Here is a 461373-nt window from a genome sequence, read left to right on the forward strand (position 1 = left end):
GGCAGTGACTCTTTGAGACTTGGGAGCTGCCGTTTTTAAGAAAGGAAATGATAAGAGTGAAAGGCAAGGTTGCTTTGGTGACTGGGGCTTCGCAAGGAATCGGCAAAGAAGTGGCTCTGTCGCTTGCTGAACGCGGGGTGTTTGTTGCCGCAGCTGATCGAAATCGAAAAGGGCTGCTTGAACTTGAAGCCGAACTTGAACGAAAAGATCTGCAGGGTTCCGGTTTTGCCGCGGATGTGGGCGACAGTGCCGCCGTCGATCAGCTTGTGGCCCATGTTGAACGCGAGATCGGTCCGATAGACATGCTTGTCAATGTAGCCGGCGTGCTCAGAACGGGTCTGATCCATTCATTGAGTGATGAAGATTGGGAGAAGACGTTCAGCGTCAACTCTACCGGGGTTTTTAACGTATCGCGTGCCGTCGCCCGCCGGATGATTCCGCGCAGAACTGGAGCGATCGTGACTGTCGGATCAAATGCGGCGGCAGTGCCGCGTATGCATATGGCCGCCTATGCGGCCTCTAAGGCGGCCGCTTTAATGTTTACGAAATGTCTCGGCCTTGAACTTGCCGAGTACAATATCCGCTGCAATATCGTATCGCCCGGATCAACCGATACGCCGATGCAGCGGTCGCTATGGCAAGGTGAGGAAGCTGCGCAAGGCGTAATTGAAGGATCACTTGAAACATTCAAAACGGGAATCCCGCTCGGAAAATTGGCTTCGCCGGCTGATATTGCAGATGCTGTAGTATTTTTGCTGTCTGACGGGGCTCGTCATATTACGATGCACGATTTGCGCGTCGATGGCGGAGCAACGCTTGGAGCCTGATTCAATCTAAAGGAGGTTTTAATGATGATAGAACGTCATGTCGTGTCAGAAGCGCTTGCCGATCAGCTGTTGAAGGAATATCAGGCCGGAGCTTCATTCTTTTTCTCTTCCCCTGAGCGGACCATTCTGGCGGAAGGTGTTTTGGCTTCTGTTTCTCAAACGGAAGAGCAAAGCCTTGCTCAGCGGGCTGCGGAAGTTCTGAAAAAAGCGAGGGAGAACGGGCAGAAAAATCCGATGGTGGTCGGAGCTGTACCGTTTGACGATACAAAGCCGGCGCAGTTAACCGTGCCGGTCGAAGCGTGGCAGGCGGGGCCGCTGACATGTGAAGAAGACGGTAAAGAGGATCCTGAACCTGCCCTGTACCCCTATGATATCGAGCAGATTCCAAGCCCGGAAGCGTATATGACCGGGGTCAGACGAGGGTTGGCAGGTATAGCAGCAGGAGAATACAGTAAGATCGTCCTTTCCCGGTCTTTGCAGCTGACCTCGCCGATCAAAGTCGATATCGGTCAATTGCTGCGAAATCTTGCCCGCCGCAATACAAGCGGGTACAACTTTGCCGTTGACTTAACCGGGCAATCGCCGGAAGCGCCTCGTACCACTTTGATAGGCGCAAGTCCTGAGCTGCTTGTATCACGGTCCGGGTTCCGCGTTACGGCAAATCCTTTAGCAGGTTCAAGACCTCGAAGCGATGATCCTGAAGAAGATCGAAGAAGGGCGGCTGAACTGCTTGCTTCTCCTAAAGACCGTCACGAACATGCGGTCGTAGTCGAAGCGGTTGCTTCCGCGCTCAAGCCGTTTTGCCGAAAGCTGGAGGTGCCGGAACCATCGCTGATCAGCACGCCGACGATGTGGCATCTTTCAACTGAATTGAAGGGAGAGCTTACAGATCTTTCTGTATCTTCATTAGAGCTCGCCGCCGCTCTTCATCCGACGCCCGCTGTTTGCGGCACGCCGACGAATGCGGCGAAAGAAGCGATTAAACAGATTGAGCCGTTTGACCGCGGATTTTTTACAGGTATGGTCGGCTGGTGTGACGCGGACGGTGACGGTGAATGGGTCGTAACGATTCGCTGTGCTGAGGCGGAGGAACACGCGCTGCGGCTGTACGCAGGCGCCGGAATTGTCGCCGGATCGAAGCCTGAAGAAGAACTTGCAGAAACGTCTGCAAAGTTTCGGACGATGCTTCTTGCGATGGGAATGAACAGTGAATAACGGAGGGATAAAGGATGTTGAAAGGGTGCCCAACATGGCCGAAGGAGTTTGCGGATAAATATCGGAAGGAGGGATGCTGGCGAGGCGAAACATTTGGGGGAATGCTGAGGGAACGGGCCGAAAAACATGGCAGCCGCATTGCCCTTACATACGGAGATACCCATTTAAGCTATCAAGAGTTAGACAAGAGAGCCGACTCTTTGGCCGGCGGTCTTTTAAAGCTTGGGATCAAAAAAAATGACCGCGTCGTTGTCCAGCTGCCGAATGTCATCGAGTTTTTTGAAGTTTGCTTTGCACTCTTCCGAATCGGAGCTCTGCCTGTCTTTGCGCTTCCATCGCACAGACATAGCGAGATCACGTATTTTTGCGAGTTTTCTGAAGCTGCTGCTTATGTGATTCCCGATCATCACGCAAGGTTTGACTACCGCAAGCTGGCGAGACAGGTAAAGGGAAAGCTGCGGGGGCTTCGTCATGTCATTGTCGCCGGCGAATCGGAGGAGTTTGAAGCGCTGTCGGGCCTTTATGATCAGCCTGCACCTCCGCAGAACGTCCATTCAGAAGATGTCGCTTTTCTTCAGTTGTCAGGGGGAAGCACAGGTCTTTCTAAGCTGATCCCGAGGACGCATGATGATTATATATACAGCTTGAGGGTCAGCGCAGAGATTTGCAGGCTTGATCACAACAGCGTGTATCTTGCCGCTCTTCCAATCGCTCACAATTATCCGCTCAGTTCGCCGGGAGTGCTCGGTACACTCTATACGGGAGGCAGAGTCGTTCTTGCGTCAGGAGGCAGCCCGGATGAAACCTTTCCTCTGATCGAAAAGGAGAGGGTAACGATCACAGGTCTCGTACCGCCGCTTGCGCTAATCTGGCTTGACGCTGCTCCGGCGCGCCGGGACGACTTGTCAAGTCTCCAGGTCCTTCAAGTCGGCGGAGCGAAATTCAGTGCCGAAGCCGCCAGACGCGTCACATCGGTGTTTGGCTGCAAACTGCAGCAGGTTTATGGCATGGCAGAAGGTCTGGTCAACTATACCAGACTTGATGATCCTGAAGACACGATCGTTCACACACAAGGCAGACCGATGTCTCCGTTTGACGAAATTAAAATTGTGGATAAAGAAGGACGCGAACTTGGACCCGGACAGACCGGGGAGCTTCTGACAAGAGGTCCTTATACGATCCGCGGCTATTACAAAGCTGAGGAACATAATGCCAAAGCGTTCACAGAAGACGGGTTTTACCGTACGGGCGACTTGGTCAAAGTCAATTCATCAGGCTATTTGATTGTTGAAGGACGAGCCAAAGACCAGATCAACAGAGGCGGGGAGAAGGTTGCCGCGGAAGAAGTGGAAAACCACCTGCTCGCACATCCCGCCGTACTCGATGCGGCGGTTGTCTCGATGCCGGATCAATTTCTCGGTGAAAGAACGTGTGCGTATGTTATTCCACGCGGCGCTGCACCTGCTCAGGCTGAATTGCAATCGTTTTTGAGAGAAAGGGGCCTTGCAGCCTACAAAATACCTGACCGGGTGGAAATGGTTGAAGCATTCCCGCAGACAGGCGTAGGAAAAGTCAGCAAAAAAGAACTGCGTACAGCGATTGCTGAAAAAATGTCTGCAGCTAAGAATATCACGTGATAAAAAAATGAGAGGATGTGATTTGATGGCCATTCCTGCCATCTTACCGTACCAAATGCCAGAAGCATCAAATATGCCGAAAAACAAGGTGTCATGGACTCCTCATCCGAAGCGTGCTGCACTTCTCATCCATGATATGCAGCAATATTTTCTCAACGCTTACCGTTGCGGCGAGTCTCCGGTAACAGATCTGCTGGCTAATATTAAGAAGCTTCGGAAGCGATGTGCCGAGCTTGGCATTCCGGTTATTTTCACGGCTCAGCCAGGCGCTCAGACACCGGAAGAACGGGGGCTTCTCCAAGATTTTTGGGGACCCGGAATCGGTCCTGATTCCGATGAGCAGAAGATCGTAGATGAGCTGAAACCGAATGAAGGCGACATCGTTCTGACCAAGTGGAGGTACAATGCGTTCAGAAAAACCAACCTTTTAGGTGTGCTGGAGGAGCAAGGTCGGGATCAGCTCATCATCACCGGCATCTATGCCCATATCGGCTGCCTGATGACGGCATGTGATGCGTTTATGCAAGATATTGAAACGTTTTTTGTCGCCGATGCGGTGGCAGATTTCTCATTAAAGCATCATGAAATGGCCATCACATACGCAGCTGACCGCTGCAGCGTCACAATCACTGCGGAACAGCTTTTGAGCCAGCTGAAAGATGACGCAAGCCATGAACACGCAAAAGAAAGCTCTCATGCACTGACAAAACAGATCATTCGCGAACAGGTCGCATCGCTTCTTCTTGAATCACCGGAAAAGATAAGCGACAGCGAAAATTTGATTTACAGGGGACTTGATTCCGTGAGAATCATGAGTCTCGCGGAGCGCTGGCGCCGAGCGGGGCGGGAGGTGTCATTTGTGGAGCTTGCGGAGGACCCTTCGATTGAAAACTGGTGGAGACTGTTGTCCTCCTCTAAAGAAGCACCCTTGCCGAATGCAGACTATCAATGAAGGAGGTCGCCTTAATGCTTGAATGTCAACATAACCGAAAGCCATTATCAGGAGCGCAAGCCGGCATTTGGTTTGCTCAGCAGCTTGATCCGGAAAATCCGATCTACAATACAGCTGAATACGTTGAAATTAAAGGCCCGCTTGATCAAGAGCTTTTCGAGAAAGCGCTGCGCCATGTCATGAAAGAAGCTGAATCATTCCATGCCAGATTTGGAGAAGATCAAGACGGACCGTGGCAAGTGATCGTTCCGTCGGCAGATTTTCCGATTCATTATGTTGATGTCAGCTCAGAAACCGATCCGGAACAGGCGGCGAAAAGCTGGATGAAGGATGACCTTGCCCGTCCGGTTGATCTGACTCGCGGTCCGCTTTTTACAGAAGCGCTTTTCAAAACGGCGCCGGATCATTACTTCTGGTATCAGCGAACTCACCATATCGCAACGGACGGGTTCAGCTTTACATTGATCGCCGAGCGGCTGTCAAAAATATATACCGCATTGATGCAGAACAAATCGATCGATCAGAGCGGAGCCTTTGGCTCCCTCGATTTGATTCTCGCGGAGGAAACGGCTTACCGCGCATCAGAGAAGTATCAGGAAGATCGGCAATTTTGGCTTGAGCGATTCAGCGATGAACCGGAGGTAGTCAGTCTTGCCGAAAGGGCGCCGCGCACCTCTTCAAGCTTTCTTCGCAGGTCTGACTATCTGCCGAGTGAACATGCTGAGCGTCTTCTGTCTGCCGCAAGCAGAATGGGAGCAACTTGGCACGAAACCGTGATGGCAGCAGCTGCAATATATGTTCATCGGCTGACGGGGGCAAATGACGTCGTTCTCGGGATGCCGATGATGTGCCGCCTTGGGTCAGCCGCTCTCCATATTCCGGGTATGGTCATGAATCTCCTTCCGCTTCGGATTGGCATGCAGCCGGACATGAGCGTAGGAGAGCTGGTCAAGCAAATCTCAGCAGAGATGATGAAGCTGAGGCGTCATCAGCATTACCGCCACGAAGAACTGCGCCGGGAACTCAAGCTGCTTGGCGAAAATCAGCGGCTGTTCGGTCCGCAGCTTAATTTGATGCCTTTTGAGCAACGCTTGAATTTTGCCGGCTGTCAAGGCATCGTGCATAATCTTGCCACAGGACCTGTGGACGATCTGTCAATCAACATTTACGGCCGCCCGGACGGAGGCGGGTTGAAAATAAACATGGATGCAAACCCCGCTGTTTATCATGCGGATGAACTTGAACATCATATTCATCGTTTTCTTACTCTTCTGAAAACGATTGCCGATTGCGAGCAAACTCAGCCGGTGGGGACGTTGGATATTCTTCTCCCGGAAGAACGCGCTCAAATTTTGATCGAATGGAATCAAACAGACCGCGGTCTTCCAAATGAGAGTCTTACGCAACGATTTGAAATGATGGCGAAGGAGTACCCTGAATCTCCGGCAGTCGTTTCCGATGATGAGGTTCTCACCTATTCCGAATTAAATAAAAGGGCAAATCAACTGGCTCATCTGCTGATCAATAAGGGGGCGAAACCCGAGACATTCGTTGCTTTGGCCCTGCCGCGCTCAGCGGAAATGATTGTCAGCATGCTCGCCGTTCTCAAGGCTGGAGCGGCTTATTTACCTATAGATCCCGATTATCCGGCTGACAGGATCGAGTATATGCTCAATGATGCACAGCCGCTGTTTGTCATCACCAGCAAAAAAGCACAAGACATGATCAGTTCGCAAACGCCGAAGTTCATCCTTGATGAACAAACTGTTATGGAAAAAATCTCCGGATGTTCTGAAGGAAATCCCGGCAGACAGCATTCCGGCGCTCAGCCGGCATATATGATTTATACATCCGGATCAACCGGCAGACCTAAAGGCGTAGTTGTACAAGCTGAAAGCTTATTCAATTTTTTGCTTTCAATGCAGGATATGTTCCCGCTTAATCAAGACGACCGGCTGCTGGCCGTCACAACGATTGCATTCGACATCTCAGCACTCGAAATTTATTTGCCACTGATCAGCGGGTCGGCAGTCGTTCTTGCCGAGAAGGAGACGGTACAAGACCCCTCCGCATTGGCTAAAATGATTGAAACATACGGAATCACAATGATGCAGGCCACACCGACCCTTTGGTATGCATTGGCCTCGAGCGCTCCGGAGAAGCTTAAAGGTCTTCGTGCGCTTGTCGGAGGGGAAGCTCTGCAAGCCAGCTTGGCCCGGCAATTGCAGCAGCTTGGATGCACATTAACGAACCTTTATGGACCGACGGAAACAACGATTTGGTCTACAGCCGCCGCGCTGGGAGGCAACTGCACGAAATCTCCGGGGATCGGCCGTGCGATTTGGAATACGCAGCTGTATGTTCTAGACGCCGGATTGCAGCCCGTGCCTCCGGGAGCGGCTGGAGAACTTTATGTGGCAGGAACAGGAGTGGCGCGCGGCTACTTGAACCGTCATGCTCTCACGGCTGAACGCTTTATTGCGAATCCATACGGGCCGCCTGGATCGAGGATGTACCGGACGGGCGACCTCGTGCGCTGGCGCGAAGACGGGTCGCTTGATTATATCGGCCGTGCGGACCATCAAGTCAAAATTCGCGGATTCCGCATTGAAATGGGAGAAATAGAAGCGGTGCTTGCAAATCATCCGGTTGTTAAACAAGCTGCTGCTATTGTTCGTGAAGACCAGCCCGGTGATCCGCGTATATTTGCGTATGTCGTTCCCGCTTCGGGAGAAAGCCTTCATCCTGTCGAGCTTCGCGGCTACGTTGGTGAAACACTGCCCGACTATATGATTCCGTCTGCATTTGTCATTCTTGATGAACTGCCGCTTACGCCGAACGGAAAGCTTGACCGCAAATCCCTGCCGGCTCCGGCATTGAGTATGCATACAGGCGGACGTGAGCCAAGGACACCTCAAGAGGAAATATTGTGTGATTTATTCGCTGAAGTGCTGGGGGTGCCGCGAGTCAGTATTGATGACAGCTTTTTTGATCTCGGCGGACATTCGCTTCTGGCAGGCAGGCTTGTCGGCCGGATTCGGGAAACGCTTGGCGTCGAACTCGGAATCGGCCGTTTATTCGATGAGCCCACAGCCGCCGGGCTTGCCAAACAGCTTGATCAGGCGCAGAGCGCCCGTCCGGCATTGCGTAAAAGAGAGCGCCGGGAAGAAATTCCGCTGTCCTTCGCGCAGCGGCGCCTATGGTTTTTGCACTGTTTGGAAGGACCGAGCCCGACCTATAATATTCCGGTTGTCGTTCATTTAACCGGACGTTTGGACCGAGAGGCGCTGACAACCGCTCTGAGCGATGTAGCAGCAAGACATGAGCCGCTTCGAACAATTTTTCCGGATCAGCAGGGGACAACACACCAGCTGATATTGGAAGCGGATCAAGCACGTCCCGAACTCGCTGTATCCCATGTCAGCGAACATGATTTGGAAAAAGTCCTGGCTGAGGCTGTTCGGCACCGTTTTCATTTAGAAAAGGAACCTCCGTTTCGCGCCCAGCTATTCGTACTCGGACCGGACAAATTTGTTCTTCTTCTGCTTTTGCACCATATGATTGGCGACGGCTGGTCTTTAACGCCGCTGACCTGCGATTTGGAAACCGCCTACAATGCGCGTCTGAATGGTGAGGCACCTGCTTGGGAGCCGCTTTCTATACAATATGCCGACTATGCCGTATGGCAGGAACATCTGCTTGGACATGAGAGCAATCCGGACAGTCTGATTGCCAAGCAGCTCGGGTATTGGTCAAAGGCATTGGAACATCTGCCTGATCAGCTGGAGCTTCCGACTGATCACCCGCGTCCGTCGGAATCAAGCTACAGAGGCGGTACGATTGATCTCAGCATTGACGAACAGCTACACGGCCGTTTGCTCGGTTTGTCCCGCAGCACCGGAGTCAGCATGTTCATGATTTTGCAGTCGGCCCTTGCCTCACTGCTGACACGGCTCGGAGCAGGCCACGACATTCCGCTCGGGAGCCCGATAGCGGGAAGAAACGATGATGCTTTAGGCGGAATTGTCGGATTGTTCGTTAATACGCTTGTGCTCCGAACAGATACATCGGGTAATCCAAGTTTTCGGGAACTTCTGAACAGAGTTAGAAAAGTAAATCTTGCAGCATATGAGCATCAGGACCTTCCGTTCGAGCGCCTTGTTGAAGTGCTCAATCCTGCCAGGTCAAGAGCGAGACATCCGCTGTTCCAAATCATGCTCGCCTATCAAAATACGCCTGAACCTGAGCTTGAACTTTCCGGCCTTAAATCAGACATTGACATTCGCAGTGTCGGCGCAGCCAAGTTTGATTTGACGATTGAGCTTCGGGAACATCGAAAAGCGGATGGAACACCCGCAGGTATCGGCGGATTTGTGGAATACAGCACAGATTTATTTGAGCGAAATACGGTTCAAACATTGGCCAAACGGCTTGTCAGACTGCTGGATTCAGCAGTATCCGACCCTGATCAGCCGATCGGAAGACTTGATATTCTCCTTCCGGCCGAACGTGAAAACATGCTGGCTGACTGGAGCAAATCGTCCAACAACATACCTTGTTCATCTTTGCCTGTTTTATTTGAAAAGCAGGCTGCGAAGGACCCGGAAGCCGTTGCGGTTATATATGAAAATGACTCGCTCACATACGGCGAGCTCAATAGACGCGCTAACCGGCTTGCCCATCTCCTGATCGCCAAAGGGGTCGGTCCCGAACAATTTGCTGCCCTGGCGCTGCCAAGATCTTTGGATATGGTTGTCGGACTGCTTGCAGTGCTGAAAGCTGGCGCGGCATATGTGCCTCTGGATCCGGACTACCCGGCAGAAAGGATAGCGTTTATGTTGAATGATGCACATCCTGCCTGCATCGTTACGAGTTCAGCGGTCGAATCATGCCTTTCTGTTCCCGCATCTGTTGAACGGATTGTCCTTGATGACCCTTGCATACAAGAGGAACTGAACGGATGCGCTTCTGCGAATCCGGTTGATGCCGACCGTACGAAGCCTTTGCTGCCTCTTAACCCGGCGTATGTCATTTACACATCCGGTTCGACCGGCAAGCCGAAAGGAGTGATCGTTCCACATCAAAATGTCGTGCGGCTGTTCGGAGCGACTGACCAATGGTTTCATTTTGGCTCTGACGATGTTTGGACGATGTTTCATTCTTACGCATTTGACTTTTCTGTATGGGAAATTTGGGGAGCGCTGCTCAATGGGGGACGGCTTGTCGTGGTGCCTCATACAATCAGCCGCTCGCCGGCCGACTTTCTCAATCTTCTCGTACGCGAGGGAGTGACTGTGCTCAATCAGACCCCTTCCGCATTTTATCAATTGATGCAGGCTGACCGGGACAATGCTGAGACAGGAAAGTGCCTTTCCTTGCGCTTTATCATTTTTGGAGGGGAAGCGCTCGAACTGAAGAGGCTTGAAGATTGGTATGAACGCCATCCGGAGCATTTCCCGCGGCTGATTAATATGTACGGAATTACAGAAACGACGGTACATGTCAGCTATATTTCCCTCGATCAGCAGACTGCAGCACTTCAAGCGAACAGCCTGATCGGTCAAGGGATTCCCGATTTAGGTGTATATGTGCTTGATGAATACCTTGAACCGGTACCCCCGGGCGTCACCGGAGAGATGTATGTGTCGGGGGGCGGCCTCGCACGGGGTTACTTGGGCAGACCCGATTTGACGGCAGACCGTTTTGTCGCTGATCCGTTTGGTCCGCCCGGAACCCGGATGTACCGAACCGGCGATCTTGCCCGCAGGCGCCAAGACGGCTCTCTTGATTATATGGGCAGGGCCGATCAGCAGATCAAGATCCGCGGCTTTAGAATCGAACTCGGCGAGATAGAAGCGGTGCTTGTCCGCCATCACAAGGTGAATCAAGCTGCTGTAGTTGTAAGGGAAGACCAGCCCGGGGACAAGCGCCTGATCGCCTATGTTGTCCCGACGTCTGAAGAAGAAACTGATCCGGCTGAGCTGCGCCGGTTTGCCGCAGGCACTCTGCCGGAGTACATGGTGCCTTCTGCATTTGTAAAAATTGCAGACCTGCCATTGACTCCAAATGGCAAACTTGATCGAAAAGCGCTGCCTGAGCCTGATTTTGCCGCGGCTGTTAAAGGGCGGGGGCCAAGAACACCGCAGGAAGAAATCTTATGTGATCTTTTTTCAGAAATCCTCAATGTGCCGCGGATTGGTATTGATGACGGATTCTTCGAACTTGGCGGTCATTCTCTGCTCGCCGTACAGCTGATGAGCCGCATTCGTGAAGCGCTCGGCGTCGAGCTCGGCATCGGCGACCTGCTTGAAGCACCTACTGTCAGCGGACTCGCTGAACGGCTTGAATCCGGCGGCGGGCAAAGTGCGCTGGATGTACTGCTTCCGCTGAGAACCGGAGGCAGTCAGGATCCCCTGTTTTGTGTGCACCCGGCCGGGGGCCTCAGCTGGTGTTATGCCGGTTTAATGACGGCACTCGGGAAGGAATATCCGATATACGGCCTTCAAGCTCGCGGGATCGCAAGGCAGGAAGAGCTTCCTGATACGCTCGACGACATGGCCGCGGATTATATCAGGCACATTCGTACGATTCAGCCAACAGGGCCTTATCGTCTTCTCGGCTGGTCTCTCGGAGGCAATGTTGTACATGCGATCGCAACTCAGCTGCAGGAACAAGGGGAAGACATTTCGCTTCTTGTCATGCTTGATGCATACCCGAATCACTTCCTTCCAATTAAAGATGCACCTGATGAGCAGGAAGCATTGATTGCACTCTTAGCATTGGGAGGATACGATCCGGACAGCCTTAACGGGGAACCGCTGAAACTTTCCAGTGCGATCGATATACTGCGCCGAGACGGCAGTGCGCTTGCCAGCCTGGATGAGGCTGCGATCTTGAATTTAAAGGAGACCTATGTGAATTCCGTCCGGATTTTAAGCGAATATAAGCCCCGCGTCTTTCATGGTGATATCCTGTTCTTCAAATCTACCGTGATACCGGAATGGTTTGATCCGATCGATCCGGAGTCATGGCTTCCTTATCTGAACGGAAACATTGATATTCATGATATGGATTGCCGGCATAAAGATTTGTGCCAGCCGGAGCCGCTGGCCGAAATCGGACGTCATGTTGCGGAAAAACTGGACGGCTTGAAAAAGATACGGACAAGTAGGGAGAGATAACGATGACAAATCCTTTTGAAAATGAACAGGGCACATATGTTGTTTTAATGAATGAGGAAGGCCAGTATTCACTCTGGCCCGCCTTTGTTCATATTCCGGCAGGGTGGGAGATTGTCTGCGGGGAAACGAGCCGCAGCGCCTGCATCGACTATATCAGCTCGAATTGGACCGATCTCTCGCCGAACAGCTTGAAGCCGGCTGCAGAAGTTCACGGCGGTCAGCAATGAAGAGAAGGCCGTTCAATCAAAGGACGGTTGTCAGCATTGTATATGTAACGGCCATGTTTATGGCTGCAATGGATGCGAGTGTCATTAACATGGCATTGCCCGCCATCATGAACGAATTTCAAACTTTGCCGTCTGCTGCAGGCACAATTAACATCGGATACTTAGTCAGCTTGGCGGTCTTTCTTCCCGCAGCCGGCTGGTTTGGAGACCGCTTTGGGACAAAGCGTGTTTTCCTTGCCGCGCTTTCCATATTTACGGCTGCATCCGCATTATGCGGAATCGCTGACAATCTGGCGGCATTAAACGTATTTCGCGTGATCCAGGGAGCCGGCGGCGGATTGATCACACCAGTGGGAATGGCAATCTTGTTCAGGACGTTTCCTCCGCACGAACGGGCTAAAATTTCGAGAGTTCTCGTTCTTCCGATTGCGGTCGCGCCTGCGGTTGGGCCGATCATCAGCGGGTTTCTGACGGATCAGCTGTCATGGCGCTGGATTTTTTACATTAATATTCCGATCGGTATGATCATTCTGCTGTTTGGCCTGTTATATCTTCATGAACATATGGAGCCGAAAGCGGGGAGATTTGATTGGCTAGGATTTCTTTTGGCTGGGCCGGGAATGGCGTTGGCAGTTTTTGCACTCAGCCAGGGGCCTGTGCAGGGCTTCGGCTCTCCGAATGTGCTTGTTTCAGGAACCGGGGGAGTGATTCTCCTCGCCATTCTCGTTTTTGTCGAGCTGAAGGCTGAGCATCCGTTGATTGAACTGCGCTTATTGAAGGACCGGGTTTTTGGAATGATGAGCGTCATTTCGCTTTTGACAGCAGGCGGACTCCTTGGCATGCTCTATATATTTCCGCTGTTGTGCCAGGAAGCACTCGGCTATTCTGCGACCGATACCGCTTTGATCACGTTTCCCGAAGCATTAGGCTTGATGCTGGCCTCCCAGCTGATGCCGAGGTCGTTAGATAAGCTCGGGCCGAGGCGGGTCATTTCCGTTGCGCTTTTAGGCGCCGCTGTATTGTTTGGGCTGCTGAGCCTGACCGGATACGGGTCAAATCTGTGGCTTCTCAGGCTGCTGCTGTTTTCGGCGGGCTTTTTTCTGGGGCATGCGGTTGGCGCGGCGCAGGTTGTTTGTTTTGCCAACATTTCATCTTCATCAATGGGTCGGGCAACGACGCTGTTTAATGTGCAAAACCGGCTCGGATCTGCTTTTGGAGTTGCCGTCATGTCGTGCGTCCTTGCCGTGCTCAGTCAGCCTGGCGCAGGGATAGAGCCCGATTTATCAGCTTACCGGACCGCTTTGCTCGGTGCAGCCGGCTTCCTCATGGCAGCATTTTTCATCGCACTCAAGCTCAAGGACGCTGACACTGAACGTCAAATGGACAAGCATGCTTCAGTTTCCAAGGGTGCGGCGGCTTCCGGTAAGTAAAACAAAAATCCTCCCGTTTCCGGGAGGATTTTTTTACCGCATGAATGGCGCGCTATAAAATCGGCGACAGCAGGATCGAAATGGCTTCTTTGAAGCGGATCGATTTGCTTCTGTTTAAATATTCCTCATAGGTCAGCTCCCTTGAGACTTGCAGATCTTTTTCAAATGATAGGACAAGGCTTCTCGAAATTTCCTCATCGTATAAAAAAGCATTCACTTCAAAATTGAGCTTGAAGCTGCGCATATCAATATTTGCCGTGCCGACTGATGAAATTTCTTCATCTACAACGATTGTTTTCGCATGGATAAATCCGTTGTCGTAAATAAATACGGAAGCGCCGGCTTTTAAAAGTTCGCCGATGTAAGAATAGGTAGCCCAGTACACAAAAGGATGGTCGGGTTTGTTAGGGATCATGATTCTCACGTCAACGCCGGACAGACAAGCAATTCTGAGGGCATCGAGCAGGCTTGCGTCCGGAATAAAATAAGGCGTCTGTATAAGAATCGACCGCTTTGCCGTTGATATCATTTTAATATAGCCGTTTTTAATCTGCTCCCATTCTGAATCGGGGCCGCTGGTGACGATTTGCATGCCGATGTTTCCGTTGGAATCGATGTCAGGAAAGTGGTTTGGCATATATGTAATATCGTGATGGTGCGAGGCCTGATTCCAATCCAGGATAAAACGCGTTTGAATCGAATGGACTGCCGTTCCTTTGATTCTGAGATGCGTGTCCCTCCAATAGCCAAAAGCCGGATTTAGACCGAGGTATTCGTCCCCGACATTAAATCCTCCGACATAGCCGATGACGCCGTCGATAATGACGAGCTTGCGGTGGTTGCGGTAATTCATGCGCAAATTGATAAATTTAAAACGCGACGGGAAAAAAACTTCGACAAATCCTCCCGCCTTTTTCAGCTCTTTGAAAAAGCTTTTCCTGAGGCTTCTTGATCCCAATTCATCATACAAAACACGGACTTCAACGCCTTCTTTTGCTTTTTTGGTCAGCGCGTCCCGCAGCTTTTTTCCGATCTCATCGCCTTTATAAATATAATATTGAAGATGTATATGGTCTTTGGCGTTTTCAATGTCGCGAAGCAGTCTGTCGAATTTCTGGCGTCCGTCCGTTAACAGCTCGACCGCATTGTCTTCCGTGAAAACGGCGTGGTTATTCAGAATGTGCATATAAATCAAGTCTTTGCTGTCCGCCGTTGCTTTATTGCGAAATTCAAACTCGCGGTTTTTCAGCTTGGTCAGCTGCTGCTCCAATATTTTTTCCATCCCGATCCTCTTTCGGTCTTCCCATTGAAAAAGGTGATTCCTGCTCAAATTGTGGCCGAAGAGCAAATAGAGGATAAAGCCGAGAACGGGAATAAAGAAGAGTACCAAGAGCCAGGCCCAGGAGGAGCTTGCATCCCGGCGTTCCCTAAAGATCACAACGATTGCCAATAGCGTGTTTAAAACTAATATAAAGCCGAGAAATATCGATGTGATGCTGATATTTTTAATAATATCCATATTGAACCTCACAAGACGGATTTGTTTTTATACATTCCATTTATAACAGTTACTCCCCTTTCAAGCAACTATCTCATGTTATACGGGGCGGGGGACGGAAAGTTCCTAATAAAAAGGGGAAAGGCAAAAAACTGTAAAACATGTTGGATCTAAGTTACGATATACATATAAAAAGCATGATTTAATCAGCGAAACAACGCCTCTTTAACCAAATCGGGAGGGATTGATTATGGATATGGAACGTTTCCATCAAATGCCGGCTTTTATGAAAGAAGAAATGGATAACCTCAAGCATGTGGCGGCGCCGTTCTTAAAGAAAAGGCTGATATTTCTTTTTATCGCGATTCCGCTGCTTGTTGCTTCATTGGTTTATCTTTCCTCTTTTTGGGGGCAGGCATCCTATGGAACCGATTCAATGATAAAAATCGGCTGCGCTGCCGCAGCAGCAGCTTTCGGCATGGCGCTGTTCAGAGAGTCGTCTTACCAAAAAAGAAATGTTCAGCAATCGGTGATGAAATATATATTGGAACGGATGCAAACAAGCGAAGTGCTTTCCGATGAACGGAAAAGCCGCTACGTTCGGGCGGTCAAAGAAGAGCCGTTTACTGTGATGAGAAGCTTTTTGGAATTTTTAAATGAAGAAGAGATCAGAAGGCGCAGGCTGGCTGAATGATGGCACAAAAAAAAGAGCTGCATGACAGCTCTTTTTTTTGTGCCATCATGATGATCAGGCTTCATTCAATTCTTTTCCTAATATTTTCAAATCGTACCGTATTCCGTCCATCTCGGCGATTCCGGGAAAGTGTCCCCACTCGGTAAAGCCGTATTTTTTGAAAAGCTTGATGCTCGGTTCGTTGTGGGCGAAAATAAACGCCATTAAAGAACGGATTCCAAGCTTTGGCGCGGCTTCAAGCGCTTTTTCAAGCACCGCTGAACCCGCCCCTTTGCCGCGGTGGTCTTCATGAAGGTAAATGCTGACTTCGGCGGTTTTGTTATAGGCGGGCCTACCGTAAAATGATTCGAAGCTGATCCAGCCGGCGATATCCCCTTGTTCATTTTCCACAATATAAAGAGGCCTTGCCTCGGTATGGTTCAAAAACCAGTTCAGCCTTTCTTCAGGTGTGACGGGTTCTGTATCTGCCGTAACCATTCGCGACGCAATGGTGGAGTTGTAAATATCGACTACTGCGGGAAGGTCTTCCAGATTGGCGATCCGTAGTTTCATTCTCTCTGTCCTTTCTTCATATGTTATATCTTCGGCGTTTTTTCCGTTATCATGCACATTGGTGAAATTTCAGGTTTTAGGGCGGTTTTTACATAAAAACGAAGCAGCCGGTGCAGACTAATTTGAAAAAAAGTTTTTTGTAAATGTATATATTTTCTGAAAAGTGTTCAGAATGTTGCTGAGGTGATGAGTAATGAAAGAGGAAGAAAAGAATCGTACTTCCAAAATCACAAAGCTGCAACAGTTTTTTCGTAAACGCTGGGTATTTCCGGCCATCTATTTGACAAGTGCCGTCGTTGTATTAACCGCCGTTCTTTGGTATCAATCGACTTCTAACAACGATGTAAAAGATCAGCTTGCTGACGATGGTAAGAAATCAGCCTATGATAACCGGGATGACGCGGTAGAAGTAGGCAAACCAGTCGAAAATGTCGCAATGCCGGTTGCTGATTCTGAAAATGTTTCTGTCGTTAAAAAGTTCTTTGAAACTGACGCAACTAAAGAAGAGAAAGAAGCAGCACTTGTAAACTATAATAACACGTACAGCATGAGCAAAGGTATCGACTTGGCTGAGAAAGACGGAAAAACATTCGATGTTTCCGCATCTCTCAGCGGTACGGTCATCAAAGCTGCAAAAGACCCTGTACTGGGCTACGTTGTTGAAGTTGAACATGAAAATGGTTTATCAACTGTGTATCAGTCTCTTTCTGAAGTAAGCGTCAAACAAGGTGACAAGATTGAACAAAATCAAGTCATCGGAAAAGCAGGCAAAAACCTTTACAATGAAGAAGGCGGAAACCATGTGCATTTTGAAATCCGCAAAGACGGTGTTGCGCTAAACCCGTTGAACTTCATGGACAAGCCGGTCTCCAGCATCGAAAAAGCGGTGGAGGAACAAGCGGCTGAAATGAAGGAACCTGCTCAGCCTTCTGTTGAAGAAAAGTCAAAAACAGAAGACAAAGCGAAAGATCAAACAGGTGGAAAAGACGACAAAACCAAACGGGAAGATTCGTCTGAAGGGTCAGAAAATCAAGACGGAACCCAGTCTGACGATTCAAGCCAGTCATAAGGCACGCTTCCCTCAGAGCGCCTATCAAATACGATAGGCGCCTTTTTTGTTACAATCATAAAAAACCCGTATCAAATTTGCAGAGCCAGCCGTTTATTAAGTAAGAGGCCTCTTTTAAGGAGTGTGAATGCATTCATGAATGAGCTAGAACAGCAAGCGCTGATGAAGTATTGCATGAGAATGACAGGTGATAAATGGGATGCCGAGGATTTAGTCCAGGATACCATCCTGAAGTTAATCGAAATCAATCGAACAGACGCCTCACATGCTTATCAAAAGACGGTGGCAAAGCATAAATGGATTGACCTGCTCAGAAAAAGGAAACGCGAAATCTTTCTGTCTGAAGACAATCTGGAAGACGGGCGGGCAGAGCGCATGAAGGCGGCCGATGACTTCGAGCACCTGCTGAAACAGCTTTCCGGTATTTTAACGCCGAAGCAATTAACGATTTTTTTGCTCAAAGATGTGTTTTCCTTTCAGCTGCACGAAATCGCCGAGTCGCTCGGTAAGCCCGAATCATCCGTCAAATCGCTTTTATTCAGATCGCGTCAGCGATTAAAAAGGCTTTCTCCAGATGTTCTGCAAAGGGAAGCGGCGGACGGGGATGACGAACACATTGGTCTGCTTGTTCGGGCGATATTGTATCACAACCCCGATGATCTGCTCGAATTTGCCAAACAGACGTGGCTTTTCGGCGCTTCGCAGCCGTCTTGCATCAGCATGATGAGGTGTGCTGCCTAGGAGGAAAAAGGCTATGAACACCATTCCTTACGTCATTGAGAAAACGGCTGCCGGTGAAAGATCGTACGATATTTTTTCCAGACTTTTAAAAGACCGGATCATTATGATCGGTTCTGAATTCAACGATGACCTCGCTAATCGGGTCACCGCCCAGTTGCTGTTTTTGTCAGCCGAAGACAATGAAAAAGACATTTCGATCTATATCAACAGCCCGGGCGGATCAACTTCCGCGGGATATGCGATTTTGGATACGATGGACTATGTAAAGCCGGATGTCCGCACGATCTGCGTCGGAATGGCAGCTTCCATGGGGGCGATTCTCCTCGCCAGCGGAACAAAAGGCAAACGGTATGCGCTCAAAAACAGCGAAATCATGATCCATCAGCCGCTCGGCGGCGTCAAAGGACAGGCGACAGACATGGAGATTTCAGCGAAGCGGATCATCAAACTGAGGGAAAAAATCGAGCACTTTTTTCACGAACGAACGGGCCAGCCCATTGAAAAACTAAAAGCCGACATGGAACGTGATTATTTTATGGATGCGGACGAAGCGAAGGCATACGGGATTATTGATGCCGTTTTGTAAAACTTTAAGAAAAGAACCTTAGAAATATATATTAAGGATTCTCGTTTTTAACAAGTAGGGATGTGTTCCTTAATAATTATGGCAGGTAATAATATAAAAATTCCTCATTGTTTAAGGTATTTTCATTTAATATAAATGAGGAATTTTATATTATGTAATAGCCAGCCAGGCATTATCTTAATCCCAAAGTTGATCATACTAAAGACAAGTATTTGATTAGCTGTTAGGTGTCATTCTAGTTTCTGTTTGTGAGCTTATCTAAGATTATAATGAATAGAATTTGTGCTCACGTAAATCGCCGTCCAAGAATTGTGTAATTAAAATGGACTATTATCTTATTGGAAAATTGAAAAATAAAGAGGGTGTGTCGCAGAAAGTCTGAAGACTAAAAGAGGCACCGTTTAAAGATTCACCATAAAAATGTGTTTTTGAAAATTCTATAGGAACCCAGCGGTAACCTCTATTGTAATACTATAAATTTAATGTTGTACAGTAATATAGTGTTTTAGTTCTCCAATATAGTTTCGAGTTCCCCAATTTGTTGTTACTATCACATCATATTTGCCTGCAGGAATACTTTTTGTTGAAAAGCTTACTCTAAAACTGCGTTTATTACAACAATCAACAGATGCGTATTTGACTGTTTTGCCTGCCTTATTTACAAGATAAACTCCAGCACCATTGTTTAATCTATCAAGAGTGCCTGTCACAACAATTGAAGTAGCACGTTTTGAATATGTATTAGCATCTGTCTGAAACTTAATTGCTCCTTTTGAAGTCATGGCAAAAGCATCTGAACTTCCGGTGAAAAATACAAAAACTAAGAGAGTAGTTGTGAACAAAGTCATTACAATTCTTTTCATTTAAGACTTCCTTTCTTTGTTTAATTAGAAACCATTTCCTATATTAATAGATATTTTTTAAAAAACAACAAAATAAGGGGAAATTATACATTAACAATAACTTATCTTGCTAAGGTTATATTATCTTATATGAGGAAACTGTTGCTTTTAAATGGAGAAAAATAAAATTTCATATGCAAAAAAAGCTCCCGGCTTAACTTCAGCCGGGAGCTTCGATCTTTTTATAAAGCGTCAGGACCTTCCTCGCCTGTGCGGATGTTGATGGTGTTTTTAATTTCGTATATGAAGATCTTGCCGTCACCGGGTTCCCCGGTTTTCAGGACGTTTTGCGCCGTCTCGGCCACCTTTTCGACAGGCACTTTGCTGACGACGATTTCGACTTTTAACCTTTCATATACATTGCTTTCGCGTTTGACCCCGCGGTAAAGCTCTGTATGCCCTTTTTGCAGGCCGCATCCGTGTACATTGTAAAACGTAATGGACGTTACCCCGATTTTGGCCAGCTCCGTTTTCAGCTTTTCAAAGTTTGTAGGACGAGTTACAATTTCCACCTTATACATTTGACCGCTCATACCATCACTCCTGACAAATTAATCTTGATACGCTTTTTCGCCGTGCAGCGTCAGATCGAGGCCTAATGATTCTTCATCCTCTGAGGCACGGAGTTTAAAGAAAATACTGACTATCTTAATAATAGCGTATGTGACGATTGCGACAAACAAATATGTTGCGGCAATCGCAATCAACTGTTTCCAAAGGAGACTGATGTCTCCGTAAAAAAGCCCGTTTGCTCCGTCTGCGTTGACTGATGTCGTCGCGAACAAGCCCGTCGCGATTCCGCCCCATGTTCCGCCGAGCCCGTGAAGTCCGAAGGCATCGAGCGCATCATCGTAGCCGAATTTTTTCTTCAGCGAAAACACACCCCAGAAACAGACGATTCCACCGATGAGCCCGATCCATACGGATGAGAAAGGCGTAACAAAGCCTGCGCCCGGTGTAATCGCGACAAGCCCCGCGATTGCTCCCGAGACGGCGCCGAGCATCGTCGGCTTTTTATTGATCAGCCATTCTGCCAAAATCCAGCCGATCAGCCCCGCAGCCGCAGCCGTATTCGTGTTGATAAAAGCGGTCATGGCGACTTCATCGATCGTCAGGGCGCTTCCGACGTTGAATCCGAACCATCCGAACCAGATCAAAGTCGCCCCGAGCAAAGTCAGAAGGAGGTTGTGAGGGGCGGTATCGCTGATATTTTTCCGCTTGCCGAGAACAATCGCAACAACCAGGCCGGCTACACCGGAAGAGATGTGAACGACGTTGCCGCCGGCAAAATCGATCGCTCCCAGCTCGTCAAGCCAGCCTCCACCCCATACCCAGTGGGCGACCGGCGAGTAAACGAAAACCGCCCAGAGCACCGAAAAAAGAATAAAGGCCGGAAAGCGCATTCGCTCCGCAAAGCTTCCGGAAATAATCGCAGTCGTCAGTACGGCAAATGTCAATTGGAACATCATATAAAGCGTATGCGGGATCGTCTCCGAATAATCGGCATTGGGTTCAAATCCGATACCTTGCAGTCCGATCCAATCCAAACCCCCGATCAATGGGTTTCCGGGAGCGAAAGCGAGCGAATAGCCGAACAAAATCCATATGATGGAAACGATGGCGATTGAAGATAAGCTGTGCATAACGGTGCTGAGCACATTTTTGCTCCTGACAAGTCCTCCGTAAAATAAAGCGATGCCCGGCGTCATCAGCCATACGAGCAAAGCGCAAAAGAACATAAATACTGTATCCCCCATCTGCATGTTTCATTCCTCCGTAGTCATTTAGATTGAGAGCAGATCTCTTTTTCTTTCATTATAGTGACAAAAGGGAGATATCATGATGAACATGTCAGATTTCCTCACATGGTTTTTAGGAAGAAAAGCGGACAGGGAGAGGCTGAAAGGGGGATTAATCGGTTTTTTCAACCTCAACTGCAACGATTCGATGTCCGTCCATATCTTTTACTTTGAAACGGAATCCTTCACTTTCGATCGCCGTTCCGGGCTTGCTCTCAATATTCTGCGTCAGCATCCAGCCGCCGATTGTATCAATCTCCTCATCTGATAAATGAATTCCGAGCAGGTCGTTTACATCGCTGACTAGTACTTTACCGCTGAGGATGTAATGGTCATCTTCCAGTTTCTGAACAGCCGATACTTCTTCAGTATCGAATTCATCGCGAATATCGCCGACGATTTCCTCGACGATATCCTCAACCGTCACAAGGCCGGATGTTCCGCCATACTCATCTACGAGAATCGCCATATGTGTATGCTCTTTTTGCATTTTGACGAACAGCTGGTAGACGGGAATCGTTTCAATCACATGGATAACCGGATGGATATATGGCTTTAACGGTTTTGTTTCTAAAGAAAACCCGCCTGCAAGCTCAGCCAGCAGCAGTTCTTTTATATTGATCATTCCGCTGATGTGATCCTTGTCTTCCTCCATGACGGGGAAGCGGGTGTGCTTTGTTTCTTTGATGAGCTGCTTCACTTTTTTTACACTGTCGTCAAGAGACAGGACGGTCATTTCATTGCGGGGCACCATAATTTCTTTTGCTGTACGTTCGTCGAATTTAAAAATGTTGTTTACATATCTCAATTCATTCTGGTTGATTTCCCCGCTTTGATAGCTTTCAGATAAAAGTGTTCGCAGCTCTTCCTCCGAATACGCCAATTCGTGTTCACCGGTCGGCTTCAGGCCGAACAGACTTGTGATCATGCGGGCTGAATGATTAAGCAGCCATATAAAAGGAAACATGATTCTGTAAAACCAGATCATCGGCTGTGCAAAAAGCAGAGTAACGGTTTCCGCTTTTTGAATGGCGATCGTTTTTGGCGCCAGCTCTCCGATCACAACATTGAGATAAGTGACCGATAAAAAAGCGGCCAAAAATGAAAGAATATGTGTCATCGACTCGTTCAAGCCGATTTTGGAAAAAAGGGGATGCAGCAAGGTCTGCATCGTCGGTTCACCAAGCCAGCCGAGGCCCAATGCCGTCACGGTGATTCCAAGCTGGCAGGCTGACAAGTATTCGTCAAGGTGTGAGGTCACTTCTTTTGCGGCAAGCGCGCCCTTTTTTTTCTGAATGATCAATTGGTCGATCTTTGTCCGCCTTACTTTGACGATGGCGAATTCGACCGCGACGAAAAAGCCCGTTAATGCGATTAATCCTGCCACTGCAATCAGCTTCAGTAATTCCAATGCCCCGCCTTCTCAAAAAGAAGGCGCCACCTCCTTTTCTATGAAAAACTCATACTGGCTTCATACCACGTGCCGCAGCGCGGCAAACATGATGTTTATTTACGCGGAGGGCGGGCAAAGAAATATAAAACGAATGGGCCGGAAGAGGAGGAGACGAAATATGAGAGTTTTTCAGGGAGAGGGCTGGACATGGTATCAGCTCGGCCCTCACGAAAAAGCGACAGCACAAGGGCTGATCCAGCCCGATCATTGGCCGGAATGCCGAAACTGGTTTCAAGGCGTTCCATCGGCCAATATCAATTGCATTGATATCAATGCTGCCGTTCAAGGCAAGGAAGCGATCTACGGTTCATATATTTACGATCAGGAAGCGGAAGTTCAACAAAATCGGACAGCATTTCATTTTTACTTAACGAAAGACTATTTTTTCACAATGAATTTAGATATCTCGCAATTTGAAGAGGCAAACAGAAGGCCGATCGATCAACATTTAAAGCGATGCAAAGACGCCCCTGAAGTGTTCCTGGTCCTGCTGGGCGAACTGATGAGAATGTATTTGAAGGAACTTGAGCACTTTGAAGTTCACCTTGGAAAAGTAAGGTGGGGATTTCACCATGACAACAATAAAAGCATCATTGAACTGATTCATAAACGGCGTCACGAACTGCTCGTCATAAGAAGTTTAATTTTATCGATGAAAAAGGTAGCAATGGGTCTTAAAGAAACTTTTTTAAGCAAATCGTTTGATGAAATCGAACAGCGCAGGACGTTTTACGAAATCGACAGAGGCATGTCATTGATCAAAGAGTATGCGAATGAAATCAATTATTTGCTCCATTCCGAAGAAGTGGTGACATCCCACAGAGGCAATGAAATCTTTAAAGCGCTGACGATTTTCACGACGATCTTTACGCCGATGACGGCTTTTGGCGCCCTGTGGGGAATGAACTTCGAAGTCATGCCTGAACTCTCATTGAAGTACGGCTATTTATTTTCGCTTATTTTAATTGCCGTTTCTACCGTTCTTGTGTACTGGTATTTGAGGAAGAAAGGGTGGACCGGCGATTTATTGAAGGATAAAAAACGATATATGAAAAGGAAGGGCTCTTTTAAATAGGTTTAAGCCCGTGGGATATCGGAAAAGCACATAATAACCCCAGTAAAGGAGGAATTCCGAATGAAACTAAAGGACATCATGACAACCAATGCCGAATGCTGCGAACCTTCTGCTCCGATTGCGGAAATTGCCGGGAAGATGCGTGATTACAATGTAGGTTCAATTCCGGTCTGCGAGAACGGAAATTTGACGGGGATCGTTTCAGACCGGGATATTGTTATCAGATGTGTAGCTGAAAATGAAACAGATGCGGCTGCTCGGGATATCATGAGCACACAGATGGTGACAGGGCGCCCGGATATGTCTGCTGAAGAGGCTGGTGATTTGATGGCGGAACACCAAATTCGCAGGCTGCCGATTGTTGAAGATGGCCGTCTTGTCGGAATCGTTGCTTTGGGGGATCTCTCCGTCTCACATGCGGATGAGAAAGCGGGAGAAGCATTAAGCGAAATTTCAAAACCGGCTTAAACAGGGTGAAGGAAGAGCGTTTTTAGCTCTTCCTTTTTTATAGTTAATATTCAAAGCCCTAGATATTAGTGATTGATCAATAACTTAACTTTAGATTAAGTTTTCATTAAGCATCTCAATGTTTCTTTCAGCCCTTCTTGATAAGGTGTCGCGGGAATTTTTCCTATCCTCTTTTCATATTTTTCCCCGTTTAGAATGAATGTTTCTTCAGTTAAGTACATGATTTCTACTACTTCTTTCATGACTGGATCAAATAATCCGCTTATACGAATGGCAAGTTTATTTAATGGTATTACTAATTTATTATTTCCGGTAATTTGGCGTGCGATTTTTATGATTTCTTTACCTGAAATCAGTCCGGCGCCGGGAATGTTCCAGTTTTCACCGTAAGAATCGTCTTTACTTGCGATTTCCACAATCATTTTTGCGGCATCAGGCAAATATACGTACTCCCGGGGGGTTTTTAGATTGCCGATAAAAACAGCTATTTTATTTGCTGCCATTCCGGTTAATGTAGGCTGTAAATAAGAATTTTGCGAAGTTTTCCCATAATAGTCGGGCAGTCTGACGATTAATGGTTTGGCATTTTTCCATTTCTTATCGAATATTAAGTTTTCAAAGTCTACTCTTAGCTTTCCTTTTTTTGTATGGGGCAGTTTCGGATGATTTTCGTCTCCTTTGGCAATTTGTCGGCCGTAAACATATATTCCATCCACAATCACGATTTTCTTGCCTGAAATATTTGCAGCCTTCATTACACTTTCACCGAGAAGCAGGAGTTTATCTGCCATTTCATGATATTGAACATTGGCGCATTGAAATATCACATCTGCATCCTTCGCTGCTTCACTGATGGTCTGTGCATCAAAGACATCGCCAAGCTGATATGTTAATAGCGGTGTTGAATGATGTTCTTTTATGAGATTCTTTAGTTTATTTTCAGAACGGCCGAAAGCGATAACCGGAATATTTCTTGACAGCAATTCTGAAACTATCACTTGACCTGTTCCACCTGTTGCGCCTAAAACAATTGCTTTTTCCATTGAAAATTCCCCCTTGGGTAAGTTATTAATCAATCAATAACTAATGCTTAAATAAAAAACCGAAACAAATCGGTTATTTTATTCTGTTTGGCCGTGCATGATCTCCGGCAAATCCAAGAAATAGGAAATGTTGCAAAGTATCCCTCTTGCCAGGAAAGTCGTAACTTCCCTCTCTGCATTCGGAACATTGGCTTCCTGGAACCTTTCCAGCGTATAGTTTCTAATACGTGATAAGCCCGTTTTTGAACAATTTCTGATCGATTCCTCCGTAACGGATAGTCCGATGACCTGTAAGGCTATTTCATTAGGGTGTGATACAGACAACTCTTCATATGCTTTGATCATGTTTGCTACGATCTGTTCGGAGCTGGATTCGACATTTTGAAACGTTTGGAGGATTCTTTCAAAGGCCCGATCGAGCGCGGCAACGAACAACTCTTCCTTCGTCTTATAAAACCTAAATATATAGGGCTGGGAAATACCGGCTTTTTCAGCAATGAGTGCTGTCGTGGTATTATAATATCCCTTTTCTGCAAACACTTCTAATCCAGCTTCAAGTATTTGCTCCTTTCGGTTTTCCTTACTCTGTCTTATGATATGCCGCCTCCCTTCATTTTGTTATTGATTGATTACTTACTGAGATCGTAACAGATTTCGATTCAAGATTCAAGCACGTAATTTTTAAAACATGTATCTATTGGTGCAACAGTTTTCATCCCCGGTCCCGCTGCAAAGGCCAAAATAAGACGTGCTGCCGTTTGGCGTAATGGAGAAGCGGAGCGGTATCAGGCAATATGAGACCGCTTGCTCCGGGCACCGTGTTTTGTCGGATTTCGGCTTCGGCCCGCTGCAGCGTCCATGGAGAATGATGGATGTTTTCATAGTAGACCCGGTTGTTGTACGTGGTGTACAGGCGGTATCTTTCAGTCAGCCAGTATTCGATGGACCCTTTTTGGGCGGTAAAGGAATCTGACAGCGGGCGGTAGCTGGCGCGGAAGGCCGCTTTTGAATCATCCCTTCTGCTGGAAAATTCAATATGGTTTTTTTCTTTTACAAAGTTTATCCCGGCGTGAAAATAAGGCAAGTGGAACATTGCGCGCGCGCCGGCGACGGCTAAGCGTGAAGCGGCGTCAAGACTGAAAAAATAAATGCCCGGTACGCCTTTATATGATACATATGTCCGGACGTTCAGCTCGGGAAATCTGCTGACGAAAGGAAAGGGGGGCAAAAAACGGGGGCGCATATTTGTCAGCAGGAAAGGCAAAATGCCGATCCATGCTTTTCCATTGAATGTCTCCAGTTCCAAGGCCGCCGGTATTCGTCCGCGAATGGCTTCAGAATCAACAGCCCAATGGGCAAATAATACATGATTCCATGTTTGCGTCATCACCCACGGTCCTTCAGGCGGCGGAAAAGGACGGTGTGAAGTATTTTTAATCATAGAACAGCACTCCTTCGATTCGAATGTTGACCCGTCTGCAACACATCCCGAGCCTGTTGTACGGTTTTATCATTTCCCTTTACGGTTAATTCAAAAACGAGGATACAAAAAACGGAGGAGTGATGTGATTTGTTCAAGCATACGAAAGTGCTGCAGTACCCTGCAAAACCTGAAAGACCCGATCCTGTCTTCGCCAAGAAAATGCAGGAAATACTCGGCGGTCAGTACGGAGAAATATCTGTGGCCATGCAATACCTTTTTCAAGGGTGGAATACAAGGGGAAATGAAAAGTATAAAGATTTGCTCATGGATACGGCGGCAGAAGAAATCGGACACGTCGAAATGATTGCGACGATGATCGCGCGCCTGCTTGAAGACGCACCGGTTTACGAGCAGGAAAAAGCCGCAGACGATCCTGTCATCGGTGCAATTATGGGCGGAATGAACCCTCACCATGCGATCGTTTCGGGACTGGGAGCCATGCCTGAAAACAGCACCGGCGTTCCGTGGAATGCAGGCTATATTGTAGCGAGCGGTAACCTTCTGGCCGATCTGCGCGCAAATGTCAACGCTGAATCGCAAGGCAGACTGCAAGTCGCGCGGCTGCGCGAAATGACGGATGACAATGGTGTACAAGATATGCTCGGTTTTCTTTTAGCGAGAGACACGATGCACCAAAACCAGTGGATCGCCGCAATCAAAGAGTTGGAAGAAAAAGAAGGCGTCATCGTGCCCGGCACGGTTTCGGATGAAAATGAAAAAGAAGACATTGCGCATACTTTATACAATTTCTCGGATGGAGAAGAAAGCGCGCAGTTTGATTGGCTGAAAGAGAAGGCGCCGGACGGAGCGGAATTCCACTACGAGAGCGGCCCTGTCGCATATGGAGAAAAACCGGTCTTGAAGCCCGCTCCAAAACGAAGCCACAATACACCTGACTATGGAGAATAGAGCCGAACGGCTCTTTTTTTATTTTTTAAAATGACAAAACACTCCGTAAATATTAAAATAAGTGACAGATTTGCAGATTTTTTTATTGTCAGGTAAGCTTACTATAAAAACAACAGTAAGGAGTTATATCATGAGTAAAGTACTTATTTTTGGCCACAAAAATCCGGATACGGATACGATTTGTTCAGCGATTGCATATGCCGAATTAAAAAAGGAGCTCGGCATGGACGCAGAACCCGTCCGCCTCGGCGAAATCAACGGCGAAACCGAATTCGCGCTTGAGAAATTCAATGCAGAAGTACCCCGCCTTGTGAACACTGTTGCGAATGAAATTGACAGCGTGATTCTGGTTGACCATAATGAGCGCCAGCAGAGCGTCGATGACCTTGATCAAGTTCGCGTGCTTGAAGTCATCGATCACCACCGGATCGCCAATTTTGAAACGAGCGATCCTCTGTATTATCGCGCAGAGCCTGTAGGCTGCACGGCAACGATCTTAAACAAGCTCTATAAAGAAAACGGCGTCGAAATTAAAAAAGATATCGCAGGATTGATGCTGTCGGCGATCATCTCAGATTCCCTCTTATTCAAATCTCCGACTTGCACGGACGAAGATGTCAAAGCTGCAAAAGAATTGGCTGCGATTGCCGGTGTTGATGCCGACAGCTATGGACTCGATATGCTGAAGGCTGGGGCAGATTTGAGCGCAAAAACGATTCCTCAGCTTCTCTCTCTTGACGCAAAAGAGTTTACGATGGGAAGCCATAAAGTGGAGATCGCGCAAGTTAACACTGTTGATACAAACGACGTTCTCTCCCGCAAAGCAGAAGTTGAAGCAGAACTTGCAAAAGTGGTGTCTGAAAAAGGATTGGATTTATTTGTGTTTGTCGTAACCGACATTTTAACAAACGACTCGGTTGTCGTCGCTTCAGGACAAGCTGCACAAGCAGTGGAGAAAGCGTTCAATGTTACATTGTCAGACAACACAGCAACACTGAAAGGGGTTGTATCCCGCAAAAAACAAATTGTTCCGCCGTTAACCGAAGCCTTAAAAGGTTAAGGAAAGGAAATGAAAAACACCCGAATCATGAGATTCGGGTGTTTTCTTATGCCGTTCTGGATACGGCTTTCCGCAATTTCCGCAAGATCGATTCGTAGAGTGAGATGATCCGTTCAAAAAGCGGCTGCACATACGCTGAGAATCTAAATATAACGAGTGATACAAATAAAGCGACCAAAATGCTGCCTAAAACGTCAACAGGGTAGTGGTGTCCGACCCAAATACGGGAAAAGCCCGTCAACAACCCGAAAGCAATCAGGCAGGTTCCAATTTTCCGATGATAAAGCCAAAAAGCGATCGAAATGGCTAACGCCCCGGTTGTATGATCGCTGGGAAACGAGGCGTCGGCCGCATGATGAATTAATACGTCCACATGGTGAGCGACAAACGGTCTCGGCTCATAGTAAACCAATGACAGCAAATAATTTGCCGCCAATCCGAGAATACCCGTCACACCTGCCTGAAGAACGCTTATTTTATAAGAACGGTTTCCGAAGATCCAGATCAAAAGCAAAATGAGCGCATACATGTAAATTGCTTTTTCTGTAATCAAAATCATAGCGCTGTCCAGGATGTGGTTGTGGTTTGATAATTGATGAATACGTGTAAAAAGCCAATAGTTCAAAAAATCACCTTTTTAATAGAGTAGTAGTTTTTGGTCAGACAGTTAGGAGACGTATTTGATTTTGCAAAAGTTTCATTAAATGACAGATCGGACTGTATCAGCCGGCATGAAAAAAGCCGGGTAATCCCGGCCCGGCGAGGTTGAACGGCTTATTCAGCCATTGATATATCCCGCTTTTCCTTTGCGAGTGCGGGTTTTTGGCTCCATGTATACAGAAACAGATTGATGAGCACAAAAACGCCTGAGAATAAATAGATGTTTGAAAAACCGGCTTGTGCCACAACCAACCCGAAAACATAGGATCCGACTGCGATCCCGGTATCAAACAGCGTAAAATAAGTCGCCGTTGCATAGCCGCTCCGGTGAGGCGGCGAAGCTTGAATCGCCAAGGTCTGAAGGCACGGCGTGATAGATCCGTAGCCCATGCCGATGACAGCTCCGGATAGCAAGAGCATCCCGCTGCTGTTTGTGAAAGCAAGCAGGAAAAGCCCGGCGCAAAAAATGATAATGGACGGATAAATGACGACTCCGGGGCCGACTTTATCATACAGTTTTCCCGTAAACGGCCGCGTGATCATCATTGTCACTGCGAACACCATAAAGAAATAGCTGCTTGCTTCAATAAGGCCGAGAGATTTTGCATAAACAGAGATGAAGGAAATGACGCTTGAATAACAAAACGACACGAACAATCCGACCGTGGCAATCCGAATCGCGCCCTTTTCAAACATGTTGGAAAAAGACAACCTGAACACAGCCGAACGGATGTCGCTTCCTTTAGGAATCCTGACCAGTGCCGTGCAAAGGATGGCCACAGTGACGATTCCTGAAAATAAAATAAACAGATCGGAAAAACTCATTTTATCCAGCAGGTTCAACGCGATAAACGGACCGATGACCACCGCCAAATTCATCGACATGGCAAAGTAGCCCAAACCTTCCCCGCGGCGGGCCGGCGGAATTAAATCGGCTGCAATTGCACTCGTCACTGTCGTGATGATGCTGAACCAAATGCCTTGGAAAAAGCGAATACCAAGCAGCAGGTAGATATCGTGAATATAGATATAAAGAAATGATGCTAAAGTAAACAGCACGACACTGATGAGCGCCATTCTTTTTTTGCCAAAACGTTCAATAACGGCTCCCGAAAACGGCCTCGCAAAAATCGCGGACAGCATAAAGCCGCTGATCAAAAGGCCGCCCTCTGACTCGGAACCGCCGAGCTCCTGCATTGCATAGACCGGAAGCACGGTCAACAGTGCGTAAAAATAGACGAATATAAATAAATTAATCAAAACGACCATGATAAAATCCCTGGTCCAAATGGGTTCAGCTTGCTTCATAGGCTACAACTCCTCCTGATGTCCTTCTAATAATTGATTTAACAGCCTTTGAAATGTTTTTTTATCCCGTTCTTCAAATACGGAAAGCATTTCCTCTTCAAATTCTTGCATTTTTAATTGAATGTCATCATATTTAATTTTGGCTTCTTCTGTCATTTTGACGACTTTTTCCCGTTTGTCATCGCCCTGTATCCGTTCTACCCAGCCGTTTTTTTCGAGGCGGCTGACGGTTCTCGTCACAGTCGGCGCCTCAACGTGCAAGTAAGTCCAAATGTCTTTTTGCGTCATCGGTCCGCAGGTGTGAAGACAGTATAGGATCGACCACTGTGAACCGTAAAGGCCGTATGCTTCGAGCTGTTCATTCGTTTTCTTAGCAACCATCCGCGTGCTTTGATTGAGCTGGTGAATAATCTTTCGATTGATATGTTCCATTCCCGGACTCCTTCAAAATAGTTACCTAGGTAAATAATAAACTTTATTCATTTTACCGGAAGCCAAGATTAGTGTAAAGTTAAAATTTTTGAAACCCGAAATAAAATTATCAGAGAAACCCCTTGTCCTCCTTGAGTTTTTAGCATAATCCCATTTGAATGCTAATACACTGATACAAACCTAACAAAGAGAGTGTTTGAGGTGAGGGATCGTGGGAGTATTTCAAAATTCTACTTGGAAAAGCATAAAACGAAGAAGCTGCGCAAATAGCGAATTTTTTCACAAGACGGATCTCATTTCACACTTCTCACATCCATTTTAGGGAGGTCGAGTGGTGTGCACGATTACATCAAAGAGCGAACAATCAAGATAGGGAAGTACATCGTGGAGACGAAAAAAACAGTTCGTGTGATAGCGAAGGAGTTTGGTGTTTCCAAAAGTACCGTTCACAAGGATTTGACAGAAAGGCTGCCTGAAATTAATCCTGACCTGGCCAATGAAGTAAAAGAAATTCTTGATTATCATAAATCAATCAGACATTTGCGGGGCGGAGAAGCGACAAAACTAAAATATAAGAAAGAGGAAATCTTTGAAAGAGAACCCGTGCAATAAGGAATAATGGCTCAGAAACGAGCACCGTTTATCAGAATTTCCCGGTATCCTCCGTAAAAAGCCACAAAAATTTTATGAAGAACTTTAATAAGCTCTCTTTTTTTTCTAATATTTATGATAAAATATATAATTAGGGCAGAATGTGGACATTGCTGTGAAACAGATTTCGAGGAGGATATAGATAGATGTTTGCAAGGGATATTGGTATTGACCTTGGTACAGCGAATGTGCTGATCCATGTCAAAGGAAAAGGTATTGTCTTAAATGAACCATCAGTCGTTGCTCTTGACAAAAACAATGGGAAAGTGCTCGCTGTCGGTGAAGAAGCAAGGAGAATGGTAGGACGTACACCTGGGAATATTGTTGCGATACGTCCATTAAAAGACGGCGTCATTGCCGATTTTGAAGTAACGGAAGCCATGCTGAAGCATTTCATTAACAAGCTGAATGTGAAAGGTCTTTTTTCAAAGCCGCGCATGCTGATTTGCTGCCCTACAAATATTACTTCTGTGGAGCAGAAGGCTATCAGAGAAGCTGCCGAGAAAAGCGGCGGAAAGCATGTATATTTGGAGGAAGAACCTAAGGTGGCCGCAATCGGAGCGGGAATGGATATTTTCCAGCCAAGCGGAAACATGGTAGTTGATATCGGCGGTGGAACGACAGATATCGCAGTCATCTCAATGGGCGATATTGTCACCGCCTCTTCTATTAAAATGGCTGGGGACAAGTTTGATCTTGAAATCTTGAACTACATCAAACGTGAGTACAAGCTGCTCATAGGCGAACGGACAGCCGAAGACATTAAGATTAAAGTCGCAACTGTTTTCCCAGACGCACGTCACGAGGAAATTTCCATCCGCGGCCGCGATATGGTCACAGGATTGCCGAGAACCATTACGGTAACGAGCAAAGAGGTGGAAGAAGCGCTGCGCGAATCTGTATCTGTCATTGTACAGGCTGCCAAGCAGGTGCTCGAAAGAACGCCGCCTGAGCTGTCAGCCGATATTATCGACAGAGGCGTTATCATTACAGGAGGCGGCGCGTTGTTAAACGGTCTTGACCAGCTTCTTGCCGAAGAACTGAAAGTGCCGGTTCTCGTTGCCGAAAATCCGATGGATTGTGTGGCAGTTGGTACGGGTGTCATGCTTGATAACATGGACAAGCTTCCTAAGCGCAAACTGAGCTGATCAGAAACCTCATTCTTTATTTAGAATGAGGTTTTTTATGTGAAATGCTTTAAAGGAAGCGAATGGCTGCCGATAAAAAGAGTAGTATGTTTGAATACCATTATAGAACAAATGTTCTGTATTAGCGAATATAAATTGCAAGCCTTTCGCAAAAGAGGTTTTTCGATGAGAAACTCTGGAGCATGACACTTATTTGAGGTGAAATGATGTTAAAAGGACTTTATACAGCGACTTCAGCAATGATCACCCAGCAGCGCCGCACAGAGATGCTGACGAATAATATCGCGAACGCAAATACGCCGGGATATAAAGAAGACCAAGGGTCAATCCGTTCTTTCCCGGAAATGCTTTTGAGCCGGATTGAATCCGATTCTGTCAAGGCCGGCAGCGCTTCGCGTTCGTTTTCAACACAGACGCCGATCGGTTCTATCAATACAGGAGTTTACATGCAGGAACTGAAGCCTCAATTCTCGCAAGGGGATCTGCAAAGCACGAATGAGCCGACGGATATTGCAATCAGCGAAACCGAAGTTCCGGTCAACGGGGAAACAAACGATAAAGCAGCGCTTTTCTACGCGGTTCGGCTTGAAAATGGGGATGTACGCTATTCAAGAAGCAGCCGTTTTTCTTTAAATGAAAATAATCAATTGACAATAAACGGCCGACTCGTCCTTTCAACGGAAAACCAGCCGATTACGGTGGGAAGCGAGAATTTTCAAGTCGCTGAGGACGGAACGGTGACTGAAAACGGCCAAAACCTTGGAAGGATCGATGTCAGAATCGCGCTCGATACGAGAAATTTAGCAAGAGAAGGCGATGATCTGTATCGTACTGAAAACGGTGAGGCGCTGCCAAGCGCAGTCGGCAATCCCGCAGTCGCTTATTCTGTCAAGCAGGGGATGACGGAACGGTCGAATGTCGACGTGACGAGAGCTTATACGGAAATGACCGCTGCCTACCGCTCGTTTGAAGCCAACCAAAAAGTTCTTCAAGCTTATGATAAAAGCATGGAAAAGGCGGCCAATGAGATTGGAAGGATCGGATAAATGACCGATCGCGATCAGCGTAAATGGAGGATGTGGAAAAACGATGCTTAGATCCATGATCACGGCTTCAAACACAATGTTTGAACTGCAAAAACAAATTGATAATATCAGCCATAATCTTGCAAATACCGATACAACGGGATATAAGGCGAAAAACACGAGCTTTTCGGAGCTGATCAGGCAGCAGATTGAACAGGTAAACGAGAAAAATAATGAAGTAGCGGCAAGCAGAAAGACGCCGCCCGGACTTCGGCTCGGCGTCGGAGCCGTGATGACCGACCGGCTGACACATAAACAGGGAAGCCTTAAAGAAACTGGCCGCGATCTTGATATCGCACTGACTTCTCCTTATCAGTACTTCCAGGTCAATGTCGACGGGGAAGTGCAATATACAAGAGACGGAGCATTTTACCTGACGCCTGCGGCTGGCAACGCCAACCAGATGCAGCTGGTGACGAAAGAAGGGCATGCTGTTCTTGACGAAAACGGAAATCCCATCCGTTTCAACCAGCGTTATAAACACATCAAAGTTGACGATTCGGGTAGTTTCACCGTTTCGTCAGACAATCAAGGTGAAGCGCCATTGCGTTTTAACCTGGGAATCGTTCGGGCTGTCAAACCTCAGGCTCTTACGGAAGAAGGAAGCAATCTTTTTTCTGTCAGCGATGAATTGAGAGCAACGGCTCTCATCAATCTGAACGGAGCCGGGCGGCAGGACATTTCTCTAAAACAGGGATTCCTCGAATCATCAAATGTCGATGTATCGAAGGAAATGACCGACCTGATCTCTTCGCAGCGGTCTTATCAAATGAATTCCCGCGCCATCACGATGGGTGATCAAATGATGGGGCTGATCAATTCAGTTCGCTAGCGAAGCAAATAGGAGCCGGCCAAACGACGTTTGGTTCAGGCTCTTTTTATTTTCATTTTCAGCGTTGTCTTTCATCTTTTGTTGAAAAAGATTCCGTTTCATAATATACTTCCAGATGTACAGAATAAGGCACTGACATATCATTCTATACATATTTTTCGAAAAAGGAGATGTCAAGGCAATGCTTGATGCTCAGCAAATTAAAGAAATCATTCCCCACCGCTATCCCTTTCTGCTGGTAGACCGTGTGACAGAAGTAGAGGAAGGAAAACGGGCAGCGGGTTATAAAAATGTGACAGTAAATGAAGAATTCTTTAACGGACACTTTCCGGATTATCCGGTGATGCCTGGCGTTTTGATTGTTGAAGCGCTTGCGCAAGTGGGTGCCGTGGCGCTTTTGATGAAGGAAGAAAACCGCGGAAGGCTCGCGTTTTTTGCGGGGATCGACAGCTGCCGCTTCAAAAAGCAGGTCAAACCGGGCGATCAGCTCCATCTTGAGCTTGAAGTGCTTCGTTTCCGCGGTTCCATCGGCAAAGGAAAAGGAGTCGCGAAAGTGGACGGAGAAGTGGTGTGTGAAGCCGAATTGATGTTTTCTCTTGGCGAAAAACAGGAATAACGCAAACAGAATGGGTTTCCGTAAAAGCCCATTTTGTTTTTTTATCATAAAAGAGAAAAGGTGATCATTCATGTGGAAAGAATTTAAAAGCTTTGCGATTCGTGGAAATGTAATCGATCTTGCAATCGGGGTTATCATAGGAGGCGCCTTTGGAAAAATCGTGACTTCGCTTGTCAATGATTTAATGATGCCGCTCCTCGGTCTTCTGCTAGGAGGCCTGGATTTTTCAGCGCTGTCGTTCACATTTGTTGATGCCGACATTAAATACGGGCTGTTCATTCAGTCGATCGTCAATTTCTTTATTATTTCGTTTTCCATTTTTCTATTTATCCGTTATATCTCTAAGCTGAAGAAGAAGGATGCCGAAGAAGAAAAAGCTGCTCCTGATCCGCAGGAAGAATTGCTTAAGGAAATACGGGATTTGTTAAAAGAGCAGACGAAGCGCTCTTAGAGCTATAGCGAAAAGGCTGTCCGGCGAAGACAGCCTTTTCTATATATTTTGTTTAAATGCTTCAAGAAGCCGGTCTCCGGAATATCCTTCTTTCATTAAATCTTCCAAGATCTTGTCGGAGCCTTTCCTCAGCTTTGAGCTGACCATTTTGCCGTCCAATAAGACGGAAACATGCTCGCCTAGTACCGTGATCTTTTTGACCTTCGCTAACAGCTGTGCGGGGCGGTTGCTTTTTTTCGTGATCGTTACATATGTTTTCACTTCTTTGCCTTCCTGAAGGAGGTATTCGAAAAAATACCGGTATTCTTTCGAAACCAGCCCCTCAACCATCCAGTGGTTTTCTCCGTCTTCTTTATTAATGATAAGGCCGTCGATCAGCGGGAACTCCTCGAGCCGCTTTGAAGTTTCATCCTGGCGGACAATTTTTAAATCAATAAGCCTAAAGGTTTTCACTAGTATCACCTCACAAGCTTCCATAGTTGTATAACCATTATAGCACATTCGCTTGGAAGAACTCTTGACCCTGGTTTGTTTATGCAATAGGAGCATATTCGTATTTTAAATTTTGCAAAAAGTATTTTATAATGCTTTATTTTTATTTATACTTTAGGTGATATTGAGCAGGAGGTGACTTATGAACCATTTTTTCTTAAAAGAAGTATTTGTGATCGCAAGCAATCCAGCTGCTGACTGCCGTCAATATATGCCTATGATTTGCTTTTCAGCCGGAAACAAAAAGCACGAGATCAGCACGTATGCCAATGAAGGCATCGTGTTTCGCTATGAAACAAAAGACAGAATGGAAATATACGAATTTCAAGTAACGATTAAACAGAAAGAGTTGTCATTCCGTTTGTATGCTTGGGACGGGGGCTCATATGTCCGCGTATACTCAGAGCGGTGGCTGGCATCTCCTGTTTTTTTTCAGTTTCTGAAAAATACGTATTTCTCAAATAACAATGAGATGATTTTTTTAATTAATGGCAGAAAGAAACAAAAATTATGACGCGAACCCGGGTTTTTTCCGGGTTATTTTTCTTTTATGATGATTTTCCTTAAATACCGATCTCTTATAAACTGGGGATACCCGAACAGGAAGGGAGGGACGAAATGTTTAATGAGATCATGCTGGTCGGGCGTTTGACAAAAGATCCCGAACTTCGGTACACATCTGACGGTGTCCCTGTTGCAAATGTGACGCTGGCTGTCAGCAGGCCTTTCAAAAATGCAGCAGGCGAAATTGAAGCGGACTTTGTCAATTGCACCCTGTGGCGCAAAACTGCCGTGAATACAGCCGAATATTGTGAAAAAGGCTCCATCATCGGGCTGAGCGGAAGAATCCAGACTCGCCAATACGTCAATTCAGAAGGCGAACGCGTCTTTATTACAGAAGTTGTCGCCCGATCAGTCAGATTTTTGGGAGAAAGCCGAAAAGCCCATGAGCCGTCGGAAGCTTAAACCGTAAAATTCCTTCTGCAAACGCCTTTCTTAAAAAAAATCAATTACTATCCCCAATTTTATCCCCCTTATGACCGGTTTTTAATGACCGGTTTTTTTATTTTAGACAAAAAATAGACAAATTTAAATTGACGCCCAAAAATTCCGTATGTATAATGTAAGCGAATACAACGACAAATGACAAATGCTTGCACAAATGTGCAAAAGAAGGGTGATCTTATGGAAATAAAGGATGATAAACGCCTTCTGATCAAAGTCTGCAAAATGTACTACGAAGAGGATATGACACAGAGCCAGATTGCAAACGCAACAGGGATATACAGAACAACTGTCGGACGTATGCTGAAAAAAGCGCGCGAGGAAGGAATCGTTAAAATCACGATCGATGACCATGTCGGGACACACTACGATTTGGAACGGGAGCTCGAACAGCTGCTTGGGCTTAAAGAAGTGTACATATGCGACGCAAAACCGGAACAAACATCTGAAGACAAGAAGAAACTCGTCGGCAAAGCCGGTGCCGAAATCTTAAAACGCGTCGTGAAAGACGGAGATACGGTAGGCTTTGCATGGGGGACGACGATGGCGGGAATGATCGGGGAGTTTCACGGCGTAAAAAAACGGAGCGCTTCATTTGTGCCGCTTGTCGGCGGTCCGGGCGCCATGGATACGAAATATCACGTGAACAGCATCGTATACAGCATTGCCGGTGACTTTGGAGGAACGCCTTACTTTATAGACGCGGCAGCCGTTGTCGAAAAAAAAGAAACGAAAGAGGAAATCGTCAAGTCCCACTATTTTAAAAAAATAGAAAGTCTGTGGAACGGCCTTACCGTGGCAGCCGTCGGGATCGGAGCGCCGCTTAGTTCTTCAAATATGATCTGGACCGGATTTTACGGCGATCAGGATATCGAGCGCCTTGAAGAAAAGCAGGCGGTCGGAGATATATGCTCGCGTTTCTTTGATCGGTCGGGAGCGTTGGTAGAAACAGAGATTCATGACAGAACGATCGCGATAGACATCAAGAGGTTAAAGAATTTGGAGTATTCCATCGGTCTTGCTGAATCCCATGAAAAAGTCCCTTCTATTATCGGGGCTGCAAAAGGCCGTTATATTAATATTTTGGTGACAACTGCCGAAACAGCCAGAGAAATTGCCGAGGAGGTAAGAAACCAATTATGATCATTTACTTTATCATCGCCCTTGGAGCTGCATGGCTTCTCCAAAGTATTTTTGGTTTTTTGCAAATCAGGCATTTCAACCGAACATTCGCCGCATACAGACGTATGGGAAGAGTCGCGGTCGGAAGGAAGACCGGCTTATTCAGAGCCGGAACGGTCGTCCTGTTTGTCATTGACAAGCGCAATAAAATTTTGAAGGCGTCAAAAATGCAAGGTGTCACTGTCTTTTCAAGAATCAAGCCTTTAAAAGGGTTTGAAGGAAAGTATTTGTTGAAGATCGGACAAGCGGAGCTTGTCCGGCACGACCGCCTCACACGGCTCGCAATTGAAGATGCCTTGAAAACATTCGACATCATCACGAAAGGGGGTGATGTCCCGCAGAAGAAAACGCGGCTTCAAAAACTGATGAGCTTTCAAATCAAAAAAAGAGGTGAATTATGAAAAACGTAACATGGCTTGCGGAGAAGTTTATGGACTTATTCAGACATGGCGGAGAAGTGTTTGTCAGTATGCTTACAGACATCGTTCCTTTATTGATTATGCTTCTTGTCGCCATGAATGCCCTGATACGCCTGATAGGAGAAAAGCGCGTCGAAGCGCTCGCGAGGAAGTCGGGAAAAAATCCATTAACGAGATACATGGTTTTGCCTGTCATTGGTACGTTCATGCTTGCAAATCCAATGACGCTGTCGCTTGGCAGGTTCTTGCCTGAAAAATACAAACCGAGCTATTATGCGGCTGCATCCTATTCTTGTCACACGCATAACGGACTTTTCCCGCACGTGAATCCGGGCGAGCTGTTTGTTTTCCTCGGGATTTCCGCAGGAATTACGACGCTGGGGCATGAAACGACCGAGCTCGCTCTCCGCTATCTTCTGGTCGGGATTGTAACAAACTTTCTCAGGGGCTGGGTAACGGATATGACAACGGCTTATGTCGCGAAACAGCAGGGCATTGCCTTGAAAGATTCGATTGATCTCAAATAAGAAAGGCGGTTTACAGATGAGTTCCTATCGTTCGGTTGAAGTTTCAAAAGGGCCGGGAGGGTTTGGCGGGCCTCTGGTGATCACGCCTGATGAAGAGAGAAATAAAATCGTGTACGTCACCGGCGGAAACAAACCCGATTTTGCGGATCATTTAGCTGAGCTGACGGGGTGCACCCTGGTCGACGGCTTTAAAACGACAGTACCCGAAAACGAAATGGCCGCTGTGATCATTGACTGCGGAGGGACGCTGCGCTGCGGACTTTACCCGAAAAAGCGAATTCCGACGATCAATGTGATGGCGACCGGAAAAAGCGGGCCGCTTGCCGCCCATATTACAGAAGATATATATGTTTCCGGAGTAAAAAAAGAGAATATTAAACTGCTGGGAGCTGTGGAGGAGCCTGAACAGTCTAATATTCCAGAAGAAAAACAAATGCAAAATAAACAAAACCATTATAGCACAGAGAAAAAAATTAGTGAACAGCAGTCGCCGAAAGGGATGATGGCGACAATCGGGATGGCCATGGGATCGGTCGTCAGCACGTTTTATCAAGCTGGACGGGAAGCGATTGAAACCGTTATCAAAACAATTCTTCCGTTCATGGCTTTTGTTGCTCTATTGATCGGCATCATTAAAGAGTCAGGCATCGGAGACATTTTTGCCAAATATTTATCACCATTTGCAGGGTCACTGCCCGGATTGCTATTAATCTCGCTTGTTTGTTCATTTCCGCTGCTTTCCCCGTTTCTTGGACCCGGGGCGGTGATTGCACAAGTTGTCGGTTCGCTGATCGGCGTTGAGATCGGCAAAGGAAACATTCCGCCGAATTTGGCGCTGCCGGCGTTATTTGCGATCAATTCGCAAGCAGCTGCCGACTTTGTTCCGGTCGGCCTGGGTCTTGCGGAAGCGGAAGTCGAAACGGTTGAAGTCGGGGTGCCGTCGGTGCTGTATTCGCGTTTTTTGACTGGGGCGCCAACCGTTTTCATTGCTTGGCTGGCCAGCTTTGGCATGTATGACAGCTGAGGTTTTCTTAAGGAGGGAGAATTATGGTCATGCTGTATGAAACAAAAATAAACAGAATCGGAGATCAAGCAACGGCATTTTCAGATGAAAAGATGCTTATATTATTCGGCGAAGGCGCTCCGGATGAATTGAAAGATTATTGTTTATCAATTGATATAAAGCCTGTAGAAGGCGACTTCAATGAAGGCGATAAGCTCATACTGGGCGGCGAGTCCTACAAAATCACAGCCGTTGGGGGAGCCGTTCGCCAGAACCTGGCGAATCTCGGGCATATTACGCTGAAATTTGACGGATCGGCTTCAGCCGAGCTGCCGGGAACGCTGTACCTTGAACGAAAGGAACAACTGCCGGAGGTTTCAGCAGGAGACTGTATTCAAGTTAAAAGATTCTCATAAGGAGCGGGTGCAATATGGAGATGAATAAAGGAAAAGTGGCATTGATATGCGGCGGCGGCCAAAGTCTCGGAGAAGCGCTGTCCTACCGCATGGCAGAGGCGGGATATAACATCGCGGTCGCAGACATCAACGGCGAGAACGCCGAAAGGACGGCTGAACATGCAGCCGGTCAATACGGGGTCAAATCGCTGTGGATTCAAGCAGATTTTACAAAAGAAGCCGATGTGGAAAAAATGATCGGCAGGATCACGGAGGAATTCAATAAAATCGATGTGATGGTGTACAGTGCGGGAATCGCCAAAAGCAATAAGATCACAGATTTTGAGCTTGAAGACTGGGAACGGACCATCGAAGTCAATTTGACCGGGTATTTTCTTTGCGCGAGGGAAACGTCGAAGGTCATGATTGAGCAGGGAAGCGGGTCAATCATTCAAATTAACTCCAAATCGGGAAAGGTCGGCAGCAAACATAATACAGCTTATTCAGCTTCCAAATTTGGAGGTGTCGGTCTCACTCAAAGCCTCGCGCTCGATCTTGCCGAACACAACATTCGCGTGAACAGCATTATGCCGGGAAATTTGTTGAAATCGCCGATGTTCCAAAGCTTGATTCCGCAATACGCGAAAAAGCTCGGCATTCCAGAGAGCGAAGTAGAGCGCGTGTACACCGAAAAAGTGCCGCTCGGACGGGGCTGTACGTATGATGACATCGCCAATGCCATCTTATTTTACGCTTCTGATCAAGCATCCTATATGACGGGTCAGTCGATTAATGTAACCGGAGGGCAGGTCATGCATTAAAACACGAGGGGGAAGCGATGATGAACATGCTGATTGATTCAGCGCATATACCGGAGATTGAAAGATTGCTGGATTCATTTCCCGCTGGCGGCGTCACGACAAACCCGGCGCTGATCGCAAGGGAAAAGCAGCCCTTTAAACAGCAGATTCAAGATATTCGGCGGCTCCTTCCCGAGCATCTGCCTCTCCATGCCCAAGTGATCGCCGACCATTGGCGGGATATAGCCGATCAGGCGAAGGCGCTCTATAACTGGCTGGATGGAAACGTGTCGGTAAAGATTCCGGTGACGGCTCAAGGACTTTACGCGATCAGAGAGCTCGCGGCTGAAAACATCCAGACCACCGGGACAACGGTTTATACCGCTGCACAGGCTGTTCTGGCCGCAAAAGCCGGCGCCTCCTATGTCGCGCCGTATGTCAATCGTATTGATCAAGAGTATGGTCATGGGGCGGGCGTTGTCAAAACAATTGTCGACTTATTTAACACATACCGTTTAAATTGCAAAGTGCTTGCGGCAAGCTTTAAACATAACCGTCAAATTCTTGCCGTCATGGAAGCGGGGAGCCACGAGGCGACAATCAGCCCTGAGCTTTTAAGCCATTTGGCTGATCATCCGGCTGTAGACCGTGATATCCATGCGTTTCGTGAAATTTGGCACTCTCAATATGGATCATTTTCATTTTAGCATGCGAGCCTGAGGATCGGGAAACCGGACTCAGGCTTTATTTTTACTTATAATTACTTATGTGTTCTTGATTTATTCTGTGTAATAACTTATAATCACTTATAAATAATGAATTTTACTTGTGTAAAGAAGGAATGATCGAGTGTATCAAGAGGAAAGGTTAATTTCCATCATCGACTATTTAAAAGAGCGTAAACGGATTTCCGTTGAACAAATTTGTTCTTTATTCGGAGTTTCAAGAGATACGGCAAGGCGGGATCTGGTCAAACTGCAGGAGCAAGGCGCTATTATCAGAACAAGGGGAGGGGCGATTCTGCCTACCGTTCATGATGAGGTCAAAGACTATTCGGGCAGGCTGGGCATGGTTTCCGAAGAGAAAAGCATGATCGGAAAAGCAGCCGCTTCTTTAATCAGAGAAGGCGACCGTATGATTTTGGATGCTTCCACGACAGTCCAATCGTGCGCCGAGCATTTGCCGGATGTCAATTGCACGATCATCACCAATTCGATTAACCTTGCGGAGGTTCTTTCCTCAAGAAAAGGTGCTGATATCCACCTGCTTGGAGGGAAGCTTCAAAAAGAGCACCGCTTTTTGTACGGCGCCTCCGTCATTGAAAAGCTGTCATGCTATCATGTTGATAAAGCGCTGATCGGCGTGGTGGGGGTTTCCGAACACGGGCTTACAATTGCCCATGAGGAGGATGGAATGGTGAAGCGGAAAATTATTTCCCAAGCGAAACAAGTCATAGCGCTTGCCGACCATTCGAAAATCGGGAGAACGGATTTTTACCGGTATGCTGAACTCAGTGACATCGACCTTCTCATTACAGACCGGCTGCCGCCGAAACCGTTTCAGAAACTGCTTGATGAACATGATGTGGAGCTGCTCGTGGCTGAACATCACGATATTTAAGGGGGAAAACAGCAGATGAAAATGATTGCGGTCGATTTAGACGGGACGTTGTTAAACAGTGAAAGCAAGATCTCACAAGAAAACATCGATGCGATTAAAAAAGCGCGGGAACACGGGATTGAAGTAGTAGTTGCCACAGGGAGAGCATCCTTCGATGTTCAAACGATTTTTGAGCCGACAGGTATTAAAACATGGATTATTAGTGCCAACGGAGCGGTGATTCATGATCCTGAAGGCCGCCTTTACCACTCGGTGCCGCTTGACAGGAAACGGGCGGAAGGAATTCTTCAATGGCTTGAAGAAAAGAATTACTATTATGAGGTATTCAGCGATGAAGCGATCTTCACGCCGCAAAACGGCCGCGAGCTGCTTGACATTGAGCTGGACCGCTTGAAAAGCGCAAATCCCGGGGCCGATCTTTCAAGACTGGAACTCGCTGCTGAACAGCAGCTCAGTCAAAACGGATACGCGTACATCAGCTCCTATACCGACCTGTTTTTAGCGGGAAAAGATGTCAATGTATATAACATATTAGCTTTTTCTTTTCATAAAGAAAAACTGGAAACGGGATGGCAGCGATTTAACGATGCGCAAGATATTACGCTTGTCACTTCAGCCGAGCATAACTTTGAAATTGAGCATCTTCAGGCGTCAAAAGGGCTGGCGTTGGAAAAGCTTTCACGCAAGCTCGGCATTTCCCTTCAGGAAACAGCTGCCGTCGGAGACAGTCTCAATGATTTTTCGATGCTGAAGATCGCGGGGAAAAGCTTTGCCATGGGCAATGCGCGCGAAGACATTAAAGAGATGGCTGATGAGGTGACGCTCACTAATGATGAAAATGGCGTCGCTCACATCCTGAATCAGCTGATTGAACAACAAGTCAAACCGGTTTAATTCGTACATCCTTTCAAATCGGCGTGATGCCGGTACATGGCAGCGTAACGATTGAAGGAGTGCGGTTAAGCAGCGGATGTTATTGATCCGCGGGCCGCCGACAATGTCGGCGGCCTTTATTTATTTTAACGCTGACTCGTGAACTATGAAGTATTATTTTCGTTACTTTTTATTCATTGTTTGATGTGGTGATGTTTGTTACTATTTAACTATTATTTCAAATTCCAAGAATGGAAGGTGACTTTATCATTAGTTTAAATCCTCGAATTTAGAAAAAGATACTAGAACTCATTGAAAAAGAGTAAATAACAGGTGATCGATTTGGATAATCAAATGAGCATAATGTATGAGAAAGCAGAGCGGCTTTCAAAGTGGGGGAAAACAAAGGAAGCCTTGAAGGAAGCAGAGCAGTTTTTATCCAGTTACCCCGACTCACAAGAAGGCTATCAATTGCTTTCAAATATATATTTTAATGCGAAAGAATATGAAAAAGCGGTACAGTTTGCAAAAGAGGCTTTAAATTTAGATCCGATGAACTTTGAAATTTTGGTTATCTTGGCTCTCGCATACTATGAATTGGGAATGTACGAAGAGCATGAGGAAATAAATGAATTATTGATTTCACAGTACCCTGATAATCACTACACTTATGCAATGCACGCTCAATTTCTTTTTCATGATAAAAATGAGTATGAAAAAGCGCGTTTTTATATAGAAAAGGCAGTGGAATTAGAACCTGACGATCCATTTTCTCTTGTCGTATACAGTGAAATTTTGGCGGTGTTTTTTGAGGATCGATTATCAAGAGCGTGTTCAGACAGAGCGCTTGCCCAAAATGCTGATAATGCCATGTTCACGGGAATGGCCGCTTCTGCGGCGTATCGAAGAGGAGATTATGCACAAGCCTTGACTTTAAACAAAACAGCTCTACAAATCAATCCGAACAATCCAGGAATTGTACCCAATTTAGCGTTATACAACATGTGTAATTTTTGGTTTATGAAATACCCGTTGAAAGTCAGGCGCTTCCATGAGAAGCTGCGTGTTAAAAAACCGGTGTTGTTTTGGCCGCTTCTAGTCATCGTGACATTGGTCTTCAAGTGGCTTACGATTCCATACCTGTTTCTCGTCTACAGTACACCTTATATGATGAACGGGCTGGCGGGAGCCTTCATGCAGCGAAAATTGCCCGAACAAATGCGAGGTAGTTCGGTCCTCACATTTTTGAAGTACACACCGATTTGGATCCTTTTTGTATTGCTGATTATTGTGATAGGGATCATATCATTCTTATACAGATTGATATTTTAAATGAATGAAAGAGTGGAAATAATGGAAATACATAAAGATAAACCGGGAACTCTATTTTTTGTTTTTTTCGGACTGCTCAGTTTTGTCGGCACGATGTCTTTGTATGACCGATTTGGGAATCTTCAAATGAAAATGCTGGCGGCTTCCGACAACTTGCTTTTTTGCTCTGATGTAAGCATATTTTACAGCCTGTTGCTGACCTTCATTTGTATACCTTACACCGTTAGAAAAGTGATAACTTCCAAAGGCTATCAGGGGCGCTTGCAGCTGCCTTTATCCTTGATTCTTCTAGTGGTAGGGCTGACGCTGCTATGCAATGCTTTTTTTCAATATCAAAATATCGGGAAAAACAGCATTGTCATGAGAGAAGGGCTAATTTCCAGCACCAAACATTACGATATGGAAGATGTCACTTCTGTCCATGCCTATTATCAAAAAGGGTTAAAAGGGGCACTTTACCTGAAGTATGATCTGACGTTAAATGACGGAAAAAAAATCGATGCCGCCTTGTCCGACGAGTTTTACAATAAAGCTGATGAACTTGATAAGCTCCTGCAGCGGCAAGGAATACATATTGAAAGAAGCGGAATCAAAAAGAAAGATCAGGCCCAGCTAGAAAAACATGCGGGTTCCAAGGCGAACTATAAAGTGGTGAAAAGGATCTTAACCGGTACAAATCATAGATAGGAAGGATAAATATGAAGAGGGATGATACGGAAAAACGCGCAAAGGTGAAAGTCATTCAGTTTGATCAACATCAACATGCTTTAACCGAATTAGAACAACACTGTGAAACTTTTGCTGATGTCGGCGGATTAGAAGATATTAAAAAGAAAATCAACATGGACTTTATTTTGCCTTTGCAAAATCCTGAATATTTTAAAGCGTTTGGAAAAGCGACGGGGGGAAGTCTTCTTCTGTTTGGCCCGCCGGGATGTGGAAAAACATTTATCGCGAAAGCGATTGCCGGCGAGATCAAAGCAAACTTTATACACTTGGAGCTTCAAGCGATATTGTCCATGTATGTTGGGCAGAGCGAACATAATCTGCATGATATTTTTGAAAAAGCGCGTGATAACAGTCCTTGCGTTCTTTTTATTGATGAGCTTGATTCGATCGGGGGGAATCGGCAGGGAATGAGCCAGCATCATGACAGGGTGCTGGTCAATCAGTTGCTGATAGAATTAGATGGTTTAGGGACGTTTAATGACGGTGTGTATGTGATCGGTGCAACGAATACACCGTGGTATTTAGATCCTGCCTTACGCCGTCCCGGCAGATTTAATAAGATGGTATTTATGCCGCCCCCATCTGAAGAAGAACGTGTCGACATTTTAAATTTAAAGCTGTCCGGTAAGCCGCATGATCAGATTGATGTACTGAAAATTGCCAAAAAGACTTGCCATTTTTCGGGGGCTGATTTAGAACAATTGGTCAGCGATGCTTTAGATCAGGCGATCGAACGGTCGCTTCAGCAAGGAAAGCTGTCGCCTGTCCATCAGACAGATCTTGAAAGCAGCCTTCAAGGGAGAGTGCCTTCAACGCTTGAATGGTTTTCAACAGCGAAAAACTATGCCATGTTTAGTGATGCGAATAAAGCATATCAATCCGTTCTTGATTATATGAAGAGAAATAAGCTCAAATAGGTGACCTCCGCATTTTAAAGTGTCACTCGGTCAAAAGGAGAATGATAAGTATGAAAAAGCCGTTTCAATTGCCCGAAAAAATGGCCCGATACCGCGGGCAATTTGAACAATCAGCGCGGGATTTTTTGAAGCTGGACACGAGAAAAGGAAAAACAGGCCGATATGAAAGCAAACTGGCCGGAGATCCTTATTTTCCAAAGTCTGAACAGTATCCTGTCGATTCACAGGGAAAACCGATGAAACTGCTTGCGCAAATTAATTTTTCAGACATGCCCCGCCTTGAGAATTTCCCGGAATCCGGTATTCTGCTTTTTTTTATCTCTGTCAGTGATGATGTTTACGGATTGAATTTTGATGATCCGTGTGAACAGTCGAGTTTTTGCATCAAGTATTTTGAGAATGTCATCGAAAATGAAGACGAGCTTGTCGACGATTTTTCGTTTGTGAAGCTTGAGGATGAGCTGGCCTTTCCAATTGGATGCGAATCCTCACTCACACCTGACACAGGGTCTGAACTTGTCTCTGCGTCCGACTTTCAATTTGAGCGATACGCGGGAAAGGATGCTTGGACGTTCTTTGAGCAATTCGGCGATCAAGAGGAAACGGTGTTCGAAGAATACAGTGAAATGTACGGCGGCTTCTCCCATAAGATCGGGGGCTACGCAGCCTTTACGCAAGATGATCCGCGGGAAGGCGATTATCCGGATCATACCGTTCTGCTATTGCAAATTGATTCTGATGAGAACATTGACGCGATGTGGGGAGATGTCGGGATTGCCAATTTTTTTATAAGGCCTGATGATTTAAAGAATAAGGACTTTTCAAACGTATTATATAATTGGGACTGTCATTAACACAAAAAACAGCTGTCTATTTCAGACAGCTGTTTTGTTTAACCCGTAATAGCCGAAGCGTTCAGGGTAAATAACTCTTCTAGTTCATGTTCGGAAAGCTCGGTGATCCAATTTTCGCTTTGGATGATTTGATCGTTCAGCGATTGCTTCGATTCGAGCATGTGGTCGATTTTTTCTTCAATTGTGCCGGTGGTGATCAGTTTATGAACGTGGACGAACCGTTTCTGTCCGATTCTGTAGGCGCGGTCTGTCGCCTGATTTTCAACCGCGGGATTCCACCATCTGTCATAGTGGATGACGTGATTGGCGGCCGTCAAATTGAGGCCTGTGCCGCCGGCTTTTAATGATAAGATCAGAATCGGAAATTCCTTGTTCTGAAACTGCTCCACCATTTTGTCCCGTTCTAGCTTGGATAAACTGCCGTTCAGAAACTTGACCGGTTCGCCGAATGATTTCTCGAGCAGGCGTTTCATCATATCTCCCATCCCGAGATATTGGGTGAAAATCAGGCAGCTTTCATCGCTTTCGCGAATCGTCTTCGTCAGTTCCAACAGTTTTTCGAGCTTGACTGACCTTCCGTTAAGGAGCTCGCTCCCGGTCTCTTTTAAGTAAAGGGCAGGATGGCCGCAGATTTGTTTGAGCTTGCCGAGCATGCTTAAGATGAGAGCTTTACGCTGCATTCCGGCGAGGCTTGACATATGTTCAAACGTATCTTTGACAAGCTGTTCATATAGTGAGGCCTGTTCTGCCGAGAGCGGGATGAACTCTTTTTCTTCCTGTTTTTCAGGCAGGTTAAGCGCGACTTCCTTGTCCTGCTTTGTCCGCCTTAATAAAAACGGTTTGATCAGCTGCTGGAGCTGTTCGATACGTTTTTCGTCGCGGTCTTTTTCAATCGGCAGGACAAATCGCTTATGGAAGCTGCCAAGGCTTCCGAGATAGCCTTTGTTCATGAAATCGTAGATCGACCACAGCTCCGTCAGGCGATTTTCCATCGGAGTCCCGCTGAGCGCGATATGATGCATGCCTTTCAGCTTTCTGATTGAGCGGGATTGTTTCGTGTGCGCATTTTTAATATTCTGGGCTTCGTCAAGGCAGATGCAGTTCCAGGCGACGCTGCTGAGATCGTCAAAGTCGGATTGGGCGAGGCCGTATGACGTCAAGACGATATCTGCATCTTTGTAACATTCCTGAAACGCTTCACCTTTAGGGCGTTTTGGCCCGTAATGGAGCGCCGCCGTCAGGTCGGGCGCGAAGGTCTCAAGTTCGCGCTGCCAGTTCCCGAGGACGGAAGTCGGCGCAATGATGAGAGATGGCGTTTGTTGTCCCTGTTCTTTTAAATAGGCGAAATAGGCGATCATCTGGATGGTTTTTCCAAGACCCATATCGTCTGCCAGGCAGGCGCCGAAGCCGCAGTTTCTGAGAAAGATCAGCCAGTTCAAACCGTCTTCCTGATAAGCCCTGAGCGTTCCGTCAAAAAATTTGCTGACCGGGTATGACGGGAGATCATCGCGCTGGCTCAGCTTTATGATCATGTTTTTCAGCTGATAGGACAGTTCAAACCGCACCTCGCTGAATGCGGAAGCATCGAACAGATCATCATCCTCGCGGGTTTCGCTCCGCTCCGTCAGCTCGCGCGCCAGGATGTCAGACATATGAAGCCCCTCTGTTTCTGCTCGCTCCATCAGCTTTTTCATTTGTTTGATAAAATTCGGATCGATTTTAATCCACTGCCCGCGTATGTTGACAAGCCGTCTTTTATTGGCGACAAGCTGCTCGAATTCTTCTTCTGTGAGTTCGATTCCGTTCGTAGCAAAACGCCAGTTGAAGTCCATCAATGCATTCATTCCGACAAAGGACTCGCCGCGGGGAGCCGATGACACTTTCGCTTTCAGCAGCATGTTGCTGTCTCTGACGATTTGCCACCATGACGGCAGCAAAATTTCAATCCCCATGCTGACAAGAGTTTCACTTGCTTCGGATAGGAAGATCCATGCTTCCTCTTCCGTTAAAAGCGTCGTTCCCGAGTCGATCGTTAGCCACGGCACGATTTGGCGGAATCTGTCTTGTTCCCGGGCGATTTTATCAGCGTATGCCTGCCACGATTTTTTCAGCCTGTTCAAGCCTTCAAAGAACTGAATGGCTCCGCTTTTTTTGTCGCGCAAAAACAGTTCGATTTTCCAATCGTCTCCGTCAAAGTCAGGTTCATTTAAGCGGAGTCCGACAGTAAACGGCACAGGGTTTTCATGCCAGCCGATCGTTTCAAGAAAATCGTCTTCATCAAGAAAGTGGCCCTGAAATGTGGTGACGGCGGGAGAATGTGCGACAATCGATTCCCATTTTGCTTTTAACTCGTCATTGTAGTTGATGTAGTCTTCGACAGCGTGTGAAAACCATTCAGCTGTATAGCCTTCCAAAATCCCTTCTTTATCTTTCCAACGCAGCACCTCTTGCTTCCATGCTTCATAGTCGGGAAGAAAATCTTCATCTGCGATAAACTCATAAATGGTGGAAGCCGTTTTCATCAAAGGTTCGGTTTCCTCGGTGAGATTGATGTCGCTGTACGAATTAAATGAGTTTTTGCCGAGAAATTCGACCGCCATCCACGGAGACAGCAGAACCGCTGGAGTCTCTAAACCGGCATCTTCGAGAAACGTTCCGTAAAAAGACGATTCGTGCCACTGAAACAAATACCTTTCCATTTCATTCCGCGTAAGAAACTGATGATCCTCGTCATGACAAGATAAAATGAATGTATAGTCTTCTGATTGTTCGACATGTATCACGATTTCCTTAAGACTCGCCATCGATCAACTTTCCTTTCTTAAGTTCCTCCTGGAAGGCTCTCAGCCGTTTATAGCGAGCTGAAAACTGCTCCATAAACCGGTTCCAGACATCCTGTTTTTTCGATTTCTTATAGAGGGAGCGCAGTTTTTTTAATTGTTTGACGGCTTCTTTGTAGCTTGAGCGGTTTTTTTGTTCAACCAGCCCGGAAATTTCTCTGTGATAGGAAGGAATCAAAGCTTCAGGGGCTGCTGCTGCGATATCTTTCAAGGCGTTCTGTCCGATCTCAGAGATAGAAAAACCGACAAGGCTGTGGATCTCCATCCACTCCGTAAAGCGGTTTTTGTTATATAAAAAATGGCTGTATTCAGTAAACGTATAAGGAAGGCACTTTTTGCAGTACCGTTCATATACATGCTCTTCTTTTGCGTTTTTGCTGTAATCGCTCAGAAACAGGAAGAATTCGCTTAAAACATCGCGTATTTCCCGGTACGGTTTATCCAGTCTGCAGAAGCCGGATGCAAGCTGTTCAAGGTGTTCGTACCATTTTTTAAGGCGCTTCCAGTCTTTTTTGGCGGTCATGACGCTGAGCCATTGAAATGTATAAGGAAGAATCTCAGGTGAAAACGATCCGGCTTGATCAAGAATCACATCGTCGTTTTTCAGCAGAAATTCAAGATGCAGCCTGCCGAATTGTATTTCAGGCGACGGCTCCAGATCGTTCAGCACATCGAGCTCCCGCTTCAGCCAGTTTGGCCGGGACAGAAGCGCACTCCAGATTTCCCCGAAAATCCGCAGCCTTTCATACTGAAAAATGTCTTTCTTGAGCAGCAGTTCCCGAATCGCGCCGGGGGTTTTTTCTAAAAACGGATCAAGGGAGAACGATAGCGCATATGTTTTCAGTTCATCGATTGAGCTGTAGATCGTGTCCATCAGCTGTTCGATATAAGGATTCAGCGAGTAAAAATCTTTTTCAGGATCAATGCGCCCTTTCTCGACGAGCGAATGCATGGCAAGCCATGTCGCAAGAGCCGCGTGGATTTGGTACATTTTTTTCAGCTCCGGCTCCGCAGGCGTCCGCTTTTTTAAAGCTGAAAAATACCCGTAGTAAAGGTATTGCATCGTTTGCTGGTTTTTAGGCGTATGCTCTTCCCATCGTCTGAACTCCGTTTTGAAAAACGATGTCCATTGATCGAGCGTGTGGCTGCGGGGTTTCATTCCACGCTGAAGCTGTCCGAGAATATCCCTGTTTTCGCGGCGTTTTTGCGCTTCTTTCCAAAACTCCGTAAACGTTCCCAATCGATCATATTGTGCATACAGATATAAATAAACGGCAAGCACATGCCGGCAGATGTTTTGAGCAGGGCAGGAACAGCTGCTTTTTTTAACGTCGGCGAGGTCGATGAAGACCTTCACCGGGACCACATCCTGAACGTAAGCACTGACCGTATGCCCGCTCATCGGCTTGACCCGATAGACGGAATCCTGTCTGTATAAAATAAGGGCTTTTTTCATGAGCTGAATGTTAGCTTCTGTGCACGGCAGTACATGCTTAAACTGTTCAGCTGCATCCATCACAACCGTTTTTGAAATCATGTCTTGAAGCATGTCTATCGCTCCTAACCGAATGGCTTTTAAAAAGTTTCCAATCTCTCTATTATAGCTTAATCAATCCGTCCAAAAAAGATTTTCTCAGGAAAAGGACATAAAAACGGATGGCTGTCGAATAATGTAATAGACTATGGCAAATTGATTCTTTACATCATATAATTTGAAATATAATCAGAAATGTTTTAATTTATGGAATCTGAAAGGAAAAGGATATGGATGACAAGGAATTGAATCAGGAAGAATTTTTGAGAATTCTTATGCATGCGTATGACATTGGTGAAAAATCAAAAGACATAACGACGAAAGAACTTCTTGAAGATCTCATTCTTCATATCAAAAATGGATATACGACGTAAAAGGTGTGCAAACTTCGGTTTGCACACTTTTTCGTTCAGCAAAAAGCGCGCAGGTCCTGCAAAAGTCGATATTTAATACCATATAAAGACGTGATTTCCCCGGTATCTCCCGTTATTTGTCAGGATTCATTTCTTTCGGAAACGAAAGAACCATGTATAATCAAAGGGAGGTGTTTAATTTGCTGAAAATTTAAATAAATATGCGAATCCTAGAGGGAGGCTTTTATGAGAGATCATATCGGCTTTAAAGATGTGTTCATCATTTTGAAAAAAAGATTCGTTCTGATCGCACTGATCACCATTGCGGCCGCTCTGTCCAGCGCTACCGTCAACTTTTATTGGCTCACACCCGTCTACCAGGCATCCGCCCAAATCCTCATCAACGGCCGTCAAACGTCGAACTTCACCGATATTCAGACCAACCTTGAGCTAATCAACACTTATAACGTGATTATGAAAAGCCCGCTCATCTTAAATAAGGTTAAAGACGAACTAAACCTGCCGGAAACGGCTGAAGACCTGAAGCAAAAAATTACGGTTATCAGCGAAAATGAATCACAGATTGTCAGTATCTCCGCGACTGACAAGGATTATTCCAAGGCGGCGGACATCGCGAACACGGTCGTCGCCGTATTCCAAAGGGACATTGACGGCATTATGGGTGAAAATACCGAAGTCAGCCTTGTTGCGAAAGCAAACCCCGAACATTCGCCTGCTCCCGTCAGCCCGAACAAGAAGTTCAACATCGCTGTTTCTACAGGATTCGGCCTGCTGTTTGGCGCAGGGCTTGCATTTTTACTCGAGCTTTTGAAAAATACCGTTCGAAATGAAGAAGACATCGAAAAAGAGCTGAACGTTCATGTGTTGGGAAATATTCTGTATGTAAAACCGAAAAAAGGACAAGCCCGGAAGCTGGAAAGCTTTATCGGTAAAGACCATACGATCTAAAACGGGAAAACACGGGGAGGCCGCCTATGATCGATATTCATTGCCATATTCTAGCGGACATTGATGATGGGGCAGCATGTATGTATGACAGTATAGAAATGGCTAAACAAGCCGCCCGTCAAGGGATTCATACGATTATCGCCACACCTCACCACCGAAACGGTGTATACGAACACCAAAAAGAGGCCATTCTGGCAGCTGTTTCGAGTTTAAAGACGCGGGTGCAAAAGGAAAACATCCCGGTGCTTATTGCTCCCGGACAGGAAATCCGCCTGTACGGCGAATTGAAGCGTGATCTTGAGCGCGGCAGACTGCTCAGCCTCGCCGGCACAAAGTATTTGCTGATTGAACTTCCTTACCACCATGTTCCGCGATATGCCGAAAAGCTGTTGTTCGATCTACAGTTAAATGGTTACATTCCGATTATCGCACACCCCGAGCGGAACCTTGAATTGATGGAGAATCCTGATCTGCTGTACCGCCTCGTCAAAAACGGCGCGTGCGCCCAGCTGACATGTTCAAGTCTTACAGGCCGCTTTGGCAGAAGCGTGAAACGGCTTGCCCGCCGCTTTCTTGAAGCGAACCTCGTCCACTTTATCGCATCAGACGCCCACAACCTCACGAGCCGATCTTTCTTTTTTGATGCAGTGGAAAGCGATTACGGCCGCGATTTCTTATACGTGTTTACAAAAAACGCGGGCCTTCTCCTGGAAAACCGGGAGATTCATAAAGAAACACCCCGTCCCGTCAAAAAGAAAAAGCTGATGGGCCTGCTGTGAAAGGTTGTTCACAAAAGCCCGTCAGTCAAAATGTCAGCGCCGGTTATGCGGCGCTGATTTTTTATATCATCGATAGAAAGCGGCCGGACGTCCCTTTCTACAAAAGCGGAATGACAAGCCCGCCGTAAGCGAAGGCGGCCACGATCAGGAAAGCCGGATGGACGCGGAACTTCGTCAAGGCCACCAAAGAGATCAGCGCGATGACAAGTGATTGAACCAAGCCGATCGACTGGATTGCGTCACCGCCGATTTCCCACGTTAAAAGAAGCATCATCATGGCGATAACCGGCTGAACCGACAAGGTCATTCCTTTGACGATTGGCGACTGGCGGTAGCGGCCGATCAGCTTGAGCAGCAAAACGAGCGCGATGGCCGAAGGCAGCACAGTTGCGATAAGAGCAATGAAGACACCGGGCCATCCGAGCACGCTGTAGCCGACATAAGCGGCGATTTTTGTCGCGATTGGACCCGGCAGTGCGTTTGCGAGCGCAAGCATGTTTGAAAATTCTTCTTTTGACAGCCAGTGAAAATGCTGAACAACTTCTTCAAAATTAAGCGGAATTGAAGCCGGACCGCCCCCGTAGCCCAATAAATTTGCAATAAAGAAAGCCCAAAATAAATAAAAGATGATCATGAAGCGGACACTCCCTTATCCTTTTCCCGGGCCGCTTTTCTTTTTAATTTAAAGTGGAACGCGCCATACGTTAAAAACAGGATGACAATGATGCCGGGATGGATGGAAAACACCTGAAGACCCAAAAATGCAAGAATAAAGAAAAGCACGCCGGCAAGCAACCCGAAGCCTTTCAATGCTTTTTGCCCAAATTCGTAAGCCATGATGCCGAGCATGACGGCGATGACAGGGGTAACAGCGCCGATCATGCCGCTTACGATTTTGGAGTGGCTGAGCACATTAACGGCTGCGAACAAGGCGGCCATCGCAACGCACGTCGGCAAGATATGGGCCGCTGTAGCCACGACAGCGCCCGGAACGCCTTTGACTTTATGACCTAAATATGCCGACATTTTTGTAGCGATCGGTCCGGGCAGCGCATTGGCAATCGCCAAAATTTCCCCGAATTCATCATCATCGATCCATTTGAACTTTGAAACGGCTTCATGACGGATCAGCGGGATAACGGACGGTCCGCCGCCAAATCCCAATATCCCCGTTCTTGTCATTGCGATGATCAGTTCCCGGTAAGGGTGCTTCATTTCGCGTTTCCTCCTATTCAGTTAAAGCTTCATTCCCATTCGGCTCTTATATCGTTTAATCAGCATCTGGCAGTCGACACTCACGACGCCTTTCAGAGGGTACAGGCGCTTTGTCAAAAATTCCTCCATCTCCTGATCATTTGCGAAAATGCCGTGCATATGCAGTTTGCTCGGCCCTGTCATATGATAGAGGCTTGTCACGGCGGGCTCTCTTTCTAAAGCAACGGCAACAGCCTCTAAATATTGGGGTTCGACTTCAACATTGAAAAACACCGATACATGAATTCCAACTTTGACTGGATTGATGACGGCTGTGAATTTTTCAATGATGCCTTCTTCAATCAAGTTGTTGATCCGCGTTTGTACGGCAACTCTTGAAAGTCCCACGCGCTTTCCTAAATCCGTATAAGAGATTCTTCCTTCCTCATGCAAGATCGAAAGGATTTTTTTATCCGTTTCATCAAGAATTAAATTTGGCATATGGTAGTCGAGGCTCACAAATGTCCCTTCCTTTCTGTTTGGTCATGATCATACGAAATTGCTTGTCAATCACGTTATAAATGAACATTTTGTAAATTGTATCATAATACGGATTTCGATATGAATCATTTTAACGTTTTTTTAATACTTATTGAAAAAGGGTTGTTAGTTTTTCTTCCCTGAAAGTAGCGCCTCCTTAAACGGGCCACTATACTTCAAAGACAAATGGATGCTTGAAAGAAAGGAAGAGAGCTATGGAGAAACTGAAGATCGGTTCGAAACAAATGGTTGTCAGTCCTCATTATCTCGCTTCGCTTGCAGGGAACAGCATCATGGAGAAGGGAGGAAACGCGTTTGACGCGGCTGTGGCAGTAAGCGCGTGCCTTGCTGTTGTCTATCCGCATATGACAGGACTCGGAGGGGATGCTTTTTGGCTGATGTATCACAAAGGAAGCGGTGAGATCAAAGGATACAATGGCAGCGGGCGGTCGGGGCGGAAAGCGGACCGGAATCAGTATAAAGGAGAGCGTGCCATTCCGGTCAGGGGCATGAGCAGTGCGATTACCGTGCCGGGGATGGCGGACAGCTGGGCCGAAATACTGGCGGCATACGGCCGTTTATCGCTTCGGGAGGTGCTGAAGCCGGCGATCATGTATGCAGAAAAGGGTTTCCCGGTCTCGCCGGATCAATGTCAAAACACGGTGAAAAACGCTGAGTGGCTTTCCGGTATGCCGATCACTGCAGATATTTATCTTCCGGGAGGAAACCCGCCCACTCCAGGTGAGCGCTTTGTGCAAAAAGAGCTCGCGCGCACTTTGGAGATGATCGCTGAGAAAGGAAGAGACGCCTTTTATAAAGGGGAAATTGCCCAAGCTTCAGCAGCCTATCTGCAAAACAACGGAGGCATCTTGACCCTGGAAGATTTCGAGCGGCATCAAGGGGAATGGGTGTCTCCGCTTTCCTCTACATACAGAGGATATGCGATCTATCAAATGCCTCCGAATTCACAAGGATTTACCGGTCTTATGGCATTGAATATTTTGGAAAACTACGACTTTGGCATGATCGAGCACGGTTCTTTCGAATATTATCACCTGCTCATCGAAGCATTGAAATTAAGTATTTCCGACAGCAATAAAGTATTGACTGACCCGGCATTTTCCCAAATACCGCTGGAGCGCCTGCTTGACAAAGGGTATGCGCGGGAGCTGGCCGCAAAAATCGGACTGTCGGCTCTTCAGGCGGAGAGCCGGCCGCTCGGCAGTGATACGGCTTATGCTGCAGCAGTAGATGAAGACGGGAATGCTGTTTCGTTTATCCAAAGTTTGTATTTCGAATTCGGCTCAGGTGTGACAGCTGGAGATACCGGCGTCATTTTGCAGAACAGAGGGTCGTTTTTCTCGCTTGATCCTGACCATGTCAATACACTGGAGCCGGGAAAAAGAACTTTTCATACGCTGATGCCCGCCATGGCGTTCAAAGGCGGCAAGCCGAAATTTCTTTACGGAACGCAGGGGGGAGAAGGACAGCCGCAGACGCAGACGGCTCTTATCACGAGAATGATAGATTACGGGATGGATCCGCAAACAGCCGTTCATGAACCGAGATGGCTGTGGGGCAGAACATGGGGAGAACGGGTGGAAGGTGTAAGAATAGAAAGCAGAGTGACGCCCGAAGTGATTGAAAAACTGCGTAAGCATGGGCATCATGTAACCGTTGTCGGCGACTTTGACGGTGTGATGGGTCATGCCGGCATTATCGAGATTGATGATCGAGGTTTCCTGAGAGGAGGAAGCGATCCGAGAAGCGATGGAGCGGCAATCGGCAGTTAACTCCGTTTTCAAAACGCGCAAACGTCAATATGAGAAAAAAACCCGTGAACAAGGAGGATTTGTCCGCGGGTTTTTTTCTATCCGGCTATGAGTATTGATCCGAGATTTCGATGAAATGCTTAAGCGCCGGATTGCGGTTGTCTTTTCGATGTGCGGTAATCCATTCTGCGCGAAGGGGAAAGTCTTCGATTTCTTTGTATACAACATCGAGGTTAAATAATCGTTTAGCCGCTGTAGGCACAACGGCGATTCCCATTCCGGCTGTCACGAGGCCGATCACCATTTGGTATTCTGTAGCTTCCTGGGCGATGTTGGGGATAAACCCGGCTTTTTCACACAAGAAATTAAATTCCGTGTATAAAGAGGGCCACGCTTCTTTGGCAATGACGATCAGCGATTCGTCTTCAAGATCTTTCAAATGTACCCGGGGTTTTTCTGACAGCGGGTGGTGTTTCGGAAGTGCAAGGACACAGTGGCTTTTCTTCACTGTGTATGACTTTAGCTCGTCGTTTCCCAACGGGGGATGCAGCACTCCGATGTCAATGTGTCCGTTTAGCAGTGCATTGACCTGATTGGGGGTTGAAAGCTCCCGAAGATCAATCTGGACGGACGGGTACCGGTTTCGGTATTCCCTGATGATGGGAGGCATGATCTCGTATGTGGCGGAGCCGACAAAGCCGATCACGAGTCTGCCCAGCTCCCCGCGGGCCGTCCGCTGAGCCATGTCGACGGCTTGATCAATCTGGGAAAGTCCTTCCTTGATTTGTTTTAAAAAGACCCCGCCTGCCGCCGTCAGCCTGACGGCTCTTTTTGACCTCTTCAGCAAGGTGACGCCTATTTCACTTTCTAGCTGTTTAATCTGCTGGCTGAGCGGAGGCTGAGTCATGTTCAGCCGAAGAGCTGCTTTTCCGAAATGCAGTTCTTCGGCAACAACCATAAAATAACGAAGATGGCGCAGCTCCATTATTCACTCATTCCTTTCTGAATGCGATTTCAGTCGTTTTACATATTAATTGTAAGACAAAGAAGTATTGGAAAACAATTTCCACAAGATGTATATTTAATAATACAATAATTTTATTAAAAATTCATTGTAAACGAATGAAAATGGAGGAGTGAGGGCTTTGAAAAATGTAGCCGCTAAAAATGAAACTCTTACTGTAAGAGGAGCAGAGCTTGTGGTGGATAGTCTCATTCAGCAAGGTGTCACTCATGTTTTCGGTATTCCGGGAGCGAAAATCGATGCGGTGTATGACGTATTGAAAGACAAGGGGCCTGAACTGATTGTTTGTCGTCACGAGCAGAATGCAGCATTTATGGCGGCGGCAGTCGGACGATTGACTGGAAAGCCCGGTGTTTGCCTGGTGACTTCGGGTCCGGGAGCGTCTAATTTAGCGACCGGTCTTGTAACAGCCAATACAGAAGGAGATCCGGTTGTTGCCCTGGCGGGTGCTGTAAAAAGAGCGGATCGTCTCAAAAGAACTCATCAATCGATGGATAATGCGGCGTTGTTTCAGCCGATTACAAAATATAGCGCAGAAGTGGAAGATGCGAACAACATCCCTGAGGCGGTAACCAATGCATTCAGAGCGGCAGCTTCCGGACAGGCCGGGGCAGCGTTTCTCAGCTTTCCGCAGGACGTTACGGCCGGTCCGGCAACTGCCAAGCCGGTGAAAACCATGCCGGCGCCGAAGCTCGGCGCGGCTCCGGATGAACTAATCAGCGCGGCTATCGCCAAAATACACAATGCGAACCTTCCCGTCGTGCTTGTAGGGATGAAAGGCGGAAGACCTGAAGCGATTGAAGCGGTCCGCCGTCTGCTGAGAAAAGTGAAACTGCCGTTCGTTGAAACATACCAAGCAGCGGGTACGCTATCTCACGATTTGGAAGACCAGTACTTCGGCCGGATCGGATTATTCCGCAATCAGCCCGGAGATATTTTGTTGGAAAAAGCGGATCTCGTTTTGACGGTCGGCTATGATCCGATTGAATACGACCCCGTCTTTTGGAACGGAAAAGGCGAGCGCAGTGTGATTCATCTTGATGAAATACAAGCCGATATCGATCATGACTATCAGCCTGAAATTGAGCTGATCGGCGATATCGCAGAGACATTAAACCATATTGAACATGATTCTTTGCCGGTTTCCATCGATGAATCATTTGCACCTGTGCTTGATTATTTGAAGAAAGCGCTGGAGGAGCAAAGCGAGCCCCCTAAAGAAACAAAAACGGATCTTGTTCATCCGTTGCAAATCGTTCGCGATTTGCGTGAATTGCTGAGTGATGACATCACAGTGACTTGCGACATCGGCTCCCATGCGATTTGGATGTCGAGATATTTCCGCACATACCGTCCGTATGGACTGCTGACTTCAAACGGCATGCAGACGCTGGGCGTTGCTTTGCCGTGGGCGATCGCAGCAACACTGGTCAATCCGGGACAGAAAGTCGTGTCTGTTTCCGGGGACGGAGGCTTCCTGTTCTCCGCGATGGAGCTTGAGACAGCGGTCAGATTGAAAGCGCCGATCGTTCACATTGTCTGGAATGACAGCACATACGATATGGTTGCGTTCCAGCAGGAGATGAAATACAAGCGGACGTCCGGAGTCGACTTCGGCGGAATCGATATTGTAAAATATGCTGAAAGCTTTGGAGCAAAAGGTTTAAGGGTCAATTCGCCTGACGAATTGGCAGAGGTGCTTAAAGCTGGTCTTGATGCAGAGGGTCCGGTTGTCATTGATATTCCGGTTGATTACAGCGACAACGTTCATTTGGCTGATCAGCGTTTTCCAAAAAACTTTGAGGAACATTTTAGTAAACAAGCCTCTAAGCAATCTTGATCACAGCAAGTCCAGTCATAACAAACAAAATCAAGGGAGTGAAACGAGGAAAATGAAAAGTGCAAGCAAACAAAAAGTGGTTCAGCCCGTTGACAAGAACCTTGACCAGGTCTTTCAGGTCTCAACGATGATATCGTTATTGGACGGAATTTATGACGGGGATTTTTACATGTCTGAAGCAAAGGATCACGGAGACTTCGGAATCGGAACGTTCAATCGGCTCGACGGTGAGCTGATCGGTTTTGACGGTGAGTTTTACCGTCTTCGTTCCGATGGCAAAGCCTATCCTGTTCAAGGAAGCGATTGTTCTCCGTTTTGCTCGCTCGCTTTCTTCCGACCAGATATTTATCACGAAATCAAGCAGCGGATGCCGCTTAAGGCGTTCGAGGAAGAAATGAAACGGATCATGCCGAGTGAAAACCTGTTTTACGCGATCCGCATGGACGGAATCTTTAAGAAAGTCAAAACGAGAACGGTTGAACTGCAGGAAAAACCGTACGTGCCGATGGTCGATGCGGTAAAATCGCAGCCGATCTTTGATTTTAATGATATTAAAGGGACGATCGTCGGCTTTTGGACGCCGCAATATGCCAACGGAATCGCAGTTTCCGGCTTCCATCTTCACTTTATTGATGAAGACCGCAATGTCGGCGGACACGTTTTCGATTATGAAATCGAAGAATGCACGGTACAAATTTCTCAAAAACTTAATATGAATCTCAGATTGCCGAATACGCAAGATTTCTTTAAAGCGGATCTCAATAAACATGATCTTGCAGCCGGAATTGAAGCGGCCGAAGGCAATCCCGAGTAAATGAAAAAGCCCCCTCTTTAAAAAGGGGGCTTTTTCTTCTTTAAAAATTCGGTTGCGAAAAAGTCCGGAATCCGGCGGGCCGTTTAGCTTATGCTTTCATTCCGGCAATCAAAACCGCTTTCAGACAAAAAGACACCGGATGCCCGTTTTCATCGTGGACGATGTTAAACATGTCACGGCAAGACTGGGACGGTTCTGACAAATGGGCGTGGATGGCTGCCTTTCTTTGTTCAGGCACGGCGCCTCTTCGAAGCCAGCTCTCGTAATCGATCGGAAGATTCCATCTCTCCCGGACGGAAAAATCGAGTCCGTTCTCTTCAAACAGCTTCTGCCATTCGCTCTCTGAATATTCCCTTACGTGTGACGGGTCTCTCAATTGATTGAGCCGATTTATAAATCGGTCTAAAGCTTCGTCCTCCGACGCACAATGATCGATGAGGAGAAAGGAGCCGCCTTTTTTCAAGACGCGCGCTATTTCCTGGATGGACCGGCTGATCTCCGGAAAATGGTGGGCTGCATACCGGCATGTGACAATATCAAAAGACTCGCTTGCAAAATCCAATTGTGCTGCATCGCCTTGAAGAAAAACCACATTTTCAGCATTTTTCTGTTCGGCAAATTGAGCGGCGGTTTGAACCATTTTTTCTGTAATATCGATTCCTGTGCAATGCTTGACAAAAGACGAAAAGGCAATGGCCGTGTGTCCCGCTCCGGTTCCGATATCAAGCAGGGTTTCACCGCCGGTCAGATTTCGGCAGCTGACCATGGCATCAAGATCTTTTCCCGATGAGAACAGCGGCTCATCGCGATATTGCTCCGGGTTTTTTGAAAATTGCCGTTGCGCGCTAGTTTTCATTTGTATCATCCTCCTATCGGCTATGTATTTATATTAGGGGAGTCGACAGCCATCAGTCTAAGATATAAAATGTATGAAAATGATAGGCGGAAACTATGGGGGTGCGGGTATTGGATATGAGGCTTTTTGAATACGCGGCAGAGATTTTCAAAAAAGGCAGTTTTACAAAGGCGGCTGCCAGCCTGCATATCGCTCAGCCTTCACTGAGCCAGCAAATAAAAAAGCTGGAAAGCGAGCTTGGCTTTCCGCTGTTTTACAGAAACAGAGAGGGGGTCTCGCCGACTCCTCAAGGGATGCGCTTCATCCGAAAAGCACAGGATATTTTGCGGTCAAGAGATGAACTGCTGTGTGAAATGCGCGATCAGCTCGAGGAAATGGTGACGGAATTATCGATCGGCGTTCCCGCTGTCACGGGAGGATATCTTCTTCCGCCGCTCCTGAAAGCCTTTCTGAAAAAGCATCTGAACGTACAGGTTCAGCTGATAGAAGATTCGCCGGCGGCATTGGAAAACATGACGGAAAACGGAGCGGTGGATCTGTCGATTCTCCCTTTGCCGATTGAAAATGACAGGCTCACGATCCGGCCGATACTGACCGAGCCGCTTTTTTTGGCGATTCCAAATGAAAGGGAGAGCTGGATGACCGGCCAATTGCGGAAGCTCATCGATTCGGTCCGGTCGAATCCCGAAAATTCCCCTCTTGCTTTGAAAACTGTCGAGGATGTGCCGTTTATTTTATTAAAAGAAGGCTACGGCTTCCGTAGAATGGTACTCGATTTATGTGCGGAGGAAGGGTTTCAACCGAAAGTGACCTTCAAAACAAGCAGCATTGAAACCGCCCAATCTCTCGTTGAACACGGAATGGGGGTCACGGTCGTGCCCCGGATGGTCATGCGAAAAGAGTCTGACAGAATCGTCTATGTTCCTTTACAATCCGATCCGTCCCGGACGCTTGTGTTTGCTTATTCGGAAACATGCTATTTGAGCCGGGCGGCAAAAGCGTTTATGGAGATGGCCAAAAAAAAAACAGACCTCCATGTATGAAGAGGTCTGATTTTGTCGTTACTTTTTCGTTTCCAGTTTGAGCGGTGCGGGTATCGTTTTTTCAACTTTTTTACCGTTCAAAATATCGCGGGCCGCTTGTACGGCGAGCTTGCCGATCAATTCAGGCTGCTGGGCAATCGTGGCCGACATGTCTCCGGCCTTAACCGCCTTAACCGCATCTTCATTGCCGTCGAAGCCGACGACAAGAATCTCTTTCCCTGAGCTTCTGATCGCTTCAATCGCGCCGAGCGCCATTTCGTCATTATGGGCGAAAACCGCTTGAATATCAGGATTTCCTTGAAGAAGGTTCTCCATGACGTTCAACCCTTTTGTCCGGTCAAAGTCGGCTGTTTGCTTGGCGATCACATTCAGCTTGTCGTCAGCGGTCTTATGAAACCCTGAGCCCCGTTCCCTTGTTGCCGATGCGCCGGGGACGCCTTCAAGTTCAGCCACTTTTGCGCCTTTGCCGAGTTGCTGTACGATAAAGTCTGCTGCCATTTGCCCGCCTTTTACGTTATCTGAAGCGACGAGCGTTTCTACTTTTCCGTTTTCGGCGGAGCGGTCAAGGGTGACGACCGGGATGCCAAGCGAATTGGCCGATTGGACTGCCGTTGAGATGGCGGAGGAGTCGGCCGGATTGATCAATAAAGCGTCAACGCCTTGCTGCAGAAGATCTTCGACATCATTCGTCTGCTTTGCTGAATCATCCTGTGCATCGACGACAATCACTTCAATCCCTTGTTTTTTGGCTTCTTTGACAACTCCGTTTTTTAATGAAACGAAAAACGGGTTTTTCAAAGTCGAGACAGATAAACCGATTTTGATATCCGTTCCTTTTTCTTTATTTGGCTTTGCCCATTCCGGCGGCTCCAGCGAGCAGGCGGACAGAAACAGAAGCGCCAATGCGGTGAAAACCGTTAATGTTTTTTTCATCAGTATAGCCCTCCTTAAGCGGATTTCTTGCGGTCCAGCAGGACTGCGATCAAAATGACGACACCTTTGACGACCATTTGGAAAAAGGAAGAGACGCCAAGCAGGTTCAAGCCGTTGTTCAACGTTCCGATGATCAGAACGCCGATGAGTGTGCCGGCAATTCGTCCTCTTCCTCCGGCAAGGCTTGTACCGCCTAATACAACCGCGGCAATGGCGTCGAGTTCATAGGAAGTGCCTGCCGTCGGCTGGGCTGAGTTTAGCCGTGACGTCAAGATGGCTCCAGCCAACGCGGATAATAGGCCGGCAAGAGAATAAATCATCATTTTGACGCGCGGAACTTTAATGCCCGAGATCAGGGCCGCTTTTTCATTTCCGCCGATTGCATACGTGCGGCGGCCGAAAGGTGTTTTGTGAAGGATCACCCAGAGGATGATAAAGGCGGCCGCCATAGTTATCGCAGGGACGGGGATACCTAAAAAGTAGCCGCGTCCGAAAAGCTGGAAGCCGTAGTGATTGCCGAGCCCTGTAATCGGATTGCCGTCTGTGTAAACCATCGTCAATCCGCGGAAAATCGTCATTGTCGCAAGTGTTGCGATGAACGGGGCCATTTTGCCCTTCGTGATTAACAGCCCGTTGACCAAGCCGAGCAGGGCTCCGATCAGGCAGCCGATGATGACGGCAAAAACAGGATCGATGCCGCCGGCGATCATGCCGGCGATCAATGCGCTCGACAGCGCCAAAATCGCTCCGACGGAAAGGTCGATGCCGCCGGTCAAAATGACAAAGGTCATGCCGAACGCGATCAGCGCATTAATAGCGACTTGTCTTAACAAGTTTAAAATATTTAACGGTTCTAAAAAGCTCGGGTTTAATACTGATACGATGACGACGAGAATAATCAGGCCGAGAAACGGACCGAGCTTTTGCATTACAGAATCGACATTAAGGCTTTTTTTTACAGCCGGTTGAGTTTTCATGTTACCGCCCTCCTGTAGCGAGTGTCATAATTCGTTCTTGCGTGGCATCATTTCTTGATAGCTCACCGCTTAGCGTTCCTTCATGGATCACAAGGACGCGGTCGCTCATCCCGAGAATCTCGGGCAGCTCTGAAGAGACCATGACGATCGCGACGCCGCGGTCTGTCAGCTCGTTCATCAGCTGATAAATCTCCCTTTTCGCGCCGATATCGACGCCTCGCGTCGGCTCATCCAAAATCAGCACTTTAGGACCGATTCCGATCCATTTGGCGATGACCACTTTTTGCTGGTTCCCTCCTGAAAGGTTTCGCGCGTGGGTTTCCGGCGATTCCGTTTTGATCGTCAGCCGCTTGATCAGAAGGTCGACAAATTCCTGCTCGCTTTTTTTGTCGATCCATCCTTTCGGTGAAAAGCTGGCGAGATTCGGAAGGGCGATATTTTCCCTGATGGACGTTTCGAGCACAAGTCCTTCATCCTTGCGGTTCTCAGTAATAAAACCGATTCCTTTTTGAACGGCGTCGCTCGGTTTTTTGAGCGTCGCTTTTTTGCCTTCGATGAAAATGTCTCCCGAATCAAGCGGATCGAGCCCGAAAACCGCCCTCATCAGCTCGGTGCGCCCGGCACCCATCAGTCCTGAAATCCCGACGATTTCACCGGAGCGGACGGTAAAGCTGATATTTTGGAAGACGCCTTTTTTGGATGCCTGCTTGACTTCGAGAACGACGCGTCCCGGATTTGGCTGTCTTTCAGGATAGCGTTCGGTCAGCTCCCGTCCGACCATCTTTTTCACCACTTCATGAAAGTCGGTGTCGGGAATCCGTTTCGTGTCGACTGTTTTTCCGTCGCGCATCACCGTGATCCGGTCGCAAATCGTGAAGATTTCTTCCATGCGGTGGGATATATAGACGATGGAGACGCCGTTTTTCTTTAATGCTCTAATGACGCCGAACAGTTTTTCAATTTCTCTTTCTGTCAACGCTGCCGTCGGTTCATCCATGATGATCACTTTCGCGTCTGTCATAAGGGCTTTTGCGATTTCGATCATTTGCTGCTGTCCGACAGAACAGTCTCCGGCTTCTTTTTCAAGAGAAATCGAGACCCCAAGTCTTTCAAGCTGCTCTTTTGCTAGCGCTTTCATTTTCTTGTTATTTAAAAATCCAAGTTTGGAAGAAAGCTCTCTGCCGATAAACAAATTTTCCAAAACGGTCATTTCAGGCCAAATGTTCAGCTCCTGATGGATAAAGGCGATGCCGTTCTGTTCGGCTTTTTTTGGATCTGAAAAATACATTTCTTTTCCGTCGATCTCGATCGTTCCGCTGTCCAGCCTGTGAAGTCCAGTCAACAGATTCATGAGTGTCGACTTTCCGGCGCCGTTTTCTCCCATTAAAGCGTGGACTTCACCTTCCTGAAGTTCGAAAGTAACGCCGGACAGCACCTGGTTTTGGCCAAAAGCTTTATAAATGTCCTTCATTTTAATATGCATGGGCTATCCCTTCTTTCCAGATGTAGAATGTAAACATCTAAAAGATCACTCCCGCGTGCAAGATGCAATTTGCATAAGGTGTTGCTTCCCCTGTGCGAATGACCGCTTTTGCACGGCTCGTCGCTTTTTTGAATGCTTCGTGGGGAATATAGTCAATTTTTTGGTTTGAAAATTCCGCTTTTAAAAACGCGGCTTGATCAGGATTGACGCTTTCTATTTCTTCGGCTGCCGTCACTTTTTCGACGACCATTTCATCAGCGATGAGCTTTATGACCTCTTGAAATCCGGGCGTACCCAATGTCAGTGCAAGATCGATTTTGGGGACGCCGGGAGGAACGGGCAGGCCGGCATCCGCGATGACGACGGTGTCGGTATGCCCGAGATCGGCCAGTAATTTTGCGATATGGCTGTTTAAAATCCCGTGTTTTTTCATGACAATTCACGCTCCACTTCATCGCGTTTCGGCATGCCGCCTTGCGCGCCGAATTTCAAAACCGAGAGGGAAGCCGCCCGGTTCGCAAAGCGCAAGGCAGATTCGATGCTTTGACCTTCGGAAAGCGCAACGGCCAACCCCGCATTGAAGGTGTCTCCGGCTCCCGTCGTATCAATCGCATTGACAGGGAATGAAGGAACGACCCTTTCTTCCAGACCATTGTGATAGCGGACCCCGTTTTTTCCTTCTGTGATGAACAGCTTCTCCGGATAGCGCTTTAACGCTTCATCCCGGGACATGCCCTGAAACAGTACCGAAGCTTCATGCTCGTTTGGTGTGATGTAGGCCGCATGTTCGACCGTTTCCGGGCAAAGCGGACGGGCTGGTGCCGGATTCAGCAGGAGAGGAATGCCGAGTGAGCTGCACAGTCCGCTGACATAATCGACGGTTTCTTCCGGAATCTCCTGCTGAATCAGAACGATGTCTGCCTGTTTAATCGCAGGCAGCGCTTTTTGAACGTATTCAGGTGTGACATGGTCATTTGCCCCTTTGACGACGATAATACTGTTGTCGCCGTCTGCGAGAACGATATGTGCGGTGCCGCTTTCCTGACCTGTAACCGGTTCCACATAGTCTGTCAAAACACCGTTCGCTTGAAAATTGTCGAGGATGGCTTTTCCGTAATGATCATCGCCGACGCAGCCGATCATATGGACCTCTGCACCAAGCCGGGCCGCAGCGACTGCCTGGTTGGCGCCCTTTCCGCCCGGAACCGTTTTAAAAGATTCGCCAAGCACCGTTTCTCCGGCAGCCGGCCGCTTGGGCGATGTCACGACTAAATCCATCGAAGAGCTGCCAATCACGCATATTTTACTCATTGTCATTCCGCCTTTCTTGTCGTTTGTCTTTCAATAAAGGCAACCGGCATCTGCACTGCCGATTGTTCAATATATTCATTTTTCATTAATTTCAGCAGCAGTTTTGCCGCTTCTTTTCCCATTTCATAGGCGGGCTGCCTGATCGTTGATAAAGAGGGGAAAAGCAATTCGCTTTGCGGAATGTCATCAAAGCCTATAATCTGCAGTTCGTCGGGAACTTTGATCTTCCGTTTTAAGGCTTCATGCAAAACGGCTGTCGCCACAATATCATTGCTTGCGATTACGCCGTCTGTTTCCGGATAGGTGGCAAACAGCTCCACTGCCCGTTTTTGAGCTTCCGGAAATGAAAATGTCTCGGTTTTCATAACATGAAAATCGATATCGGCCCCGCTTAGCATCTCCAGCGCTCCGTTGAAACGGTCTCTTGCAGTCTGAAGGTGGGCCGGTCCTTTAATCAGCGTAATTCGTTTCGCGTTTCTCCTGACCATTTCAGCCGCTGCGATTCTGCCGCCTTCGTGGCTGTCCGCGAATACAGCCGGCGCATTCTCGCCCGTCCGGTCAAGGAAGACGATCGGCATGGACAAGTCTTGATAATTTGGCGCATCCGGATAATTGGTCGCTGAAATGACTCCGACCACATGATTTTGTTTAAACGTCTGCAAATAATCAAGCTCTTTTTCCAAATTTTCATCGCTGTTTCCGAAGATGAGCCGAAAGCCGAGGCGGTGGATTTCATCTTCAACGCCGCGCGCAAGCTGAGGAAAGAACGGGTTTGTGATATCCGGCAGGAGCAGTCCGATCAGTCTGGACTCCCTTTTATAGAGAGACCTGGCTACTTCATTCGGGTGGTAATTCAATTCTTCCATCGCTTTTAACACGCGTGTCCTCGTGTCTTCATGGACGTATCCCGTCTCATTTAATACCCGGGAAACCGTAGCGACAGATACTTTTGCAGCAAGTGCGACGTCTTTAATCGTAGCCAAAAAGACTTCTCCTTTCCATTTGTGTAACCGTTTACATAAAGATTATCATGATCCTTTTAAAATCTCAATAAAAAAAGGTCCGGCACTGAAATTTTTAGCCGGGTTGGGATATAGAGACATATACAGTTGTGTTGAATAGAAAATAACCTTCATTCGGCATAAATTGGCGAATACAGTAACAATGAGAATAGTAAGAAAAATTAAAAATGTTAAAGTTTGATGAATTATCGTTGAAAAAAATTAATGGCTTTTTAAATCTTAGGATTTTAACCTAAAATCTGAAGAAACAAGGTGAATCGAACGGCTCACAAAAAATTTGGATTTGTTAATGAATCCCGCTTTATGCTAATAAAGATTTTCATTTTTTAATAGGTAATCTGATTGTCATAGGACGTATTTGTTTTGAAGAGGGCACATTGGTGACTTTTTAACCTGTTGGAAAAGAGCGAAAATACAAAAATAAAAGGGATATCCCGTTTGATAGCCCATTTCTAGGGGATTTCATCCGGGGGAAAAAGAGACCCTGAATTCATCCTTCAATCTTTCATCAGAAATAGGGAGAAAAGTACAAAAATCATAATGTCGAATTTTGAAAGCGCATACTTAAAACGCTGACAAAAAACTGATAGGAATTAAGAACTTTCGATTGCCAAAAATATCAATAAAAAGATAGGCATTATTAACTCGGACGAGGTGATCTTTGTCACGGAAAATTTCGTCGTCTTCTGTTACATAATGCCGATTGTGATTTCATAGTGAACCTATATACTGATGAATGAATTTACATATCAGATTCCAAGAAGGAGATGTAGACAAACAATGTGGGTAATGCTATTAGCCTGTGTAATCGTTGTTGGGATCGGCATTTATGAAAAAAGGCGCCACCAGCAAAACATCGATGCGCTGCCTGTCCGAGTGAACATCAACGGGATACGCGGAAAGTCCACGGTGACAAGATTAACAACAGGGATATTAATCGAGGCAGGCTACAAAACAGTAGGAAAAACAACCGGGACAGACGCAAGGATGATTTATTGGGACACACCGGAAGAGAAACCGATCAAAAGGAAACCTCAAGGTCCGAATATCGGAGAACAGAAAGAGGTTATGAAAGAAACGGTGGAAAGAGGGGCCAATGCGATTGTCAGTGAGTGTATGGCCGTTAACCCTGATTACCAAATCATCTTTCAGGAAGAATTGCTTCAGGCTAATATCGGCGTGATCGTGAACGTGCTGGAAGATCACATGGATGTGATGGGACCGACTTTGGATGAAATTGCAGAAGCTTTTACAGCAACCATTCCTTATAATGGACATTTAGTTATCACTGATAGTGAGTATACCGATTTCTTTAAGCAGATTGCAAAAGAAAGGAATACAAAAGTCATCGTCGCAGACAATTCTAAAATAACAGATGAATACCTCAGACAGTTTGAGTACATGGTATTCCCTGATAATGCGTCTCTTGCGCTCGGTGTGGCTCAAGCGTTGGGCATTGACGAAGAAACCGCTTTTAAAGGCATGCTGAATGCGCCGCCTGATCCGGGAGCCATGAGAATTCTGCCGCTGATGAACGCCAAAAATCCCGGACATTTCGTCAACGGTTTTGCGGCCAATGACGCAGCTTCCACTTTAAACATATGGAAGCGTGTAAAAGAAATAGGCTATCCTACGGATCAGCCGATCGTCATTATGAACTGCCGCGCCGACAGGGTAGACAGAACACAGCAGTTTGCGGATGATGTCCTTCCTTATATTGAAGCAAGTGAACTTGTGCTGATTGGAGAAACAACAGAGCCGATCGTCAAAGCATATGAAGCAGGCAAAATTCCTGCGGACAAGCTGTTTGATTTTGAGCACAAATCAACGGAAGAAATCATGTTCATGCTGAAAAACAAGCTTGAGGGCCGCGTCATTTACGGAGTCGGAAATATCCACGGAGCAGCGGAGCCTCTCATTGAAAAAATACAAGATTACAAGATTAAGCAGCTCGTTAGCTAGGAGGAAGAAAACACAATGTTTGGATCAGATTTATATATCGCCCTCATTTTAGGAGTCTTACTCAGTTTGATTTTTGCAGAGAAAACGGGAATTGTACCAGCCGGCCTCGTCGTACCGGGTTATTTGGGACTTGTGTTCAATCAGCCGATTTTCATGTTACTCGTTCTTTTTGTCAGTTTGCTGACGTATGTCATCGTGAAATTCGGACTTTCCAAAATTATGATTCTATACGGACGCAGAAAATTCGCAGCGATGTTGATAACGGGAATTCTTTTGAAAATCGGTTTTGATTTTATATATCCGGTGATGCCGTTTGAGATTGCCGAATTCAGGGGAATCGGAATTATTGTGCCGGGGCTGATTGCGAATACCATTCAAAGACAGGGATTAACGATTACGCTTGGAAGTACGCTTTTATTGAGCGGAGCAACATTCGTCATTATGTATGCTTACTATCTAATCTAAAGTTAGGTGTGTCAAATCGATGAAAAAACAACTGAACTTTCAGGAAAAACTGCTGAAGCTGACGAAGCAGGAGAAAAAGAAAACAAACAAGCACGTCTTTATCGTATTGCCCGTTATTTTCTGTTTAATGTTTGTCTTTACTTGGGTCGGAAGCGCCAAAACTCCTTCGCAAATGGACAAAAAAGAAGATGCCAAGCTTACAGCTACTTTTGTGGGCGATATCATGATGGGAAGAAACGTAGAAAAAGTGACAAACTTGCACGGTTCGGAAAGTGTCTTCAAAAATGTGAAGCCATACTTTAATGTGTCAGATTTTATCACAGGAAACTTTGAAAACCCTGTAACAAATGCAAAGGACTATCAAGAGGCAGAAAAGAACATCCATCTGCAAACGAATCAAGAATCAGTCGAAACATTGAAAAAGCTGAACTTCAGCGTACTGAACTTTGCCAACAACCATGCGATGGACTACGGGGAAGACGGTTTGAAGGATACACTGAATAAATTCTCAAATGAGGACTTGGAGCTTGTCGGAGCAGGGAATAATCTCAAAAACGCGAAACAGCACGTATCCTATCAGGATGTGAACGGTGTTAAAATCGCAACGCTCGGTTTTACAGACGTCTACACGAATAACTTTACAGCCAAAAAGAACAGAGGCGGAGTGCTGCCGCTCAGCCCGAAAATCTTTATTCCAATGATCGCGGAAGCATCCAAAAAGGCGGATCTTGTCCTTGTTCATGTGCACTGGGGACAAGAATATGACAATGAACCGAACGACAGACAGAAGGATCTGGCCAAAGCGATTGCGGATGCCGGAGCAGATGTCATCATCGGCGCTCACCCCCATGTTCTCGAACCGATTGAAGTGTATAACGGTACTGTGATTTTCTACAGCCTCGGTAACTTTGTATTTGATCAGGGCTGGTCAAGAACACGGGACAGCGCGCTTGTACAATACCATTTAATGAATGACGGCAAAGGGCGCTTTGAGGTAACACCTCTCAACATTCGTGAAGCAACGCCGACGCCTTTAGGCAAAAGCGATTTCTTAAAACGAAAAGCGATCTTCCGTCAATTGACAAAAGGAACAAACCTTGACTGGAAAGAAGAAAACGGAAAATTGACGTTTGAAGTCGATCATGCGGACAAACTGAAAAATAACAAAAACGGAGTGGTGAACAAATGAAATTTGTCAGAGCCATTTGGCCGTTCGTAGGTTTAGTGTTGATCATTGCATTCATGTCTGCTTTCAAGTATTCTGATGAATTGTCAAACGATGAAAAAGCTAAAATCTCAACGGAAATCCAAAAAGTGAATCAGCAGGATCAAACAACGGAAAACCAACAATAACAGTGCAGAAAAGAGAGTGCCGGCGGCACTCTCTTTTTGCGTGTGCTGATTCCGGTTATAAAAGACCTGTGAAAAGCGGCTGGGAAACACGACAATTTTCTTAACCGGTCAGTGTATAAAGTTTTATAGAAAATCAGGAGAATATATACATGGTTTTGGGGTTCGTGTTTATTGTATTCTTTTGAAGGGAATAAAAACTGACAAATTTCGACTAAGCTTCAAACATGCATCACCTGACCAATTCGGAATGGGAACTGCAACTCATGTTCATGACCTCTTTAGAATATTTCCCTTCATCCATTTAATCCGCGCTTAGGTGAAAAAGCTGATCATGCTGTGCTGCGCGTTTCTTCTCGTATGACGCTGCTGTACACGCAAAAAAAGTCCTTTAAATATCCCAATTGAATGACGATGAAAGAGGAAAGAAGAGGAGGAACAGAACAATTGATAAAAAAAGCGGCAAACAAAAAGTTAGTTTTGTTTTGTGGAATTGCGGTGTTTTTGATGTCTTTATTTTTAACGAATCACAATGACGTATACGCCGATACGATCGGCGAGAAAATAGCAGAAACCGCCAGACATCTTGAGGGTGCGAAATACAGCTACGGCGGAGAGAAGCCGAAAACGGGGTTTGACTCGTCAGGCTTTGTACAATATGTGTTTCAATCGCTCGATATTACGCTCCCGAGAACGGTAAAGGAGCAATCGACCCTTGGAAGCAGCGTCAGCCGTCAGCAGCTCGAAAAGGGGGATCTTGTCTTTTTCAAGAATGCCGAGCTGGAATCGGACGGACCGACTCATGTCGCCATCTACATGGGAAATGATCAAATCATCCACAGCACAAAATCAAACGGAGTTGTCGTGACAAAGCTTGAAGGCAGTTCTTACTGGAGCTCGGGGTATCTTAAAGCGAAAAGGATCACAAAAGAGCCTAAGATTTCTATGGACCCGGTCGTTCAAAAAGCGAAGAGCTATGTCGGTGTTCCATATGTATTTGGAGGAAACTCTCCAGATCTCGGGTTTGACTGTTCAGGACTGACCCAATACGTTTTCAGAGAGGTGCTCGGTGTTTATTTGCCAAGATCGGCGGAACAGCAATGGGCGGTCGGTCAAAAGGTGAAGCTTGAAGATATCCGGCCGGGTGATGTTTTGTTTTTCAGCAATACGTACAAACCGGGAATATCCCATAACGCCATCTATGCCGGGGGCGGCCGGTTTATCCATGCGAGCCGTTCAAATAAAGTGACGATCTCTTACTTGTCGGCTTCCTACTGGCAGAAGAAGTTCACAGGAGTCAGACGTTTTGACAACATGTCCCTGCCGAAAAATCCGATTGTATCTGAAGCGATCAGGCATATCGGCGAAGTCGGTTATCAAAAAGGCGGCACATCGCCTAAAGAAGGCTTTGATACGGCGGGTTTTATCCAATATGTCTATAAAACGGCGGCAGGAGTGGAACTTCCGCGGTACGCTGATAAACAATACAGTACAGGTAAGAAAATCACAAAAAAGGAGCTGGAGCCTGGAGACATCGTGTTCTTTAAAGGAACCACTGTTCTGAATCCCGCCATCTATATCGGAAATGGCCAGGTCGTTCTTGTCACCTTGTCTGCCGGTGTGACGACAGCAGATATGGAGACGAGCGCCTATTGGAAAGAGAAATACGCCGGAAGCGTCAGAATTAAGTAGCAGAAAACCGCTCGAGTCATCTTCGAGCGGTTTTCTAATTATTGATATTCATTTTCCAGCAGTTTATTAATGAAATAAGCGACGCCGTTTTCGTCATTGCTTTTCGTGATAAACGTGCTGATATGCTTCAGCTCATCGATTGCATTGCCCATCGCGATCCGATGGCCGGCTTCCTCAAACATTGACAGGTCGTTCGGGCTGTCGCCGATCGCGTAGATGTCTTTTTTCTCGATTCCATAGTGACGGGCCAGCTCTTTTAAAGCGCGGCCTTTGCCGGATTCATCAGGCAGAATCTCGATGATATGTCTTCCGGAAGATGTGAGTCCCAATTTTGGAAAGGCTGCAAGGTCTTCTTTTGCTTTTTTCAGTTTTTCCATATCAAATGAGAAGCACAACAGCTTATAAATATGTTCGTCTCCGTTAAAAACCTCGCGAATGTCGGGGACCGGCTTGATGCCGAATTGTTTAAACTGAGTCAGTGCGCCCTGCCAAAGCGTATCCCTGTCTTCATCAGGGTTGGCGCTTGTGACGATATCGAGCTCTGCTTCAAGCTTCTGCTCTCCGTCATAAGGAGAAAGCAGCGCATCGTCCGTATAAACCTCAAAATAGATTTGATGATCTGTTAAGTATTGGGCGGCCTTTTTTCCGGCGTCCTTGTCCATTAACGTTCTGTTTAGGAGTTTATAGTTGAAATCGTGAACCGTTCCCCCGTTTGCGGCGATAATCGGAATATCCAAATCGTTCAGAAGCGCTTTGACGTCAAATGTGGCCCGTCCCGTGCAAATGGTTACGATGCAGTCTGAGATGAGCGCCTTTTTGATAGCGGCCCGGTTTTCTGCGGATATTTGGCTTTCGGTATTTAAAAGAGTCCCGTCTAAATCGATCGCAATTAACCTCATTATGTAAAGATAACCTCCTGTAAGAGCAGTTTGCCGTTTTTCGGGAGGCGAAAAACAGCTCTCTTCGGCAGTATTCCCTAAAAGGACATGTTATGTAAAAGGCTAAACCTAAATTTAGATTTTTTCAATAGTAAATCTTGAGTTTCATTAAAGAGAAAAAGGATGAATCATCTTCATCCTTTTTCTAATTATACATCCAGCTGCTGTTTTAATTCCTGCTTGATTTCGTTGAGATTTTCCTGGTCAAGCTGGAAATAGTAGACTTTGCCCGGTTGATAATCGCTCCCTTTCAATTGAAGGGTATCGATCGTTTGAATGGACGTCATAAACGGGATCAGCCCGATTGCATCATTCAGCGACAAGTTCATTGATACGTTCTTTCCGACTGTATCAAGGATATCGTCGTAAGCCGGAATGGCAGTAAGCGATTTGGATTTGTTGATAATCGATTTGATGACTTCCATCTGGCGATCGCCGCGCTTCAAATCCGTATCGGCTTTTCTCGTTCTTACATAAGCAAGGGCCTCTTCTCCGTTTAGCGTTTGCTCACCTGTTTGGAGATTGACTTTGCCTTTCGTATCCTTTTTAATCTGCCGGACAATATAGTCTTCTTTGATTGTGATCGGTACACCGCCGAGCTCGTCAACTACTTCTTTGAAAGCTGAAAAATTGGCTTCCATGACGTAATCAACCGGAATGTCGAGCAGGTTTTCGACGGTTTCTGTACTGAGGTCGCGCCCGCCTAATGAGTGGGCATGCGTGATTTTATCAAAGCCGCGTCCAGGGATGTTAACATAGGAATCCCGCGGGATGCTTAATAGTTTCACTGATTTATTTTTTCTGTTGAACGTGGCGAGAACCATCGCATCGCTTCGTTCTTTGTTCATGCTTTGTCCGGGACGGGCGTCAATCCCCATCAACAGGATGGAGAAGTTATCTTTTTTAGGATTGAACTCTTTAATCCGCTTGACGGACTGTTCTCCTCTGGAAAGGGTAACTTGCGCATCTTTGGAGGCGTTCGCCACTTTGTAGTACGCATAGCCGCCTGCGGCTGCTGTCGCCGTCAGGATTAAAGCAATGAAAAACAATGAGTATTTCACCCATTTTCTTAGTCTCTTTTTCTTCGTTCGTTGCGATCGTAGCATGTATAAGCTCCTCTTTTATTTATATATTAAAACGTACAATTGTTGAATAAGTCTAAATTTTGATAAAAAAATGGTTTCTCAATCTTGGATTTTACAAGATATTTGCTGTTTTGCATATGGGAATTCTCTGGAAATTCCGCGGGATCTGATCATTTTGCCGCCTTAAATAAGACGATGAAACAGATAAAATGTTTCATATTTTTAAATTCCTTTTAATGGTACTCCATGTTTCTTAGGTTTGAAGAAAGCGAGACAAGGTTAAAGATTATAAAAGACAAGCCTTGTTAGGAGGATATACTGATGAAGGGAAAAAGATCGAATGCCTGGCTTTATTTTTTTGGAGCCTTGGGCGGTGTGCTCTACGGTTATGATACGGGCGTCATTTCCGGGGCGATTTTATTTATGAAAGATGAGCTTGGGCTCAATGCCTTTACAGAAGGGCTGGTTGTCAGCGCAATTTTAATCGGGGCGATTTTCGGATCGGGTTTGTCCGGCAGGCTGACAGACCGCTTCGGGAGAAGAAGGGCGATTATGTCAGCGGCAGTGCTGTATTGCATTGGGGGGCTCGGAACGGCCCTGGCGCCAAGCACGGAATATATGGTGGTTTTCAGGATCGTGCTCGGCCTTGCGGTTGGCTGTTCAACGACCATTGTTCCTTTGTACCTTTCAGAGCTTGCGCCGAAGGAATCTAGGGGCGCGCTTTCTTCATTAAATCAGCTGATGATTACGATCGGGATTCTGGTCTCTTATTTGATCAATTATGCATTTAGTGATGCAGGTGCATGGCGCTGGATGCTGGGCTTGGCTCTTATTCCGTCAATCGGCCTTTTAATCGGTATCTTTTTCATGCCGGAAAGCCCACGCTGGCTCTTAACAAAAGGAAAAGAAGAGAAAGCGCGACGGGTTTTGTCCAAGATGAGGGGAGGAAAGCAGGTCGATCAGGAAATCAAAGAAATTAAGGAAGCGGAAAAGCAGGAGCAGGGGGGCTTGAAAGAGCTGCTGGAACCGTGGGTGCGCCCGGCGTTAATCGCAGGGGTCGGACTGGCGTTTCTCCAGCAATTTATCGGAACCAACACGATTATTTACTATGCCCCAAAAACGTTTACGAATGTCGGATTTGAAGATTCGGCGGCCATTTTGGGGACAGTCGGCATCGGTATGATCAATGTTCTGATGACGCTTGTGGCGATCCGCTTTATTGACAGGATTGGCCGGAAGCCGCTTTTATTATTTGGAAATGCCGGCATGGTCATCAGTTTAATCGTGCTTTCTTTCACCAATATCTTTTTTGGCAATACGACTGGTGCGGCATGGACGACTGTCATCTGTTTAGGTGTATTCATTGTCGTATTTGCCGTCAGCTGGGGACCGATCGTCTGGGTGGTGCTGCCTGAGCTGTTCCCCCTTCATGTCAGAGGGGTGGGAACCGGAGTATCGACTTTAATGCTTCATGCAGGGAACTTAATTGTGACATTAAGTTTTCCGGTCCTCATGGAAGCGATGGGCATCAGTTACCTGTTCCTGTGCTATGCGGCCATCGGAATCGCGGCCTTCCTGTTCGTTTTCTTTAAAGTAACAGAAACAAAAGGCAAAAGCCTTGAAGAAATCGAGCAGGATTTACGGGACAGGCACGGCGGAATCACGGGAACTGACACGCAGCCGGTTGAACGATAGGCAAAAGGATGGGCATGGCCCCATCCTTTTTTGTGTGAGGAGGCCAGCCAAGCCAATCATGGCTGATCTCTGTTTTCTCCGTCTTCTGGCTGCGAATCGTCATGGCGCGGCAGATTACCCGTTCTGATCGCCCGAAACACGAGAAAGAAAATAACGAAAACAACCAGCCCTCCGACTAGTATTTGCAGCAGCATCCCAACACCTCCGTTTTCTTCTATGTATGAATCATGACCGCTCTGCATGACGGTTAATGAAACGTTTGTTTAAAAAACTGAATAAGAACCCGGGTTTATCTCACACTAAAGTCAACTGAACGATAATGGGAGTGTGACGATTTGAAAGCTGTAACGTTTCAAGGGCCTCAGCATGTTAAAGTCAGCCAGGTGGAGGACGCCAAAATAGAAAGAAGCGATGATATCGTTGTCAGAATTACTTCTACGGCGATTTGCGGATCAGACCTCCATCTTTATCAAGGGAATTTTCCTCTTCCGAAAGGCTTCCAGCTCGGCCATGAACCGATGGGAATTGTAGAAGAAACAGGACCTGATGTAACAAAAGTGAAAAAAGGGGACCGGGTCGTCATCCCGTTTACCGTTGCATGCGGACATTGCTTTTATTGCGAAAACAAGCTGGAAAGCCAGTGTGATAATGCCAATCCCCATTATGATTCAGGCGGATATTTCGGCTACTCGGAAAAGTTCGGAAACCACCCTGGCGGACAGGCCGAATATTTAAAAGTGCCGTTTGGCAACTTCACGCCGTTTGTCATCCCTGAATCATGCGAGATGGAGGACGAGTCGCTCCTGTTTTTATCAGATGTCCTGCCAACCGCGTATTGGAGCGTGCTTCACGCTGGCGTTAAAAAGGGAGACACCGTCATTGTTCTCGGCTGCGGACCGGTCGGATTAATGGCGCAGAAGTTTGCCTGGATGGAAGGGGCGAAGCGGGTCATTGCAGTAGACTACTTGGACTACCGCCTAAGGCAGGCTGAAGCGTTAAACCGCGTCGAAGTATTTGACTTTACAAAATATCCTGACATGGGCGAGCATTTAAAGGAGATTACAAAAGGCGGGGCGGATGTCGTGATCGACTGCGTGGGGATGGACGGCAAAAAATCTCCGCTTGAGTATCTGGAGCAAAAACTGAAGCTTCAGGGCGGCACGCTCGGACCGATTCAAATTTCTACAAAGGCGGTCAGAAAGTGCGGGACCGTACAGATTACAGGGGTATATGGAAGCAATTATAATATGTTTCCGCTCGGCGCGTTCTTTTCCAGAAATATTACACTAAAAATGGGGCAGGCCCCGGTTATCCATTTGATGCCTGAGATTTACAAGAAGATTGAAGAGAATCAATTTGATCCGAAGGAAATCATTACGCATCAGCTTCCGCTTGAAGAAGCCGGCCGCGCTTACCAATTGTTCAACGGCCATGAAGATGATTGCATTAAAGTGATTTTGAAGCCATAGCGATGATAAAGGCTGCCGAGCTACCGGCAGCCTTTGCGTGCATTATCTTGCCAGCCAACCGCCATCGACCGCCAGCACATGTCCATTCACATAATCGGATGCCGGCGCCGAAAGGAATACGGCGGCTCCGGCAATGTCATCCGGCTGACCCCAGCGTTCGGCCGGAATCCGTTTTAAGATTTCGGCATTGCGGTTTTGGTCCTCGCGGATCTGCTTTGTATTGTTCGTTGCGATATAGCCCGGCGCAATTGCATTGACCTGGACATTGTGCGCCGCCCATTCATTGGCAAAAGACTTCGTCAATCCGGCTACTGCATGCTTGCTTGCCGTATATGCAGGGACGAGAATGCCTCCTTGAAATGAAAGAAGCGAGGCAATATTGATGATTTTCCCCTGCTTTCGCTCAATCATCTGCCGGCCGACAGCCTGCGTCAGCAAAAATAAGCTGTTCAAATTGACATTGATCACCGCTTCCCAGTTCTCCCGGGAAAAATCAGCCGCTTTTTCTCTGCGGATCGTCCCGGCATTATTGACGAGAATATCAATTTGATGACGGTCAAGCACCTCTTTTGCAAAGGTTTCAACCTCGTCAAGGCTGCCCATATCAAGCTGATAAGACGTAAACGTTCTACCGGTTTCTTCGATCAGCCGCTTTGTTTCATCAAGCCCGCTCGTATGTGAAGTGCCGATGATATCCGCTCCCGCTTTTGCCAGCGCTTCGGCAATTCCTTTGCCGATTCCAGTTCCCGGGCCTGTGACAAGCGCGGTTTTGCCTTCAAGTGAAAAATACGATTCAAGATATCCCATCTCACGTTCACGCCCTTACCGTATGACATTCATCGGGACAGCATCCATGTCCTTAAATGTGTAGTTTTCTCCGGCCATCGCCCATATAAAGCAGTAGTTGGATGTGCCGGAGCCCGAGTGGACAGACCACGCGGGTGAAATGACTGCCTGTTCGTTGCCGACGACGAGATGCCTTGTCTCCGTCGGTTCGCCCATGAAATGAAACACCTTTGCATCTTCAGCAAGGTCAAGATACAGATAAGCTTCCATCCGCCGGTCATGAACATGCGCCGGCATCGTGTTCCATGTGTTATTGGGTTCAAGAAATGTAATGCCCATCATCAGCTGGCAGCTTTGAATGCCGTCTGCATGAATCACTTTGTATAGATTGCGGACATTTGAAGAGGCTTCTTCTCCTAAATGATCGTATGGAAGCTCTGAAAGCGAAGCTTTTTGCACCGGATACTTTTGGTGTGCGGTCGCTGAGATGAAATAAAATTTGGCTCCGCCTTCATTCAAGCTTGAGAAAGAAACGTCTTTATTTCCCAGGCCGATATACAGAAAATCTTTGTGCTCCAGTACGTATTCTTCATCACCAACTTTGACCGCACCGGGTTTCCCGACATTTACAATTCCGATTTCGCGCCGTTCCAGAAAATAGTCCGTTTTTAAAAAATCGCCGGCATCGAGCGCAATGGATTCCTTCACTGGAACGGCCCCGCCGATCACGACTCTGTCTTCATGCGAATAAACCATGTTCAGTTTGTTTTCAACAAACAATGACTCTATTAAAAAATGCTCGCGAAGCTCTGCGGTTGTGAATCGTTTCGCTTGTTCAGGATGAACAGAATAACGATTTTCCATACCTTCTCCTCCTTGAATTGGACGTTTTTAGACTGACTTGAATGAAGGGACCAAAGTTTTTGGTAACGGTTTCAAACATGAATTGTAAAGTAAATAATGGAAATCGTCAACAGTCTTTTCACTTTTTTCTGAATATTGTCAAGGTCAATCTTGAAATATTAAAAAAGACTCTTCCAAATTTTAAATGATGTGATATGCTGATGGTATAAAGTTTTTGAAATCGGTTTCAAATCATAAGGTCATAGGAGTACTTGAATGAGGGATAAGCAAACAGCGAAAGTAACCATCAACGAAGTAGCCGCACATGCAGGTGTATCAAAATCAACGGTTTCCCGTTATATCAACGGGAAGATTGATGCCATCTCACCGAAAAAGGTGAAAAGCATCAAAAAAGCGATCGAGGAGCTTAATTACCGCCCCAGTCAGATGGCACAGGGGCTGAAGGTGAAAAAAAGCAAGGTTATCGGATTTTTGGTCGCCGATATTACAAACCCGTTTTCAGTCGCCACCTTGAGAGGGGTGGAAGAGGTTTGCGATCAGTACGGGTACAGCATCATGGTCTGCAACACGGACAACAGTCCTGAAAAAGAACGGGAGATGCTGCACAAGCTGAACGCGCATTACATTGAAGGGCTGATTATTAATACGACGGGAAGAAATAACGATGTGCTCATGGATTTAATCAGCCAGGATGTGTCGATTGTGCTCGTTGACCGGAAAGTGCCCGGGCTCAAAATCGATGCAGTTACAACGAACAACCGAGAAGTGACAAGTCAAATCGTCAATCTCATGTATGACAAAGGCTATGCCCAGGTCGGTCTGTTTACCGAGCCGATTAAAGGGATCAGTCCAAGGGAGGAAAGGGTTTCCGCCTATACAGAAATCGCGCTTAAACGCAATGCCGGCGGCAATCCCCTTGTATATGAGGCAGATGTCAAAGACAAAGAATCTCTTTTACATTCCGTCAAAAGCTTTTTAGAAATGAAAGAAGGGAAAAAAGCCATTCTTGGAAACAACGGGCTTCTGATGCTGAAAATCATCAGCTGCCTTTATGAGCTTGGCATTTCGATTCCGGAAGACGTCGGAATTGCCGGATTTGATGATACGGAATGGTATAAATTGATCGGTCCGGGCATTACCACCATCGCCCAGCCGTCGCATGAAATGGGCAGAGCCGCCATGGAGCGGATCATCAAACGGATTGAAGGAGATGAAAGTGCACCGCAGACGATTCAGCTTGAGGCAGAGCTTGTTCTCAGACAGTCGCTGTAGAACTCGTCAAATGGAGACACTCATACACCCGACAATTTAGGGGAGAGTGTTTTTCTGCAATTTTTTCTGAAACCGGTACCATTTCGAAAGGAGAGTGAAATCATGTCGCTTGATGTGATGACATTCGGAGAATCGATGGCTATGTTTTACGCAAATGAAACAGGCGGACTGCATGAGGCTTCTTCGTTTTCCAAGGCTCTTGCCGGAGCGGAAACAAATGTTGCCGTCGGACTGTCGCGCCTGGGCTTTCGAGTCGGCTGGATGAGCAAGGTCGGCGCCGATTCGCTTGGAACTTTTATTTTAAATGAATTGAAAAAAGAAGGCGTCGACATCTCTGAAGTCAAACGCAGTGCAGACCAGCAGACAGGCATCCTGCTCAAGTCAAAGGTTGAAAGCGGGGACCCTGATGTCACGTATTACCGCAGAGGATCAGCCGCAAGCACGATGAGCATTGATGACTACCCGGCAGAGTATTTCAAAGAAGCCAAACATATGCATGTGACAGGCATACCTCCTGCCCTTTCAAGGGAAATGCGGGGCTTCGCCCGCCACGCCGTTCACCAGATGAAAAAAGATGGAAAGACGATTTCGTTTGACCCGAATCTCCGCTTCCAGCTTTGGCCGGACCAGCAGACAATGGTTCACACGATTCATGAGATCGCCGCGCAAGCAGACTGGTTTCTGCCTGGGATCAATGAAGGAAAACTCCTGACAGGCTGCAATTCTCCCGAGGATATCGCTAAATATTATGTGATGCAGGGGGTCAAGGTCATTGTCATCAAGCTTGGAAAAGAGGGGGCTTATTACCGGACACCGGACAAAGAGGGTTATGTGCCGGGTTATCAGGTGGAAAAGGTTGTTGATACCGTTGGCGCTGGTGACGGTTTTGCCGTCGGCATGATCAGCGGTCTATTAGACGGATTGCCGCTTGAAGAAGCAGTTCAGAGGGCAAATGCGATCGGAGCTCTGGCCGTCATGGCTCCGGGTGATATGGACGGTCTGCCGTCAAGGGATCAATTGAAAGCTTTTATGGCCGCAGAGGCAAACAACCAAAAAACAGGAGGTTGACCGTAATGGAAATGTCTATGATCGGAAAAGTGCAGGAGCAGCTGGCCGAGGCCGGGCTGATCGCGGTCGTCCGCGCAGGCGATAAGGAAGCTGCTGAGGAAAGCATTCACAGATTGATCGACAAAGGAATTACTGCGATTGAAATCACATATACGACGCCGGGAGCGTCTGAGCTGATTGAAAAATTTGCAGGAAAAGACGGCCTCCTTGTCGGAGCCGGAACGGTGGTTGAAAGCGAACAGGCGAGGGAAGCCGCGGCAGCGGGGGCAAAATTCATCGTCAGTCCGGGTTTTTCAGAAAAATTGGCTGAGGAAGCCGCCTCATTGCATACATTTTTTATTCCCGGCATATTAACACCGAGCGAAATTATGGAAGCGGTCTCAAAGGGTTTTCGGGTTCTTAAGCTGTTTCCAGGGGGGACTTCCGGGATTCCTTACATGAAAAACCTCGCGGGCCCCTTTCCGAAGGTTCGTTTCATACCAACCGGGGGGATCCATCCGGGCGATGTGGAGAAATGGCTCGATGCCGGAGCATTGGCAGTTGGAGTGGGAAGCCAGCTGAACAAAGTGTCAGAAGCGGATATCCAGCGTATCTTTCAGCGTCGGATTCGGCAGAATTAAAGCGTGCGCAGCGTGAAAAGACTTCAGATTTTGCAAGATCGACAGCTTTGTTTTTTCATTAATTTCTAGAATGGGAGAAAAAATGATGAAAATTAAAGCAACGATTGAACGTGTGCCGGGCGGCATAATGATCATTCCGCTCTTTCTGGGCGCAACGCTGAATACGTTTGCTCCGGGAACCGCGGAGTTTTTCGGCGGATTTACAGGCGCCCTGATTACCGGAACGCTGCCGATTTTAGGAGTATTTATCTTTTGCGTTGGTGCAACAATAGATTTTCGTTCTTCAGGATATATTGCGAGGAAGGGACTGACACTTCTGATCGGCAAAGTCGGCATTGCCGCATTATTGGGTTTGATCGCAGCGCAGTTCATTCCAGATGAAGGCATTCAAAGCGGGTTTTTTGCCGGACTGTCAGTGCTTGCTATTGTAGCCGTTATGAATGAAACGAACGGCGGTCTGTATTTGGCGTTAATGAACCACATGGGAAGAAAGGAAGACGCCGGTGCTTTCGCCTTTATCAGCACGGAATCGGGCCCGTTTATGACGATGGTCACTTTCGGTGTGACAGGGCTCGCAGCATTTCCCTGGGAGACGCTGGCTGCAACCGTCATCCCGTTTTTACTCGGCTGTATTCTCGGAAACCTTGACCCTGAATTGCGCGAGTTGTTCGGAAAAGTCGTACCGGCGATCATTCCGTTCTTCGCATTTTCACTGGGAAACACGCTCGATTTTAAAATGTTAATCCAATCCGGCTTTTTAGGTATTGTTGTCGGCGTATCAGTCGTCGTTCTCTCGGGTGCTTCTCTATACCTGCTGGACCGCTTTGTCGCAAGAGGAGACGGCGTCGCGGGCGTCGCGGCATCGTCAACGGCCGGGGCTGCGGTAGCCGTGCCGTATGCGCTTGCCGATGCAAACCCCGTGTTTGCGCCGGTGGCTGATTCAGCGACCGCGATCATCGCGACAAGCGTCATTGTCACCTCGCTTCTGACGCCGCTTGCAACCGTCTGGATCGAAAAACGGACAAAACAAAGAAAACCTCCGAAACAAATGACGATCGATTACAAGTCATTTCGCCGCTGACGCACCGGGACATTTTGTCCGGGGCGTTTTTTTTATGACCGTTTTGAAATAACGTCACCAAATTGCTAAATTTAACGGGTATCATTTGTGCTAATATCAATATGTAGTGTCTTTCGAAAGTTCGGGCACTATATATGCTACTTTTTAGGAGAGATTAGGATGACAACAGGCTTTAAAGAACAGGGATTATTGCAATTGACAGAAACATTTCATGATATCGTCGGGTATGGAGATCACGATATTATGCAGGAAAATGCCAACGTAGACGGCCGCTCTCCGATGGGGCAAATGAGCCGGTTTGCATCCGAGAGTTCCAGACATTATGCGCTCCAGTACTTAATGTCGCCGGAAATCAAGAAAGCAGTCGATGACAACTTGATATATCCGCACGATTTAGACTATATGCCGAGCGGGACAACGACTTGCTGCCAGATCCCTTTGGGCCGGCTGTTAAAAGACGGATTCCATACAGGCCACGGCTCCCTCAGGGAACCGAAGGACATTATGAGCGCATTGTCACTCGCATCCATCATTTTTCAATCGAATCAAAATATGCAGCACGGCGGCCAGTCATTTCCGATGTTCGATTACGATCTGGCGCCTTACGTCCGCAAAACGTACGAAAAGCATCTGGTGAAAATCAAACAATACCCGACAACTTTGACAGAAGAAGAGATAAGGGAAAGAGCGTGGGAAGAAACGGACAACACAACTTACCAAGCGTGCGAAGCCTTTATACATAATGCCAACAGCATGCATTCGCGGGGCGGCGGACAGGTTCCGTTTGTTTCAATTAATTACGGCACGGATACGTCAAGGGAAGGCCGCCTTTTGATCAAAAATATTCTGAAGGCGACAAAAGCAGGTCTCGGCAAGGGGGAGACGCCGATTTTTCCGATTCAGATCTTCAAAATGAAAGAAGGCGTCAACGTCGATCAAACAGACCCTAACTATGACTTGTACCGGCTTGCATTGGAAACGAGCGCTGAAAGGCTGTTTCCGAACTTTAGCTTTATCGATTCGCCCGTGAATAAACCTTTTTATGACGGAACACCGGAAAGCGAAATCGCTTATATGGGATGCAGAACGCGCGTCATGGCCAATATTCATGGGAAAGAAAACAGCATCGGCAGAGGGAATTTGTCATTCACCTCGATCAACATTGTCAAAATAGCGCTGCTCAGCGAAAATGTTGAACAGTTTTTTGCTTTGCTGAACCGCTACATGGAATTAACGATTCAACAGCTGCTTGAACGGTACGCCTTTCAATGCAAAAAAAGAGCAAAAGACTTTAAGTTCCTGTATTCGCAAGGCATCTGGCATGAAAGCGAGAAGCTTGATCCTGAGGACACGCTCGAGGATGTGCTAAAGCACGGAACATTGAGCATCGGATTTATCGGACTGGCTGAAGCTTTGACTGCATTGACAGGAAAACATCACGGAGAAAGCGAAGAGTCGTTTGAACTCGGCAAAAAAATCGTTCAGTCGATGAGAGATAAGGCCGATGAAGCCACAGAAAAACACAAGCTGAACTTTTCTTTGATCGCCACACCGGCAGAAGGACTTTCAGGGAAATTTGTCAAAAAAGATAAATTGGAGTTCGGTTCGATCCACAATGTCACAGACCGGATCTACTATACGAACTCGTTTCACATCCCTGTTCACTATAAGCTGACTGCGGTTGAAAAGATCAGAAAAGAAGCGCCGTTCCATTTGATGTGCAATGGCGGGCATATCAGCTACATTGAGCTGGACGGAGACCCGAAAAAAAACATTAAAGCGATGGACATGATTGTAACCGCCATGCGCCGGTCAGGCATGGGCTACGCCTCGATCAACCATCCTGTCGACCACTGCAAGGCGTGCGGATTTACCGGAATCATCGATAACGAGTGCCCGCAGTGCAAAAATCGAGATGAGGCTTTGATTGAACGGATCAGACGGATTACGGGATATTTAGTCGGAGATATGTCAAAGTGGAATTCGGCGAAAAGACAAGAAGAAAAGGACAGAGTGAAGCACCTATGAAAGTGATGAATATTATCCATGACAGCATCGTAGACGGAGAAGGACTGAGAACAGTCGTGTTTTTAGCGGGCTGCCCGCATATGTGTGAAGGCTGCCATAATAAACAAAGCTGGAATATCAATAACGGATTTGATATGAGTGTAGACGAAGTATTTGAGGAAATTATGAAAAACCCGCTTACAAACGTCACCTATTCAGGAGGAGAGCCGCTTTTGCATGCGAGCGAACTGATCGAACTGTCTGAGAGAATTAAGCAGCAATCCGAAAAAGACATCTGGCTTTACAGCGGCTATACGTACGAACAAATCTTGAAAAATGAAAAGCACAGCGCTTTGCTGGCCTATTGTGATGTCCTGGTAGACGGCCCGTTCGAAATCAAAAAAAGGGACTTGACGCTCCTTTACAGAGGAAGCTCAAACCAGCGCATTATCGAGCTGGCATAATCTGAAACAGAAGCCTCCGGGGCTTCTGTTTCAGCGTGTCGACAAACCCTCGCATTCGTTGTCAGGCCTGCGCGTCGGTGCTCACGAATTCCAACATTCGCTCCGCTCCGATGCTCGGCCTTCCTAGACTGCAAGGGTTTTCAATCACGCTGAAAGGATGACAAAATCCCAAAACAAAAAGCCGTTTTGGGATTTTGTCAACAATCTAAAACAGAAGCCTCTGGGGCTTCTGTTTTTCCTTTCCGGCATTGACTTCTATCGAGATAACGTCATAATAAATATGAAAAGGTTTATATTTTATCATACATGTCTATCAATAAAAGAAAGCGTTTTATTTACATAAGATAATCGTGAATTAAGGGAGGAGATGGCTTCATGACTCAATCACCGATATTTCTGCAGCCTGAGTTTAAAGAGAGGATCTGGGGGGGAGCGGCTTTGCGCGAGACATTCGGCTATGACATTCCCTCTGATTTGACAGGTGAATGCTGGGCCATTTCCGCCCATCCAAACGGGCCGAACCTCGTTGCTTCGGGTCCTTACAAAGGAAAAACGCTTGCCGAGCTTTGGGACGAGCACCGCGAATTGTTCGGCGGTGCAGAGGGAGACCGTTTCCCGCTGTTAACGAAAATACTTGATGCCAATCAAGACCTTTCCGTTCAAGTCCACCCCGATGACTACTATGCGGGCGAACACGAAAACGGGGAACTCGGTAAGACGGAATGCTGGTATATCATCGATTGCAAAGAAGGTGCCGAGATCGTTTACGGCCATACGGCGAGAACGCGGACAGAGCTGGTCACCATGATCAACAGCGGTGATTGGGACAACTTGTTAAGGCGGATCAAAATCAAGCCGGGCGATTTTTATTATGTGCCAAGCGGCACGATTCATGCTCTTTGCGAAGGGACGGTCGTTTTGGAGACACAGCAGAGCTCTGATACGACGTACAGGGTATACGATTATGACCGGGCCGATCAAAATGGAGAAAAGCGCGAGCTTCACCTGACACAGGCGATCAATGTCACAACAGTACCGCACGTTGACAGCTATGTTGACGAATCGACAGAAACTCAAAAAGGGATTACCATTAAGACTTTTGTAGAAGCCGAATACTTCTCCGTATACAAATGGGAGATCGACGGTGCCGTTGAGCTGACCCAGGATGCCCCTTTCCTGTTATGCAGTGTGATTGAAGGAGAAGGAAAGCTCACTCAGGGCGGAGAATTATTTCCGATCAGCAAAGGAGCAAATTTTATCCTGCCGGCGGAAACGAATGACTTTACGATAGAAGGAACATGCGAATTAATCGTGTCTCACATATAAAAAGCTTAACGGTCCTCAAAAGAAGGCCGTTAAGCTTTTTTATTGTGAAAAAATAGTCCGGCTCGCCGATAAAAAGAGAAAGCAAGTTTTTGAAATTAGGAGGCTTATAGTCGAGGGGAGTAGAGAATGTGAAAAACATTAGAAAAACCGTTATTTTTGCTGCAATCATTTTGCTCATACATACGGCCGTCCCGGCAATCCCTGCTTTAGCAGCATATACCGATACTTCCGTCTACAAAATCGAAACAACAAAAGAGTTTAATAGCGAAAGCGAGGCGCTCAAAGTAGCCGAACAACTGAAAAAGGACACGGGATGGAAAGCCGAGGTCAAACCTTCAGGGGAAAACGGCACAACTTACGTTTTGACAACAGGGGGGATAGAAGGGGAGAGCAGAGCAAAAAATCTGCTTTTGCAGTTTGAAAAAGAAACCGGTTTGAAGGCGTCCTATGGTCCGATTGGACAGAAAGAACCGTTTTCCAAAGCGGTATCAAAGGAATTTGCCGGTGAAGCAAAAGCCAAGGAATGGGCGCTCCAATTTGAAAAAGAAACGGGGCTGAAAGCAACCTATACACTTGCAGGGAACAGGGAAGCATACGTGAAGGTTGCCACCGGAGGAATCGAAGGCGAAGACAACACGAAAGCCATCCTCGATCGTTTTCAAAAAGCGACCGGCCTCAAAGCGTCGTACGCACCATACGGAGCGGGACAAGCGATCGTCAGGCTTTATTCAGGAGAAATCGCAGATGAGAGCAAAGCGAAAAGCCTGCTTGTCCAATTTGAAAAAGAAACCGCTCTTAAAGGAACGATAGAAACAGTAAAGAAACAACAGCCCAGATATAAAATTGTGACAGGTGCGATACAAGGCGAAACAAACGCAAAAAATCTGCTGAAGCAGTTTGAAAAAGAGCTCAAGGTCAAAGGGGCATATGAAGCCGCCGGTCAGCCGGCGCAGCTTTACAATGTGAAATCGGGATATTTTAATGACGAAAAGACCGCGAAAAATGCCGCCGGCCAAATTAAAAAGAATACCGGTCTCACCTCAAGCACGGAAAAGGTAAAAGGCACGCGTTTCTGGATCGTCAGCATGAAAAGCGTAGACAGCCAAAACCTTAAAAAAGTCGACGCCTTTTTTAAAAAGAAAACGTGGCGTTATACTGCTGCAAAGGCAGGGAGAAAGCAGACATCTTTCAGAATCGTTTCCGTCCCGGTTTCAGGTCAAAAGAAAGCAAACGACGGCATCCGGTTTTTTAAAAACAAAAACATTCAGGCTTCCGCCCAAAACGCCGGCGGTACGACCGTCAATCGCTTCCGGATCGCGTCCGGCGAAACAGCCGTTCAAGCGCGAATCAATAAAGGGCTGGAATTCTTCAAGAAAAACGGTGCGGCGGGAACGTCCGGACCGACGGGAAAAAAAGTGTACAGCCATTATCAGCTGACAACGGAGTCCGTATACGAACAGGACAAAGTGACGAAGGCGCTCAATTTCTTTAAAGAAACAGGCATTCACGCAGAGGCCGTCAAGACCGGCCAGTATTACAGCCGGTACAAACTGAGTTCGGAAGCTCTGATCGGCTCGGAGAAATTACAGCATGCGCTTGAATTTTTCAGCAAGCGGAGTATACCGGGCAAGATTGAACAAACGGGTGAGTACGGCTACAGGCAGTACCGGGTGACGGCAGGTCAGGTCACAAGCAAAGCAGATCTCGACAAGGGACTGAATGTCTTTAAAAAGAACAAAGTCAGCGCAACTTACCAAACAAAGACGGTCAGCCTGTTTCATATCTCAATCAATGAACTATTTACAGGGAAAGACCGTGCGGATGCTGCCGCCAATCGGATTAAAACGAATTACGGCTGGCCGGTGAATGTCATCAAAGTGAAAAACGGCCCGCAAATCACAACGACTGACTACGGAATCACGCTCAGCCAGATGGTCGACAAACAGATGAAAGTCAGCCCGCAAACGGATGCGCCGGCTTATGTTTCATTAAGCTACATCAATACGGCGAACCAAACCGTTACGGCTGATCTGCTGAATATCAGGTCAAGCCCCCTTGTGACAAGCGGGAACATCATTGGACAGCTGCAAAAAGGGGATAAAGTCAATATCATCTCCCAGGAAAACGGCTGGGCAAAAATCAGAATGAATTGGCGTAATGCCAGCAGAGAAGAAGTCGAAAAATATGTCAACCCGCAAAACTTTACACAAGACAGCTCGGCATACTTCCAATTTTTAAAACTCTCGCAAACGGCCGGCTTGAATGCCGCCGAAGTCAATGCGAAAATCCTTTATAATAAAGGGATTTTGACAGGCAAAGGCCAAGCGTTCATCGACGCGGCAAGAGCATACAGCATCAATGAACTGTACCTCATTTCGCACTCGCTCCTTGAGACGGGCAACGGAACTTCCGAGTTGGCAAAAGGAACGATGTTCAACGGCAAAAAGGTTTACAATATGTACGGCGTCGGGGCTTACGACAGCAATCCGCTTTACTACGGTGCAAAATACGCCTATGAACAAGGGTGGTTCACACCTGAGGCAGCCATTATGGGCGGAGCCAAATTCATCGGTGAAAAATACATTCACCACCCGACTTACAAACAGGATACCCTCTATAAAATGAGATGGTCTCCGAACGCCCTTCACCAATATGCGACAGATGTCGGCTGGGCTTATAAGCAGGTGGGGAGAATGTACAGTCTTTATACATTGCTCGATCAATATACGCTGTACTATGATGTGCCGGTTTATCGGTCATCATCATAAAAAGACCGGCCATGTTCCATTAGGAACCGGCCGGTCTTTTTTCATTTGCCGTCATATGCTCGCTTAAAAAGTTCAACAGGCGCATGCTGGCATCGCCTGTTGAATATTGATGCCATTCTTGTGCAAACCTCTTGATCTCTTCCTTTGTGATGGACATTTCTTTGATTTCTTTCAGCAGCATGTCGCTGTCCATGCAGGCTTTGCCGGGAATCACTGCTTCAAAATCATCGATCAGTCCGCGCTTTTCATTATATTCTGCCATATCATACGTGAAAAACAAAATCGGTTTATTTAACAAAGCGTACTCAAAGGCGACTGACGAATAATCGGAAATCAGAATGTCGCATTCCATCAGCAGATCCTTTAGCGGAACGTCTGATACATCTTTGATCAGCCCTTCATGTTCTTCAAAAGTAACCTGTTCCCGCACGGCCGGATGCAGTTTGACCAAAAGCAGAAATTCTCCCTTCAGTTCCCCGGAGAGCTGCTCCTTAGAGAAAGGGAGGCGAACGGACGTCAAACAATAGTCCCGGTATGTCGGCGTATACAGAATAACCTTTTGGTCTGGACGGTCCGCTGTTTGTTTTCCGGCATGAAAATATTCATCAGTTAACGGAACACCCGTCCGCAAAAAACGGTCATCTTCCACGCCGAATGACCGCTTGAAAATCTCCGCCATTTTCTCCGAACCGACGGCGATGTAATCAAATGAACGATACACCTTTTTAAACCGCTTGATATCGCCAGCGGATCGATACCGGTTTCCGATATCTTCGAGTCCGAACTTTTTCAAAGCGCCGGACGCATGCCAAATTTGAATGCACGTCGTCTGAGGGCGTTTATTCAATACGCTTGTCAGCAGAAAATAATTATCCGTTAACACGAATTTACACTTAAACATCCGGTATACGGCCTTTATGAGATGAATCGGATTTTTCTCGTTGATCACTTGCGATCGAACGGAAGGATATTCATCTGCAAGGGAAACGGCGTGCCTTGTATAAAGGACTTCCATTTCAAACGGCCTGCTGCTGCTGACATACTCATCCAGCAGCGCGCGCGCATTATCCGGAAAGGAAACGAGCAACAAAGCTCTGTCGCGTGCTTTTATCCTTTTGAAAATAAAGCCGGTCAAAGCGAGACCGGCCGAGTAAATCATAACCAATAAAGAACGTATATTCATTCGTTACCCAGACTCTTTTCTACAAATCGATTTTGGATTGCTCTTTGATCTGCTCCGGATAGTAGTGCCGCTGTTTTTGAACTCTTTCCTCTTTCAAAACGGAAAGGACATATTTCGGGATGTTCAGCATCCGCTTCCACCTCGTCGGATTGGTCAGCAGACGGTACATCCATTCAAGATTCAGCTTGATGAACATTTTCGGTGCTCTTTTCACTTTTCCGCTGAACACGTCGAAGCTCCCGCCGATGCCGATCGCAATCGCTTGAGGAAATAAATGCTTATGTTCATAAATAAACTTTTCCTGATGCGGATATCCGAGAGCCACAAAAACCATGTCGGGCTTGGCTGCCGCGATTTGCTTGGCAACTTTGCCTTTGTCTTTGACATAGCCGTGTGAGTACCCGGCCAGCTCAATTCCGGGATACTCGGTTGAAAGCCGATCGGCAACCGCTTGAATAACCTCTTGTTTGGCCCCGTATAAAAAGACTCTTTTCTTTTTGCGGTCAGCCAGGCTCAAGAGGTTAATAAATACATCGTACCCCGCGATCCTCGATTTTAATCTGCTGTTGATCAGCCTTGACGTCAGGACGATGCCAATTCCGTCCGGCAGGATAAAGTCAGCAGATGAAACTGTTTGATAATAATCCTTGTCTTTTGCAGCCGCGTACCCGATCTCAGGGTTTACCGTTGCGATAAATGCCCCCTCATTGCGGTCGATAAAGGATTCTTCAAGATGATTCAAAAATCCGGGCAAATCCCCGTTAACATATGCAAGATGATGAACCGTTTCCGTTTGCAGCATAGTTTTTTTCCTCCTTCCGGTTAAGAAGTGTAAGTATATACGAATGTATGAAAGTCGAAGTTTAAGAGACCAGCCCAAAAATTCAGGAGGTCTAACGTATATTTTAGCATAGATCATTCATAAAAGCTTAACAATATCTTTACAATAGATTAAGATTTTTTACGTCTTATTTAGAAAGGGATCGATTTCTTAGGGGAAAATTTGGAATGCCATTTACCGTAAACAATACTTAACGTTTGATAGGCGATGTGCTATAATGAATGATCAGTAAAGACCTGTGAAATGAATGTAACTTATCGATTGTTTTCTACATGTCAATATAGCTTTTCGCCTTAAGATTAGAAAGGAGAGCGCATGACAATGAAGAAAGTCATCACATATGGAACGTTTGATTTATTGCATTGGGGACATATCAAGTTATTGGAACGGGCAAAACAATTGGGGGATTATCTCGTCGTCGCGATTTCGACTGACGAATTCAATCTTCAAAAGCAGAAAAAAGCATATCATAGCTATGAGCACCGCAAGTTCATTCTTGAAACGATCCGCTACGTAGACGAAGTCATCCCGGAAAAAAACTGGGATCAAAAGGTACAAGATGTGATCGACCATGACATCGATGTTTTTGTCATGGGGGATGACTGGGAAGGAAAATTTGATTTCCTGAAGGATTACTGCGAAGTTGTTTACCTTCCGAGAACTGAAGGGATTTCCACGACGAAGATTAAAGAGGAAATCGCGAACCTTTAATGTAAGCTTAGCTTTATAAAAATTCAAAAAGTACTTCTTAAAAAAGATAAGAAGTGCTTTTTGTTTCGTATACGAGTCATTTTAATATAATAAGTATGAACAGCTTTGCTTTTGAATAAAAAAAGAGGAGTAGACTGATCTTATGGATAGTGCAATTCCGATAGAATTTCAGCTGCGGGAAATAAAAATTAACGATGCTTGCCTCTATTTTGCGTTCGAAAGTTCTGCCTCTCTTGAACATGTCGGTGTTTTGGCAGTTAACCGCAATTCGAAAAAAGAGATGCGTGTAACTTGTAACAAAATAAACGATTCAAAGCAGTTAAAAGCAGTGGAGATATCTTTAGATGATCTATCTAATCTGATGATAGACGAAACGCTCATTGATTTTTATGTGATATATGAAAATAATGAAAAAAATCAATGTAAAAAGAGGATTTACACAGCCTCAAAACCAATAGAGCTGTCTTGGCATCGGGATCGAGCCAATCAGTTCATTTATTTGCCATATACGACCCGTAAAGGCCATTTCGCTCTTGATGTTCTACGAAGAAAAGCAGTGGCGGAGGCGGAAGGCATTAAGTTAAGCTCCGAAGGAAAACTAATGATCCAAGGCTATACTTTTCTGCTAGATGCGGAAGAACGTTCGATGATAAAAAGCAGAAGGCTGGTTTTAAAGGAAATTAGTCAAAAAGATGAGGAAAGGGTTTTTGATTTTCCTTTAAAAGACGTTCAGCGCGGTGATTCAGGTCATGCCATTGGATTCGAGGCGGAAATTGATTTGAAAAAGCTTTATGAAGAGAACAGGATGCCTGCTTTCTTTCAATTTTTTATAGAATACGTAGGTGAAGATGCTGCAACAGGGGAGGAAATCGTTATAAAAAGCAGGGCATTCAGGCTTAGAGATGATATAGACTGTTTTTCAATTATTGACACAAAAAAAGGACCTGCCCGTTTTCACATCTATCCGCAGAAACGAAAAAGGGGCATGCGCCTAAGAATGAACGACTATACGATCAAAACCCGTGCAGTTTATTTTGCTAAAGGAAAAAGCAAAAGGCTGATGTCAGTCATTCGCAGAGACAAGAATAAAGTAAAGAAAAAGATTTCGGGCATTGTGAAGAGAGCCTACTATTTTACTTTTGGACTGGCCGGCAAACTGCCTGTTAAAAAGAAAACCGTCATTTTTGAAAGCTTTGCCGGCAAGCAGTACAGCTGCAATCCGAGAGCCATTTACGAATATATGAAGGAACATCATCCGGAATACAACTTAATATGGAGTGTAAACCCGAGTTATACAGAGATTTTCGAAGAAAAAAACGTTCCTTATATTCACCGATTCACCCTGAAGTGGCTGTTTGCCATGGCAAGAGCGGAGTATTGGGTTGTAAACAGCCGGCTTCCTTTATGGATTCCTAAACCAAAGCACACGACATATGTGCAGACATGGCACGGGACTCCGCTGAAAAGGCTTGCCGTCGATATGGAAGAAGTGCACATGCCGGGTACCAACACTGAGAAGTACAAGCAAAATTTCACTAAAGAAGCATCGAAGTGGGACTATTTAATATCCCCGAATCGTTATTCAACCGAAATCTTTGCCCGCGCTTTTCAATTTAACAAAACAATGATTGAGTCCGGCTACCCGAGGAATGACTTTCTGTATACAGACAACCGCCCAGAAACGATGAAGGCCATAAAGAGAAAAATGAATATTCCCGAGAATAAAAAGGTCATCTTATATGCACCGACATGGCGGGATAATGAATTTTATGCTAAGGGAAAATACAAATTCCAACTTCAAATGGATCTAGACAAGATGCAAGAAAAGTTTGGGAAAGATTCTGTTATTCTGTTGAGAATGCACTATCTAGTAGCTGAAAGCTTTGATTTTGAACAGTATGAAGGTTTTATATACGATGCCTCAATGTATCCCGACATTAGAGAGCTGTATGTCATCAGTGATATTTTAATTACGGATTACTCGTCTGTATTTTTTGACTATGCAAATTTAAGAAGACCTATCATTTTCTATACTTATGATATCGAAAGTTATAGGGACACTTTAAGAGGATTTTATTTTGATCTTGAAAGAGAAGCACCTGGGACATTGGTCTACAATGAATCCGAGCTTATGGAAGAGATCGAAAGGGTACTTAGGAACCCTCAATTACACAAGAATTACGAGTCATTTTATGAAAAATTTTGTTCGTTTGAAGATGGCAAAGCTTCTGAGCGGGTCGTCAAATCTATATTTTAATCTTCATGAAAAAACAGCCTGAGTTTATACTCAAGCTGTTTTTTGTGTGGAGCTAGGACTGACACACATTTTTATAAAAGAGCTGCGGTGCATGATTGTTATATGATTCATAATCAAAGTGCGATATTCAATACCTTCGGTGATATATTTCTTCATAGCTTCAGTAAGTGCTTCTTCGATATTTTCAACAAGCACTCCGAGGCCTCCCCCGAGAACCGAACGAACACCGGTAACATTAGTAGCAATAATAGGTTTGCCGACTATCATAGCTTTCATTAGGACCAGGCTCTGTCCCTCTCCATGTAGGAGCATAAAGAATGACTTTTTTATCTAAAGGAATATTGAGTGTTTTTCTTACTTATTAACCGATTTTTTCAATTCGAGATCAGTTCGCGAATATCCGTTATTTGCGACTTTTCCGGCATAATTTCATAGATGTCGTGCGATGTAAGCTGCTTCCCGTAAGTGAATTGATTAGGACTAATAAGAGAATCACTGTGAAGCAAGTTTCGCTGAATGTTCTTGTGAGTAGACATTCAGCGATTCTTAATGTCCAAACCAAGCGTTTTTCACTGTGTTCCAATATAGCCCTTATTTAATAAAACGAATGACAATATTGGGGCGAAATCCTCGTGCTGCTTGTTTTGGGAATAACCATTTGTGTCGTTTTTTTCCTATTATAACAGGCACGCATTCTCTTAGATATTTGTTTGAATAGCAATAACGAATAAAATTTGTTACAATTAATCGGTGCACGAGGTAACAGCTATTATATTAGGCTAAGGAAGATAAATCATGAAAGCATTACTAAGAGTGTTAAAAGAACAGTTTTTATCGCTGCCTTTAATCATCAGGTTGGCGGCATATGAAACAAAATCAAAATATCAAATGAACTATTTGGGCGTGTTATGGCAGTTTTTGAATCCGCTCATTCAGATGCTGGCTTATTGGTTTGTATTTGGGATCGGAATCAGAAAGAGCAGTGAGGTGGTTACGGGCGTCGGTGAAGTGCCTTTCATCATCTGGATGCTTGCCGGTTTGATCCCTTGGTTTTTTATCAGTCCGACGATTCTTGACGGTTCAAACAGTGTATATAAGCGAATCAACATGGTGGCCAAAATGAATTTTCCAATCAGCTCTCTTCCTTCAGTGGCGATTGCGGCTAACCTGTTCAGCTACTTTGTGATGATAGTGGTTTATGTCATTGGGCTGCTTGGGTTTGGGATTTATCCAAATCTTCACTGGCTTGAATATATTTACTATTTGTTTTGCATGATTGTTTTTATGTTCGCTTTCAGTTTGTTTAATTCAACAATCAGTGTACTGGTCAGAGATTATCAGTTCCTGCTGCAATCGGCGACAAGGCTGATGTTTTTCCTGCTGCCGATTTTTTGGGATATTTCTACGCAGCTGGGGGACAAGCATCCGACAATGTTGAGCGTGATTAAGCTGAATCCGCTTTTTTATATTATCGATGGATTCAGAAACAGTTTTTTCGGCGGAGATTGGTTTTTCGAAGATGTAACTTACACGCTGTATTTCTGGGCTTTGACATTATTGATCTTGACTGTAGGTTCTATCCTGCATATGAAATTCAGAGACAAGTTTGTTGACTTTCTTTAATACGTAAGGAGATTGTACGATGAAACTAAAAGTTTCGTTTCGAAATGTTTCAAAGCAGTATCATTTGTATCAAAAACAATCGGACAAGATTAAAGGATTGTTTTTTCCGGCTAAGGATAATGGTTTTTTTGCTGTGCGGAATGTCTCCTTTGACGTGTATGAGGGAGAGACAATCGGTTTTGTAGGGATAAACGGGTCAGGAAAATCGACCATGTCTAACCTGCTGGCTAAAATTATTCCGCCGACCAGCGGTGAAATTGAAATGAACGGCCAGCCGTCGCTGATTGCGATTGCGGCTGGTTTAAATAATCAATTGACGGGCCGGGACAATGTCCGGCTCAAATGTTTGATGATGGGGTTAACCAATAAAGAAATTGATGAAATGTATGACAGCATCGTGGAATTTGCCGAGATTGGCGATTTTATTAATCAGCCGGTTAAAAACTATTCCAGCGGTATGAAATCACGTCTCGGTTTCGCGATTTCAGTGCATATGGATCCTGATATTTTAATTATTGACGAAGCGCTCTCCGTAGGGGACCAAACGTTTTATCAGAAGTGTTTAGACAGAATGAATGAGTTTAAAAAGCAAGGAAAAACCATTTTCTTTGTCAGTCACTCCATCGGCCAGATTGAAAAGATGTGTGATCGCGTCGCTTGGATGCACTACGGCGAGCTTCGCATGTTTGGTGAAACAAAAACGGTTGTCAAAGAGTACAAAGCGTTTATTGATTGGTTTAATAAGCTGTCGAAAAAAGAAAAAGAAACATATAAAAAAGAGCAAACCGAAGAACGGAAGAAAGAAGATCCTGAAGCGTTTGCCCATTCTCGCAAAAAGAAAAAAAAGCCGAAATCACTGGCTAATGCCATTCAAATTGCTATTTTGTCTATCCTGACGGTTTTTACCGCAGGAACAATGTTCTCTAACACCCCGCTTCGTACCATTGTTTCGTTTGGCGCTATTCCGCAAAACGAAGTGAAGAACCATGATGGCGATGCAAAGGACAAGACAGAGGAACGCTTAACTGCAGTCAATAAGCAGGGGTTTATTGTAGATGAAAAAGTGTCTGTTTATAAGGATCAAGCTTTAAAACAGAAGACTGACATTACTCTTCCATTCGGTACCGAGGTGATGGTAGCTTCAAAAGGCAAAAAAACAGCAAAAATAAAGTTTAACAAGCATTCTTATTTTGTAAAACAGAGCGCTATTGCAATAAATATGAAACATGCTGAATTGCATGCTGCGGCCTTTACGCCTTATGTTCCGCAAACGGGAACTTCTACCTATGAATACTTCCTGGACTTCCTGGGAGACAGCAGAACCAGCATTCAATCGAAATTGAAAGGCTATACTGAAGGTAATACGGCTGACGGCAGAAGGACGCTGGATTATGATAATAAAAAAATCAGCTATGTGCTGGAGAATGATAAAGCATCAGAGCTTGTCTTTTATAACATTTCTCCCATTACTCCGGCGTCATTGTCTTTAAGAGACAGTGATGTACTGTATGACAGCAGCAAGGATCGTTTTCTTGTGAATACAGCTGATCGGGTCTTTGCAGTTGATAACGAAGAGCATACGCTGACCTTGATATCGAAATAAGAAAAGGCTATTGGATGAATGTCCAATAGCCTTTTTGTTTAGATTTCTTCTTTGTTTAGTAGACCTTCCATTTATGGAAGGAGGTGCTCGTGAAGCTCTTTATCCTGCATCGCAAACTCAAGAGTTGTGGTGATAAAGCCAAGCTTTTCACCAACATCATAACGCTTTGCCTTTAGGCGGCTTCTCAACGAAGTTTTTTACCTGATCACGGCGGCGTTCGCTTGTCAGCGTGTCAGTATTGGCGTAGTGGCGTGTTTCTTCTTCTGGCACTTGCTGAACACCGATAATAGAAGAAAGGTTCTTTCATAATTGGCGCAATTCTGGTGTTTCTGTCTGAACAATATCGTCTCTAAAAACAACCGCAAACGGCTCATCACCGATAAAGTTGCGCGCGAACCATACAGCGTGCCCGAGTCCCTTAGGCTCTTTTTGGCGGATATAGTTAATATCATCCAGGCTAGAAAGCTTTTTTCATTTTTCACTTTTTCTAATTTGATTAATGAGTTTCGCTTGTATCGTATTAATTCTACTATAAAAAACATGTGTCATTCGTATAGTTGGATTAGAGCCTCTTAGTAACCTGAAAAGATTTTACTTTATCTTACCACAAAATTTTCAGGAACACATTTTTAACTTTAATATCACAATTCCTTCACGTTTTGACGATGAATTAATATGAGGAAGGCGTACAAAATAAATAACACAGCAGAAAGAAAATCGTTACACTTAAAAACGCAATAAAAGAATCGAATTTTCCGAAATAGAAAACTTGTTATAATAGGTATAGCTAAGATATTAGACCTGAAAAAAATATATATATCAATACAACGGTGATACCAAAAAATACTGAGGATTGACATTTTGAAAGAGCCTTAACTTTTATAGGAACTTATGCTATTATTGTTTATTATTAATGATGCGTAAAAAATATGTCGAAATGATAAACAATCTGTTAGTTGAAAACGGTTAGAAGGTGATGTTATCTAATGAAGAAAGTGATACGTATGGAACATTGATTTATTTCACTACGGATATATGAAGCTGCCGGAGAGAGCAAAAAATCGGGGTGATTACTTTATCGTAAGATCTACAAAGGAATATTGTGAGATCATTTACCTTCCGAGAACAGAAGGCATTTCAACTACCCAAGTCAAAAAAGACATGGCTAGTTTAATGAAGCTCTAACTAAAAGAGGCTTGAAGTAAATTCAGTTGCTTCTTTTTTTCTTGTTTGCGCAAATATTAATCTTCACTCTTTAAGGAGTTCATGATGGAATTTTTTTATGATAACCAAATGCAGAAGTTTATAAGTTAGGGCTTATTCAGTTCTGATTAAGATTTTTGCTCTTCTTCCGTGAAACAATAAATTGATTTTATTTGAAAGCTATTCTGGAAAACAGTTTCACTGCAACCCTCGAGCAATTTACGAATATATGTATGAAAATAAAGACCAATATGGTCACAAACTGATATGGAGCATTGATAAACGATATCTGTCGGCATTAGACGGCGTTGATGCATATTTAAAAAGTTTTTCTCTTAAATGATTTGGTACTTGCCTACAGCTATGTATTGGATTACAAACAGCTGACTGCCTCTTATGGATTACACAAGTATTTGCAAACGTGGCACGGCACTCCGCTAAAAAAACTAGCTAATGATATGGATGAAGTGCACATACCCGGAACCACAACTGAAAAGTATAAACAGAATGTTCTGCAGCAAGCCAGCAAATGGGATTATTGAATTTCTCTAATGCTTACTCGACTGAAATTTTCAAACGTGCTGTGCTCTTCAATTCGAAAGGGAAATTCCTAAAACTGGTTATACAATAAATGACATTCAATTTTCGTCAGATTAGAGAAAATAAAAAAATTTTATATGTGCACCAACTTGGAGGGATAATGAATTTAAGAAAGCTGGCCAGTATAAATTTAAACTCCAATGATTTAGGGGAAATGAAGAGGGAATCTTGGAGACTCTGTGGTTATTCTTCTTAGAATACATGATCTGATATATTAATTAAAAAACCCATTGTGTTTTTTGCATTTGATCTTTCGGCTTATCGGATTCCCTTAAATATTTTCTACTTTAATTTTCAACAGAAAACATCAGAAAACTTAGTTCAAACAAGGCAGAACTTATAAAAACAGTAAAAAAGTTGTTACACATAATCTATATAGATCTAACTATGAGCTTTTTATAATTTAGAAGATGTCAAGGCTTCTAAAAGAGTAATTGAAACAATCCTTTAACTTCTAAATAAAGAGGTGCTACATGTTTTCTATCATAATGCCAATATATAATTCTGAGAATTATTTAAGGGACTCAATAGAGAGTGTCATTAACCAGTCAATTGGATTTAAGGAGAATATAGAACTGATATTAATAGATGATGGCAGCGTTGACAGCAGTCCTCAAATTTGTGAATTCTTTAAAGATCTATATCCTAATAATATTAAAATCTTGAGAATTGAAAATTCCGGACCTTCTGCTGCAAGAAATTGTGGGTTATCAAATGTAAGTGAAAAATCCAAATTCATTGGTTTTCTTGATTCTGACGATACATTCTCTCAAAATGCGCTGCAAAGTGTTTATAATTTTTTTTGTGATTCCGAAGATGTAAACATTGCGGTATTACCTGTTTATTACACAGGTAAAAAAGAAGGCGGACATAAATTAAATAATAGATTTGAAAAAGGAACAAGAGTTATAAATATCCTCAACGATTATAAGGCTATTCATTTTTATATTGGCGGCACTTTTTATAGAAAACATATACTAAATAGTACCGCCAAGTTTGATGAAACTATAAAGTTTTGGGAAGACGCTATCTTTTTTAACCAGTTATTGCTGAAAGAAAAAAGATACGGAGCAGTTGCAGAAGGAAAGTATTATTATAGAAAACGAAAGGAAAAGAACTCATTAGTTGATCGTTCATGGTTTAACAAAAAAAGGTACACATATTTGTTGAATACATGTTATATGACTTTGTTGAGGGATTCAATTAAACAATATGATATAGTTCTGCCTTATTTGCAATTTTTAATTGTATATCATATGAAACTGTTTTTATATCAGAACTATAGAGATATTTATAAGTCTGTTTTAGATCAACAAGAACAAAAAAAATTTGTTGATGATTTTATTAAAATTTTAAGATATATTAAACCACAAATTATAAAAGAACAAAATATGCCCATGTATTATAAAGAATTTATGTATCACTTATTAGAAGCAAATACAGAAGCTCTTGAAAACATAAAAAAAGAAAGAGTACTACAAAGTTCATGTACTATTACCTCGACAAAAATAAAAGGATTTAAGCTTGAATTAACAGGGCACTTTATTAACCAGTATTATGAGATGCAAGAAAACGATGAAATTTATATAAGATATTTTAATAGATTAAAAAAATGCAAACGAGAAGAACTGAAAAAAACGATTGAAGTATGGGGATATAAATTAAGAGATTTTAGATATGCTGGCTTTGTTGTTGAAATACCAATTTGGGCTTTTGCATTTGACTTTGTCCTTAAAACACCAAATGATGTTTTAGAACTTAACCATGTAAACATTTTTAAAAGTTTGCTTACAAGGGTTTTTAAAAAAAGGTAGATTTAAACCTGTTTTTTAAGAGTGGCACTCCCTTTGGTTTTTCTTTTTTACTCGGATTCTTATTCATATAAACATTTTGTTTAGGAGTGATCTTTTATGAATGAAAAGAGTTTTAACTATGATTTCAGTGTTATAATGCCGATTTATAATGTTGAGTTATATCTAACTGATGCTATAGAAAGTATCATTAACCAGACTATAGGTTTTGAGAATATTCAGTTAATACTTGTGAATGATGATAGCCCCGATAAAAGTGAAATCATCTGTAAAGAATATGCACAAAAATATCCCAATAACATTGTATATGTAAAAAAACAGAATGGCGGAGTGAGCAGTGCTCGAAATTATGGCTTAAGATATGCTGAAGGTAGATACATTCAATTTTTGGATCCGGATGATTTTGTTTCAGAAGGAACCTTCGAAAATGTTTTAAACTTCTTTGACCAGCATAAGAATGAAATTGATATTGTAGCAATCCCTATTTTTTTTGCAGAAGGAAGAACAGGAGAACACAATCTAAATAATAAGTTTTCTTCTACAAGAATATTGGATGTAGAAAAAGAACCGCATTATATATTAACTCATTGCTGTTCTACATTTATAAAAAAAGATGCCTTGAAAAATATCAGGTTTGATGAAAATTGTAAAATAGGAGAAGATGCCAAACTAGTTAATTTAATCATATCGCAAAAGAAAAAGTATGGTCTAGTTAAAGAGGCAAAATACCATTATAGAGTTAGAGAAGATGGATCATCTGCCATGCAGACTGCTAAAGCAAATAAGAATTGGTTTAACCATTCACTTATCACTTTCTCTAAGAATTTAATCGATATCACAAAAAACCATGAACAGAAAATACCTTTGTTTCTTCAATATATGATTATGCATGATTTGAAATGGAAATTATTGGTTAAAGACATTAGTGAAACACCTTTAGACGAAAATGAATACCGCGAATTTTTAACATTGATTCGAGAAGTATTATCGTATATCGACGACGATGTCATCATTAAAACAAAAAGTATCAGCCATTTCTATTTATATCATGCTTTAAAATTAAAACACGGTGAAAATTATAGTAGGTATGTATATAAAAGTGAAACCGAATATGATTATTATTTATACAGAGAAGATAAAATTGTTTCGAAATTATCGGATCAAACTCTAACTATTGAGATTTTAGAAGAAAATGAGAATTTTATTCACGTAGAAGGTTTTTGGAGCTCTTTGTTTGATTCCGAAGGTTTTAATTTTTATGCTAAAATTGGCGAAACAAAAATAAAAGCAAAGCATATAAAAAGACCGCATAATGACTATATAAGTTTAGGAGAAGTAATAAAAAAATATCCTGGTTTTTCTATAGATATTCCCAAAAGCTATCTAGCAGACAATCAACATATTGAATTTTATATAGCTAAGGGTGAAAAAATGAAGATAACAAAACTTCGCTTTTTCAAGTATTCAGGTTTGTCAAGCAATCTATATAATTCTTATACAGCTAAAAAAGATTATATTTTTTATTATAATTACAAAAAATTAATGTATGAAAAAAACAATATTAAAAATAGATTTATAAAAGAGTTTCGTTTCTTAAAATCTCTTCATAAATCAGGGGGGAAATCAAAGAAACGAAAATCAGCTATTAAGAAGGCATTGGTGGCAAGAATGGCATACCATGTTTTCACGATTTTTAATAGAAAACCAGTATGGTTATTCATAGACAGACAAGACAAAGCTGATGATAATGCCGAGCACCTCTTTAAATACGCAACCAACAAGAATGATGGGGTAAAAAAATACTTTATAATAAAAAAAGATAGCAAGGATTATGTCAGAATTAAAAAATACGGAAAGGTTATACCATACAGATCTTTTAGACATAAAATTTTAACCTTATCCTCCTCCAAGGTAATATCTACACATGCGGATAATTGGGTTGTAAATCCATTTTTCAATATGGAGATTTATTTTAGAGATTTATTTAATTTTGAGTTTGTCTTTTTACAACATGGAATAACAATGGCAGATCATTCTAAATGGTTAAACAAATACAGCAAGAATATCAAATTATTAGTAACTTCAGCGAAACCTGAATATCAGTCTATTGTGAAAGGGAATTACAATTATAATAAAGAAAATATCTTGTTGGGTGGATTTCCAAGATATGATAATCTTAAGAAGAGTAAAGGGGAAAAGCAGCTTCTAATCATGCCTACATGGAGAAAAGATATTGTATTACCTAAAGATCAGGCAAAAGGAGTAAGACCGTACAATCCGAAATTTAAAGAAAGTGAATACTTTGCTAGGTATAATGCTTTGATTAATGATGAACGGCTAATTCAATTTGCTAAGGATAATAATTATAAGATAACCTTTTTCCCGCATCCGGACATTCAACAACAGATCGTAGATTTTGAAAAACATGAGTATGTAAAGTTTGCAGATTATAATAGCAGCTATCAAATGTTATTTAATTCTTCTAATATAATGATTACTGATTTTTCATCTGTTGCATTTGATTTTGCATACGAGAAAAAGCCTGTGATCTATTATCAATACGAAAAGTCATACCATTTTAAACTTGATTACTATGATTATAAGAAAATGGGATTTGGCGATGTAATAGAAGATCATAACAGCTTAATTGATAAAGTTATCTATTATATGAAAAATAATGGTCGTATGGAAGATAAGTATAGAACAAGAGTGGATAACTTCTTTGCATATACTGATAAAAATAATAGGGATCGGATTTATAATGCAATTTTGCAATTAGACAATAGCAAAATTGCTAAATGAGCTTAAATTTGATCTTTAATGACACTTTAAAATTATGGGAGAAGTTCTGCGGAACTTCTCCTTACTTTTTTAAAAGGGAAAAAGACTCAACATCTCTTACAATATTCACCGGTGCTTTCAAATTTCTTTTACCGAAAGATCCAAAAAGTTATCTTTGGGATATTATGGCGGTTTTTAAAATACTGGCGTACTGTTTGTTTGTATTTGGTATGGGAATCTGCGACAGTAAGTAAGTCATAATAGGTATCGGAGAAGTGCCTTTTATTGTTTGGATGATGGCTGGTTTGATTCCGTGGCTTTTTATTAGACCGACTATTCTTGATGGATCAAACAGTGTGTTTAAGTTGATCAATGTAGTTGCCCAACCAGTTCAATGCCTTCTGTCGCGGCTACTTCAAATTTATTTAGTTAATTTTGTAATGATGAGTGTTTATGTCGCTTTTTTAGCAAGCGGTGTTTACCCTTGGATACAATATATTTCCTATTTAATTTGTATGATTGTATTTATGTTTTCATTCACTTCGTTTGGCGCTTTTCCGCAAAATGAAGTGTAGAACCATCATGGCGATGCAAAGGACAAGACAGAGGAACGCTTCTTCGCAGACAACAAGCAAGAGTTTATTGCATTTGAAAACGCATCTGTTTCAAAGGATCAAGATTCAAAGCGGAAGCTGACGGCAGCAGGACGCTGGATTTAGATAATGAAAAAATGCAGCTATGTACTGGAGAATGATAAAGCATCAGAGCTTGTTTTTTATAACATTTCTCTCGTTACTCCAGCCTCATTGTCTTTAAGCGACAGGCCGACCTTAATATCGAAATAAGAAAAGGCTATTGGATGAATGTCCAATAGCCTTTTTGTTTAGATTTCTTCTTTGTTTAGTAGACCTTCCATAAATGGAACAAGTTGCTCGCGAAGCTCTTTATCCTGCATCGCAAACTCAAGAGTTGTGGTGATAAAACCAAGCTTTTCACCAACATCATAACGCTTGCCTTCAAAGTCGTACGCAAACACTCTTTGAATTTCATTCAACTTTTGAATGGCGTCTGTCAGCTGGATTTCTCCGCCGGCTCCAACCCGCTGATCCTCTAAGTACATGAAGATCTCAGGCGTGAATACGTAACGGCCTAAGATGGCAAGATTAGATGGAGCTGTGCCTTTAGGCGGCTTCTCAACGAAGTTTTTTACCTGATAACGGCGGCCTTCGCTTGTCAGAGGATCGATAATGCCGTAGCGGTGTGTTTCTTCTTCTGGCACTTGCTGAACACCAATAATAGAAGAAAGCGTTCTTTCGTATTCATCCATTAACTGGCGCAATCCGGGTTTTTCAGCTTGAACAATATCGTCTCCAAGCAGAACCGCAAACGGCTCATCACCGATAAAGTTGCGAGCGCACCATACAGCGTGCCCGAGTCCCTTAGGCTCTTTTTGGCGGATATAGTGGATATCAGCCAGATTCGTAGCTTTTTTCACTTTTTCAAGGAGTTCTACTTTACCTTTTTCTTCTAGATTTCTTTCAAGCTCAGGAGAGTAATCAAAATGATCCTCAATCGCACGCTTGCTTTTACCTGTGACGATAATAATATCTTCAATACCTGCTTCAACAGCTTCTTCAATTATGTATTGAATAGTTGGTTTATCAACGATAGGGAGCATTTCTTTCGGCATTGCTTTTGTAGCCGGCAAGAATCTCGTTCCGAGACCCGCGGCAGGGATTATGGCTTTACGTACTTTTTTCATGTTCAGTACACCTTCCTTATACAATGTCTACGATCAAATTCAATGAATCGCAAGTATTTTAATGTCTTTATTGAACATACCCATTTTTCATATTGTTAACACTTTTTATCATATAAGAAAAACGAACTTTAAACAAGTAATATAGGGTAGTACTAAAACTTGAAATCAATAGAGAGGATTGCTATGGTAATGGATGCGAATGATAAACGTCAACATGCTTGAAACGATAAAAAGATAGTGTAAATAAAGATTCTATATAATAGTATTGATTCACCTGACCTGTTAGAGAAGGGCGCGCTGTTGCAGCTCTTCAGTCAGAGAAAAGTTTGGCTGTAAATAGGTCGATTACCTTCTGCAAAACAGCGTAAAGCCGGCAAAATGGTTGTTTTTTTGACCTAGAAACAAAAAGAGGACATTGTTTCAGCTGGACAAATTATTTTAACCTCCGTACGTACATAATAAGCTTGAATCGCTTTCCGAAGGTGGCACAAGAAGAGTATTCTTCCTTTATGCAGTTTTTGTCGATTTTTATGCTGTTTGGACAGGTGTATAAACAGGGAGAGGATGTCTCCTTATTTAATCTTCCCATTCTAGTGTGAAGAAGCTCAAAGATATTTTATCATGATTGGAACGGTGTGTTTTATTTCGAAGGATCCTGAAAGGTTTTGGTCGAGTATTTTATGCTGTTAGAACAAAGGGCATGTTCCGCCGTTTTAATAGCAGCCTGAATCGAAAAAAAGCTTCTCTTTAATAGGAATAAAAGTAAGTAAACTTATTAAAGAGAAGGATTCAATATTCTATTTAACAAACAATTACTTTAAGAAAAAGGTGACAATAGTGAAAAAATTAAAAGTCATGACCATCTTCGGCACGCGCCCTGAAGCCATTAAGATGGCGCCGCTTGTGCTTGAATTAAGAAAACACCCCGAAATTGAGTCTTATGTGACGGTTACAGCACAGCACAGGCAAATGCTTGACCAGGTGCTTGAAGCTTTTAATATAAAGCCTGATTTTGATTTGAATATCATGAAAGAAAGGCAAACGCTGGCTGAAATTACGTCTAATGCACTTGTGAAACTGGACGAGCTGTTTCAGTCTATCAAACCGGACATTGTGCTTGTTCACGGTGATACGACAACGACATTTGCGGGAAGTCTTGCCGCTTATTATCACCAGATTTCCGTCGGCCATGTAGAGGCGGGACTCAGGACCGGAAACAAATACTCGCCGTTTCCCGAAGAGCTGAACAGGCAGCTGACGGGATCGATTGCCGATCTTCATTTTGCGCCGACAGAGCAGGCCGAAAAGAATCTGCTCCGTGAAAATAAAGACCAGGAGACGATTTACGTCACTGGAAATACGGCAATCGATGCGCTTCACACAACAGTGAGGGACGGCTATTCACATCCCGTTCTTGAAAAAATAGGAAATGACAAGATGATTTTGCTTACCGCCCACCGCCGTGAAAATTTAGGTGAGCCGATGGAAAATATGTTTAAAGCAATCAGGCGGATCGTCGAAGAATTTGACGACGTACAGGTTGTTTATCCCGTTCATCTCAATCCCGCTGTTCGTGAAGCGGCTGCAAAGCATTTCGGTGATCTGAAGAAGGTCCATCTAATAGAGCCGCTTGAAGTCATTGATTTTCACAACTTTGCGGCTGAAGCTCATTTCATCCTCACTGACTCGGGCGGGGTGCAGGAAGAAGCGCCGTCGCTCGGAAAGCCGGTCCTCGTGCTTCGAGATACGACGGAACGGCCCGAAGGCGTTCAGGCCGGGACACTTAAGCTGGCAGGCACGGATCAAGATAAGATCTATCAGCTGACTAAACAGCTGTTGACCGATCAAGATGAATATCGCAAAATGTCACGGGCTTCAAACCCATACGGGGACGGACAGGCTTCGCGGCGAATTGCAGAGGCGCTGCTTTATCGGTACGGATATCGAAGCGCGCGGCCTGACGTGTTTAAAGACTAATAAAAAAGCTTCCTTTTCAGGAAGCTTTTTTTATTTATTAAGGCTTTCTTTCAGTTCGGCTGTAATGTCGGAAAGGGAACTTTCGTCAGCTTTGTAATAATAGATTCCGTTGATTTTTGTGCCGTCGCCTTTCAGCTCGTGCTGGATGACTTTTGAGCGGGCTTCTTTATAGCCGGATTGAATATCCCACATATCGTCAAACGTGAGATTCGTTTTAACGTTGTTTTCGATCACTTTGAACATATCTCCGAATTTCGTGATAGACGATATATTGGCGCCTTTATTAATGATTCCTTCGATGACTTGACGCTGCCTGTTCTGGCGCCCGAAGTCGCCGTTCGGGTCTTCTTTCCTCATTCTCGTATAAGCGAGCGCTTCTTTTCCGTTCAGCGTAATCTCGCCTTTGCCGAATGAATATCCGTCATAGTTGAAAGCAAACGTACTGTTCACGGTAATGCCGCCAAGCGTATCTACGACATCCCTGAAGCTTTCCATATTGACTTTGATAAAGTAGTCGACAGGAACATCGAGGAAGTTTTCAACCGTGTCTACCGTCATCTGAACACCGCCGAATGCGTATGAATGGTTGATTTTATCCAACTTGCCTTTGCCGATAATTTCAGTATACGTATCCCGCGGGATGCTGACCATTTCAGTCGTTTTCGTTTTCGGGTTCACCGTCATATAGATGAGGGAGTCTGCGCGCCCCTTATCACCGTCCCGTTCATCGACACCCATGAGAAGCACGGAAAACGGGTCATGGTTGTCAATGTCAACAGCTGAATCGCGTTTTTTTGATTTGTTAATATTTTCATGAATGTTCGCTACAGTAGATGCCGCTTTATGCCATAAGTAATAGGCGTAACTGCCTGTGCTGAGAACAAAAATACCAATCAAAGCGATAATTGTATAAAAAATTTTTTTCTTTTTCTTCCTCTTTTCAGCTCTCATATAGCCCTCACCTTTTAATGTTCTACTTTGATTATAAGTTTCTTAAAATTCAAAAACAACAAAAAGTTATATGTGTCCTTTTGGATAGACGAAATCCTTAGAAAAATGTTTCAAAAAAACCAATCAATCTGCAAAATTTTTCGCTATAATTAAAGAATCTGTTGGAATTTGTCGATAAAAAGGGAGAGGTGAAGAAGATGAAAAAACTCATAGTTCTAACATTATCAATGCTGCTTTTGTTGTCAGCCTGTGGCACTTCGGGCCAATCGGAGGACAAGTCAAGCACAAACAATAAAAATGCGGCATCTGAAGAAACCGTCACTAAAGAAGGCTCATTCGTGGGGTTGGCTGACAGCCACACAATTGCGGTGAACATCGATGGCAAAGAAACAACGCTTCAAGTCGATGAAGATCTTCAGGATAAAGTCAATTCCATTGAAGAAGGCAAAAAAGTAGAAGTCCAATATAAAAAAGGCGGAAATGGCGTTTTGGAGCTGAAAAGCATCGAAACAAAATAAAGAGCTGAATCAAGGGGGTTTATAACGTTTTGAAAAAAATGAAGCTTCTGCTTCTGTCGTCAGTAACTGCTGCAGCTCTGATGTTTACACAATCTGCCCAGGCTGCCGACAAAACAATCTCGGTAAAATTAAGCAATTATTTGGGCAATAAATCAAGCGTTGATTTCGGCATTACCGGCGCATACGAAATTCCGGGCTCGGGAATTTCCGCGACAGAGCGGTACGGCGGGGCGACCCGCTTCGATGTGGCAAACAATGTTGCATCAGCCGGATGGACGAACCCGAGCACTGTCGTGATTGTCAATCGGGACGCTTTTGCGGATGCGCTTTCTGCATCTCCGCTTGCAAAGAAGTACGATGCGCCGATTCTATTAACTGATGCGGGCGCGCTGACGGCGAAAACCGAAACTCAAATTGCCAAGATGAAGCCTGATAACATCTTAATTATCGGGGGAACGGCGAGCGTTTCCAAAAATGTTGAAAACACGCTGAAAAAGTATGGGGCCATTGACCGCATCGGCGGCGCCAACCGCTATGATGTGTCCAAAAACATCGCGAGCCGGATGGGGTCCTACAGCCAGGCGATTGTTGCCACAGGTCTAGTCTTCTCCGACGCTCTGTCGATCGCGCCTTATGCGGCAATGAACGGTTATCCGATACTGCTTTCAGGGAATAATACGATCCGAAGCGATTACAATATTCCGAGCAAGGTTACGATCGTCGGCGGTCCGTTGAGTGTCAGCACAGGCGTTGAAAACACATTAAAGAAAAAAGCGTCTGTTACCCGCATCGGCGGAGCGAACAGATACGAAGTGTCGGCGAATATTGTCAACACGCTTAACATGAACGCATCAAAGGTTTTCATGTCTAACGGAACGACTTTTGCAGATGCATTGGCCGGTTCCGTTCTTGCAGCCAAACAAAAGCATCCTTTGCTGCTTGTCCAATCGGGCAGCCTGCCGACTCCTGTTGCAGATGTAGTCGCGAAAAAAGGAACCCAGTCTTTTGCTTTGCTTGGGGGGACCACTTCAATCACGGATTCATTGAAAAATAGTCTGGCAGACATGCTTACCGGAGATGGATACTCTGTTAATCTATCAAGCGGAAAGCTTGTACTCTACAAAAATAATAAAGCTGTCAAAACGCTTGGAACGACATTTACGGCATCACCTAAAAAATACTCGACATCAAATTCCATCAGCATCAACGGAAGGCCTTATTTAGGCAATATGAAGTTTACGATTGAATCAAGCAAATATGTTCGGCCGATAAACGAAAACATTCCGTTCGAAGATTATTTAAAAGGTGTTGTGCCGCACGAAATGCCGGCAAGCTGGCAGACGGAAGCGTTAAAAGCCCAAGCTGTGGCAGCGAGAACATATTCGGTCGGTTCCGCAGGAAAAGTAGTGGCCGATACGCAAGCGTTTCAGGTATACGGCGGATACGACTGGAATTCGAAGACATCCAGCGTTGTAAATACAACCAAAGGACAAGTTTTAAAATATAACGGCAACTTGATTTCGGCTGTTTACTCATCGAGCAACGGGGGATATACGGAAGCAAGCGCAGAGGTATGGGGCGGCAATGTTCCATATTTAATCGCCAAAGCGGATACATACGACCCGAAAAACAGCTGGTCGATATCCTTGAATAAAACGCAGATCAATACCAGCGGCTTAAACCTAAAGAGCCCTGGCACATGGTGGAATACGACAAATGAAACGAACTCTGCCTATTTGTCTGGGCTGAAAAGCTGGTTTATTACCAATAAATATCCTAGTGCAGAATCCATTAAGATCACGAAAATCTCAAGCCTGACCTTGAGCAGCGCGAAAACTGCCGGTCAGCGGCCGAAAACAGCAGAGGTGAAGTTTTCTTACTTTGTCAAAGAAAAATCAAACGGCTATGTTCTGTCAAACGGAAATCTCTCAGAAAAAACAGCGACGATTTCCGTGACGACGACTCAATTAAGATCGATGCTGGGCGGCATGAATATGAAGAGCACGTATGCTTCGGTATCCAACGTTACGAACGCTTTTGTTCTCAGCGGTAAAGGATTCGGCCATGGCATCGGCATGAGTCAGTACGGAGCAAATGCCAGAGCTGCTGCCGGGCACGATTACAAGAAAATCTTAAGTTTCTATTATCCAAATACGACTCTATCAAGCTATTAATAGAGTTAGAACAGGAGGCAGCAGTGCCTCCTCTGTTCATGTTCAGGGGAAAACATAACATTTACATTTTTGGAGGTTATTTTTTTGAGGGTCTTTCTTAAAGCTGTACCTATGTTGTTGTTAGGGTTCTTTTTGTTTGTACCTAATGTATTTGCAGCCAACTCTGTCACAAGATTAGACGGTGCAAACCGTTATGAGGTTGCGGTGAATGTTTCCAAGCAGGGATGGTCAAGTGCAAGCACAGTCATTGTTGCAAATGGAAAGGCATATGCCGACGTCCTTTCAGCGACTCCATTTGCTTACCGAAACAACGCGCCTGTCCTATTAACGGAAGCGTCCAAATTGCCAACGGCCACTAAAAACCGAATCAGTCAGTTAAAACCTAGCAAAGTGATTGTAATCGGCGGAACCGTCAGCGTTCAAAACGGCGTCGTAAGCGAGATTAAAAAGCTTGGTGTGTCATCTGTCGAACGCATCGGCGGGGCAAATCGCTACGAGGTTGCGGCAAATATTGCGAATAAGCTGCCGAGCAATTCAAAAGCTGTTATCGCCAACGGAACGGCCTATGCTGACAGCCTTGCGATCGGCGCATATGCCGCGAGAAACGGCATCCCGATCCTTTTAACATCGTCCAATTCCATCCCGACAGCGACAAAAAATGCAATGAAGAGCAAAGGAACAACATCGACCATTGTCGTAGGCGGTGAAGTCAGCATCTCCAGCACCGTATATAAACAGCTTGCTTCTCCGACGCGAATCGGCGGCAGCAACCGCTATGAAGTCGCGGCCAATGTCGTCAAGAAATACTATTCTTCTGCCAAGAGTGCAATCATCAGCAATGGCTATGCGTATGCCGACGGATTAACAGGATCTGTTCTGGCGGCTAAGCAAAACCGTCCGATGATGTTCACGAATGCATCATCTTTGCCGACACCGACAAGAGAGGTGATCGGTTCCAAAAACATGACGACGTTTACCGTGCTTGGCGGAACGGTTTCTCTTCAATCCAATGTCGTATCACAGCTGAAGAATCCGATCGTCGGCAAAAAAATCTTCATTGATGCAGGACACGGTGGTACAGACAGCGGTGCTGTCGGCAACGGTTTATATGAGAAAAGCGTGAACCTTGATGTCGCAAAATTAATTAATACGAAACTATCAAACGGCGGGGCGCTGCCAGTTATGGCGAGAACGAACGACACTTACCTGACGCTCGCACAGCGTGTATCAAAAGCGCAGTCAAATCATGCAGATTTGTTTGTCAGCATCCATGCAAACTCGGCAACACCTGCTGCTTCCGGAACAGAAACCTACTATTATACAACGTATGAATCGGCCAACAGCAAAAGGCTGGCAACCGGGATTCAAAACCGTCTCTATGTTGCATTGAATACGTCAAACCGCGGTGTGAAAATCGGCAACTTCCATGTCATCAGGGAATCAAAAATGCCAAGCTGCCTTGTTGAACTTGCGTTTATCAGCAATGTAAGTGATGCGACAAAACTCAAAAGCTCGACTTACAAAGAAAAAGGCGCTAAAGCGATTTACGACGGAATTGTTGCTTACTATTAAAATATAAAGAAATTCGTTTTTCGGAAAAATTGCCTATGCTGCCTTTGTTTTGTCTTTATAATATAGTATGATATTTTTGGTGAATTTAAAGACAAAACGGAGGCGATGCATTTTTAACATAAAATCAATGAATTTACTAATTTTAATGACTCCTTTACATTGTGTTTACGTTCGTATGCTACACTGACGAATAGATCAAACAGTAACATACTAATCGAGGTGTATGCTAGTGAGTATCGACAAAAGTTTAAGAATGTACAATGAATATTCAAGCCAGCAAACTTATTCCTGTGCTCTATCAAAAAAAGCAGTACGTTATTTATATATGAAGCGGATAATGGATATCGTCCTTTCCTTGATTGGGCTCGCTCTTACACTGCCGTTTATTCTGCTGTTTTGTATATTAATCTGTATCGAAACACCGGGTTCTCCGTTATACCGGCAGGAACGCGTCGGAAAAGACGGAAAGCATTTTAAGGTGATCAAGCTGCGTTCTATGAGAATTGACGCAGAAAAATCCGGTGCGAAATGGGCGCAGAAGGATGATCCGCGCATCACTGCAGTCGGGTCTTTTATAAGAAGAACAAGAATCGATGAACTTCCGCAGCTGATCAATGTTCTGGCCGGAGATATGAGCCTTGTGGGACCAAGGCCTGAAAGACCGATGTTTACCGCTCAGTTTCACCATGAAATTCCGGGATTTAAAAACCGCTTAATTGTTAAGCCTGGGTTAACGGGACTTGCACAGGTAAACGGAGGCTATGATATCGGTCCGAGAGAAAAATTGGTGCACGATCTGTATTACATTCGGAATTTAACGTTTCTTCTCGATTTGAAGGTTATGCTGAAAACGATTAAAGTAGTATTAACCGGCGAAGGAGCCAGATAATACGAGGAAGTTAGGAATATGCTATGTCTACCATTACGAAACAAATATTAAGCGGTGCAAAATGGACAAGTGTTTCAACTTTGATCGTCACGGTCATTCAAATTATACAGTTTGCACTGCTCGGCAATATCATGACAATTGCCGAATTCGGTTTGGTCGGAATGCTGACCACCGTAACGATTTTTACACAAATTGTACTCGATATGGGATTCGGGGCCGCTTTAATTCAAAAGGAGAACATCAGTGAACGCCAATTATCGACCTTATATTGGCTGAATATCCTAACGGGCATCCTTTTGTTTATCGGCCTCTTTTTCCTGAGTCCGTTCATCGCAGACTTTTATCAGCGGGACGAACTGGTTTTTCTTGTGCGGATTTTGGCCGTCATGTTTTTGATCGCCCCGGTCGGCCAGCAGTATCAATATATGCTGCAAAAAGATCTGAAGTTTAATGTGCTGAGCAAAATAGAAGCGGGTGTCACCGTTTTGTCATTTGTGCTCCTGCTCGTTTTGGTTTTTCTGATGGATCCGATTGTGGCCTATGCATTGTCACAAGTTTTTCTTAATTCGGTTAAAGGCATCATGTTTTTTGCTGTATATTTAAAAAAATGGCGTCCATCTCTCGTCTTTGCGTTGGGGGAAGTGAAAGAATTTTTCTCGTTCGGCGCGTTTCAGCTCGCTTCAAGGCTTGTAAACAGGCTTGGCGCCAATATCGACATGATTTTGATCGGACGGTTTCTCGGTGCGGAAGCATTGGGAATCTATAACCTGGCGTATCAAATTATTACGATTCCCGTATTAAAAATCAATCCGATCGTGACACGGGTAGCGTTTCCCGTCTTCTCAAAGAATCAAGGGAACAATCAAACGCTGCGCGAAGGCTTTTTAAATATGACAAAGCTTCTCTCGCTGATTTCATTCCCGCTTCTGATCGGACTGATGACCGTTTCAGATTTATTTATTGAAGTCGTCTTCGGAGAAAAATGGCTGCAGGCCGTACCGGTTCTGAATATCCTCGCGATTGTCGGGCTGCTCAGGGTTTTGATGAATCCGAACGGATCGGTTTTGCTGGCGAAGGGGAGAGCAGACCTGGCTTTTTATTGGGACAGCGGGATCATGCTCCTTTACGGGCTGTCTCTTTATGCGGCGGTATTAACGAAGGATTTGACGATCACCGCCTGGACCTATGCAGCGATCAGCCTGATCAATTTCTTTATCGGCAGATGGCTGCTCAAATATGTCATCCAGCTGAAGATGGGCGAATATTTCAGAACCGTTGGAAAACCGCTGGCCTTGACACTGCTCATGGCATTGCTGGCTCTTGTCTTGAGCGTCGGCAGCAGACATCTGCTTCACGGCGCCATGCTTCAGCTGGCAGTTTCCGTCGGAATCAGCGGAATTTTTTACGGTTTTCTGGTCAGTAAATTTTATCGGCAGGCTATGAAGATCCAATTAGGAAGATGACAGCAGAAAGGGCGTTTCATCATTGAAGGTTCTTTGGATTACCAGTGTTTATCCAAGCAGTCAAAAACCGGGAGAAGGCGTTTTTCATGAAACACAGGTTCAGGGGCTGCAGATGCAGGGCGTTGATGTGGCGGTCATATGTCCATCACCTGTGAACCCTGCTCCCCTCAGGCTGCTGAAAAAAAAATACCGTCAAGCACGAACAGTCCCGGAATATGAAGAAAGAAAAGGCATCCCGGTCTACAGACCGCCGTATACGGCTCTGCCTGGACAGCTAAAATGGGCACAGCCGCATCGCCGGATTGCAAAGTCTGTATTGAGGACGATCGAGAAGCACGGGCTTGCGCCGGATCTTATCCATGCCCATTTCGCGATGCCATCCGGGGGTGCCGCTGCCGTTGTTTCACAGAGGCTGAAAGTTCCTTATGTTCTGACTTTGCACGGAAGCGATGTCAATATTTATCCCCATTACAGCAAAGGTGCATTTCGAGCATTTGAAACAGCTGTGCATTCCGCGGCAAAAGTTCTGGCTGTCAGCGATGAGCTGAAAGCCAAAACAAAAGAAATGACCGGTGCTGAATGCTCGGTTCTTCCTATCGGCGTCAACCTGGACCGGTTTCAAAAACCCTCCGCTTCAACATTTGAATTGAGGGAGAAATTCGGCCTGCCGAAAGACAAAAAATTGCTGACGTTCGTCGGCCGCTTGGTGAAAGGAAAAGGAGTAGCCGAGCTGGCGGAAGCGGTCAAGCAGCTTGATGACAGCTACAGAGCTGTGTTCATCGGCGACGGACCGGAGAAGCAGCACATTCGTCAAACCGCCGGTGAAAAAGCGATATTGACGGGGCAGGTCGCAAACCATGAGATATCAGAATATCTGGCTGCATCAGATCTGTTTGCGCTTCCTTCGTATTCTGAGGGGATGCCGACTGTCGTCATTGAAGCGCTCGCCCTCAAGGTTCCGGTGCTTTGTACGGCGGTCGGAGGGGTTCCGTCTTTATTCGGAAAACACGAACATCTGCTGATTAAGCCGCGCTCGGCTTCCAGCATAACAGAAGCTGTCAAAGGTTATTTGGAAGGCGCGAATTGGCAAGAAGACATCGCTGAAGAGCTGTATCAAACGGTGCACGATGATTATGACGCCTTTAAAAATGCCGGCAAGTTGCTGGATGTGTATGGAGATGTTGCCGAGAACAAAAATTAAGTTGGGATCTGTCGGTTAATATGCGCATGAGTGTTGAATATAATACTGTTTAAACCCATTTATTTGCGTCTAAGCTAATAAAAATAAGAATTGGGAAAACGGAAAACCCAGATTTTTTCAATAGAAAAGAGATAAAGATCATTACCTAAATCAAGCTATTGGATTTGAAGGGTCAGCTGAAAGAAGGGAATGATAATGTTGAAAAGAATCGCTGTCATTGGAACGGGATATGTCGGGCTGGTGTCTGGAACTTGTTTTGCCGAAGTGGGAAACTCGGTTGTCTGTTGCGATATTGATGCAGAAAAAATAAGAGGACTCTCAGCAGGAGTGATGCCGATTTATGAAAACGGCCTAAAAGAACTTGTGGATAAAAACGTAAACGAAAATCGCTTATTTTTCTCTACTGATATTCCCAAGGCGATTGAAGAAGCAGAGATTATTTATATTGCAGTCGGAACACCGATGTCGGAAACAGGGGAAGCAGACCTGACATTTGTCAAATCTGTTGCCGAAATGATCGGGAAGCATCTGAACGGCTATAAAGTCGTCGTCAACAAAAGCACTGTCCCTGTTGGAACAGGAAAGCTCGTACAAGCCATTATAGAACGCAATTCAAAAGGGGAATTCCCTTTCGACGTCGTTTCGAATCCGGAGTTCCTTCGTGAAGGAACAGCTATTTACGATACGATGAATATGGAAAGAGCCGTCATCGGTGCGACAAGCGAAAAGGCTGCTGCGATTATTGAAGAGCTCCATAAGCCTTTTCAAACGAAAATCGTCAAGTCTAACCTTGAAAGTGCAGAAATGATTAAATACGCTGCAAATGCATTTTTGGCTACAAAGATCTCGTTCATTAATGATATCGCAAATATTTGCGAAAGGGTCGGAGCTGATGTATCAAAGGTGTCTGAAGGTGTCGGACTGGACAGCAGAATCGGCAATAAATTTTTGAATGCCGGAATCGGCTTTGGCGGCTCTTGCTTCCCTAAAGATACAATGGCTTTATTGCACATCGCGAAGTCAGTCGGCTATCCTTTTAAAATGATTGAAGCCGTTATTGAGACGAATCAAAAGCAGCGCGCCCACATTGTGCAAAAGCTCCTTGATGTGTTTGGCGATTTAAACGGCATGACCATTTCGGTTCTTGGGCTGGCATTCAAGCCGAATACAAACGATATGCGCTCGGCGCCGTCTCTGGATGTCATTCCGATGCTGAGAGGCCTTGGTGCTCATATTAAAGCATACGATCCCATTGCAATTCCGGAGGCAGAACGCTTATTGGGAGATCAGGCCATATACAGCAACGATTTGTATGATACTGTAAAGGATACTGATGCTTGCCTCATTTTGACAGATTGGCCACAGGTTAAAGAAATGGATTTTAAGAAATTGAAAACATATTTAAATCGTCCTGTTCTAATTGATGGACGTAACTTGTTTAAACTTGAAGATATGAGAAGAGAAGGATTTATTTATCATTCAATTGGCCGCCCTGGAGTACAGGGAGAGAAAAGCTTAACAAAAGTATAAAACGAGGGGTGTTATTAATGGAAAAAGTACTAGTGACAGGCGGATGCGGATTTATAGGCTCGCATATCGCTGAACAGCTTCTGAAAGAAAATTACCGGGTTTCAATTCTTGACAATTTAACTACGGGACACCGCTCCAACATTGAAGGTCTCGCGGTTGACTTTTATGAGCAGGATATAACAAAGCCGGAAGTCATCGACGTCATCAAAAGCATTGATCCCGATTATATTATTCATTTAGCTGCACAAGTAAGCGTGGCGGAGTCTGTCAGCGATTTTTTAAATGATGAAAACATCAATATCAAGGGATCGCTCCATATCATTAAGGCAGCGGGTGAATGCAGCGTGAAAAAGATTGTCTTTGCATCATCAGCAGCTGTTTATGGAGATCCTGAATATCTGCCTGTCGACACTCGTCATAAAACAAATCCAGGCTCACCCTACGGGCTGACGAAGCTTACGGTGGAGAACTACTTAAAGCTGGCCTATGATCTGTATGGAACCGAGTATTGCATTTTGCGGTACAGCAATGTATACGGGCCGCGCCAGGACGCAAAAGGAGAGGGCGGCGTCGTATCGATTTTCTCCGATTTGCTGACAAGCGGCAAGGCTCCGGTGATTTTTGGAGACGGAGAACAATCGCGCGATTTTATTTATGTCGGTGATGTGGCTTCCGCCAACGTCAAGGCGCTCAAAGCTCAATCAAACGTTTGTTTAAACGTTTCGAACGGCTTTTCGATCACAGTCAATGAGCTGTTTGCAGAGATGAAAAAAGCGACGAACTCGGCGCTGTCTCCGATTTATCAAGATGAAAGACCGGGGGATATCCGCCACAGCACACTGTGTAATGAAGAAACAAAGAAAATTTTAAACTGGGAACCAAAAATGCCGCTCGCTGAAGGACTGGAAAAGACCATTTCATATTATAAAAAAGAAATGAATATGTAAATCACTGGCTGCTGGCTGATGTCGGCAGCCCTTTTCCAGAAAGAAGCGGAAGGAGGGGGAAAAATGAGTCTCAAACGTTCCGCGGTCAATGTTTTGGTTTGGCTCGCCGCATTGACCGCAGGGTTAGCATTCGTTGTATTGGCCCAGTCCAATGCAAAAAAAGTCTTGTTAGCATGTCTGATTTTGATTGCGCTGACTTTGATCATTGTGCTCCGGAAGTATTTGTCGTCCGAGCAATTGCTGATGCCCGTATTATATCTGCTTATCGCTGCAACATTTGCCAACAATGCTTTTTTTACGATTAAATTGGGCTTTTTCAGCCTGTTTCCATATCGAATTCTTCTGATTCTGGCAGGGTTCTTATTCATAGCGGAAATGTTGAAAGGCAGCCAGCACCTTGAAAAGTGGAAGCAGGTGCATGTTAAAGGCATTCTGATGTTTTTCACGTTTTGGTTCTGCTATGGAATGATTTCGCTGCTTTGGGTCAAGTCTGCTACTGAGGGCGTAAAATATCTGTTCCTATTGGCAATGGGAATGTTTTTTGTTTTTCTGATTGTTATGTTTTTTCAAAAAATGGATCGAATTCTCGCGTTTTATTACATATGGTTGGTCATGACCGTATTTTTAATGGTCATCGGGTTTTACAACCACTTTACATTAAACCACCTGCCGAGTTCGACCCTTTATAACGGGCCGCACTATAAACAGCACTATCCGACATCCGTCTTTTTCAATCAGAATGACTTTGCGACATTTCTATCCATCAGCTTTTTCTTTTATTTATCTTTTTTCAAAAACATTAAAAACAGCTACTTAAAAATAGCGGGGCTGCTCCTTGCGTTCTGTTCGGCCTACTTGATTTTCCTGACAGGATCAAGAGCCAGCATCCTGGGAATTATAGCCGGACTTGCCGTTTATGCATTTATTTTGCTGCCGAAGGTGCTTAAAAAATGGGCGCTCATCGCCGCAGCTGCAGGATGTATCGCTTTTGTCACACTGTTTGCAGGAAAGATCACCGGAGCTTTTTATACATACTTTTTGGCTCCGCAAACTACACACGATTTCAGCGAGCCGCTGCCATCCAATGTCGCCAGGGCAAACTTGTTGAAAAACGCCGGGCATTATGTGCTGGATACTTACGGATTTGGCGTCGGCGCCGGCAATGTACCTTATTATTTGGAACATCACGCATTGTTCGATACAGACCGGGTCGTGGAGGTTCATAACTGGCTCGTAGAGATCATGACGAATTTTGGAGTTGTGATGATGCTCGGTTATTTAACGATGTACATTTATTTAATAACTGTGCTTTACCGATATTATAAAAGATCGCTTGGAAAGCGGTACAAGCTTCTCATTGAAGGTTTGACAGCCGCGCTCGTCGCCTTCCTTGTATCAAGCATCAGTCCGAGTTCCGTCTCGAATCTATATTTCCATTGGGTGTTTCTCGCCCTTGTGATTGCGACGGTTAATACCTTTAGAGTCAGCGGAACGGATGAAACCGAACAGTATAGGTGATTTTTGAAAATCGAATTTAAAAACAGGGAGAAATTCATGTGATGAATTTAATCAAACGTATTGCTGGTAGAGTGAAAAAGTTTATTGTGGCGATTATTGCGCTTCCTCTTATTCTTGGTCTTGTCGGCTATTTTATGCCGAAGGGGAGCGTTGCTCCGTCCGATTACACGGCTACTGTAACGATATCAACCGGGAACTATGGAGAAGCGAAGTACAACAATGCAAAGCAGGTGCCGCTGCTGTTGAAAAACGAAGCCTTTTTAAAGGACATTTTCCCGGATATGCCGGAAGAGGATCTGGCGCAGTTGAAAGACGATCTGGCGATTGAAATCAGAACGGATTCACTTTTTAACTTAAGTTATACAGGGCCTGACAAACAGAAAACATTGGATACTTTAGGAAAAGTTAAAGATGCCTATATGAAAGGCGATAAGGCGCTGTTTTCAAAAAGGGAAGAAGTCATCGAAAAGAATATAAAGGCGCTTGAAGGCGAAACAGTCAGCGCTGATTCCAAAGTTGATAAACAGCGGTTTTTGTATGAGCTTGAAACAAGCAGGCTCGACATGAAGGCTGCTGAAGAAATTGAGCCTTTGATCGTGCTGGATAACCAGGCTGCCGGCATGTCGCCTAAAAAAAGAGCGGTATTAGGCGTACTGATCGGTTTAGCGCTGTCGTTTTTTATCATTGTCGTTCCGGAAGTATTCAGAGAACGTTAAATTTTTAATTGGGGATGTGGATCAGGACCATGACGAGGCAAAAACCTTTAATCTCTGTCATTACGCCTTCCTATAACGCGGAGGAATTTATCGAAAAAACCATTCAGTCCGTCTTAAATCAGACGTTTTCCGACTGGGAAATGATCATTGCCGATGATTGCTCAACAGATGGGACAAGAGACATTTTGAAGCGCTATGAAGAAGATGATGAACGGATCCATGCCATTTTTCTGAAAGAAAATCAAGGCGCTGCAGCGGCTCGAAATGCAGCGCTCAGCAAAGCCGGAGGGCGCTATGTCGCCTTTTTGGACAGCGATGATGTGTGGAAAGCAGAAAAGCTGGATAAGCAGCTTGCCTTTATGAGGAAGCATCAGCACGCTTTCACATTTACGGCATACGAGCTGATCAGCCAAGACGGCGAACCGCTTCATAAAACCATTCATGCACCCGTCAGCCTTACATATGATGATGTATTAAAAAATACGATTATCGGCTGTTTGACGGTAATGATTGACAGAGAGCAAACGGGTGATATCCGGATGCCGAATATCAGAACCCGTCAGGATTTGGCGACATGGCTGTCCGTATTAAAGCGAGGATTCAAGGCATTCGGTCTGAACGAACCCCTCGCCGAATACCGCATCGTTGAAACATCGATCTCCAGAAACAAGTGGAAGGCGGCGCGAAAAACCTGGTATGTGTACAGGGAAATCGAACGCCTTCACTTGATGAAAGCGACATGGTGCTTTTTCCATTACGCTAAGAACGCAGTCATGAAAAGATTATAACGGCATTGACAGAAAAGGTGATTGAAAGTGAAAGCAGATCAAGTCATACACGTCATAGTAGCGACAGGTGAATGGGGACAGGATCAGCTAAGGTACAGAAGGCACCGCCTTGCTGAGTTTTTGGCTGGCCGCAAGGAGACGAAGGAAGTCATTTGGGTCTGTCCGTCTGAAAATCCTTCCCGCGAGACATTTACATTGCTTGACAACGGAATCAAGCAATTTGCAGTCAAAGATTTTTTGAAAAAGAAAATATTCAGGTTTGCCCGCTACAAGGATGTTTTTTATAAAAGCAAGCTGAAGCCGCTGCTTGACCGGCTGAAAGAAGACGTTCAGGGGGAAAAGGTGTGCTTATGGTACACATTCCCCGGTTTTCCGCTGCTGTCATCACTTTATCAGTGGGATCAGGTCATCTATGACTGCAGTGACCTGTGGGCGGCGCCGATCAGCGGAAGCCAAAGCCTTGTCTCAGGATTCAGGCAAAAGGTTATTTTTGAAGCTGAAGGCAGAATCATTAAAGCTGCTGATACGATTTTTTGCACTTCTGAATATTTGCACCAAAACGTAGCAGACCGGCTTCAAGGAGAGACAAAGCCGGTTTTTACAATCGAAAATGGTGTGGAATACAGCTTGTTTGCGAAAAATAAGCAAAAAGCCGATGTATTGAACGGAAGGGAAGGCACCGTCCTCGGCTTTATCGGCGGAATTAAGCCGAAGCTCGATTTTAAGCTCATCAAAGAAGCTGCCAAAACCAAAAAAGAGTGGACGTTTTTATTTGTCGGTCCTGACGGGACAAACGGAGATGAAGATTTTAAAGCGCTTCTTGAAGAAGAAAATGTCATTTGGACGGGGCCCGCTGCGCCGTCGGAAGTACCGGCTTATATGAATGTAGTGGATATCGGGATCATGCCGTATAAACCGTCGCCATATAATAATGCGGTATTCCCTTTAAAGCTGTTTGAATTTTTGGCTGCCGGAAAGCCTGTCGCCGGTATGAACCTTCCTTCAACAAAAAAGGTTGAACAGGAACACGTTTACCGTCATCTAACAGGAAACGACCCCGTTGAATTTACAGCGCTGTGTGAAGAGCTGGAGCTTGCGCATGATGATGTCTCCCATGTGGAACTGCGCAGAAAGATCGCACATGAAAGAGACTGGCATCATTTATTTTTATCGATGCTTGATAAATTGAACTTGAATAAAGATGCATAATTTGCGGCGGGGGATATTAATTCATGATGTTTCTTTTGGCTGGAGCTTGTTATAATAAATAATGAAATTGTATAATGAAAAGGTATGATCTTTAATACGACCAGACTTCATTTAAAAAGGAGACTTCCTTATGTCTTATGAACGCACTGTACTTGCGTTTTTTGTCTCTCTCATTACTGTTTTAATTATTACTCCGCTTGTCAAACGTCTAGCAATCAAATCCGGGGTCGTGGATCAGCCGGATAAACGAAAGATACATGATAAAGTAATGCCGAGAATGGGCGGTTTAGCCATTTTTATAGGAGTATTGACCGGTTCGCTTGCCGGAGGCCTTTATGAAAACAGAATAACAGCAATTACACTCGGTGCTTTTATGATTGTCATTTTGGGCATTGTAGATGACAAACACAATTTAAGCGCGAGAATTAAATTTATCGTTCAAATATTAGTAGCCTGCATCATCGTCAGTACAGGCTTGAAAATGGAATTTTTATCGATTCCATTTTGGGATCTTCGCTTTGATTTGGGGTGGCTCGCATACCCTCTGACGATTTTATGGATCGTCGGGATCACCAATGCCATCAACTTAATCGACGGATTGGACGGACTGGCTGCGGGTATATCCGTCATCGGCCTTTCGACGATTGCCGTCATGGCTTTTTCTGCCGATAAAATCTTGATCTTCTCTCTGTCGCTGGTTGTCATCGGAAGCACGATCGGCTTTCTGTTCTATAACTTCCACCCGGCGAAAATTTTTATGGGAGACACGGGCTCGCTCTTCTTGGGCTATGTGATCTCGGTTCTGTCGCTTCTCGGACTGTATAAAAGCGTGACCCTGTTCAGCGTCGTCATTCCAATCATTATATTAGGAGTGCCGATATTTGACACGACATTCGCGATCATCAGGCGTATTTTAAACAAACAGCCGATTTCGGCGCCCGACAAATCGCATATTCACCACAGGCTGATGGCCTTTGGCCTGTCCCATCGGAAAGCCGTCATCGTTATTTATTTAATTGGCATCGTCTTCAGCCTGAGCGCCATTCTTTTAAAAACCGCGACGCTCTGGGTGTCCATCTTCATCATCTTCGGCTTAATCCTGTTCATGCAGATCATCGCAGAAGTGACAGGCCTTGTAAATGAGCAGTACAAGCCCTTTACGAAGTTTTACAGGCGGATGGTGAAGAGGAATTAATGCGCACAAAAACCCCTGGATTCCAGGGGTTTTATTATTGCTGCAACTCAGGAAGCCTCACAAGCGGTTGGTTGATTAACTAAAACTCTATGAGAAGGAGGATTTTTTATGGATGATCATCACCTTGGACAGATCGAACAAATTATGAAAGCACTCTATAAATCCTGGTCTTCAGATTCAAGTTCAAAATGGAGTCAGGATAACCCTGCGAAGGGACAATGCGGCGTAACCGCCTTAATCGTAAATGATCTATTAGGTGGAGAAATAAGAAAAACAAAGCTGCCTGAAGGGTGGCATTTTTATAATGTTATCAATGGTAAAAGATATGATTTAACAATTTCCCAATTCAAAGAAGACATCCTGTATATGGATGTTCCCTCAAATAGAAACGAGGCATTCTCAGATACCAACGAAAAACAGTATAACTATTTAAAACAAAGTGTTATCAATCAATTGTCTTTTTCAAAAGAAAGGGGAACCCTTAATATATAAAGAGTTCCCCTTCATTTTATTCGATTATGAATTTCACATTCAACAGAGCCAATCAATAAGAAGAAGCAGCAGACGATTCAGCTGAGCTGTCTGTCCCGTCAGCGGTTGCGGAAGATTCAGACGATGTTCCGCTTGAATCAGCGGTTGAGTCCGGGTACAAGTGATGGGTCAATTCATTTTGCACGTTTGCAAGGTTTTGCTGGTCAGGCTCAAAGTAGTAAACATCAGCGATCGTAAGATCTTTTCCTGTGATGTTTAATGTTTTTATATCATCACCAGCAAAGCCGCTGTAGATTTGCTGAAGCGCCAGAGCCTGTGTAATTTTGAAGTTTGTCTGAATGTTTTTGCTTGCTTTTTGGGCTATTTTATCAATTTTAGCGAGGTTTTGCGGTTTTGAGATTTGATCAAGAACGGCTTTTAAGATTTGCTTTTGTCTGTCGTTTCTCCCGAAATCTCCCCGCTTATCCTGTTTTCTCATCCTTGCGTAGGCAAGAGCTTCCTCTCCATTTAGATGCATGTTCCCTTTTTTAAAATAGATTCTCTTGGATTTGGAGACATCGCTTTTTTCGCTGAAATCAAACGGGACGTCAATATCGATTCCGCCGATTTCATCGATGACATCTTTGAACCCGTCAAAATCGACTGTGGCATAGTAATCGATCGGGATTCCGAGGAAGTCCTCTACCGTCTCGATTGTTTCATCCTTGCCGCCTTTTGCATAGGCCGCATTTATTTTTGTTTTTGTGCCGGCTGTGTCACTGGCCAAATGCACCCTTGTGTCCCTCGGAATGCTCAGCATTTTCATCGACTTCTTTTTAGGATCGAGCGTCACGACAATCAGGGAATCCGTCCGTCCGTGCTCGCCGTTTGTCGAATAATCTTCAACTCCCATAAAAAGAATCGAAAACGGCTTTTTTTGAATATTAACGACATCGTCCCTGAGCTTTGACTTCTCTCCGCGTTCAAGCTCATCATAAGTGCCGTCAGCAGCGGAAATCGTGTTAATAATTTTATATATGCCCACTCCGCCGACTACGAGAAGTGCGAGCAGCATAAGGACTATAAACCGTTTAATCAGCTTTCTCTTTTTATTCTTTTTTTTTCGCACTTTCACTTTAATACGCTCAGCCATATAATAATTCTCCTTTAATTGTTAAAAGCTTCTTCCAAATAAACTTGAATGCCTTCTCTATTCTCACTCTTGCCATTTGTTAATTCGGTTATCCATTCCGTAAATGCCTGCTTTTCACTTTCCTTCACATACGTTTCAAATTCGACATCGTCGGCATAATGAATGTCTTTTATTTGATAAGGGGACTCGCGAAGCTCGTTTTCAAGCTTGCCGAGCCATGTATAGTTCACTGTCGTGTGCATCACCCGCATCAGCTTTCGTTCGACAACGCCGACATGGTTCAGCCCCTCTGACACGGATTTTCCATAAGCCCGTATCAGCCCTCCAGCGCCGAGTTTAATACCGCCGAAATACCTCGTCACAACGGCGCACGTATCTTTAAGGTTGCGTTTCTTCAAAACTTCAAGCATCGGAACTCCAGCTGTCCCGCTCGGTTCTCCGTCATCATTCGCTTTTTGAATTTGATCATTTTCTCCTATGACGTAAGCCGAGCAATTATGCGTCGCATTCCAATGCTGCTTTTTTATGTGATTGATAAAGTTCTGTGCTTCTTCTTCAGTACTGACGCGGCTCAAGTGGCATATAAACCGGGATTTTTCAATCACGATTTCATGGGTCCCTTCACCTGCAACAGTGAGATAACTTTGCAGCATGCCTGCTTACCTCCTGACAAGCCATGCGGCTGTTCTCCTAAAAATCGAACAGACTTAGAATTTTGGCGCGTATTTTGTTATGATTAAATAGAAATGGATCGGTAACCATAAAAAGACCAAAAAACCAGAATACGCATTCTTTCATTATAATTCGACACGAATTTCAGTTCAATGAAATTTATGATAAAAGTAAATGACAATGCTGTTACGGAGGGAAAATGGGTGAGTGTTTCCAAAATGGACTCCAAAGTTTTAGATTCAATCATTATGAAGATGTTAAAAACGGTTGATGGGAGCAAGGATGAGGTCTTTCAAATCGGAGAGCAGTCCCGTCAGCAATATGAAGGCTTGGTAGAAGAGCTGAAGCAGATTAAACAGCAGGTCAACGAAGTCATCGATCTTGGAGACAGGCTGGAAGTGCATGCCCGCCATGCGCGAAACCGCTTGTCTGAGGTCAGCAGAAACTTTCATAAATTCAGTGAAGAAGAGATTCGCGAAGCTTATGAAAAAGCCCACAAACTGCAGGTTGAACTGACGATGATCCAGCAGCGTGAAAAGCAGCTGAGAGAGAAGCGTGATGATCTGGAACGGCGCCTTTTGGGGCTTCAGGAAATCATCGAGCGTTCAGAAGGGCTTGTCAGCCAGATTACCGTCGTCTTAAACTATTTAAATCAGGATCTGCGCCAGGTTGGCGTTCTCCTAGAAGATGCGCAGGCCAAACAGGATTTCGGACTGCGGATCATCGAAGCCCAAGAGGAAGAAAGAAAAAGGGTCTCAAGGGAAATCCACGACGGCCCTGCGCAAATGCTGGCCAACGTCATGATGAGATCTGAGCTGATCGAACGCATCTTCAGAGACAAAGGAACAGAAGAAGGCTTTCAGGAAATTAGAAACCTCCGGCAAAACGTCAGAAATGCTCTTTATGAAGTCAGAAGAATCATTTATGATTTAAGACCGATGGCTTTAGATGATTTGGGATTGATACCGACGCTCAGAAAATACTTGAACACGATCGAAGATTATCATGGAAAAGCAAAGATCCATTTCCAATGCATCGGAGAATCCGAAGATAGAAGAATAGCACCGCGGTTTGAGGTTGCACTTTTCCGGCTTGCACAGGAAGCAGTGACAAACGCCTTAAAACACTCCGAATCAACTGAGATTCATGTTAAAGTAGAAGTGACAAAAGATTTTGTGACGTTGATTATCAAAGACAATGGAAACGGCTTTGACTTAAAAGAAGTTAAAGGCAAGAAGAACAAATCTTTCGGTCTGCTAGGTATGAAAGAAAGAGTCGATTTGCTCGAAGGTTCAATGACAATCGATTCGAAAATAGGTCTTGGGACATTTATTTTGATTAAAGTTCCGCTGTCTTTGTAAAGATAATTGTAAAATAGAGACAAAAGACATATTGACCATAAAAGCGGTGTGTTTAACAATGAGAATGGGGAGGCGTAGCTTGTGACTAAAGTAAATATTGTAATTATTGACGATCATCAGTTATTCCGTGAAGGTGTCAAACGGATTTTGGATTTCGAACCTACCTTTGAGGTAGTGGCCGAAGGAGACGACGGAGATGAAGCGGCTCGCATTGTCGAGCACTACCATCCTGATGTGGTAATCATGGATATTAATATGCCGAATGTAAACGGCGTAGAAGCGACAAAACAACTGGTCGACTTGTATCCGGAATCAAAGGTTATTATTTTATCTATCCATGACGATGAAAACTATGTTACACATGCATTAAAAACAGGAGCCCGCGGCTATCTGCTGAAAGAAATGGATGCCGACACGCTGATCGAAGCCGTGAAAGTTGTGGCTGAAGGCGGATCTTATCTGCATCCTAAGGTTACTCATAATCTTGTGAATGAATTCCGCCGTCTTGCAACAAGCGGTGTATCATCTCACGCTCAACATGAAGTGTATCCGGAAATCCGGAGACCTCTTCACATTCTTACCAGAAGGGAATGCGAGGTTCTGCAGATGCTGGCGGACGGAAAAAGCAACCGCGGAATCGGCGAATCATTATTTATCAGTGAAAAAACGGTTAAAAACCATGTCAGCAACATCCTTCAAAAAATGAATGTAAACGACAGAACGCAGGCTGTCGTTGTAGCCATTAAAAATGGCTGGGTAGAAATGAGATAAAGGTGGACTTGCCATAAGGCAGGTCTTTTCTTTTAGCAGAAAATCAAACTTTATAATGAAAAAAGCTGCTTTTTCTTTTAGAATAGAAAAGAGTATCTTTCATAAGGAAGGTTTATTTCATGAAAACAGCAGTAGTAACAGACAGTACGGCATATATACCTAAAGACCTGCGTGAGCGCTACAATATTTATATGATACCTCTCAATGTGATCTTTGGAGAGACTTCATACAGGGAAGAAATCGATATGAGCTGGAAGGACTATTACAAAGAAGTAAAAGCTCACGAAAATCTCCCGACGACTTCCCAGCCCGCATACGGCGAGCTGATTTCTCTCTATGAAAAACTCGGGGAAACATATGATGCGGTCATCAGCATCCACCTTTCCAGCGGCATCAGCGGAACATTCAACAGCGCTGTATCAGCACGCGGTATGCTTGAAGGAATTAAAGTGTATCCGTTTGATTCAGAAATCAGCTGCATGGCTCAAGGTTTTTATGCGATCGAAGCGGCTGAGATGGCGGAAAAAGGAGCGGCTCCGGAAGAAATCATTCGCCACTTGGATCATATGAAAACCTCAATGAGGGCTTATTTTATGGTTGACGACCTTTCGCATTTGCAAAGGGGAGGACGCCTGAGCGGCGCCCAGGCTTTTGTCGGAAGCCTTTTAAAAGTAAAGCCGATTTTGCATTTTGAGAACAAGCTGATCGTTCCCTTCGAAAAAATCCGGACGAGAAAAAAAGCGATGAACCGTTTATTTGAGCTTTTTGGCGAAGATGCCGAAAAAGGAAAGCCGTTGAGAGCGGTTGTGATTCATGCCAACCGTGAAGAAGAAGCTGATCAAATAATCGAAGAATTGTCGCAGCAATACGCACATGTCGAATTTTATAAAAGCTATTTCGGGCCTGTGATCGGCACCCACCTTGGTGAAGGAGCAATGGGTATCGCCTGGTATACAGTATAAAAGCCAATCTCCGTTTTGCAAAACGGAGATTTTTTCTTTTTCTACGGTTTTTGAGGGAGATTTTTAGATTTTGACTGTTTTACAAGAAAACATGGATGATAGATACTGAATGGCAGATTGGAGGTGATTCACATCGAACATCCGGATCCTATTCCTGTGAATTGCGGTCATGTTTGGAGCAGCGCCACCTTCTGAAAAGCGAACTTCCTTTTCCGGAACCTGTCATTGATTGGCATATCCAAGAAGGCCTGATAAAAACGGAGGAAGGCATTAAAAAAACGAAGAGAGGCTTTGTTTGCTTGAGGTGCGGCCAGCACGAGCGCTTCTGTTTCGCTCGATATCCTTGCTATAGGTGCAATAAATGCTGCGTGTACTGCCGAGCCTGTGTCATGATGGGCAGGGTGAGCGAGTGTACGTCTCTGTTGACTTGGCGTGGACATGGCAGACATGAATGGGCGCCTGTTTACACGGAGTGGAAAGGCGTACTTTCAGCCGGTCAGGAAAAAGCGGCAAAATCTATTATCGATGCTATACGCAGGAAAGAAGAGCTGTTGATCTGGGCGGTTTGCGGATCGGGAAAAACGGAACTTCTTTTTCAAGGGATCGAATTCGCGCTGAACAACGGTTTGAGAGTATGTATCGCCACTCCGAGAACAGACGTTGTGCTTGAGCTTGAACCGCGGTTTCGCCACGCCTTTCCCGGGATGGAAATCGCCGCTTTATACGGAGGAAGCCCAGACGTTGGAACTCTCTCGCCGCTTGTCATTTCAACTACCCACCAGCTGCTCCGCTATAAAGAAGCATTTGACGTGATCATCATAGATGAAGTGGATGCTTTTCCGTATTCTATTGATAATACGCTGCAATACGCTGTTAAAAAATCGGCAAAACGGCAAAGCGCACATATCTATTTAACCGCCACGCCTTCTAGAGATATGAAGAAAAGGGCTGAGAGCGGAAAGCTGCACACCGTCCGTATTCCCGCAAGATTCCACCGCAGCCCGCTGCCTGAACCTACATTGATTTGGTGCGGAAATTGGGAAAGGGGTTTGAAACGAAGAAAAGTCCCTTTACGCCTCAAAAAATGGCTTTTTAAGCACCAGGAACTGCAGCATCCGGTTTTTCTGTTTGTTCCCTCTATCCCTGTTCTTAAAACCGTGGTCAGTCTGCTGAAAAAGGAAACATTTCGCGCAGAAGGAGTCTATGCCGAAGACCCTGAGAGAAATGAAAAAGTGAACCGGTTTAGGAAAAGTAAGCTTGAGGTGCTCGTGACGACAACGATTTTGGAAAGAGGTGTAACCGTCAAAAAAGCACAGGTTGGAGTATTGGGGGCAGAGTCGGCTGTTTTTTCGGAAAGCGCTCTTGTCCAAATGGCCGGCAGAGCCGGCAGGCATCCCGAGCACACAGATGGAGACGTCTGTTTCTTTCATCACGGCAGGACAAAGTCGATGAATGCGGCACGACGTCATATTCAATATATGAATAAACTGTCTAAAAAGGAAATGTTGATTGACTAGTCTGATATTCATGGTAAAGTATACCTATGAATATAAAATGAGGAGCGGTGCCGGATGCTAGTCAATGCTAAAGAGGCTGTTTTGGAAGAGTTGTTTGATCAGTATATCGAACAGCTGCACATGAGCTGTAAGTGCAGCAGGTGCAGAGAGGATGTGCTCGCCTTGGCTTTAAATGCAGTAAAACCGCAATATGTAACAGATGAGTCGAAGCTGACTTACATAAAAGCAGAGCTCGTTGACAAACAAAAAAATACATCAATGCTCGTCACCTTGGCTGAAGCTGCCAGAAAGGTGAATGACAACCCGCTTTGCGAAAGCAATCGAAAAGGGAGGAAATGAACTGCATTGTTTAATTTGTGAAGCGCCTCTTTTACATTCTCTTTCATGGCGCGCTTTATTCTTTTTACGATCAGAAGAGAAAATATGCAGGGCATGTAAAGACAATTTTATCAGGATCGAAGGAAGAACGGTGTGCCCTAAGTGCGGGCGCCCCCAAGAGAGCGAAGAACTTTGCGGTGACTGCCTAAAATGGGAAGCTGATCCGTTAACCCGCTCTCTTTTGAGGCAAAACCGCTCTGTCTATATCTACAATACCTTCATGAAAGAAGTCCTTGCCCGTTTTAAGTTCAGAGGTGATGCTGAACTGGTCTTCGCTTTTGCTCCTTCATTTATCAATGCTTTCCACCAATATTACCGCCGCACTCCAGCTGTTTTAGTTCCGATACCACTCAGTGAAGAACGTAAAGCGGAGCGGGGATTCAATCAGGCGGAGAGGCTTGCTTCCTTATTAAAAAAACCCGTTATGCATCCTTTGATCAGAATCGAAAATGAAAAACAATCCAAAAAAAGCAGAAAAGAACGGATCAAGCCCAAAACGGTTTTTAGAACCGAAAAGGGATCGGTAAAGAATCTGGATATCATATTGATCGACGACTTGTATACGACAGGGGCGACCCTTCATCATGGCGCTGATTGTCTGATGACATCCGGTGAGGCAAAATCTGTATCATCATTTACATTAATTCGAAGCTAAATCATTTTTTTTCCCTGCCGATATAAAAGATAGAATTTAAGGATAGGGGTCAAAATTTATGAGTCAATTGGCGAATTGTCCAAGATGTAATGCATTGTTTATGAAAAGCAGTTTTCAAACCGTTTGCGTTTCATGCTTGAAAGAAGAAGAACGTGCGTTTGAAACCGTTTATAAATTTCTGAAAAAACAGGAAAACCGACAGTCTACAATGTTTCAGATCGTAGAAAAAACAGGTGTCGAAGAAGAGTTAATATTGAAGTTCATCAGACAGAAACGCATTCAAATCTCCAATTTTCCGAATCTCGGCTATCCGTGCGAAAGGTGCGGCACACTTATTCGGGAGGGGCGTTATTGCCTGTCATGCGATCAAGATTTAGCATCGCAAATGAGTCAATTAGACCAGCTGGAGCAGCTTGAAAAAGAGAAGAGAAATAGTTCTAAAGGCACGTACTATACCTTTAATCCTAAAAATGACTGATTCCCTAAACTAACTTGAAGCTCAGACGATAAAATGAGTATGATCATAGATAACTATGGCGGAAAGTGAGAGGAATCCCATGAAGATCAACCAATATGGAACACAACCTGTTAATCCTTATCATAAATCATTTGAAAAACAAACAGCTTCTTCCCAGGCTGCAGCACAGCCGGAAGATAAAGTTGAGATTTCTGCGAAAGCAAAGGAGCTGCAAAAAGGCCCTGATTTAATGAAGGAGCGTCAGGAGAAAATTGCCCAGCTGAAAGCAGCCGTGGAGAATGGAACATACAAAGTGGACGGCAAAGGCATAGCTGAAAAAATGGTTAATTTTTATAAACAGCAATAAAAGGAGGAAGTCAGTTCAGTGAAACGGGTGATTGAAGAGCTGGAGCGCTTATGCGTGCTGCATGAACATCTGCTGTCTCTGTCGGAACAAAAAACGGAGGCGCTGAAGACGAACGAAATAAAGGCACTTTCAGAAATCGTGACGAAAGAACAAAAGTATGTGCAAGCCATTGAACAAACGGAGCAGTCCCGCATTGAAGCAACTAAAAGCTGTATCGGCAGCTCGGACGCAACCATCAGCGCATGTATCAGCAGAGCTGCGGGCGGCGAGAAAAAGGTGCTGGAACAGCTGTATGCCAAGCTCTCACAGCTCGTCATCCGTTTAAAGGATGTGAACGATTTGAATAAGCAGCTGACTTTTCAGTCGCTTCAATTTATCTCGCTTACATTTGATATGCTCCTTCCGAAAGAAAGCGGTTCGAATTATGGAAAAGAGCAGCAGTCAAATCAGACAGGCGGAACAAAACGGCTTTCTTTATTCGACTCAAAAGCTTAGAACGGAGTGAAAAAGATGACAAACCCAACTTTTTTAGGGCTGGAAATCGCCAAAAGAGGCTTGTCCGCGCAGCAATCAGCTCTGAGCGTGACAGCGAACAATATATCCAATGCCAATACCGAAGGGTATTCAAGACAGCGTGTCACATTTAAAGCGTCAACCCCTTATCCGTCCGTTTCAAAAGACTCTATCGGACTTGCCGGCCAAATGGGTACAGGCGTTGAGATCGGTTCGGTTGAACGGGTAAGAGACAGCTTTCTGGACTATCAATACCGGACACAGAATACAAAGGCCGGCTATTATAATGCAAAAGTGGACGCTTTTAACCAAATGGAAGGGATTATGAATGAACTGAACGACACCGGATTAAACAAGGTTCTGAATTCATTCTGGAATTCCATTCAGGAATTGACGAACAACGCCCACGAGCCGAGCGCTGCTTCTGTCGTCGGACAAAAAGGGCAGGCGGTGGCCGATACATTTAACACTCTATATCAATCGCTGACAACCGTTCAATCAAATTTAGGCGACCAGATTGATCAAAATGTGATGACGATCAACTCGCTTCTGTCACAGCTGAACAGCTTGAACGAGCAGATCGCCAAAGTCGAGCCGAACGGCTATCTCCCGAATGATTTGTACGATAAGCGTGATCAGCTCCTTGATGAACTGTCTTCAATGGTTAATATCAAAGTCAGCTATACGAAGACTGGCGGCAACCCACTTGCAACCGCTGAAGGCATTGCATCAATCGAAATCCTGGACGAAAACGGCCAGTCTCTGGGCAAGGTTCTTGACGGACCAAACTTCACGACTGAAACTGTCAAAGTAAATTACGACAACGATACAGGCCTTGTGACAGGTGTTTCCCTCGGCGGGACGGACATCGGCATCGATTCGTTTACTAGCAAAGGATCGCTGCGCGGTTTAATCGAGTCTTACGGATATATGTCAAACGGTAAAGAAAAAGGTTTGTATCCTGAAATGCTCGCAGATCTGGATACGCTGGCGCTTGCTTTTGCGAAAGAGTTTAATGCAGTCCATCAAAGCGGGTTTACTTCATCGGGAGAACCGGGAGGCATCTTTTTTGAATTTACCGGAGGAGAGGCTGAGCCTGCAAAGGGAGCCGCCGGCAAAATCAAAGTAACCGATGAGATCATGAATTCAAAAGGCGATAAAATCGCTGCATCGCTGAATGGTGAAGCGAGCGACAACTCCAACGCGACAAATCTCGCTAATGTCTTCACCAAGAAAATTCAAATCGGCGACAAAACGACGACTGTTTTAGACTATTATGCAGGCATCATCGGTGAAATGGGTGTAAAAGCTCAGGAAACAAACAGACTGGCCAAAAATACAGAAACGCTTGTAAACACTGCTGAGTTGAACAGGCAGTCTGTAAGCGCCGTATCATTAGACGAAGAAATGTCGAACATGATCCAATTCCAGCATGCTTATAACGCAGCTGCGAGAATGATAACGCTGCAGGACGAAGTCCTCGATAAAATTATTAACGGCATGGGTGTCGTGGGAAGGTAGGTAAAGATTCATGCGGGTAACCCAAGGGATGATCGCAAAAAACTCTTTGCGCTACATCAATTCAAGCTATGGAAAGCTGGATAAGCTTCAATCCCAGATTTCGTCAGGAAAAAAGATTTCAAAGGCGTCCGATGATCCCGTCGTCGCAATGAAAAGCCTGAAGTACAATACGCAATTGTCTCAGGTTAAACAATATCAAAGCAATGCCTCCCAAGCTTTTACATGGCTTGAAAACACGGAAACGAACATTACAGAAGGCATTGATATCATGGGGAAAATCAGGGAGCTGACTGTTAAGGCTCAAAACAGTACAAACGGCGGGGATGAACTAAATGCGATCGGAGTCGAAATCGGCCAGCTGAAAGACCAGCTGATTCAGATCGCCAATACGCAGGTCAACGGCCGCTACCTCTTTAACGGTACGAACTCTGACGTCGCTCCGATCACAAAAAACGCCGATGGTACTTACACATACAATTTTGAAAACTATACAAGCAGCTCTGACGTCAACATCAATGTTTCGCCAAACGCAACCTTAAATGTAAACTCAAATCCGATTTCGGCTTTCGGCGGGCAGTCAGGCAGCGGACAAAATGTGTTTGAAATGATTGAGTCTCTCGAGAACGCCTTAAAAGCGGGAACAATGGAAGGGATGGAAAACGCCCTCTCAGACATTGACCAGTTTTCCAATCAGATGAGCAATGAGCGGTCTGATATTGGAGCGCGCTACAATCGGCTCGAATTGATCAATTCACGGCTGAGCGAACAGGAAGAGACGGCGACAAAAGTTTTGTCAGACAACGAAGATGTTGAGCTTGAAGAAATCATTACTGAATTTATTACACAGCAATCGGTTCACAGAGCTGCACTTGCCGTAAACGCGAAAATTGTTCAGCCGACACTGGTTGACTTTTTAAGATAAAAGCGACTCTACCCGAGTTGCTTTTTTTTAGCAAAAGGAGGATATCATAATGGAGATGCCGAGGCTGATCATGCATAATATCCCCGGCCGCATCGGTTTAACAACAACGCCGCCGGATTTGAAAATGGAACAGCCGCGCGCCGACTTGAAAATCGAGCAGCCGCCGGCTGAACTGGAGATGACAACTACCCCTTCGAAGCTCACGATTGACCAGACTAAAGCATGGGAAGACTTAGAAAGAAAGCATATCTTTAAAAGGATTGAAGAAGGGGCGCAGCAAGGCTATCAGGATTGGCTTGCCGGAATGGCTCGGACCGCTGAAGAAGGGGACGAGATGATGCGGATTGAAATCGAAGGCAATCCGCTTGCAGACCAGGCGAGACGAATCAGCGAGCCTGAACCGATTCAAATCGGCGTTCATTTTACGCCGTCATTTGACAGGGTGAAGATCGCATATGAACCGGCTAAAGTGAACATTGAAGCGACGCCGCGTAAGTCTGTTATCGAAGCAACGCCGAATAAACCGGTTGTTAACTATACGCCAGGCAGTGTGAAGGTTGACATGCTCCAATATCCGGAGGTAAAAATAGATGTGGAATACCCAAAACAAAAGTAATTTAGCAAAGGATCGTGAATGATGATCATTAAAACGAAGTATCACGGAGAAACACAAATTCAAGAAGATCAGACGATCATGTTTAAAAACGGCCTACCCGGATTTACAGGGGAGAAGAAGTTCGTCATCCTGCCGCTTTCCGAGGATTCGCCGTTTGTCGTCCTTCAGTCGGTGCAGTCGGAAGAGCTTGCATTCATTGTCGCCAGTCCGTTCGTCTTTTTCAAAAATTATGGCTTTGACCTTGATGAAACGACGGTTGAACTTCTTGAAATCGAATCTGCCGAAGACGTTGAAGTGATGGCGATTTTAACGATCGAAGAGCCATTCGAGAAATCAACGGCCAATTTGATGGCGCCGATTGTGGTGAACCGCAGAAAAATGCTTGCCAAACAAGTGATTTTGCATGACTCTTCTTATCAGACAAAGCAGCCGATAGGAGGGGAAGCATGCTAGTCTTATCCCGCAAGCTCAATGAAGCGATTCAAATCGGAGACGATATTGAAGTGAAAATCATATCCGTTGACGGAGACCAGGTGAAAATCGGCATCGACGCGCCGAAGCATATCGAAATTCACCGCAAGGAAATCTATTTGGCGATCCAGGAAGAAAACAGCCGGGCCGCTTCCATCTCAAACGATTTGCTTGCGAAATTATCCTCACAAAAAAAGTGAGGATTTTTTTATTTTTGCTATAAACAATTTCAAGGCACCTCCGATATAAAATATGTAGCAGGAAGGACAGCCTGAATGCTTCAAACATGCACATGGACGTGCAATCAAACACATTTCAAGGAGGAAATACACAATGAGAATCAACCACAACATTGCGGCGCTTAACACGCTGAACCGTCTGTCAGCAAACAATGGTGCAAGCCAAAAGAACATGGAGAAACTTTCTTCAGGTCTTCGCATCAACCGTGCTGGAGATGACGCAGCAGGTCTTGCAATCTCTGAAAAAATGAGAGGACAAATCCGCGGTCTAGAAATGGCTTCTAAGAACGCTCAAGATGGCATCTCTCTTATCCAAACAGCTGAGGGTGCATTGACTGAAACTCACTCAATCCTTCAACGTGTTCGTGAACTAGTTGTTCAAGCTGGAAACACTGGTACACAACAAACTGAAGATTTAACAGCCATTCAAGATGAAATCAAAGCATTAAAAGACGAAATTGACGGCATCTCAGAACGTACAGAGTTCAACGGTAAAAAATTGTTGGATGGTACTTTCAAAGCACCAGCAGATCCAGCAAACCCAGCAACAACCGATAAATCTTTAGTATTCCAAATTGGTGCTAACGCAAAGCAACAAATTTCTGTTAACATTGAAAAAATGAGCACTGATGCATTAGGAGTTAAAGATCCTGCAGATACTACTGGTCAAACTATGTTAGCTAACCAAACAGTTGGAGATATCAATGTAACTAAATTTGCTGATAACGCAGCTACTGAACCAGATGTTGGTTTCAATGACCAATTAAAAATCGTTGACAGTGCAATCAGCCAAGTATCTGCACAACGTGCAAAACTTGGTGCGGTACAAAACCGTCTAGAGCACACAATCAACAACCTTGGTGCTTCTTCTGAGAACTTAACAGCTGCTGAATCTCGTATCCGTGACGTAGACATGGCTAAAGAAATGAGCGAGTTCACAAAGAACAACATTCTTTCTCAAGCTTCTCAAGCGATGCTTGCTCAAGCGAACCAACAGCCGCAAAACGTTCTTCAGTTGCTTCGTTAATTGCTTAAAAAAGATCTTGGCTTTTGCCAAGGTCTTTTTTATTGCAACATCAACTAAGATCCTTTTTTGTAAGACTAGAAAAGAGACACTCAATCATTGACCTTAGAGTGTCTCAATATAGAATGCCTATTAATTAGAGAAATCGCTAATAATAAGTGTTCTTGTACCACTTAGTGCAGAATTCTTCCCTTTTATATAGTAGAGGTGATCTGGATCTGTATAAACTGTCTGAATTTCTTGTTGTAGCGAGTAATCTACACTGGAAGAGGCAACTAATGTATTTCTTCCATCTGGAGTAATTTCATAAAGTGAACAAGTGCCACCGCCTAAACGTGTTGCATTATAAAATCTGCACCGGAAATCCCCCTCCCCAACGCCACGAAAAATATCAGCGCTTTGGCGAACTTCACCAGGGTATACAGCTACTCGAGCCAAAACTGCTGCCTTCGAAGACGAGTAAAAACTAAATGACAATACAAAGGCTAGTGCCAGCGACACAAATATTTTTTTCATGAACAAATCCCCTTTCTTGTAGATATTGTAAGTTCAATTATAACATTATAATAAATAACAAATTTGAATATTTATTGAAAGATATTTTCGTATCCAAAAGGATTTTATAATGGCTATCATAAGGAAGTTCTATCATGGTCTTTATTCTTAAAATATACTGTGAGTGGCTAGTTTCTATCTACCTTAATTAATTTTTTTCCATAAAGATATTTAATCTCATTCGCCCTTAGCCGATATAAGTTTTAGATCATAGCATAGGGGATGGTAAAAATTGTCGATCAATAGATTGTCATCTTTAGAACCCATTATTGATGCTTACAAAACGCAGATGATGAATAAACAGTCTGAAGCTGTAGAACGCCCGCAGCAGACGGACGCTGCAGAATTTACATTTGCTCAGCTTGAGAAAACCGTACAAGGCGCAAACAACCTTTTAGAGCCGTCGCAAGTCCACCTTCAGTTTGTGCTTCATGAAAAACTGGGAGAGTATTATGTGAAAGTCGTGGACAATCGGACAGAGGAAGTCGTCCGTGAGATCCCGCCAAAAGAGTGGCTCGATTTTTATGCGGCGATGGCGGAGTTCATGGGATTAATTGTCGATAAAACTACATAGAACAGGAGTGTTAGATGATATGGCGATCAGAATATCAGGTTTAGCTTCAGGGATGGATGTAGACGATATTGTCAGCAAATTAATGAAAACGGAGCGCGTCCCGCTCGATAAGCTCACACAAAAGAAACAGACTTTGGAATGGCAGCGTGACAGTTATCGTGAAATCAATACGAAAATCAAAGGCTTGCAGGAATCAATCAACCTTATGCTCCGTCCCAGCACGTACGGCGCGAAAAAGGTGATAAGCTCTAACGAGTCGGCTGTTACGGCAACAGGTACCACGAATGCGGCATCAGGCACGATTCAAATCAACAAGCTGGCAACCGCCGCCACCTATAAGACTTCTAGCCTTTCAGGGTATACAGGGAGCGATCAAACGTTAACTTTCCAAGTGACAGCTCCTGGAGAAACGACTGCAAAAAAAGTTGAAATCAGCGTCAGCAGCACGGATACGCTGGATGACATCGTTTCCAAAGTCAATAAATCAAATTTGGGCGTAACCGCTATGAAAGAAAAGATTTATAACGGTTCTGAATACGTAGAAACGATCGCTTTCACATCAAAAGCAACCGGCGCAGGGGGCAGCATCCAGGCAGCTGATGATGCGACGGCGAGCTTTATGTCCAATCAGCTCGGTTTTGCGCTTGACGCAGACAACAAGCTGACAGCTAGTCAGGCAGGTCAAAATGCCGAAGTTGTCATCAACGGATTGCAGATTGAGAAGACAACGAACAACTTTACCGTTAATAATGTGACATATCAGCTAAAGAATACGACAAACAGCCCCGTTTCGATAGATGTATCTACTGATGTGGACGGTATATACGAAAAGATTAAAGATTTTGTTACACAGTACAATGAACTGATCGATATGGCCAACGGCAAGCTCACGGAAAAGAAATACCGCGACTATACACCGCTGACAGAAGAACAGAAAAAAGATATGACGGAAAAGCAAATTGAGCTGTGGGAAGAAAAAGCGAAAAGCGGACTGTTAAGGGGTGACACGATTTTAAGCGGTGCCACCAACCAAATGCGTACTGATTTTTATTCAAATGTTTCTGTAAACGGCGAATCTCTGCAGCTCACTCAGTTTGGAATTACGACATCGAGCGTTTACAGTCAGCGCGGTCATTTAGAGATAAATGAAAAAAAACTGAAAGAAAAGATCGCAGAAGATCCCGACAGTGTGGCTAATCTCTTTATGGCGGGAACGAGCAGCACTGAAAACTATAATGAAAAAGGCATCATGAGACGCCTTCAGACAGTTTTGACCGATACGAAAAAGCAGATTGAGGATAAAGCCGGAAATTCAGCAATGACAAACAATCAATTTACAATCGGGAAAAACTTGAATACAGTTGAATCTGACATTTCGTCAATGAACGCCCGCCTGAAACAAGTCGAAAATCGCTATTACACAAAATTCACGGCGATGGAAAAAGCGATTCAAAAAGCGAACGAACAATCGACATACTTATTACAAATGCTTGGACAATAATATTGTGGAGGATCAAGAATGGCTTTAAACAACCCGTATGCAGCTTATCAGCAAAATTCAATCAACACGGCGACCCCTGGAGAATTGACGCTTATGCTATTTGATGGCTGCCTTAAATTTATGAAGCTGGCGAAACAGGCGATTGAACAAGAGGATATGGAAACGAAAAATACGAACCTTGTTAAAGCTCAAAAGATTATTCAGGAGCTCAATATCACTCTTGACCGGAAAGTCGAATTGGCCGCATCAATGGGGGCAATGTACGAGTATATCCACCGCCGCCTGGTTGAAGCCAACATTCGCAATGACAAAGATATCGTGACGGAAGTCGAAGGGTATGTTAAAGATTTACGCGATGCCTGGAAGCAAGCGCTTCAAATCGAACGGCAGGGCCGGTTCGGATCGGGCGGGCTGGCATAATGGAAAAGATTGAGCTGCTGTACATCGAAACAAAACATATGCTCGCTCAAATAAAAGACGCCCCGGAAAGTGATGAGCTGGTTCAGGCAATCGAAGCTTTTCTTGAAAAACGCGATGGCTTGATCAAGGAGATCAAGCCGCCTCTTTCTGAGACAGAAAAGCAGCAGCTGCGGCAAGTGACGGATATGGAGCCATTGCTCATGGCCGAACTGAAAAGGCTGCAGCAGGCTGTCAAACATGAGCTGCTTCAGGCGAAGCAGAAGCGAGCCATGCATCATTCCTATATCAATCCGTACGCCAACATGACGATTGACGGCACATATTATGACAAGCGCAAATAGGTGATCGCTTTGACAAGCACCGACGATTACATGCTCTTAACGACTTATTATCAGCTTTTGTTTACGATTGAAGAGGGGTTTTGCTATTTAATAGAAGCGAATCAAGATTTGGCGAAGACAGAAGGAGAGCGGATTTTTAACGATTTAATCTATGCTTTTTTTCAGTTGGATTCGTCGCACGCTGTATTGCTGTCGATTTTGGAGACAAGCTGTGCCAAATCTTCGATTCGTTTTTTTGACAGAGTCTTCCGTGAGTTTGACAGTCTGATTTATTACAATTATCCGTCTGCTGAATTTCAGCATGACTTAACCCATCATTTTTTACCGCTTTATCGAGAATGGATGAAAACGATCCACCAATGCATGAGACCTTACGTTATCCATTGACGGCATACACCTGACAGGTGTATGCCATATTTTTTAAAAAGCAAAAATGGCGTTCTGATTTTATTCGCATGTGAATATATTTAAGATTTAATAAAGGGGTTCAAATGACAGGAGACAATCTTCGTCAAAATTCACGGATTTTTCACATAATTTTTACGTTTATGCAGGAATTCAGCAGGGAAAAGACGAAATGTATTTACATATCCTTAATATAAAGGAGGCGTTCTTTTGATGGAGTACAACGTCAGAGGAGAAAACATTGAGGTAACACCAGCGTTAAGAGAACACGTCGAGAAGAAAATTGGAAAGCTTGAGCGTTATTTTGAAAATAACGTTGATGCGATTGTTCACGTCAACTTGAAATTCTACAACGATCAGGAATCTAAGGTGGAAGTGACAATTCCAATGACAGACCTCTCTCTCCGTGCGGAAGTTCACCACGAAGATATGTACAATGCAATCGATCTCGCAACGAACAAACTGGAACGTCAAATTCGCAAGCACAAAACAAAAGTGAACCGGAAGTTCCGCGAAAAAGGTTCTCCGAAGTATGTTTTTGCCGAAGAAAACGGCATCGGAACGGCCGTGCAGGATGACGCTGAGGATGAACAGCCGCAGGTTGTCCGTCAAAAACGCTTTAATTTAAAACCGATGGATAATGAAGAAGCGATTTTACAAATGAATATGCTTGGACACAGCTTCTTTGTATTCACGAACGCCGAAACCAATCTGACCAATGTGGTCTACCGAAGAAACGACGGAAAATACGGTTTGATCGAACCGAACGAATAAATATATCAAGTCCCCTCCCGGATCTTCCGCAGAGGGGATTTTTTCCGTTTCCCCGCGGTAAATTGTTTGGAAATGACAAAAGGTATGATATGATATTGCATATATAAAAATTACTGTTTACTCATACTTAAACAAGGAAAATAAAGAGGAGCGTTATTCTATGCTTGGAATTTTAAATAAAGTGTTTGATCCGACAAAACGCACGCTCAGCCGTTATGAAAAGAAAGCGGACGAGATTGATGCGCTCAAGGCAGATATAGAGAGGCTTTCAGACGAAGCTTTGAAACAAAAGACAATCGAGTTCAAAGAGCGCCTTGAAAAAGGCGAAACAGTTGACGACCTTTTGACTGAAGCGTTTGCCGTTGTCAGGGAAGCTTCCCGGCGCGTGACAGGCATGTTCCCGTTTAAGGTTCAGCTGATGGGAGGCGTTGCCCTTCATGAAGGGAATATCGCCGAAATGAAAACGGGGGAAGGTAAAACGCTGACGTCCACAATGCCTGTTTATTTGAACGCTTTGTCAGGGAAAGGCGTTCACATCGTGACGGTCAACGAATACCTGGCGAGCCGCGATGCTGAAGAGATGGGAAAAATCTATGAATTTCTCGGGCTGACAGTCGGCTTAAACCTGAACAGCCTTTCAAAAGACGAGAAGCGTGAAGCCTATGCAGCCGATATTACGTACTCTACGAATAATGAGCTTGGCTTTGACTACTTGCGCGACAACATGGTGCTTTATAAAGAGCAGATGGTTCAGCGTCCGCTTCATTTTGCAGTCATCGATGAAGTCGACTCGATTTTGATCGATGAAGCAAGAACGCCGCTCATCATTTCTGGACAAGCGGCCAAATCCACAAAGCTGTACGTTCAGGCCAATGCGTTTGTCCGCACGTTAAAAGTGGATCAGGACTACACATACGATGTGAAAACAAAAGGCGTTCAGCTGACTGAAGAAGGGATGACAAAAGCAGAAAAGGCATTTGGCATCGAAAACTTGTTTGATGTCCGCCATGTCGCCTTAAACCATCATATTGCCCAGGCGCTTAAAGCCCATGCGGCGATGCATAAAGACGTCGATTACGTCGTCGAAGACGGCCAGGTCGTTATCGTCGACTCTTTCACAGGCCGTCTGATGAAAGGCCGCCGCTACAGCGACGGGCTCCACCAGGCCATTGAAGCGAAGGAAGGGCTTGAGATCCAAAATGAGAGCATGACGCTCGCGACGATCACCTTCCAGAACTATTTCCGCATGTATGAAAAATTGGCAGGGATGACGGGTACGGCAAAAACGGAAGAAGAAGAATTCCGCAACATCTACAACATGCAGGTTGTAACGATTCCGACCAACAAGCCGATCGCCCGTGATGACCGCCCGGATTTAATTTACCGGACCATGGAAGGAAAATTTAAAGCTGTTGCAGAGGATGTCGCCCAGCGCTATATGGTCGGTCAGCCGGTTCTTGTCGGTACAGTTGCGGTTGAAACATCTGAATTGATTTCAAAGCTGCTTAAAAATAAAGGCATTCCGCATCAGGTGTTAAACGCGAAAAACCACGAGCGGGAAGCCCAGATTATCGAAGATGCCGGGCAAAAAGGCGCGGTCACCATCGCGACCAACATGGCGGGACGTGGTACGGACATCAAGCTTGGCGAAGGTGTAAAAGAGCTTGGCGGACTGGCCGTTATCGGTACGGAGCGCCATGAATCACGGCGGATTGACAACCAGCTGCGCGGACGTTCAGGCCGTCAGGGGGACCCTGGTATCACCCAATTTTATCTTTCCATGGAAGATGAATTAATGAAACGCTTCGGTGCAGAACGGACGATGGCGATGCTTGACCGCTTCGGAATGGACGATTCGACGCCGATTCAGAGCAAGATGGTTTCAAGAGCGGTCGAATCTTCACAGAAGCGTGTGGAAGGCAACAACTTTGATGCCCGTAAGCAGCTTCTGCAATACGATGACGTGCTCCGCCAGCAGCGTGAGGTCATCTATAAACAGCGCTTTGAGGTCATCGATTCCGACAACCTCCGCTCCATCGTCGAAAATATGATTAAAGCTTCACTTGAGAGGGCTGTTGCTTCATACACGCCAAAGGAAGATCTGCCTGAAGAGTGGAATCTTGAAGGCCTTGTCGAGCTTGTAAATGCGAATTTCCTTGATGAGGGCGGAGTGGAGAAAAGCGACATTTTCGGAAAAGAGCCTGAGGAGATCACAGAGCTCATTTATGACCGGATCAAGACGAAATACGATGAGAAAGAAGAGCGGTACGGCTCTGAACAAATGCGCGAATTTGAGAAAGTCATCGTTCTCCGCGAAGTGGATACGAAATGGATGGATCACATCGATGCGATGGATCAGCTGCGTCAAGGAATTCATCTGCGCGCTTACGCTCAGACAAACCCGCTTCGCGAGTATCAAATGGAAGGCTTTGCAATGTTTGAAAACATGATCGCGGCCATCGAAGATGATGTAGCCAAATTCGTCATGAAGGCTGAAATTGAAAACAACCTTGAGCGCGAAGAGGTCATTCAAGGACAGACGACAGCCCATCAGCCGAAAGAAGGCGATGAGGAAAAACAAGCGAAGAAAAAACCGGTCCGCAAAGCGGTGGATATCGGACGCAATGATCCTTGCTACTGCGGGAGCGGAAAAAAATATAAAAACTGCTGCGGAAGAACAGAATAAAAAGAGGTGCACGCCTCTTTTTATTTTGAACAGGCTGAAATCTATGATGAGGTGAAAGAATAATGGAATTGGCAGAAATCAGACAGGAACTTGAAAATATGGCTACTCGATTAGCGGACTTCAGGGGGTCTCTTTGACCTCGAAACAAAGGAAGCAAGAATCAGCGAATTAGACGAGCAGATGGCTGACCCTGACTTTTGGGGAGATCAGCAGAAAGCGCAGACGATCATTAATGAAGCGAATGCGTTAAAAGATTATGTCAACACGTATAACAAGTTGAGCGAATCTCATGAAGAACTGCAAATGACACACGATCTTTTAAAAGAAGATCCTGACCAAGACCTGCAAAATGAACTGGTCAGCGAGCTGAAAAGCTTAACAAAGCAATTTAACGAATTTGAGCTGCAGCTATTGTTAAGCGAGCCGTATGATAAAAACAATGCGATTCTTGAGCTTCACCCGGGAGCCGGCGGCACCGAATCACAGGATTGGGGTTCAATGCTTCTCAGAATGTACACCAGGTGGGCAGAGCGCCGCGGATTTAAGGTGGAAACCCTTGATTACCTCCCAGGGGATGAAGCAGGAATCAAGTCTGTCACTCTCCTGATCAAAGGACACAATGCCTACGGCTATTTAAAAGCCGAGAAAGGCGTACACAGGCTCGTCAGAATTTCTCCGTTCGACTCATCAGGGCGCAGGCACACGTCGTTTGTGTCTTGTGATGTCATGCCTGAATTCAACGAAGAAATCGACATTGAGATCCGTACGGAAGATATTAAAGTCGATACGTACAGGGCAAGCGGCGCCGGCGGGCAGCACGTCAATACGACAGACTCCGCCGTCAGGATCACCCACCTGCCGACAGGCGTCATCGTCACTTGCCAAACGGAGCGCTCACAAATTAAAAACCGCGAACGTGCCATGAAAATGCTGAAGTCGAAGCTGTATCAGCGCAGAATCGAAGAGCAGCAGGCACAGCTTGACGAAATTCGCGGCGAACAAAAAGAAATCGGCTGGGGAAGCCAGATCCGCTCATACGTTTTCCATCCGTATTCCCTAGTGAAGGATCATAGAACGAACACGGAAATGGGGAACGTGCAGGCGGTTATGGACGGAGACATTGACTCTTTCATCGACGCATATTTGCGTTCAAAGCTTTCCTAAATTTGAGAAAGACACATCCATATTGTGAGATGTGTCTTTTTTTTTGCGGGTAAATCCGCCTGGATATGTTCAGCCTAAGCCGTAAGAAGCTTTGTCCCTCTGCCGCTTTATCCGATTAATACGTTATTTGGCTGTTATTTACTTACAATAAGCTAAATGCTATACTCTCGATTGGTAACGAATCGTGCGGAGGATGACAGATATGAATATGGATAAAACGAGACATCAATTGTTTGCGGTGTTGCGTGACTACGGCTATATCCTGTTTGGATCAGCTGTCGTCGCTATGACATTTAATATGTTTCTGCTTCCCAACCGGATTGCAGCCGGCGGAGTCAGCGGCATCAGCACCATTTTGCAATCATTCGGCTTTGAAGCTGCCTATGTGCAATGGGCATTTAATATTCCTTTATTTATTGCCGGGATTCTCATACTCGGAGGAAAATTCGGCATTAAAACGCTTGTCGGGTCTGTTTTTCTCCCCTTTATCGTATATATGACACGGGACATTGCTCCGGCGACAGAGAATCCGCTCTTAGCCGCCATTTTCGGCGGTGTCGGCATCGGAGTTGGTATCGGGATGGTCTTTCTCGGAAGGGGTTCTACAGGCGGGACTGCGCTGGCTGCGCAAATCATTCATAAGTACACCGGGCTTTCGCAAGGCAAATGTTTGGCGCTGATCGACGGAACGATCGTCCTGTCGGCGATGTTTGTTTTTAACATCGAACAGGGACTGTATGCTATGCTTGGCGTTTATATATCAAGCAAAACCATCGATGTTATCCAGGTCGGGCTGAACCGTTCCAAAATGGCGATGATCATTACCAACCGGGAAGAGGAAGTTCGACATGCGGTACTGAATAAAATTGACAGAGGGATTACGAAAATATCAGCGGTCGGGGGCTATACAGATGATGAGCGGCCCATTTTGATGTGCGTGGTCGGCCAGACCGAGTTCACAAAGCTGAAACAACTCGTGAAACACATTGATGAGTCTGCATTTGTCATTGCAATGGATGCTTCAGAGGTGCTTGGCGAGGGTTTTAAACGCGCGTAATCGAGGTTATAATAAAGGTTGACTTGTTAAAGGAGCTGACTTAAAAAAATGAAAATGAAGCTGTTTACTCTGTTTATGGCTGTTTCTTTTGTGCTGGCTGCCTGCGGGGGCAATAACAATGAAAGCAAAGAGAAAAACACAGGCGGGCAAGCAACTGCAACGGACGGGGAAGAGATTTACCAGCAAAACTGCACAGGCTGCCATGGTAAGGATTTGTCCGGCGGTTCCGCCCCGAGCTTGAAAGAAGTTGGCGGCAAGTATAAGGAAAGCGAAATTAAAGACATTGTAGTCAACGGCCGCGGCGGAATGCCTGGCAATCTTGTAGACGAAAAAGAAGCTGAAGCGGTCGCGAAGTGGCTTTCAGAGAAAAAATAAGAATGCCTTGCCGGTCAGGAGGCGAAGAGAACCTTCTTCACATTCGGGTGAAAAAGGTTCTTTTTTTGTTGAAAAGGCCTTTATACCTATTGAAGAACGAAGAAAAACAAGTTCTTTTATCTCAGAAAAGGCCCAAAGTACAAATTTTTTGTCTGATTTTGCGTTTTTCCTATAACTTATGTCGGCATTGAAACAAAACTGTAATATCATTTTGTCTAATCTTGACGTATAATGGGTGTTGTTGAAAAAGGGCTTGGATCAATACCATTTACCGTGAATTTAGCAGGACACAAAACGACATGTCCTTTCGAAGAGTATGACCGTATAAACATAGAAGATTAGGTGATTACATGATCGAAATAAAAGATGTATATAAGACTTATTCCAACGGGGTCTCGGCGCTGAACGGAATAAGCATCTCTATATATCCCGGGGAATTTGTTTATGTTGTAGGACCGAGCGGAGCAGGAAAATCAACCTTCATTAAAATGATTTACCGCGAAGAAAAGCCTTCCAAAGGGAAGATTGTCATAAACAATAAAAATTTGGCGCAGCTCAAAGAAAAAGAGATTCCTTTTATCAGAAGGAAAATCGGCGTTGTATTCCAGGACTTTAAACTGCTGCCAAAGCTGACGGTGTTTGAAAATGTTGCATTTGCTTTAGAGGTCATCGGGGAGCGTCCAGAGGTGATCAGAAAAAAAGTGCTTGAAGTGCTTGATCTTGTCCAGCTGAAGCACAAAGCAAGGCAATTCCCTGATCAGCTGTCCGGGGGAGAACAGCAACGGGTTTCAATTGCACGGTCAATCGTCAACGACCCTGATGTCGTGATCGCTGACGAGCCGACGGGAAACCTTGACCCTGAGACGTCTTGGGAAATCATGAAGACGCTCGAGGAGATCAACAACCGCGGAACAACAGTCGTTATGGCGACTCATAACAAAGAAATCGTAAACACCATGAAGAAACGGGTCATCGCAATCGAAGACGGGGTCATTGTGCGTGATGAAGCTAGAGGGGAGTATGGTTCTTATGATTAGAACTCTCGGACGGCATTTGCGCGAGAGCTTAAAATCTCTCGGGAGAAACGCGTGGATGACTTTCGCATCCATCAGTGCTGTAACAGTTACACTTATCTTGGTCGGCGTGTTCATGGTCATCATGCTGAACGTATACAATATGACATTAAAAGCCGAACAGGAAGTCGAAGTCAAAGTGCTTGTTGACTTGACGGCCAACCAGGACCAAAAAAATACATTGGAAAAAGAAATAAAAAAAATACCGGAAATCAGCAGTGTCAAATATTCATCTAAAGATGAAGAGCTGAAAAACCTGAAAGACAGCTTTGGGGAAGACGGGAAATTCTTTGCAATGTTCGAGCAGGAAAACCCGCTGAACGATGCATTTGTCGTAAAGACCACAGATCCAAAAGACACGCCGAAAGCTGCCAAGAAGCTTGAGAAGCTGACCAACGTCTATAAGGTGACATACGGGCAGGAGCAGGTAGACCGCCTGTTTAAAATCAGCGGTGTCACCAAAGTAATCGGGATTGCATTGGTTGTCGGCCTGCTGTTTACGGCGATGTTTTTAATCTCTAATACGATCAAAATCACGATTTTTGCAAGACGCAAAGAAATCGAGATTATGAAACTTGTAGGCGCGACAAACTGGTTCATTCGCTGGCCGTTCTTCATTGAAGGTCTGCTCTTAGGCGTATGCGGTTCTATCATTCCGATCGCTATTTTGCTCGGAACGTATCATCATGCCGTTAAGTGGATCGCTCCGAAAGTTCAGGGCACATTCATACAGCTCTTGCCGTACAATCCGTTCGTCTTCCAAATTTCAGCGATCCTTGTGCTGATCGGAGCCGTTATCGGTGTATGGGGAAGCTTGATGTCGATTCGCAAATTCTTAAAAGTTTAAACCGGCGCTCTCGCCGGTTGTATCATGTTTAAAGCTGGGATGCCTGCAAAGCGCCGGGCTCCCTTGATTCTGAAGGCAAGGAGGAACCAAGGTTGAAAAGAAAGCTTATGACGCTGGGGCTGACCGCTGTGCTCGGATCGTCGGCAGTGCTGATCCCCCTAAAAAGCAACCATGCTTTAGCTTATGAAGACTTGGAGAAAGAAAAGAGCGACGTTCAAAGCAAGAAATCTGAAAACGAGTCAAAACTCGAGAAAAAGAAACAGGAGCTTTCAAAGCTTGAATCAAAAGAAGCAGGCCTGAAAAGCGAGATCGAGAAAATCGACCGTCAGATGACGAACACGAATGAAAAGCTGGAAAAGAAAAACGAAGAAATCGACCAAACAAAGAAAAGCATTGAAGAGCTGAAAAAGCAAATCAAAAAGCTTAAAGAAAAGATTGAAAAACGCAATAAAATATTGAAAGACCGGGTTCGCTCCATGCAGGAAAACGGCGGTTCCGTTCAATACATAGATGTGCTTCTCGGCTCGAAAAGCTTTGGGGATTTCATCAGCCGTGCGGGTGCGGTTTCGACAATTGTCGAAGCTGATAAAGACCTGATGGAAGAGCAAAAGCGCGATCTTCAGCTTGTTGAGGAAAAGGAGACAAAGCTGAGCAAGGATCTTGAAAGCCTTGAAAAAGCGCTCAAAGACCTGGAAGATTTAAAAAAGACGCTCGACAAGCAGCAAAAAGAGAAAGCAAACGTCATGAAAAAAGTGAAGCAAGATAAAGATCATGCGCATGAAGAACTTGGTTCACTCGAAAATGAAGCAGAAATTTTAAAGCGTCAGGATGAAGCGATCAAAGCTGAAGAGGCGCATCGGAAAAAGCAGGAAGCTGAAGCGAGCCGCCGGGCTTCAAGCGGCCAATCGGAAGCCTCTTCTTCTAAACCGTCGGCACCAAGCAGCTCAGGCTTCATCCGTCCTGCTTCCGGCACATTTACTTCCGGGTTCGGAAATCGTTCGCTCGGGAATCACTTCGGCGTAGATATCGCCAAGCGCGGTTCAGGTGTTCCGATTCATGCGGCAGCCGCCGGAACGGTCTATAACGCCCATTACTCGTCCAGCTACGGCAATGTTGTGTTTATTACCCATAATATCAACGGGCAAACATATCAGACGGTGTACGCTCACATGTCTTCGATTAAAGTGCAGACAGGCCAGCGTGTTGAACAGGGACAAGTGATCGGAACGATGGGAAATACAGGCCAATCCTACGGGCAGCATCTTCACTTTGAAATTCATAAAGGCCTTTGGAACAACGCGAAATCCAATGCTGTTGACCCGGCCAATTATATACCGCTTTAAAAATGAAAGCCGATTCGTCCGGAAATGGACCGAGTCGGCTTTTTGTTATTCAAATCGAGATGCTTCAAAATTTGTTCTTGTCAGAAAATAACACAAGGTATAGAATGAAAGTGACATCTGTCGACAGTCGACTATTTGAATAGGGGATGATCTAATGAAAGTATTCAACATTGCCAGCATACCCGGTGACGGAGTAGGAAAAGAAGTCGTACCTGCTGCACAGCGAGTTTTGAAAGCGGTTTCTGATGTTCACGGAGGACTCTCATTTCGGTTTACGGAGTTTCCATACAGCTGCGAGTACTATTTGGAACACGGGGAAATGATGCCCGATGACGGTATGGAGCAGCTGAAAGAGTTCGAAAGCATCTTCCTTGGAGCGGTAGGAAACAGCAAGCTTGTCCCCGACCATATTTCCCTATGGGGGCTGCTCATTAAAATCCGCCGCGAATTTGAACAGGTCATCAATGTTAGACCTGCGAAATATTTGCAAGGAATCAAGTCTCCGCTGGCCAATCCAAAAGATTTCGATCTTCTTGTCGTCAGGGAAAACAGTGAAGGGGAATACAGCTCGATCGGAGGCAGAATCTTCAGAGATGAAGATGAAATCGCCATCCAAAATGCCGTTTTTTCAAGAAAAGGGGCGGAGAGGGCGATGCGCTTTGCATTTGAGTTGGCGGCTAAACGGAAAAAGCATGTCACGAGCGCAACAAAATCGAACGGAATCGTTTATTCAATGCCTTTTTGGGATGAAGTCTTTGCGAACACGGCAAAAGACTACCCTGGCATTACCGCTGATTCGCAGCACATTGACGCGCTGTCGGCCTTTTTTGTAACGAAGCCGGAGAAGCTTGACGTCATTGTTGCCAGCAACTTATTCGGTGATATTTTGACCGATATCGGGGCGGCGATTATGGGGAGCATAGGCGTGGCGCCGGCCGCCAATATCAATGTAAACGGCAAATATCCGTCCATGTTTGAGCCTGTGCACGGCTCTGCCCCGGATATTATCGGCAAAGGAATTGCAAACCCGATCGGCCAAATTTGGACGGCTAAAATGATGCTTGATCATTTTGGAGAAGAAGAACTCGGTGCCAGATTGCTTGACGTGATCGAAGACGTTCTAAAAAGCGGTTACTTGACGCCTGATATCGGCGGTTCAAGTACGACGGATGAAGTGACAGAAGAAATCATCAAGCGTGTGAAGACTATATAAGCAAAAGCTGCCGGCAATCCGGCAGTTTTTTTGCTGTGAATGGAAAATCGATTACATGATACGGGCGGTTTTTGCGCATAATACTTCAAGCAACAAAACATAGTGCAGGCAGAAGAGGAGGTATAGGATGAATCAGAAGATTGCAGGGCTCATCATTGCGCTCAGCCTGTTATGCGGCTTGGTAACAGGCGCCGGTCCGATTCCGTTTCATGATGCCGTTCCAAAAGCATCAGCGGCTGCCGTCAGAAACGAATTGGAGAAAATTGAGAAAGCATATGACCTGATTTCAAATGAATATGTAGAGCAGGTCGACAGGGAAAAGCTGTTGGAAGGAGCCATACAGGGCATGCTTTCAACATTGAATGACCCATACTCGGTTTATATGGATAAACAGACGGCAAAGCGGTTTTCAGATTCCCTTGATTCCTCTTTTGAAGGAATCGGCGCAGAAATCGGAATGGAAGACAGGAAAATCATTATCGTTTCTCCTTTTAAACAGTCTCCGGCAGAGAAAGCCGGATTAAAGCCGAACGATGAAATCATCAGTATCGACGGCGATTCCATGGCCGGAATGGATTTGAATGACGCCGTATTAAAGATCAGGGGCAAAAAGGGATCGACGGTTACGCTGAAAGTTCATCGGCCCGGCATGAAAGATCAGCTGACATTTACAATTAAGCGCGATGAAATTCCGCTGGAAACGGTATTTGCTTCCATTAAAAAAATACAGGACAAACCTGTCGGCTATATCGCAATATCTTCCTTTTCCGAACATACGGCAAAAGATTTTACTGCTGAACTGAAAAAGCTTGAGAAAAAGGGAATAAAAGGGCTCGTTTTGGATGTAAGAGGCAATCCGGGCGGATACTTGCAAAGCGTTGAAGACATTTTAAAACATTTTGTGACAAAAGATCATCCATATATACAAATCGCCGAAAGAAACGGAAATAAAAAACAATACTTCTCAAAATTAAAAGAGAAAAAACCATATCCTGTGAGCGTGATTACGGACAAGGGCAGCGCTTCAGCGTCGGAAATTCTTGCAGGTGCATTAAAAGAAGCCGAGGGTTACGACGTGGTGGGCGATCCTTCGTTTGGAAAGGGAACCGTCCAGCAAGCGGTTCCGATGGGAGACGGAAGCAATATTAAGCTGACGCTGTATAAATGGCTGACGCCTAAAGGGAATTGGATCCATAAGCAGGGAATTCAGCCGACCGTTCCAGTCGCCCAGCCTGCATATTTCTCGGTGGGGCCTGTACAGCTGAAGGAGCCTCTCAAGCCGGATATGAACAACAATGAAATTAAGCGGGCACAGCACCTGCTGAAAGGACTCGGGTTTGTCCCCGGCCGGGAAGACGGCTATTACAGTGAAGGCACAAAAAAAGCCGTCATGGCGTTTCAGGCTGAAAACAAGCTGAAACAAACGGGCATCATTGACCAAAAAACGGCAAATACAATGAACCTGCGGATTGAAGAGAAAAAGATGAAAGAAAAGAACGATCTTCAGCTGCAAACCGCATTAAAAGTGCTGTTTAACAAAAAGTGAGGACACAGGATGTCCTCACTTTTTTTATTCTCAGAAAATAAATTCTCAATCTTTTTACCTAAAATTTTTGTTTTTTCATAAAAAAAACATTCATAATGAATAGAATTGACCCGATAACATAAGTGTATGGGAGACTTTATAAGGATGTAAAGATGCAGTAAAAATGTAACTTTTGCAAGTTGTATAACTAAGGAAAACTTTTTAAAATAGAACCAAAGCTTTTTCAAGAATTATAATGTGTGCATTTTTTTTGCGGAGAATGTTAGCGCGGTTTGCGTTCTTCGTCTCTGTTGGTGGAGTCGTCTGACGCTTGCGCTTTTCTTATATATAAATAATAAATGGGGGTACACGATTGAAAAGGGCAAGTATTGTGAGAGAGAAAAAATACTATGAATTAGTGGAGCAGTTAAAAGTTCGATCACAAGACGTTACGTTTTCCGCTACAAAGGCAGTAGGGTTGCTTATGCTGTTCAGCAGATACCTCGTAAACTACACTTCGGTCGAAAGTGTGGAGGATATCAATGAGGATTGCGCGGAACTTTATTTCAACTACTTGATGGACAACCACAAGCGGCTCGGCATCAATCTGACCGATATCAAGCGGTCAATGCAGCTGATAGGAGATATTCTAGATGTCGAAGTCAATCATTACCTGAAAGACTTTTCTTTGTCGAATGTGACGCTTTGGATGAGCCAGGAGAAATAAACCTCACGTTTACCATACCCAAGCATTTTATTATTTGTTAGAATAATAATAAAATGCACCAGCTTGCCTAAAGGTGCCAGCATTTGTCGTCACGAATGCGCTTAAAAAGCACCGGCGTTAAAGCATCATGACGAAAGTTTCTGCGGCTGACGGCTCAGGCATCCCGCCTGAACGGCCGCACGTCATTTCCTCGTGCCGACGCTTTAGACAAGCTGGGTTTCCCTAAAATATCCAACGTTAAAAAGCTGCCGTATTTAAGGCGGCCTGAAATGCTTGGCTGAGGCGGTGAACGTTCCCTTGTCAGTTGAAGAAAGCTTAATTGAACTTTTAAAAGGAGCAGGATTGTTTTTTCTGCACCCGCTCTTCTATTTTATGATGATCATGAGTCTTGCTTACGGCTATGCCCGGATCAAACGTGAAAGAAAGACGTTTCATACGCGTATTGAAGATATTTATGACGAGTTTAAGTTTACATATTCTAAAGGACTCTTGGCGGGACTCGTGCTGTCCATTGTTTCGTTCGGCTTAGGGCTGTATCTGCCGATGGGTATGCTGGTTTTAATAGCGGCGGTCAGCGTTGCCGCAGCTTTAACTTTCAGACAGAGTCTGCTGTCAGCGGCATATACGCTTGGCGTGAGCATCGTCGCCGGTTTATGTATCGAATACACCGGTTTCGGAGCGCTTGACGAATTACTTCCGCAGCTGTCCCTCGCGAATTGGCCGGCTGCTGCCGTCTTGCTCGGACTTCTGTTGGTAGCGGAAGGAGTGCTCGTCTACAAAACGGCACATATCAAAACTTCCCCTGCGATCGTTATGAGCAAAAGGGGGCTCCCGATCGGCCAGCAGATTGCGGGCAGAACCTGGCTTTTGCCGTTGTTCATTCTCATTCCGGGACATGCGATCGAATCATCGGTTCCGTGGTGGCCCGTTCTGTCATTTAACGGAGGCTTTGAGCTCCTCTGGATTCCTTATTTCATCGGCTTCGGCCAAAGAGTTCAAGGATCGCTTCCGATTGAAAGCATTAAAATTACAGCGAAGCGCATCAGCGTGCTTGGTATTATCATTCTGCTGCTCGCGGCCGGAAGCGTATGGTGGACGCCGCTTGCCGCTCTTGCCGCCGGAGCGGCGATCGCAGGAAGGGCCTTTTTATCATGGAAACAGCGGATGAACGATAATTCCGCCCCTTTCCATTTTTCAAAGAGAGACCAGGGGCTCGTGGTGCTCGGCATTATTCCGAACACGCCGGCAGCCGATCTTGGTCTCAAGATCGGCGAAATCATCACGAAGGTTAACGGGATTTCAGTGAAAAATGCGGCGGACTTCTACGAAGCGCTTCAAAAGAACCGTGCTTTCTTCAAACTTGAAGTCGTCGGTTTAAACAATGAAATTCGTTTTGAACAAAGAGCTTCATATGAAGGAGAGCATCATGAGCTTGGCATCATCTTTGTAAAAGAAGAGGATGCGGCGATGAAGCACGCTGAGGCAGCCGCCTCACAAGAAACAGAATAATTGATGTTAATAAAGCGCCGCTTTTTCGGGCGCTTTTGCTTTTCCTTTTGGGGAATCTTTTTGGTTGTCTTTTACAAAACGTTCCGCTAGGATGATGGATAGAACCGATTGAAGGAGAATGATTGATGAAAAAGGCTTTTCTCGCCGGTGTTTTTGTTTGTTTGATAGCTGTATTGATTTCGGCTGCGGCCGGGGATTGGACGTTGATTTTCAAAGTTTCGGGATCCGCCGGACTAGGCGCAATTCTGCTGTCTGCTTTATGTTCCGGCGTATTTGTCAGCGGTGACCGGTTCAAGGGAAATCACGATTCGGAAACGAAGGAGCACAGGGAGTGGAACGGCAAACTGGCAAACGCACTCGCCGTTTTCGCCATGCCGAACCTCCTGGCAGCCGGAATCTCGTTCTTTTTCGCCTTTTAACGTCTGATTCCGAATAACGCGGCATGATAATGGACAAAATGAATGAGTGTCCATGTTTGTCCGTTTCTTTGTTCTTTAATATAATCGAATAAGATCAAGAAACGTGAGGAGGGTTTTTGTGTTTACAAAAGCCGTTTTTGCACTGATATTTCCTTTCTTGCTTGTCTTGTTTTTTACAAGGGTGACCTATAACCATTACGTCGGGATTGCGCTGACCGCAGCGCTGTTGTTCGCTTCATATTTAAAAGGTTATACGGAAACCTTTTTTATTGTAGGACTTGATATCGTCTCGCTCGTGGCCGGTTCACTCTATGCGGCGAAAAAGGCGGGCGAAAAGAAGGAAGACTCATAGAAATCGTAAGAATGATTGCCGTAAAGCCCTGCTTTTGATGACAAAAAGGAGGGGTTTTTTGATAGATCAGGAAGGGCCGGCTTTTGTGGGAAAACACAGAAACCGAACTTTAGTTCGTATTTTTACTTCGGGTGTGTTAAAATAATAAGCAGGAAGATTTCGTAAAGAAACGGAGGCTTTTTTGTGAAAGACCGCTTTGAATTAGTCTCGAATTATCAGCCCCAGGGGGATCAGCCGAAAGCGATTGATCAGCTTGTCAAAGGAATCAATGAAGGCAGAAAGCATCAGACGCTTTTGGGGGCGACCGGTACAGGAAAGACGTTTACGATGTCAAACGTGATTAAAGAAGTCAACAAACCGACTCTCGTCATCGCCCACAACAAAACGCTCGCCGGACAGCTGTACAGCGAGTTTAAGGAATTTTTCCCAAACAACGCAGTCGAATATTTTGTCAGCTATTATGACTATTACCAGCCTGAAGCTTACGTGCCTCAGACTGATACATTTATCGAAAAAGATGCCAGCATTAACGATGAGATTGATAAATTAAGGCACTCTGCCACGTCTGCTCTTTTTGAACGCAAAGATGTCATCATTGTGGCGAGTGTTTCTTGTATTTACGGCTTGGGTTCCCCAGAGGAATACAGGGAACTGGTGCTCTCGCTCAGAGCGGAAATGGAAATCGAGCGAAATGAGCTGCTCAGAAAGCTCGTTGACATCCAATATGCGCGGAATGATATCGACTTTCAGCGCGGAACATTCAGAGTGCGCGGCGATGTCGTCGAGATTTTCCCGGCTTCAAGGGATGAGCACTGCATCCGGGTTGAATTTTTCGGCGACGAAATCGAACGAATCAGGGAAGTGGATGCCCTGACAGGCGAAATTTTAGGGGAGAGGGAACACGTCGCGATCTTCCCGGCTTCCCACTTCGTCACGCGGGAAGAAAAGATGAAGAAAGCGATCATAAACATTGAAGAGGAGCTGGAAGAGCGCCTTAAAGCGCTTCGTGAAGAAGGCAAGCTCCTTGAAGCCCAGCGTCTGGAACAGCGGACGAGATACGATTTGGAAATGATGCGCGAAATGGGCTTTTGCTCGGGCATCGAAAACTATTCAAGACATTTGACGCTTCGTCCGGCAGGTTCGACTCCATATACGCTGCTCGATTACTTTCCGGACGATTTCCTGATGGTCATAGACGAGTCGCATGTCACCATGCCGCAGATCAGAGGAATGTACAACGGAGACCAGGCGAGGAAACAGGTTCTCGTCGATCACGGATTCAGGCTCCCTTCCGCTTTGGATAACCGTCCGCTCAGGTTTGAAGAGTTTGAAAAGCACATTCACAACATCGTGTATGTGTCGGCTACGCCGGGCCCTTATGAACTTGAGCATACGCCTGAAATGGTAGAGCAGATCATCCGGCCGACGGGGCTGCTCGATCCGATCATTGAGGTAAGGCCGATTGAAGGGCAGATCGATGATCTGATCGGCGAAATCCAGCAGAGAATCGAGCGGAATGAACGCGTCCTCGTCACTACGCTGACGAAAAAAATGTCCGAGGATTTGACGGATTATCTGAAAGAAATCGGAATCAAGGTCACGTACCTGCATTCCGAGATTAAAACGCTGGAGCGGATCGAGATCATCCGCGACCTTCGCCTCGGCAAGCATGACGTTCTCATCGGCATCAACCTGCTGAGGGAAGGACTCGATATCCCGGAGGTTTCACTTGTCGCCATCCTTGATGCAGACAAAGAAGGCTTTTTGCGGTCTGAGCGTTCGCTCATTCAAACAATCGGCCGCGCCGCCAGAAATGCCGAAGGCCGCGTGATCATGTATGCCGACAAAATCACCAACTCAATGGAAATCGCAATCAATGAAACGAAGCGCCGCCGCGAACAGCAGGAGGCCTATAATGATAAACACGGCATTACGCCGAAAACGATCAACAAAAAGATCAGGGACGTCATCCGGGCAACTCATGCTGCTGAAGAGCAGGAAGAATATCAAGCAAAAGAGGAGCCGAAGCTTTCGAAGATGACGAAGAAAGAGCGGGAAAAAGTGATCGCTCAAATGGAAAACGACATGAAGGAAGCCGCAAAAGCGCTTGACTTTGAACGTGCCGCTGAGCTTCGCGACTTGCTCCTAGAGTTAAAATCGGAAGGATGAATGGAGAATGGCAACGAAACGAATTGAGGTGAAAGGTGCAAGGGCCCACAACCTGAAAAATATCGATGTCTCTATTCCGAGGGACCAGCTTGTCGTGCTGACAGGTCTTTCGGGATCAGGGAAATCATCCCTTGCGTTCGATACGATATATGCAGAGGGGCAACGGCGCTATGTCGAGTCTCTCTCCGCGTATGCCCGCCAGTTTTTAGGACAGATGGACAAACCCGACGTCGATGCGATCGAAGGCCTGTCGCCGGCGATCAGCATCGATCAGAAAACGACGAGCCGGAACCCCCGGTCGACAGTCGGAACGGTGACGGAAATCTATGATTATCTCAGGCTGCTGTTTGCCAGAATCGGAAAGCCGGTCTGTCCGGTTCACGGGATTGAAATTACCTCGCAAACGATCGAACAGATGACGGACAGAATTTTGGAATATCCCGAGCGCACGAAGATCCAGGTGCTCGCGCCGATCGTCTCGGGAAGAAAAGGTTCGCACGTGAAGGTGCTCGACCAAATCAGAAAACAAGGCTATGTGAGAGTCCGGATCGACGGCGAAATGAACGACCTCTCAGAAGACATCGAGCTCGAAAAGAATAAAAAGCATTCGATTGAAGTTGTCGTCGACCGTATCGTTATAAAAGAAGGGGTAGCAGCCCGTCTCACAGACTCGCTCGAAACGGCGCTCCGCCTCGGTGAAGGCCGCGTGATCATCGATGTGATCGGACAGGAAGAGCTGCTTTTCAGCGAACATCATGCCTGCCCGCACTGCGGTTTTTCAATCGGTGAACTGGAGCCGAGAATGTTCTCTTTCAACAGCCCGTTCGGCGCGTGTCCGAGCTGCGACGGCCTCGGGTCCAAGCTGGAAGTCGATGTAGAGCTCGTCATTCCAAACGATGAGCTGTCGCTAAAGGAGAATGCGATTGCACCTTGGGAACCGCAAAGCTCCCAGTATTATCCGAAGCTGCTTGAAGCGGTATGCAGCCATTATGGAATCGATATGGATGTTCCGGTCAGCGAGCTGCCGAAGCACCAGCTTGAAAAAATCCTTTACGGCAGCGGAGACGAGCAGATTTATTTCAGATATGAAAACGACTTCGGACAGGTCCGGGAAAACTACATTGAGTTCGAAGGCGTCATCCGCAATATCGAAAGGCGCTATAAAGAAACGAGCTCTGATTACGTTCGGGAACTGATGGAAAAATACATGGCCAATCAGCCGTGCCCTTCATGCAAAGGCTACCGTCTGAAAAAGGAATCCCTCGCCGTGCTGATAAACGGCCTTCATATCGGCAAAATAACCGAAATGTCGGTTTCTAACGCCCTTCAATTTTTCCGTGAACTTGAACTTTCGGAAAAAGACATGAAGATCGCCAACCTCATTTTGCGGGAGATTAAAGAGCGCCTTGGATTTTTGAACAATGTCGGGCTTGACTATTTGACGCTCAGCCGCGCAGCCGGCACTCTGTCGGGAGGAGAAGCGCAGCGGATCAGGCTTGCAACGCAAATCGGCTCAAGGCTGACCGGTGTCCTCTACATTCTTGATGAGCCGTCAATCGGTCTTCATCAGCGCGATAATGACCGCCTGATTGATACGCTCAAAAACATGAGGGATATCGGAAACACCTTGATCGTCGTCGAGCATGACGAGGATACGATGCTTGCCGCCGACTATTTAATTGATATCGGACCCGGCGCGGGCGTACACGGGGGAGAAGTGATCTCTGCCGGAACACCGGAAGAAGTGATGAACGATGATCAATCGCTGACAGGGCAGTACCTCTCAGGGAAAAAATTCATTCCTCTTCCTGCCGAGAGAAGGAAGCCTGACAACCGTTTTATCGAGGTAAAAGGCGCAAAGGAAAACAACTTGAAAAATGTTTCCGTGAAGTTTCCGCTCGGCGTGTTCACAGCTGTCACCGGGGTATCGGGATCAGGGAAAAGCACACTCGTCAATGAAATTCTTCACAAAACGCTGGCTCAGAAGCTGCATCGGGCGAAGGCAAAACCGGGAGAGTACAAAGAAATAAAAGGAATCGAACACCTCGATAAAGTGATCGACATCGACCAGTCTCCGATCGGCCGGACGCCGAGGTCAAACCCGGCCACATATACCGGCGTGTTCGATGACATCCGTGACGTGTTTGCCCAGACGAATGAAGCGAAAGTCAGAGGATACAAAAAAGGGCGCTTCAGCTTTAACGTCAAAGGCGGGCGCTGTGAAGCCTGCAAAGGCGACGGAATTATTAAAATCGAAATGCACTTCCTGCCCGATGTATACGTTCCTTGTGAGGTTTGCCACGGAAAGAGATACAACCGTGAAACGCTTCAGGTCACATACAAAGGTAAAAATATTTCTGACGTGCTTGAGATGACGGTCGAAAATGCCGTTCAATTTTTTGAGAACATCCCGAAAATCAAGCGCAAGCTGCAGACCCTCTATGATGTCGGGCTTGGCTATATTACGCTCGGACAGCCGGCTACAACGCTTTCCGGGGGAGAAGCGCAGCGGGTCAAATTGGCATCTGAACTTCATCGCCGTTCAACGGGAAGATCACTCTATATCTTGGACGAGCCGACGACAGGACTGCATGTCGATGATATCGCAAGGCTTTTGGCCGTTCTGCAGCGCCTGGTCGATAACGGAGATACCGTGCTTGTAATCGAACACAATCTCGATATTATAAAAGCAGCTGATTATTTGATCGATTTGGGCCCTGAAGGCGGAGACGGCGGGGGGACGATCGTGGCCTCCGGACCGCCCGAAGAAGTCATGAAAGTTGAAGGGTCATATACCGGCCATTATTTAAAACCGATCATTGAACGCGACAAAAACAGAATGAAAAAGCGGCTTCAGGAAAAAGAAGCTGTCAGACCGTAAATAACATGCTGCCGATCTCACGTCGGCAGCTTTTTCAATGGCCGAATGATCAGCGGCAAGCTTTGTTCAAAAGATTTTCATTGCTCTTTTATTCAATAGCTGTTATAACGTAAAAAACAAACCATAAAGGGGGATGGGGTGATGAAGATCGATCGGATTGATCATCTGGTCCTGACGGTCAAAGACATTGAAGCGACATGCGAATTTTACAGCCGTGTGTTGGGGATGGATGCGGTCACTTTTAGAGAAGGAAGAAAAGCGCTGACATTCGGCAGGCAAAAAATAAACCTCCACGAGGCCGGAAAAGAATTTGAGCCGAAGGCACAGCACCCGGTGCCCGGCTCCCTGGACCTGTGTTTCATCACAAATACAGGCATTGATGATGTGATCCGTCATCTGGAAGGGCTGTCCATTCAGATTGAAGAAGGCCCCGCAGAGCGGACGGGCGCTGAAGGACCGATCGTTTCGGTGTATATCAGAGATCCCGACGGAAATCTGGTTGAAATATCAAACGAACTTCGTGAGAACGTTTAACGCTCAGTTCGGCTGATGTGTTTGGCCGCTTCAATCATACTGTTTAAAATGTGGGTGCTGCTGCTGTTCAGCAGAACCTTTAAATAGCGGATTTCGCTGGAAAGCGGAGGAGCGGAGTTGATCGCTTCCAATCGGTTCACGATCTCCTGATTCATCCTTTTTTGTTCCTGAATCAGACTAAGAAGCTGGGAGGCGGATGAGGCGTGTACTTCCGATTTCTGTTTCATAACGCTCGCTCCTTTTCTTTGGCTTTGCCACATATTTTAAAGGGTTATAAAAAAAGAATCTATTCATAAAATCTAAAAAAATCAATTCGCGAAGTTTGACGCACGCCGATCGAATGAAAATGAAACCTAAAGGCCAAGATACACGTAAACTGAGTATAAGGTCACTGTACATTAGACTCACAAGAACGCTTTACATCGATAAGGAGTGTTTTGCATGACGAGAAACAACGCACTGATTTCTGCAATTTGTTATTTTAGCGTTTTTTTTTGCCCCGCTTATTTTGCCAATCGCTGCGTATTTTATAACAGATGATCAAGAAACGAAAAAGCATGCGATGCGTTCGCTTATTTCGCATATTATTCCGTTTATAAGCGTAGTCATATTGGCAGCAGGCGCGATCAGCGGTTCGCTTATCTTTAATGACGGCGGTTATTTGGCGGTCATTTTCATGGTCGGAGGTTTTGTTTTTTTCGGGATCATCAGCTTGATTATTGTGGTCTGGAACGTTGTTCAAGGGATTAAAATGCTAACTCAGGCCTAAAAGAAGGAGAACGGGGGAGCTTTTCATGAAGCATGAGAAAGAGCGAATTTTAAAATTGGTCGAGGAAGGAAAACTGTCTGCGAAAGAGGCGCTGATCCTGATCGAAAAACTTGAAGAAGACTACAGAGAAACGGAGAGCAAGGTGACAGCTCTGTCTGAAAATGTCATTGATGCGGAAGACTTCTACAGCGAAAAGAAAAAAGAACCGAAGCCTTCAATCGGTTCCAAACTGTTCGAATGGATTGATACCGCTGTAAAAAAAGTGAAAGAAGCAGACCTGGATTTGAATTTCGGGCACTCGTTCGAGGTTCAGCATATATTCCAGTTCAAAGACTCCGATTTTTCGACTCTGGATATTCAGCTTGCCAACGGCAGCGTCAACCTTGTACCATGGAACGATTCCGACATCAGAGTCGAATGCCAGGCAAAAGTGTACCGCGCCGAAAATCAGGATGAAGCAAGGCAGGCTTTTCTCCAGCATATCGACTGCGGTGTGGAAGGCGATAAGTTCACGATCCGCACGGAGAAAAAAACAATGAAGACCAACCTTACCGTCTATATACCGGACAAAGAGTACGGCAAAATCCGCTTTAAGCTGTTTAACGGCCCGGTCAGAGGGGAACATTTAAACGTAAAAGAGCTGTCCGCCAAAACGACGAACGGCGTGCTGTCGTTCTCTGCTCTCACGGCAGGAAAAGCTTCATTGGAAACTGCAAATGGGCAAATCAAACTCGCCGACCATACTTGCGGAGAGATTGAAGCGGAAACCATCAATGGATTGATCGATCTTAAAGGTTCATGCGATGCACTTGACCTGCAGAGCTTTAACGGTAATATTGCTGCAACAGTCAAAAATCCGCACTGCCGGACGGCATACGTGAAAACAACGACTGGAAGCGTAGAGCTGAATGTTCCCCGGGACTGCGCTGTGACAGCGGAGCTGAAAAGCAATCTCGGTTCTCTGTCTCATGATCTGTCAGATGCGGAAATTTTAAAAGAAAAAAACGAGACAATCCAGAAAGAAATGTATCTAAAAGCAAATCAAAATCATGATCATAGCATGACTGTTTTTTTGGAATCGAAGACAGGATCGATCCATTTAAACCATACACAGGAGTGATACAATGAAAAGGCTATTTCGATCCGAAACAGACAGAAAGATTGCCGGGGTCGTCGGGGGTCTTGCTGAGTATTTAAATATGGATGCGTCATTGCTGAGAATCATTACGGTTCTATTATTTATATTTTCGACCGGAGTTCCCGTTCTGCTGATTTATATTGTCTGGGTATTCCTAGTGCCGAATGAAGGGGACGTCGACAGATGATGAAATGGATCATAAACGTTCTTGTCAATGCCTTATTATTAATCGTTATTGCTGGTTACTTTGATTCGGTTCACGTCAGAAGCATCGGGGCAGCCATCACGGCAAGTTTGATTTTATCGATCTTAAATATGTTTGTGAAGCCGGTGCTGGTGATTTTGACGCTGCCTGTCACGGTGATTACGTTAGGTTTATTTTTGTTTATCATCAATGCGATTACTCTTTATATGACCGCATCCATTATGGGGGACAGTTTTGACCTGGACGGCTTTGGGACAGCCATTTTTGCGTCGATCGTCCTGTCGGTTTTCCACTTGCTCATTCAAAAAGCAATTATCGAACCAATGTCCAAAAAATAAGTTGAAGTCTGATGATTCATCAGGCTTCTTTTTTTTGCACGGATGTCTCTTTCATAAAAATGATCTGTAAAGGCAAAATACGAAAGGGAGGTAGACGATGAAAAAGTACAGAAATCGCCAAACCCTTTTGTTTCTGGCCGCAGTTTTACTTTTTGCCTTACAGATGCCGATATCGTCCGCGGCGGAAAAAGAGCACAGTCAGCTTGGTTCACCGGCCATCAGGCATACTTCTGTTGAACAAGTAAAAAAAGGAGACGACTTGTATTTTTCCGCGGAGGCGGCCGCTGACACGGTCATTCTGTATTACAAGCAGCATGCCGAATTGCCGTATCGGGGGATTCCGATGGAAGTAGAGCCGGGCAAACAGAACGGCTATATTGCCAAGTTGGAAAGCGAATCCATAGCATCCGACAAAGTCCAGTATTACATTGAGGCTCAGGCCGGTCGTTCCTCTGTGAAGACGGATGTGTATACTGTCGCCCTGAAAGGCGTACGTACGGATACACAAAAGCTTCCGGAGCTGTTGATCACGGAAATGGCTGTCGACACGTCAAACACCGGTGCAAAGGACGGCTATGAATTTATTGAAGTTTATAACAATACCAATAAAGCTGTTCATCTGAACAATTACAAAATGAAATACAGGCATCCTGAAAAGGGCAAGGAATCAGACACCGTCTGGCCTTTTGAACGCGATGATGTGACGATTCCTTCCGGTCAAACACACGTGTTTTGGGTGAAAAACCGCTCAAACGGACATTTGACGGAAGATGACTTCAATCAGCATTACGGTGTTCACCTTCGTGAAGGCAAAACGCTTTCTGTTCTCAAAGGGAGCGGCCTGGCGAATACGGCGCCGAGAGAGGTGATTATCTGCACAAACAGCGGGGAAGAGGTCGCATCCGCCCGTTATCAAAGCAAGCCGGATAAAACTGATGTCACTAAAAATAAAGCGCTTCTTTATCGATATCCGCTGGATGGAACGAAGCATATGAAAATGATATCGGCCGGGGAAGAAACACCGTCTCCTGGTTCGCTCCTGAAGGCGCAGGTTCCTTCACAGACGGTGACGGTCATGCCTGACAGAGAAAAGCCGGCGATCCATGATATGACGGATCATCAAGCGGTCAAACCGGGTGAAACGATTCAGCTCTTAGCTGACATGAAAGACAATCGGCAAGTGAAACAGGCGCAGTTTTTCTACCGTATGAATGATGATGAGCCGTTTACTGAAGTCCGTGTTGAAAAAAGCCGCAATGACGGTTTGTACCGCCACAATATCTATTTTGCCGAGCTCATTGGCAAAGAAAAAGTGGAATACTATATGCGGTCCGGCGATGGATCAAATGTTACGGTGACTGAAAAGAAAACGATACCGCTTGAACAGCGGATTTTAAAGGGGCTCAGGCTGAATGTAAGCGAAGGCGGAACCGTTTCCGGAAAAATGCTGTTGAAAGCCACAGCAGAAAAGCCGCCTTTTGAAACGACAATTCGGATTGACGGAATTGAACAAAAAAAAGGTGAATCAGCGCTTGAAAAAAAGGCCTACTTTGCATTCGATGTCAATCAAACAAATCTGTATTTTAAAAATGCTATAACGATCGGCAGAAGGGTTCAAAAAGTTTTTGACGATTCGCGCCGCCGGTATACGACCATTACGGTTCCGGTTTCTCCGGAGGAATTTAAAAAAGGAAAGCCGTTTGCGATTAAAGTTCGTTCAGGCACGAAGTCAACCCCATTTGAACAATCTGCAGAAGAAAACAGGGATGATTTTGTCCTCAAGAATCCCCGTCTTATCTTAGCGGATGGGACCATCATTCGCGATGAGCAGTACGACGATCCGAAAGCTGAGCTTCCGGCCGGCGACGGTCCAGGGGCGCGCGAATGGTATGAATTCCGTTTTTCGATTCCGGAAGCCAAGTTTACATCGCTTGCCAGTCAATGGCATACACGGGCCTGGGATGAAGGGCCGCACATCGTTGAAGCGGAGAATGGCGAAGAAAGGCTCATCCGCAGGGTGACGGTTGATAATACAGGCCCTGAGATCAAAACGTCATTAAAAGACGGCAGGACGTATAAAGGATCGTTTGAGATCAATGCGGTCGCACACGATAAATGGAGCGGTGTGAAAAGCATAAAAGCCGTTCTTGACGGCAAAAAAATAGCGCTTCCCTATTTTATATCTTCTGCCGGCCTGGATGCGGGAAAGCACGAACTGAAAATAAAAGCGGAGGACAGCGCCGGCAACCTGTCAATCGTGAAAAAGGCATTTTATATTAAAGAGGAAAAGCCGGACAAGCCAGCCCAGGTCAAAAATGCCCCCGGCAGCACACAAGCTAAGCTGGCCGTTCGCGTCAAGGACCCGACCAAAGATAAGATGAAAGTGTCATTCCATCAAGGGTTTCAGTACACTGTAAAAGACGAAGAGCACGTTGACGTGTCAGCGAACGAAAGCGGGACGGAACCTCCGCAAAGCTTTGCGGTCAGAGGGGAAAAGGCGATGACAAAAGAAGAGCGCAGCGGCATGTCCGCACCTGACGGAAAAGGTTTTGAAACGTCATCAACAACAAAGTTTCCGTACCATCGCTTTGATGTCAAAGTGGATGAAAATACGGGGCCGAACGACAAGGTGGAAGTGCGGTGGCGAGGCAGTTCGCTTCCCGGCAGAAAAGTCTCCATGTTCGCTTGGAATTGGACGAGCAAGAGGTGGGAGACGCTGACATTCCATGTTGCAAAGGATGAAAAACCTTTCACCCTCAAAGGAAGCATAAAAGCTGCCGATTATATCCGTCAATCCAAGGCGAGCATCATCATTCAGGATCAAATTCAGCTTTCGCAAAATGACTATACATTTGTGTGGATGTCTGATACGCAATATTATTCGGAAAGCTATCCGCACATTTTTGAACGTCAGGTCAAGTGGATCGCCGAACAAAAGGATAAGCTGAACATTCAGTACGTCTTTCATACGGGGGATCTTGTGGATGAAGCGGATCAGCCGCTGCAATGGAAGCGCGCCGACCAGTTCATGAAAGTTCTCGACGACCATCAAGTTCCATACGGCGTGCTGGCGGGCAATCACGATGTCAGCCATAAAGACCGGTCTTATTTGAAATTCGGCAGGTATTTCGGGGAAAGACGTTTTAAACAAAAACCGCATTACGGCGGGTCTTATCAGAATAACAAAGGGCATTACGATCTCATCTCCAGCGGGGGAAACGACTATATCATGGTATCGATGGGGTGGGGAATCGGAAAAAAAGAACTGCAGTGGATAGATGATGTTCTGAAACGCCATCCCGATCGAAAAGCGATTTTGTCATTTCACGAGTTTTTGCTTGTCAGCGGAAGCAGAAGTCCAATCGGGGAGAAAATATTTGAACAGATCATCAAGCGGAATCCGAATGTGATCGCTGTGTTGAGCGGCCACTATCACAGCTCCAACTTACAAGTCGACAGGCTTGATGATAACGGGGACGGCAAGCCGGATCGCAAGGTGTATCAAATGCTTGCCGACTATCAGGGCGGTCCTGAAGGAGGCCAAGGTTATTTAAGAATTCTTCATGTAGATCCGAAGCATGACACGATCCATGTCAAAACGTATTCGCCATATCTTGACGACTATAATTTTTATGATCCGCACCAATTCGGCCCGAAAGACGAGTTCAACATCAAAACGGATCTGAAACCACGGAAGAAAAAGGTTAAAACCGATTATTTTGAGCTGAATGTCTTTTCGAACAAGGAAATTGGGAAAGCAAAAACGGTGAAAAGCGGAAAGACGGCTTCAGTGACATGGAAGGATTTACAGCCGAACACAACCTATTTCTGGTACGCCGCAGCTTCTGACCATTACGGCGGCAAAAGCAGATCTCAGATGTGGAAATTGACGACAAAAGATGACGGCATGAAATCCTTTTTGATAGATCAAACCGCCGGGGTGGGCTCAGCTCTGTGGCAATTGTCGGGGAGCCCCCCGCCGGCCGGCATGAAGTTAAAGCAAGCGAAACTTGAGCCGTCAGGTATGAAAAATCCCCCAATTGCTGTAATCGGCTTTTGGCTGGCTGCGGTATTCATTTGTGAACGTAAAAAGCATTTGTTTTCCTAAGGGGAGCAAATGCTTTTTAGTTTGTCACATCTTTTTTCAGACGGGTTGCCGTGGCGGTTTGTTTTTTTCTGTAAAGCGATAAAATGCTGACAGAAGCGATGACGGCAAGGGAAAGGACGGCGGCTGTGAAGTAGAGGTTAAAAAACCCCGTTCCCACACTTTCATGGATCGCTTCGCTTATAATGTCCTTGACTTTTGGATCGGGAATCTGGCTGAGTGATTCGTTCAGACGCGCTACGTCCGACTCACCGCCTGTAAATTCTTTTATCGGCATCCCTGCATCATTCAGTTTTTGTTTGATATGTGTGCCGATATTTTCGTAGCCGGCCGTTATATATCCTGCATACAAAGCGGGCGCCAAGGTCATTCCCATCTGCCTGACGAGTGATAATGTGCCGAGCGCAGTCCCGTAATCCTGTTTTGCTGCCTCTGATACAAGCATATTTAACGGCGCGCCTAACAGAAAACCAAAACCGACCCCTGCGATAATGCTTGCCAAAACAAATTCCCACTTCTCTGTCACCCAGACGGATAAGAGTAAAAACCCGGCGAACGAAATGATTCCCGAGAGCCATGCCGCTTTTACCGGTCCTTTCCGATCGGCGAGCATTCCGCCGAGCCCTGCTCCTATTCCTGAAGCCAGCGCCAGAGGCGTCATCCAATACCCCGCTTTTTCAGGAGCGACATGCAAATATTGTTCCGCATATGCAGGAATGAAAATAACGGCTGCCAAGAGTCCGCCGGATAAAAATCCGATAAAAAGCGTCCATTGAAACACCTTGTTTTTTAATAAGCTGTAGGCAAGTATCGGGTCGCCGCCTTTCAGTTCTATGCGTTTTTCATAAAAGATGAGTCCTGCAAACAGCGCGCAGCCGATCAGAAGAAAACAGTAAACCTTTGGGTCGGACAGGACGGCAGACATGTGCTGTCCGTTTATATTCGTTATTCCGTACATCACAGCTAAAATCGCAAGAGACAGCAGCACAGTTCCGGCCAGATCGAGCGGCTTCTGTGTTCCGCCTTTTGTTTCTTTCATCAATGGAATGCTTAGAATGATCAGGACTGCGGCAATCGGAAGGTTGATCAAAAACAGCCAGTGCCAGCTTCCGGTCATATCCAAAATAAAGCTGCCGATATTCGGACCGAGCACTGCCGCGATGCCGTTCATCGCACCTAAAAGCCCCAGTGCGGTTCCCTGTTTTTCTTTAGGCAGCGCAGTGAGAATATGCGAGCTTCCGATAATAAAGATTCCGCCGCCGCCAAGCGACTGAATCAGCCTTGCCAATAAAAACATCGGGAAGTTTTGGCTCAATGCAACCAGCAGCGAACCGGCGCCAAACAGCAAGACTTCGATGATAAACAGCTTTTTGCGTCCATACCGGTCAGACAGCTTTCCGACGATCGGGACGCTGACTGCCAAACCGAGCGTATAAAGTGTGATGCCCCAAGCTCCCCATGAGGGGGATACTTGAAAAGAATCGTTGATTGTCGTCAGTGCGGCTGAAATGATGCCATTGTCTAAAGCAGCCATAAACACGCCGATCGTAAATAATAATACGGCCCACTTTTGGTTCACACCATATATCCTCCTTTTTTATTAATTTAAAATGAATAATTCACTTTGAGTGAACTATTTTAATCATCCTTAAAAAAACACGTTTTGTCAAAAGAAATTTTTCAACAAAAAAAGCTGCGCCGTTTTCCGGGCAGCTTGTCTATTCATCGTCAGCTTTTAACGCTTTTTCAAGAATGGTAAGGCCTTCATTCACTTTGGTTTTTTCCTGTTCGTTCAGTTTCTGGAGCGCCTTTTTGAGCTTTTCGTGGCCCTTTTTGTAAAGGCTTCGAAAAATCCCCTTTGCATCTTCGGTTAGTTCAACAACAATCGTTCTCCGGTCTTGCTCGGAATGTGTTCTTTTGATGAAGTTCGCTTGTTCAAGGCGGCTCAGCAGTCCGGTCATATTTGAAAGGGAAGCGCCCATTTTTTCAGCGATTTCAGAGACTTTCAGTGTGCCGTGGTTGTTCAGAAGCATTAAAACTTTCATTTGCGGCATGCTGAGATCGAGCTTCATCCATTCGGAGACATCCCCCAGGCCGGCAGCGGTCAGTACTTTCATATAAAGAACCCATGTCTCTTTTTCTTCCGGGGTCAAAATGTCTTCGTTCAGCACGGTGGTATCATGGATATTGTATTTCAACGGTTATTCACTTCCTTTTCGCGTTCCTCTTTACATACTACTGATTTTTCGCTTTGAAAGAAAGCCCGGGAAAAGAAGACTTCACCGAAGTGTCAAGGGGGGCCATTTTCAAAAAATGTTTTAGGTTCATTTTGAAAGTGATAGAATAAAGCTGAATGTCTAGTTCTTCATCTGAGAAGAGGAGGGTGCATCAATCGTGCCGAAAGTTCGAACAAAAGATGTGATGGATAAATTTAAGCTTGAGCTCATCAGCGGAGAAGAAGGGATCAACCGCCCGATTACGATGAGCGATTTATCAAGACCGGGCCTTGAAATGGCTGGTTATTTTACATACTATCCAAAAGAGAGGGTTCAGCTGCTTGGGAAGACCGAGATTACCTTTTTTGAAAAGCTTCCAGAGGAAGAAAAAAAGCAGCGGATGCTGTCGTTATGCACGGAAATTACACCGGCGATCATCCTTTCCCGTGATTTGCCGATTCCGCCTGAACTCATCGAGGCTTCCGAAGAAAACGGCGTGCCTGTGCTTCGATCCCCGTTAAAGACGACGCGCCTGACAAGCCGTCTGACGAATTTTCTTGAAAGCCAGCTGGCTCCGACAACTGCGATTCACGGCGTCCTCGTCGATGTTTACGGCGTCGGGGTGCTCATTATCGGAAAGAGCGGCGTTGGAAAAAGCGAAACGGCTTTGGAGCTTGTCAAAAGAGGCCATCGCCTTGTGGCGGATGACTGCGTTGAGATCAGACAGGAAGACCAGGATACATTGATCGGAAGCGCGCCTGAATTAATTGAGCATCTCCTGGAAATCAGAGGCCTTGGCATTATCAATGTCATGACGTTATTTGGCGCGGGGGCGGTCAGAAGCTTTAAGCGGATTACTCTTGTCATGAGTCTGGAGCTTTGGGAGCAAGGAAAGCAGTATGACCGCTTAGGGCTTGAAGAAGATACAATGAAAATTATTGATACAGACGTTCCGAAGCTGACAATTCCGGTTCGTCCGGGAAGAAATCTTGCCGTCATCATCGAAGTGGCCGCAATGAACTTCAGACTAAAGAGAATGGGTCTGAATGCCGCTGAGCAATTTACCCATAAGCTTGCGGATGTGATTGAAGATGGTGAGCTTGAAGAATAGGAGCTGACAATATGAATGAAACGATTGAACCTTTAAATCCGATTGCTTTTCACCTGGGGCCGATTGCTGTCCATTGGTACGGCATTATCATCGGCCTTGGCGCTTTGCTGGGCTTGTGGCTGGCGGTCAGGGAAGGCGAACGGAGGGGGCTGCATAAGGACACCTTTGTCGATTTGGTGCTTTTTGCGATCCCGATTGCAATTTTATGTGCAAGGGCATACTATGTCATTTTTCAATGGGGCTATTACAGTGAACACCCGGACCAGATTATTCAAATATGGAACGGCGGCCTTGCGATCCACGGCGGACTGATCGGCGCCGTACTGACGGGAATCATTTATGCGAAGGTCAAAGGGCTTTCGTTTTGGAAGCTGGCTGATATTGCTGCTCCAAGCATCCTGCTCGGTCAGGCGATCGGCCGCTGGGGAAACTTTATGAACCAGGAAGCGCACGGTGAGGCGGTGTCAAGAGCATTTTTAGAAAACCTCCACCTGCCTGATTTTATCATCAATCAAATGTACATCGACGGGCAGTACTACCAGCCTACCTTTTTGTATGAATCGCTGTGGAGCTTCACGGGAGTAGTCGTTCTGCTTCTTTTAAGAAAAGCGAATTTAAAGCGAGGCGAGCTGTTCTTAATCTATGTCATTTGGTATTCGATGGGACGCTACTATATCGAAGGCCTGAGAACGGACAGTCTGATGCTGACGGCGAACCTTCGCATCGCCCAGGTGATTTCAATCGTCCTGATCCTCAGTGCGGCTGCGCTGATAGCCTACAGACGTTTCAAAGGGCGAGAGATTAAACGGTATCAGGAGATGTAGCGATTTTACAAAGGGGAGACAGCAATGAAGGGAACTTTAAAAGCCGGCGCTGTGGCGGGACTGAAAACGACGTGGACACTCGGAAAAGTGATTTTTCCTGTCACGCTGATTGTCAGCCTGCTTCAGCACACACCGGTGATGGACTGGTTGATCAAACTGATCACGCCGGCGATGGGAATTTTCGGGTTGTCAGGGGAAGCGGCGATACCGCTTGTGCTCGGCAACATGCTGAACTTGTATGCCGGAATTGCGGGGATTTTAACGCTTGATTTGACAGTTAAAGAAGTGTTTATTTTAGCGGTGATGCTGTCGTTTTGCCACAATTTGATTATCGAATCGACCGTTGCATCAAGGGTCGGAATTAAAATATGGCTTATTTTGCTTGTGCGCATCGGCCTCGCCGTTTTTTCGGCCTTTATCATTAACCTTGTCTGGCACGGCGGTCAGGATGCGGCTAAATACGGCTTGATCTCTGCGAAAAGCGCCGCTCCTTCCGGCTGGCTTGAAATTGCGCTTGAAGCCGTCACCAAGGCGGGTCTTGGTGTCCTTCAGCTTGCAGCCATCGTGATACCGCTGATGATCATCATTCAATATATGAGAGACCTTGGCTGGCTGCATACTTTTTCAAAGTGGTTTGCACCGCTGACGAGAATGCTCGGCATGAAAGAGAACACCTCAATGACGATGGTTGCCGGGCTGACGATCGGCCTTGCATATGGGGCCGGCGTTATGATCAAAGCGGTCGAAGAAGACGGCGTCAGCAAAAGAGATGTAACGCTCGCGTTTATTTTTCTCGTTGCCTGTCACGCGGTTGTGGAAGACACATTGGTATTTATCCCGCTCGGCATTCCGGTCTGGCCTCTTTTGTTGATCAGGCTTGTAACCGCGATTCTGCTGACGATCGCGATTTCGCGCATCTGGAGAAAGCCGGGTTATTCCGTTCGCAGAAAGGAAGCTTTGTATGAAAGTTAATACAGTTTTATTTGATTTGGATGGAACGCTAATCAATACAAATGAGCTGATCATCGCCTCATTTTTGCACACGCTCGACCATTATGCACCGGGACGCTATAAACGGGAGGATGTCCTTGCTTTCATCGGACCTTCCCTTTATGAAACGTTCTCAAGCATTCAAAAGGATAAGGCTGAAGAAATGATCACCATGTACCGGACATTTAATCATCAGATGCATGATGAACTGGTAACAGAGTATGAGACGGTTTACGAGACGCTGGAACGTCTCGCGGAAGAAGGGTATAAGCTCGGGATTGTCACGACAAAGCTGCGGGACACCGTTATCATGGGGCTTAAACTGACGGGGCTTGATGCCTTTTTCGAGACGGTTGTGACGCTGGATGACGTCAAGCGGCCGAAGCCAGATCCCGAGCCTGTTTTGCTCGCCCTTTCCAAGCTTGGCAGCCGTCCGGAAGAAGCCATCATGATCGGTGATAATTACCACGATATATTAGCAGGGAAGAACGCCGGAACGAAAACAGCAGGCGTTGCGTGGACGATTAAAGGAGAAGAAAGCCTGGCTAAACACGAGCCTGATTTTATGCTCCAGCAAATGAGCGATCTCCTTCGCATTCTTGAGGTGGAGAAAGCTTGAGAAAAACGAAGCGCTATCCGGTGTCCGGCTCCAATTCCTTATGGCACATCTATCAGACGGTTCCATTTTTTAAAGTGGTCAAAAACTTTATCGTCATTCAGGCAGCGCGCTATACGCCGTTTCTTGGGATGAAAAATTGGATGTACCGGACGTTTTTGCGGATGAAAATCGGAGAGAAATGCTCATTTGCTTTAATGGTCATGCCGGATATCATGTTTCCTGAAAAGATCTCCGTCGGGCGTAACACCGTGATCGGCTACAATACGACCATTTTGGCGCACGAGTATTTAATAAAAGAATATCGGCTCGGCGAGGTTGTCATCGGCGATGAAGTCATGATCGGAGCCAATACGACGATCCTTCCAGGCGTCGAAATCGGAGACGGCGCCGTCATTTCCGCCGGTACGCTCGTTCATAAAGATGTGCCTCCGGGCGCTTTTGTCGGCGGCAATCCGATGCGGCTGATCTATACAAAAGAAGAAATGGAAAAAAGGTTGGAGACCCCCGCTGAATAAAGAACGGGGGCCTTTATTTGCAATCAAAGTTAAAATTCATGATTGTTCCTTTCCGTAATATGCTTCACACCGATCCACTTCTTTCCGACTTTTGAGTACCTTGTATTTGTCATCGTAACGGAACTTGTACTGCTGTCGGTTCTGAAGATGGCCTCTTTCATATTTGTAATCGTGCAGTTATCAATATTGACCACTGCCTTAAATGTCGAGCCTCCGAGCTGGCGAATGAATTTGCCTCCTTGATCCGCAGTGAAATTTTTCACGGTAAATGTACTCGCTTTATTAATCTGAAAGATTTTGTCCGCGGCAAGCCGGGCTGATCCTCCGTTAATCGTGACATTTCCTTCGCTTTTGACAGTCAGGGCATCTTCGCCGACATCTTCCCAAACAACATTGCTTATAGAAGCGTTACCATAAGTGTGAACACCGTCAGCAGCAGGAGCGCCAAGCACGACATTTTTGAGCGTCGCGCCATTCTCCACTTTGAAAATCGGTTTTTGATCTTCGCGCTGGCTTCCGTCCCCCAGCTCCGGACCTGCAATCAGCCGCTTGCCTTTCCCGTCATACGTTTGTCCTTTTTCGACTACGATCGTTTTGTGAACGACCTCGGCGGCCGAGGCTTTTTCGGGCAGAGCCTGTCCAAACCCGCAGACGAGCAAACCTGACAAAATAACCGTACCTGCTAATCTCTTCATCATTTTCATCCTCCTCATGAAATATTGTTCAAAACAGATTTGTCTCCCTTAGATGAAAGCAATTTCTGGTCCTTTTGCAATAAGATGAGACACCTATTTCGGTACTATCATATATGCGAGCTTGCTGAAATGTAAACGAAAAATGTGAATATTATGAAAATCAGTAAATTGAACACGTGCAATGAGGTTGTTTTCTGTATTTTGGATGTGATGAAAGGGGAAAGAGGCTTATTTTAATAGGGGTTGAAAGAACTAAAAAAGGCAGGGGTTAATCTGCCTTTTTAAGAGGCGATCACGATCGCCTGACTGCCCATTTGTGTCCATGATTTCTCAAAATTTTCTCTGTCTGTTTTTCTGTTTTTATATCCGTACGGATCATTCAAATAAACGTAATCCTCATCATAGCCTGTCACGGCAACACTGTGAACGCTGTACGTCACATCGATTTTACCTGACGGCGTATTCCATGTTTCCATATCGTTGACTGGACTGAAATGAACAGTGGTGATAACCCAAACCGGTCTTCCTTGATTCAGCTGTTCATATATTTTCTCCGGCTCACTTCCCGTCAAATCGACAGCTTTAGTACCTGCGTATGAATAGGCCAAATCGTAAATCGGGCCATGGTAGACACTCAGTCCGGGTCCGTTTTCCATATCTCCCACAAAGCCGTCGTTAGGATTTCCCTTTAAGCCGCTTTCGTAGTGCAGAGGCACTCTTTTCACCTCATTGGCAAGCTCATTTTTTGTGACATGATATCCGCTGTAGTTTAAGATCATCGCCAGGCTGGCGACTTCACAGCCGTTATAAAGCTTCGGCGAGTCCATTTGGTTGATCAGCGGGACGTCAAGCGGCTGATGTACTTCTTTATTGTCAGCAGCATTCTTATGGCTGCTGTGCAGCATTTCGGCTAACGGGCTTAACGCATCTTTAGAAAACAGTATAAGAACGGCGGTTATAAGAGCTGCTACGAAAAAAATTAAAAAAAGAGTTTTGAAAAATTTCATTCTGAGTCTCCTGTCTTCCCTTTGCTGGTTTGGTTAAGGCAAAGATTTGCAATTGTTTATATTATAACATCAAGATGTTCATTACATAAAAGTTATCATTTCCCATACGGTCCGGAGTCTATTTTAAGAGCGGCTGTTGATTTTGATTCTTTTATCTGTTAGCATATTATCATATTAGCGAACTAAAGGATTCGGAATTTTCCTTCAAACAGTTATGGGGGTGCAAGTGTAGATGTTTATGTTTGAAAAACCGCATGGCATGCGGGATACGCTGCCTGTGCTTTACGAAACAAAGAAAAAGGTGCGCTCTTCATTAACAGAGGTGATGGCTTTGTGGGGGTATCAGTTCATGGAGACACCGGCCCTTGAATTTTATGATACGGTCGGTGTGCAGTCGGCCATATTGGATCAGCAGTTATTTAAACTCCTTGATCAGGAGGGGCAGACGCTCGTGTTAAGACCTGATATGACGGCCCCGATCGCAAGGGTGGCGGCCTCAAAGCTTCATAAAGATGATCACCCGCTTAGAGTGGGCTATGCTGCAAATGTGTTCAGGGCACAGGAACGTGAAGGCGGACGTGCCGCCGAATTTGAGCAAGTCGGCGTCGAACTGATCGGCGATGGATCTACAAGCGCTGACGCAGAAGTGATTGCACTCGTCATTTTTTCGCTTAAAAATGCCGGCCTGACTTCATTTAAAATCTCGATCGGCCATGTCGGAATTTCAGATGCTTTGTTTGTGGAGGTTTTAGGAAATGAAGAAAGGGCTCATGTCCTGCGGCGCTATTTATACGAAAAGAACTATGTCGGCTACCGGGAGCATGTAAAATCCCTCAATTTATCCTCAATTGATAAAAGCAGGCTGCTCGAGCTTTTGGAGCTGAGAGGCGGTATTGAAACGTGCGGCAAGGCGGCATCGATCATCGATTCTGAAAAAGGAAAACGCGCGGTTTCAGAACTGAAGACGCTTTGGGAGACACTCGGCGACTATGGTTGCACGGACGACATTAAACTTGATTTAGGCATGGTCAGCCATATGAGCTACTATACGGGTGTTTTGTTTGAAATCTATGCTGAAAACGTCGGCTTTCCGATCGGAAACGGTGGCAGATACGACCAGCTTCTCGGCCGCTTCGACTCACCCGCTCCGGCAACCGGTTTCGGCATCAGGACTGACAGGCTGCTAGAAGCATTGAAGCCGGCGGAAGAGCAAGAAAAAATCGATGTCGTCATCTTCAGCACGGAACAAAGAAAAGAGGCGATCAAATTTGCCGAAGAAGAGCGAAGAAAGGGCAAAAAAGTCGTTATACAGGACTTAGCGGGAATCGGAGATATTGACCAAATGACAAAGTCTTTTCAAAACGTGACCTATTTTATCGGGGCCAGAAAGGAAGAGAAGCATGGGTAAGGAATTGACGATTGCGATGCCGAAAGGGCGGATATTTGAAGAAGCTGCCGATATGCTTCGAAAAGCAGGCTATCAGCTCCCTGAAGAATTCGATGATTCGAGAAAACTGATCATTCAGGTGCCTGAAGAGAACCTTCGCTTTATCCTCGCCAAGCCGATGGATGTCACAACATATGTCGAGCACGGGGTGGCCGATGTCGGAATCGCCGGCAAAGATGTGCTGCTGGAAGAAGAACGCGATGTCTACGAGGTTCTTGATTTAAACATCAGCAAATGCCGTCTTGCCGTAGCCGGCCTGCCAGAGACGGCGGCCGACAACGTTGCGCCCCGGGTTGCGACCAAGTATCCAAATGTCGCGTCAAGCTACTTCAGGGAGCAGGGAGAACAAGTGGAAATCATCAAGCTCAACGGTTCGATTGAACTCGCTCCCTTAATCGGACTTGCCGGCCGAATCGTTGATATCGTATCAACAGGACAGACTTTAAGGGAAAACGGGCTGGTTGAAACCGAAAAAATTTGCGACATCACGTCACGTTTCATCGTAAATCCTGTCAGCTACCGAATGAAAGACGCAGTCATCGATGAAATGGCTTCAAAACTTTCTCTTATTGTGGAAGGGGAAAAAGTAAAATGAAGATCAAAACCATCAGCGGAAATACGTCGGTTTCCCTAAAGCGCACCATTGACGCCGGAACGGAAGAGCAAAGAAAAGCGGTCCGCGGCATTATCGATGAAGTGAAAAAGTACGGGAATTCAGCTGTTTCCGCATTCACAAGACAATTTGACGGAGCGGATGTGGCCGACTTTCGCGTTTCTGAAGAGGAAATCAAGGAAGCATACATCACGCTCAATGAACGTGATCTCGAGATTATTCGGGCGGCGATTTTTAACATTAAAGAATATCATGAGCGGCAGCTCGCATCATCATGGTTTTACCACCGCAAGGACGGAACGATGCTCGGCCAGAAAATCACGCCCCTTGATTCAGCGGGAGTGTACGTGCCCGGCGGAACGGCTGCTTACCCATCATCCGTTCTGATGAATGTTATTCCGGCGCTTGTTGCCGGTGTCGATCGCATCGTCCTTGCCTCACCTCCGGGAAAAGACGGCAAATTGTCGGCGGGAGTGCTGGCGGCTGCCGCTGAGCTTGGCGTTACAGAGATTTACAAAATGGGCGGTGCTCAGGCGATTGCCGCATTGGCTTACGGAACAGAAACCATTTCCCCCGTCGATAAAATCACAGGACCTGGAAATATTTATGTCGCCTTGGCTAAACGGGAAGTATTCGGCCAGGTTGATATTGATATGATCGCGGGTCCAAGTGAAATCGCCATTCTCGCTGACAGTACGGCAAATCACCGGGAAATCGCTGCTGATCTACTTTCACAGGCTGAGCATGATGCGATGGCAGCGAGCATTCTTGTCACCGACTCAAAGCCGCTTGCCGAATCTGTTTTAAAAGAGGTTTACGAACAGCTCGAACATCTTCCAAGAAAAGAGATTACACGGCAGTCGATTGACAACCACGGTTTGATCTATGTTACAAAGACGATGCATGAAGCTGTTTCCGTCATCAATGAGCTCGCTCCTGAACATTTGGAAATTTTAACAGCTCAGCCTGACGCCCTGCTCGGACAAATCAAACACGCGGGCGCCATTTTCCTGGGCCGCTACAGTTCAGAGCCGGTGGGAGATTATTTTGCGGGCCCTAATCATGTTCTGCCGACTAACGGCACAGCCAGATTTTCAAGCCCGCTAAATGTGAACGACTTCCAAAAGCGCTCCAGCATCATTTCCTACAGCAGGGATGCATTCCGCGAAAATGCCGAGAGCATTGCGGCCTTTGCTAGATTGGAAGGGCTTGAAGCCCATGCAAGAGCAATTGAATCCAGAAACCGGGAGGAAGACTGATGAGAAAAGCCGAACGGGCAAGAAAAACCAATGAAACTGATATTAAATTATCCTTTCATATTGACGGAGAAGGGAAAGCGGATATTCAAACGGATGTCCCGTTTATGACGCATATGCTCGATTTATTTACAAAACACGGGCAGTTTGACCTTTCAGTTGAAGCGAAAGGCGATGTTGAAATCGACGACCACCATACGACGGAAGATATCGGAATTTGTCTCGGACAGGCGCTTTTGGAAGCGCTCGGAGATAAACAAGGAATCAAACGCTACGGTTCGAGCATAGTGCCGATGGATGAAGCTCTCGCCCAGGTTGCGATTGATCTGAGCAACAGGCCGCACCTCGAGTTCAGAGCCGAATTCCCGAGCCGGAAAGTCGGAACCTTTGATACAGAGCTTGTCCATGAATTTTTGTGGAAGTTTGCGCTGGAAGCGCGAATGAATCTTCATGTCATCGTTCATTACGGTACGAATACTCACCACATGATCGAGGCGATTTTTAAAGCGCTGGGACGTGCGCTTGATGAAGCGACATTGATCGATCCGCGGGTTAAAGGAATTCCGTCAACGAAAGGAATGCTGTAAATGATCGGTGTCATAGATTACGGAATGGGAAACCTGTACAGCGTCTCTAAAGCGCTTGAACGGATCGATGCCCCTTATTTCGTCTCCGAGCATCCGGATGAACTTAAGAAAGCGGACAGCTATATCCTTCCGGGAGTCGGCGCTTTTCGGGATGCGATGGAGACTTTAAGCCAGACCGGCCTGAAAACATTTATTCAAGATGCCGTAAGTGAAGGAAAACCTCTTCTCGGCATATGCCTCGGTATGCAGCTGTTATTTGAAGAAAGCGAAGAACGCGGGGCGTCAAAAGGACTCGGCCTTTTGAAAGGAAAAATCGTTAAACTGAAAGACCGTGACCAAGCGGGAGATCGCTTAAAAGTGCCTCACATGGGCTGGAATCTTCTCACGGTCCACCGCGACTCTCCGCTTTTACCAAAGACGAAAGAAGGGTATGCGTATTTCGTTCATTCGTATTATGTCTGCGGAATCGAAGAGGAAGCTTTGCTTGCCAGCGCCGAATACGGTGTGCGTGTGCCTGCTGTCGTCGGTTTTGGCAATGTATACGGCGCCCAGTTCCATCCGGAAAAAAGCAGTGCGGTCGGCATGTCGATTTTAAAGCGTTTCAAGCAGCTTACACAAGAACAGAAGGTGAAAAAATGAGCGAGTTTACTGTATACCCTGCCATTGACATGAGAAACGGCAAATGCGTCAGGCTCATCCAGGGAGATTACGAAAAAGAAACGATTTACGGTCATTCCCCTCTGGATATGGCCTCCCGGTTTGCTGAAGCGGGGGCAGACTGGATTCATCTTGTCGATTTGGACGGGGCAAGAGAAGGCAAAAAAGTGAACGACAGACACGTCATAAACATTGCTGATGAACTCAACGTTAAAGTGCAAGTCGGCGGCGGCATCAGAACCGAAAAAGACGTATATGACTACTTGTCGCAAGGTGTTGAAAGGGTGATCTTAGGCAGCTCGGCCGTATCAAATCCCGAGTTTGTCAAAAACATGCTGAAAGCTTACGGCCGGCATATCGCAATCGGTCTTGACGCAAGAGACGGATTTGTTTCGACTGAAGGATGGCTTGAGACCTCCTCCGTTAGAGCGGAAGAGCTTGGCCGCGAGCTTGCGAATGAAGGTGCGGAAGTTTTTATCTTTACCGACATTGCGACTGACGGAATGCTGTCAGGACCGAATATCAGCAGTACAGTGGAGCTTGCCAGGGCAACCGGCAAACAAGTCATTGCCTCCGGCGGTGTCAGCTCTCTCGCCGATCTTGAGGCGCTCGCTTCCCGGACTGTGGAAGGCGTCTCTGGCGCCATTGTCGGAAAAGCGCTGTATACCAATCAATTTACCGTGGCTGAAGCGCTTGAAAGGGTGGCGGCAAAGTGATCACAAAACGAATTATCCCGTGTTTGGACGTAAAAGACGGCCGCGTTGTCAAAGGTGTGCAGTTTGTTGAATTGAAAGATGCCGGCGATCCCGTTGAGCTGGCTGAAGTATATGATCGTGAAGGCGCCGATGAGCTTGTTTTTCTCGATATCTCGGCATCCCACGAGGGGAGAAAAACGATGGTTGACGTCGTTGAAAGAGTGGCGGCCAAGCTGGCGATCCCATTTACCGTCGGCGGCGGCATCAATCGTTTGGATGATATGAAAACGATTCTGCGGGCCGGCGCCGACAAAGTTTCCGTTAATACGGCTGCCGTTCTCCGTCCGGAGCTGATAACGGAAGGCGCTGACTTTTTCGGTTCTCAATGCATTGTCGTCGCGATTGATGCAAAATTCGATCCGGAAGCTGATCAGTATTATGTTTATACACACGGCGGACGTAAAAAGACGGACCTTGAGGCCGTCTCATGGGCGAAGGAAGCCGTTCAGCGGGGAGCCGGTGAAATCCTGCTGACAAGCATGGATGCAGACGGAGAAAAGAACGGATTTGACTGCAGGCTCACAAAGCTTGTGTCAGAAGCTGTTTCAGTCCCCGTCATTGCATCCGGAGGCGCAGGTCATGCGGGCCACATGTATGATACATTTGCAGAAGGGCGGGCGGACGCGGCTCTTGCCGCATCTATCTTTCATTACAAAGAAACATCTGTAAAAGAAGTAAAAGCTTATTTAAAAGAGCGCGGGGTGAATGTAAGATGATCAAGGCAGACGAGTTGACATTTAATGAAGCCGGCTTGATCCCGGCGATTGTCCAGGATGCAGCGAGCAAGGAAGTGCTGACACTTGCTTATATGAACAAAGAATCGTTTGAAAAAACGCTGGAAACGAAGGAGACATGGTTTTTCAGCAGATCGCGAGGAGAGCTCTGGCATAAGGGAGCGACGTCAGGAAACATTCAGCGTGTGATAGACATCAGGCTTGACTGTGATCAGGATGCGCTCATCGTGCTGGTCGAACCGGCGGGACCGGCCTGTCATACAGGAAGCTATAGCTGTTTTTCGCCCGGCGAACATATCAGACAGACTGATGGCGGCCGCTTTGACATCATCAATGAACTTGAAACGGTGATTGCTAAACGGCAGGCTGAAATGCCTGAAGGCGCATATACGACATATTTGTTCCGTGAAGGCGTTGACAAGATTTTGAAGAAGGTTGGCGAAGAAGCGGCGGAAGTCATTATCGCTGCAAAAAACCGGGATTCTGAAGAGCTGAGATGGGAAGCGGCTGACCTTCTTTACCATCTGCTCGTTTTGTTGAGGGAGCAGTCCCTGCCGCTTGATGATGTGCTTGGCGTCCTGAAAGAGCGCTATGAAGGCTCTGAATCATAAGCGCATTGCTTACACCCAAAAAGCTAACTGCCTTTTGGGTGTTTTCCCGTGTTTAATTTCATTACGATTTGCTCTCCGATCGGCCCCATTTTTCTTTCCCCTGTGTCTGCAAATCCGGCTTTCACATACAGGTCCTGGGCCGCGGTGTTTTTCACGTTCACAACCAGCACGATTTCATGACAATGGGTGAACTCCTTGGCGACAAATGCAGGAAGCTTGAGCATTCCTTCTTTTGCAAAACCTTCTCCCTGGTGCTTTCTGTCGATGGATAGCGCCGTTAACAGCATGGCGTCCGGGTTGTCCGAATAGTCTTTTACCCTCTCGGTCGCATGCAGGATAAAAAATCCGACGGGTTCGCCTTCGTTTAAAATTACGATTGGAAACTGACCGTCCGTCTGTTTTAAAACCTCTTTCGGCAACGCGGTAAATCGATGCTGTTCTTCAGGAAGCTCGAATTCGAGAAGCGCAGCTGAATGTTCTTCCGAGAAATGCTTCAATTGTATTGATCCGCTTTTTTTCACATGATGAACCCCCTTTCTATGATCATACAATGGGAACGTATATTCGTCACTATCTAGTGCTAAAAAAAGATTTTGCCCTGGTTAAAATAAGAAGCATACTTCCGATATAAAACCTACCTTGAACCTTCTGAAAGCCCTATGCGCTCCAGTGCTCCAAACGTCAGGAATAAAATGGTGAAAAAACCATATGTGGAAAATGAAGAGAATTTTCTCGAAACTTGTTTTTGGCCTATTAAGCCTGCTGGAAACTATGTTATACTACTCACGGTATATAGTTTGAAATGGAGGGTATCTGTGGGAAAGTACACTTCTGAACACCATAAAGATTCGAGAATTGTCCAACTGTTCCAAGATGGGCAATATTTTTATCATAAAGGGCTCAAAGCATATAGAGAACGCAATTTATCCCGCGCAAGCAAGCTCATTCAGAGAGCGATTTTTCTTGAACCGGAAAACACGGGAATGCTGTCCCAACTTGCTGTTATTTACACTGAAATGGGATTTTACCAGCAATCAAATGAACTTTTGGACTTTATCCTGACGAACATCAACGAAAAAATGACTGAATGTTATTATTTTAAAGCCAACAACTATGCGCACCTCGGCCTTTTTCACGAAGCCTATAAAGCAGCGGAGACTTATTTAAAAGAAGACCCGGACGGCGAGTTCAGCGAGGAAAATGCGGAGCTCCTTGATTTATTGGATATGGGAGAGGAAGATGAGGGCTATTCGCAGTTTGATCAGGACGACTTGATTCTGAAACAGGATCGGGCGAAATCACTGCTGGAAAATGGACAGCTTCAGGAATCGATCGTGATGCTTGAAGAAATCACTTCCGATTACCCCGAGTTTTGGTCAGCTTACAACAACCTTGCACTGGCATATTTTTATGCCGGAGACATTCAGAAAGCCAAAACGACGATTTTTTCGGTCTTGGAAAAAAGCCATGGAAACCTGCATGCGCTTTGCAATCTTCTTATTTTTTATCACTATGAACGACGGGACGATAAGGTCGAGGCGCTTTCCGAACAGCTTTCCAATGTTTATCCGATGCTGTTTGAGCAAAGGTATAAGCTCGGCGCCACGCTGTCCCTCGTCGGCAGATACGATCTCGGCTATAAATGGCTGAAATCACTCTACCGCATGGGATTTGAAGGGGATGAGACCTTTTATTACTGGCTCGCCTGCTCAGCTTACTACACCGGCCGCGCTCAATTTGCCCGGTCTGTATGGAAAAAGATGCAGGAAGAGTATCCGGATGACGCCCGCATGGAGCCGTGGAAAGAACGGAAGGAAAAGAAACCTGTCCAGCGGCCGCTTGAGGAGCGCCTTGCCGCGTACTATATCAGCGGAAGAAAAGGGGAAAAAGCCCAGCTGAAAGCGGTGCTTGATTCACAGATGGCAAAAACGCCGTTTGAAGATCAGTTTGTCAGGCTTGTGCTTTACGGGGAAAGCAGTGCAGCCGTTGATTCAAAAGACGCACTTCTTGCTTACAGAACTGCGAAAGCGATTGAACAAGCGGATCAGTCAGCGATGGAACAGGAGGCCATGTGCTTTTGGATTTTTCATGTCATTCAGCAGATCAGGGCTTACGGCCTTCAGCTGAAAAATGCCGGCGGGCTTGCCGCGGCGATCTATTACATTTGGAAGACCGAGCATCAGGAGCGGCTGACAAAAGCTGAAACCGCAAAAATCTTCCATATCTCGCCCGGAACGCTTTCAAAGTATGAACGTACATTAAAAGAACATCTATAGAAACAGGTGTGAACTTCACTGTTCAGCCTGTTTTATTATGTGAGCAAAAAAATAGCGATTATTCATGATATTTTATAGGATATGGGTAAGGAAGATATAAGAAGGGAATCTTATTTAACAGAAATGGACTGCTTGACAGCATAAGATTCATGAAGGAGTGAACATTGTGTCAGAAGAAAAGATGTATGACGTCATTATTATCGGAGCAGGTCCTGCGGGAATGACGGCAGCCGTTTATACGTCAAGGGCGAACCTGTCGACTTTGATGGTTGAAAGAGGCGTTCCGGGCGGACAGATGGCCAATACGGAGGATGTCGAAAACTATCCGGGATTTGAAAGCATTCTGGGACCAGAGCTTTCAAATAAAATGTTTGAACATGCGAAAAAGTTCGGCGCTGAGTATGCGTATGGCGATATTAAAGAAGTCGTCGATGAAGGAGACTACAAGATCGTCAAAGCGGGATCAAAAGAATTTAAAGCGCGTGCGGTCATCATCACAGCAGGCGCCGAATATAAGAAGCTCGGCGTACCTGGCGAAAAAGAGCTTGGCGGCCGCGGTGTATCTTATTGTGCGGTTTGTGACGGCGCATTCTTTAAAAACAAAGAGCTCGTCGTTGTCGGAGGAGGGGACTCCGCTGTTGAAGAAGGCGTGTACTTAACCCGTTTCGCTTCGAAAGTCACGATCGTCCACCGCCGCGATAAGCTGAGAGCGCAAAGCATCCTACAGGCGCGCGCGTTTGACAACGAAAAAGTCGACTTTCTCTGGAACAAGACGGTCAAGGAAATTCATGAAAAAGACGGAAAGGTCGGTAAAGTAACGCTGGTCGATACGGTCACAGGCGAAGAAGAAGAGTTCCTGACTGACGGCGTCTTTATCTACATCGGCATGCTGCCGCTTTCAGAGCCGTTCAAAAACCTCGGCATTACAAATGAAGAGGGCTACATCGTGACAAATGAACAGATGGAAACAAAAGTTGAAGGTATTTTTGCAGCGGGCGATATCCGCGAGAAAACCCTTCGCCAAATCGTAACGGCAACAGGCGACGGAAGCATTGCCGCACAGAGCGTTCAGCACTATATCGAAGAGCTGAAAGAGAAAGAAAAGGCTGTAAAATAACGTATTTTTATCGTCATCATGATTTAACCGCCCTGTAACACCAGTGAAACAATTATTCGTTATGATGGGTATAGTAATTGACCCCCTTTTATAATGAATTTTATTGGCACGGATGATCTTATCCGTGTCCTTTTTTGTTTTATTTTTCCACAAAGAGAAATTTTTACAAATTTCACAAGTTGTTCAAATTTCAATATTGAAACGTCTATTTTTGCTGTAAAATAGAATGAAAGAACGGTTTTCGCAAGCGCTTCCATTCGCTGAAAAAGCCGTTTCTTTAAGTTTTACCCGGGAAAAGCCTTAAAGCAGTCCGGAAAAAAGCGATTTTCGCGGCGGAACTGCATGTTCATTGTGAGCGGGGACAGGAAGCGGTATAATAGAAAAAAGAATTGAAGGAATAAAAGGATGGGTGACAGACTTTGCAAAGAGTGACGAATTGTGTGCTGACTTCAGGTGATAAAGTCCTGTTGCTGCAAAAGCCCAGACGAGGCTGGTGGGTAGCCCCCGGCGGCAAAATGGAAAGCGGGGAAACCGTCAGGGACGCCGTCATCAGGGAATACCGCGAAGAGACGGGCTTGTATGTGCTGAACCCGCAGCTGAAAGGGATATTCACCTTTATCATAAAAGAAAATGATCAGGTCGTATCTGAATGGATGATGTTCACATTCGTCGCCGATCATTATACAGGCAAACATGTAGAAGAATCGGAAGAAGGCATCATCGAGTGGCATCAGGCGGCAGACGTCTGGAGCCTGCCGATGGCGCCGGGAGACGTCCATATTCTGGATTTTATGCTGAAAGGCAAAGGACTGCTTCACGGCACCTTTACGTATACGCCTGACTTTGAATTGCTGTCCTATCGCCTCGACCCGCAAGGCGAATAAACATAAGAGGGGGAGAGAAGCATGAATGCGAATGGAGGCCATGATATACAGCTTGTGATCATAACCGGAATGTCAGGGGCAGGAAAAACAGTGGCGATTCAAAGCTTTGAGGATCTCGGTTTTTTCTGTGTCGATAATCTGCCGCCATCTTTGCTGCCGAAATTTTTGGAGCTGATGAAGGAATCAAGTTCAAAAATGAGCAAAGTTGCCCTTGTTATGGATTTGCGCGGCCGCGAGTTTTTTGACAGCCTGATTGAAGCGCTTGACGAGATTGGGGAAACATCCTGGATTACCCCGCGAATTTTATTTTTAGATGCCAAGGATTTGGTTCTCGTTTCAAGATATAAAGAGACAAGAAGGTCCCACCCCCTTGCGACAACTGGCCTGCCGCTTGAGGGTATCCGAACGGAACGGGAGCTTCTCGAAGAGTTGAAAGGCCGCTCTCAAATCATTTATGATACATCCGATATGAAACCGAGGGACTTGCGCGAAAAAATTGTCCAGCATTTTGCGGCAGATCATGGACATACCTTTACAGTGAATGTAATGTCATTCGGGTTTAAATACGGATTACCGATCGATGCGGATCTAGTGTTCGACGTAAGGTTTCTTCCGAATCCGTACTATATCGACAGCATGAGGCCGTTGACTGGAAAAGATCAGGAAGTATCTTCGTATGTGATGAAATGGAACGAAACACAAAAGTTTCTTGAAAAACTGACCGAGCTGCTGAGCTTTATGCTTCCGTCATATAAGCGCGAAGGTAAAAGCCAGCTAGTCATCGCGATTGGCTGCACAGGCGGACAGCATCGCTCGGTGACGCTTGCTGAATACCTTGCCGATTATTATAAAAAGGACTACTATACTCATGTTACTCACCGGGACATCGAGAAGAAAAGCAGAAAATAGCATGGCAGATCAGAAAAAAATCGCAATTTTTGGCGGAGGAACAGGCCTTTCGGTATTGCTTAGAGGATTGAAGCAACATCCGGTTGACATTACGGCGATTGTGACGGTCGCAGATGACGGCGGAAGCTCGGGGAGGCTGCGCGATGAGCTTAAAATTCCCCCTCCGGGGGACATCAGAAATGTGCTCGCTGCACTGTCTGATGTTGAACCGCTTGTTGAAGATCTGTTCCAGCACCGCTTCTCTAAAGGCGGCGATTTAATCGGCCATTCATTGGGAAATTTGATTTTGGCGGCGATGACGAATATAACCGGTGATTTCTTTCACGCCGTCACTGAAATGAGCAAAGTTTTAAATGTGAGGGGAAGGGTTCTGCCCGCGGCCAATACCAGTGTTGTCCTTCATGCGGAAATGGATGACGGACAGATCATATCAGGGGAATCGACGATACCGTCTTACGGTAAGCGGATTAAACGGGTGTTTTTAACACCTGAAAAAATCGAACCCGTTCCGGAAACGATTGATGTAATCCGCGGCGCCGACCTGATTCTTCTCGGCCCGGGAAGCCTGTATACGAGCATCTTGCCGAATCTTCTCGTTCCGAAGATAAGGGAAGAAATATTAAACGCCCCGGCAAAAAAAGTTTATATTTGCAATGTGATGACCCAGCCGGGAGAAACGCTGTACTACAGTGCAGCTGATCATGTAAAAGCGCTTAACCAGCATATGGGCGGTCCGTTTATCGATACGATCCTCGTCAACAATGAGGAAATCCCGGACGATATCCGGGAACGCTATGCGAAGGAGCAGGCACAGCCCGTCCAGTTTAACATTGATGATCTGTCTGCGATGGGGCTTGAGGTCATCAAAGATCAGATTGTGACATACGAGAATGGCGTGATCCGTCATGATACACATAAAGTCGCTTCGCTACTTGTTGATTTGTTAAAAGAATAGCAGGCCTTGGAATGGGGGTGTCCATAATATGTCATTTGCATCGGAAACGAAAAAAGAACTTACAAACCTTGAAGTAAAAGATTGCTGCGCGAAAGCAGAGCTCTCTGCCCTCATTCGGATGAACGGTTCATTGTCTTTCTCAAACCGAAAAGTGGTTCTCGACGTCCAGACCGAGAACGCGGCCATCGCCAGAAGAATTTACACATTGCTGAAGAAACAATACGATGTTTCCGTTGAACTGCTCGTTCGAAAGAAAATGAGACTGAAAAAAAACAATGTCTACATCGTACGCCTGATCGAAAATGCCAAGCTGATTCTTGAGGACCTGAAAATACTCGGAGACAACTTTGTCATTGCCAGAAACATCTCGGAAGACTTGGTCAAAAAACGTTGCTGCAAACGTTCTTATATGAGAGGGGCTTTTTTAGCCGGGGGTTCTGTCAATAATCCCGAGACATCTTCTTACCACCTCGAAATTTTTTCGCTGTATAAAGAGCATAATGATTCATTGTGCAGGCTCATGAATCAGTTTCATTTAAACAGCAAAACGCTTGAGCGGAAAAAAGGATACATCACGTATCTGAAGGAAGCTGAAAAAATTACCGAGTTTTTGAATGTGATCGGCGCGCATAATTCGCTGCTCCGCTTTGAAGACGTCCGGATCGTGCGCGATATGAGAAACTCGGTTAACCGGCTCGTCAATTGCGAGACAGCCAATCTAAACAAAACGATCGGCGCTTCTCTGCGGCAGGTGGAAAACATTAAGCTGATCGACGAAAGAATCGGGCTTGATGCGCTACCGGAAAAGCTGAGGGAAATCGCCCAGCTCCGCATCGATTATCAGGAAGTAACCTTAAAGGAACTCGGGGAAATGGTGTCGAGCGGAAAAATCAGCAAATCGGGCATCAATCACAGGCTTAGGAAACTGGATGAAATAGCTGAGCAGCTGCGTTCAGGACAATCTGTCTCTTTAAAATAGGGAATGGGGGAGATCGTATGGTTCAACAAAAAGTGGAAATTCTTTTGAAAACGGGGCTTCAAGCGCGCCCGGCGGCATTGTTTGTTCAAGAAGCCAACCGTTTTCAATCAGATATTTTTCTGGAAAAGGGAGATAAAAAAGTGAATGCCAAAAGCATCATGGGGCTGATGAGCCTAGCTGTCAGCTCCGGATCGGAAGTCACGCTGATCGCCGACGGTTCCGATGAACAAGATGCTCTTGCTGCATTGACTGCATATGTTCAAGAGAAAAAAGCTAAACCTTTATGAGGTTTGGCTTTTTCTCATCGATTCAAAGCGGAAGGAGAATAACCGATGACGACGATGCTTGATTCGCTGTTTAAAAGGATTGGATACAAGCCCGGTCAGCAGGTGACATTTGCTGACTTGCCCGAATTTTTATCGCTGCTGGCTTTACAGTTTCCTTTTGAAAATAGCGCGGTTTTAAGAAACGAACGGATTTCGATGACGAAAACAGGGCTGACGGAAGCCTTGCTGAACAATAAAAGAGGCGGTTTATGCTATGATTTGAACGCTTTTCTTTACCATGTGCTGACAGAGCTCGGCTTTTCCGTACACATGGTTCGCGGGACGGTTTTTAATCCAAAAGAACAGGCGTGGGCGCTGACGGGAACGCATGTCGCCGTTATTCTGCGGGAAAGCGATGAAACCTATTTGCTTGATACTGGATTCGGCATCAACCTGCCGCTTGCCCCCGTTCCGTTCTCAGGTGAACCCATCACCTCAAAAACAGGAGCTTACCGTATCAGGAAAACAAAGACAGATAAAGGAGATTACCTTCTTGAAATGGATAAGGGAGAGGGGTGGCAGACCGGCTACGCATTTTCGCTGACGCCAATCGATGAAGCGGCGCTTGCGTGCGTGCGGGATGCGATTTTCGATGAGGAAGCGTCTCCCTTTAATAAAAACCCGCTCGCTTCCAAGCTGACAAAGGACGGAAAGTTAATTTTGTCGAAGGATCACTTCACAAAGCAAACCGGAAGCGGTTTGACGAAAGAAGATGTGAACGCCGGAGATTTCCAGACCATTTTCGTTCAAGCATTTTTTGACTGAAGCACCACTGTGCATCAATTAAAATAAGCGGACGCCTGTCTGCAGCGCCCGCTCGTTTTCTGTTTTATCCTTCTGTTTTCAGCTGAAAGCCGTCCAGTGTTTCTTCGGCTTCGCGAAAAAGCTGCAAATATGCTTCGGCTTGATCGCCCAAGTAAATCCGGCTTTTTTCGATATTCTTCCACTCGATCAGCAAAGGCATGCCGACCCAGCCGGTCAGACAATCCCACAGCGCGTCAAGGTTTTCGCCATAGTAGTCCGGAAGCTCCAGCTGTTCTTTTAATGTTTGGTGAAGGTCTGATACGCTCGTGATCTTGTCTCCGTTTAAAGTGACTTGTTTCATATGATCATCTCATTCTCGTAAACGTTTTATAGTGGTCAGTTGTTTTATAAACCAGTCTGTCGTTGGAATAGACGATCCGGTCTGACCCCCGGAATCCCGATGTATAGTTGATGTCGGCTTCTCTCCATACGCGTCCGGCCGCATCTGGAAGCAATTTTTCTCTGTTTTGAAAGATATCGCCGCCGATGCTTTTTCCAGGCGCTACTTCTGCGAGATTGCCTTTTTGCGGGTCCCACCCTAATTTTGCCGCTTCGGCTTTTGTGATGAAGTTGTCAGGCAGCCTGCCGTATTTCACGATATAGTCGGCAACACCTTCAAACGTATTAATGACCTCATTTGACTGAACGGTGCTGCCTTTTTCTGCATGCGGCCCTTCAGCTGAGCTTGTAAAAAGGTTCCCCGCCAGAAAGCCGAGCGCGAGAACAATCCCAAGCGCAAGTGTGGATAATATTTTTTTCACGGATAAAGTCCTCCCCATCTTTAGACTTTATAGCATAAACATGAAGAATGTGCCTTCATGGGATTGAACAGCCGCATTTCCTCATTTCCATTCCGTCTGTAATCATATTGAATTGTACCTCAAAACATGCTCAGAAATCATTATAGTATTGTAAATTTTCCATGAAACCCGAGGACGGGAACGGATCGCCGCGGTTTCCTATTTGACTCCCGGAATGTTAGTCAAGATTTGAAGAAAAAACCAACTGCTTTTCATCAGTTCTTTTCAATGGAAATGTGAAATAGGCGGTAAAGTTCCTTTGCGCCCGCGGGCGTGACTGCAACGGCCCGTGTGCGCGGGCGCCGCTCGATCCAGCCCATGCGGATAAAAGCGTCGAGCAGTGCGGAGCCCAGGGCACCGGCAATGTGATGCCGCCTTTCACTCCAATCCAGGCATTTATGGCAAAAAGAGCGCCGTTTCTTTTTGACTTCCCCAACATCGATGCCAAGTTCCTTCAAAAATAATTCTCCTGCTTCAGTCACGGTAAAAGCCGTCTCTTCTTCTTTCAACACGCCCATCTCCACGAGCCGCTCCGCAAGTGTGACGCCGAGCGATCCAGCCAAGTGATCATAGCATGTCCGCGCTTTTCTGACCGCCCGATCTTCGGCTGACTGCCGGAAAGAGCGAATTTCAGCAGGGGGGGCTATGTTGAGCAGAGTTTCCAGCGATTGTGCAACCTTGCCATCTTTGAGCCGGTAATAGCGGTGCCGTCCTTGCTTCCGGCATGTCAGCATTTCGGCGTCAAGCAGTTTGGAAAGGTGAAAGCTTGCTGTCTGCTGTTTGATTCCCGCATACCCGGCCAGCTCGGTAGCTGTATAAAACCGGTCATCAAGCAATGCGGTTAAAATCGCTGCTCGTGACGGATCGGTGACAAGCTTGGCGACCTCGGCGATATTCGGATTCACGGTCATGACACTTCCTCCTAAAATGTAATCGATACTTCGATGTTAATTGAAATATTGGAGAATTACAATAAAAGCATAAAAGGAGGAGACCGATATGCATCAAAACAGCAAAATTATTCAGCCAAGCATTTTATACTACGGAACACCCGTCATTTTGCTCAGCACGCTGAACGAAGACGGTTCCACGAATCTCAGCCCGCTTTCCTCTTCTTGGGCGCTTGGGGATTCGATCGTACTCGGCGTCGGCACCGGCGGCAAAGCATTGGAGAATTTAGAGAGACAAGCCGGATGTGTCATCAATGTGCCGGATTCATCTTTATGGAGCAATGTAGAACGGCTCGCTTCCTATACCGGCAAACGATGCGTTCCGGAAGAAAAAAAGCGGCTCGGCTTTACATACCTTAAAGAAAAGTTTGCAGCCGGCGGATTTACGGCAGCGGATTCCCTGGCGGTGAAACCTGACAGAGTCGCCGATTGTCCGCTTCAAATTGAAGCGGAAGCCGTCAATATCCGCATTCCGGAACATTCACCGTATTTTGCCGTCATTGAAACAAAAGTGCTTCATGTGCACGCACATGAAGCGATTATAAAAGGGGAACACCACATCGATCCTCAAAAATGGGGGCCTTTAATTTATCTTTTTAGACACTATTTTGGTTTAGGACGCGAGCTCGGCAAAACATTCCGGGCCTGAATGTAAGAATGTGCGTCATCTCAGTTCTTTGACTATATCTTTTGGCTGTCTGCCCTGAAGACCGTCAATCAGGTTTTGGACGGCGCTTTTCAGCATGTTGACGTGTGTGACAAGAGTGGATGATCCAATGTGGGGAACGAGGGTCACATTGGAAAGGCTTAGGAGCGGATTGTCTTTTTCAATCGGCTCCTTTTCAAATACATCAAGTCCGGCTCCTTTAATCCATCCTTCTTTCAGCGCTTGAATCAACGCTTGTTCGTCAACGGTTTTGCCGCGGGAGATGTTGATGAAAATGGATGACGGTTTCATTTTTTTGAATTCAGCTTCGCCGATAAGGCGGTATGTCTCATCTGTGAGCGGTGTGATCAGAACAATGAAATCCGAGCGTTCCAACAATTCATGAAAGCCCGTATAAACCGCGCCGGTTTTTTTCTCTGTGTCGGGTTTGCGGCTGCGGCTGTAATAGAGCACTTCCATATCAAAACCCAAGGCCGCCCGTTTGGCGACTTGTTCTCCGATTCGTCCCATTCCGATGATGCCGAGCGTCCGGTGATGGACATCGCATCCGAACAAGCTTTCATCATCCTCTGATTTGGTCCATTTTCCATCGCGGATGTAGCGGTCGAGCTCGGCGATTCGCCGCGCTGAGGAAAGGATCAGACCGAAAGCGAGGTCTGCGACTGTGCCGTCAAGAATGTATGGTGTGTGAGTGCCGATAACCGATTTTTCTTTCATTGCTTCAATGTCAAAGTTGTCATAGCCGACGGAGTTGTTGCTGACGATTTTTAACTTCGGCGCATTGCATAATAATTCACGGTTGATTTTTGTCCCTGAGGTTAAAAGACCGTCTGCTTCCTTGATTTTTTCGAGCAGGGTCGATCTGGGAATGTGCTCGCGCGAAGTCCAAATTTCATATGTGCAGTGTTCGGCGAGCATCTCTTCGATTTCTTTTGGGACCGGTTTTGTGACATATACAAACGGTTTCATCTGCATTCTCCTTCCGCGTATCATCTGCTTCTATTATAGAGGAAAAACGGCTTCTATAAAAATCAAAGTCTGTTCCGAATAAACGTAGGACTATCAGCTCAATTATTGTTGTTTAGAAAATCATAGATACTTATTTCAGTTTTTTAATTTATTTTAATGCATTTTTATAACTATAAATCCAAATATTAGATGTTCTATTTTGCTTCCAGTTCTATTTTTATAGGTGAAGAACAGTGTAGATTTTATTATTTTAGAAAGATATAAAATTAGACTTTTTAAAATATTCAGTACATTTATAGTGAATTTTTTGATTCGAATCCAAATCGAAAAACCATGTGCTATAATTCGGCTGTAACAATATCAAGGTCATATGACTATGAAAAGGAGTGAGAGAGAAATGGCGATTTTAACTTCCATTTTGAAGCGAAATCAGTCTTTTGTAGAGGAAAAGGGGTACGAGTTTTATGAAACGACAAAATTTCCGGAGAAGAAACTTGTGATTTTGACATGTATGGACACGCGTTTATTAGAACTGCTCCATCATGCAATGGGGTTAAGAAATGGAGACGCAAAAATCATTAAGAATGCGGGGGCCGTTGTTTCTCACCCTTTTGGAAGCGTCATGCGCAGCATTCTTGTGGCTGTCTATGAGCTGCAGGCTGAAGAAGTCTGCGTGATCGGCCACCATGAGTGCGGTATGGCAAGCCTGAACGCTTCATCTATCCTTCAAAAGGCCAAACAGCGGGGGATTGATGATGGCTGTCTCGAACTCCTGCAGCATTCAGGCATCGACTTGGACACATGGATGACGGGCTTTGACAGCGTTGAAGACAGCGTCAGCCACAGCGTGAACATGGTTCGGAATCATCCGCTGATGCCTTCAGGTGTTCCGGTGCACGGATTGGTGATTGATCCAAAGACCGGCCGTTTGGATGTTGTGGAAGATGGTTATTCACGTGAAGACGTTTTGCTTTCGGAAATGGGGAGGATAGATTGAATGTTACGTTTTTCAGGCAGATTTGAAGGATACAGCCTTAAACGGTTTCAAAAAGATATTGTAGCAGGAATGGTCGTTGGAGTCGTCGCAATTCCGCTTGGCATGGCTTTTGCCATAGCCTCGGGGGTGAAACCGGAACACGGTCTTTACACAGTGATTGTCGCCGGTATTTTGATTTCGCTTCTCGGCGGGTCGAAATACCAGATTGGCGGACCGACAGGCGCTTTTGTTCCGATCCTGTTCGCTATTGTGCTCCAATACGGATTTGAGAATCTGCTGATTGCCGGTTTTATGGCCGGAGTGATTCTCGTCATATTAGGGCTGCTAAAACTCGGCAAGATTATCAAGTTTATTCCGCGGCCGGTGATCATCGGGTTTACGGCCGGCATCGCAGTGATTATTTTCACCGGAGAAATCGCCAAGTTTTTAGGTTTGAGGAATGTTGAGAAGCATGAGAGTTTTTATATGAATATGCGAGAGGTTGTCATCAACCTGAACACGCTCAGCTTCTACAGCATTTTGACGGCTGTCGTATCGCTCTTCTTTGTGCTGTTTACGCCAAAGATTCTGCCGAAAGTGCCGGGAGCGCTTGCAGGCTTGCTTGTATCGACGGTCATGGCCACGATGATGTTTCCTGAACAGGTGGTAACGATCGGCTCAGCTTACGGCGAAATTCCGCGCAGCTTGCCGAGCTTTCAATTTCCTGAATTGTCATTGGAAAAAATCATTTACCTGCTGCCTCCCGCTCTTGCGATTGCGATGCTCGGCGGAATCGAATCGCTGCTTTCCGCGATGGTGGCAGACAATATGAAGGGAACAAGGCATGACAGCAATAAAGAGCTTGTCGGCCAGGGGATTGCGAACATTGCCGCACCGCTGTTCGGCGGAATTCCGGCGACAGGCGCGATTGCCCGTACGGCAACCAATATTAAAACGGGTGCTGCTTCTCCGATTTCAGGGATCGTGCACGGCGTGTTTGTTTTATTGGTCCTGCTTTTGTTTGCGCCATACGCTTCCCTTATCCCGCTTGCAAGCATGTCGCCGATTTTAATGGTGGTCGCTTGGAATATGAGTGAGCGGAAAGAGTTTGTAAACATTTTGAAAATTAAGAATTCCGACTCTGCCGTGCTTGTCGTCACATTTCTTTTAACGGTTTGGCAGGACCTTGTATTTGGGGTGGCGGCCGGGATCCTGCTGGCGATCATCACCTTTATCGTCAGAATGAGCAAATCGTTCCGCATTAAAAAGGATGTGTCTGAATCGATCGTCCAGTCGGCTGCTGCAGCGGAAGAAAAGAAATTCCACCGCTCTGTCAGCATCTATTCTGTTGAAGGCCCGCTGTTTTTCGGCTCATCGAATTCATTGGAGGATTCAATTTTGGACAAAGGCCACCTGCCAAAACTCCTCATCCTGCTTATGAACAAAGTAGACTATATGGATTCTTCCGCAGAAGGCAGCTTGATGACGATCGTCAACCGTGTCCACCAGCAAAACGGCAAAGTGATGATTGTCGGGTTGCAGCAGCAGCCGCGTGAGCTTCTTCATAAAACAGGGCTGTTTCATAAAATCGGCAAAAAGCATTTTGTCGACAGGCCTGAACAAATATTTGACGTGACATAACTGAAGAAAACCGCCTGTTCCGGGCTGACCGAAGCAGGCGGTTGCTTTTATTCGGCGGCTTTTACATATGTGCCTTTTTTCATTGCGGCTATTGCCGTTTCTTTCATCAAAAGGACGTCTTTTGAAAGTGTGGAGGCGGGGACTTTTCTTCCGTTAACGGCGACTTTTGGATCGATCCATCTTACCTTTAAAGTTTGATGAAAAGTAAAATCGTCTTCGTCTCCTTGCTTAACGCTCTGGCTCGCTGTACTGAGCCTTTCAAGCGTTTCCCGGAAGCACGCTTTTTGCTTTAGCATCGCAAGCAGTTCCGTGTCGGTTTTGAAAAAATCGCGTCCCGTGATGATACGCATGTCAAGCGCCTTTTTCAGCATTTGGCTGAGTGTACAGAGCGCATATACATTGAGGGGATTCATAAAGAAGTCAATCACCTCTTGATAGTAAAGGTGGGTGAACCATTCGGCGTGCTCTGTCGAAGTGCAGCAGATTTCGCCTTCGACAACGGTCAGTCCGGTTTCTAAAAATCGTCCAATCTCTTCTTGGTCGCCAAACCCGTAGGCTAAAGAGTCGCGAAGCGTGTAATCGATGCGATCCGCACATAATGAAGGAGCCGGCTGCTCCAGCAGCGTCCATTTTTTTTCATCGTATAAGATATCTTCATCTTTGAATCCGTATGTATCCAGAATCCAGGGGATATCAGATTGCTTGACCCATTGCCGAAACATCTGTTCATGGTAATCTTCGTTTTCCATGTTAAATACATCATCAGCCACATGGGAAAATGCCGTATGGGAAACATCGTGAAGCAAACCTGCAATTTGTTCTTCAAGGCTTCCGCCAAGCCTGCGGATCAAAAGCATAACCCCGATGCTGTGTTCGCAGCGGCTGATGTTCCATGCGGGATTGACGAGAAAGCATGCTCCGCCTTGGTGAATCCCATTTAGACGCTGAACGGCTTTTGAATGAATGAGGTCTGTCAGCACAGGCTCCAAATCTGCCTCGCCGTAAAGGCGGTCATTGATCTTCATGATGCTCTCCTGCAAATCTTTTCGTCAGTTTGCGGCGGTGGGCATCCATCATGTCTTCCAATGAAACATCGTATATGCCGGCAAGCATAATCAAATTCCCCATCACATCGCCCATTTCTTCGATCAGTTCCTTTTTCAGTTCAGCAGCCGGCCGTTTGGCTTCATCAGGACGGTCTCTTCCGATTTCGTATGCCCTGACCGCTCTCGCCAGTTCACCGGCCTCTTCCATTAAAAATCCCATCCGGATGAAAGGTCCGTATTCGCTCCATCCTCTTTTCCGATAAAATGTCTTTGTCCATTGCTCCGCGTCTGTGATTGTCATAAGTCTACACTCCCATTTAGAAATTCAATTATATTATCGCACACGGAACAAACAATATATAGTACAATGTTAATTGCTTTTATCAATATATGGAGTTGGAGTGAGCGAAAGTGAAAACGGTATGCGTATATTCAGGATCAAATATGGGGACGGACCCGGCGTACAAGAAGAAAGCTGCAGAGCTTGGTGTTTATATTGCCGAGAAGGGGCTTCGCCTTGTTTATGGAGGATCGAGAATGGGATTGATGGGCGTGATTGCGGATACCGTATTGAAAAACGGCGGGGAAGTTGTCGGCGTTATGCCGAAAGGACTTTTTACAGGGGAAATCGTTCATCAGCAGCTGACAGAGCTGATCGAAGTGAGCGGCATGCATGAGCGCAAAGCGAAAATGAGTGAATTAGCTGACGGCTTTATCGCGATGCCCGGAGGCTTCGGTACGTTTGAAGAGCTGTTTGAAGTGCTTTGCTGGGCCCAGATCGGCATTCATCAAAAGCCGATCGGACTTTACAATGTGAACGGCTATTTTGACCCACTTCTTAAAATGCTCGAATACAGCGTTCAAGAGGGCTTTTCGAATGAATCGCACCTTCAGCTGATTCATGCTTCGGCGAGCCCCGCGGAATTGATCGGGAACATGAATGATTATCGCTACCCTGTCCTCGAGAAAAAGTGGAAGGATTTATAGAAACTCTTACATAATGAGCGGAGGTACGGTAACATAAAAAAGCTGCCGATGACTTCGGCAGCTTTTTTTGCTGTTTACTTCTGTGCGTCGATATTGCGTGTGAGCACTTTATCAATCAGGCCGTATTCTTTTGCTTCTTCAGCCGTTTTGAAGTTGTCACGGTCTGTATCGCGCTCGATCACTTCAAGCGGTTGTCCAGTGCGCTCTGCAAGAATTTTGTTCAGTTTGTCACGCAATGAAAGAATGCGCTTCGCGGCAATTTCGATTTCTGTTGCCTGACCTTGCGCTCCGCCAAGCGGCTGGTGGATCATGACTTCACTGTTTGGAAGAGCGTAGCGCTTCCCTTTCTCGCCGGCTGCGAGAAGGAACGCACCCATAGATGCCGCCATTCCCGTACAAATCGTAGAGACTTGCGGTTTAATGAACTGCATGGTGTCATAAATCGCCATGCCGGCTGTGATAGAGCCGCCAGGGCTGTTAATATAGATGCTGATATCTTTTTCTGGATCTTCGGCTTCGAGGAATAGAAGCTGAGATACGATGGAGTTCGCAACATTGTCATCGATTGCTGATCCCAGCATAATGATACGGTCTTTCAACAAGCGTGAGTAAATGTCATACGCTCTTTCCCCGCGGTTCGTCTGTTCAATGACTGTAGGTATTAAATTCATAATGCTCCTCCTTCACCTTAAAAGGTAAGTATGTAGTTTAATCATACATTTTTGGTCAATAAAGGTCAAACAAAAAGCCGCCTTCATTAAAAAGACATACTGGGGTTTATTTTTCCCATTTTAAAGGACATTCAAACAAAAGATCAACTTTACAGAGGAAAGTATAGAAAAATGGGGTCTAAGTCCATTGATCTTCAATTTATTTTATAGGAAAAAAGGAAGCCGGTTATATATGTGAACGCAGACAAGAGCGCTCAGAGCTCCAAATAAGAAGAAACCAAAGCTGATCGGGTTTCTCGGCGTTGTTGCCGCTCATAGATTTTATCTCGACGAGAGAACAGGTTACGCTGCAGCCAAGCTGCTTCTCAACTGGATTAGATTTGGTCTTTTATTGAGGTATGATCTGCCTTGTGAAAACAACGGACGAATTAAATAAAGAAATCGAGTATAATCTAAACCTGCATTGTTTCGAGCAAGAGATTGTGATTGACTTTTTAAAGAACAGCCCTTATAATATAAATTGCTGACGTTAAAAAATTATATTGTGCGCTCGTAGCTCAGCTGGATAGAGCGGTGGTTTCCGGTACCACGTCTGCCGGGGGTTCGAATCCCTCCGAGCGCGTTTTCAAGACAAGGGTTTGGCATTAGCCGCCCTTGTTTTTTTGTGCACTTTTAGTCGTATTTGACTCCCCGGAAGCATATATCAATTGGGGTCACTCGTGATGACTAGACGAAGGGGCGGGATTAAATGGACAAAAAACACAATTATTTTATACCGTCAGGACTGTTGATTGGATTAGGCATCGGGATATTATTCGACCATCCGGCACCGGGGCTTTTGATCGGCCTCGGGGCGGGGATTTTGTTGTCTGCTGTTGTGCCGAAACGAAACGGAAAGTGAGCTGGAAGGCTCGCTTTTTTGCGCTTTTACAACAACGGGCGGCCGCTTGGCCGCCCGTTGTTGTTTAATCGTGGATTGAACGCATATGTTTGATCTTTAGATTTTCAAAGACGGCCGCTCCATTTTCGGTAAAGAGCGTGATACCCGTATCATTCAGGTCTGGAAATGCAAGGTTTGAGTGCGTCGTTTCGCCGTCATCAATAAACGCTTCGACAGTGTTTTGATCTACGATGATTGTGAAATGCACCCGCTTTTTTTCCGGATCAAACGGTGCTTTGCTTTCCAAATAGGTGCGGGTGCTGTCAGGCTGTCCTGTAAATCCTCTGTTCACAAAAGAATAACCGCCTTCAGCCGAAATTCCTACATCGATATGGCGTTTTCGATCCGCGGATTCTCTTAGCCTGAATCCCGCGTTTTTAAGATCGGCCCACGAGATATCCGCCTCAAGCTGATAGGTATTTGCCTTAATCTGAAGCGTTTTTGATCCGTTTACTTCGATGCGCTCAAACTCATCTGTCGATTCGGTTAATTCATCCAATTGATCGATTGGATGAGAGGCAAGGCTGTATTGATTTCCGCCTTTATGTTTAAGCTGAATTTGCCGGACGATCGAATCGGTTCCGTTAAAGCCGTCTTTCCATGTCGGCGTCCGGTTTGCATAATCCCAGTTATTCATCCACGCCAAAGCATAGCGTTTCTCGTATTGATCGTCTGTTTCGCCGTCCTCAAATGTCACGCCCGCATACCAGTCAAAGCCGTAATCAAGCCACTGAGGTTCCGCTTCGTCCGCGGTAAATTCGTTGCCGTTGAAGCTGCCTGTCCAGTATGCATAAGTATTCGGCTTGCCGGCACCTTTTCCATTTGCGCTTGCTCCGAGAACCCATTTATATGTTCCGTCATCCGCCCGCATCTTGAATAGATCCGGACATTCGATGATGCCGATATTTTCTGTTTGAAAACTACTTGTATAACGCCATTCCTTCAGATTTTGTGATTCGTAAAAGCCGATTTTCGTTCCTTCAGCCAGCGCCATCACCCATTTATCATCCTCTTCATCCCAGATCACTTTCGGATCTCTGAAATCGACGGTGTCCGGATTAGGCAATACCGGCTCTTCACCGTAAGGTTTAAATGTTTTTCCACCATTTTGGCTGTACCATAAAAATTGTTCTTCCTTCCCGTCATTGGCCGAAGGCTGCGTCATAATCGCCACGATCGCCCCTTTGCCGAAGCCGGCTGTGTTTTGTGAGTCGACAACGACAGAACCGGACCAAGGATCGCCGTTTTTATTCGTATATTTCGGAATGGCAACCCCTTGATCCTGCCAGTGGACGAGATCATCTGACACCGCGTGGCGCCACTCTGTCCCATTGCCGTCCGGATAGTCCCGGTTATAGAGATAGTAGTAATGATATTTTCCATTGAAATAGACGGGCTTTTGAGGGTCGTTTTTCCACTTGTCAGGGGTTGTCAAATGGAAAGCCGCGCGATATTCCGGTGTTTCCGGGGATTCTCCCTTTTTTTCTGTTTCCCGGTCTGAAGCCAATATCATGATGAAGATTCCAAGACAAACAGTTAAAATGCTAATCCGCTTATATACTGTCTTCTTCAAGAAAATTCCCCGCTTTATTCTAAGATGACACACGAAAGAAAATGCCGATGTTCACCGGCATTTTCTTTCGTTCGTTTTATTAGTTTACCGTTAATTGTCCCTGTTCAAGAATGCTGTTTTTGACAACGGATGTTTTTGATCCTTTGACTTTCAGCAAAAAGCTTGGTGCAAATGTGGCGTGATGCTCGTTTGAAATTCCTCTGTTTGTGATGTAGCTCGTGATGACGACTTTGTCGCCTTTTTTCTGCGGTACGGCAAAGTGTGAATAAGTAAATGTGATGTCATTGTAATCAAGGTCCATGTGCAAAACAAGTCCGGATTTGTTTAAAGGCTTGAATGGCCCGGTTAGTGAATCTGATACATAGCCGAGCATATAAATGTCTTTTGCACCAATGCCGTCAATTGTCATTTTTGATCCTCTTGAATCTGTGAACAGATACCATTTTCCGTTCATTTTGAAGAGGTTGGCCCGTTCGATTTCATCAGTCACCGTATTGGAGGCGATCAAAGGCTTCATGACTTTTTTCAGCGTATAATCTTTATTTAATTCGATGATTCCGAGTGCGCCGTTAGCTAATGAAGCGTTCTTTTTGTTCGCTCCTTGAAGCAGCTTGCTGCTTTCTCCTCTAAAGAACTGCTTGCTGCCTCCGTAGTAAGCTCTGTTGAATAGAGAGTCTTCTCCCTGATAGCCGGTTTTTGTTCCCGTATTGGCTTCAAATACGAGATATTTGCGGCCGTGATCTTCCACATAATGCGGGTCTCTCAGCGTATGGTTGTCGCCGGAGCTGTAGTTTCCTTCGTCAATGAATTGCTGAACGTTTTGGTACACTGAGCCGTCGGAGCCGTCAAAGACCGATTTATGATCTTCTACACCATCAATTTTCAGTGTGTCCGAATCCGGCTGCGTGAAGTTGACCTGAGCCGTTGTCAGCGTCTGTTTGCCGTATTGCGTGCCGGAGAAAGCTGTGTAAAACAGTCGGACTTTTCCGTCTTTTGTCAGCGTGGCGGAACCTGACCACTCTTGTGTTTGATACTTAAGGTACGGATCGTCAGGAGTGAATTTGTCGCTGTCTTTAAACACTCTGCCGGCGTTTTTCCAGCTGTCGATGGAAGTTTCGCCTTTCTTTTGATAGAACAAGTAGATGGATGTGTCATCGACGTCTTTCGGGTCGCCCGCCAACGCGAAAACAAGATTGTAGCCGTGGTATGTAGCGACTGTTCCGTCGGCATTTTGCAGCGGCCAGCTGTCCCATACGTCTAAATCGATCAGTTCTCCATTTTTGTTATAACCTTTTGCTGAAGGGATGTTTTTGATGGTTTTCGGATCGAATTGAGGAACTTTAAATTGTTCGCTCTTTTGCTGTTCGGGAATTTTCAGCATGTCATGTCTTGTGATATGAGAAAATCCGTAACTCTTCTTGTAATCTTGCGTTTCTTTTGCAAAGGTTTGCGGCGCACCTCCCGCAAGCAGAGCTGCTGCGACGGTTAAGGCAGACGCTTTTTTAGCGATGTTTTTGATGTTCATCAATATTTCCTCCCTTTTTCAATATGTAACAGATTGCTCCTGACAACATGAACGTTTCCAATCATCCCTCCTAACTGCGGCATTGTCCTGAAGAACAGAAAAAAGACCTAAAATGTGCAAGGTCATATAGGCAAAAGATAGACTTCGCCCTTCACACATTTTAGGTCTTGCCTGCTTAGACAGTAACAATCCCGACAATATTGAATTACCATCATTCTAATATACTCATCTCTGGGACTCAACTGGTCTAAGTTCCTCTTTTCTCATACATTTTTTTGCAAATGACATCAATTTTAAGCTAAAAGGCACCTTTTTTAATGAATCTATAGTCCGTATAAGGAGGAATCGTCAATCGTTGAAATCAATATACATCGGTATACTTTCCCAAAAGGCATCTGGAATTGCGAGCTTTCGTTGATCATGTCTTGACAGGGTTGTTTGAATATCGTCCTCTTTTCCGGCTTGAACTTTTTGAAGCCATTCCGGATCCATCAGAAGTCCCCGACCGATTCCGACGAGATCGGCTCCTGTTTTCAGCGCTTGAACGGCATCTTCCGGTGTGTGTACTTTCCCGGCTCCGATCAGAGGAAGACGGTCCCCGACCGCTTCTTTGATCAGTTCCATCCGCGTGCGGAATTTGTCTGCACCACGGCGCGGCAAGGACCGGAAATCAATGAGAGAAACGTGCAGGTAATCCAATGCTTGTTCCCGCAGTACATTGACGAAAGGCAACGTTTCAGCCATTGTGATTCCGGGCGTTTCCGGCTCTTCGGGCGAAAACTTGTAGCCGATGATAAAGGACGGCTTATGACAGCTTTCCGCTACACGTCTGATTTCTTCTATGATCTGAAGCGGAAATCTCATCCGTTTCTCTAAAGTGCCGCCCCAGCTGTCGTTTCGCCGGTTGTAATAAGGGGAGAAGAACTGATGGATGAGATACCCGTTTGCGCCGTGAATTTCGACTCCGTCAAACCCGGCTTCGATCGCTCTTCGCGCCGCCTGGCCGAAAGAATGGATAAGGTCTTGAATGTCTTGCTCAGACAGTGCCCTTGGCACCGGTGCATTCGGTTGATTCGGAGCGACGGCGCTGGCACTGACCGTCTGCTCTATACCTTTGGCTCCAGGATGGAAGAGCTGCAGGATTGCTTTTGCTCCATGTTTCTTTAAAGTGGCTGCAAGCCGGGTTAGTCCCGGGATTTGATCATCGTTCTCAGCTCCGGGAATGCCGGGAAATCCGGTTCCGGGCTGTACGGTTGTCGCAGATGTGATGACCATCCCGACATCTGTCGCCCGCGCGGCATAATAGACGAGTTCGTCGTCAGAAATGAATCCTCCAGGCATAGAGGATGAATGCCCCATTGGCGGCATGATGATTCTATTTTTCAATTGGATGCCGTTTTTAAAAGTAAAGGGTGTGAATAAAGAATCGTATTGTTTTTTCATGTTTTTCCTCCTTTTGATATAACCATAGCAACCACCGTGAGGCTCCACAAGAACGCAATTTTTTTATATATGCTTTATAAAAATAAACCGTAAGATCGTTCTCTTGAATGCTCTGGTGTCCATATGGTAGGATCAAGTCAAAATTGGCGAATGAGGCAATGGAGGAATTGCTATGAATTCAGCTGTCGATCATAAAGAATGCTCTTCTTTAATACAGGGTGTATTGAAAATTTTCTCCGGTAAATGGTCATTTTTGGTTCTCGCCGAGCTCATTCAGGGCAAGCGGCGATTCAACGAGCTCAGAAGGAACTTGGGAAACGTCAACACTAAAGGATTAACTGACACATTAAGACATCTTGAAGAAAGCGGTATGATTTCCCGGAAGGTGTTCCCGACGGTTCCTGTTACTGTAGAATATGAATTAACAGAAAAAGGTAAAGAGTTCCACGGCATTTTTAAAGAGATGGCCGCGTGGGGGGAAAAATGGCTTCCGTAATGGAGCCTTTTTATTTTACCTTCGTTTTGCGGTTCCAAATATTTCTGCCTTTTGGTATAGTGATAATGTGTTTAAATTTGCAACAAAAGGTGATCGAATATGAAAGTGATGGCAATTGCTCCATATGAAGGATTAAAAGAGCTGATGATTCAAGTGGCAGGCGGCGAGGATTTTGAATTCGAGGCGGCTTCCGGAGATTTAGAGAAGGGTGTGGAGCTGGCGAAGCAAGCGGAAGCAAACGGGACTGATTTGATTATCAGCAGAGGTGGAACCGCTGAGCTGATCCAGCAAGAAGTTTCCATTCCGGTTGTGGATATCGAAGTGTCGGGATACGATATGCTGCGTGTGCTTACGCTTGCCAAGGGCTATCCCGGCAAAGCGGCAATTGTCGGATTTCCGATGATTGCCGACGGCGCGTCAGCAGTGTGCGAAATTTTGGATATCCGGATCGACGCCTGCACCGTATCAGACGAACGCGATGTTGAACCGGTGCTTCTTCAGCTCAAAGAACAGGGCTATCAGATCATTATCGGCGATGTGATCACAATTGAGAAAGCAGAGCAGCTCGGTTTAAACGGACTGCTTTTGACATCCGGAAAAGAAAGCATTGCCAAAGCTTTTGCATACGCTAAAAAACTGTATTCCTTTTTAGAGAGCATCAAGCAGAAGTACGCTGTGCCGTATCACATTTTACAAAAGGCCGAGACCGGTTATGCAGTATACAACAAGACATTGCGGCCGGTTTTTCAAAACGGCGTATTTGCCGAACAAATCGGCTTGTTGGATCATCTGGAAGAGCTGATCGGGGAAGCGGAAAAGAAGGGAGTCATCCATTTTAGATTCCGAAAGCATGGGCGGACATGGAATATCACGGGGCGCAGGTTTTTCGCATCAGACGAGGCATTGACCGTATTTACCGCGGAAAATGCAAAAGATGTTCACGTTTCTTCTTTGCCTGGAGCAGCGATTCTTTCTCCTTTACGGATGAGTTATATGGAAACATCGAGGAACGAAACGATGCAGCAGGTGCTGAAAAAAGCGGAGTTGTTCGCGGCAAGGCGGGAACCCATATGGATCAACGGAGCGCCCGGCTCAGGGAAAGAGAGCTTGGCCGGGCTGATCCATATGAAGGGGGAGGACAAGCATGAGCCGTTTCGAAAAATCGATGCCGGTTTGCTGTCTGAAGCAGAATGGGAACAGGCGTGTGAAAGCGAAGAATTCTTTTCAGGGAGAGGAACGCTATACATCAAACAAGTCGATCGCATGCCGCCGTCCTCGCAACGGCTTTTACTCAGGCGGATCAGCGAACCGTATGACGGGCCGAGGCTGATCGTTTCTTCTTCCCGCAGGCGCGCCGGGGAATTTTTAAGCGATTTATATGATGCGCTTTGTCATTTGGAACTGGACGTTCCCCCTCTTTCCGAAAGAAAAGAGGATATTTTGCATCTGGCTTATCTGTTTATTGCGGAAAGCAATGAGGCATTCGGCAAACAAATCGTCGGCTTTCGAAGCGAAGCTGGTGTTCTGCTTGAAGAAGCGAAATGGCCGGGCAACCTCAGCCAATTGAGAAAAACGGTCCAAAACTGTGTCCTTGAAGCGCAGGGCGTTTATATCGAGAAGGCTGACGCCGAACGGGCCCTGAGCCGCTTGAACGAGGAAGAAAGAGAAGACATCGATTTATCCGGAACGCTCGAAGAGATCGAAAAAAGAATCATTCAAAAAATCTATGCCGAAGAAGGGAACAATCAAACAAGAACAGCGGAAAGGCTCGGCATCAACAGAACGACGCTTTGGAGAAAATTGAAATCGTCACATTGATAAGACACCGGCTAAACCGGTGTTTTATTTTTTGTTTTAATATGCAACAATAAATAAAAAATAATTAGATAAATAACGTTGATTATTGAAACATTTATGTATATAATCATTTTTGAAAACGCTTTACAGGAAGGGGAGGCAATCATGGGATTCGTACCAAAGGGGATTTATCCCGCTATGCTGACACCGCTCACAGAAGATCAAAGCATTGATGAATCGGCGTTGAAACAGCTGACAAACCATTTGATCGATGCTCATGTACACGGGCTTTTTGCGTTGGGTACCAACGGGGAATTTCATATGTTCAACACCGGAGACAAGCTGAAAGTTGCAGAAATCATCATTCAAGAGACGGCAGGACGCGTTCCCGTCATGGTAGGGAGCGGAGGAAACAGCACAGAAGAAGCGATCTGGCTTTCTAAGAAAATGGAGAGGCTTGGCGCAGATGCGCTGTCGGTCATCACGCCATTCTTTATTCCACCGACACAGGAAGAAGCGGCGGTGCATTATAAAACAATTGCGGCATCCGTTTCACTTCCGGTCCTTTTGTACAATATCCCTTCAAAAACAGGTTTCCATTTAGATCCAGAAACAGTGGCAGAGCTTGCGAAAGTGGATAATATCGTTGGAATTAAGGACAGCAGCGGAAACTTTGAAAACATACAGCAGTATATCGAGCAGACGAAAAATGAGGACTTTTCCGTTTTTGCAGGCACCGATTCGCTCATATTGAAAACGCTTCAAGCGGGAGGAGCGGGAGCAGTTGCAGCAACAGCAAATATGCTCCCTGATATCGTAACGTCGATTTACCACCATTGGTCAGAGGGTGAGACTGAAAAGGCGGAGGCTGCCCAGCTGGAGCTTCAGCCGCTTCGCGATACATTTCGTTTAGGTACGATCCCGGCGGCACTGAAAAAAGCGGTTGGGCTTTATTCAATCCCTGTAGGCCCGCCGAAAGCGCCCGTCCAAGAGCTGGCCGGTTCGGCGCTCTTGGAGGTCGAAAAAATGGTCGCTTACTATCAATCAAAATAGGGAGGTTTCAAGAATGCCAGCGAATTATCAATTTCGGACAGCCGATCATATCGTTGCGGGCGAACATTCCATCCGCAGGCTCAAAGATCATGTACGAACGATTGTACCGAAGGCGGACAGGGCGCTGATTATTACCCAGCCGTCGATTGTCAAACTTGGCGCGATCGGAGAAGTACAGGCTCAGCTTACAGAGATTGGCATTCAGTCAGATGTTTGCACAGCCATATTGCCGGAACCGACCGCACAAAATATTGAAGACGTATTTAGAGGAATCCGTGATAAACGATACGACATTCTCATCGGAATCGGCGGAGGCAGCGTGCTGGACGGAACGAAAATATTGTCCGTGCTGCAAACGAATTCAAAAAAGGTCGAGGAGCTGCTCGGGACAGATTTGGTCGAAAAGCCGGGAATCCCGACCGTGCTGATTCCGAGTACCTCGGGGACAGGCGCAGAGGTGACGCCGAACGCGATCGTTACGCTTCCCGAAGAGGAATTGAAAGTCGGCATCGTCAGTCCGCTTCTTTTGCCGAAACTTGTCATTCTTGACCCGATCATCACCCTTGGATTGCCAAAATCAATTACGGCGGCTACCGGAATGGATGCATTCACCCATTCGCTTGAATCGTTCATTTCGACGAAAGCAAACCCGATCAGCGATATGTTCGCTTTAGAATCCATCAGATTGATTTCGGCAAGTATTGTGGAAGCGTATGAAAACGGTTCATCGATACAAGCGAGAGAAAACATGCTGCTCGGTTCGACGTATGGCGGAATGGCGCTGACGGCTGCCGGTACTGCTGCCGTTCATGCCCTCGCCTATCCGCTTGGGGGGAAATACCGAATTCCCCACGGTGTCGCCAATTCGATGCTCCTTCCGCATGTGATGGAGTTTAATATGGATGCCATTACAAAACGGCTGTCTCTTGCGGCAGAAACGATGGGAATCGCTGCATCTGATTTGACCGCCGAACAAGCGGCTGAGGCTGTTGTGCAGAAAATAAGAGAGTGGACGAAGCGGCTGAATATTCCTCAGGATTTGAAAGCGTTCGGCGTAACCGCGAGCGACGTGGACGATTTAGCCGACTCAGCTTCAAAAGTGACGCGCCTGCTTCATAACAATCCGAAACCGCTCAGTCTGGAAAATATAAAAGACATCTATCGAAAACTAATCAACTAAAGGATGAAGACATTTGAAAATTGCAATCATCGCGGATGATTTGACGGGAGCGAACGACTGCGGCGGTCAGCTTGTTCATTACGGGATGGATGTTTCCGTCAAACTCGACGCCGAATTCACCAGACGGGAAACGGAAGGCGTCGTTATTTTCAATACGGACAGCAGATCGCTGTCAGCCGCAGAGGCGAAGGCGACTGTGAAAAACATCAGTGAACACATCTCCCGGCAATCGTTTGATATCGTCTACAAAAAAATCGACAGCACGATGAGGGGAAATATCGGAGCCGAGCTTCAAGCGATGCACGAAGTGTTTCAGCCGGATTTTGTGCTGATCGCTCCCGGCTACCCTCAAAACGGACGTCAGGTTATCGGCGGCGTCCATTATGTGAACGGCGTAAAGCTTGAAGAAACCGAAGCGGCAAACGATCCGAAAACGCCTGTAGCCGAGTCGAATATTCAAAGATTAATAGAAAAGCAGACTCGAAATAAGAGCGGACATTTATCATATGAAGACATCCGCCGCGGACACGGGCATGTTCGCAACAAGCTGGAACGCTTTCGGGCGGAAGGGATTTCATATGTGACGGCCGATTCGGTTCACGAATCCGATCTGCAGGATCTGGCGCTTATTTTGGAGAGTTTGCCGTATTCTATCATTTTAGCCGGTTCGGCAGGCTTGATGAGCTGCCTGCCCAAAGCGTTCAATCTGAAAGAAAGGGAGCTCGGTCAAACCGTTCCGTTTTCCGACCAGCCGATCATGTTTGTCGTCGGAAGCATGAGTCGGAAGGGGAGGGAACAGCTTCACGAACTATTCGCCGGACGTGCGGCTGAAAAAATTGAAATGAGATCAGAGCGCGTGCTGTGCGGCGGAGCTGAGAAAAGAAACGAGTTCGAACGGCTGAAGGAGAGGGCGGCGGACGTCCGCCGCCGTTCGAAACACATCGTCCTCTGCACCTCGGACAATGCGGCAGAGACACAGAAGATTGGTGAAAGCCGCGGACTCACCCCGGTTCAAACGAGCAATGCGGTGTCCGGTGCACTAGGCGAATTGGCGGGCGAGCTGATTCAAGCCTTTCATGTGAGACGTCTGTTTTTAACCGGAGGTGACACGGCATACCAAGTGCTGCATCAGCTTCGGATTCATGAGATACGATTGCTGGACGAAGTAGAGCCCGGCATTCCGCTGGGAGCAGCCGGTGAAGAATTGTACATTGTGACAAAGGCCGGAAATTTTGGCTCGCGTTCGGTGATGGCAAGTGCGGCAATCAAGCTACAAGGAGGATAAACAATGAAGAAACCGGTTATCGGCATTACAATGGGCGACGCGGCAGGCGTCGGTCCGGAAATTATCGTAAAAGCCCTCAAGTCCCGCGAAGTGTATGACATGTGCAGGCCGCTCGTCATCGGCGATATGAAAATGCTGAAAAAAGCCGCCTTCCAAATCGGATCAGAGGTTGTCATTAACAAGGTCGGGCATCCGGACGAGGGCGGTTTTGTACATGGAAAGATCGATTGTCTCGATATCGATCTGCTCCCTGAAAACCTGCCTGTCGGAAAGGTATCGGCTGAAGCTGGAAACGCCGCTTTTCATTTCGTGAAAAAAGCGGTTGAGCTCGCTAAAAAAGGCTGTATTCAAGCGATTTGCACAGCGCCTTTAAATAAGGAGGCGCTGCATAAAGGCGGACACCGATACCCGGGGCATACGGAAATTCTCGCTCATTTAACGAATACGACAGACTACAGCATGATGCTGGCTTCGCCAAAGCTGAAGGTGATTCACCTGACAACGCATCAAGGGCTGATCGAGGCGATTCAGTCGATTACGCCGGAGCGGACCTATAAAGTCATCCGTCTCGCACATGATACATTGACAAGAGCCGGATTCGAACAGCCGAAAATTGCTGTTTGCGGAATCAACCCCCATGCAGGGGAAAACGGCCTGTTTGGAAGCGGCGAGGAAGAACGGCAATTGCTTCCGGGGATTGAGCAGGCGGCAGCTGAGGGAATTGATGCCAGCGGCCCATACCCCGCAGACACGCTGTTTTACAAAGCTGTCAGAGGAGATGTTGACCTGGTCGTAGCCTGCTACCACGACCAGGGGCATATACCGGTCAAAGTCCTCGGGTTGGAAGAGGGCGTCAACATTACGGTCGGATTAAACGGCGGGATCATACGCACCTCTGTCGACCACGGAACCGCATTTGACATTGCGGGGCAGAACAAAGCCGATGAAAGAAGCATGCTCGCTGCTTTGCGGTCAGCCGCTGAGCTGGCGCCCAAATCGTAGAAAAATGAAAGAAGGTTGGTGCATCTTATGAAAGTCGTATGTACATCACCGTCATTTGCGAAATACTCAGACAATCCCGTCTTGTTTTTGAAGAAAAAAGGCATATCGCTGGAACGCCTTCCTGCAGATATAACCGAGGAGCAGTTCATAGAAGCAGCAGGCGGAGCGGATGCCGCGATCGTGGCGTTTAACCAGATTACGCCGTATGTCCTGGATCGTCTCCCTTCTTTAAAAATTGTCTGCAAACATGGCGTCGGTGTCGACAATATTGATCTGCACGCTGCGAAAGAGCGCAATGTCTGGGTGACGAATGCTCCCAACGCCAACAAGCATGCAGTCGCCGATTTTGTATTCGGCCTCATGCTATCGGCTGCAAGACAGATTCCTGCAGCCGACAGGGAGACTAAGCTGGGAAAATGGCCGAGGATTTTTGGATCTGACGTTTACGGCAAAACACTCGGCATCGTCGGACTTGGCATGATCGGAAAAGAAGTCGCCAAACGGGCGCAAGGCTTCAATATGACTGTTTTAGCCTATGATGTGTTTCCCGATCGTGCATTCGCAGCCGATCATCACATCCAATTTACGGAGCTTGATCACCTCTTGAAAGAAAGCGACTTTATCACCCTTCATATGCCGCTCACAGCCGAAACGGAAAACATGATGGGTGAAAAAGAATTAGCCGCTATGAAAGAAACATCTTATCTGATCAATGCTTCAAGGGGAGGCATCGTGTCTGAGTGTGCGTTATATGATGCCTTGGCGAACGGGAGCATCGCAGGGGCTGCGCTTGACGTGTATCAAACCGAACCGCTGAAGCAGCACCCTCTCTTTGAGCTGGACCGTTTTATCGCCATGCCGCATATCGCGGGGTACACCCGAGATGCCGTACAGAACCTTGGGATGATATGCGTCAAAAACATCGCTAGTGTACTGATCGACAAACAAAAACCGGAGTTTGTCGTCAACGGGTTGTGAATGTGTTTTCATTCATGCCCTGCATCATGATTTGAAAGCGTTTTCTACAAATGGGATGAGGTGGATAACATGTTGAATCACCCGATTCAAAAAAAGTCAAATGTACGCTGGGTTGTCGCGTTTATGATGTGGGCTGCGATTGCCATCAATTATATTGACCGGACAGTGCTCTCGGCTGCCGCTCCTTATATTACCGAGGAATTCAACTTGACAGCCGGCCAAATGGGAATCATCATGTCCGGTTTCTTCTGGTCGTACGCTTTGCTGCAGCTGCCTTCAGGCTGGGCGGCCGACAAGTATGGCCAGAAAAAAACGCTCGGTTTTGCGGTCGTCTGGTGGTCTGTTGCTACGGCGCTGACGGGTCTTGCGACAGGCTTCAAATCCCTGCTCGGGCTGCGGGTCGCACTGGGAGTCGGAGAGGCTGCTGCATATCCGAGCAATGCGGGGATCGCCGCCAAATGGTTTCCGAAAAAAGAAAGGGCGACAGTAGCCGGAATTTTTGACAGCGGGTCAAAGTTTGGCGGAGCTGTTGCCATGCCTTTGATTGCCTGGATGATAGCGGTCTTTGACTGGAAACTGACGTTTCTTTTGATCGGACTTGTCGGTGTCGTGTGGGGAATTGTCTGGATGATTTTCTTTAAGGAGAATCCCGCAGATCATAAGCGCGTCAATGAGGCGGAACTGGCTCATATTCGGGAAGGGCAGGCTCACATGGAAGAAACGGGCGGCGGCCAGCCGCTGAAGTGGTATCAGCTATTCAAATATCGAAACATATGGGCGATGTGCATCGGATTTTTCATGATCAATTATAATTCTTACTTCTTTATCACATGGCTGCCGACATACCTTGTCAAAGAAAGGGGCATGGATTTAATCGAGATGGGGATTATGGCGTCTCTGCCGCTTTTGACTGCAATGGTCGTTGAAGTCGGAGCCGGGTGGATGTCCGACCGGATATATGCAAAGGGAAAACTGTCGCTGACAGCCGTCCGGAAACTGTTTTTAATTATCGGGCTTGCCATGGCTTCGTGCATCGGTTTTGCCGCTTTTGCAGATTCTGCTATCCTGGCTGTCATCCTTCTTTGTGTAGCGAAATCGGGAACGACTGTCGCCGCGTCCCAAGTCTGGGCGCTTCCGGGGGATGTGGCTCCGAAAAATATGACGTCGATGGTTGCCGGTATTCAAAATACAGTCTCTAATATGGGCGGAGTGGTCGGGCCCATCATTACCGGCTTCATCGTTGGCGCAACGGGTTCTTTCGTGCCGGCGCTCCTTTTTTCAGCTGCCTTGATCGTCATTGCCATTTTAAATTATTTATTCCTATTGGGAAAAGTGAAACAGATTCAAGTATAAGGAACAAGCCCGGCTCATAAGCCGGGCTTTCAGCGTGTCGACAAACCCTCGCATTCGTTGTCAGGCCTGCGCGTCGGTGCTCACGAATCCCAACATTCGCTCCGCTCCGATGCTCGGTCTTCCTAGACTGCAAGGGTTTTCAATCACGCTGAAAGGATGACAAAATCCCAAAACAAAAAGTCGTTTTGGGATTTTGTCAACAATCTGCAAGCCCGGCTCATAAGCCGGGCTTTTCTCATTTAAAATGACTTCAGCACATGCTCCCTGTATTGTGTCGCACCTTCAGCAAGCTCGCTTTTTCCGGCCGTGCCCGCTTGATAGAAGACGTACGGCGGAAGGTATGTAGTACCGATGAAGTTGCTTGTCGCCTGAAAAGGGCGTAACAGTTCGCTGATCGTATAGTGATTTGACCCGCCGGCCTGATAGGCTTCTTCGGGAGCGCCCGCCGATACAGCGACCATGAATTCTTTGCCGTGAAGCGCTGTGCCGTTTGTTCCGTATGCCCAGCCGTAGAGAAAAACGTGGTCCAGCCATTTTTTTAAAAGTGGCGGCGAGCTGTACCAATAAAGCGGAAACTGGAAGACGATCCGATCGTGTTCTTCACAAAGTTTTTGTTCTTTTTCCACATCAATGGCCTCGTCAGGATATTCCTGATAAAGGTCGCGGAATGTAATGCCGGGTGCATCTTTCAATGTGTCTGCAAATGCTCTGTTCACAACTGACTGCTCCATATTCGGATGAAATGCGAGTACCAATACTTTCATGATTCCATCTCCTTCTTCCATTTTATTCATCTTAACGAACAGCCAGCTTGGATTCAACAAAAACGCTTCATCCCTATTCAAGGAATCGGGCCGTGACAAAGGTCTTGATATAAGCCGCAAGACACAGAATTTGCATGCCTTGGAGGAAGATGCGAAAGGTCAAAATCCGAGTTTCTTCATTTATATATAAACATAAGTAAAAAGTCTCTTAAAGACTGCCATGAAAAAATAAGGCAAACAGGTGAAAACGGAGCTATAGACATGGATCTTCATGATCGGGCGATATCTATTAATGCGATTATTCCGAATTTTAGGCAAGTTGAAATGGAAATGTGGATTTATATCCGGATGAATGGTTCAAGTCAAAAGCTCCCGTTATCTTCTAAAAAATTAAATATGAATGCAGGATGAATTAATGGTTTTTTGTTCTCATCAAAAACGCTTCTACTTCTTTGACGGTTAATCCCATTTCTTTGGCCTCCAACATAAGGGCTCTCCATTCGTCGATATTGGCTTGGGTCAGCTCCCTGTTTCGATAAAGCGTCCGTTCTTTCTTTTTCTGTTTGAGACGGTGTGTGAATTGAAACAGTTCTTCCTGGTTCATCCCCGCCTGCACGGCCTGTACAAGGTGGGTTCTCCACTCGTCTTCATGCTCGGTCCGGCGATAAAGGATCACTTCGGTATCAAACAATTCCTTTAATTCCACTTTCAGCGCACGGGAGATTTTTTTTAGGAATTCGACTGACGGATTTCTGTGAACGCCGCGTTCGATTTTGCTTAAATATGATTTTGATACGCCTGCTATATCAGCAAGCTGGTTAATGGAGTAGCCTTTTCTTTTTCTGTACATTCGGATGACTCTTCCGATCATACTGATTCCTCCTCTTCCCCTTGCCATTCATATAAAAACGCTTTCCTGTTCATTATAAGAAATAATTTGTTCTTTATAAAATTCAAAAATTTAAGATATCGACAGAAAATAAAAGAAAACGAACGGATTTGTTCTCTAAAAAGAACTATATAGCTAAATTCAGCATTTTTCAATTCAAATTTTTTCTTTTATAATCCAATCATTAACAAACGGCATTCCTGAGGAGGCAGTCAAGCATGAAAGAAAATATTGATTTTAGAGAACTGATTGCAATCTTGCGAAAAAGAACGGTTCTTATTCTCGTTTTGACAATAGGTGTAACATTGACGACCGGAATCATTCAGTTCTATGTGCTGACACCTGTCTATCAGGCATCGACGCAGATTTTGGTGCATCAAGTAGGAGAGAAAAAAGGGAGCGCCACGTACAGCGATATTCAAATCAACCTGCAATACACGCGGACATTCCAAGCGCTTCTGAAGAACCCGGTGATTTTGGAGCAAGTCAAGAGAGAGCTTGATTTACCTTACTCTGCCGGCCGGTTGGGTGAAAAAATCGCAACGAGCAGTGAAAGCGAATCAGAGATTATTAACATTACAGTTCAAGACGAAAATCAGAAACGGGCAGCCGATATAGCGAACACGCTAACAGCGGTGCTCAAAAAAGAGATTAAGCAAATCATGAACACCGATCGGATAACCGTCCTTTCAAAAGCCGACATCGTCGATTCGCCGACTCCTGTCAGACCGAATTACAAAATGAATATTTTGCTGGCATTCGGCGCCGCAATAATGACCGGAATCGCTTTGGCGTTCTTTTTGGATTTTATCGATGATACGGTTGCAAGGCCGTCTCAAGTCGAAAAGGAAGCGGGATTTATTTATTTGGGAAGTATTGAGCAAATGAAGCATACAAAAAGTCTGTTTCGCGGAGACCCCGATATGAATATCCGTGTGAAAGCAGGAAGGAGTGAGCCGCTTGGCTATTAGAAAAAAACGCTCTCGCAAATATCAATCGGCGCTTGTCGCATTGCATCAGCCTAATGCGCCGATCGTCGAACAATACCGGACGATCAGGACGAACATTGAGTTCTCATCCTTTGAGAAGCCGTTTAAATCATTGCTCATCACATCGGGCCTCCCGGGAGAGGGCAAATCATTCTCGGCTTCAAACTTGGCGGTCGTATTTTCGCAACAGGAAAAAAAGGTCCTTCTGATCGACGCGGATTTAAGAAAGCCGACGATTCACAAAATTTTTGAGCTCGATAATCATTCTGGCGTCACAAATGTATTGATGAAAAAAACGACGCTGGAAAATGTCGTGCAGCAAAGCCCGGCGGAAAATCTCCATGTGCTGACAAGCGGTCCGATTCCTCCGAATCCGTCCGAGTTGTTGTCGTCGCAGGCGATGGAGGATCTGCTTGCTGAAGCGTACAACCAGTACGATTTAGTCCTCCTTGATTCACCGCCGCTATTGCCGGTCGCAGACGCGCAAATATTGGCGAACCAAGTGGATGGAAGCATCCTTGTCATCCTCAGCGGAAAAACAAAGCTTGATAACGCGATCAAGTCGCGGGACGCGCTGAATTCTTCAAAAAGCGAACTGCTCGGCGCCGTGTTGAACGGGCGGAAAGTGAAGAAGGCGCGTCAGTATAATTACGCAACCATGTAATCTTTTGAAGCGGCTGCGCCGCTTTAGGTGATGTCTCCTTGCCTTTACCGATGGAGGCACTCGGCTCTACCGTGGGCAGACTACCCGTCTGCCTTAGACGCAAGTCGTCGATGGCGGAGCGTGAGGACGGGTTAAATGCCCATTTTTATTTAATTGACGTGCTCGGTTTAAATTTGAAAATCGCCCGTATCTTTTTAGCTCATGGGATTTTGCCCTAAAAGATCCTATCAGCTAGAAAGATACATTAGGAGGTAGGAAATTGACATATCGGAGAAGGCTTTCCATTATTACCGCACTCGATTCGTACTTGGTTTTGCTGTCCATCTTTATCGGATATCAGCTGATTTCGCCATCATATGATTTATACCCTTCGGAAATGCTGCTGATGACTTCACTGATACTGCTTGGGGCTCAGCATTTATTCGCCCATTGCTTCCACCTTTACAAAAAAGTGTGGGAGTACGCAAGCATCGGTGAATTATATGTGCTGCTTAAATCGATTACCTTGTCCCATCTTGTGACGGCGGTCCTCGAACTGTTTTTCTTTCAAAACGTTCCGGTTCGCCTTTTATGTTTAAGCTGGCTGTTCCAGCTGATCTTGATCGGCGGGTCGCGGATGATGTGGCGCATCATCAGGGAACAGGTGAACAAAGAAAGCAAAGGATCCTTAAAAGCGCTGATTATCGGAGCCGGCTCTGCCGGCAGTTTGATCGCAAAACAGCTTGTGCAAAAGCCGGAATTGAACATTAAGCCTGTCGCATTTATCGATGATGACAAAACGAAATACCGGCTTGAAATCATGGGTTTGCCCGTTTTAGGCGGAAAAGAGCAGATCATGCAGGCGGTTCGGCAGTGGAATATTGACCGGATCATCATCGCCATTCCATCTTTAAGCGTCACTCAGATGCAGGACATGTACAAGGCGTGTGCGCAAACGGGGATCAAAACGCAAATCATGCCGAAAATAGACGAAATTTTGCTCGGCAGACATCCTGTCGGCCAGCTTCGCGATGTCAAAGTGGAAGATTTGCTCGGAAGGGAGCCTGTCCAGCTTGATACAAGCGAAATCTCCAATACGGTCAAGGACCGCGTCGTTCTTGTGACGGGAGCCGGAGGTTCAATCGGCTCGGAAATCTGCCGGCAAATCAGCAAATTTAAACCGAAATCGATTGTTTTAGTCGGGCACGGAGAAAACAGCATTCATTCGATTCTGCTGGAACTGCAGGAGAAGTTCGGAAAGCATGTCGCCTATTATCCGGAAATCGCCGACATACAGGACAGAGAGAAAATGTTTTTGCTGATGGAACGCTACAAACCGAATGTCATTTATCATGCAGCTGCACACAAGCATGTGCCGCTGATGGAAAAATGCCCGAAAGAAGCTGTCAAAAACAATATTCTCGGTACGAAAAACGTCGCTGAAGCCGCCGACGAAACCGGAGTGGAAACTTTTGTCCTGATCTCGTCAGACAAAGCGGTCAACCCTGCCAATATCATGGGGGCGACGAAGCGGTTCGCAGAAATGCTGATCATGAATCTCGGCAAAACGAGCAAAACCAAATTTGTCGCCGTCCGCTTCGGAAATGTTCTCGGCAGCAGGGGAAGCGTCATTCCGATTTTCAAAAAACAAATCGCTAGAGGCGGTCCGGTCACTGTCACACACCAGGACATGACGAGGTACTTTATGACGATTCCGGAAGCTTCAAGGCTGGTTATTCAGGCGGGGGCGCTTGCCAAAGGAAGACAGATTTTCGTGCTCGATATGGGCGAACCGGTCAAAATCGTCGATCTCGCCAAAAATCTCATCCAGCTCTCCGGCTATACGACAGACCAGATCAAAATTGAATTTACAGGCATCCGCCCGGGAGAAAAAATGTACGAAGAGCTGCTGAATCAAAATGAAGTGCTGGCAGAGCAGGTTTTTCCGAAGATTCATATCGGCAAGGCGGTCGACGTCGAGCTAACGGTGCTGAAGACATTCATGGAGGAATTTATGTATTTGTCAGACCGCGAGCTGAGAGAACGCTTGTTCCAAGCGATCGGCCAGCATGAGAAAAAGCTGGTGACAGCGCACTAGGGGGAAGAACATGACAAGAACGGTTTTGTTTTGCGCTACTGTGGATTACCATTTCAAGGCCTTCCACCTCCCATATTTAAAATGGTTTAAAGAGCAGGGGTGGAACGTTCATATCGCCGCAAAAGGAGATATGGCACTGCCTTATACAGACAAAAAATTTGATATCGACATCAGGCGTTCTCCTCTGAATGCAAGCAATATCGCAGCCTATCGGGAGCTGGCGCGCATCATTGACGAAAACCGGTACAGCATCATTCATTGCCATACGCCGATGGGAGGCGTGCTGGCAAGGCTTGCGGCCCGGAAACAGAGAAAAGAGGGAACGAAAGTGATCTATACCGCTCACGGTTTTCACTTTTGCCAAGGTGCACCTTTAAAGAATTGGCTGCTATACTATCCGATTGAAAAAGGGCTGTCCGCTTTGACCGATTGCCTAATCACGATCAATGAAGAAGATTTCGTCCTTGCAAAAGGCTTGCGCAAGGCGTTGCGAACAGAAAAAATTCATGGCATCGGCGTCGATACCGAGCGCTTTCATCCTGTCAGCGAAACAGAGAAAATGCTGCTCAGGAAAACATACGGTTTCAAAGAAGACGACTTTATTCTCATATATCCCGCGGAACTGAACGCGAATAAAAACCAGGCGCTGCTCATCGAAACGGCGGCTGCTTTAAAAGATAGAGCCCCAAACTTAAAGCTCGTGTTTGCAGGAAAAGGGCAGATGGAAGAAAAATACCGAAGTCTCGCTGAACAAAAAGGCGTTTCTTCGACCGTCACGTTTGCAGGTTTTCAAAAAAACATCCACGAATGGATTCAGCTTGCCGATGTGTCTGTCGCTTCAAGCATCAGGGAAGGGCTCGGCATGAACCTCCTGGAAGGAATGGCGGCAGGAAAGCCCGCCGTTGCAGCGGACAACCGCGGACACCGGGAAGTTATTCAAGAGGGCGTGAACGGATTTTTGATTCCGCAGGGAGACGCCGGAACGTTCAGCGACCGAATTTTGCAGCTGTACCGTCTGCCTTCTTTGCGAAAAAAGATGGGGGACGCGGGGAGACGAACGGCCGCCGCTTTTTCCCAGCAGCGCACCGTCAAAGAAATGGCGGGCATTTACTCTTCCTTTATGGATCATGAAACAGTTGAAAGGAGGCTGAAAGGATGACAGGGGGTCAAAAGCCGAAAGTTTCTGTCATTATGGGAGTCTACAATTGTGAGGACACGATCGCAGAGAGCATCGAGTCGATTTTAAATCAAACCTATAAAAATTGGGAACTGATTATATGCGACGATGCATCAACAGATGGGACATATGCTGTTGCCAGGCGGTATGCCGATCATTACGCAGATAGGATCAAGCTGATTAAAAACGAGAAGAATCAGCGGCTGGCTGCTTCGCTAAACCACTGTCTCCGGTACGCCGGCGGGAAATATATCGCGCGCCAGGACGGAGATGACATCTCTTTGCCAAGGCGTTTTGAAAAACAGGTCGCGTTTCTTGAATCACAATCTCATTATCATGTCGTCGGCAGCGGAATGATGGCCTTCGACGAAAACGGGATCAGAGGCGTCAGAATGCTTCCTCCCTCTCCCGGGCCGAGAATCATGGCGAAAGGAACGCCGTTTTGCCATGCGACGATCATGATGAGAGCGGAAGTGTACGAGGCGCTGGACGGCTATCGGGTCGGCCGGAGAACAAGAAGGATGGAAGATATCGATTTGTGGCTCCGTTTTTTTGAAGCGGGCTACACGGGCTATAACCTTCAGGAAGCTTTATACAAAGTAAGGGAAGACGAATCGGCGTTTAAAAGGAGAAAGTTCAGCTACTCGATTGACAATGCGTTTATCGTCTTTGCCGCCTGCAGACGGCTGAAGCTGCCGCTCTCAGACTACATTTATATGATGAAACCCATCATCAGGGGGCTCATGCCTCCTTTTATCATGAACAAATACCATAAAAGAAGATTGATGAATGAAGGCGGAGGGGTCGTAAAACATGAGTGACGGAAGCGTGAGACCAGAACGGGTGCTTCACATCGTAAGCGGAATGAACCGCGGTGGAGCGGAGACGATGATTATGAATATATACCGCCATACAGACAGGCGGCATATTCAATTTGATTTTATTTCCCACCGGGAAGAAACGTGCGATTATGATCCGGAGATCATCACGCGCGGCGGCCGGGTGTTTTATGTACCAAGCATCGGGCGGTCGGGGCCTCTCGCCTACATCAAAAACATCAGAAGGATTTTGGTTGAGAAAGGGCCGTATGCCGCCGTGCACGCCCATACGGATTTTCAGACGGGGTTTGCCGCATTGGCGGCCAAGCTCGCCGGCGTTCCGGTGAGGGTCTGTCATTCCCACAACACGGCCTGGAAGCCTAACCCCCGGTTTTGGGATACATGGCAGCTCCTCGCATTCCGCCGTTTGATTTTCTCCAGTGCTACGGCTCTGTGCGCTTGCGGCAAAGATGCCGGGCGTTTTTTATTCGGCGGAAAAAAGATGGGCGAAAACGCGGTCCATCTTTTGCAAAACGGGATTGAACTTGACCGCTTCAAAGAAGCGAACGGCGTTTCAAAGACGGATACAAAAAAGAGCTTCGGCATCAAGGAAGACGCATTGGTTATCGGACATGTCGGCCGTTTTTTTGAACAGAAAAACCACGCGTTTCTGCTCGGGCTTGCCGCTCATTTCAAGAAATCGGGCACGCCTTTTCAAGCGGTGTTCGCAGGTGATGGTCCGCTGCGCAGACAGATGGAAGAAAAAGCCGCCGCTCTCGGTGTAAAAGACGACATTTTGTTTCTCGGCGTCGTCGAAGATATCCCGGCTCTCATGCAGACGTTTGATGTATTTGCCATGCCGTCTTTGTTTGAAGGGCTTCCTCTCGTACTCGTCGAAGCGCAGGCATCAGGGCTTCCTTGTATTGTATCAGACCATATTACAGAGGAAACCGATTTGGGACTCGGCCTGCTGACCCGTCTCAGCTTAAATGCCGGCTTTGAACGGTGGGCTGAGGATATCAGCCGTGCCGCTCAGGCGAAAAAGCCTGCATGGCCGGAGATTGAGAGAAGCCTGGCAGAGAGAGGCTATGATGCAAAAGCAAATTTGGCGAGACTGATGGACATCTATTCAATCTCCGCGGCAGAAGGACAGTGAGTGTATGTCTGTTTACATGTTGAATATGGGGATTGTTTTCATCTGGTCATGGTTTGCGAAAATGTACGGCAGGGAAGATCACAGGCTGCCGACGGGCTACCGTCCGAATGCGATCCTCACCGTCGTTCCGCTCGCGTCTTTGATTATCGTTGCCGGCTTAAGATACAAGGTCGGAACGGATTACCACACCTATATGCTGCTTTACGAATTAGCCGGAAAATACAACAACATTTGGGAGATCTTCGGTTTCGGAACAGATAAGTCGTCGACAGATCCCGGATTTACCGCACTCTTATGGATATTAAACCAGATTTCAGCCGATCCGGCGCTCATGTTTGCCGTCGTTGCCGCGATTACCTATATCTATATCGTCAAGACGCTATATGTGTATGGAAGGCCGTTTGAGTTGAGCATGTTTCTCTTTATCGGCATGTTTCACTATTACGCTTCGTTTAATGGTATTCGCCAATACATGGCGGCGGCCATTCTGTTTTGGGCGGTCCGGTATCTGATCGATGGGAAGCTGGTGCGCTATATGATCGTCGTGCTGATCTGTTCGCTTTTTCATTCTTCGGCTTTGATCATGATTCCTGTCTATTTCATCGTCAGAAGAAAAGCGTGGTCGCCTGTCCTCTGGTGCCTCATGCTCTTATTTTTGGCGGGAACTTTTCTGTATCAAAAATTTTTGTCCGTATTCCTTGTCGTGCTTGAAAACAGTCAATACGGACATTACGAAGAATGGCTGATGAAAAATACGAACGGCATGAACGCCATTAAAATCATCGTTCTTCTTCTCCCGCTCGTACTTGCATTCTGCTTCAGGGAGCAGCTCAGAAAACGCTGGCCCGAAGTCGATTATATCGTCAACCTTTGTCTGATCGGTTTCCTGTTCGGAATTTTGGCGACAAAGGATGTCATTTTTGCGAGGTTCAACATTTATTTCGGGCTCTATCAGCTGATTCTCGTTCCTTATTTTGTACGGATTTTCGAACCGAAATCGAACGCGCTTCTGTATGTTTTGATTTTGATCTGTTACTTCTTATACAGCTTTATGCTCATGCCGTTCGACTCGTCGGTATTGCCTTACAGAACGATTTTTGAACGTTGAATAGCGGAATAGGCCGTTTAGGTCTTGTGAAAATTTCGACAAAGGAGTCATCACATTGGAAAATCCAGCAGTTAGTCTACTGGTCGCTGTTTATAATACAGAAGCTTTTTTGCCGAATTGTTTGCAATCGCTGATCAGCCAGACCTTAAAAAATATCGAAATCATTATCGTTAATGACGGTTCAACAGACGGAAGCCAGAAGATCATTGATCATTACGCCCGAAAGGACGGACGCATCAAAACGATTCGGCAGGAGAATCAGGGCCTCGGCGCTGTCCGCAATAAAGGGATCGAAGCGGCGTCAGGCGAGTTCTTGGCATTCATCGACTCCGACGACTGGATTGAGCCGGACTATTGCCAATCTATGTATGAAAAAGCAAAGGATGAGGATGCCGACCTTGTCATCTGTGATTATGCCGTCGAAATTCAGGATACCGGAAAAACGGTCTGCCCGGACATCGGGAAAAACTATGAAGGAAAGCCGAAAGAGGCATTCATAAAAGCTTTATTAAAAGGTCAAGTAAGCGGCTTTTCCTGGAACAAGCTCTACAGGCGGAGCCTGATTGAGCAGCATAAGCTCGTTTTCCCGCTGCGCGACGAGCTGGAAAACATCGAAGATCAATACTTCAGCTTCAGATGCCTTCTATATGCGAATACGGCGGCGTTCGTGACTAAGCCGCTTTATCATTACAGGGTCCACCTGTCGTCCATCGTCCAAAAGTATCAGGCGGGGCTGTTTGAAGACGGGCTCGCTCTTTATGAAGCGAACCTTGACTGCCTGACAAAGCACGGAGAGCTTCCAGCTTTAAAGGAGGCGCTGCACGTCTTTATCGTCAACCACGGCTGCATCAGTATTTTAAATGAATGCAAGAGCCGAAACCAAAATCCTTCAATAGAAAAATATAAAAATATCCGCAGCATATGCGCCTGTCCGGAATTCAGGGGGAAAATTCCCGCGGTGGACATGTCGGCATTCGATTCGAAGAAGAAGCTTCTCCTTATGCTGATTCGCTTGCGGTTTATGCCGGCAGTGTATGGATTTGCGGCCATTTACCAGAAAATGATCGAGCACAGAATGAAGAAATAGGCGGTGAGGAAATGACCTTTCAGGAACTGAAGATCAATCTTGCAGAATGGCTTTTGCTCAAGGTGAAATATCCTTCTGAATATGTGATGGGAACGCCGGGTTTGAAGCGTTTTGATCAATACAAAGGCAAGAAAAAAATCATTCTGACTTTAATTCCGTCCCATGATAATTTGGGAGATCACGCGATTGCCCTGGCAAGCCGGACATTCATAGAAAACGAGTTTCCCGATTTTGAATTAATTGAAATCGGCATCAACGATATTTACAAACATGCAAAAGCCCTCATGCGCATCCGCCACCCCGAGGATATGGTGTTCATTATCGGCGGAGGAAATATGGGGGATTTGTACCGCAATGAGGAATGGACGAGGCGCTTTATTATCAAAACATTCAAGCATTATAAAATTGTCCAGCTCCCAGCCACCGCGCACTTTTCCGAGACGCCCCGCGGCAAAAAGGAGCTGAAAAGAGCGAAAAAAGTCTACAACTCCCATCGCCGGCTGTTTATGATGGCGCGCGATGATACAACCTATCAATTTATGAAACAGCATTTTTCAAAGCAAACGATTGTGAAGCAGCCTGATATGGTGCTTTATTTAAAGAAAGAACAGCAGTCTGAAAGAGACGGTGTGCTGGTTTGTTTAAGAGAGGATAAAGAAAGCTTTCTCAGACCGGAAGAGCGTGAAAAACTGATGAAGGCTGTCGGCGACGAATACGGCGGCGTGCAAACTTTTACAACGACGATCGGCAGGAGGGTCAGCCGCATGTCCCGCGAGAAGGAGCTGAATCGGCTTTGGGATCAGCTGAGAGGTGCGGAGGTCGTTGTGACAGACAGGCTGCACGGCATGATTTTTTGTGCGATTACAGGGACGCCGTGCGTTGTGATCCGCTCTTTTGATCATAAGGTGCTTGAAGGCTTTCGCTGGCTGAAAAACGTTCCTTCGATGAAGCTTGTGGAAAATCCCGATGCGGCAGAGGTTCTCGGCGCAATTGAAGAGCTGATTAAGACCGGTGATTCGTATCGTGAGACTCCGTCAAGGGAGCATTATTTCACAGATTTAAGACAGAAAATTATGGGTGATGTCCAATGAAGCCATTCGTCAGTATCATTGTTCCGATGTACAATGTCGAAGATTATATAGAAGAATGCGTCGATTCCCTGCGCAGGCAGACGCTGAAAAATATTGAAATCATCCTTGTCGATGATGGCTCTCCTGACAGATCCGGGGAGATAGCGAGAAAGTACTGCAGCCTGGATGCCAGAGTGAAAGTGATTCATAAAAAAAACGGCGGGCTGAGCTCGGCGAGAAATGCCGGTCTTCAAGCCGCGACAGGAGATTATGTGGGATTTGTCGACGGTGATGATTTTGTATTGTCTGCCATGTTTGAAAACATGTACGCCGCTGCCAAAAAAGACGACCTTGATATCGTCATGTGCGGGTATCATAAACATTCCGATGCGGAAGACACCTATTTCCCGCCGCCGCTGCCGACCGATCGTCTCTTGTTGAGCTGGGATATTAAACGCGAGCTCAAAAAGGCGCACGAAACCCGCTTCATCTGGTATGTGTGGCGGAATTTGTACAGGCGCGATCTGCTGAAGAAAAACCAGTTGTACTTTTTTGAAGACATTCGTTTTGCAGAGGATTCGCCGTTCAATTTGTACGCCTTTTATGCAGCGAAACGGGTAAGAGCGATCGATGACGGCTACTACATGTACAGGTGCAATCCGGATAGCCTGACGGAGGTGCCGTTTAAACCGTACATGGACGAAAGCCTGAAAAGGCAGTACCGGGCGAAAAGGAGATTCTATGAGACGTTTCAGCTTTTGGATGAATGTGCGGACGATCTGGAAACGTACACATGCAAACATCAAATTCCGATGCTTTTAGCCAATGCCTGTGCGGAACCGAAGCCTTCAAAGCAGGTGAGGCGGCACATTAAAGACATTTTGTCTTACCGGATGGTGCAGTCGTGCGTCAAATCAACGTCTCTCCGCAACCGCAATCTTTTAATCGGCCAACGGCTCGTTTTATTGCTATGCAAGCTGAATATTCCGATCCTGCTCGAATTGTTTTTTAAACGAAATCTGCCCAGTAAGGGATGAGCCTTTTGAATAAGACATTTATTTTGAATCTCGGCGCCAATGTGGCGTCTTTTTTATTATCGGTGCTGTTTTCGATGTGGCTGACGCCTTATGTCATCAAGAACCTCGGTGTTGAGGCGTTTGGGTTTGTCCATCTCACGCAGAATATGATCAATTACTTTTCGATTATTACGGTTGCCTTGAGCGCGGTCGTTGTCCGGTTTTTTTCTGTTTCCGCCCACAGGGGGGCGCTTGATGAAGCGAGGGGCTATATGAATACCTACATCGTTTCATCACTGGTGCTTTCGGTCATCTTGTTTTTTCCGCTTGGCGGCACGGTGTTTTTTATCGATCAGATCATTCGCGTTCCCGCCGGTCTTTTGGGGGATGTGCAGATCGCCCTTTTGATCGGGAGCCTGCTGTTTTTATTGACCTTTGTGATGTCGGGATTTGCCGCCGGTCCGTTTTTTGCCAATAAAATCTATATTACAAGCACGATCCAGGCCGTCCAAATGCTGATTCGCGTCTTGAGCGTATTGTTGATTTTCGCGTGGTTTGCACCGAAAATCTGGCACATTCAGCTCGCCGCTCTTATCGCAACAGCTTCGGCGTGCATCCTGTCGATCTTTTTCTTTAAGAAATTGATCCCATGGTTTACGTTTCGTGTGAGGGATATGTCGTTTGCAAAGTGCAAAAAACTGCTTCAAGCGGGAGGATGGAGCTCCGTCAGCCAAGTCGGCGTCCTGCTGTTTCTGCAAATCGATTTAATGGTGGCGAATGTGATGCTGGGGGTTTCCGAATCCGGCATGTACGCCGCGATCATTCAGTTTCCGCTGTTATTGCGGACGCTTTCGGGAACGCTTGCGGCCGTATTTTCACCTACGATTACACTCTATTATTCAAAAGGCTACAAAGAAGGGCTCGTCCGCTATGCCAACCAGGCCGTCAGAATTAACGGCATTCTGCTCGCTTTGCCGGCTGCGCTTCTGGGCGGGCTTGCCGGCCCGTTTCTGTCGCTGTGGCTTGGCCCTTCATTCGAACATTTGAAATGGCTTTTACTGATACATGCGGGTTATTTGGTTGTTTCATTAAGCCCGGCGCCGCTTTTTTATATTTTTACCGCCTATAACAAGCTGAGAACACCGGCGCTGACCACGGTTGCCTTCGGCGTTGTCAATTTGCTGCTTGCCATCGTGCTGAGCGGACCGGCGGGACTCGGCCTTTACGGAATTGCGCTGGCCGGTGCGGCAGCTTTAATGCTGAAAAATGTCGTCTTCACTCCGATTTATGCGTCAAAGATTACGGGTGAAAGAAAAAGGGTTTTTTATAAAGGTATATACAGGCCGGTTGCCGGTGCTTCATTTACCTTGGCTGTCTGTTACGCTCTTCAATACTTATTTGCAATCGACAGCCTGCTGTCCCTGTTTGTCACGGCGCTTGCTGCGACGGGGACATACGGCCTGTTTGCCTATTTCGTCATGTTGACGAAAGCGGAACGGCATATTGTCACAACAAGGCTCCAAGCATTTCGATGCTCTTTATCCTTCCCGTTTCAAAAGGGATTTTTTAAATAAAAGAAAGGGGTGCGTTTTTCGTGCTTGCGAAACGGTTTTTCGATCTTGCATTGTCGGTTATTTTGCTGATCGCGCTCAGTCCGGCCATGATCCTGACAGCTTGCCTCATCAGATGGAAAATCGGCTCGCCTGTTTTATTTCGCCAAACCCGTCCGGGGCTGAATGGCGAGCCTTTTACATTATATAAATTCAGAACAATGACTGATGAAAGAGATGAAGCAGGCAATCTGCTAAGCGATGAAAAACGGCTGACAAAGACGGGGCGGCTGATCAGAAAAACGAGCCTTGACGAATTGCCGCAGCTGATCAACGTCATCAAAGGAGATCTCAGCCTCGTCGGGCCGCGGCCGCTTTTGATGGAGTATATTCCCCTCTATACGAAGCGGCAATGGAGACGGCATGAAGTCAAGCCGGGCATCACGGGCTGGGCGCAGATCAACGGGAGAAATAAAGTGACATGGGAGGAAAAGTTTGAACTTGATGTCTGGTATGTGGATCATCGTTCTTTTTTGCTTGATCTCAAAATCCTTTTGTTGACTGTCGTAAAAGTCTTGAAGTCGGAAGGCGTCAGCCAGGACCGCCATGTGACAGCAGAAAAATTTACGGGGAGAAGGAATGCCTGATGCAAAATGTGGTGATCATCGGAGCCGGCGGCCATGGGAAAGTCGTTCTGGATCTTGTAAAAGCACGGCCTGATACGGCGCTTGCCGGTATTCTCGATGACCGGTATGCGGAGCTTCATGTCGAGAACGGTCTGTATCGCGGGCCTTCAAGCGCAGCAGAAGAACTTGCGCGATTGCATCCGGACGTGAAGTTCGTCTTAGCTGTCGGTCAAAACGGCATCAGAAAGAAGCTGTATGAACGTCTCGGCCTTCCACTTGACCGGTATGCGGTTTTGATTCATCCGTCCGCCGTGATCAGCGGTTCGGCCCGGATTCAAAACGGCGCCGTTGTCATGGCGTCGAGCGTCATCCAAGCGGATGCCGACATCGGCATCCACACGATTGTCAACACAGGTGTGATCGTCGAACATGACAACCGGATCGGCGATTACGTTCATCTTTCGCCGGGAACGGTGTTAACCGGCGGTGTGACAGTTATGGAAGGCGCTCATCTCGGAGCGGGAACGGCGGTCATTCCCGGAAAGACAATCGGCCGCTGGAGCGTAACGGGAGCAGGATCATCCGTCATTCACGACATTCCTGATGATTGTACCGCTGTCGGAGTCCCTGCAAGAAAAATTAAATATCACAGCAGTAAAAAGGGTGAAAAACATGAGTCAGAATAAGCGAATTTATTTATCCCCGCCGCACATGAGCGGAGACGAAGAGCGCTATGTAGCTGAAGCGTTTCGGACAAACTGGATCGCGCCGCTCGGTCCCCTTGTCGATACATTCGAAGAAAAGCTTGCCGCCTATGCGGGGACGTCCGGTGCCGCGGCAGTCAGCTCAGGAACAGCCGCAATCCACCTGGCGTTGAAATTGCTCGGCGTCGGCAAAGGCGATACGGTCTTCTGTTCTTCCTTTACGTTTGTAGCGAGCGCCAATCCGATTATATATGAGCAGGCTGAGCCGGTTTTCATCGATTCTGAACGGGATACATGGAACATGTCGCCCGAGGCGCTTGAACGGGCGCTCGACGAAGCGGAGCGGGCCAGGAATCTTCCGAAAGCCGTCATCGTCGTCAACTTGTATGGCCAAAGCGCGAAAATGGACGAGATTATCGCGATTTGCGATCGATTTGCCGTCCCTGTTATTGAAGATGCGGCCGAATCGCTCGGTTCTGTTTATAAGGGCAGAAAAAGCGGAACCTTCGGACGCTTCGGCATTTATTCGTTCAACGGCAACAAAATCATCACCACATCAGGTGGAGGAATGCTTGTCAGCGATGACGAAGACGCTTTGAAGAAGGCGCGCTTTTTAGCCACTCAGGCGCGCGAGCCCGCCATTCATTATCAGCACGAAAAAGCGGGCTACAATTACCGGATGAGCAATGTCCTGGCCGGAATCGGCATCGCTCAGCTCGCCGTCCTGGATGACAGGGTACACGCCAGACGGGCGATCTTCGAGCGCTATCAGGAGGCGCTCGCCGGTATCGAAGGTATAGAATTCATGCCTGAAGCCGGCATGTCAAACCGCTGGCTCACGACATTAACGTTTGATACAGCAAAGATTCAAACAACACCGGCGGACATCATTAAACAGCTCGCAAATGAAAACATTGAAGCCCGGCCGTTATGGAAGCCGTTGCACAGACAGCCCCTTTTTAAAGGAGCGGCCTTTTATCAGCACGATGACCAAGGCTCTGTCTGCTGCGACTTATTTCAGCGCGGGCTCTGCCTGCCGTCAGGATCAAGTATGACGCGAAAAGAGCAGGACCGGGTGATTCAAATCGTGGCCGACCGGATTAAATATAAATGAGGTGCTAAACATGGCGATTACATATTCCATGGACAGCTTAAAGCATAAGCTGGCAGAAATTTTGGATGTCATCCCAAGACTTTCATCAGTCGTTTACTTGGACTACCCGCTCTATGGAAACGTCGGGGACTTATTGATCATGAAAGGAACGGAAGCTTTTTTTGAAGCATACGGCATCAAGGTGCGCGAAAGATGGAATGCAGAGAATTTTATTCCGGGCCGCCGCATTCCAAAGGACGCCATCATCGTTTGTCAGGGGGGCGGCAATTTCGGCGATTTGTACCCTCACTTTCAGCAGTTCAGGGAACGGGTTGTCGAACATTACCCGGACCACCGGATCGTCATTCTGCCGCAGTCGATTTATTATGAACATGAAGAAAATGCAAAAAAAAACGCGCGGCATTTTGGCGGCTCACCCGGATCTGCACTTATTCACGCGGGAAAAGGCATCCTTCGAATTTGCTCTCAAGCATTTCGAAGGGGTGAAAAACATCAGAATGATGCCCGATATGGCTCACCAGCTCTGGCCGATCGCGGCACCTGCCGAAAAGCCTTCTGAGTCCGTTCTGCGGTTGATCAGAACCGACAAAGAAGCAAACAGCAGCCTGCAAAAAGCAGAGGAGCCGGATACGTACGATTGGAACGTTATCTTGTCAGAAGGCGACAAACGCGGAATCAAACGCTTGCAGACGATCAATGTCCTCAACAAAAAAGCCGGCAATCCGCTGCCGATCGCTTCTTATTGGAAACGCTATTCGGACAGCCTCGTCGACAAATCAATCCGTTTTTTCAACCGCTATGAATCCGTCGTTACTTCAAGGCTGCACGGCCACATCTTATCGTGTCTGCTCGGAAAAGAAAATGTCGTGATTGACAACTCCTACGGAAAAAACGCAAATTACTACAACACATGGATGAAGGATATCCCGAGTACAAAACTGATTCAAAACAATCCGGAAGAAGCAGAAAAACCGCCTGTTTACGTATGACAGGCGGTTTTTTTGCTATGCTTCTTCGCGCTTTACTTTGTTGTAGGCTTCATCCAAATGCTGAATCCGTTTTAAGACGACCGCGTTTTTTGTCAGCTGGTCTTGGACAAGCGTTGACACGACTGAACGGTAGTAGCTGTTCATTGCGTGAATTTTATCCTCATTTGGATGCATTTCAATATGGGTTTTAAAATTTTCTATGAAATAGGGCACAGAGAAAAGTTCTGTCAATGGTAACACTCCTTTTTTAAGTCTATACGGTACGGAACCGATCGTGTAAACTAATAGTGGGAGGGGAGATATGATGAACTTGCATGTACAGCAGCAGCAAACGGCAAAACTTCACTTGACGCAAGGGCTTGCCCAAGCCATTCATATGCTTCAGTATTCGTCGGCCGAGCTGAACAGCCGGATTGACGAACTCTCATTGGAAAACCCCCTGATCGAACGAAAAGACCCCGATATTCCCCGATCATTTTACCATAAAACGAATCGTCATTTGCAAAATGAAGGAATGAGCCGCTCTGAGACGGCGCATTCCCGTGAAGATATCAAAAGCGTCTTGAAACAGCAGGCGCTCGATCTCCGGCTGTCAAACCGGGAAAAGCGGATTTTCAGCTACCTGGTCGAATCCCTTGATCGAAACGGATATGTGACAGAAGACATCGCCTTTATCGCTTCCGAGCTGGCTGTCACCAGAGAAGAAGTGGAAGAAGTCTTGGGCAAGCTGCAGACTCTTGATCCGGCAGGCATCGGAGCGCGGTCGCTTCAGGAATGCATCCTGATCCAATTAAAGCGTCTGCCAAAGGAGACGGCAAAAGCGGAAAAAGTTATTTCCCTATACTTTGACCTGTTTGCCAAAAAAGGATGGAAAGAGCTGTCTGAGAGAGCGGGCCTTTCGCTCTCAGAGCTTCAGGACATACAAGATCTTGTTGCAGAGCTGTCGCCGCGTCCCGGATTGATGTATGGCACGGATGAAGGCGGAGTCTATATCGAGCCTGATGTCATCATTTCAGCCGAGGATGGAAAATTGGTGCTTGAGCTCAGCAGCCGTTCTTTTCCCGATATCCAGCTTAACGCGTTTTACGAGCCGTTTTTGCAGCGCCAGTCAAAAGACGAGGCGACCGTTTATATCTCTGATAAGTTCAAGCAGTGGAAATGGCTCGACAATGCCCTCAGGCAAAGACGGGAAACGATGCGGAGGGTGATGGCGGAAATTATGGTGCGTCAAAAAGATTATTTTTTAAAAGGGAAAGACGAACTGAAGCCGCTCACATTAAAAGAAGTCGCCGATGCCCTCGGGGTTCACGAATCAACAGTAAGCCGTGCAGTCAAAGGGAAAATCGTGCAGACGCCTTTTGAGCTGTGCGAGCTTAAACGGTTTTTTTCGGCGAAGGTAAAGGATGCCGCTGACGGACATACGTCAAGTCACACAGTCAAAGCGCATCTTCGTCGGCTGATCGATGAAGAAAATAAAATGAAACCGCTTTCAGACCAGAAGCTGGCCGATCTTTTAAACGAAAAGCACGGCATCGTCATATCGAGGCGGACCGTCGCCAAATACCGCGATCAGCTTAATATACTGCCTTCGTCTGTCAGAAAGAGATATCAATAAAGAAGCCGTCCGGCACGAACGCCGGCGGCTTTTTTACGGGATCATCCACGCAAACAGGTGATGCTGCAGGAACGTGATCATGCAAACCAGGAACAGAAGAAACAGGCTGTGTTTCAGTGTAAAGCGCAGCAAATCGGATTCCTTTCCTGCCAGTCCGACGGCTGCGCAGGCGACAGCAATCGACTGCGGAGAGATCATCTTTCCGGTGACGCCGCCCGAAGAGTTGGCCGCCACAGACAGCACCGGCTCCATTCCGACCGACTGTGCCGTCACTTTTTGCAGACTGCCGAACAGCAAATTGGCCGACGTATCTGAACCGGTTATAAAGACGCCGAGCCAGCCGAGAACGGGAGAAAAGAATGCGAACATTGAACCCGTCATCGCAAGGGACATGCCAAGTGTTGTGCTCATGCCCGAAGAGTTGGTGACATAGGCAAAACCGACAACGGAAGCGATCGTTAATATCGGCTTGCCGAGTTCTTTCAGCGATTCTGTAAACACGGCGCCCCATTCTTTCCAAGGCATGCCTGTGACAAACTTTGTCAGTACGGCGGCAATCAGGATCGCCGTTCCCGCAGATCCGGCGAGATCAAGTTTATAAAGAGCTTCAAGCGGTTTTCCGGAGCCATCGAGAATTTGATTGTGCAAAAAAGGCACACCGGGCGCGAACGTCAGCCTGCCGCCGATATCACTAATGAACAGCAGCAATGGATTTGACCCTTCGTAATGGCCTGTCAGCGCCTGTTTGACAGCTGGAATTCCCCAGATGGAGACCATTGCCGTGAGCAGCAAAAACGGTGTCCACGCCTTGAAAATCTGCCCAGCCGAGTATGAGGCCTTTTGATGTTCAAGCTGCTGCGCCTCCGCGGCAGCGGCCATTTCCTTTTCATGTGAAAATCTGAATATCGTTTTCGGTTTCCAAAATTTTAAGAATACAGCGAGCGCGATAAGCGATACGATGGCTGACAAAATATCCGGGAGCTCAGGCCCCAGAAAGTTTGAGCTTACATACTGTGTAACGGCAAAAGAGACACCCGACACGAGAATCGCCGGCAGCACTTCCCAAGCCCTTTTCAAGCCGCTCATGATGATAATCAAATAAAACGGAATAAATACAGATAAAAACGGGAGCTGGCGTCCGACCATTTTTGAAATGTCCATCGCAGGAATCCCCGTCGGCCCTTCAACCGCGATAATCGGAATGCCGATCGCTCCGAAAGCGACAGGCGCCGTGTTAGCGATCAGGCATATGCCCGCCGCGTACAACGGATTGAAGCCGAGGCCGACAAGCAATGCGGCCGAGATTGCGACAGGGGCGCCGAAGCCTGCCGCTCCTTCTAAAAACGCCCCGAATGAAAACGCTATCAAAAGTGCTTGCAAACGGCGGTCATCTGTGATCGATAATACCGAGCTCCTGATGATTTCAAATTGGCCGGTTTTGACTGTAAGCTTGTACAAAAAAACGGAAGTCACAATGATCCAGCCGATCGGAAGCAGCCCGTAAACCGCCCCTTGTGAAGCCGACATCACAGCCTGATGAGCGGGCATGCCGTATACGAAAACGGCCAGCGCGAGCGCAATCAGCAAAGTCGACACACCCGCTGTATGCCCTTTCATTCTTTTGATTGCCAGGGCCCAGAAAAAATACAAAATCGGTATAAGCGCTGCAAGCGAAGAGAGCAGCAAACTGTTCCCCAGCGGAGTATAATCTTGCGTCCATCCCATCTCCAATTCCCCCTTTGTTCAAAGTCTCACTCAGTCATCTGATGACATGATGATAAGACTGATCATTTAGCATTATATTTCTCAATGTCATAAATTACAATCTTTTTTTGCATGGAGCCGAAGTCTATATGTTCCGGACGGAAAGAACGGTATAATAAAAAATAGCGCATCATGCCCAGTCTGGTTACGAGGTGAAAAAAGTTGAAATACAAACAAATCAAGACGAAAAAAATATACGAAGAAGTCGCAGAAGCGCTTCTTGAATCGATTAAAAGCGGAGAGCTTGAGCCAGGTGATAAGCTTGACTCCGTTCAGGCGCTCGCCGAAAGCTTTCAGGTCAGCCGTTCGGCCGTCAGGGAAGCGCTGTCTGCGTTAAAAGCGATGGGGATGGTCGAAATGAAGCAGGGGGAAGGAACGTATGTGAAAAGGTTTGAGCCTGAGCAAATTTCCATCCCCCTTTCGGCTGCGCTTTTGATGAAAAAGAAAGACGTCGCTGAACTGCTCGAAGTCCGTAAGATTCTTGAAATCGGAGCTGTTTCAAGTGCGGCTCAAAAACGCACAGAAGAAGATCTCGGGCGCATGCAGGCCGCACTTGAGGATATGAAGCAGGCGGATGGGAACGGCGAACTTGGCGAAAAAGCCGACCTCGCGTTTCATCTTGCGCTTGCCGGCGCCTCGCAAAACGATCTGCTGAAAGGCTTGATGAATCATGTGTCATCACTCTTAATTGAGACGATGAGGGAGACGCGCAAAATTTGGCTGTTCTCGAAGAACACAACCGTTAAGCGCCTTTATGAGGAACACGATGCCATCTATCAGGCTGTGATGGAAAAAGACGGCCAACAAGCAGAACAGGCGATGCACAATCATCTGACGAATGTGGAAAATGTGCTGGCCTCATATTTTGAAGAAACGAAACAGGCCGACGAGCCGGCCATATAAGCAGCGGCCCGAGTGAAAACGAAAAAGAAACCCCTTTCAAAAAATTTTACCAAGGTGTAAGATGGAGAAAGAGGGTTTTCTAACCAAGTCATCAGATGACCTGATTTATCGGGTTGGAGAGGGGATCAAGATGAAAGTATCACTGTTTATCACGTGTTTGGTTGACATGTTTCAGTCAAATGTCGGAAAAGCGACGGTTGAACTGCTTGAGCGGCTCGGATGTGAAGTGGATTTTCCCGAAGGGCAGATCTGCTGCGGCCAGCCTGCGTACAACAGCGGCTATGTCAAAGATTCCAAAAAAGCGATGAGACGGATGATTGAGACATTTGAATCAGCCGAATACGTCGTCAGCCCTTCAGGATCGTGCGCTTTTATGTTCAAAGAGTATCCGCACCTTTTCCGGGATGAGCCGGCCTGGGCGGAAAAAGCGCAGCGGCTGGCTGACAAAACGTATGAGCTGACCGATTTTATCGTCAACGTTTTGAAGGTTGAAGACGTTGGGGCGACACTTGAGAAAAAGGCGACTTATCATACGTCATGCCATATGACAAGGCTTTTGGGCGTCACAGACGCGCCGATGAAGCTCCTTCGGCATGTGAAGGGACTGGAGTTCACGCCGCTGCCGCGCAAACACGACTGCTGCGGATTCGGGGGGACTTTTTCGGTGAAGATGTCGCAAATATCCGAACAGATGGTCGATGAGAAAGTGGCGTGTGTCGAAGAAACCGCCGCAGATGTGTTAATCGGGGCGGACTGCGGCTGCTTGATGAATATCGGCGGACGGATCGGGAGAAAGAACAAGCCGATTGAAGTCATGCACATCGCAGAAGTGCTGAACAGCAGATAAACAGACATCCGGTCATTTCACAGATAGAGGGGGACATTCGTTATGGCAATGAAGATCGGAACGCAGAAATTTAAAGAGCGCGTATCAGACGGGCTCGAAAACGAGTTTATGAGGGGGGCTGTTTCAAGTGCGCAGGAGCGCTTGAGAGCGCGCCGTCTTGAGGCGGCGGAAGAGCTCGGGAACTGGGAAGAATGGCGGTCTCAGGCCGAGGAAATCAGGCAGCACGTGCTCGGAAACCTGGACTACTACCTAGAACAGCTCGCCGAAAATGTCGCCAAAAAAGGCGGGCACGTATTCTTTGCACAGACGGCTGAAGAAGCGACAGGCTATATCCGCGATGTCGTGAAAAAGAAAAACGGCAAAAAAATCGTGAAATCAAAATCAATGGTGACCGAAGAAATCAACATGAACGAGGCGCTTGAACGCGACGGCTGCGAAGTGGTCGAAACCGATTTGGGCGAATACATCCTCCAAATCGATGATCATGATCCGCCGTCACATATCGTCGCACCTGCTTTGCATAAAAACAAAGAGCAAATCCGCGACGTCTTCAAAGAGCGGATCGGCTACCGCAACACCGAAAAGCCGGAAGAGCTTGTCATGCATGCGCGCGCCGTGCTCAGAAAGAAATTTCTCGAGGCTGACATCGGCATTACGGGCTGCAATTTTGCGATTGCCGATACGGGGTCTGTCAGCCTTGTCACAAACGAGGGAAACGGACGTCTCGTCACGACCGTTCCGAAGACGCAGATTACCGTGATGGGGATGGAGCGGATCGTCCCTTCATTCGACGAGTTTGAGGTTCTCGTCGGCATGCTCACAAGAAGCGCGGTTGGACAGCGGCTGACAAGCTATATCACGGCGCTGACAGGGCCGCGGCTGCCCGGTGAAGCGGACGGACCCGAAGAGTTTCACCTCGTCATCATTGACAACGGGCGTTCGAACATTCTCGGAACGGAGTTTCAATCCGTCCTCCAATGCATCCGCTGTGCGGCCTGCATCAATGTTTGTCCCGTATACCGCCATGTCGGCGGGCATTCTTACGGTTCGATCTATTCAGGCCCGATCGGAGCCGTATTGTCGCCGCTGCTCGGCGGATATGACGATTATAAAGAACTGCCGTACGCCTCTTCGTTATGTGCGGCATGCTCTGAAGCATGTCCGGTAAAAATCCCGCTTCACGAACTGCTTCTGAAGCACCGGCAGCGCATCGTTGAAAAAGAAGGGCGCGCACCGATATCCGAGAAGCTCGCGATGAAAGCGTTCGGCTTGGGAACTTCTGCGCCATCTCTATATAAAATGGGCTCCAAATTGGCGCCGGCAGCCATGAAGCCGTTTAACGAAGACGGCAAAATAACGAAGGGACCGGGTCCGTTAAAACAGTGGACCCAGATTCGCGACTTCCCCGCGCCGAACAAGTCAAGGTTCCGCGACTGGTTTGAGGACAGACGGAAAGAGAAAGGGGAAGACAGATGACAAACGGAACAATCCAAAATAAAGACGGCTTTTTAAACCGGATTGCGGAAAGGCTCGGCCGCAACAGGCGTTCGGCAGGCGTCACCGTTCCCGATTATACGTATCAGCCGCAGCACCGGGTATATCAAGGCTATACACAGGATGAGCTTGTCGGCGTCTTAAAGGACCACTGCCGGAAGATTCATACGGAGCTGATTGAAACGGATGTCATCGGCTTGCATGATGCCTTGTATGAACAAGCATCACGATTTGGAGGCGGGCCTGTCATCATTCCGAAAGATGACCGTTTTAAAGAGTACGGACTGTCAGGCCTGTTAACAGACAAGTGGCCGAATGAGGGGACAAAAGTGTGGGAATGGAATGCAGCGGCCGGAGATGAAAATATCCAGCGGGCCGAACAGGCTAACATCGGCGTGACATTCAGCGAGATCACGCTTGCTGAATCCGGAACGGTCGTCCTCTTCAGTTCAAAAGACAAAGGACGATCTGTCAGCTTGCTGCCGACGACATATATTGCGATCGTCCCGAAAAGCACCATCGTCCCGCGGATGACACAGGCAAGCGCAATGATCAAACAAAAGGTTGCAGACGGCGACGTCATCCCGTCCTGCATCAACTATGTCACTGGACCGAGCAATTCAGCCGACATCGAAATGGACCTTGTAGTCGGTGTCCACGGCCCGGTAAAAGCGGCATATATTGTCGTGACTGACCGGTAATTAGACGATAACAAAAAGATTAGCCTCATGCAGAGCTAATCTTTTTTTATTTAGCGATATGACAATTCCGGCATATCCCGATTTTTCGCATCATTCCACTTTTTTGGCCGGTTATAAAATAGCGGAACTTGTTATATTAAAATGGTATTTTTATCAGTTTTCCGGCTCTGTATCCCCATTTCTGCCGCTGGTTCAAGCCACTTGCATCTCATTTATGATTCTCGGAAACACCCCTGTAAGAAATAGCCTATTAAAATTTAAGGTAATGTTAAGGATAAGATTATTTCCCGATAATGTTCACTCACTATAATGGAGAATAGTGAAGGAGTGACTCGTATGCGGGCGGTATGTCTGAATGAATTTATCAGTCTTTTTAAAAGCATCAAGTCGATTATTGTCATTATTATTATGTTTTGGGTGAGCTATAAGACTGCAGGATTGATCGAACAGGCGCCTGCGGACTTCGTGCGCGAATTGGATTTAGGAAGCGATGCAAACGCAATCGGAACGGCGGTTATTGTTTTTGCTCTCGGTTTCCTGTTTATCGCTGGACTTTCCCATGACATGATCAACCGCGAAGTCCATGCCCGGACGGTCAGATTTCTTGTGACGAAAACCTCGCGGATCAAGATCATTCTGGGAAAGTTTTTTGGCGTCTGGCTGTTTTGGTTTTTCTGCATGCTCGTTTCGTACACCTTGGTGATGATCGCCTCAAAAGAGTTTTTATGGATGAGTTATGCAGACAGCATGGCGTTTCTTACAGCTGCAATCTCTTTGAACCTTTTATTTTCCATCGTGATTTCAAGGCCCGCCATGTCCATGTTTTTCGGAATCGTGTTTGCGCTCGTCTTTCCCGCGGTCAGCTTATGGACTGTTTATTCAGAGAACGGCATGATCACCTGGTTTAAATATTTAACACCGTACTATTACTCCGTACTGGGCGGTTCTTTTGTTTTCATCAACTTTGTCTACGCGGCCATCGTTCTTTGCGGTGCGATCGTTTTGTTTAAAAGGAGAGATTTATAATGGATGTGGTGATCGAGGCAAAAGGGCTGATGAAAAGCTACGGGGCTAAAACCGTCGTCAATCATGTCGACCTCCAAGTCGAAAAAGGAGAGATTTACGGTTTCCTCGGCCGTAACGGTGCGGGGAAATCTACGTTCATGAATATGATCACAGGCATTATCGAGCCGACAGCCGGCAGTTTTCTGCTGTTAAATGATGCTTCGATTGAAAACGTCAAGCATCGCATCGGCGTTTTACCCGATTATTTGACCCTCTATGATTCAATGACAGCAGTCGGGCATTTGAAGTATTTTGCAAAGCTGAACGGACAAGCCGTATCGACTGAGCGGTGCGAAGAAGTCTTAGAGAGAGTTGGGTTCACTGAGCATGCTGAAAAAAAATCGGGCGCCTATTCATTCGGTATGAAAAAAAAGCTCGGCATCGCCCAGGCGATCATCCACGACCCCGAGCTCATCTTTTTGGATGAACCGACATCAGGTGTCGATGCCGAATCGGCCCTGCACATTCAAAAGCTGATTATGGATTTGCAAAAAGAAGGTAAGACGGTATTTATGACATCACACAACCTGCATGAGATAGAGAAAATCTGTACGCGAATCGCCATCATGAAAAACGGCCGCATTTTAATAGAAGGCACGCTCGATGAATTAAGGAGGCATTTCATGTCGAACATAAGCGTTCACATTCGCCATTCGACTATTCCCGATCAGCATTTCGGCCTGATCGACCGTTTTCTTGAGTCAGCTGGTGAAAACGTTCAATTCAATCACCATGAGATTTCGATCACCGTCAATTCAGAAGAAAAAATTCCCGCCATTGTCAGAGTATTAACAAACTGCAAAGTGGGAATCTACAGAATTCACGTCGATGAACCGTCGCTTGAAGACATCTTTTTGGACAGCTCTGAGGAACGCGTTGTTTCTTGACAGAAAGAATTTGATAGGAATGAACCCGGATCTGTTCGGGCATCATGCCTTTAGTCTTGCAGATGCGAATGGCGTCAATGGATAGATCTATTAAATGCCCGAACAAAAAAACGCCTTTGAATAAAGGCGTTTCAGCGTGTCGACAAACCCTCGCATTCGTTGTCAGGCCTGCGCGTCGGTGCTCACGAATCCCAACATTCGCTGCGCTCCGATGCTCGGCCTTCCTAGACTGCAAGGTTTTTCAATCACGCTGAAAGGATGACAAAATCCCAAAACAAAAAGCCGCTTTGGGATTTTGTCAACAATCTGAAACGCCTTTGAATAAAGGCGTTTTCCATAAGGGGTGCTCGGTTTCTAGTATTTCCCCAAAATCGACATGTCGCCGGTCGTTTCTTCATCAATGACATTTCCGTCTTGGTCCATCTTGACGAAATACCTGCCTCCGTTTGTTACGTTTTTGTACTCGGTTTCCGATGTACCGTCATCGTTTTGTGTGAATTCAAATTGAACATCAGCGATAAGAGTGTTGCTGTTGAGGTCGACATAGTAGGAATGGAAGCTGACATGGCTCCAGTCGTCTTTTTCGGCGGGGATGTCTGATATGACGCCGACTTTTTCAGCGGGATCATTGACAATCACGCCGTAATCCTTCTGCAAATTGCCGGTTTCGATATCATCATTGTTTAAAATCTCTTTCATCTGGCTAAATTCAGCATCTGTAGGTGTTGTATATCTGTCTTCAGGAATGTTTTTCGCAAAGCTTACGGACGATGAACCAAAGACGAGCGTCAATACGGACAAGATCACCATAAACGAAAGTTTTTTCACGTTCTCTTCCTCCTTTAGCTGAAGTGATGATTCGGTTCACACTCTATCATCGTTAAAATATTTTGTAAAGTTTGAATAATATTTCAATTTAACTATTTTTTTCGGGGGAAATCCGCCGATTTTTATATTTCCCTCTTTTGGGGAATGCTCCATCATCATGAAAGTTGTGCATATCTTCCCTTGTATTTTCCAATGGAAAAGGCGATTTTCCTTGAAAAAAGAGAAAAATTTTAATTTTTATTTTTTGGCAGTGGATTTGATGTTGACAAAGTCAAGATCGGCACGTATATTATATGAATATATTTCAGGCAGAAGAAAACACAATGAACGGGAGCAGTAAAAGATCGGCATTGGCAAAGAGAGCTGCGGGTAGGTGCGACGCAGACCAATGAACCTTTGAACTCGCCCGGGAGTGGACTGGCTAAAGGACGGACATCAATTCCTGAGGACATTACGATTAACCTTCGTTAACAGGTTTGCACAGTATGGCTGTGCATCGCAAAGCTGGATTCTTGGCATAGAATCAAAAAGAGTGGTACCGCGGTAAGCTTCAAAGCTCATCGTCTCTTTATCTTCAAATCGAAGAGGGAGACGGTGAGCTTTTTTCATTTTACTAGAGGAAGTGAACATAGATGGAGAAAGACATGCAGAAGCTCGAGCGCACAATGACATCGCGGCATATTATGATGATGGCATTGGGCGGAGCCATTGGAGCAGGATTATTTAAAGGAAGCAGCAAAGCGATCGATTTGGCGGGGCCTTCGGTCATGATCGCCTACTTGATCGGCGGCGTGATTTTGCTGTTTATCATGCAGGGGCTTGCCGAGATGGCTGTCCGAAACAGTGAAGCCAGAACATTCAGGGATCTCGTTCAATCAATATTAGGTCCGTATGCCGCTTATTTTTTAGACTGGATATACTGGAAAATGTGGGTTCTCAATATTGCGGCAGAGGCTGTTGTCGCCGCGATATTTTTGCAGTACTGGCTGCCGGGGCTGCCGATCTGGGTGCTGGCGCTGTTCGTTTCACTCGTCATTACGAGCGTGAATTTGCTTTCTGTCAAAAGCTTTGCCGAGACGGAATACTGGCTTGCCCTTATTAAAATCACAGTGATTGTCGTCTTTATTATATCCGGATTTATCTTGTTATTTTTCTCTTTTGGACAACACTCAGCTGTTGGTTTTACTCATTTGACAGACCATGGCGGCTTCTTCCCGAATGGCGCCGGAGGGCTGATTACAGCCATGCTAGTTGTGATATATTCCTACGGCGGAACCGAAATTATCGGGGTGACACTGGCGGAAACCAAAAACCCTGAGAAGGTCGTGCCTAAAGCTGTGCGTGGAACGTTGACGCGCATTATTGCTTTTTATCTTCTGCCGTTTTTCGTGATCGTCAGCTTGATTCCATGGAATCAAGTCAACGGTGTGTCGGAGAGTCCTTTTGTTATGGTCTTTAAGATGATCGGCATTCCCGGAGCGGATCATTTGATGAATGCGGTCATTTTACTGGCGGTCATTTCTTCGATGAACTCAGGGCTTTACGGCGCCTCCCGAATAATGTATACACAGGCATCAGACGGAAGAATGCCGAAAATCTTTTCGAGACTTTCCATGAGAAAAGTGCCGGTTTATTCGATTCTATTGTGTACTTCTTTCTTATACTTGGGCGTATTGTTTTCACTGTTTGCCGGCAGCCAAACGTTTGAATATTTGATGGGGTCTCTCGGCTATACCGTCCTTGTGATCTGGATGCTGATTGCCGCTGCCCATTTAAAATCGAGAAAACGGAATCAAACAGCGGGGAACGGCTACTATGTCAAATGGTTCCCTTATACGACTTGGCTGGCAATCATTTCACTGACAGCGATACTGATCGGTGTCATCCTGACCACATCGATTGTCATTACATTGGTGACGGCGGGAATCTATCTGCTCATTAGCGCTGCTTATTTCTTTAAAGGAAGGAACCAGACAGCCGGCCAAACGTCCGCTTCTTAAAAAAAGGCTTGCCTCCGCAGGGAGGCAAGCTTTTAACACATTAGTTCGATTTTTTTCGAACTAATTTCTTTTATTCACCTGAACGATTATGTTATCGTCTAATTACATGACCACTACACTTCAGGAAGAAGGAAAGACAATGTCAAAACAGCATTTCAAAAATACGAAGTATTCCGTATTAAATCTGTCTCCTATCGTACAAGGCGGAGATGCGGGACAATCTTTTAAACAATCTATGGATTTGGCGCAGCATGCCGAAAGATGGGGATACCACAGGTTCTGGCTGGCTGAACACCATAATATCGAAGGCGTTGCGAGCTCGGCTACCTCTGTTTTGATCGGTTATATCGCCGGGGGCACCAAGAAGATGCGCATCGGTTCGGGAGGGATTATGCTGCCGAACCATTCCCCGCTCGTTATCGCCGAACAGTTCGGAACGCTTGAATCCCTTTATCCAGGCAGAATCGATTTAGGACTGGGGCGCGCTCCGGGTACGGATCAATTAACCGCCCGCGCATTAAGAAGAAATATAAGCAGCGGGGAGGATTTTCCCGAGCAGCTTGAAGAACTCCGCCAGTATTTTAAGCCGTCCGGCAATGTAAGAAATCACGTGCGCGCCATACCGGGCGAAGGGCTTGATGTGCCGATTTGGCTTCTCGGTTCAAGCGGATTCAGCGCCCGGCTTGCCGGGGAACTCGGTTTGCCGTTTGCATTTGCGGCTCATTTTTCGCCGGCCAATACGCTGCCTGCCTTGGAACTGTACCGCAGCTCGTTTAAGCCGGGCGTCTTGGAGGAGCCTTATGCGATGGTCGGGGTGACCGTGATCGCAGCCGATACGGACGCGCAAGCGCAGCGCCTTGCAACATCGCACTATCAGAAGTTTTTGGATCTTGTCCGCGGCGCCCCGACTCAGCTTAAGCCGCCTGTAGATGATATGGATCAGATTTGGACGCCGCGTGAAAAAGCGATGGTGAATGAGCAGCTCAGCTCAACGATCATCGGTGGGCCGGACACTGTGAAAGAAAAGCTTGAAGAATTCATCCGTACGACTCAGGCGGACGAGATCATGATCAATTCAGAAACGTTTGACCATGCTGATAGACTTCGCTCGTTTGAAATCATTGCAGATGTCTGGAAAAATGGATAAACGGCAACAAAGCAACGGAACGGAAAAACCGCCCGTTGCTTTTTTTTTGAGTACGTACTTTAGCAATATATTTATTTTTGAAAATAGACGAAGATGAGGGACGGTACCATCCTGTACGCGAGCATCGACCTCCATCCGGTATTACACCCCATTCAAACGTCCCAGAACATTGGACAGCCAGATTCATTTTGAATATTTCCGGTCCGTAATACGCAATGGCATTCATAGTTTTTTTTCATTGAGGCACGTTTTCATGAAATATGTATAGTATAGAAATCAACAGGGACAATAATTAATACAGATGTGTGAACATTCGCGCGAATGTTGTCGAAGAATTGATTCTTAACAGTTGAATAAACATTTTAACCCTGTTACAATAAGGAATGTAAGCAGGAGCAATTTTTTTTGGCTGAGGTGGGACGTTTTCAGTCACTACGGGACATTATTTGTCCAGGATGAGATGAAAGGAACGTTTTGGCATGAATCAACTAATACAGGCTCAAAAAAAATTATTGCCGGATCTTCTCGATGTCATGCAGAAAAGGTACAAAATTTTGCAGTACATAAGGCTGACTGAACCGATCGGCAGAAGAAGCCTTGCCGCCAGCCTCGGCATCAGCGAGCGGATTTTAAGGGCGGAGGTTCAGTTTTTAAAAGAACAAAATCTACTAGAGATTAAAACAACCGGCATGATATTGACACTTGAAGGATCCAACCTGCTGAAAGTTCTCGAAGATACGATGAAGGATGTTTTAGGTTTAACCCATTTGGAAAATACATTAAAAGAGAGGTTGAACCTCGACGAAGTCATCATTGTATCGGGAGACAGCGACCAGTCCCCATGGGTCAAAAAAGAGATGGGGAGAGCGGCCGTCGCATGCATGAAAAACAGGTTTACGGGGGAAAATATCGTCGCCGTAACCGGAGGTACGACGCTTGAGGCCGTGGCAGAAATGATGACGCCTGACTCGAAAAACCGCAAGCTGCTTTTTGTTCCGGCAAGAGGCGGGCTCGGCGAAAACGTCAGGAATCAGGCCAATACGATTTGCGCCCATATGGCTGAAAAAGCTTCCGGTACATACAGACTGTTATTTGTGCCGGGTGAGCTGAGCAAAGAAGCATATTCTTCTATCATTGAAGAGCCTTCTATTAAAGAAGTGCTTCAGACAATTCAATCGTCCAGTATGGTGATCCATGGAATCGGGGATGCTAAAACAATGGCAGAACGAAGAAATACACCGAAGGAAGATTTGAAGAAAATAGAAGAAAATGAAGCGGTTGCAGAAGCGTTCGGCTACTATTTCGACCGCCACGGAGAAGTCATTCACAAAGTGCACAGCGTTGGCATCCAGCTCGAAGATCTTGATTCAATCCCGAACATCATTGCGGTGGCGGGAGGCTCGTCAAAAGCGGACGCGATAGAGGCGTACTTCAAAAAGCCGCGCAACACGGTTTTGATCACTGATGAAGGAGCCGCGAAACAGTTATTAAGGGAAGCTTCTTCCCTCAATATAAATTAAATATCTCTTATTTACTTAAAGGAGGAAATCATCATGGCAGTAAAAGTCGGTATTAATGGTTTTGGTCGTATTGGACGCAATGTATTCCGCGCAGCATTAAATAATCCTGAAGTTGAGGTTGTAGCAGTTAACGATTTGACAGACGCTAACATGCTTGCTCACCTATTACAATATGATTCAGTACACGGAAAATTGGACGCAGAGGTTTCTGTTGACGGAAACAACCTAGTTGTTAACGGTCAAACAATCCAAGTTACAGCAGAGCGCGATCCTTCTAAACTTAGCTGGGGCAAACAAGGCGTTGAAATCGTAGTTGAATCTACTGGTTTCTTCACAAAACGCGCAGACGCGGCGAAACATTTGGAAGCCGGCGCGAAAAAAGTTATCATCTCAGCTCCTGCGAGTGAAGAAGATATTACAATCGTTATGGGTGTTAACGAAGATAAATACGATGCGGCTAACCACGATGTAATCTCTAACGCATCTTGCACAACAAACTGCCTTGCGCCGTTTGCAAAAGTTCTGAACGACAAATTCGGCATCAAACGCGGTATGATGACAACTGTTCACTCTTACACAAACGATCAGCAAATCCTGGATCTTCCGCACAAAGACTACCGTCGTGCGCGTGCGGCAGCTGAAAGCATCATTCCTACAACAACTGGTGCAGCGAAAGCCGTTTCTCTTGTACTTCCTGAATTGAAAGGAAAACTGAACGGCGGAGCAATGCGTGTTCCAACACCAAACGTATCACTTGTTGACCTGGTTGCTGAACTTGACAAAGAAGTAACAGCAGAAGAAGTAAACGCAGCGTTTAAAGAAGCAGCAGAAGGCGAACTTCAAGGCGTTCTTGGCTACAGCGAAGAGCCGCTTGTTTCTAAAGACTACAACGGCAATGCAAACTCTTCTACAATCGATGCTCTTTCTACAATGGTTATGGAAGGCAGCATGGTTAAAGTTATTTCTTGGTATGACAACGAAAGCGGATATTCTCACCGTGTAGTTGACCTTGCCGCTTACATCGCAAAACAAGGTCTTTAATCCGGAAACCAGAATCAGACTTGGTTCTTGATGAGAGAAGCGCTATAATGAAAGCGGACAAGGGAAGGGGACACACACTCCCTTTCCCTTTTTCCATATCGGCGCCAATTAAGCCGCCCGGGGATTTCCGTTTTCAGGCTTGTAAAACATTAAAAGGAGGATCTCCTAAAAGCCATGAACAAAAAATCAGTAAAAGACATTGATGTAAAAGGCCGTGTTGTTTTCTGCCGTGTTGACTTTAACGTTCCGATGAAGGACGGAAAAGTGACGGATGATACGAGAATCCGCGCCGCACTTCCGACGATTCAATACTTAACAGAGCAGGGAGCGAAAGTTCTTCTTGCAAGCCACTTGGGCCGTCCGAAAGGCCAGGTTTCAGAAGAGCTTCGCTTAACGCCGGTAGCCGCACGCCTCGGCGAACTGATCGGCAAAGAAGTGAAAAAAGCGGATGAAGCTTACGGCGACGCCGTAAAAGCGCAAATTTCCGAAATGAAAGACGGAGATATTCTCGTATTGGAAAATGTCCGCTTCTATCCGGGAGAAGAAAAGAATGATCCTGAGCTGTCTAAAGCGTTTGCCGACCTGGCTGACGTTTATGTCAATGATGCATTCGGGGCGGCTCACCGTGCCCATGCTTCAACAGCAGGTATCGCTGAACACCTTCCGGCTGTTGCAGGCTTCCTCATGGAAAAAGAGCTTGAAGTGCTGGGCAAAGCACTGTCTAACCCTGAACGTCCGTTTACAGCGATCATCGGCGGCGCAAAAGTAAAAGACAAAATCGGCGTGATCGAAAGTCTTCTTGAGAAAGTAGACAACCTGATCATCGGCGGCGGTCTTGCTTACACGTTCGTTAAAGCGCTGGGCCATGAAGTAGGAAAATCCCTGCTTGAAGAAGATAAAATTGAATTGGCTAAATCTTTCATGGACCGCGCCAAAGAAAAAGGCGTGAACTTCTACATGCCTACAGACGTGCTTGTTGCTGACGATTTTTCAAACGACGCCAACACGAAAGTCGTGCCGGTCAGCGAAATCCCTAGCGACTGGGAAGCCCTTGACATCGGGGAGGAAACAAGAAAAACATATGCTGACGTCATTAAAAACAGCAAGCTTGTTGTTTGGAACGGACCGATGGGTGTATTCGAACTCGATGCGTTCGCTAAAGGAACAAAAGCTGTCGCTGAAGCTTTAGCAGAGGCAAAAGATACATACTCTGTCATCGGCGGCGGAGACTCTGCAGCTGCTGTAGAAAAGTTCGGCCTTGCTGACAAAATGAGCCACATTTCAACAGGCGGCGGAGCTTCCCTTGAGTTTATGGAAGGAAAAGAACTTCCTGGCGTCAAAGCATTGAACGACAAGTAAGCAAAATATACAGCATAAGGAGTGGAGCACATGAGAAAACCAATAATAGCCGGTAACTGGAAGATGAATAAAGTGCTTTCAGAAGCTGTCAGCTTCGTTGAAGAAGTGAAATCTTCCATTCCCGCAGCAGATAAAGCAGAAGCTGTTGTCTGTGCGCCTGCACTGTTCCTTGAAAAGCTTGCATCAGCTGTTAAAGGTACAGATCTGAAAGTCGGCGCGCAAAACATGCACTTTGAAGAAAGCGGTGCTTTCACGGGTGAAATCAGCCCTGCGGCTTTGAAAGACCTCGGAGTTGAATACTGCGTCATCGGCCACTCCGAGCGCCGCGAAATGTTTGCTGAAACGGATGAAACGGTCAACAAAAAAGCGCATGCTGCATTCAAATATGGCATCGTGCCGATCATCTGCGTAGGTGAAACGCTTGAAGAGCGTGAAGCAAACAAAACAAACGAGCTTGTTGCAGACCAAGTGAAAAAAGCACTTGCAGGTTTAACAACTGAACAGGTAGCTGCTTCCGTGATCGCTTATGAGCCGATCTGGGCGATTGGAACCGGCAAATCTTCAACTGCACAAGATGCAAACGAAGTATGCGCGCACATCCGCAAAACCGTTGCATCAGAATTCGGACAAGCTGCAGCAGACAGCGTCCGCATTCAGTACGGTGGAAGCGTAAAACCTGCGAACATTAAAGAATATATGGCCGAATCCGATATCGACGGCGCTCTTGTCGGCGGAGCAAGCCTTGAGCCGCAGTCTTTCGTGCAATTACTGGAGGCAGGTCAATATGAGTAATAAATTGGCCGCACTCATCATTTTGGATGGGTTTGGACTAAGGGACGAAACAGTCGGAAACGCCGTAGCCCAAGCGAAGAAACCGAACTTTGACCGCTATTGGAACAAGTATCCGCATCAGACGCTGACAGCTTCAGGCGAAGCGGTCGGACTTCCCGAAGGACAAATGGGAAACTCTGAAGTCGGCCACTTGAACATTGGCGCCGGACGGATCGTCTATCAAAGCCTGACGCGCGTCAACGTCGCAATCCGTGAAGGCGAATTTGAGCGGAACGAAACGTTTTTAGACGCGATGAAACACGTCAAAGAAAAAGGCACAAACCTCCACTTGTTCGGACTGCTGTCTGACGGCGGAGTACACAGCCACATTCAACATTTGTACGCACTCTTGAAGCTTGCGAAAAAAGAAGGCGTTGAAAACGTCTATATTCACGGCTTCCTTGACGGCCGCGATGTAGGCCCGCAAACAGCTGAGAAGTACATCAAAGAGCTTCAGGAGCAAATCGAAGAAATCGGCGTCGGCGAGATCGCAACATTGTCAGGCCGCTATTATTCAATGGACCGAGACAAGCGCTGGGACCGCGTCGAAAAAGCGTACCGCGCCATGGCATACGGAGAAGGACCGAAATATGAAAATCCGCTCGATGTCGTGAAAGATTCTTATGAAAACGGAATTTACGATGAATTCGTCATTCCTTCCGTCATCACGAAAGAAAACGGCGAGCCTGTTGCGACAATCAAGGACAACGATGCGGTCATTTTCTACAACTTCAGACCTGACCGGGCGATCCAGATTTCCAACACGTTCACCAATGATGACTTCCGCGATTTCGACCGCGGAGACAAGCATCCGAAAAACCTTCATTTCGTCTGCTTGACACATTTCAGTGAAACGGTTGACGGGTACGTGGCATTCAAACCGGTCAATCTCGACAACACAGTCGGCGAAGTTTTATCCCAAAACGGGCTGAAGCAGCTTCGCATCGCTGAAACTGAAAAATATCCGCATGTTACGTTCTTTATGAGCGGCGGACGCGAAGAGAAATTCCCGGGCGAAGAGCGAATCTTAATCGACTCGCCTAAAGTTGCAACATACGACTTGAAACCTGAAATGAGCGCATATGAAGTAAAAGATGCGCTTGTCAAAGAAATTGAGGCTGAAAACCATAACGCGATCATCCTCAACTTTGCCAACCCTGACATGGTCGGACATTCAGGAAAAGTCGAGCCGACGGTCAAAGCAATCGAAGCGGTTGACGAGTGCCTCGGCGAAGTCGTTGATGCGATTCTTGCAAAAGGCGGCCACGCGATTATTACGGCCGACCACGGTAACGCAGACGTGCTGATTACCGAAGAAGGCAAGCCGCACACCGCACATACGACAAATCCGGTTCCTGTCATCGTCACAAAAGAAGGCGTGACATTAAGAGAAGGCGGAATCCTCGGGGATCTGGCGCCAACTCTTTTAGACTTGCTGGGTGTTGAAAAACCGAAAGAAATGACAGGATCGTCATTAATTCAAAAATAAGCTTTAAAGGAGAGAAACAAACATGCCATACATTGTTGATGTTTATGCACGTGAAGTATTAGACTCCCGCGGTAACCCGACGGTTGAAGTTGAAGTATACACTGAATCAGGAGCTTTTGGACGCGCGCTTGTTCCAAGCGGAGCTTCCACTGGTGAATACGAAGCTGTTGAGCTTCGCGACGGCGACAAAGACCGCTACCTTGGAAAAGGCGTTTTAACAGCCGTTAACAACGTAAACGAAATCATCGCACCTGAGCTTATCGGCTTTGATGTGACAGAGCAAGTATCAATCGACAAATTGCTGATCGAACTTGACGGAACTGAAAATAAAGGCAAGCTCGGCGCCAACGCCATCCTTGGCGTATCAATGGCCGTTGCCCGCGCAGCTGCGGATTTCTTACAGATTCCTCTATACCAATACCTTGGAGGATTCAACTCTAAAACGCTCCCAGTACCGATGATGAACATCGTAAACGGCGGAGAGCATGCGGACAACAACGTTGACATTCAAGAATTCATGATCATGCCTGTCGGTGCGGAAAACTTCCGCGAAGCACTTCGCATGGGAGCACAAATTTTCCACAGCTTGAAATCAGTTCTTTCTGCTAAAGGAATGAACACTGCTGTAGGTGATGAAGGCGGATTCGCTCCAAACCTTGGTTCTAACGAAGAAGCGCTTCAAACAATCGTTGAAGCGATTGAAAAAGCCGGCTTCAAACCTGGCGAAGAAGTGAAATTGGCTATGGATGCTGCATCTTCTGAGTTCTACAACAAAGAAGACGGCAAATACCATCTGTCCGGCGAAGGCGTTGTGAAAACATCTGCTGAAATGGTTGACTGGTACGAAGAAATGGTTTCTAAATACCCAATCATCTCTATCGAAGACGGACTTGACGAAAACGACTGGGAAGGCCACAAACTTCTGACTGAGCGTCTTGGCTCAAAAGTTCAGCTTGTCGGTGATGACCTTTTCGTTACAAACACGAAAAAACTTGCTGAAGGCATCAAAAACGGCGTCGGCAACTCTATCCTGATCAAAGTAAACCAAATCGGTACATTGACTGAAACATTCGATGCGATCGAAATGGCGAAACGCGCAGGCTACACTGCTGTTATCTCTCACCGTTCTGGTGAAACTGAAGACAGCACAATCGCTGACATCGCTGTGGCAACAAACGCAGGACAAATCAAAACAGGTGCTCCGTCCCGTACGGACCGTGTTGCGAAATACAACCAGCTTCTTCGCATCGAAGATCAGTTGGCTGAAACTGCTCAATACCATGGTATTCAATCTTTCTACAACTTGAATAAGTAAGCATAAAAAAAAGCTTGGCTGCTGATGCGGCCAAGCTCTTTTTTGTGTGAAAGCTTAATTTTTTCTTTACCCTGACAAGAGCTGTCAGGGTTTTTGACTATAATAGGCTGTATCAATTGAGATTGGAGTGTTATGGATGCAGTCGAAAACAGTTTATCTTTATGCATTTCCTACAATGTCGGATTGGGAATATGGATATTTAATGGCCGAACTGAACTCGGGAAGATATTTCAAAAAAGATGCAGCACCTTTAAAAGTCATGACAATAGGAGTGACTAAAGAAATGGTGACGACGATGGGAGGGCTGCGCATCAAACCGGATATCTCACTTGATGAGTGGACGCTTGCGAGTACGGATCTTTTAATTTTACCCGGAGGGAATACTTGGGGAGAAGAGATTCATCTGCCGATCTTAAAAAAGGCCGGCGAAGCTTTAGAGCTTGGCGCGATGGTTGCCGCAATTTGCGGCGCAACTGCGGGACTGGCGAATAACGGATACTTGAATTCAAGAAAGCATACAAGCAATGACCTGGCATATATGAAAATGGTCTGTCCCCATTATAAAGGAGAACCATTTTATGAGATGGAGCCAGCGGTATCTGATGAGAATCTGGTTACTGCATCAGGAACGGCTCCTCTTGAATTCGCGAGGGAAGTGCTGAAAAAATTAGACGTGTTTGCACCGGATACATTGGATTCATGGTATCAGCTCAATAAGACCGGCCAACCTGAATATTTCTTCACGTTAATGAACTCGATCAATAAGTAGCTCAAAGACCATGAGGAGAACGATGCTTTAGACGCTGGAGGAGCATTTTTTTCGGTGGAAAAGCAAATTTCATGAGGGAAAAGGGTTTTTTATTTTATTTAACACTCTGTTTGGTATGGTATAATCTACCTCGTATAAAAAGCTTTGCTCACTCAAGGGAAGTCTTGCTCATCCCCTTCTGAAAGGGGGTGATAAAAGTGACAGCTTATGAAACAATCTCTTTAATGATTGCTTTTGGCATGCTGATTGCCATGTTGTCAAAGAACACAGAAAAATAGACCGCCCCTTGAGCCTGGAAAGTGATAGGGAGTGGTCTATTTTAGATCAATCTGAGCAAGCCCCTTCGAAGGGCCGGCTTTTTGTACAAGCCGAAGTGTTGGAGCACTTCGCTTCTTAGTATATACAACATGCTTTCTGAGATTACATCTATATCATAAGGAATTTTCATTAATTTGTAAATGGTGATAGCAAATTGTTGTTTTTATGAATCGGAAAGGTATTTTCTGCCCCATTTTGTCTAGCACTGTTTATAACCTTGGGCTCCAACAACCCTTCAGCCTAAGAAAAAGCCCACCCGTTATCACAGACTTTTCACAGGTTTCAGAAGCCAGGCGGGAAGAAAACCGCTAATGCCAATGATCAAAAAACCAATGATCGACAGCAGTGCAATCGCAATGGAAGAGAGCGTTTGCTGAAGGCTGTAAGCCGCGCAGGAAAGCAGCACACCCAATCCTAAGGTGATGAGGAAGACCTTTTGATTCGTGAAAAACAACGTTTCAGATCTTTTGAATTTGATATAAATTAAAGGAAGACCCGTATAGCCTCCTATGATAAGTGTGAACAGCATCGCTAAAATAAACTGAGGTATAGCTGAAACATTGACTCCGAACATTTCTCCAAATGAAGCCGACCAGCTGCTTAACATCACAAATCCTAAAAGATAGAGAATGGATAAAGCCAAATTTTTCATTTAAATCCCTCCACTTGAAAATATACACTATAAGTATTCAAAAGTAAAAGCGGAATAATTATCTTAGTGTTTGAACTAAAAAACTATTGTTTTATTAAGAAAAAATAGTTGAATGGAGTTTCATGGTATTAAAAGAATTTTTGGGAGAATATGCTATAATTAACTTATACATTTAAGGAGCTGTTTAATTTGAAACATTATAAAGGGGATGGCGCGGTATTTCTTGTAATCGGTTTTTGTTTAGGGCTTTTCCTTGGAGTCGTTTTTAATATTTTATCGTATGGTCTTTCTATAGGAATAATGCTTGGATCGTTAATAGATCTTTCTTTTTATATTCGATACAAAAAGATAAACAATAAATAGAGTGATCTTTTAATTAAACATCTATGCCACGTACAGGATTCTAACTATTTGGCTGTCAAGATGAGAGTACTGTTAAATGTTCTATTTGGTTATTTTTTTGACAAAGCATAAAAAATAAATCATACATACTACATTCAATGGACTTAAATGTGTTGGACATTATGTATCACTTTATGATTTTTTTACTTATCTTCAAAATAAAAATAACACCCTTGCGTCTTTTAAGCGAGGGTGTTATTTAATTGCTCTACATTTTAAACTGAGAAATCTTTTCTTGAAGGTCCTACGCTATAACCGCCAGGTCTTCTGATGCTTTGGCGATTTCTGCCGTAATCGATGACTGCTCCTCTGTTAAAGCGGATGAATTGTTTAGGTTTTCGTTTGTGTTCACTGAATAATCGTGCACTTGTTTGACGATATCGCGCATTTGTTTTGTATGTTCTTCAACAGCTTGGATATCATCTTTGATAAGCTGAATATTTGCTGTCACATCATGGATAGATTGATGGATGCTTGTAAAGGACTGCCCCGTTTGTTTGACTTTTTCGATGCCTGTATGTGCAGCTTGCTGGCTGTCTTTCATCGATTCGACTGAATGGGTTATCCCGTCTTGTATTGAGTGGATGGTAGCTGAAATATCAGTCGAAGCATTTTTTGTTTCCTCGGCAAGCTTGCGGACTTCCTCAGCCACGACGGCGAACCCTTTTCCTGATTCACCAGCTCTCGCCGCTTCCACTGGATAATCCCACCTGTATAACAGCTTAAAAACGGTCTTCAGCATCATCCAAAGCAGATTTATAGGAATTTCATATTGACTTTGGGTTGTTTCATTATATAATCTAATTGATAATGAAAATCATTTGAGAAAAGGGGATACAGCATATCATGAAACGTTTTAAATGGTTTGCGCTGTTCGCTGCGCTTTTCCTTGTATTAGCCGCCTGTGGAAATCAAGAGAAAGAACAAGCTGCGGAGAAGAACGACAGCAAAGATTCCTATACTGTAAAGCACGCAATGGGAACAGCGACAATTGACGGCACTCCGAAAAAAGTCGTTGTGCTGACGAATGAAGCGACAGAAGCAGTGCTCGCCCTGGGTGTTAAACCTATCGGCGCCGTTCAATCCTGGCTGGGAGATCCATGGTATGATCATATTAAAGATAAAATGAAAGGCGTAGAGAACGTCGGAACGGAAGCTGCGCCGAATATTGAAAAAATCGCGAGCCTGAACCCTGACCTCATCATCGGCAACAAAATCCGCCAAGAAGAAGTATACGACAAGCTGAAAGCCATCGCGCCGACCGTATTTGCCGAGACATTGTCAGGGGAATGGAAAGACAACTTTAAGCTGACAGCCGAGGCGCTCAATAAAAAAGCAGAAGGCGAAAAAGTCATCGCTGACTTTGACAAGCGTGTTGAAGACATTCATGAAAAGCTCGGCGATAAAGTGAAGCAAAAAGTCTCTCTCGTCCGCTTTACAGATGCCGATACCCGCATCTATCACAAGGGATCGTTTGCCGGAACGGTTTTGGATCAGCTCGGTTTTGCAAGGCCTAAAGGCCAGGAAGCCAACGATCTCGGACAAATGGAAGTGACAAAGGAGCAAATTCCTGATATGGATGGAGACGTGCTTTTTTATTACACGTATGAGACAGGCGATGACAAAGCAAGCGCCATTGAGAAAGACTATATCAACGATCCGCTCTTTAAAAATTTAAGCGTCTCCAAAAAAGGAAACGTCCATAAAGTGAGCGATGCCGTCTGGAATACAGCCGGGGGCGTCCTTGCAGCGAATCTGATGCTTGATGATATCGAAAAATACTTTTTAAAATAATGAAAAAAAAGTCAAACGGATCAGCGCATTCGTTTGGCTTTTTTTGATGCTGCCTTAAGATTAACTCCCTTCTTACGATAAATATAGTATAAAATGACTAACGAGGTTTAAGTTTGATAGGAGGAAAGTCATGAATTTTTGCAAGGAATGTGGAAGGGAACGAACAAAAAATGCGCTGTATTGCAAGCATTGCGGCGCACGGGCGGACGAGGAACGAGCTTCCGATCCGGCGGCGGGGTATCAGCGTGCGATGACACGAAAAAGAATCATCATCATGGCAGCAATCGCGGCCTGCTTGATTTTATTGTTTGCCGGCTATAAAACCGGTGAAGCACTCACTTCAAAGGAAAAACTGATTTCCGATTTTGAAGCTGCCCTCGATCAGAAAGATGCCAAGAAAGCAGCAAAACTGCTTCAATCATCAGACGTGGATCTGGCTGTCACGGAGAAAAACGTCAAGCCGCTCCTCGATTATTTGAAAGAACATCCGGATGAAGAAAAAGAGCTGATCTCATCCTTAAAGAGCGGTGCCGGCCATCCATTGATGACGATCGAAAAAAAGGGCAGACGTTTTTGGATCTATGACAACTATGTCTTGAACACGGCGCCTGTCTATTTAACGGTTAAGACAAACTATAAAGATACCGGCCTGTTTGTTAACGGTGAGAAGGTCATCACAACAGAAAAAGAAAACTTCGAGAAAAAAATCGGCCCGTTTGTTCCCGGTATTTACGAGGTGAAGGCAAAGCTGAAAAGCGGAATCGCCGACCTTGAAAAAGCGGAAAAGGTCACTGCCCTCCAAGGTGATGTGAAGGTTAATGCGGACCTTGACGGGCACATGGCAAAGCTCGTCTTTGGAGAAGGCTATGAAAACTTGAAAGGAACGCTCTGGATCAATGATCAGGAGATGAAGATCAACCCGTTCAAAGGAACTGAATTCGGACCCGTGCTGACTGACGGTTCAATGACTGCTGCGGTTGAGGCGCAATTTCCGTGGGGGAAGCTGAAAAGCGAAAAAACGCCGATTGAAAGCGGGGAAATCGAAGTCAATCTTGCTTCAGACAAGGAATTTATGGATGAGATGATGACCACGGTCGTCAGTCATACAAAAGAAGCAGCAAAGGCCTTTGCAAGCGGCGATGTCAGCGGCATGACACGGGCCGCGACGTCTTATCAAACTAGCCTGAAAGAGGTCACGGACGGGCTGAAAAGCAGCAGCACCTACTATAAAGGCACCTACTTATCTACCGTATTTGATCTTGATTCGTTTCGGCTGTACAAAGAAGACGGGCAATGGAAAACAGAGGTTAAAGGGATTGAAAAGCATAAATCGGCTTATTATGACGACTACAGTGCCCCTGAACTGGAAGAAAACGATAACGGCTATACGTACACACTGGTCTATTCAGAAAGCAAGAAAAAGTGGTTCGTCGAAAAAAGCGATCCTGAAGCCGTTATCAATATCGAACATCAAAAAGAAATCAAAAATGACAATCCGAAGGAATACACATCGGCATGGGCTTCGGCAAAAGGAGCTGTGAACAATGCATCAGCAGATGAAGAGCTCACTGATCAAAAGGTTGCTTCCGCCATTGAAACGTATTTATACGGTCTTCAAGGCGCCATCAACACAAACAATTTCGGCCTTGTCCGCGATAGCTTGAAAGAAGGAAGTCCGCTGTACAACGATCAAAAGAAACTTGTCACTAAACTGCACAGCAGCGGGACGCAGGAAGAAGTTGCAGATTTCAGCGTAAACAGCTGGAAGCAAAACGGGCGGGAGGCAACGATTAAGACAACGGAGAAAATCAATATCATTAAAGGCGGAAAAAAACAGTTAAAAACGTACCATTGGACATATCATGCCTCCATCGAGAACGGACAATTGCTCTTGACGTCAATAGAATAAAAAAAAGCCTTTTTCCTTTGAGGAAAAAGGCTTTTTACTTCACTAAAACAGCCGCCCTAATATAGAGCCTCCGATCCTTCCGAAATATTCAAGAAACAAATCTCCCATGATCCGCACAGACATAAATGTCAGCAAATAGACGATCAGCGTCGCGTAAATCGTATCAACAGCGCCTGCCGCTTTTTCGTGGTAGCTCAAGATGACAGCCGGCGGAATTAAAAAGGCGATACCGCAAAGGGCAAAGAAAAGAATGTATACAAACAAACCCGTTTGCATGAATGATAAGAGCAATGCGGCGAGCAGAAGTGCGACGAAAGGAACAAGCACCGTTCCAAACCGTCCGAGCACTTCCTTAAATGTCGCTTGCACACCTCGAATGCGCACACCTGCGTATGTAAAAACAAATAATAAGAAAATATAAATAGCAAAGGTAAAAGCGGGCTTGACGACGATATCAAAAAATGTCGGCATTGCGTAGGATCGGCCGAATAATCCGGAATAGTCCCCCAGAGAGTCAAAAAAGCCTTTGAGGCCGAAGTAAAACATCAGCGGCACTGTAAGTGCAAAGATCACCATTGTGATGATGCTGTTGAGGACGTGCTGTTCCCCCGCGTTTTTCATTTCGGTATACGGTCGTTTCAATACCTTTAAACAAAAGGAAAAATACATGGAAGACGCTTGTTTCGCCGCCTCCGTGTACCTCGCTGCCTGCGGCGTTTCAGCGGGAGCCTTGCTGTCAGCACTGCCGCCTGCCAAGCTTGCCCCGCACTGTTCACAAAATTTTCCGCCATCTGTTTGATGGCCGCACTTTGAACATGTCATAAAAATAAAATCTCCTTTGAAATAGTTATTTTATCCTATAAAAAATTATTATAAAGGAAAGTGCCGCAAGATGATATTGTTTTTTGAAAGTTTAAGCGGCCAACGTCGGAGGTAAAAATCGATTACCCGTATTACGAAGAAAGGAGTGGTAAACCGTGTTTGCTTTTATCATCCATGTTTTTGTATCATTGTTCGCCGTCACAAATCCGATAGGCAATGTGCCGATCTTTTTGGCGCTCACAGAAGGCTATGAAGCAAAAGAACGCACCGCATTGGCGAGAAAGGCAGCAATTTTATCGTTTCTGATTCTGATCGCGTTTCTCATATTCGGAGAGTTCATCTTCAGGCTTTTTGACATCAACATCCATGCGTTGCGAGTTGCCGGCGGTATTTTTATTTTCGGAATTGCCTACAATCTGCTGAATGCGAAGCAGTCTCATGTTCAGTCGCTCCATCATGATGAACACCGCGAGAGCAAGGAAAAAGAGGATATCTCGGTGACGCCGCTCAGCATTCCGATCATTTCGGGGCCCGGAACGATTGCAACGGTGATGAGCCTTTCGGCCGGCAGCCGCAGCCTGGTTCATTTTGGCTGTATGATCATCGGCATCGCCGCCGTCCTCCTGCTGACGTTTGCGGCTTTTCATTATTCGACGCTGATCAGCAACAAATTGGGGCAGACGGAAATGAATGTGATCACCCGGCTGATGGGCTTGATTTTGGCGGTCGTGGCGGTCGGCATGATCGGCACGGGCTTAAAAGGGATGTTTCCGGTTTTGTCGGGATGATTGGAGAAAAAGCAAAAAAAGCTGCTTTATTCTTTGCAGCTTTTTTTCGATTTATGAAGGTTTCGGCACATGCTCGAAGATTTCTTCGCTTTCCAAAAACGCGATCAGATTGTCAAGCCACTCGCAGTAATCGATCCATTGTTTTGTTTCTGCCAGCAGCTCGTTGATTTTAGCTTCGGTTTCGGGTGAAAGGCCTTCTTCCTCAAGGGCTTCCAACAGCTCTTTTCTGATTTTCTTCCCGATCATCCTGTTCTTTTTGACGACTTTGCTCCAGTTGGCCGTAAACAATGAAATAAACGTTTGGTAATAATCTTGTTCGACATCGTACAAATCTTTGCGGACGCCTTTTTCGAAAACTTTTTCGGCTATATTTAAATCGAGCATTTCGCGGACGACCTGGCTCATTCTCGTTTTGCTCATGCCCGTTTCTTCTGACAGTTCATTTAAAGTCATCGGCTTTCTGTTCATATAGATAATCCCGAGCACGCGGCCGACAGTTGATGATATACCGTACGTATTCATGTTTTCCGCGATTTTTTCTATGAAATGTTCTTCCGCTTGTTTAATCGCCTTTAAAGCGTTTTCCTCCAAAGCACATCATCCCTTCGGGCAGCCAATTTTATTGTCAATATATCATAATTTTGCTAGCGGTTGAAAACACTAAAACGGCAGGAAAATAAAGAAATCGGCCGTAATTTTAAGAATAACCAGCAGATTGATGCCGTTAACATATATTTTTATGTCTTATATATATAATTTAAACACTTTGTAAACTTTTTATTTTACAAAGTGTATTTTATAATAAATGAGATGTTGAAATTTTAAAAAAACAGATGGAGGTGTGCGTTTTGCTGAAGCTAGAAAATGTATCGAAGGTTTATAAAGGCGGAAAAAAAGCGGTCAAGAACATTGATCTTGATATAGCAAAAGGTGAATTTATCGTCTTTATCGGACCGAGCGGCTGCGGGAAGACAACGACGATGAAAATGATCAACCGTTTAATTGAACCGACTTCAGGAAGCATTTACATCGACGGAGAAAACATAATGAATCAGGACCCGGTGGAGCTGCGCCGGAAAATCGGCTATGTCATTCAGCAAATCGGACTCTTTCCCCATATGACGATTCAGCAGAATATCACGCTTGTTCCAAGGCTTTTGAAATGGCCGGAAGAAAAGCGGAAGAAGCGGGCGGAGGAACTGCTTCAGCTCGTTGATATGGGGCCGGAATATTTGAACCGCTATCCTCATGAACTAAGCGGCGGACAGCAGCAGAGAATCGGCGTGCTGCGGGCGCTTGCGGCAGAGCCGCCCCTCATTTTAATGGATGAACCGTTCGGAGCGCTGGACCCGATCACCCGTGATTCGCTTCAGGAAGAGTTCAAAAAGCTGCAGAAATCGCTGGACAAAACGATTGTCTTTGTGACCCACGATATGGATGAAGCGATCAAGCTTGCCGACAGAATTGTGATTCTTCGTGCCGGCGAGATTGTTCAAGTCGGAACGCCTGACGACATTTTGCGGAATCCGGCGGATGAATTCGTTGAGGAGTTCATCGGAAAAGAACGGCTTCTTCAGTCCCGTCCTGACATCGAGCATGTCGAACAAGTGATGAATCCGAATCCGGTCACGATTACGAGTGAAAAAAACCTGACTGAAGCGATTCAAGTGATGAGGGAGCGCCGCGTCGATTCACTGCTTGTTGTGGACGAACGCAATGTCTTAAAAGGATATATCGATGTTGAAATCATCGATCAATACCGGAAAAAAGCCGTCACGGTCGGAGAGGTTGTCAATGAGAATGTCTACTCCGTTCAAAAAGGCACGCTCATCAGAGATACCGTCCGAAAAATTTTGAAAAGAGGATTCAAATATGTTCCCGTTCTTGATGAAGAAGGGCGCCTTGTCGGAATTGTCACAAGGGCAAACCTTGTCGACATCGTGTACGACTCGATTTGGGGAGATGAAGAAACCCTTGTCCAACGTTAAATGCAGGGAGGTGCATCAATCATGAATCAGATCGTCCAATTTCTCCAGAACAACGGCGGGGAAATGCTTTATAAAACATGGGAGCACTTATATATATCCATTTTTGCGGTGCTGCTCGGCATCATTATCGCGGTTCCGCTCGGTGTCGTTTTAACGAGAATGAAAAAAGGAGCCGGCATCGTGATTGGAATTGTTAATATCATTCAAACGCTGCCGAGTTTGGCGATTCTGGCGTTTTTTATTCCGCTCCTCGGAGTGGGAAAGATTCCGGCGATTGTCGCGCTGTTTTTCTATTCAGTCCTACCGATTCTGAGAAACACTTACACGGGCGTAAAAGGCGTCAATCAAAATTTGCTTGAATCAGGAAAGGGAATCGGTATGACTGCATGGGAACAAATCCGCCTGATCGAACTGCCGCTGTCGGTGCCGGTGATCATGGCAGGCATCCGGACTTCCACCGTTTACTTAATCGGCTGGGCGACGCTCGCGGCTTTTATCGGCGGCGGCGGACTCGGCGACTATATTTTTATCGGGCTCAACCTGTACCAGCCTGAGTACATTATCGCCGGAGCGGTGCCGGTTACGATACTGGCCATTGTGATCGACTATATGCTGTCGAAAACCGAAGACAAAGTCACGCCCCAAGGATTAAAAGGGATGAAGGAAGTATCATAAGGAGTTGGCTCTTATGCAAACAAAAAAATTGAGACGGCTCGGCGCCGTCATGCTGGTCTTCTCGCTTTTGATCAGCGGCTGTGCGCTGCCGGGTCTTGGCGGGGCTTCCGATAAAACGATCAAAATCGGGGCGCAAAACCTGACCGAATCCGAAATTCTTGCCAATATGATCTCGCTTTTGATCGAGCATGATACAGATCTCAATACGGTGCTTGTCAAAAACCTCGGCTCAAACTATGTGCAGCACCAGGCCATGCTCGGCGGAGACATCGACATTTCAGCGACGCGTTATTCGGGAACCGATCTGACAAGCACGCTTGGAAGGGAAGCGGAGAAAGACCCGGAAAAAGCGCTTCACATCGTACAGCAGGACTTTAAAAAGAAATTCAACTACAAATGGTTTGATTCTTACGGATTTGACAATACGTACGCTTTTACAGTCACGAAAGAACTCGCTGAAAAAGGGAGCTATGAAACCATATCCGATCTGAAAAAAGACGCGGATAAACTGAAGCTTGGCGTTGACAATGCCTGGCTGAAACGAAAAGGCGACGGATATCCGGGATTTAAACAGAAATACGGATTTTCATTCGGCTCGACCTTTCCAATGCAGATCGGACTCGTTTATGACGCCGTCAAAAACGGCAAAATGGATATCGTTCTTGCCTATTCAACGGACGGCAGGATCAAAGCCTATGATTTAAAGCTGTTAAAAGACGATAAACGCTTTTTCCCGCCGTATGACTGTTCGCCGGTCGTGCCGGAAAAAGTGCTGAAGGAACATCCAGAGCTTAAAGAGACCATCAATAAACTGATCGGAAAAATCGATACCGAAACGATGCAGGAGCTCAATTACGAAGTTGATGGAAAACTGAAAGAGCCTTCTGTCGTCGCGGCCGAATTTTTAAAGAAGCACAATTATTTTGAGTAAAAGGAGGGGCTGACAAATGGAAGTGCTGCAGCAGCTTTGGACGTATTATGCGCAAAACGGGAGCTATGTGCTGGGGGAATTTTACCGACACTTTTTAATGTCGGCATACGGCGTATTATTCGCCGCCGTCGTCGGCATCCCTGTTGGTATTTTCATCGCCAGATACCGGAAGATCAGCAAATGGGTCTTTTCCATCACCAATGTCATTCAAACGATTCCGGCGCTTGCGATGCTCGCCGTCTTGATGCTAGTCATGGGACTCGGCGCCAACACGGTGATTCTATCATTGTTTTTGTATTCGCTTTTGCCGATTATTCGAAACACATATACGGGAATCGTCAGCATTGAGCACGCCTACCTTGAATCAGGGAAGGCGATGGGCATGACGAAATTTCAAGTGCTCCGGATGGTGGAGCTTCCGCTCGCTTTGTCGGTCATTATGGCAGGGCTCAGAACCGCGCTCGTCATCGCGATCGGCATCACGGCCATCGGCACGTTTGTCGGCGCTGGCGGCCTCGGGGACATCATTGTCAGGGGGTCAAACGCGACCAACGGAACAGCGATCATTCTGGCAGGCGCGATCCCGACGGCACTGATGGCGATCATCGCCGATCTGTTCATGGGATGGCTTGAACGTGCGCTGAGCCCCGTTAAGCATCATAAAGGCAAGACGCCGAATCCGGATGCCGCTTAAATGGCAGCCGAAAAAAGCCGAATTTCTGCTAAAGAGAAATTCGGCTTTTTATGATTGGCGTTTTTTCGCTTCATTGACCAAAAAATGAAAGTATTGTTCGAGGTTGAGCAGGTCTTCGCGGGACAAGCAGTCCCATTTTCCGGGCTCAAACAGCCACAGATCTTCGACGCCATGCTTGGCCGCGATGTCCTGCATCGTGACATAGCCGCGCGGTTGTTCGCGAATCTCGTCAGCCCTCATATAACCGGCAATATCCATGAGCTGCTCGTACGGCATTTTCAGAGCATCGGCCAATTTTCTGATCGTCGCGGGCTTTGGAACGCCGCGGTGGCCGTTTTCGATTCTGGAAATGGCAGCGGCGCTCACACCGGCATACATAGCAAGCTGATTAACAGACAGGCTTCTTTGTTCCCTCAGCTCTTTGAGTCGTTCGCCGAACATTGTCATCGCCATCTCCCCCGCAAATTCATGATATAAACAGTTTAATACAAATGTTGACTAAAGGAAATACTTAGACAGGAAAAATATTGACAAAAGTTAACATAAGGGATAAAATAACAGCAGGGTCGAAAACAGACGAAAATGATAAAAAGGGGGGCGTGCGCTGCGGAGAAGGTATTCAGTTTTTGTTTCGGCTGCTTGCTTCCTGCACGAGAAAGTCGAAATATTTGTCCAGGTTTTCGATGTCTTTCTTTGAGAGCACCTTCCACTTTTCGCTGTCAAACAGAGAAAGATCCTCTAAATCGTACTGTGTAACGATGTCGTAAATGGAATCGTAGCTGCTTCTTGCTTCCTGGACTGTAGATGCGCTGATATAGCCTGCGGATGCCATCAGTTCCTCATACGGGACTTTCAAAGCGTCCGCCAGTTTTCTGATCGTCGCCGGCTTCGGCACGCCGCGCTTTCCGTTTTCAATTCGCGAAATGCCGGCCGAACTGACGCCGGAATACATCGCCAGCTGATTGACGGTCAGTTTTTTCCGTTCCCTTAATTGTCGTAAATGGTATCCAAAGTTCGTCATGGCCAAAACCTCGCAATCTCTTATTATAAAATATTTTAGTACGAATATTGCCTATAGGAAACATATGGATGATAAAAGTATTGACAAAAGTTAACAAATCGTTTATGTTCAATATAGACAAAAAGAAACATAAGAGATTAGAAAGGGGAGTAATCATGGTAAAAAAGATTCATATCAAAAGAGATTTTGTTCTCCAGTATATGATTGAACACAATCTCTCCTTAAATCAGCTTGCCATTGAAATCGGCGTATCCCCGGCGACTCTGAGCAGAGTTTTAAATGGCGAAAGGAGGCCCGGACAGCTTGTGATCGGAAAGATGATTCAGTATTTCAACAAAAAATTTGAAGATCTCTTTTATTATAAAGATGTTGACAAATGTCAATAAACAAAGGAAAAAAGGAGGCTTTTCAAACGTGAAAAATACGGGAATTGTCCGGAGAATCGATGAGCTCGGCAGAGTCGTTCTCCCGGTCGAAATGCGCAGGGTGCTGAATATCAATGAAAAGGACCCGCTCGAAATATACACCGACGGAGAAAACATCATTTTGACAAAATACGCCGCCAACATGGCATGCTTGATGACCGGCGACATCACCACCAAAAATAAAACGTATGCGGGCGGCAAAATCGTACTCAGCCCAAGGGGAGCAGAAATGCTGCTGGAAGATATGATGGCGGCCTTGTCAGAAAAATGATTACATATTCCGCCTGATAGGGAGCATAGCCGCTCCTTTTTTTTGTATACCTTATTCAGGCGCTGGGAAAAAATAAAAAAAGCTGTTCGAAACGCTCGTGACATGCGCTTGCTTTTCATGTAAAATAAAACTATTGTCAGCCAGTTTGTCTGGAGGTGTAGGTTATGGCCGCATTTTTAACGGTCTTATTAGTGATTGTAAGTATCGTACTGATCGTTGTCGTTTTACTGCAATCCGGCAAAAGCGCCGGATTATCAGGCGCAATTTCCGGCGGAGCCGAGCAGCTTTTCGGAAAGCAGAAAGCAAGAGGACTTGATTTGATTCTCCACCGGATGACGGTCGTTTTAACCGTGCTTTTCTTTTTCTTAACGATTGCGCTTGCTTACTTTGTATAAGACAATGAAGCATGAGGTCTGATGTTCAAGTCAGGCCTTTTTCCTATTTGCAGGTCTTTGTATGAAGAGACCGGCCGATTGATAAAGTTTGTTTCAAGACTAAACGTGGAAGAATACATATGAAAAGGAGACAGTGAATCATGAAAATCGTCAAACCACAACCTTTCACATTTAAAGGCGGAAAAAAAGCCGTCCTGCTGCTGCACGGATTTACCGGCAACACGGCGGACGTGAGAATGCTCGGAAGATATTTGAATGAAAAAGGCTACACATGCCATGCGCCCCAATATAAAGGCCACGGCGTGCCTCCGGAAGAACTTCTTTCTACAGGGCCGGAAGACTGGTGGAAAGATGTCATGAACGGGTATGAATATTTGAAATCGGAAGGGTATGAACAAATCGCCGCTTGCGGTCTGTCTCTCGGAGGGGTTTTTTCATTGAAATTGGGTTACACTGTACCCATAAAGGGAATTGTTCCAATGTGCGCGCCGATGTATATCAAAAGCGAAGAGACGATGTACGAGGGTGTGCTTGAGTATGCACGCAATTATAAGAAATTTGAAGGCAAGACAGCGGAACAGATTGACGCTGAGATGGAAGAATTCAAAAAAACGCCGATGAACACGTTGAAAGCACTGCAGGATTTGATTGCCGATGTCAGAGAGCATGTGGACATGATCTATTCGCCTACATTTGTCGTGCAGGCGCGCCACGATCATATGATTAATACGGACAGCGCGAACATCATCTACAATGAAGTTGAAACGGATGATAAGCAGCTGAAATGGTATGAAGAATCCGGTCATGCCATCACATTGGATAAAGAACGCGAAGCACTGCACAAGGATGTGTATCAATTTTTAGAAACGCTGGATTGGCAGACATAAGGAGGTCTGGTTAGTGGAAAAAGAAGAATTTATGGATAAGCTTCTCTCCTTTATGAAAGAAGAAGCGTATAAACCTCTTACAGTTCAGGAACTGGAAGAGATGCTGGAAATCACCGATTCGGACGAATACAAAGAGCTTGTCAAAGCTCTTGTAACCCTTGAAGAAAAAGGGCTTGTCGTCAGAACGAGAAGCAACCGCTACGGTTTGCCCGAAAAAATGAATTTGATCAAAGGGAAGGTGTCGGCGCACGCGAAAGGCTTCGCGTTTGTTCTCCCCGAAGATTCCTCGCTTGACGATGTCTTCATTCCGCCGTCTGAGTTGAATACGGCAATGAACGGAGATACCGTGCTTGTCCGCCTGAGTACGGAGTCCGGAGGTACAAAAAAAGAAGGGGCCATCATCCGCATCATTGAGCGCAGCATTCAGAAGATTGTCGGCACGTATACAGAGACGAAAAACTTCGGCTTCGTCATTCCCGACGATAAAAAAATCACGAATGACATCTTTATTCCGAAGCACGCCAAAAACGGCGCCGTCGAGGGGCACAAAGTCGTCGTCCGCCTGACAAGCTATCCTGAAGGCCGGATGAGTGCGGAAGGGGAAGTTATCGAGATTCTCGGCCACAAAAACGACCCCGGCATCGATATCCTTTCCATCATTCATAAGCATGGCCTCCCGGGAGACTTTCCGGCTGAGGCGATGGAACAAGCCGGCAATACGCCTGATACAATCGATGAAAAAGATCTTGAAGGCAGACGGGATCTGCGCGATCAAACGATCGTCACGATCGACGGCGCAGATGCCAAAGACTTGGATGATGCCGTTACCGTCACAAAACTCAAAAACGGCCATTATAAACTCGGCGTCCACATTGCCGATGTCAGCCATTATGTCACAGAAGGGTCTCCGATTGACCAGGAAGCATATGAACGCGGCACGAGCGTCTATCTTGTCGACCGGGTGATTCCGATGATCCCGCACAGGCTGTCGAATGGAATCTGCTCCTTAAATCCGAAGGTTGACCGGCTGACTTTGTCGTGCGAAATGCTCATTAATCCTCAAGGGCAAGTCGTCGAACACGAAATTTTTCAAAGTGTCATTAAAACGACCGAGCGGATGACTTATTCTGACGTGAACAAGATTTTAGTCGATGACGATGAAGAGCTGAAGCAGAAATATGAGGCGCTTGTCCCGATGTTCAAAGACATGGAAGACTTGGCTGCGATTCTGCGCGGCAAGCGGATGGAACGCGGTGCCGTCGACTTTGACTTTAAGGAAGCGAAGGTACTCGTCGACGAAGAAGGAAAAGCGAAGGACGTCGTCTTGAGAGAACGATCGACAGCAGAAAAGCTGATCGAAGAATTTATGCTAGTCGCCAATGAAACGGTCGCCGAGCACTTTCATTGGATGAATGTTCCGTTTATTTACCGGATTCACGAAGATCCGGATCAAGAAAAGCTCCAGAGATTTCTTGAGTTCGTTACGACATTCGGCTATGTCGTCAAAGGGACGGCCGGAAGCATCCATCCGAAAGCGCTGCAAAGCGTGCTTGAAGAAGTCAGGGATCGTCCTGAAGAAGCCGTAATTTCAACGGTTATGCTCAGATCGATGAAGCAGGCGAAATACGATCCGCAAAGCCTCGGACACTTCGGCTTGTCGACTGAATTCTACACCCATTTCACGTCACCGATTCGCCGCTACCCTGACTTGATCGTCCACAGGCTGATCAGGACGTATTTGATTCAGGGCAAGACAGACGAAGCGACAAGGGAGAAATGGGCCGAAAAACTGCCTGAGATCGCCGAGCATACGTCAAATATGGAACGCAATGCCGTAGATGCCGAGCGGGAAACGGATGATTTGAAAAAAACCGAATTTATGCTGGATAAGATCGGTGAAGAATTTGACGGTGTGATCAGTTCCGTTACGAACTTCGGCATGTTTGTCGAGCTGCCGAACACGATCGAAGGGCTTGTCCACGTCAGCTTTATGACGGACGATTTTTACCGTTATGATGAACAGCACTATGCCATGATCGGCGAGCGTACGGGCAACGTCTACCGGATCGGCGATGAGATTACGGTCCGCGTCGTTGACGTCAATAAAGACGAGCGGAACATCGATTTTGAAATCGTCGGCATGAAAGGCTCCCGCCGCCGGCAGAAACCGGAGCAAAAACAGAAAAAGGGTCCTAAAAAGGATGCTCCATCGGCTGACAAAGGGGAATGGTTCACCAAGCCGAAAAAGAAAAAAGTAAAGAAAAAACGCGGTTTTCAAAACGCGCCGAAACAAAAACGCAAGAAAAAGAAAAAATAGACGGCACACGTCAAAAAAAGGGCGGCGAAATTGTAAGGCGAACGTTCATTTGATAGAATAATACGTATTCGCCGCCCTTTTGAATGTGAGATTGAAGGCGGGAGGAGGTTGCCGTATGCCAAAGGGAGAAGGGAAGGTTGTTTCCCAAAATAAAAAAGCAAATCACGATTATTTTATAGAAGAAACATACGAAACAGGCATCGTGCTTCAAGGTACGGAAATCAAGTCCATTCGCGCCGGACGGGTGAATTTAAAGGACGCGTTCGCTAAAATTGAGCGCGGGGAAGTGTTCCTTCACAATATGCACATCAGCCCGTATGAGCAGGGGAACCGCTACAACCATGATCCGTTGCGGACGAGAAAGCTTTTGATGCACCGCAAGCAGATCAACAAATTGATCGGTTTGACGAAAGAGCAGGGATACTCGCTCGTACCGCTCAAGATTTATTTGAAGAACGGTTTTGCGAAAGTGCTGCTCGGACTCGGAAAAGGGAAGAAGAAATTCGACAAACGCGAAGACTTAAAGCGCAAAGACGCCAAACGCGAAATCGAAAGAGCATTCCGCGACAGGCAAAAAGGCTTGATCTAAAGCCGGAACCCATGTTATCCTATATGAACGTGATCACAGACATTACCATTTGGAATTGACGCGTGATCTTGTTATAATAGTGATGCAGCCAGTTATCCGACTTCCTTTTCATCCAAGGGGACGTTACGGATTCGACAGGGACGGATCGAGCTTGAGTTGCGAGCCGAGAGGCGATCTCGTAAAAACGCACCTAAATATAACTGGCAAATCTAACCAGAACTTAGCACTAGCTGCCTAATTAGCGCAGCGAGCTCTTGCCCGCATCGCCTATGTGCCGGTTAAGAGCCCATAACGAAGTAGGCTACGCTTGCGCTCCCGTCTGAGAGCGCAGGAAGAGACTTATCAGACTAGCTCTCCGAGGGCCTGCCCGCAGGCACGAAGATGAGCGAAACTAAATATGCAGGGCTACGCTCGTAGACGCTGAAGCAATCGACGTTTCTGGACGTGGGTTCGACTCCCACCGTCTCCACCATACATATGATGGTGGTTTTTTTGTTTTTTTGGGATTTTTTGATGTTTGTGCAAGAGCCTTTGAAAGGCTTAATGAACATGTATGGCGGGTCATCGGTCCTCATATTGCAGCGGGAAAAAAAGCTTTCCTCGAGCGACAAAAAATCATCCTACACGCTGCCTGCGGGCATCTTTAAGATAAAAAGCCCACTCATGAAAGGAACGGCCGTTCGGCGGATTCAAGAGGCTTTAGCTGCCCTCTATTTCTATCCATACAAAGAGGCAAAGAATAACGACATAGAAATGGCTGCTGCGGGCCGAAAACGGCGAACGCGGTCAAACGGTTCCAGCTGATGTACGAGTTGTCTGCGGATGGTATTTACGGACCGAAAACGAAAGCAAAACTTGAATCACTACTGAAGTAATACAAAAAGGCCTCTAATAAGGGCCTTCTTATCTCCATCTCCAATTTATTTCATTATCATTTTCGTAAATCCCTGGAAGGGATATACCAACCTTTTTTTGCTTTTCATCAATAATAAACCAATTTTCATCATCTAACCATTCTTCACTATACTGTTCAATGGCAAAAGGGTCATCCTCGTTTACTACAGCCTTAAAGAAATCTTTGAACTTTTCCATGTTTTCATTAGGAATGATTGTTCCATACATCCAGACACCTTCAACAGTAGCGCATTTTATTTCACCCAAGCATTCATTTTTATAATATAGAAGCATATTTATCACTCCTTCGGATGTACTTTGATAAATTGTTTTGGAACTTCACCTTTTACAAAGTATTCAGTGTCTCTTTGAGTCCATTTTAAAGCTTTGTTTTTCCAGTATTCAGACTGTCGAGTATCATTTTTGATTAACCTTTCGATTTGTTTAGGAGATAAAATTACAATATCCTTCACTTCACCAGACCTGATGGCTTTACGGAGAGCAGATATGTCGAGTTCTATTGTATTTTCACCGTATCCCTTTGCAACTTTTTGATTTATTGTAAAACTTGTATATGGGCTGTTGGATTTCCCGCCTTTTCTATATCCTCCAAGGACGTGCTCTGTTACAGTAACCTGACGACCTTGGTACATACCAGTTTTGTTGGCAGGTACAAGATTACCGGTTTCAGGGGAAATATGAGACTTGCCTATGCCGTTTGGTCTTTTAGGCTCATAAGGAAAGTCTTCACCTCTGTAAAGATTAGTGGCCCTACCGTTATGTGAGTTTACACTCAGCACTTTTCCGGCTTTCTGCATACCGAAAGGTGCTATCATTGCGATTGCACGATTTAGGCTATCCTGTCGCTGTTCATCCGAAATCTTATTTCCGAGCATATCCCGTCCGGTGATGGTTTCGCTGAAGCCATTAGCCGCGGCCAGTCCATATAGGCCTTTTTCAGAGTTTTTCAGAGCGTGGAAGGTTTTCGGGGTTTTGTAAGCAGCCAGAGCTTGTCTACAGTTGTGACTGCTTTTTCGGCCTTGTACATGCTGTATACACCTTTGATCCCTTTTGCACCTTTGCCTAACCAGCCGACAACCGGGATATAGCCGGCCGCACCCATCGCTCCGGCGGCGACTCGCTGGCCATCCGTTAATTTCTCGCCTGTGATCGGGTCAATCCCTTCAGCAGCTCTTTTATAATCATAGTACCCGCTGATTTCTCCTAAAAATGTTCCACCAGCATCAAGCGTTTTTAAATACCAAGGCTTGTTTGCTTCTTCTTCTTGTTTTTCCTGCAGTTGCCGGGCTTCGGCTTGTTCGCTTTTGGAGTCGATGTAATTAGTGGCCTGTTTTTCAACTTCCATCGTATTCTTGTAGATTTCACTGGAATGAAACGACTTCAAACTAAAATGCATCGGAGCCGCACTTTTTCCATGGCTTGTTGCTTCCATTAGACCGGAATACTTAGCGAGCACTGTATTGTCAAGAGCTTCTAAATTTGAGTATTCGGTTTTTAACGATTCGTCAAGCTTGTTGACAGCATCGATCGTGTTCTGGCGAGTTTCTTGTGCCTTGCCCATTTTATCAATATAGTCATCTAGCGTCCAATTATCCAAGTCAACAATATCGCTTACGCTGGCGATGATCTTATCCATTTCCAGCTTGAGCCCTGAGACGATTTCCGTTGCTTTCAAATCCGCATTTTTCAGCTCATGATCCAGAAAGGAGACTTCCACATATGAATTGGACAGCTTTTGATCTTTAATATCGCCGGAAACCCCTTTAAAAAAAGCGATCTGTGCATCGACAAGCTTGAGCCAACTATCAACGATCTCGGCCTGTCCTCTAAAGAAGTCTTTGATGTTGTCCGCGCCTTTCCCCTGAAAATCATCACCTAAATCAGCGACGCCGAGAAACGCTTTTTTCAGTGTTTGCAATTGATCTTCAAAGGTTTCATATTCTTTCTTACGTTTGTTCGCTGCTTCAATTAAAGAACTCGCTTCAAAGACTTTCATTCGTCAAACCCTTTCAAAAGACTTATTCAGAAAAAAGTTTACCACTTTATAGAAAAGAATGGACAATAAATCCTGTGGTTCACTGAAAATGAATCATAATGAAGAGGAAGGAAGAAGGGTGGAGAAAATTAGGCTAAATCGTTCCAATGGTGCGTCAAATACTTGCAACCACTCAGGATCATAATTTTCAAATTCTATAAACTCGAGATTAAAGAACTGTTTTAAAACTTTTTTGACTTTCATCAATCTATTTTATTTTGAATGGTTTCTTGCCGATTGGTCATTAGTTATTATCAAGAAAATCAACTGCTATTCTGTCAACTAATAACTCTACGGGTTTACCTGCCAGATATTTATAATCATTAAAATATCCATTGTCATCATAAATTTTTATTCCTGCATCAATATATCCTTCATGTAGTATTCCGCGTATATAATATCTATAACTATCATCAATTCGTGCTAATTCTTTGATTTCCTTATCTAACTCAAGAAGGTCTGACTGATCTAAAATTGTGAAGCTAATAAAAACAGGATACTCTCTCCCTTCTTCAATGACATAGGGGCAAATAGTTGAAAATCCAGTGAATTCAAATCCGTTTATTTCAAGTGTAACCTCTTCCTCTATATGTGGGTGTAATTTTTTTAGTATTGCATTATTCATTACTATCAACCGCCTTTTATTTATCGACTGGATTCATTATAGGGACATTCTTATTATTAATGGTTTTCTAAAAATAGCATTCTCCTCTGATACATTTGGTTACAATCACTAAAGAATAAAGCTTCCTTTTACGAAATGAAAATGGATATACAAAAAAGAGAAATCCATCTTCTTAAGATTGCAATTTCAATTTTTTGGCCTGCCCATATGTAGTCACAAGCTCTCTGAAAGAATGAAGTTCATTTTCAAATGTGAAAAAGCGTTTCGGTATCAAAATCATCTGGCTGCTTGACGTTTTCATGAGGATGAAGCGTTTATATTCTGTTACTGCTGTCACTTCATACCATTGAAACAACGTATCGAAATTCTTAAATTGAATCTGAATTCCTTGTGGATTGATAGTGTAAGTTCTTTTACGTTTTAGCCGTTCATTTTTCCGATAGGCAATTTGCATCCGGATATAAAAAAAACCAATTAAAAGTGAGGTTAATATTATTGAAAGTACAATCATGAGAAGTCCATTCAACAACAATTCGAGTGTTTCACTATGATAAACGGTAATCGGCATCTTCCCATCGACGGAAAACACCCAGACCAACAATAGAAAAATAAGAATAAAATAAAGGAATGCGTATTTTTTAAGCCAATAAAAAAAGAAGTATCTCATATCCTGTAATGTATATTCTCCCTCAAGAAAGACACTGTGTTGGATCATAAGTTTACTGCACCTCAAACCTGTTTTCCTTTAATTTTAGCATAAAGTTTCATTTATTTTCAGAAATTGGCTTTTCTTTGGAATCGGTATAGCAGAGGCACCGTGTAATCGACTTAGGGATCGCTAAAAAAGGATCAGAGGGTATTATGTCGAACTTTGATTGTATATACATTCGAAGGAGCTGACCAAAAGGAGGTCTACCATGCTCATCATTGAATCGCTAATAGGATACGTTTGTTTCTTTACTGTTAATGCCATTTATGATACATACATCAAAAAAGCCAAGACTCCGTTTGGACACTTGGCTTTGATTTCGCTTGTTCAGACTGCGATTGCTTTAAGTCTTTTCTTTATTTTCTCCTGATTATAAGAGGTTGCCGCTTTCCTCAGCGGCACTCAGCTTTTCGATCATTCCTCCGGATTCAGCTCGCTTGTCAAGTCGCCGCCCGTTCCTTAAAAAATACAAAACATGATGATTTATAATATCTCCGCTTTTCCGTCTTCGGGGAAGCTGTAATGCTCCGCTGATTCAACTTAAACTCTTTTTCTTTCCGCGATTAAGAATCACCTCTAGGCAACGTACGGATGTCTATAAAACAACCCTATTTTCTTTTAGAAAAATGAAATTAGTTCATAAGAATCAATTTTAGATTATGAAAAAGAAATGATAAAAGACACTTAATATGCTTAAAAAATTATGGTAAGTTTTTGAAGGCGCTAAATGTAAAAGTTTGTATGATCAACGCTTATGCAAAACGGTTATTAAATATGAACTACAGGAGGGGATGCGGAGAAAGAAGAGCAAAGCGCCGGCAGATAAATCACCGGTCAGGTTATTGCGGTTGGCCAAGATTCTGAACGCGTTCTTCCGGAAGAGGGCTAGGCCCGGCTTCGCGAAGGAATAGAGCTATGAAAGAAGCTGCTTCAAGATTAGAAATCGCCCCAAAGCCGGATCGCACTTTTCAAAGACAGGGGCTTCTGCCGGAAAAATCGGCAACTCGCCTGATTTTATAGATAAAAGGAGGATGTTGGTTATGAAAATGAAGTGCGGTGCATGTTTATTGGTTCTTGTGCTATTCATGAGCTGTATACCTGGGAAATCTGTACTTGCTGCCAGCACAACCATTGCAAAACATGTAGGGAATTCTAACCCGCTTATAGACCATCATTTAGGAGCGGATCCCTTTGCGCTGACCTATAACGGAAGAGTCTACATCTATATGTCCAGTGACGATTATGAATATAACAGCAACGGAACGATTAAGGATAATTCATTTGCCAATTTGAACAAAGTGTTCGTCATCTCTTCAGCGGATATGGTGAACTGGACAGATCACGGAGCCATTCCGGTGGCAGGTGCCAACGGGGCTAATGGCGGCCGGGGGATTGCGAAATGGGCAGGCGCGTCCTGGGCCCCGTCAGTCGCAGTTAAAAAGATAAATGGTAAGGATAAATTCTTCCTTTACTTTGCAAACGGCGGCGGAGGTATCGGGGTCCTCACCGCAGACAGCCCGACCGGGCCGTGGACAGATCCGATTGGAAAAGCGTTGGTTACAACAAGTACACCGGGAATGTCCGGCGTTGTTTGGCTATTTGATCCGGCAGTGTTCGTAGATGACGATGGCACCGGTTATCTGTATGCCGGTGGAGGCATCCCCGGCGGTTCAAATCCAACGCAGGAGCAATGGGCAAATCCTAAAACAGCACGAGTCATAAAATTGGGGAACGATATGACCAGCGTTGTTGGAAGCGCGTCTGTGATTGATGCGCCTTTCATGTTTGAAGACTCGGGAATTCATAAACATAACGGAAAATATTACTATTCCTATTGCATCAATTTCAGCGGTGCGCACCCGGCCAATATACCACCGGGTGAAATCGGCTACATGACCAGCTCAAGTCCCATGGGGCCCTTTACGTATAGAGGGCATTTCCTGAAAAATCCGGGTGCATTCTTCGGGGCTGGCGGAAACAACCATCATGCTGTTTTCAATTTTAAAAACGAGTGGTATGTGGTGTACCATGCTCAAACTGTCAGTTTCGCTTTGTTCGGAGCCGGCAAAGGATACCGTTCTCCCCATATCAATAAGCTGGTCCATCTTGCAGACGGGTCCATTCAAGAGGTGGCGGCAAATTATAGGGGAGTGTCTCAGCTTGCCAATTTGAATCCGTATAACCGGGTAGAAGCTGAAACGTTTGCCTGGAATGGACGCATTTTGACGGAGAAATCCTCAGCACCCGGCGGACCGGAAAATAATCAAAACGTCACAAGCATTCATAACGGAGACTGGATTGCTGTAGGAAATGCTGACTTCGGCACGCGCGGAGCGAGGACATTTAAAGCCAATGTCGCTTCCACTGCAGGCGGTAAAATTGAAGTCCGTCTCGACAGTGTAACAGGTAAGCTTGTGGGAACTCTGAATGTACCTTCCACAGGCGGAGCGCAGACTTGGAGAGAAATAGAAACCACTGTGAGCGGCGCAACCGGTGTTCACAACGTCTATTTTGTATTTACCGGAAACAGTTCAGGCAACTTGTTTAATGTTGATTACTGGCAGTTTACACAAAATGAGCACCGGTAACAGCAAAAAGGTGGTCTCAGAAGGGTTTTCATATACCACAACAATGAGAGGATGAAAGCATGTGAAAAAAATAATTTGTGTATTGTTGGCATATGTAACGATGCTGTCGCTCATGTTAACCGGGCCTGCCGCTTCTGAAGTTTCAGCAGCCAGTGACGCAACAGTTCGTCTATCTGCAGAAAAACAAGTGATTCGCGGTTTTGGAGGGATGAATCACCCGGCTTGGATCGGGGATCTTACAGCAGCTCAAAGAGAAACCGCCTTTGGCAATGGACAGAATCAGTTAGGCTTTTCAATTTTAAGAATTCATGTTGATGAAAATAGAAACAATTGGTACAGAGAAGTGGAGACGGCAAAGAGTGCGATCAAACACGGAGCAATCGTTTTTGCTTCTCCCTGGAATCCGCCAAGCGATATGGTTGAGACTTTCAATCGGAATGGAGACACATCAGCTAAACGGCTGAGATACGATAAGTACGCCGCATACGCGAAGCATCTTAACGACTTTGTTACCTTCATGAAAAATAATGGCGTGAATCTGTATGCGATTTCCGTCCAAAACGAGCCTGATTACGCACACGACTGGACGTGGTGGACACCGCAAGAAATACTTCGCTTTATGAAAGAGAACGCCGGCTCGATTAATGCCCGTGTCATCGCGCCTGAGTCGTTTCAATACTTAAAAAATATATCGGATCCGATTTTGAATGATCCGAAGGCGCTTGCCAATATGGATATTCTTGGCGCTCATCTTTATGGTACACAGCTTAACAATTTCGCTTATCCACTGTTCAAACAAAAAGGAGCAGGAAAAGATCTTTGGATGACGGAAGTATATTATCCGAACAGTGACAATAATTCTGCGGACCGCTGGCCTGAGGCATTGGATGTTTCGCACCATATTCACAATTCGATGGTAGAGGGAGATTTTCAGGCTTATGTATGGTGGTACATCCGCAGATCATACGGTCCTATGAAAGAAGACGGTACGATCAGCAAGCGCGGTTACAATATGGCTCATTTCTCGAAGTTTGTCCGTCCCGGTTATGTCAGGGTTGATGCGACAAAGAGCCCCGCTTCAAACGTTTACGTATCTGCCTATAAAGGTGACAACAAAGTCGTTATAGTTGCCATTAATAAAAACAACTCAGGGGTTAACCAAAACTTCGTTCTGCAGAATGGATCTGTTTCTCAAGTATCCAGATGGATCACGAGCAGCAGCAGCAACCTTCAACCTGGAACGAATCTCAATGTAACAGACAATCATTTTTGGGCGCATCTTCCGGCTCAGAGTGTGACAACATTTGTCGCTAACCTCCGCTAATATTAACGACGCCGCGCATGAAGCGGAGTTACAAGCCGCACAGTTCCGATATGCCGGGCTTAGCGGCCATTTAGTGAAAAGGCATACGAAAAATATTTAGTTCTCGCAATCCAGGGTGTATCTGTTAATGAGACAAAGAGGGTGCCGCCGCCGGCACCCTTTCTGTCGTTTTCGGTTTATTCCTTCGGAAACTTCACCTCCGGATATGACGGATTCGGCTTGCTGATCAAGCCGCCGCCGGTTTCTTTTAGATGCTTGTTGAAAAAATCCAAAACGTACCGGTTCACGATATCCGCGCTTCGTTCGCCGTCGATGTCGCCCGTCATGCCGAGCTGCTTCAAAAGTTTTGAATAAAGCTGCAAGTCGGTGAAGTTGTAATGCTCCGTTCCTTCAATATACACCATTGACGCTTGATCAATGATTTTGTATTCCTTTTTTCGTTCCTCAATCATCTTGTTGAATTCTTCTTTCGTTAAACCCGAATTTTTGATTTCTTCATCAGAAATTTTTCCGCTGAGCGCCTTGTCTTTAATGTTCATAAAGCTGCTCGATTCCATGAATAGAAACGGCTTTGAAATCGCCTGCTTGCCGTTGACATTGTACAGTGAACCGTCCATGTTGATTCCGGCTTTAATTTTGGGATTTGAATATGCGGCGTTAAACGCCGTGGCGCCGCCGAATGAGTGACCCATCATCCCGATGTTGTCCATATCGAGTTTTCCATTAAAGGCATCGCGATTCAGCTGATCCAACTGGTTGATGACAAAGTCGGCGTCCTGCGTCCAAATGTTCCCGAGCTTGCTGCTGTTTTCGGAAACTCCGTTCATATATCGCTCGGTTGTTAAGCCAGTCATCCGTCCGTCTGGAAAAGCCGTTGCCATCGTACTGTACGTATGATCGATCGCCACTGCGACAAACCCATGGCTTGCCAGATGTTCGGCTTGGGAAGCGTGCAGCAGCCGGCTTGTTCCGAAGCCGTGGCTGATTACGACGACTGGATATCGGGCTTCAGCTGATGAGATTTCAACGTTTTCGTATGAGTTTGTTTTGATGTAGCGCCAATAGTCCAAAGCAAACGGGGGAAGACCGAATCCATCTGCGAACTTCTCGATATATTCGTGAAATGTGCTTGCGTCTTCGGGAAAGAGAGGTGCCCGTTTCTGTCCATGCAAACCTTGGGCGGGGTACCATACTTGGATCATCAGTTCTCTTTTATCGTGCGGATTTTTTGTCAGCGTTTCTTCTCTGTCGCGGTCGGTCAAATGAAACGTCTTCGTCCCGACAGAATAAGCGCCGTCAGGCTTAGGCAAATCGAAGACGGGCAGGTATACAGACAGGAAGACGGAGATTGCCAGCATGGCGAATGTTAGAACATACAAGCCATATTTCAGCGGCTTCCACATCTTGATTTGAAGCCTTTTACCGAAGATCGCGATAAAGGCGAGGGCGGCGGAGATCAGATAGATCAAAACCATTTGCCATCTGTATCCCTCAAAAAAAAGCTGTCCCGCCAACACGCCAATACTCGCAAATCCGGCTGCCGCCGCAAGCTTTCTCGGCATTTTTTGCTGAAACAGCATGACAAAAGACAGAAGTGTTAATAATATTTCGAAAGTTCTCATGATTTTCTCCCTTATGTAAGATGTTGGTGGTCTTATACATAACGAATGTGTGGTTTGATTGGTTGCAAAAATATTCCTTGTGCTGCATTAAAAAAACCGCCGGGTTACCCAGCGGTTTCAGCTTATGATGTTGTGGGTCGCTATCAGCTAGTTTTCCTTTATCTGTTTCACGTGAGCGACAATTCTGTCTCTCTCTGTTTCCTCCAATGTGTAAATCTTCGGAGAAAGAGGCACGTCAAACCCGGCGTGAGAGTGAAAAAAGTCAAAGAGCAGCGTCCCGGCAGGCTTTTCTTGCTGATCGGAGATGACAGCCCAAAACACCCGTGAGCGGCAGTCGTCAGCTCCCCATTTTTCCATGGACTGTCTAAAGTTTAAGCCTTTTCCGATGAAAAAATCACCTTTTCCCGCATCTTGAATCGTTGTAAAGCCGGACTGTTCGAGACTTTCAAATACAGGAGGCAGCAGGTGGTCCAAGTAGACGCCGTAAGTCGCGTCTTCCAATTCGGGAAACACCTTTAAAAGCGCTTCGCGATGATCTTCAAGCGTTTGTTTCCAATTGGCGGCGACATAGCTTTGCACCTGTTCGCCGATTTCTTTGATCGACATGTCGGGTCTAAAACGTACCTTATACAAGAACGAAAACCTCCTTTTGATTACTTGAAATCCATTATATAACATTCTCCTGCACAGTGGATTCTCAATATAAGAGCGAACCGGACCTCTGCCGTGGATAAAGGATTTTATCAATGGTAAAAAACGAAAAGGCAATCATGATTTCCGCCGAAGAGGTCAGCAGAACGTCGTCCAGCAATTCGTCCGCTGTAAAAATCGCGGCCCATAAACATCCGATCGTGAGCATTTCGGCTGCAAAAAACGTGATCCGCCGATTGATGCCCAGCAGCTTCATACTGTGGATGAGCAGCTTTTCAGCCGGTTCCAGGACAAAGGTCAGTGCGGTATAACAAAGCGTAAACAAAAGCAGGGACCCGACTGTTTGATAAAATGCGCCCGGCAGATGAAACAGGATCGAAATGCCGAGAAAGTGGGCGAAAAAAACGAACATTACCGATAAGCAGCAAATAACGAAATGTTTCATGATACAACTCCTTTGAAATATGTACACAGCAGCCGAAGGCCTGCAGAATATGTCTCCTGCAAGCCTGGCTGGTTATTTCTTATCAAATTTCACGACCGGATGCTTTTCTTTAGAGAGCATGTTTGTAAACTCGCTGCCGACGTCGAGGTGCTGGCGGACAAGCTCTTCCGGAACGAGCGCGAGCCATTGGTTTAACGAAACGTCAGCATAGTGGTCGTCTTTGAAGATTTCGAGGAAGCGAAGCGGTTCGTCTCCTGTATTTTGGACGTAGTGTCCCATTGCAAACGGCACATAGCCGACATCTCCGGCCTGGTAGTTAAATGTTCTGGCATGCCCGTCGGACGCGAAAACGGTCATTTTCGCTTGTCCGGAAATATAATACTGCCATTCGTCTGTATTCGGATGCCAGTGCAGCTCCCGGATGCCTCCAGGTTCGACTTCCACCAGCGCAGAAGCGATTGTTTTCGACGCTTTGAAATTCGTGGAATCGGCAATCCATACTTTACCGCCGCTAGATACAATCGGTTCCTGTTCAAGCAAATTGTAGCTGAAAGATTGAGGCACCGTTCCGTTCGGGCTTTCGACTTTGTCTTTCTCAAGACATCCAGGGATCACTTCTTGGAAAATATACTTTTCTTTATCTGGAAGAGATGCTACGACGTCTTTTGAAATGCCGAAGTTTGCGGCAATTACCTCATCAGGCGTATGGGCCAGCCAATCTGTCACCTGGAAGGTGCTGTTTTCAGAGAAAGAGCCGTCATCGAAGACGAGCAGGAATTCGCAGCCGTCTTCAAGCGCTTGGATTGAATGCGGCAGACCTGACGGGAAGTACCAGAGATCTCCTTCTTTCACATCTTCAATAAAATTTCTGCCGTCTTGGTCAACAGACGTAATCCGTGCTTTTCCGTACAGCATATATGCCCATTCGGCTTCCTTATGCCAGTGAAGTTCCCTGATGGCTCCAGGTTTCAGCCTCATGTTGACAGAGGCAAGCTTGTCTGAAATCGGCAGCTCGCGAACGGTGACTTCCCGTGCATATCCGCCTTTTTCGAGTCGGTTATGGACATCGGAAAATGAAAATTTCATGTTTGACACCGTTCCGTGGTCGGTTTCCGGCGGCGCAAGCATGTCCGGATTTTGGCGATCGCGCTCAACGTTATGCGGAATTTTCGTTTCCGCTCCTTTTTCTCCTCTGATCGGCTGTGGAATTGATTTGTTTTTTTCCATGTGATATCCCCTCTTTCTCAAAATGTAAAGGAGAGCTGAAAGGCCTTTCGTTTTCCCCTTCTGTCATGTTAAGTGAAAAAAGTGAGGCCGATGTCAATCATCGGTGTCACTTTTTTCTTTGATCAATTCGATCAGTTCATCGATTTTCTTTTCAAAACGCGTCAGCAGGTAAATTGCCAATACAGCTGGAAAGCCGACATTGCCGATTTGTTTCGCTGCTTCCTCAATGAATGCACTGTCCATTCTTACCACCTCCTATGTTAAGAAGTGAAGAAAGTCTGAAAAATGTAAGCAAAGAACTATTTTCTCTGAATGGGAACTTATGTTTGCATGTTAATAAGAAGAGATGAGTTTACTTTTTTTACATTTCTTTCATCTAAATAAATAGGAGGCGGTTTTTATGATTGATCAAACGTTACTGCGTGCGAAAATCAAGGAAATCACAGGGCATCCGCTTGTGAAGCATTTTTTGAGCAACCCCCGGTATGAACGGCTTTTCAACCACGTTTTGGAACATCCGGATTCTGAAGAGGCAGAGTGTCTCGATCGCGAATTTAAGCGGTTTTACAAAAACATCCGCATGATCAAATACATCAACTCGATGATCCGGATTTTCTCCGTCGACTTTGATAAAAGAGTCCGGAAAAATCGAGAGCGTTTTCCATTGATGATCGACGACAGTCCGACTTTGCCCGAGCCGCCCCGAGGGGACCTGTTAGACGATGTCTTGGAACAGGAAGAGGATTTAAGTGAACATCTGCAAGACCCGATGCTTTATGAAGCGTTTTTGCAATTGACGGACAAGCAGAAAAAAGTGCTTGCGCAAATTTACATTCACGGGGTATCCATGCAGGAAATGGCTGACTCTTTGGGAGAATCAAGGCAAAATATTTCAAGAATTCATAAAAGGGCACTCGAAAAGATAAGAGAGCTGCTGAATTCTAAAGCAGAGGGGAATGATAACAGTGAGTCTGCACGACGAAAAAGAGATTGAGAAATTGCTGGAAAATTTCACGCCGATGATCAAAAGCAAATTAAACAACACATCCTATCAAGAGAGGGAGGATCTTGAACAGGAGCTGAAGATGAAAATTTGCGAAAAAGCGGAGATGCTTTTATGTCAAGAAGTTCCTGGGTTTTGGGAGTTTATAACAGAATTGCTGAAAGTCCTTTAACCTGAGTTGTTTTGCTTGCGTAAAACGGCCGGAAGTGTTAAAATTTCTAGCATTTGATTAAGGGAATGTTCAAGCAGCTTCATTGAAATCATGGTGATGATTTGTTTTAATATGAACAAAGGTTTGATAAAATAAATGGATGGATATTCCATTTTTTCTCCTATAAAAACATGCATCAGATAGGTGGTAAGATATCATGAAAAATCAATACCGAGTATTGTTGTATTATAAATATGTTCATATCGACAACCCCGAGCAATTTGCCGAAGATCACCTCAAGTTCTGCAAAGATTTGGGCCTGAAAGGGCGCATCCTTGTGGCGGGTGAAGGAATAAACGGAACCGTGTCAGGAACCGTAGAGCAGACAGACCGCTATATGAGTGAAATGAAAAACGATCCCCGCTTTGAAGATATGGTGTTTAAAATCGATGAATCAGAAGGGCACGCTTTCAAAAAAATGCATGTCCGCCATCGCGATGAGCTTGTGACGCTCCGTCTGGAAGATGATATCGATCCGAATGAATTAACGGGAAAATACCTTGAGCCAAAAGAATTTTATGAGGCGATGCAGCGGGAAGATACGATTGTCGTCGACGCACGGAACGACTATGAGTACGATTTGGGACATTTCCGCGGCGCGGTCAGACCGGACATTAAGGCGTTCCGCGAATTGCCTGAATGGATCCGTGATAACAAAGAAAAGCTCGAAGGCAAGAAAATATTGACTTACTGCACGGGCGGTATCCGCTGCGAAAAATTTTCGGGATGGCTGAAAAAAGAAGGATTTGAAGACGTGTCCCAGCTTCACGGCGGGATTGTGACGTATGGAAAAGACCCTGAAGTTCAAGGTGAACTGTGGGACGGGCAGTGCTATGTTTTCGATGAAAGAATCAGCGTTCCGGTCAACCAGAAAGAGCATGTCATCGTCGGCAAGGATTATTTCACCGGCGAGCCTTGCGAGCGCTATGTCAACTGCGGCAACCCTGAATGCAACAAGCAGATCATCTGCTCTGAAGAAAATGAACACCGCTATTTGCGGGGCTGCACGCACGAGTGCCGGGTTCATCCGCGCAACCTGTATATCAAAGAGCACGGCCTTTCAGAAAAAGAGGTGCAAGAGAGACTCGAAAAGCTGGAAGAAGAGGGGCATACAGCGCAGTCATAAAAGCTGTATATAAAAGTATCATCTAAAAAACGAAGATGCCGCAAGCATCTAAGAAATGGCATTGCTCCTGCAAGGGAGTCTGCTTTCGTTTTGAATGGAGGAACGCCTTGACCTGAAAAATCGAGGCGTTCCTTTTTTTATTCGTGAATTGCAAGCAGAATGAAAGTATTTGCAGGCGATCAGACTGCTGAACGAAAGTATCAATTAACGCTTTTGATCCAGCCGCTAGTGCAAAAATGCGAAACAGGCGATCAGCAATATGTGCAAACTGCGTCGTAAAACTTCCGTATGGGAAGTTTGCATCCTGTCTGCGAGCTATTCCCGGCTATACGTTTTTGGACCGGCGGATGATTCCAGCATAAGCCGAGTTTTTCTGAATATTTGCCTGAAAACGTCCCATACTATCCAATAACAATACAAAAAGGCAGGTAGCAAAAGAGATGACAAAAACCCTTTACATTACCGCTCACCCGCATGACGAAAGGGCATCATACAGCATGGCGGCGGGAAAAGCTTTTATCGAATCTTACAAAGAAGCTCATCCGGATGATGAAGTCATACATCTTGATCTTTACAAGGAGAACATTCCGCAGATTGATGCGGATGTTTTCAGCGGCTGGGGAAAATTGCAGTCGGGATCGGGATTTGAACAGCTTTCTGAACACGAAAAGGCAAAAGTCGGCCGTTTGAATGAGCTGAGCGAGCAATTTATCGCGGGAGACAAATACGTGTTTGTCACGCCGCTTTGGAATTTCTCTTTTCCGCCGGTGATGAAAGCGTACTTTGATGCGGTCGCTGTAGCGGGAAAGACGTTTAAATATACCGAACAGGGACCGATCGGGCTGTTAACCGATAAAAAAGCCCTGCACATTCAGGCGAGAGGCGGCTACTATTCAGAAGGGCCGGCTGCGGAACTTGAGATGGGGCACCGCTATATCAGCATCATGATGCAGTTTTTCGGAGTGCCGGAATTTGAAGGTTTATTTATAGAAGGGCATAATGCAGAGCCGGATAAAGCCGAAGAAATTAAACGAAATGCAATTGCCCGCGCCAAAGAATTGGGCCGGACCTTTTGAAAAAACCGCGGACGTGATCCGCGGTTTTATTTTATTTGTGTAAGAACACCGTTTGATTCGTTTCGCTGCTTTTTTGAGCGGCTTCTATAATTCGGATGACGTCGCGTCCTTCTTCCGCCGTGACAGGCAGGCTGCCGCCTTCAAGAATACTTGAAGCAAGCTGCTTGTAATAGGTTAAGTATGAACCCGGGATGCTTTCCACTGTTTCCTTAATGACCTCGTCACCTTCGACTGTGGCCAGTTCCCCGTAATATTTGGGTTGATCGGCTCCCCACTCATCGCCTGCAGGTTTTTGACCCGCTCTGAGTGCATCCTCCTGGCCGTCGATACCATACTTAATAAAGCTTCCTTTTGAACCGTGGATTTGGTAGCGGGGACCGTTGGCCGGAACAATCGAACCCGAGTGGAGAATCACTTGGCGCTGATCATAGTGAAGGACGACATGGAAGTAATCGTCTGTTTCCGCATTGGCTCTTTGAGCGGTCACTTGAGCGGTGACGCTGTTTGGCATGCCGAATAAATGAAGCACCTGATCGATCAGGTGTGAACCCAAATCGTACAGTGCGCCTGAGCCCGGTCCTTTCTGCTCTCTCCAGCGCTGTCTGACATTCGGCCGGAACCGGTCGTAGGAGGCGTGGAATGTGTTAACCTCTCCGAGGCGCCCTTCTTTGATGAGCTGTTTGATCGTCAAAAAGTCGTTATCCCATCTTCGGTTGTGGTAGACGCTGAGAAGCACCCCTTTTTCTTTCGCGGCATTGATGAGCTTTTCAGCTTCTTCCGCTGTTGCCGTCATCGGTTTTTCCAGGACGACATGCTTTCCGGCGCGGATGCACTCTTTCGCCATTTCGTAATGAAGGCCGCTCGGCGTGGTCACGATGACGAGATCAATGTCAGGGTCATTTGTGATGTCTTCGATCGAGCTGACGGCTTCTGTTTCGGGGAGGTCTTGTTTGACTTGTTCTTTTCTTGAAGTCATCACCTTTCGAATCTCAAAATCTTCTAACACAGATAATAAAGGCGCATGAAACACCGAACCTGACAAACCGTATCCTAATATTCCTGTGCGAACCTTGTTCACCATTCATTCTCCTCTCCCATGTTCGTTTTTAATATGTAATTAACACACCTTTATTTTACCCTGTTTGCCTATAGGAACAAACCTAAAGACCTTTTTCAACCGGAGAACGGAAGATTTTGTCACAATTTTGTTCAATTTGAAGAGGTGTCCGGTTATCGTTAAAAACAAAAAGAGGGGATTTTGAAAATGGAGTATGATTGGGGCGCTTTTATGAACAAGGATTTGGCTGTCGAGCCGGCATCAGCTGAAGGAAGCTTGAAAAACCTTTCGTTTGCGGTAAAGGATGTGTTTGCGGTAGAAGGCCATACAAATGCGGCGGGAAATCCTGATTGGCTGAGGACGCACGAACCTGCCGAAAAAAACGCGGAAGCCGTTGACTTGCTGCTGCGTGAAGGGGCAAGGCTTAAAGGTGCTGCTCACACGGATGAGCTGATGTACAGCCTTGACGGAGAAAATGTCCATTATGGTACGCCAGTCAATCCTTGTGCCAAGGACAACATTCCTGGAGGATCTTCAAGCGGTTCGGCCGTGGCGGCAGCTTCCGGCATGGCCGATTTTGCCCTTGGAACAGACACCGGAGGGTCTGTCAGAATCCCTTCTTCCTACTGCGGAATTTTCGGATTTCGGCCGACGCACGGCGAGGTGCCGGTTAATGGAGTCATACCACTGGCGAAAAGCTTTGACACTGTCGGATGGATGTCAAAAGATATCGGAATTCTTCATGCGGCAGGCCGCGTCCTGCTTAGCGGACAGGAGGAGGCAGGGGCCTGTTTCAAGCGGATTTATTTTGAAAAAGAGGCGTGGAGCCTGCTTGAAGAAAGCGACCGGACACAAGTATACGCTCATGCATTAGGCCTGATAGACGGCGAATTCGACTGGTGCATTGCCGCTGACGGAGGCCTCGCGGAATGGGCGGAGATGTTCAAGTTGCTGCAGGGACTGGATATTTGGGAGGAGCATGGAGCTTGGATCGAGCGCACAAATCCAGTGTTCGGCTCTGGAATCGCAGAAAGATTTGAATGGACGTCAAGTCTTAGGAAAAGCGATCATGAGCATGTGTTGATGAAAAGAGAAGCGGTGAAAAGGAGACTGTCGGAATGGCTCGCGGAAGACGGCTTGCTCGTCATTCCAACTGCTCCCGGCACGCCGCCGCTCCGCGGGCTGCCGGAAAACGAATTACATGAGAGAAGGGCGCGCACGATGAAACTGACGTGTATTGCCGGGCTTGGCGGGCTTCCGCAGATCACCGTTCCGTTACCGGCAAAAAACGGCGAGCCTTTGGGGCTTTCATTCATCGCCGGCCGCAAACAGGACCTGAAGCTTCTGGCTTGGACTGAAAAGCACGTGTTATCTCTTCAAGTATGAGGGAAGCATATGCTGCGGATCTTTTCTGCATCATATGCTTTTTGCTTGCTTCAATTATTGTTAACTGGTAAACTATTAAATAGTTAACCGGTTAACGATGATGGAAAGGATATGATGATCGTGGAAAACAAGACGTATGAGCAAGCATTTCAAGCCGTTCAGGATTTTATTCTCAAAAGAGAAAAGCGGGCTCAGCATGAACAGCAGGCGCTCGCAAAGGAAGCTTTTCAAGAAGTCGACAGCATCCGGAAGCATTGGACACTGACCCAGCTTCACATTATCTCGCTTATCAGCGAAAACGAGGCAGACGTCAACAACGCTTTCCTGGCAGCAAAACTTCAAATATCAAAAGCGGCAGTGACAAAAGCGGTCAATGTGCTTACAAAGCACGGGATGATCGAATCGCACAAAAAACCGAACAACAACAAAGAATTGTATTACAGATTAACAGACGAGGGGAAGAAACTGGCCGACATTCATGACAGGATGCACGAAATTGCAAAGCAGCGCTATATCGAGCTGTTTGAGCGGTTTTCCGAATCCGAGCTGGAAACCGTCATCCGCTTTTTAAACGAATGGTCAAAACACATTTAATCAAGAGGAGCAGCGAATGAATAAAAGTGAAGCCCAACAGTTTTTAAGCAGCATGTATCAGGACATCTTGAGTGAAATGAATACTGAAAAAATTCCCGATTATTTCAGCGAGAATTATGTTCAAGTAACCGACGGCAGTCAAATTGACCTTGTGCAGTTTAAAGATCACATGAGGACGCTGAAAAAGATTGCCCGCACCATAACGGTGTCGCCCTTTCATGAGTTTTTGTTTGACGAGCGACTGCAAAGCGCAGCGGTCAGGTATACGGTCAATGTTGTCAAAACAAACGGAGACCGGGGGAGAATTGAAATCATCGCGATGTTTAAAATGAATGGTTTTAAAATCGTTCAATGCCACGAACTTTCACATGCGATCGAAGGGACGGAGGATTTTGAAGAGCTGGCGAAGATCAGTGAAGCGGCAATTGAAAAAGCCTCCTCTCGGGAGGAGAAGGCTTTTTCACAAGATTAATGTTTCGTATCAAATCTGATGTTGAGCGAGACGGGGCCGCGTGTGTAAAGGCCTGTCTCACGGTAAACGAAGTCTTCCTCCAGCTGGATATTCTTCAGCTGATCCAGGACGATATTTGCGACAAGCTCGATTTCCGTCTTCGCAAACCCCGCTCCTACACAGTTGTGGATGCCTGAACCGAATGCGAGATGCCTGGCAGCACCGCTGAATGCGCTTTTGACTTCCAGGTCGGTGCGATGGATGTTGAACTCGTCTGGCTCCTCAAACGCTTCAGGATCGCGATTTGCCGCGCCTATCATGCAAAATACAGTCGTCCCTTCTTTGAGCTCGACTCCGCCGATCACCGCGTCCTCTGAAAGCTGGCGCGGGATGAGCTGCACCGGCGGCTTGTAGCGCAGCGTCTCTGCGATGGCCTGAGGCAGGAGCGTGCGGTCTTCCAGCACGTCATTCATTTGATCGGGATGATGAAGCAAATGATAAATCATTAATGCGAGCGTCTTGTCCGCCGGTTCCGTGGCGGCAAGTAATATATTGAGAATCAGCGCGCGGATGTCGCGGTCAGACATCGCTACTCCCTCGTATTCGGAAGTGCAAAGGATGGATATTAAATCATGGCCGGGGTTTTTGCGCCTTTCCTCGATAATCGGATTCAAATATTCAGCGAGCTGTTCACTGCATTTAAGGGAATGCTCCCGGTCCTCAGGCGCCTGATTCAAACTGGTAATGAAATCGGCGACGCCGCTGTGCCAGTTTCTCACTGTTTGGTGGTCGTTCTTGTCCAAACCTAAAATGTCCATCGTCACACAAACGGCGAACGTTTTGCCGAAATCATTGACAAGGTCGATCCGCCCTTTCTCCAGATGAGGGGCCAAAAGCCTTTGTGCATTTTCTTTGATGAGCGGTGTGAGGTGATCAAGGGATTCCCCGATAAAACGGCGCAGAACGATTCTCCTTTTCGCCGTGTGTTCTTTGCCTTTCATTTGGGCGAGCACAGGTCCGCGCATGACGGGCTCGGCCCGTTTGGCAAGCGATTTCGTTGTAAAGACGTCCTGATTCTGGAGCACGCGGCGCACATCCTGGTAGCGGCTGATAAAATAGCTGTCTAGCGATTCTTCATAATGGACGGGATCAGATTCCCGAAGGTATGAGAAATATTGATACGGATTCTCGTGATATTGTTCTGACAACACGCTGAATGTTTTTAGCGATTGATTCATACTCGTTCCTCCTGCATGCTTTTAGATTCCACACTTTCGTCCGCTTCGGAAACCATAAGATATCCTTGATTTGGGCGCATTTTGACGGCAAATTCATGACGGGAGATCTGTTCGCCGAGCTTCCATGGACGGTGATAAGCAAGAAGCGTCTCTTCGACGCCTAAAATATCAGGGGCGGCGATGAAAAACGGAAGTTCAGCGATGACGTATTCAACAGCCAGCTCCAGCATGGCGGCGCTGACCTCCTGGACATCCATCCGAATGCCCCGAGCCCGTCCGAGGATCGCCGCATGCGACATCTCCAGGCAGGCTTTGCGGAAATGCGGCTGGTCAAAAAAGGCGTCTTCGACTTCCATCCGCAAACGCTGGTATGCGGTCTGGTTCGCGAAATCGGAAAATGTATGAATGGCCTCGGGGTTGCCGCCATGCGCTTCCAACGCCTTTTCAGCGAATCTCCGGTTCCGTGAGACTTCTTTCCTGACTTTCCGTTCGGCCTTCCCATTCGGGGTGCCGAGCGCTTCGAGAAGGTTGGCTGCTTCCTTTCCGGCTAAAAGCACGGATACATGTTGAAATTCACGGACGGCCCAGCCGATAAGCCGATGAATGTAATCTTCGGAAAATCGGCTGTTAAACGGGCTGATGCCAATGAGAACATGGCGTCTGCGTTTTAGTATTTCATTGCAGTTTCGGGTAAGAGTTTCAGTTTTGAATGGCCGGTGTTTGCTCTCCATTGTAAGCTCTGTCATTGATTTCCTCCTTAACGGACATAGAATGACTTCTTTTGCAATCAATGATGGGATACGTGCGGTTTATCGAGCTGGGAATAGGCTGGTCTCAACTTCACGATGAATCGAGAAGAATAAGCGATGGTGCGGGTCATGATGAAGGGGTATCACATTTGTTCAATAGTTAAAGCAGGGCAAGAGTTTGAGCTCAAAATCAGGCAAGGTACAGCATGAAAGTTTACTAGTAAACAATAGTCATTTTATCCCTATCTTTTCCAGTTGTCAACACAAATCAAATTCAAAATATGAAAATATTCGTAACGTTTTTTGTGAACCTGAGGAATTTTGATCAGAAGGAACCTTTTTTTAAGGCGTTTTTCGAGTGAAGAAACCCGATAAGTAAAAAATTTGTAAAAACTTTAAAGCTGCAGTAAGAAATGTTCGTTGACATTGATAAAGGAGTCATCTACAATTAATATTGTTAACTGGTAAACGATATTGAAGGAATTGTTAACGAATAAACAAAAACAAGGCAGGCGGTTTGACATGAGACCAATGAAATTAAATGCTTCTTTCATTATGTATTTTGTGTGTATCAGCGCCTTTTTCGCATCGTTGAATCAAAATATTTATTCACCCATCATTCCGTTAATCAGAGATTCGTTTCACGTTTCCGTATCGATGGTCAACCTGTCCGTCTCTCTGTTCATCTTCATTACAGCTGTGATGCAGATCATTGTCGGCTCAATTGTCGACTTTAAAGGATCGAGGTTTGTGATGATGGCGAGCATGATCGTAACGGTCATTGCTACAATCGGCTGCGCCGTCGCACGGGACTTTGGACTGTTTCTTTTTTTTAGGGTGCTGCAGGCTTTAGGGACGGCAGCGCTTCCATTAATTGCGGCAACCACAATCGGATCTCTGTTCCAGGGAACGAAGCGGGGCAGTGCGATGGGGACTTATCAAATGCTGCTTTCCCTTGCACCGGCAGCGGCGCCTATTCTCGGCGGTTTTATCGGGGAGCGCTATAATTATCCGGGAATTTTTTGGTTTTTGACAGTCTTGTCTGTTCTTTTGCTTTTCGGAAATGCGTTTTGCTTTCCGCAGAGCCATGCGGAGAAAAAGACCAATCTCAGCGCGGGCAGCCTGTTGTCGCATTATAAGGATATTTTCAAAAACAGGACGGGAAATGCCGTTTTGATATTAAGCTATCTTCTTTTCTTTATTTATTTTTCAGTGATCGTATATTTGCCGATTTTGCTGACTGATCATTATCACCTTGATCTGCAGATCGTCGGCTTGCTGTATTTGCCGATAGCGGTCAGTACGGTTGCCGGCAGCGTGCTGTTTAAGTGGATACAAAAGAGATTGTCGCTCGGACGCCTGTTTCTGATCGGCAATCTGACCGCCGCGGCCAGCGTCGTCTGTTTTGGCTTTACCCACTCGTTTTCACTTTTCGCGTTGTCGGCGGCCCTCGTTCTTTTCGGCGTCACGATGGGGCTGATCCCGCCGCTGTTCTCTACGATGATGGCAAATGAATTTGATGAGAACCGCGGCAGTGCGATGGGCATGTTTAATTTTATCAGGTATACGGGAATGGCCTGCGGTCCTGTTCTATCAGGCGTGTTATTAGGAATGTCATCTTCTGTTTTCGTTTTCGGCTGTTTCGGCATCGTCTATGCCGCGGCCGCCCTTTTGATGATCGCGATCATGCGGAAAGCAGCTCAGACAAAGACGCTGCAAGAACCAAACAAAAAAGCTGCCAGGTCTTAAAACCGGGCAGCTTTTTTAATTACAGATCCGTTCTCCACATTTCTTCTTTCACTTGTCTTTTCTCAGACACAAAGGCGAACATCGTCAGCGTCAGTCCGCACATGGTCATAAGCGCACCGCCTGTGGCAAGGTATGTGTAGGACTCTGATGCATGAAGAATGAGTCCGCCGATCCATGCGCCGAGCGCGTTGGCCAAGTTAAATGCAGCGATGCTGACAGAGGTGGCGATCGTTGTTCCGTGTTCAGACGCAGCCACGACCTTTGTTTGCAAAAGGGGCACCGTTCCGAAAGCGCCGGCTCCGAATAAAAACGTCACGATGATGGCGCCGGCAGGGTGTCCGCTGACAAAAGGGAAGGCCGCAAGGATCGCCATGAGCGCGATCATCACGCCGATCATGGAGCGGGTTAACAGGTGAAACGGCACCTTTCCGGCGTAGAAATTGCCGACGACTCCGCCAAATCCGTAGGCGAAAAGGGCGGCTGTAATGCCGAGGCTGCCAAAACCGGCAGAATGCCGCAGCATCGGTTCAATAAACGTGTAGGCGATGAATACACCTGAATAGCCGAAAATTGTGATAGCAAAAGAGAAAAGAACTTGTTTATTTTTAAACACATCCCATTCATGGATCAATTTAGGGACGACTTTCGGTTTTCTGTGCGGCACCGTCAGCCAAATGCCGGCGAGGCCGATCAATCCGAGGAATGCGATCATCAGAAAAACGATCCGCCAGTTGAAAAGGTCGCCTAAATAAGAACCGAACGGAACGCCGAGCATCAGGGCGATGGTCAAGCCGCCGTTCATTGAAGCGGCAGCGGCGGCCCGCTTTTCGGGCGGTACCATTTCGCTGACGAACACCATCGTCGTTGCAAAAAATGCGCCATGAATGGAAGCGGATAGGATTCTTGAGATCAACAAAACGGTGAAGTTCGGCGCCAGGAAACTGAGCGCATTCGACAGTACAAACACACTCATCAAGCCGATCAATACCGGTTTTCGCGGCATTTTGACCGACAATATGGTGACGATCGGCCCCGTCAGACAAACGCTTCCCGCATATGCCGTTACCAATAAGCCGGTAGATGAAATCGGAACAGAGAGATCCTTTGAAATGGAAGTCAATATACCCATAACGACGTACTCTGTAAAGCCGATAGAAAATGTGCAAATCATAAAAATTGCGATGATCAGTTTGACTGGTGCGTGCAGTGTTTTATTCATCCTGACCCCTCCTTTTAAAAAACATGAGTTTATATATTAAAAGATTAAAAGCCGATTTTCAACCGTTTGTTGTGGATCAATATGTTCCCAAAACGGTTAGCCGGCGGGACAAAAAGCGTCATCATCATGATGCCAGCGCTTTCTTAAAATCTGACATTTTATTTTCAAAGGTTAAAACATTCCACATTCCTGCCCCCCTACGGCTGCCTGCTGTTGGGGGTTTTTTATTTATAGACCGATTGAAACAGCTCTATCATAAAATGGCTTCTGGAAAAAGCGCTTACAAAACAAAACAAAATGTGTTACTCTTTAAACAAACATATTCAAAAATAAACAAACAAAAACGGAGTGATACGTATGGTGGAATATTTATGGTCAGAAACTGAGGCTGCATCGCTGCGTCCGGGTCTTGACGAACTCGTCTACCGTTCCAACCTGATCGGCTCTGACCGATCGGTCTGCAACTGGGGCGGGGGAAACACATCGATGAAAACGACGGAAAAGGATTTCAGGGGCAGGGACATCGAGGTGATGTGGGTGAAAGGCAGCGGCTCGGACTTGGCGACGATGTCAGCGGGCCAATTTACCGGGCTGAGGCTCGATGATATTCGTCCGCTGATGGAACGGAGCAGCATGACCGATGAAGAAATGACGGCATATTTGTCCCATTGCATGATGGACGGAAAGCACCCGCGGCCGTCGATCGAAACGCTTCTTCATGCTTTTTTGCCGTTTCCGCATGTCGATCACACCCACCCCGATGCGATCATCAGCATCTGCTGCGCTGATAATGGAAAAGAGATCGCAGAGGAGATATTCGGCAGCCGCTTTGTATGGGTGCCTTATGTCAGACCGGGCTTCGCTTTATCGAAGCTGATAGCAGAAGGTGTGAAAAACAACCCGAATGCAGAGCTTGTTTTAATGGAGAAGCATGGGCTCGTCACCTGGGGGGAAACGGCGAAAGAAAGCTATGATCAGACGATTGCTGTGATTCGCGAAGCGGAAGCATACATTAAAAGCCGTTCAGAAGATCATCAGCCGTTTGGCGGACAGATGGTCGAGCCGCTTGCACCGGAGGACCGGAAACGGATTTTAGCCGATATCTTGCCAATTATCCGCGGCGCTGTCAGCGGAGAGAAACGCATGCTGCTCACATGGTGCGATGCTGATGATGTACTCGAATTCACGAACAGCAGGCGAGCTCCATCGCTTTCACAGGTCGGCGCCGCATGTCCGGATCACCTTGTGCATACAAAGCGGACGCCTGCCTATATTCCGTGGAATCCCGCTGAACAGGACACAGAGAAGCTGGTCGAACGGATCAAAACCGAGATTGCTAGGTTTAAAGAATCGTATGCCGCCTATTTTCAAAGAAACCGGCATGAAGGAGACGAGATGTTTGAACCGGCGCCGCGCGTGATGCTAATCCCGGGAATCGGCATGGTGGCAGCAGGTAAAAGCCTGGCGATGGCAAAGGTCAGCCGAGATTTATATCGGCGGGCGATTGCTGTCATGAAGGGAACAGAAGTCCTTGGAAACTTTGTATCTCTAAATGAGGAAGAATCCTACAATGTCGAATATTGGCCGCTTGAGCTTTATAAATTAACGCTTGCTCCGCCGGAAGCCGAATTTTCCCGCAAGATCGCATTTGTGACGGGAGGAGCGGGCGGAATCGGCAGCGAGACCTGCCGCCGCCTTGCTTCAGAAGGTGCGCATGTTGCTGTTGCTGACATTAATATAGAAGGCGCAGAAAAAACAGCCGCAGAGATTAATGAACAATACGGTGCGGAACGAGCATCCGCCGTCCGCATGGATGTGACGAAAGAAGAGGACGTTCAGGCGGCATTCGAGGAAATCGTCCTTAATTACGGCGGGATCGACATTCTCGTCAACAACGCGGGGCTTGCGACATCCAGCCCGCTTGATGAAACGACTCTCGAAGAATGGAATTTGAATATGAATGTACTTGGAACAGGATATTTTCTCGTCGCCAGAGAAGCTTTTAAGCAAATGAAAAGACAGGGTTCAGGCGGCAGCATGGTGTTTATCGGCTCGAAAAATTCCGTTTATGCAGGCAAAAACGCTTCGGCATACAGCTCTGCAAAAGCGCTTGAGGTTCATTTGGCGAGATGCATCGCCGCTGAAGGCGGACCGTATGGAATCCGCGTGAATTCAGTGCTTCCGGATGCGGTGCTTCAAGGGTCGGCCATCTGGGACTCCAAGTGGCGCGAAGAAAGAGCCGCCGCCTACGGGATTGAACCCGATCGGCTTGAAGAGCATTACCGCAAACGTACGACTCTTTCCGTCAACATTTATCCCGCCGACATCGCCGAAGCGATCGCTTATTTCGCTTCAGAAAAAACGGCAAAAACGACGGGATGCATGCTGACGGTTGACGGGGGAGTGCCGGCCGCATTTTCAAGGTAATTGGAAAGGAACGGCTTCGGCCGTCCTTTCAGAAAACAAAGGGGGAAAAGGGAGATGAAGGGCGAGACCCACTGGATCATACCGGACGGTTTTATTCCTCCGGAAAGTTCCGGAAGCTTGACGAGCCATGAAGCCATCTGTGTTTTAAATTGCCATGAAGAAGACGCAAACCTTGCGATCACAGTATACTTTGAAGACCGTCCGCCGCTCGAAGGCATTCCCGAGACGGTTCAGGGCAAGAGAACGAAGCATATTCGCACAAGTTCTTTGCACCGAGCAGGAGAACGCATTCCTGAAAATGTTCCTTATGCGATCGAGATCGCAAGCGATGTACCTGTGATCGTCCAGTACAGCCGGCTGGACACAACCCAGCCGGAACTTGCGTTAATGTCAACCATGGCATATCCGTTAAAAACAAGGGGGATGAGTGTACATGATGAATGACCGGGCTTACGCTTTATTTGAAGAACAGCAGAAAGACAGAGGCATCAGCCTTTCTGAAGTAAAGGAAAAATTGAAAGCGCTTAAAATCGAGACGCCTTCATGGGGATACGGGGACTCGGGCACGCGCTTCAAAGTGTTTCAGCAAGAGGGCGTACCGAGGGATCCGTTTGAAAAAATGGAAGATGCATCAGTCGTTCACAAATTAACCGGAACTTGTCCTTCCGTCGCCATCCATATTCCGTGGGATCAAGTTGATGATTACGGAAAGCTGAAAGCGCACGCCGAGGAGCTTGGCCTTGCCATCGGTGCCGTGAATCCGAACTTGTTCCAGGACGATGACTACAAATTCGGAAGCGTCACAAACGTTAAAGCGGACATTCGCCAAAAAGCGACTGAGCAATTGCTCGAATGCGTCGATATTGCAAAACAAACAGGCTCCAAGGAAATCAGCCTCTGGCTTGCCGACGGAACCAACTATCCCGGTCAGGGCGACATCAGAAAACGGAAAAATTGGATGTATGAGTGTCTGGCTGAAGTATACGAAGCGCTTGACGATGATATGCGGCTCTTGATTGAATACAAGTTTTTTGAGCCGGCATTTTATCATACAGACCTGGCGGATTGGGGGATGGCTTACAATTTGGCGCAAAAGCTCGGGCCGAAGGCTGAGGTGCTCGTCGACACCGGCCACCATCCCCAAGGGACGAACATCGAGCACATTGTCGCTTATTTGCTTGACGAAAAACGTCTCGGAGGCTTTCATTTCAACAGCCGCAAATACGCTGATGACGATTTGATCGCAGGCGCGCACAACCCGTACGAACTGTTTCTCATTTTTTATCAAATTTTGGACGCCTGCCGCGATTCCGACCCGAGTGTCCGGAAGACGGCCGAACATATTTCGTATATGCTTGATCAATGCCATAATCTCGAACCTAAAATCCCGGCTGTACTGCGCTCGGTCATGAATGTGCAGACTCAATTTGCAAAAGCGCTTTTGATCAACTTCGATGAAGTGAAGAAAGCGCAGGAAAATCATGACGTTCTTGCCGCAGAGGCTGCGATCCGCGAAGCATTTGAAATTGACGTCAAACCGCTCCTTTACGCCGTGCGGGAGGAAATGAACGTCCCGCCTGATCCGCTCAAAGCTTATGCGGAAAGCGGGTATGCGGAGAAAATACTGGCACGCGGCAAAGGCGGTGCAAGCTGGTGACGATTCTCGCTTTTGATCTTGGTGCGTCGAGCGGCAGAGCTTATGCAGGTCATGTGGACGGCGGTCTGATCAAAGCGGAGGAAATTCACCGTTTTCCAAATCAGCCCGTTCAGGCGGGAAAACACCTTTATTGGGACATTCTCAGGCTTTATCATGAAATCAAAAAAGGCATTTTAAAGGCGAAAAACGGCTGCGGACGAATCAGCTGTATCGGAATCGATTCTTGGGCGGTTGATGTCGGCTTTCTCGATCGTAACGGAGAGTTGTTGGGGAACCCTTATCATTACCGAGACCCTTACACGGACGGAATGATGATGGAGGTGCTGAATGAAATCGGAAAAGAAGAGCTGTTTTCAAGAACCGGTATTCAACTTTTGCCGTTCAACACCATCTTTCAGCTCCGGGCGCTGAAAAAAGCGAATTCTCCGCTGTTGGAACACGCGGAAACGCTTTTAATGATTCCTGATTTGCTGCGCTATTTTTTAACGGGCGAGAAAAAAAGCGAGTTTACAAATGCGACGACAACTCAGCTGTTCAACCCGAAAACGTCAGATTGGGATTGGGAGCTCATCAGCCTTATGGGACTCCCGGCCAATATTTTTCCGAAGGATATAGCAAAACCAGGAAGCGAAGCGGGGAGGCTGTCACAATCAGTGTGCAGCGAATTGTCGGTGCCTGCCGTACCGGTCATTGCCGTCGGCGAACATGACACGGCTTCTGCAGTTGTCGGCGTTCCCGCTGAAACGGAAGACTTTGCATATTTGATTTGCGGCACCTGGTCGCTGATTGGAACTGAACTTGACACTCCGCTGATGTCAAAACAGGCGCTCGATTGGAATTTTACAAATGAGGGCGGTGCCGGCGGTACATTCCGCTTTTTAAAAAACATTATGGGATTGTGGCTGTTCCAGCGCTGTCAGGCGGATTGGGAAAAAGACGGGATCAGCTATTCGAGCGCCGAGCTTGTCAAACTTGCCGGACAGTCGGAAGCATTCAGGTCGGCGGTTGACCCGGATGACCCGATGTTTCTTAATCCCGTGCATATGCCTGAGGCGATCAGGGAGTATTGCCGTGCAACTGGGCAGCACGTGCCGGAAACGCCCGGACAGATGATCCGCTGCGTGCTGGAAAGCCTTGCGTTTAAATACCGGTTTACGCTTGAACGGATTGAAACATTGACAGGAAAAGAATATGACGGACTTCACATGGCGGGCGGAGGGATTCGAAATGAACTGCTGTGCCAATACACGGCGAATGTACTGGCCAGAAATGTATGGGCCGGACCGTCAGAGGCGAGCGCCATCGGCAACATTGCCGTACAGGCCATCGCACTCGACATGTATTGGGATATTCAAAGCGCCCGAAAAGCGATCAGGACTTCCTTCCCTCAAAAAACGTATGTACCGGAAGATACAGAAGCGTGGGAGGCGGCATACCGCCGCTATACAAGTCAGATTCTCGGCGCCGCTTCCCGCTGAAAACATTTCCTGTATCGGCGCTGATGCGCTATCATGAAAGTAACAGTGACTTTTACCAAAAAAGGAAGGAAGTAAACGGATGCTTGTAGCTGAAAGACACCAAAAAATCGTCGAGCTTGTCAATCTGCGCTCGAGCGTACGCGTCACAGAACTGAGCGAGCTTTTTTCCGTCACGGAAGAAACGATCAGGCGCGATCTGGAAAAGCTTGAGAAGGAAAATAAGCTGAAAAGAAGTCATGGCGGCGCTGTCAGCGTACAGACCGAAGAAGCGGAGGTGCATTTTCGCAAGCGCGAAATTACAAACGTAAACGAAAAAAAGATGATTGCATTTGAAGCCGTTAAGCACGTGAAAAGCGGGGAACGAATAATTCTTGATGCCAGCACGACGGCATGGTACATGGCAAAAGCGCTTGAAAACATCCCGCTGACCGTCATCACCAATTCAGTCAGAGTCGCGATTGAACTCAGCAAAAAAGAAAAGGTGACGGTCATTTCAACCGGCGGGATGCTGCTGCCGCAATCGATGTCATATGTCGGTCCTTTGGCTGAGCGCTCCCTTGATATGTATCACGTCAACAAAACATTTCTATCTTGCAAAGGCGTCGACCCTGCGAGCGGTTTGAGCGATTCAAACGAAATGCAGGCGCTGTTGAAAAAACGGATGATCGAGATTGCGGACGAAACGATCTTGATGGCGGACAGCAGCAAATTCGGGACCCGTGCTTTCTCGCAAATCGACCGCCTTCATAACGGATACAGGATCATCACAGATTCAGGAATTGACAAAGCAAACCTTGCCCTCTTGAAAGACATTACAGAGACCATCACGATCGTCGGCTGAAACCAAGCTTTTCAAGCACTTGATTTTAAAATCAGGCGCAAATGGGATAAAATAGAAGAGTAAAAAAGGAAAGGAGATGTTTTTGATGGCGAAAAAGATTTTGATCGTAACGGGCGACGCAGTTGAAGCGCTGGAAGTGTATTATCCTTATTACCGCTGTCTTGAAGAGGGCTATGAAACGACGATCGCCGCACCGAAAAAGAAAAAGATTCATACGGTTGTTCATGACTTTTTGGATTGGGATACATACACCGAAAAGCCGGGCTATTTAATTGACGCGCATGCTTCATTTGATGAGATTGATCCGTCCGAATACGACGGCATCATCATTCCGGGCGGACGCGCGCCGGAATTTATCCGGATGTACGATTCCCTGCTGAAAATTGTTGCTCATTTCTTTGAGGAAAATAAACCGGTCGGCGCGATTTGTCACGCGAGCCTGATTTTCACAAGCCTGAGAGAACATCTGAAAGGTCGGGAGCTGACGGCTTACATCGCCTGCAAACCGGAAGTCGAAGCCGCGGGCGCGACTTATGTAGAGGAGAAGCTTCATGTCGACGCCAATCTGGTCTCAGGCCATGACTGGTCCAATCTGCCGGAGTTTATGAGAGAATTTTTTAAAGCGTTAAACAAATAATATGCAGGGACGACCCCGCAGAAAATTGGGGTTGTCTCTTTTTTTTAGACATGTTTCGCTTCGCATTTTATAATGGTACAAACGGGTAACTTGGACAAAATATAATGGAAAGAGAGGTGCTCCGATGTCAGCAGATCATCATGAACACACATTAAATCCCAAAAGTTCTAAAGGAAAAGAACAAATCACAAACCGTTTAAAGCGGATTGAAGGGCAGGTCAGAGGCATTCAAAACATGATCGAAAATGACCGCTACTGCGTCGATATTCTTGTTCAAATCTCAGCTGTGCAAGCCGCGATGCAAAAGGTGGCTTTCAGCCTGCTTGAAGATCATACCCACCATTGTGTCGCAAACGCGATTAAAAGCGGTGAAGGCGAAGAGGCCATCGAGGAGCTGCTTGATGTGTTTAAGCGTTTTTCAAAGTCGTGAACGAAAAAAGGGAAAATCGTTTTCTTGAAATACCCTACAGGGGTATGGTAATATAAAACCGATCAATATCATCAAACCATAGGAGGTTTTCAATATGGAACAAAAAACACTGAAAGTCGAAGGCATGTCTTGCAACCACTGTGTTCAGGCAGTAGAAGGAAACGTCGGAAAGCTTGGCGGAGTAGAGTCCGTTAAAGTGAATTTAAGCGAGGGCAAGGTCGAAGTTTCGTTTGATTCAGGCAAAGTATCGCTGAAAGAAATCATCGATACGATCGAAGATCAGGGGTATGATGTCGCAGGCTAATGTATACCTATAAGGGGTATATAAGGAGTGAAGGATATGGACGGACAAAAAGAAGCCACCCTCCAAATCTCTGGCATGACCTGCGCCGCCTGTGCGGCGCGGATCGAGAAAGGGTTGAAAAGGCTTGACGGCGTTCAGGACGCAAATGTGAACTTGGCGCTGGAAAAATCAAAAATCGTTTATGATCCGGGGCAAATCGAAGTCGGACAGCTGGCTGAAAAAGTCGAATCGCTCGGCTATCAAGTTCCAGCGGAAAAAGCCGAATTCGCAATTTCCGGCATGACGTGTGCGGCTTGCGCCAACCGGGTTGAAAAGCGCCTCAACAAGCTGCCGGGCGTCAAAAACGCCGCCGTCAACTTTGCCATAGAGACTGCGGCAGTCGACTATCATACCGGTGCGGTTTCGCCGGAGGAAATGATCGAAGCCGTTGAAAAGCTCGGCTACAAACTCGAGCTGAAAAAAGACCAAACTGCGGATGGAGCGGCGGAACAAAGAGAAAAAGGCATTCAGCGTCAAACCGGCAAGTTTATTTTTTCGGCCATTTTATCTTTTCCGCTGCTCTGGGCAATGGTCAGCCATTTCAAATTCACGTCATTTATATGGCTGCCGGGGATGTTCATGGATCCCTGGGTTCAGTTCGCGTTGGCGACACCGGTTCAGTTTATCGTCGGGAAACAGTTTTACACAGGGGCTTATAAAGCGCTTCGGAACAAAAGCGCGAACATGGATGTGCTGGTCGCTCTCGGCACGTCTGCCGCGTATTTCTACAGCTTGTATTTAAGCATTGAAAGCCTCGGCACGAACCGGCATCCGGACGGACTTTATTATGAAACAAGCGCCATCCTCTTAACCTTGATCATTTTAGGAAAGCTGTTTGAAGCGAAAGCGAAAGGGCGCTCATCCGAAGCGATCAAAAAGCTGATGGGGCTGCAGGCAAAGACGGCGACCGTCGTCAGAAACGGCGAAGAGATGACCGTGCCGATTGAAAACGTATTGGCAGGCGACATCATGTACGTGAAGCCCGGTGAAAAAGTACCGGCAGACGGAGAGATTGTCGAAGGACGTTCTGCGCTGGATGAATCAATGATCACCGGTGAAAGCATCCCTGTTGACAAGACGGTTGGAGATCCGGTTATCGGTGCTACAATCAATAAAAATGGATTTTTAAAAGTAAGAGCAGAAAAAGTAGGCAAAGATACTGCGCTGGCGCAGATTATAAAAGTCGTGGAAGAGGCGCAAGGTTCAAAAGCTCCGATTCAACGGCTCGCAGACCGGATTTCCGGGGTTTTTGTGCCGATTGTCGTGGCGATCGCGGTCATCACATTTCTCGTCTGGTATTTGGCGGTTAGCCCCGGTGAATTCGGCACGGCGCTGGAAAAGCTGATTGCGGTGCTTGTGATCGCATGTCCGTGTGCGCTCGGTTTGGCAACACCGACTTCGATCATGGCCGGATCGGGCCGTGCGGCTGAATTCGGAATTTTATTCAAAGGCGGCGAACATTTGGAGACGGCTCACCGCTTGGAGATGATCGTGCTTGACAAGACGGGGACGGTCACAAATGGAAAGCCTCAGCTCACAGATGTGCGCACTGAACCATGGATCGATGAAACATCGTTTCTCAAGCTTATCGGTGCTGCGGAAAAAAACTCTGAACATCCGCTTGCTGAAGCCATTGTCGAAGGCGTTAAAAAGAGAGAGATAGAACCGGCCTCCGCAGACAGCTTTGAAGCGATACCCGGTTATGGTATCGAAGCCGCAGTCAATGAAAAACGGATTTTGATCGGCACAAGACGGCTGATGGAAAGCCGTGATATTGACATTCAAGAGGCGCACAGCGAAATGGAGAAGTTTGAAACACAAGGAAAGACGGCGATGCTTGCCGCCATCGACGGTCGGTTTGCCGGGCTGATCGCCGTCGCCGATACGATAAAAGACACGTCGAAGAGAGCGGTGAAAAGGCTGCATGATATGGGGCTTGAAGTCGTCATGATCACCGGAGACAACCGGCGGACGGCAGAAGCGATTGCTGCTGAAGCCGGCATTCAGCATGTCATTGCAGAAGTCCTGCCTGAAGGAAAAGCAGATGAAGTGAAGAAAATCCAGGCAAAAGGCAAAAAAGTCGCGATGGTCGGCGACGGCATCAATGATGCGCCGGCACTGGCGGCAGCCGATACCGGAATGGCGATCGGAACGGGGACTGACGTCGCCATGGAAGCCGCCGATATCACCTTGATCCGCGGCGATTTAAACAGCATCGCCGATGCGATCCTCATGAGCAGGCTGACGATCAAAAACATTAAACAAAACCTTTTCTGGGCGTTTGCCTACAACAGCATCGGCATTCCGTTCGCGGCCGTCGGGCTTTTGGCCCCGTGGATCGCAGGTGCCGCGATGGCGTTCAGTTCGGTCTCGGTCGTTCTGAATGCACTCAGGCTGCAAAAGGTGAAGCTTGATTGGAGGAATCCGTCTTGAAGGATAAAACAGTACTCGTTTGGACGGTTTCGGCGGTTGTTTATGTAGGAATTGTCATGCTCGTATACAGCATATTGGCCGCTCAGGAACCGATACCCGATGAAAAGCCTCATGACGGTCATGCTTTAGAAGAGCATGCCAAATGATTTGAAAAAGCCGGATGTTAAAGAACATCCGGCTTTTTGCATTAGTATCTGTTATTGCTCATACACATCAAAATCTTTTCCTGAACGATTTCTTTCATGGCTTCTTTGGCGGGGGCCATATATTTTCTTGGATCGCTTGCATCAGTGTGTTCATGCAGATAACGGCGCAGTTTATCTGAAAAAGGAATTTTTAATTCAGTCGCGATATTTACTTTTGCACAGCCGAGCTTGATGCACTTTCTTACATCTTCTTGCGGAATTCCTGAGGCGCCGTGCAGGACAAGCGGAACTGAAACCCGTTTTTGAATCGCGGCCAGCCGGTCAAAATCGATATTGGGTTCTTTTGAGTAAAGCCCGTGGGCTGTACCGATTGCCACCGCAAGCGAATCGATTCCGGTTTTCTCGACGAACTCTTTTGCTGCATCCGGATCGGTGTAATAAGCGTCGGCTTCATCCACGATTAAATCATCTTCCTGTCCGCCGAGCCTTCCGAGCTCGGCTTCTACAGTGGCATCTTTTTGCCGGGCATATTGTACGACGCTCGCTACAATTGCGGTATTTTCGGCAAATGGATGGTGCGAAGCATCAATCATCACCGATTTTGTCCCTAATGATAAAGACTCGCGAATATCATCAATCTCTTCATGATGATCGAGATGGAGGGCGACCGGGATTGAACAGCGCGCTGCGGCCGTTTCTGCAATCGCTTGAATATAGTCGCGGCCTGCATAGCTGAAGGTTCCGGGAGTAGCCGCAAGAATCACGGGGGACCTTAGGGCTTCAGCCGCTTCTGTCACGGCTTGCACGGTTTCCAGGTTGTGAATGTTAAAGGCCGGTACCGCATAGCCGTTTGTCTGTGCGTCCAACAGCATTTTCTTCGTATTTGTCAGCATATCGATTCCTTCTTTCTGATCAAAATTAGGATATATAGCTCGAAAAGGTGTTCAGAATGTCGTCAGGACTCGAGGCTTTAAGCAGCTGCTGCCTCGCATCTTCGTGAACAAGCATGCGAGACACCGATGATAATAGATTGAGATGTGTGCTGCCTGCCTCGGCATCTGGTATCAATAAAGCAATGATAAATGTGACAGGGTTTTGATCAAGCGCGTTCCATTCGATGCCCATCTGGTTTTGAATGATGATGACAGATGCTTCTGTGATGTCCTTCAGTTTTGCATGGGGAATGGCAAAGCCTTCAATGAAGCCGGTCGTACTTTCAGCCTCTCTTTGTGCCAATCCGTGTATGACCGCTTGTTTTGTTTGGGCGGCTCCCGATTCATATGCGACCTGAGCCACCCGGTCAAATGCTTCCGCTTGGGAAGATAACGTTTCTTGAAGATAGATGTGCTCTTTTTTGATTAAAGCTGTTGTGCCCATGTTTGATCAGCCTTTCTGTTTTTCATATGTCCGTTTTTGATAAAAACCGTATAAGAAGGCGCCGATAAGCGATCCGATGATAATCGACAACACCCATTGAAAGGCTCCTGTGACAACGGGAAGTACAAGGAATCCGCCGTGCGGGGCAGGTACTTGAACTGCGAATGAGTATGTTAATATCGCCGATATCGAAGAGCCGATCATCAAAATCGGAATGACAGGGATCGGTTTTTTTGCGGCGAACGGGATAGCACCTTCGGTAATATGAGTGGCGCCGAGAATAAAATTGACAAGCCCTGCATTTCGGTCCTGCTGGCTGAAATATTTGCGGAAAAGCAAAGTGGCAAACGCAATGACGAGCGGCGGTGTGATGCACGCGGCGGAAACGCCTGCCATGAAATATTGGTTCCCTTCAGCGAGAAGAGCAGTGCCGGTGACATAAGCGGCTTTATTGACCGGACCGCCCATGTCAAATGCGCTCATACAACCGATAATCAAGCCGAGAATGACGGGATTCGCTCCTTGAAAATCGGCTAAAAAGTCCTTCATCCCTTCATTGATGGCCGTCATCGGCTCCACGAGGAAAAACATGACCGCACCGATCAGAAAAATGCCGATAACCGGATAAAGAAAAATTGCTTTTAGCCCTTCAAGGGATTGAGGCATTTTTTTAAGTGCATACGAGAGACCGTAAATGATCAGTCCCGCCAAAAAACCGGATACGATGCCGCCCAGAAAACCCGCTCCCCCCGTGCTGGCGATCATGCCGCCGATAAACCCGACAATCAGGCCGGGACGTTTGGCCATTGAAGCGGCGATATAAGCGGATAAAATCGGAACCATCAGCTGGAAGCCGAATGCGCCCGTTTTATTCAGCAATTCGGCAAAAGCGTTGTAGCTTGGATGTTCAGGATCTGCTGAATGGATGCCGAATAAAAAGGAAAGTGCAATTAAAACCCCTCCGCCGACGACAAATGGGAGCATGTGGGAAACCCCGTTCATCAAATGTTTATATATTTTACGGCCGATGGAAGCGGCTTCGCCTGTTTGGAGTTCATCCTCTGTTTTTGCCTCTGTTTGTTCGCGGTAAATCGGCGCTTCGCCGTTCAGCAGCGCCCGAATTAAAGATTCCGCATCTCGGATGCCCCGCGCAACCGGGACGTCAAGGACGCGTTTGCCTGCAAAACGATCGGCGCCTACATCTTTGTCAGCCGCGACAATGACTCCGTCGGCTTGTTTAATGTCCTCTGGCGATAGTTCGTTTTGAACTCCGATTTGTCCGTGTGTTTCGACTTTGATTTCTACACCCAGTTTGGCGGCGGCCTGTTTTAAGGCCTCTTCAGCCATAAATGTATGGGCAATGCCTGTTGGACAGCCGGTTGCCGCGATGATTTTGAACTTTTTCATAAGAAAACCCCCTTTATAAATGAGTGATTTGAATTTGTGAAGCTGTTTGATCGAGTTTTGACACATCTCCGAGGCCTTTCGAGAAAGCCGTCAAGGATCCGGCGGCAGAGGCGTGTCTGAGTGCTTCAGGAACAGAACAGCCCAGCTCCTGTTTTCCGACGAACACGGCAAGCATGGCATCGCCGGCACACGCGGTATTGACAACTTTGCCTTTGGCGGCTGTCGCTTTTAAGGTTCTTTGGCGGTCCAAATAAAGGGCGCCGTCTTTGCCGCGTGAGATGAGAACCCTTTGAGCGCCGCGATTGAGGAGCTCCTTTCCGTAGTGGATGATTTCTTCTTCAGACAGCGCTTTCTTCCGGCTGAAAAAAGCGGCAAGCTCCTGTTCATTCGGTTTAATCAGGTAAGGATGGTATGAAAGACAATCTAATAGGACGGGAGAGCTGATATCCAAGATCAATTTCAGTTTGTTTTCGGCGGCAATCTCGGAAAGCGAAAGGTACATGTCATCTGGGACTCCTCTCGGAAGACTGCCTGAGACAAATAAAAAGCGGCCGGACGGAATTTGACGGATTTTGTTGATCAGCTCCTGTTTTCGGCCTTCAGATATGAGCGGACCTTTGTTTACGATTTTGAATTCCCGGGTGGCATTAATAAAAATATTAATCCGTGATATGCCTTCGACTTCGACAAAGTCTGTGACGATTTTTTCATTCAGCAGTTCATTTTCAATAAACCGCCCGGTAAATCCGCCTGTAAATCCAAGCGCGGTATTGTTAAGGCCGAGGCGCTTGAGCATAAAAGAAATATTGACACCTTTTCCGTTTGGCTGATAATCTTCATCTTTAGTGCGGTTGACGACATCGGGAAGCAGCTCGTCGGTTTCAACGAATAAGTCGACCGCGGTATTCATCGTGCATGTATAGATCATGCTGTATCCCCCCTTTATCTGTGGCTTCACAGACATTATGTCACAGATAAAAGGGGGGATGTTTACAGGTTGTGTAAAGGTTTTCAGCTATGAGCGGTGCGGATGACGTATGAGTCCAGCATGATGCGGGAGAGGACTTGCAGAGGGAGGCGCGAGCGGACTTCATAATCGGGAAAAAATGATTGTTCACCTTTAAACCCGACTAGTACGATCTCTGATAATTTCGCAAGACGCGAATCGATCCTTGTTGTTAATGTAATGGTGGAAATGGCTTGCAATTTGAAATTTTGAGCGGCTTCAACAAGCTCCTCTGTCTCGCCGTTCAGGGAAACAAAAAGGCCGAGGTCTTTTTTTGCCAGTGTTTTTGACTTGCCTCTGATAATATTCGGGTCGCTGTGCATCTCGCAGTTTTTGCCGAGCAGCTGAAGCTTGATCGTCATCTCGGTCCCAATCATTTCAGACAATCCCCTTGCGAAAATGTAAACTTTTTCGGCATTGCTGATTTTTTGAATGGCATCTTCGATCAACCCGATATCAAGCATTTTAATCGTATCCAGAACTTCTCTTTCATTCTTGAGCACGGCCTGTTTAATTTGGCTGTCGATATCATCCATCAGCGGAGCGTGGCCGAGGTGGTGTTTTTCTTTTAATGCATACTTAAAAGAAGTGTACCCGTCATAACCGAGCTTTTTCATTAACCTGACAATCGTGGCTGTTGAAACATTTGCATCCTCGCTTAATTTTACAATCGATAAAGTGGCGATGACATCTAAGTGCTGATAAATGTACTCGAGCAAATGCCGTTCTGAATCGCTGAGCGACTGATATGTGTCAGAAGTCATTTGAAACACGCTGTCTTTCATATTAAAACCCCCTTTTATAGTCATATTGTATCAGTTTAGCAAGGGGGGGAGGAGAAAAAATAAACGTTTCCGACATAAAAATATCCGGCCCGAGAGCCGGATATTTCAAGTTAAGAAGCGATTTTTCTGCATGCTTCCGCACATGCAAAGCAGCTTTCAGCGCAAAGCTGGCAGTGGTCATGCTTGTGCAGGCTGCATTCATTGCCGCAAGCTTCGCAAACCTTTGCGCAAAGCTGGCAAATGTCTTCGGCATACGGGCTGTTGCGCGTCATGGCTTGAAGTGCGAATCCGCACATCTCAGCGCATTCCCGGTCAAGCCGGATGCATTCGGCCATCATCCCCGCGTCTTCTTCCATCAGACATTTGTCAAAGCAGTGATTGCATGCTTCAAGGCATTCCCGGCAGGCTTTGATGCATTCCTCGTATACAGATTTCACGAAATACACTCCTTTTTTCTGCGTTTTCCCTTCGTTGTACCCTGCTTTAAAATCGGGGAAACATGCGAAAAAAACTGCTGTACAGGATGTACAGCAGTTTTTGGTTATTCGGCGAGACCTTGATGGATCCGGTCAAGATTTTCTTTCATCATCTTATAATAGGAATCTCCCGCTTCACCAGGCTTTCCGATCGAATCGGTGAAGACTTTTGCTTTAATCGGCACGCCTGTTTCCGCTGACAGGCTTTCCATGCTCCGCGGGTCAACGCTTGTCTCCACGAATAAGGCCGGAACTTCCTTTTTCTTCACCGTGTCGACGATTTTTTTCATCTGACCGGGAGTTCCTTCATTTTCGGTATTGATTTCCCAAATATACTGCGCGTCGACGCCGTAGGCCGAAGCGAAATATTTAAAAGCTCCTTCGCTCGTCACAAGGACGCGGCGCTCTTTCGGTATATCTTTAAAGCGGTTCACCGCTTCGTTATGAAGCTTTTGCAGCTTGCCGATATAGGCTTCAGCGTTTTTCTCGTAATCTTCTTTATGGTCGGGATCGTTTTTGATCAGCGCATCTCTCGCGTTTTTGGCATATTGAATCCCGTTTTCTATATCGAGCCATGCATGGGGATCTTCTTCCGATTCTTTACCTTTGGCAGTGAGATGCTTTGGCTTGACCCCTTTGCTCAGCTTGTAGACAGGGGCGTCATCGCCGTCTTTTTCAGCTGTTTCCAGCAGCTTGTTAAACCAGCCGTTTCCTGTCTCCAAATTCAGGCCGTTGTAAAAGATGACATCGGCGTCCGTCGTTTTTTGCACGTCTTTTGGCAGCGGGTCGTATTCGTGCGGGTCTGTTCCAACAGGTACAATGCTGTATAAATCGATGTGATCTCCTCCGACTTGTTTGACGATGTCATAGAGAATGGAGTAGGTGGTGACGACCTTCAGCTTTCCGTTTTCTTCACTGCTGCTTTTCGATGAGCAGCCAGCGGCGAGAACAAGAATTAATGCCGCCGCAATGGCTAATGTTTGCTTCCATTTCATGTTTTGTGTTCCCCCTTTATATTGTGGATTATTGAAGTGCTGCCCGCTTTCTTCTTGATTTCAAAGCTCTCCAAAGCACGCCTTGTTTCGGTGAAAATGTAAAGGAAAGTCCGAACAAAATCGTAGCCACGAGCACGATCGCCGCTCCTGAGGAGAGGTTGTACGTATAGCTTAATCCAAGACCGACGACCGCTGACAAAGCGCCGAGGAAAGCGGACAAATAGATCATCACCCACAGCCGGTCCGTTAATAAATAAGCGGTTGCGGCAGGCGTGATCAGCATCGCGACGACGAGGATAATGCCGACGGTCTGAAGCGATGCGACCGTGACCATCGTTAAAAGCGTCATTAAAAAGTAGTGAATCAGCCGGTTCGGCAAGCCGTAGACGGCCGCCATCGTCGGGTCGAAAGAGGTGATGAGCAGCTCTTTGTAAAACAAAAAGACGGCGGTAAGAATCATGACTCCGATGACGAGCGTGATCCACATGTCGGATGAACGAACGGCCAGCACATTTCCGAATAAGATGTGGTACAGATCGCTTGAGCTTTTGACAAGCGTGATCAAAATGATCCCGACGGCGAAAAAGGCTGTGAAGACGATACCGATGGCCGAATCGTTTTTAATCCGGCTGTTTTGGCTGACATAGCCGATTCCGAGAGCCGTCAGGATGCCCGTAAAGACGGCGCCGAAGAAAAAATTGACGCCGAGCATATAAGAGATGGCGACGCCGGGAAGGACCGCGTGTGAAATCGCATCTCCCATCAGCGCCATTCCCCTGAGAATGATAAAGCAGCCGATGACGCCGCAAATGATGCCCACCATAATCGATGTGAACAGCGATTTTTGCAGAAACGAATATTCCATCAAACCATGGATAAATTCCATCACATTGCACCCCTTTTCGATTGCAGGAACGGAAGCTGAGATTCGTAGGCTTTCATCATCACGTCGGGATTGAGGATGTCGGAGACCGGGCCTTTTTGAATCAGCTCTTTGTTCAGCAAAATTAATTCATTGAAATAGCTGTCCGCTTTGCTCAAATCGTGATGGACGACAAGAACGGTTTTTCCTTCATCACGAAGTTCCTTTAAGATGCTGACGATCATTTCTTCACTCGTCACATCAATTCCGACGAACGGTTCGTCAAGACAGAACAGATCTGCTTTTTGGGCGAGCGCCCGGGCGAGAAAAACGCGCTGCTGCTGCCCGCCTGACAGTTCACCGATCTGGCGCTTGGCGTATGCTTCCATCCCGACTTTTTCAAGACAGTGATATGCCCATTCTTTATCGCGTTTTTTCGGACGTCTGAAAAGGCCGAGTTCAGGATACGTGCCGAGGATGACGGTGTCGAGCACATTGATCGGGAACGTCCAATCCATATCATTCCGCTGCGGAACATAGGCGATTTGCTTGCGTACATGTTTGAGCGGTTTTCCGAGCAGACGGACGTCGCCTTTATCTTTTGGAATCAATTGGAGCATGGCTTTTAACAGTGTTGATTTTCCTGCGCCGTTCGGTCCGATAACGCCCGCCATCATTCCTTGATCAAGCGAGAAATTGATATTGCGAAGCGCTTCTGCGCCGTGATAAGAAACATATAAATCTTTTACAGTAATCGCGGGTTTCATAGGTTCATTAACCCCTTTCTATGTCTATATGAAAGTTAACCTGAATACAATATTTTTGTTTCGGTAATATTTTATTGCCTTATGACATTTTTTTTACCTAATGCAACTTTTGATTGAATTCTAATATATCATTCCTAAGTTGTAAAGCACTAAAATTGCTGAAAAACGGTAAAAGCCATGCAGATCAAGCTGCATGGCTTTAAAAAAATTTCTTCTGTGCCGGTTTATCGTTCAAATTGAAACGTATCGATTGCGACTTTCCCTTTGAAGACAAAGTAGATGCGATGGGTGCCTGCCGATTTTCGGACGGAAGCTTTTATCGTTTTCCAGTTATGCAATCCGGATGTGTCAGGCACTTTTAACGAGCCGATTTGCTTTCCTTTTTGAGGATGATCGAGGAAGATGCCGATTTCGCCGCCGCCTCTGCTTGCAACCTTTGCTTTTATCCTTTTTTCGCCTTTGAAGCGGACATCATGGAAGGCGATCCACGCGTTTGCTGTACTGCTTTTTACCGCATCGCCGCCGTATTTGGATTCTTCGGTGATGAGCACGCCTTTGTAGTCGTCGTAGTTTTCAGCGTTTGTCTGCCGCCGCAAGTTCCGTTCTCGAATCGTTTCACCTTGGACGAAAATCCGCTTTGTCTTGCGGATGTCCGCCGCCGAGCTCCCGACCGATATTTTGTATGCACCTCTTTCAACGGCAAACGTTTCGCTCGTTACATCCCAGAAGGCAAGGTCTGCCTGTTTCAGCTTGAATGTCACGGTTTTCGTTTCTTTCGGTGCCAGCTCAACGCGCTGAAAGTTTTTTAAGTCCAGATTGGGCTGTTTAACCCGCGTGTTAAACAGGGGAGAAGTATAGAGCTGAACGACCTCATCTCCTTTTCTTCCGCCTGTGTTGGTGACGTTGACGCGGATCGTGACGGAGCCGTCTTTTTTGATGCTGTCAGAGGAAACGCTTAAACCGCTGTAGTGGAACGCTGTATAGGATAACCCGTGGCCGAACGGATACAGCGGCTTGCCTTCGAAATATTTATAGGTTCTTTTCCCTTTGATGATATCGTAATTCATCATATCCGGCAGTTCTTTGACTGACGTGTGCCAAGTTTGGGTCAGCCGTCCGCCCGGATTTTCATCTCCAAAGAGAATGTCCGCCAATGCGCTTCCCGCCTCCTGGCCTCCGTGTGCGGAGTATATGATCGCAGGAATGTGCGCTTTAGCCCAGTTGAGAGCGAACGGATAGCTGCTCGTTACGACAAGCACCGTATTGGGATTGGCTTTAGAAACAGCTTTCAGCAGATTTTCCTGGGCCGGAGGTAGTGTAATGTCTTTCCGGTCTTCGGTTTCCCGGCCGTTGATGTAAGGATTGTTGCCGACAAACACGACGGCTTTGTCCGCGGTTTTTGCCAGTCGAACCGCTTCCTCCGTACTGCTCTTGATGATCGCCTTTGAAAACTTTTCCGCTGCTGTCGCCGGCTTTTCGGCAGCGGCTGTTAATGTCCCGTCTTTTCCAGCGGTGAGATATTTGCCGTTTGCCGTATTTTTGATGGCAAATGTCCCGTCAGGCTGCTGTTCAAACTGGAAAGTTTCTTTGACGGTCCAGCCGTTCGGCTGTTTCTGATCAGCGATCAGTTTGCCGTCATCCTGAAGCGAGACATAGAGACCGTTCGCTTGGGCGCGGAGGGTGAAAATGCTTTCTCCCCAATCCGCCGCATCGAATGCCGCGCTTTTCTCAAGCTTGTCAGCCGATGCTGTGAGCGGTTGTTTGCCGTCCCGGCCTGCGGTTACAAACTTTCCTGTCAGGGCGGATTTGAACCCGCTTTGTTCCAGCCCTTCGGCAAAGGAGACGCGGTCTTTGCCGATTTTGTCCGCGATTCCGTCAAGCGGGGTTTTCCGATACGGCATCGTTCCGCTGTACCAATCTTCGTAAAGCGCATTTCCGAACGGTCCGATAACTGCGATGTTTTCATTTTTCCGGGTATTGAAGGGCAGCAGATTCCGGTCGTTTTTCAGTAAAACAATGGCTTTTTCAGCCGCTTTTTTCGCAAGCTGCCGGTGCTTTGGACTGTTGATGACGCCATCTGTCAGGCAGCTGTACGGATTGAGTTCGTCCGGATCGAATTCGCCTGTTCGAAAACGGATGCTGAATGTGTTGGCCAAGGCTTGATCGAGGTCTTTCTCAGACATAAGGCCATTCTTTAAGGCGCCGGTTAAGGCGGTTTTCGTCAGCCCGGGATTTTCTCCCTGATCTGTAAAGTTGTCAATGCCGGCTTTTACGGCGTGGGCATGCGCTTTTTCGTGGCTGTCATAATACTTGTGGTCAGTGACGATTCCTGAAGGATCAAAGGCGTCGCTGACGATGAAGAAATCGTCTCCGGCCCATTTTCCTTTGACTGTGCTGTTGAGCAGCGGGCTCAAAATGGCCGGTTTATCGTTGACAGAATTGTAGGCTGGCATCAGGCTGTATGCGGCTTTTGCGGAAATTGCCGTTTTGAAGGGCTTCAAATAATACTCGTTCATGTTCCTGGGATCAATGCTTGAGGAGCTGAATCCCCGGTCTGTTTCGTTGTTATAGGCAAGAAAATGTTTTAAGGTAGGAACTGTTTTCAAATAGAAGGGATGCTCGCCCCTTAAACCGGAGGCATAGGCGGTTGCTATTTCCCCTGTTAAAAAAGGGTCTTCGGAATAGCCTTCTTCATTTCTACCCCACCTTGGATCCCGCAGCAGATCAACGACCGGCGCCCAGACATTGACTCCGTTTGCCGCGGGATCAAGGTGGTGGAAGCCGCGGACTTCATCGCCGACCGCTGAGCCGATTTGTTTGATTAAAGAGCGGTCCCATGTGTGTGCGAGCCCGACAGCCTGCGGGAAAACGGTCGCTTCCCCGAGCCAGGCAACGCCGTGAAGCGCTTCTGTGCCTGTTTTAAAAGCGGGAATGCCCAGCCGGGGAATGGCAGGCTGATATTGATGCATCAGCGACACTTTTTCCTCAAGGGTCAGTCGAGAAAGCAAGTCGCTGACCCTTTTTTGAACAGGGAGACTTGGATCTTGAAAGGGATATTCATATTCATCAGCCTGGGTTTTAGCGGCCGTGGGCGGCGGATTGACAGCGGCGGCGGAAAGGATCGTGCACATTGCCGCCAACATGATGGTGCGGACCGTTTTCAGCATCCTGATCACTCCTTTTAGAAAAAAATGAAGACATCCCGGTCCTTTTCTTTTGGCTGAATTGCTGTTCCCTCCTGAAGCGCTTCCGCTGCGCCGTTTATGACAGAAGTGACAGACAGATCGCGGATGAGCAGCTTCCATTTCTTTTGGACGCCTGTTGTTTTCACAGTAATCGTATTTTCATGCCGTGAAGCTCTGACTGTCATTGCTTCGCACTTTTCATTGTAAATCGTCTGTTCGGCTGTGCAGCCGTCTTTTAATTGGTAAAGGCAGAACGTCACACCGTCGAGATAATCATAATCAGGTCGCCCGGATTCCTGCCCGAGCGGCAGCAGCGTATTTTCCCTGACGAACAGAGGAAGCCCCATATACCCGTACTGTTCTTCTTTCCATTCTCCGCCTTCCATCTCTTTTCCCGTCAAAAGGTGTGTCCAGGTGCCTTTTGGCAAATAATAACGGACAACACCGTCTTCCTGAAAAACGGGAGCGACGAGGAGTCTTCCGCCGAGCATGTACTGTCTGTCAAGCCAGTGGCAAGTGTTGTCCCCGGGAAATTCGAGGAGCATCGCCCGCATCATCGGAATGCCTTCAGCGTGCGCTTCATGCGCGGCGGCGTACAAATAAGGCATCAGCCTGTGCTTCAGTTTGACAAAATACCGCATCACATCGGCCGCTTCTTCGTCAAACAGCCACGGAACGCGATATGATTCGCTCCCGTGCAGGCGGCTGTGCGTCGACAAGAGGCCGAATGCGGTCCAGCGCTTATACAAATCGGCTGTTGCCGTGCTTTCAAATCCGCCGATATCGTGGCTCCAGAAGCCGAAGCCTGAAAGGGAAAGCGACAGGCCGCCGCGAAGGCTTTCAGCCATTGAATCATAGCTGGCAAAACAATCCCCGCCCCAGTGTACGGGAAATTGCTGGCCTCCGGCCGTCGCCGACCTTGCAAACACGACCGCTTCCCGTTCGCCGCGCTTTTGCTTCAACAGGTCAAATACGGTTTTGTTGTATAAAAAAGAATAATAATTGTGCATTCTGTCGGGGTCTGATCCGTCAAAGTAAACCGCGTCTCTCGGAATCCGTTCTCCGAAATCGGTCTTGAAACAGTCGACGCCCATGTCGAGCAGGCTTTCAAGTTTTGAACAATACCAGTCACGCGCTTTTCGATTGGTGAAGTCGACGATTGCCATGCCGGCCTGCCACCGGTCCCACTGCCACACATCCCCCCGGCTGTTTTTTAAAAAGTAGCCGTGTTCTTTTCCTTCCTGAAAAAGCTTCGATTTTTGGGCGATGTAAGGGTTGATCCAGACGCATATTTTCAACCCCTTATCTTTCAGGCGGCTGAGCATAGCTTCAGGCTGCTTAAAATATCGTTCATCCCATTCGAAATTGCACCATTCAAATTCTTTCATCCAGAAGCAGTCAAAATGAAACACGCTGAGCGGGATGCCGCGTTCGGTCATCCCGTCGATGAAACGTGTCACGGTTTCCTCAGAATAGTCGGTTGTAAACGATGTGGACAGCCAGAGGCCGAAAGACCAGGCCGGGGGAAGCGCCGGTTTTCCCGTTAACGACGCATAGCGTTTCAAAACATCCTTCGGTTCAGCACCGCTGATGATAAAATAGTCAAGCGTTTCCCCTTCGACCGAAAACTGCGCTTTGGATACGACTTCAGAACCGATTTCATACGAAACGAGCTCGGGATGATTGACAAAAACACCGTACCCTTTGTTTGACAAATAGAACGGCACATTTTTATACGCCTGCTCCGTGCTTGTGCCGCCGTCCTGATTCCAGATGTCTACGGTTTGGCCGTTTTTCACGAATGCCGTAAAACGCTCGCCGAGACCGTAGATCAATTCGCCGACGCCGATGTTGAGCTGTTCCCTCATAAAGGTGCGCCCGTCATTGCTCTTGATATAGGCGAGGTTATTCGATTCGCTTGCGGTCAGGCTCTGTCCATCACGTGAAAATTGGTAGCGCCAACCGCTTTTGCTCACCTCAACGCACAGGCTGCCGCTTTGGAAGGTCAGCGCATCATCTTGTTCGGAGATAACCGGCTCAACGTCTGTCATATCCAGCTGAAACTCGGGCTTGCGAGGCGTTTCCCCTTGAAAATGGGACACTTGCACACGGATCACGTCTTCAAGAGGACTCGAAAATCTGACGGTGAGCATGCGGGTGTCCAGCGTGTCCCCGCGCTTTTGAACCGCTTTGACAGGCCCGTATACAGTCAATGATTGCTGATCAATCATTCGGTCGTAGGCTTCTTTTGGCGTGTTGATGTGATATCCTTCGCGCGTCAGCCAGTAGCCGTCTGAAAATTTCATGATCGAAAACACCCTTTCTTTTTACTTGATGGAACCGCTGATCAGACCTTTAACAAGCTGCTTTTGAAGCAGTATAAAAATGATGATGACAGGCAAAACCGATAAAACGGCAAATGCCATCAGATCATTCCACTGGATTCCGTATTGGCTGATCACATTGTAAATGCCGGCCGTCAGCGGCCACAGCTCCTGATTTCGGTTGAATGTCATGCTGTAAATCAAATCTCCCCATGCGAAAAAGAAGGAAACCGCTCCGCTGACGGCAATCCCGGGTACGCTGATAGGCAAAATAATGCGGATGAATGCGGTAAAACGGCTGCAGCCGTCGATTTTGGCCGCATCCTCAAGGTCCTTGGGAATCCCGAGAAAAAAAGTTCTGAGCATTAATACCGAAAAAGGAACGCCGAGCGTTGCTCCCGTCAAAATCGGTCCGATATACGTGTTTAATATGTTCAGCTGATTAAAGGCGATAAACAGCGGAGTCAAAACAACGGTGGCAGGCAGCATTTGCGTGATGAGAAACAGTAAAATGAACATTTTTTTGCCCTTGATCCGAAAGCGCGCCAAGCCGTAGGCGGAAGGAACGGCCAATATGAGAACGATGGCGGCAGCCGCCCCGGAAATCAGCAGGCTGTTCAAAAAGTATCCGGCGATGCCTGAAGTGAACACAGCTTCGAAGCCGGCCGTCCGGAATGTCTCGGGCCACAATAAAGGTGGTGTTTTAAACAATTCTGCCTCGCTTTTGAAAGCTGTGGCGATCATCCAATAAACGGGGAATAAAAAGCCGGCCGTAACGAGGACGCCAATAATGTTAAAGAGCCATTCCTTTTGCTTCGTTTTCATGACATCACCTCATCTTTTTTGATCAGCCGCAAATAGACAAGACTGACCAAAAGAAGAATGAAAAACAGGACATTGGCGCTTGCTGCGCCCATGCTGAATTGAAATTCGTCAAAGGAGTAGCGGTAGCTGACGGTTGACAGGACTTCAGTGGCGTGCACGGGGCCGCCTCCAGTCATCACAAACACAAGGTCGAACACTTTGAACGTATAAATGAAGCCGAGCATCATGACGACGGTGATCACCGGCCGCAATAAGGGTAGGGTCAGATGAATGAATTTCTGAAAAGCATTGGCGCCGTCAAGGCTTGCGCTTTCATAGACGTCTTCCGGAAGGGAGCTGAGACCGGCGGATATGAGCAGCATATTAAAGGGAATGCCGACCCAGATGTTGGCGATAATAACGGACCAGATGGCAATCTTCGGATCTGACAGCCAGGGGATTGGATTGTCGATCATTCCCCATGATAGGAGCAGCTGATTGAACACGCCTTCATTTGAAGCCATCATAAACTTGAATAAAAGCGCCGTAACCGTCAGCGGAATGAGCCAGCTCACCATCATCAATCCCCTGAGAAACGGAGCAAGCCGAAATTTCATGCTGAAAAACAAAGCGAGCAAAAAGCCGATTGCAAACTGAAAAACGACGCTTCCAGCCGTGTAGAGCAGCGTGTTTTTTAAAGATGCCCAAAATACTTTATCCTGGGCAAGCCGCTGATAATTGTCGATTCCTATAAAGCTGATATCCTTTGATGCTATATTTGCAAGCGACACGTTTTGAAAGCTGAGAATTATGTTGTAGATGAGAGGATAACCGATAAGGGCAAGCATAAAAAGAACGGCCGGGAACAAATAGAAGCACCCTTCCCATTTACGAATGATGGCTTTGATCATGTCAAAACTCCTTCGTGCGCTTAAAGCTAGTTTAAGGCGTTGATTTTTTGTGCGGCCTCATCCAGCGCTTCTTTCGGCGTTTTGCTTTCGCTCAATGCTTCCTGCAGGGCCGTCTGTAAAGCTTCCGAAATTTTCGGCCAGTTTTTCGAAGGGCCGCGGGCTGATGCAATCTCCATGATTGGAATAAAGGCTTTTAAATTGTCATCTGTTTTCCAATGACTTGATGATTCGAGCAAATCCTTACGCGGCGGGAATACACCTGTTTCCGCTGTCAGTGTTTCGAGCCGCTCCGGATCGATCAGCCAAGTGATGAAATCCCAGGCGCCGTCGGTGTTTTTTCCTTTAACGACTGCCATATTTTCCCCGCCAAGGGCGGAAGCGAATGTTTGATCCTTCGGGATGAAGGTAATCCCGTAATGTAAGTGACCGGCTTCTTTCAGCCGTTCAATATTCCAGGAGCCGTTGATCATCATAGCGAGCTGACCTGCTGCAAACTGTCTGGCCAGATCATCCTGGGTGGCGTTTAACACTTCCTTGCTCATTGCGCCTTCTTTGACCAGATCCGTTAAAAACTGCAGGGAAGAGGCTGCTTCTTTTGAATGCAGCTGTTTTAAATCTGCTCCGGAAGACAAAAGGAACGGATAAAATTGAAAAGCGCTTTCCTCTGATTTGACGGCTGACAGGGCAAATCCTTTCGTTTGGCCTTTGCTCGTTTTTTTCGCTGCTTTTTTCAGCTCGCTCCACGTTTCAGGCGGCTTGGAAATCCCTGCATCCTTCAAGAGGTCTTTGTTGTAAAACAAAGCAAGCGCATTGCTTGCGAAAGGGATGCCGTAGTACTTCTCTTCATATACGGCTGATGAGAGCGGCCCCTCATAATACCGGTCAGCCTGCCCCCATTGCTCGACTTTCTCTGTTAAATCTTCGAGCACGCCCATGGCGGCGAATGAGGCATTGTCGACATTGTCAAGGAAAACGGCGTCAGGCATGGCATTGCCGGCTGCTCCGACAGACAGCTGCTTTTTCACTTCATTAAAAGGAATGTACTCTGTTACGACTTTGTACCGATCCTGAGACCGATTGTACTGGTCGACAAGTTCATGATAAAGTTCCTGCTGTCTGCCGGTGAAATAATCCCAGACTTTGATTTCTTCCGCATGCTTTGCGCCGGCGTTGGTGCCACTTTTGCAGCCTGCGGAAAAAACGAGAAGAAGGGCGAGGCAGATGATCATCAGACACGATTTTTTCAAAAACGCTCACTCCTTATGAAAAAAAGCTTGTTAGTTTAATAGCTAAACTAAGTATATTTGGGCATCGCTTCTAATATGCCAGCAGAGTTTCGCAGGCGCGAAAGCAGGGTAAAACGCGGAAACAGTCCGGTGCGTATGATAACAAAGATCGATTGACACATTTTTCGAATGAAGCATATAATAAGGATAAATAATATATGCGTATATGCTCATATATAAAATAAAGCCCGGCGCTGAAAAAGAAAGGTGAGAGAGATGGAAAAGGTGAAGCAGGAATACATGTTAAACGGTCTCGACTGCGGCAATTGCGCACAAAAAATTGAGCATGAGATAGCCGGTATGAAAGGGATTGAAGCGTGTTCAGTCAATTTTGCAACAAGCACGCTGACTGTCAAAGTCGACCAAAACAGCGGCGAAGACATTTCTTCAAAAATAAAGAAAAAAGTAACCGAGATCGAACCGCACGTCAACGTGAAGTTGAAGGAAGGGACAAAACAGGCTCCATCCGAAGGTGATGGCCGGTTTAAAAAAACGATCGCAAGACTGGCTGCAGGCACCGTTCTCGGCGCAGCAGGCTTTCTGCTTCCCGGCGGTACCGCAGCTGAGTGGATTCTCTTTTTCCTTGCTTACCTCATCATCGGCGGTGATGTCGTATTAAGAGCCGTCAAAAACATCTTTCGCGGCCGGGTTTTTGATGAGCACTTTTTAATGACGATCGCCACTCTGGGTGCATTTATCATTCAGCAGTATCCCGAGGGCGTGGCGGTTATGCTGTTCTATCAAGTAGGCGAGCTGTTCCAGGGAGCCGCGGTCAGCCGCTCCAGGAAATCGATCAGCGATTTGATGGACATCCGTCCCGATTATGCCAATCTTCAAACGGAAGGCGGTACGGTCAAAGTATCTCCCGATGAGGTTAAAGCGGGCGATATCATCATCGTCAAGCCAGGAGAGAAAGTCCCGCTTGACGGCAAAGTGCGAGCGGGCAAATCGCTTGTCGATACGTCCGCATTAACCGGGGAATCCGTTCCACGAGAAGCCGCACCCGGCGAAGAGGTGCTGAGCGGATTTGTCAACAAAAACGGCGTGCTTGAAGTGAAAGTGGACAAAGAATACAGTGAATCAACCGTTTCAAAGATTCTTGACCTCGTCCAGAATGCCAGCAGCAGAAAAGCGAAAACAGAGAACTTTATCACCAAATTCGCCAAGTACTACACGCCTTTTGTTGTCATAGTCGCGCTTCTTCTCGCTTTTGTCCCGCCGCTGATCATTTCCGGAGCCGCGCTGTCGGATTGGGTGTACCGGGCCCTCGTCTTTTTGGTCATTTCTTGTCCGTGCGCACTTGTCGTTTCCATTCCGCTCGGCTTTTTCGGCGGCATCGGAGCGGCGTCAAAAGCAGGTATACTCGTAAAAGGCGGCAATTATTTAGAAGCGCTCAATGATGTCAAATATGCCGTTTTTGACAAAACAGGCACATTAACAAAAGGCGAATTTGCCGTTGTTAAGCTGTCGCCGGCAGGCCGTGTCAAAGAAGAGGAACTGCTTGAATATGCGGCGCTTGCCGAACATTTCTCAGGCCACCCGATCGCCGAGTCGATCCGTGAAGCATACGGGAAGGTAGGCCAAGCGGATCGCATCAAAGATTACAGCGAGACGGCCGGCTTCGGCGTCAGAGCGGTTGTAGACGGAGCCGTCATTTTGGCCGGGAATGCCAAGCTCATGAAGAAATTCGGCATACAGTATCAAGAGGAAAGCGAAATCGGTACCGTTGTTTATGTAGCCGCCGGCGATACGTTTATCGGCTCGATTGTTATCGCAGACGAAATCAAAGAGGATGCCAAGCGTGCGATCTCTGCTTTGAAAAAAGCGGGGATTAAAAAAACGGTGATGCTGACGGGTGACGCGAAAGAAACCGGCGAGGCGGTCGGCGCGGAACTGTCCATTGATGAAGTGCATGCGGAGCTTCTTCCACAGCACAAGGTGGACCGCATTGAAGCATTTGACAAGCAAAAGCTTCCAAAAGAAAAGCTGCTTTTCGCAGGAGACGGCATCAACGATACGCCGGTCTTGGCGAGAGCGGATATCGGGGTTGCCATGGGAGGCCTTGGCTCTGATGCGGCAGTCGAAGCGGCTGATATTGTGATCATGACGGACCAGCCTTCAAAAATTGCGGAAGCCATCAGCATTGCCAAGCGGACGAGGGCGATTGTCTGGCAGAATATTATCTTTGCGCTCGGCGTTAAAAGTGTTTTTCTCATCTTGGGTGCTTTCGGCATCGCAACGATGTGGGAAGCCGTCTTTTCAGACGTCGGTGTTACCCTTTTAGCCGTTTTAAATGCGATGAGGGTTTTAAAAGTGAAAGAAATGTAACTTTTTTACCACCTAATGAACTGGAAATTCCTTTTTTAGCATCTTCACGAATGCGGCTTGTCTTGTTAAAATGAAAGAGGTTATCAAACTGGCATACTAAAAAATAAGAATAATGAGGTGTCTAAGTGAAGAAGAAACAGCAGTCACCGATGAAATTTGCAGTGATTATGACAGTCGTGGTCGTTTTTCTGATTGGCGCACTTGTCGTACTCAACAATCAAACCCAAAATGCTTCGCAAACCTTTGATGACAAGCCTTCAACTGAAGGGCAGCCGCTTCTTGGCAACAAAGATGCGACTGTAACGATCACAGAATTCGGAGATTACAAATGTCCAAGCTGCAAACAGTGGACTGAGACCGTCTTTCCGGATTTGAAAAAGGATTACATCGATAAAGATCAAGTTAATTTTTCATATATTAACTTCGTCAATGAACAGCACGGCAGAGGCTCTGAATTGAGCGCCCTCGCTTCCGAGCAAGTATGGAAGGAAGATCCGGCTTCATTCTGGAAATTCCATGAAGCACTGTACAAAGCGCAGCCTGACAATGACACGATGGAAAACGAGTGGGCGACGCCGGCAAAATTGGCAGACATCACGGAAGCGAATACGAAAATCAAACGCGATAAGCTCATCAGCAGCTTAAATGACAAAACGTTCTCTGAGCAATTAAAAACGGACAATTCGCTCATCAGCAAATACAGTGTAGACTCGACGCCGACGATCTTTGTCAACGACGTAAAAATCGACAAACCGTTTGATTATGACAAAATCAAAGAAACGATCGCCAAAGAGCTGAAAGGCCAGTCTGATGAAAAATAAACTGCTTTTTCTGTACGGCGCCTGGATCGTCTCATTAACGGCGACACTAGGCAGCCTGTACTTCAGCGAAATCCGTAAATTCATTCCTTGCGAACTGTGCTGGTATCAGCGGATTATGATGTATCCGCTCGTGCTGATCCTTGGAATTGCGACATTTCAGGGCGATGCCCGCGTGAAAAAATATGTGCTGCCGATGGCGGTGATCGGCGCAGGCATTTCCCTGATGCATTACATGGAACAAAAAATTCCCGGATTCAACGGTATTAAACCGTGTGTCACAGGAGTGCCTTGCTCAGGGCAGTATATCAATTGGTTCGGTTTCATCACGATTCCGTTTCTCGCCCTTATCGCATTTATTTTGATTATCATTTTTATGTGCTTTCTCAAGGGGAAAGACGAGTAAAAAGAGCATTGTCTGACAATGCTCTTTTTTTTTACATGTTCAACAAAATGAATGCTATAATATTTGGAAATTATTAAATGGATAAGGATGATGAGGATGGAATTTAAGATTCGTAAAATGAAAAAGAAAGACATCCGACAAGTGCAGCAGATTGCCAAAACAAGCTGGAATCACACTTATGAAGGGATAATCCCTTTCGATATTCAAGAGAAATTCTTAGAGAAAGCGTACAATGATGAGATAATGCAGCAGCGTTTGGAACACTCGTTAATGCTCGTTTCAGAAGCGGACGGAAAAATCGTCGGCTTTGTTAACTACTCATTTGTAAGAGAAGGAGGAGAGGCCTATCTCGCTGCCATTTATTTAGCCCCGGAATACCAAGGAAAAGGCATCGGAACCGCATTATTGGAAGAGGGGCTAAAACATTTGGAGGGAGTAAAAAAGATCTTTGTAGAGGTTGAAACAGAAAACCGTACCGGAAAAAACTTTTACAAGGCGAAGGGTTTTGAGGATGTCTCCGAATATGATGAAGAATTTGAAGGGCATATCCTCAAAACGGTCCGAATGGCCTTGCGCGTATAATGCCCGCTTTCACTTCGTGACTTGGACATAGTAGTATAACAAGACCGCCATAATGAAGGCGATGGCTATTGTAAGCAATTTATGTTTTGTCTTTTTCAGCATACCGGGCCACTCCTTTCCAAATGTTTTGCTTTCTCAATCACGTCTTTAATGAACGATTCTTTTCCTTTTGTATACGAAGTGCGGTCATATGGAAAGCGCCGTGCCAAGGTTTTTTTCAATGTTTCATATTCTTGCCGCTCGGCGGAGTGCTTTCTTAAATAATTTCGGAATCTCAGCTGGTTTTTCCATTCTTCGCTTTGAAAAACATATACGTGCAGATGGTGTGTGCCCGCCCTCCACATTCCCTTTCGAAAAAAGCGCCTGGCAGGGAAGGCTTCGTGAAATACGTGCTCATAACCGAGCTGCTCAAGCGGTTCGATCCAGGCTGAAGCTTCGCTGAGACTGTTGACGCCGGCCATCAGATCGAGCACCGGTTTTGCCGCAAGACCGGGAACAGAGGTGCTGCCGATATGTTCGATAGCAAGAACTTTTTTTCCGAGGACATCCGTGAGCCGCTGTTTTTCAGATGCAAATTCCTGAGCCCACCCGGCTTTCGCTTTTTCGATGATGATCTCCTGTTCCATGTTTCCACCCCTTTAAAAACGTCTTTTTATATTATAAGGTATTTTGATTCAGAGAGGGTTGATTTAAAGGTTGGAGAAGTTATAAAATCAAAAAGATTGAAGTTTAGTATGGAGGACACCTTAGATGGCTTGGGAAGTGTTGAGCATCATCGGCACCGTCGCTTTTGCGATCAGCGGAGCGATCGTTGCAATGGAAGAAGAGTATGATATTTTAGGAGTTTATATATTGGGGATTGTGACGGCGTTCGGCGGAGGGGCGATCAGAAACCTGCTCATCGGAGTTCCGGTGTCCGCCTTGTGGGAGCAGGGGAGCCTGTTTCTAATCGCTCTTGTTTCGATCACGATCGTTTTTTTGTTTCCGAAGCTCCTGTTAAAGCACTGGAGCATCTGGGGGAGCTTTTCAGACGCGATCGGTCTTGCCGCATTTGCGATACAAGGAGCGCTTTATGCCGTTCACATGAACCATCCGGTCAGCGCGGTGATCGTTGCGGCGGTCTTAACAGGAAGCGGCGGCGGAATGATCCGGGATCTTTTGGCCGGAAGAAAGCCGCTCGTGCTGAAAACCGAGATCTACGCCGTTTGGGCCGCTTTGGGCGGATTCATTATCGGCATGGGCTGGGCGGAGAAGCCGCTCACGCTGTATATCCTGTTTGCTTTGCTGGTCGCATGCCGCGTATGTTCGTACATGTTTAACTGGAAGCTGCCGAATCGTTCGCTGCGGTCCCACAGCTGAATAGAAAAAAGCCGATTTTTCGTTGATTGAAAAATCGGCTTTTTATATTGATTTGACCAAAGGTTATATGATAAGATGAAGTGTATTTTAACATAAAATTTCAAATATTATAGTATTATCCATTTTTATTTTATCATGAATCTTTTTTGATGTCAAATCTTTTTAGGGAGTGGTCAGCGTGCAGGAAAACGGTCAGGAATGGCTGGAAGAGGAAAAACGAATCCGGCTTGTTTTAAAGGAATTGGATCAGAAGCTTCATTCTCTAAAGGGAAAGACCGGCGGATTGAAGGAGGATATCATCGATTTACGGAAACATTTCTGGAGCGATGTCACCGTAAACTTGGCCGATGAAAACGAAGCGGTTGAAACATTTTTTAGCATTAAACAGCAGGCTGAGTTTTTGGCTGAAAGGGAAAGGAGTCATAAGCAGTTTTACAACGAGTTGAAAAACTTGTTAAAAGTGAAAGAATCGCCTTATTTCGGCCGTGTAGATTTTTTGGAGGACGGCGAAGAAAACGCTGAATCCGTCTACATCGGACTCGCCTCTTTAATGGACGAAAAAGAAGAGCGGTTTTTGATTTATGATTGGAGAGCGCCGATTTCCAGTCTGTTTTACAACTATGGTCCCGGTACGGCTCAATACGAAGTTCCGGACGAGACGGTCAGGGGAACGATTGAGCTGAAAAGGCAATTTCTCTTCAAAAACGGCCGGCTGAAAGCGATGTTTAATACGGATATGGCGATTGGAGATGAAGTTCTTCAGGAAGTCCTGGGGCAGCAGGCAGATATTCAGATGAAAAGCATCGTCGCCACAATTCAAAAAGAGCAGAATCAGATTATTCGGAACGAAAGAAGCCGCTTTTTAATTGTTCGGGGAGCGGCTGGCAGCGGAAAAACGTCGGCGGCATTGCAGCGGGCTGCGTATTTGCTGTACCGCGGCCGCGGGCAGATCGAGTCGAGCCAGATGCTGCTATTCTCTCCAAACCTGCTTTTTAACAGCTATGTCGGCAATGTTCTGCCTGAGCTCGGAGAGGAAAACATCCAGCAGACGACATTCCAGGAATTTGTGGCGCGCCGCCTTGGAAAGCAGGTTTCGTGCGAGACTCCGTTCGATCAGCTCGAATATTGTTTAACGGCTTCAGACGATGAGGAGCAGCGCATCCGGATGAATTCAATCGAATTGAAATCAGGTCTGGCCTTCAAAGGCATTATCGATGATTATGTCAAATGTTTGGCAAAAGGGCGTCTGGATCTGGTGTTTAAACATATCGCCTTTCGCGGAAAAAGGATCATTACAAGCGATCAGGTGTGGGAATTTTTCGCGGCCCTTGATCATGCAGATACGCTGTCCAACCGGATTGAAAAAACGGGGAAATGGCTGTTACAGCTGCTGAACAAATACGAACGCCAAGAAAGAAAAAAAGACTGGGTCATCGAGGAAAGCGAGCTGCTGGATAAAGAGGAATATTTAAAGGCCTATAAACGTCTTCAGGAAGAACAGCGATTTACGGAGAATACGTTTGACGATTATGAAAGGGAACAAAACCTCCTTGCCGCTATCATTGCCGAAAGGGAGTTCAAACCGCTCAAGCAAGCGGTAAAAGCGTTCGGCTTTATTGATTTTAAAGGAACGTACCTTCAGCTTTTTTCCGGGCGCTATACCCCGCAAACCCGTCCTGATGACTGGCAAAGCACTTGCACATTCACCCGGAAAAGCTTTCGTTTTGAGAAGCTGCCTTATGAAGATGCCGTCCCTTTTTTATATATGAAAAACCAGCTAACAGGCGGGAGAAAAAACACGGCAATCCGCCATTTATTCATTGATGAAGCCCAGGATTACACGCCTTTTCAGCTTGCTTTTTTGAAGAGCCTGTTTCCCGCGTGCAGCATCACAATGCTGGGAGACTTAAACCAGGCGATTCTTGCCCATGCGTATCACGATAAGACGCTCCTGTCGGGAGGCGTGTTTGAAGGCGAAAAAACGGAGATCATCACCTTGAAGCGCAGCTACAGGTCGACGAAAGAAATTGTTGAATTGACAAAGCGCATTATCGAGGGAGGCGAAGAGATCGAAGCCTTTAACAGGAACGGCAAAAAACCGACCTTGACAATATCGGCCGACCTTCATGCACACCATAAACAGATGGCTTCCCTTATAACCGCCCTTCAAAAAGAAGGACTTGAGACGATTGCAGTCATCTGTAAAACAGTCCGGGAATGCAGGGATGCGTTCCGGCATCTTCAGCAGCATACAGAGCTTAAACTGATCGATAAAGAAACGAGAACGTTTCAAAAAGGGGTGATCGTCATTCCCGTCTATTTGGCGAAAGGGATCGAATTTGATGCCGTCGTCATATATGACGCTTCTGAAAAACAATACAAAAAAGAGAGAGAGCGGACTCTGTTTTATACGGCGTGCACGAGGGCGATGCATGAGCTCCATCTCTTTTCCCTTGGAGAGGAAACGCATTTTTTAAACGGTGTTTCAAATGATATGTACACGAAAAGAGAGTGACGGTGTCACTCTCTTTTTTGGAGAAACCATTGTTTCTATAAGTTTTTTTATTTACAAACTTTTCTACACTAGGCTGAGTCTGTGGCAATCTTCTTCATATTCTGGCAGGTTAAAGAGTTTGTCATCTTAAACAAAAATGAAATGATTTCCAGCGTATATAGAGGAAAGTGGTCTGGCTAAATAATATAAAAGCTTTTATTCATCAAATCGCTTCTCTTTTTCTTGAGGATATATAACATATTTTCTATTTTCATTTTACATGCAGGAGATTACGAAATCGAAATCGTTAATTAAAATCTGTTATATTAAATTTTATAGTTCTGTATCATAATATAAAGCTTTTTAAAATTGGGATTTGATGATTAATTTATTCTGTAATATATTATATATAGAGTCTGTTATATATAATGACAAACTCCCCTGCACGAAACGGCATATTCATTTGAAGAGGATTTATTGGGAGGGAAATATTTCATGTCAAACCATTCACCGATTACCCCTGATTTAAGTGACAGCGGCATTCGCTATTTTCGGGCTTATAAGGAAAGCCTTGGTCTTTGGCCAGTTCATTACAAAACTTTCTACGTATCTACCCGTTTCGGCCAAACGCATATTATTGCAAGCGGACCTGAAGATGCCCCGCCGCTTGTATTGCTTCACGGCGCATTATTCAGTTCCACTATGTGGTACCCCAATATCGAGGATTGGAGCAGCAAATACCGAACATACGCAATTGATATCATAGGTGATAAGAACAAAAGCATCCCTGCAGATTTGTGCGGTACGAGGGCGGGTTACGCTGATTGGCTTCTCGAAGTGTTCGACGCTTTGGGGATAGAGAAGTCGCACATGGTTGGTCTTTCGCTTGGCGGGCTTCATACGATGAATTTCGCTTTACGTGCGCCAGAGAGAGTAGAGAGCGCAGCGATCCTTAGTCCCGCGGAAACATTTTTGCCGTTTCATCACGATTTTTATCAATACGCTCTTAGCCTCACAGAGCCTGATGGAGTAGAGAATTTCTTAAATTGGATGATGACAGATCGTAATGTGTTACACCCGGTTTTTGCAGAGCAGTTTCATGCAGGCGTAATGTGGCAGGATGGATTAAGACAGCCAAGGCCTAACGCTGACGGATTTCCGTATGTTTTCACTGACGACGAATTAAAATCAGTAAAAGTCCCTATTCTATTATTGCTGGGTGAACATGAAGTCATCTATGACCCGCAATCAGCCTTACACCGCGCCTCAACATTAGTTTCAGGTATTGAAGCGGAAATCATAAAACAGGCAGGTCACGTTTTATCAATGGAACAGCCTCAATACGTAAATGAACGTATATTACGTTTTTTCAGTAAATAAACCACAGTTTTGTTGTCCATTTCATGGAGATGCAGCGGCTTATACGAGCGGTCATACAAACTTTTTTCAAAGGCTGAGAGTGACGCTGTCACTCTCTTCTTCCATCATATATATCAGTTCTGACATCCAGCACGTTGTTGTTGATGGACACATGGTATTTGTCCTGCCATTCGATTTTGACATGTTCTTCTTCGTATCCCCAATAGATGTTTTTTCGTTCACCGGTGGCAACCGTTGTCAATTCCCCTCTGACGGAAGGGGAGTTCGTTCCCCCGCCTTTATTCACGCTATACAAATTCAGGTTGTATGCTTGATTCGGCGAAGCGGAAGACTGAATCCAATTTCCTTTCGGCAGATGATTCATCGAGTAAAAATGCGTATACACGATATATCCGATGGTAATGCCTGACGCAAGCAAAACAGCCAAAATAGCAAACAAGACGCTTCGGCACGGTGACTTCCTCTGCTTTTCTATTTCTCCGTCAATATAAAGCTCCAATTTGTCTCATTCCTTGATGAAAATTGTTTTTTATAGTTTAAGGAAAAAATCGTATTCTGCCTATTTTGAAGCAGGGTTAACCAAAGAGCGCCGCCATCTCATCCATCACAAACCCGATTTCCTCCTTTGTATTGTAAAAATGCGGGGCTATTCTGATGACGTTGTTTCGCGCTGAGACGATGATATGCTTTTCACGCAAGAGAGCTTCCATACGGCCAGCCTCTTCGGCATACACCGAGATCAGGCTTGTTCTGTTATGTACGGTCTCGGGGCCTATGATCTTCAGGCCTTTTTCCGCCCCGTATTGCAAAGAGAATGCCGCGAGCTCCCGCAGGTAGTGCTCGATCCTGTCGGGCTCTGCTTCAAGCAGCAGCCTCAGTGCCGCGTCTGCCGCGTAAATGCTGATAAATGACGGTGTCCCCGACTCGAAGCGTTTCGCACCTTCCGCAAAGCATGAATCTAAGGCAAATGGTTTGTTCCTGCCGAACCAGCCGGCCGTCTTCGGCTCAAATTGTCCGCAAAGTTCGCGTTTCATATACAAAAAAGCCGTTCCGGGAATGCCGAGCATGTACTTGCGCGTCCCCGCCGCAAGGATGTCGATATCCATGTCTTTGACATGAATCGGAATGTGTCCGGCGGTTTGATAGGCGTCGACAAATAAAAGCGATCCTTTTTGATGAACAATCTCGGCAATCTGTTTTACATCTTGTTTAAACCCGTTCCGATAGCCGGCATGGGGTACACAAGTCAAGAGCGTCTGATCGGTAACGTCTTTTTCGTATTGTTCCAAGTCAATCATCCCGTCTTCGCTCTGAATGATGATGAGGTGATCTTTGAAGGGGTCTTGCGCAAGCCAAATTTGGCCGACGGCAGGAAAATCGATATCCGTGAAGGCGATCTGCCTTCGGTGTGGTGGCTGCGGCAATGAAGCAGCGACAGCCGCCACTGCGTCAGATACTGACGGCAAAACGGCTATCTCTTCTTTTTCGGCACCGATCAGCCTGGCGAATTTTTCCTTGGCTTCATCCATCTTGTCGAGATGCGCTTTCCAGTCTGCACCGGCTGTTAAAAGGCCGTTCTGATACTCATCAACCGCTTTGGCAACAGGCAGAGCCAACGCGCTGCCGGAGCATGCGGCAAGGTGAACATGACCAGACAATATCGGAAATAAAGAACGGTAAGTGTGGAATGGATGCTTCATGATATCCCTCCTCATTAAAGCTTCGAGCGGGCCTGAAAAAATCCTCTTTTTCACAGTTGAAATTAAGCGGGCAGAAGCCTCTTTAAGCGAAAGAACAACCGCTGCAGCTGTTTGAAAACTGTCACATTTTCGGGAAGCTTTCTTCCGTCAGCATCAAAAGCTCCCATGCTCTGGTGAATCATTGTTCAGTGCGATTGCTTTCTTTCATCGTCTGATTTATGATTCAATTAAAGCAATTCAAACAGATGAAAAGGAGCCGAGAGGATGAAACATTACGGTGCAATAGAAGCAGGAGGCACAAAGTTTGTTTGTGCAGTTGGAACAGAAAAGGGAGAAATCATTGACAGGCTTACGCTCCCGACGGAGACTCCTGAAGAGACTATTGGAAAACTGACTGATTTCTTCAGCAAGTATCAGCTCACATCAATGGGAGTGGGCTCTTTTGGACCTATATCCGTTGCAAAAGATAAAGAGGATTACGGATACATAACCAATACGCCGAAATTAGCCTGGAAGGAGTACCCGTTTATTCCCGAGTTGAAAAAAAGGCTCGGCATACCGGTTTCGTTTACGACTGATGTAAACGCTGCCGCGCTTGGCGAACTGACAAAAGGAGCGGCGCAAGGCTTGGAAAGCTGCTTGTATATTACAGTCGGTACAGGAATCGGAGCAGGAGCGATTGTCGGCGGCCGGCTCGTGCAGAGCACGCTCCATCCTGAAATGGGTCACCTTCTCATTAGACGGCATCCGCACGATACGTTTGAAGGAATCTGTCCGTATCACAAGGACTGCCTTGAAGGAATGGCATCGGGTCCGGCGCTTGAAAAGCGCTGGGGGAAAAAGGGCAATGATTTGGCTGAAAACGAGGAAGTTTGGGAGATTGAAGCCGACTACTTAGCGCAGGCTCTCATGCAATATATCTTGATCCTGTGCCCTGAAAAAATCATCATGGGCGGCGGTGTCATGAAGCAGCAGCAGCTGTTCCCGCTGATTCGCAAAAAGCTTGCCGAATATATGAACGGATATGTTGACCTGCCTGATCTTGAAGGATACATCGTGCCGCCGGGTCTCGGCGACGATCAGGGAATCACTGGTGCGCTCGTTTTGGCTTATGAAGCCGGTTGAGCAAGTTGTTTTGTAAAATCCACCCAGTGTGAGATAATAACAGCGGTGCGTTTAAAAGCATGAAAAAAAGAAAGGTGGTCGTTCAAAATGGTAAGCAGTTTAAAGGATACTGTGACATTACATAACGGTGTGAAAATGCCATGGTTCGGACTTGGAGTTTTCAAAGTGGAAGAAGGCAGCCAAGTTGTAGAATCTGTGAAAGCAGCCATTAAAAACGGATACCGGAGCATTGACACAGCCGCTATCTATCAAAACGAAGAAGGCGTCGGCAAAGGGATTAAAGAAGCAGGCGTTCCCCGCGAAGAGCTTTTCATCACGTCAAAGGTTTGGAACAGCGATCAGGGATATGAAAAAACATTGGCGGCTTTTGATGAAACCCTTCGAAAACTCGGTCTTGACTACCTTGATTTATATTTGATTCATTGGCCTGGAAAAGACAAATATAAAGATACGTGGCGCGCGCTTGAAAAGCTGTACAAAGACGGCAGAGTAAAAGCGATCGGCGTCAGCAACTTCAATGTGCACCATTTGGAAAGCTTATTGGAAGATGCGGAAATTAAACCGATGGTCAATCAGGTTGAGTTCCATCCGCGGCTGACTCAGGCTGAGCTCAGGGACTACTGCAAAAAGCAGGGCATTCAGGTGGAAGCATGGTCTCCGCTCATGCAGGGAAAACTCCTCGATGATCAAGTGCTGACTGACATCGCTAAAAAATACAACAAATCCGTCGCTCAAGTCATCCTGCGCTGGGATTTGCAAAATGAAGTCATTACCATTCCGAAGTCAATCAAAGAACACCGCATTATTGAAAATGCCGACATATTTGACTTTGAATTAACAGCGGAAGATATCGAAAAAATCAACGCTCTTAACAAAGATGAGCGCGTCGGTCCCGATCCTGACACAATGGTTCACGGATTCGAATAAGCATAAGAAAATCCCGGGTTCATAAAAACCCGGGATTTATTATTTTTCATGAATGGCCAAGCGGCCTTTCGCTTGTTTCCTTCTGCTGCCGTCGAGCCGTCCGCGGCGGTGCTGCTTAATAAAGAATGAGAGAACCAATCCGATTCCCGACAATGCGGCCGCGGTCATAAACGCCAGATTGACGCCGTGAATCATCGCTGTATCCGAAGACGGACCGGCAGGATCGGCCAGCGCACGCTGTGTCATGATGGTGATGAGAACAGCCGTCCCGATCGATCCGGACATCTGTCTCATCGTATTGTTCATGGCCGTTCCGTGAGGAATCAAATGGCGCGGGAGCTGGTTCAAGCCGGCTGTTGTAACAGGCATGAGCACCATCCCCATGCCGACCATCCGAATCGCATAGACGACAGACAAATACGCAAAAGGCGTCGTCTTTGTCAGATGGGTCAAGAGCAATGTGGTCACGAAGATCGCCGTCAAACCGGTGATGCTCAAGATCCGCGCGCCGATTTTGTCAAAAATTCTTCCGGTAATCGGAGACATCAGCCCCATCACGACAGCTCCCGGAAACAGCATCATTCCCGATTCCATCGCCGTGAAATGGCGCATATCCTGCATATACATCGGCACGATCGTCGCCGCTCCGATCATCGACATAAAGACTACCATCCCGATAATCGTCGCAAGTGTAAACATCGGATATTTAAATACCCTGAATTCCAAAATCGGTTCTTCCAAATGGAGCTGCCTCCAAATGAACCAAAACAGCGTAACGCTGCCGACCGCGAAGCCAGCCAGCACGTCCGCACCCGTCCAGCCCGCAACACCGGCGCTGCTGAAGGCGTACAAAATGCCGCCGAAGCCAAGTGAAGACAAGATGATGGAAGTAACATCCATCTTAGGTGACGTCTGTTCGGTGACATTTTTTAAAATAAAGTGTGCGGCAATCATGTCGATAACGGCAAACGGAAGCAACAGATAAAACAATACTTCCCAAGGGTAGCGGTCGACGATCCAGCCTGACAGGGTCGGTCCGACAGCGGGAGCGAAGGCAATCACAAGCCCGACCATTCCCATCGCTGATCCACGCTTTTCTTTTGGGAAAATCAATAAAAGCACCGTCTGCATCAATGGCATCATAATGCCCGCGCCGGCCGCCTGGACGACGCGTCCTGCAATCAGCGCCGGAAAGCTGAATGACAAGGCGCAGATCAGAGTCCCAGCCGTAAATAAAGACATTGCCGCCATGAACAGCTTTCTCGTCGTGAATTTTTCAATTAAAAAAGCCGTAACTGGAATCATGATCCCATTCACGAGCATAAAAACGGTCGTCAGCCATTGGGCAAGCCCCGGCGTAATGTTTAAGTCCCTCATGATCGGAGGCAAAGCGGTCGTCAATAGCGTCTGATTCAAAATGGCGATAAAAGTCCCCATAATCAAGACGGCAACAATCGGCAATTGATTTGTCTTATGCTGTGTTTCACTCATATTAAAACCTTCTTATTTATCATTTTTTATAACACTTTATGAAATAATCGGTACTCGAAATAACTTCTCTTTTTATTTAGGGTAACGAAGGAACTGCAAAACCGCAAGTTCATTTTTAACATTCGGTATATAATACCCAGCTGTCCCTCAATTTAAACAGCCCCTTTAAGCCGGGGGAATCCGGCTTAAAGGGGACGGATTATTTTTTATAAAATCTCAGCAAATCACCGTTAATAATCTTATCGGAAAGGGAAAGCTCTTGATTCGCCTTCTCTATGAGCGGACCGCATTTGTCCTCACTGTCGTTGATCATGTCCCCGGTTTTTTTGCTGTAGCACGTATTTTTCGTGTAGATATAATCATCTGTTATAAAGCTGCCGTTTCTTAACACAGCGAAAGGCATTCTTTCGTTCGAAAACAGGTCATTACCGAATTGAATCATGCCTTTTGTATCAATTCCGAGCAAATGGAGCAATGTCGGTTTGACATCAATTTGGCCGCCTGTTTCAGATATCGTTTTCGGGTCTTGATCCGTTACCCCCGGAATGTGGATAACCAGCGGCACACGCTGCAGCTGAACGGTATCGTAAGGGGTGATTTCGTCTTTGCCCAAAAATTGAGCCAGCGCATCGTTGTGCGCTTCTGATATGCCGTAGTGATCTCCCATGAAGACGATCACGGAATTGTCGTAAAGGCCGTTTTTCTTCAGTTTTGCAATGAAATGCTTCAATGATTCGTCTTCATAGCGTACCGTCGTGACATACCGATTTAAAATCTCACTGTCCGAGTCGTATTCATCGATCAGCTTATCCTTATCATCAATTTGGAACGGAAAGTGGTTCGTCAATGTGATCAGGTTGCTGTAAAAGGGCTGCGGCAAGTCTTTCATCAAGTCGGCCGATTGCGTTAAAAACTCCTTATCCTTCAGCCCCCAGCCCGTTGAATTTTCAGGTGTCACATGAAAATGGGAGACGTCATAAAAGCTGTCGATGCCAAGGGCTTTGTACATGACGTCCCTGTTCCAGAATTTTTTATGGTTGGCGTGGAAAACCGATGTTCTGTAATCGTGGTTCGCCAGTGTTTTATACATCGAATTGTACGCATTTTCGCTCTTCGTAAAAAACACCGAACCGCTCAGAGACGGATAGAGCGAATTGGCGACAATGAATTCCGAATCGGACGTTTTTCCCTGTTCGGTCTGCTGATAAAAATGGTCGAAATAATAGCTTTTTTGAATGAATTTGTTTAAGAACGGTGTGATTTCCTGGCCGTTCACCTTTTCATTAATGACAAATGTCTGAGTGGATTCAAGCGTTACAAAGATGACGTTTCGTCCTTCGGCAAGCCCGAACATATCTTGGTTCGGTTTGCTGTAGTCAGCGTTTGTGTAGTTCTCAATCGTTGCCAGGCTGTTTTCATCAGCGACCGCTTTTTGTGTCAAATTAAAAGTCTGTGAAATGCCGTCCAACAGATGAAACTGATATAAGCCGATGTTTTTTACAAGCACTTCCCTGTCGTAGGAGTAGCTTAAAAACTTCGGCTGATCCAGCTCCGACAGGGCGAGATTAAACAGTACCGTGCCGGCGGCTGCCGCGTAGTAGATCTTAACGGATTTAGCGGAAAGCTTTTTGCCGGTTCTTGTGCGCGTTTTTGCCAGCCAGACCAAAAGAGCCAAATCCAGAAAAAGCGCGATGAAAACCGGATTGAACAGCTCCTGAAAACTGCTCCCAAGCCCCCCGAGATTTTTTGCCTGGAACAGGACGGGAACAGTGATGAAATCGATGTAGAAACCATAGAAAATACTGTTTGCAATCAAGATGCCCGTCAGGACGACATTAGCCCCGATTAAATAGAGGCGCTGCGTTTTTTCGCGAAAAAAGAGGCTGATGCCGAGTACAGGGATGAGAAAGCTAAGCGGGTTGATAAACAGGATCAATTCCTGAAGTGCGTTGTCGATTTGTAAATTAAAGCCCAGCTTGTAGATGAAGTACGTTTTCATCCACATAAAAAATATGGATAGGCATAAAAACCACTGCTTTTTAAAAAATTGTTCTTTCATATAAATAGCTCCTCACATATAATCCCCGCAGGTAAACAACACCAAGATAAAACGACTGAACAAAGCATAATACAGCAATCGGTCAAACCGTCCCTTTCGTCAGGCGATCAAGTTCGCAATAAAATAGCACGAAACAACGGTGAGCACAGTCAGAACGCCTTGTTCCGCCTTCCCGCCGGTTTTAATATAAAGGGGCAGCCGAACCTTAATGGCGGACGGAAAGAAAAGTTTGATGCCGTTTACAGTCCCGGCATCAAGGAGCAGATGGCTCGCCATTCCGGCCATTAATCCGACAAATATGCTCTGATCTGTAAAATATAAATGTGCCGCAAATGCCGTGATGAGCAAAAAGAGCAGGCTGTGTGTAAACGTCCTGTGCCCGAAGACAGAACTGACCACTGCTGATAAAATCGGTAGCCTTCTGCCGATCTTGCTCTTTGTATGGCAAATATCCGGAATCAATGCTCCGATAACGCCCGAAGCTGTCATGAACACTGGATCATATCCGTAAAAATAAGCAGCAGCCGTGCAAGAAGCGACCCCTCCCATGATGTGTGTTTTTCCTGTCATATCGCTTCTCCTTTAAGACCTATAACAATTTCCTAATGAAAACTATATCAAGAGTTCTGGCGGCCTTCAAGACAGATGGTGGCAACTTGTCAGGCAAAAAACGCATTTTCCTGAGGCAATCAGCATGTTTACATCTAGAATATGGTGTTTTCAGTTAAAAAACACATTCAAGGTTCTGCATAATTTTAAAGTGATAAGCCAAATTAAAATTGTACCACATTTTTAAAGAGGTGATTCATTTGGGTATTTTCTTCAATAAAGATAGAGGAAATAAGGAAAAGGACCAAAACGCCGTTCGGGGGGCGCTTGAAGATGCAGGACAAGCGCTGAAAGGAGACCCTTTGCAAGAGGCGGTCAACAAAAAGAAAAACAACCGATAAATGACAGATGGAAGCGCCGTCTTCCATTCTGCAGAAGGCTGCCGAAACAGGCGGCCTTTTGGCGCGGCTGTCCGTTTTTCCATCACTTCCCTTTGACAGATTAAAATTTCTCTGGTAACCTCTTTTCAGAATATGTGATAAATCCTCACTCTTAACTCTTAGTGAGGTAGAGGTTGCGCGGATGATGAGTCGCATGTGTGAGGCTGATGGGGCCGATGATCATATGCAAAAGGCATCAGCGCCGAAGCATAAGGAAGCCATTCATTCTTTATGCTGGGTCTGCATTGAATAAGTGCAGGACTGCCGCGGGTTTTCCCGCGGAGGGCTATCCGGAGATCAAGAGTGTATGTTTAACCAAAGCATGGACTTTTGTTCATGCTTTTTTTATTTTGAATGATCTCACGGTCTGGTCCGGCATATTTTTTATAAAATGCTCGGAGGTTATATCTTATGGAACAGACAAAAAAATGGGGCTTCTGGCTTCTTACCGCTTTTGTTGTCGGCAATATGGTCGGCTCAGGGATTTTTATGCTCCCCAGCACACTCGCCCAGACGGCAAGCCCGTTCGGCGTAACGGCGGCATGGCTGGTGACGGGTGCGGGGGTGCTGATGATCGCCCTTGTATTCGGTCATTTATCCATTCGCCGCCCGGATCTTAAAGCAGGTCCGCAAAGCTATGCAAGAGCTTTATTCTCAGACCCTAAAAAAGGGAATGCGGCAGGTTTTACAATGGTATGGGGGTATTGGGTGGCAAGCTGGATCAGCAACGTGGCCATTATTACAAGCCTTGCAGGCTATTTGACGACTTTCCTGCCGATCTTAACTGACGGACGCGAGCTGATTGAACTCGGCGGCCACCCCGTTACACTCGGCCAGCTCTTGACATTTATCGTATGTACAATCTTGTTATGGGGGACGCATTTCATCTTAGTCTCCAGCATAAATGGAGCGGGCAAACTGAACTTTTTAGCAACTTTTTCAAAAGTGCTTGGGTTTGTCCTGTTTATTGTTGCAGGTTTGTTCGTTTTTCAGACGGCTTTATTCGAATCATTTTATTTTCCAATCGAATCAGAAGGCAAAAGTATTGGGCTGGGCGGACAGGTTCACAATGCGGCGATTTCAACGCTGTGGGCGTTTGTCGGCATCGAGTCTGCGGTAATCTTATCAGGGCGCGCATCATCCCAGCGCGATGTCAAACGCGCGACGATTACCGGACTGTTAATTGCGCTCGGCATTTATATGGTCATCACTTTAATAACGATGGGCGTCATCCCGCACGATCAGCTCCAGGCATCGGATAAACCGTTCGTTGATGTGCTGCACGTGATCATCGGCAGCTTTGGCAGTGTAATTATGGCGGTCTTGGCAATCGTTTCTTTGTTTGGATCGATGCTCGGCTGGATTTTAATCGGCGCAGAGGTTCCGTATCAGGCGGCAAAGGCCGGTGATTTTCCTGCTTTCTTTGCGAAAACGAACAAAAAGGGAAGCCCGGTTAATTCATTGATCGTCACAAACGTGATGTCGCAGATCTTTATTTTCTCAACGGTTTCGGGAACGATCAGCGAGGCCTTTACGTTTTTAACAACGTCGGCGACGCTCGCTTACCTTGTGCCTTATCTTGTAGCGGCTGTTTTCAGCTTGAAGCTCATCCTCAAAGGGGAGACATACGGTGAACTGAAAGGTTCAAGAACAGGGGACGGCATCATCGCTTTGGCTGCTCTGGTGTATTCTTTATGGGTCATCGTTTCAGGTACGTCTGACTTAACCACCTTTATCTTGGGAATCGGGCTGTTTTTCGTCGGTCTTGCGATCTACCCGTTCGTCTACAAAAAGTTCAAAAATAATCAAGTGTGATAAAGTTCTTTGCCAGCCGGGTCTTTTAGCAGAAGATCGGCTGGCTTTTTGATTCCCGCCGAAATTTTTGATTAAAATTTCCGCTTAGGCCTGTTATACTATAAAATGAAAATGATAATCGTTATCGGTTAAAAAGATCGAAAGGAATGGCATCGAGTGAGCTCTTGCAAAAACATACATCGTATCAACAGCGCGGATGGCCCTGATGAAGAACAGAAACCGATCAGCCGTCCGCTCGGAGCTGTTTTTGTCCTGGCCGGCGGAATCATGCTGCTGCTGTTTGGCGCCGCATTATCGATTGCGCTCGGTGCGGCTGATATAAAGCTTGGAACGGTTTGGGACGCCATTTTTCATTTTGATGCGAAAAATACGGCCCATCAAATTATTCAGGAACTCAGACTGCCAAGGACGGTAAGTGCGGCTCTTGTGGGCGCCTGCTTGGCGGTTTCCGGAGCCGTGATGCAGGGGATGACGAGAAACCCTCTCGCATCGCCGGAAATTATGAGCGTCACGCACGGGTCAGCTTTCGCAATTGCTGTCGCGTTTGCTTTTTTTCCGGGAACCTCATCGGTCGGGCTGATGATCTGGTCGTTTGCCGGCGCGGGTCTTGGAGCGGGACTCGTTTTTGCGATCGGAATGTTTTCAAAAGGCGGTCTTACGCCTGTAAAGCTGGCATTGGCCGGTACGGCTGTCGGCACATTTCTGAGCGCTCTTTCTACGAGCATTGCGATCCATTTTGATGTGGCGCGCGACGTCAGTTTTTGGTATGCCGGAGGTGTCGCTGGCACGAAATGGCTCAGCATTCAGTTGTTGGTTCCGGCGGCAGCGCTCGGTTTGGCCGTCGTTTTTGTCATCGCCCGTTCCATTACGGTTCTAAGCTTGGGAGAGGAGCTGGCGAAAGGGCTCGGGCAATATACGAAGACGGTGAAAGCGATCGGAATCGTGTCGGTTGTTCTGCTGACGGGTGCCGCTGTGTCCGTTGCCGGGGCAATCGGTTTTATCGGATTGATCATTCCGCATATTACCCGCTTTCTGGTCGGGGTTGATTACCGCTGGATCATTCCATGCTCAGCGGTGCTTGGCGCCGTCCTGCTGATCTATGCGGATATTGCGGCAAGGCTGGTCAATCCGCCGTTCGAAACACCTGTCGGAGCAGTCACGGCGCTTGTCGGCGTACCATTCTTTCTCTATCTGGCCCGCAGGGAAAGGAGTGGACTGTAATGCTCAAGAAAAACAGCAGACGGGCGGCTGCGGTGATGCTCGTCATGGCCGTGCTGACGGTCGCCGTGTTTTTACTAAGCATGAACATGGGAGAAATCCGCATCGCCCCGCTTGATACATTGAAAACACTGTTCGGTTTCGGAACGCCGCAGGATGAACTTGTATTATTTGAATTCCGTTTGCCGCGCATGGTCCTCGCCATGCTGATCGGTGCGGGAGTTGCTGTCTCCGGAGCCGTCTGGCAGGGGATATCGCGGAATGACCTAGCCGATCCGGGGATATTGGGCATCAATACGGGAGCAGGTTTTGCCGTTGTGCTGTTCATCTTTTATTTTCAGGGGGATGTTGGAAATCTGCAAAAAGGATTCGTTTTTTCCCTGCCGATTTTTGCATTTTTGGGAGCCTGCTTTGCAGTCGTTTCCATCTATTTGCTGGCGTGGAAAAAAGGCTTGAATCCCATTCGCCTCGTTCTGGTCGGCATCGGAGTGAATGCGGCGTTTTCGGCGGCCATCTTAATGCTGCAGCTGAAAATGGACCCGAATGACTTTATGCAGGCGGCTGTTTGGCTGTCAGGAAATATATGGAGTTCAAACTGGAGCTTTGTCTCGGCCGTGCTGCCCTGGATTGTCGTGCTGCTTCCTTTTATTCTCTACAAAGCGCGCTATTTAAACGTGCTGAATCTCGGTGATCAGCTCGCAACAGGGCTTGGAACGGCAGTTGAAAAGGAGCGGCGCATACTGCTTCTGTCGGCAGCCGCGCTGAGCGGCGCGTGTGTAGCGGCTGGAGGGAATATTACGTTTCTCGGTCTTGTGGCTCCGCATATTGCCAGAAGGCTTGTCGGGCCGAAGCATCAGCTTTTAATCCCGGCTTCCGCGTTGACCGGAGCATTGCTCTTTTTGCTGGCGGATTTAATCGGAAGGATGATACTGGCGCCTTCGGAAATTCCCGTAGGGTTAGTCATTGCCGCTTTAGGCGCGCCGTACTTTATCTATTTGCTCATGAAAACAAATTAAAGAAGGGAAGGGTGCAAGGTGTCTCTTTCAACAAACAACCTGGGGATCGGCTACGGAGAACAGATGATAGTCGAAAGCTTAAACCTCCACATACCAAAAGGAAAAGTAACGACCATGATCGGTCCGAACGGGTGCGGCAAGTCAACCATATTAAAAACGATGGCACGCATACAGCGTTCTAGAACGGGCGCCGTTTATTTAAACGGCAAAGCGATCCACCAAATGTCGACGAAAGATATAGCCAAACAGATGGCGATTCTTCCGCAGACCCCTGAGGCGCCAGGCGGTCTGACCGTATATGAGCTCGTTTCTTACGGCCGTTTTCCTCATCAAAAGGGAATGGGCAGGCTCTCGGCCGATGACCGCCGCATGGTTGAATGGTCTCTCGAAGTGACAGGAATGCTGCCTTTTTATGACCGGCCGATCGAAGCCCTTTCCGGGGGACAGCGCCAGCGCGTCTGGATTGCGATGGCTCTTGCCCAGGAAACGGAGCTCTTGCTGCTCGACGAACCGACAACCTATTTGGACTTGGCGCACCAGCTTGAAATTCTGCAACTGCTGGAAAAGCTCAACAAAGAAGAAGGCCGAACGATTTTGATGGTCATTCACGACCTCAACCATGCCGCCCGCTTTGCCCATCACATGGTGGCGCTGAACTCCGGTGCAATTGTCAAAGAGGGCGCTCCACATGAAGTCATGACCTCAGAGGTATTGAAAAAAGTGTTTCAGATTGATGCGGAAATTATTTTAGACCCGCGCACAGGAAAACCGGTGTGCCTGACTTATGATCTATTGAAAAAAGAAGAGGATCAGAGGCTGGCAACCGGCTGACAGACATCAGACGATGTCTGTTTTTTTATTCCATGATTTCGTAAAGTAAAAAATCATTTCTAAAAAAGTTTATTTTTACTTTAAAATCAGAAAACGGGTGCCGATAAAGATATAATAGATGGTAAGATGAGGATATCAAAACATGATATAGACAGAAAGGAAAGAAGGATTTTGGAAAATGCGACAATTTTGATTGTGGATGACGAAGACGCCATTGTTCAAATGGTCAAGCGCGTCCTCACGAAGGAAGGATTTTCAGAAGTGCTGACCGCGAGCAGCGCAGAAGAAGCGCTCGACATCGTGAAAAAGGATACCGTGCACTTAATACTTCTCGATGTCATGATGCCGGGACAGACAGGATTTGATGTATCCCCTGAAATCAGACGGCACACCAACGCCCCGATCTTCTTTTTAACGGCGAAGACATCGGACCTCGATAAACTGTCAGGTTTTGCCTACGGAGCCGATGATTATATTACAAAACCTTTTAATCCTCTGGAGTTAATTGCCAGGATTAAAGCGCATTTAAAAAGAACGTATATACATAAAGAAGTCGCAGCTGCTTCGGTATCTTCAGCCTACGAATATGAACGGTTTACATTTCATCCCGATTTTGCGGAGCTGATCGTGGACGGAGAAACGGTCAGCTGCTCCGCACAGCTTCTCCAGCTTCTGCAATATTTTTGCGATCATCCGAACAGAGTGCTTTCCAAGGACCAAATTTATGAAAAAGTGTGGGGCGTTCCATCTTACGGAGACAGCAACACCGTTATGGTACATATCAGAAAACTGAGGGAGAAAATCGAAAAAGACCCGAGCAGCCCCGAATATATCGTCACGATTCGCGGTCTTGGCTATAAGTTCGTTCCCAATCCTGCAAGAAAAGAGAGCGAAGGATGAAGCTGAGAGGAAAGCTCGTTCTCCATTTTGTCAGCCAGATTTTCCTGATTCTCGGTCTTGTCCTCGCCACTCTGCTGTTATCCTTCATCTTTTTCGCTCTCCGGTTAAGCGAGAGCGAAGCGGATACAGGCTTGGCAAAAGCCACATCAGACACGTTTGAAAGCTGGGTCAGTGTGGATGACAATAATAATTGGCAGATTGAAGATATCTTGAAATCGGCTATCGACAAACAGGGAGGCTGGCTTCAAATATTAGACGGTAAGGAGAAAACCGTTTATTCCTACCGCCTTCCTTCGGAAATTCAGAGGGAGTACCACAGGGAAGACCTCGTATCAGTCTTTGACAAAAAAAGAATCAAAAAATATCAAGTCAACTTCTGGTCTGCCAATTTCAATGGTGAAGACTACGTGATTCTATTCGGATGGGAGTCGAAAAGCGATACGATCCTGTCCTATTTGGAAAAGGAAGAGAAGGATATGGCGGACCTTTCTTCCTATAAAAAAAGCACGCTTGATTTCATTAAGAAAAACAAAGGATCGGTTTATCTGTTCAGCGAAAAAGGGAAAATGTTGAACTCGCTCTATCAGGACATAGATTACAGCCAGGGCATCACTGAGCTGGAACTTTTAAAATACGGATCAAAGCCATGGAACTACGAGCACGAGTTTTCATACAGGCGTTTAAGCGCGACAGAATGGCTGATCGCCGCTACCCCGAACCCGATTTATAATCCGGATCATGAGTTCAACAGGACGATGATCGGGCTCGCTTTAAAAATCGTTCTGCTCGTGATCGGCGTTCTGATCGTATTGATGTCTTCCATGACGATTTGGTATTCTTTTAGATTCGGCATGCCGATCATCCATACGATTAAATGGATCGTCAACCTTTCAAAAGGGCGATTTGAAGAGCCGAGAAATCGGAAAGGCCGCCCGCAAAGCCGGAACAAAAAAGGGAAGCGAAAACAGCCGTACCGGTTGTTCACAGAAGTGTTTGAATCGATGGAGCAGCTGACGGAAACGCTGAAAAAAGACGAACAAAGCCGCAAGAAAATCCAAACGACTCGGGAGGAATGGATCGCGGGGCTCTCCCATGATTTAAAAACGCCGCTCAGCACGATTTACGGCTACAGCATGATGCTGGAGTCTCCAAACTATGAGTGGTCAAAAGAAGAAATCCGTGAAATCGGCCAGGCAATGAAAGAAAAATCGGACTACATGTCACAGCTCATCGAAGACCTGAACTTGACGTACAGGCTGAAAAACGACGCCTTGCCGATTAAACGCCAGACAGTGAGGCTTGTGCCGTTTTTAAAAAGCTTCGTTGAAGAGTTTAAGCGCCATTCGTTTTCGGAAGGGTACAACGTTTCTTTTGAATATACGCAAGAAGATACCGAGTTTGCGATAGACAGAGGCTGGTTCAGAAGAGTCTTGGAAAACCTTCTAGCCAACGCCGTCAAGCATAACAAAAAAGGCACTGACATCAAGGTGATCCTTGAAGAAACCAAGCAATATATTATTCTTAAAATACAAGACAACGGAAGAGGCATGGACTCGGAAACCGTCTCAAATTTATTTAACCGCTACTACAGAGGAACGCATACAAAAGATGCGACAGAAGGAAGCGGTCTCGGCCTTGCGATTTCTTTGGAACTTGTCCACCTTCACGACGGCTGCATCGCCGTTGACAGCCGGACAGGCCGCGGGACGGAAATTACGATGGAATTTAAGAAAAACCCTAAAGCCGCCAAATAAGTGGTATGAAAAAGAAGAAGCCAAAGGTTATTGCCTTTAGGCTTCTTTTATGTTGAGAAAATAATGGAAAAGAAGGCGAGGTTCGTATAAAATAAGATTAAATGTTAACGTTCACATTGTATTGCAAAAAGAAATGTTCACGTTAACATTAAATAAGGAAAGGTGGGGATTTTATGAAGCCGTTTTTGAATGACGATTTTCTTTTAACGAATGAAACGTCGAAAGTGTTGTACCACCAGTATGCTAAAGGGATGCCGATCATCGACTACCACTGCCACTTGAACCCAAAGGAAATTTACGAAAACAAAACGTTTAAAAACCTGACCGAAGTATGGCTGTACGGGGATCATTACAAGTGGAGAGCAATGCGGGCCAATGGAATATCCGAAGAGTTTATTACAGGAGATGCGTCAGACGAAGAGAAATTCAGCGCCTGGGCAAGAACGGTTCCGATGACGATCGGAAACCCGCTTTATCATTGGACCCATTTGGAACTGAGAAGGTTTTTCGGCATCGATGAACGGCTTGATGAAAAGAGCGCGCCGCATATTTGGGAGCGGGTGAACGAACAGTTGACCGGAGAAGGGTTCGGCGCCAGAGACTTGATTGAAAAATCAAACGTTGAAACGGTTGTCACGACAGATGATCCGGCAGACAGTCTTGAATATCATATGAAGCTGAAAGATGAAGACTTTTATGTAAGCGTTTTACCCGGATTTAGGCCAGACAAGGCGCTGGAAATCAATCAAGAAGGCTTTGCCGCCTGGGTGAGCAAGCTTGAAGCAGCAAGCGCTATGAAGATAGGAAATTATGACGATTTTTTGAAAGCGCTTAAAAACAGAATTGACTTTTTCCATGAACTAGGCGGACGGATATCGGATCATGCCATCAATCAAATGATGTACACGGAAACAGATGAAAGCGAAGTGCGTCCGATTTTTGCAAAGGTGATGAACGGAGAAGCCGCATCGCCTGAGGAAGAGTGCAAATTTAAATCCTTTACCCTGCACTATTTGGGAACATGCTATGCGGAGAAGGGCTGGGCGATGCAGCTTCACATTAACGCCCTCCGAAACAACAGCAGCAAAATGTACCGGAAGCTCGGGCCTGATACGGGATATGATGCGATTAATGATCAGGACATCGCAAAGCCTTTGTGCAGCTTTCTCGATTCTCTTGACCGAAAAGACGCGCTGCCAAAAACGATCTTGTATTCTTTAAATCCGCGAGACAACGTCGTGATTTCAAGCCTTTGCGGAAGCTTCCAGGACGGCCGGATACCGGGGAAAATCCAGCATGGCACCGCCTGGTGGTTCAACGATACGAAAGACGGCATGCTCGAACAAATGAAATCGCTCGCCAACATCGGACTATTGAGCCGTTTTATCGGTATGCTGACTGATTCGCGCAGCTTTCTTTCCTACACAAGACATGAATATTTCAGGCGCCTGCTCTGCGATGTCATCGGCACATGGGTTGAAAAAGGAGAAGCGCCGGATGATATCGAGCTTCTGGGACGGATCGTCAAAGGGATCTGCTACGAAAATGCAAAACACTATTTCCAGTTTGAAGTGAAAGATCGTTTGAAAGCTTAGAATCACAAAATGGCTAGCAGAGGAGCTGCTTTTTCATGGAAATATCGACGAACAAACAAACCGAAACAGTCGCCGCTACTCAAGAGAAATTAAGTTTAAAAGAAAAGGTTTCTTACGGTTTTGGAGATTTTGGGAACGGATTTATGTTTGACCTTGGACAGCTCTATCTTTTGAAGTTTTTTACGGATGTTGCCGGTATTCCGGCGGCAGCGGCCGGAGGCATTTTTCTTGTGAGCAAACTTTTTGCCGCTTTTGTCGATCCGATTGTGGGAACATCGATCGACTACAGGAAGAATATCGGGCCGAAAGGCAAATTCAGGCCGTATTTGCTATACGGAAGCTTTGTGCTCGCGATTTTGACGATATTGACCTTCATCTCGCCGAATCTGTCACCGACGGGCAAACTCATATACGCTTATGCGTCATACATGCTTTGGGGCCTCGGCTATTCCTTTGTCAACATCCCTTACGGCTCGCTCGGGGCGGCCATGACGCAAAATTCGGTGGAGCGGACTTCGCTTGCTTCCTTTCGACAGGCCGGCTCGCTGGGCGCCCTGTTTGTGACGAGCATTGTTGTCATTCCGATGATCGTCAGGTTTGACAACCCTGCGGTTGCCTACCCGGTCGTCATGGGGCTGATGTCTTTTCTCGGTGTGTTGTTTTTCTACATTTGCTATAGAAACTGCCAGGAACGGATTGTCGTAAAAGATGAGAAGTACAAACAGGAAAAAGTGACATTCAAAGCAATATCAAAGACGTTTTTTACGAATAAACCGCTCCTTACGCTTATATTCATGACCATTTTTACGATTTCAGCCTATAACCTTAAATCTGCGATGCTGATTTATTTCGCACAGTATAACCTCGGCAACGCCGAACTGATGGCCTACATGAACTTTATCATCATCGGCTCATCCTTTATCGGCGTCATCATGCTGCCGAAGCTCGTGAAGCTGTTCGGGAAAAAGCATACCGCTATTTTGGGGCTCGCGGTTTCCGTCTGTGCGGATCTGATCAATTTTTTCGTACCGGGCAATGTCTTTGTTTTTACGATTCTCGCCAGCATCGCCTTTATCGGCATCAGCATTCCGAACGGTATCACCTGGGCATTTGTATCAGACGCGATCGATTATGGCGAGTGGAGAACAGGGGAACGGAAAGAAGGAACGGTATACTCGCTGTTTAACTTTTCGAGAAAGCTGGCTCAGTCGCTCTCCGGCTTCCTGTCGGGGATCGGTCTCAGCATTATCGGCTATGTGCCGAATGCGACCCAAAAAGCGGGGACGCTGCTCGGCATTAAAGCGATACTCCTTTTGTATCCTGCAGCGGCGCTGACGGCGGCCATTCTCGTTCTCGGCTACCTGTACCGTCTGACAGATCAGAAGCATGCCGAAATGATCGCGGAAATCGAAGCGAGACCATAGCGGAATTTCATTTTCTAAAAAGCGCTTTTGATATGGTAAACTGATGGTAACAACAGCAAGAAAAGGCGGGTAAAAAAACAATGTCAGTAACGATTAAAGATATCGCCAGGCTGGCGAATGTATCGCACACCACAGTATCCAGAGCGCTGAACAATAGTCCGCTGATAAAAGAGAACACGAAAAAGAAAATACTCGACATCGCAGCCGAAATGAATTATAAACCGAATTTTAATGCGAAAAGCCTTGTTACGCAAAAGTCTTTTACGATCGGTCTGTTTTTAACAAGCCTGACAGACGGGACGTCTTCAAGTTTCTTTGCAGACATCCTGCGCGGCGTCAACAAGGTGATCGATGAAAACTATAATATGGTTGTCAGGGGGATTGACGATTATCATGATTTGTCATCCATTCACCGCAACCGCTATGACGGCATGATTTTAATCAGCCAAAGCGAACAGGATCAGGCTTTTATTGAGCACGTCCTCAAACAGAATATTCCGGTCGTCGTGCTGAACAGAAAAATCGAAGGGCACTCCGTCGTCAATATTTTGGCGAATGAACACGAGGGCGCTTTCCTCGCTGCTTCATACTTGATCAAAAACGGCCACAGACGGATCGCCATGGTGCAGGGGAAAGAAAGTTTTAAATCGTCTCAAGAAAGAAAAGGAGGCTTTCTTCGAGCGCTTCGCGACTCAAATCTTGACATGCCCGGCGAATACCTCGTTCAAGGTGATTATACGATGCAAAGCGGCTTTCGTGCGGCTGAAACGCTGCTGAAGCTGAAGAACCCTCCGACAGCCCTGTTTTGCGCCAATGATGATATGGCGATCGGCGCGATGAACGCCCTTTATGCAAACGGGAAACGCTGTCCTGACGATATGTCGATCATCGGCTTTGACGATAGCGGATTTTCGGCGTATACGACACCGTCATTGACGACGGTAAAAAAACCGACGGAAAAAATCAGCATGCTTGGTGCGGAAAGCCTGTTGTCACTGATCGAAAATCCGCAGGCAGAAGGCAGGCAGACGCTCATCGGCACGGAGCTGATCATTCGCAATTCAGTTAAGCATCTATAGCATCATTTTTGATGCGCTGTAAAATGTGAACGTGTGCAAAAATGAGGAGGGAATTGAAATGGAGAGGCTGTCCAAACGGATAAGGTCTAAGCCGAGCCGTCCCGAACGGATTTTGCAAATCGGGGAAGGTAACTTTATGAGGGGGTTTATTGACTGGCAGATTCATAGATTGAATGAAGAAACCGATTTTAACGGTAGCGCCGTCGTTGTGCCTCCGCGCCGCGGCTCAGTAACGGCCTTTCAAGAACAGGATGGGCTTTACACGCTTTATCTTGAAGGCTTCCGGGAAGGACGGGAGGTTCGCGATTCTGCTGTCATTACAACAATCAGCAGAGTCGTCAGCAGCTATGAACACTATGATGAATTTATGAAGCTGGCCGATCTGCCGGATTTGCGCTTTGTCTTTTCAAATACGACAGAGGCCGGCATCATTTATATCGAGGAAGACCGGCTGTCCGACCGTCCGCAGAAGAGCTATCCGGGGAAGCTGACTGCGCTGTTATACAGACGCTACCTGACTTTTCAGGGAAGCAGGGAAAAAGGCCTGGTGATCCTCCCGTGTGAGCTGCTTGAAGATAACGGGAAAAAACTGAAAGACATTGTGCTGCGCTATACGAACGAATGGGCGCTTGAACAGGGGTTCATCGATTGGCTTGAGGAGTCAAATGTGTTTTGCAATACGCTTGTAGACAGGATCGTACCTGGATTCCCGCAAGAAAATGCACACCGGCTTGAAGACGCGGCCGGCTATCGCGATTCTCTGATGGTGACGGCGGAGCCGTATCATTTGTTCGTGATTGAAGGGCCGAAATGGCTTCCAGACGAGCTTCCGCTTCATGAGGCCGGTCTGAATGTCGAGTTTGTCAAAGATGTGACGCCGTACCGGGTGAGAAAAGTGAGAATCTTAAACGGCGCCCATACCGCGATGACGCCGATCGCTTATTTGGCAGGCCTTGAGACGGTTCGTGAAGCGGCTGAAGACGAACTTATCGGATCATTTGTGAAAGAGCTGATTCAGCGTGAAGTGCTCGAGACGATCGATATGCCCGGCAGTGAGCTTGACGCCTATGTGGAAGAGATTCTCGACCGCTTTAAAAACCCGTTTATCCGTCACAAGCTGATCGATATTTCCTTAAATTCCTTTGCAAAATTCAAAGTCAGAAATTTGCCCGTCTTAATGGAATATGCGGAACGAACTGGCAAACTTCCGGCTCGAACCGTATTTGCTTTAAGCGCTTTAATTTATTTTCACCAAGGAAAACGGGAAGATGAGGCCATTCCGCTGTCTGACGACGATGAGGTGCTGGCTTTTCTCAAACGGCTCTGGACAGAAGAGACAGACGTTTCAAACATCGCGTTCCATGTTCTCGGGTTTGAAAAAGTATGGGGGCAAAACCTGAACGACGTTTCCGGGTTGACGGACAAGACGGCTGAATATTTAAGGGACATGAAACAAACGGGAATGAGGAAGGCGCTGAAAAAAATGATGAACAGCCAAATGGCTGAGCTGGGGGACATGTGATGAAAGACTGCTTGATGATCAATCCTCAAGATAATGTCGGCATTGCGTTAAGAGAATTGCAAACCGGTGAAACGGTCACTGCAGGAGAACGGACCATCGTGATCAAGGAAACGATTTTGAAAGGCCATAAGTTTGCTTTAAAAGACATCGCTGAAAATGAAGACGTCATCAAATACGGCTTTCCGATCGGGCACGCCACTGACATGATTCAGACGGGGGAGTGGGTGCATACAAAAAATGTGAAAACGAATTTGGGCGGTGTCGAAGAATACAGCTACAAGCCGAAATTTACGGAAAACCGCTATCAAAAAGAACCGCTCACATTTAAAGGCTTTAAACGAAAAGACGGAAAAACGGGAATCAGAAACGAGCTATGGATCGTACCGACTGTCGGCTGTGTAAATGGCATTGCAGAGCTGATCATCAAAGAATTTAAAGCTGAGGTCGGCTCTATCGTCCCTTTTGAAAGCGTTCACGTATTAAAGCATCAGTACGGCTGTTCACAGCTTGGCGATGATCATATCAACACGAGAACGATTTTGGCGAATGCCGTCAAACACCCGAATGCAGGCGGTGTCCTTGTACTGGGACTTGGCTGTGAAAACAACAGCATCCATGAATTCCGCGAAGCGCTCGGCGATTATGATCACAGCCGGGTCAAGTTCCTGCTTTCTCAAGAAGTATCAGACGAAGTCACGGAAGGCGTCAAACTGTTAAAAGAAATTTATGAGCATGCAAAAGGTGACCGGCGTGAAGATGTTCCGCTTTCTGAACTGAAGATCGGTTTGAAGTGCGGCGGATCTGATGGATTTTCCGGCATTACCGCAAATCCGCTGCTCGGCCGGCTCTCCGATTTTCTGATCGCCCAAGGGGGAACGGCGGTTTTGACAGAAGTGCCTGAAATGTTTGGAGCGGAAACGCTTTTGATGGAGCGGGCTGAAAATGAGGAAGTGTTTCATAAAATCGTCCGCTTAATCAACGATTTTAAACAGTACTTTATCGATCACAGGCAGCCCGTCTATGAAAACCCGTCTCCGGGCAACAAAGCAGGCGGCATTACGACATTGGAGGATAAGTCGCTCGGCTGTACGCAAAAAGCCGGCACTTCAAAGGTGACGGATGTTCTGGAATACGGGGACGTTTTGAAAAAGAACGGGTTGAACCTGCTGAGCGCTCCGGGAAATGACCTTGTTGCTTCATCCGCACTGGCCGCTGCAGGGTGTCAAATCGTTTTATTTACGACAGGGCGGGGCACGCCTTTTGGCACCTTTGTGCCGACGATGAAAATTTCGACAAATACAGCGATTTATGAGGCGAAGCGCCACTGGATCGATTTTAATGCGGGAAGGGTGCTCGAAAACCGGTCAGAAGATGACGTTTTGAAAGAGTTGACAGCATATTTGATCGAAGTCGCGGGCGGCAGGCAGCTGAACAATGAGATAAACGATTTCAGGGAGCTTGCGATATTTAAAACAGGCGTTACATTGTAAAGGGGGCGGTAACGTGAGTCTGCAGAAAATAAAAGACGAGATTCTAAAGACGCTGAAGGTTCCGGTATTTCCTGATCGATCATTTGATGTTACAGCGTTTGGGGCTGACGGAAGCGGAAAAAAGGATGCGACGGGAGCGATACAAAAGGCGATTGATCAAGCCCACAAAGCAGGCGGTGGAAGAGTAGCAGTTCCTGAAGGCGTGTTTCTTTCCGGTGCACTCAGACTGAAAAGCAATGTGGAGCTTCATCTTGCACAAGGAGCGGTGATCAAATTCAGTCAGAACCCGGAAGATTATCTCCCCGTTGTGCTGACGAGGTTCGAAGGCGTCGAGCTCTATAATTATTCACCGCTCATCTATGCTTACGAAGCCGAAAATATTGCAATAACCGGAAAGGGCACGCTTGACGGCCAAGGTGATGACGAACATTGGTGGCCGTGGAAAAGGGGAACGAACGGCCAGTCTTCACAGGAAAAAGACCGAAATGCTTTGTTTGAAATGGCTGAGCGCGGTGTCCCGGTCACTGAGCGGCAGTTTGGAAAAGGGCATTATTTGCGGCCGAACTTCATTCAGCCGTATCGCTGCAAAGATATTTTGATTCAAGGTGTCACCGTTTTGAATTCGCCGATGTGGCAAGTTCATCCCGTGCTTTGCGAGAATGTGACAGTGGACGGAATCAAGGTCATCGGACACGGTCCGAATACCGACGGAGTCAACCCGGAATCGTGCAAAAACGTGGTGATCAAGGGCTGCCATTTTGATAATGGAGATGACTGCATCGCCGTCAAATCGGGAAGAAACGCCGACGGCCGAAGGATCAACATGCCATCGGAGAACATTGTCATTGAACATAACGAAATGAAAGACGGGCATGGAGGGGTCACGATCGGAAGCGAAATTTCCGGCGGCGTGAAGAATGTCATCGCCGAGGGAAACCTCATGGACAGCCCGAACTTGGACAGAGCCCTCCGCATTAAAACGAATTCGGTGCGCGGCGGTGTTCTTGAAAACATCTACTTTCACAAAAATACGGTCAAAAGCTTGAAGCGCGAAGTGATCGCCATCGATATGGAATATGAAGAAGGGGACGCCGGAGATTTCAAGCCCGTCGTCCGCAACATTGATGTTGAGCAGCTGGAAAGCATGGGCGGACAATACGGGATCAGGGTGCTGGCGTACGATCATTCTCCAGTCACCGGTCTGAAAGTGACTGATTCCGAGATCGACGGCGTCGATATTCCGATGGAACTGAAACATGTGAAAGACCCTGTTTTTTCGAATCTGTATATTAACGGAAAACGCTATGATTCACACGAAGTCTAAACAGAGATCCTCTGCAGACATGCAGAGGATCTTTCTTTTAACGCGGCGGCGCATCAGCGGTTTCGTTTTTGACCGAGGAAATCAGCAGTTCCATAAACACCCGGCTTGCAGCGCATATATGCTTGTTTTTACGGTAAACGATGCTGATTTCCGTCGTCAAATCCGGCATTTGAATCGGAATCGTCTGAATGGATTTATTTCCAATATCATCGAGATAGCCTTTCGGCAAAATGGTGGCGCCAATGCCTTTACCAACCATGTTCATGATCGATTCCATCGTTGTCATTTCCATGACTGGCCGAGGTTCGAATCCAAACGTGCGGCACTTTTCGTTGATCAGCTGCCGCAAAAAATACGTCTCAGGCAGCAAGATAGATGGAATCTCCCTTAACACGTCAAGTGTGACAAACTGCCGTTTTGCAACCGGATTGTCAATAGGCACTGCGAGGGCGAGCTGCTGGGTAAGGAATGGAACGGTTTCCAGATCACTGTGTTCCACCCGCTGGGCTACAATGCCCAAGTCGAGCTCATTTTGCAGCAGCCGCTCGTAAATATCTCCGGTTCTCAGCCCTAAAACAGACAATTCAATATTGGGGTAGCTGCGGTGAAATTCGATCACGGTCCGGGGAAGCAAATAATTAACCACGGTCAACAGCGCCCCGATTTTTAGCGTTCCCCTCTTTAAACCTTGGAGCTCGCTGATTGCGTCTTGCGCCTGTGACAGTTCATGAAAGATATTGTAACAGTGCTGAAGCAGAATCTTTCCCGCTTCCGTCATTACGGTGCGTTTGCCTGAACGGTTAAACAAAGGCGTTCCGATTTCATGTTCAAGCAAACGGATTTGCTGGCTCAGCGAGGGCTGAGCGATATTCAGTTTTTCGGCGGCACGGGTAAAATGAAGCTCCCGGCACAATGCCATGAAATATTCCAATTGCTTTAGCTCCAATGCTTTATCCTCCTCTCCATTATAAAAAACAGACGAAACTCAACGATAGGTTTAACCTATTGTTTTTATAATAACGATTGAATGGTTTTATGATAAGAGGTCGATTATACTTAAATCTCAAAAGAGATGTGCAGCGTTGCTGTTCGGCCGCTGCCGTCTGCAGGACATTTGAATGTAAGAGGTGATATGAATGGAATATGCCGATATCCTTTCGATCAATGTAGGGAAGCCAGAGGCAATTCAGTTTCAAAATAAAGCTGTGTCTACCGGAATATACAAGAAGCCGGCAAGCGGCCCTATCTTCCTGTCATCTACTAATTTTGCGGGGGACGGGCAGGGGGATCTCGTTCATCATGGTGGCGCGGAAAAAGCAGTGTGTGTCTATCCGTATGAACATTATCTCTTTTGGGAAAAGGAACTGCAAAGAAAGCTGGAATACGGAGCATTTGGCGAAAATTTAACGATCAAGGGTCTGCTGGAGGATGACGTTCATATCGGCGATATCTTTCAGCTGGGTGAAGCTGTTGTACAGGTGAGCCAGCCAAGGCAGCCTTGCTATAAACTAACCGTAAGGTACGGTATGCCCGATATGATACTGAAGGTACAGGACACCGGATTTACGGGTTTTTACTTTCGCGTGCTGAAAGAAGGGTTCGTCTGTAAGGATCGTGGTCTGAAACGAATCTCACGCCACCCTAAAGGCATCACGATTTCTTACGCAAATCGCATCAAGCATCATGAAAAGAACAATATTGAGGGCATCAAAAAACTTCTCGAGGTGGAGGAACTGTCGGCAAATTGGCGGGCATCATGTTTAAAGCGGCTTAACGGTTTTGAGCCGGATGACCGCGAAAGGCTGACGGGAGGTCTGGAGAAGAGATCTTAACCCAAAAGGAAAAAATCCTCTGCCGATCGGCAGAGGATTTCTGTTAAATGGAGCGGATAATTCCGCCTTCCACTCTTTGAGCGGAACCGTTGATGGCCGCAGCTCTTTCGGAAGCGAGATAGACGATCGTACTTGCCACTTCTTCCGGTTTTGCATAGCGCTGAATCAAAGAAGTCGGCTCATTCACTTTGAAATAGTCTTTGACAAAAGTGTCTAAATCGGTTTTCTCCTGAGCTGCGGCACCCTCCATATAATTGGCGACGCCTTCCGTCCAGGTAGGTCCCGGAAGGACGGAGTTGACCGTCACATTTGTCCCTTTCGTCATTTCGGCCAAACCTCTTGATAAACTGATCAGAGCGGTTTTCGTCATTGAATAAGGGATCATCTGCGGAAGCGGTTTGATGCCGGCTTCGCTTGCCAAATTGAGAATCCTTCCCTTATTACGCTTCAGCATGGCCGGCAGAAACGCGCGGCAAAGTCTGACTGCGCTTAAAACGTTTACTTCAAAATATTTGAGCCACTCTTCGTCTGTCACCTCTGTGAAATCCTTCACTTCAAAGAAGCCCATATTATTGACGAGGACATCAAGCTCCCCGATTTTAGCGGTTTTTTCGACCAATGCCATGCTTTCTTCAGGATCGGATAAATCAGCGGCAATGCCGTGAACGTTTCCGTGCCGGGAAAGTTCCTCAACGACTGACTGGACTTTTTCTTCTGTCCGTCCGTTCACGATGACTTCGGCCCCTTCCGCCAAAAAGGCTTCCGCCGTTGCTTTTCCAATACCTGCAGTAGAACCTGTCACGAGTACGAGTTTGTCTTTCAGCTGTAAATCCATATGCCATCAATCCTTGTTTTAAGAGTTAAGATGAAAAAACATCTAATGAACAGTATATCGCAGCTGGATACCTCGGTCGAAAATCGTGCTTGTCGTTTTATTGTTCCTTGTCTTTTAAAATCTTATGAATATCTTCCATCGGACGGAGCCAATTCTTTTTCATCACTTCAGCCGCCAATTTCGGATCGTTTTTTTCAAAAGCGGCGATGATTTCCCAATGCTCGGCGGCAGACTGCAGTTTCGGAGCAGACGGCCGATTGAAAAACACATACTTCATCCGTCTGACATGAAGCTGCAGAACGGCGGAAAACTGAAGAACATACGGGTTTTTAGCCGCTTCTGTAATCAAATGGTGGAACTGTTCGTCCAGTTCAGCTGCATCGTGGTTCCGCTCCTCTTTAAAAGCGGTTTCGTATTGAGCCGCGAGTTTTTTGAGCTCGGCGATCTCTTCTTCAGTCAAAAGCGGAGCGGCCAGTTCTGCCGCCAGAGCCTGAAGATGTGCGAGCGGGGGATAGACGGCCAGCGCATCATCGGGATGAATAAGCGTGATCTTTGTTTCTTTTCCCGGCTTCATTTCCACAAAGCCTTGAGATTCGAGGAGCTGAAGCGCTTCTCTAACCGGTGTGCGGCTGACGCCGAGCGCTTCGGCCAGATCGACGTCCGTGACTTTTTCGCCGGGTTCAAGGGTTCCGTCGACAATCCAGCGCTGCAATTGATGAAACGCTTTTTCCTTTGCTGAAAGTCTGACCTGCGGCGTATAGTTTTTCGGTATCGGCATAAAACCACCCTTTCTCTATATGCAATATATCGTAAATACTTTAGCAAAAACAACGTTTTTTCAGTTGAAAATCTCCTTTTCAGAATCTCATATACAGACCTGTGTCGATTATAGTATAATAATTCCGAAATTAGGACACGAATGAGTCAGAAAGGCGCTGCCCAGAAGCGGCTAATAGGGGAGCCGGCGAGAGAGCCCCCCGCGAGCAGTTCGGCGGGCCGGGAGCGATCAACCGCAAGCCGGAATAACCGCCTGGATGATGACCGCGTTATCTGCGAAGACAGATGCGGTATAAGCGATGTGCTCTTTTTTTGTACGTTCCTGGTTTACTGCATCTTTACTGAGTAGAGATGTTTTTATTTTATCCCGAGGAGGAAGCAGAATGAAGAAGTTAGGGCTTTTATTGCTGTCACTGCTGTTGGCCGCCGGCGTTCTTAGCGGCTGCGGTCAAGCGCAAAAGCCGGCAGAACAGCAAAAACAGGAGAAGGCGGCTGAAGCGTTTCCGGTCACCATAAAAGATGCTTCAGGACAAGAGGTCAAAATTGAAAAAGAACCGAAGAAAATCGTCTCTCTGATGCCGAGCAATACCGAAATTACATACGCCCTTGGCCTGGGGAAGAAAGTCGTCGGCGTGACGGATTTTGATACATATCCAAAAGAAGTGAAAAACGTTGAAAAAATCGGGGGCATGGAATTCAACACAGAAAAAATCATTTCGTTAAATCCCGACTTGGTCTTGGCCCACGCATCGAGCATGCAGAGTGCCAAAGAAGGGCTAAAGCAGCTGGAGGATGCAGGAATTACGGTGATGACCGTGAATGATGCGGCCTCTTTTAAAGAGGCGTACCAGTCCATCGAAATGATCGGAAAAGCTGCCGGTGCAGAGGATCAAGCGGCAAGCCTGATCAAGGGCATGAAATCTGACCTGGCTGACATAAAAGAAAAAGCTGCCGGCATATCTAAAGACGATCAAAAGAAAGTATTTGTCGAAGTGTCTCCGGCTCCGGACATTTATACGACCGGAAAAGGCACCTTTATGGATGAAATGCTTGAAGCGATCCATGCGGAAAATGCCGCTTCCGCGCAGAAAGGCTGGACCAAAATAACGGAAGAAGCGATCGTCAAGCTGAATCCCGATGCGATCGTGACGACAAACGGTAAATCCGCAGTCAGCGAAATTAAAAAACGAAGCGGCTGGAACGGTGTAAAAGCGGTCAAAAATAACGAAGTATACGACGTGGACCCTGACCTCGTGACCCGTCCGGGGCCGCGATTGATCAAAGGGGTCGAAGAGCTTGCTGAACATATTTACCCTGACGTTTTTAAAAAATAACCGCTTCGCGGCATATGCCTTCAGCCTGATGTTTCTGTCGGCATCTGTTCTTATAGGAATCTCTATCGGATCTTTGGAGATTCCCATTCCTTCTATTATCAAGGTTTTTTTGAACGAATGGTTTGGTATTCAAGGGTTAAATCCCGATCCGACAGAGGCGAACATCATCATGAAAATCAGACTGCCGAGGGTGGTGCTGGCCGCTCTTGTCGGCGCGGGGCTTGCTGCTGCGGGAGCCGGGTTTCAGGGGCTCTTGAAAAACCCGCTCGCAGATCCGTATACGCTCGGCATTTCGTCAGGCGCGGCCGTCGGTGCAGTGGTCACGCTGTTTTTTGGGATTCAGCTGCCGGTGATCGGAAGTTTTACACTGCCGTTTTTAAGCGTTGCCGCGGCCGTTGTCGTGATTTTTTTGGTTTTGTTCTTTGCGCGGCTCGTACACCCTTCATTGACCCTGTCTGCTTTGATTTTGACAGGAATCATCTTCAGTTCTTTTTTGGGTGCGCTTATTTCTCTCATGATCGCATTGACCGGCGATGATTTAAAACCGATCGTCCACTGGCTGCTCGGCAGTGTATCGATGAGAGGCTGGGGTTATATCGCGCTGTTTCTGCCCTTTTTTGCGGTTGGTGCTGCCGCGCTTTTGATCAGCGGGAGAGAACTGAATGTGATGACTTATGGCGAGGAAAAAGCGAGGCTCCTCGGTGTGAATGTGAAGCGAAGTAAGTATGTCGTTCTGTTGGCGGGAGCTATTTTAACTGGCAGTGCGGTTGCTGTGTCTGGAACCATTGGCTTTGTCGGTCTCGTCATTCCGCATTTTATCCGGCTTTTCTCTATTACGGATCACCGTCATCTTCTGCCGCTCTCGATGCTGAACGGTGCTTCGTTCCTTGTGCTGTCAGATCTTTTGTCGAGAACCATCATTGAGCCGTCCGAGCTGCCGATCGGTATTATTACCGCACTGATAGGAGCGCCTGTTTTCGGGTTTATTTTGATTCGGCGCTACCGGGGAGGGCGAATTCATGATTGATGTCATCCGTGTGTCCGGCGGCTACGGAAAAACGGATGTCTTACAGGACATCAGCTTTGCTGTAAAGCCGGGTGAATTTTTAGGAATTCTTGGTCCGAACGGCAGCGGAAAAACTACTTTGCTGAAAATGTTGTCGGGAACAATCGCGCCTCGAAGCGGCGAGGTGCTGCTTGAATGCCGTTCAGTCGGGGCGTACCAAACGAAAGAGCTCGCTCGCAAAATGGCGGTCCTTCCTCAAAAAACGGAGCAGGCCTTTTCCTTTACGGTGGAGGAAACGGTACAGTTTGGCCGCTACGCGTATCAATCAGGCCTTTTTCGGCAGCTGACAGCGGAAGACCATGATATCGTGAAGAGGGTGATGAAGCAGACAGACACGCTTCGTTTCGCTCAAAAATCCATTCATGAGCTGAGCGGCGGAGAGCAGCAGCGGGTGTATTTAGCACAGGCACTTGCCCAGGAACCCGAATATTTGCTGCTTGATGAACCGACGAGTTTTCTCGATTTGTCATTTCAAAAGAGTCTGCTTGATTTAATGAAACAAGAAACGGCTGCATCCAAACTCGCAGTGGTCGGGGTGTTTCATGATGTGAATATTGCGAGTTTATACTGTGACCGCCTGCTGTTGTTGAAAGATGGAAAGGCGGAAGTTCTTGACCGCCCGGAAGCCGCCCTTTCTGCCGAGGGTATCGGAAGAGTGTATGATACGGGCATCACAGCGCTGGACCATCCTCAGCGTGCAAATCCGCAGTTTACGATCAAGGCGAAAACCATCCCGGAGAAAACCGAGCCCCTCTTTTTAAAAGAGCGGATTGAACAATATTTGCCGCATGGCATCGCATTTTCGGCAGACCGCCCGCTGCGTCTTCTGTCCTCTGAAACAGGCTTTGCATGGAGACGAAAGCTTGTCTTCGCAAGCGGAAACAACTCTGGATTGCCGCATGACCTGTCAGCCTATGAACAGGAAACGCTGTTTATCCAACATGATGCTGAATTGGCTGACTGTCATATTGTGTCGGAAAAGGGTGATCTTTGCATCGTCGGTATGAAAGATACGGCGGGGCGTTTGATCATATGGGTGTTAGTTGACGGCTGTTTGCAAGATGGTCAATTTGTAACGGCGATAAGTGCTGCAGCAAATGCCGCAGCCGAGCACCATATTCCGTGCAGCGATGTGCTTGTAGCGGCCACTCAATCCGGCCGGTCAGCGTATCAAACTGCCTTTTTTACAGAAATTCAAAATAAAACAGCGGCTTGTGTGAAAGTTTTAAAAGGTTAAATTTGGGCCTGTCTTTGGACAGGTTTTTTTATTGTTTTAAAACGCATCAGCTGAAGGTGAGGTTTCATTCTTTTGTCCCGAATTCGAAAAAATGTGTTGTTAAATGAATCATAACACCTTTATAATAAAATTTGTGAAAGCGTTTTACTATTTAAATGTTTAAAAATGCAACAGAGGAGGCGAGATCACTTGAAAGTAGAGGGGATTATCCCTGCCATACTGACACCGCTTACAAAAGAACAGGCTTTTCATGCGGGCGCAGCCGAAAAGCTGGTGAATGATCTTATTGATTCAGGCGTCCATGGCATTTTTGCTTTAGGGACAAATGGCGAATTTCATTTATTCTCGCAAGAGGAAAAGCTTCAAATTGCTGAAACAGTTGTAAAAGCGGTTAATAAACGAGTGCCTGTTTTCATCGGGGCAGGAGAAAACAGTACTGAGGCGACCATTTCCTTATCCAATCAAATGGCGGATATCGGAGCGGATGTTCTTTCGATTATTACGCCATACTTTGTCGCACCTTCGCAGGAGGAATTGTATCAGCACTTCCGCACGGTCTCTGAAAATGTCACGCTTCCTGTCCTGCTCTACAACATTCCGTCGAGAACAGGCGTATCATTGGAGCCCGAAACGGTTGAAAGGCTTGCGGCATTGCCGAACATTATCGGCATTAAGGACAGCAGCGGCAGCTTCGCCAATATTAAGGCGTATCTTGAGCGTACAAAAGAACAGTCCTTTTCCGTCCTGGCAGGAACTGATTCATTGATTTTAGACACATTGAAGGCGGGTGGAACAGGTGCTGTAGCTGCCACAGCCAATGTGCTTCCGCAAACCGTTGTTTCAATCTATGAATCTTTTAAACAAGGAAACATTGAAGAGAGCGAGCGCTATCAACAGCAGCTGCAACCGCTTCGTGATACGTTTTCACTCGGTTCACTGCCGGCACCGCTAAAAAAAGCAGCAGAGCTTGCCGGCATTGCCGTCGGGCCGCCTAAAAGTCCGATTGCAGAGCTGTCGGGAGAGCCGCTGCTAAAAGTAAAAAAGATGCTCGAAGGCTACGGAATTGAAGTAAAAATGGCAAAGGAGCAGTGAAGTTATGAAGACGCTTTATCATTTTCAAACGGCAGCCCGAATTGAGGCTGGTGCACATTCACTCAATTTGCTTGGCGATCACTTAGATCAGACCGGCTTGAATCAGATTCGTTCGGTGTTTATTTTAACTCAGCCGTCGATCGTTTCTCTCGGCTATGCAGACCAAATGAAAGAGGTGCTGGCCGAAAAAGGCATCTCAAGTGAAATTAACACCGATATACAGCCGGAGCCGACGGAACAAAATATCGAAGAGGTTTTTCAGCTTTTTTCTGAAGGAGGCCATGACGCGATTCTAGGAATTGGCGGAGGCAGTGTGCTAGATGCGGCTAAAATCCTCTCTGTTCTGAAAACAAATGAAAAACCGATTTCTGCTTTGATTGGGACGAATCTTGTTGAAAAGCCCGGCGTTCCGCTTGTGCTGATTCCGACAACATCCGGAACAGGGTCAGAGGTGACGCCGAATGCGATTGTGACGTTCCCGGAGAAAGAATTAAAGATTGGTATGGTCAGTCCCTATCTGCTGCCGTCGGTTGTGATTTTAGATCCGGTTTTGACGACCGGTCTTCCAAAAGCGATCACAGCTGCAACCGGAATGGATGCATTTACACACGCACTCGAATCCTATATTTCCAACAAAGCAAACCCATTCAGCGACATGTTTGCGCTTGAATCTATGAGACTGATTTCCTCCAGTATTCAGGAGGCCTACCATCATGGAGATAATCTGGAAGCGAGAGAAAAAATGCTCATTGGCGCCATGTATGGCGGAATGGCCTTGACAAGCGCAGGAACAGCGGCGGTTCATGCGATGGCTTACCCGCTCGGGGGAAAATACAAAATTTCGCACGGGGTGGCCAATTCAATGCTGCTTCCGCATGTAACGGCCTTCAATGCGGATCATGTGATTGACCGTCTTTCGGATGTGGCTGGCGTGATTGGAATTGAACCAAAGGGTTCGAAGGCAAGTCAAGCAGAGCGGGTCATACGGAAAATTGAAGAGTGGACCGCTGATTTGAACATTCCGCAAAATTTAAAGACATTCGGGGTATCAAAAGAGGATGTTCCATCGCTTGCAGAGGCGGCAGCCGACGTCAAACGGCTCATGGATAACAATCCAAAGCCGATGTCCATTGCGGAGATTGAAGCCGTCTATTTGAAATTGCTGGATATGTAGGTCGGGATCTGTACATGGTTTTCACCATGAGCCTGTAAATGGCTCACAAACAAAGGGGGAGTTTGGGTGGATGTCTTAAGCGGTTCGATCATAACGTTTATTTTGGTAGTGATTGTGGTTTACATTCTTTTTACGACGTGGCTGACGATGCGGTTTCGCAGTAAATCAAGTTCGGAATTCAACAATGCTGCCAAAACGCTGCCGGCGATTGTTGTCGGCATTCTGCTGATGAGTGAATTCATCGGCACCAAATCGACAATTGGGACCGCTGAATCAGCTTATACACATGGTTTAGCGGCTTCATGGTCGATTGTAACGGTCTCGATTGCATTTTTTATTTTTTCCTACTTCTTAGCCGGGAAATTTTATAAAACAGGCCAATATACGATCTCCGGCATTATTAGTGAAAAGTTTGGCCGTTCGACCAAGCTAGTCGTTTCTATCATTATGATTGTAGCCCTTTTACTTGTGAATCTTGGAAACTATTTAAGCGGATCGGCGGCAATTTCGTCTATTTTAGGTTTGCCGCTGATGACGTGTGCGATCATTACAGCGATTGTCAGCACCTTTTATTTTACGTTTGGCGGAATGAAGGGCGTTGCCTGGGTGACGATTTTGCATTCTCTTGTTAAATATGCTGGGGTTCTGATCACTTTAGGGGTTGCCCTCTATTTGACAAAAGGCTGGGAGCCGATGACGCAGCAGTTGCCGGAGCATTTCTTCACTTGGGACGGCAGCATCGGATGGGGGACAATCGGCGCCTGGTTTATCGGCAACATGGGGGCGATTTTCGCGACTCAGTTTATTATACAGGCTATTACATCATCGAAAAGTGAGAAAGATGCAAAGAAGTCGACGCTGTATGCAGCGCTGCTTTGTCTGCCGCTTGCGATTGCCATTGGAGTCATCGGCGTTGCTGCACGGTATTTGTACCCGGATATTGATCCAATTTACGCATTCCCGGTGTTTATGCAGCACATGAATCCTGTGCTGAGCGCGGTTGTGGCGACATCCCTTGTGGCGTCTATTTTCGTCGGCGTTTCGACGGTTGCGCTGGCGACAACGACGCTGATCATTGATGATTTTTATGTGCCGAAAGCAAACCCGACACCGGAACAGCGCATGAAAATCACGAGATATGTTTCGATTATCATCGGTTTTATTCCGCTGCTCGGCGTTGCGCTGGCGCCTGAATTGTTAACGCTTTCTTTCTTTACGAGGGCGCTTCGGACATCAATTGCCGTTGTGGCGGCGATGGGCTTTTATTTGCCATATTTCAATTCAAACCGCGGAGCAACAATTGGTCTGACGCTTTCAGGTATTACGACGACGGTATGGTATTTACTGGACAATCCGTTTGGCATCGATAACATGTACATCGCCATCATTGTCCCGTTTATTGTGCTCGTATTAGACCGTCTGATCAGCTCGCCTGCGAAAAAAGAGTCAAATGTGGAGGAGGAATTGTGATGAAACAAAGTGAAACTTCCCTGCCGATAGATGGGCGCATCAGAGAAAATAAAACTGACCCGGCCAGAAAGGATGCGTTTTTGCCGACAGACTGCCCGCAAAACCATGCAGCCAACCTGCTGGAGCTGGATAATGGTGATCTGTTGTGCGTCTGGTTTGGGGGAACGCAGGAAGGCATCCCTGATATATCGATTTACATGTCAAGGCTTGAAAGAGGAAGCGATGAGTGGACACAGGCAGAAAAGCTGTCAGATGATCCTTCCCGCTCCGAACAAAATCCTGTGCTTTTTCAAGAGCCTGACGGCCGGCTTTGGCTTATGTATACGGCACAGCTTTCCGGCAATCAGGATACAGCGATTGTCAGATACCGGACTTCAGACGATAGAGGCCGGACATGGAGTAAGATTGACACATTGTTTGCCGAAGCCGGGACTTTTATCCGCCAGCCGCTCATTGTTCTGGATAACGGCGATTGGCTGCTGCCTGTCTTTTACTGCATCACCTTGCCGGGCGTGAAATGGACTGGAAACCGTGACATCAGCGCGGTGAAAATTTCGTCTGATAAAGGCAAGACGTGGGAGGAAGTGAAGGTGCCGGGCAGTACCGGCTGTGTTCATATGAATATTGAAAAACTGCGCGACGGCACATTGCTTGCGCTGTTTAGAAGCCGTTTTGCAGACTCGATTTATTCGAGCCGCTCTATTGATAACGGCCGCACCTGGTCAGAGCCTGAGCCGACGGAGTTGCCGAACAACAACTCCTCCATTCAATTTACAGCCCTTCAAGATGGGACGCTTGCTCTCGTATATAATCATATGAATGCGAATGAAACGACCGAAAGAAGAGCATCTTTATACGATGAAATTGAGGATGAGGATGATACAAAAACAGGTGTTGACACAGAAGCGCGACCTGCCTTCTGGGGAGCTCCGAGGGCGCCGATGACATTGGCCCTTTCACAGGACGGCGGCATCACATGGCCTGTCAAAAGAAACATCGAAGTCGGCGATGGTTATGCGATGACGAACAACTCAAAAGACAAGCTCAACCGCGAATTTTCCTATCCGTCGATCAAGCAGGGGAAAGACGGTGATCTGCATATTGCCTTTACGTACTACCGTCAGGCGATTAAATATGTACGTGTTCCGCAAACGTGGGCCTTTGCCGGTCAAGAATAAAGCCGTTTGAGCGCGCGGCACTTGATGGAATGAAGGGTATATCATTTATGATTTAAGTTCGAGAGGCTGTCCCAATCGTTTGAAGGGACTCCCTCGTGATGTGAAACGGGTGTACACGACAATTCAATTGGCGTATGACACGCTCATTCGCGCAGGCATTCCGCAGCCGAAAATCTCCGTATGCGGCATGACCCCCCATGGCAGTGAGAATGGTTTGTTTGGACATGGAGAAGGAGAAGAGAAAATTGTTCCTGGTGTTGACCGCAGGCATTCGGTCCGCTGCCCGCTGGCACGCTTTTCTTCAGAGCAGTGAGAGGCGACTTTGATATAGTGGTGGCGATGTATGACGATCCAGGACACGGTCCGCTTGGCCTTAAGGCCGGTGTGAGCATTACAGTCGGCCTGCCGATGATCCGTACGAGTGTTGACCATGGAACAGCCTTTGGATAATGAGGGAACCGGCAAAGCTGATCCTGCGAGTTTAGAAGAAGCAGTGAGACAGGCGATCGTGCTGTCCGTCCGGTCCGCTTGAGCGGCATATATATAAAAGAAGAGCCTTCCAGTTAAGGAGGCTCTTCTTTTTAGTTCATGTAGGTCCCGCCGTTAATATTAATGGTTTCGCCCGTTATAAAATCAGATTGATCAGAGGCTAGGAAGGCGACAACGTTTGCGACATGCTCGGGTGAGCCGATCATTTTCAGCGGAATCCGCTCAATGACAGCTGCGCGATACTCCTCGCTCCACTGCTTGCTCATATCCGTTTCAATCGGTCCCGGGCAGACGGCGTTGACATAAATGCGGTGTGCAGCGAGCTCCTTTGCCAAATGCATCGTTAAATAGTTGATGCCTGCTTTCGATGCACCGTAAGCAGGAGAGGCATTGTGATGCGGTGTTTTGCTCGTCGTTGAGCTCATGTTTACAATTTTTCCGCCGCCCTGCGTGATCATCTCCGGGATGACAGCCTGACACATGAGAAAGGTGCCGGTTAAATTTAAATCTATCACTCTTTTCCACTCTTCAAGCGATGTATCAATGGTTGTTTTCCGCAAATTAATGCCCGCATTGTTGACCAAAATATCGATCCGCCCAAACTGCTGTTTTGCTTCAGCTATGAGAAGCGAGGCTGTTTCTGGCAAACTGGCATCACCTGCAACATAAGAAGCGCGCTTTCTCTCAGTATTCAATTGTGTGCACAGGGACTTGAGCAATTCTTCGTTTGTCCCGTTGATGACGACATTTGCCCCTTTATCCGCAAGCGTCTCTGCAACAGCTTTGCCGATGCCGCGGCTTGCACCGGTAATAATCGCCGTTTGCTGATTCAATTCCATCCTCATCCCACCTGTCTTTGAATAAAACCGTTTTCATGTCTATTATAAAATTGAGTGTTTCTTTATTCAACAAAACTTTATTTCGATAATTGCTATTCGTTTTTTTTGTTTCATAATGGAACAATTCCTGCAGCCGTTAGAAACAGGGTATACTATAGAAACAAGTAATAAAGAAGGGAGAATGAAATGAAACTATACACAAAAACAGGCGATAAGGGAAAAACGAGTTTAATTGGCGGAAAGGCGGATAAAGATCATCTTAGAGTGGAAGCGTACGGCACATTGGATGAAGCAAACAGTTTCATCGGGCTGGCTCAGTCTTATTTAAAAGCAGAAGAAGCGCTGTTTCAAGATGTTCTGTCAGAGTTGACCGCCATCCAGCATGAGCTGTTCGACTGCGGCACTGATTTGGCGTATGTCAATGTTCAGGAAGAAGGCAAGCTCAAGACTGAATCAATCACCATGCTTGAAGAACGAATTGATGCCTATGTCGAGGAAGCGCCGCGGCTGACCAAGTTTATTCTTCCGGGCGGAACAGAAGCGGCATCATTTTTGCATGCGGCGAGAACGGTCATCAGAAGAGCTGAACGAAAGATTGTCGCTTTGGCCAAAGAAGAAGACATTCCGCCGCTTGCGCTGCCATACGTCAACCGGCTGTCCGATTATTTATTTGCGGCGGCGCGCATTGTCAATCACCGGCTCGGGGAAGTGGATGTCGAATATGAACGAAGCGCTGATGTATTCCGGACAAAGAAAAACTCATGAATGAGAAATCCGCCAATCGTTATCGAACAGAAATGGGCCGATTGATCAAATCAAGCCGTTTTCCGGCAGGGGAAAACGGCTTTTTGTCGTAAACCTTTAAGTAAGCGTTTTCAAAGAGAGGGAGTGTTCAAGTGGTTAATCGGGAGGCAGCTGCTATAAGGCTGACGGTTTCGAAGGATGGAGACGGCGAATTTCAAACCATTCAAGAGGCGATCGATGCTTTGCCTGAGTACAGTCGGGAACAGAAAGTGATATTCATTAAAAAAGGAGTTTACAAAGAAGTCGTTCATATTCCGGCTACAAAGCCGTTTGTGAAGCTGATCGGCGAAGATCGTTACGAGACTGTGATTACGTATGACAACTATGCCGGAAAAGAAAAGGAAGGAGGAGGGAAATACGGCACGACCGGAAGTTCAAGCGTGTTTATTTATGCGGATCATGTTGAAGCTGAAAATCTGACGTTTGAAAACTCGTTCGACCGCACGAAAGTCGATACGACCGATACACAAGCGGTGGCGGTTTATGCGAAAGGAAACAGGATGACGTTCAAACATGTCAGGTTTATAGGCAGACAAGATACACTGTTTGTCAATGACGGTACACAATATTTTTATCAATGCTATATAGAAGGCGATGTCGATTTCATTTTCGGAGGAGCAAGAGCAGTGTTTGAAGAGTGCCAGATCCATAGCGCTGACCGCGGGTCCGCTACCAATAACGGTTATGTAACAGCTGCGAGCACGCATATCGCAAAGCCGTTCGGTTTATTGATGACAAACTGCAGACTGACAAGCGATGCCGCAGATGGAACGGTATACCTCGGGCGCCCTTGGCATCCGGGAGGAGACCCCGACGCCATCGCCAGTGTACTATATCACCGCTGCGATTTAGGCGCACACATCAAGCCTGAAGGATGGACGGATATGTCGGGCTTTTCGGCAGCCGATGCCAGATTGTATGAATACGAGAATACGGGTCCTGGTGCGATATCACATGAGGATCGAAAGCAGCTTGCCGATCATGAGGCTGAGAAATGGACAATTGAAAACGTATTGGACGGCTGGAATCCTAAAGTTGAATCATAGCAAGGCAACGTGCAGAAAGACCGCTCTCTGGCTGAGATGAGCGGTCTTTTTATGCGAGCGGGTCCGATTTGCAGTACGACTAGGGTCGTACTGCAAAATCAATCTGTGACTCGTTTTGTCGAAGCCTGAAATTGACTATAGTAAAGACATGAACGAGAAAGGAGGAGCAAATATGAATATAAATGGAAAGTCCATCATCGGCTTTTTTCTAATCCTTTTTGGCGTCTCCCTGTTTTTCGGCGGAGGCCATTTCGGCGGATTGGTTACAGGTGCTATTGGAGCATTGCTTCTATTCTATTCCGTGAAAAAATGGAAGGAAGGGCGCCAGTTTGCCGCGGTACTGGCCGCGATCTTCGGCATCATGTTTTTGGGAGGGTCATTGCCGTTTCTGATCGGCATCGCGGTTGCTGCAGCGATGGTTTATTTCGGATGGAAAATGATGAAGCAGGATGACAAACAGAATGACATCCTTTATTCAGAGAAAACGGAGCCTTCTGCAGCTTCATATGACACAGGCTTTGATGCAGAGTGGGAAGACTTTTTGAAAAAGAATAAATAATATTTTAGGAGGACGAGATCATGGCTTTAAAAAGAATCAGAGACATGTTTGTCGCATCAGTAAATGAAGGATTGGATAAACTTGAGAACCCCCGGGTGATGCTGAATCAATACGTACGCGACATGGAAAGTGATATCGCTAAGGCGAAGCATACCATTGTCAAGCAGCAGACAATTGAACATAGTTTTAAAGGAAAAGTGGAAGAAGCCGAAAAGCTTGCTGTCAAGCGAAGAAACCAGGCTCAGCTCGCTTTTGATGCGGGTGAAGAAGAACTTGCTAAAAAGGCGCTCTCAGAAATGAAGTATTTTGAAGAAAAAGCTGCCGAATATAAGGACGCTCACCAGCACGCGAAAAAGCAGCTTGCCGAATTAAAGGAACAGCTTGAGACACTCGAAATTAAACTGCGCGATGTCAAAGACCGCAAGCATGCGCTGATCGCCAGGGCAAACGCGGTAAAAGCGAAAGAACATATGAATGCATCATTTAATAAAATCGACAGCGAAAGCGCCTACCGGGAATTTATGAGAATGGAAAACCGCATTGAAGAGATGGAAACAAAGGCGAACAGTTATGCTGAATTATCCGCTTCATCAAGCAGCCCATTCGGCCGCCTTGAATATGCAAAAGAGGTAGAAGAAGAGCTGGAAAAAATGAGGGCTAAAAAGACAGGCTTGGAAAAGCAGACGCCTGCGGGAAATGCGTAAACGAATAGGGGCTCTCATAGGCCCCTTATGCAATTTTTGATTTCTTTCATAGATCATTTTCCTTATAATAAGGAGCATACACTTACTAGCCGAAAGGGTAATCCAAATGAAAAAAACGGTTGGAAAACTGCTGATTATCGCCGGCATTCTTATCCTTGTCGGGATGATGTTGAATGGGCGCGAAGGCTTTTCATTCTTCGGCTTCGATGACGAGTCAGCCCGCACATATCATGCACAGGGAAAAGACATCGATAAAATTGACATTGATGCAAAGAGCATAACAGTCAACATTCAAGCTGAAAACCGCGATGATATAAAAGCTGAGATTTCGGGAAAAAACGTCCGGCTTGATTCGTCTGAACAGGGGCGTACACTCCGGCTTTCCGCTGATTCGAAGGGCTTTTGGCCGTTTTTCTGGAGTAAAAAAGAGCTGATTGTCAAGATTCCTTCTGAATATAAAGAAGATCTGTCGATTTCTTCGGGAAGCGGAAATGTCAAACTGTCCGGCGGAGGTCTGCATTTGCGAAATGTAGCCTTGAAGTCGGGAAGCGGCAGCCTCAAGGCCGATGATCTTCAGGCGGTAGACCTTTCTGTAAAAGGGACCTCGGGGTCGGTCAGGCTGGAAAACGTTCAAACCACAGAAGGCGACATCCGCTCCACATCCGGTCATACAAAACTTGAAAATGTCACCGGCAGACTGAGCATCAAACAGACTTCAGGCAATTTGCGCGCTTCTTTTACAGAGATCAATGATCCTCTGAGCATCAAACAAACATCCGGAAACACCAAGCTTAAACTTCCCGATGATGCCGACATCAGTCTTAAAGCCGAGTCGACAAGCGGAAACATCAGTCATTCCTATTCATTTGATCAAGTTGCCAATGAGAAGCGGACACTGACTGGAAAAAAAGGAAATGGAAAAAATAAAATCGACATCTCCATCACGAGCGGGAATGTCTCAATTGAGTAATCAACAAAAAGAAAGGGGGCTCGAGTCAGCATGCGACTTACTAAAAACCAGCTGATCGGACTGATCATCGTACTCTTCGGAATCAGCATATTTTTGCAAAACAGCGGGCTTGGAGACGCGTTATTCTGGCCGCTCGCTTTTCTTTTTGCCGGTTATTTTCTCCATAAATATTCCCGCCGCTGGCTCGGGTCTGTCATGTATATCTTTGCGGGCTTTCTGCTGCTGAAGAACATCTTCAGCATTACATTCAGCCTGTTCGGCTTCTTCTTTGCCGCTTTCTTAATTTATGCGGGGTACCGGCTGGTGACAAATCAGCCGGTATTTGATCGCCATAAGCCGAAAGGCAGGGAGAAGGAAAAGACGGATTCCAAGCCGCTTCAGGAGAAGAACAGCCCGGGACAGCGCAGCTTTTTTTTCGGTGATGTAAAATTGATGAAAACACCTTTTGACTTAAATGACTTGAATATCTCCGGGTTTATCGGTGACGTGAAAATCGATTTGTCAAAAGCGATTATTCAAGAGGGAGAAAACACCATCGTCATCACGGGGTTGATCGGAGATGTCGATATTTACATCCCGTCCGACCTTGAAGTGTCCATCAGCTCCTCTGCGTTCATTGGAGACATTGACGTTATCGGCGGCCGAAAAAGCGGCATCGGCAATCAAATCTATACCGAGACAGAGAATTACGAGCAGTCGGCACGACGGGTCAAAATTTCGATTTCGCTGTTTATCGGCGATGTGGATGTGCGGTTCATATGAGAACGAACAGGCTTGCAAACATTCAATGGCGCGCCGTCCGCTTATCCCTAGGTGTCAGCTTTACGATTTTTCTTGCTGTATTGGGCTTTATGCTGTTTTACTACCAGCTGGATCCGAGGGTGCTTATCGTTTCCAGGTGGTTCGGGATTCCGTTTATCGCGCTTCTCGCATTGATCAGCGCAGCTGTCGGATTCGGCTCAGGTTATATGTTCGGCAATCAGCTGAAAAAACGGCTTGAAAAGCTGATCGAATCCATTCTAAAGTACGAAAACGGCAACTTTGCCTACCGGATTCCGTCGCTTGGAGACGATGAGATCGGACTGGCCGCCGACCAGCTCAATGAGATGGCCAAACGGATCGAAAGACAGGTCGCCTCTTTGCAAAAGCTGTCCAACGAGAGAGCGGAATGGCAGGATCAAATGAAAAAATCGGTGATCTCTGAAGAGCGGCAGCGTCTTGCGCGCGAATTGCATGATGCGGTGAGCCAGCAGCTGTTTGCGATTTCCATGATGACTTCGGCGGTATTGGAGGGGATCGATGCTGCCGCTGACGAAAAGCTCGCTCAAAGGCTGAAAATGGTCGAAAAAATGGCGGCCGACGCCCAGAATGAAATGAGGGCGCTGCTTTTGCATTTACGACCTGTTACCCTTGAAGGGAAAGGTTTAAAAGAAGGGCTTGCAGACCTTTTGAAAGAATTTAAAGCGAAACAGTCGGTCGACATCGATTGGGAGATCGAGGATGCAGGCAAACTTCCGAAAGGTGTGGAAGACCACCTGTTCAGGATCGTTCAAGAAGCGCTCTCAAACGTGTTCCGGCATTCAAAAGCGACAAAAGTCACCGTCAGACTGCTGCTCAGGAACAAGCAGCTCCAGTTGAAAGTCATTGACAACGGTGAAGGATTTATGATGGACGCCGTCAAAACATCTTCATACGGGCTGAACTCGATCAAGGAAAGGGCCAGTGAAGTCGGCGGAGTGGCCGAAATCATTTCATTTACGGGAAAAGGAACACAGGTTGATGTAAAGGTTCCGATTTTTGAACAACAAAAAGGAGAGGCTTAAAAGGTGATTCGAGTATTGTTAATTGATGATCATGAAATGGTGAGAATGGGGCTGGCCGCTTTCCTGGAATCCCAGCCTGATATTGAAGTGATTGGAGAAGCATCAGACGGGAAGCGCGGCGTTGAATTGGCACTTGAAACCAAACCCGACGTGATTTTGATGGATCTTGTGATGGAAGGGATGGACGGAATTGAGGCCACGAAAGAAATTTGCCGGCAGCTTGCCGATCCGAAAATTATCGTTCTGACGAGCTTCGTTGATGATGACAAGGTCTATCCGGTCATCGAAGCCGGAGCGCTCAGCTATTTGCTGAAAACGTCGAAAGCGAGTGAAATCGCCGATGCGATCAGGGCTGCGAGCGTTGGAGAACCAAAGCTTGAAGCCAAAGTCGCAGGAAAAGTGTTGTCCAAGCTGAGACATTCAGCCGGCGAACAGCCCCTTCATCAATCGCTGACAGCGAGAGAATTGGAAATTCTCAAGCTTTTAGCAGAAGGCAAAACGAACAAAGATATTGCCGAAGAATTATTTATCACCATTAAAACAGTTAAAACGCATGTGACAAACATCCTTTCCAAGCTTGAAGTCGACGACCGGACACAAGCCGCAGTCTACGCCCACCGAAACAAACTTGTCGACTGACAAAACAAAAAACAGCTTTCTCAAGAAAGCCGTTTTTCAGCCGTTCCAATATTTTCGGTCCTCATCTGCAGGAAGAGTGAATGAATCTGTTTCAACCGTGCGGGCGGTAAGTTGGGCGGTCTCGTTTTCCTCGCGTGCATGTTCGCCCGCTGTGACGTTTTGGCAAATGATGCCGAGCCGCTCGGTTACTATGGCATTGTGCTTCTCCTGCAAGTCGATCAATTTGCCGATGCCTAGCAAAATGAATCCGCCGATGAAGCAAAAAAACGGAGTGGTGAGGTATGTGCCGATCGTAAAGAAAAGCATCGACTGCGAATCCTCCATAAACGGATCATAAGCGACATCGCTGATAATGAATCCGGACAAAATGACGGCCGCTGCAATCAAAAAAATGCCTGTCATGTGCAATATCCGCTTCAAGCTCATCACCCTTTCACACACATTTTATCAGAAAAACGGGCCGCTAGCTGCTTTTTGTCGCACCTTTTGTCCCAAAGTCCTGAATTGTCGCTTTAATGTGAAAGTCGATATCGGCTTCGCTGAAGTGTTTATCCCAATTGGATCTGTCTCTTTCCCATTCCTTCGGAAAAGTGATTCGGGCATTGTCGGAAAGATCGGTGACGTCCGTTTTGATTTCGTGCTGCAGGACATGGATCAGACGTTCAACCCGCTTTTCGATGTCTCTTTGAACCGATTTCTCAATATTTTTAATGTATTGATCATTAAAAGAATCCTCCCCAAGATACCAGTCTTCTGACAGCCTTCCTTTAATATTGGCATTGATGACAAATTTGTACTTTCCGTTCTGCCTCATCGCCCGAACGCGGTGTGTCATCGAAAACACTTCATACGAGAATAAATGGCCATCATGCTTTGAGTCGATCACCCCTCCGTTTACATGGCCCGTTAATAAATTCAGCGCTTCGATCTGAGGAGGCGAAAGGTTTGCATGATATTTGTTGTTTTTGATCACGGCGCCTCCTTCAAGCTGCAGCTGCCCCTTTTCGACGACAACCTTCGGCATGATAAAAGACAAATCGGACTGCAATTTGATTGAAATGTCGCCCAATGTAACAGGATCGAGCAGCTTGATCGTTGATGCTCTGTTTTCAGAGATGTTGTGGATCACGTCAGACGCGGGATCTCCGGCATCATCAATCTTCAAAATGCTGCCGGCCGCCCCGGGCGTCATATAGACCTCACTGCTTCTTCTGATGCTGTTGTCCCGGATAAACTGATTGATCAACGCTTCCAGAGAAATATCGGATACAAGATCCTCCGAGAAAATCAGGACTTGCAGATGCTGCGAGAATACCGGGAAATTTTTCAAAGCGGTGGAACGGATGGTTTGATGAACCGTATTTCCAGAAGTGGACACCACTTTGGTCGGATCCTGAGCGCTGCCGTCTTGTCCGATCTTTTTAGGAACGAGAAACTGATACGTCAATTTCACCTTTTTATCATCTTCACCTTTATCGAGGGCAAGGCCGATGGCGATGCTGAGTTTTTCAATCTGCCTGCTGTCCCAGCAGCCTGTTAAAAGGAGAAGCAGGGACAAGACTGCTAACATTCCCTTTTTTTTCACGAAGACGTAAACCTCCTTTTGACGGACACGAGCAAAAAGATCAGAAGGGGTAGCGCGCAGAAGACAACGATAAAGATATACCCGAGGTAATCGCTGAAGGCGCTGACCTGGTTGGCGTCCCGCGGAACAAGAGATACCAGATAAACAATGGCGCCGACAAAGAGGACGTTTTTTTTCACAGGCCAACCGAATACGTTTTCAAGTCCTGAGGCGGCAAAGTACGTATAGACGACAAATGTTGTGAAAAACTGGATCGTCCAAATGACGAGCAAAAAAGATTCGAACCTTTCGATGAAAATCCCTCTTATCTCAAAAGACTGAAATAACGAGATCGTCGGCCATGTCATTGTCATAACCTCAGTCGCTGTCAGCGCCCCGACAACGACCGTGAAGGTGAGAATATATAAGAAGAGCGGGATCCCAAATCCGATCGCGGATGCTTTAAAGAGCTTTTCTTTGTTTTTAATGTATTTCGGCAGAAACATCATCAGCTCCACCCCTAAAAATGAAATGGAAACCACCGTCAAAGCTCTGCTGACCGGCTCCAATCCAAGGCCGAGAACCGGACGCAAATGGTTCAGCTGAAACATATTCATACTCAGTCCGTAAACGATGAGAAGAACGACGATCGTAATGGACAGAAAGAACGGAAATAGCTTGGACATATCGCTGATACCGCCGATGACCAAATAAATTGCACAAACGATAAAAGCAAAAATTGTCACGCCCATCGGTGTGAACTGAAGAAGGAAAAACTTTGCCATTTCAGCCATTGCCCTTGCTTCAAAGCTGGCCACGCCCATGAAGTATAAAACGATTAAAAGGTTGAGAATATTCCCGATCATAAAGCCGCAGCCTTCTCTTGTGTAATCAAAAAAAGACAGGACGTTGTGCTTTTTAACGATTTTGGCATTGATGTAGATAATGAGAAAAAAGACGAGCCCCTCTACGATCAATACGATCCATCCATCTGGCGACAGCGTCTTTTGCGTCAGCGCCCTCGGCAGCGTTAGCAGGCCTGCCCCGAGCATTGTGCTCGTAATGATCGAAGCGGCTTCATATGTGCTAATCCGATCGTGCTGATTTCTTGGAACCATTTTCAGGGTTCACCTCCCGGTCTTTTGTTGGCAGACGAATGATGGCTTCATCGGTATGTTTTAAGCTGAAAAAATGGTTCGGGTTAAAATACGGGATGCCGAAGCTCCTTTGCCTGACCAAATGAGTGAAGATGACGAGCATGCATAATATGATCCCGTAAAGTCCGAACACGGATGCAGCTATCATGGAAATAAACCGCAGCACGCGAAACGACAGGCCCATGCCGTACTGCGGCACAGTAAATGACGCAAGGGCGATAATGCTGACGATGATTACCATCACGGAGCTGACGATATTGGCTTCGACCGCCGCCTGGCCGATGACGACTCCTCCCACGAGGCCGATTGTCTGGCCGAGCGGATTGGGAAGCCGCAGTCCTGCTTCCCTTAAGAGTTCGATCGTTACTTCCATAATCATCGCTTCAAGGAGCGGCGGAAACGGCACATTTTCGCGCGTGCTTGCAATCGTAACAGCGAGTGCTGTCGGCAGCATCCCTTGATGAAAAGACACAAGCGAAATATAAAACGCCGACAGGAACAAGGTGATGAAAATCGAGCTGAACCGGAGAAATCTAATTAAGGTCGCGGCGATCCACCTTTCATAAAAATCGTCCGGGGACTGCATCACCATTCCGAAAGAAGCGGGAACGATCAGGGCAAATGGCGAGTAATCGACAAAGATGGCGATCCGTCCATTAAACAGCGCTGAAGAAACCTTGTCAGGCCTTTCGGTGTTCTGAATCTGCGGGAACGGCGAGTACTTATTATCCTCGATTAATTCTTCAAGAACCCCGGTATCCTGAATGTCATCCAGCCGAACCTTCTTGAGGCGTTTTTTTAGATCTTTAATGACCGAATCGTCCGCTTTGCCCTGGATATAGATAATGGTCGCGTCTTTAAACTTGTTCTTGCCGATCGGTATTTTTTCCACGGTCAGTTCTTGATCCGGGACACGCTGCCTGACCAGGGCCACATTTGTATCGACATCCTCGATAAAGCCGATTTTCGGGCCTCTGACGACGTTTTCCGTATCTACGACTCCAAGACTTCTTTTCTTTTTCTCAGATGTTGGCAGCGCAAAAATAACATTCATGCCATTGATCAAGAGCAGGCACTTTCCTTTGAATATCGCGTTGATGGCGTCTTTTTCTTTTGTAACGGGTTCCGCATTCAGCTTATTTAAACGGAGACGGACATCCTCCAGTGAATAAGAGCTGTCATCCGAGACCAACAATTTCGCCGCTTTTTGGATTTTCTTATCATCATTCAAATCTTTAAAGTACAAAAAGTAAAAAATGATTCCGTTTTTCAGCATTTTTTTGTTTTGAATCAGATCATCGTTGTGCTCAAGATGGGGAAGAAGAATTGCGAGATTCTCATGGATGTGTTCCTTGAATTCCGACTGAGTCATGATCGTCACCTGCCTGGTGTTTCTGGAATTTGATATAGGTTATCTTTTCCTGTTAAAAAAACAATATACTGTGTTACAGTAGTGTTTGGTGAAATTTTCATTGAACAGAGACGGAGTGAGAAAAGTTGGCGCAGATCAGGCTTACGGGGAAACCGGAAGAGATTGAACGCATTATCCAATCTTTTTCTAAGCATTATGAGGTTTCATATGTATCGAAAGAATACGGCAAGACAAACCCGAAATATAAATATGCAAAAGATTCCCGAGTTTATATTGAGCTAAAATTAAAATAAAGATAAAATTTAAATGGAAGGGTTTTATCGATTTTTATCGAAATATAGATTATTGCAGATTGAGAGAAGGAAGGGATTCGAAAGTGGATTACAGAATTGAAAAAGATACGATGGGTGAAGTCAAGGTTCCCGCCGATAAGTTTTGGGGAGCTCAAACCCAAAGAAGCAAGGAGAACTTTAAAATCGGTTCTGAGAAAATGCCGCAGGAAATTGTGTATGCGTTTGCAATCCTAAAAAGAAGCGCCGCGATTGCCAATGAAAAGCTTGGCAATCTTGAAGCGGAAAAAAAGGAAGCGATTGTTTCCGTATGCGATGATATTTTAGAAGGAAAGTATGACAGCCATTTTCCGCTGGTCGTCTGGCAGACCGGGAGCGGAACACAGAGCAACATGAATATGAATGAAGTCGTGGCAAACAGGGGAACGGCTTATTTGCAGGAAAAAGGCTCAAGCCTGAAGATTCATCCGAATGATGATGTCAACCGCAGCCAAAGCTCTAACGATACATTCCCGACAGCGATGCACGTGGCTGCTGTCCTCGCGATTCACGATAAACTGATCCCGGCGATTGACCGTTTGAGAGGCACGCTGCATGAAAAAGCTGAAGCGTTCAAAGACATTGTCAAAATCGGCCGCACTCATTTGCAGGACGCGACACCGCTGACATTGGGACAGGAAATCAGCGGCTGGGTATACATGCTGGACCGTTCTAAAGAGATGATCCTTGAATCGGCTGACAAAATCCGCGATCTTGCCATCGGCGGAACTGCCGTGGGAACAGGCATTAATGCTCACCCTGAATTCGGAAGCACTGTTGCCGGAGAGATCAGCGCCTTGACCGGACAGACATTCAAAAGCTCGCCTAATAAGTTTCATGCGCTGACAAGCCATGATGAACTGACACACGTGCATGGCGCACTTAAAGCGCTTGCGGCAGATCTCATGAAAATCGCCAATGATGTCAGATGGCTTGCAAGCGGGCCGCGCTGCGGAATCGGCGAATTGATTATTCCGGAAAATGAGCCGGGAAGCTCGATCATGCCTGGAAAAGTAAACCCTACGCAAAGCGAAGCGCTGACAATGGTCGCATCCCAAATCATGGGGAATGACGCAACGATCGGCTTTGCCGCGAGCCAGGGGAACTTTGAGCTGAACGTCTTTAAACCGGTGATTATATACAACTTCCTGCAATCCGTTCAGCTTCTTGCCGACGGCATGAATTCATTCCATGACAAGTGTGCCGTGGGAATTGAGCCTAATCGGGAAACAATTGAAAAGAACCTGACCAATTCTCTCATGCTGGTTACGGCTTTAAATCCGCATATCGGATACGAAAATGCGGCGAAAATCGCGAAGCTGGCCCATAAAGAAGGGCTGACGCTGAAAGAAGCGGCGCTCAAACTGAACCTTTTAACAGAGGAGCAGTTCGACGAAGTTGTTAAACCTGAAGAAATGGTGAAACCGAAAGCATAATCAACAAAACCGGCTGCATGTATTGCAGCCGGTTTTGTTTTGCGAATCATCCGTGCGGATGGTGCATGTCTTTTTTGATCAATTCAGCGAGTTTGTCCGTTTCTTTTCGAATCGCATCATATTCCTTCAAGTTGGATATCATGCCTTTGATGATGGCGTTTTTGCGCTTTTCTTTTCTAAGCTCTTTTTCCAGAATATCCAGGCTTTCGGCAAGATCGGCAGGAGGAGCGCCGTTGTACTGCTTGTTCGCTTTGACACGCATTTCATTGAGGAGGGCGTCCTTCAGCGGATCAAATGTGTAAAAGGGGCCGAACCACTCGTCTGCTTTTTCGAATGAAATCAGCGGCTGATCATTGCGCTTGATCATCCCCTTTGCCAAATCGTCGAGGCGGTTCAGCATGTGGTCGGCGAGAGACTGCAGGTCGAACGAATGGTGCAGCAAAATCATCAGCTCAAGATAGACATCGCTCATTCCGTTGATCATAAAGCACAGTTCGGCGCTGTACGGTTCAATGTCTTTGCCGTAAATGTTCTGGATGTTTTCGATGTGCAGCCTGAGCGTGGTTCTCCGCATTTTTTTCGCGAACGCTTCAATTTCGTCATTGATCGGCATTGACCGCTCATTAAACTGCATCGTGATAAACTCTTTGTGCTCCAAAATGTTTTCGAAAAAAACGACGAGCTGCATCCGGTACACATCGCGCGGATGGTCATGCTCCGTTTTGATTTTCTGAATTCGGGTAAAGATTCTTTCATAGTAGTAGTGAAGGACTGAAAGGAGGAGCGCTTCCTTTGATTTGAAATAAATGTAGAAAGCGCCTTTTGACATTTGGCACTCTTTTGCAATCTCCTGAACTGAAGTAGAGCTGTATCCTTTTTTTGCGAAAAGTTTGATGGCTGTTTCAATAATGACTTTCTCTTTTTGTTTCATTGCTTTCACCTTCCTGAAAGATCGAACCCGAAAGCGGCTTTCGGCGGACCGTGGTGACTGGCGGGTCACTTTTTCTGCTCCGTTATATTTTTAACTAGATTGTAACTTGTTTTTTTGTTTGATATTATTTATATTATAAAGTAAGGTGACCGAGTGGTCAAAATTTGTGGAGAAAGGGTGAAGGTTGATGAAAGAAATCGATGATATGATCAGGCGTCTGCGCAGCAGGGGAATTAAGGTGGACAAAGTCAAATATCCAAAGCATGTCCTGTGCGAAAAGAAATGGATGAAAAAGCCGAAAAACACGATGAAGCCCAGCTATCGGGATTTCAACGGCTATTCGTTTATATGAAAAAAGACTGCAGCGTCTACAGTCTAATTTCGCGGAACGGATATTGAGTAGCACACACCGGTTTGATCATTCCGAATGGTCATGTCAGCATGGTGGAGCGTCAAGATTCGTTTAACGATGCTGAGTCCAATGCCGAATTCGCCTTTCTTCCCTTTATTAAAAGGCTCATACAGGCTGGAAAGCATCTCTTCTTCAATGTGTGGTCCGTCATTTTTAATGGTGATCAACGTATGTTTTTTCGTCGACCTGACGCTGATTTCAATGCATGTCTCCGCATAGCGGATCTGGTTTTCAAGAACGTTTTCCAACAGCTTGCTCCATTGTTCTTGATCGCCCGTCAACATTGTTTCCTCTTCAAGATCAATCTTCCAGTTCAATTCTTTTTTGGACCATTTCAAGCGTTCAACAACTTCTTTAATGACCTCTTGTATATCAAAAGTTCCGTACTGTCTTTCTTGTCTCAGCAAATAATCAAGCTTTGTCAGATAAAGAAGATCCTTGATTTTCTTTTCAAGTTTTTCAGCTTCGCCTTCAATGACTTCAATCGTGTTTTCCAAATCTCCTTTAGGGTAGATGCCGTCTTTGATCGACTGGGTATACCCGCGGATGACCATGACCGGCGTTTTCAGATCGTGGGAGATGTTTTGCAGGAGCGTGCGTTCTGTCTCATCTTTCTGGATGAGCTTTTGCCGCATGTCCTCAATGGTGTGCCCGAGCTTGCCGATTTCGTCTTCCCTGTCGACAATCACGGGATCATCCCAGTCCTGTTTAGAGATTTGTTTGACGTGTTTTTCAAGCGTGACGAGCGGTCTTGATAAATATTTCGCCAGCCAGATGGAAGGAATCCAGCTCAGCAAAATGACGACAATCAAAATAAACAGCAGCTGCTTAAACAGCGTATGGGACAAATCGTCCCTGTATGAATCAAGCGCATAGGACAATAGCAGAAACGTCTGGTCCTGGGTCTGGATTTTTTTGAGCACAAAGAAAATGTGCTCTCCGTTGACATTCTCCGAATACCTTTTTGAGGACTCGTCCTGTCTTTTGCCGAGCTTCTGAACCTTCTCGATAAATGAATCAGGGAGAATCTGCGGGCTTTGGTAGACGGTTCCTCTCTCAGGCAGTAGGACGTGCTGAACGTGGCGGTTTGTGCTTCGTGAGCCGCTGCTTCCGCCGAAGCCTCTTTCCGGTGAATCGGAAAATCCGTATTCTGTCAGAACATGCTGCTCATTTTCAATGTTCGTATAAATTTCGTCAGTAAAAAAGTTCTGCAGTGTTGTCGAGAATAAAAACGTCAGCAAAATCGAGACCGTTAACAGGATGCCGCAAATGACACTCCAAATTTGAAAGGCGAGCGACCTGTTCTTCATGATTTCAACATCCTGTAGCCGAACCCGTAGATGGTTTCCACTTTCAGTTCGGGCATTTTCTTGCGCAGCCTTCTGACAAGATCGTCAACGACGCGGTCGGTTCCGAAGTAATCGTCTCCCCAGACGCTGGTGAGGATATCCTCCCTTGAAAAGGCGCGGCCTTTGTTGTTTATAAATAGAAGCAGAAGATCAAATTCCTTTGACGTCAAATTGATCATGCTGCCATTTTCATAGACTTCTCTCAAGTCTTCATAGACTTCATAGCAGGAAACCGGCGTTCCTTTTTTCATTTCTCCCGGTTCTTCTTTATATATCAGCTTGAGCAGCTTTTGTACGCGGATGATCAGTTCCCTGGGGAGAAACGGCTTAGATATATAGTCACTGCTGCCCAGCTCAAGCCCCAGCACTCTGTCAATATCGGCATCGCGTGCAGAAATAAAAATGACGGGGACTTCCGGATCATGATTTTTTATTTCTTTTATTAGCGTATACCCGTCGATATCTGGTAACATGATATCGAGAATCCATAAATGAGGTGACTGGCCTATTTTTTGCCTGGCACTTTCACCGTTTAGAAAAGAAGTGACGTGCCAGCCTTCACTCTCTAAGTATTTTGTCAGCAATTCATTTAAATTCTCTTCATCTTCAACTAGATAAATGGAGTATGACAAGAGCGGTTCACATCCTTTCTACGTCATTATACTAGTTTTAACATAAGTCTGGTCAATTTTCATAATTTCACATATTCTTTTCATTTTTATCCCACAATGTTTTCGTAACATACTCATCAGGGAAGAAAGGGAATGAAAACAGAGTGAACGACGGCCGGGTCTCTTTTTTTGTGGATGTTAAAGCTTTTATGCCATTTGCGATAGTTGAAGACAAGAAAAATAAAGGAAGTGTACGCTTATGGATTTTAGACGCGATGACGAACAAAAACATGCAAATGAAGAGCAGCTTCGCGAAGAAGCGCAGACGCCGCAAACGGCAGGTTCTGAGGAGCAGCAGTCAGAACAGCCGGCAAAGGAGCCCGAGCTGATTTTAAAGAAAGATACAGACGATCAGTCAGATCTTACGAATAAAGAAACCGCTGCAGCCCTGGAAGATGCCAAGGAAACGAGAGCGGCAAAAGAAAAGCGGCGTAAGGCTTCGTGGCTGAGCCCGATTTTGGGCGGCATCATCGGGGGCGGTTTAGTGCTTGGAATCTCTCCGTATCTTCCGGGCGATCATCCGAGCGAAACCGCCGGAACCGAACAGACAGAGCCAAAGCAGTCGCAGAATTTCAACACAAAACCTGTCACAAACGCAGATAACGTGCCTGATATGGTGGAAGATTTGGAGCCTGCAATCGTCGGCGTTTCAAATATTCAAACGAGCTTCGGCTTCTCTGAGGACGACGTGGAGGAAAGCGGCACGGGATCAGGCGTCGTCTTTAAGAAAGACGGCGGCAAGGCCTACATTATTACAAACAACCATGTCGTTGAAGGCGCTTCGAAGGTAACCATCTCCTTATACAACGGTAAGACAGCGGATGCCAAGATTATCGGCAGTGACGCTTTGACTGATCTGGCTGTTTTAGAGATCAGCAGCAAAGGCGTTGATAAGGTTGCAAGTTTCGGAGATTCCGCAAAACTTCGCGCCGGTGAAAAAGTAATCGCGATCGGGAACCCTCTTGGCCTTCAATTTTCAAGAACGGTTACAGAAGGTATCATCAGCGGTGTCAACCGGACAATTGAAGTCTCCACATCTGAAGGGAATTGGGATATGAACGTTCTTCAGACAGATGCGGCGATCAACCCTGGAAACAGCGGCGGCCCTCTGATTAACAGCAGCGGGCAGGTAATCGGCATCAACAGCCTGAAGATCAGCCAAAGCGGTGTTGAATCACTTGGTTTCGCGATTCCGAGCAATGATGTTCAGCCGATCGTTGACGAGCTTTTGCAAAAAGGAAAAGTGGAGCGGCCTTTCCTGGGTGTGCAAATGATCGATATGCAGCAGGTGCCGGAACAGTATCAGCAAAATACGCTTGGCCTTTTCGGAGACCAGCTCAATAAAGGCGTGTACGTCGATAAAGTATCGCCGAAATCGCCTGCGGCTGATGCGGGCATGAAAGCCGGCGACGTCATTACCAAAATGAACGGCAAAAACGTCGAAACCACTTCAGATCTCAGAAAAATTCTTTATACTGAAGCAAAAGCAGGAGATACCGTCACATTTGAGGTGCTGAGAAACGGAAAGCAAACAACAATGAAAGCAAAGCTTGCGAAAAGCAAATCATAAATAAAAGCCATGGCGTCTGCCATGGCTTTTTCATATTACTTGTCCAAAAATGAACTAAGCATCCAAATTTGCTTATCAATTTCCTCTGTCAGGGCGATATAAAGGTCAGCGGTAGAATGGTCTGATTTTTCTTCCGCCAGTTCTATGGTATGCTGAATTTCATCGCGGATTTGACGGTAATCGCTGACAAGTGCGGAAACCATTTCTTCGGCCGTTTTTTCGGATCCGTTTTCCTCGATTGTGCCGTGGTCAAGGTATTCTTTCATTGTGGCAAGCGGCTGTCCGCCGATGGCCAGCAAGCGTTCCGCGACCACATCTGCCGTTTCTGCGGCATGGTTGTAAAGCTCTTCGAATTTTTCATGAAGGGTAAAGAACTGCGGCCCTTTTACATACCAGTGAAAACGGTGAAGCTTCGTGTAGAGAATGAACCAGTTGGACAAATTCGTATTCATTGAGTTTTCAAGTACAGGATTTTGCTGTTTTAATTGTTGAGAGATCATGTGATATTTCCTCCTCGTGTTTTCATTTGTTAATTATATTATAACAAATATAAGATTAAAATCAATACTAAATTATAATTATTTTAAATAACCTTATTTAAACAAATTTTTAATGACCGCGCGTTCCCAAATCCTCCATGGCAGGGCGCTGTGGAGGAGGATCATGAGGCGGACGCCCCTGCCGATCGGATAGCGCAGCCTGTTCAGCCGCTTTTTTACTGCGAGGCGGCAAATCAGTTCAGCCACATCATCAGGGTTTCCGTAATGTTGGCGGTTCGCCGCAATGTAGGCGGAGATTCGCTCAAAATATGTACTGTACCGTGATTCGGCTTCAGGTGCAGTGACCTGGGCGGCAAATGATGTCTCCCAAATCGCCGTCTGATACGATCCCGGCTGGACGACGGCCACATCGATTCCGAATGGGCGGAGTTCGAGGCGGAGGCTTTCTGAAAAGCCTTCAACCGCATGCTTTGATGAAGCATATGCCGAGAAAGCGGGGAAAGCGATCTGTCCGCTGATACTGCTCAGATTAATGATTTTGGCGCCGCTGTGTTTCTTCATATAAGGAAGGACCGCTTTCGTTACCGCCATCAGGCCGAAAACATTTGTCTCATACTGTTTTCTGTAGTCGTCAAGAGAAAGCTCTTCAGTAAATCCGCCGTATGCCGTTCCTGCATTATTGACGAGAACGTCTATCTGTCCGTACGGTTTCAGCTCTTCGGTAAATGTTGAAATCGATTGTTCGTTTGTGACATCTAGTTCAGTGACGGCAATCGATGAATCGATCGAAAGCTCCGCTATGCGGTTCCGTAAAGCTTCCGCTTTTTCGGGATGGCGCGCCGTTGCGATGACGAAATGAGTGCCGGCGAGTTTTAAAGCGGTCAATAAACCAAATCCGCTCGTCGCGCCTGTTACGATGGCGATTTTATTATTCAATGAGTTTCCTCCATTCAAAATTTTGGCTTGTTGACAAAAAAAGGCTTGTCAGCGGCAGTTTATCATTGATAAAATTTAAAAAGTGCTAAAAGACCTATTTTTTATAAAAAACGCAAGAGAGAAAGAAGGCAGGGTGACACGATGAATGTTAAACGATCCCTCCTGTTCATTATTGTACTATGTCTGACGCTGTTTTTTCATAGCTCGGCTCAAGCAGGAGAAAAAAACAAACCGGAAATTAAAAGTGTTTCCGCCATATTGATCGATGGGAAATCGGGGCAGGTTCTCTATGAAAAAAACAGCCGCAAAAAAATGTACCCGGCCAGCATTACAAAAATTGCCACGGCGATTTATGCAATAGAAAACGGAAATCTAGAAGATCGTGTGAAAGTCAGCAAAAATGCTGCTCAAACGGAAGGATCAAGCGTATATCTGGAAGCGGGGGAGTCGGTTCCATTAAAACGGCTGCTCCAAGGGCTGCTGATGAATTCGGGAAATGACGCCGGAACGGCGATCGCCGAACATGTCAGCGGAAGCGTGAAACAGTTTGCGGATGATTTGAACGCGTTTATTGCTGAGCATGCCGGAGTGCATGACACTCATTTTGTGAATCCTCACGGACTGTTTGACAAAAATCATTATACGACGTCCGCCGACATGGCGAGAATTACCGAGTACGCAATGAAAAACAAAACGTTTCGAGCGCTTTTTTCGGAAAAGCAAACGTCATGGCACGGACAGACGTGGGACACGACGCTGAAAAACCATCACCGAATGCTGACAGGTGAGATTCCTTACAAAGGAATAACCGGCGGCAAAACAGGATTTGTGGATGAATCAAAGCATACCCTTGTCACAACGGCAACACGGGGCAGCCTTAATTTAATCGCCGTCATCATGAAGGCCGATAGCAAGAAAATGATGTACAGCGATACAAAAACGCTTCTGGATGAAGGATTTCACAATTACGAGACACAAGAACTCAAAAAGGGAGAGGCGTTTACCGACCAGAACGGGACAAGCCATGAACTGAAAAACCCTTTATACGTGACGAAAAAGAAAGGCGAAGCCCTGAGTGAAAATGTAGACAGCGACGGAATTCTGAACATTAAAGGAGAGGACGGCAGGCTGCTTCAGGCCCTGCAAATCGCAGAACCATTCAGCGCGGAAATATCAAGCGGCACAGATGCTGTTCAAGGCCCGCCGCAAAGTAAAGGCGGATTGTATTTATTTGTGTTCGGCCTAATCGGTTTATTGACGGCCAGCTATGCGGTCAAACGGATGAGGCAGCTGTAATATGATCAGGGAAGAGGCGTGCCGGCTCACAAGTCGGCCGTTTTTTATTTGCCCTGAAAAGCCAAATTTATCTTATAATGGAAACAAGCCAATGAAAGGGGACGGGAACAATGACATTTCATCAACTTAAAGATACGTGGGATCTCGAGGTTTTCTTTAAAGGCGGGAGCGGCTCCGTCGAGTTCCGTCAATATTTAAATGAAATTAAAGCGCTGCTTTCAACTTTTAAACGCTCTGCCGAGGCTCTTACCGTCTCAAAAAGCGGTCTTGATGAATTGAAGGAAACACTGGCGCTTTTTGAAACAATTGATGTTAAAATCCGCGAAGCAGACGCTTTTGTCGGATGTCTCCAAGCGCAGGACACCGCGGATTTAAAGGCGAATGCCCTTAATTTTGAGGTCACCCAGCTCGCTGCCGATGCTCAGAAGGCGCTGGTCGTGCTTGACAGCAAATTTGCCGTTGTCTCAAATGAAGAATGGGAAGCGATCCTTCAAGAAGAAGGCATTTCCAATATCTCTTATATTTTGAATGAGAGAAGGGAGCGGGTAACGGAAAAGCTTGGTTCCGAACAGGAAACATTGATTCAAGGTTTGTCTGTTGACGGATATCATGCTTGGGGTGATATGTACGACAGCATCGTCGACCAAATTCAAATCCCGTATGAAGAAGATGGCGAGACGAAAATTCTGTCTGTCGGACAGGCGCAGAACCTGACATCTAAACCTGACAGAAAGATCCGCCGCTCCGTATCGGAAAATTTGGACCACGGCTGGGAACAGCACGCTGATTTGCTCAGCAGCACGCTGAATCACCTCGCCGGTTTCAGACTGAACGTCTATGAGGCGAGAGGCTGGGACAATGTATTAAAAGAACCCCTGGACATCAATCGCATGAAGCAGGAAACCCTTGATGTCATGTGGCAGGTCATTATTGATCATAAAAAGCCGTTTGCAGACTATCTTTCCCGGAAGGCGTCTATGCTTGGGCTGGATAAACTGAGCTGGTATGACGTCGAAGCGCCGATCGGTTCAGCGGCAAAGGAATATTCGTATCAAGAGGCAGCCGCTTTTATTACCGGGCAGTTTAAAACGTTTGGAGAAAAGCTCTCCTCCTTTGCTGAAAAAGCGCTCAGAGACAGATGGGTTGAAGCTGAGGACAGGGGAGGCAAACGCCCGGGCGGCTTTTGCGCCAATTTTCCTGACAGCGGGGAATCGAGAATATTTATGACATTTGCAGGAAGCCAGTCAAACGTTTCCACGCTGGCGCATGAGCTTGGCCATGCCTTTCATCAGGAATCCATGCTGGACGTCAGACCGCTAAACAGGGCGTACGCGATGAACGTGGCGGAAACCGCGTCTACTTTTGCAGAAATGATCGTGGCTGATGCGGCATTAAAACAAGCCGGTTCAGACGAAGAAAAACTCGTCCTTCTGGAAGATAAAGTCCAGCGAAGCGTCGCCTTTTTTATGAACATTCACGCGAGGTTTCTATTTGAAACCCGCTTTTACGATGAACGAAAAAACGGCGTCGTATCCGCCGGAAGACTGAACGAGCTGATGGAAGAAGCTCAGAAAGAAGCGTTTTGCGGCGCGCTTGGCGAGTATCATCCGTATTTTTGGGCATCAAAGCTTCATTTTTATATTACGTCTGTCCCGTTCTACAATTTTCCTTATACGTTCGGCTACTTGTTTTCGCTTGGCATTTACGCGCAAGCGCTGAAAGAGGGGGCGGCGTTTGAAGAAAAATATATCGCGCTCTTAAAAGATACAGCCTCCATGTCTGTTGAGGAACTGGCGATGAAGCATCTCGGCGCCGATCTGACGAAGCGGGATTTCTGGGAAGCGGCCATTCAGCCGGCTGTCCGTGATGCAGAAGCATTGTTAGAGATGATATAAAGGCTTCCGCTGAGAGATTGAATGAGTTTCCGCAAAGTGGACATAGCTAAGGATAATGTGCATAGAGGAGATGAACGGTATGAACCTATTTCGGATGGCCGTTATCGCTCTCGTCATGATCCTGATGACCGGCTGCCGTTCAATAGCGGAAGAACATGCCGAAGGCAAGGAGGCCGTTCCCGATAACGCTCCTGTTTCAGATGTGGAAAGCGTGCCTTACGCTGCATTTGCATTGGAAGTGAACTATGGCCGTGGAAAGCACAATTCGTTTACAGCCGTATACGACAAACAGGAGCGGGAAGAAGCATCGATTAAAGACCACCTGAACGGAGCGGACCGCGAAGGGGAAGAAGCTTTAAACGAAATGAAAATGGTTTTAAGCGAGCTTTCGATCGCCAAATCCGATTCAAAGCAGGACGTGATCAGCAATGTGCTCGAGGCTTTCAATCTTGATGAGCGATATGACCTGTTTCATCTGCGGGTGAAATGGCCGGATGGTACGTCAAGAATCTATCACGGAAAATAAACAAAAGAGCATTTCCAACGGCGGAAATGCTCTTTTTTGCTTACGATTTTAAAAAGTATTTTTCGATGTCATCAAGGAACAGATACGCTGCTTTGACACCGCCGGCCGTCGTCCAGATCGCATCGTCGACTTCGTGGGCGTTTCCGGTTTTGACAGCGTTCAATTTTTTCCAAAGCGGATCGCTTGTCCAATCGTTTTGCCATGTTTCGGCCTCTGTTTTGCTTTCGGCAGGTTTATATGTGAAATAGAACAGGACATCCCCATCCATTTCAGGGATCGATTCTTTATTTTCCGTCATAAAAACAAATTTGTCGTCTTGTTTTTCAAACAGTTTTTCCTGTTTTTCCGGATACTTAAAACCGAGCTGATCCAAGATGATTCCCGGGAAAGAATCTTTATAGTAAATCCTTGATTGGCCGGCCATAAATCTGACAACCGACACCCGTTTCTTTTTCTGGTCGCCGAGCTTGTCGCTTAATTCGCTGACTTTTTTATCGAAATCTTCTAAAACTTCTTTGCCCTTTTCCTCTTTGTTTACCGCTTTCGCGTAGAGGGAGAAGTTGTCTTTCCATTCGCCGCGCAGCGTTTCAGAGAAGACAGTCGGAGCAATTTTTTCAAGCTTGTCGTAGATTTTTTCATGTCTCATTTTATTCCCGATGATTAAATCAGGCTTTAGCTCGGCTATCGCTTCGATATTCGGTTCGCCTTCGAGCCCGACTTGCTTAACGCCTTTCATATCGGCTTGAATATGCTTATACCAAGGATCGCCTGTCCAGGATTTGACTGCACCCACAGGTTTGATTCCGAGTTCCAAAAGCGCTTCGGTTCCTTCATTTGTCAGGACGACGACTCTTTTTGGGTCTGCAGGCACTCGTTCTTCCGTACCCATTGCGTGTTTAACGGTGATCGTATCTTTATTCTCTCCGCCCTTTGCAGAGTCATCCTTGCCTCCGCCGCAGGCTGCAAGAATTGAAATCGCTAACAAAGCGATAAATCCAACAATTGACCATCTCTTCATGTGTGTCCTCCTTAGGTATGTAAGTCATTCATCCTGATCATAATTTTTGATCAGAATTTTGTCAATTGTTAATTGAAAATGATTTTCAAGATCAATGTTATCTGATACAATAACCAGTAGATGTTTCAGTCAAACTAGGAGAATTTTAATTTATGCTCTTAAGAACGAATAAATATAGAACAATCGCACTACTGTCTTTTATTTTGGTGCTGGTTGCCGCCGTTTGCGCTAGTATCGTATACGGTTATACGAATACGTCATGGTCGATGGCCTACAAGGCTTTTACGGGCTTCAGCGGCTCTAATGAACATCTTGTCATCAAAAACGTGCGTTTGCCGCGCGCGCTGATTGCTGCAACTGTCGGCGCTTCCCTCGGAGTTGCCGGCGCTTTAATGCAGGCGATGACAAAAAACCCGCTTGCTTCCCCGGGAATTTTCGGCGTGAACGCGGGTGCCGGTTTCTTTGTTGTTGGAGCGCTGTTTTTCTATCACGTCAGTTCGCTTCAGACGATTGCATGGATCTCGTTTTTTGGTGCAGCGTTTGCCGCGCTTGTCGTCTATTTTGTCGGCTCTCTCGGAAGGGAAGGGCTGACGCCGGTCAAGCTGACGCTTGCAGGGGCGGCGATGTCAGCGCTGTTCTCATCATTGACGCAAGGCATGCTTTCCGTTAATGAAGCAGCTCTTGAGCAGGCGCTGTTTTGGCTTGCGGGCTCTGTCCAGGGGCGCGACCTCAGCCTCTTGGTCTCCGTCCTTCCATATATCGTGCCGGCATTCATCATCAGCTTTTTACTCGGGTCGAAAATCAATGTCTTAACGATGGGGGAGGAAGTGGCAAAAAGCCTCGGCCAGAAAACGTGGCTGATCAAAGCGTTGATGGCGGTTTCGATTATCCTGCTTGCCGGGGGATCTGTCGCCGTCGCCGGGCCGATCGGTTTTATCGGTATTGTTATCCCGCATTTTGCAAAATTTATCGTCGGCCACGACCATCGCTGGGTTCTTCCGTACTGTGCCGTGCTGGGAGCCATCCTGCTTGTAACCGCAGACATTGGCGCAAGGTACCTGATTATGCCTGAAGAAGTGCCTGTCGGCGTCATGACAGCCATCATTGGGACACCCATTTTTGTCTATATCGCGAGAAGGGGGTTCCAAAAATGAAAAATTACCGCACGCTGAGAATCGGAAAAGGCGGCATTTCATTGTTGATCGGCAGAAAAGCACTGTTTTCGTTCGTGATCCTATTGGTGTTGACGGCTTGTGCAGTCATCCTCAGCGCCGGCATCGGTGAACGTTTTATTTCTCCGGGCGCCGTCGCGAAAACGTTTTTGGGCATGGGGGATCCGGGCGATGACCTGATCATTATGTCCTTCAGGATGCCGCGGATTTTGGTCGCTCTGTTTGCCGGAATCTGTCTGGCGGCAGCCGGATCGATCCTTCAGGGTCTGATCCGCAATCCGCTCGCTTCGCCGGATATTATCGGTGTGACCGGCGGGGCTTCAGTCGCCGTTGTCTTGTTTTTAATGCTGTTTTCCAATAAAAACAATGCGCTTACGGTCAGCATCAGCTGGCTCCCGGTTGCCGCATTTATCGGCGCGGCTCTCGCCGGAATGCTCGTTTATTTTCTTTCATATAAAAACGGCTCTTCGACTTTCAGGCTCGTTTTGATCGGAATCGGATTTTCGATGCTTGCCCAGTCGCTGACGACATTGTTTATGATAAAAGGACCGATATACAGAATGTCTCAGGCGAACGTCTGGATTACCGGATCAGTATATGGATCGAACTGGCAGGATGTGAATATTTTAATGCCGGCTGCGCTTGTCCTTTTGCTGATATCCGCAGCCGCCGCCAGAAACGTCAACATTCAGACGCTTGGTGAAGAACTGGCGACAGGAGCGGGCAGCTCGGTTCAGCGGAACCGCTTTTTGCTCCTTCTGCTGAGCACGGCTTTTGCCGGAATTGCCGTTGCCTTTGCCGGAACCGTCGGATTTGTCGGTTTGATGGCCCCGCATATCGCAAGAAGGCTTGTCGGTTCATCATTCGGCGCCCTCTTGCCGGTTGCAGCGCTGATCGGAGGATTGCTTGTGCTGATTGCCGACATCATCGGACGCACGCTTTTTTCTCCCGTTGAAGTGCCTGCCGGTGTGTTTACTGCAGCGATCGGCGCCCCTTACTTTATCTACTTGCTGTATAAAAGCAGAAACCAATAAAAGGAGAGATTTCATTTATGAGTGCCATTTCAACAGAAACGTTAAGCTTAGGTTATGGAGAAACAATCATTATTGATGAGTTAAACTTAACGATCCCAAAAGGTGAAATCACCGTATTTATCGGCAGCAACGGCTGCGGTAAGTCGACTCTCCTTCGGTCTCTCGCACGTTTGATGAAGCCAAAGGGCGGTTCAGTGCTTCTCGAAGGCAGCTCCATCGCCAAACTTCCCACGAAAGAAGTGGCAAAGGAGCTGGCCATTCTCCCTCAAGGCCCTTCGGCTCCGGAAGGCCTGACCGTTCTCCAGCTCGTTAAGCAGGGGCGATACCCTTACCAAAACTGGCTGAAGCAATGGTCGGCGGAAGATGAAGAGGCTGTGCAAAAGGCTTTGAAAGCGACAAGAATGGAAGAACTGGCCGAGCGCACAGTCGATTCCTTGTCAGGAGGCCAGCGGCAGCGCGCCTGGATCGCGATGACGCTCGCCCAGGAAACGGATATCATATTACTGGATGAACCGACGACATACTTGGATATGACGCATCAAATTGAAATTCTGGACCTTTTGTTTGAATTAAATGAACACGAAAAGCGCACGATCGTGATGGTGCTGCACGATTTGAACCTTGCCTGCCGCTACGCTCACCACCTCGTCGCGATTAAAGATAAAAAGATATATGCCGAAGGCCGGCCTGAATCCATTATCAACTGCAAGCTTGTGCAGGACGTTTTTGAAATGGACTGCGAAGTGACGAAAGATCCGCTTTTCGGCACGCCGCACTGCATTCCGTACGGAAGAGGAAGATGCATCGTCCAGCAGGTGGTTCAGTCCCATGCTTAATTTAACAAAAGAGGAGCTTGAGTCATTGCTTCGTTTTCGCCTTGGAACGAAGCAGACCGGCTCCTTATTCTCTGTTAAAGGAAACAAGCTCCTTGATGAGGATTTTTTAGAACGTTATGTAGAAGATATTAAAGACAGGCTGAACGCTCCGAATCAAAAAGTTGCGGCTTCAATGCTCGTCAAGCGCAGCGGGATGCTGGCTGCGCTGCATTTCTATCTGTTTACGGTTTGGGGAAAGCGCTTGCCAACCGCTCCTGCTTCTGTGTCATGGGAGATAGAAGCCGATGATCGAGGGTGGACGCCGTCGTTTTATTTTCACAAAGGTGCTGAGCTTATCGAAGCGGATCGCACCGAAGAACTGAAAAGATTGACTGAGGATATCTTCAGGTGCCACCTTGGCGGCCTGATCGCGGCCTGTCGGCGGGTATTTTCGATTTCAAAGCATATTCTTTGGGAAAATATTGCCGTTTATCTGTATTGGATGTATGACACGCTTCTGGAAGATCCGAAACTCAAGGCGCGGGCGGCGCAAGATTTTCATTTTCTTCTTTATGAAGCTGAGCCCGGTCTTTTTGAAGAAGGGGCGGACGAAAACCCTCTCAAAAGGTTTTATCCCGGACAGCATGCGGAGGACCGGACACGCACGACTTGCTGTCTGTATTATGCAACAGACAAAAACGGTGTCAAATGCAGGACATGCCCGAGAAATAAACGTAAAGAAAGGGTGTCGTGAGTGGAAAAACTAAAGGAGCAGCTGGATGGACTTGTTGAGAAATATACGGAGCTGCTTTTAGGCGAAACGGACGAAGAACTGAAAGAACAGGTGAAGATGTGGATCATCTACAGCCATATCGCCAAAAGCATGCCGCCCCTCGCCAAGCATTGGAACGGAGCTTATCCGGATGCGAAGCAGGAGATAAAAGAAGTAATCCGTCAAATTAAAGAACGAAATGAAGCGCACCGAGCGGCTAATCAAAAAAAATAAGCAGGGAGACTCCTCTGCTTATTTTTTGTTTATTGGTTTTGCTGATATGGCGACTGGTCTTGCAATGTAGAATGGAACTGCTGATAAGACTGCTGGATTTTCTGGGCATCTTCTGCCTCCACCTTGTACCATCCGTTTTGAAACATCACCTGGTACAATCTGCGCTGTACGTTTTGCGCCTCATTAAACAGCGGCTGAACAGCTTGGTAAAGCGACTCATGGCTTAATTCATTAAGCGCTGTCGAGTATGCTGCCGTCATGTATTTTTCGGTTGTCAGCAGTTCGTTGACAAAATCCCTGTCATTCATCGCGCTCGTTTTCGGGACAGGAGTTTCCTGATTGCCGATTTTCTGTTGGTTTTGCTGATTCATCATTAACCTCCTATTGCATGTATGCTGACGGGTTTTGCGTTTGATTTTGTCGAAGCTGCTCCAATATCACATTGTAATGGTGATGGTGCATTTGTCCGACCCTGTCGAGTTCTGTTTTAAGAGACTGATCCTGGCACTGGTCCGCCATAAAATGCGCTTTTTTCATTGCGAGCAAGTTCCAGTTCAGCATATCCTGCAAATACAGATGATCCTTTGTTGAAATGACTGGCGGCGGTGTTGTCATTCCTTGCTGTTGCTGCATGAGTCTGCCTCCTTTTAGCGTTTATTTTTAGATTTCCTAACACAGCGGAAATTTATACCGGATGCTTAAAGGGGGCTTAGTGATCTTCAGGAACATCCATATTATGCTTTTTATATTGCTGGTTTTGGCTTGTCCGTTTTCCGCCCGCATCCGCCTTTTTATAATCCGGACCTGCATTACCTTTTATGCTTGCGGCGCTGACTGCGGCTGAAGATGGATTTTTTCTTTCACGTACCAAGGCCTTCACCTCCCTCTCTATTGGTTTGTCCCAAAAGCGGGGAAACATGTAACCGCGGCAAAATAATACCCGCTGAAAAAATTTCAGAAATTTTGCACCAAGTTATTGAACTCGCTTCCAAAATCTTTTAAGATGAAAGAAGACAGGAGAGTTTATTTTTTTGGAGCAAAAATGAATGAGTATTCATTCAAAGTAGGGGAGGATCTTTCATGGTCAAGCATATTCGTAAAGCCGCCGTTATCGGTTCCGGTGTAATGGGTTCCGGAATCGCGGCTCACTTAGCCAATATCGGGATTCCTGTGTTACTGCTCGATATGGTGCCGCGTGAATTAACAGATGAGGAAAGAAAAAAAGGCCGCACCCTTGAAGACCCGGATGTGCGCAACCGGCTGGCACAGTCAGCCGTACAAAATCTGCTAAAGCAAAAACCGGCTCCGCTGACATCGAAGAAGAATATCAGCCGTATCAGCACAGGGAACATGGAAGACGATTTTGAAAAAATTAAAGATGCCGACTGGATTATTGAAGTGGTTGTCGAAAACCTGGAGATCAAGAAGCAAGTGTTTTCAAAGGTCGATCAATACAGAAAACACGGAAGCATCGTCAGCAGCAATACATCAGGCATCTCCGTCAGGCAGATGGCGGAGGGAAGGTCCGCTGATTTTAAAAAGCACTTTTTAGGAACGCACTTTTTTAACCCGGCCCGCTATTTAAAGCTGCTTGAGGTGATTCCGATTGATGAAACGGATCCCGGGGTGCTGGACTTTATGAAGAAATTCGGCGAAGACGTCCTTGGCAAAGGGGTTGTTGAAGCGAAAGACACGCCAAACTTTATCGCCAACCGCATCGGAACCTACGGCTTGCTTGTCGCGGTTCAGGAAATGCTGAAAGGCGGCTACACGATAGGCGAAGTCGATTCGATTACAGGCCCGCTGATCGGACGCCCGAAAAGCGCAACTTTCAGAACGCTCGATGTCGTCGGGCTTGATACATTTTCGCACGTTGCCAAAAATGTCTATAACCAAGTCACTGGCGAAGAAAAAAACGTTTTCCGGCTGCCTGAATTTATTGAACAAATGCTCGAAAAAGGCTGGATCGGAAGCAAAGCGAAACAAGGTTTTTACAAAAAAGAAGGAAAAGACATCCTTGAGCTCGATCCGATGACGATGACCTACAGCAAACGCCAAACATTAAAAACATCGGGACTTGAAGCGGCCAAGCAAATGAAAGGCGCAGGAGCGAGATTGAAAGCGCTTATTTATTCAGATGACAGAGCGGGAAGCCTTCTTTGGAACATGACAGCTCCGACGCTTGTCTATTCGGCTGAGCTGACAGGGGAAATTGCTGACAGCATAACGGCGATTGATCAGGCGATGAAATGGGGGTTCGGCTGGTCGGAAGGTCCGTTTGAAATGTGGGACAGCATCGGTGTGAAAAACGCGGTGCAAAAGCTTGAAGCAGAGGGCTGGAAAGTCGCGGACTGGGTGAAGGAAATGCTCGCAAAAGGACATGAGACCTTCTACCTTAGAGAAAACGGAAAGACGTTCTGCTACTGTTTTGAAAGCGGCGAATACAGGGCGCTTCAAGAAAACAAGAGAACGATCCATTTGTCGTCACTCAAAGAAACAAAAGGCGTCATCAAGAAAAACAGCGGGGCAAGTTTGATCGATTTAGGCGATGATGTCGCACTGCTCGAATTTCATTCGAAAAGCAATGCAATCGGCCTCGACATCATCCAAATGCTCAAATTCGCTCTTGAGGAAGTAGATGCCAATTATAAAGGACTTGTGATCGGCAACCAGGGCAAAAATTTCTGCGTCGGAGCCAATCTTGCGATGATGCTGATGGAAGCCCAAGACGACAACTATATGGAAATTGACATGATCATCCGTCAGTTCCAGGAGACGATGATGAAAGTGAAATACAGTACCAAGCCGGTCGTCGCTGCTCCGTTCGGGATGACGCTTGGCGGAGGGACTGAGCTTTGTCTGCCTGCAGCCCGTGTTCAAGCTTCAAGTGAATCATACATGGGCCTCGTTGAAACAGGCGTCGGCCTGATTCCGGGCGGCGGAGGCAATAAAGAGCTTTATTTAAACTACTTGAAAGGGCTGCCTGAAGGCGTTAAACCGGATATCCAGGAGGCCGCCATCAAAACGTTTGAGACAATTGCTCTTGCAAAAACGTCGACTTCGGCTCATGAAGCGAAAGAGCTGAACATCTTAACCGCAGAGGATCAAATCAGCATCAACCAGGATCACTTGTTATACGATGCTAAAAAACTCGTCCTGACACTTTCCGAAAGTGGCTACCGTCCGCCGGTGAAAAAGAAAGTTCCGGTGACAGGCGAAACCGGCTATGCGGCGCTCCTGCTCGGTGCGGAATCGTTAAAGCTGTCCGGCGCCATCTCTGAACACGACATGAAGATAGCGAAAAAGCTGGCGTTTGTCATTGCGGGCGGGAGGGTTCCGTTCGGCGCTGAAGTAACGGAAGAATACTTGCTCAATTTGGAAAGAGAAGCTTTCCTGAGCCTTGTGAGCGAACCGAAAACGCAGGCGAGAATGCAGCATATGCTTGTAAAAGGCAAACCTTTGCGTAATTAAGGAGGGAAAATAATGAAAGAGGCAGTTATTGTATCGGGAGCGAGAACCCCGATCGGAAAAGCAAAAAAAGGCTCATTGAGGACTGTCCGTCCCGATGATTTAGGCGCATATGCAGTGAGAGAGACGTTGAAAAGAGCTGGCGGTTATGAAGGGAATATCGATGATTTAATCATCGGCTGCGCTACGCCGGAAGCCGAACAAGGGTTGAATATGGCGCGCAATATCGGCGCGCTTGCCGGGCTGCCGCACACAGTTCCGGCCGTTACGATCAACAGATATTGTTCTTCAGGACTTCAATCGATCGCTTACGGGGCCGAAAAAATCATGCTTGGAGCTGCCGACACGGTCATTGCCGGCGGCGCTGAATCGATGAGCATCGTGCCGATGATGGGACATATCGTCAGACCGAACGCGGCGCTCGCGGAAACAGCTCCTGAATATTATATGGGAATGGGCCATACGGCTGAACAGGTTGCCGTTAAATACGGCGTTTCCAGGGATGATCAGGATGCATTTGCCGTCAGCAGCCATCAAAAAGCAGCCAAAGCGATCGCGGAAGGAAAGTTCGAAGATGAAATCGTCCCGGTGGACGTCACCGTCAGAGAAGTGGATGACCATCACAAGCTGAAGGAGCGGACGTTTACTTTCTCTGCCGATGAAGGTGTGCGCCCGGGGACAACGAAAGACGTTCTGTCAACGTTAAAACCGGCGTTTTCGGCGGACGGTTCTGTTACGGCAGGGAATTCATCGCAGACGAGCGACGGGGCGGCCGCAGTGATGATCATGGACAGAGAAAAAGCGGATGCGCTTGGGTTAAAGCCCCTCGCAAGGTTCCGTTCGTTCGCAGTCGGCGGCGTTCCGCCGGAGGTGATGGGCATCGGTCCTGTTGAAGCTGTTCCAAGGGCGCTGAAGATGGCGGGACTTGAGCTCTCTGATATCGGTTTATTCGAATTAAATGAAGCATTTGCATCACAAGCGATCCAGGTGATCAGGTCGCTTGGCATCGATGAAGAAAAAGTCAATGTCAACGGTGGAGCGATTGCGCTCGGACATCCGCTCGGCTGCACGGGCACAAAGCTCACGCTGACATTGATCCACGAAATGCGGCGGAGAAGCGAGCAATTCGGCGTTGTAACAATGTGTATCGGCGGAGGCATGGGAGCAGCAGGGGTATTCGAATTAGTTTAATCACAAGGGGGATGGAACAATGGAACAAACAAAAGACCATATGAAAAAAGGCGGAGCCTTTCTGATCGAAGAGGTGACGGCTGATCAGCTGTTTACACCGGAAGATTTCACAGATGAACATAAAATGATTGCCAAAACGACTGAAGATTATATTCTCGGAGATGTTTTGCCATACATCGACGAAATTGAAGAGCACAATTTCGATCACTCTGTCAGGCTCCTGAAAAAAGCTGGAGAACTCGGGCTTCTCGGTGCTGACGTTCCTGAAGAGTATGGCGGACTCGGGCTCGATAAAATCAGCTCGGCGCTGATTACCGAAAAATTCTCAAGAGCGGGAAGCTTTTCGTTATCGTACGGGGCGCACGTCGGGATCGGCACGCTTCCGATCGTATTTTTCGGAACCGAGGAGCAAAAGAAAAAGTATCTGCCGTCCCTTGCAACAGGGGAAAAATTTGCAGCCTATGCCTTAACAGAGCCTGGCTCCGGATCTGATGCATTAGGGGCAAAAACAACGGCCGTTTTGAATGAGGCGGGAACCCACTATATATTAAACGGTGAAAAGCAATGGATTACAAACTCAGCTTTTGCCGATGTTTTCATCGTCTACGCGAAAATAGACGGCGAACATTTTTCGGCCTTCATTGTGGAAAAAGATTACGAAGGTGTTTCCACAGGGCCTGAAGAGAAAAAAATGGGCATCAAAGGCTCTTCGACCCGTACGCTCATCTTAGACCAGGTTCAAGTTCCGAAAGAAAACCTTTTAGGCGAACCGGGAAAAGGGCATGTCATCGCCTTCAATATTTTAAATATCGGCCGCTATAAGCTTGCTGTCGGGACAATCGGCGCTTCCAAACGGGTCATCGAGCTGTCCGCTTCATACGCCAATCAGCGCCAGCAATTTAAGACGCCGATTTCAAAGTTCAGCTTAATCGGGGAAAAAATCGCCACTATGTCAGCCAGACTTTATGCGATGGAAAGCTCTGTTTATCGTACGGTCGGGCTGTTTGAAGACAAAATGGGCACCTTGAGCGAAGAAGAGCAAAAAGACGGGCGCCAGGTCGCGAAATCGATCGCTGAATATGCAATCGAATGCTCCCTTAACAAAGTATTTGGATCTGAAACGCTTGATTATATCGTTGATGAAGGCGTCCAAATCCACGGCGGTTACGGATTCATGCAGGAATACGAAGTGGAGCGGGCTTACCGCGATTCACGGATCAACCGGATTTTTGAAGGCACAAATGAAATCAACCGTCTCATCGTCCCGGGCACATACTTGAAAAAAGCGATGAAAGGCGAGCTTCCTCTGTTTGAGAAAGCGAAGGCGCTTCAGGAAGAACTGATGATGCTCATGCCTGAAGAACCAGGTGACGGCGTTTTGGAACAGGAAAAGTATCTGCTGAGAAACGCCAAAAAAATCGCGCTCATGATCGCGGGACTCGCCGCGCAAAAATATGGAAAAGCGCTCGACCAGGAGCAGGAAATCCTCGTGAATATCGCCGACATTGTCAGCCAGGTCTACGCCATGGAAGCAGCTATTTTGCGTACAGAAAAAGCCATCCAGGCAACCGGGGAAGACAAAAACGCCCAGAAAATTCTTTATACGCAGATTTTTGCACAAGTTGCCTTTCAGGAAATTGAAAGCCATGCCAAGGAATCGCTCATTGCGATGGAATCAGGTGATTCGCTGCGGATGATGCTGTCCGCGCTCCGCAAATTGACGCGCTTTACGCCTGTCAATGTCATTGAGAAAAAGCGCCAGGCAGCCAAGGGAGTCTTTGAAGCTGAGAAATATATCGTTTAAACGAAAAGCCCTGCTTAGGCGGGGTTTTTAGCTGTTATAGAATGGAGCACGGTTTTAGGTTTTTCATTCGATCTGTGTTAAAATTACCTCGATTAAATGAGAGGGGTGTGTATGTATGGCTTTGGATTTTTACTGGTATCCGAAATGCGGGACATGCCGCAAAGCGAAAAAATGGCTTGAAGACCATGGCAAAGAAATCAATGGGATACATATCGCAGAAGAGCCGCCAAGCAAGGAAAAACTGAAAGAGCTCTACGAGAAAAGCGGGCTTGAATTGAAGAAGTTTTTCAACACGAGCGGACAAAAATACCGTGAACTCGGCTTAAAAGACAAGCTGCAAAACATGTCTGAAGATGAGCAGCTGGAACTGCTGGCTTCGGACGGTATGCTGATCAAACGCCCGATTGCGACAGACGGCAGTAAAGTAACGGTCGGTTTTAAAGAAGATCAGTTTAAGACATACTGGTTATAACCCATCAAAATATGATATCTTCAATGTAGGATCGATTAAAACACTTTATGGAGGGGTTAGCATGAGCACACCGAAAGAGTTGCGTTATTCAGAAGAACACGAATGGGTGAAAACAGAAGGAGATAAAGTCAGAATCGGCATTACAGACTTCGCCCAATCCGAACTTGGAGACATCGTATTTGTCGAGCTTCCTGAAGTGGGAGACGAAATCAAAGCGGACGAGCCTTTTGGCAGCGTTGAATCCGTAAAGACCGTTTCTGAGCTGTATGCCCCGATCAACGGAAAAGTGGTCGAAGTGAACGAAGATCTGGAAGACAGCCCTGAATTCGTCAACGAGTCTCCGTATGAAAAGGCTTGGATGATTATCGTCGAGCCGTCCGATGCTTCTGAAATCGAAAATCTGATGACAGCCGAGCAATATGAGGACATGATAAAAGAAGACTAAGGATTATTCAGGATAGCCATGTGTCGTTTGGATACTCTATATCAAGAGGGGGTGTCCAAATTGACGCTGAAAAAAGAACGTATTGATATTACAGAACATGTGGAAAGCCGATTAAAAAACGGCGGAATGCAGCTGTACCATGAGAATGAGCTGATCGGCCGAATGACCGGAAAGGATCAATACGAGTTGAAATCTGGATATTCATTCCAAGATGAGAGATTTTACAAAACGGCGGATACCGTAAGCGGTCCGGATGCTAAATATGTAGACTGTGATGACCACCAAGGCTGGTGTTAATCAAGTCAGGCGGTGAACATTCACTGCCTTTTTTTACAAGTAAATCTTTAAAGGTGATCCATATGCCGGAAAATGAAAAAGTCATGATCGTCGAAGGGAAATCAGATAAGCAAAAAGTGAAGCATGTCATCGAAGAGCCCGTGGATATCATTTGCACAAACGGAACGATCAGCCAGGCAAAACTCGATGAATTCGCCGAAACGCTGTTTGATAAAGACGTTTATATCCTGGTGGATGCCGATGAATCAGGGGAAAAGCTCCGCCGGCAGCTGACGAGGGAGCTCCCCCAAGCTTCGCATCTATACATCGATAGGGTATACAAAGAAGTCGCTTCCGCCCCGAGTCAGCATGTTGCAGAAATATTAATTCGTTCAAACATCCGGGTACATACAAAATATTTATTATAAAACGTATTGAGGTGCGGTTCAACAGATGCAAGAACTCCAAGAAAAAGAGCTAAAACGGCTTGAACATGAGACCTGTCTTCTATATGTATACACGCCGTTCTGCGGAACGTGTCAGCTGGCCGGAAGAATGCTGGAAGTCGTTGATGAAATGATAAAGGACATTCCTTTTTATAAAAACAATCTCAATTATTCCCCGGCATTTGCCAAGCAGCAGGAAATAGAAAGCGTTCCATGCTTTATCCTTTACAAAAACGGGCAAGTCGTCAAAAAAGAATACGCTTTTCACTCCGTTTCCTACTTATACGATACGATTAAACAAAATGTTGTGGATTAAGGGCGGTTTTGACATATTTCTCGGGAAATAACCAGCAAAAACTTGTCGAGCAATTCCTAAAGGAACTCCTGCGGCAGACAGAGAATCTGTAAGTATGACCAATTTACAGGAGGTTATACAGTTGGAGAAAATGGGATTGATAGAAAGAGAGGACAAGGCTCTTTTTTTAAAACCTCTATTATCGACAACGGCTTTGCTGATTACGTTTCAAGGCGAGAAAGAAGCTTTTACGTTAGCGATCAACGAAAAAGGGGAAATGGAAAAATCTTCTCTTGCAGAGAAAGCTCATTTGACCTTTTTTGGAGAGCAAAGCGAGATTATTGACCTTCTTCACGGCGATATTTCATTGCAGCATCTCGTACAGCGCGGCACTGTTCAAGTAAAAGGCTCATTCAGAGCTTTATTGAAGCTTGAAGCGATTTTATGGCTGACGGACGGCTTTTTTAAAAACAGCGATCTTTATTCAGAGACATTTTAAAAATTTGAAAAATCGGCACATTCCGTGTAAAAGTCGGACAGAGACGAGCGTTTACGTTCGTCTCTTTTCGCCGTAGGCCGATTGTCTTACGAAAAATAGTTGACAACTATTTTTTCGCATGATATCCTACTTTAAGAATTCCGATCATAATAATCAAAAAATAAATATATGATTCTCTTATCCAGAGAGGTGGAGGGAAGTGCCCTATGAAACCCGGCAACCATCAACACGTGTTGAAATGGTGCCAATTCACACGAAGCGTTATGCTTTGAAAGATGAGAGAAAGGCCCAGACTATTCAAAAGCCTTTCTGCTCATGTGTGCAGAAAGGCTTTTTTCATTGTTTGATCAGGGATTTAGACAACTATGAGAATTGAGCAAGAAAGCAGGTGATGGCTTTTGATAAATCTTCAAAATGTTTCAAAGATTTATCGGTCAAAGCATGGAGATGTCAATGCTGTCCAGGATGTCACCCTTACGATTAAAAAAGGTGAAATCTTCGGAATTATTGGATATAGCGGAGCTGGAAAAAGCTCCTTGATCCGTCTTTTGAACGGACTTGAACAGCCGACTTCAGGCACGGTTGAAGTAGCCGGCAGAACAATCAGTGAGATCAAAGGGAAGAAGCTGAGGAATGCAAGGCAGGAAATCAGCATGATTTTCCAGCACTTCAACCTATTGTGGTCAAGAACGGTCCGCGACAATATTGCGTTTCCGCTGGAGATCGCCGGTGTCAGCAAAGCAAAACGTCTGAAAAGAGTCGCTGAACTGATAAAGCTTGTCGGACTTGAAGGCAAGGAAAATGCCTACCCTTCACAGCTTAGCGGAGGCCAAAAGCAGCGCGTCGGCATCGCTCGGGCGCTCGCAAACAATCCGAAAGTTCTCTTATGCGATGAAGCGACATCAGCGCTTGATCCACAGACGACTGACTCGATCCTGGGTCTTCTGTCCGATATCAATGAAAGGCTCGGACTGACCATTGTCCTGATTACTCATGAAATGCATGTCATCAGGAAAATCTGCCACAGAGTGGCCGTCATGGAAAACGGAAAGGTCGTGGAAGAAGGCGATGTGCTGAACGTATTCCTCAAGCCGCAGGAAGAAATGACAAAGCGCTTTGTTCAGCAGGTAACAGAACCGGTGGAAACACAGGAAACGCTGAAGCATTTCCTCGAAGAAACGACATCCGGGCGGACGATCAAGCTCACCTTCGTCGGTGAAGCGGCCGAATCGCCGCTGATCACACAGATCATTCGGAAGTTCGATGTTGAAGTCAACATCCTTCAAGGCAAAATCTCGCAAACTCAGGACGGCGCATACGGTTCATTGTTCATTCATGTCGACGGATATGAAAACGAGGTCAATGATGTGGTCGATTTCATCAAGAGCCGTCAAGTAGAAGCAGAGGTGATCACGAATGTTTGAAAAACTGTTTCCAAACGTAGATATGGAGCAGCTGTGGGAAGCTACGTATGAAACGATATATATGACAGGAATTTCCCTATTGTTTGCTTTTATCATCGGAGTGATTCTCGGTATGCTGCTGTATCTGACTTCAAAAGGAAACATTTGGCAGAATCGAGTCGTGAACGGTGTAATCTCGGCAATCGTCAATGTGTTCAGGTCTATTCCTTTTATTATATTGATTATTTTGCTGCTTGGTTTCACAAAGTTTTTAATGAACACGATCTTGGGGCCGAACGCCGCACTTCCGGCTTTGATTATCGCATCCGCTCCGTTCTATGCCCGCCTGGTTGAAATCGCTTTGCGCGAAGTTGATAAGGGCGTGATTGAAGCGGCAAAATCGATGGGAGCCAAAACATCGACGATCATATTTAAAGTGCTCCTGCCCGAATCGATGCCGGCCTTGATCTCTGGCATTACGGTTACGGCGATTGCACTGATCGGTTCGACGGCGATGGCCGGAGCAATCGGTTCAGGCGGACTCGGGAACCTTGCCTATGTAAACGGTTTTCAGATGAACAATCCCGATATTATACTCATCGCCACTATTTTCATCTTAGCTATTGTGTTTATCATCCAGTTTATCGGGGATTTTATAACAAATAAATTAGACAAACGTTAGGGAGGACATCAACATGAAAAAAGGTTTATTAACAGCTTTATTCATCATTTTTGCAGGCGTTTTAGCCGCTTGCGGATCTTCCAGCAGCGAAGGGGATAAAGACAGCAAAGTCATCACAGTCGGAGCGACGCCGACGCCTCACGCTGAAATCCTTGAAGAAGCAAAGCCGCTTTTGAAAGAAAAAGGCTATGAGCTTAAAATCAAAAATTTCACGGACTACAAACTGATCAACAAGGCGCTTGCAACGAAAGATCTCGATGCGAACTACTTCCAGCACGTCCCGTATCTTGAACAGGAAATGAAAGAAAATAAAGACTACGATCTTGTTAACGTCGGCGCGGTACACCTTGAGCCATTCGGCATTTACTCTAAAAAGTATAAATCTTTAAAAGACCTTCCTGACGGTGCAAAAATTATTATGAGCAACAACGCCGCTGAACAGGGCCGCATGCTTGCAATGCTTGAAAATGCCGGACTGATCAAGCTGAAATCAGGCATTGAAAAAGTGGATGCGACAGTAAAAGATATTACAGAAAACAAGAAAAACCTCAAAATCAAAAATGATGTGGCGCCTGAAATGACGGCAAAAGCATACGAAGCCAATGAAGCTGACGCAGTGTTCATCAATGTGAACTACGCGATCCAAAACAAGCTCAATCCGAAAACTGATTCAATCGAGCTTGAGTCTCCAAAAGACAATCCTTACGCTAACATCATCGCCGTCCGCAAAGGCGACGAAGATTCTGACAAGGTGAAAGCTCTGATGGACGTATTGCGCTCTGAGGACATTAAAAAGTTCATCGACAAAAAATATGAAGGCTCTGTCATTTCTGTTTCTGAGTAAATGAAAGAACACCCCGGTTTTGGAGAAAACCGGGGTTTTTTCGCGTATTTTTTGAAAAGAGGCTCATAATAAAAAAAGACTACCAACTGAAAATGGAGGAACAAAACGTGAATCAGCATGAATCAGAAAGCATTATCGAATCCGCACTGCATGAATATAAAGCAGGGATCGGCATCTTTTCCGAAAAAATGCCCGGAATTGCCGCCAAATACAACGAATTTACAGAGGAATGCTTTAAAAAAGGCGCGCTCAGCGAAAAGGATAAGCAGCTGATCGCACTGGGCATCAGTGTTAATACACAGGATGAATATTGCATTATTTATCATATCAAGGGCTGCCTGGATTGCGGAGCGTCGGAGGAAGAAATTCTTGAAGCGGTCGGCGTAACTGCGGCATTTGGCGGGGGCGCGGCCATGAGCCAAGCTGTCACGCTCGTTCTGCAGGCGATGGAAGAATTCCAGCAAATGAAGCATTGATTTTTCATCCGTGAAAGCATATTGAAAGCACACACATCTTTGAAGAGTTTGTATATAACTGGTACTATGAAAGAAAATCTCTGAAAGGATGATTCATTATTTGTTCAAGCCAAGATCAGCTTGACCTTGAATTCACGGCCGAAATGGAAAAAGCGATGCACAAGTCGCATGGAATGGGGTACGAGGAGTACAGCAGAAGCCATGTGAACCGGCTTGAAGTTGAGAAAAGGCGCGAAGAGCAGCATCAAAAAAGCAAGCAGATCGTATCAAATTTACCCATGATCGGATAAAACGAGGGGGGCGGATGTCAATCCGTCCTTCTATATGTCTTTAGAATCCGCTTGACCATAAGTGAAGGAAAAGGTAAAATTTAAATATGAATATATGATCATATATTAAAAGGAGGATTTATGATGGCTCATTCTCACGATCACACAGGTCACAGCCACCATGGCAGCCGATCAGCCAATCAAAAAGCGCTCTACATCAGCTTCGGTTTAATTTTTACTTTTATGATCATTGAAGTGATAGGCGGGATATTGACGAACAGCCTCGCTTTGCTGTCGGATGCGGGACATATGCTCAGCGACGCTGCAGCGCTTGGTTTCAGCCTCTTGGCGTTTAAAATTGGGGAAAAGGCCGCAACTGTGAGCAAAACATTCGGCTACAGGCGCTTTGAAATTTTGGCTGCGTTTATCAATGGCATCACCTTGCTTTTGATTTCACTTTATATCTTTTGGGAAGCGTACAACCGCTTTTTCAGCCCGCCGGAAGTCGCCGGCAGTGGCATGCTGGTGATTGCAACGGTTGGTTTGTTCGTCAACATTGCTGCAGCCTGGATATTAATGAAAGGCGACACAAGCGGGAATTTAAACATGCGGAGCGCATTTTTGCACGTCATCGGCGATATGCTGGGATCTTTCGGCGCGATTATCGCAGGCCTCCTCATGCTTTTCTTCAATTGGAATATCGCCGATCCAATCGCAAGCGCCGCCGTCGCGGCTTTGGTTCTTGTCAGCGGGTGGCGGGTGACGAAAGACTCGGTGCATATATTAATGGAAGGAAAACCGAAAGACATTGATGCGGAAGCGCTTAAAAACGGCCTGCTTTCCATTCCGTCAGTCAGAGAGGTTCACGATCTCCACATTTGGTCGATCTCATCTGATATGCCGTCATTAAGCTGCCATATCGTGGCAGACGAAAACAGTGACAGGGATAGAATCTTAAAACAAGTATCAAAATATCTAAGGAAAGAATGCAACGTGGAGCATGTGACGGTCCAAATAGAAGGGGAGCGCTGTTCCCGTCATGAATCGTGCAGCCTGGGATCAAACCGTTCCCGCTCGTAATTCCCGCTGTTTTTCTATAGCTTGTTGATTGTAAGGTACACATCTCTCGTCCGGGAAGTTTTCTTGTCCCAATCTCTTTAAGAACAAAACGTTTTTTGTTAAACTTGAGAACATGTACACGAAAAGATAGGAAGACTATTGTTGTATTCACTTTTCATTTGTTATAAAATTAGAATGAGAATAAATTGAGAATGATGATTATATATATTGGAGGTATATTTCATGGCTGCTTCGACATTAACAATCAAAGATCTTCACGTTGAGATTGAAGGAAAAGAGATTTTAAAAGGTGTAAACCTTGAAATAAAAGGCGGGGAATTCCACGCTGTAATGGGACCGAACGGAACGGGTAAATCAACTTTATCCGCGGCGATTATGGGGCACCCTAAATACGAAGTAACAAAAGGAAGCATCACGCTTGACGGCAAGGACGTTCTGGAAATGGAAGTGGACGAGCGCGCTCAGGCCGGCCTGTTTTTGGCTATGCAGTATCCGAGTGAAATCAGCGGTGTTACAAATGCCGATTTTCTCCGTTCAGCGATCAACGCGCGCAGAGAAGAAGGCGACGAGATTTCTTTAATGAAATTCATCCGCAAAATGGACGAAAACATGGAATTTCTTGAAATGGATCCTGATATGGCGCAGCGCTACTTGAACGAAGGTTTCTCAGGCGGTGAGAAAAAACGCAACGAAATTCTTCAGCTGATGATGATCGAACCGAAAATCGCGATTCTTGACGAAATCGATTCAGGTTTGGATATCGACGCCCTTAAAGTCGTTTCAAAAGGAATCAACAAAATGCGCGGCGAGGACTTCGGCTGCCTGATCATCACGCACTATCAACGCCTCTTGAACTACATTACGCCTGACCATGTGCACGTCATGATGCAGGGCCGCGTTGTGAAATCCGGCGGACCTGAGCTGGCGCAGCGCCTTGAGGCTGAAGGATATGACTGGATTAAGCATGAGCTTGGAATCGAAGACGAAACTGTCGGTCAAGAAGCGTAAGCGTTAGGGGGATAAACATGACATTGGAAACAAAACTATCTGTAGATCGGGAATATGTCAAAAGCTTCTCTGAGAAGCACCAGGAACCTGCATGGCTGCAAGATCTACGCTTAGAAGCGCTTGAAAAAGCAGAAGATCTGCCGCTGCCGAAACCTGATAAAACGAAAATTACAAATTGGAATTTTACACGGTTTGATAAGCATACTGTAGAAAATAAACCGCTTGATTCTTTGGATGATCTTTCAGATGAGGTCAAATCGCTGATCGATCTTGGAAATGAAGACAAAACGCTTTATGTCCAAAGAGACCAGACGCCGGCTTACCTTTCTCTTTCAAAAGAGCTGCAGGATAAAGGCGTCATCTTTACAGATATTCATACTGCGTTCCGCGAACACGGCGAGCTGGTCAAAAAATACTTTATGAAAGACGGCGTAAAAGCCGATGAGCATAAATTAACGGCATTGCATGCAGCCCTCCTGAACGGCGGAGCCTTCCTTTACGTTCCGAAAAACGTCGAACTGGAAGCGCCGGTGCAAGCTGTTTATGTCCATGAAAGCAATGATACAACGCTTTTCAACCATGTACTTGTCGTTGCTGATGACAACAGTGCAGTCACATATGTAGAAAACTACATCAGCACTGTGAACCCTAAGGAAGCGGTCTTTAACATCGTGTCAGAAGTGATCACAGGCGCGAATGCCCGCGTGCAATACGGTGCGGTCGACAACCTTTCCGCAGGGGTGACGGCTTATGTCAGCCGCCGCGGAACTGCACTTGGACGCGACAGCAAAATTGAATGGGCGCTCGGTTTAATGAATGACGGAGACACCGTTTCTGAAAACACGACAAATCTGCATGGGGACGGCACATTCGGCGATACGAAAACGGTTGTCGTCGGCAGAGGAGAACAGACTCAAAACTTTACAACGCAAATCATTCATCACGGAAAGCATTCAGAAGGCTATATTTTAAAACACGGCGTTATGAAAGATTCCGCATCTTCGATCTTCAACGGCATCGGAAAAATCGAGCACGGCGCGTCAAAATCAAATGCAGAGCAGGAATCACGCGTTCTTATGCTGAGTGAAAAAGCGCGCGGCGACGCCAACCCGATCCTGTTAATCGATGAAGACGATGTAACGGCAGGGCACGCTGCATCCGTAGGCCGCGTCGATCCGGTTCAGCTTTACTATTTGATGAGCCGCGGAATTCCAAAAGAAGAAGCAGAGCGCCTCGTCATTTACGGCTTCCTCGCACCGGTTGTCAATGAACTTCCGATCGAAGGCGTGAAGAAGCAGCTGGTCTCTGTGATTGAAAGGAAAGTAAAATAATGAATGCCAAAGATATTCGCGAACAGTTTCCGATTCTCAGCCAACAGGTCAACGGACACGATCTCGTTTATTTGGACAGCGCGGCAACCTCGCAGAAGCCGCGCGTTGTCATCGAGACGCTTGATGAGTATTACAACTCTTACAATTCCAATGTCCATCGCGGCGTTCATACATTAGGAACGAAAGCAACGGATGGATATGAAGGAGCTCGTGAGAAGGTCAGGAAGTTTATAAACGCGAAGTCGATGCAGGAAATTATTTTTACAAGGGGTACGACAACGGCCCTGAATATGGTTGCGCTCAGCTATGCCCGCGCAAACCTCAAGCCTGGTGATGAAATCGTCATTACACCGATGGAGCACCATGCGAATATTATTCCGTGGCAGCAGGCTGTCAAAGCAACCGGCGCCACGCTGAAGTACATTCCGCTTCAGGAAGACGGAACCATTTCCTTGGACGATGTCAGGGAAACGGTGACGGAAAATACAAAAATCGTCTCGGCTGCGCATGTTTCAAACGTTCTCGGTACGATCAACCCGATTAAGGAAATAGCCAAAATCGCGCATGACAACGGCGCGGTCATGGTCGTAGACGGTGCGCAAAGCACGCCTCACATGAAAATTGACGTCCAGGATTTGGACTGCGATTTCTACACGTTTTCAGCCCACAAAATGTGTGGTCCGACCGGGGTCGGGGTATTGTATGGAAAAAGAGCATTGCTTGAAAACATGGAACCCGCAGAATTCGGCGGAGAAATGATTGATTTTGTCGGTCTTTACGAATCGACTTGGAAGGAGCTGCCTTGGAAATTCGAAGCCGGCACACCGATCATTGCCGGTGCGATCGGATTGGGAGCGGCGATTGACTTCCTTGAAGACATCGGACTTGACGAAATATTGGCGCATGAACACCGTTTGGCGGCCTACGCCCTGGAGCGCTTTAAAGAGCTTGAAGGCGCGACTGTCTATGGTCCGGCCGAACGTGCAGGACTCGTGACATTCAACCTTGAAGACGTTCATCCGCACGATGTGGCAACCGTGCTTGATGCAGAAGGGGTCGCCGTCAGAGCCGGTCATCACTGCGCACAGCCTTTGATGAAATGGCTGAACGTTTCCGCCACTGCAAGAGCAAGCTTTTATCTGTATAATACGGAAGAAGACATCGACAAACTGATTGAAGCTCTTCAGAAGACAAAGGAGTATTTCACAAATGTCTTTTAATGTGAACTTGGATACACTGTATCGCCAGGTGATAATGGATCACTACAAAAACCCGAGAAACAAAGGGGTTTTAAATGACAGCATCGTTGTTGATATGAACAACCCGACATGCGGTGACCGAATCAGACTGACGATGAAGATAACAGACGGTAAAGTGGAAGATGCAAAATTTGAAGGCGAAGGATGCTCAATCTCAATGGCCTCTGCGTCCATGATGACACAGGCGATCAAAGGGAAAGACGTGGAGACCGCCCTTCAGATGTCACAGATCTTTTCAGATATGATGCAGGGTAAAGACTACGACGATTCGATCGATTTAGGCGATATTGAAGCCCTGCAAGGCGTTTCAAAATTTCCGGCCCGGATTAAATGTGCAACATTGTCATGGAAAGCCCTTGAAAAAGGCGTTTCCAAAGAAAACAGCGATAACGAATAAAGATTGGAGTGAAAATGGATGGCTAAGAAAATGCCGGATATCGGCGAATATAAATACGGTTTTGCCGACAAAGACGTTTCCATTTTCCGTTCAGAGCGGGGATTGACAAAAGAAATCGTTGAAGAAATTTCACGCATGAAAGAAGAGCCGGAGTGGATGCTCGACTTTCGCCTGAAATCTCTTGAACACTTCTACAATATGCCAATGCCGCAATGGGGCGGAGATTTAAACTCATTGAACTTTGATGAAATCACGTACTATGTAAAGCCTTCTGAGCGTTCAGAAAGATCATGGGATGAAGTTCCTGAGGAAATCAAACAAACATTTGACAAGCTTGGAATCCCTGAAGCTGAGCAAAAATATTTGGCCGGTGTATCTGCGCAGTATGAGTCAGAAGTCGTTTACCATAACATGAAAGAAGATCTTGAGTCTCAAGGGATCGTCTTTAAAGACACAGACAGCGCCCTCAAAGAAAATGAAGACATTTTCCGCGAGCATTGGGCAAAAGTCATTCCGCCGACTGACAACAAGTTTGCGGCCTTGAACTCTGCGGTATGGTCCGGCGGATCATTCATCTACGTGCCAAAAGGCGTAAAAGTTGATACTCCGCTGCAAGCATACTTCCGCATCAACTCAGAAAATATGGGACAGTTCGAACGGACGCTGATCATCGTCGACGAAGGCGCTCACGTTCACTATGTAGAGGGATGTACAGCACCTGTTTATACAACAAACTCCCTTCACAGCGCGGTTGTTGAGATCATCGTTAAAAAAGGCGGCTACTGCCGTTATACAACGATTCAAAACTGGGCGAACAACGTCTTCAACCTTGTGACAAAGCGTGCGGTCTGTGAAGAAAACGCGACAATGGAATGGATCGACGGAAACATCGGCTCCAAGCTGACAATGAAATATCCTGCCGTTATCCTGAAAGGCGAAGGCGCGCGCGGCATGACGCTTTCTATCGCTCTCGCAGGAAAAGGACAGCATCAGGATGCCGGTGCGAAAATGATTCACCTTGCACCAAATACGTCATCCACAATCGTTTCAAAATCGATCTCAAAACAAGGCGGAAAAGTCACATACCGCGGAATCGTCCACTTCGGACGCAAAGCCGAAGGCGCCCGCTCAAACATCGAATGCGACACGCTGATCATGGACAACAAATCAACTTCTGATACAATCCCATACAATGAAATTTTGAACGACAACATTTCATTGGAGCACGAAGCGAAAGTATCAAAAGTATCTGAAGAGCAGCTCTTCTACTTGATGAGCCGCGGCATTTCTGAAGAAGAAGCAACAGAAATGATCGTCATGGGCTTCATCGAGCCGTTCACGAAAGAACTGCCGATGGAATACGCGGTTGAGATGAACCGTTTGATCAAGTTCGAAATGGAAGGGTCTATTGGTTAATATATAAAAAATGTTGAGGCGAACTTTTGAAGTTCGTCTTCTTCTTTTTTTCTAAGTATTTGTTTGATCTCTCTACAGCAGTGGGGATTGGCAGGGGAAACCCTGCTTTTTTTATTCAACAACAGGGAGAATAACTTATTTCTTAGAAGTAACAATTAACTTGCAGTAGGCATATAATTGATGACTGGAAAATAATAACTTTCGGAAATTTTCTGAGGGGGAAAATTAAATGGCTTATCCATCGGTCAATTATTCAGCCAACATCAACAGTTATTCAGACATTGCACGACACAAGGAATGCATAGCAAATGAGTTAAGGTATTACTACTCAAATGTAGTGAATCATGCCCGTGCAGTTACCTGCTTAACCGATGATCACACAGTTGTGATTATGCATTTAAGAATTGATCAATATCGATTTTAGGAAATTGTGGTTGTCGCAGGTCCGGATTATAATAAGATAAACCAAATTATTCCGCGGATTTGGAGCTTAATTAGCAGAGCGACTAATATTTGTGGTTAAGACTATTTTAAGCAACTTTAAACAAGGTGGTAGGGTCGTCCATCGGTTATAGCAGATTTCGATTTGTTTACCCGTCATCATTTTATGTGTTTGTGCACCGTAGATATAAACTATTGCCTGTCTTCAATTTTTATTGACAAGATGGGGGTATATCTACGGTTTTTTTTTCGGCTTGCCGGTTTCAATTTTGAGTTATAATATCATACGGTTCGGAGGAACACTGGTTTGATAAGTGCGGTCAGAACTCTGACTCAATTTTATATTCTCTTAACGATTCTGTGACGATACGTTTCAACAAAAGAAACCGCATTTTATACTACCTTTTATCATACCAACAGATATATATAATCCTACAACTTTTCTGATCCCAATTTTATAATCCTAAAATTCAACAGTAAAAATGAATCAAATTGATCAGGTCAAAGAACCTCTAACTTTTAAAGATTTCTTAGAATGTTGTTGTGAAAAATTATTCTTTTATGTAAAATGATGACTATGAAGAAAAAGGAAAAACCTGCTGATATTTCTGAAAAATTATAATCTTACGAGAAAGGAAGAGGATAAGTGAGCGTAATACCATATGATTTGGTTGCGACGAAAATGAATTTTTGGTACACCGCCCTAAAAAACAATTGGCCTGGCAAGGCAGAAGATACTAGGAAAGAAGTTGAAAGAGAATTAGAACAAATGGAGCAAAATCAAGATGTGATTGTCTATTATAACTTATTGTTGTTTCGGCACAACCTTCAATTTGATTATATGTATTCTGATGCTGGAGGTAATTTAGCGAGTCGATTTGATGAGTTCAAAAAAATTCGAGATCAGAACAGCCTTGAAGGAATGTTGGAATATTACTATCAATTCTTCGCAGGTATGTATCATTTCAGACAAAAAGAATTGATACTTGCGTTGAATTTTTACAGGAATGCCGAGAAACAGCTTGATTCTTTTGATTGTGATGAGTTGGAAAAAGCAGAATTTTATTTCAAGGCATCAGAAGTTTACTATCATATGAAACAAACATTCTTTTCGATGAATTACGCGAACCGTGCATATAACATATATAAAAAATATGACACTTATGGGGAGAGAAGAGTTCAATGTCAGTTTATTCTTACAGGGAATTTAATTGACAAAATGTATCCAGAAAAAGCCTTAGTCAATTTACATAAAGCGCTTGAGGAATCCAATAATCTCGGTGCTGATCATTTAATTGGCTCATCGCATTTGAATCTCGGAATATGTTATAATCAGCTTGAAGAACTTGAAAAGTCATCCAATCATTTGAAGGAAGCCCTGAATCTATATAGGGATGGATATCTGAGTTTCTTGCCTAAAACACTGTTTAATTTGTCCTATGTTATGGCAAAACTTCGTAAATTGGGTAACGCAGAAGACGCATACCTTGAAGGGAAGGAAGTAGCTGAGAATAATAGGAATTTTGATATCCTTGCAAAGCTGGAAATGATTAAAGGGTTATACCTATCGTTCGATTTAGATTTAATCAGAGATTCATTCAAGTTTTTCAGGGAAAATGGCATGTATGCAGATATGGAAGATTACGGGGTTATAGTGGCTGAAGCTTTAACGAAAAGAGAAAAGATTTACGACGCTCTTGAGTTCTACCGTATTGCATATGATGCGAGACGACAAATTCAAAGGAGTGGGATAGCAAATGAAGGCTAAAATATTGCTTTGTGTTGTTTTGTTTATAGGGACTATAGGTATAGTAGGTGTTTCTGTTGCACAATCAGATAACGCTACATTTAAAGTCGCTGATAGACTACAATCCTAAGCACTCTCTGATTATTGATGTAATAATTTTGATATAAATTCAGTGCGCATTCCAGCAAATTAGCATGTCAAAACAGCCCTTCTCATTTTGCTAGAAGGGCTTTATTTTATTGGAATTCACGACTTGAACTAGCAATACATTATTAAATTACTTTTTTCTTTAATATATTGTCATTTAATGGGTATAAAATGAAGCGCGCCTTGTGTTCCAGGCAAAAGCAAATTTGTTAAAAAAATCGGGCTGCTATTCGATCGACGAGTATTTCCACAAGGCTGCCTGCAAGAAAAAGATCATCATGAAAATACCCATCTTCATCAACAATTTGTATACCTGTCTTAATCTTTTCACCTTAGCTTCATACATTTAAATCACCTCCTTTCACCCACTTATACAGTATTTATCCATTAAAAGAAGAACAGGATCTTCTTGTAAAATATCTTTATTAGATCATATTGTCATGTATAATGAAGGGTATAGCATGTGACATTCATACTGTATAAGAAAGGATATGACCAGTGAAAATGTTGAAAAAGGCTGTGTTGACAGCCGCTGTTTTCTTGCTGGCCGCATTTGCCGGGAGTACAGAAGCCTTTGCTATGCCTTCCAAAGGCGCGGTGAAATTCAGGACGGATGCCAATACATATACGAAATCAGCCACTTCGATCGTTGTCACTGGAAAAAGTCCTGTTACGGGAACGATGATCGCTGTCCGGCTGATCAATAAAAAAGGAACTGTCCTGATCTATCGAGATGTTCATTTAACACGCGGAAAATCTCATTTTCGGGTGAGCTTCCCGACGAAAAAGCTGAAACCGGGCAAGTATGACGTCTGGGTGGATGCTGTTAAAGGAAAGAAATGGCATGGGGAATTGAAGCGCTACATTGTCATCAAACATTGAGCTCCATTATGATGAACGGAGGGCTGTGTAATGACTGCCGTGGGTTTTTGTGTATTATTATGTTCTGCATTTATCCATGCATCATGGAACTACCTTTCAAAAAAAGCCGATGGAGGCGTTCCATTTATCTGGCTGTTCACAGCGATTGCAGCCGTTGTCTACACGCCGTTGGCCATAGGTGTTGTCATATATGAAAAGCCTGAGATCGGCATCTGGCAGCTTGCCATTATCATGGCGAGCATCCTTGCACACTTGGGCTTTTTTCTTGTTCTTCAAAAAGGGTACAAAAAGGGCGACCTTTCCCTCGTCTACCCTATTGCGAGAGGAACTGGCCCGCTGCTCACCTGCGTGCTGGCGGTCGCCTTTTTTGGCGAGTCATTGACGCTGCCCGCAATAACAGGGATTCTTTTGATTGTGATCAGCATTCTTTTTTTCACAGGGGGAGTCAAGCGGTTAAAAGAATCAGGCTCGCTCACACCGGTTCTTTACGGGCTGGCGGTCGGCGGTATTATTGCCGCATATACCCTCCTTGATAAAGCAGCGGTCAGCCGGTTTCTCATTCCGCCGTTGCTGCTTGATTATTGCAATACGCTCGGCCGTCTGATCATATTGACTCCTTTTGCCGCGAAAAGCTGGAGCGAAGTCCGCTTTGAGTGGAAGCATCACCGGATGGAAGCTGTCGGGGTGGGGGTTTTTAACTCTTTGGCTTATATTTTGGCGCTGAGTGTCATGGTATTTGCTCCGGTCAGCTATGTGGCACCGGTTCGGGAAATCAGCATTTTAATCGGAACGGTGATGGGGGCGGTTCTTTTGTCTGAAGGTTTCGGACGGCTTAGAATTGTCGCGGCTGTCTTTATGGTGCTTGGCGTGATATCGGTAGCCGTTGGTTAGGTTGTGTTCCATCGATGTGATCCGTTATATTTGTAAATAAACAGAAATGAAAAAGGTGTTAATCATGAAATCTTTTATTGTAGTCGGAGCGGGCGTCCTCGGCGCTTCTGCCGCTTATCATCTTGCAAAAAAGGGCGCGGAAGTGACCTTGATTGACCGCGGAGAGCGGGGAAGGGCTACAGATGCCGCGGCAGGAATCGTCTGCCCCTGGCTTTCGCAGCGCAGAAACCAGGCATGGTACAAGCTTGCAAAAGGCGGAGCGGCGTACTACGCCGATTTAATCAAGCAGCTTGAAGCTGACGGAGAATCGGATACGGGGTATAAACGGACAGGCGCTATCAGCTTGCATACAGACGAGCGAAAGCTGGAGAAAATGGAAGAACGGGCGCATCTCAGGCGCAAGGATGCCCCTGAAATCGGCGAGATCACCCGTTTATCCCATGAGGAAACGAAGCGTTTATTTCCGCCTTTGGCAGAGGGGTACGGCTCGGTTCATATCAGCGGCGCCGCGCGCGTAAACGGAAAATTGCTCCGCCGCTCACTTGTGAATGCCGCACAGAAATACGGAGCTTCAGTTGTTGCCGGAAACGCTTCATTGCTCTATGAAGGAAACCGGGTAACAGGGATCTCCACAGCGGACAAAAAAATATACGCTGATCAGGTGCTGGTCACAGCGGGCGCTTGGGCGGACGAGCTTTTGAAGCCGCTCGGCGTGCGTTTTTCAGTCAGCCACCAAAAAGCGCAGATTGTTCATCTTCGTCTTCCGGATGCGGATACCGGCAGCTGGCCTGTTGTGATGCCTCCGAATGACCAATACATATTGGCATTTGAAGACGGCCGGATCGTTGCCGGCGCTACTCACGAAAATGAAGCGGAGCTTGATGATCTTCGGGTAACGGCTGGCGGCCTTCACGAAATTTTCTCAAAGGCGCTTGCTGTTGCGCCGGGTTTGGAATTGAGTGAGCTGCTTGAGACGCGTGTAGGATTCAGGCCGTTTACACCAGGCTTTCTCCCCGTGATCGGCTCATTGCCGAACATTTGCGGGCTGCTTGTTGCCAACGGCCTTGGCGCTTCAGGGCTCACGTCAGGTCCTTACCTTGGCGCGGAATTGGCAAGGCTCGCCTTGGGAGAAGAGCCTGAGCTTGATATCGCTTTATATGATCCGGCCGGCGCGCTTGAAAGTTGAATCATGTTGCAAAAAAAAGTTCACTAGAAGCTAGAGTGAACTTTTTTCTTGTTTATAGTTTTAAAATAGAAAATTTTTCAATATAAATCCATGGAGGAAAATTTTGAGAAAACCATATGACTTTCTTCGTAGTGCATGCCGGTTTTTTTTGAACGGCAGGTGTTCGGTTCAATCGGCCGCCTCTGATTCCCGAACAAATTTGGAAAGTAAAAGGAGGGTCGCCATGATCCAGTTTGACTTTGAGTATTACAGGCCCCAATCTGCGCAGGAAGCGGTAAAGCTCTTTCAAAGCTTGGAGCGCAAGGGGAAAAAGCCGGCTTATTTTTCCGGCGGAACAGAACATTTAATACCAGGACGGCTGAGTGTGATTCATCCAAATGCCGTTATCGATATTAAAGACATACCTGAGTGCAGAACTCTGCAATTTGAACGGCGCCACCTCGCTTTAGGCTCAGCATTAACATTGACAGAGATCACGGAAAACGGCGGCTTTCCATTGTTGAGCAAAGCGGTAAGGGAAGTGGCCGACCATACGGCGCGCAATAAGATTACGCTTGGCGGCAATATTTGCGGGCAGATCTTTTACCGCGAAGCAGTGCTGCCTTTTTTATTAACCGACAGCAAAGTGGTGACGATCGGAGACAAGGGGGAAAAGCGCTATTTGATTCACGACGTATTCGATCAGCAGCTGAAGCTGAACAAGGGAGAAATCCTCATTTTCCTTTTGATTGAAGAACGCTATCTTCATCAGCCTTTTGCAAGCATAAAAGTGAGGCAGCAATGGGATACGGGATATCCTTTGGCGACGATTTCAGCTCTTGAAATAGACGGACGCGTCCGCTGTGCATTTAGCGGTGTCTGCCCTTTTCCGTTTCGTTCATCAGAAGTGGAATCTGCGTTGAATGACGAATCGCTCCCTGTAGATCAAAGGGTGGAAAAGGCGATCAGCCGCTTTCCCGGCCCTGTTTTGGACGATGCGCAGGGTTCCGCTGAGTATCGCAAATTTGTCATCAAACATACGCTGTTTGACATTCTCGACATGCTGAAGAAGGAGACGTTTTGACAAGCGTTTGAATCCAATATTTGCAGGCGCGCGGGATACCATGAATTTGAACTGGCCCTAAAATCGGTGTGCTGAACAAAAAAAGAGAGGTTTAAAAAAAGAGCGCCGGGCAGGCGCTTTTTTTGTTCAATTCAAAACGCCTGAGCCCCAAATATCCTCCGCCCATTCAGGGTGATCAATGAATGGATTGCGGTTATGCTGGTATTGCTGATAGATGATGTCGTTCCGCTTTCTTTCAAGGGCATCGACAGGATCTTCATGGTGCCATTTCAATAAAACCGACATTTTTCCATGGTACGGTTTAGATCCGTTGTTCGTTGTGTCGTTCATTTCAAGATCCGGCTGGCCGTCGTCCCCTTCATAGCGGACCGCCATATAGAAAATCATTCTGGCGACATCGCCTTTAATGCTTTTGTCAGGTTCCCAGGAATCGCCGTCATAGCGGTTTCCGGGAGAACCGGGATAGGGGCTGCCGCCTTCGTCGAAATCAAGGTTTCCGCGGGCGGCGTTTACTTGCACATCGCTGGGTCTGAGATGATGCAAATCTGTTCCGGGTCCTTTGCTTGTTCCGAAATCACCGTGCGATTTTGCCCATACGTGCTCGCGGTTCCAATCGCCAGTTTGCCCCCCGTTCGCCTGTTTAGAGCGCGACTCTCTGGAATATAAGAGAATCACGTTATTTCGATTGGCCGGATCTTCGTCCGTTGCTTTCAGCGCTTCCCATACCTCGCTGTAAGAAAGCTCTCTATGATCGTCGATTGTGTCGTGAAGCGCTTGTTTTAAAGCTTCGCCTGTTTTGCCTTGCGCCTGTTCATAGTAATCCGCCGGAGCCGAGGACTGATGGGGCTGGACGTGTAAGGAAAACAACTGGAAGGCTTCTGCGTTTTGGGTGGGCGCGCACATCGCTGACAGCATCAAAATAAACGGTATGAGACACTTTCGGTTCATCTTTCGATTCCCTCCTTTTCATTTCTTCCATTATCCAATCTTTTCATGAAAAGGAAATATCATTTTGGTTACGGTTTTCTTACGGTCTTGTAAATGAAGCTTTCCACCTCTCGAGGGCTTCCAGGCCGGCTTTTTCTTTCAGCTGTTTTTCCGCCGTTCGGACGCCTTCTTCAATGGCCGCGCAGTGTCCGAACAAATAATAGCGCAATGCGGTATTCATGATGACTTGTTTTCTTTCGTATTCGGTATCGGCCGATTCATCTCCGGCGAGAACGGCCGTTATTTTTTCCGCCTGTTCCTCAGCAGACAGCGGTTTGTTGAGCTTTGCTTCATCTGCGTAAAGCCCGAATTTTTCCGGCTTTAATATAAAGGAATCGATCACGCCGTTTTTTATCGTAAACACAAAGCTGCCTCTGTGGACCGGTACGTCTTCCGAGCCTTCCGCCCCCTGGACAATGAACACTTCTTTGTACGTCAAGTGCTGAAAAACGGGATGCATTTTCTGAATGGCCGTCCGGTGAAACGCGCCCATCATGAGCTTGTCGGCATCAGAGAAGTTGACCAGTTTTTCAGCTGTATTCAGCACGGTGCGGACGCCGATCTCTTCGCGAATTTTCCTCATCCGAACAAACGGTTTGCAAAATGTTTCGGCGGCTGCGAATCCGATTGAGGCCTCTTCCAGTGAGTGTGCCGTTTGCGCAGGATCAGTCTCAGAGGGGATTCCGAGTTTGTCTAGGACATTTTTTACACTCGTTCCATATTTGGGCGGCAATGCATCACTGCCGTGGAGAAACACGGGGACTCCGTTTCCTGCGAGAAGGAGCGAGACAGGAATGGTTGCTAAAAAAGAATGTCTTCCTGTGTAAGGTCCCGCAAAATCGATGACCGCATCTTTTACAGCTTTGGAAAGGTTCAATGTTTTCGAGCTGTTCCGCAATGCTTCGGTAAACGCGAGCAATTCCTCAGGGGACTCTGTTTTCATCCGCTCCGCTATTAAGAATGCGGCGGTCTGGACGGGGCTGGCATTTCCCGTAACGATCGCTTCTGCAGCCTGCTTGGCCTCTTCGTAAGTTAAATCGCGGGCGCCCCTTTTTCCTCTTGCGACTTCTTTAATCCACTGTTGCAATGTGAACTCTCTCCTTTACATGCTGATCTTTCTTATGACTTTACATGAAAATGCAGAAAAGGAACAGTCGAGATTGTCGGCTTAATACTTGATAGAAAATATGACGATTTTCTGGATTGGCCGTGTAGATTTAGGTATTTTAACTGAAAACATGCTGAAATTTAGAGGGTTTTTCAATGCGATTAATGCTGTAATCATTTAATATGTTAAAAAAGTTAACATGGAAAAGGGGATGATCAAAAATGGGAATGCCGGCTTACAAAACAGAAGACGTGAACAAGAATGAAAAACGCAAAAAGGAATTTCCGCATATTTATGTCATTCTGGCTGTCATGATTGGTCTAATGGCGCTTATGACATATGTGATTCCGGCAGGCGAATATGAACGGGTGGAGAGTCCGGACGGCAGGGAAATGATTGATCCGGCGTCCTACAAACGGATCGAACAGACGCCGGTTGATATCTTGGGATTGCTTACGGCTGTTCCGAAAGGGATGACAGAAGCGGCTCCGATTATCGTGTTTACATTTGTGATTGGCGGCGCTTTTGCCGTTCTGCGGAAAGCGTCTGTCATTGAGCTCGGTGTCCGTCTGCTGGCGGATCAGTTCAGGAACAAACCGGTTTTCGTTACACCTGTTTTAATATTCGTTTTTTCCGGCATTTCCTGTTTTATCGGGACGCCTGAGCTTTCCATCGTTTACGTCCCTGTCATTCTTCCGCTGCTGCTGTCTTTCGGATATGACCGGATGACAGCAGCAGCAATTGCGTTGTGCGGGACGATCGCCGGCTTTACGAGCGCTTTGACAAACCCTTTTACCGTAGGAACCTCACAAATGATTTCCGGTCTCCCGCTTTATTCAGGGATGGGGTACAGGGCGGTCATCTTTGTTGTCATTACGGCGATTGCCGCTGTATATGTGCTCAAATATGCGGAAAAGGTCAGGGCGCATCCTGAAAAAAGCCTGACGGGGAAAGAAGCAGTAGAAGCGGTGCCTGCTTTTAAAGCAGGCAGACGGGTGAAATGGGCCGGTATCGCGGCGCTTGGGTTGTTTGCCGGCTTGATTGGCTGTGTCATTTATTTCAGGTGGGATATGCTGACAATGGCGGGCTATTTCCTGGCGCTCGGCATCATTCCTGCTTACATTGCCGGCATGAGCTCGAGAGACATTGCCGAGTCCTTTAATGAGGGCTTTAAAGAAGTGCTCGTCGGGGCGATGATTTGCGGCATTGCAAGAGCTGCTGCGGTCGTTATGGCCGACGGGCAGATCATGGATACGATTGTTTACGGCTTGTCTCATGCGGTCTCACAGCTTCCTTCTTATTTAACGGTTACGGCGATGCTTTTCACACAGATGCTGTTTAACTTTTTTGTTCCAAGCGGAAGCGGACAGGCTTTAATAATGATGCCGATTATGGCGCCTTTGGCTGATATTGTCGGAATTACGCGGCAGACGGCAATTCTGGCTTTCCAATTCGGCGACGGTTTTTCAAACATCGTCTTTCCGACATCGGGTTACTTTATGGCGACGCTTGCGATCAGCCGGATTGCCTGGAACAAGTGGCTGCGATTCATCCTTCCGCTGTTTTGCCTCTGGATGGGAGCGGCCGTGCTTTTCCTGCTGTTTGCTAACGCTGTCGGCTGGTCGTAAATGGATAAAAAGGCGGGGGAATCCTCCGCTTTTTTATTTTCCCATCATTCCTTCAGAAGAAAAAATATGCAAAAATATGAAAAAACTAGACTTTGAACCTATCTGTGGATATACTAATTTAGTAATTGATCGAATTTAAGATTGTCCGGTATTATCGGGCTTTAAGGAAGGTATCCGCGGATGAAAAAAATGGCCAGATTGTATATTCTCATGCTGAACGTGTTCATCGTTATGCTTGGTATAGGCTTGATTATTCCACTCATGCCTACGTTTATAGAAGAATTCGGCGCGTCAGGCAGCACGCTCGGGTTGCTGATTGCGGCTTCGGGTATTACCCAGCTGCTGTTTTCGCCCGTTGCCGGGGAAATGACCGATAAATACGGAAGACGGAAAATGATCATTTTAGGCATCGGTGCGTTTGCGGTTTCCCAGTTGCTTTTCGCCTTGGCGAGCCAGATGTGGCTGCTGTTTGTTTCCCGCCTTCTCGGCGGAGCGGGAGCGGCGTTTTTGGTGCCGGCCATGTTTGCCTACATCGCCGACATCACATCGGAAAAGGATCGAAGCAAAGGGATGGGGCTGATCAGCGCCGCGATGTCTCTCGGCTTTGTCATCGGTCCGGGAGCCGGCGGATATTTGGCTGCGTACGGGCTCACTTTTCCGTTTTACGTGTCAGCCGGATTAGCCGGCTTGGCGACGGTTTTATCGCTTTTTGTCCTCCCGGAAACGCTCAGTCAAGAAAAGATGCTTGAAAAGCGCCGCTCCGCTCAAAAGCGCGAACCGCTTCCTAAGCAAATGGCGCGCGCGCTGCGATCGCCGTATGCTTTTCTGTTTGTCCTCGTGTTCATCCTGAACTTCGGGATCATGAATTTTGAGGCGGTATTCAGCCTTTATGTCGATCATAAGCACGGCTTTACACCGGGAGACATTGCCTTTGTCATTACAGCGGCAAGCTTGATCGGCGTGTTCGTCCAGGCGGTGGCCCTCGGGATGCTGACGAACCGCTTCGGCGAAAAAAAGCTGATGAACATGACGCTGATCGGTTCAGCCGCAGCGCTTGCCGTCTGCTCGATTGCCGGTTCGTACTGGCTCGTTTTCGGTGCAACAATTGTTTTCTTCATGCTGACGTCCATCCTTCGTCCGGCAATTAATACGCTGATTTCAAAAATGGCCGGTGATGAACAGGGCTTTGCCGCAGGCATGAACAATGCGTTTATGAGCCTTGCCAACATTGTCGGACCGACGGTGGCCGGTCTGTTATTCGATGTGAACGTGGAAATTCCATATATTTTTGGTGCGGTCGTTCTCGTGCTCAGCTTTTTGGCGGCAGTCAGCTGGGGGCGGAAGCAGCAGACGCGCGCAATTCCCGAAAAAGTATAAGGGAGCCGGCACATATGCCGGCTTTTTTCTATGGTGAATGTCTAATCATCAGCAATGCCGGTATGGCTTAACTTTCTCCGGTTGCTGCTGTTGGAGTTTCTCACAATCCAAGCAGCATTTGAATTCTGAGCGCCAGTCTCAAGCGCAGGGTTGTGTCCGCATCTTTCAGGCTTTTCCCGAGCAATTCTTCGCATTTTTCAAGCCTGTAGATGACTGTGTTTCTGTGGACATACAGGCGCTTAGCCGTTTCAGAAATCTGACAGTGCGTTTCCAGATAGACGGACAATGTTTGCAGGAGCCCCTGGTCTTCCTTCGGCAGGCTGGCAAGCTGATGCAGTGCATGCGTGTAAAATGTTTTCAAATCATCAGCCGGAATCATGCGCAAAAGCTCAGAGACGTCTTTCATATGGTACGTCTGGATGAACTCTGTGCTGCCGGACAAATGGCCGGAGTGGAGCGCGTCGACGGCTTCTTTGCAAATGTGCGGAACGTCGCTCAGCTGATGGCTGAGGTTGCTGATTCCGAAAGAGATTGTCCGCTGAAAGTGCTCCGCTGCATGACGCTGAAACGTCTTTAAAAATCCACCGACGTCTGCATTCAGTTCAGCCCAGCTGTCCGTCGCTTCGGCCAGCAGGAAGCAGACATTTCCCTTTGTGAAAAGGTGCGGAGGGAACGGAAAGTCAACCAGCTCTTCTTCCAGGCGTTCGAACACGGAATCTGATTCAAGCTGATTTTCCGTGAAGCTGAGCGATTTTTCGCGCCGGTCCAATTTGCCCGCAATGCACACATATTTTTGATCCCACTTGAGCTGAAATTCTTTGGCCCGGTTTTTAATTTCTTCAGCAGAGGAAAAGGCGCCGTCCAAAAAATTGCTGAAAAACTCGTTCCGTGCTCTTCGCAAATATTGTTTGAGCGCATTTTCCTTCAGCAGCTCAAAGGCGATGACATTGGCGGCTTGTTCGAGGGTTAACAGCAAGCCTTTGTCTGAAGGGGAAATCATCCCGCAGACAACGAGGAAGCCGCATTTTTTTTCATGAGTATAGATCGGAAATACCGAATAGGTTTGTTTGTCGGGAAGCGTTGAAAAACAGGTGAGCCCCGTCCTGTTTCCTTTTTGAAATATTCCTTCATAATGCGACAGCGTCCCGGCGGCATCCGCTTTTGAGGAGGCGATAGGCTTGAGATGCTGATTGAAAAGAAGAACGGGAAGCTTCAAAACAGCAGAGACGTTATGCAAGAGCGATTGAATGCTTTTTCCGCTCATAATATGGGTTGTGAACTTTTTTTGGGCGGTGATGGCCTGTTCGAGTTCTGCCGTCCGTTTGTCCAAAATATGGCTCAGTGTATGATTGACAATATCACCGAGGCGGACATCTTTATTTAGCTCGATGATCGGAAATGACCGCTCGTCGGCAAGCTTGATCACCTCGTCGGGTATTTTCTGCAAAAAGCGCGTTTTGATGCCGAGTCCGGCGCAGCCCCGCCTGATCATCCTTTCAATCAATTCCTTCAATAAAAAAGGCCGGTCTTTTAAATGGTATGCGGTCGTGACGAGGAGCTCGCCGTGATGCAGATAATCGGCAATATCTGGCGCATCCATCATATTGATGTGTTCGATGTTCCGGGTCCCTCCCGTTTTTCCGGCGGCAAGCGTTGCGCCTTTAAACACGGGGAGTTTCATCATGTCATAGATATTCATTGATCTGTACAGACCTCCTTTGTCATTTTAGTCATTATCAACAAAAAATGAGCGGATTTGTGACATTTATGCCGATGTTTATTTTTCATGTTACCAGTAAACTTGTATTTATATAGAGAGTTGTAAAGAAATATAACAAGAAAAAAGAAAGGAAGTTTCTTCACATGACAATTGGCGAAATGAATATTCCGAAACGGACAATTATGACTCCCGGTCCTGTCGAGGTTCATCCGAGAGTGCTGAGGGCGCTTTCCTCACCTGTACTGGGACAATTCGATCCTGCATTTACAGACATGATGAATGACGTCATGGCGCTGCTCCGGCAGATTTTCCGAACGACAAATAAATGGGCATTTCCGATAGACGGGACATCGCGGGCCGGGCTTGAAGCCGTCCTTGCCAGTCTCATCAAACCGGGGGACCGGGTGCTCATTCCCATTTTCGGACGGTTCGGCTATCTGCTGGCCGAAATTTGCGAACGGTACCGGGCGGATGTTTATACAATGGAATGCCCGTGGGGAGACGTTTTTGAACCGAAAGAGATCATCTCCGAAATCAAACGGATGAAACCGGAGATCGTCGCGGTTGTGCACGGCGAGACGTCAACGGGATGCATTCAGCCGCTTGAAGAAATCGGCCGGGCCTGCCGGGAGCTTGATGTGCTTTGTGTAGTCGATGCGGTGGCTACGATCGGCGGCACGGATGTCAATACTGATGAATGGTGCCTTGACGCGGTCGTCGGAGGTACGCAAAAGTGTTTATCCGTTCCTTCCGGGATGGCGCCGATCACATTTAACAGCCGGGTTGAAAAGCGCATCAATGAAAGGAAAAAGGTAGAACGTGGCATTGCCACAAGAGAAGATATCGAGCTTGAAACAGGACGCTTGCCGATTTCCAGCAATTATTTTGACCTCGGCATGCTGATGGATTATTGGAGCCCGAGGCGCCTCAATCATCATACAGAAGCGACTTCGATGCTGTACGGTTTGCGTGAAGGAGCGCGGGTCGTTCTTGAGGAGGGGCTCCGCGAGCGGTTCTCAAGACACCGGCTGCATGAAGCAGCGCTAATCAAGGGCATCAAAGCGATGGGTCTCGAATTGTTTACGGAAGGCCGGAAAAAGCTGCCGACCGTCACTTGTGTGAAAGTGCCTGATCGGGTTGACGCGGACCTTGTCAGGAAGATGATGCTTGACGACTTCGGCGTCGAAATCGCCAGCTCTTTCGGACCGCTGGCCGGAAAGATATGGAGAATCGGGACAATGGGGTACAGCTGCCGGAAAGAAAATGTTCTTTTTACATTGGCTGCTCTCGAAGCGGTTCTCATTCGCACAGGTGCTTCAGTATCGCCGGGAAATGCGCTTCAGGCGGCTCTGGATTTCTATCATGAGTAGGCTAATCTCATGAAAACGTTTGACTTGCTTTTGAAAGGCGCTTCCGTCGTGTGCCCGGAAGGCGTAAGGAAAACTGATATCGGCGTCGGCGGGCTGATTGCTGAGCCGGGCGTGCTTGACGGCAGTGCGTCAATACATTTTTAAGGCAGACGAAAGAGAAGCAAAAGCGGTTCACTGAAGCGCAAAAAGCAGCCTGTGATCAGGCTGTTTTTTGTGGGATGACCAGAAAAAAACAATTTTGCGACATCCGTGAGAATCTAAAACAAGAGAATTAATCAAAAAAAGCAGGCTGAGAGGCCTGCTTTTCCGTGGTTTTGTGTAAGTCTCTTTTGGTGCAATCCGATCGATCTGTGCCTATTCCAACGATCTTAAATAACCGGCCAATACAGAATCGATCATTTCAGCCGTCAGCCTTTCAGGGGCCATGATCAAATGAAGCGCCAGCCCGTCGACAAGGGCGTACAGGTGCTCGGTTTCCTTTAGAACATCGATCCCCGGTTTGGCACCGGTATTCACCAGCATTTCAACAGCCGATTTACAGGCTGAATAAATGCCTTCATTCATCTCCTTTCTTAACGGTTTGAGCTCCGGATCGCTGAGCGATTTGGCCGTAAATGCATACCATGCCTCCATTTCCAGTTTTCGCTCCTCATCAAGAGGCATAAGCTGAAAAAGAAGCTGTTTGACGTTCTCAGCCGGTGTACCGTTAAATGTCATGCTCTCAATCCGCGTTTTGACCCGGTTTGCCACAAGCCTCATTGAATAAATGAAAAGCTCAGACTGTTGGGGAAAATAATGGCGCATCGATCCGGCCGAAAGTCCGGCTTCTTTAGCGACATTTCTGACGGTGCAATGTTCAAGTCCATCTCTGTGAATCACATTCCACACCGCTTCGGCAATTTTTTCTTTTTGTTTTTCGTGATCAACTATTTTTGGCATACACACATTATAACACGGGTGTATTATTTAATACATATGTGTTATAATTTTTTAGTACAAATGTGTTAAAAAGAGAGGCGGATAAAAGGTGATTGGTTTATTGATTATAGCTTGTGAGATCGGTTTTTGGATTTTTATTCTGCTTGGCCTTATTTTTCGCTATATGGCAGGCTGGAAAAAGGCTGGTTTGATCATGTTTGCATGCACACCGGTTTTGGATTTGCTGCTTTTGGCTGCAACGGCGCTTGATCTGTACAATGGGGCGCAAGCGGATGTTTTGCACGGCCTCGCCGCCGTTTATATCGGCGTCAGCATTGCGTTCGGAAGCCGCATGATCAAATGGGCGGATGAAAGGTTCGCCTATCGCTTTGCCGGCGGTCCGAAGCCTGACAAAGGCCCGCAGTACGGCAAGGAACACGCCAAAAAAGAGCGCAAAGGCTGGTTGCGGCATTTTATCGCATGGCTGATCGGGGCGGCGCTGCTGGCCGGGATGCATCTGTTCATCGGCGACCCGGAAAGAACGGAACCGTTAATCCACATCGCTTCTTTATGGTCGATCATCCTTGCCATCGATTTTCTGTACAGTTTCAGCTTTACCCTTTTTCCGAAGAAAGCCCGTTAAAAGAAGCCGGACATCCGGCTTCTTTTTCATGTTCAAGTATTCCGCCGCTGAAAAAGGAAATGCTACAAGCAGACCTGGATCAAGTTTTCGAAAAAAACCTGTGATAAACTAAAGGAAGAGGTGAACTGCATTGATTTATATTGGATTAACAGGATGGGGGGATCATGACAGCCTGTATCCGCCCAAAACAAGCAGTCAAAACAAGCTGATCCACTATTCGGCGCATTTTCCGATCGTCGAGCTTGATGCGAGCTTTTACGCGATTCAGCCCGAGCGGAACAATGAAAAATGGGTGAAGGAGACGCCGGAAACCTTTCAGTTTATCATTAAGGCATATCAGGGAATGACGGGGCATCAGCGCGGGGAAATCCCCTTTGAAACGAAAGACGACATGTTTGCTGCTTTTAAGCTTTCGTTAACGCCATACATAAAAGCGGGCAAGCTGGCGATGGTCCTCTTTCAGTTTCCGCCATGGTTTGATTGCAAAAAAGAAAACGTCAATTATTTAAGATGGGTAAAAGAGAAAATGGGAGATATACCGTGTGCGCTTGAATTCAGGCATCGGTCATGGTTTATGCCCCAGTTTTACGACAAAACGCTCGCTTTTATGGAGGAACAGCAATGGATTCACAGCATTTGCGATGAACCCCAGGCGGGCGAAGGCAGCATACCGACGGTTCTTCATGCGACTGACAGCAGGAAAACGCTCGTCCGTTTTCACGGCCGCAACAAGGAAGGCTGGTTAAGGCCGTCCTCCGGGCAAAATTGGCGTGAGGTCAGATATTTATATTTATATAATGAACAAGAATTAAAAGACTGGAAGAAAAACCTTGAGCTGCTTGAACAGCAGTCGAAAAACGTTTACGTGCTGTTTAATAACAATTCAGGCGGTGATGCGGCTCAAAACGGAAAGCAAATGAAGGAGCTGCTTGATATTGAATACAAAGGGCTTACGCCAAGGCAGCTCGATTTATTCAGCTAGAAAAGAGGACTTATTTTATGGAATATCTTATTTTGATCATACTCGGATTTATCGCGGGAACCATCGGCAGTCTTGTCGGGCTCGGCGGAGGGATCGTCATCGTTCCCTCGCTCCTTTTTCTGGCGGGGCTGCCGACGCTCTTTGACCATGTGACACCGCAAATGGCGGTCGGCACGTCGCTGGTTGTCATCATATTCACAGGGCTTTCTTCAACGATTGCGTATATGAAGTATAAAACCGTAGATTATAAAAGCGGTCTTATTTTTTTCATCGGCTCGGGGCCGGGCAGCATCGCAGGTGCCCATATATCGACATATTTCAGCTCAGACTCGTTTTCTCTATGGTTCGGGATTTTTATGATTCTCATTTCCCTTTCCTTAATGATAAAGAAAAGGGTGAAACCTGCCGAGAAAAAGCATACGGGCGTTATCAGAACGTTCACAGGGGATGAAGGACAGGAATATACGTATTCATATCATCCTTTAGCCGGAATCGCGATCGCCTTTGTCGTCGGCTTCCTCGGCGGGCTTTTCGGCATCGGGGGCGGCTCGCTGATGGTGCCGGCGATGATTCTTCTGTTTTTATTTCCGACAAGGGTCGCCGTTGCGACATCGATGTTTATTATTTTCCTTTCATCTGTCGCGGGCTCTGCCGGCCATGTCATCGCGGGCCATGTCAACTGGCTTTATGCGCTCGCATTGATCCCGGGCGCCTGGTTTGGCGGACAGCTCGGCGCCTACATTAATAAAAAGATGCAAACAAAGACGATCGTATTGATCATGAGGTTCGTATTGATCATCATCGGAATCAGATTAATCTATCAAGGCGTGTTTAGTTAAACGTTAGGGAGAGATTTGCATGACGGAAAAGCTCCATATTTACCATACGAACGATTTGCACAGCCATTTTGAAAACTGGCCGAAAATCGTCGATTATATTCAGACACAAAGACAAAAACATGAAGAGCAGGGGGAAGAAGTGCTTTTGTTCGACCTCGGCGATCATGTCGACAGATTCCATCCGATATCTGAGGCCACCTTCGGAAAAGCGAATGTGGAGCTGTTGAACCGTCTGCAGTATGATGCTGCAACGATCGGAAATAATGAAGGAATTACACTGCCGCATCAGGAGCTGGATACACTTTATGACAACGCACAGTTTCCTGTCGTTGTTTCCAATTTGTTTGACGAAAAAGGGAAGAGGCCCGGCTGGGCAGCACCGTATGTGCTCAAAAAGGTGAAGAGCGGTGCAACTCTTGCCATTCTCGGTGTGACAGTCCCGTATTATCCGATCTACCGGCAGCTTGGCTGGACGGTTGCAGACGCATTTGAAAGCATCGGCGAGATGCTCAGTGAAATCAAAGAAAAAGCCGATACTGTCATTCTTCTTTCACACCTCGGCATTTTGGATGATCAGCGCGTCGCGGAGGCTTTTCCCGAAATCGACCTGATTCTCGGCTCCCACACCCATCACCTGCTTGAAGAAGGGATGATGAAAGACGGCGTTATGCTGGCCTGCGCTGAAAAATACGGGAACTATGTCGGTCATGTTGAACTGACGTATAACGGAACGCTTGAGAACATCACAGCAACCGTTATGAAGACGGCAGAATGGAACGAAGAATCAGAGGAGACGATTCGTTTTCTGAAGGAAAAAGAGAAAGAAGCCGGACATCTGCTTGAAGAAGAAATTGCGACATTGGACAACATCCTTGAAACCGCCTGGTTCCGGAGAAGCGCCCTTCCGCAAATGCTGGCAGACGCCTTAAAGGAATGGTGTGAGGCGGAAATCGGAATGGTCAACTCAGGCATTGTACTGGAGTCTCTATCACAAGGCCCGGTGACGAAAGCGGATGTTCACCGCATCTGTCCGCATCCGATTAATCCGGTCAAACTGAAGCTGACGGGACGTGAGCTGAAAGAGGTCATCTTCCATGCATCATCGGAAGAAACCGAGAAACTGCGAATTAAAGGGCTCGGTTTTCGCGGCGAAGTGATGGGGAAAATGTTGTATGCCGGCCTTGACCCGGAAAAGCTCTCTGTCAACGGAACGGACATTGAAGATGATGCGTTCTACACGATCGCCACGATTGATATGTTTACACTCGGAACGCTGTTTCCGGCGATCCGCGATGCGGAAGATATCGAGTACTTTATGCCTGAATTCCTGCGCGATCTGCTCGCCTGGAAGCTTAAAAAAGCAAACCGGTTCTAATACAGATGCTCTAAGATTCGGGGCAAACCGGAACATGTCTCCCGCTTTATCATACATTAATGGTAAAGGAGGGATTGCGATGGTAAATTTAACTCCAATTATGATAGAAGATCAGCCGTTTACGGCTGTAACGGTCAAACTGCCGAAAACGAACTTTATGGCGGTAACCAATGACCATGGATATATTATGTGCGGAGCGCTTGACGTCGCCCTGCTGAATGATAAATTAAAAGAACGGAAAATCGTCGCCGCCAGAGCCGTCGGCGTGCGGACGATCGATCAGCTTCTCGAAGCGCCGCTCGAATCTGTAACCGATGCGGCCAGAGAGCTCGGCATCCATCCCGGAATGAGCGGAAAAGAAGCCCTTTTAAAAATGGTGAAATAAAGTTGTCTGATTGAATCGTATATCCCCTCTTACAAGCATACACTTGTGATGTAAGGGGGGATTTTGCTTGCGAAGATTTCGCGGCCCTCTGTCAAAAAGAGGACCTTTGCCTTTTCGATATGTCATGCTGCTTTCGTTTGTATTTTTTATTTTTTCAACGGCCGTCAGCCTGTTGATCATCAACTCATCCATCAAACCGACGCTTCTGAACATCGCTGAAATGGAAACGAACCGGATTGCGACGCACGTCATCCAGGAAGCTGTCGAGGATTATATGAACCAAGATGAAAATGTGCAAAACATGGTCGAAATGAAGACAAATGAAAACGGGAAAGTAACAACGATCAATTTCAATTCCCATGTTGTTCGCGATATGCAGACCAAGATTACGAAACGGCTGCATGAAAATTTGAAAGTAACGGAAACAGAAGAATTTAATTCTTCTGCGAAAACGCCGGAAGACAAGAGTGATGGCGTGATTTATCAAATTCCTCTCGGCCAGACAACGGGAAATTCCCTGCTTGGAAACCTCGGGCCGAAAATACCGGTGCGCTTTAATGTTGTAGGAGATGTTTTTACAGATTTCAAAAAAAGTGTGGAACCGTACGGAATTAATAATGCATTAATTAATATTGGGATTCTTGTCGAAGTCAAGGTCCGTGTCGTCATACCGTTTGCGACAAAAACGGCGGTTGTCAAAAATACGATTCCGGCAACGATTCAAGCCGTGCACGGCGAAGTACCCGACTTCTACAGCGGCAACGGCAGCCAGACGGCGCCATCGATTCAAATCCCTTCAAAGGATGAAAAAACAGAACAAAAAAAGGAACAAAATAAGCAATGATTTCCAGGCGTTCTGCACACATCAGGCAGAATGCTTTTTTTTGCGTCCTGGAAAAAGAATGTGTCTATTTTCTTAAAAAAATACTTTGACTTAGGCAAAAAGACTGTATATACTATTCAATAATAATAATTATTAGAAAATTCATTGTTTTCAGATGTTTCAATAAGGTAAAGGAGGAAGCTTATGGATAGTCGTCCGCAATGGGGAACAAGAGCGGGTTTTATTTTAGCAGCTGTCGGTTCTGCGATCGGTTTGGGGAATATATGGAGGTTCCCGGCTGTAGCTTATGAAAACGGAGGAGGCGCGTTCTTTCTGCCATATTTGTTCGCGCTTTTGACAGCAGGAATCCCTCTTCTCATCATGGAATTTACAATCGGCCATAAATACAGGGGCTCAGCCCCGCTATCCTATGCCCGGATGGGGAAAGGAAAGGAGTGGATCGGCTGGTGGCAGGTCGCCATCTCATTTGTCATCTCGACGTATTATGCCGTGATCGTGGCATGGGCCATTTCTTACACTGTCTTTTCTTTCAATTTAGGCTGGGGTAAAGATACAGAAAATTTTCTAATGACTGAATATTTAAACAGAGTTGATATTGGAGGAGGAGCCATCGGGCAATTCGGAGGCTTCGTGCCGGGCGTCCTGATTCCGCTCGCGATTGTCTGGATTGTTTCCTTAGGCATTTTATTTGCCGGAGTCAAAAAAGGAATCGAAATTGCGAACCGCATTTTCATTCCGCTGCTTGTGGTCTTATTTTTAATCATCGTCATTTATTCGATTACACTTGACGGGGCTGCTCAAGGGCTGAATGCGTTTTTCACGCCTGATTGGAGCCAGATAACAAACGGAAAAGTTTGGGTGGCGGCATACGGCCAAATTTTCTTCAGTCTGTCGATCGCGTTTGCCATCATGATTACGTATTCCAGCTATTTGCCGAAAAAATCCGATGTTACAAACAATGCGTTCATCACCGGCTTCGGGAATTCGTCGTTCGAGCTGATGGCCGGGATCGGGGTATTCAGTGCGCTGGGCTTTATGGCCGCGCAGCAGGGCGTTCCAGTTAAAGAGGTCGTCTCTTCCGGAATCGGTTTGGCGTTCGTCGTCTTTCCGCAAATCATCAATGAGTTTCCGGCGTTTAATGTGCTTTTCGGGTTTTTATTCTTTGGTTCGCTAGTTTTGGCAGGTCTGTCGTCTCTCATTTCGATCTCTGAAACATATGTTGCCGCGATTCAGGATAAGTTCAACGTTCCGCGGCGGAAAGCCGTCCTGTTCGGCGGAGGGGCTGCTGCATTGTGTTCGCTCGTATTTGCGACAAAAGGCGGACTGTTCTTTCTCGATGCAGCCGATTACTTTATCAACAATTTCGGAGTGGCGCTTGCCGGATTGATCGAAGTCGTTGCGATTGCATGGTTTGCGAAAGAGCTGAAAGCTTTGCAGGCTCACGCCAATTCGGTTTCCGACATTCAGCTCGGCGCCTGGTGGAGAATCTGCCTGAGCGTCGTCACACCGATTGTTCTGGGGTATATGATGTTTGATAATATCAAGACGAATATCACAACAGCCTACGGTGATCTGCCGGTAGAGTTTCTCCTGAAATGGGGATGGTGCGTCGCTGTTGGAGCGATCGCAGCCGGGTTTATTCTTTCACTTTCAAAATGGAAGAACGAACTGAAATATACGCCATTTCAACATGACAAGGAGGTTTCCTCATGAACGGCGCATCTATAACAATGATGGTTATCGGCATCGTCATTATTTGGGGAGGCTTGGCCGCAAGCATCATCAATGCGGTTGTGAAAAGCAAGAAAAGCCAAGCCGGTTAATCTCTGAAAAGAAGACATCCCTATTCTTCTGAAATAGGGATGTCTCAGACTGTTGACAAAATAGGTCGGATTTTTATAATCCGACCTATTTTTGTCCAATTTATTCTGTTTTTTCGATGAGAATGCTGGCGAATTGGACTTTTCCAAGTCCAATTCGCCAGCTTTTTGAGATTCATGGCAGTGAAAACAAGCATCGCCTGCATGGACAATTTTTTCTTACCCCGTAGGGTTGTCCAGCGCAGGCCATGCTTGTGTTTTAAATCCGCAAAAACCCGTTCGATCGTTTCTTTGCGTTTGGCGTAGATTCGCCTATTCTCATCCGTGTAGCGAAGATGGTCGGCTTCATCCAAATGATCCTGCCAGAGATGCCTGTGAATCATCTTTCGATGATTTCGACTTTCCGTACATTGCTTCAAAAAAGAACAGTGTTCACATCGGTTTGGATCTGATGCATAAATCCGATAGCCTTCACGGTTGGTTGTGCGATATGTCAGAACATGATCGTCAGGGCAAATATAAGCATCGTAATATTCATCGTATACATATTCATGTTTTCTCATGAACCCTTTTTTAGTTTGTGGTCGGGTGTAGGGCATGACGGGATGGACATTTTGATCACTTAGAAATTTTGCGATAAACGGCGTTTTATATCCGGCATCAACTGCGACCGTATGAGGCTTGGCGACGTGCTCTTTCACCTGTTGAAACAGGGTCGTGAACACTTGGCTGTCATGAATATTGGCAGGCTCAACAACCGTCCCCAGCACAAATCCATTCCGGTCACAAGCTGTATGAAAACCATAAGCAAAAAGACGTTCCCGTTCACCTTTTACAAAATAACCGCTCTCAGGATCTGTCGTACTTTCTTTTATTTCCCGTTCTTCTGAGCATTGCCTGGGCTTTAAGGGCTTTTTGCCGTTGGCTTCGCGATCGGCATTAATTTCTCGATCTAATTGTTCCTGATAAGCTCTTGTTTCTTTTCTCACAATCTTCTTCACAAACTTTTTCTTATTCGCATTGGCTTTGACATGGGTTCCATCGATAAAGGCGACCGACGGGTCGACAAGACCGAGATCCATGGCCTGACGCAAGATTTTATAGAAGATTGTTTCAAATAGGTCCGTATCATGAAAACGGCGCTCATAGTTTTTACTGAAGGTTGAAAAATGAGGGATTTTTTCAGAAAATCCATATCCAATAAACCAGCGATAAGCGACATCGGTTTCGATCCGTTTAATGGTTTCGCGCATCGAGCGGTGGCCAAACACGTACTGAATCAGAACCATTTTGATCAATACAACGGGATCAATGCTTGGGCGCCCTTTTGAAGAATAAAGGGGAGCAACTTTTTCATAAATAAAAGAAAAGTCCATAGCTTCTTCTATTTTCCTGACCAGATGGTCTTCCGGGACAAGTTCACTTAAGGCAAAGACTTCAAGCTGTTCGCGCTGATCTTTAGAGTGCTTAGACAACATGGAAAAACCTCCAAAAACTAGATTTCACTCACATTTTAACAAAAAAAGCTTGTCGATCAAGCCACTTTTTGTGGCTTTGTCGACAAGCTGAGACATCCCTATTCTTCTGAAATAGGGATGTCTTTTATTTTTTCTTTCGAAGCTCTTTCCGTTCCCATGCCCTTAAATGAGGATAAGGGTCAAAAGACCATTCGGTTCTTCCGTTGTCTTTATACATGCCGTAGTGAAGATGGGGCGGGAATTTTCCCGATGTCCCCGGCGGCCCGTATCCCGTTGCTCCGACCGAGCCGATCACTTGGCCGGGTTCGACGATTTCTCCCACTTTCAAGCCTTTTGTGAATCCGTTCAAATGAGCGAAATAATGGTACGTATTGTTGATGTCTCTGATTCCGATCCGCCAACCGCCGAAACGGTTCCAGCCTTTCATTTCAACAATACCGTAGCATGTCGACCGGACGGGGAGGCCATAATGGGCGAACAAATCCGTCCCTTCGTGAATCCGCCTGCCCCCGAATCCGCGGGCATCTCCCCATGTGCTTCTATAGCTGTAATCTGATCTTACGGGAAGAGGAAAGGCGTGCTTGCTCAAATCAATGTGGCCGTATTTTTGAAAAAGCCTGATAAAGCCTGATATGATGCCGACCGTCTGATCCCTTTCGTAAAACTCCCACAGGCCGATGCGGATATTTTCTATGTCTCTTCCGTATGTCAACAAGTATTGTCCAAACGTATAAAGGACGTCTTCATCCTGATCCGGTTCCGCCAGTCCGTCTCCGTTTCCGTCCATTCCAATTCCGTCAAAAACCTTGATGCTGAGCGGCGATGTATCTTTCGGGTTGGGGTTTTCAGGTCCGCTCCACACGCTTTGCGGAATATATATCCCGGTGTGCCCTTTTTGCTTCGGCAAGTCCTTGCGGTTTTTGCGGATGTTGATTTCGTATTGGTCGACAGCCGCGAAAACATACCAAGGAATATGGGTTGCAGCTTCTGTTTTATGATAAAGGGCCATTCTCTTTTGCAGATCGGGCTCTTTTTTCTCCTTTGCAAGAGCGCACGGCTGCGATATGAGCAAAAGGAGGATGAGAACGGATAATACAGCTTTCACAGTGTCCTTAGCTCCTTTCAGTTTGAATACGGTTAGTTTGTGACATCTGCGGAAATCGATAATAAGAAAATGTTAGAAATTCCATCTTGACTAATCAAGCTCTTGTTCACAAATCTGTACTATGTTAAAGTGACTAAAGATGAAGATTTAGCAATTTTAATTTAAGCGGTTCCAAAGCAGAGGGACACATCCGGCGCTATGTCACAAATTTCGTATTGAACATGACTACAATCCACAATGGAGATGATGGAATTGGCAAAGAAAGACGAGCACCTAAGAAAGCCCGAATGGCTTAAGATCAAGCTGAACACAAATGAAAACTATACGGGCTTAAAAAAATTAATGCGGGAAAACAACCTCCATACGGTCTGTGAAGAGGCGAAATGCCCGAACATCCACGAATGCTGGGCCGTCAGACGTACCGCAACCTTTATGATTCTCGGATCAGTCTGTACGAGAGCCTGCCGCTTCTGTGCGGTGAAGACGGGGCTGCCGACAGAACTTGACTTGAATGAGCCGGAAAGAGTCGCGGATTCTGTGAGCATCATGAATCTGAAACACGCGGTCATTACAGCCGTTGCCCGTGACGATTTAAAAGACGGAGGAGCAGGGGTATTCGCTGAAACCGTACGCGCCGTCCGGAGAAAAAGCCCGTTTACAACAATCGAAGTTCTCCCGTCTGACATGGGCGGAGACTATCATAATTTGAAAACGCTGATGGATACGCGTCCGGATATTTTAAACCATAATATTGAGACGGTCCGCCGCCTGACGCCGAGAGTCCGTGCGAGAGCTACATACGAAAGATCATTGGAATTTTTGCGCCGCGCCAAAGAGATGCAGCCGGACATCCCGACGAAATCCAGCATCATGATCGGCCTCGGCGAAACAAAAGAAGAAATCATCGAAACAATGGACGACCTTCTTGCGAACAACGTCGACATCATGGCAATCGGCCAGTATCTACAGCCGTCCAAAAAACATATTAAAGTACAGAAATATTACCATCCTGACGAGTTTGCCGAACTGAAAGAAATCGCCATGGAAAAAGGCTTCAGCCACTGTGAAGCAGGGCCGCTCGTCCGCTCTTCATACCATGCCGATGAACAGGTGAATGAAGCGTCTAAAAAACGCCAGGCACAGGCATAACATTGGATGAAAAAACGCCAGCCGTTTGCGCTGGCGTTTTTCTTATTTATTTTCAGGTCAGGATTCGGTCGCTTTTCCTTTTCCGTCAAGGCCGTTTTCATCTGTACCTGTCGTTGTTTTGCCTTGCGGCGATTTTTGCATTTCCTTAATCGTATCGGCCATCAGCTGATCAACGTTTCTTGAATTGGCTCCAAGCCGGCTGAAGTTGGCGACGGATTGCATCATATCCGGATCATCGGAAATATAGATGTGGTAATACCTCGGAATGACGGATGCCGCCGTCTTTTTAACTTGGTCAGCCGTCTGTTCGCGCTGCCCGGAGTCCGTTTTGTACACGACAAGCGCTTCTTCGTCTGTCACAAGTGCTGAGGCATCTTGAATATTGGGAAGCTGAACCGTTAAACTAGATATAATATGCGCCATTTCTTCCCGATCAATTTGAGGCGCCTGCATTTCTTCCTTGTTTGCGACTGGAGTTGCCTGATGGCGCGCATATCCGAATCTGCCTTTCCGGTTGTCATTTCTGAACTTTTCATGATATTGAGGGTTCTTGTCTGCAACGTGAACGGTATTTCCGTCTTCGTCATATATATTGTGTTCGGTATCATTTAAGGCTGTCTGGCATCCTGCTAAAGGCACCGCCAGCAGCCCTGCTAAAAGAATTTTTTTATTCATTCTGCTTTTCCTCCTCTTTTATAGCTTTTCCAACGGGGAGGATTTATTCTTAGCAATTGATGGCGGCACGGGTTTGAATTATCATATAAAAGAGGTGAAAAGAATGATTGTCGTTCAGAACGCTGCATTTGAAGTCGTCAAAGATGTGAAAAACGGTTTTAACGAAGAAGCGTTTAAAGCCAGATACTCCGACATTTTAAATAAATATGACTACATCGTCGGGGATTGGGGATACAGCCAGCTGAGGCTGAAAGGCTTTTTTGACGATCAAAATCAAAAGGCCACATTTGATACGAAGATCAGCACGCTTGATGAATATATTTACGAGTACTGTAATTTCGGATGTGCCTACTTTGTTTTAAAACGTCTGCGAAAATAAGCGATCATAAAAGGGGATGCTCTGATGATGTATTTTGTCGATCGACACAAAATCGAAAACACGCTGAACTTCCTGGAAGAGGAGCTGCGGCTTTATCAAACACAGGAGGAATGGACTTCCGACGTCGAAAAAAAAGCGCTCGAACGAATCGGCCACACGCTGATCGAATGTATATTGGATATAGGGAACGATATGATTGACGGCTTTATTATGAGAGATCCTGGAAGCTATGACGACATTATGGATATACTGACCGATGAAAAGGTTGTCAGCCAAGCGGAAGGCGACAGTCTGAAACATTTGATCGCCTATCGGAAGACATTGGTTCAAGACTACTTGAATGTCAACCATGAAGAATTGGACATGCTGCTCAGCAGGCATGCGGAAACGCTTGAGAAATTTCCGGCGCGGATCCGTGATTATTTAAACCATGAGCTCGGTCCGGTATCCGCATTCAAACCGCACTAAACAAAACTGGAGTGTACAACATGAAAACATACAAAGGATACTTAATTGATCTGGATGGAACAATGTACAAAGGGACGGAAAAAATCGAAGAAGCATGCGAATTCGTAAGGAAGCTGAAAGAACGGAGCATCCCGTATCTGTTCGTCACTAACAACTCGTCGCGCACGCCGAAGCAAGTGGCGGACAAGCTTGTTTCATTTGATATTCCGGCCGAAGAGAGCCAGGTATTCACAACCAGCATGGCGACCGCCAATTTTATCGCCGAACAAAAACCGGATGCTTCCGTATATGTGATCGGTGAGGAAGGCATCCGCCAGGCCATTGAGGAAAAAGGACTGGCATTCGGCGAAGAAGACGCCGACTTCGTCGTCGTCGGTATCGACCGCGGCATTACATACGAAAAGCTAGCCGTCGGTTGCCTTGCCATCCGCAACGGCGCTACATTCATCTCGACTAACGGCGATATCGCCATTCCTACAGAAAGAGGACTATTGCCGGGCAATGGTTCTCTCACGTCAGTATTAACCGTTTCTACGCAGACAGAGCCTATTTTTATCGGCAAGCCGGAGCCGATCATCATGGAGCAGGCGATGAAGGTGCTCGGCACAGATATCAGTGAAACGCTGATGGTCGGTGACAATTATGATACGGATATTATGGCGGGAATGAATTCCGGGATGGACACGCTTCTCGTTCATACGGGCGTGACCAAAAAAGAACACCTTGAAGCCTATCAGGAAAAGCCGACATATGTCATTGATTCTTTAACAGACTGGATGGATCGCATCTAAACCGCAAAAAAAACACTTGTCTTTTAAGGACAAGTGTTTTTTAATGGCTTATTCCGCATCTTTTGCTCGATGCGCCAGTCTGCTGGATGCGGCTGCCGCAATCGCTCCGACGATATCATCCAAAAACGTGTGGCATTCGCCTGTTGATTTATCGTTTAAACGTGCGAGCACTCCCGGTTTGATTTTATCGATATATCCATAGTTTGTATAACCGATTGATCCATACAAATTCACAATGGAGAAGGATAAGATTTCATCGACGCCGTACAGGCTTTCATCTGTCTCGATTAAGGTTTGGAGCGGTTCCATGAGCTTTCTTTGCTCACCCAGCATATCCAATTGAATCCCTGTGATCACGGCGTTTTGAACTTCGCGTTTTTTCATGACCCGGTTGACATTCTCTTCACATTCTTCTTTTGTCAAGTTTGGATGATATTTCTTCTGTAGTACGTAGACAAGATCAGCAATATCCGAAATCTTGACGCCCCGTTTCTCAAGCCATTCTTTTGCTGCTGTTTCGATTTGATGCATGCTGTTGTTTTCCGGCATCATTTTCACCCAATCTTTTTTTACTTAGTGTATACAAACAACCTTAAAAATGTAACGATTTTAGAACTCTTTTTCCGAATCGATTCATAATCGAATCCCTTCATGATTACGATGTGTAGAAGGAGAAAAATTTATCAGGAAGTGATGTCCGTGAAGGAGCTGATCAAAGAAAAATTCGGAATCCATATTCGCGATCTTACTTCATACTTGTCTTATCAGGCTTTTCATACCCCGAATTCGATGTTTTTGATCGTCCCGGTATCCCACTTGAGTCAGGATGAGCTGGCGGAATTGTTTAGTATGAGTCAGTATTTGCAAGAACAGCGCGACCCATACGTTTCATCTTTTATATTGACAAAGGATGGGGAGATGACATTTGAGGACAATGGCGCCTCATATGTGCTGCTTCAAGCTGCTCCCCGCATGACAAACAGCTCCGTTTCATTTGGGGCGGAGCTGGCTGAATTTCATCAGAAGGGAAGAGGATACCCTTATGAGGTAAAAGAAACCTCGCGGATCGGGCAGTGGAAAGAACTTTGGGGGAAACGGCTCGACCAGCTGGAACAATTCTGGATCCAAAAAACGCAGGCAAGACAGCTGCAGCCTTTTGAAAAACATTTTATCGAATCGTTTCCTTATTATCTCGGTTTAACCGAAAATGCGATTCAATATTTGGCCGATACCGAATTGGATGATCAGCCGCAGGCCGCCGACTCCGGGACGATTTGCCAGCAGCGGCTCACCTGCGAGGCTTTAAGGCGCGAGCCGCTTATTAAAATCCCGATGGAATGGGTGTTTGATCATGCGGCCAGGGATCTTGCGGAATATGCCAGAAGCTTGTTTCACGAAAGGAAAAACTTCAATGACATCGCATTGTTTTTTCAGCAATACGAACAAGCCGCGCCGCTTTCCTCATTTTCTAAACGGCTGGTGTACAGCAGGCTTCTGTTTCCGCTCCACTATTTTGAGACGGTTGAAGGGTATTATATTTCTCCTGAATCAGAGCACCATTATTTTGAAAGCAGACTCGACCATTTATTGTCTCGAGCGCCGGCTTATGAGCAATTTCTGAACGCCTTTCAAGAAATGGCAGGCATGAGAGCCGCAGGATTTATGAGCATGCCGCCTGTCAATTGGCTGAAAAGGACACCATAGACGCCGCGGTGTTCTTTTCTTCATGTTAACATTTACGGATTTTTTCGATATGCTTAGATTGGAAGCTACTCTTAGAAAGGAACGAGGCAGCATGGACAAACCGTTTGTATATGTAACGAGAAAATTACCGGAAGAACAGCTTTCTGCGTTAAAAGAAGAAGCCCGTATTGAGATGTGGGAAAAGGAAGAAGAACCGTGCCCGCGCGCCGTTCTGGCGGAAAAGGCAAAAAAGGCGCACGGACTGTTGACGATGCTTTCCGACACAGTTGATGAGGAGCTTTTAAAAGGTGCGCCGCATTTAAAAGTGGTGGCCAATTTGGCGGTGGGCTATGACAACCTCGATGTGGAGGCTGCGAAAAAGCATGGCGTCATCTGCTGCAACACGCCCGGCGTGCTGACAGAGTCAACTGCAGATTTGACGTTTGCTCTGCTGATGGCATCCGCGCGCAGAATCGTCGAGGCAAGCGACTGGATTAGACAAGGTAACTGGACGGGCTGGGGGCCGCTGCTTTTGGCCGGAGCGGATATCCATCATAAAACGATTGGCATCGTCGGGATGGGGAGCATTGGACAAGCCGTCGCCCGGCGGGCGAAAGGCTTTGGCATGGAGATTTTATATCATAACCGCACCCGCAATCCCGAGGCGGAAGCCGAACTGGGGGCAACTTATCTATCCTTTGGCGAACTGCTCGAACAGGCGGATTTTGTGGTATGCCTGACGCCTCTGACTGAGGAAACGAAGCATCTGTTTAACCGCAGCGCATTCAAAAGGATGAAGCGCTCCGCTATTTTTATCAATGTCTCAAGAGGACAGGTTGTGAATGAAGACGATTTATATGAAGCCCTGATCGAAAAAGATATTGCCGGCGCAGGACTCGACGTCTTTGCGGAAGAACCCGTGCAGCAGGATCACCCGCTCGCCAATCTGCCGCAAGTGACCGCGCTGCCTCACATCGGCAGCGCCACTGTCGAAACGAGAGAAGCCATGATGAGGCTTTGTGCGGAAAATATTGCGCTTGTCCTGGGAGGGAAGCCGGCAAAGACCGAGATTTGATGTTTCTTCCGGCCGGCCTGACGGGTCGGAAGATTTTCTCACAAAAATATTTCTGAATATATAGAATCTTATTATATCAATGTATAAAGCGTTTTCATGATTTGTTTTTCAGCAAATGTCATCTTGTCAAAAAAAGAATCCCCCATTATAATGTTTGTAACTTAAATGTCTGCGTTGTGTTTACAAATGTCCTTAGAGAGAGGACGATAAGAGAGAGAAAGGTGGAATTTCATTGAAGGCGATACGAGTGGGGCTGCTAGGATTAGGAACAGTCGGGAGCGGTGTGGTGAAGATTATTCAGGATCACCAGGATAAGCTGACACACCAAGTCGGATGCCCTGTTACGATTCAAAAAGTTCTTGTAAAAGATAAAGATAAGAAGAGGGATGTCGACCTTTCCAAAGATGTTCTGACGACGGAAGCTTATGATGTCATTCAAGATCCGGAAGTGGATGTCATCATTGAGGTCATCGGGGGAATCGAGGAGACAAGACGCTATTTGCTTGACGCGCTTCAGGCGAAAAAACATGTCGTGACAGCGAATAAAGATTTGATCGCCCTCTATGGATCGGAACTGACGGCTGCCGCGAAAGAAAACGGCTGCGACCTTTATTTTGAAGCGAGCGTCGCCGGCGGAATTCCGATTTTGCGAAGCCTGGAAGACGGGCTGGCTTCAGACCGGATTACGAAAATGATGGGAATCGTCAATGGAACGACCAACTTCATTTTAACGAAGATGAATAAAGAAAACGCGCCTTATGCTGATGTGCTGAAAGAAGCGCAGGAGCTCGGCTTCGCCGAAGCGGACCCGACAGCTGATGTTGAAGGTCTTGATGCGGCGAGAAAGATGGCGATTTTGGCCAGGCTCGGTTTCTCAATGAATGTCGATCTTGACGATGTCAAAGTGAAGGGCATTTCCCAAGTGTCTGATGAAGACATCAATTTCAGCAAACGGCTCGGCTATACGATGAAGCTGATCGGCATCGCCCAGCGCGACGGACAAAAAGTCGAAGTGAGCGTCCAGCCGACATTGTTGCCGGAGCATCATCCGCTGTCTTCCGTCCATAATGAATTCAATGCGGTTTACGTGTATGGCGAGGCCGTCGGGGAAACGATGTTTTACGGGCCTGGCGCAGGAAGCATGCCGACTGCGACCGCCGTCGTATCAGATTTGGTTTCCGTCATGAAAAACATGCGTCTCGGCGTGAACGGCAGCAGCTTTGTCGATCCGCAATTTGAAAAGAAGATCAAGGCACCTTCTGAAATCTTCGCCCAGCAGTTTTTAAGAATTCATGTTAAAGATCAGGTCGGTTCGTTTTCAAAAATCACATCGATTTTTTCGGAAAGAGGCGTCAGTTTTGAAAAAATTCTGCAGCTTCCGATTAAAGGCCATGATGACCTGGCTGAGATTGTCATTGTGACACATCATACGTCAGAAGAGGATTTTACGGATATCTTGCAAAAGCTGAATGATCTTGAGGTTGTTGATCAGGTGAAAAGCACTTATCGAGTAGAAGGGAACGGTTGGAGCTAATGTGGAAAGGACTCATCCATCAATATAAAGAATATTTGCCAGTAACGGACAAAACACCGGAATTGACGCTGAACGAAGGAAATACCCCACTCATTTATCTGCAAAATCTTTCGAAAAAGCTCGGAATCGAGCTTTATGTCAAAACAGAGGGTGTCAATCCTACAGGCTCCTTTAAAGACCGCGGGATGGTCATGGCGGTCGCCAAGGCGAAAGAAGAAGGCAATGACACGATCATGTGCGCTTCGACCGGCAATACGTCAGCTGCTGCTGCGGCTTATGCGGCCCGCGCCAACATGAAGTGCATCGTCATTATTCCGGACGGCAAAATCGCCTTCGGAAAGTTGGCCCAAGCCGTCATGTACGGCGCTAAAATCATTGCGATCGACGGAAACTTCGACGATGCCCTGAAAATGGTGCGCAGCATTTGCGAGAAAGAGCCGATTGCACTCGTCAACTCTGTGAATCCTTACCGGATTGAAGGACAGAAAACCGCTTCCTTTGAAATCTGTGAACAGCTGGGCGAAGCGCCTGACATCCTTGCAATTCCTGTCGGGAATGCCGGAAATATTACGGCTTACTGGAAAGGCTTTAAAGAATATCATGAGAAAAACGGCACAGGCCTGCCGGTCATGAGGGGTTTTCAGGCGGAAGGCGCGGCCCCGATTGTCAAAAACAGAGTAATTGAAAAGCCGGAAACCATTGCGACAGCGATCAGAATCGGAAATCCGGCAAGCTGGGACAAAGCGGTCAATGCTGCAAAAGAATCGAACGGAAAAATCGATGAAGTGTCAGACGAAGAGATCCTGCACGCTTATCAGCTCCTGGCAAGAGAAGAAGGCGTATTTGCAGAACCGGGATCGTGCGCATCTATTGCCGGCGTACTGAAACAGCTGGAAACGAAAGAGATTCAGCCGGGGGCGAAAGTTGTCGCTGTCTTAACCGGAAACGGCTTGAAAGATCCGAACACAGCCGTTGATGTGTCGCAGATCAAACCTGTCACACTGCCGACAGATGAAGAAGCCATTCTCGAACACTTAAAAGGAGCCGCTCGTGTATGACTGAGGCTGACATGCTGTTTTCCGTTACGGTTCCCGGAAGCACGGCCAATCTGGGCCCGGGCTTTGATTCAGTCGGCATGGCGCTGTCCCGTTATTTGAGACTGTCTGTTTTTCCTCATGATGAGTGGCGTTTTGAGGCTGAAACAGAAGTCGTAGCGGGAATTCCTGAAGGGACGGATAATTTAATTTACCAGGTGGCCAAACGGACCGCCGCACACTTCGGAAAAGACCTTCCGCCAAGCCTCGTCAAAGTGTGGAGCGATATTCCGCTGGCGCGCGGTCTCGGCAGCAGCGCAGCCGCAATTGCCGCTGCGATTGAGCTGGCGAACGAACTTGCCGATTTAAAGCTCTCTGACCGCGAGAAACTCCATTTTGCAAGCCTTGAAGAAGGCCATCCTGACAATGCCGGAGCATCGCTTTTCGGCGGGCTTGTCATCGGACTTCATGAAGAAGATGAAACAGAGATGGTTTCGATGAAAGACATCGATTTGGATGTCGTTGTCGTCATTCCTTTTTATGAAGTGCTGACAAAAGATGCGCGGGATGTTCTTCCCGAAAGCCTCTCTTATCCGAAAGCGGTGGAAGCAAGCGCGGTCAGCAATATGCTCGTCGCCGGACTGATGGCGAAAGATTGGAAGCTTGTCGGCCGCATGATGCAAAAAGACCTCTTTCATCAGCCTTACCGAAGGGCGCTCGTCCCTGAGCTTTCTAAAGTGGAGCATGAAGCAGGCAAGAACGGCGCGTTTGGGACCGCTTTAAGCGGAGCAGGACCGACGATCCTTTCCTTTATTGAAAAAGGAAAGGGAGACGCGCTGAGAGATCAGCTTGCTTCTAAGTTTCCGCATTGTGAAGTGGACTGCCTTCATGTCCCGGATACAGGCATTATCGTTGAAAGAAATTCAGTAAACAGTGTTTAACGATAAAAGAGCTTTTTCGGCTCTTTTTTTGTTTGCCTTCAAAACAAGGATTTTTATTTAGAAAGTCGAAATAGTATGACAAACATATAGAGGAGGAGAAACGAACATGAAGCAGCTGATAACCGAAAAAGACCTCATCAAGCTTGTATCCATTACCGACCCGCAGTACTCGCCTGACGGTGCAAAAATCGCCTACGTACAAACAAAAGTAAACGAAAAACAGGACTCTTATGATTCGCATATCATGGTCTACGACCGCAAACAACAAGCGTCAGTACAATGGACGTTTGGAAAAGGAAGAAACCAGCATCCGCGCTGGTCGCCCGACGGCAAATCCCTTGCATTTACGTCTAATCGCGAGGAAACCACACAACTTTACGTGATAAGCGCCGCCGGAGGAGAAGCGAGAAAAGTGACCGATATTCCTTATGATGTATCACAGCCTGAATGGTCGCCTGACGGCAAGTCATTGCTTTGTTCAGTGAGGCTGACGAAAGAGGAAAGCGTCGACGATGAGAAAAAAACGGAGATTGAAGATCACGAACCGCTGGAAGTCGATTCTTTGTCGTATAAATTAGACGGCCAAGGGTTTAAAAGGGGAAAGTATACGCAGCTTGCCCTCGTTCAAGTGGAAACCGGGGAGATAAAACAGCTGACCGATCTAGAACGCGACCATTTCAGCCACGCATTTTCACCGTGCGGAGGCAGGATTGCATTTTGTGCCAATCAGACGGATATGCGTGTGAACGATGTCTATTTGATGAACCTTTCGACAGGTGATTTGAAGCGCCTGACAGGTCAAAACGGCGTTTTTTCTTCACTATCGTTTTCTCCTGACGGCAAACACCTTGCATTCATCGGAAACGAAAAGGAATTTCAAAACGCCACGCTTGATAAAGCATGGCTGTATAATATCGAAACAGGAAAACTAACGTGTCTGACGGAAATGCTTGATGTCCATCTCAGCGATGCAGTAGCAGGGGACAGCCTTGTCGGAGGCGTTCTTCCGAAACCGGCCTGGACCAAAGACGGAAACGGCTTTTATGTCATTGGATCTGACCAAGGTTCGACAGGCATTTACTACATATCAATCGAAGGTCTTGCTTATCCGGTCCGGTTGGAAAAAGAGCATCTGAACGGATTCAGCCTGCATCCGGATGAAAAAAGTTTTGCGGCATCGATAGCCCTGCCTGTCCGGCCGAGCGAACTTTACCATCTCCCATTGGGTGAAGAAACAGCGGAGCGATTAACAGATGCCAACCAAGCGTTTACGGAAGAGCATATCATATCGGAACCGGAGGAGCTTCAATTTCAGACAGCGGACGGTTTGACAATTCACGGTTGGCTGATAAAGCCTGCTCAATATGAAAAAGGAAACACGTATCCGCTCATTCTGGAAGTGCACGGCGGTCCTCACGCCATGTATGCGAATGCTTATTTTCACGAATTTCAAGTGCTGGCCGCAAAGGGAAGCGCCGTTGTATATGTCAATCCGCGGGGAAGCCACGGCTACGGACAGGATTTTGTCAACCGGGTGAGAGGCGACTACGGCGGGGGAGATTTTAAAGATGTAATGGCAGCTGTTGACCACGCGCTGGGACAATATGATTTCATCGATCAAGAAAGGCTCGGAATCACAGGAGGAAGCTACGGCGGTTTTATGACAAACTGGGCTGTCGGCCACACGAATCGCTTTAAGGCCGCGGTGACGCAGAGGTCCATTTCCAATTGGATCAGTTTTTACGGGGTAAGCGACATCGGCTATTTTTTCACAGACTGGCAGATCGGAGCGGACCTTTTTGAAAATCCCGGCAAACTGTGGGAGCATTCGCCGCTCAAATATGCGGACAAGGTGGAGACACCTCTTCTCATCCTCCATGGCGAACGGGACGACAGGTGCCCGATTGAACAGGCGGAGCAGCTGTTTACGGCATTGAAAAAAATGGGGAAAGAAGTAAAACTCGTCAGATTCCCGAATGCGTCGCACGATTTATCAAGAAGCGGGCATCCGAAGCAGCGGATCAGACGGCTTGAGTATATTGCAGGCTGGTTTGAAGCGTATTTATAAAAAAGAAAAGGCTGCCGTAATGAACGGCAGCCTCAGCGTGTCGACAAACCCTCGCATTCGTTGTCAGGCCTGCGCGTCGGTGCTCACGAATAGAGGAAGGATCGGCGGCTAACCGCCCAGGTGTCCTGCCTGAACGCCGCCGTCATCACCTCCTGTGAAAGTCTGCTCCGATGCTCGGCCTTCCTAGACTGCAAGGGTTTTCAATCACGCTGAAAGGATGACAAAATCCCAAAACTAAAAGTCGTTTTGGGATTTTGTCAACAATCGGCGGCTGCCGTAATGAACGGCAGCCTCTTCAAATTAAAATACTTGCTCAACTTCAATGACGCCCGGAACTTCTTCTAAAAGGGCGCGCTCAATTCCAGCTTTAAGGGTGATCGTGGAACTTGGGCAGCTTCCGCATGCGCCGAGCAGGCGAAGCTTGACGATGCCATCTTCAACATCGACGAGTTCACAGTCACCGCCGTCGCGGAGTAGAAATGGACGAAGTTTGTCCAGTACTTCCTGTACTTGTTCTTTCATTTCGACCTCTGTCGTCATTCGTATCGCTCCTTTCAAATCATACAACCATTATATTCAGTCGAACAATAAAAAGCTATTGTTTGGTTTCAATCGTTTTCCCACATATTATATCATATTTGCCGGCAAAGACAAAAAGCGATTTTCATTTCAATATGGAGCGAAAGGACAAAATAGAATAAAATAAAAGACAAAGAGAAAGGAGCTGCCGCTGATGAAAAAACAAGCCGAGCTTTTTGTTTACGGTGCCGACGTTCTTTGTCCAAGCTGTGTCAACCTTCCGTCATCAAAAGAAACGTATGAGTGGCTCGAAGCCGCCCTGAAAAGAAAATATCCCGACCAGCCTTTCTCGATCACGTACATTGATATCCATCAGCCGCCGGAAAACGATCCTGAAAAACAGGAAATCTCCGAAAAAATCCTGAACGACGAATATTTTTATCCGCTCATCATGGTCGGTGATCAAGTAGTCGGCGAAGGAAATCCGAAGCTGAAAGACGTGTATAAAGAAATGGAAAAGCAAGGTTATAAGCCTGCATGATAAACAGCAAGGGACAGATCTGTCCCTTGCTGTTTTATTTTTTATGATTGTACTTTTCTTAAAGCGGACAGACTAACTACCAGCCGAATCGTCAATAAGGAGGGATAGCCAGCATGTCCAGCATTGAGGGTCAAATCATGTCAGGCGATTTTGATGACGAAATGAATGTTTTTTCGTTAAAGAAAATCAAGCAGTTTCAAACGCAGACCAGCTTGAAAGAAAACCAGCTCAGGGCTTTGCAGCAGTATTTAAGGCAGCATGAGCATGACGAGGGAGGACAGATCATCACCCTCTACGATCAAATGCTTGTCCCTTTATCGCAAGATGATATTAAAGCCTTGCTGCATGACTTAACAAAAGTCCAGTCATTATATCATTAATGAAAAGCCCTTTTCCCATTTATACTCGTTTTCCGGCTCTGATGTCATCCGTCATTCCGGGATAAGGGGCTTTTGAAATCAGATCTTCATTATCGATTCCGGCATTTTCAATGAATGTGATATCGGCGAATTCCGGTACGACATATTTTGGATACGTCTCATATTTTTCGCGCGATTCTTCCATTAAGTCGATGTGGTCATTTTGATAGCAGACTGTGATATCAGGGCGTTCATGAACCCATTTAGGGAAGAAGATGATGCCGTGCATCCGCTTTTCATTGGGCATGAAATTCAAGGAAACGTCAGTCCCTGTCGGTTCTGTCCATGATACTTTATAGACGCCTTCAGTCAGCTTGACGATATCGGCTTTTTGATCGCGAACCCAGCGTCCCCCGACCATTCCGCTGTGAATGCGGTAATCAATGGTATGGTCATTTTTAATGTAGATTTCATATTCCCATCCGTTTTCATACGTATAGATCATATGGCTTCCGACAAACTCTTTGACATCTTGATTCATATGAACCGCTCCTTATTTGTTTATTGTAAAATCGAACATGTTGATATTTACATATATAATTATAAAATGTCATCAAAAACAATGTCAAACGAAAATACTTTCTGAGAGATTTGCAACAATACAGAAAATGGTTACGATTGATGTCAGAATTTTGAGTTATTTTAGGAAATTAAGCCAATATTTAGAAAAGTGATTGTCAAAAAATAAGCGATTCTGTAAAATGAAAAACAACCCATAAAAAGGAAGAGACATGGGAGGAAAGGAAGGATAAACGATTGAAGACAAAAATTGCTTATGAGGAAGTCGCGGGAATGCTTAATCAATGGTATGTCATGATCAAGCGCCATGAAGTGGCACAAGCGGTCTCGATTAAATACGACATTGAGCACCGGCTGCCGAATATGGAAGAAAATCAAGATCTGCTTCTTTATTTTAATCTTTTAGACTATCGGCACAAACTGCTGACAGAAGAGTTTGCAGCTTCCACCAAATTGTTCGAAGATATTCAGGAGCAAAAAGCAGATATGCAAAGCACAGATGACATGATCGAATATTATTATTTCTTTTTCGCAGGCATGTACGAATTTCATAAAAAGGATTATACAAATGCCATCAATTATTATAAACTAGCCGAAGAAAAGCTCAGAACAATCCCCGATCAAATCGAAATCGCCGAATTCCATTACAAACTGGCTATCGCCTACTATCAAATCAAACAGAATTTCCTCTCCTTAAACCATGCAAAAACAGCTCTAAAAACCTTCAAAACACATGATGACTATATTCAAAAAGCGATCAGCAACGATATGCTGATCGGAGCAAATAAACTCGATTTATTTCGTTTTGATGAAGCCGAACAGCATTACAAGCAAGCCCTAAAAGACGCGGCACTGATCAAGCACCACGTTCTCCTCGGTATGGCTCACCACAACTTAGGATTGAGCTATGTCAATCGCAATCTCCTCACCTTGGCCGAACATCATTTCAAAGAAGCGCTGCTTATCAAAGAGCATGAAGAATCGGTTTACGGCATCCACTCCATGTTTGAACTGACACATGTGCTATACAAATCAAATGTTGTCAAAGAAGCCCGCAAATTGTATGAAAAAGGATTTTTCCGCGCGGAAAAAGCAGGAGAAAGGGAATATTTGTCGAAATTTAAACTTATTCATGCTCTGTATGATGAACAGGATCCACTTACGGTTGAACATGCTTTAGAATATCTTAAAACGATCAATCTCTGGACGGATGTAGCGGAATTAACATTTGATATCGCACTTTACTATAAAGAAAATGGAGATGCAGACAAAGCTGCCGAATATTTTGAAGAATCTCATCATGCAAGAGACCAAATTCTTAAAAGAACGGAGGAGCTAAAGTGAAAAAGATGATTGCCGTTGCGTTGACTGCCGTCTTTGCCAGCCTTGTCGTTTTAAGTTTTTCGTCTCAGCCGAAGGGAAATGCCGAGTTTGCCGGTCGTGCCATTTTTCTTGACGATAAGCCGGCCCAGCTGATGGCGGGCAGAGCGATTTTTCTCGACAGCTTTGATGGTAAAGCGCCTGCAGCTTTGCAAAAGACTGCATAACCTGATTTGTTGCCGTACAAGCTGTTAAACTGGCGCCGAAGGCGGCGCCCTTTTTTTATGCAGCAATGAGAGACAAGGAGTCAGTACATGATACATATTCAAAATAAATCCGATACAGCGGTTATCGTGCTGCACGAAATATACGGGATTAACCGGCACATGCACGATGTTTGCCAATTGATAGCTGAGCAGGGCTTTGATGTTATTTGCCCCAATTTGTTAAATCGGGATCAACCGTTTGAATACGCTGAAGAAAAAGCGGCTTATCTTTTTTTTATGGAAAACGTCGGTTTCCCCGGTCTTTTGCGCAAAATAAATACAATCATATCCAAGCTGGATCGTCAATATCGCAAGATCATCTTACTCGGGTTCAGCGTCGGAGCAACCGCTGCCTGGCTTTGCAGCGAAGATGAGCGTGTCAATGGGATCGCCGGATACTACGGCTCCCGGATAAGAGACTATCTGAACATATCGCCTTCATGTCCGGCACTGCTTTTTTTCCCGGAAAAAGAGCAGTCCTTTGACGTTGCCGCGTGTATATCCCAATTGGAATCAAAGAATGTCAAAACGGTGAAGCTGAAGGGTGAGCATGGATTTAGCGACCCGTATTCCGTAAAATACAACCGGCAGTCCTCGCAAATTGCTTATGAAACGATGATGGAGTTTTTAATAGCTTTATAAAAAGCGGACAGGCATGGAAACGCTATAATAGGTATGACGCTCAATTCAAGAAAGCTCGCCGATGACAAGGGGGCTTTTTTGAGTAGAATCTTATCTGTGGGAATTCGAATGAAGCTGTTCCAAGGATAGACTTATTACAAAGGGTTCATTTGCGAAACAAAGTTCTAGCATCATTTTAATTTTAGGAGGGAGCAACATGGAAGCTTTTGCAGAATATTTAGAAGGAATTGATCACCCGGAACATCGAGCCCGGATGGAGGAAGTGTTGAGTTGGACAGCGGAGACATTTCCAAATTTAACGCCGAAAATCGCCTGGAATCAGCCTATGTTTACCGATCACGGCACTTTTATTATCGGTTTCAGCACAGCGAAACATCACCTGGCTGTTGCCCCTGAAAGCGCGGGAATTGATCGTTTTTCTGAAGAAATCGTGCAGGCCGGCTATGATCATACGAAGCAGCTTGTCCGTTTCCCGTGGGATCGTCCGCTTGATTTCTCATTACTTAAAAAAATGATCGAGTTTAATCTTGCGGATAAGGCGGACTGTTCAACTTTTTGGCGGAAATAAAAAAACGCAAAAATAAGGGCGTACTCTCATTGAAGGTGAGAGAGCGCCCTAATTAAAAAACGCTAAGGTTTCGAGCAATCTTATCCGTTATGATGCTTATACATCCAAAGCAAGCCCGATTTCAGCAGGCGAGGCACTCTGCCGATCAACGGCCGTTCGGCAACTAAACCGAACCCGGCTTTTTTGCCGAGTGAACCGAGCACGCCTTTCAGCTTGAATTTCGGCATCGCTTCAGGAAGAGGTTCGCCTTTCCAGCGCAGTTCAAGCACTTGGACGATTTGTTCCGCCTGAGCTTCGGCCAGCTGTGCGCTCGGCGCGTGAGGCAGGCTTGCGCAGTCGCCGACAACATAAACGTGTTCGTCTCCCGGCAGGTTATGGTGCGGTGTCAGGACGACACGCCCTTGCGGATCTTTTTCCACATCGAGATCCCGAACGACTTGATTCGGCTGTATCCCCGCTGTCCAGACGATGGCATCGGCGTGAATCGGGTCGTCATGATTGTAGACGATGCCTTCTTCCACCTTTGTGATGTTGGCGCAGTTGATAATCTTGACGCCGTGCTCTTCAAACCAGCTTTGAACATATTTGCTCAAACGCTTCGGGAAGCTCGATAAAATTAATTCTCCCCGGTCAAAAAGGATGATGTTCAAATCCTTTCGGCTTTCCCTCAGCTCGCTCGCAAGCTCAACGCCGCTCAGTCCTGCCCCGACGATCGCAACGGTGGCTTCCGCATTTAAGTTGTTGAGCGCCTGATAAGTGCTGCGTGATTGATCAATTGTCTGAATGCTGTAGGTATGTTCAGGCGCGCCGGGAACGTTGTGATATTTATCTTCAC

At 46.4% G+C, this 461373-nt stretch carries 449 protein-coding genes, 1 tRNA gene, 1 other RNA gene, 12 pseudogenes, 2 riboswitches and 1 other annotated feature (1 of these 466 only partly in view); of the genes and pseudogenes, 332 read left to right on the plus strand and 131 right to left on the minus strand.

The features are described from left to right. Nucleotides 1–47 precede the first annotated feature (47 nt). The 7 genes from M1E03_RS02260 to M1E03_RS02290 are packed head-to-tail and all read left to right on the plus strand — an operon-like array spanning nucleotide 48 to nucleotide 13469. Nucleotides 48–827 carry a 2,3-dihydro-2,3-dihydroxybenzoate dehydrogenase gene (locus M1E03_RS02260; RefSeq protein WP_035400343.1) on the plus strand — a complete coding sequence of 260 codons (780 nt, stop codon included), beginning with the start codon at nucleotides 48–50 and terminating at the stop codon, nucleotides 825–827. A 24-nt stretch (nucleotides 828–851) separates the two neighbouring features. Then, on the plus strand, nucleotides 852–2042 hold the full coding sequence (gene dhbC / locus M1E03_RS02265) for an isochorismate synthase DhbC (protein WP_026580226.1): 1191 nt from the start codon (nucleotides 852–854) through the stop codon (nucleotides 2040–2042). 14 nt (nucleotides 2043–2056) lie between these two features. Continuing rightward, on the plus strand, nucleotides 2057–3679 hold the full coding sequence (locus tag M1E03_RS02270) for a (2,3-dihydroxybenzoyl)adenylate synthase (protein ID WP_145654593.1): 1623 nt from the start codon (nucleotides 2057–2059) through the stop codon (nucleotides 3677–3679). Between the two features lie 25 nt (nucleotides 3680–3704). Then, complete coding sequence (locus M1E03_RS02275; protein WP_035337878.1) at nucleotides 3705–4631, plus strand: isochorismatase family protein; 927 nt, start codon at nucleotides 3705–3707, stop codon at nucleotides 4629–4631. Nucleotides 4632–4645: 14 nt separating this feature from the next. Continuing rightward, nucleotides 4646–11812 (plus strand): amino acid adenylation domain-containing protein, encoded by a 7167-nt coding sequence (locus M1E03_RS02280; protein ID WP_458110645.1) that lies wholly within the window; start codon nucleotides 4646–4648, stop codon nucleotides 11810–11812. A gap of 2 nt (nucleotides 11813–11814) precedes the next feature. Then, nucleotides 11815–12039: an MbtH family protein gene (locus M1E03_RS02285; RefSeq protein WP_023857108.1), complete on the plus strand. Its 225-nt coding sequence runs from the start codon at nucleotides 11815–11817 to the stop codon at nucleotides 12037–12039. Next, on the plus strand, nucleotides 12036–13469 hold the full coding sequence (locus tag M1E03_RS02290) for an MDR family MFS transporter (RefSeq protein ID WP_080131522.1): 1434 nt from the start codon (nucleotides 12036–12038) through the stop codon (nucleotides 13467–13469). Before M1E03_RS02285 ends, M1E03_RS02290 begins: the two co-directional genes overlap by 4 nt. A 52-nt stretch (nucleotides 13470–13521) precedes the next feature. Here the strand turns inward: M1E03_RS02290 and cls are convergent, their stop codons facing one another. Then, nucleotides 13522–14970 carry a cardiolipin synthase gene (cls, locus tag M1E03_RS02295; protein WP_458110788.1) on the minus strand — a complete coding sequence of 483 codons (1449 nt, stop codon included), beginning with the start codon at nucleotides 14968–14970 and terminating at the stop codon, nucleotides 13522–13524. Nucleotides 14971–15217: 247 nt separating this feature from the next. On the opposite strand from cls, the gene M1E03_RS02300 reads away from it, so the two are divergent. Next, nucleotides 15218–15661, plus strand: a complete 444-nt coding sequence (locus M1E03_RS02300) for a YwnF family protein (protein ID WP_458110646.1) — start codon at nucleotides 15218–15220, stop codon at nucleotides 15659–15661. Between the two features lie 54 nt (nucleotides 15662–15715). Here M1E03_RS02300 and M1E03_RS02305 read toward each other — a convergent pair whose 3' ends face one another. After that, nucleotides 15716–16213: an N-acetyltransferase family protein gene (locus M1E03_RS02305; RefSeq protein WP_458110647.1), complete on the minus strand. Its 498-nt coding sequence runs from the start codon at nucleotides 16211–16213 to the stop codon at nucleotides 15716–15718. Between the two features lie 193 nt (nucleotides 16214–16406). Here M1E03_RS02305 and M1E03_RS02310 point away from each other — a divergent pair, with 193 nt between their 5' ends. From M1E03_RS02310 to M1E03_RS02320, 3 genes are all read left to right on the plus strand, one after another. After that, on the plus strand, nucleotides 16407–17282 hold the full coding sequence (locus M1E03_RS02310; protein WP_458110648.1) for a peptidoglycan DD-metalloendopeptidase family protein: 876 nt from the start codon (nucleotides 16407–16409) through the stop codon (nucleotides 17280–17282). 135 nt (nucleotides 17283–17417) lie between these two features. Next, complete coding sequence (locus tag M1E03_RS02315; protein WP_458110649.1) at nucleotides 17418–18023, plus strand: RNA polymerase sigma factor; 606 nt, start codon at nucleotides 17418–17420, stop codon at nucleotides 18021–18023. Nucleotides 18024–18036: 13 nt separating this feature from the next. After that, nucleotides 18037–18609 (plus strand): ATP-dependent Clp protease proteolytic subunit, encoded by a 573-nt coding sequence (locus tag M1E03_RS02320; RefSeq protein ID WP_458110650.1) that lies wholly within the window; start codon nucleotides 18037–18039, stop codon nucleotides 18607–18609. 479 nt (nucleotides 18610–19088) lie between these two features. Here the strand turns inward: M1E03_RS02320 and M1E03_RS02325 are convergent, their stop codons facing one another. From M1E03_RS02325 to M1E03_RS02340, 4 genes are all read right to left on the minus strand, one after another. Beyond that, complete coding sequence (locus M1E03_RS02325) at nucleotides 19089–19472, minus strand: hypothetical protein (protein WP_103749405.1); 384 nt, start codon at nucleotides 19470–19472, stop codon at nucleotides 19089–19091. Between the two features lie 221 nt (nucleotides 19473–19693). Then, nucleotides 19694–20044, minus strand: coding sequence for a P-II family nitrogen regulator (locus M1E03_RS02330; RefSeq protein WP_003185936.1), 351 nt, complete (start codon nucleotides 20042–20044; stop codon nucleotides 19694–19696). A gap of 18 nt (nucleotides 20045–20062) precedes the next feature. Beyond that, entirely contained in the window at nucleotides 20063–21274 is a 1212-nt protein-coding gene (locus M1E03_RS02335) for an ammonium transporter (RefSeq protein ID WP_023857117.1), read from the minus strand. 148 nt (nucleotides 21275–21422) lie between these two features. Beyond that, a complete protein-coding gene (locus M1E03_RS02340) occupies nucleotides 21423–22721 on the minus strand; it encodes a hemolysin family protein (RefSeq protein WP_023857118.1) in 1299 nt (432 codons plus the stop codon). 160 nt (nucleotides 22722–22881) lie between these two features. Here M1E03_RS02340 and M1E03_RS02345 point away from each other — a divergent pair, with 160 nt between their 5' ends. Together M1E03_RS02345 and M1E03_RS02350 are read left to right on the plus strand one after the other, a co-directional pair. After that, nucleotides 22882–23838, plus strand: coding sequence for a magnesium transporter CorA family protein (locus tag M1E03_RS02345; protein ID WP_145929980.1), 957 nt, complete (start codon nucleotides 22882–22884; stop codon nucleotides 23836–23838). 60 nt (nucleotides 23839–23898) lie between these two features. Further along, nucleotides 23899–24306 carry a CBS domain-containing protein gene (locus M1E03_RS02350; protein WP_095323623.1) on the plus strand — a complete coding sequence of 136 codons (408 nt, stop codon included), beginning with the start codon at nucleotides 23899–23901 and terminating at the stop codon, nucleotides 24304–24306. A 95-nt stretch (nucleotides 24307–24401) separates the two neighbouring features. Here the strand turns inward: M1E03_RS02350 and M1E03_RS02355 are convergent, their stop codons facing one another. From M1E03_RS02355 to M1E03_RS02365, 3 genes are all read right to left on the minus strand, one after another. Next, nucleotides 24402–25349: an NAD(P)H-binding protein gene (locus M1E03_RS02355; protein WP_023857121.1), complete on the minus strand. Its 948-nt coding sequence runs from the start codon at nucleotides 25347–25349 to the stop codon at nucleotides 24402–24404. 78 nt (nucleotides 25350–25427) lie between these two features. Continuing rightward, entirely contained in the window at nucleotides 25428–25943 is a 516-nt protein-coding gene (locus M1E03_RS02360) for a TetR/AcrR family transcriptional regulator (protein WP_035400336.1), read from the minus strand. 118 nt (nucleotides 25944–26061) lie between these two features. Next, the gene (locus M1E03_RS02365) at nucleotides 26062–26790 is read right to left on the minus strand and encodes a YqjF family protein (protein ID WP_411220996.1); all 729 of its coding nucleotides are present in this window, start codon (nucleotides 26788–26790) and stop codon (nucleotides 26062–26064) included. A gap of 129 nt (nucleotides 26791–26919) precedes the next feature. Between M1E03_RS02365 and M1E03_RS02370 the strand changes: the two genes are divergently transcribed. Then, entirely contained in the window at nucleotides 26920–27741 is an 822-nt protein-coding gene (locus tag M1E03_RS02370; protein ID WP_101561377.1) for a manganese catalase, read from the plus strand. 130 nt (nucleotides 27742–27871) lie between these two features. Beyond that, nucleotides 27872–28801 (plus strand): manganese-dependent inorganic pyrophosphatase, encoded by a 930-nt coding sequence (locus tag M1E03_RS02375; protein WP_149169766.1) that lies wholly within the window; start codon nucleotides 27872–27874, stop codon nucleotides 28799–28801. Between the two features lie 46 nt (nucleotides 28802–28847). Here M1E03_RS02375 and M1E03_RS02380 read toward each other — a convergent pair whose 3' ends face one another. The 3 genes from M1E03_RS02380 to M1E03_RS02390 all read right to left on the minus strand — a co-directional run bounded on the left by M1E03_RS02380 (nucleotide 28848) and on the right by M1E03_RS02390 (nucleotide 31201). Further along, nucleotides 28848–29426 (minus strand): undecaprenyl-diphosphatase, encoded by a 579-nt coding sequence (locus tag M1E03_RS02380; protein ID WP_023857126.1) that lies wholly within the window; start codon nucleotides 29424–29426, stop codon nucleotides 28848–28850. Nucleotides 29427–29575: 149 nt separating this feature from the next. Further along, nucleotides 29576–30769: an MFS transporter gene (locus M1E03_RS02385; protein ID WP_025810665.1), complete on the minus strand. Its 1194-nt coding sequence runs from the start codon at nucleotides 30767–30769 to the stop codon at nucleotides 29576–29578. 3 nt (nucleotides 30770–30772) lie between these two features. Further along, a complete protein-coding gene (locus M1E03_RS02390) occupies nucleotides 30773–31201 on the minus strand; it encodes a MarR family winged helix-turn-helix transcriptional regulator (RefSeq protein WP_023857128.1) in 429 nt (142 codons plus the stop codon). A gap of 336 nt (nucleotides 31202–31537) precedes the next feature. On the opposite strand from M1E03_RS02390, the gene spoIIID reads away from it, so the two are divergent. The 6 genes from spoIIID (at nucleotide 31538) to mscL (ending at nucleotide 35984) form a co-directional block, all read left to right on the plus strand. Then, complete coding sequence (gene spoIIID, locus M1E03_RS02395; RefSeq protein WP_003185911.1) at nucleotides 31538–31813, plus strand: sporulation transcriptional regulator SpoIIID; 276 nt, start codon at nucleotides 31538–31540, stop codon at nucleotides 31811–31813. A gap of 185 nt (nucleotides 31814–31998) precedes the next feature. Beyond that, nucleotides 31999–33000: a cell shape-determining protein Mbl gene (gene mbl / locus M1E03_RS02400; RefSeq protein ID WP_003185909.1), complete on the plus strand. Its 1002-nt coding sequence runs from the start codon at nucleotides 31999–32001 to the stop codon at nucleotides 32998–33000. 206 nt (nucleotides 33001–33206) lie between these two features. Further along, nucleotides 33207–34046: a flagellar hook-basal body protein gene (locus tag M1E03_RS02405; protein ID WP_095291470.1), complete on the plus strand. Its 840-nt coding sequence runs from the start codon at nucleotides 33207–33209 to the stop codon at nucleotides 34044–34046. A gap of 43 nt (nucleotides 34047–34089) precedes the next feature. Then, nucleotides 34090–34917 carry a flagellar hook-basal body protein gene (locus tag M1E03_RS02410; protein WP_458110651.1) on the plus strand — a complete coding sequence of 276 codons (828 nt, stop codon included), beginning with the start codon at nucleotides 34090–34092 and terminating at the stop codon, nucleotides 34915–34917. Nucleotides 34918–35098: 181 nt separating this feature from the next. Next, nucleotides 35099–35533 (plus strand): 3-hydroxyacyl-ACP dehydratase FabZ, encoded by a 435-nt coding sequence (fabZ, locus tag M1E03_RS02415; RefSeq protein ID WP_003185902.1) that lies wholly within the window; start codon nucleotides 35099–35101, stop codon nucleotides 35531–35533. A gap of 70 nt (nucleotides 35534–35603) precedes the next feature. Further along, nucleotides 35604–35984, plus strand: coding sequence for a large conductance mechanosensitive channel protein MscL (gene mscL / locus M1E03_RS02420; RefSeq protein WP_023857132.1), 381 nt, complete (start codon nucleotides 35604–35606; stop codon nucleotides 35982–35984). A 39-nt stretch (nucleotides 35985–36023) separates the two neighbouring features. Here the strand turns inward: mscL and M1E03_RS02425 are convergent, their stop codons facing one another. Beyond that, nucleotides 36024–36437 carry a YwpF-like family protein gene (locus M1E03_RS02425; protein ID WP_020453206.1) on the minus strand — a complete coding sequence of 138 codons (414 nt, stop codon included), beginning with the start codon at nucleotides 36435–36437 and terminating at the stop codon, nucleotides 36024–36026. Between the two features lie 181 nt (nucleotides 36438–36618). Between M1E03_RS02425 and M1E03_RS02430 the strand changes: the two genes are divergently transcribed. The 15 genes from M1E03_RS02430 to M1E03_RS02500 all read left to right on the plus strand — a co-directional run bounded on the left by M1E03_RS02430 (nucleotide 36619) and on the right by M1E03_RS02500 (nucleotide 48132). Continuing rightward, nucleotides 36619–36990 (plus strand): hypothetical protein, encoded by a 372-nt coding sequence (locus M1E03_RS02430; protein ID WP_023857133.1) that lies wholly within the window; start codon nucleotides 36619–36621, stop codon nucleotides 36988–36990. A gap of 104 nt (nucleotides 36991–37094) precedes the next feature. After that, nucleotides 37095–37442 carry a single-stranded DNA-binding protein gene (ssb, locus tag M1E03_RS02435; RefSeq protein WP_020453204.1) on the plus strand — a complete coding sequence of 116 codons (348 nt, stop codon included), beginning with the start codon at nucleotides 37095–37097 and terminating at the stop codon, nucleotides 37440–37442. A 219-nt stretch (nucleotides 37443–37661) separates the two neighbouring features. Further along, nucleotides 37662–38624, plus strand: a complete 963-nt coding sequence (locus M1E03_RS02440; protein WP_020453203.1) for a sugar-binding transcriptional regulator — start codon at nucleotides 37662–37664, stop codon at nucleotides 38622–38624. Next, nucleotides 38621–39064, plus strand: a complete 444-nt coding sequence (locus M1E03_RS02445; RefSeq protein WP_023857134.1) for a transcriptional regulator GutM — start codon at nucleotides 38621–38623, stop codon at nucleotides 39062–39064. The genes M1E03_RS02440 and M1E03_RS02445 overlap by 4 nt, the downstream gene beginning before the upstream one ends. Next, a complete protein-coding gene (gene srlA / locus M1E03_RS02450; protein ID WP_020453201.1) occupies nucleotides 39061–39609 on the plus strand; it encodes a PTS glucitol/sorbitol transporter subunit IIC in 549 nt (182 codons plus the stop codon). The genes M1E03_RS02445 and srlA overlap by 4 nt, the downstream gene beginning before the upstream one ends. A gap of 16 nt (nucleotides 39610–39625) precedes the next feature. After that, nucleotides 39626–40633 carry a PTS glucitol/sorbitol transporter subunit IIB gene (gene srlE / locus M1E03_RS02455; protein WP_026580213.1) on the plus strand — a complete coding sequence of 336 codons (1008 nt, stop codon included), beginning with the start codon at nucleotides 39626–39628 and terminating at the stop codon, nucleotides 40631–40633. A 23-nt stretch (nucleotides 40634–40656) separates the two neighbouring features. Further along, nucleotides 40657–41028, plus strand: coding sequence for a PTS glucitol/sorbitol transporter subunit IIA (locus tag M1E03_RS02460; protein WP_020453199.1), 372 nt, complete (start codon nucleotides 40657–40659; stop codon nucleotides 41026–41028). Nucleotides 41029–41042: 14 nt separating this feature from the next. Next, nucleotides 41043–41828 carry a sorbitol-6-phosphate dehydrogenase gene (gene srlD / locus M1E03_RS02465; protein WP_020453198.1) on the plus strand — a complete coding sequence of 262 codons (786 nt, stop codon included), beginning with the start codon at nucleotides 41043–41045 and terminating at the stop codon, nucleotides 41826–41828. A 17-nt stretch (nucleotides 41829–41845) separates the two neighbouring features. Then, nucleotides 41846–42514: a transaldolase family protein gene (locus M1E03_RS02470; protein WP_224066750.1), complete on the plus strand. Its 669-nt coding sequence runs from the start codon at nucleotides 41846–41848 to the stop codon at nucleotides 42512–42514. A 142-nt stretch (nucleotides 42515–42656) separates the two neighbouring features. After that, nucleotides 42657–43427 (plus strand): DeoR/GlpR family DNA-binding transcription regulator, encoded by a 771-nt coding sequence (locus tag M1E03_RS02475; protein ID WP_023857137.1) that lies wholly within the window; start codon nucleotides 42657–42659, stop codon nucleotides 43425–43427. A 15-nt stretch (nucleotides 43428–43442) separates the two neighbouring features. Then, nucleotides 43443–44321, plus strand: a complete 879-nt coding sequence (locus tag M1E03_RS02480) for a Cof-type HAD-IIB family hydrolase (RefSeq protein WP_023857138.1) — start codon at nucleotides 43443–43445, stop codon at nucleotides 44319–44321. Nucleotides 44322–44714: 393 nt separating this feature from the next. Beyond that, nucleotides 44715–45632, plus strand: coding sequence for a tetratricopeptide repeat protein (locus M1E03_RS02485; RefSeq protein WP_458110652.1), 918 nt, complete (start codon nucleotides 44715–44717; stop codon nucleotides 45630–45632). A gap of 21 nt (nucleotides 45633–45653) precedes the next feature. Then, complete coding sequence (locus M1E03_RS02490) at nucleotides 45654–46319, plus strand: hypothetical protein (RefSeq protein ID WP_023857140.1); 666 nt, start codon at nucleotides 45654–45656, stop codon at nucleotides 46317–46319. Nucleotides 46320–46330: 11 nt separating this feature from the next. Beyond that, nucleotides 46331–47278 (plus strand): ATP-binding protein, encoded by a 948-nt coding sequence (locus tag M1E03_RS02495; RefSeq protein WP_025810669.1) that lies wholly within the window; start codon nucleotides 46331–46333, stop codon nucleotides 47276–47278. Nucleotides 47279–47328: 50 nt separating this feature from the next. Then, the gene (locus tag M1E03_RS02500; protein ID WP_023857142.1) at nucleotides 47329–48132 is read left to right on the plus strand and encodes a YwqG family protein; all 804 of its coding nucleotides are present in this window, start codon (nucleotides 47329–47331) and stop codon (nucleotides 48130–48132) included. Nucleotides 48133–48170: 38 nt separating this feature from the next. Here the strand turns inward: M1E03_RS02500 and M1E03_RS02505 are convergent, their stop codons facing one another. Then, on the minus strand, nucleotides 48171–50936 hold the full coding sequence (locus tag M1E03_RS02505) for a DEAD/DEAH box helicase (RefSeq protein WP_458110653.1): 2766 nt from the start codon (nucleotides 50934–50936) through the stop codon (nucleotides 48171–48173). Continuing rightward, the gene (locus M1E03_RS02510; protein WP_023857144.1) at nucleotides 50923–52521 is read right to left on the minus strand and encodes an SWIM zinc finger family protein; all 1599 of its coding nucleotides are present in this window, start codon (nucleotides 52519–52521) and stop codon (nucleotides 50923–50925) included. The genes M1E03_RS02505 and M1E03_RS02510 overlap by 14 nt, the downstream gene beginning before the upstream one ends. A 215-nt stretch (nucleotides 52522–52736) precedes the next feature. On the opposite strand from M1E03_RS02510, the gene M1E03_RS02515 reads away from it, so the two are divergent. The 3 genes from M1E03_RS02515 to M1E03_RS02525 all read left to right on the plus strand — a co-directional run bounded on the left by M1E03_RS02515 (nucleotide 52737) and on the right by M1E03_RS02525 (nucleotide 54607). After that, entirely contained in the window at nucleotides 52737–52880 is a 144-nt protein-coding gene (locus M1E03_RS02515) for a hypothetical protein (RefSeq protein ID WP_020453188.1), read from the plus strand. Nucleotides 52881–53105: 225 nt separating this feature from the next. Then, a complete protein-coding gene (locus M1E03_RS02520) occupies nucleotides 53106–53828 on the plus strand; it encodes a YveK family protein (RefSeq protein WP_411221001.1) in 723 nt (240 codons plus the stop codon). Nucleotides 53829–53854: 26 nt separating this feature from the next. Continuing rightward, nucleotides 53855–54607 carry a tyrosine-protein phosphatase gene (locus M1E03_RS02525; RefSeq protein ID WP_020453186.1) on the plus strand — a complete coding sequence of 251 codons (753 nt, stop codon included), beginning with the start codon at nucleotides 53855–53857 and terminating at the stop codon, nucleotides 54605–54607. Nucleotides 54608–54704: 97 nt separating this feature from the next. Here M1E03_RS02525 and M1E03_RS02530 read toward each other — a convergent pair whose 3' ends face one another. From M1E03_RS02530 to M1E03_RS02540, 3 genes are read right to left on the minus strand one after another with little or no spacing between them, the layout of a single operon-like run. Beyond that, complete coding sequence (locus M1E03_RS02530; protein WP_025810673.1) at nucleotides 54705–55241, minus strand: chromate transporter; 537 nt, start codon at nucleotides 55239–55241, stop codon at nucleotides 54705–54707. Further along, nucleotides 55238–55822 (minus strand): chromate transporter, encoded by a 585-nt coding sequence (locus M1E03_RS02535; RefSeq protein ID WP_023857146.1) that lies wholly within the window; start codon nucleotides 55820–55822, stop codon nucleotides 55238–55240. Before M1E03_RS02535 ends, M1E03_RS02530 begins: the two co-directional genes overlap by 4 nt. 21 nt (nucleotides 55823–55843) lie before the next feature. Continuing rightward, nucleotides 55844–56302 carry an Lrp/AsnC family transcriptional regulator gene (locus M1E03_RS02540; RefSeq protein ID WP_206761243.1) on the minus strand — a complete coding sequence of 153 codons (459 nt, stop codon included), beginning with the start codon at nucleotides 56300–56302 and terminating at the stop codon, nucleotides 55844–55846. A gap of 254 nt (nucleotides 56303–56556) precedes the next feature. Between M1E03_RS02540 and ggt the strand changes: the two genes are divergently transcribed. Next, nucleotides 56557–58134, plus strand: coding sequence for a gamma-glutamyltransferase (ggt, locus tag M1E03_RS02545; RefSeq protein WP_411221003.1), 1578 nt, complete (start codon nucleotides 56557–56559; stop codon nucleotides 58132–58134). Between the two features lie 85 nt (nucleotides 58135–58219). Here ggt and alsR read toward each other — a convergent pair whose 3' ends face one another. Beyond that, entirely contained in the window at nucleotides 58220–59098 is an 879-nt protein-coding gene (alsR, locus tag M1E03_RS02550; protein WP_023857148.1) for an acetoin biosynthesis transcriptional regulator AlsR, read from the minus strand. Nucleotides 59099–59258: 160 nt separating this feature from the next. On the opposite strand from alsR, the gene alsS reads away from it, so the two are divergent. Together alsS and budA are read left to right on the plus strand one after the other, a co-directional pair. After that, on the plus strand, nucleotides 59259–60977 hold the full coding sequence (gene alsS, locus M1E03_RS02555) for an acetolactate synthase AlsS (protein ID WP_025810675.1): 1719 nt from the start codon (nucleotides 59259–59261) through the stop codon (nucleotides 60975–60977). Between the two features lie 52 nt (nucleotides 60978–61029). Continuing rightward, on the plus strand, nucleotides 61030–61791 hold the full coding sequence (gene budA, locus M1E03_RS02560; RefSeq protein ID WP_023857150.1) for an acetolactate decarboxylase: 762 nt from the start codon (nucleotides 61030–61032) through the stop codon (nucleotides 61789–61791). Nucleotides 61792–61879: 88 nt separating this feature from the next. Here budA and M1E03_RS02565 read toward each other — a convergent pair whose 3' ends face one another. Further along, nucleotides 61880–62647: a class I SAM-dependent methyltransferase gene (locus M1E03_RS02565; protein ID WP_023857151.1), complete on the minus strand. Its 768-nt coding sequence runs from the start codon at nucleotides 62645–62647 to the stop codon at nucleotides 61880–61882. A gap of 110 nt (nucleotides 62648–62757) precedes the next feature. Between M1E03_RS02565 and M1E03_RS02570 the strand changes: the two genes are divergently transcribed. Next, nucleotides 62758–63690, plus strand: coding sequence for a LysR family transcriptional regulator (locus M1E03_RS02570; protein ID WP_411221004.1), 933 nt, complete (start codon nucleotides 62758–62760; stop codon nucleotides 63688–63690). 18 nt (nucleotides 63691–63708) lie between these two features. On the opposite strand, the gene rbsB is transcribed toward M1E03_RS02570, so the two are convergent. Genes rbsB through M1E03_RS02600 form a run of 6 tightly spaced genes read right to left on the minus strand, consistent with a single transcriptional unit; the run spans nucleotide 63709 to nucleotide 69377 of the window. Beyond that, the gene (rbsB, locus tag M1E03_RS02575) at nucleotides 63709–64623 is read right to left on the minus strand and encodes a ribose ABC transporter substrate-binding protein RbsB (protein WP_025810678.1); all 915 of its coding nucleotides are present in this window, start codon (nucleotides 64621–64623) and stop codon (nucleotides 63709–63711) included. A gap of 14 nt (nucleotides 64624–64637) precedes the next feature. Further along, nucleotides 64638–65600 (minus strand): ribose ABC transporter permease RbsC, encoded by a 963-nt coding sequence (rbsC, locus tag M1E03_RS02580; RefSeq protein WP_020453175.1) that lies wholly within the window; start codon nucleotides 65598–65600, stop codon nucleotides 64638–64640. Nucleotide 65601: 1 nt separating this feature from the next. Then, nucleotides 65602–67083, minus strand: a complete 1482-nt coding sequence (locus M1E03_RS02585) for a sugar ABC transporter ATP-binding protein (protein WP_458110654.1) — start codon at nucleotides 67081–67083, stop codon at nucleotides 65602–65604. Between the two features lie 37 nt (nucleotides 67084–67120). Next, nucleotides 67121–67516 carry a D-ribose pyranase gene (gene rbsD, locus M1E03_RS02590; RefSeq protein ID WP_411221005.1) on the minus strand — a complete coding sequence of 132 codons (396 nt, stop codon included), beginning with the start codon at nucleotides 67514–67516 and terminating at the stop codon, nucleotides 67121–67123. Continuing rightward, nucleotides 67513–68394 carry a ribokinase gene (gene rbsK / locus M1E03_RS02595; protein ID WP_179289514.1) on the minus strand — a complete coding sequence of 294 codons (882 nt, stop codon included), beginning with the start codon at nucleotides 68392–68394 and terminating at the stop codon, nucleotides 67513–67515. Before rbsK ends, rbsD begins: the two co-directional genes overlap by 4 nt. Nucleotides 68395–68396: 2 nt before the next feature. Then, entirely contained in the window at nucleotides 68397–69377 is a 981-nt protein-coding gene (locus M1E03_RS02600; RefSeq protein WP_458110655.1) for a LacI family DNA-binding transcriptional regulator, read from the minus strand. A gap of 819 nt (nucleotides 69378–70196) precedes the next feature. On the opposite strand from M1E03_RS02600, the gene pgsB reads away from it, so the two are divergent. The 5 genes from pgsB to M1E03_RS02625 all read left to right on the plus strand — a co-directional run bounded on the left by pgsB (nucleotide 70197) and on the right by M1E03_RS02625 (nucleotide 74885). Then, nucleotides 70197–71378 (plus strand): poly-gamma-glutamate synthase PgsB, encoded by a 1182-nt coding sequence (gene pgsB, locus M1E03_RS02605; RefSeq protein ID WP_023857157.1) that lies wholly within the window; start codon nucleotides 70197–70199, stop codon nucleotides 71376–71378. A 15-nt stretch (nucleotides 71379–71393) separates the two neighbouring features. Next, complete coding sequence (pgsC, locus tag M1E03_RS02610; protein WP_003185831.1) at nucleotides 71394–71843, plus strand: poly-gamma-glutamate biosynthesis protein PgsC; 450 nt, start codon at nucleotides 71394–71396, stop codon at nucleotides 71841–71843. Between the two features lie 19 nt (nucleotides 71844–71862). Beyond that, complete coding sequence (locus M1E03_RS02615) at nucleotides 71863–73032, plus strand: CapA family protein (protein WP_128822164.1); 1170 nt, start codon at nucleotides 71863–71865, stop codon at nucleotides 73030–73032. Further along, complete coding sequence (locus M1E03_RS02620; protein WP_023857159.1) at nucleotides 73029–73196, plus strand: hypothetical protein; 168 nt, start codon at nucleotides 73029–73031, stop codon at nucleotides 73194–73196. Before M1E03_RS02615 ends, M1E03_RS02620 begins: the two co-directional genes overlap by 4 nt. A 444-nt stretch (nucleotides 73197–73640) precedes the next feature. Further along, on the plus strand, nucleotides 73641–74885 hold the full coding sequence (locus M1E03_RS02625) for a C40 family peptidase (protein WP_075212727.1): 1245 nt from the start codon (nucleotides 73641–73643) through the stop codon (nucleotides 74883–74885). A gap of 38 nt (nucleotides 74886–74923) precedes the next feature. On the opposite strand, the gene M1E03_RS02630 is transcribed toward M1E03_RS02625, so the two are convergent. After that, nucleotides 74924–75784 (minus strand): Cof-type HAD-IIB family hydrolase, encoded by an 861-nt coding sequence (locus M1E03_RS02630; RefSeq protein WP_126430467.1) that lies wholly within the window; start codon nucleotides 75782–75784, stop codon nucleotides 74924–74926. Nucleotides 75785–75972: 188 nt separating this feature from the next. After that, nucleotides 75973–76929: an LCP family protein gene (locus tag M1E03_RS02635; RefSeq protein ID WP_458110656.1), complete on the minus strand. Its 957-nt coding sequence runs from the start codon at nucleotides 76927–76929 to the stop codon at nucleotides 75973–75975. A 300-nt stretch (nucleotides 76930–77229) separates the two neighbouring features. Between M1E03_RS02635 and M1E03_RS02640 the strand changes: the two genes are divergently transcribed. Then, nucleotides 77230–78603: a sugar porter family MFS transporter gene (locus M1E03_RS02640; protein WP_020453166.1), complete on the plus strand. Its 1374-nt coding sequence runs from the start codon at nucleotides 77230–77232 to the stop codon at nucleotides 78601–78603. Nucleotides 78604–78659: 56 nt separating this feature from the next. On the opposite strand, the gene M1E03_RS02645 is transcribed toward M1E03_RS02640, so the two are convergent. Then, nucleotides 78660–78797, minus strand: coding sequence for a hypothetical protein (locus tag M1E03_RS02645; RefSeq protein WP_023857161.1), 138 nt, complete (start codon nucleotides 78795–78797; stop codon nucleotides 78660–78662). 141 nt (nucleotides 78798–78938) lie between these two features. Here M1E03_RS02645 and M1E03_RS02650 point away from each other — a divergent pair, with 141 nt between their 5' ends. Further along, entirely contained in the window at nucleotides 78939–80072 is a 1134-nt protein-coding gene (locus M1E03_RS02650) for a zinc-dependent alcohol dehydrogenase (protein WP_026580202.1), read from the plus strand. A gap of 42 nt (nucleotides 80073–80114) precedes the next feature. Here the strand turns inward: M1E03_RS02650 and kduD are convergent, their stop codons facing one another. Beyond that, nucleotides 80115–80879, minus strand: coding sequence for a 2-dehydro-3-deoxy-D-gluconate 5-dehydrogenase KduD (gene kduD, locus M1E03_RS02655; RefSeq protein WP_143261122.1), 765 nt, complete (start codon nucleotides 80877–80879; stop codon nucleotides 80115–80117). A 15-nt stretch (nucleotides 80880–80894) separates the two neighbouring features. After that, nucleotides 80895–81722 carry a 5-dehydro-4-deoxy-D-glucuronate isomerase gene (gene kduI / locus M1E03_RS02660; protein WP_020453163.1) on the minus strand — a complete coding sequence of 276 codons (828 nt, stop codon included), beginning with the start codon at nucleotides 81720–81722 and terminating at the stop codon, nucleotides 80895–80897. A gap of 255 nt (nucleotides 81723–81977) precedes the next feature. Between kduI and M1E03_RS02665 the strand changes: the two genes are divergently transcribed. The 8 genes from M1E03_RS02665 to M1E03_RS02700 all read left to right on the plus strand — a co-directional run bounded on the left by M1E03_RS02665 (nucleotide 81978) and on the right by M1E03_RS02700 (nucleotide 92328). Further along, entirely contained in the window at nucleotides 81978–82994 is a 1017-nt protein-coding gene (locus M1E03_RS02665; protein WP_023857164.1) for a LacI family DNA-binding transcriptional regulator, read from the plus strand. A gap of 102 nt (nucleotides 82995–83096) precedes the next feature. Next, on the plus strand, nucleotides 83097–84062 hold the full coding sequence (locus M1E03_RS02670; RefSeq protein WP_105981261.1) for a sugar kinase: 966 nt from the start codon (nucleotides 83097–83099) through the stop codon (nucleotides 84060–84062). A 5-nt stretch (nucleotides 84063–84067) separates the two neighbouring features. Next, entirely contained in the window at nucleotides 84068–84682 is a 615-nt protein-coding gene (locus tag M1E03_RS02675; protein WP_328038134.1) for a bifunctional 4-hydroxy-2-oxoglutarate aldolase/2-dehydro-3-deoxy-phosphogluconate aldolase, read from the plus strand. 85 nt (nucleotides 84683–84767) lie between these two features. Further along, complete coding sequence (gene kdgT, locus M1E03_RS02680) at nucleotides 84768–85763, plus strand: 2-keto-3-deoxygluconate transporter (protein ID WP_458110789.1); 996 nt, start codon at nucleotides 84768–84770, stop codon at nucleotides 85761–85763. Between the two features lie 159 nt (nucleotides 85764–85922). Beyond that, nucleotides 85923–87791: an anaerobic ribonucleoside triphosphate reductase gene (locus M1E03_RS02685; protein WP_075212722.1), complete on the plus strand. Its 1869-nt coding sequence runs from the start codon at nucleotides 85923–85925 to the stop codon at nucleotides 87789–87791. Continuing rightward, the gene (gene nrdG, locus M1E03_RS02690) at nucleotides 87788–88234 is read left to right on the plus strand and encodes an anaerobic ribonucleoside-triphosphate reductase activating protein (RefSeq protein WP_075212721.1); all 447 of its coding nucleotides are present in this window, start codon (nucleotides 87788–87790) and stop codon (nucleotides 88232–88234) included. The genes M1E03_RS02685 and nrdG overlap by 4 nt, the downstream gene beginning before the upstream one ends. Nucleotides 88235–88609: 375 nt before the next feature. Next, nucleotides 88610–89560 (plus strand): mannose-6-phosphate isomerase, class I, encoded by a 951-nt coding sequence (gene manA, locus M1E03_RS02695; RefSeq protein WP_096748355.1) that lies wholly within the window; start codon nucleotides 88610–88612, stop codon nucleotides 89558–89560. 128 nt (nucleotides 89561–89688) lie between these two features. Then, the gene (locus M1E03_RS02700) at nucleotides 89689–92328 is read left to right on the plus strand and encodes an N-acetylglucosaminidase (RefSeq protein WP_458110657.1); all 2640 of its coding nucleotides are present in this window, start codon (nucleotides 89689–89691) and stop codon (nucleotides 92326–92328) included. Between the two features lie 19 nt (nucleotides 92329–92347). Here M1E03_RS02700 and M1E03_RS02705 read toward each other — a convergent pair whose 3' ends face one another. After that, complete coding sequence (locus M1E03_RS02705; RefSeq protein WP_328038136.1) at nucleotides 92348–93511, minus strand: CDP-glycerol glycerophosphotransferase family protein; 1164 nt, start codon at nucleotides 93509–93511, stop codon at nucleotides 92348–92350. A gap of 19 nt (nucleotides 93512–93530) precedes the next feature. Further along, a complete protein-coding gene (locus M1E03_RS02710; protein WP_026580196.1) occupies nucleotides 93531–94310 on the minus strand; it encodes a WecB/TagA/CpsF family glycosyltransferase in 780 nt (259 codons plus the stop codon). A gap of 363 nt (nucleotides 94311–94673) precedes the next feature. On the opposite strand from M1E03_RS02710, the gene tagD reads away from it, so the two are divergent. Together tagD and M1E03_RS02720 are read left to right on the plus strand one after the other, a co-directional pair. Beyond that, nucleotides 94674–95063 (plus strand): glycerol-3-phosphate cytidylyltransferase, encoded by a 390-nt coding sequence (gene tagD / locus M1E03_RS02715; RefSeq protein ID WP_026580195.1) that lies wholly within the window; start codon nucleotides 94674–94676, stop codon nucleotides 95061–95063. A gap of 142 nt (nucleotides 95064–95205) precedes the next feature. Next, entirely contained in the window at nucleotides 95206–97320 is a 2115-nt protein-coding gene (locus M1E03_RS02720) for a CDP-glycerol glycerophosphotransferase family protein (protein WP_458110658.1), read from the plus strand. A gap of 30 nt (nucleotides 97321–97350) precedes the next feature. Here M1E03_RS02720 and M1E03_RS02725 read toward each other — a convergent pair whose 3' ends face one another. Further along, nucleotides 97351–97596 (minus strand): hypothetical protein, encoded by a 246-nt coding sequence (locus tag M1E03_RS02725; protein WP_458110659.1) that lies wholly within the window; start codon nucleotides 97594–97596, stop codon nucleotides 97351–97353. Continuing rightward, nucleotides 97586–97678, minus strand: a pseudogene (locus M1E03_RS02730) (CDP-glycerol glycerophosphotransferase family protein); the annotation flags it as partial. The gene M1E03_RS02725 and the pseudogene M1E03_RS02730, both read right to left, overlap by 11 nt. Before the next feature lie 437 nt (nucleotides 97679–98115). Here M1E03_RS02730 and M1E03_RS02735 point away from each other — a divergent pair. Next, nucleotides 98116–98943, plus strand: a complete 828-nt coding sequence (locus M1E03_RS02735; RefSeq protein WP_026580192.1) for an ABC transporter permease — start codon at nucleotides 98116–98118, stop codon at nucleotides 98941–98943. A 19-nt stretch (nucleotides 98944–98962) separates the two neighbouring features. Then, complete coding sequence (gene tagH / locus M1E03_RS02740; RefSeq protein WP_035337813.1) at nucleotides 98963–100546, plus strand: teichoic acids export ABC transporter ATP-binding subunit TagH; 1584 nt, start codon at nucleotides 98963–98965, stop codon at nucleotides 100544–100546. Between the two features lie 71 nt (nucleotides 100547–100617). Here tagH and M1E03_RS02745 read toward each other — a convergent pair. Beyond that, nucleotides 100618–101017 (minus strand): annotated as a pseudogene (locus M1E03_RS02745) (sugar phosphate nucleotidyltransferase); the annotation flags it as partial. 515 nt (nucleotides 101018–101532) lie between these two features. On the opposite strand from M1E03_RS02745, the pseudogene M1E03_RS02750 reads away from it, so the two are divergent. From M1E03_RS02750 to M1E03_RS02775, 6 genes and pseudogenes are all read left to right on the plus strand, one after another. Continuing rightward, a pseudogene (locus M1E03_RS02750) lies at nucleotides 101533–101731 on the plus strand (hypothetical protein). Between the two features lie 181 nt (nucleotides 101732–101912). Continuing rightward, nucleotides 101913–102092 carry a CDP-glycerol glycerophosphotransferase family protein gene (locus M1E03_RS02755; RefSeq protein WP_245117679.1) on the plus strand — a complete coding sequence of 60 codons (180 nt, stop codon included), beginning with the start codon at nucleotides 101913–101915 and terminating at the stop codon, nucleotides 102090–102092. Between the two features lie 115 nt (nucleotides 102093–102207). Then, a complete protein-coding gene (locus tag M1E03_RS02760) occupies nucleotides 102208–102291 on the plus strand; it encodes a hypothetical protein (RefSeq protein WP_257007265.1) in 84 nt (27 codons plus the stop codon). A gap of 531 nt (nucleotides 102292–102822) precedes the next feature. Further along, nucleotides 102823–104163: a glycosyltransferase family 2 protein gene (locus M1E03_RS02765; RefSeq protein ID WP_026580190.1), complete on the plus strand. Its 1341-nt coding sequence runs from the start codon at nucleotides 102823–102825 to the stop codon at nucleotides 104161–104163. 96 nt (nucleotides 104164–104259) lie between these two features. Next, on the plus strand, nucleotides 104260–106962 hold the full coding sequence (locus M1E03_RS02770; protein ID WP_103749399.1) for a bifunctional glycosyltransferase/CDP-glycerol:glycerophosphate glycerophosphotransferase: 2703 nt from the start codon (nucleotides 104260–104262) through the stop codon (nucleotides 106960–106962). Nucleotides 106963–107474: 512 nt separating this feature from the next. Further along, nucleotides 107475–107774 (plus strand): annotated as a pseudogene (locus tag M1E03_RS02775) (hypothetical protein); the annotation flags it as partial. A 50-nt stretch (nucleotides 107775–107824) separates the two neighbouring features. Here the strand turns inward: M1E03_RS02775 and galU are convergent. Next, nucleotides 107825–108703, minus strand: a complete 879-nt coding sequence (galU, locus tag M1E03_RS02780) for a UTP--glucose-1-phosphate uridylyltransferase GalU (RefSeq protein ID WP_026580188.1) — start codon at nucleotides 108701–108703, stop codon at nucleotides 107825–107827. A gap of 837 nt (nucleotides 108704–109540) precedes the next feature. Between galU and wecB the strand changes: the two genes are divergently transcribed. After that, on the plus strand, nucleotides 109541–110680 hold the full coding sequence (wecB, locus tag M1E03_RS02785; RefSeq protein WP_145625027.1) for a non-hydrolyzing UDP-N-acetylglucosamine 2-epimerase: 1140 nt from the start codon (nucleotides 109541–109543) through the stop codon (nucleotides 110678–110680). Nucleotides 110681–110710: 30 nt separating this feature from the next. Here wecB and tagU read toward each other — a convergent pair whose 3' ends face one another. After that, nucleotides 110711–111631, minus strand: a complete 921-nt coding sequence (tagU, locus tag M1E03_RS02790) for a polyisoprenyl-teichoic acid--peptidoglycan teichoic acid transferase TagU (RefSeq protein ID WP_318602482.1) — start codon at nucleotides 111629–111631, stop codon at nucleotides 110711–110713. 197 nt (nucleotides 111632–111828) lie between these two features. Here tagU and M1E03_RS02795 point away from each other — a divergent pair, with 197 nt between their 5' ends. The 14 genes from M1E03_RS02795 to M1E03_RS02860 all read left to right on the plus strand — a co-directional run bounded on the left by M1E03_RS02795 (nucleotide 111829) and on the right by M1E03_RS02860 (nucleotide 127843). Beyond that, the gene (locus tag M1E03_RS02795) at nucleotides 111829–112149 is read left to right on the plus strand and encodes a hypothetical protein (RefSeq protein WP_026580185.1); all 321 of its coding nucleotides are present in this window, start codon (nucleotides 111829–111831) and stop codon (nucleotides 112147–112149) included. Between the two features lie 29 nt (nucleotides 112150–112178). Continuing rightward, on the plus strand, nucleotides 112179–114323 hold the full coding sequence (locus tag M1E03_RS02800; protein WP_075212716.1) for a SpoIID/LytB domain-containing protein: 2145 nt from the start codon (nucleotides 112179–112181) through the stop codon (nucleotides 114321–114323). Between the two features lie 84 nt (nucleotides 114324–114407). Further along, nucleotides 114408–115895 (plus strand): N-acetylmuramoyl-L-alanine amidase, encoded by a 1488-nt coding sequence (locus M1E03_RS02805; protein ID WP_035337792.1) that lies wholly within the window; start codon nucleotides 114408–114410, stop codon nucleotides 115893–115895. A 229-nt stretch (nucleotides 115896–116124) separates the two neighbouring features. Next, nucleotides 116125–116784, plus strand: a complete 660-nt coding sequence (locus M1E03_RS02810) for a sugar transferase (RefSeq protein ID WP_020453132.1) — start codon at nucleotides 116125–116127, stop codon at nucleotides 116782–116784. A 23-nt stretch (nucleotides 116785–116807) separates the two neighbouring features. After that, on the plus strand, nucleotides 116808–118247 hold the full coding sequence (gene tuaB / locus M1E03_RS02815; RefSeq protein WP_458110660.1) for a teichuronic acid biosynthesis protein TuaB: 1440 nt from the start codon (nucleotides 116808–116810) through the stop codon (nucleotides 118245–118247). 22 nt (nucleotides 118248–118269) lie between these two features. Then, the gene (gene tuaC / locus M1E03_RS02820; protein WP_458110661.1) at nucleotides 118270–119448 is read left to right on the plus strand and encodes a teichuronic acid biosynthesis protein TuaC; all 1179 of its coding nucleotides are present in this window, start codon (nucleotides 118270–118272) and stop codon (nucleotides 119446–119448) included. A gap of 198 nt (nucleotides 119449–119646) precedes the next feature. After that, a complete protein-coding gene (gene tuaD / locus M1E03_RS02825) occupies nucleotides 119647–120978 on the plus strand; it encodes a UDP-glucose 6-dehydrogenase TuaD (RefSeq protein WP_095292153.1) in 1332 nt (443 codons plus the stop codon). A gap of 17 nt (nucleotides 120979–120995) precedes the next feature. Next, a complete protein-coding gene (locus tag M1E03_RS02830; RefSeq protein WP_020453128.1) occupies nucleotides 120996–121925 on the plus strand; it encodes an NAD-dependent epimerase/dehydratase family protein in 930 nt (309 codons plus the stop codon). A 63-nt stretch (nucleotides 121926–121988) separates the two neighbouring features. After that, nucleotides 121989–123443, plus strand: a complete 1455-nt coding sequence (gene tuaE / locus M1E03_RS02835) for a teichuronic acid biosynthesis protein TuaE (RefSeq protein WP_020453127.1) — start codon at nucleotides 121989–121991, stop codon at nucleotides 123441–123443. A gap of 41 nt (nucleotides 123444–123484) precedes the next feature. Next, complete coding sequence (tuaF, locus tag M1E03_RS02840; RefSeq protein ID WP_035337789.1) at nucleotides 123485–124159, plus strand: teichuronic acid biosynthesis protein TuaF; 675 nt, start codon at nucleotides 123485–123487, stop codon at nucleotides 124157–124159. 29 nt (nucleotides 124160–124188) lie between these two features. Then, nucleotides 124189–124947 (plus strand): teichuronic acid biosynthesis protein TuaG, encoded by a 759-nt coding sequence (gene tuaG, locus M1E03_RS02845; protein ID WP_035337788.1) that lies wholly within the window; start codon nucleotides 124189–124191, stop codon nucleotides 124945–124947. Between the two features lie 21 nt (nucleotides 124948–124968). Then, complete coding sequence (tuaH, locus tag M1E03_RS02850) at nucleotides 124969–126156, plus strand: teichuronic acid biosynthesis protein TuaH (protein ID WP_229029879.1); 1188 nt, start codon at nucleotides 124969–124971, stop codon at nucleotides 126154–126156. Between the two features lie 130 nt (nucleotides 126157–126286). Then, entirely contained in the window at nucleotides 126287–127351 is a 1065-nt protein-coding gene (locus M1E03_RS02855) for a glycosyltransferase family 4 protein (RefSeq protein WP_020453123.1), read from the plus strand. 108 nt (nucleotides 127352–127459) lie between these two features. Further along, nucleotides 127460–127843, plus strand: coding sequence for a YunG family protein (locus tag M1E03_RS02860; RefSeq protein WP_020453122.1), 384 nt, complete (start codon nucleotides 127460–127462; stop codon nucleotides 127841–127843). Between the two features lie 52 nt (nucleotides 127844–127895). Here M1E03_RS02860 and M1E03_RS02865 read toward each other — a convergent pair whose 3' ends face one another. Together M1E03_RS02865 and M1E03_RS02870 are read right to left on the minus strand one after the other, a co-directional pair. Continuing rightward, complete coding sequence (locus tag M1E03_RS02865; protein ID WP_020453121.1) at nucleotides 127896–128975, minus strand: LCP family protein; 1080 nt, start codon at nucleotides 128973–128975, stop codon at nucleotides 127896–127898. A 14-nt stretch (nucleotides 128976–128989) separates the two neighbouring features. Continuing rightward, nucleotides 128990–129628 (minus strand): YigZ family protein, encoded by a 639-nt coding sequence (locus M1E03_RS02870; protein ID WP_023856394.1) that lies wholly within the window; start codon nucleotides 129626–129628, stop codon nucleotides 128990–128992. A 222-nt stretch (nucleotides 129629–129850) separates the two neighbouring features. On the opposite strand from M1E03_RS02870, the gene M1E03_RS02875 reads away from it, so the two are divergent. The 15 genes from M1E03_RS02875 to hag all read left to right on the plus strand — a co-directional run bounded on the left by M1E03_RS02875 (nucleotide 129851) and on the right by hag (nucleotide 141424). After that, a complete protein-coding gene (locus M1E03_RS02875) occupies nucleotides 129851–131008 on the plus strand; it encodes a sensor histidine kinase (RefSeq protein ID WP_020453119.1) in 1158 nt (385 codons plus the stop codon). An 81-nt stretch (nucleotides 131009–131089) separates the two neighbouring features. Then, entirely contained in the window at nucleotides 131090–131779 is a 690-nt protein-coding gene (gene degU / locus M1E03_RS02880) for a two-component system response regulator DegU (protein ID WP_003185730.1), read from the plus strand. 119 nt (nucleotides 131780–131898) lie between these two features. Continuing rightward, nucleotides 131899–132741 (plus strand): DegV family protein, encoded by an 843-nt coding sequence (locus M1E03_RS02885; protein WP_020453118.1) that lies wholly within the window; start codon nucleotides 131899–131901, stop codon nucleotides 132739–132741. A 95-nt stretch (nucleotides 132742–132836) separates the two neighbouring features. Beyond that, nucleotides 132837–134258, plus strand: coding sequence for a DEAD/DEAH box helicase (locus M1E03_RS02890; protein WP_458110662.1), 1422 nt, complete (start codon nucleotides 132837–132839; stop codon nucleotides 134256–134258). A 54-nt stretch (nucleotides 134259–134312) separates the two neighbouring features. Further along, nucleotides 134313–134597, plus strand: coding sequence for a late competence development ComFB family protein (locus M1E03_RS02895; RefSeq protein ID WP_020453116.1), 285 nt, complete (start codon nucleotides 134313–134315; stop codon nucleotides 134595–134597). Continuing rightward, nucleotides 134554–135291, plus strand: coding sequence for a double zinc ribbon domain-containing protein (locus M1E03_RS02900; protein WP_271725363.1), 738 nt, complete (start codon nucleotides 134554–134556; stop codon nucleotides 135289–135291). The genes M1E03_RS02895 and M1E03_RS02900 overlap by 44 nt, the downstream gene beginning before the upstream one ends. A gap of 58 nt (nucleotides 135292–135349) precedes the next feature. Next, the gene (locus tag M1E03_RS02905) at nucleotides 135350–135769 is read left to right on the plus strand and encodes a TIGR03826 family flagellar region protein (protein WP_020453114.1); all 420 of its coding nucleotides are present in this window, start codon (nucleotides 135350–135352) and stop codon (nucleotides 135767–135769) included. 79 nt (nucleotides 135770–135848) lie between these two features. Next, nucleotides 135849–136115: a flagellar biosynthesis anti-sigma factor FlgM gene (gene flgM, locus M1E03_RS02910; RefSeq protein WP_020453113.1), complete on the plus strand. Its 267-nt coding sequence runs from the start codon at nucleotides 135849–135851 to the stop codon at nucleotides 136113–136115. An 18-nt stretch (nucleotides 136116–136133) separates the two neighbouring features. Next, on the plus strand, nucleotides 136134–136610 hold the full coding sequence (locus tag M1E03_RS02915) for a flagellar protein FlgN (RefSeq protein ID WP_023856391.1): 477 nt from the start codon (nucleotides 136134–136136) through the stop codon (nucleotides 136608–136610). A 15-nt stretch (nucleotides 136611–136625) separates the two neighbouring features. Next, nucleotides 136626–138149 (plus strand): flagellar hook-associated protein FlgK, encoded by a 1524-nt coding sequence (gene flgK, locus M1E03_RS02920; protein WP_328038143.1) that lies wholly within the window; start codon nucleotides 136626–136628, stop codon nucleotides 138147–138149. Nucleotides 138150–138159: 10 nt separating this feature from the next. After that, nucleotides 138160–139071 carry a flagellar hook-associated protein FlgL gene (gene flgL, locus M1E03_RS02925; protein WP_095292078.1) on the plus strand — a complete coding sequence of 304 codons (912 nt, stop codon included), beginning with the start codon at nucleotides 138160–138162 and terminating at the stop codon, nucleotides 139069–139071. Nucleotides 139072–139120: 49 nt separating this feature from the next. Next, nucleotides 139121–139687, plus strand: coding sequence for a DUF6470 family protein (locus M1E03_RS02930; RefSeq protein WP_328038144.1), 567 nt, complete (start codon nucleotides 139121–139123; stop codon nucleotides 139685–139687). A 21-nt stretch (nucleotides 139688–139708) separates the two neighbouring features. Beyond that, nucleotides 139709–140140, plus strand: coding sequence for a flagellar assembly protein FliW (gene fliW, locus M1E03_RS02935; RefSeq protein ID WP_188016667.1), 432 nt, complete (start codon nucleotides 139709–139711; stop codon nucleotides 140138–140140). Further along, entirely contained in the window at nucleotides 140134–140358 is a 225-nt protein-coding gene (csrA, locus tag M1E03_RS02940) for a carbon storage regulator CsrA (protein ID WP_003185697.1), read from the plus strand. The genes fliW and csrA overlap by 7 nt, the downstream gene beginning before the upstream one ends. Nucleotides 140359–140491: 133 nt before the next feature. Then, nucleotides 140492–141424 carry a flagellin Hag gene (hag, locus tag M1E03_RS02945; RefSeq protein WP_023856385.1) on the plus strand — a complete coding sequence of 311 codons (933 nt, stop codon included), beginning with the start codon at nucleotides 140492–140494 and terminating at the stop codon, nucleotides 141422–141424. Nucleotides 141425–141553: 129 nt separating this feature from the next. On the opposite strand, the gene M1E03_RS02950 is transcribed toward hag, so the two are convergent. Beyond that, nucleotides 141554–141937, minus strand: coding sequence for a hypothetical protein (locus tag M1E03_RS02950; RefSeq protein ID WP_026580170.1), 384 nt, complete (start codon nucleotides 141935–141937; stop codon nucleotides 141554–141556). Nucleotides 141938–142208: 271 nt separating this feature from the next. On the opposite strand from M1E03_RS02950, the gene flaG reads away from it, so the two are divergent. From flaG to M1E03_RS03060, 22 genes are all read left to right on the plus strand, one after another. Continuing rightward, nucleotides 142209–142550 carry a flagellar protein FlaG gene (gene flaG, locus M1E03_RS02955; RefSeq protein WP_023856383.1) on the plus strand — a complete coding sequence of 114 codons (342 nt, stop codon included), beginning with the start codon at nucleotides 142209–142211 and terminating at the stop codon, nucleotides 142548–142550. A gap of 19 nt (nucleotides 142551–142569) precedes the next feature. After that, nucleotides 142570–144051 (plus strand): flagellar hook-associated protein 2, encoded by a 1482-nt coding sequence (locus M1E03_RS02960; protein WP_023856382.1) that lies wholly within the window; start codon nucleotides 142570–142572, stop codon nucleotides 144049–144051. Nucleotides 144052–144069: 18 nt separating this feature from the next. Then, a complete protein-coding gene (gene fliS, locus M1E03_RS02965) occupies nucleotides 144070–144471 on the plus strand; it encodes a flagellar export chaperone FliS (RefSeq protein WP_020453103.1) in 402 nt (133 codons plus the stop codon). Further along, on the plus strand, nucleotides 144471–144812 hold the full coding sequence (locus tag M1E03_RS02970; RefSeq protein ID WP_023856381.1) for a flagellar protein FliT: 342 nt from the start codon (nucleotides 144471–144473) through the stop codon (nucleotides 144810–144812). Before fliS ends, M1E03_RS02970 begins: the two co-directional genes overlap by 1 nt. A gap of 9 nt (nucleotides 144813–144821) precedes the next feature. Next, nucleotides 144822–145199, plus strand: a complete 378-nt coding sequence (locus M1E03_RS02975) for a hypothetical protein (protein WP_020453101.1) — start codon at nucleotides 144822–144824, stop codon at nucleotides 145197–145199. Nucleotides 145200–145430: 231 nt separating this feature from the next. Next, nucleotides 145431–145991, plus strand: coding sequence for a ribosome hibernation-promoting factor, HPF/YfiA family (gene hpf, locus M1E03_RS02980; RefSeq protein ID WP_023856380.1), 561 nt, complete (start codon nucleotides 145431–145433; stop codon nucleotides 145989–145991). A 160-nt stretch (nucleotides 145992–146151) separates the two neighbouring features. Then, nucleotides 146152–148677: a preprotein translocase subunit SecA gene (secA, locus tag M1E03_RS02985; protein ID WP_023856379.1), complete on the plus strand. Its 2526-nt coding sequence runs from the start codon at nucleotides 146152–146154 to the stop codon at nucleotides 148675–148677. A 62-nt stretch (nucleotides 148678–148739) separates the two neighbouring features. Beyond that, nucleotides 148740–149841 (plus strand): peptide chain release factor 2 gene (gene prfB, locus M1E03_RS02990; RefSeq protein ID WP_096748347.1). Its coding sequence is split into 2 segments (ribosomal slippage): nucleotides 148740–148811 and nucleotides 148813–149841, totalling 1101 coding nucleotides; the frame shifts between segments, so codons are not numbered across the junction. 202 nt (nucleotides 149842–150043) lie between these two features. After that, a complete protein-coding gene (locus M1E03_RS02995) occupies nucleotides 150044–150898 on the plus strand; it encodes a YitT family protein (protein ID WP_020453097.1) in 855 nt (284 codons plus the stop codon). A gap of 48 nt (nucleotides 150899–150946) precedes the next feature. Continuing rightward, nucleotides 150947–151273: a cytochrome c551 gene (gene cccB / locus M1E03_RS03000; protein ID WP_020453096.1), complete on the plus strand. Its 327-nt coding sequence runs from the start codon at nucleotides 150947–150949 to the stop codon at nucleotides 151271–151273. 350 nt (nucleotides 151274–151623) lie between these two features. Further along, nucleotides 151624–152310: a cell division ATP-binding protein FtsE gene (ftsE, locus tag M1E03_RS03005; protein ID WP_003185670.1), complete on the plus strand. Its 687-nt coding sequence runs from the start codon at nucleotides 151624–151626 to the stop codon at nucleotides 152308–152310. After that, nucleotides 152303–153193 (plus strand): permease-like cell division protein FtsX, encoded by an 891-nt coding sequence (gene ftsX, locus M1E03_RS03010; RefSeq protein ID WP_023856376.1) that lies wholly within the window; start codon nucleotides 152303–152305, stop codon nucleotides 153191–153193. Before ftsE ends, ftsX begins: the two co-directional genes overlap by 8 nt. A 92-nt stretch (nucleotides 153194–153285) precedes the next feature. Continuing rightward, entirely contained in the window at nucleotides 153286–154536 is a 1251-nt protein-coding gene (locus M1E03_RS03015) for a murein hydrolase activator EnvC family protein (protein ID WP_020453094.1), read from the plus strand. A 154-nt stretch (nucleotides 154537–154690) separates the two neighbouring features. Continuing rightward, nucleotides 154691–155749: a tartrate dehydrogenase gene (locus tag M1E03_RS03020; protein WP_023856375.1), complete on the plus strand. Its 1059-nt coding sequence runs from the start codon at nucleotides 154691–154693 to the stop codon at nucleotides 155747–155749. A 127-nt stretch (nucleotides 155750–155876) separates the two neighbouring features. Then, nucleotides 155877–157295, plus strand: a complete 1419-nt coding sequence (gene ctpB / locus M1E03_RS03025) for a carboxy-terminal processing protease CtpB (RefSeq protein WP_458110663.1) — start codon at nucleotides 155877–155879, stop codon at nucleotides 157293–157295. Between the two features lie 352 nt (nucleotides 157296–157647). Continuing rightward, the gene (gene swrA, locus M1E03_RS03030) at nucleotides 157648–158001 is read left to right on the plus strand and encodes a swarming motility protein SwrAA (protein ID WP_003185659.1); all 354 of its coding nucleotides are present in this window, start codon (nucleotides 157648–157650) and stop codon (nucleotides 157999–158001) included. 273 nt (nucleotides 158002–158274) lie between these two features. Next, nucleotides 158275–159510: a PDZ domain-containing protein gene (locus tag M1E03_RS03035; RefSeq protein ID WP_079289200.1), complete on the plus strand. Its 1236-nt coding sequence runs from the start codon at nucleotides 158275–158277 to the stop codon at nucleotides 159508–159510. Nucleotides 159511–159635: 125 nt separating this feature from the next. Then, nucleotides 159636–159929, plus strand: a complete 294-nt coding sequence (locus tag M1E03_RS03040) for a DUF5316 domain-containing protein (RefSeq protein WP_020453090.1) — start codon at nucleotides 159636–159638, stop codon at nucleotides 159927–159929. Nucleotides 159930–160047: 118 nt separating this feature from the next. After that, nucleotides 160048–160281 carry a CsbA family protein gene (locus tag M1E03_RS03045; RefSeq protein ID WP_020453089.1) on the plus strand — a complete coding sequence of 78 codons (234 nt, stop codon included), beginning with the start codon at nucleotides 160048–160050 and terminating at the stop codon, nucleotides 160279–160281. A 183-nt stretch (nucleotides 160282–160464) separates the two neighbouring features. Continuing rightward, entirely contained in the window at nucleotides 160465–162450 is a 1986-nt protein-coding gene (gene uvrB, locus M1E03_RS03050) for an excinuclease ABC subunit UvrB (protein WP_020453088.1), read from the plus strand. Between the two features lie 7 nt (nucleotides 162451–162457). After that, nucleotides 162458–165331 (plus strand): excinuclease ABC subunit UvrA, encoded by a 2874-nt coding sequence (gene uvrA, locus M1E03_RS03055; protein ID WP_149169322.1) that lies wholly within the window; start codon nucleotides 162458–162460, stop codon nucleotides 165329–165331. Between the two features lie 141 nt (nucleotides 165332–165472). After that, nucleotides 165473–165865, plus strand: coding sequence for a VOC family protein (locus tag M1E03_RS03060; RefSeq protein ID WP_197197170.1), 393 nt, complete (start codon nucleotides 165473–165475; stop codon nucleotides 165863–165865). Here M1E03_RS03060 and M1E03_RS03065 read toward each other — a convergent pair. After that, nucleotides 165862–166092, minus strand: a complete 231-nt coding sequence (locus M1E03_RS03065) for a hypothetical protein (protein WP_026580162.1) — start codon at nucleotides 166090–166092, stop codon at nucleotides 165862–165864. The two genes, M1E03_RS03060 and M1E03_RS03065, sit on opposite strands and share 4 nt — an antisense overlap. Before the next feature lie 214 nt (nucleotides 166093–166306). On the opposite strand from M1E03_RS03065, the pseudogene M1E03_RS03070 reads away from it, so the two are divergent. The 5 genes and pseudogenes from M1E03_RS03070 to M1E03_RS03090 all read left to right on the plus strand — a co-directional run bounded on the left by M1E03_RS03070 (nucleotide 166307) and on the right by M1E03_RS03090 (nucleotide 172423). Beyond that, nucleotides 166307–166634 (plus strand): annotated as a pseudogene (locus tag M1E03_RS03070) (DUF4870 domain-containing protein). Nucleotides 166635–166659: 25 nt separating this feature from the next. Further along, nucleotides 166660–167754 (plus strand): DUF4097 family beta strand repeat-containing protein, encoded by a 1095-nt coding sequence (locus M1E03_RS03075; RefSeq protein ID WP_020453084.1) that lies wholly within the window; start codon nucleotides 166660–166662, stop codon nucleotides 167752–167754. A gap of 4 nt (nucleotides 167755–167758) precedes the next feature. Further along, entirely contained in the window at nucleotides 167759–167959 is a 201-nt protein-coding gene (locus M1E03_RS03080) for a PspC domain-containing protein (RefSeq protein ID WP_020453083.1), read from the plus strand. Further along, nucleotides 167956–168315, plus strand: a complete 360-nt coding sequence (locus M1E03_RS03085; protein ID WP_023856370.1) for a phage holin family protein — start codon at nucleotides 167956–167958, stop codon at nucleotides 168313–168315. The genes M1E03_RS03080 and M1E03_RS03085 overlap by 4 nt, the downstream gene beginning before the upstream one ends. A gap of 97 nt (nucleotides 168316–168412) precedes the next feature. After that, entirely contained in the window at nucleotides 168413–172423 is a 4011-nt protein-coding gene (locus M1E03_RS03090; protein ID WP_458110664.1) for a metallophosphoesterase, read from the plus strand. Between the two features lie 16 nt (nucleotides 172424–172439). Here the strand turns inward: M1E03_RS03090 and M1E03_RS03095 are convergent, their stop codons facing one another. Next, entirely contained in the window at nucleotides 172440–173954 is a 1515-nt protein-coding gene (locus tag M1E03_RS03095) for an MFS transporter (protein WP_458110790.1), read from the minus strand. A 184-nt stretch (nucleotides 173955–174138) separates the two neighbouring features. Then, nucleotides 174139–174618, minus strand: coding sequence for a MarR family transcriptional regulator (locus M1E03_RS03100; RefSeq protein WP_020453079.1), 480 nt, complete (start codon nucleotides 174616–174618; stop codon nucleotides 174139–174141). Nucleotides 174619–174814: 196 nt separating this feature from the next. Between M1E03_RS03100 and hprK the strand changes: the two genes are divergently transcribed. Genes hprK through M1E03_RS03125 form a run of 5 tightly spaced genes read left to right on the plus strand, consistent with a single transcriptional unit; the run spans nucleotide 174815 to nucleotide 178695 of the window. Continuing rightward, nucleotides 174815–175747: an HPr(Ser) kinase/phosphatase gene (gene hprK / locus M1E03_RS03105; RefSeq protein ID WP_020453078.1), complete on the plus strand. Its 933-nt coding sequence runs from the start codon at nucleotides 174815–174817 to the stop codon at nucleotides 175745–175747. An 11-nt stretch (nucleotides 175748–175758) separates the two neighbouring features. Continuing rightward, the gene (gene lgt, locus M1E03_RS03110; RefSeq protein WP_020453077.1) at nucleotides 175759–176571 is read left to right on the plus strand and encodes a prolipoprotein diacylglyceryl transferase; all 813 of its coding nucleotides are present in this window, start codon (nucleotides 175759–175761) and stop codon (nucleotides 176569–176571) included. 24 nt (nucleotides 176572–176595) lie between these two features. After that, nucleotides 176596–177543 (plus strand): nucleoside recognition domain-containing protein, encoded by a 948-nt coding sequence (locus tag M1E03_RS03115; protein ID WP_075212703.1) that lies wholly within the window; start codon nucleotides 176596–176598, stop codon nucleotides 177541–177543. Then, on the plus strand, nucleotides 177533–178180 hold the full coding sequence (gene ppaX / locus M1E03_RS03120) for a pyrophosphatase PpaX (protein ID WP_025810719.1): 648 nt from the start codon (nucleotides 177533–177535) through the stop codon (nucleotides 178178–178180). Before M1E03_RS03115 ends, ppaX begins: the two co-directional genes overlap by 11 nt. After that, nucleotides 178177–178695, plus strand: coding sequence for an acyltransferase (locus M1E03_RS03125; RefSeq protein ID WP_023856365.1), 519 nt, complete (start codon nucleotides 178177–178179; stop codon nucleotides 178693–178695). Before ppaX ends, M1E03_RS03125 begins: the two co-directional genes overlap by 4 nt. 29 nt (nucleotides 178696–178724) lie before the next feature. Here the strand turns inward: M1E03_RS03125 and M1E03_RS03130 are convergent, their stop codons facing one another. Further along, complete coding sequence (locus tag M1E03_RS03130) at nucleotides 178725–179393, minus strand: pectate lyase (protein WP_020453073.1); 669 nt, start codon at nucleotides 179391–179393, stop codon at nucleotides 178725–178727. 278 nt (nucleotides 179394–179671) lie between these two features. Beyond that, nucleotides 179672–180397, minus strand: a complete 726-nt coding sequence (locus M1E03_RS03135; protein WP_214485295.1) for a C39 family peptidase — start codon at nucleotides 180395–180397, stop codon at nucleotides 179672–179674. Nucleotides 180398–180629: 232 nt separating this feature from the next. Between M1E03_RS03135 and M1E03_RS03140 the strand changes: the two genes are divergently transcribed. Genes M1E03_RS03140 through hisIE form a run of 8 tightly spaced genes read left to right on the plus strand, consistent with a single transcriptional unit; the run spans nucleotide 180630 to nucleotide 187057 of the window. Beyond that, complete coding sequence (locus tag M1E03_RS03140; RefSeq protein WP_023856362.1) at nucleotides 180630–181805, plus strand: ATP phosphoribosyltransferase regulatory subunit; 1176 nt, start codon at nucleotides 180630–180632, stop codon at nucleotides 181803–181805. Next, the gene (gene hisG / locus M1E03_RS03145) at nucleotides 181798–182439 is read left to right on the plus strand and encodes an ATP phosphoribosyltransferase (RefSeq protein WP_023856361.1); all 642 of its coding nucleotides are present in this window, start codon (nucleotides 181798–181800) and stop codon (nucleotides 182437–182439) included. The genes M1E03_RS03140 and hisG overlap by 8 nt, the downstream gene beginning before the upstream one ends. Then, nucleotides 182436–183716, plus strand: coding sequence for a histidinol dehydrogenase (hisD, locus tag M1E03_RS03150; RefSeq protein WP_025810720.1), 1281 nt, complete (start codon nucleotides 182436–182438; stop codon nucleotides 183714–183716). The genes hisG and hisD overlap by 4 nt, the downstream gene beginning before the upstream one ends. Continuing rightward, nucleotides 183716–184300 (plus strand): imidazoleglycerol-phosphate dehydratase HisB, encoded by a 585-nt coding sequence (gene hisB / locus M1E03_RS03155; protein WP_023856359.1) that lies wholly within the window; start codon nucleotides 183716–183718, stop codon nucleotides 184298–184300. Before hisD ends, hisB begins: the two co-directional genes overlap by 1 nt. Continuing rightward, the gene (gene hisH, locus M1E03_RS03160; RefSeq protein WP_039073040.1) at nucleotides 184301–184939 is read left to right on the plus strand and encodes an imidazole glycerol phosphate synthase subunit HisH; all 639 of its coding nucleotides are present in this window, start codon (nucleotides 184301–184303) and stop codon (nucleotides 184937–184939) included. It abuts the gene before it with no gap. Then, nucleotides 184936–185673 (plus strand): 1-(5-phosphoribosyl)-5-[(5-phosphoribosylamino)methylideneamino]imidazole-4-carboxamide isomerase, encoded by a 738-nt coding sequence (hisA, locus tag M1E03_RS03165; protein ID WP_101561430.1) that lies wholly within the window; start codon nucleotides 184936–184938, stop codon nucleotides 185671–185673. The genes hisH and hisA overlap by 4 nt, the downstream gene beginning before the upstream one ends. Next, on the plus strand, nucleotides 185670–186428 hold the full coding sequence (gene hisF, locus M1E03_RS03170; protein WP_096748338.1) for an imidazole glycerol phosphate synthase subunit HisF: 759 nt from the start codon (nucleotides 185670–185672) through the stop codon (nucleotides 186426–186428). Before hisA ends, hisF begins: the two co-directional genes overlap by 4 nt. Beyond that, nucleotides 186425–187057 carry a bifunctional phosphoribosyl-AMP cyclohydrolase/phosphoribosyl-ATP diphosphatase HisIE gene (gene hisIE, locus M1E03_RS03175; RefSeq protein ID WP_105979691.1) on the plus strand — a complete coding sequence of 211 codons (633 nt, stop codon included), beginning with the start codon at nucleotides 186425–186427 and terminating at the stop codon, nucleotides 187055–187057. Before hisF ends, hisIE begins: the two co-directional genes overlap by 4 nt. A gap of 23 nt (nucleotides 187058–187080) precedes the next feature. On the opposite strand, the gene M1E03_RS03180 is transcribed toward hisIE, so the two are convergent. Further along, nucleotides 187081–187578, minus strand: coding sequence for a GNAT family N-acetyltransferase (locus tag M1E03_RS03180; protein WP_458110665.1), 498 nt, complete (start codon nucleotides 187576–187578; stop codon nucleotides 187081–187083). 294 nt (nucleotides 187579–187872) lie between these two features. Here M1E03_RS03180 and M1E03_RS03185 point away from each other — a divergent pair, with 294 nt between their 5' ends. From M1E03_RS03185 to M1E03_RS03220, 8 genes are all read left to right on the plus strand, one after another. Continuing rightward, on the plus strand, nucleotides 187873–189333 hold the full coding sequence (locus tag M1E03_RS03185) for a tetratricopeptide repeat protein (protein WP_039073039.1): 1461 nt from the start codon (nucleotides 187873–187875) through the stop codon (nucleotides 189331–189333). 166 nt (nucleotides 189334–189499) lie between these two features. Further along, entirely contained in the window at nucleotides 189500–190450 is a 951-nt protein-coding gene (trxB, locus tag M1E03_RS03190) for a thioredoxin-disulfide reductase (RefSeq protein ID WP_039073038.1), read from the plus strand. A gap of 419 nt (nucleotides 190451–190869) precedes the next feature. Next, a complete protein-coding gene (locus M1E03_RS03195) occupies nucleotides 190870–191334 on the plus strand; it encodes an 8-oxo-dGTP diphosphatase (RefSeq protein ID WP_023856352.1) in 465 nt (154 codons plus the stop codon). Between the two features lie 21 nt (nucleotides 191335–191355). After that, nucleotides 191356–192243: an RNase adapter RapZ gene (gene rapZ, locus M1E03_RS03200; RefSeq protein WP_020453060.1), complete on the plus strand. Its 888-nt coding sequence runs from the start codon at nucleotides 191356–191358 to the stop codon at nucleotides 192241–192243. A 1-nt stretch (nucleotide 192244) separates the two neighbouring features. Continuing rightward, entirely contained in the window at nucleotides 192245–193198 is a 954-nt protein-coding gene (locus tag M1E03_RS03205; RefSeq protein WP_023856351.1) for a gluconeogenesis factor YvcK family protein, read from the plus strand. A gap of 28 nt (nucleotides 193199–193226) precedes the next feature. Next, nucleotides 193227–194177, plus strand: a complete 951-nt coding sequence (whiA, locus tag M1E03_RS03210) for a DNA-binding protein WhiA (RefSeq protein ID WP_020453058.1) — start codon at nucleotides 193227–193229, stop codon at nucleotides 194175–194177. Nucleotides 194178–194194: 17 nt separating this feature from the next. Next, entirely contained in the window at nucleotides 194195–194464 is a 270-nt protein-coding gene (locus M1E03_RS03215) for an HPr family phosphocarrier protein (RefSeq protein ID WP_020453057.1), read from the plus strand. Between the two features lie 45 nt (nucleotides 194465–194509). Next, the gene (locus M1E03_RS03220; protein WP_035337756.1) at nucleotides 194510–195268 is read left to right on the plus strand and encodes an arylamine N-acetyltransferase; all 759 of its coding nucleotides are present in this window, start codon (nucleotides 194510–194512) and stop codon (nucleotides 195266–195268) included. A gap of 64 nt (nucleotides 195269–195332) precedes the next feature. On the opposite strand, the gene M1E03_RS03225 is transcribed toward M1E03_RS03220, so the two are convergent. The 3 genes from M1E03_RS03225 to M1E03_RS03235 form a co-directional block, all read right to left on the minus strand. Next, nucleotides 195333–195608, minus strand: coding sequence for a barstar family protein (locus tag M1E03_RS03225; RefSeq protein ID WP_020453055.1), 276 nt, complete (start codon nucleotides 195606–195608; stop codon nucleotides 195333–195335). A gap of 4 nt (nucleotides 195609–195612) precedes the next feature. Further along, complete coding sequence (locus tag M1E03_RS03230) at nucleotides 195613–196068, minus strand: ribonuclease (protein WP_026580150.1); 456 nt, start codon at nucleotides 196066–196068, stop codon at nucleotides 195613–195615. Nucleotides 196069–196322: 254 nt separating this feature from the next. After that, entirely contained in the window at nucleotides 196323–197018 is a 696-nt protein-coding gene (locus tag M1E03_RS03235; RefSeq protein WP_048350579.1) for an ArsR/SmtB family transcription factor, read from the minus strand. 88 nt (nucleotides 197019–197106) lie between these two features. Here M1E03_RS03235 and M1E03_RS03240 point away from each other — a divergent pair, with 88 nt between their 5' ends. After that, nucleotides 197107–197706, plus strand: coding sequence for a flavin reductase family protein (locus M1E03_RS03240; RefSeq protein WP_020453052.1), 600 nt, complete (start codon nucleotides 197107–197109; stop codon nucleotides 197704–197706). Nucleotides 197707–197721: 15 nt separating this feature from the next. Here M1E03_RS03240 and M1E03_RS03245 read toward each other — a convergent pair whose 3' ends face one another. Further along, nucleotides 197722–198693 (minus strand): 2-hydroxyacid dehydrogenase, encoded by a 972-nt coding sequence (locus M1E03_RS03245; RefSeq protein ID WP_458110666.1) that lies wholly within the window; start codon nucleotides 198691–198693, stop codon nucleotides 197722–197724. Nucleotides 198694–199090: 397 nt separating this feature from the next. On the opposite strand from M1E03_RS03245, the gene M1E03_RS03250 reads away from it, so the two are divergent. Both M1E03_RS03250 and M1E03_RS03255 read left to right on the plus strand, forming a co-directional pair. Further along, on the plus strand, nucleotides 199091–199690 hold the full coding sequence (locus M1E03_RS03250; RefSeq protein WP_411202719.1) for a beta-class carbonic anhydrase: 600 nt from the start codon (nucleotides 199091–199093) through the stop codon (nucleotides 199688–199690). Then, nucleotides 199691–201310: a SulP family inorganic anion transporter gene (locus M1E03_RS03255; RefSeq protein ID WP_458110667.1), complete on the plus strand. Its 1620-nt coding sequence runs from the start codon at nucleotides 199691–199693 to the stop codon at nucleotides 201308–201310. A gap of 47 nt (nucleotides 201311–201357) precedes the next feature. Here M1E03_RS03255 and M1E03_RS03260 read toward each other — a convergent pair whose 3' ends face one another. Next, nucleotides 201358–202335 (minus strand): HD domain-containing protein, encoded by a 978-nt coding sequence (locus M1E03_RS03260; protein ID WP_458110668.1) that lies wholly within the window; start codon nucleotides 202333–202335, stop codon nucleotides 201358–201360. Continuing rightward, nucleotides 202322–202657 (minus strand): MazG nucleotide pyrophosphohydrolase domain-containing protein, encoded by a 336-nt coding sequence (locus tag M1E03_RS03265; protein ID WP_020453047.1) that lies wholly within the window; start codon nucleotides 202655–202657, stop codon nucleotides 202322–202324. The genes M1E03_RS03260 and M1E03_RS03265 overlap by 14 nt, the downstream gene beginning before the upstream one ends. 110 nt (nucleotides 202658–202767) lie before the next feature. Between M1E03_RS03265 and M1E03_RS03270 the strand changes: the two genes are divergently transcribed. Further along, on the plus strand, nucleotides 202768–203343 hold the full coding sequence (locus M1E03_RS03270) for an LOG family protein (protein ID WP_023856348.1): 576 nt from the start codon (nucleotides 202768–202770) through the stop codon (nucleotides 203341–203343). A gap of 74 nt (nucleotides 203344–203417) precedes the next feature. On the opposite strand, the gene clpP is transcribed toward M1E03_RS03270, so the two are convergent. Continuing rightward, complete coding sequence (clpP, locus tag M1E03_RS03275) at nucleotides 203418–204014, minus strand: ATP-dependent Clp endopeptidase proteolytic subunit ClpP (protein WP_003185550.1); 597 nt, start codon at nucleotides 204012–204014, stop codon at nucleotides 203418–203420. 286 nt (nucleotides 204015–204300) lie between these two features. Here clpP and M1E03_RS03280 point away from each other — a divergent pair, with 286 nt between their 5' ends. The 3 genes from M1E03_RS03280 to M1E03_RS03290 all read left to right on the plus strand — a co-directional run bounded on the left by M1E03_RS03280 (nucleotide 204301) and on the right by M1E03_RS03290 (nucleotide 204915). Then, entirely contained in the window at nucleotides 204301–204450 is a 150-nt protein-coding gene (locus M1E03_RS03280) for an NINE protein (protein WP_256163586.1), read from the plus strand. Between the two features lie 110 nt (nucleotides 204451–204560). After that, nucleotides 204561–204636, plus strand: a tRNA-Arg gene (locus tag M1E03_RS03285). Nucleotides 204637–204762: 126 nt separating this feature from the next. Beyond that, on the plus strand, nucleotides 204763–204915 hold the full coding sequence (locus M1E03_RS03290) for a hypothetical protein (RefSeq protein WP_023856347.1): 153 nt from the start codon (nucleotides 204763–204765) through the stop codon (nucleotides 204913–204915). Between the two features lie 64 nt (nucleotides 204916–204979). Here the strand turns inward: M1E03_RS03290 and M1E03_RS03295 are convergent, their stop codons facing one another. From M1E03_RS03295 to M1E03_RS03305, 3 genes are all read right to left on the minus strand, one after another. After that, nucleotides 204980–206527, minus strand: coding sequence for a glycoside hydrolase family 32 protein (locus M1E03_RS03295; RefSeq protein WP_195258307.1), 1548 nt, complete (start codon nucleotides 206525–206527; stop codon nucleotides 204980–204982). A gap of 79 nt (nucleotides 206528–206606) precedes the next feature. Continuing rightward, nucleotides 206607–208052 carry a glycoside hydrolase family 68 protein gene (locus M1E03_RS03300; RefSeq protein ID WP_231005564.1) on the minus strand — a complete coding sequence of 482 codons (1446 nt, stop codon included), beginning with the start codon at nucleotides 208050–208052 and terminating at the stop codon, nucleotides 206607–206609. A 348-nt stretch (nucleotides 208053–208400) separates the two neighbouring features. After that, entirely contained in the window at nucleotides 208401–209495 is a 1095-nt protein-coding gene (locus tag M1E03_RS03305; RefSeq protein ID WP_458110669.1) for an NADH-dependent flavin oxidoreductase, read from the minus strand. A gap of 172 nt (nucleotides 209496–209667) precedes the next feature. Between M1E03_RS03305 and M1E03_RS03310 the strand changes: the two genes are divergently transcribed. The 8 genes from M1E03_RS03310 to M1E03_RS03345 all read left to right on the plus strand — a co-directional run bounded on the left by M1E03_RS03310 (nucleotide 209668) and on the right by M1E03_RS03345 (nucleotide 218639). Continuing rightward, the gene (locus tag M1E03_RS03310) at nucleotides 209668–209991 is read left to right on the plus strand and encodes a winged helix-turn-helix transcriptional regulator (protein WP_020453042.1); all 324 of its coding nucleotides are present in this window, start codon (nucleotides 209668–209670) and stop codon (nucleotides 209989–209991) included. Between the two features lie 99 nt (nucleotides 209992–210090). Continuing rightward, the gene (locus tag M1E03_RS03315; protein ID WP_458110670.1) at nucleotides 210091–211809 is read left to right on the plus strand and encodes a PrpR N-terminal domain-containing protein; all 1719 of its coding nucleotides are present in this window, start codon (nucleotides 210091–210093) and stop codon (nucleotides 211807–211809) included. Nucleotides 211810–211953: 144 nt separating this feature from the next. Next, nucleotides 211954–212841, plus strand: a complete 888-nt coding sequence (gene dapA / locus M1E03_RS03320; RefSeq protein ID WP_458110671.1) for a 4-hydroxy-tetrahydrodipicolinate synthase — start codon at nucleotides 211954–211956, stop codon at nucleotides 212839–212841. Nucleotides 212842–212854: 13 nt separating this feature from the next. Further along, a complete protein-coding gene (locus M1E03_RS03325) occupies nucleotides 212855–214021 on the plus strand; it encodes an iron-containing alcohol dehydrogenase (protein ID WP_020453039.1) in 1167 nt (388 codons plus the stop codon). Between the two features lie 13 nt (nucleotides 214022–214034). After that, nucleotides 214035–215306 carry a four-carbon acid sugar kinase family protein gene (locus M1E03_RS03330; RefSeq protein ID WP_023856342.1) on the plus strand — a complete coding sequence of 424 codons (1272 nt, stop codon included), beginning with the start codon at nucleotides 214035–214037 and terminating at the stop codon, nucleotides 215304–215306. A gap of 3 nt (nucleotides 215307–215309) precedes the next feature. Continuing rightward, complete coding sequence (gene pdxA, locus M1E03_RS03335; protein ID WP_216919462.1) at nucleotides 215310–216308, plus strand: 4-hydroxythreonine-4-phosphate dehydrogenase PdxA; 999 nt, start codon at nucleotides 215310–215312, stop codon at nucleotides 216306–216308. A gap of 27 nt (nucleotides 216309–216335) precedes the next feature. Beyond that, nucleotides 216336–217286: a phosphoglycerate dehydrogenase gene (locus M1E03_RS03340; protein ID WP_458110672.1), complete on the plus strand. Its 951-nt coding sequence runs from the start codon at nucleotides 216336–216338 to the stop codon at nucleotides 217284–217286. A 69-nt stretch (nucleotides 217287–217355) separates the two neighbouring features. Further along, the gene (locus tag M1E03_RS03345; protein WP_023856339.1) at nucleotides 217356–218639 is read left to right on the plus strand and encodes an MFS transporter; all 1284 of its coding nucleotides are present in this window, start codon (nucleotides 217356–217358) and stop codon (nucleotides 218637–218639) included. Nucleotides 218640–218878: 239 nt separating this feature from the next. On the opposite strand, the gene M1E03_RS03350 is transcribed toward M1E03_RS03345, so the two are convergent. Further along, a complete protein-coding gene (locus M1E03_RS03350; protein WP_023856337.1) occupies nucleotides 218879–219403 on the minus strand; it encodes an NAD(P)H-dependent oxidoreductase in 525 nt (174 codons plus the stop codon). Nucleotides 219404–219815: 412 nt separating this feature from the next. Then, nucleotides 219816–220274: an HTH-type transcriptional regulator SlrR gene (gene slrR, locus M1E03_RS03355; RefSeq protein ID WP_023856335.1), complete on the minus strand. Its 459-nt coding sequence runs from the start codon at nucleotides 220272–220274 to the stop codon at nucleotides 219816–219818. Between the two features lie 236 nt (nucleotides 220275–220510). Here slrR and M1E03_RS03360 point away from each other — a divergent pair, with 236 nt between their 5' ends. From M1E03_RS03360 to M1E03_RS03430, 15 genes and pseudogenes are all read left to right on the plus strand, one after another. Further along, on the plus strand, nucleotides 220511–221263 hold the full coding sequence (locus M1E03_RS03360; protein ID WP_025810730.1) for a YveK family protein: 753 nt from the start codon (nucleotides 220511–220513) through the stop codon (nucleotides 221261–221263). Next, the gene (locus M1E03_RS03365; RefSeq protein WP_458110673.1) at nucleotides 221253–221945 is read left to right on the plus strand and encodes a CpsD/CapB family tyrosine-protein kinase; all 693 of its coding nucleotides are present in this window, start codon (nucleotides 221253–221255) and stop codon (nucleotides 221943–221945) included. Before M1E03_RS03360 ends, M1E03_RS03365 begins: the two co-directional genes overlap by 11 nt. A 259-nt stretch (nucleotides 221946–222204) precedes the next feature. Further along, complete coding sequence (locus M1E03_RS03370) at nucleotides 222205–224022, plus strand: polysaccharide biosynthesis protein (protein ID WP_458110674.1); 1818 nt, start codon at nucleotides 222205–222207, stop codon at nucleotides 224020–224022. Nucleotides 224023–224032: 10 nt separating this feature from the next. Next, on the plus strand, nucleotides 224033–225181 hold the full coding sequence (locus M1E03_RS03375; protein WP_025810732.1) for a glycosyltransferase family 4 protein: 1149 nt from the start codon (nucleotides 224033–224035) through the stop codon (nucleotides 225179–225181). Then, complete coding sequence (locus M1E03_RS03380; protein WP_023856332.1) at nucleotides 225178–226020, plus strand: glycosyltransferase family 2 protein; 843 nt, start codon at nucleotides 225178–225180, stop codon at nucleotides 226018–226020. Before M1E03_RS03375 ends, M1E03_RS03380 begins: the two co-directional genes overlap by 4 nt. Next, nucleotides 226013–227173, plus strand: a complete 1161-nt coding sequence (locus M1E03_RS03385; RefSeq protein WP_048350322.1) for a glycosyltransferase family 1 protein — start codon at nucleotides 226013–226015, stop codon at nucleotides 227171–227173. The genes M1E03_RS03380 and M1E03_RS03385 overlap by 8 nt, the downstream gene beginning before the upstream one ends. Before the next feature lie 4 nt (nucleotides 227174–227177). Further along, entirely contained in the window at nucleotides 227178–228281 is a 1104-nt protein-coding gene (locus M1E03_RS03390) for an EpsG family protein (RefSeq protein ID WP_020453026.1), read from the plus strand. A 55-nt stretch (nucleotides 228282–228336) separates the two neighbouring features. Then, a complete protein-coding gene (locus M1E03_RS03395; RefSeq protein ID WP_020453025.1) occupies nucleotides 228337–229368 on the plus strand; it encodes a glycosyltransferase family 2 protein in 1032 nt (343 codons plus the stop codon). An 11-nt stretch (nucleotides 229369–229379) separates the two neighbouring features. Next, nucleotides 229380–230459 carry a polysaccharide pyruvyl transferase family protein gene (locus tag M1E03_RS03400; RefSeq protein ID WP_096748330.1) on the plus strand — a complete coding sequence of 360 codons (1080 nt, stop codon included), beginning with the start codon at nucleotides 229380–229382 and terminating at the stop codon, nucleotides 230457–230459. Next, entirely contained in the window at nucleotides 230456–231475 is a 1020-nt protein-coding gene (locus tag M1E03_RS03405; RefSeq protein WP_020453023.1) for a glycosyltransferase, read from the plus strand. Before M1E03_RS03400 ends, M1E03_RS03405 begins: the two co-directional genes overlap by 4 nt. After that, entirely contained in the window at nucleotides 231472–233028 is a 1557-nt protein-coding gene (locus M1E03_RS03410; protein WP_231005573.1) for an MATE family efflux transporter, read from the plus strand. The genes M1E03_RS03405 and M1E03_RS03410 overlap by 4 nt, the downstream gene beginning before the upstream one ends. 20 nt (nucleotides 233029–233048) lie before the next feature. After that, nucleotides 233049–233651, plus strand: a complete 603-nt coding sequence (locus tag M1E03_RS03415; protein WP_025810736.1) for a sugar transferase — start codon at nucleotides 233049–233051, stop codon at nucleotides 233649–233651. Next, nucleotides 233651–234316, plus strand: coding sequence for an acetyltransferase (locus M1E03_RS03420; protein ID WP_458110675.1), 666 nt, complete (start codon nucleotides 233651–233653; stop codon nucleotides 234314–234316). The genes M1E03_RS03415 and M1E03_RS03420 overlap by 1 nt, the downstream gene beginning before the upstream one ends. Next, nucleotides 234303–235448 (plus strand): DegT/DnrJ/EryC1/StrS family aminotransferase, encoded by a 1146-nt coding sequence (locus tag M1E03_RS03425; protein ID WP_458110676.1) that lies wholly within the window; start codon nucleotides 234303–234305, stop codon nucleotides 235446–235448. Before M1E03_RS03420 ends, M1E03_RS03425 begins: the two co-directional genes overlap by 14 nt. 10 nt (nucleotides 235449–235458) lie before the next feature. Continuing rightward, nucleotides 235459–236437, plus strand: a pseudogene (locus M1E03_RS03430) (polysaccharide pyruvyl transferase family protein). Nucleotides 236438–236452: 15 nt separating this feature from the next. On the opposite strand, the gene yvfG reads toward M1E03_RS03430, so the two are convergent. Then, nucleotides 236453–236668 carry a protein YvfG gene (gene yvfG / locus M1E03_RS03435; RefSeq protein ID WP_003185491.1) on the minus strand — a complete coding sequence of 72 codons (216 nt, stop codon included), beginning with the start codon at nucleotides 236666–236668 and terminating at the stop codon, nucleotides 236453–236455. Nucleotides 236669–236741: 73 nt separating this feature from the next. Here yvfG and rpoN point away from each other — a divergent pair, with 73 nt between their 5' ends. Next, complete coding sequence (gene rpoN / locus M1E03_RS03440; RefSeq protein ID WP_026580131.1) at nucleotides 236742–238052, plus strand: RNA polymerase factor sigma-54; 1311 nt, start codon at nucleotides 236742–236744, stop codon at nucleotides 238050–238052. Between the two features lie 33 nt (nucleotides 238053–238085). On the opposite strand, the gene lutP is transcribed toward rpoN, so the two are convergent. Then, complete coding sequence (gene lutP / locus M1E03_RS03445) at nucleotides 238086–239777, minus strand: L-lactate permease LutP (protein WP_020453016.1); 1692 nt, start codon at nucleotides 239775–239777, stop codon at nucleotides 238086–238088. A 201-nt stretch (nucleotides 239778–239978) separates the two neighbouring features. Here lutP and M1E03_RS03450 point away from each other — a divergent pair, with 201 nt between their 5' ends. The 6 genes from M1E03_RS03450 to M1E03_RS03475 all read left to right on the plus strand — a co-directional run bounded on the left by M1E03_RS03450 (nucleotide 239979) and on the right by M1E03_RS03475 (nucleotide 245713). After that, nucleotides 239979–240719 (plus strand): FadR/GntR family transcriptional regulator, encoded by a 741-nt coding sequence (locus tag M1E03_RS03450; protein WP_023856328.1) that lies wholly within the window; start codon nucleotides 239979–239981, stop codon nucleotides 240717–240719. A 130-nt stretch (nucleotides 240720–240849) separates the two neighbouring features. Further along, nucleotides 240850–241566 carry a (Fe-S)-binding protein gene (locus tag M1E03_RS03455; RefSeq protein ID WP_020453014.1) on the plus strand — a complete coding sequence of 239 codons (717 nt, stop codon included), beginning with the start codon at nucleotides 240850–240852 and terminating at the stop codon, nucleotides 241564–241566. Between the two features lie 42 nt (nucleotides 241567–241608). Continuing rightward, nucleotides 241609–243042 (plus strand): LutB/LldF family L-lactate oxidation iron-sulfur protein, encoded by a 1434-nt coding sequence (locus M1E03_RS03460; protein ID WP_130569261.1) that lies wholly within the window; start codon nucleotides 241609–241611, stop codon nucleotides 243040–243042. Next, complete coding sequence (locus M1E03_RS03465) at nucleotides 243039–243761, plus strand: LutC/YkgG family protein (RefSeq protein WP_020453012.1); 723 nt, start codon at nucleotides 243039–243041, stop codon at nucleotides 243759–243761. Before M1E03_RS03460 ends, M1E03_RS03465 begins: the two co-directional genes overlap by 4 nt. A gap of 336 nt (nucleotides 243762–244097) precedes the next feature. Then, entirely contained in the window at nucleotides 244098–244787 is a 690-nt protein-coding gene (locus M1E03_RS03470) for an ABC transporter permease subunit (protein WP_020453011.1), read from the plus strand. Then, nucleotides 244787–245713, plus strand: coding sequence for an ABC transporter ATP-binding protein (locus tag M1E03_RS03475; protein ID WP_023856326.1), 927 nt, complete (start codon nucleotides 244787–244789; stop codon nucleotides 245711–245713). Before M1E03_RS03470 ends, M1E03_RS03475 begins: the two co-directional genes overlap by 1 nt. Before the next feature lie 354 nt (nucleotides 245714–246067). Here the strand turns inward: M1E03_RS03475 and M1E03_RS03480 are convergent, their stop codons facing one another. Further along, nucleotides 246068–246541 carry a hypothetical protein gene (locus M1E03_RS03480; RefSeq protein ID WP_023856325.1) on the minus strand — a complete coding sequence of 158 codons (474 nt, stop codon included), beginning with the start codon at nucleotides 246539–246541 and terminating at the stop codon, nucleotides 246068–246070. A 314-nt stretch (nucleotides 246542–246855) separates the two neighbouring features. After that, nucleotides 246856–247112: a binding site (T-box leader), on the plus strand. Between the two features lie 61 nt (nucleotides 247113–247173). Here M1E03_RS03480 and M1E03_RS03485 point away from each other — a divergent pair. Both M1E03_RS03485 and M1E03_RS03490 read left to right on the plus strand, forming a co-directional pair. Beyond that, the gene (locus tag M1E03_RS03485; RefSeq protein ID WP_023856323.1) at nucleotides 247174–248541 is read left to right on the plus strand and encodes an amino acid permease; all 1368 of its coding nucleotides are present in this window, start codon (nucleotides 247174–247176) and stop codon (nucleotides 248539–248541) included. A gap of 139 nt (nucleotides 248542–248680) precedes the next feature. Continuing rightward, on the plus strand, nucleotides 248681–249688 hold the full coding sequence (locus M1E03_RS03490) for an LLM class flavin-dependent oxidoreductase (RefSeq protein WP_023856322.1): 1008 nt from the start codon (nucleotides 248681–248683) through the stop codon (nucleotides 249686–249688). A gap of 89 nt (nucleotides 249689–249777) precedes the next feature. Here M1E03_RS03490 and M1E03_RS03495 read toward each other — a convergent pair. Continuing rightward, nucleotides 249778–249875: pseudogene (locus M1E03_RS03495) on the minus strand (hypothetical protein); the annotation flags it as partial. A gap of 292 nt (nucleotides 249876–250167) precedes the next feature. Here M1E03_RS03495 and M1E03_RS03500 point away from each other — a divergent pair. The 8 genes from M1E03_RS03500 (at nucleotide 250168) to M1E03_RS03535 (ending at nucleotide 258290) form a co-directional block, all read left to right on the plus strand. Beyond that, complete coding sequence (locus M1E03_RS03500; protein WP_020453006.1) at nucleotides 250168–251208, plus strand: sugar-binding transcriptional regulator; 1041 nt, start codon at nucleotides 250168–250170, stop codon at nucleotides 251206–251208. Between the two features lie 33 nt (nucleotides 251209–251241). After that, nucleotides 251242–252249: a type I glyceraldehyde-3-phosphate dehydrogenase gene (gap, locus tag M1E03_RS03505; RefSeq protein ID WP_020453005.1), complete on the plus strand. Its 1008-nt coding sequence runs from the start codon at nucleotides 251242–251244 to the stop codon at nucleotides 252247–252249. A 174-nt stretch (nucleotides 252250–252423) separates the two neighbouring features. Then, complete coding sequence (locus M1E03_RS03510; protein ID WP_020453004.1) at nucleotides 252424–253608, plus strand: phosphoglycerate kinase; 1185 nt, start codon at nucleotides 252424–252426, stop codon at nucleotides 253606–253608. A gap of 30 nt (nucleotides 253609–253638) precedes the next feature. Then, nucleotides 253639–254400 carry a triose-phosphate isomerase gene (gene tpiA / locus M1E03_RS03515; protein WP_020453003.1) on the plus strand — a complete coding sequence of 254 codons (762 nt, stop codon included), beginning with the start codon at nucleotides 253639–253641 and terminating at the stop codon, nucleotides 254398–254400. After that, nucleotides 254393–255928 (plus strand): 2,3-bisphosphoglycerate-independent phosphoglycerate mutase, encoded by a 1536-nt coding sequence (gene gpmI, locus M1E03_RS03520; protein WP_020453002.1) that lies wholly within the window; start codon nucleotides 254393–254395, stop codon nucleotides 255926–255928. The genes tpiA and gpmI overlap by 8 nt, the downstream gene beginning before the upstream one ends. Before the next feature lie 22 nt (nucleotides 255929–255950). After that, a complete protein-coding gene (eno, locus tag M1E03_RS03525; RefSeq protein WP_020453001.1) occupies nucleotides 255951–257243 on the plus strand; it encodes a phosphopyruvate hydratase in 1293 nt (430 codons plus the stop codon). Nucleotides 257244–257379: 136 nt separating this feature from the next. Beyond that, on the plus strand, nucleotides 257380–258012 hold the full coding sequence (locus tag M1E03_RS03530) for a type 1 glutamine amidotransferase family protein (protein ID WP_023856321.1): 633 nt from the start codon (nucleotides 257380–257382) through the stop codon (nucleotides 258010–258012). A 197-nt stretch (nucleotides 258013–258209) separates the two neighbouring features. Next, a complete protein-coding gene (locus M1E03_RS03535; protein ID WP_023856320.1) occupies nucleotides 258210–258290 on the plus strand; it encodes a putative holin-like toxin in 81 nt (26 codons plus the stop codon). 302 nt (nucleotides 258291–258592) lie between these two features. Here the strand turns inward: M1E03_RS03535 and M1E03_RS03540 are convergent, their stop codons facing one another. Further along, nucleotides 258593–258982 (minus strand): hypothetical protein, encoded by a 390-nt coding sequence (locus M1E03_RS03540; protein WP_020452999.1) that lies wholly within the window; start codon nucleotides 258980–258982, stop codon nucleotides 258593–258595. Between the two features lie 646 nt (nucleotides 258983–259628). Then, nucleotides 259629–260081, minus strand: a pseudogene (locus M1E03_RS03545) (methyl-accepting chemotaxis protein); the annotation flags it as partial. Nucleotides 260082–260230: 149 nt separating this feature from the next. Here M1E03_RS03545 and M1E03_RS03550 point away from each other — a divergent pair. Continuing rightward, nucleotides 260231–261178 carry an ABC transporter substrate-binding protein gene (locus M1E03_RS03550; RefSeq protein ID WP_035337722.1) on the plus strand — a complete coding sequence of 316 codons (948 nt, stop codon included), beginning with the start codon at nucleotides 260231–260233 and terminating at the stop codon, nucleotides 261176–261178. Nucleotides 261179–261308: 130 nt separating this feature from the next. Then, a complete protein-coding gene (locus tag M1E03_RS03555) occupies nucleotides 261309–263087 on the plus strand; it encodes a zinc ribbon domain-containing protein (protein ID WP_145654556.1) in 1779 nt (592 codons plus the stop codon). Between the two features lie 42 nt (nucleotides 263088–263129). Here M1E03_RS03555 and M1E03_RS03560 read toward each other — a convergent pair whose 3' ends face one another. After that, on the minus strand, nucleotides 263130–263909 hold the full coding sequence (locus M1E03_RS03560; protein ID WP_026580124.1) for a zinc ribbon domain-containing protein: 780 nt from the start codon (nucleotides 263907–263909) through the stop codon (nucleotides 263130–263132). Between the two features lie 155 nt (nucleotides 263910–264064). Here M1E03_RS03560 and M1E03_RS03565 point away from each other — a divergent pair, with 155 nt between their 5' ends. After that, nucleotides 264065–264697, plus strand: a complete 633-nt coding sequence (locus M1E03_RS03565) for an NAAT family transporter (RefSeq protein WP_035337719.1) — start codon at nucleotides 264065–264067, stop codon at nucleotides 264695–264697. Nucleotides 264698–264748: 51 nt separating this feature from the next. Here the strand turns inward: M1E03_RS03565 and M1E03_RS03570 are convergent, their stop codons facing one another. Then, a complete protein-coding gene (locus M1E03_RS03570) occupies nucleotides 264749–265288 on the minus strand; it encodes a GbsR/MarR family transcriptional regulator (protein ID WP_026580123.1) in 540 nt (179 codons plus the stop codon). Between the two features lie 257 nt (nucleotides 265289–265545). Between M1E03_RS03570 and M1E03_RS03575 the strand changes: the two genes are divergently transcribed. From M1E03_RS03575 to M1E03_RS03590, 4 genes are read left to right on the plus strand one after another with little or no spacing between them, the layout of a single operon-like run. Further along, complete coding sequence (locus M1E03_RS03575; RefSeq protein ID WP_145654555.1) at nucleotides 265546–266685, plus strand: betaine/proline/choline family ABC transporter ATP-binding protein; 1140 nt, start codon at nucleotides 265546–265548, stop codon at nucleotides 266683–266685. Nucleotides 266686–266706: 21 nt separating this feature from the next. Continuing rightward, nucleotides 266707–267360, plus strand: a complete 654-nt coding sequence (locus M1E03_RS03580; RefSeq protein ID WP_145654554.1) for an ABC transporter permease — start codon at nucleotides 266707–266709, stop codon at nucleotides 267358–267360. Nucleotides 267361–267373: 13 nt separating this feature from the next. Continuing rightward, on the plus strand, nucleotides 267374–268291 hold the full coding sequence (gene opuCC / locus M1E03_RS03585) for an osmoprotectant ABC transporter substrate-binding lipoprotein OpuCC (RefSeq protein WP_458110677.1): 918 nt from the start codon (nucleotides 267374–267376) through the stop codon (nucleotides 268289–268291). A 16-nt stretch (nucleotides 268292–268307) separates the two neighbouring features. Then, nucleotides 268308–268985 carry an ABC transporter permease gene (locus M1E03_RS03590; RefSeq protein WP_020452989.1) on the plus strand — a complete coding sequence of 226 codons (678 nt, stop codon included), beginning with the start codon at nucleotides 268308–268310 and terminating at the stop codon, nucleotides 268983–268985. A gap of 48 nt (nucleotides 268986–269033) precedes the next feature. Here the strand turns inward: M1E03_RS03590 and M1E03_RS03595 are convergent, their stop codons facing one another. After that, entirely contained in the window at nucleotides 269034–269432 is a 399-nt protein-coding gene (locus M1E03_RS03595) for a helix-turn-helix domain-containing protein (protein ID WP_023856314.1), read from the minus strand. Nucleotides 269433–269604: 172 nt separating this feature from the next. After that, nucleotides 269605–270006, minus strand: coding sequence for a transcriptional regulator (locus tag M1E03_RS03600; protein ID WP_026580121.1), 402 nt, complete (start codon nucleotides 270004–270006; stop codon nucleotides 269605–269607). Between the two features lie 152 nt (nucleotides 270007–270158). Here M1E03_RS03600 and M1E03_RS03605 point away from each other — a divergent pair, with 152 nt between their 5' ends. The 8 genes and pseudogenes from M1E03_RS03605 to M1E03_RS03640 all read left to right on the plus strand — a co-directional run. Then, entirely contained in the window at nucleotides 270159–270392 is a 234-nt protein-coding gene (locus M1E03_RS03605) for a helix-turn-helix domain-containing protein (RefSeq protein WP_164470226.1), read from the plus strand. A gap of 28 nt (nucleotides 270393–270420) precedes the next feature. Continuing rightward, nucleotides 270421–270702, plus strand: coding sequence for an AbrB/MazE/SpoVT family DNA-binding domain-containing protein (locus M1E03_RS03610; RefSeq protein WP_020452985.1), 282 nt, complete (start codon nucleotides 270421–270423; stop codon nucleotides 270700–270702). 164 nt (nucleotides 270703–270866) lie between these two features. Continuing rightward, nucleotides 270867–271097 carry a preprotein translocase subunit SecG gene (gene secG, locus M1E03_RS03615; protein ID WP_003185418.1) on the plus strand — a complete coding sequence of 77 codons (231 nt, stop codon included), beginning with the start codon at nucleotides 270867–270869 and terminating at the stop codon, nucleotides 271095–271097. 140 nt (nucleotides 271098–271237) lie between these two features. Continuing rightward, complete coding sequence (locus M1E03_RS03620; protein ID WP_035337713.1) at nucleotides 271238–271984, plus strand: alpha/beta hydrolase; 747 nt, start codon at nucleotides 271238–271240, stop codon at nucleotides 271982–271984. A gap of 13 nt (nucleotides 271985–271997) precedes the next feature. Beyond that, the gene (gene rnr, locus M1E03_RS03625; protein WP_020452983.1) at nucleotides 271998–274301 is read left to right on the plus strand and encodes a ribonuclease R; all 2304 of its coding nucleotides are present in this window, start codon (nucleotides 271998–272000) and stop codon (nucleotides 274299–274301) included. Between the two features lie 115 nt (nucleotides 274302–274416). Beyond that, nucleotides 274417–274890: an SsrA-binding protein SmpB gene (smpB, locus tag M1E03_RS03630; RefSeq protein ID WP_009329604.1), complete on the plus strand. Its 474-nt coding sequence runs from the start codon at nucleotides 274417–274419 to the stop codon at nucleotides 274888–274890. A gap of 116 nt (nucleotides 274891–275006) precedes the next feature. Beyond that, nucleotides 275007–275362: a transfer-messenger RNA gene (gene ssrA, locus M1E03_RS03635) on the plus strand. A gap of 122 nt (nucleotides 275363–275484) precedes the next feature. Continuing rightward, nucleotides 275485–275765 (plus strand): annotated as a pseudogene (locus M1E03_RS03640) (peptidoglycan-binding domain-containing protein); the annotation flags it as partial. A gap of 28 nt (nucleotides 275766–275793) precedes the next feature. On the opposite strand, the gene M1E03_RS03645 reads toward M1E03_RS03640, so the two are convergent. The 5 genes and pseudogenes from M1E03_RS03645 to M1E03_RS03665 form a co-directional block, all read right to left on the minus strand. Then, on the minus strand, nucleotides 275794–276078 hold the full coding sequence (locus M1E03_RS03645; protein ID WP_146874709.1) for a hypothetical protein: 285 nt from the start codon (nucleotides 276076–276078) through the stop codon (nucleotides 275794–275796). A gap of 5 nt (nucleotides 276079–276083) precedes the next feature. Then, nucleotides 276084–276620, minus strand: coding sequence for a hypothetical protein (locus M1E03_RS03650; protein ID WP_261794677.1), 537 nt, complete (start codon nucleotides 276618–276620; stop codon nucleotides 276084–276086). Further along, nucleotides 276594–277801, minus strand: a pseudogene (locus M1E03_RS03655) (ribonuclease YeeF family protein); the annotation flags it as partial. The pseudogene M1E03_RS03655 and the gene M1E03_RS03650, both read right to left, overlap by 27 nt. Nucleotides 277802–278084: 283 nt before the next feature. Beyond that, entirely contained in the window at nucleotides 278085–278465 is a 381-nt protein-coding gene (locus M1E03_RS03660; protein WP_075212687.1) for a hypothetical protein, read from the minus strand. A 172-nt stretch (nucleotides 278466–278637) separates the two neighbouring features. Next, nucleotides 278638–279180 carry a YcxB family protein gene (locus M1E03_RS03665; protein ID WP_458110678.1) on the minus strand — a complete coding sequence of 181 codons (543 nt, stop codon included), beginning with the start codon at nucleotides 279178–279180 and terminating at the stop codon, nucleotides 278638–278640. 202 nt (nucleotides 279181–279382) lie between these two features. Between M1E03_RS03665 and M1E03_RS03670 the strand changes: the two genes are divergently transcribed. The 3 genes from M1E03_RS03670 (at nucleotide 279383) to M1E03_RS03680 (ending at nucleotide 283086) form a co-directional block, all read left to right on the plus strand. Then, nucleotides 279383–279544, plus strand: a complete 162-nt coding sequence (locus M1E03_RS03670; protein ID WP_153247050.1) for a hypothetical protein — start codon at nucleotides 279383–279385, stop codon at nucleotides 279542–279544. Between the two features lie 670 nt (nucleotides 279545–280214). After that, on the plus strand, nucleotides 280215–281762 hold the full coding sequence (locus tag M1E03_RS03675) for a glycoside hydrolase family 43 protein (RefSeq protein WP_458110679.1): 1548 nt from the start codon (nucleotides 280215–280217) through the stop codon (nucleotides 281760–281762). A 100-nt stretch (nucleotides 281763–281862) separates the two neighbouring features. After that, nucleotides 281863–283086: a glycoside hydrolase gene (locus M1E03_RS03680; RefSeq protein WP_105981375.1), complete on the plus strand. Its 1224-nt coding sequence runs from the start codon at nucleotides 281863–281865 to the stop codon at nucleotides 283084–283086. A gap of 176 nt (nucleotides 283087–283262) precedes the next feature. Here the strand turns inward: M1E03_RS03680 and M1E03_RS03685 are convergent, their stop codons facing one another. From M1E03_RS03685 to M1E03_RS03705, 5 genes are all read right to left on the minus strand, one after another. Next, a complete protein-coding gene (locus M1E03_RS03685; RefSeq protein ID WP_195536896.1) occupies nucleotides 283263–284708 on the minus strand; it encodes an alpha/beta fold hydrolase in 1446 nt (481 codons plus the stop codon). Between the two features lie 147 nt (nucleotides 284709–284855). Continuing rightward, nucleotides 284856–285341: a DUF6022 family protein gene (locus M1E03_RS03690; protein WP_039073024.1), complete on the minus strand. Its 486-nt coding sequence runs from the start codon at nucleotides 285339–285341 to the stop codon at nucleotides 284856–284858. Nucleotides 285342–285405: 64 nt separating this feature from the next. Next, on the minus strand, nucleotides 285406–285804 hold the full coding sequence (locus M1E03_RS03695) for a YrvL family regulatory protein (protein WP_050820780.1): 399 nt from the start codon (nucleotides 285802–285804) through the stop codon (nucleotides 285406–285408). 72 nt (nucleotides 285805–285876) lie between these two features. Beyond that, a complete protein-coding gene (locus tag M1E03_RS03700; protein ID WP_020452974.1) occupies nucleotides 285877–287031 on the minus strand; it encodes an oxalate decarboxylase family bicupin in 1155 nt (384 codons plus the stop codon). Between the two features lie 93 nt (nucleotides 287032–287124). Further along, on the minus strand, nucleotides 287125–287274 hold the full coding sequence (locus M1E03_RS03705) for a YvrJ family protein (protein ID WP_020452973.1): 150 nt from the start codon (nucleotides 287272–287274) through the stop codon (nucleotides 287125–287127). A 157-nt stretch (nucleotides 287275–287431) separates the two neighbouring features. Between M1E03_RS03705 and M1E03_RS03710 the strand changes: the two genes are divergently transcribed. From M1E03_RS03710 to M1E03_RS03725, 4 genes are all read left to right on the plus strand, one after another. Next, entirely contained in the window at nucleotides 287432–288025 is a 594-nt protein-coding gene (locus M1E03_RS03710; protein ID WP_020452972.1) for a sigma-70 family RNA polymerase sigma factor, read from the plus strand. Further along, on the plus strand, nucleotides 287988–288206 hold the full coding sequence (gene rsoA, locus M1E03_RS03715; protein WP_031305046.1) for a sigma-O factor regulator RsoA: 219 nt from the start codon (nucleotides 287988–287990) through the stop codon (nucleotides 288204–288206). Before M1E03_RS03710 ends, rsoA begins: the two co-directional genes overlap by 38 nt. Before the next feature lie 196 nt (nucleotides 288207–288402). Then, a complete protein-coding gene (gene trhO, locus M1E03_RS03720; protein WP_224066726.1) occupies nucleotides 288403–289371 on the plus strand; it encodes an oxygen-dependent tRNA uridine(34) hydroxylase TrhO in 969 nt (322 codons plus the stop codon). A 440-nt stretch (nucleotides 289372–289811) separates the two neighbouring features. Further along, nucleotides 289812–290447, plus strand: coding sequence for an FMN-dependent NADH-azoreductase (locus tag M1E03_RS03725; RefSeq protein WP_020452970.1), 636 nt, complete (start codon nucleotides 289812–289814; stop codon nucleotides 290445–290447). A 31-nt stretch (nucleotides 290448–290478) separates the two neighbouring features. On the opposite strand, the gene M1E03_RS03730 is transcribed toward M1E03_RS03725, so the two are convergent. Further along, nucleotides 290479–291528: an oxidoreductase gene (locus tag M1E03_RS03730; RefSeq protein ID WP_048350124.1), complete on the minus strand. Its 1050-nt coding sequence runs from the start codon at nucleotides 291526–291528 to the stop codon at nucleotides 290479–290481. Between the two features lie 183 nt (nucleotides 291529–291711). On the opposite strand from M1E03_RS03730, the gene M1E03_RS03735 reads away from it, so the two are divergent. From M1E03_RS03735 to M1E03_RS03745, 3 genes are all read left to right on the plus strand, one after another. Beyond that, nucleotides 291712–292890, plus strand: a complete 1179-nt coding sequence (locus tag M1E03_RS03735) for an amidase (protein WP_048350125.1) — start codon at nucleotides 291712–291714, stop codon at nucleotides 292888–292890. 114 nt (nucleotides 292891–293004) lie between these two features. Next, nucleotides 293005–293484 carry a MarR family transcriptional regulator gene (locus tag M1E03_RS03740; protein WP_020452967.1) on the plus strand — a complete coding sequence of 160 codons (480 nt, stop codon included), beginning with the start codon at nucleotides 293005–293007 and terminating at the stop codon, nucleotides 293482–293484. Between the two features lie 16 nt (nucleotides 293485–293500). Beyond that, nucleotides 293501–293956, plus strand: coding sequence for a metallopeptidase (locus M1E03_RS03745; RefSeq protein WP_020452966.1), 456 nt, complete (start codon nucleotides 293501–293503; stop codon nucleotides 293954–293956). Here the strand turns inward: M1E03_RS03745 and M1E03_RS03750 are convergent. Next, nucleotides 293953–295173 (minus strand): cytochrome P450, cyclodipeptide synthase-associated, encoded by a 1221-nt coding sequence (locus M1E03_RS03750; RefSeq protein ID WP_020452965.1) that lies wholly within the window; start codon nucleotides 295171–295173, stop codon nucleotides 293953–293955. The genes M1E03_RS03745 and M1E03_RS03750 overlap by 4 nt on opposite strands. Continuing rightward, entirely contained in the window at nucleotides 295170–295919 is a 750-nt protein-coding gene (locus M1E03_RS03755; RefSeq protein ID WP_146874715.1) for a tRNA-dependent cyclodipeptide synthase, read from the minus strand. The genes M1E03_RS03750 and M1E03_RS03755 overlap by 4 nt, the downstream gene beginning before the upstream one ends. A 525-nt stretch (nucleotides 295920–296444) precedes the next feature. Here M1E03_RS03755 and M1E03_RS03760 point away from each other — a divergent pair. Further along, nucleotides 296445–297671, plus strand: coding sequence for an MFS transporter (locus M1E03_RS03760; protein WP_023856294.1), 1227 nt, complete (start codon nucleotides 296445–296447; stop codon nucleotides 297669–297671). A 19-nt stretch (nucleotides 297672–297690) separates the two neighbouring features. Here the strand turns inward: M1E03_RS03760 and M1E03_RS03765 are convergent, their stop codons facing one another. Continuing rightward, a complete protein-coding gene (locus M1E03_RS03765) occupies nucleotides 297691–298890 on the minus strand; it encodes an MFS transporter (RefSeq protein WP_023856293.1) in 1200 nt (399 codons plus the stop codon). Nucleotides 298891–299247: 357 nt separating this feature from the next. On the opposite strand from M1E03_RS03765, the gene M1E03_RS03770 reads away from it, so the two are divergent. The 10 genes from M1E03_RS03770 to M1E03_RS03815 all read left to right on the plus strand — a co-directional run bounded on the left by M1E03_RS03770 (nucleotide 299248) and on the right by M1E03_RS03815 (nucleotide 309282). Beyond that, entirely contained in the window at nucleotides 299248–301317 is a 2070-nt protein-coding gene (locus M1E03_RS03770) for a bifunctional rhamnulose-1-phosphate aldolase/short-chain dehydrogenase (protein WP_020452961.1), read from the plus strand. A gap of 54 nt (nucleotides 301318–301371) precedes the next feature. Beyond that, nucleotides 301372–301761 carry a sensory rhodopsin transducer gene (locus M1E03_RS03775; RefSeq protein WP_096748472.1) on the plus strand — a complete coding sequence of 130 codons (390 nt, stop codon included), beginning with the start codon at nucleotides 301372–301374 and terminating at the stop codon, nucleotides 301759–301761. Next, nucleotides 301754–302974, plus strand: coding sequence for an L-rhamnose isomerase (rhaI, locus tag M1E03_RS03780; RefSeq protein ID WP_186440119.1), 1221 nt, complete (start codon nucleotides 301754–301756; stop codon nucleotides 302972–302974). The genes M1E03_RS03775 and rhaI overlap by 8 nt, the downstream gene beginning before the upstream one ends. Then, complete coding sequence (locus tag M1E03_RS03785) at nucleotides 302971–304452, plus strand: rhamnulokinase (protein WP_458110680.1); 1482 nt, start codon at nucleotides 302971–302973, stop codon at nucleotides 304450–304452. The genes rhaI and M1E03_RS03785 overlap by 4 nt, the downstream gene beginning before the upstream one ends. A 79-nt stretch (nucleotides 304453–304531) precedes the next feature. Further along, nucleotides 304532–305293 carry a DeoR/GlpR family DNA-binding transcription regulator gene (locus tag M1E03_RS03790; RefSeq protein WP_458110681.1) on the plus strand — a complete coding sequence of 254 codons (762 nt, stop codon included), beginning with the start codon at nucleotides 304532–304534 and terminating at the stop codon, nucleotides 305291–305293. 85 nt (nucleotides 305294–305378) lie between these two features. Next, nucleotides 305379–305930: a DJ-1/PfpI family protein gene (locus tag M1E03_RS03795; protein ID WP_003185255.1), complete on the plus strand. Its 552-nt coding sequence runs from the start codon at nucleotides 305379–305381 to the stop codon at nucleotides 305928–305930. A 124-nt stretch (nucleotides 305931–306054) separates the two neighbouring features. Then, nucleotides 306055–306360 (plus strand): copper-sensing transcriptional repressor CsoR, encoded by a 306-nt coding sequence (csoR, locus tag M1E03_RS03800; protein ID WP_020452956.1) that lies wholly within the window; start codon nucleotides 306055–306057, stop codon nucleotides 306358–306360. A 94-nt stretch (nucleotides 306361–306454) separates the two neighbouring features. Next, nucleotides 306455–306664: a copper chaperone CopZ gene (gene copZ, locus M1E03_RS03805; protein WP_020452955.1), complete on the plus strand. Its 210-nt coding sequence runs from the start codon at nucleotides 306455–306457 to the stop codon at nucleotides 306662–306664. Nucleotides 306665–306700: 36 nt separating this feature from the next. After that, entirely contained in the window at nucleotides 306701–309136 is a 2436-nt protein-coding gene (locus M1E03_RS03810; protein WP_050820781.1) for a heavy metal translocating P-type ATPase, read from the plus strand. After that, the gene (locus tag M1E03_RS03815) at nucleotides 309133–309282 is read left to right on the plus strand and encodes a hypothetical protein (RefSeq protein ID WP_023856286.1); all 150 of its coding nucleotides are present in this window, start codon (nucleotides 309133–309135) and stop codon (nucleotides 309280–309282) included. The genes M1E03_RS03810 and M1E03_RS03815 overlap by 4 nt, the downstream gene beginning before the upstream one ends. Before the next feature lie 41 nt (nucleotides 309283–309323). Here the strand turns inward: M1E03_RS03815 and M1E03_RS03820 are convergent, their stop codons facing one another. From M1E03_RS03820 to M1E03_RS03885, 14 genes are all read right to left on the minus strand, one after another. Then, nucleotides 309324–310175, minus strand: a complete 852-nt coding sequence (locus M1E03_RS03820; RefSeq protein WP_020452953.1) for a tagatose bisphosphate family class II aldolase — start codon at nucleotides 310173–310175, stop codon at nucleotides 309324–309326. 25 nt (nucleotides 310176–310200) lie between these two features. Next, nucleotides 310201–310659 carry a PTS sugar transporter subunit IIA gene (locus M1E03_RS03825; protein WP_026580110.1) on the minus strand — a complete coding sequence of 153 codons (459 nt, stop codon included), beginning with the start codon at nucleotides 310657–310659 and terminating at the stop codon, nucleotides 310201–310203. A gap of 6 nt (nucleotides 310660–310665) precedes the next feature. Continuing rightward, on the minus strand, nucleotides 310666–312066 hold the full coding sequence (locus M1E03_RS03830; RefSeq protein ID WP_458110682.1) for a PTS fructose transporter subunit IIC: 1401 nt from the start codon (nucleotides 312064–312066) through the stop codon (nucleotides 310666–310668). A 13-nt stretch (nucleotides 312067–312079) separates the two neighbouring features. Next, entirely contained in the window at nucleotides 312080–312994 is a 915-nt protein-coding gene (gene pfkB, locus M1E03_RS03835) for a 1-phosphofructokinase (protein ID WP_023856281.1), read from the minus strand. Between the two features lie 83 nt (nucleotides 312995–313077). After that, nucleotides 313078–313857, minus strand: a complete 780-nt coding sequence (locus M1E03_RS03840) for a MurR/RpiR family transcriptional regulator (RefSeq protein WP_003185233.1) — start codon at nucleotides 313855–313857, stop codon at nucleotides 313078–313080. 110 nt (nucleotides 313858–313967) lie between these two features. Further along, the gene (locus tag M1E03_RS03845; protein WP_020452949.1) at nucleotides 313968–314294 is read right to left on the minus strand and encodes a four-helix bundle copper-binding protein; all 327 of its coding nucleotides are present in this window, start codon (nucleotides 314292–314294) and stop codon (nucleotides 313968–313970) included. A 104-nt stretch (nucleotides 314295–314398) separates the two neighbouring features. Beyond that, on the minus strand, nucleotides 314399–315328 hold the full coding sequence (locus M1E03_RS03850) for a metal ABC transporter substrate-binding protein (protein WP_216919507.1): 930 nt from the start codon (nucleotides 315326–315328) through the stop codon (nucleotides 314399–314401). A 28-nt stretch (nucleotides 315329–315356) separates the two neighbouring features. Then, complete coding sequence (locus M1E03_RS03855; RefSeq protein ID WP_020452947.1) at nucleotides 315357–316214, minus strand: metal ABC transporter permease; 858 nt, start codon at nucleotides 316212–316214, stop codon at nucleotides 315357–315359. Further along, nucleotides 316214–316957 (minus strand): metal ABC transporter ATP-binding protein, encoded by a 744-nt coding sequence (locus M1E03_RS03860; protein ID WP_458110683.1) that lies wholly within the window; start codon nucleotides 316955–316957, stop codon nucleotides 316214–316216. Before M1E03_RS03860 ends, M1E03_RS03855 begins: the two co-directional genes overlap by 1 nt. Before the next feature lie 224 nt (nucleotides 316958–317181). After that, nucleotides 317182–320124: a glycoside hydrolase family 3 C-terminal domain-containing protein gene (locus M1E03_RS03865; protein ID WP_458110684.1), complete on the minus strand. Its 2943-nt coding sequence runs from the start codon at nucleotides 320122–320124 to the stop codon at nucleotides 317182–317184. Between the two features lie 14 nt (nucleotides 320125–320138). After that, nucleotides 320139–322448, minus strand: coding sequence for an alpha-xylosidase (gene yicI / locus M1E03_RS03870; RefSeq protein ID WP_161513274.1), 2310 nt, complete (start codon nucleotides 322446–322448; stop codon nucleotides 320139–320141). Between the two features lie 21 nt (nucleotides 322449–322469). Further along, entirely contained in the window at nucleotides 322470–323291 is an 822-nt protein-coding gene (locus M1E03_RS03875; RefSeq protein WP_023856275.1) for a carbohydrate ABC transporter permease, read from the minus strand. After that, on the minus strand, nucleotides 323288–324181 hold the full coding sequence (locus tag M1E03_RS03880) for a carbohydrate ABC transporter permease (protein WP_023856274.1): 894 nt from the start codon (nucleotides 324179–324181) through the stop codon (nucleotides 323288–323290). The genes M1E03_RS03875 and M1E03_RS03880 overlap by 4 nt, the downstream gene beginning before the upstream one ends. A gap of 26 nt (nucleotides 324182–324207) precedes the next feature. Beyond that, the gene (locus M1E03_RS03885) at nucleotides 324208–325428 is read right to left on the minus strand and encodes an ABC transporter substrate-binding protein (protein WP_025809903.1); all 1221 of its coding nucleotides are present in this window, start codon (nucleotides 325426–325428) and stop codon (nucleotides 324208–324210) included. A 255-nt stretch (nucleotides 325429–325683) separates the two neighbouring features. Here M1E03_RS03885 and M1E03_RS03890 point away from each other — a divergent pair, with 255 nt between their 5' ends. From M1E03_RS03890 to M1E03_RS03905, 4 genes are all read left to right on the plus strand, one after another. Next, entirely contained in the window at nucleotides 325684–327795 is a 2112-nt protein-coding gene (locus tag M1E03_RS03890; RefSeq protein WP_033155028.1) for a heavy metal translocating P-type ATPase, read from the plus strand. Between the two features lie 125 nt (nucleotides 327796–327920). Continuing rightward, a complete protein-coding gene (locus M1E03_RS03895) occupies nucleotides 327921–328616 on the plus strand; it encodes a thioredoxin domain-containing protein (RefSeq protein WP_020452939.1) in 696 nt (231 codons plus the stop codon). Next, the gene (locus M1E03_RS03900; protein ID WP_003185211.1) at nucleotides 328606–329019 is read left to right on the plus strand and encodes a disulfide oxidoreductase; all 414 of its coding nucleotides are present in this window, start codon (nucleotides 328606–328608) and stop codon (nucleotides 329017–329019) included. Before M1E03_RS03895 ends, M1E03_RS03900 begins: the two co-directional genes overlap by 11 nt. 96 nt (nucleotides 329020–329115) lie before the next feature. Then, entirely contained in the window at nucleotides 329116–329601 is a 486-nt protein-coding gene (locus tag M1E03_RS03905; RefSeq protein ID WP_020452938.1) for a GNAT family N-acetyltransferase, read from the plus strand. A 95-nt stretch (nucleotides 329602–329696) separates the two neighbouring features. Here the strand turns inward: M1E03_RS03905 and M1E03_RS03910 are convergent, their stop codons facing one another. Beyond that, nucleotides 329697–330227 (minus strand): GrpB family protein, encoded by a 531-nt coding sequence (locus tag M1E03_RS03910; RefSeq protein ID WP_095323707.1) that lies wholly within the window; start codon nucleotides 330225–330227, stop codon nucleotides 329697–329699. 124 nt (nucleotides 330228–330351) lie between these two features. On the opposite strand from M1E03_RS03910, the gene M1E03_RS03915 reads away from it, so the two are divergent. From M1E03_RS03915 to M1E03_RS03925, 3 genes are all read left to right on the plus strand, one after another. Next, the gene (locus M1E03_RS03915; RefSeq protein ID WP_003185205.1) at nucleotides 330352–330960 is read left to right on the plus strand and encodes a trimeric intracellular cation channel family protein; all 609 of its coding nucleotides are present in this window, start codon (nucleotides 330352–330354) and stop codon (nucleotides 330958–330960) included. 178 nt (nucleotides 330961–331138) lie between these two features. Continuing rightward, nucleotides 331139–333475: an RNA polymerase recycling motor HelD gene (gene helD, locus M1E03_RS03920; RefSeq protein WP_458110685.1), complete on the plus strand. Its 2337-nt coding sequence runs from the start codon at nucleotides 331139–331141 to the stop codon at nucleotides 333473–333475. A 474-nt stretch (nucleotides 333476–333949) separates the two neighbouring features. Continuing rightward, complete coding sequence (locus M1E03_RS03925; protein ID WP_458110686.1) at nucleotides 333950–334834, plus strand: alpha/beta fold hydrolase; 885 nt, start codon at nucleotides 333950–333952, stop codon at nucleotides 334832–334834. A gap of 88 nt (nucleotides 334835–334922) precedes the next feature. Here the strand turns inward: M1E03_RS03925 and M1E03_RS03930 are convergent, their stop codons facing one another. Both M1E03_RS03930 and M1E03_RS03935 read right to left on the minus strand, forming a co-directional pair. After that, nucleotides 334923–335333: a DUF5412 domain-containing protein gene (locus M1E03_RS03930; RefSeq protein ID WP_025809893.1), complete on the minus strand. Its 411-nt coding sequence runs from the start codon at nucleotides 335331–335333 to the stop codon at nucleotides 334923–334925. 76 nt (nucleotides 335334–335409) lie between these two features. Beyond that, nucleotides 335410–336534, minus strand: a complete 1125-nt coding sequence (locus M1E03_RS03935; RefSeq protein ID WP_458110687.1) for an aminotransferase class V-fold PLP-dependent enzyme — start codon at nucleotides 336532–336534, stop codon at nucleotides 335410–335412. A 264-nt stretch (nucleotides 336535–336798) separates the two neighbouring features. On the opposite strand from M1E03_RS03935, the gene M1E03_RS03940 reads away from it, so the two are divergent. Together M1E03_RS03940 and M1E03_RS03945 are read left to right on the plus strand one after the other, a co-directional pair. Then, nucleotides 336799–337659: an ROK family protein gene (locus M1E03_RS03940; protein WP_458110688.1), complete on the plus strand. Its 861-nt coding sequence runs from the start codon at nucleotides 336799–336801 to the stop codon at nucleotides 337657–337659. Nucleotides 337660–337746: 87 nt separating this feature from the next. Continuing rightward, on the plus strand, nucleotides 337747–338586 hold the full coding sequence (locus M1E03_RS03945) for an aldo/keto reductase (protein WP_020452931.1): 840 nt from the start codon (nucleotides 337747–337749) through the stop codon (nucleotides 338584–338586). A 39-nt stretch (nucleotides 338587–338625) separates the two neighbouring features. On the opposite strand, the gene M1E03_RS03950 is transcribed toward M1E03_RS03945, so the two are convergent. The 3 genes from M1E03_RS03950 to M1E03_RS03960 all read right to left on the minus strand — a co-directional run bounded on the left by M1E03_RS03950 (nucleotide 338626) and on the right by M1E03_RS03960 (nucleotide 342706). Next, nucleotides 338626–340077 carry an MDR family MFS transporter gene (locus M1E03_RS03950; RefSeq protein WP_023856264.1) on the minus strand — a complete coding sequence of 484 codons (1452 nt, stop codon included), beginning with the start codon at nucleotides 340075–340077 and terminating at the stop codon, nucleotides 338626–338628. 199 nt (nucleotides 340078–340276) lie between these two features. Continuing rightward, nucleotides 340277–342136, minus strand: a complete 1860-nt coding sequence (locus M1E03_RS03955) for an LTA synthase family protein (protein WP_458110689.1) — start codon at nucleotides 342134–342136, stop codon at nucleotides 340277–340279. Between the two features lie 99 nt (nucleotides 342137–342235). Then, nucleotides 342236–342706: a metal-dependent hydrolase gene (locus tag M1E03_RS03960; protein ID WP_023856262.1), complete on the minus strand. Its 471-nt coding sequence runs from the start codon at nucleotides 342704–342706 to the stop codon at nucleotides 342236–342238. Between the two features lie 239 nt (nucleotides 342707–342945). Here M1E03_RS03960 and sspJ point away from each other — a divergent pair, with 239 nt between their 5' ends. From sspJ to M1E03_RS04025, 13 genes are all read left to right on the plus strand, one after another. After that, complete coding sequence (gene sspJ, locus M1E03_RS03965; protein WP_003185183.1) at nucleotides 342946–343086, plus strand: small acid-soluble spore protein SspJ; 141 nt, start codon at nucleotides 342946–342948, stop codon at nucleotides 343084–343086. Between the two features lie 159 nt (nucleotides 343087–343245). Beyond that, a riboswitch (Lysine riboswitch) is annotated at nucleotides 343246–343422 on the plus strand. Nucleotides 343423–343536: 114 nt separating this feature from the next. After that, nucleotides 343537–344940, plus strand: coding sequence for an amino acid permease (locus tag M1E03_RS03970; RefSeq protein ID WP_020452927.1), 1404 nt, complete (start codon nucleotides 343537–343539; stop codon nucleotides 344938–344940). 156 nt (nucleotides 344941–345096) lie between these two features. Beyond that, nucleotides 345097–346161 (plus strand): FecCD family ABC transporter permease, encoded by a 1065-nt coding sequence (locus M1E03_RS03975; protein ID WP_023856260.1) that lies wholly within the window; start codon nucleotides 345097–345099, stop codon nucleotides 346159–346161. Further along, nucleotides 346161–347174, plus strand: coding sequence for a FecCD family ABC transporter permease (locus tag M1E03_RS03980; RefSeq protein WP_026580101.1), 1014 nt, complete (start codon nucleotides 346161–346163; stop codon nucleotides 347172–347174). Before M1E03_RS03975 ends, M1E03_RS03980 begins: the two co-directional genes overlap by 1 nt. A gap of 63 nt (nucleotides 347175–347237) precedes the next feature. Beyond that, nucleotides 347238–348005: an ABC transporter ATP-binding protein gene (locus M1E03_RS03985; RefSeq protein ID WP_043054605.1), complete on the plus strand. Its 768-nt coding sequence runs from the start codon at nucleotides 347238–347240 to the stop codon at nucleotides 348003–348005. 171 nt (nucleotides 348006–348176) lie between these two features. After that, nucleotides 348177–348905, plus strand: coding sequence for a response regulator transcription factor (locus M1E03_RS03990; protein WP_020452923.1), 729 nt, complete (start codon nucleotides 348177–348179; stop codon nucleotides 348903–348905). Next, nucleotides 348902–350659: a sensor histidine kinase gene (locus M1E03_RS03995; RefSeq protein WP_216919539.1), complete on the plus strand. Its 1758-nt coding sequence runs from the start codon at nucleotides 348902–348904 to the stop codon at nucleotides 350657–350659. Before M1E03_RS03990 ends, M1E03_RS03995 begins: the two co-directional genes overlap by 4 nt. Nucleotides 350660–350832: 173 nt before the next feature. After that, nucleotides 350833–352254 carry a glucuronate isomerase gene (gene uxaC / locus M1E03_RS04000; RefSeq protein ID WP_458110690.1) on the plus strand — a complete coding sequence of 474 codons (1422 nt, stop codon included), beginning with the start codon at nucleotides 350833–350835 and terminating at the stop codon, nucleotides 352252–352254. A 35-nt stretch (nucleotides 352255–352289) separates the two neighbouring features. Beyond that, nucleotides 352290–353678, plus strand: a complete 1389-nt coding sequence (locus M1E03_RS04005; protein WP_079289215.1) for a glycoside-pentoside-hexuronide (GPH):cation symporter — start codon at nucleotides 352290–352292, stop codon at nucleotides 353676–353678. An 80-nt stretch (nucleotides 353679–353758) separates the two neighbouring features. Then, complete coding sequence (locus tag M1E03_RS04010) at nucleotides 353759–354757, plus strand: LacI family DNA-binding transcriptional regulator (protein WP_020452919.1); 999 nt, start codon at nucleotides 353759–353761, stop codon at nucleotides 354755–354757. A gap of 58 nt (nucleotides 354758–354815) precedes the next feature. Next, on the plus strand, nucleotides 354816–356279 hold the full coding sequence (locus M1E03_RS04015; RefSeq protein WP_458110691.1) for a tagaturonate reductase: 1464 nt from the start codon (nucleotides 354816–354818) through the stop codon (nucleotides 356277–356279). Continuing rightward, nucleotides 356279–357769, plus strand: coding sequence for a UxaA family hydrolase (locus tag M1E03_RS04020; RefSeq protein WP_095292250.1), 1491 nt, complete (start codon nucleotides 356279–356281; stop codon nucleotides 357767–357769). The genes M1E03_RS04015 and M1E03_RS04020 overlap by 1 nt, the downstream gene beginning before the upstream one ends. A 13-nt stretch (nucleotides 357770–357782) precedes the next feature. After that, a complete protein-coding gene (locus tag M1E03_RS04025) occupies nucleotides 357783–359093 on the plus strand; it encodes a glycoside hydrolase family 28 protein (protein ID WP_023856253.1) in 1311 nt (436 codons plus the stop codon). A gap of 37 nt (nucleotides 359094–359130) precedes the next feature. Here the strand turns inward: M1E03_RS04025 and M1E03_RS04030 are convergent, their stop codons facing one another. Continuing rightward, entirely contained in the window at nucleotides 359131–360039 is a 909-nt protein-coding gene (locus M1E03_RS04030) for a LysR family transcriptional regulator (RefSeq protein WP_043054465.1), read from the minus strand. Between the two features lie 190 nt (nucleotides 360040–360229). On the opposite strand from M1E03_RS04030, the gene M1E03_RS04035 reads away from it, so the two are divergent. After that, nucleotides 360230–360925 (plus strand): MOSC domain-containing protein, encoded by a 696-nt coding sequence (locus M1E03_RS04035; protein WP_025809872.1) that lies wholly within the window; start codon nucleotides 360230–360232, stop codon nucleotides 360923–360925. Between the two features lie 43 nt (nucleotides 360926–360968). On the opposite strand, the gene M1E03_RS04040 is transcribed toward M1E03_RS04035, so the two are convergent. Together M1E03_RS04040 and M1E03_RS04045 are read right to left on the minus strand one after the other, a co-directional pair. Then, nucleotides 360969–361760 carry an SDR family NAD(P)-dependent oxidoreductase gene (locus M1E03_RS04040; protein WP_195258452.1) on the minus strand — a complete coding sequence of 264 codons (792 nt, stop codon included), beginning with the start codon at nucleotides 361758–361760 and terminating at the stop codon, nucleotides 360969–360971. Nucleotides 361761–361857: 97 nt separating this feature from the next. Beyond that, complete coding sequence (locus M1E03_RS04045; protein ID WP_026580098.1) at nucleotides 361858–362538, minus strand: GntR family transcriptional regulator; 681 nt, start codon at nucleotides 362536–362538, stop codon at nucleotides 361858–361860. 382 nt (nucleotides 362539–362920) lie between these two features. Here M1E03_RS04045 and M1E03_RS04050 point away from each other — a divergent pair, with 382 nt between their 5' ends. From M1E03_RS04050 to M1E03_RS04085, 8 genes and pseudogenes are all read left to right on the plus strand, one after another. After that, the gene (locus M1E03_RS04050; protein WP_458110692.1) at nucleotides 362921–363871 is read left to right on the plus strand and encodes an ABC transporter substrate-binding protein; all 951 of its coding nucleotides are present in this window, start codon (nucleotides 362921–362923) and stop codon (nucleotides 363869–363871) included. Beyond that, nucleotides 363834–364898 carry a FecCD family ABC transporter permease gene (locus M1E03_RS04055; protein ID WP_458110693.1) on the plus strand — a complete coding sequence of 355 codons (1065 nt, stop codon included), beginning with the start codon at nucleotides 363834–363836 and terminating at the stop codon, nucleotides 364896–364898. Before M1E03_RS04050 ends, M1E03_RS04055 begins: the two co-directional genes overlap by 38 nt. Continuing rightward, a complete protein-coding gene (locus M1E03_RS04060) occupies nucleotides 364891–366174 on the plus strand; it encodes an ABC transporter ATP-binding protein (RefSeq protein ID WP_020452909.1) in 1284 nt (427 codons plus the stop codon). Before M1E03_RS04055 ends, M1E03_RS04060 begins: the two co-directional genes overlap by 8 nt. A 189-nt stretch (nucleotides 366175–366363) precedes the next feature. Next, nucleotides 366364–367266 (plus strand): 4-hydroxy-tetrahydrodipicolinate synthase, encoded by a 903-nt coding sequence (gene dapA, locus M1E03_RS04065; RefSeq protein WP_020452908.1) that lies wholly within the window; start codon nucleotides 366364–366366, stop codon nucleotides 367264–367266. A gap of 4 nt (nucleotides 367267–367270) precedes the next feature. Beyond that, entirely contained in the window at nucleotides 367271–368440 is a 1170-nt protein-coding gene (locus M1E03_RS04070) for an iron-containing alcohol dehydrogenase (RefSeq protein WP_023856244.1), read from the plus strand. 66 nt (nucleotides 368441–368506) lie between these two features. After that, nucleotides 368507–369910 (plus strand): sodium:solute symporter family protein, encoded by a 1404-nt coding sequence (locus M1E03_RS04075; RefSeq protein WP_023856243.1) that lies wholly within the window; start codon nucleotides 368507–368509, stop codon nucleotides 369908–369910. Then, nucleotides 369910–371088 (plus strand): sialidase family protein, encoded by a 1179-nt coding sequence (locus tag M1E03_RS04080; protein WP_195258454.1) that lies wholly within the window; start codon nucleotides 369910–369912, stop codon nucleotides 371086–371088. Before M1E03_RS04075 ends, M1E03_RS04080 begins: the two co-directional genes overlap by 1 nt. 103 nt (nucleotides 371089–371191) lie before the next feature. Next, nucleotides 371192–371620 (plus strand): annotated as a pseudogene (locus M1E03_RS04085) (4-hydroxythreonine-4-phosphate dehydrogenase PdxA); the annotation flags it as partial. A gap of 49 nt (nucleotides 371621–371669) precedes the next feature. On the opposite strand, the gene M1E03_RS04090 reads toward M1E03_RS04085, so the two are convergent. After that, nucleotides 371670–372416, minus strand: a complete 747-nt coding sequence (locus M1E03_RS04090; protein WP_101561487.1) for an SDR family NAD(P)-dependent oxidoreductase — start codon at nucleotides 372414–372416, stop codon at nucleotides 371670–371672. A 186-nt stretch (nucleotides 372417–372602) separates the two neighbouring features. Here M1E03_RS04090 and M1E03_RS04095 point away from each other — a divergent pair, with 186 nt between their 5' ends. The 8 genes from M1E03_RS04095 (at nucleotide 372603) to M1E03_RS04130 (ending at nucleotide 378961) form a co-directional block, all read left to right on the plus strand. Continuing rightward, complete coding sequence (locus M1E03_RS04095; protein WP_101561488.1) at nucleotides 372603–373181, plus strand: cob(I)yrinic acid a,c-diamide adenosyltransferase; 579 nt, start codon at nucleotides 372603–372605, stop codon at nucleotides 373179–373181. 131 nt (nucleotides 373182–373312) lie between these two features. Next, nucleotides 373313–374266, plus strand: a complete 954-nt coding sequence (locus tag M1E03_RS04100) for a pectinesterase family protein (protein ID WP_216919557.1) — start codon at nucleotides 373313–373315, stop codon at nucleotides 374264–374266. 172 nt (nucleotides 374267–374438) lie between these two features. After that, complete coding sequence (locus tag M1E03_RS04105) at nucleotides 374439–374825, plus strand: protein liaI (protein WP_023856236.1); 387 nt, start codon at nucleotides 374439–374441, stop codon at nucleotides 374823–374825. A 20-nt stretch (nucleotides 374826–374845) separates the two neighbouring features. Next, entirely contained in the window at nucleotides 374846–375529 is a 684-nt protein-coding gene (gene liaH / locus M1E03_RS04110) for a stress responsive protein LiaH (RefSeq protein WP_023856235.1), read from the plus strand. A 106-nt stretch (nucleotides 375530–375635) separates the two neighbouring features. After that, nucleotides 375636–376499 carry a LiaG family protein gene (liaG, locus tag M1E03_RS04115; RefSeq protein ID WP_023856234.1) on the plus strand — a complete coding sequence of 288 codons (864 nt, stop codon included), beginning with the start codon at nucleotides 375636–375638 and terminating at the stop codon, nucleotides 376497–376499. A 30-nt stretch (nucleotides 376500–376529) separates the two neighbouring features. Continuing rightward, a complete protein-coding gene (liaF, locus tag M1E03_RS04120; RefSeq protein ID WP_145654535.1) occupies nucleotides 376530–377261 on the plus strand; it encodes a cell wall-active antibiotics response protein LiaF in 732 nt (243 codons plus the stop codon). After that, a complete protein-coding gene (liaS, locus tag M1E03_RS04125; RefSeq protein WP_023856232.1) occupies nucleotides 377258–378322 on the plus strand; it encodes a two-component system sensor histidine kinase LiaS in 1065 nt (354 codons plus the stop codon). The genes liaF and liaS overlap by 4 nt, the downstream gene beginning before the upstream one ends. A gap of 3 nt (nucleotides 378323–378325) precedes the next feature. Then, nucleotides 378326–378961 carry a response regulator gene (locus tag M1E03_RS04130; RefSeq protein WP_458110694.1) on the plus strand — a complete coding sequence of 212 codons (636 nt, stop codon included), beginning with the start codon at nucleotides 378326–378328 and terminating at the stop codon, nucleotides 378959–378961. Between the two features lie 36 nt (nucleotides 378962–378997). On the opposite strand, the gene M1E03_RS04135 is transcribed toward M1E03_RS04130, so the two are convergent. From M1E03_RS04135 to M1E03_RS04150, 4 genes are read right to left on the minus strand one after another with little or no spacing between them, the layout of a single operon-like run. Continuing rightward, nucleotides 378998–379381: a hypothetical protein gene (locus M1E03_RS04135; protein ID WP_026580093.1), complete on the minus strand. Its 384-nt coding sequence runs from the start codon at nucleotides 379379–379381 to the stop codon at nucleotides 378998–379000. A 43-nt stretch (nucleotides 379382–379424) separates the two neighbouring features. Next, nucleotides 379425–380546 carry a Ger(x)C family spore germination protein gene (locus M1E03_RS04140; RefSeq protein WP_026580092.1) on the minus strand — a complete coding sequence of 374 codons (1122 nt, stop codon included), beginning with the start codon at nucleotides 380544–380546 and terminating at the stop codon, nucleotides 379425–379427. Further along, the gene (locus tag M1E03_RS04145; RefSeq protein WP_328038174.1) at nucleotides 380543–381643 is read right to left on the minus strand and encodes an endospore germination permease; all 1101 of its coding nucleotides are present in this window, start codon (nucleotides 381641–381643) and stop codon (nucleotides 380543–380545) included. The genes M1E03_RS04140 and M1E03_RS04145 overlap by 4 nt, the downstream gene beginning before the upstream one ends. Continuing rightward, nucleotides 381612–383054 carry a spore germination protein gene (locus M1E03_RS04150; RefSeq protein ID WP_095292308.1) on the minus strand — a complete coding sequence of 481 codons (1443 nt, stop codon included), beginning with the start codon at nucleotides 383052–383054 and terminating at the stop codon, nucleotides 381612–381614. Before M1E03_RS04150 ends, M1E03_RS04145 begins: the two co-directional genes overlap by 32 nt. Nucleotides 383055–383179: 125 nt before the next feature. Here M1E03_RS04150 and M1E03_RS04155 point away from each other — a divergent pair, with 125 nt between their 5' ends. Beyond that, on the plus strand, nucleotides 383180–383347 hold the full coding sequence (locus M1E03_RS04155) for a YvzF family protein (RefSeq protein ID WP_020452898.1): 168 nt from the start codon (nucleotides 383180–383182) through the stop codon (nucleotides 383345–383347). Nucleotides 383348–383430: 83 nt separating this feature from the next. Continuing rightward, a complete protein-coding gene (gene fumC, locus M1E03_RS04160; protein WP_095292311.1) occupies nucleotides 383431–384819 on the plus strand; it encodes a class II fumarate hydratase in 1389 nt (462 codons plus the stop codon). Nucleotides 384820–384865: 46 nt separating this feature from the next. On the opposite strand, the gene M1E03_RS04165 is transcribed toward fumC, so the two are convergent. Next, nucleotides 384866–385750: a TetR/AcrR family transcriptional regulator gene (locus M1E03_RS04165; protein WP_023856229.1), complete on the minus strand. Its 885-nt coding sequence runs from the start codon at nucleotides 385748–385750 to the stop codon at nucleotides 384866–384868. 187 nt (nucleotides 385751–385937) lie between these two features. Between M1E03_RS04165 and spxO the strand changes: the two genes are divergently transcribed. Continuing rightward, nucleotides 385938–386102 carry an anti-adapter protein SpxO gene (gene spxO / locus M1E03_RS04170; protein WP_023856228.1) on the plus strand — a complete coding sequence of 55 codons (165 nt, stop codon included), beginning with the start codon at nucleotides 385938–385940 and terminating at the stop codon, nucleotides 386100–386102. Between the two features lie 23 nt (nucleotides 386103–386125). On the opposite strand, the gene M1E03_RS04175 is transcribed toward spxO, so the two are convergent. Together M1E03_RS04175 and M1E03_RS04180 are read right to left on the minus strand one after the other, a co-directional pair. Further along, complete coding sequence (locus M1E03_RS04175) at nucleotides 386126–387472, minus strand: sensor histidine kinase (protein ID WP_026580088.1); 1347 nt, start codon at nucleotides 387470–387472, stop codon at nucleotides 386126–386128. Next, a complete protein-coding gene (locus M1E03_RS04180; protein ID WP_023856226.1) occupies nucleotides 387469–388143 on the minus strand; it encodes a response regulator transcription factor in 675 nt (224 codons plus the stop codon). The genes M1E03_RS04175 and M1E03_RS04180 overlap by 4 nt, the downstream gene beginning before the upstream one ends. Before the next feature lie 238 nt (nucleotides 388144–388381). Here M1E03_RS04180 and M1E03_RS04185 point away from each other — a divergent pair, with 238 nt between their 5' ends. Further along, nucleotides 388382–389752: a S1C family serine protease gene (locus tag M1E03_RS04185; protein ID WP_095292314.1), complete on the plus strand. Its 1371-nt coding sequence runs from the start codon at nucleotides 388382–388384 to the stop codon at nucleotides 389750–389752. A gap of 35 nt (nucleotides 389753–389787) precedes the next feature. On the opposite strand, the gene M1E03_RS04190 is transcribed toward M1E03_RS04185, so the two are convergent. Beyond that, on the minus strand, nucleotides 389788–390252 hold the full coding sequence (locus tag M1E03_RS04190) for a Dps family protein (protein WP_020452896.1): 465 nt from the start codon (nucleotides 390250–390252) through the stop codon (nucleotides 389788–389790). A 93-nt stretch (nucleotides 390253–390345) separates the two neighbouring features. Further along, nucleotides 390346–391188, minus strand: coding sequence for an oxidoreductase (locus M1E03_RS04195; RefSeq protein ID WP_101561492.1), 843 nt, complete (start codon nucleotides 391186–391188; stop codon nucleotides 390346–390348). A 141-nt stretch (nucleotides 391189–391329) separates the two neighbouring features. Between M1E03_RS04195 and M1E03_RS04200 the strand changes: the two genes are divergently transcribed. From M1E03_RS04200 to M1E03_RS04210, 3 genes are all read left to right on the plus strand, one after another. After that, a complete protein-coding gene (locus M1E03_RS04200) occupies nucleotides 391330–392484 on the plus strand; it encodes a D-alanyl-D-alanine carboxypeptidase family protein (protein ID WP_026580086.1) in 1155 nt (384 codons plus the stop codon). A 110-nt stretch (nucleotides 392485–392594) separates the two neighbouring features. After that, nucleotides 392595–394379: a M3 family oligoendopeptidase gene (locus M1E03_RS04205; RefSeq protein WP_095292318.1), complete on the plus strand. Its 1785-nt coding sequence runs from the start codon at nucleotides 392595–392597 to the stop codon at nucleotides 394377–394379. Between the two features lie 79 nt (nucleotides 394380–394458). After that, nucleotides 394459–394905 (plus strand): YusW family protein, encoded by a 447-nt coding sequence (locus M1E03_RS04210; RefSeq protein ID WP_020452892.1) that lies wholly within the window; start codon nucleotides 394459–394461, stop codon nucleotides 394903–394905. A gap of 40 nt (nucleotides 394906–394945) precedes the next feature. Here M1E03_RS04210 and M1E03_RS04215 read toward each other — a convergent pair whose 3' ends face one another. Further along, nucleotides 394946–395923, minus strand: coding sequence for an ABC transporter substrate-binding protein (locus M1E03_RS04215; RefSeq protein ID WP_020452891.1), 978 nt, complete (start codon nucleotides 395921–395923; stop codon nucleotides 394946–394948). 152 nt (nucleotides 395924–396075) lie between these two features. Between M1E03_RS04215 and M1E03_RS04220 the strand changes: the two genes are divergently transcribed. The 5 genes from M1E03_RS04220 to M1E03_RS04240 are packed head-to-tail and all read left to right on the plus strand — an operon-like array spanning nucleotide 396076 to nucleotide 399950. Then, a complete protein-coding gene (locus tag M1E03_RS04220; RefSeq protein ID WP_020452890.1) occupies nucleotides 396076–397077 on the plus strand; it encodes a FecCD family ABC transporter permease in 1002 nt (333 codons plus the stop codon). Continuing rightward, the gene (locus M1E03_RS04225) at nucleotides 397074–398129 is read left to right on the plus strand and encodes a FecCD family ABC transporter permease (RefSeq protein ID WP_020452889.1); all 1056 of its coding nucleotides are present in this window, start codon (nucleotides 397074–397076) and stop codon (nucleotides 398127–398129) included. Before M1E03_RS04220 ends, M1E03_RS04225 begins: the two co-directional genes overlap by 4 nt. A gap of 17 nt (nucleotides 398130–398146) precedes the next feature. Continuing rightward, nucleotides 398147–398965, plus strand: coding sequence for an ABC transporter ATP-binding protein (locus tag M1E03_RS04230; protein ID WP_020452888.1), 819 nt, complete (start codon nucleotides 398147–398149; stop codon nucleotides 398963–398965). After that, complete coding sequence (locus M1E03_RS04235) at nucleotides 398958–399698, plus strand: IucA/IucC family C-terminal-domain containing protein (RefSeq protein WP_023856222.1); 741 nt, start codon at nucleotides 398958–398960, stop codon at nucleotides 399696–399698. The genes M1E03_RS04230 and M1E03_RS04235 overlap by 8 nt, the downstream gene beginning before the upstream one ends. Next, nucleotides 399699–399950, plus strand: coding sequence for a YusU family protein (locus M1E03_RS04240; RefSeq protein WP_020452886.1), 252 nt, complete (start codon nucleotides 399699–399701; stop codon nucleotides 399948–399950). Between the two features lie 29 nt (nucleotides 399951–399979). Here the strand turns inward: M1E03_RS04240 and M1E03_RS04245 are convergent, their stop codons facing one another. The 3 genes from M1E03_RS04245 to M1E03_RS04255 form a co-directional block, all read right to left on the minus strand. Further along, nucleotides 399980–400321 (minus strand): spore coat protein, encoded by a 342-nt coding sequence (locus M1E03_RS04245; RefSeq protein WP_009329552.1) that lies wholly within the window; start codon nucleotides 400319–400321, stop codon nucleotides 399980–399982. A gap of 10 nt (nucleotides 400322–400331) precedes the next feature. Next, nucleotides 400332–400583: a hypothetical protein gene (locus tag M1E03_RS04250; protein WP_023856221.1), complete on the minus strand. Its 252-nt coding sequence runs from the start codon at nucleotides 400581–400583 to the stop codon at nucleotides 400332–400334. Between the two features lie 76 nt (nucleotides 400584–400659). Beyond that, nucleotides 400660–400821 (minus strand): YuzL family protein, encoded by a 162-nt coding sequence (locus tag M1E03_RS04255; RefSeq protein WP_020452884.1) that lies wholly within the window; start codon nucleotides 400819–400821, stop codon nucleotides 400660–400662. A 209-nt stretch (nucleotides 400822–401030) separates the two neighbouring features. Between M1E03_RS04255 and M1E03_RS04260 the strand changes: the two genes are divergently transcribed. The 24 genes from M1E03_RS04260 to M1E03_RS04375 all read left to right on the plus strand — a co-directional run bounded on the left by M1E03_RS04260 (nucleotide 401031) and on the right by M1E03_RS04375 (nucleotide 425368). Then, nucleotides 401031–403421, plus strand: coding sequence for a 3-hydroxyacyl-CoA dehydrogenase/enoyl-CoA hydratase family protein (locus M1E03_RS04260; protein WP_145654531.1), 2391 nt, complete (start codon nucleotides 401031–401033; stop codon nucleotides 403419–403421). A gap of 12 nt (nucleotides 403422–403433) precedes the next feature. Continuing rightward, entirely contained in the window at nucleotides 403434–404609 is a 1176-nt protein-coding gene (locus tag M1E03_RS04265) for an acetyl-CoA C-acetyltransferase (protein ID WP_025809838.1), read from the plus strand. A 19-nt stretch (nucleotides 404610–404628) separates the two neighbouring features. Next, entirely contained in the window at nucleotides 404629–406413 is a 1785-nt protein-coding gene (locus tag M1E03_RS04270) for an acyl-CoA dehydrogenase family protein (RefSeq protein WP_145654530.1), read from the plus strand. A 115-nt stretch (nucleotides 406414–406528) separates the two neighbouring features. Continuing rightward, the gene (locus M1E03_RS04275; protein WP_020452880.1) at nucleotides 406529–406885 is read left to right on the plus strand and encodes an arsenate reductase family protein; all 357 of its coding nucleotides are present in this window, start codon (nucleotides 406529–406531) and stop codon (nucleotides 406883–406885) included. A 61-nt stretch (nucleotides 406886–406946) separates the two neighbouring features. Continuing rightward, complete coding sequence (gene gcvH / locus M1E03_RS04280; RefSeq protein ID WP_020452879.1) at nucleotides 406947–407330, plus strand: glycine cleavage system protein GcvH; 384 nt, start codon at nucleotides 406947–406949, stop codon at nucleotides 407328–407330. A 60-nt stretch (nucleotides 407331–407390) separates the two neighbouring features. Further along, the gene (locus M1E03_RS04285) at nucleotides 407391–407627 is read left to right on the plus strand and encodes a YusG family protein (RefSeq protein ID WP_020452878.1); all 237 of its coding nucleotides are present in this window, start codon (nucleotides 407391–407393) and stop codon (nucleotides 407625–407627) included. Nucleotides 407628–407689: 62 nt separating this feature from the next. Beyond that, complete coding sequence (locus M1E03_RS04290) at nucleotides 407690–408034, plus strand: toprim domain-containing protein (RefSeq protein ID WP_075212653.1); 345 nt, start codon at nucleotides 407690–407692, stop codon at nucleotides 408032–408034. 25 nt (nucleotides 408035–408059) lie between these two features. Further along, complete coding sequence (locus tag M1E03_RS04295) at nucleotides 408060–408368, plus strand: thioredoxin family protein (RefSeq protein ID WP_026580080.1); 309 nt, start codon at nucleotides 408060–408062, stop codon at nucleotides 408366–408368. 121 nt (nucleotides 408369–408489) lie between these two features. Next, nucleotides 408490–408846, plus strand: a complete 357-nt coding sequence (locus tag M1E03_RS04300) for an SCP2 sterol-binding domain-containing protein (protein WP_020452875.1) — start codon at nucleotides 408490–408492, stop codon at nucleotides 408844–408846. 174 nt (nucleotides 408847–409020) lie between these two features. After that, a riboswitch (SAM riboswitch) is annotated at nucleotides 409021–409128 on the plus strand. A gap of 116 nt (nucleotides 409129–409244) precedes the next feature. Further along, nucleotides 409245–410270, plus strand: a complete 1026-nt coding sequence (metN, locus tag M1E03_RS04305) for a methionine ABC transporter ATP-binding protein MetN (RefSeq protein WP_023856214.1) — start codon at nucleotides 409245–409247, stop codon at nucleotides 410268–410270. After that, nucleotides 410263–410931: a methionine ABC transporter permease gene (locus tag M1E03_RS04310; RefSeq protein ID WP_003185053.1), complete on the plus strand. Its 669-nt coding sequence runs from the start codon at nucleotides 410263–410265 to the stop codon at nucleotides 410929–410931. The genes metN and M1E03_RS04310 overlap by 8 nt, the downstream gene beginning before the upstream one ends. Nucleotides 410932–410944: 13 nt before the next feature. Then, complete coding sequence (gene metQ, locus M1E03_RS04315; RefSeq protein WP_095292329.1) at nucleotides 410945–411775, plus strand: methionine ABC transporter substrate-binding lipoprotein MetQ; 831 nt, start codon at nucleotides 410945–410947, stop codon at nucleotides 411773–411775. Nucleotides 411776–411867: 92 nt separating this feature from the next. Further along, a complete protein-coding gene (locus M1E03_RS04320) occupies nucleotides 411868–412251 on the plus strand; it encodes a carboxymuconolactone decarboxylase family protein (protein ID WP_031305044.1) in 384 nt (127 codons plus the stop codon). A 413-nt stretch (nucleotides 412252–412664) separates the two neighbouring features. Further along, the gene (locus M1E03_RS04325; protein ID WP_023856211.1) at nucleotides 412665–413600 is read left to right on the plus strand and encodes a cation diffusion facilitator family transporter; all 936 of its coding nucleotides are present in this window, start codon (nucleotides 412665–412667) and stop codon (nucleotides 413598–413600) included. A gap of 222 nt (nucleotides 413601–413822) precedes the next feature. Beyond that, nucleotides 413823–414608 carry a Fe-S cluster assembly ATPase SufC gene (sufC, locus tag M1E03_RS04330; protein ID WP_020452869.1) on the plus strand — a complete coding sequence of 262 codons (786 nt, stop codon included), beginning with the start codon at nucleotides 413823–413825 and terminating at the stop codon, nucleotides 414606–414608. A 17-nt stretch (nucleotides 414609–414625) separates the two neighbouring features. Beyond that, nucleotides 414626–415939, plus strand: coding sequence for a Fe-S cluster assembly protein SufD (gene sufD / locus M1E03_RS04335; protein WP_023856210.1), 1314 nt, complete (start codon nucleotides 414626–414628; stop codon nucleotides 415937–415939). Next, nucleotides 415939–417159: a cysteine desulfurase SufS gene (gene sufS / locus M1E03_RS04340; protein ID WP_020452867.1), complete on the plus strand. Its 1221-nt coding sequence runs from the start codon at nucleotides 415939–415941 to the stop codon at nucleotides 417157–417159. Before sufD ends, sufS begins: the two co-directional genes overlap by 1 nt. Next, nucleotides 417149–417595: a Fe-S cluster assembly sulfur transfer protein SufU gene (gene sufU, locus M1E03_RS04345; protein WP_020452866.1), complete on the plus strand. Its 447-nt coding sequence runs from the start codon at nucleotides 417149–417151 to the stop codon at nucleotides 417593–417595. The genes sufS and sufU overlap by 11 nt, the downstream gene beginning before the upstream one ends. Nucleotides 417596–417613: 18 nt before the next feature. Continuing rightward, nucleotides 417614–419011 (plus strand): Fe-S cluster assembly protein SufB, encoded by a 1398-nt coding sequence (gene sufB / locus M1E03_RS04350; RefSeq protein ID WP_020452865.1) that lies wholly within the window; start codon nucleotides 417614–417616, stop codon nucleotides 419009–419011. Nucleotides 419012–420098: 1087 nt separating this feature from the next. Further along, nucleotides 420099–421220: a Rap family tetratricopeptide repeat protein gene (locus M1E03_RS04355; protein ID WP_020452864.1), complete on the plus strand. Its 1122-nt coding sequence runs from the start codon at nucleotides 420099–420101 to the stop codon at nucleotides 421218–421220. A 624-nt stretch (nucleotides 421221–421844) separates the two neighbouring features. Continuing rightward, nucleotides 421845–422228 (plus strand): hypothetical protein, encoded by a 384-nt coding sequence (locus tag M1E03_RS04360; protein WP_023856206.1) that lies wholly within the window; start codon nucleotides 421845–421847, stop codon nucleotides 422226–422228. 30 nt (nucleotides 422229–422258) lie between these two features. Further along, nucleotides 422259–423119: a DMT family transporter gene (locus tag M1E03_RS04365; protein ID WP_020452862.1), complete on the plus strand. Its 861-nt coding sequence runs from the start codon at nucleotides 422259–422261 to the stop codon at nucleotides 423117–423119. Nucleotides 423120–423183: 64 nt separating this feature from the next. After that, complete coding sequence (locus tag M1E03_RS04370; protein ID WP_458110695.1) at nucleotides 423184–424305, plus strand: NAD(P)/FAD-dependent oxidoreductase; 1122 nt, start codon at nucleotides 423184–423186, stop codon at nucleotides 424303–424305. Nucleotides 424306–424528: 223 nt separating this feature from the next. Beyond that, nucleotides 424529–425368 carry an FAD binding domain-containing protein gene (locus M1E03_RS04375; RefSeq protein WP_023856203.1) on the plus strand — a complete coding sequence of 280 codons (840 nt, stop codon included), beginning with the start codon at nucleotides 424529–424531 and terminating at the stop codon, nucleotides 425366–425368. A gap of 126 nt (nucleotides 425369–425494) precedes the next feature. Here the strand turns inward: M1E03_RS04375 and M1E03_RS04380 are convergent, their stop codons facing one another. Together M1E03_RS04380 and M1E03_RS04385 are read right to left on the minus strand one after the other, a co-directional pair. After that, the gene (locus M1E03_RS04380) at nucleotides 425495–426316 is read right to left on the minus strand and encodes an endonuclease I family protein (RefSeq protein WP_020452859.1); all 822 of its coding nucleotides are present in this window, start codon (nucleotides 426314–426316) and stop codon (nucleotides 425495–425497) included. 79 nt (nucleotides 426317–426395) lie between these two features. After that, nucleotides 426396–427442 (minus strand): anthranilate phosphoribosyltransferase, encoded by a 1047-nt coding sequence (locus tag M1E03_RS04385; protein ID WP_231692430.1) that lies wholly within the window; start codon nucleotides 427440–427442, stop codon nucleotides 426396–426398. Between the two features lie 242 nt (nucleotides 427443–427684). On the opposite strand from M1E03_RS04385, the gene M1E03_RS04390 reads away from it, so the two are divergent. Continuing rightward, entirely contained in the window at nucleotides 427685–429091 is a 1407-nt protein-coding gene (locus tag M1E03_RS04390; RefSeq protein ID WP_026580077.1) for a YfcC family protein, read from the plus strand. 180 nt (nucleotides 429092–429271) lie between these two features. Beyond that, complete coding sequence (locus M1E03_RS04395; RefSeq protein WP_020452856.1) at nucleotides 429272–430468, plus strand: MFS transporter; 1197 nt, start codon at nucleotides 429272–429274, stop codon at nucleotides 430466–430468. 100 nt (nucleotides 430469–430568) lie between these two features. On the opposite strand, the gene M1E03_RS04400 is transcribed toward M1E03_RS04395, so the two are convergent. After that, on the minus strand, nucleotides 430569–432167 hold the full coding sequence (locus M1E03_RS04400) for a PucR family transcriptional regulator (RefSeq protein WP_096748307.1): 1599 nt from the start codon (nucleotides 432165–432167) through the stop codon (nucleotides 430569–430571). A 164-nt stretch (nucleotides 432168–432331) separates the two neighbouring features. Here M1E03_RS04400 and M1E03_RS04405 point away from each other — a divergent pair, with 164 nt between their 5' ends. Both M1E03_RS04405 and M1E03_RS04410 read left to right on the plus strand, forming a co-directional pair. Beyond that, nucleotides 432332–433558, plus strand: coding sequence for a pyridoxal-phosphate-dependent aminotransferase family protein (locus tag M1E03_RS04405; RefSeq protein ID WP_161517361.1), 1227 nt, complete (start codon nucleotides 432332–432334; stop codon nucleotides 433556–433558). 9 nt (nucleotides 433559–433567) lie between these two features. Beyond that, entirely contained in the window at nucleotides 433568–433702 is a 135-nt protein-coding gene (locus M1E03_RS04410; protein WP_261379714.1) for a hypothetical protein, read from the plus strand. A 210-nt stretch (nucleotides 433703–433912) separates the two neighbouring features. Here M1E03_RS04410 and M1E03_RS04415 read toward each other — a convergent pair whose 3' ends face one another. After that, the gene (locus M1E03_RS04415; RefSeq protein WP_020452853.1) at nucleotides 433913–434497 is read right to left on the minus strand and encodes a TetR/AcrR family transcriptional regulator; all 585 of its coding nucleotides are present in this window, start codon (nucleotides 434495–434497) and stop codon (nucleotides 433913–433915) included. A gap of 88 nt (nucleotides 434498–434585) precedes the next feature. On the opposite strand from M1E03_RS04415, the gene M1E03_RS04420 reads away from it, so the two are divergent. From M1E03_RS04420 to M1E03_RS04455, 8 genes are all read left to right on the plus strand, one after another. After that, complete coding sequence (locus M1E03_RS04420) at nucleotides 434586–435119, plus strand: membrane protein (protein WP_041817309.1); 534 nt, start codon at nucleotides 434586–434588, stop codon at nucleotides 435117–435119. 130 nt (nucleotides 435120–435249) lie between these two features. Further along, a complete protein-coding gene (locus tag M1E03_RS04425) occupies nucleotides 435250–436101 on the plus strand; it encodes a DUF72 domain-containing protein (RefSeq protein ID WP_020452851.1) in 852 nt (283 codons plus the stop codon). 17 nt (nucleotides 436102–436118) lie between these two features. Beyond that, nucleotides 436119–436940, plus strand: coding sequence for a sulfite exporter TauE/SafE family protein (locus tag M1E03_RS04430; RefSeq protein WP_020452850.1), 822 nt, complete (start codon nucleotides 436119–436121; stop codon nucleotides 436938–436940). A gap of 19 nt (nucleotides 436941–436959) precedes the next feature. Continuing rightward, complete coding sequence (locus tag M1E03_RS04435; RefSeq protein WP_146875217.1) at nucleotides 436960–438315, plus strand: bifunctional metallophosphatase/5'-nucleotidase; 1356 nt, start codon at nucleotides 436960–436962, stop codon at nucleotides 438313–438315. 79 nt (nucleotides 438316–438394) lie between these two features. Then, the gene (locus M1E03_RS04440; protein WP_023856194.1) at nucleotides 438395–438700 is read left to right on the plus strand and encodes a YunC family protein; all 306 of its coding nucleotides are present in this window, start codon (nucleotides 438395–438397) and stop codon (nucleotides 438698–438700) included. 67 nt (nucleotides 438701–438767) lie between these two features. Continuing rightward, on the plus strand, nucleotides 438768–439544 hold the full coding sequence (gene yunB / locus M1E03_RS04445) for a sporulation protein YunB (protein WP_035337643.1): 777 nt from the start codon (nucleotides 438768–438770) through the stop codon (nucleotides 439542–439544). A gap of 183 nt (nucleotides 439545–439727) precedes the next feature. Continuing rightward, nucleotides 439728–441257, plus strand: a complete 1530-nt coding sequence (locus M1E03_RS04450) for a sodium-dependent transporter (protein WP_458110696.1) — start codon at nucleotides 439728–439730, stop codon at nucleotides 441255–441257. Beyond that, on the plus strand, nucleotides 441254–441367 hold the full coding sequence (locus tag M1E03_RS04455) for a methionine/alanine import family NSS transporter small subunit (RefSeq protein ID WP_075213876.1): 114 nt from the start codon (nucleotides 441254–441256) through the stop codon (nucleotides 441365–441367). Before M1E03_RS04450 ends, M1E03_RS04455 begins: the two co-directional genes overlap by 4 nt. Before the next feature lie 44 nt (nucleotides 441368–441411). Here the strand turns inward: M1E03_RS04455 and M1E03_RS04460 are convergent, their stop codons facing one another. Both M1E03_RS04460 and M1E03_RS04465 read right to left on the minus strand, forming a co-directional pair. Beyond that, nucleotides 441412–442842, minus strand: a complete 1431-nt coding sequence (locus M1E03_RS04460; RefSeq protein ID WP_020451077.1) for an IS1182 family transposase — start codon at nucleotides 442840–442842, stop codon at nucleotides 441412–441414. A gap of 124 nt (nucleotides 442843–442966) precedes the next feature. Beyond that, nucleotides 442967–443947 carry a M23 family metallopeptidase gene (locus M1E03_RS04465; RefSeq protein WP_023856191.1) on the minus strand — a complete coding sequence of 327 codons (981 nt, stop codon included), beginning with the start codon at nucleotides 443945–443947 and terminating at the stop codon, nucleotides 442967–442969. A gap of 252 nt (nucleotides 443948–444199) precedes the next feature. Between M1E03_RS04465 and lipA the strand changes: the two genes are divergently transcribed. After that, nucleotides 444200–445096, plus strand: coding sequence for a lipoyl synthase (lipA, locus tag M1E03_RS04470; protein ID WP_023856190.1), 897 nt, complete (start codon nucleotides 444200–444202; stop codon nucleotides 445094–445096). Nucleotides 445097–445153: 57 nt separating this feature from the next. On the opposite strand, the gene M1E03_RS04475 is transcribed toward lipA, so the two are convergent. Continuing rightward, a complete protein-coding gene (locus M1E03_RS04475) occupies nucleotides 445154–445771 on the minus strand; it encodes a YhcN/YlaJ family sporulation lipoprotein (RefSeq protein WP_020452845.1) in 618 nt (205 codons plus the stop codon). A gap of 103 nt (nucleotides 445772–445874) precedes the next feature. Between M1E03_RS04475 and M1E03_RS04480 the strand changes: the two genes are divergently transcribed. The 3 genes from M1E03_RS04480 to M1E03_RS04490 are packed head-to-tail and all read left to right on the plus strand — an operon-like array spanning nucleotide 445875 to nucleotide 447409. Next, the gene (locus M1E03_RS04480; RefSeq protein WP_003184977.1) at nucleotides 445875–446150 is read left to right on the plus strand and encodes a YutD family protein; all 276 of its coding nucleotides are present in this window, start codon (nucleotides 445875–445877) and stop codon (nucleotides 446148–446150) included. A 27-nt stretch (nucleotides 446151–446177) separates the two neighbouring features. Continuing rightward, nucleotides 446178–446618, plus strand: a complete 441-nt coding sequence (locus M1E03_RS04485; protein WP_023856189.1) for a DUF86 domain-containing protein — start codon at nucleotides 446178–446180, stop codon at nucleotides 446616–446618. 20 nt (nucleotides 446619–446638) lie between these two features. Continuing rightward, on the plus strand, nucleotides 446639–447409 hold the full coding sequence (locus M1E03_RS04490) for a TIGR01457 family HAD-type hydrolase (protein ID WP_128823038.1): 771 nt from the start codon (nucleotides 446639–446641) through the stop codon (nucleotides 447407–447409). A 48-nt stretch (nucleotides 447410–447457) separates the two neighbouring features. On the opposite strand, the gene M1E03_RS04495 is transcribed toward M1E03_RS04490, so the two are convergent. Next, nucleotides 447458–447958 carry a phosphatidylglycerophosphatase A family protein gene (locus M1E03_RS04495; protein WP_020452842.1) on the minus strand — a complete coding sequence of 167 codons (501 nt, stop codon included), beginning with the start codon at nucleotides 447956–447958 and terminating at the stop codon, nucleotides 447458–447460. Between the two features lie 144 nt (nucleotides 447959–448102). Between M1E03_RS04495 and yutH the strand changes: the two genes are divergently transcribed. The 6 genes from yutH (at nucleotide 448103) to M1E03_RS04525 (ending at nucleotide 455744) form a co-directional block, all read left to right on the plus strand. Beyond that, nucleotides 448103–449113: a spore coat putative kinase YutH gene (yutH, locus tag M1E03_RS04500; RefSeq protein WP_458110697.1), complete on the plus strand. Its 1011-nt coding sequence runs from the start codon at nucleotides 448103–448105 to the stop codon at nucleotides 449111–449113. 91 nt (nucleotides 449114–449204) lie between these two features. Beyond that, a complete protein-coding gene (locus M1E03_RS04505; RefSeq protein ID WP_020452840.1) occupies nucleotides 449205–450167 on the plus strand; it encodes a 2-hydroxyacid dehydrogenase in 963 nt (320 codons plus the stop codon). 232 nt (nucleotides 450168–450399) lie between these two features. After that, nucleotides 450400–451701, plus strand: a complete 1302-nt coding sequence (locus M1E03_RS04510; protein ID WP_020452839.1) for a homoserine dehydrogenase — start codon at nucleotides 450400–450402, stop codon at nucleotides 451699–451701. After that, nucleotides 451701–452759: a threonine synthase gene (gene thrC, locus M1E03_RS04515; protein ID WP_026580069.1), complete on the plus strand. Its 1059-nt coding sequence runs from the start codon at nucleotides 451701–451703 to the stop codon at nucleotides 452757–452759. Before M1E03_RS04510 ends, thrC begins: the two co-directional genes overlap by 1 nt. Continuing rightward, a complete protein-coding gene (gene thrB, locus M1E03_RS04520; RefSeq protein ID WP_128823040.1) occupies nucleotides 452756–453676 on the plus strand; it encodes a homoserine kinase in 921 nt (306 codons plus the stop codon). Before thrC ends, thrB begins: the two co-directional genes overlap by 4 nt. A gap of 106 nt (nucleotides 453677–453782) precedes the next feature. Further along, nucleotides 453783–455744, plus strand: coding sequence for a S9 family peptidase (locus M1E03_RS04525; protein WP_458110698.1), 1962 nt, complete (start codon nucleotides 453783–453785; stop codon nucleotides 455742–455744). Nucleotides 455745–456044: 300 nt separating this feature from the next. Here M1E03_RS04525 and M1E03_RS04530 read toward each other — a convergent pair. Further along, a pseudogene (locus M1E03_RS04530) lies at nucleotides 456045–456343 on the minus strand (NifU family protein). 134 nt (nucleotides 456344–456477) lie between these two features. Between M1E03_RS04530 and M1E03_RS04535 the strand changes: the two are divergent. Continuing rightward, nucleotides 456478–456804 (plus strand): YuzD family protein, encoded by a 327-nt coding sequence (locus M1E03_RS04535; RefSeq protein WP_075213854.1) that lies wholly within the window; start codon nucleotides 456478–456480, stop codon nucleotides 456802–456804. 113 nt (nucleotides 456805–456917) lie between these two features. Continuing rightward, nucleotides 456918–457184, plus strand: a complete 267-nt coding sequence (locus M1E03_RS04540; RefSeq protein ID WP_023856183.1) for a hypothetical protein — start codon at nucleotides 456918–456920, stop codon at nucleotides 457182–457184. Nucleotides 457185–457203: 19 nt separating this feature from the next. Here M1E03_RS04540 and M1E03_RS04545 read toward each other — a convergent pair whose 3' ends face one another. Then, nucleotides 457204–457704, minus strand: a complete 501-nt coding sequence (locus tag M1E03_RS04545; RefSeq protein WP_009329528.1) for a phenolic acid decarboxylase — start codon at nucleotides 457702–457704, stop codon at nucleotides 457204–457206. A gap of 275 nt (nucleotides 457705–457979) precedes the next feature. Between M1E03_RS04545 and M1E03_RS04550 the strand changes: the two genes are divergently transcribed. The 4 genes from M1E03_RS04550 (at nucleotide 457980) to M1E03_RS04565 (ending at nucleotide 460538) form a co-directional block, all read left to right on the plus strand. Beyond that, nucleotides 457980–459086 (plus strand): Rap family tetratricopeptide repeat protein, encoded by a 1107-nt coding sequence (locus M1E03_RS04550; RefSeq protein WP_020452833.1) that lies wholly within the window; start codon nucleotides 457980–457982, stop codon nucleotides 459084–459086. 5 nt (nucleotides 459087–459091) lie between these two features. Next, a complete protein-coding gene (locus tag M1E03_RS04555; protein WP_154495611.1) occupies nucleotides 459092–459289 on the plus strand; it encodes a hypothetical protein in 198 nt (65 codons plus the stop codon). An 87-nt stretch (nucleotides 459290–459376) separates the two neighbouring features. Then, nucleotides 459377–459970, plus strand: a complete 594-nt coding sequence (locus tag M1E03_RS04560; RefSeq protein WP_105981203.1) for a dienelactone hydrolase family protein — start codon at nucleotides 459377–459379, stop codon at nucleotides 459968–459970. A 196-nt stretch (nucleotides 459971–460166) separates the two neighbouring features. Continuing rightward, nucleotides 460167–460538, plus strand: coding sequence for an iron chaperone (locus M1E03_RS04565; RefSeq protein ID WP_128823045.1), 372 nt, complete (start codon nucleotides 460167–460169; stop codon nucleotides 460536–460538). Nucleotides 460539–460618: 80 nt separating this feature from the next. Here M1E03_RS04565 and M1E03_RS04570 read toward each other — a convergent pair whose 3' ends face one another. Continuing rightward, nucleotides 460619–461373: the 3' portion of an NAD(P)/FAD-dependent oxidoreductase gene (locus tag M1E03_RS04570; protein ID WP_458110699.1), read on the minus strand. 313 nt of this gene lie beyond the right edge of the window; the window shows 755 of its 1068 coding nt (coding positions 314–1068); the start codon falls outside the window, past its right edge; it ends in the stop codon at nucleotides 460619–460621.

The organism is Bacillus sp. PK6-013 (assembly GCF_054161445.1).

What these genes read in the sequence shown, in the direction of transcription:
- M1E03_RS03735 (WP_048350125.1), top strand. Translation starts at nt 291,712, where the DNA reads ATGGAGTATGATTGGGGCGCTTTTATGAACAAGGATTTGGCTGTCGAG.
- M1E03_RS03240 (WP_020453052.1), top strand. Translation starts at nt 197,107, where the DNA reads ATGCATCAAAACAGCAAAATTATTCAGCCAAGCATTTTATACTACGGA.
- M1E03_RS03375 (WP_025810732.1), top strand. Translation starts at nt 224,033, where the DNA reads ATGACAAGAACGGTTTTGTTTTGCGCTACTGTGGATTACCATTTCAAG.
- M1E03_RS03705 (WP_020452973.1), bottom strand. Translation starts at nt 287,274, where the DNA reads ATGGACAGTGCATTCATTGAGGAAGCAGCGAAACAAATCGGCAATGTC.
- M1E03_RS03880 (WP_023856274.1), bottom strand. Translation starts at nt 324,181, where the DNA reads ATGATCAAAGCCATCATTCGTAAATGGGAAGGGTGCTTCTATTTGTTC.
- flgK (WP_328038143.1), top strand. Translation starts at nt 136,626, where the DNA reads ATGACAAACCCAACTTTTTTAGGGCTGGAAATCGCCAAAAGAGGCTTG.
- hpf (WP_023856380.1), top strand. Translation starts at nt 145,431, where the DNA reads ATGGAGTACAACGTCAGAGGAGAAAACATTGAGGTAACACCAGCGTTA.
- M1E03_RS04070 (WP_023856244.1), top strand. Translation starts at nt 367,271, where the DNA reads ATGAAGACGCTTTATCATTTTCAAACGGCAGCCCGAATTGAGGCTGGT.
- M1E03_RS02325 (WP_103749405.1), bottom strand. Translation starts at nt 19,472, where the DNA reads ATGAAAAGAATTGTAATGACTTTGTTCACAACTACTCTCTTAGTTTTT.
- M1E03_RS03750 (WP_020452965.1), bottom strand. Translation starts at nt 295,173, where the DNA reads ATGAATCAATCGCTAAAAACATTCAGCGTGTTGTCAGAACAATATCAC.
- liaS (WP_023856232.1), top strand. Translation starts at nt 377,258, where the DNA reads ATGAGAACGAACAGGCTTGCAAACATTCAATGGCGCGCCGTCCGCTTA.
- M1E03_RS04435 (WP_146875217.1), top strand. Translation starts at nt 436,960, where the DNA reads ATGACGGAAAAGCTCCATATTTACCATACGAACGATTTGCACAGCCAT.
- thrC (WP_026580069.1), top strand. Translation starts at nt 451,701, where the DNA reads ATGTGGAAAGGACTCATCCATCAATATAAAGAATATTTGCCAGTAACG.
- fliW (WP_188016667.1), top strand. Translation starts at nt 139,709, where the DNA reads ATGATCATTAAAACGAAGTATCACGGAGAAACACAAATTCAAGAAGAT.
- M1E03_RS03385 (WP_048350322.1), top strand. Translation starts at nt 226,013, where the DNA reads ATGAGTGACGGAAGCGTGAGACCAGAACGGGTGCTTCACATCGTAAGC.
- M1E03_RS03905 (WP_020452938.1), top strand. Translation starts at nt 329,116, where the DNA reads ATGGAATTTAAGATTCGTAAAATGAAAAAGAAAGACATCCGACAAGTG.
- M1E03_RS03530 (WP_023856321.1), top strand. Translation starts at nt 257,380, where the DNA reads ATGCAGTCGAAAACAGTTTATCTTTATGCATTTCCTACAATGTCGGAT.
- M1E03_RS03665 (WP_458110678.1), bottom strand. Translation starts at nt 279,180, where the DNA reads ATGATCCAACACAGTGTCTTTCTTGAGGGAGAATATACATTACAGGAT.
- M1E03_RS04380 (WP_020452859.1), bottom strand. Translation starts at nt 426,316, where the DNA reads ATGAACCGAAAGTGTCTCATACCGTTTATTTTGATGCTGTCAGCGATG.
- M1E03_RS02320 (WP_458110650.1), top strand. Translation starts at nt 18,037, where the DNA reads ATGAACACCATTCCTTACGTCATTGAGAAAACGGCTGCCGGTGAAAGA.
- cccB (WP_020453096.1), top strand. Translation starts at nt 150,947, where the DNA reads ATGAAAATGAAGCTGTTTACTCTGTTTATGGCTGTTTCTTTTGTGCTG.
- M1E03_RS03220 (WP_035337756.1), top strand. Translation starts at nt 194,510, where the DNA reads ATGACGACGATGCTTGATTCGCTGTTTAAAAGGATTGGATACAAGCCC.
- M1E03_RS02635 (WP_458110656.1), bottom strand. Translation starts at nt 76,929, where the DNA reads ATGCTACGATCGCAACGAACGAAGAAAAAGAGACTAAGAAAATGGGTG.
- M1E03_RS03410 (WP_231005573.1), top strand. Translation starts at nt 231,472, where the DNA reads ATGAGCCTTTTGAATAAGACATTTATTTTGAATCTCGGCGCCAATGTG.
- mscL (WP_023857132.1), top strand. Translation starts at nt 35,604, where the DNA reads ATGTGGAAAGAATTTAAAAGCTTTGCGATTCGTGGAAATGTAATCGAT.
- M1E03_RS04230 (WP_020452888.1), top strand. Translation starts at nt 398,147, where the DNA reads ATGAGTGCCATTTCAACAGAAACGTTAAGCTTAGGTTATGGAGAAACA.
- M1E03_RS03820 (WP_020452953.1), bottom strand. Translation starts at nt 310,175, where the DNA reads ATGCTGACAAATACGAAGAAAATGCTGTTGGACGCACAGACAAACGGC.
- M1E03_RS03290 (WP_023856347.1), top strand. Translation starts at nt 204,763, where the DNA reads ATGGACAAAAAACACAATTATTTTATACCGTCAGGACTGTTGATTGGA.
- M1E03_RS04295 (WP_026580080.1), top strand. Translation starts at nt 408,060, where the DNA reads ATGCAAGAACTCCAAGAAAAAGAGCTAAAACGGCTTGAACATGAGACC.
- M1E03_RS04215 (WP_020452891.1), bottom strand. Translation starts at nt 395,923, where the DNA reads ATGAAGAGATGGTCAATTGTTGGATTTATCGCTTTGTTAGCGATTTCA.
- M1E03_RS03600 (WP_026580121.1), bottom strand. Translation starts at nt 270,006, where the DNA reads ATGACGAACTTTGGATACCATTTACGACAATTAAGGGAACGGAAAAAA.
- M1E03_RS04375 (WP_023856203.1), top strand. Translation starts at nt 424,529, where the DNA reads ATGATCCAGTTTGACTTTGAGTATTACAGGCCCCAATCTGCGCAGGAA.
- M1E03_RS03135 (WP_214485295.1), bottom strand. Translation starts at nt 180,397, where the DNA reads ATGAAATTTTTCAAAACTCTTTTTTTAATTTTTTTCGTAGCAGCTCTT.
- M1E03_RS04270 (WP_145654530.1), top strand. Translation starts at nt 404,629, where the DNA reads ATGGAACAAACAAAAGACCATATGAAAAAAGGCGGAGCCTTTCTGATC.
- M1E03_RS02470 (WP_224066750.1), top strand. Translation starts at nt 41,846, where the DNA reads ATGATGAACATGCTGATTGATTCAGCGCATATACCGGAGATTGAAAGA.
- M1E03_RS03865 (WP_458110684.1), bottom strand. Translation starts at nt 320,124, where the DNA reads ATGCTGAAAACGGTCCGCACCATCATGTTGGCGGCAATGTGCACGATC.
- M1E03_RS03510 (WP_020453004.1), top strand. Translation starts at nt 252,424, where the DNA reads ATGAACAAAAAATCAGTAAAAGACATTGATGTAAAAGGCCGTGTTGTT.
- M1E03_RS02375 (WP_149169766.1), top strand. Translation starts at nt 27,872, where the DNA reads ATGAGTAAAGTACTTATTTTTGGCCACAAAAATCCGGATACGGATACG.
- M1E03_RS02905 (WP_020453114.1), top strand. Translation starts at nt 135,350, where the DNA reads ATGAGTCAATTGGCGAATTGTCCAAGATGTAATGCATTGTTTATGAAA.
- M1E03_RS03235 (WP_048350579.1), bottom strand. Translation starts at nt 197,018, where the DNA reads ATGACCGTGAATCCGAATATCGCCGAGGTCGCCAAGCTTGTCACCGAT.
- M1E03_RS03860 (WP_458110683.1), bottom strand. Translation starts at nt 316,957, where the DNA reads ATGAAACCCGCGATTACTGTAAAAGATTTATATGTTTCTTATCACGGC.
- M1E03_RS03265 (WP_020453047.1), bottom strand. Translation starts at nt 202,657, where the DNA reads ATGACAATCACAGACGCGGAGCAATGGACAAAGACATTTTATCGGAAA.
- M1E03_RS03730 (WP_048350124.1), bottom strand. Translation starts at nt 291,528, where the DNA reads ATGGTGAACAAGGTTCGCACAGGAATATTAGGATACGGTTTGTCAGGT.
- M1E03_RS04225 (WP_020452889.1), top strand. Translation starts at nt 397,074, where the DNA reads ATGAAAAATTACCGCACGCTGAGAATCGGAAAAGGCGGCATTTCATTG.
- M1E03_RS04410 (WP_261379714.1), top strand. Translation starts at nt 433,568, where the DNA reads ATGAAAACGTTTGACTTGCTTTTGAAAGGCGCTTCCGTCGTGTGCCCG.
- M1E03_RS02490 (WP_023857140.1), top strand. Translation starts at nt 45,654, where the DNA reads ATGGAAATACATAAAGATAAACCGGGAACTCTATTTTTTGTTTTTTTC.
- M1E03_RS02640 (WP_020453166.1), top strand. Translation starts at nt 77,230, where the DNA reads ATGAAGGGAAAAAGATCGAATGCCTGGCTTTATTTTTTTGGAGCCTTG.
- M1E03_RS02505 (WP_458110653.1), bottom strand. Translation starts at nt 50,936, where the DNA reads ATGGCGAGTCTTAAGGAAATCGTGATACATGTCGAACAATCAGAAGAC.
- M1E03_RS04405 (WP_161517361.1), top strand. Translation starts at nt 432,332, where the DNA reads ATGACAATTGGCGAAATGAATATTCCGAAACGGACAATTATGACTCCC.
- srlE (WP_026580213.1), top strand. Translation starts at nt 39,626, where the DNA reads ATGAGTTCCTATCGTTCGGTTGAAGTTTCAAAAGGGCCGGGAGGGTTT.
- hisIE (WP_105979691.1), top strand. Translation starts at nt 186,425, where the DNA reads ATGATCAAGGCAGACGAGTTGACATTTAATGAAGCCGGCTTGATCCCG.
- rpoN (WP_026580131.1), top strand. Translation starts at nt 236,742, where the DNA reads ATGAACTTGCATGTACAGCAGCAGCAAACGGCAAAACTTCACTTGACG.
- flgM (WP_020453113.1), top strand. Translation starts at nt 135,849, where the DNA reads ATGAAGATCAACCAATATGGAACACAACCTGTTAATCCTTATCATAAA.
- M1E03_RS02290 (WP_080131522.1), top strand. Translation starts at nt 12,036, where the DNA reads ATGAAGAGAAGGCCGTTCAATCAAAGGACGGTTGTCAGCATTGTATAT.
- M1E03_RS03360 (WP_025810730.1), top strand. Translation starts at nt 220,511, where the DNA reads ATGAAAGAAAATATTGATTTTAGAGAACTGATTGCAATCTTGCGAAAA.
- M1E03_RS03485 (WP_023856323.1), top strand. Translation starts at nt 247,174, where the DNA reads ATGGAGAAAGACATGCAGAAGCTCGAGCGCACAATGACATCGCGGCAT.
- sufC (WP_020452869.1), top strand. Translation starts at nt 413,823, where the DNA reads ATGGCTGCTTCGACATTAACAATCAAAGATCTTCACGTTGAGATTGAA.
- M1E03_RS02855 (WP_020453123.1), top strand. Translation starts at nt 126,287, where the DNA reads ATGTCTTATGAACGCACTGTACTTGCGTTTTTTGTCTCTCTCATTACT.
- M1E03_RS04400 (WP_096748307.1), bottom strand. Translation starts at nt 432,167, where the DNA reads ATGAATATCTATGACATGATGAAACTCCCCGTGTTTAAAGGCGCAACG.
- rhaI (WP_186440119.1), top strand. Translation starts at nt 301,754, where the DNA reads ATGAATGACCGGGCTTACGCTTTATTTGAAGAACAGCAGAAAGACAGA.
- pgsB (WP_023857157.1), top strand. Translation starts at nt 70,197, where the DNA reads ATGTGGGTAATGCTATTAGCCTGTGTAATCGTTGTTGGGATCGGCATT.
- M1E03_RS03470 (WP_020453011.1), top strand. Translation starts at nt 244,098, where the DNA reads ATGCGGGCGGTATGTCTGAATGAATTTATCAGTCTTTTTAAAAGCATC.
- M1E03_RS02515 (WP_020453188.1), top strand. Translation starts at nt 52,737, where the DNA reads ATGGATGACAAGGAATTGAATCAGGAAGAATTTTTGAGAATTCTTATG.
- M1E03_RS02930 (WP_328038144.1), top strand. Translation starts at nt 139,121, where the DNA reads ATGGAGATGCCGAGGCTGATCATGCATAATATCCCCGGCCGCATCGGT.
- M1E03_RS03460 (WP_130569261.1), top strand. Translation starts at nt 241,609, where the DNA reads ATGGCAATGAAGATCGGAACGCAGAAATTTAAAGAGCGCGTATCAGAC.
- M1E03_RS04145 (WP_328038174.1), bottom strand. Translation starts at nt 381,643, where the DNA reads ATGGTTCCAAGAAATCAGCACGATCGGATTAGCACATATGAAGCCGCT.
- M1E03_RS04415 (WP_020452853.1), bottom strand. Translation starts at nt 434,497, where the DNA reads ATGCCAAAAATAGTTGATCACGAAAAACAAAAAGAAAAAATTGCCGAA.
- M1E03_RS02860 (WP_020453122.1), top strand. Translation starts at nt 127,460, where the DNA reads ATGGATGATCATCACCTTGGACAGATCGAACAAATTATGAAAGCACTC.
- M1E03_RS04040 (WP_195258452.1), bottom strand. Translation starts at nt 361,760, where the DNA reads ATGGATTTACAGCTGAAAGACAAACTCGTACTCGTGACAGGTTCTACT.
- flgL (WP_095292078.1), top strand. Translation starts at nt 138,160, where the DNA reads ATGCGGGTAACCCAAGGGATGATCGCAAAAAACTCTTTGCGCTACATC.
- M1E03_RS03700 (WP_020452974.1), bottom strand. Translation starts at nt 287,031, where the DNA reads ATGGAAAAAAACAAATCAATTCCACAGCCGATCAGAGGAGAAAAAGGA.
- M1E03_RS02430 (WP_023857133.1), top strand. Translation starts at nt 36,619, where the DNA reads ATGAACCATTTTTTCTTAAAAGAAGTATTTGTGATCGCAAGCAATCCA.
- eno (WP_020453001.1), top strand. Translation starts at nt 255,951, where the DNA reads ATGCCATACATTGTTGATGTTTATGCACGTGAAGTATTAGACTCCCGC.
- M1E03_RS04165 (WP_023856229.1), bottom strand. Translation starts at nt 385,750, where the DNA reads ATGAAACAAAAAGAGAAAGTCATTATTGAAACAGCCATCAAACTTTTC.
- M1E03_RS03925 (WP_458110686.1), top strand. Translation starts at nt 333,950, where the DNA reads ATGTCAAACCATTCACCGATTACCCCTGATTTAAGTGACAGCGGCATT.
- yicI (WP_161513274.1), bottom strand. Translation starts at nt 322,448, where the DNA reads ATGAAATTTTCAGACGGCTACTGGCTGACGCGCGAAGGATATCACATC.
- rbsC (WP_020453175.1), bottom strand. Translation starts at nt 65,600, where the DNA reads ATGAAAACTCAACCGGCTGTAAAAAAAAGCCTTAATGTCGATTCTGTA.
- yutH (WP_458110697.1), top strand. Translation starts at nt 448,103, where the DNA reads ATGTCCGTGAAGGAGCTGATCAAAGAAAAATTCGGAATCCATATTCGC.
- M1E03_RS02665 (WP_023857164.1), top strand. Translation starts at nt 81,978, where the DNA reads ATGAGGGATAAGCAAACAGCGAAAGTAACCATCAACGAAGTAGCCGCA.
- M1E03_RS02685 (WP_075212722.1), top strand. Translation starts at nt 85,923, where the DNA reads ATGACAACAGGCTTTAAAGAACAGGGATTATTGCAATTGACAGAAACA.
- M1E03_RS04095 (WP_101561488.1), top strand. Translation starts at nt 372,603, where the DNA reads ATGAAACTATACACAAAAACAGGCGATAAGGGAAAAACGAGTTTAATT.
- M1E03_RS02520 (WP_411221001.1), top strand. Translation starts at nt 53,106, where the DNA reads ATGAGAGATCATATCGGCTTTAAAGATGTGTTCATCATTTTGAAAAAA.
- M1E03_RS04365 (WP_020452862.1), top strand. Translation starts at nt 422,259, where the DNA reads ATGACTGCCGTGGGTTTTTGTGTATTATTATGTTCTGCATTTATCCAT.
- M1E03_RS04105 (WP_023856236.1), top strand. Translation starts at nt 374,439, where the DNA reads ATGAATATAAATGGAAAGTCCATCATCGGCTTTTTTCTAATCCTTTTT.
- M1E03_RS04050 (WP_458110692.1), top strand. Translation starts at nt 362,921, where the DNA reads ATGAAGAAGTTAGGGCTTTTATTGCTGTCACTGCTGTTGGCCGCCGGC.
- tuaB (WP_458110660.1), top strand. Translation starts at nt 116,808, where the DNA reads ATGTCTACCATTACGAAACAAATATTAAGCGGTGCAAAATGGACAAGT.
- hisA (WP_101561430.1), top strand. Translation starts at nt 184,936, where the DNA reads ATGAGCGAGTTTACTGTATACCCTGCCATTGACATGAGAAACGGCAAA.
- M1E03_RS04505 (WP_020452840.1), top strand. Translation starts at nt 449,205, where the DNA reads ATGGACAAACCGTTTGTATATGTAACGAGAAAATTACCGGAAGAACAG.
- M1E03_RS04310 (WP_003185053.1), top strand. Translation starts at nt 410,263, where the DNA reads ATGTTTGAAAAACTGTTTCCAAACGTAGATATGGAGCAGCTGTGGGAA.
- M1E03_RS04560 (WP_105981203.1), top strand. Translation starts at nt 459,377, where the DNA reads ATGATACATATTCAAAATAAATCCGATACAGCGGTTATCGTGCTGCAC.
- M1E03_RS03755 (WP_146874715.1), bottom strand. Translation starts at nt 295,919, where the DNA reads ATGACAGAGCTTACAATGGAGAGCAAACACCGGCCATTCAAAACTGAA.
- M1E03_RS04540 (WP_023856183.1), top strand. Translation starts at nt 456,918, where the DNA reads ATGTCCAGCATTGAGGGTCAAATCATGTCAGGCGATTTTGATGACGAA.
- M1E03_RS04260 (WP_145654531.1), top strand. Translation starts at nt 401,031, where the DNA reads ATGGTCAAGCATATTCGTAAAGCCGCCGTTATCGGTTCCGGTGTAATG.
- M1E03_RS03620 (WP_035337713.1), top strand. Translation starts at nt 271,238, where the DNA reads ATGAAAATCGTCAAACCACAACCTTTCACATTTAAAGGCGGAAAAAAA.
- M1E03_RS03760 (WP_023856294.1), top strand. Translation starts at nt 296,445, where the DNA reads ATGAGACCAATGAAATTAAATGCTTCTTTCATTATGTATTTTGTGTGT.
- ssb (WP_020453204.1), top strand. Translation starts at nt 37,095, where the DNA reads ATGTTTAATGAGATCATGCTGGTCGGGCGTTTGACAAAAGATCCCGAA.
- M1E03_RS04325 (WP_023856211.1), top strand. Translation starts at nt 412,665, where the DNA reads ATGGCTCATTCTCACGATCACACAGGTCACAGCCACCATGGCAGCCGA.
- hisB (WP_023856359.1), top strand. Translation starts at nt 183,716, where the DNA reads ATGAGAAAAGCCGAACGGGCAAGAAAAACCAATGAAACTGATATTAAA.
- M1E03_RS04245 (WP_009329552.1), bottom strand. Translation starts at nt 400,321, where the DNA reads ATGAATCAGCAAAACCAACAGAAAATCGGCAATCAGGAAACTCCTGTC.
- tuaF (WP_035337789.1), top strand. Translation starts at nt 123,485, where the DNA reads ATGAATTTAATCAAACGTATTGCTGGTAGAGTGAAAAAGTTTATTGTG.
- M1E03_RS04020 (WP_095292250.1), top strand. Translation starts at nt 356,279, where the DNA reads ATGAAAGACTGCTTGATGATCAATCCTCAAGATAATGTCGGCATTGCG.
- M1E03_RS04200 (WP_026580086.1), top strand. Translation starts at nt 391,330, where the DNA reads ATGAATGTTAAACGATCCCTCCTGTTCATTATTGTACTATGTCTGACG.
- M1E03_RS02620 (WP_023857159.1), top strand. Translation starts at nt 73,029, where the DNA reads ATGAAATTTGTCAGAGCCATTTGGCCGTTCGTAGGTTTAGTGTTGATC.
- M1E03_RS04440 (WP_023856194.1), top strand. Translation starts at nt 438,395, where the DNA reads ATGGTAAATTTAACTCCAATTATGATAGAAGATCAGCCGTTTACGGCT.
- M1E03_RS02495 (WP_025810669.1), top strand. Translation starts at nt 46,331, where the DNA reads ATGAAGAGGGATGATACGGAAAAACGCGCAAAGGTGAAAGTCATTCAG.
- M1E03_RS02275 (WP_035337878.1), top strand. Translation starts at nt 3,705, where the DNA reads ATGGCCATTCCTGCCATCTTACCGTACCAAATGCCAGAAGCATCAAAT.
- M1E03_RS03075 (WP_020453084.1), top strand. Translation starts at nt 166,660, where the DNA reads ATGAAGCATGAGAAAGAGCGAATTTTAAAATTGGTCGAGGAAGGAAAA.
- gcvH (WP_020452879.1), top strand. Translation starts at nt 406,947, where the DNA reads ATGAGCACACCGAAAGAGTTGCGTTATTCAGAAGAACACGAATGGGTG.
- M1E03_RS03065 (WP_026580162.1), bottom strand. Translation starts at nt 166,092, where the DNA reads ATGAAACAGAAATCGGAAGTACACGCCTCATCCGCCTCCCAGCTTCTT.
- sufS (WP_020452867.1), top strand. Translation starts at nt 415,939, where the DNA reads ATGAATGCCAAAGATATTCGCGAACAGTTTCCGATTCTCAGCCAACAG.
- tagU (WP_318602482.1), bottom strand. Translation starts at nt 111,631, where the DNA reads ATGAGAGCTGAAAAGAGGAAGAAAAAGAAAAAAATTTTTTATACAATT.
- M1E03_RS03740 (WP_020452967.1), top strand. Translation starts at nt 293,005, where the DNA reads ATGATCGTGGAAAACAAGACGTATGAGCAAGCATTTCAAGCCGTTCAG.
- M1E03_RS02285 (WP_023857108.1), top strand. Translation starts at nt 11,815, where the DNA reads ATGACAAATCCTTTTGAAAATGAACAGGGCACATATGTTGTTTTAATG.
- M1E03_RS04250 (WP_023856221.1), bottom strand. Translation starts at nt 400,583, where the DNA reads ATGCAGCAACAGCAAGGAATGACAACACCGCCGCCAGTCATTTCAACA.
- M1E03_RS03090 (WP_458110664.1), top strand. Translation starts at nt 168,413, where the DNA reads ATGAAAAAGTACAGAAATCGCCAAACCCTTTTGTTTCTGGCCGCAGTT.
- M1E03_RS02440 (WP_020453203.1), top strand. Translation starts at nt 37,662, where the DNA reads ATGGAAATAAAGGATGATAAACGCCTTCTGATCAAAGTCTGCAAAATG.
- M1E03_RS03465 (WP_020453012.1), top strand. Translation starts at nt 243,039, where the DNA reads ATGACAAACGGAACAATCCAAAATAAAGACGGCTTTTTAAACCGGATT.
- M1E03_RS03935 (WP_458110687.1), bottom strand. Translation starts at nt 336,534, where the DNA reads ATGAAGCATCCATTCCACACTTACCGTTCTTTATTTCCGATATTGTCT.
- M1E03_RS02305 (WP_458110647.1), bottom strand. Translation starts at nt 16,213, where the DNA reads ATGAAACTACGGATCGCCAATCTGGAAGACCTTCCCGCAGTAGTCGAT.
- hag (WP_023856385.1), top strand. Translation starts at nt 140,492, where the DNA reads ATGAGAATCAACCACAACATTGCGGCGCTTAACACGCTGAACCGTCTG.
- mbl (WP_003185909.1), top strand. Translation starts at nt 31,999, where the DNA reads ATGTTTGCAAGGGATATTGGTATTGACCTTGGTACAGCGAATGTGCTG.
- M1E03_RS02765 (WP_026580190.1), top strand. Translation starts at nt 102,823, where the DNA reads ATGTTTTCTATCATAATGCCAATATATAATTCTGAGAATTATTTAAGG.
- M1E03_RS03995 (WP_216919539.1), top strand. Translation starts at nt 348,902, where the DNA reads ATGAAGCTGAGAGGAAAGCTCGTTCTCCATTTTGTCAGCCAGATTTTC.
- M1E03_RS03550 (WP_035337722.1), top strand. Translation starts at nt 260,231, where the DNA reads ATGAAACGTTTTAAATGGTTTGCGCTGTTCGCTGCGCTTTTCCTTGTA.
- M1E03_RS03900 (WP_003185211.1), top strand. Translation starts at nt 328,606, where the DNA reads ATGAAAAATAAACTGCTTTTTCTGTACGGCGCCTGGATCGTCTCATTA.
- M1E03_RS04460 (WP_020451077.1), bottom strand. Translation starts at nt 442,842, where the DNA reads ATGTTGTCTAAGCACTCTAAAGATCAGCGCGAACAGCTTGAAGTCTTT.
- M1E03_RS04035 (WP_025809872.1), top strand. Translation starts at nt 360,230, where the DNA reads ATGGAATATGCCGATATCCTTTCGATCAATGTAGGGAAGCCAGAGGCA.
- M1E03_RS04545 (WP_009329528.1), bottom strand. Translation starts at nt 457,704, where the DNA reads ATGAATCAAGATGTCAAAGAGTTTGTCGGAAGCCATATGATCTATACG.
- opuCC (WP_458110677.1), top strand. Translation starts at nt 267,374, where the DNA reads ATGCAAACAAAAAAATTGAGACGGCTCGGCGCCGTCATGCTGGTCTTC.
- M1E03_RS03475 (WP_023856326.1), top strand. Translation starts at nt 244,787, where the DNA reads ATGGATGTGGTGATCGAGGCAAAAGGGCTGATGAAAAGCTACGGGGCT.
- M1E03_RS02870 (WP_023856394.1), bottom strand. Translation starts at nt 129,628, where the DNA reads ATGCTGCAAAGTTATCTCACTGTTGCAGGTGAAGGGACCCATGAAATC.
- M1E03_RS03255 (WP_458110667.1), top strand. Translation starts at nt 199,691, where the DNA reads ATGTTACGTTTTTCAGGCAGATTTGAAGGATACAGCCTTAAACGGTTT.
- rbsD (WP_411221005.1), bottom strand. Translation starts at nt 67,516, where the DNA reads ATGAAAAAACACGGGATTTTAAACAGCCATATCGCAAAATTACTGGCC.
- M1E03_RS02720 (WP_458110658.1), top strand. Translation starts at nt 95,206, where the DNA reads ATGGATAGTGCAATTCCGATAGAATTTCAGCTGCGGGAAATAAAAATT.
- whiA (WP_020453058.1), top strand. Translation starts at nt 193,227, where the DNA reads ATGTCATTTGCATCGGAAACGAAAAAAGAACTTACAAACCTTGAAGTA.
- M1E03_RS03080 (WP_020453083.1), top strand. Translation starts at nt 167,759, where the DNA reads ATGAAAAGGCTATTTCGATCCGAAACAGACAGAAAGATTGCCGGGGTC.
- M1E03_RS03420 (WP_458110675.1), top strand. Translation starts at nt 233,651, where the DNA reads ATGCAAAATGTGGTGATCATCGGAGCCGGCGGCCATGGGAAAGTCGTT.
- fabZ (WP_003185902.1), top strand. Translation starts at nt 35,099, where the DNA reads ATGCTTGATGCTCAGCAAATTAAAGAAATCATTCCCCACCGCTATCCC.
- M1E03_RS02890 (WP_458110662.1), top strand. Translation starts at nt 132,837, where the DNA reads ATGATAGATACTGAATGGCAGATTGGAGGTGATTCACATCGAACATCC.
- M1E03_RS02970 (WP_023856381.1), top strand. Translation starts at nt 144,471, where the DNA reads ATGGAAAAGATTGAGCTGCTGTACATCGAAACAAAACATATGCTCGCT.
- M1E03_RS03340 (WP_458110672.1), top strand. Translation starts at nt 216,336, where the DNA reads ATGAAAGTCGTATGTACATCACCGTCATTTGCGAAATACTCAGACAAT.
- M1E03_RS02280 (WP_458110645.1), top strand. Translation starts at nt 4,646, where the DNA reads ATGCTTGAATGTCAACATAACCGAAAGCCATTATCAGGAGCGCAAGCC.
- tuaG (WP_035337788.1), top strand. Translation starts at nt 124,189, where the DNA reads ATGACGAGGCAAAAACCTTTAATCTCTGTCATTACGCCTTCCTATAAC.
- hisD (WP_025810720.1), top strand. Translation starts at nt 182,436, where the DNA reads ATGAAGATCAAAACCATCAGCGGAAATACGTCGGTTTCCCTAAAGCGC.
- M1E03_RS03855 (WP_020452947.1), bottom strand. Translation starts at nt 316,214, where the DNA reads ATGGAATTTATCCATGGTTTGATGGAATATTCGTTTCTGCAAAAATCG.
- M1E03_RS02510 (WP_023857144.1), bottom strand. Translation starts at nt 52,521, where the DNA reads ATGCTTCAAGACATGATTTCAAAAACGGTTGTGATGGATGCAGCTGAA.
- M1E03_RS04090 (WP_101561487.1), bottom strand. Translation starts at nt 372,416, where the DNA reads ATGGAATTGAATCAGCAAACGGCGATTATTACCGGTGCAAGCCGCGGC.
- M1E03_RS03830 (WP_458110682.1), bottom strand. Translation starts at nt 312,066, where the DNA reads ATGAAAAAGTTCAAAATCATCGCGGCAACCGGCTGTCCAACAGGCATT.
- M1E03_RS03500 (WP_020453006.1), top strand. Translation starts at nt 250,168, where the DNA reads ATGAATCAACTAATACAGGCTCAAAAAAAATTATTGCCGGATCTTCTC.
- M1E03_RS02355 (WP_023857121.1), bottom strand. Translation starts at nt 25,349, where the DNA reads ATGGAAAAAGCAATTGTTTTAGGCGCAACAGGTGGAACAGGTCAAGTG.
- M1E03_RS02630 (WP_126430467.1), bottom strand. Translation starts at nt 75,784, where the DNA reads ATGAGGTTAATTGCGATCGATTTAGACGGGACTCTTTTAAATACCGAA.
- secA (WP_023856379.1), top strand. Translation starts at nt 146,152, where the DNA reads ATGCTTGGAATTTTAAATAAAGTGTTTGATCCGACAAAACGCACGCTC.
- alsR (WP_023857148.1), bottom strand. Translation starts at nt 59,098, where the DNA reads ATGGAGCTGCGCCATCTTCGTTATTTTATGGTTGTTGCCGAAGAACTG.
- M1E03_RS03680 (WP_105981375.1), top strand. Translation starts at nt 281,863, where the DNA reads ATGCTGTCGCTCATGTTAACCGGGCCTGCCGCTTCTGAAGTTTCAGCA.
- tagH (WP_035337813.1), top strand. Translation starts at nt 98,963, where the DNA reads ATGAAACTAAAAGTTTCGTTTCGAAATGTTTCAAAGCAGTATCATTTG.
- M1E03_RS04390 (WP_026580077.1), top strand. Translation starts at nt 427,685, where the DNA reads ATGGGAATGCCGGCTTACAAAACAGAAGACGTGAACAAGAATGAAAAA.
- M1E03_RS02585 (WP_458110654.1), bottom strand. Translation starts at nt 67,083, where the DNA reads ATGCATATTAAAATGAAGGACATTTATAAAGCTTTTGGCCAAAACCAG.
- M1E03_RS03225 (WP_020453055.1), bottom strand. Translation starts at nt 195,608, where the DNA reads ATGAAACAAGTCACTTTAAACGGAGACAAGATCACGAGCGTATCAGAC.
- M1E03_RS03875 (WP_023856275.1), bottom strand. Translation starts at nt 323,291, where the DNA reads ATGAAAACGAAGCAAAAGGAATGGCTCTTTAACATTATTGGCGTCCTC.
- M1E03_RS03540 (WP_020452999.1), bottom strand. Translation starts at nt 258,982, where the DNA reads ATGAAAAATTTGGCTTTATCCATTCTCTATCTTTTAGGATTTGTGATG.
- M1E03_RS04045 (WP_026580098.1), bottom strand. Translation starts at nt 362,538, where the DNA reads ATGCCGATACCGAAAAACTATACGCCGCAGGTCAGACTTTCAGCAAAG.
- M1E03_RS03085 (WP_023856370.1), top strand. Translation starts at nt 167,956, where the DNA reads ATGATGAAATGGATCATAAACGTTCTTGTCAATGCCTTATTATTAATC.
- M1E03_RS02795 (WP_026580185.1), top strand. Translation starts at nt 111,829, where the DNA reads ATGAAAAAACTCATAGTTCTAACATTATCAATGCTGCTTTTGTTGTCA.
- spxO (WP_023856228.1), top strand. Translation starts at nt 385,938, where the DNA reads ATGAAAGAAATCGATGATATGATCAGGCGTCTGCGCAGCAGGGGAATT.
- M1E03_RS02565 (WP_023857151.1), bottom strand. Translation starts at nt 62,647, where the DNA reads ATGAAAACTAGCGCGCAACGGCAATTTTCAAAAAACCCGGAGCAATAT.
- M1E03_RS03305 (WP_458110669.1), bottom strand. Translation starts at nt 209,495, where the DNA reads ATGAAAAAACAATACGATTCTTTATTCACACCCTTTACTTTTAAAAAC.
- M1E03_RS02995 (WP_020453097.1), top strand. Translation starts at nt 150,044, where the DNA reads ATGAATATGGATAAAACGAGACATCAATTGTTTGCGGTGTTGCGTGAC.
- secG (WP_003185418.1), top strand. Translation starts at nt 270,867, where the DNA reads ATGGCCGCATTTTTAACGGTCTTATTAGTGATTGTAAGTATCGTACTG.
- M1E03_RS03455 (WP_020453014.1), top strand. Translation starts at nt 240,850, where the DNA reads ATGAAAGTATCACTGTTTATCACGTGTTTGGTTGACATGTTTCAGTCA.
- csrA (WP_003185697.1), top strand. Translation starts at nt 140,134, where the DNA reads ATGCTAGTCTTATCCCGCAAGCTCAATGAAGCGATTCAAATCGGAGAC.
- M1E03_RS02895 (WP_020453116.1), top strand. Translation starts at nt 134,313, where the DNA reads ATGCTAGTCAATGCTAAAGAGGCTGTTTTGGAAGAGTTGTTTGATCAG.
- M1E03_RS03115 (WP_075212703.1), top strand. Translation starts at nt 176,596, where the DNA reads ATGAAGGGAACTTTAAAAGCCGGCGCTGTGGCGGGACTGAAAACGACG.
- M1E03_RS04220 (WP_020452890.1), top strand. Translation starts at nt 396,076, where the DNA reads ATGCTCTTAAGAACGAATAAATATAGAACAATCGCACTACTGTCTTTT.
- M1E03_RS03250 (WP_411202719.1), top strand. Translation starts at nt 199,091, where the DNA reads ATGGCGATTTTAACTTCCATTTTGAAGCGAAATCAGTCTTTTGTAGAG.
- srlD (WP_020453198.1), top strand. Translation starts at nt 41,043, where the DNA reads ATGGAGATGAATAAAGGAAAAGTGGCATTGATATGCGGCGGCGGCCAA.
- M1E03_RS04455 (WP_075213876.1), top strand. Translation starts at nt 441,254, where the DNA reads ATGAACGGCGCATCTATAACAATGATGGTTATCGGCATCGTCATTATT.
- ftsX (WP_023856376.1), top strand. Translation starts at nt 152,303, where the DNA reads ATGATTAGAACTCTCGGACGGCATTTGCGCGAGAGCTTAAAATCTCTC.
- M1E03_RS04525 (WP_458110698.1), top strand. Translation starts at nt 453,783, where the DNA reads ATGAAGCAGCTGATAACCGAAAAAGACCTCATCAAGCTTGTATCCATT.
- rbsB (WP_025810678.1), bottom strand. Translation starts at nt 64,623, where the DNA reads ATGAAAAAAACATTAACGGTTTTCACCGCATTGGCGCTTCTGTTTCTG.
- uvrA (WP_149169322.1), top strand. Translation starts at nt 162,458, where the DNA reads ATGGCAACGAAACGAATTGAGGTGAAAGGTGCAAGGGCCCACAACCTG.
- lgt (WP_020453077.1), top strand. Translation starts at nt 175,759, where the DNA reads ATGAATGAAACGATTGAACCTTTAAATCCGATTGCTTTTCACCTGGGG.
- M1E03_RS02675 (WP_328038134.1), top strand. Translation starts at nt 84,068, where the DNA reads ATGGAAATGTCTATGATCGGAAAAGTGCAGGAGCAGCTGGCCGAGGCC.
- M1E03_RS03725 (WP_020452970.1), top strand. Translation starts at nt 289,812, where the DNA reads ATGACAAAAACCCTTTACATTACCGCTCACCCGCATGACGAAAGGGCA.
- sufD (WP_023856210.1), top strand. Translation starts at nt 414,626, where the DNA reads ATGACATTGGAAACAAAACTATCTGTAGATCGGGAATATGTCAAAAGC.
- M1E03_RS04555 (WP_154495611.1), top strand. Translation starts at nt 459,092, where the DNA reads ATGATTGCCGTTGCGTTGACTGCCGTCTTTGCCAGCCTTGTCGTTTTA.
- M1E03_RS03940 (WP_458110688.1), top strand. Translation starts at nt 336,799, where the DNA reads ATGAAACATTACGGTGCAATAGAAGCAGGAGGCACAAAGTTTGTTTGT.
- M1E03_RS03020 (WP_023856375.1), top strand. Translation starts at nt 154,691, where the DNA reads ATGAAAGTATTCAACATTGCCAGCATACCCGGTGACGGAGTAGGAAAA.
- ftsE (WP_003185670.1), top strand. Translation starts at nt 151,624, where the DNA reads ATGATCGAAATAAAAGATGTATATAAGACTTATTCCAACGGGGTCTCG.
- M1E03_RS02480 (WP_023857138.1), top strand. Translation starts at nt 43,443, where the DNA reads ATGAAAATGATTGCGGTCGATTTAGACGGGACGTTGTTAAACAGTGAA.
- M1E03_RS02390 (WP_023857128.1), bottom strand. Translation starts at nt 31,201, where the DNA reads ATGGAACATATCAATCGAAAGATTATTCACCAGCTCAATCAAAGCACG.
- kduI (WP_020453163.1), bottom strand. Translation starts at nt 81,722, where the DNA reads ATGGAAAATCGTTATTCTGTTCATCCTGAACAAGCGAAACGATTCACA.
- M1E03_RS02960 (WP_023856382.1), top strand. Translation starts at nt 142,570, where the DNA reads ATGGCGATCAGAATATCAGGTTTAGCTTCAGGGATGGATGTAGACGAT.
- M1E03_RS03670 (WP_153247050.1), top strand. Translation starts at nt 279,383, where the DNA reads ATGCTCATCATTGAATCGCTAATAGGATACGTTTGTTTCTTTACTGTT.
- M1E03_RS02830 (WP_020453128.1), top strand. Translation starts at nt 120,996, where the DNA reads ATGGAAAAAGTACTAGTGACAGGCGGATGCGGATTTATAGGCTCGCAT.
- M1E03_RS03490 (WP_023856322.1), top strand. Translation starts at nt 248,681, where the DNA reads ATGTCAAAACAGCATTTCAAAAATACGAAGTATTCCGTATTAAATCTG.
- M1E03_RS03130 (WP_020453073.1), bottom strand. Translation starts at nt 179,393, where the DNA reads ATGATGAAGAGATTAGCAGGTACGGTTATTTTGTCAGGTTTGCTCGTC.
- M1E03_RS02350 (WP_095323623.1), top strand. Translation starts at nt 23,899, where the DNA reads ATGAAACTAAAGGACATCATGACAACCAATGCCGAATGCTGCGAACCT.
- smpB (WP_009329604.1), top strand. Translation starts at nt 274,417, where the DNA reads ATGCCAAAGGGAGAAGGGAAGGTTGTTTCCCAAAATAAAAAAGCAAAT.
- M1E03_RS02310 (WP_458110648.1), top strand. Translation starts at nt 16,407, where the DNA reads ATGAAAGAGGAAGAAAAGAATCGTACTTCCAAAATCACAAAGCTGCAA.
- M1E03_RS02260 (WP_035400343.1), top strand. Translation starts at nt 48, where the DNA reads ATGATAAGAGTGAAAGGCAAGGTTGCTTTGGTGACTGGGGCTTCGCAA.
- thrB (WP_128823040.1), top strand. Translation starts at nt 452,756, where the DNA reads ATGACTGAGGCTGACATGCTGTTTTCCGTTACGGTTCCCGGAAGCACG.
- M1E03_RS04475 (WP_020452845.1), bottom strand. Translation starts at nt 445,771, where the DNA reads ATGAATAAAAAAATTCTTTTAGCAGGGCTGCTGGCGGTGCCTTTAGCA.
- M1E03_RS03315 (WP_458110670.1), top strand. Translation starts at nt 210,091, where the DNA reads ATGAAAGTGATGGCAATTGCTCCATATGAAGGATTAAAAGAGCTGATG.
- M1E03_RS03245 (WP_458110666.1), bottom strand. Translation starts at nt 198,693, where the DNA reads ATGAAACCGTTTGTATATGTCACAAAACCGGTCCCAAAAGAAATCGAA.
- gpmI (WP_020453002.1), top strand. Translation starts at nt 254,393, where the DNA reads ATGAGTAATAAATTGGCCGCACTCATCATTTTGGATGGGTTTGGACTA.
- M1E03_RS03060 (WP_197197170.1), top strand. Translation starts at nt 165,473, where the DNA reads ATGAAGATCGATCGGATTGATCATCTGGTCCTGACGGTCAAAGACATT.
- M1E03_RS02950 (WP_026580170.1), bottom strand. Translation starts at nt 141,937, where the DNA reads ATGAAAAAAATATTTGTGTCGCTGGCACTAGCCTTTGTATTGTCATTT.
- M1E03_RS04430 (WP_020452850.1), top strand. Translation starts at nt 436,119, where the DNA reads ATGGAATATCTTATTTTGATCATACTCGGATTTATCGCGGGAACCATC.
- M1E03_RS02670 (WP_105981261.1), top strand. Translation starts at nt 83,097, where the DNA reads ATGTCGCTTGATGTGATGACATTCGGAGAATCGATGGCTATGTTTTAC.
- M1E03_RS02460 (WP_020453199.1), top strand. Translation starts at nt 40,657, where the DNA reads ATGGTCATGCTGTATGAAACAAAAATAAACAGAATCGGAGATCAAGCA.
- M1E03_RS04015 (WP_458110691.1), top strand. Translation starts at nt 354,816, where the DNA reads ATGGAGAGGCTGTCCAAACGGATAAGGTCTAAGCCGAGCCGTCCCGAA.
- M1E03_RS04320 (WP_031305044.1), top strand. Translation starts at nt 411,868, where the DNA reads ATGGAGGAACAAAACGTGAATCAGCATGAATCAGAAAGCATTATCGAA.
- copZ (WP_020452955.1), top strand. Translation starts at nt 306,455, where the DNA reads ATGGAACAAAAAACACTGAAAGTCGAAGGCATGTCTTGCAACCACTGT.
- M1E03_RS02500 (WP_023857142.1), top strand. Translation starts at nt 47,329, where the DNA reads ATGAAAAAGCCGTTTCAATTGCCCGAAAAAATGGCCCGATACCGCGGG.
- ppaX (WP_025810719.1), top strand. Translation starts at nt 177,533, where the DNA reads ATGAAAGTTAATACAGTTTTATTTGATTTGGATGGAACGCTAATCAAT.
- M1E03_RS03405 (WP_020453023.1), top strand. Translation starts at nt 230,456, where the DNA reads ATGAAGCCATTCGTCAGTATCATTGTTCCGATGTACAATGTCGAAGAT.
- M1E03_RS04175 (WP_026580088.1), bottom strand. Translation starts at nt 387,472, where the DNA reads ATGAAGAACAGGTCGCTCGCCTTTCAAATTTGGAGTGTCATTTGCGGC.
- ggt (WP_411221003.1), top strand. Translation starts at nt 56,557, where the DNA reads ATGGAGAAACTGAAGATCGGTTCGAAACAAATGGTTGTCAGTCCTCAT.
- M1E03_RS02405 (WP_095291470.1), top strand. Translation starts at nt 33,207, where the DNA reads ATGTTAAAAGGACTTTATACAGCGACTTCAGCAATGATCACCCAGCAG.
- M1E03_RS03645 (WP_146874709.1), bottom strand. Translation starts at nt 276,078, where the DNA reads ATGCTTCTATATTATAAAAATGAATGCTTGGGTGAAATAAAATGCGCT.
- M1E03_RS02525 (WP_020453186.1), top strand. Translation starts at nt 53,855, where the DNA reads ATGATCGATATTCATTGCCATATTCTAGCGGACATTGATGATGGGGCA.
- M1E03_RS03300 (WP_231005564.1), bottom strand. Translation starts at nt 208,052, where the DNA reads ATGAACATCAAAAACATCGCTAAAAAAGCGTCTGCCTTAACCGTCGCA.
- rapZ (WP_020453060.1), top strand. Translation starts at nt 191,356, where the DNA reads ATGAATGCGAATGGAGGCCATGATATACAGCTTGTGATCATAACCGGA.
- M1E03_RS03915 (WP_003185205.1), top strand. Translation starts at nt 330,352, where the DNA reads ATGGCTTGGGAAGTGTTGAGCATCATCGGCACCGTCGCTTTTGCGATC.
- M1E03_RS03350 (WP_023856337.1), bottom strand. Translation starts at nt 219,403, where the DNA reads ATGAAAGTATTGGTACTCGCATTTCATCCGAATATGGAGCAGTCAGTT.
- M1E03_RS04565 (WP_128823045.1), top strand. Translation starts at nt 460,167, where the DNA reads ATGGAAGCTTTTGCAGAATATTTAGAAGGAATTGATCACCCGGAACAT.
- M1E03_RS04265 (WP_025809838.1), top strand. Translation starts at nt 403,434, where the DNA reads ATGAAAGAGGCAGTTATTGTATCGGGAGCGAGAACCCCGATCGGAAAA.
- M1E03_RS02345 (WP_145929980.1), top strand. Translation starts at nt 22,882, where the DNA reads ATGAGAGTTTTTCAGGGAGAGGGCTGGACATGGTATCAGCTCGGCCCT.
- M1E03_RS02900 (WP_271725363.1), top strand. Translation starts at nt 134,554, where the DNA reads ATGACAACCCGCTTTGCGAAAGCAATCGAAAAGGGAGGAAATGAACTG.
- M1E03_RS02535 (WP_023857146.1), bottom strand. Translation starts at nt 55,822, where the DNA reads ATGAAGCACCCTTACCGGGAACTGATCATCGCAATGACAAGAACGGGG.
- sufU (WP_020452866.1), top strand. Translation starts at nt 417,149, where the DNA reads ATGTCTTTTAATGTGAACTTGGATACACTGTATCGCCAGGTGATAATG.
- pgsC (WP_003185831.1), top strand. Translation starts at nt 71,394, where the DNA reads ATGTTTGGATCAGATTTATATATCGCCCTCATTTTAGGAGTCTTACTC.
- M1E03_RS04480 (WP_003184977.1), top strand. Translation starts at nt 445,875, where the DNA reads ATGATTGTCGTTCAGAACGCTGCATTTGAAGTCGTCAAAGATGTGAAA.
- M1E03_RS03765 (WP_023856293.1), bottom strand. Translation starts at nt 298,890, where the DNA reads ATGAATAAAACACTGCACGCACCAGTCAAACTGATCATCGCAATTTTT.
- manA (WP_096748355.1), top strand. Translation starts at nt 88,610, where the DNA reads ATGACTCAATCACCGATATTTCTGCAGCCTGAGTTTAAAGAGAGGATC.
- M1E03_RS02445 (WP_023857134.1), top strand. Translation starts at nt 38,621, where the DNA reads ATGATCATTTACTTTATCATCGCCCTTGGAGCTGCATGGCTTCTCCAA.
- M1E03_RS03650 (WP_261794677.1), bottom strand. Translation starts at nt 276,620, where the DNA reads ATGATAGCACCTTTCGGTATGCAGAAAGCCGGAAAAGTGCTGAGTGTA.
- M1E03_RS04010 (WP_020452919.1), top strand. Translation starts at nt 353,759, where the DNA reads ATGTCAGTAACGATTAAAGATATCGCCAGGCTGGCGAATGTATCGCAC.
- M1E03_RS04395 (WP_020452856.1), top strand. Translation starts at nt 429,272, where the DNA reads ATGAAAAAAATGGCCAGATTGTATATTCTCATGCTGAACGTGTTCATC.
- M1E03_RS03840 (WP_003185233.1), bottom strand. Translation starts at nt 313,857, where the DNA reads ATGAAAGACAGCGTGTTTCAAATGACTTCTGACACATATCAGTCGCTC.
- tagD (WP_026580195.1), top strand. Translation starts at nt 94,674, where the DNA reads ATGAAGAAAGTCATCACATATGGAACGTTTGATTTATTGCATTGGGGA.
- rsoA (WP_031305046.1), top strand. Translation starts at nt 287,988, where the DNA reads ATGATAACAGTGAGTCTGCACGACGAAAAAGAGATTGAGAAATTGCTG.
- M1E03_RS04185 (WP_095292314.1), top strand. Translation starts at nt 388,382, where the DNA reads ATGGATTTTAGACGCGATGACGAACAAAAACATGCAAATGAAGAGCAG.
- M1E03_RS02770 (WP_103749399.1), top strand. Translation starts at nt 104,260, where the DNA reads ATGAATGAAAAGAGTTTTAACTATGATTTCAGTGTTATAATGCCGATT.
- dhbC (WP_026580226.1), top strand. Translation starts at nt 852, where the DNA reads ATGATAGAACGTCATGTCGTGTCAGAAGCGCTTGCCGATCAGCTGTTG.
- liaG (WP_023856234.1), top strand. Translation starts at nt 375,636, where the DNA reads ATGAAAAAAACGGTTGGAAAACTGCTGATTATCGCCGGCATTCTTATC.
- M1E03_RS04290 (WP_075212653.1), top strand. Translation starts at nt 407,690, where the DNA reads ATGCCGGAAAATGAAAAAGTCATGATCGTCGAAGGGAAATCAGATAAG.
- galU (WP_026580188.1), bottom strand. Translation starts at nt 108,703, where the DNA reads ATGAAAAAAGTACGTAAAGCCATAATCCCTGCCGCGGGTCTCGGAACG.
- M1E03_RS02540 (WP_206761243.1), bottom strand. Translation starts at nt 56,302, where the DNA reads ATGCCAAATTTAATTCTTGATGAAACGGATAAAAAAATCCTTTCGATC.
- lutP (WP_020453016.1), bottom strand. Translation starts at nt 239,777, where the DNA reads ATGGGATGGACGCAAGATTATACTCCGCTGGGGAACAGTTTGCTGCTC.
- clpP (WP_003185550.1), bottom strand. Translation starts at nt 204,014, where the DNA reads ATGAATTTAATACCTACAGTCATTGAACAGACGAACCGCGGGGAAAGA.
- M1E03_RS02760 (WP_257007265.1), top strand. Translation starts at nt 102,208, where the DNA reads ATGGATGAAGTGCACATACCCGGAACCACAACTGAAAAGTATAAACAG.
- M1E03_RS02725 (WP_458110659.1), bottom strand. Translation starts at nt 97,596, where the DNA reads ATGAAAGCTATGATAGTCGGCAAACCTATTATTGCTACTAATGTTACC.
- M1E03_RS04060 (WP_020452909.1), top strand. Translation starts at nt 364,891, where the DNA reads ATGATTGATGTCATCCGTGTGTCCGGCGGCTACGGAAAAACGGATGTC.
- M1E03_RS04205 (WP_095292318.1), top strand. Translation starts at nt 392,595, where the DNA reads ATGACATTTCATCAACTTAAAGATACGTGGGATCTCGAGGTTTTCTTT.
- kduD (WP_143261122.1), bottom strand. Translation starts at nt 80,879, where the DNA reads ATGGGATATCTTGAATCGTATTTTTCACTTGAAGGCAAAACCGCGCTT.
- slrR (WP_023856335.1), bottom strand. Translation starts at nt 220,274, where the DNA reads ATGATCGGAAGAGTCATCCGAATGTACAGAAAAAGAAAAGGCTACTCC.
- M1E03_RS03955 (WP_458110689.1), bottom strand. Translation starts at nt 342,136, where the DNA reads ATGAAAGAACAATTTTTTAAAAAGCAGTGGTTTTTATGCCTATCCATA.
- budA (WP_023857150.1), top strand. Translation starts at nt 61,030, where the DNA reads ATGAAAAGTGCAAGCAAACAAAAAGTGGTTCAGCCCGTTGACAAGAAC.
- M1E03_RS03095 (WP_458110790.1), bottom strand. Translation starts at nt 173,954, where the DNA reads ATGGCTGCTTTAGACAATGGCATCATTTCAGCCGCACTGACGACAATC.
- M1E03_RS04275 (WP_020452880.1), top strand. Translation starts at nt 406,529, where the DNA reads ATGGCTTTGGATTTTTACTGGTATCCGAAATGCGGGACATGCCGCAAA.
- M1E03_RS03710 (WP_020452972.1), top strand. Translation starts at nt 287,432, where the DNA reads ATGATTGATCAAACGTTACTGCGTGCGAAAATCAAGGAAATCACAGGG.
- M1E03_RS04210 (WP_020452892.1), top strand. Translation starts at nt 394,459, where the DNA reads ATGAACCTATTTCGGATGGCCGTTATCGCTCTCGTCATGATCCTGATG.
- M1E03_RS04080 (WP_195258454.1), top strand. Translation starts at nt 369,910, where the DNA reads ATGAAACAAAGTGAAACTTCCCTGCCGATAGATGGGCGCATCAGAGAA.
- M1E03_RS02410 (WP_458110651.1), top strand. Translation starts at nt 34,090, where the DNA reads ATGCTTAGATCCATGATCACGGCTTCAAACACAATGTTTGAACTGCAA.
- M1E03_RS03140 (WP_023856362.1), top strand. Translation starts at nt 180,630, where the DNA reads ATGTTTATGTTTGAAAAACCGCATGGCATGCGGGATACGCTGCCTGTG.
- M1E03_RS03795 (WP_003185255.1), top strand. Translation starts at nt 305,379, where the DNA reads ATGGCGAAAAAGATTTTGATCGTAACGGGCGACGCAGTTGAAGCGCTG.
- M1E03_RS03560 (WP_026580124.1), bottom strand. Translation starts at nt 263,909, where the DNA reads ATGACATGTTCAAAGTGCGGCCATCAAACAGATGGCGGAAAATTTTGT.
- M1E03_RS04495 (WP_020452842.1), bottom strand. Translation starts at nt 447,958, where the DNA reads ATGCCGGAAAACAACAGCATGCATCAAATCGAAACAGCAGCAAAAGAA.
- M1E03_RS03205 (WP_023856351.1), top strand. Translation starts at nt 192,245, where the DNA reads ATGGCAGATCAGAAAAAAATCGCAATTTTTGGCGGAGGAACAGGCCTT.
- M1E03_RS03380 (WP_023856332.1), top strand. Translation starts at nt 225,178, where the DNA reads ATGACAGGGGGTCAAAAGCCGAAAGTTTCTGTCATTATGGGAGTCTAC.
- M1E03_RS03595 (WP_023856314.1), bottom strand. Translation starts at nt 269,432, where the DNA reads ATGACAATGTTCGGCGAACGACTCAAAGAGCTGAGGGAACAAAGAAGC.
- gap (WP_020453005.1), top strand. Translation starts at nt 251,242, where the DNA reads ATGGCAGTAAAAGTCGGTATTAATGGTTTTGGTCGTATTGGACGCAAT.
- M1E03_RS03425 (WP_458110676.1), top strand. Translation starts at nt 234,303, where the DNA reads ATGAGTCAGAATAAGCGAATTTATTTATCCCCGCCGCACATGAGCGGA.
- M1E03_RS03660 (WP_075212687.1), bottom strand. Translation starts at nt 278,465, where the DNA reads ATGAATAATGCAATACTAAAAAAATTACACCCACATATAGAGGAAGAG.
- M1E03_RS03675 (WP_458110679.1), top strand. Translation starts at nt 280,215, where the DNA reads ATGAAAATGAAGTGCGGTGCATGTTTATTGGTTCTTGTGCTATTCATG.
- tuaE (WP_020453127.1), top strand. Translation starts at nt 121,989, where the DNA reads ATGAGTCTCAAACGTTCCGCGGTCAATGTTTTGGTTTGGCTCGCCGCA.
- M1E03_RS03590 (WP_020452989.1), top strand. Translation starts at nt 268,308, where the DNA reads ATGGAAGTGCTGCAGCAGCTTTGGACGTATTATGCGCAAAACGGGAGC.
- M1E03_RS03985 (WP_043054605.1), top strand. Translation starts at nt 347,238, where the DNA reads ATGATAGTCGAAAGCTTAAACCTCCACATACCAAAAGGAAAAGTAACG.
- metQ (WP_095292329.1), top strand. Translation starts at nt 410,945, where the DNA reads ATGAAAAAAGGTTTATTAACAGCTTTATTCATCATTTTTGCAGGCGTT.
- M1E03_RS02705 (WP_328038136.1), bottom strand. Translation starts at nt 93,511, where the DNA reads ATGAATATACGTTCTTTATTGGTTATGATTTACTCGGCCGGTCTCGCT.
- trhO (WP_224066726.1), top strand. Translation starts at nt 288,403, where the DNA reads ATGAAAAATCAATACCGAGTATTGTTGTATTATAAATATGTTCATATC.
- M1E03_RS02315 (WP_458110649.1), top strand. Translation starts at nt 17,418, where the DNA reads ATGAATGAGCTAGAACAGCAAGCGCTGATGAAGTATTGCATGAGAATG.
- M1E03_RS02865 (WP_020453121.1), bottom strand. Translation starts at nt 128,975, where the DNA reads ATGGCTGAGCGTATTAAAGTGAAAGTGCGAAAAAAAAAGAATAAAAAG.
- M1E03_RS02885 (WP_020453118.1), top strand. Translation starts at nt 131,899, where the DNA reads ATGAAAACAGCAGTAGTAACAGACAGTACGGCATATATACCTAAAGAC.
- M1E03_RS03695 (WP_050820780.1), bottom strand. Translation starts at nt 285,804, where the DNA reads ATGAAACATTTCGTTATTTGCTGCTTATCGGTAATGTTCGTTTTTTTC.
- liaH (WP_023856235.1), top strand. Translation starts at nt 374,846, where the DNA reads ATGGCTTTAAAAAGAATCAGAGACATGTTTGTCGCATCAGTAAATGAA.
- M1E03_RS04450 (WP_458110696.1), top strand. Translation starts at nt 439,728, where the DNA reads ATGGATAGTCGTCCGCAATGGGGAACAAGAGCGGGTTTTATTTTAGCA.
- M1E03_RS03260 (WP_458110668.1), bottom strand. Translation starts at nt 202,335, where the DNA reads ATGAAGATCAATGACCGCCTTTACGGCGAGGCAGATTTGGAGCCTGTG.
- M1E03_RS02385 (WP_025810665.1), bottom strand. Translation starts at nt 30,769, where the DNA reads ATGAAGCAAGCTGAACCCATTTGGACCAGGGATTTTATCATGGTCGTT.
- pdxA (WP_216919462.1), top strand. Translation starts at nt 215,310, where the DNA reads ATGAAGAAACCGGTTATCGGCATTACAATGGGCGACGCGGCAGGCGTC.
- M1E03_RS03890 (WP_033155028.1), top strand. Translation starts at nt 325,684, where the DNA reads ATGGAAAAGGTGAAGCAGGAATACATGTTAAACGGTCTCGACTGCGGC.
- ctpB (WP_458110663.1), top strand. Translation starts at nt 155,877, where the DNA reads ATGAATCAGAAGATTGCAGGGCTCATCATTGCGCTCAGCCTGTTATGC.
- M1E03_RS03215 (WP_020453057.1), top strand. Translation starts at nt 194,195, where the DNA reads ATGGTTCAACAAAAAGTGGAAATTCTTTTGAAAACGGGGCTTCAAGCG.
- M1E03_RS03960 (WP_023856262.1), bottom strand. Translation starts at nt 342,706, where the DNA reads ATGACAGGAAAAACACACATCATGGGAGGGGTCGCTTCTTGCACGGCT.
- csoR (WP_020452956.1), top strand. Translation starts at nt 306,055, where the DNA reads ATGTCAGCAGATCATCATGAACACACATTAAATCCCAAAAGTTCTAAA.
- pfkB (WP_023856281.1), bottom strand. Translation starts at nt 312,994, where the DNA reads ATGATCTATACATGCACGATGAATACCGCGGTCGACTTATTCGTTGAA.
- M1E03_RS02335 (WP_023857117.1), bottom strand. Translation starts at nt 21,274, where the DNA reads ATGCAGATGGGGGATACAGTATTTATGTTCTTTTGCGCTTTGCTCGTA.
- hisG (WP_023856361.1), top strand. Translation starts at nt 181,798, where the DNA reads ATGGGTAAGGAATTGACGATTGCGATGCCGAAAGGGCGGATATTTGAA.
- M1E03_RS04370 (WP_458110695.1), top strand. Translation starts at nt 423,184, where the DNA reads ATGAAATCTTTTATTGTAGTCGGAGCGGGCGTCCTCGGCGCTTCTGCC.
- fliS (WP_020453103.1), top strand. Translation starts at nt 144,070, where the DNA reads ATGGCTTTAAACAACCCGTATGCAGCTTATCAGCAAAATTCAATCAAC.
- M1E03_RS03790 (WP_458110681.1), top strand. Translation starts at nt 304,532, where the DNA reads ATGCTTGTAGCTGAAAGACACCAAAAAATCGTCGAGCTTGTCAATCTG.
- M1E03_RS03945 (WP_020452931.1), top strand. Translation starts at nt 337,747, where the DNA reads ATGGTAAGCAGTTTAAAGGATACTGTGACATTACATAACGGTGTGAAA.
- M1E03_RS04485 (WP_023856189.1), top strand. Translation starts at nt 446,178, where the DNA reads ATGTATTTTGTCGATCGACACAAAATCGAAAACACGCTGAACTTCCTG.
- M1E03_RS03810 (WP_050820781.1), top strand. Translation starts at nt 306,701, where the DNA reads ATGGACGGACAAAAAGAAGCCACCCTCCAAATCTCTGGCATGACCTGC.
- kdgT (WP_458110789.1), top strand. Translation starts at nt 84,768, where the DNA reads ATGAAAATTAAAGCAACGATTGAACGTGTGCCGGGCGGCATAATGATC.
- M1E03_RS04150 (WP_095292308.1), bottom strand. Translation starts at nt 383,054, where the DNA reads ATGACTCAGTCGGAATTCAAGGAACACATCCATGAGAATCTCGCAATT.
- M1E03_RS03980 (WP_026580101.1), top strand. Translation starts at nt 346,161, where the DNA reads ATGCTCAAGAAAAACAGCAGACGGGCGGCTGCGGTGATGCTCGTCATG.
- M1E03_RS03775 (WP_096748472.1), top strand. Translation starts at nt 301,372, where the DNA reads ATGAAGGGCGAGACCCACTGGATCATACCGGACGGTTTTATTCCTCCG.
- M1E03_RS03910 (WP_095323707.1), bottom strand. Translation starts at nt 330,227, where the DNA reads ATGGAACAGGAGATCATCATCGAAAAAGCGAAAGCCGGGTGGGCTCAG.
- M1E03_RS02645 (WP_023857161.1), bottom strand. Translation starts at nt 78,797, where the DNA reads ATGCTGCTGCAAATACTAGTCGGAGGGCTGGTTGTTTTCGTTATTTTC.
- M1E03_RS03400 (WP_096748330.1), top strand. Translation starts at nt 229,380, where the DNA reads ATGACCTTTCAGGAACTGAAGATCAATCTTGCAGAATGGCTTTTGCTC.
- M1E03_RS03580 (WP_145654554.1), top strand. Translation starts at nt 266,707, where the DNA reads ATGAATCAGATCGTCCAATTTCTCCAGAACAACGGCGGGGAAATGCTT.
- M1E03_RS02615 (WP_128822164.1), top strand. Translation starts at nt 71,863, where the DNA reads ATGAAAAAACAACTGAACTTTCAGGAAAAACTGCTGAAGCTGACGAAG.
- M1E03_RS04005 (WP_079289215.1), top strand. Translation starts at nt 352,290, where the DNA reads ATGGAAATATCGACGAACAAACAAACCGAAACAGTCGCCGCTACTCAA.
- M1E03_RS04490 (WP_128823038.1), top strand. Translation starts at nt 446,639, where the DNA reads ATGAAAACATACAAAGGATACTTAATTGATCTGGATGGAACAATGTAC.
- M1E03_RS02365 (WP_411220996.1), bottom strand. Translation starts at nt 26,790, where the DNA reads ATGATTAAAAATACTTCACACCGTCCTTTTCCGCCGCCTGAAGGACCG.
- rbsK (WP_179289514.1), bottom strand. Translation starts at nt 68,394, where the DNA reads ATGAGTAAAATATGCGTGATTGGCAGCTCTTCGATGGATTTAGTCGTG.
- M1E03_RS03685 (WP_195536896.1), bottom strand. Translation starts at nt 284,708, where the DNA reads ATGAGAACTTTCGAAATATTATTAACACTTCTGTCTTTTGTCATGCTG.
- srlA (WP_020453201.1), top strand. Translation starts at nt 39,061, where the DNA reads ATGAAAAACGTAACATGGCTTGCGGAGAAGTTTATGGACTTATTCAGA.
- M1E03_RS03850 (WP_216919507.1), bottom strand. Translation starts at nt 315,328, where the DNA reads ATGAAATGGAAGCAAACATTAGCCATTGCGGCGGCATTAATTCTTGTT.
- M1E03_RS03970 (WP_020452927.1), top strand. Translation starts at nt 343,537, where the DNA reads ATGGAACAGACAAAAAAATGGGGCTTCTGGCTTCTTACCGCTTTTGTT.
- M1E03_RS03950 (WP_023856264.1), bottom strand. Translation starts at nt 340,077, where the DNA reads ATGAGTGAAACACAGCATAAGACAAATCAATTGCCGATTGTTGCCGTC.
- M1E03_RS04190 (WP_020452896.1), bottom strand. Translation starts at nt 390,252, where the DNA reads ATGATCTCTCAACAATTAAAACAGCAAAATCCTGTACTTGAAAACTCA.
- M1E03_RS02530 (WP_025810673.1), bottom strand. Translation starts at nt 55,241, where the DNA reads ATGATCATCTTTTATTTATTTTGGGCTTTCTTTATTGCAAATTTATTG.
- M1E03_RS02330 (WP_003185936.1), bottom strand. Translation starts at nt 20,044, where the DNA reads ATGAGCGGTCAAATGTATAAGGTGGAAATTGTAACTCGTCCTACAAAC.
- M1E03_RS04235 (WP_023856222.1), top strand. Translation starts at nt 398,958, where the DNA reads ATGCTTAATTTAACAAAAGAGGAGCTTGAGTCATTGCTTCGTTTTCGC.
- M1E03_RS03390 (WP_020453026.1), top strand. Translation starts at nt 227,178, where the DNA reads ATGTCTGTTTACATGTTGAATATGGGGATTGTTTTCATCTGGTCATGG.
- M1E03_RS03345 (WP_023856339.1), top strand. Translation starts at nt 217,356, where the DNA reads ATGTTGAATCACCCGATTCAAAAAAAGTCAAATGTACGCTGGGTTGTC.
- M1E03_RS02735 (WP_026580192.1), top strand. Translation starts at nt 98,116, where the DNA reads ATGAAAGCATTACTAAGAGTGTTAAAAGAACAGTTTTTATCGCTGCCT.
- M1E03_RS03770 (WP_020452961.1), top strand. Translation starts at nt 299,248, where the DNA reads ATGGTGGAATATTTATGGTCAGAAACTGAGGCTGCATCGCTGCGTCCG.
- M1E03_RS03745 (WP_020452966.1), top strand. Translation starts at nt 293,501, where the DNA reads ATGAATAAAAGTGAAGCCCAACAGTTTTTAAGCAGCATGTATCAGGAC.
- uxaC (WP_458110690.1), top strand. Translation starts at nt 350,833, where the DNA reads ATGAAGCCGTTTTTGAATGACGATTTTCTTTTAACGAATGAAACGTCG.
- M1E03_RS02300 (WP_458110646.1), top strand. Translation starts at nt 15,218, where the DNA reads ATGGATATGGAACGTTTCCATCAAATGCCGGCTTTTATGAAAGAAGAA.
- M1E03_RS03825 (WP_026580110.1), bottom strand. Translation starts at nt 310,659, where the DNA reads ATGGGCACAACAGCTTTAATCAAAAAAGAGCACATCTATCTTCAAGAA.
- M1E03_RS03325 (WP_020453039.1), top strand. Translation starts at nt 212,855, where the DNA reads ATGCCAGCGAATTATCAATTTCGGACAGCCGATCATATCGTTGCGGGC.
- liaF (WP_145654535.1), top strand. Translation starts at nt 376,530, where the DNA reads ATGCGACTTACTAAAAACCAGCTGATCGGACTGATCATCGTACTCTTC.
- sufB (WP_020452865.1), top strand. Translation starts at nt 417,614, where the DNA reads ATGGCTAAGAAAATGCCGGATATCGGCGAATATAAATACGGTTTTGCC.
- M1E03_RS04535 (WP_075213854.1), top strand. Translation starts at nt 456,478, where the DNA reads ATGAAAAAACAAGCCGAGCTTTTTGTTTACGGTGCCGACGTTCTTTGT.
- nrdG (WP_075212721.1), top strand. Translation starts at nt 87,788, where the DNA reads ATGAAAGTGATGAATATTATCCATGACAGCATCGTAGACGGAGAAGGA.
- M1E03_RS03040 (WP_020453090.1), top strand. Translation starts at nt 159,636, where the DNA reads ATGAAAAAGGCTTTTCTCGCCGGTGTTTTTGTTTGTTTGATAGCTGTA.
- hisH (WP_039073040.1), top strand. Translation starts at nt 184,301, where the DNA reads ATGATCGGTGTCATAGATTACGGAATGGGAAACCTGTACAGCGTCTCT.
- M1E03_RS02270 (WP_145654593.1), top strand. Translation starts at nt 2,057, where the DNA reads ATGTTGAAAGGGTGCCCAACATGGCCGAAGGAGTTTGCGGATAAATAT.
- tpiA (WP_020453003.1), top strand. Translation starts at nt 253,639, where the DNA reads ATGAGAAAACCAATAATAGCCGGTAACTGGAAGATGAATAAAGTGCTT.
- dapA (WP_458110671.1), top strand. Translation starts at nt 211,954, where the DNA reads ATGGGATTCGTACCAAAGGGGATTTATCCCGCTATGCTGACACCGCTC.
- M1E03_RS03310 (WP_020453042.1), top strand. Translation starts at nt 209,668, where the DNA reads ATGAATTCAGCTGTCGATCATAAAGAATGCTCTTCTTTAATACAGGGT.
- M1E03_RS03555 (WP_145654556.1), top strand. Translation starts at nt 261,309, where the DNA reads ATGAATTTTTGCAAGGAATGTGGAAGGGAACGAACAAAAAATGCGCTG.